This window comes from Dactylosporangium thailandense, assembly GCF_059739745.1.
Genome location: NZ_AP029195.1, coordinates 1,483,276 through 1,936,149, shown reverse-complemented (window position 1 = coordinate 1,936,149; position 452,874 = coordinate 1,483,276). Strand labels below are relative to the sequence as shown.

Genomic DNA, 452,874 nt, shown 5'->3' with positions numbered 1-452,874 from the left:
GCCACGTTGCTCGCCACCGCCTTGGTCAGCGAGGTCGCGCCCTCGGTCGAGATGACCGTCATCCGGTCGATCTCCCCGATCGGCGCGCTCGCCGCCCCCACCACCTCGGGCAGCACGCGCACGAGCAGGTCGAGGATGGCCGCCTGGCCGTACTCGCCGAACGCCCCGGCCTTGGCCCGCATCGCCGCCGCCTCGGCCTGCCCGCGGGCCAGCACCGCGTCCGCCTCCGCCGCGCCCTCCAGCCGCACCGCCTCCGCGGCCGCCGCGCGCCGGGCCCGCTCGCCCTCGCCGACCAGCCGCGCCTGCTCCGCCTGGGCCTGCGCCCCGGCGATGGTCGCCTGCCGCCCGGCCTCGGCCCGCGCGATCGCCGCGTTCTTGGCCGCCTCGGCCTCCTGCTCCACCCGGTAGCGCTCGGCGTCGGCGGGCTTGCGCACCTCGGTGTCGAGCTGGCGCTGCTTGAGCTCGGCGTTGCGCTCGGCCACCTTCTGCTGCTCGGCGAGGACCGCCTGCTGCATCTCGGCCTGCGCGATCGGGCCCGCGCTCGCCGAGCGGGCGTTGGCCGCGTCGATCTCGGCCTGCACCGTGGCCTTCTTGACCGCCAGGTTCCGCTCGGACTCGGCGATCGCCTCCTCGGCCCGCATCCGCTCCTGCTCGGCCCCCTGCCGCGCCTGCGCCTCGGCGATCGCGGCGAGCCGGAACACCCGGGCCGCCTCCGGCCGCCCGAGGTCCTGCAGGTAGGTGCCCGCGGTGCGGATGTCCTCGAGCTGGAACACGTCGAGGACCAGCCCCTGATGCGTGAGGGTGAGCTCGGCCTCCTCGGCGACGTGGGCCGCGAACCCGGCCCGGTCCCGGATGATCTCCTCGATGGTGAGCCGCCCGATGACGCTGCGCAGCGCGCCGGCGAGCACCTGCGCGGTGAACGTCTCGATGCGGTTCTGCTGGTGCAGGAACCGCTGCGCGGCCGGCCGGATCATCTCGGCGGTGCCGCCGACCTTGACGATGGCGACCGCCTCGGCGTCGCACCGGATGCCCTGCTTGCTCACCGCCGCGCTGACCTGGACGGGGATCTCGCGGCTGGACAGGTCCAGGCGGTAGAGCCGCTGCACGATCGGCAGCACGAACACGGACGCACCCATGACGACCTTCTGGCCGGACAGGTCGGTGGTGACGCTGCCGTCGGCGCTCGTGACGGCGCGGCCCTTGCGGCCGGTGACGATGAACGCCTCGTTGGGCCCGGCGACACGGACCCTCGACAGCACGGAGGCGACGATGAGCACGACGAGGACGGCGAGGCCGCCGACGGCGACGTACAGGGGATTCATGACCCTTCCTCAAGGTTGAGAACGGCCGGTAGCGGCATCACGAGCACGCTGGTGGGCGTCGGGACCCCGATGACCAGCACCTGGACGCCGAGCGCGAGCGGGCCGTCCGCCCGCGCGTTGAACTTCATCGGCTGCCCGGCATACGACAGCCGCACCTGGCCGAGCCCGCCCACGGGGATCTCGCTGACGACGATCCCGGTGGCCCCGATGAGCCCGGCGCTCTCGGGGGTGGCGTCGGTGCGCATGCCGGCGACGGCGGCCACGAACCGCCCCGCCGCCCAGGCCAGCGGCGCCCCGACCACGACGCCGGCGGCGATCCCGGCGAGCACCGCCGGGCCGCCGGTGCGGTGGGTGGCCTCGATCGCGATCGCCCCGCCGAACCCGAACCCGCCCAGGAACCCGCTCGTGGCCGGTAGGGCGAACCCCGGGCCCCGGCCGCGCCCCCGCGGCAGGTGCAACCACCGCGGGTGCGGCAACCGCAGGTGCCCGAGGTGGCGGAACCGCAGGGAGATCAGCAGCAACAGCAGGCTCAGGCCACCGAGGCCCAGAAAGGCGAGCGTCACGGCGCTCATGTGCCATCCCCGTTGGTCCCGGTGTCAGGGCGCCGGGACCCGCAAGGCTGAACATACGCCCGTCGCCGTCGACGGGCGCCGATGCGTTAGGTGACGCCGGTCACGCTCGCGGCATGCCCGTGTACTGCCGGTAACGACCGTCAGGCGCCGGAGCGCAGTACGATCTCGGTGATCTCGCTGGGCGCGAACACGCGGAACGGCGGGCCCCAGAATCCGGTGCCGCGGCTGGTGTAGAGCTGCGTGCGGTCCCCGTGCCGGGTCAGCCCCTGCACCACCGGCTGGTCGACGCGCACCAGGTAGTGGAACGGCCAGATCTGCCCGCCGTGGGTGTGCCCGGAGATCTGCAGGTCGATGCCGTGCGCCACCGCGGCGTCGATCTGCTTGGGCTGGTGGGCGAGCAGCAGCACCGGCAGCCCGGGGTCGGCCCCCTCCAGCGCGATCGCGTGGTCGGCCCGGTGCCCCTCCAGCCCGCTGCCGGCGGCGGTGCGGTCGTCGACCCCGGCCACCACGAGCCGGTCGCCGCCGCGCTCGATCACGATGTGCCGGTTGTGCAGCGGCTCCCAGCCGAGGCCCCGCATGTGGTCGAGCCAGCCCTGGGCCTCGCCGAAGTACTCATGGTTGCCGGTGACGTAGACCCGCGCCAGCCCGGCCCGCACGTCGGCCAGCGGGGCCGCCTGCGCGGTGCGCTGCCCGGGGGTGCCGTCGGCGATGTCGCCGGTGTGCGCCACGATGTCGGCCCCGAGCGTGTTGACCACCTCGGTGACCCCCTTCGACCAGGCGACGCGGTCGATCGGCCCGTAGTGGGTGTCGGTGAGCTGGACGATCTTCAGCCCGTCGAGCCCGGCCCCGAGCCGCGGGATGCGCACCTCGACGCGGCGCACCCGGGGGACGCGCATGGCCTCGCGGTACCCCCACACGCCCAGCCCCAGCGCGACCACCGCGGTGAACCCGGCCGCCACGCGGGAGCGCACCGGGTCGTCGACTCCCCCGGCGAGCAGGGCGAGGCGCAGCAGGTCCCCGGCCACGGCCCAGACGAAGAGGATCCACACGGCGCCGAGGATCGTGTCGGCGAGGCGGGCCGCCCAGTCGACGCGGCGCCCGTGGCCGAGGAACATCGTGACGGGGAAGACGACGAGCGCCACGGCGAACACGGCGGTGCCGGCGACCCGGACCCCGAGCGGCCAGTCGTTGCCGGCCATGACCAGCGACCACCAGGGCACCCCGAACAGCAGCCCGAGCACCACGGCGAGGGTCGCCGTGAACGCCAGGGGCCGCAGGAGCGAACGCCGCCGGACCGCCGGACCGGGAACCGCCTCAGTAGTCGCCATCGGATAAGCATGACACGCAGTGCCATCCGATTCCTGAGAGCGGGCTGTGATGCCGGTTGCAGCTCGGGACCCGGGCCGCGACCAGCGCCGACGCGAAAATGTCCTGCGGTGCCCCTGGTGCTCAGCCGCACCGGGCGGGAACGGCTGCTGGCGCTGGTGGCGCTCGTGCCGGCCGCGGTGCTCGGGGCGATGGCCTACCTCGCGCTCGGCTCGGTGCTCGACGTCGCGTTCACCCGCTGAGCAGAGCCGGGGGGACAGAGCCGGGGGACGGAGACGGCGGCGCCCGGCCGGAGCCGGACGCCGCCAGGTGAGCGAGGGTTCACTCCCCGATGCGGTTGCCGCCGACGGAGACGGCGGTCAGTGGCGTGGCCACGTGCTCGAGGGACTTGCCCTCCGCGTCCACGCCCAGGACTATCTCGACCACGCCGCCGATGATCATCACGGCCGCGCCGACGAGGTAGCCGATGAACAGCTTGCCCGGGTCGGTGCCCTCGCCGATCAGCCAGCCGTAGAAGATCGGGCCGATGGCGCCGAAGCACTGGGCGATCGCGAAGAACACGGCGATCGCCTGGGCGCGGATCTCCAGCGGGAAGATCTCGGAGACCGTGAGGTAGGCCGAGCTCGCGCCCGCCGAGGCGAAGAAGAAGATGACGCACCAGGCGAGCGTCTGCGTGAAGGCGTTGAGGATGCCGGCGTCGAACATCCAGGCCGAGATGGCCAGCAGCACGCCCGACAGCAGATAGGTGCCGGCGATCATCTTGCGCCGGCCGACGGTGTCGAAGAGGTGGCCGAGCACCAGCGGTCCGGCCAGGTTGCCCACGGCGAACGCGATCAGGTAGATCGGGGTCTTCTCGGCGTCGACGTGGTAGAACTTCGACAGCACCAGGGTGTAGGTGAAGAAGATCGCGTTGTACAGGAACGACTGCGTGATCATGAGCGAGGCCGACAGCGTGGAGCGGGCCGGCATCTTCGTGAAGAGCACCTTGATCAGCGAGAGATAGCCGTGGCCGGAGGCCGGCTTGACCTCGATGGCGTGGTTCTCGTCGACCGGGGCCAGGCGCTGGCCGGAGCGCTCGACGTCGCTCTCGATCTGGGCGATGGCCTCCTCGGCCTCCCGCTCGCGGCCGTGCATGATGAGCCACCGGGGGCTCTCCGGCAGGTGCCGCCGCAGGTTCCAGATCAGCAGACCGATGATCGGGCCGATGAGGAAGCCCAGCCGCCAGGAGATGTTCAGCGAGATGTGGTTGAGCAGCACGTAGGTGCCGAGCGTGCCGATGATGGCGCCGCCCCAGTAGGTGCCGTTCACGCCGATGTCGACCCGGCCGCGGTACCTGGCGGGCATCATCTCGTCGATGGCGGAGTTGATCGCGGCGTACTCGCCGCCGATGCCGGCTCCGGCGATGAACCTCGTCAGGTAGAGGAAGACCAGGCCCGTGACGTCGTTGCCCCAGGTCAGCGCCGTGAGGGCGTTGCCGGCGAGGTAGACGCCGAGGGTGACGATGAAGAGGTTCTTGCGGCCGAGGGCGTCGGAGAGGCGGCCGAAGAACAGCGCGCCGAAGACCTCGCCGAGCAGGTACACGGTGGCGATCGCGCCAACCTGCGTGCTGGAGAGCCCGAGCGTCTCCTGCTTGTTCAGCACGGCCCCGACGGCACTGGCGATGGTGATCTCGAGCCCGTCGAGCACCCAGGCGGTGCCGAGCGCGATGACCATGCGCGTATGGAACGGCGCCCAGGTCAAGCGGTCGATCCGGGCGGGAATCAGACTTCGGATGATCCCGCCGGTGGGAGCTGATGCGGATTGCGTGTCAGCCAATGTGCACCTCCCGGGCGCCCGTGGACACGACCACGTGCCCATCTGTGACAGCACGTGCCCGATGCGTCAGACATCAAAACCCGCCACTTGACGGAACCGGCCGATTGGATGACGCTCTAGGCGGAGAGAGCGCTCTCTCATCACCCGCACAGACCGCGCCCCGCCAGCGCCGGTCCGCCGCCTGAACCGGCGCACCCGATGGGGTGCGGCGGCGGTCACCCAACCCGCAATGACGCCCCAACCACGTCAGGGAGCTGCCTTGATGTCCGAAACAACCAGACCACCCGTCCCCGCATCCATCGATCGACGTCCACGGAATCGACGGCGCGGCCTCCTCGTGAGCGCGCTCTCTGTGGCGGTGGTCCTGGCCGGCTACGCGGCCTTCTCGATCGGCAGCGCCAGCGCCGCGAGCACGCTGCTGTCGCAGGGCAAGCCGACCACCGCGTCGTCGACGGAGAACGCCGCCAGCCCGGCCTCGGCCGCCACCGACGGCAACACCGGCACGCGCTGGTCGAGCGCGTTCAGCGACCCGCAGTGGCTCCAGGTCGACCTGGGCCAGACGGCCACCATCGACCAGGTGGTGCTCAACTGGGAGGCGGCCTACGCCAAGTCCTTCCAGATCCAGACCTCGGCCAACGGCACGACCTGGACGAACATCTACAGCACCACGACCGGCACCGGCGGCGTGCAGACGCTCAGCGTGTCCGGCTCCGGGCGCTACGTCCGGATGAACGGCACGGCCCGCGCCACCGCCTACGGCTACTCGCTGTGGGAGTTCCAGGTCTTCGGCACGTTCGGCGGCGGGTCCTGCGGCACGTCGAACTACGCCCAGGGCAAGCCGGCGACCGCGTCGTCGACGGAGAACGCCGCCAGCCCGGCCTCGGCCGCGTTCGACGGCAACACCACCACCCGCTGGTCCAGCGCGTTCAGCGACCCGCAGTGGCTCCAGGTCGACCTGGGCGCCACGGCGACCATCTGCGGCGTCGACCTGAACTGGGAGGCCGCCTACGGCAAGGCGTTCCAGATCCAGACGTCGGCCAACGGCACGACCTGGACGACGATCTACAGCACGACCACCGGCGCGGGCGGGGTGCAGAACCTGACCGTCAGCGGCTCCGGGCGCTACGTGCGGATGTACGGCACCGCCCGCGGCACCGCGTACGGCTACTCCCTGTACGAGTTCGGCGTCCGGGTCTCCGCCGCCACGCCGACCACGCCGGGCAGCACCCCGCCGAGCAGCCCGCCGCCGCCGGACCAGTTCTGGGGCGACACCAGCGGCATCCCGGCCGCCCAGAACGTGGTCATGGTGAAGGTGCTCAACCGCACCAACGGCCGCTACCCGGACAGCCAGGTCTACTGGAGCTTCAACGGGCAGACGCACTCGATCGCCGAACAGCCGTACATCGACATGCCGGCCAACAGCGCGGGGCGGATGTACTTCTACGTGGGCCAGCCGGGCGGCCAGTACTTCGACTTCATCGAGTTCACCGTCGGGGCCAACGTGTTCAACGGCAACACCACGCGGGTCGACGCGTTCGGCCTGAAGATCGCGATGCGGCTGCACGCCAAGGACGGCTACGACGTGCAGGTCGGCGAGGACTACCAGACCTTCACCGAGACGCGGGAGGCCACCTTCGCGAAGTTCATCGCCGAGGTGCCGCAGCAGTTCAAGGTGCTGGCCCAGTCGCAGGCGCCCTACCGGATCATCGCGCCGGGCAGCGACCCGACGTTCCGGGCCGGCGGGGTGAACCAGAACTACTTCACCGCCTACGCGCAGCAGTTCGGCATCAACGCGCCGACGTCGGACATCTTCGGCTGCGCCGGAGTGCTCGCCAACGATCCGACCAACTGCTCCACGCTCAACCGGCACGTGCGCGAGCGGCCGCAGGCGGACTGGTCGAACCCGAGCACGTACTACCTGGCCGCGCCGGCGAACTACTACGCGAAGTTCTGGCACGACCACGCCATCAACCGGCTCGCGTACGGCTTCCCGTACGACGACTACGCCGGGCAGTCGTCGTTCGTGTCGCACGGCAGCCCGCAGTACCTGCTGGTCGCGGTCGGCTTCTAGGAGCACCACAAGCTCCAGGAGCGCCGAGAAGAGGGGGTGGCGCGGATCACCCGCGCCACCCTTTCTTCAACCCAGGTTTATCAGTCTACGTTTACTATATGGAGATCGAGCAGACCGCCGCCGCGCTGCAGATCGCGGTCGGGCGGCTCGTCCGGCGGCTCCGGCAGACGCACGTGCCCGGGGAGCTGACCCTGTCGGAGGCCTCGGTCCTGTCGCGGCTGGACCGCGGCGGTCCCGCGACACCCGGGGAGCTGGCCGGCGACGAGCGGGTCAAGCCGCAGGCCATGGGCGCCACGCTGCAGACCATGGAGCAGCGCGACCTGGTGCGCCGCTCCCCCGATCCCGGCGACGGCCGCCGCGTGCTGATCACCATCACCGACGAGGGGCGACGGCTGCTCACCGACCGGCGCACGCTGAAGACCCACGCGCTGGCCGAGGCGATCGGGCACCTGAGCGACGACGAGCGGCGGGCGCTCGTGGAGGCGGCCCGCCTGCTGGACAAGCTGGCGGAGGAGCTGTGACCGCCACGCTGACGCAGACGAAGCCCGACCGGTACAAGTGGATCGCGCTGTCCAACACGACGCTCGGCATGCTCATGGCGACCATCGACGGCTCGATCGTCATCATCTCGCTGCCGGCCATCTTCCGGGGCATCGGGCTGGACCCCCTCGCGCCCGGGAACATCGGCTACCTGCTGTGGATGATCATGGGCTATCTGCTCGTGTCCGCGGTGCTGGTGGTCGCGCTCGGGCGGCTCGGGGACATGTTCGGCCGCGTCCGGATGTACAACCTCGGCTTCCTGATCTTCGCCATCGCCTCGGTGGCGCTGTCCTTCGACCCGTTCCACGCCGGTGCCGGGGCGATGTGGCTCATCCTCTGGCGCATCGTGCAGGCGTTCGGCGGCGCGATGCTCACGGCCAACTCCGCGGCCATCCTCACCGACGCGTTCCCGGCCCGCCAGCGCGGCATGGCGCTGGGCATCAACCAGATCACCGCGCTCGCCGGGCAGTTCCTCGGGCTGCTGCTGGGCGGAATCCTCGCCGCGATCGACTGGCGGGCGGTGTTCTGGGTCAGCGTGCCGGTCGGGGTGGTGGGCACGATCTGGTCGTACCGCAGCCTGCGCGAGACCGGCGAGCGCCACCGCTCCCCCGTCGACTGGCTCGGCAACGTCACGTTCGCCGCGGGCACCCTGCTGATCCTGGCGTCGATGACGTACGGCATCCAGCCCTACGGCGGCCATCCGACCGGCTGGACGAGCCCGCGCGTGCTCGGCGGGATCGGCCTCGGGGTGCTGCTGCTCATCGCGTTCGTGATCGTCGAGTCGCGCATCGCGCACCCGATGTTCCGGCTGGGGCTGTTCAAGGTCCGGGCGTTCGCGGCCGGCAACCTCGCCGCGCTGCTGGTGTCGATCGCCCGCGGCGGCATGCAGTTCATGCTCATCATCTGGCTGCAGGGCATCTGGCTGCCGCTGCACGGCTACAAGTTCGAGGACACGCCGCTGTGGGCGGGCATCTTCATGCTGCCGCTGACCGCCGGGTTCCTCATCGCCGGGCCGATCTCCGGCTACCTCTCCGACCGCTTCGGCGCGCGGCTGTTCTCGACCACGGGCCTGCTGCTCGTGGCGGCCGGGTTCCTGGGGCTGCTGCTGATCCCGATCGACTTCCCGTACCCGCTCTTCGCCGCGCTGCTCGTGGTCAGCGGGCTCGGCCAGGGCATGTTCTCCGCCCCGAACACCTCGGCGATCATGAGCAGCGTGCCGGCGAACCAGCGCGGCGTGGCCTCGGGCATGCGCGCCACGTTCCAGAACGCCGGCACCTCGCTGTCGATCGGGGTGTTCTTCTCGCTCATGGTGGTGGGCCTGTCCCACGCGCTGCCGCAGACGCTGACGAGCGGCCTCACCGCGCAGGGCGTGCCGCAGGACGTGGCCGCGTCCGTCGCCTCGCTGCCGCCGGTGAGCACCCTGTTCGCGGCGTTCCTGGGCAGCAACCCGGTCGCGCACCTGCTGGAGCCGTACGGCGTGCTGGGGAACCTGCCGCCGGCCAACGCCACGACGCTGACCGGGCACGAGTTCTTCCCGAACCTCATCGCGCAGCCGTTCCACGACGGGCTCGTGGTGGTCTTCGGCGCGGCGACGCTCATGACGCTGCTGGCCGCGGCCGCCTCGGCGTCGCGCGGCCGGCACGTGCGCCAGGTCTGAGGTCAGTCCTCCTCGACGGACAGGGCGCCGGAGGGGCAGCCGAGCACGGCCAGGCGGACCCGCTCCCGCAGGTCCTCCGGCGGCCGCTCGGCGAGCACCTCCACCATCCCGTCGTCGCGCTGGTCGAAGACCTCGGGCACGTTGAGCACGCACATGCCCGAGAACACGCACACGTCGGTGTCGGCCCGGACCTTCACCACAGCACCGGAACCTCGTCCACGGCGCCGGTGAGCCGGTTCGCGTGGACCTCGATGCGGTCCACGGGCACGGCGAGGCGCAGGCCCGGGAAGCGCCGCAGGAGCGCCGGGAACACGGTGCGCAGCTCGGTGCGGGCCAGGTTCGCGCCGATGCACACGTGCGCGCCGTGACCGAACGCGAGGTGCACGTTGGGCTTGCGGTCCACGTCGAAGTCCGCGGGATCGGCGAAGACCGTGGCGTCGCGGTTGGCCGCGTTGCTGGAGATGATGACCGCGTCGCCGCGGGCGATCGTGACGCCGCCGACCTCGACGTCGTCGTGGGCGTAGCGCAGCAGGCCGAGGCCGCCGGGGGCGGTGATGCGCAGGATCTCCTCGACGGTCGCGGCGACCTCGCCCTCGGGGTCGGCCACGAACCGGTCGCGCCGGCTCAGGTCCGCGAGCAGCAGCAGGGTGCCCAGGTCGATGCGGGTCGAGGTGGTCTCGTGGCCGGCGAAGATGAGCCCCGCCGCGAGCCGGGACACCTCGTCGTCGCCGAGCGTGGGGTCGGTCGTCTGCGCGGTGACGAGGTCGGAGATGACGTCCGGCGCCGGGTCCCGGCGCTTGCGCTCCGCGAGCCCGGCCGTGTACTCCTTGAACTCCCGCATCGCCAGCTGCGCGTCGGCGCCGCCGTCGATGCGCCCGACGCGCTCGGAGAGGTTGCGGAAGCGCTGCCGGTCCTCGTAGGGCACGCCGAGCAGCTCGCAGATGACGAGCACGGGCAGCGGGAACGACAGGAACTCGTGCAGGTTCACGGGGGTGTCCGGGTCCGCGTCCCGGGCGGCCTGCATGTCGTCGAGGCAGCGCGCGGTCAGCTCCTCGATGCGGGTGCCGAGCCGGCGCATGCGGGCCGCGGAGAACGCGGGCGCGAGCAGGCGCCGCATCCGCGTGTGCTCGCGCTCCTCCGTCTCGAAGTCGCCCGTCGGCCCATCCTGCAGCGCGGCGTGGGTGATCCGCGACGCGCGCTGCGGCTGGGGATGGGAGCGGCCGAAACGCTTGTCACCGAAGATCTGGCGCGCCTCCGAGTAGGCGGTCACGAGCCACGCGGGGTCACCGGCGGGCGTGGTCACGAGGGTGATCGGCGCCTCGCGGCGCAGGACGTCGTAGAGCGGGGCGATCTCGAGGATGTTGGGCCGGGCGAACGGCAGCCGCGGGGCTTGACCGGCCGGGCGCTGCGTCGTAGCGGTCATGGTGGCTCTCCCCAGGCGCATCGACTTCAATCGATCGGGACACTACCACGGGTCACGCCGCTCCGGCCCACAGTAGCGACGCTGCGATCCTAGCTCGCGCGGTGCAGGGCGGCGACGAGCGCGGGGGCGGCGTTGACCCGCTGGGCGTACCGCAGCGGGGTCACGCCGTCCGCGGTCCTCGCGGCCGGATCCAGGCCCGCCGCGAGGAGCCGGTCCAGCAGGCGCAGCGCGGCCTCGTCGGGCACCAGGTCCGCCAGCACGTGCAGCAGCGTCCGCCCGTCGCCGGCCGGCACGTGCGGGTCCAGGCCCGCGTCCAGCAGGGCCGTCACGCTGTCGGCCTCGCCGAGCTGCGCCCGGTCGTAGAGCTCGCCGCGCAGGTCGCGCAGGCGCACCGGGAGCCGGCTCGGGCCGCCGCGCCAGGCGATCACCGCGCCCGCGCACCCGGCCGGGAGCGGCCCGCCGAGGGCGAGCAGCGCGAGCTCGCGGTCGATCAGCTCGGGCGGGTGCGGGAACCGCAGGACGCCGCCGGCGAAGGTGAGCTCGTGCCAGTCGGGGCCGCAGCGCACGCGGTAGACCTCGTCCAGCCGCGCCGGGGCGGGGCCGGCCGGGCCGGCGAGGGCCGGGAACAGCGACGCGGCCACCAGCGGGTGCAGGTCCGCCGGGGCGGTGCGGCCGTCCAGCAGGTCGAGGACGTCCGCCACCGGGAACAGCTCGGTCAACGGCAGCTCCGTCGGCGGGATGTCCGGCCTCCACGTGTCCTCCAGCACGCGCAGCCGGGGCCGTTCGCGGCCGGTCGGGTCGAGACCCTCGAAGCGGAGCCGGTGCCGCCGGCCGGTCCCCACGTCGACGGCGCCGACGCCGGCCGTGGCCGCGGTGCGCCAGACCCGCAACGCCAGCCCGGGGGCGGCCGGGACGCCGGGGCTCGCCAGGGCCTCCGGCCAGCCCGCGGGCGCGGCGGACACGTCCAGCTCGTAGCCGGCCTCGCGCCAGGCGGCCTCGCCGCGACCGGCCCGCAGGTGGGTCAGGGCCCGCTCGGCGACCGCCTCCGGACCATCCCCCACCAGGCGCGTGCCGTCGGGGGCGAAGCCGGGCAGGCGGGTGTGGCCACCGCAGCGGGCGAGCAGCCCCGCGGTGTCCCGCTCGTCCCACAGCTCGCGCAGGCCGTGCAGGCCGAGCAGGAGGTGGTGCGGCTCCAGCGGGCCGTAGCGCAGCGCGTAGCGGGTCCGGCCGGCGGCGTACGGCACGACGTACAACCCGTGGCCGTCGTCGCGGCGGCGCAGCAGGCGGCGCCGCGGGGTGAACGTCAGCGGGATGACGCCCTCGGTGGCGTCAATGTGGCGGCCGTACGCCGCCAGATGCCGCACCGGATGGCGCCGCAGGCCCAGCAGGTGCCAGCGCAGCAGGTCGGGCACCAGGTGCCGCAGGTCGTCGTCGAGCGCGGCTGCGGCCTCGGCCCCGTGCTCCCGGGCGACCCGGGCCGGATCGACCTCGGCCGTGATCCCGGCCGCCGCGCACGCCCCGGCCCAGTCGCCCGCGGCCCGCAGCCGGGTGCACGTGTCGATCTGGGCGCGCGTCAGGCCGTACCGCGGCCAGGTCCTCTGCTTCGGCACCGCGGGATCTTAAAGCGCCAGGCCCTCGTCGCGCAGGGCCGCGAGGGTGTCGTCCTCGCCATAGCGGATCCGTTCCCGCAGCTCCGCGCGGAAGCCCTCCAGCGGCTCGGGCAGCCCGCGCCGGCCCGTCCGCCACCGGAACACGACGCCCGCGCAGCCGGCCGGGACCGGGCCGCCGAGGGCGTGCAGCGCCAGCTCGCGCTCGATCCATTCGGCGGGGTGCGGCACCTGGAGCGTGGCGCCGACGCGGTGGATCTCGTCGCCGCAGGGGACCTCGGCCGGCTCCGGCAGGTGCAGCGCCCGCGGCCCCGTCGCCGGCTCGTCCGGCACCAGCGCCGCCGCCACGAGCGGGTGCAGGTCCGCGGCGGTGGCCCGCCCGGCGAGCAGGTCGACGTAGTCCGGCGGCCGGTCCTGCAGCATCACCGGCAGCCGGGGCACCGCGTGCAGCCAGCCGGACCCGTACCACTCCCCGCGCAGCCGCGGGCGCTCGGCGTCGAGGCGGTCGACGACGAGCCGCACCGGCTCGGCCCGCTCGGCGGTCAGCCACACCGCGGCGACGCCGTGGCGCCGGGCGTACGCGCGCACGGTCGCGGCCAGCACCGGCAGCGCGGGCGTGAAGTCGCCGAGGTTCCAGGTCAGGTTCGCCCGGAACAGCCGCTCGCGCGTGGGATGCGGCTCGTGGTGGGTGTCGAGGTCCACGTCGAACCCGGCCGCGGTCCACGCCTCGGCGGTGCGGCCGGCGGCGAGCAGCGCGTAGACGTGCGCGGCGTGCGGGCCGCGGCCGCCGCAGCGGGTGATCAGGCCGGGCGCGTGCCGCACGTCCCAGTACTGCGGCGTCTCGTCGAGCCCGGCGGCCGCCGAGAACTCGCCCGGGCCGGCGATGTGCAGGCGGCTGCGGTACGGCGGGACACTGCGCACCCCGATGCCGATGGCCTGCGCACCGTCGGCCCGCACCCACACCGGCAGCGTCAGCTCGTCGCCGCGGTCGCGCAGCTCGTGGCTGGTGTAGTTGAGCCGGCTGTGGTGACGCATCCGGATGGCGTGCCAGCGCAGCAGGTCCGGCGCGAAGAAGGGCAGGTCGGCCTCGACCCGCGCCCGCAGCTCGGCGTCGAGGCCGGCGAGCGTGCACTCGACCGCGATCCCGGCCTCGGCGCAGGCCGCGGCCCAGTCGCCGGCGCGGCGGAGCCGGTCGGTGCGCTCGATCTGGCGGCGGGTCAGGCCGTAGCGCGGGAAGACGCGCAGGTACTCGGCCACGCCGCCACGGTACAACGGCAGCGGCCCCACCGTCCGCAGTGGACGATGGGGCCGCCGTGGAACCTGTTACGCCCCGCCGCCACCCGGCTGGGTCACGCCGTTCACCGTGAGGGTGTACGGCGCGTACTGCTGCACCTGCTCCGTCGGCTCGTCGTAGGCCACGACGGCCACGACCTTCGGGAACAGCGACAGCAGCGCCAGCTGGATCCAGTTGAGCGAGAGGCTGTCCTGGCCGTTGAACTCGAACTGCCAGGCGAACGCGTGCGCCTCGTCGATGCCGATCAGCTTCACGTTCCAGTTGTTGACCGTGATCGGCTTGATCTGCGTCGGCGACTTGAACGGCGCCAGGCTGGAGCCGTCGCTCAGCGTGGTGCCGCCGAGCTTGATGTCGTCGATGAGCAGACCGCCCTCGTTCACGCCACCGTCGGAGACGTAGCGGAACGACAGCAGGATCGACTTGCCGGCGTAGGCCGACAGGTCGAAGTTGTGCTGCTCGAACCCGGTCGTCGTGCCGTTCAGGCCGGGCCCGAGGGGTCCGCTGACGGTCTTGTCGCCGGGGATCGAGGTGTAGGTGGAGCCACCGTCGGTCGAGACCTGGACGTATCCGTAGTCGTAACCGAGCTCGGCGCCGTACTTCGCGAGGAAGCTCAGCGTCGCGTTGGTGGCGGGCACGGTCACCGGGATGACCGCGGCCGCGTCGGTGTTGTTCGCGTTACCGGAGAACAGCACCGAGTTGCCGGCACGGTCCGGGTCGTTGTTGACCAGCGTCCAGGCCAGGGGCAGGGTCGGCAGGGTCTTCGCGCCGCTGAACTTCAGCGAGCGCAGGTCCTTGCCGGCCAGCGCCTTGCCGTTCTTCTGCAACAGGACGTAGTCCGCGCCGTTGGGGGCCGCGCCAGGCTTGTCGTAGGAGTGCGGGTTGTCCAGGTTGACCGTGGACCGCAGGCTCTTGGACGTGACCTTCTTCTTGTCGGCCCCGAGGACGATGCCCCACTGGGAGTCGCCGACGATCTTGTCGAGCAGCACCATGCTCTGGTAGTCGTGCAGGACCGAGTACACGTCCTTGGCGCCCTCCGCCTTCACGGCGGCGTCGAGGCTCGCGAGACCCTGCAGCTCACCGTCGCGGTGGAGCCGCTCGATGATGTCCTGACCGAAACGGTCGTAGAGGTACAGCATCAGCTCGTAGGCGTTGCCGTAGTCGGCGAGCACCCCGTTGCCGTTCGTACCCTCACCCCAGAGGTTGAGCGAGCCCTGGGCACCGTTGCAGTCCCGCGGGTTCGGGTTGAACGGCGTCTGCACGCCCCCGAAGCCCTGGTAGCAGAACAGGTGGCTGTCGCCGCCCTTGTCGAAGACCGTCTTGGTCCCGTCGACGTACCCGGTGAGCGTCTGCGCGAAGTCCGACAGACCCTCGTTCATCCAGCTCGTCTCGTTCGGGTCCGAGTAGTACTCGACCAGGTGCTGCCACTCGTGCGCGAACGTGCCCTCGTAGAGGCGCGGGCGGGCCGGGCGGCTGGTGCACAGGTCCGACGTGGGCGCGTCGACGGGGTCGGCACCGGTACGGTGCTCCCAGTCGAACGCGTCGATCGTCATGACGTTGCGGTCGAACAGCTCGTTGAACTGCGAGGAGAAGAAGCCGGCGATGTAGGTCGGCGCGGCCGGGAACGTGTAGTAGTTGTCGTCCCGGACGTTGTCGACCAGCGTCACCGTCTTCTCGCCGCCACCGGTGTAGACGCCACCGTTGCCGTTCTTGTCCGGGCCGAGCAGCGCGTTGCTGCCGTCCCGGTTCGGCGGGGTGGCGAAGGCGGCGGTCTCCTTCGGGTACATGTTGGTGTCGAACTGTGTGATGAAGTTCGCCACCTGGGCGTCGGTCACCGTGGTGGTGTTCGGGATCTGGTTGCGGCAGTCACCCGCAGGGAACGAGGTGTCGACCGCGACCCAGACCTCGATGTGCTCACCGACACCGCGCAGGACGTAGTCCTTGCGGTAGAGGGTGCCGTTGTAGTCGTCGGAACCCAGCCACTGACGCACGGTGCCGACCGGCGGGGTGGTCCCCGCGGCGAGGCTCGAGCGCGACTGCGCCTTCGACTTCGCCATCTTCGCCGTGTCGACGACCTTGCCGTCCAGCTTGAAGTTGGTGCGGGTCATCTCCCGCACGTCCGACGCGCCCGCCGACTCCTTGGCCGGAGCTTTCGCCGGCGCCGCGAGCGCCGACGTAGCCGGCAACGCGACGAGCACCGGGATGGCCAAGGCAATGGCCGCGGTCGTGGCCAGGCCTTTTCTCACCATGAAGCCTCCTTGCGACGACGCGCCGGCGCCGGCGGGGTGGCCACCGGACAGGCGCGACGGGTTCGGAATCGTATTGACACCGCACACTATCGTCGCCGTCCATATCGGCGTGCACCGCGTGGCATGCGAAGGGTCTACGCAAGGGGTTGCCGGGGTTGCCGACCGCATTCAAACCGTGATTACCGTCGATGTTCGCCCATCGTCGTACCCGGCCGGGGTCATTCGTCCGGCTCGATCACCGAGCGTAACGGATGGACTGCGGTCACTCGAATGCGTGACGCGTGAACCGGTCATCGGGTTGCACACTGGGGCGAAAATCGCGCCGAAAAGGTCCGGCCGGTCGACGGCCGCCGCCGGTCAGACGATCACCGGCCGCGACGTCCGGTGGTGCGGGCACCGGCCGGACGGACGGGGTTACCGGCTGGACAGTGGTTCACCCACCGTCACCGCAGACCGTATCGTCGCAGCATGGCAGCACTGACCCTCGCGGTGGAACGACTCGCTGCCGCCACGGTGCTGTCCTGTCACGGGGCGCTGGTGGCGGCCAGCGCCCTGCAGCTGGAGACGGCGCTGTCGCAGGCACTGCTGCGGCCCGAGCTCCGCATCGTCGTCGACCTCGAGGCGGTGGCCGCAATCGACTGCACCGGCGTGATGATGCTGCGCGTGACGGCGGGCATCGCCGCCGAGCAGGGCGGCTCGCTGGTGCTCGCCGCGCCGAACGCGCAGGTCGTGCACACGCTGCGTGAGGGCGGGACGCTCACCACCATCCCGACGTACCGCACGGTGCCCGCCGCCCTCGACGGCGACGCGAACGCGCTGATCACCGAGCCGGACGCGGCGCCCTCCCCGAACGCGTGGCCGGTGAACCGCGCGGACCGCCGCAGCGCCTAACCTGGGCGAGTGGAGCCCGCGTACGTCCGCTGGCGGCCCGCCCCGGCCGTGCGGCCCTTCGCGGCCTGGTACACGGGGTACGCCCAGCCCGCGCTGTCGGCCGGGTGGCACCGGGGGCTGCCGTCGCCGTACCTCACGCTGATCATCACGCTCGACCGGCCCCTGCGCGTCGCCGCGCACCCGGACCCGGCCGCGCCGCCCGGGGAGTACGACACCCTCATCGGCGGCCTGCACACCACCCCCGCGCTGATCGAGCAGGCGGGTGCCTCGGCCGGCATCCAGGTGGCCCTGTCCCCGCTGGGCGCCCGCGCCCTGCTCGGCCTGCCCGCGGGCGAGCTGGCCGGGGCGGACCTGCACGGCGCCGACGTCCTCGGGCCGTTCGCGGCCGAGCTGCGCGAGCGGGTCGGGCTCGCCGCGGACTGGCCGGCCCGGTTCCGCGTCGTCGACGAGCTGCTCACCCGGCGCGCGGTGCCCGGCCTGCTCCCGGCGCCGGAGGTGGCGTTCGCCTGGCGCCGGTTGTGCGCGAGCGGCGGCGCGGTCGGCCCGGCCGAGCTCGCCGGGGAGACCGGGTGGAGCGGGCGGTACCTCGCGCGCCGCTTCGGCGTCGAGATCGGCCTGTCGCCGAAGGTCGCCGGGCGGGTGGCCCGCTTCGACCGGGCCCGGCGGCTGCTGCAGGCGTCGGCCGGCGCCCACCCCCTCGCCTCGCTCGCCGTGGCCTGCGGCTACTACGACCAGGCCCACCTGACCCGCGAGTTCGCCGCGCTGGCCGGGCTGCCGCCGGCCCGCTGGTGGGCGGAGGAGTTCCGAAACGTGCAATCCCCGGTGGACCTGCCCCGGGCAGACTCGGCCCATGAGCGATGACCGGACCCCGCCGCCGACCGTGTGGCCCACCCTGCGCGCGGCCGACGCCCGCGCCCTGATCACCTTCCTCGTCGACGCGTTCGGCTTCGTCGAGGTCGCCGCGCACGGCGACGGCGAGCGCATCGAGCACGCCGAGCTGGCCTGGCCGGAGGGCGGCGGCGTCATGCTCGGCAGCGACCGCCGCGACGGCTCGCCGTGGAACCTGAAGCCCGGCACGTTCGGCTGCTACGTCGTGACCGCCGAGCCGGACGCGCTGCACGCGCGGGCCACGGCCGCCGGCGCGGAGATCCTGCAGGAGCTGCACGAGACCGACTACGGCTCGCGGGGGTTCGCGGTGCGCGACCCGGAGGGCAACCTGTGGTCGTTCGGCACCTACCGCGGCGAGCCCCGTCCCGTGTAGAGCCGCGCGCGCCGGCTCCGACCTTCGGGCATGACGAAGTTCCTGCTGTTGCACGCGGCCGGGTCGGCGCCGCCGGCCGAGCTCGGGGGCGAGCTGGTCGACGCGGGCCGGCTCGCCGATCCGAGTCTGACGGTCCGGATCGAGGGCGGCGCCGGTCCCGGGGCGTTTCGCTGGTACTGGCTGATCGACGTCGACTCGCTGGAGCGCGCGGTGCAGATCGCGGCGGCCGCGGGCGGCCCGGTCTCGGTGCGTCCCCTGATGACCGACCGCCCCGGCCCCGGCCTGGAGTGCTAGCCGGTCTTGAGTGCCGGCCGGTCTTGCCGGCCGGTCTTGATTGCTAGCGGCGCGCCGCCACCAGCTCGCCGAGCAGCCGCTTGAGCTCGGCGAGGTGTCCCGGCGGGTAGACGCGCCCGGCCGGGTCGACGACGTGCTTGACGCCGCGCAGCAGCCGCCAGGCCTCGTCGGCGTGCCCGAGCTGGGCGAGGGCCTGGGCCTCGAGCCAGTCGCAGTACTGGCGTTCGGCGCCCTGCTCGCGCAGCTCGCGCGCGAGGAACACCACGGCGTCGTCGTGCCCGGCGCCGAGCAGCAGCCGGGCCAGCGCGTCGGTGCCGAGCACCCACTGCCGGTCGCCGGGCCGGGTGCGTTCGCGCAGGTGCTCGAAGGCGTTGACCGCCTCCTGGGCCCGCCCGGCGCCGACGTAGCTGCGCCCGAGGTCGAGCAGCGTCGTGGCGACCAGCTCGCGGTCGGCCTCCCCGGTGAGCCGCTCCAGCACCTCCTCGCCGATCGCGGCGTTGCGCACGGCCTTGCGCCGGCGGGTCTCGGCGTCCGCGTACCCGTGGTGCACGAAGTGCAGCGCCTCGCGGGGCAGCGCGGGCCAGACGCCGTCCTCGGGCACGAGCCGCTCGTGGACCCGCCCCTCCCAGTGCACGCGGGCGGGGCGGAAGAGCCGCGGGGTGTAATGGGTGTACGGCAGCTCGTCGTGCCGGTTGTCGATCGGCACGAGCAGCGCCCCGCTGCGGGCGGACTCGAGGATGGCGCGAAGCCGCCGCGGGTCGCCCTCGGCCCGGTCGTCGGCGTCGATGCTCAGCACCCACTCCGGCCCACCGGCGGCGTGGGCAGCGCCACCGGCGGCTGATCGGACGGCGGCTTGGATGGCAGCCTGGGCGGCCTCGTCGGCGGCCGGGGCGGCCTGGTTGGCAGCCGGGGCGGCCTGGTCGGCCTGGTTGGCAGCCTGGGCGGCTTGGTTGGCGGCCGGGGCGGCTTGCTTGGCGGCTTGGACGGCGACACCGGCGGCGGCTTGGATGGCGGCTTGGACAGCGGCGTTGCGCGCGGCGGCGAAGTCGTCCCGCCACTCCCCCGTGCTCACCGTGGCCCCGAGCGAGCGCGCGAGGTCGACGGTCTCGTCGCTGGAGCCGGTGTCGTGCACGTGCACGCCGTCGACGATCCCGCCGAGGGAGGACAGGCAGCCGGGCAGGTTGGCCGCCTCGTTGCGGACGATGAGCACCGCGACCAGGTTCACCCCGGCCCGATCGGCCGGCGCGCCCCGGCCTTGAGCGATTCCGGCCCGCGAACCCCATCCGGAACTCGGCCGCCGGGGTGCGCGGAGGGCGCCCGGCCTTGAACGACTCCGGTCCACAAACTCGGCCGCCGGGATGTGTGGAGGGCGCCCGGCCTTGAGCGACTCCGGCCCACGAACTCGGCCGCCGGGGTGCGCGGAGGGCACCCCGGCGGCCGGGTCCGGTGGTCTAGCGGCCCGTGGCGGCGTGGAACTGGTCCACGATCTCCTGCTTGATGCGGCCACGGTCGGAAACCTGGAATCCGGCGCCCTGCGCCCATTCCCGGATCGCGCGGTTCTGGTCGCGATCGCCCCGCGTCGTGCCGCGGCCCCGGCCCGGGGTGGTTCGGGCCCCAACGGTCGCGCTGCGGCCGACCTTGGTGCCCGCGGAAATGTAGGGCTTGAGCGCGGCGCGCAGTTTCTCCGCGTTCTTCTTGGACAGGTCGATCGAATACTGCACGCCATCGAGGCCGAACGTCACACTCTCATCGGCGGGCTTACCGTCCAGATCGTCGATCAGTTCCTGAATGACACGCTTGGCCATGCCGGCCGACCTCCCGTGAGCGACTGGGTCCGGACTGGAAATAACGGTGCCCGTGGCGAACAGTATCGCCAATCAATTGCATTCCCGCCAGATAGCTGGGGAAAACAGTTCATCACCGTTCGTGTCGAGGTAATTACACGCAACCGGTCTAGGCTGAGAGCATGAGCGCACCACCCCTGGACTGGGGCCGCCTGCTCGTCGCCCAGCTGGAGTTCTCCTGGGACGCCCATCTATGGCCGCGGTTGCAAGGGCTCACCGACGAGGAATACTTCTGGGAGCCGGTGCCCGGGTGCTGGAGCGTCCGCGCCGGCGAGGACGGCCGATTCCGGCCCGACGGCGTCACGACCCAGCGACAGCCGCAGCCGGTCACCACGATCGCCTGCGGATGATGCACATCGCGGTCGGGTGTTTCGTCATCCGTTCGGCGACGTTCTTCCCGGCCGTCGGCGAGCAAGCCGATGGCGACATGTTCGACCCGCGTCACGTGCCCGGCGATCTGCCCGGCACCGCGGCCGGTGGGGTGGCGTTCCTGCACGACAGTTACCGGCAATGGCACGAGCACATCGCCGCGCTCGACGACGAGGCGATGCGCACGCCGCTGGGACCGAAGGGCGCCTATTTCTCCGCCGATCCGATGGCCGCGCTCATCGTGCACGTGAACCGTGAAACGATGCACCACGGCGGCGAGATCGGCCTCCTGCGCGACCTTTACGCCGCGCGTTGCTGAACCGGCGGGCACGCGGCGAGCACCGTCTCGCTGATCGCGTTCTGGGCGGCCGCGGCGGGCTCGCGCGGGCCCAGGAGATTGGTGAGGTACACCGTCACGAGCCGCCGGGACGGGTCGGCCCAGGCGACGCAGACGTTGCTGCCGTTGTGGCCGAACGCGTCCGGGCTGCTGGTGCGGCCCATCGGTCGCGGCCGGAGCGCGTCGAGGCCGGGGCCGCCCAGCTGGAATCCGTGCGACCAGCGGATCGGCAGGCCGATGTGCGCGTCGACGGTGCCGTCGCTGGTCGGCGTCGTCGCCACCGCCAGCGTCTCCGGCCGCAGCAGCCGCACGCCGCCCAGGCTCCCGCCGCGCACCAGCGCCTCGTAGAGCACCGCGATGTCCCGGGCCGTCGCGGAGACGCCCGCGGCCGGGATGACGGCACGGCGGGTCGCCCGGCGGTTGATGAACGCGGCGGCGGCCCGGGGGCCGGCGCCGCGGCCGTGGATGGGCACGTGGCGGTGCCACTCGGGGCCGGGCAGGCCGAGGAACGTGTCGCGCAGGCCGAGCGGGCGCAGGAGCCCGGCGGCCAGCGACTCCTCGACCGGCTCGCCCGTGACGCGCCGGACCAGCTCGCCGAGCAGGAAGCCGAAGGAGAGGTACTGGTAGGCGGGGCCCTCGCCGGCCGGGAACCGCGCGCGGGCCCGCTCCAGCGCCCGGACCGACGCGTCCCAGTCGGTCATCGCGAGCGCGTCGCGCGCGGTGGAGCGCGCGACCGGCAGGCCCGAGCGGTGCTGGAGCACGTGGCGTACCGTGATCGCGCCCTTGCCGTTGGCCTCGAACGCGGGCCAGTGCCGCACGATCGGGTCGTCGAGGCCGAGGGCGCCGCGCTCGATCAGCCGGTGGACCAGCAGCGCGAGGTAGGGCTTGCTGGTCGAGAACAGCCAGAAGAGCGCGCCCGGGTCGCAGCCGTAGGCGCGGTCGAGCACGACCACGCCGTCGCGGACGACGACGAGCTGCGAGGCGCCGCCCCGCTCCCGGGCCGTCGCGGCCGCCGCCTCGAGGCCGGCGCGGTCCACGCCGTCCGGGTCGCGTTCGCTCCAGTCAAGCACGGCCCCAAGCTACCGCTCGCGCCGTAACCGGGGAACCGCTCCGCGCCCGAGAACCGCCGCGCACCCGGAAAACCGCGCCGTGGCCGGGAAACCGCCCCGTGACCGGGAAGCCGCGCCGTGGCCGGGCAACCGCTCCGCACCCGGGCGGCACCGGTACGCACCCGTGCGGTGGCCGGTCGGCTGGCAGAAGCCGGGGAACGCTGGCAATAGCCTGGCAAAGGCTCCGACCCCGCCGGGCCCGGTCGAAGTCAAGCTCGCCGACGCGGCAGGAGCGATTTCGGCGGTACACCCACGGGCACCACGGACGGAGCGAACGTGACCTCGATCAGCGCCATCAGCGGCATCTCGTCCTCGCAGAGCGTGCAACGGCCGGAGCGCTCGCCCCGGCAGGGCGGGCAGGACCCCCTGCAGTCCGTCGCGAAGGCCCTGAGCCTGTCGACCGACGAGCTGAAGAGCCAGTTGCGCGACGGCAAGAGCCTCAGCGACGTGGCCGAGGCGCAGGGCGTCTCCCACGACGACCTCATCGCGGCGATCAAGGCGGGCAAGCCCAGCGACGCGCCCGCCAACCCCGGCGGCCTCTCCGACGACGAGATGGCCGAGAAGATCGCCGACCGGCAGGGCAGGCCCGGCCGCGGACAGGGCGGCCCGGCGGGCCTGCGGGACGACTCGAAGGTCAAGCAGCTCGGCACCCTGCTCGGCAGCGACACCGGCGACCTGAGCCAGCTCAGCGCGGCGGAGCTGGTGAAGAAGTTCCAGAGCCAGGGCGTCGGCCTGGACAAGCTCACGTCGGTCTTCAACAACGGGGACCTGCTCGACACCTACGCCTGAGGCGGGGTGGCGCCGGGCGGTCACCGAGGACCGCCCGGCCCCGTCAGAGCATGGTCGCGCCGGTCATGATGGCGACCGCCTCCGCCATGGTGTGCGACTCCGGGGTGATGACCCCCGCGCCGCGGCCGAGGCGCTGGATGTGGATGCGGTCGGCCACCTCGAACACGTGCGGCATGTTGTGGCTGATCAGGATCACCGGCAGGCCGCGGGCGCGCACCTCGCCGATGAGCTTGAGCACCTGGTTGGACTCGCGCACGCCGAGGGCGGCCGTGGGCTCGTCGAGCACGATCACCTTGCTGCCGAACGCGGCGGCGCGGGCCACGGCGACGGCCTGGCGCTGGCCGCCGGAGAGCGTCTCGACCGGCTGGGCCATGTTCTGCAGGGTGCCGATGCCCAGGTCCGACAGTGCCTGGGCGGCGTCGGCGCGCATGCCCTTCTTGTCGAGCATGCGCAGGACCGAGCCGAGCACGCCCGGGCGGCGGCGCTCCCGGCCCAGGTAGAGGTTCCCGGCGATGTCGAGCGCGGGCGCGACGGCCAGGGTCTGGTACACGGTCTCGATCCCGGCCTCGCGCGCGTCCTGCGGTCGGCGGAAGTGCACCGGCTCGCCGTCGAGGCGGATCTCGCCCGCGTCCGGGACCAGGGCGCCGGTCAGGCACTTGACGAGCGTGGACTTCCCGGCGCCGTTGTCGCCGATGATCGCGAGCACCTCACCGGCATGCAGGTCGAGGTCGACGCCGTCGAGCCCGACGACCCGGCCGAAGGTCTTCACCAGCCCGCGGGCCGACAGCACGACGGTCATGCCCTCACCCGCCGGATCCACTGGTCCACGGCCACGGCGAGCAGGACGAGCAGGCCGACGGCGAGGACGCGGTACTGGTCGTCGACCCCGGCGAGGGACAGCCCGCTGCGGAAGGCGCCGACGATGAGCGCGCCCAGCAGGGTGCCCAGCACCGCGCCGCGCCCGCCGAAGAGGCTGGTGCCGCCGATGACGACGGCGGTGATGCTCTCGAGGTTCGCGTCGGCGATCGCGTTCGGGCTCGCCGCGCCGGCCCGGCCGATGAGGATCCAGGCGGTCAGGCCGTAGATGGCGCCGGCGAGGGTGTAGACGCTGAGCAGGACGCGGTCGACGCGGATGCCGGCGAGGCGGGCCGCCTCCCGGTCGTCGCCGACGGCGTAGACGTGCCGGCCCCAGGCGGTGTTGGCCAGCGCGAAGCCGACGACGCAGTACAGCACGGCGACGAGCACCACGCCGGCGGTGATGTGGAAGCGGCCCACCGCGAACGTCTCGCCCGTCCAGTTGACGAAGGCCGGGAGGTCGGCCTGCTGGACGCTCTGGCCCTTGGAGTACAGCAGGCCGATCGCGGTGAACACGCTCAGCGTGCCGAGCGTGACGATGAACGGCGGCAGGCCGATGCGGGTCACCAGCGCGCCGTTGAGCAGCCCCGCGACGACCCCGACGGCGATGCCGGCGAGCACCGCGACCGGCCCCGGCAGGCCCCCGCCCTCGGCCAGCTTCGCCGCGAGCATCATCGCCAGGATCGTGATCGCCCCGACGGACAGGTCGATGCCGGCGGTGAGGATCACGAGGGTCTGGCCGACCGCGAGCGCGCCGATGACGGCGACCTGCTGCAGCACCAGCGACAGCGAGTTGGGCGACGAGAAGCGCGGGTTGATCGCCGAGAACGCGACCGCGGCGACGACGAGCACGAGCAGCGGGCTGATGGCCGGATGCCCGTGCAGCACATGTTGTACCCGCTGCAGCGGCGACTGCCGGCGCAGCGCGAACTGCTCCGCGGCGGTCGTGGCCGTCACTTCTTGCCCCAGCAGAGCTCCGTGCCCTTCGCCGTGCCGATCGACTCGACGCCGGAGGCCGGCTTGTCGGTCACCAGCGCGACGCCGGTGTCGTAGAAGTCCAGGCCCGAGGAGACCTGCGGCTTCTGCCCGCCGCTCGCGATCTGCTTGATCGCCTTGACCCCGAGCTCGGCCATCTTGAGCGGGTACTGCTGCGACGTGGCACTGATGAGCCCGTCCCCGACCTGCCGCACGCCGTCGCAGCCCCCGTCGATCGACACGACGATCGGGCTCGGCCCGCCGGCCGCCTTGATGGCCTGCTGGGCGCCGACGGCCGCGGGCTCGTTGATCGTGTAGACCACGTTGATCCCGGGGTTCTTGGTCAGGCAGCGCTCCATCGCGGTGCGGCCGCCGTCCTCGGCGCCGTTCGTGGGCTCGTTGCAGGCGATGGTGTAGGTGCCGCCGCTGTAGTTGCCGGTCTTCTCCTCGTCGCCGTTGCGCTTGCGGTCCTTGGCGTCGATGCCCATGCCGGTCAGGAAGCCCTGGTCCCGGTTGTAGTCGACCGACACGATCTTGTCGTTGAACAGGTCGAGCAGCGCGATGACCGCGGGCTTGCCGGCCAGGGTGGTGGCGGTCCACTTGCCGATGAGCTCGCCGGCCTTGAAGTTGTCGGTGGCGAAGGTGATGTCGACGGTGTTCGCCGGGTCGGGCGGGGTGTCGAGGGCGATCACGTAGAGCCCGGCGTCGCGGGCCTTCTTGATGGCGGGGTTGACGCCGGGGCCGTTCGGGGTGATGAGGATGCCGGCGTCGCCGCGGGCGATGGCGTCCTCGATCGCCTGCACCTGGCCGGCCTCGTCGCCGTCGGCCTTGCCCGCGGCGATCGTGATCTTCATGCCCTCGGCCGCGGCGGCCTGCCTGGCGCCGTCCTGCATGGTGACGAAGAACGGGTTCGTGGAGTTCTTGGTGATGAGCGCGACCGAGATGTCCTTGCCGCCGCCGGCCTGGTCGTCGCCGCACGCGGCGACCGGCAGCACCGCGAGGGCGGCGACGGCGAGCGCGCTCAGTGCTCTGCGCATGGTTCCTCCCTTGACAACGTTGTCAAATACTCTCGCGACACGTCCTCACGATTGTCAATATAGGCTGATCCAAGATTTCAGGTAACGATTCGAATACAGTCGACCATCGATGACATCGTTGTCACTCGTGGACCCCGGTACGCTGAGCCACCGTGGACGCCCGACCGACTCTCCGCGACGTGGCCCAGCTGGCCGGGGTCAGCCCGAAGACCGTCTCCCGCGTGGTGAACGCCGAGCCGGGGGTGAGCGCGACCAAGGAGAGCCGGGTCCGGCGGGCGATCGAGCAGCTGGGCTACCGCCCGAACATGACCGCGAGCCGGCTGCGGCGGGCGGACGGGCGCACGGCCGCGATCGCCGCGCTGCTGGAGGACATCGCGAACCCGTTCTCCTCGGCGCTGCACCGCGCGCTCGAGGACGTCGCCCGCGAGCGCGGGGTGCTCATCTTCGCCGGCAGCGTCGAGGAGGACCCGGAGCGCGAGCGGACGCTGGTGCGCGAGTTCGCGCGGCGCCAGGCCGACGGGCTGGTCATGGTGCCGGCCGGGGACGACCAGGCGTACCTCACCCGCGAGCTGAACCCGGACACCCCCGTCGTGTTCGTGGACCGCCCGCCGGTCGGCCTGCACTCCGACGCGGTCCTCGCCGACAACGAGGCCGGCGCCGCGGCCGCGGTGCAGCACCTGGTCGCGCACGGCCACCGCGACATCGCCTACCTCGGCGACCTGCGCTCGATCGCGACCGCCCGGCAGCGCTTCACCGGCTACCGGGAGGCCCTGGCCGAGCACGGGATCCGCCGCAGCGCCGCGCACGTCGCCCACGACCTGCACACCGCGGACGCGGCCGAGGCGGCGCTGCTGCGCATGCTCGACGGCCCGCGCCCGCCGACGGCCTGCTTCAGCGCGCAGAACCTCGTGACGCTGGGCGCGATCCGGGCCCTGCGCAGCCGCGACCGGCACACGTCGGTGGCGCTCGTGGGCTTCGACGACTTCCCGCTCGCCGACCTGCTGCAGCCCGCCGTGACGGTGGTGGCCCAGGACCCGGCCGCGATGGGCCGCCTCGCCGCGGAGCTGCTGTTCCGCCGCCTGGACGGCGAGACCTGGGAGCCGGCGACGCACGTGGTCGAGACCCGTCTGATCGCCCGCGGGTCCGGCGAGCTCCCCGGCCCCTACGCCTCGGCCAGCGCCTGATCGATCGCGAAGCGGCCCGAGCACCGGCAGCCGGCGGAAACCACGACCCTGTCCTCGCCGCCGAGTCGCCTACCCGACGACCAATCTCCTAAATTCGCGGTAACGTCCTTACCGTGAATACGACACCCCGGACGTACCGGCAGCGGGCCCGCGCTGACGCTGCCGACAGCAACACCGAGCGGGTCCTCGCCGCGGCGCTCGAGCTGTTCGTCGAGCGCCCCCTCGACCAGGTCACCCTGGCCGCGGTGGCCGAGCGGGCCGGGGTCGGGCTGCAGACCGTCATCCGCCGCGCCGGCACCAAGGACGGGCTGATCGAGGCGGTCGGCGCGTGGGTCGGCCCGCAGGTCGCCGCCGACCTCGGGGCGCCACCCGGGCCCGACCCGGCCGCGGTGGCGGCGGCGTTCCGGCGCCACTACAGCCGCTGGGCGCCGGCGCTGGCCCGCACCCTGCAGCAGGAGGACAGCTCCCCCGCCCTGGCCCGCAACGCCGAGGGCGGCCGCATCGCCCACCGGGCCTGGCTCGCCGCCGCCTTCCCGGACGCGCCGGCACTCACGCGCTCCCGCCTGGCCGGGGTCACCGGCGTCGAGCTCTGGATCGTCCTGACCGTCCACGAAGGACTTTCGGCCGAACAGGCCGAGCACACCGTCGCACTGCTGATCACATCGATACTGTCGAGTCTGGAGTCTCCGTCATGAGCCGTTTCCTGGTGTACACCCCGCCCGCCGCCGGGCACGTCTTCCCCCTCGTCCCCGGTCTGCTGCGGCTGCGCGACCGCGGCCATCACGTGCACGTGCGCACCGGCGCCCGCCTCGTGGCCGACCTGCGCGCGGCCGGGCTCGACGCCACCCCGGCCGACCCGCGCATCGACGCCTCGGTCAAGCGCTCGGGCAGCGGTGACGAGATGGCCGACCTGTTCGCCCGGGGCGCCTGGGAGATCGAGGACCTGCGCGGGGCGATCGCCGGACACGCGCCGGACGCCCTGCTGGTCGACACCAACACCTTCGGCGCCGCCACGCTCGCCCAGACCAGCGGGAGGCCGTGGGCGATCACCGTGCCGTCCGTGCTGGGCCTGAAGGGCAAGGGCATCCCGCCGTACAGCCTCGGCCTCGCCCCGGGCCGCGGCCCCGTCGCCGCCGTGCGCGACGCGGTGCTGTGGAAGGTGGTGGAGCGCGTCTACGGCCGCATGCTGCTGCCCGGCCTCAACCCATTGCGCACGGCCCTCGGCCTGCCCGCGCTCGCCAGTCCGCTCGACTACCACCAGCAGCCGGACCGGGTCATCGGGCTGACCGGGGCGCCTCTGGAGTACCCGCGCACCGACCTGCCCGCGCACGTCCGGCTCGTCGGCGGCACGACCTGGGACCCGCCGGCCGAGGCCCCCACCTGGCTGACCGAGCCCGGCGACCCGTGGGTCCTCGTCACCTGCTCGACCCACTACCAGGCCGACGAGGCCCTCGCGGTCCGTGCCGTCGAGGCGCTGCGGACCTCGCCCGTGCGGGTGCTCGTCACGCTCGCCGACGCCTACGACAACGTCTCCCTCCCCGCCGCCGACAACGTGCGCGTCGAGCGGTTCGTGCCGCACGGCCCGGTCCTCGCCCGCGCGGCCGCGGTGGTCTGCCCGTCCGGCATGGGGATCGTGACGAAGGCGGTCGCGGCGGGTGTGCCGGTCGTCGCGGTGCCGTTCGGGCGCGACCAGCCGGAGGTGGCCCGGCGCGTGCAGCAGGCCGGGACAGGCGTCATCCTGCCGCACAAGCGGCTCACCGCGGACCGCTTGCGGGCCGCCGTCACCGCCGCGATGGCGCTGCGGGGCCGGGCCCGCGCGGTCGCCGCCACCCTCGACCCGTCCGCCGCGGCCGACGCCTTCGCGGACGCGGCCGAGGAGCTCGCCCCCGCCACCCACCGGGCCATGGCCGACCACGCCTGACGGCGCACGACCGCCGCCGCCGGCTCGCAACCACCGCGGAAGCGGGCTTGCGGGCGCCGCCGAGGCGATCGGCGTTGACCCTGGGTTGACACCGGGCGGGGCCTAGGGTCGGGGCGTGAACGAGATCCTGGCCCACGCGGTGAGCCCCGACGGGAAGCATCTCGCCGTCGGGACCGATCCGGGCGACGACTACGACGGCGGCGGCGAGTTGCAGCTGTGGGACACGGCGACCGGCACCCGGGTCAACGTGGTGCGCGGCATCCCGGGCGGGATCAGTTTCATCAGCGACCGGGAGATGCCGGGCCGATTGCGCTGGCACCCCGCGGGCGCACGGGTCGGGGCGGTGTTCGACACCAACCGGGTCGGGCTGTTCGACCCGTTCGGCGCGAGCCCGGATCCCGTCGCCGCCCTCGACCTCACCGACGGATGGGGCCGCGGGCCGGGCTGGTGCTTCAGCCCCGACGGCACCCGCGTCGCCGTCTCCTGCTACACCGGCACGGCGGTCCCGCTCTACCTGGCCGCCGTCCACGCCGACGGCTTCGGCCCGGCCCACGGCGTCGGCCCCGAAGTCGAGGACCAGAATGTCGAGCCGCTCGAGGAGCTCGACTGGAGCGCCGACGGCCGGCGGATCGCCGGGTTCGGCCACGCGGTGCACGTGCTGGATCTCGCGACCGGCGAGTTGTCCACGAGCCCGTGGGCCGCGCCGGCCGCGTTCGCCCCGGACGGCCGCACGCTGGCCCGCGTCGACGGCTCGCTCCTGACGATCGGCCCACCGGGCGCCTTCGAGGCCCGCGTCCGTCCGGCGATCGATCCGCCGGGCGCGCCCGGCTCCGGCCACGACCCGGCGCGCGGTCTGCCCGGCGACCCTGTTGTCAGTTTCGATCTAGTAGGGCTTTGTTAGGTTCGGCGTGTCGTGGGGTCGCCTGGGTCGGGCGAGTAGTTTCATGCCTTGGTGACCCCTGACGAGCTTTCGATTGTGCGGCAACGCTTGGAGGCGTTCGCGGCGGAGGTTTTCGCGCCGTTGGCCCGGTCGGATCAACGGGCGAAAGGCGTGACATATCTGCGGGGGCTGCTGCTGGACGGGCGGCGGAAGTCGATGCAGCCGATGGCAGAACGTCTTGGGGTCGATCATCAGGGGTTGCAGCAGTTCGTGACGACCTCGACGTGGGACACCGCGGCGGTGCGGGCCCGGCTGGCTCGCTGGGCGGTCGACCTGGTCGAACCGGTCGCGTGGGCGATCGACGACACCGGCTTTGTGAAGGACGGCTCGGGTTCGCCGGGCGTGGCCCGGCAGTACTCCGGCACCCTCGGGAAGGTCGCGAACTGCCAGATCGGGGTCAGTGTCCACGCGGTCACCGATACCGCGTCGTGTCCCCTCGACTGGCGGTTGTTTCTGCCCGAGTCGTGGGACACTGTCAAGGCCGGACCGGCGGCGGTGCAAGCAGCCAAGGCCAAGCAGCGCAAGACCTTGGCCAACGCCCCCCGGGCTGCCGCGCCGGTGCCGCCCACTGCGGTCGAGGTTGATGCCGAGGCGGTGACCGAGGCGGCGCGGCAACGGCGCAGCAAGTCCGCGATCCCGGACGATGAGGGCCACCGTCCGAAGTGGATGCTGGCGATCGAGATGCTCGACGGGCTCGCCGAATACGGAGTGCAGCCACCCCTCGTCGTCGCGGACTCCGGTTACGGCGACAGCGGCCCGTTGCGGGCCGCCCTCGACGCACGCGGCATCGCCTACAGCGTCCAGGTCAAAGCTGAAACTCTCGTCCACCCCGCCGACGCCACACCCGTGCCACGCACCTGGCCGGGACGAGGCCGCCCACCGACCCGCACCCGTCCGGACTACCCGGACGATGCGGTCAGCGTCGCCCAGCACATCACCGACGCCGGCCGTGACGCGGCGGTCACCGTGTCCTGGCGTGAGGGCAGCAAAGGCACCCTCACGTCCCAGTTCGTGTTCTTGCGCGTCCGCCCGGCCGGGCACCGCATCACCCGCAACCCCGACGGCAGCCTCCCCGAACGATGGCTGATCGCGCAATGGCCCGAGGGCCAGCCCGAACCCGTCACCTACTGGCTCTCCAGCCAGCCTGCCGACACTCCCGCCGCGGATCTGATCCGCACCGCCAAGATCCGCTGGCGGATCGAGCACGACTACCGCGAACTGAAGACCGGTCTCGGCCTGGACCACTTCGAAGGCCGCTCCTGGACCGGCTGGCACCGCCACGTCACCCTCGTCACCGCCGCGCACCTGTTCATCACCATGCTGCGACTCGACCCAAAAGCGGATGCGCCGGCCCGACCCTCTACAAGGTCATCCACGAGCTGCAACTCCTGCTCGCAACCTGGACCGGCGCATGCCCCACCTGCCGTCGAAAGCTGCAACCGTTACGCCGCAACAACCATCGACAGACCTAACAAAGCACTACTAGGGCGTGTTTGGTAAGTCGTTGGGCTGGTGGCCGTTCGTCGGTGTGGCGGTGATCGAAACGTAGCGAGGTCTCCGGTAAGTGGGTTAGCGACCAAGCAAACCTTCATACCGGAGACCTCGTGGCCAGCGTAGCGGTGGCGAGGCGGCATGACCTCAGCGATGCGCAGTGGGCGGTTCTGGCCGCGGTGCTGCCTGCGGTGTCGGCGCGTGGGCGGCCGCCGAAGTGGAGCAGACGGCAGTTGATCGATGGGATCCGGTGGCGGATCCGGGTGGGCGCGCCGTGGCGTGACGTGCCGGCGGAGTATGCGCCGTGGCAGACGTTGTACTGGTTGTTCCGCCGGTGGCAGCGGGACGGGACGTGGCAGGCGGTGCTGACTGCGTTGCAGGCGCACGCTGATGCCGCTGGTCGGGTGCGGCGGGACGTCAGTGTGGACTCCACCAGCGTCCGGGCGCATCAGCACGCCGCCGGCGCCCGCCGTGACGGTGGTTCGCAGCGGGAGCCGCCGGGTTGGGTCGATGACGAGCCGGACGATCACGCCTTGGGCAGGTCGCGGGGTGGGCGAACGACGAAGGTGCACCTGACGTGTGAGCAGGGGCGCAAGGCGTTGTCGTTCCTGTTGTCCGCTGGTCAGCGGGGCGACAGTCCGCAGTTCGCGCCGGTCCTGCGACGCATCCGGGTGCCGCGTCCTGGTGGGGGCCGGCCGCGGACCCGTCCGGACCGGGTGCTTGCCGACAAGGCATACGCCGGGAAGGCGAATCGTGCCTATCTGCGCCGGCATGGTATCCGGGCGACGATCCCGATCAAGGCTGATCATGCCGTGAACCGGCGCAAGCTCGGGTCGAAGGGCGGACGACCGCCAACCTTCGACCCAGAGCTCTACAAGCAGCGTCATGCCGTGGAGTGCGGTATCAACCAGCTCAAACGCAACCGCGGCATGGCCACCCGCTTCGACAAGCTTGCGGTGCGCTACCAGGCCACCGTCACCATCGCCGCGATCAACGAGTGGCTCTGACCCCACTTACCAAACACGCCTTCGGAGAGAGCTCGGTCTCGTGGATGCTCCGGAACGTGAGGTGACCGGAGCATCCACGGCCGCCGGGCAGTGCCGGCGCTACCTGGCTTGCGCTATATCCAGGTGAACCACTCCCACGGCCCGACCGAACCCAACCGGGCTCGAAGGCTCCCGCTGAGGAGGTTCTTGTAGTCGAGCTGGTTCGACACGTACAGCCCTTCCGACTTCGAGTAGAACCAGGTCGAGGTCGTCGCGCCGTCCTGATAGGGCGCCTTGATCGTCGTGAAGGTCACGTGGTTGCCGCTCGCGTGCTCGTTCTCGTAGGCGAGGAGCAGCCCCTTAGGCGTTCCGGGAATGGTGGACGCCATCACCATCATCATGGGCGAGCCGTACGACCAGATCTGGGTTTCCCAGGTCTCGTCGACCCGGCAGACCTTGAACTCCTCCCATGTGCCGAGCTCTGCCGGCAGCGTCCTCGCGCGGAGCAACCCGGTGTAGCCGAGGGGCATGCCCTCTTTCTCCACCGCCACATATCGCCCGTTGCTGGGTGCGTAGATCCTGACCCGCTCCCAGCACTTGGCCCAGGTGGGCAGTCCCGCGGACATGGACTGGCGGACCTGTTCGATGTCCGGTGACCCGGTGCCGGGCGGAACGAGCCTCCCGTGGCCCGGCTGGACTGCTGCTGCTGCGGCCGTCGCCGATGTCGCCGACGACGCGAGCGCAGGTGTGGCGGGTAGCGTCAGCATCGCGGCGATCACGCCGGTCAACGTCAGCGCGGCTTGCATTCTTGACATTCGGTTCCCCTCGTGGATGGTGCCGAGCCGAACAGGCAATGCGTCGCGCGCTCCTGCGGTTTCTGCGGTGTTCCCGGTAGGAACGAACCTTGGGTGCGACCCGGCGCAGGTGATCGCTTCATCGAGACCTTCCACTACGCCGCCGACGACATCGAAGGCGACCGTAGCGGATGCGGGACCGACGCGCTGCCCCTCCGGGCCGACCCGCGGTGCGCCTCTCCTGGGTTCGCGAACAGCCGTGCGGGGGCCCTCCAAGAGCCCGTCAGCATCGGCCAGGGCCGGTCGGACACCCGGCATTTCGGAGATGCGCCGCTCAGTAGGCGCCCGGCGTTACAGCGCCCGGCGTTTGTCGAGCCGCTGGCAGGTGGGTCGATGTGGAATCGCGGTCCCGGCATCAGCGCCGCGTGACCCGCCGCTTCCCCGCCACGGTGATGCCGCAGCATCACCGCCGCTCGCCAGCGCCGGGAGTACGGCCTCAGAAGGCCGGTTCGCAGTTACAAGGGCAGGGTCCCGAAGGATCCGGCAGCTGCGGCTGGACACGTGCAGCGTCTGCGGGCCCAGGCAGGCGTCGCCCGTGGTGCACGCACCCGGATGCGCTGCGAGACCGGCACAAAACTGCGGCCGTCACCCCGATAACCAGCGGTCAGCAGCAACGACGACGCCTTGCGCCCTGCTCGCACGCCGAATGGACCTTCGTGGTCCGCCGACCAGGCGACCGGCGCAACCCATGATCGTCCGGTTCGGTGTCGACGGTGCCCGGCGACGGCCGTTGCGCGGCGCCGTCCCGTCGGGCACCGGCCGCGTGCTGATGTGCCCGCACGCTGGTCGAATCCACGCTGCATCCCACCGGACCCGACCGGCCGCATCAGCACGGGCCTGCAACGCAGTCAGCACCAGCTGCCAGGTGCCGTCGCGCTGCCACGTACGGAACAACCAGTACACCGTCTGCCAGGGCGCGCCGGCACGTCCGCCACGGCGCACCAACCCAGATCCGCCACCGGATCCCCAGTCAATCACCTGCCGTCTGCTCCACATCGGCGGCCGCCCACGAACCGACGCCGTAGGCCGCACCACAGACGAAACCGCCCACTGCGCGTCGGTGAGATCGTGCCGCCTCGTCATCGCCACGCTGGCCACGAGGTCTCCGGTATGAAGGATTGCTTGGTCGCTAACCCACTTACCGGAGACCTCCCCATCTATCGACCACCGCCACGCCGACGATCAGACGGCATACCAAACACGCCTTAGGCGGGCTTGATCTGGGCGGACTTGATCTGGGCGGGGTGGCGGCGATGAGCGTGCACTGGAGCGGTGACGGGCGGCGGCGCGTCGTGCTCACCGATGCGGGGGCGGTCGTCGTCGGGGCCGGCGGGGAGGTGGTGCGCCGGATTCCCGGGACGCCGGTGGTGGCGGGGGCCGCGTTCGATGCCGGCGGGGAGCGGCTGGCGTTGCTGATCGACGGGCGGCTGCAGGTGTGGGGTGCGGCCGGGCTGTTGTTCGACGCCGCGGCCGGGCCGGGCATGAGTTCCGTGGCGATCACCGGACCCTCGGTGATCGGGATCGGGCCGGAGGAGCTGCGGTTTCACTTAATTGGCGACTTACTTTAACTATTAGGGTTCTTTACCTTGTGCGGAGCCTCATCGATGCCCGATGATGCGACTGAGCGGATCCGCCCACCCCTCACCCGCCTACACCCGATAGGAACCCCCAACCGTGCGCAGAAAGCTGGCGCTGGCCGCGCTTGCCCTGTTGACGCTGCTGGGAGTGGGCCTCGTGATCCGGCCCGCCCTCGCCGCCACCCCGTTCAAGGTGCTCGCCTTCTACAACGGCACCTGGGACGCCGCCCACATCGACTTCGACAAAGAGGCCAAGGAGTGGTTCCCCGCCCAGGGTGCCGCCAACGGCTTCACCTGGGAGGCCACGACCGACTGGAGCCGGCTCAACACCGGCAGCCTGGCACAGTACAAGGTGATCATGTTCCTGGACGACGCCCCGCCCTCCGGGCAGCGGGCCGCGTTCCAGCAGTACATGCAGAACGGCGGGGCCTGGATGGGCTTCCACGTGAGCGCGTTCACCACCGACCCGAACTCGTGGAGCTGGTACTACAACACCTTCCTCGGCTCCGGCGCGTTCCAGACGAACACGTGGGGCCCGACGCGCATCACGTACAAGGTCGAGGACCGCGGCCACCCGTCGACGGCCGGACTGCCGGCGACGTTCACCTCCGCGGTCTCCGAGTGGTACTCGTGGAGCAACGACCTGCGCCAGAACCCGAACATCGACATCCTCGCGTCGGTCGACCCGAGCAGCTTCCCGGTCGGCACCGACCCGAACCAGTCCTGGTACAGCGGCTACTACCCGATCCTCTGGACCAACCGCAACTACAAGATGCTGTACGCCAACTTCGGCCACAACGGCATGAACTACAGCACCAACACGCGCACGTCCTCGACGTTCGAGAGCGCGAACCAGAACCGCTGGATCATCCAGGGCATCCAGTGGCTGGCGGGGCAGACGTCGACCCCGCCGCCCTCGTCGTCGCCGACGCCCACGGCGTCCTCGGGCCCGCTGCAGCCGGGCACGTACTACTCGCTCGTCAACAAGACCAGCGGCAAGTGCGTCGACGCCCGCGCGGCCGCCACCGCGAACGGCACGGCGATCCAGCAGTACACCTGCAACGGCACCAACGCCCAGCACTACCGGTTCCAGGCGACCGACGGCGGCTACTACCGCATCGACAACCAGGCCAACCCGGCCCAGTCGCTGGACGTGACCGGCAAGTCCACCGCCGACAACGCGCCGATCCAGCTGTGGGCCTACAGCGGCGGCACCAACCAGCAGTGGCAGCCGGTGGCCGAGGGCGGCGGGTGGTACCACTTCGTCAGCCGCGCCACGGGCAAGTGCCTGGACACGCCGGGGGCGTCGACGGCCGACAGCGTGCAGCTGGTGCAGTACGCGTGCAACGGCACCGGGGCGCAGTCGTTCAAGCTGGGGTGACCGTGCTGGGGTAAGCGCTTTCCCAGCGTAACTTTCACGATCCCGGGACCGTCGCGCGCGGTCCCGGGATCGACGTCTTTCGAAACGCTTCGCACCGGCGCTACCGTCCGCCGAAACGGCCCGGCGGATGAGGGAGCGAAACGTGCGAAGAGCAGTGGCCGCGTCGGCGGCGATCCTGGCGGCCGGAGCCGGTGCCGTGGCGGCGGTGCACATCGCCTCCGCCGCGGCGGCCGGCTGCCGGGTGCAGTACACCATCACCAACACGTGGCAGGGCGGCTTCGGCGCGAACGTCGACATCACCAACCTCGGCGACGCGATCAACGGCTGGAACCTGACGTGGACGTTCGCGAGCGGACAGTCCGTGACCCAGGCCTGGAACGCGACCGTCGCGCAGTCCGGCACCGCGGTCAAGGCGGTCGACGCCGGCTACAACGCCGCGATCGCCACGAACGCGACGGTCTCGTTCGGCTTCAACGGCGCGTACACGTCCTCGAACCCGGTGCCGGCGGCCTTCTCCCTCAACGGGATCGCCTGCACCGGAGGCACGACCACGCCGACCTCGTCGCCGCCCGTCACGACCTCGCCGACGCCCTCGACCTCGCCGCCGCCCTCGGGCGAGAACGGGCGGCAGATGGAGAAGCTCGACCGCGGGCTCATCTCCGTGCGCTCCGGCAGCGGGAACCTGGTGTCGTGGCGGCTGCTGGGCACGGAGGCGTTCGACACGTCGTTCAACGTGTACCGCGCCGGCACCCGCATCGCGACGGTCACCAACTCGACGAACTACCTCGACAGCGGGGCGGCCGCCGACGCCTCCTACACCGTCCGGGCGGTCGTCGGCGGGGCCGAGCAGGCGGCCTCCCCGGCCTCGCTGCGCTTCACCGGCGGGGGCTACCTGGACGTGCCGATCTCCAGCCCGGGCTCCACGTACAGCGCCAACGACGCGTCGGTCGGCGACGTCGACGGCGACGGGCAGTACGAGATCATCCTGAAATGGGACCCGGCCGACAGCAAGGACAACTCCCAGTCGGGGGTCACCAGCAACGTCTACGTCGACGCGTACAAGCTCAGCGGCCAGCGGCTGTGGCGGATCAACCTCGGCCGCAACATCCGCGCCGGGGCGCACTACACGCAGTTCCAGGTCTACGACTACGACGGCGACGGCCAGGCCGAGGTCGCGATGAAGACCGCGGACGGCACCACCGACGGCACCGGGCGCGTGATCGGCGACGCGAACGCCGACTACCGCAACTCCTCGGGCTACGTCCTGTCCGGCCCGGAGTACCTGACCATGTTCAATGGGCAGACCGGCGCCGCGATGTCGACGGTGAGCTACGACCCGCCGCGCGGGACGGTCTCCGCCTGGGGCGACAGCTACGGCAACCGCGTCGACCGCTTCCTCGCCGGGACCGCCTACCTCGACGGCAAGCGCCCGTCGCTCATCATGGCGCGGGGGTACTACACCCGCTCGGTCATCGCCGCGTGGGACTTCCGCAACGGCTCACTGACGAAGCGCTGGACGTTCGACAGCAACGCCTCCGGCAACAGCGCCTACGCCGGGCAGGGCAACCACCAGCTGGCCATCGCCGACGTGGATCAGGACGGCAAGGACGAGATCGTGTACGGCGCGATGGCGATCGACGACAACGGCGCCAAGCTGTGGAACAACGGCAACGGCCACGGCGACGCGATGCACGTCGGGGACCTCGACCCGTCCCGCCCCGGCCTCGAGGAGTTCAAGGTGGACGAGGACGGCTCGAAGCCGTCCTCGTGGATGGCCGACGCCCGCACCGGCCAGGTGCTGTGGACCACGCCGGCCAACGGCGACAACGGCCGCGGCGTCTCCGACGACATCTGGGCCGGCAGCCCCGGTGCCGAGTCGTGGTCCGCGGCCGCCGACGGCCTGCGCTCGCCGAGCGGCGTGGTGGTGTCCTCGCGCAAGCCCGGCTCGACGAACTTCGTGATCTGGTGGGACGCCGACACGACCCGCGAGCTGCTGGACGGCACGCACATCGACAAGTACGGCACCAGCGGCGACACCCGCCTGCTGACCGGCTCCGACGTGCACTCCAACAACGGCACGAAGTCCACGCCGTCGCTGTCGGCGGACCTGTTCGGCGACTGGCGCGAGGAGGTCGTCTGGCCCACGACGAACAACACGGCGCTGCGGATCTACAGCACGACGATCCCGACGACGACGAAGTTGTACACGCTGATGCACGACTGCCAGTACCGCGAGGCGATCGCGTGGCAGAACACCGCGTACAACCAGCCGCCGCACCCGTCGTACTTCATCGGCAGCAACATGGCCGCTCCGAGGCAGCCCGTCATCTATGTCCGATAAGTTCGGGTAGGGTGCCCGGGTGACGTCGCCCGGCTGGCTGGTTGTTGATGGAACCCCGCCCGCGGAGCTTGCCGCCGACGGGCTCGACGGTGTCCTGCTCCTCGACACCGCCGAGCCCGCGGCCGCGGCCCTGGCGGCCGAGCTCGGCCTGCCCGTGCTCGCGCCGGGCGGCCCGGTCGTCGTCTCCCCCGGCGGCACGATGTTCGCCGCGGACGGCTGGTGGCGGCACACCCCGGCCGGTCCGCGGGTCGCGGCCGGGCTGCGCTTCCCGGACCCCGCCTGGCCGGACGGCGGCCTCGACGCGACCCCGATCCCGGCCGGCTGGCTGCTGTCGAGCGAGCCGGCGCCGGAGATCACCCGCTCGATCGCCGTCGACCCCGCCCGCCCACTGCTCGTGTGCGACGGCACCGTCACCGGGCCCGGGCTCGCCGCCGCCCTGCGCGCCCTGCCGGTGGCGGCCGATGTGGCCGTCCTCGGGCCCGGGCAGGGGGCGGGCCGGGCCGTCGCCCTCGCCGCCGCCGGCGAGCTGGGCGAGCCGGTGAGCCTGGTCAACGGCATTCCCCTGCACACGCCGTCGGGCGAGGTCGTGGTGTACGCCCTCGACGCCGGCCTGAACCCCGTGTGGCCCGAGCCGGCCGCCCGGCTGCGGTGCCTGCCCGACGGCCGCGAGGAGGTCGCGGCGTCCACGCCCCCACAGCCGGGCCTGCGCGCGCTCGACGCCGCCACCTACGCGCTCGAGCTCGGCTGGCTGGTCCGCGTCTCCGGCGGCGGCCTGCACGCGATGCCGGTCGGCCCGCTCCCGCCGGCCGTGGGCCGCGCCGCGGTGCCGGCCCCCGAGCCCGCGCCGGTGCCGGCCCAGGAGTCGACGGCCGACCTGACGCCGTACCGCCAGCTCGCCGACGGTCGCTACCGGGTCGTCGTGGGCACCCCCGGGCTGGACATCAACGACCTCGTGTGGCCGGCCCTGTCCACGCTGTTCACGGCCGCCCTGACCGACGTACCGGCCGGCGTGGACCTCGAGGTGATCGGCGAGCCGACGGACTGGGGCCGGGCCGCGGCCGCCGAGCTCGCCGAGCGCCACCCGGGCGGCGACCCGGCGGCGAAGCCGTACCAGGTCGCCAGGGTCCTCGCGCTCGGCGCCGAGCCCGGCCCGGTGGCGGCCCCCGCCCGACGCGGCCGGCTGGTCCTGGCGGCCGCGGGCGCCGCGGCGGTCCTGGCGCTCGGCGCCGTCGTGGTGGCCGCGTGGCCGGACGGCCCGTCCCCGGCGGCCCCGGACGCGGCCGGCGAGCCCTACCCGGTCCCCGGCCTCGGCCCCGGCGCCTCGGGCTCGGCCCCGGCCGCGAGCGGCTCCAAGCGCCCGTCCTCGGCCCGCCCGTCGTCGCCGGCCCCGCGCCCGAGCGGCCCGGCGGCGTCGGCGGGGCCCGACACGGGCGCCGAGGGCACGGCGACCAGCGGCAACCCCGACCCGCTCGGCCTCAACGGCCTGCTCAACCTGGCCGCGGGCCGCAACACCCGCGACAGCGGCCACACGGACGTGTACGGCTCCGGCAACATCACCGACGGTGACCCGAGCACGTACTGGGAGAGCCGCAGCAACGCGTTCCCGCAGTGGGTGCAGGTCGACCTCGGCAATCCGGCCCAGGTGCGCCGCGCGGTGCTGCGGTTGCCGCCCTCGACGGCGTGGCCGGCCCGCAGCCAGCGCATCGAGGTCCAGGCGAGCGCCGACGACAAGACGTTCTCGACGCTGGTGAGCGCGGCGACGTACACCTTCGACCCGGCCTCGGGCCAGCGCGCGACGATCACGCTGCCGGGCTCGCAGTGGCGCTACGTGCGCCTGGTCTTCACCGCGAACACGGTCCAGGGCGCGGGGCAATTGTCGTCGCTGGAGCTGTACCGCCTGTGACGCGCGGCGATATGTCGGGCGCTGGCGCGCCACGACATATCGGATTTATACCCTGACCGGCGACAAGTCTGATCCCTGGCCAATGCACCGACATCGGCCGTGACCAGTCGGCCGCCTCCGGCCGCACCGCGAAGGGCGGAGCGCCAGCCGGCGCCGGGTCGCGGCGGGCACGGCGACCGCCGCCGTAGGCGACCCAGCGTCGCCCGGGAGGTGCGGATGTGGAAGGAGCCGCCGTCCGGAGGCCGAAGCGGCTCACGCCGGGCACGCGCGGCCGGCGGTCAGCCCGGCGACCCACTGGACGCCACGGGAGCGGGTGGCGGGGTCGAAGCGGCCGATGATGCAGGCGTCACCGGCGATCACCCGGTAGACCAGGCGGCCGTCCGCCGCGCGTACGGTGCTGTCCGGGTAGCCCTCCTCGGCCAGGCGACGCTCGACCCCGGTCGCGGTCGGCACGCACGCGGCGTACGCGTCCTCGGGTGGCTCGTCGCAGTTGTGGGGGCCGCGGACGAGCTCGCGGACGAATGCCGCGCGGGCCTCGAGCAGCTTCGCCGGCTCCCAGGCGGCCGGGTCGAACAGCGTGTCCGGGCACCGGATCGGCCGCCGATGCCCGTCGGTGCAGACCACCACGGTCAGGCGGAAGCTGACGTCCGGCAACGGACCCGGAGCCGGTGGCGCGCCCACCCTCGGGAACCAGGCGGCCGGGGCCGGCGGATCTGCGGGTTCGGCGGCGGTCAGGAGGCCCGCGGCCGCGAGCAGTACGAGCACGATCCGCCAGGGCACGGAAACCATGGTGGCGCCCCGGATGTCGCGCCGGCTGTCCGGCGACCGGACAGAAAAGCGCGGCCCGGAAAGGTGCCGAATCCTCTCCCCGCAGGCTCAGGGCCGGTCCGGCCAGGGCGACGAGGGCCAGGCTCCAGTGCCGGCCGAAGTGGCTCACGCCGGGCACGCGCGGCCGTCGATGAGCGGGGCGACCCATCGAGTGCCACGGGAGCGGGTGGCGGGGTCGAAGCGGCCCTTGATGCAGCCGTCACCGGCGAGGACCGTGTAGACCATCCGCCCGCCCGCCAGATGCACCTCGTTGTCCGGGTAGCCCTCATCGGCGAGCCGGCGCCGGATGCCGCCCGGTGTCGGCGCGCAGGCGCCGTGCGGGCCCACCGGTTCCTCGTCGCAGTTCTGCGGACCGCGCACCAGCTCGTGAACGAAGGCCGCCCGGGCCTCGAGCAGTTCCCGCGGGTCCCAGGCCGACGCGTCGAACAGCGTGCGCGGGCAGCCGCCGGTGCACACCACGAGCACGCCGGTGCGTGGGTCCGGCGGGGGCGGGTCCACCATGATCGGGAAGGAGTCGGCCGGCGGGTCGAGGGGTTCGGCGGCGGTCAGGAGGCCCGCGGCCGCGAGCAGCACGAGCGCGATCCGCCAGGGCACGGAAACCATGGTGCCGCCCCGGATGTCGCGCCGGCTGTCCGGCGACCGGACAGAAAAGCGCGGCCCGGGGAGGGTGCCGAATCCTCTCCCCGGGCCGCGAATCCCCCCAGGTTCTACGAGCAGGTGGCGCCGTTGAGCTTGACGCCGGACGGGGCGGGGCTCGACGGGCCGTTCGCGGTGAAGCCGATCGTCACCGAGGCGCCCGCGGCCAGCGACGGGGCCCAGCTCGGGGCGGCCGCCGTGAACGTGGTGCCGGACTGGGTGACGGTGGCGTTCCAGCCGCTCTGCAGGGTCACGCCGGACGGCACGGCGAAGGTGGCGGTCCACGGGTTGACGGCCGCGCTGCCGGTGTTCTTCACCGTGACGCTGGCCTGGAAGCCGCCCTGCCAGGCGTTGTCGATCTTCACGGTCGCGGTGCAGCCGCCGGTGGGGGGCGGGTTCGACGGGCTCTTCGACGCTGACGGCGAGACCGAGACCGAGGCGGACGGCGAGGCCGAGGTGGACGCGGACGCCGAGCCGGTGGGGCCGGTGCCGCCGCCGACGGGCGGGATGAGGTACGGCTGCAGGATCGACTGCTTCTGCTGGTTGACCGTCTTCCAGTCATCGCCGACGATGCCGCCGGTGTCGCCCGAGTTCGGGTTCCAGGACCAGTACGTGAAGTTCATGCCCGTGACGCCGGTCCCCATGTACTGCATGAGCTTCTGCAGCCACCGCACGTCCTGCGGGTTCTGCAGGGTGCTGCCGAACTCGCCGATCAGCACCGGCGCGACGTTCTGCTTCTGCAGGTAGCCCCAGAACTGGTCCCAGATGGCGGGGAGGTTGTCCGGGAAGCTCGGGTCGTCGAACCACGCCTGGTGGTACACGGAGTTGGCGTACTCGTGCGCGGAGTACACGAGCTTGTTCGGCTTGTTCAGGCGCACCGGGAACTGCCCGGCCTTCGACAGGTTGCCGCCCCACCAGCCGCACGGCTCGTCCGGGATGTCGTCCCAGGCGTTGGCGTTGCCGCCGCTCGGGCAGCTGACGCCCTCGACGACGATGAGCCAGTTCGGGTTCGCGTCGAGGATCGCGTTGCCGGCCCGCTCGGCGGCCAGGCGCCAGTCGCGGTTCACGTCGCCGCAGCCCCAGCAGGCGCCGGTGCCGTTCGGGTCGGTGCCGTCGGCGTGCGGCTCGTTGTGCAGGTCGGCGCCGATGACCGTGGTGTTGCCGGCGTAGTGGCGGGCGAGCATCTGCCAGTTGCTGATCCACGTCGCCTCGGGGGTCGCCGGGACGTACCACAGGGCGCTCTGCCCCGCGCTCGTCGGGCGGTGCCGGTCGAGCAGGATGCGCATGCCCTTGCCGCCGGCGTAGTCCACGACCTTGTCGAGGATCTGCAGCGGGGTGAGGCCGACCAGGTCGGGGTTGCTGTACCCGTCGACGCTGTTCGCCTGCGCGCCCGGCTTGAGCGCGTCCTCGGAGAAGGGCACCCGGATGGTGTTGTACCCGAGGCTCGCCATCTGGTCGATGTGGTCCCGCCACGGCCGGGCCCACAGCCCGTGGAACGTCTTGTTGTCGGTCTCCATGCCGAACCAGTTGATGCCGGTGAGGCGGACCTTGGTGCCGGACGCGTCGACGAGCTGGGCACCGACGGTGCTCAGGTATCCGGTTCCGGTGCCGCCGGTGGCCGCGGATGCCGTGCTGTTGAGGCCGATGACGGCGACCGCGCCGACGACGGCCATGCTGCTGGCCGCGACGGCGGCCCAGAGTCTCCTCATGCCCGTTGTTGTATTGAGACACGTCACATTCTGCCCAGCCGGTGATCGCGAACCTGGGAGTTCGTGCAGCTCAGAGCGGTACAGCGGACGGAAACTTACACCGCCGGCAGAGCCTGCAGCAGCTTCGTGTGGGCGGCGAGGATCCGTTCGGCGGCGCCCTTCGTGGCCGTGTCGGATCCGGCCGTACCCTCCGAGGTCGCCAGGTGCGTCGTGCCCTCGAAGTGCTCGCGCAGCACCCGGACCGCCGTGGCCAGGCGCTGCTCGGCGGGCGCGGCGCGGATCGCGGCGAGGTCGTCCTCGAGCACCATCCCGGGCAGGTCGTGCCCGGCGTGCTCGGACGGGTTCTCGACGCCCCCGCCGGCGGTCAGGGCGGAGCGCAGCGCGACGAGCTCGTCACGGTGCCCGGTGGCGGCCGGGCCCACGACCCCCGCGAGCTGAGCGTCGTCCTTGAGCAGATCGAACAGCGGCAGCGCGCTGTTGTCCAGCGAGATCATGAGCTGCAGGAAGGCGAAGTCGGTCGGGTTCAGGTCGCCCGACGCGGCGGGCTGGCCGCCGGGCGGCAGCGCGGGCGCGCCGGGCTCGTGCGCGGGGCGGGCCCACAGCAGCACGACGGCGAGCGTGGCCACGAGCACGACGGCGACGGCGAGGACGCGGCGCCAGAGATCGCGCTTGGCGACTTCCTCGTCGTCCTCGTCCTCCCCGCCTTCCCCGTCGGCCGCGGCGGGCTCCTGCGCATCAACAGGAGCGTTCTCCGGTTCGGAGGGCGTAGGCTCGCTCGACAGAGCCACGCTGGCACCGTTGATGGGCTCGTCGCCGTCCTGGGTCACGACCTCGACGGTAAATCCGCGGCCGGGCCGGTTTCTATTAGCTGCGGATTAAGTTGTGCCGATGATTTTCGACGGGCGCGAATAACGCTTTTAACTCGAACATAAGGATCATCGGCGCCGTATACGCAAGACTGGGGCGGTGAGGCGCCTCCTGCGCGTTCCGGTGGTGCTCCTGGTCGCGGTGCTGTGGGGCCTGGGCTCGTACGCGCTCGGCTTCGCCGTGCTCGCCGACAGCTTCCCGTGGGCCCTGGCGGCCGCGTTCGCCGGCGGCGTGGTCGTCACCGGCGCGCTCGGCAGCCTGATCAGCCGGCCGCGGCCGATCCTGCTCGCGATGCCCCTCGCGATCATCGCGCTCACCACCACGGTCTACGCGTCCGGCGTGCACCACCTGCGCGAACGTCCCCGCCTGACCCTGGTGGTCGACCAGCGGCAGTGCGCGAGCACCGGCTGCGCCTACACGTTCCGCGACCCCGCGGGCCGGCCCACCCCGTTCCGGCTCACGAGCGGGGCGGTCCACGACATCGGCGACACCGCTGAGGTCTACCGCACCGGCACCGCCGACGAGGTCCGCTGGTGGCCGGCGGCGCTGGTCGGGGCCGAGGCCACCGCGCGCACCGCGGCCCGGATCACGGTCCCGCTGCTCGCCGTCTACACCCTCGCGCTCGGCATCGCGGGCGCGCTGGCCGACCGGGCCACCGTGCGCCGCTTCCACCGGCACATGGCTAGTTCCCGACCTTCGTGACCGACCCGTGCGGGCCGCCCTGCCACCACATGCAGTCGACCAGGTACGCGGCGCCACCGCTGTCCGACACGAACTGCACGACGAGCCGGGCCGGCTCGTTCTGGGCCTGCGACACCGAGTAGCCCTGGCGGGGCGTGGCGGTGACGAGCGAGACGACCTCGGCCCGGATCCGGACCACCGCGTCGCCGCCCTCGGACCGGAACGACTTGAGGTACACGTCCACGCCGTCCGAGCCCGTCGTCACCGTCCAGCCGTCGACGGTGCGGGGCGGGGCCGTGGTCTTCTGCGTCGGCGGCGCCTGCGTGGTGCGGGTCGCGCCCGGGCTGGTCGGCGGCGGCGCGAACGCGGAGCTCGGGTCCTCGATGATGACCGTGTCCGGCGCGGAGGGCGCGGCCGACGGCGGCGGCAGCGTCTGGGTCGCGACCTTCCGGTCGCCGCGCTCGTCGTCCGCCGCGACCGGGATCGAGTCCTGGGGCACGGCCGTGCGCAGCACCGGGCGCAACGCCAGCGAGGCGACGCCGATGCTCGCCGTGGTGGCCAGGCACCACAGCAGGACCGGCACCGCGCCCTTCTCAACCCGCATGGCGGCATTGTCGCACGCGGACCCGCCGAAACGTTTCGCCGAAATGGCGATAGGGTGCGCGCATGCCGCTCATCCTGCTGGTCGAGGACGACGTCGCCGTCTCGGGCGCCCTGTCCCGGGCGCTCACCGACGCCGGGCACGTCGTGCGCCCCGTCGGCAATGCCGGGTCCGCGTTGCGCGTGATCGCCACCGACCCGCCGGACCTCGTCATCCTCGACCTGGGCCTGCCGGACATGGACGGGCTCGACGTCCTGCGGATGCTGCGCGGGATCTCCAACGCGCCCGTGATCGTGGCGACCGCCCGCCGCTCCGAGCGCGACATCATCCGGCTGCTCGACGCCGGCGCCGACGACTACGTGACCAAGCCGTTCTCGAGCGCGCAGATGTCGGCCCGGATCAACGCGGTGCTGCGCCGCGGGCAGGGCACTCCGGGGCCGGCCCAGCCGCCGGCCGGGATCACCGTCGGCGGGCTGCACGTCAACCCGCAGCAGCGCTCCGCGGCGCTGGACGGGCGGCCGTTGCAGCTGACGAAGAAGGAGTTCGACCTGCTGGCGTACCTCGCCCAGCGCTCCGGCCGCGTGGTGAGCCGCCGCGAGCTGCTGACCGAGGTCTGGCAGCGCCCGGACAGCTCCGGCGAGGACCAGACGATCGACGTACACGTCTCCTGGCTGCGGCGCAAGCTCGGGGAGAGCGCGACGCAGCCGAGATACCTGCGCACCTTCCGCGGGGTCGGGGTGATGCTCGTCGACCCGGCGCAGCCGCCGGCATGAGATCGGCGTTGATGCGCCTGTCGTTCGCGATCACCTCGATGATCGCGCTGGCGTTCCTCGTGCCGCTGGCCTACGTGACCAAGCAGATCGCCCACGACCGCGCGCTCGCCGACGCCCGCTACCAGGCCGACGCGATGGTTGCCGCGCTCGCCTCGGCCCCGGGCGACCAGCAGGGGGCGCTGGTGCGCGCGGTGGCCACGGTGCCGGCGGGGCAGTCGGGGCGGCTGGCGGTACACCTCGTGGGAAATCCGACCGTCGGCACCTCGCACGCGCTCGCGGGCGACGTGGACCGGGCCGCGCACGGGCGCCGCTCGCTGACCGTGGACGCGCCCGGCGGGGTCGCCTATCTGCAGACCGTCGTGCTCGACGGGGACCGGACCGCGGTCGTGGAGGTGTACGTCTCCGACGACGAGCTGACCCAGGGCGTCGGCCCGGCCTGGCTCGCGCTGGCCGGCCTCGCGGTGCTCCTCGTCGCCGGCTCCACCCTCGTCGCCGACCGGCTCGGCGCGCAGATCGTGCGGGCCACCCGCAAGCTCGCCGAGGGCGCCCGCGCGTTCGGCGACGGCGACCTGCACGCGCGGGTCGAGCCCGACGGCCCGCCGGAGCTGCGCGACGCCGCCAAGAGCTTCAACCGCATGGCCGAGCAGATGATCGCGTTCGCCGACGCCGAACGCGAGCTCGCCGCGGACCTCTCGCACCGGCTCCGCACCCCGCTGACCGCGCTGCGCCTGGACGCCGACGCCATGCCGCCCGGGCCGATCGGCGAGCGGATGCGCCAGGCGTTCGACGCCCTCGACGACGAGATCGAGCAGATCATCACGCAGGCGCGGCGCTCGGCCGCGGACCGGCAGCCGGAGACCACGGATCTCGTGGAGGTGGTCGCCGACCGGCTCGCGTTCTGGTCGGTGCTCGCCGAGGACCAGAACCGGCCGTGGCGGGTGACCGGCGGGCAGGAGCCGGTGTACCTGCCGGTGTCCGAGGCCGACCTCGTCTCGGCCGTGGACTGCCTGCTCGGCAACGTCTTCCAGCACACCGGCGAGGGCACCGGCTTCGAGGTGCACGTGTCGGCCCGCGGCCTCTACGTGGACGACGCCGGCCCCGGCATCGCCGACCCGGCCCGGGCCCTACGCCGGGGCGCGAGCGGCGCCGGCTCGACCGGGCTGGGCCTGGACATCGTGCGCCGGGTCGCCGAGGCCGCCGGCGGGCGCCTGCTCATCGAGCGCGGCCCGCTGCGGGGCGCCCGGATCGCGATCGAGCTGGACCCGTTCGCCCCCGAGATCCCGCCGCCGCGGGCCGCGCGGCGCATCGTGCGCTGATGCTCGACGCGCTGCCGGGCTTCGTCGAGCGCCTCTACCTGGTGGGCTCGGCCGCCCTCGACGACTACCGCGAGGGCGTGAGCGACCTCGACTTCGTGGCCGTGCTGCCCTCGGCGCCGGGGCCGGACGAGGTGGCGGATCTGGCGGCGGTACACCGCGCGCTGCGCCGGTCCCGCCCGCTCCTCGACGGCGTCTACCTCACGGCCGCCGACCTGGCCGCCCCGCCCTCGGCCGCGCCACCCCGCCCGGGCGTGCACGCGCACCGCTTCTCCCCCGCCGGCGTCTTCGGGCACGACCCGGTCACCTGGCACACGCTCGCGCATCACGGCATCGCCGTGCGCGGCCCCGAACCGTCCACTCTGGACGTCCACACGGACGCGGCCGAACTGCGCGCCTGGACGCGGGCGAACGTCGCGTCCTACTGGCGCCCGTGGCTGCGCCGCCGCGGTCACGCCCTGCTGACCGACCGGGGCGTGGCGTGGGGCGTGCTCGGCCTGGCCCGCATGCGGTACACGATGGCGACGGGCGGGATCGCCTCGAAGTCTTCCGCGGGCGCGTGGGCCCTCGACGCGTTCCCGGATCACGCGCGGGCGCTGCGGGAGGCGCTGCGGCTCCGCGCGGGCGGGCCGCCGCAGTTCCGCTCGCGCCTGGCGCGCCGGGCGGCGGCCGCCGCGTTCATGCGGGCGGCCTCAGCCGAGTAGCGGTTTCAGTTCCGCTCGCGCCTCGCGCACCGGGCGGCGTCAGTTCCGCTCGCGCCTCGCGCACCGGGCGGCGGCCGCCGCGTTCATGCGGGCGGCCTCAGTTCCACTCGCGCCTCGCGCACCGGGCGGCGGCCGCCGCGTTCATGCGGGCGGCCTCAGTTCCACTCGCGCCTCGCGCACCGGGCGGCGGCCGCCGCGTTCATGCGGGCGGCCTCAGTTCCACTCGCGCCTCGCGCACCGGGCGGCGGCCGCCGCGTTCATGCGGGCGGCCTCAGTTCCACTCGCGCCTCGCGCACCGGGCGGCGGCCGCCGCGTTCATGCGGGCGGCCTCAGTTCCACTCGCGCCTCGCGCACCGGGCGGCGGCCGCCGCGTTCATGCGGGCGGCCTCAGTTCCACTCGCGCCTCGCGCACCGGGCGGCGGCCGCCGCGTTCATGCGGGCGGCCTCAGGCGAGTAGCCGCTGCAGCAGCCCGTCGAACACGGCCAGCTCCTCTTCGCTCAGCGGCGCGAACGAGCGCCGCAGCACCTCCTCCAGCAGCCGCTGCCCCTGCTCGCGGATCGCGTCGCCCTTGCCGGTGAGCCGGTGGCGCACCGCCCGGCCCGGCCCCGGCATCCGCTCGATGAGGCCGCGGTCGATCATCCGCGTCGCGAGGGTGCCGAACGACTGGTCGGTCTGGAAGGTCAGCTGGGCCAGGTCGTGCAGCGACGCCTCCGGGTTGGCGTGCAGGTGTCGCAGCGCGTCCCACTGCACCAGGCTCACGCCCAGCGGCGCCAGCGCGGCGTTGGCCTCGCGGTGGTGGCGCATCTGCAGCCGCTTGACCGACAGCCCGATCGCGGAAATCGCCCTCGTCATGCCGCCCATGCTATCTCAGGTTGCTGATATCAACATGCTGATATAAGGTCCCTGATATGACAGCCCGCCCGATCAGGACCGTGGCGTTCGCCTGCGCGGCGATGCTCGTCTCCTATCTGCCGTTCTCCGCGGTCAACGGCGCGCTCGGCGCCGTCGCCGCGGCCACCGGGGCCGGGACGCTGCGGCTGCAGTGGGTCTCCGACGCGTTCGCGGTGGCCCTCGCCGCCGTCGTCCTGCCCGCCGGGGCACCGCTGCTGCCGCTGTCGCTGCTCGCCTCGCGCGGGTTCGCCGCGGCGGCCCTGGCCGCGACCGTGGTGCTGTTCGCGATCGGCGGCGGGCTGTTCTTCCTGAGCCTGGCCCTGAGCCGCGCGCACGTCGGGCCGCTCGGCATCGCGCTGCGGCTCGGCTGCCTCTTCGCGGGCAACGCGCTGGGGAGCGTGGCCGCGGGGTGGCTGCAGCGGCGCGTCGACGGGCGCACGATCCTGCCGGCCGGGCTCGTGGTGGCCGCGGCCGGGGCGGCCTCGCTGCTGACCGCCGACGGCACCGGCGGGGCCGGGCTGGGCCGGCGCCTGGCCGTGCTCGGCCTCGGCGCGGGGCTCGTGATGGCGACGAGCTCGGCGGTGGCCGTGCAGTCGGTGCCGGGCCGCTACGCGGGGCTGGCCGGCGCGGCGAGCAACGCCGTGCGGCAGATCGGCGCGGCCCTGGGCCCGGCGGTGCTCGGGTCCCTGCTCGCCGCCCGCGCGGCGGCGGGCATCACGGGCGCGGTGCACGCCTTCGCCGCGGTACTGACCGCCGCCTTGGGCACGACGGCCGTCGTCACCGCCGCACTCCTCCACCTCCGCCGCCGAACCCCGTCCCCGCAACCCGCGGCCCCTTGAGAGCACCGAAACCGCACCTCCGCCGCCGGAAATTCGGACGAGTCACCCAGCACGCGCATATACGAAAAATCCGATATGTCGTGGCGCGGAGCGCCCGACATATCGAGCAGCCCCCCGAACCCAAGGAGCCCGTCATGACCGTCAAGTACACCGAGCGTGGCACCGGCCGCCCCGTCCTGCTCCTGCACGGCGGCGCCGGCCCCGCCTCCGTCGCCGCCTTCGCCGACCGCCTGGCCGCCGAGCACCCGGCCCGAGTCATCACCCCCACGCATCCGGGCTTCGACGGCACCGAGCGCCCCGCGGCAGTCGACACGATCGCCAGGCTCGCCGCCCTCTACCGCGACCTGCTCGACGAGCTCGAACTCGACAACGTCGCCGTGGTCGGCAACTCGATCGGCGGCTGGATCGCCGCCGAGCTGGCCGTGCTCGGCTCCCCCCGCCTCGCCAGCGTCACCGTCGTCGACGGGGTCGGGATCACGGTGCCCGGGCACCCGGTCATCGGCTTCTTCGGGCTGACGTTCGAGCAGATCGCCGCGGCCAGCTACTTCGACCCGTCGGGCCGCGTGATCGACCCGGGCGCGATGCCGGAGGCGGCCCGGGCGGTCATGGCCGCGAACCGCGAGACGCTGGCGCTGTACGCGTCGAGCATGGAGGACCCGACGCTGCGGGACCGGCTGGCGGACGTCACCGTGCCGGCCCTGGTGATCTGGGGCGACAGCGACGGGATCGCCGGGCCGCAGTACGGGCGGGCGTACGCCGAGGCGATCCCCGGTGCCCGGTTCGTCCTGCTGGAGAGGACCGGGCACCTGCCGCAGCTGGAGAGCCCGGACGCGCTCATCGGTCCACTGTGGAGCTTCATCGACGGGCACTGAGACGGCGCAAGGGGCGGACCGCCGACGCCCCGAAGGCGGTCCACCCCTTGCATTCCCACCGGACACCAGCGCAAAGCTTCAGCGGGCGCGCCCCGCACGGCGCTTGGCCCACACGTCGAACGCCACCGCGGCCAGCAGGACGAGGCCCTTGACGAGCATCACGCGCTCCGGCGGCTCGCTGTTGAGGGACATGCCGTTGCTGATGACGGCCATGATGAGGCCGCCGGTGATGGCGCCGACGACCTTGCCGACGCCGCCCTGCACCGCCGCGCCGCCGATGAACGCGGCCGCGATCGCGTCGAGCTCGAAGGCGTTGCCCGCGGTCGGGCCGGCCAGGTTGAGCCGGCCCGCGAAGATGATGCCGGCGATCGCCGACAGCACGCCCATGTTGACGAAGATCCAGAACGTGACCTGCTTGACCTTGACGCCGGAGAGGTTCGCGGCCTGCAGGTTGCCGCCGACGGCGTAGATGTGCCGACCGAAGACGGTGCGCTGGGAGATGAGGGTGTACGTCAGCACGAGCACCGCCAGCAGCACGAGCACCCACGGCAGGTTCTTGAACCGGGCCAGCTGCACGATGACGAACATGAGCACGAGCGAGGCACCGGCGAGCTTGGCCCAGAAGACCGGCAGCGAGTCGACGGCCTGGCCGTAGCCGATGCGGCCGCGGCGGGCCCGCCACTGCACGGCGACGATGCCGGCGACCGTGGCGATGCCGACGAGCAGGGTGAACAGGTCGGCGCCGCCGAGCGGGCCGAGGCCGACGTTGTTCAGGAAGCCCGGGATGAAGCCGTTGGACAGGGTGCGCACGTCGTCGGCGAAGGGGCCGATGCCCTGGTTGCCCAGCGTCGTCATGGTGAGGGCGCGGAAGACCAGCATGCCGGCGAGCGTGACGATGAAGGCGGGGATGCCGAAGTACGCGATCCAGAAGCCCTGCCACGCCCCGATCGCCGCGCCGGCCAGCAGCGTGATCACGATGGCCAGCGGCCAGGGCACGTCCGCCTTGACCATGAGCACCGCGGCGAGCGCGCCGGTGACGGCCACGACCGAGCCCGCGGACAGGTCGATGTGCCCGGCGATGATGATCAGGATCATCCCGATCGCCAGGATCAGCACGTAGGAGTTCTGGATGACCATGTTCGAGAGGTTCTGCGGCTCGAGCAGGGCGCCGTTGGTCAGGATCGTGAAGAACACGACGATCGCCGCGAAGGCGATGTAGATGCCGCTCTGACGCAGGTTCACCGAGAACCGGGTCGGTGGCGTGACGGTCGGCTCGACCGCGGGTTCGACCACTGTGGTCATGGGCGGGTTACTCCTTGATCCTGGTCATGAGGCGCATCAGACGCTCCGGGGAGAACTCGGCGCGCTCGACCGAGCCGGTGATGCGGCCGGCGGACAGGGCGTAGATCCGGTCGCAGATGCCGAGCAGCTCGGGCAGCTCGGAGGAGATGACGAGGACCGCCTTGCCCTGGTCGGCGAGCTGATTGATGATCGTGTAGATCTCGTACTTCGCCCCCACGTCGATGCCGCGGGTCGGCTCGTCGAGGATCAGCACGTCGGGGTCAGTGAAGATCCACTTGGCCAGCACGACCTTCTGCTGGTTGCCGCCCGACAGCGTGCCGGTGACGGTGCCGACGCTCTTGGCCTTGATGTTGAGGCTGCCGCGGTAGCGCTCGGCGACCTCGAACTCCCGGTTGTCGTCGACCCAGCCGCCGCGGGACAGCTTGCCCAGGGCCGCGCCGGAGACGTTGCGCTGGATGTCCTCGATGAGGTTGAGCCCGTAGCGCTTGCGGTCCTCGGTCGCGTAGGCGATGCCGTGCCCGATCGCCTCCTGCACCGAGCGCAGCTGGATCGGCTGCCCGTGCTTGAAGACCTGGCCGCTGATGTCGACGCCGTAGCTGCGCCCGAAGACGCTCATCGCGAGCTCGGTGCGCCCGGCGCCCATCAGCCCGGCCAGCCCGACGATCTCGCCGGCCCGCAGGGTCAGCGAGGCGTCGTCGACGACCGTGCGCCCGTGCTGGGTCGGCGAGTGCACGGTCCAGTGCTCGATCCGCAGCACCTCCTCGCCGATCTTCGGCTCGTGCGGCGGGAAGCGGTGCTCGAGGTCGCGGCCGACCATGCCGGCGATGATGCGGTCCTCGCTGACCCCGCCGGGGGCGTGCATGTCGAGGGTCTCGATGGTCCGCCCGTCGCGCAGGATCGTCGTGGAGTCGGCGATCGCCTCGATCTCGTTGAGCTTGTGCGAGATGATCACGCAGGTGACGCCCTCGTCGCGCAGGCCGCGCAGCAGGCCCAGCAGGTGCGCGGAGTCCTCGTCGTTGAGCGCCGCGGTCGGCTCGTCGAGGATCAGCAGGCGCACCTCCTTGGACAGCGCCTTGGCGATCTCGACCAGCTGCTGCTTGCCGACGCCGAGGTCCATGGCCGGCGTGACCGGGTTCTCGCGCAGCCCGACCCGGTCCAGCAGCTTCGCCGCGTCGGCGTTCGTGCGGTTCCAGTCGATGAGGCCGCGGCCGACCCGCTCGTTGCCGAGGAAGATGTTCTCGGCGATCGACAGGTACGGGATCAGCGCCAGTTCCTGGTGGATGATGACGATCCCGCGCCGCTCCGAGTCGCGGATGCCGCCGAAGTGGCAGGGCTCGCCCTCGAAGAGGATCTCGCCGTCGTACGTCCCGTGCCCGTAGACCCCCGACAGGACCTTCATGAGGGTCGACTTGCCGGCGCCGTTCTCCCCGCAGATGGCGTGGATCTCACCGCGGCGCACGGTCAGGTTGACGTCGTCCAGGGCCTTCACGCCCGGGAACGTCTTGGTGATGCCCCGCATCTGCAGGAGCGCGTCGGTCATGCTCTTTTCTCCCTCGAGACCGCCGCGGACCCGGGCGCTGACCACGCCCGGGTCCCGGCGGAGCCGCACACTACTTGAGCTGGCTCTCGGTGTAGTAGCCGCCGTCCACGAGCACGGTCTTGTAGTTGGACTTGTAGACCACGACCGGGTCGAGCAGGTAGGAGGGCACGACCTTCTTGCCGTTGTCGTAGTCCTTGGTGTTGTTCACCTCGGGCTTGCCGCCCTTGAGCACCGCGTCGCCCATCTTGACGGTCACGTCGGCGAGCTTGCGGGTGTCCTTGTAGATCGTCGCGTACTGCTCGCCCGCGATGATCGACTTGACCGAGGCGACCTCGGCGTCCTGGCCGGTGACGATCGGGTACGCCTGGCCGCCGGTGCCGTAGCCGGCGCTCTTGAGCGCCGACAGGATGCCGATCGACAGGCCGTCGTACGGCGAGAGGATGCCCTGCACCTTCGCGCCGCCGCCGTAGGCCTTGGTGATCAGGTCCTCCATGCGCTTCTGGGCCGTGGCCGGGTCCCAGCGCAGGATCGCGACGGTCTTGAAGTCCTTCTCGCCGCTCTTCACCACGAGGGTGCCCTTGTCGATGTAGGGCTTGAGCGTGTCCATCGCGCCGTTGAAGAAGAAGGTCGCGTTGTTGTCGTCCGGTGACCCGGCGAACAGCTCGATGTTGAACGGGCCCTGGGCGGTGCCGTCGGAGCCGTCCTCCTTCTTCAGGCCGAGGCCCACCAGCAGCGAGGTCGCCTGCTGCACGCCGACCTTGTAGTTGTCGAAGGTGGCGTAGTAGTCGACGTTCGGCGAGTTGCGGATCAGCCGGTCGTAGGCGATGACCGGGATCTTCTTGTCGGCCGCCTCCTGCAGCTGGGTGGTGATGGCGGTGCCGTCGATCGAGGCGATGATCAGCAGCTTGGCGCCCTTGGTGATCTGGTTCTCGATCTGGTTGACCTGCGTCGGGATGTCGTTCTCGGCGTACTGCAGGTCGACCTTGTAGCCGAGCTTCTCCAGCGCGCTCTTGACGTTGTTGCCGTCGGCGATCCAACGCTCCGACGACTTGGTCGGCATCGTGACGCCGACCAGGGCGCCGGCGGCGTCCGCGGGAGCGTTGGCGTTCTTGTCGGCCGTCTTCTCGGACGAACCACAGGCGGCCACGCTGAATGCGACCGCGAGGCCAATCGCCGAAGCGGCGATGCGGGCAAACTTCACTTCTCCCCCTCAGGGCAGCGTGCAGCGGTCGGGAGGCGGGGCGTTAAGGGTGTGAACGCTGCCACCGACGCGATTTCGAAAGTATTGCTGGGGCGTTGCCGCCACAGTGTTAACGCTCACAAAGAGGGGTGTCAAGACGGGCGGTCGGATCGTGATCCGGCCGTTTCCACGCTCTGCGCTCGTGTGACGATGGGGCCCATGCGCCTGCTCAAGGGTCTGCACGCCCACGGTACCGACCATCAACCCGCTGTCAGTGTGAACGGTCGCGGACTGTCCGCCGAACGGTTACGCAACGCCGCCGCCGCGGTCGCCGGCGACGTGCACGGGGCCGCCACCGTCGCGGTCGACGCCACCGCGACCCTGGAGACCGTCGTCGCCGTCACCGGCGCCCTGATGGCGGGCGCGGCCGTGGTGCCGGTGCCCGCCGACGCCGGACCGGCCGAGCGGGAGCACATCCTGCGCGACTCCGGGGCGGCCGTGACGCTCGGCAACCGCCCGGACCGCCACCCCGGCGCGGTGCCGGTCGACGTGTCCCGGGAGTCGGCCGCCGGGTTCCCGGACCCGGACGCGGGGGCGGTCGCGCTCGTGATGTACACCAGCGGTACGACCGGCAACCCCAAGGGCGTCGAGCTCACCCACGGCGCCGTCGAGGCCGGGCTGGACGCCCTCGCCGAGGCCTGGGCCTGGACGCCCGAGGACCGGCTCGTGCACGGCCTGCCGCTGTTCCACGTGCACGGCCTCATCCTCGGCGTGCTCGGCGCGCTGCGGCACGGCTCGCCCCTGACGCACACGGGCCGCCCGCACCCGGCCGCCTACGCCGCCGCCCGCGGCACCCTCTACTTCGGCGTGCCCACCGTCTGGTCCCGCGTCTGCCAGGAGCCCGCGGCCGCCCGCGCCCTGCGCCCGGCCCGGCTGCTGGTCTCCGGCAGCGCCCCGCTGCCCGCCCCGGTCTTCGAGCGCCTGTTCGCGCTCACCGGTCACCGCCCGGTCGAGCGCTACGGCATGACCGAAACGCTCATCACGATCTCCAGCCGCGCCGACGGCGAGCGCCGCCCGGGACAGGTCGGGGTGCCCGTGGCCGGCGTGCGCACCCGGCTCGTCGCCGAGGACGGCACCGACGCCGCCCGCGACGGGGAGACCATCGGCGAGCTGTGGGTCGACGGGCCGATGCTGCTGCGGCGGTACCGCGGGCAGCCCGCCGAGTCCGCCCGCACCCCCGACGGCTGGTTCCGCACCGGCGACCTCGCCCGCATCGCGCCCGACGGCTGGCACCGCATCGTCGGGCGCGCCTCCACCGACCTGATCAAGAGCGGCGGCTACCGCATCGGCGCCGGCGAGGTCGAGGACGCGCTGCTGGCCCACCCCGCGGTGCGCGAGGCGGCCGTCGTGGGCGTGCCCGACGAGGACCTCGGCGAGACCGTCACCGCGTTCGTCGTGCCCGCCGGGTGGCCGAGCGCCGTCACCGAGCGCGAGCTGGCCGACTTCGTGGCCGCGCACCTCAACGTGCACAAGCGCCCACGGGTGGTGCACTTCCTCGAGGCGCTGCCGCGCAACGCGATGGGCAAGGTGCAGAAGAAGCGGCTGCACGGTCCTATGCTGTAGGCCGGACGTCTTGTGGGTGGGCGGTGGTTCGCGGTGGAGACGGGCAGGATTCTGCGGTTCGACGAAGTCCGGGGTTACGGCTTCATCGCGCCGAACGCGGGTGGCGAGGACGTGTTCGTGCACGCCAACGACTTCGGCGACCAGCGGCACCTGGTGCATCCCGGGATGCGGGTCGAATACGAGGTCGAGGAGGGCGAGCGGGGGCTGAAGGTCGCCTCCGTGCGCATCCTCGACACCCCGCCGCCGTCGCGCCGCGAGCACGCCCGCACCACGGCCGCCGCCACGGCGCCGTTCACGCCGCTGACCGATCACCCGCGCGCCGGTGAACGCTCCGGTGAACGCTCGGGCGGTGAGCCGGGCGAGGACGACGGGCTGTGCGACGTGCTCTCCGGCCGCGAGTTCACGGCCGAGGTGACCGAGCTGCTCATCCAGCACGTGCCGTCGCTGACGGGCGCGCAGATCGCGCAGGTGCGCCAGCACCTCGCGGCGCTGGCCCGCAGTCACGGGTGGGTGGAAAGCTGAACTTCCTCTAGGGTTGCGCCTGTGAAGGTTCTGTTCATCGGCGGCAGCGGGATCATCAGCTCCGCGTGCTCGCGCCTGGCCGTCGAGCGCGGCATCGACCTGTTCGTGCTCAACCGCGGCGAGTCGCGGCAGCGGCCCCTGCCCGAGGCGGCGACGCTGCTGCGGGCCGACGTGCACGACCCCGCCGCGGTGCGGGAGGCGCTGGCCGGGCACTCCTTCGACGCCGTCGTCGACTGGGTCGCCTTCACGCCCGAGGACGTGCGCGCGGACATCGAGCTGTTCCGGGGCCGCACCGGGCAGTACGTCTTCATCAGCTCGGCCTCGGCCTACCAGACCCCGCCGGCGCGCCTGCCGGTCGTGGAGTCCTCGCCGCTGCGCAACCCCTTCTGGCAGTACAGTCGCGACAAGATCGCCTGCGAGGACCTGCTCGTGCAGGTGTACCGCGAGAAGGGCTTCCCGGCGACCATCGTGCGCCCCTCGCACACGTATGACCGCACGCTCGTGCCGTTCGACGGCGGCTGGACGGTGCCGGCCCGGATGCGCGCGGGCAAGGAGATCGTCGTGCACGGCGACGGCACCTCGCTGTGGACCCTGACGCACCACGAGGACTTCGCCCGCGCCTTCGTGCCGCTGCTGGGCCACCCGCGCGCGATCGGCGACACCTTCCAGATCACCAGCGACGACTACCTGACCTGGAACCAGATCGCCGAGCAGCTCGCCGCGGCGCTGGGCACCACCGCGAAGATCGTGCACGTGCCGTCGGACGCGATCGCCGCCGCCGACCCCGACTGGGGCGCCGGCCTGCTCGGCGACAAGGCCCACTCGATGGTCTTCGACAACAGCAAGGTCCGCGCGCTCGTCCCGGACTACGTGGCCACCATCCCGTTCCACCAGGGCGCGCGCGAGATCGCCGCCTGGTTCGACGAGGACCCGGCCCGCCAGGTCGTCGACGAGCGCCTGGACAAGGTCATGGACGACCTCGTGGCCCGGTTCCGGCTATGAGCAAGGACGACCTGCGGCACTACCTCCAGCGGGGCCGCGACAGTCTGCTGTGGAAGCTCGAGGGCCTGAGCGAGTACGACATCCGCCGTCCGCTCGTGCCCACGGGCACGAATCTGCTCGGGCTGGTCAAGCACGTGGCCTCGGTCGAGTCCGGGTACTTCGGCGAGACGTTCGGCCGGCCGTTCCCCGAGCCGCTGCCGTGGATGGACGACGACGCCGACGTCAACGCCGACATGTGGGTCACGCCGCAGGAGTCCCGGGAGGACGTCACCGGGCTCTACCGGCGGGTCTGGGCCCACTCCGACGCCACCATCGAGGCGCTCGACCTCGACGCGCCCGGCCGGGTGCCGTGGTGGAAGCCGGAGACCGCGGACGTGACGCTGCACCGGGTCCTGATCCACATGATCGCCGAGACGGACCGGCACTGCGGCCACGCCGACATCCTGCGCGAGAGCATCGACGGCGCGGCCGGGTGGCAGCCGGGCAAGGACAACCTCGCGTTCGCCAACGCCGAGGAGTTCCGGGCCTTCCACGACCGGATCGAGCGGGCGGCCCGCGAGGCCTCCTAGATGCCGACGCGGGCCCGGATGACCGCGACCAGGGAGTCCTGCACCGACTCCAGGGTGCGGTCGGGCTCGAAGACCAGCCAGTCCACGGCGACCACCAGGCACACGCCGAACAGGGCCGCCGCGGCCATGCGCACGTCCAGGCCCGCGTCGAACCAGCCCTCGTCGGCGCCGCGGCGCAGCACGTCGGCGATGACGTCCACGGCCTCGTCGCGCAGCAGGTGCAGGGTCTGGTGCCACTCGCGGTTGGTGCGCCACATCTCCGACAGCAGCAGCTGCGCGAACGAGCGGTGCCGCTGGATGTACGCCAGCTCCGCCCGGATCAGCGCGACCGCCTGCTCCGGCGGGGTCGCCGCGGCCGCCACGGCGGCGCGGAAGTCGGCGGTGAGCAGCCCGACCCCGTGGCGCAGCAGGGCCTCGAAGAGCGCGTTCTTCGAGGGGAAGTTGTAGTACACGGTCCCCTTGGCGACCCCGGCCGCGACCGCGATGTCGTCGACCGTCGTGGCCGAGAAGCCGTGCTCGGCGATCAGCTCCATCGCGGCGTCGTAGAGGCGCTGCTTGGTGTCGTCGCGGCGGCGGGTGCGACCGTCGGGCACGGCTCGGGACTCCCTACATCACCAGGTCCGGGTGGAGCTTCGACGGGGTGAGCCGGCGCCCGCGCCACGCGGCGAGCGTGGTGAGGGCGAACGCGGCGGCCGCGAATCCGGCCAGGACGAGCGCTCCGGTGACCACCGTACCGCCCGGGCCGCCGTTGACCAGGTGCCGCAGCCCCGACACCACGTAGGTCATCGGCAGGAACGGGTGCACCGCCTGCAGGAAGCCGGGCGTGGTCTCGATCGGGTAGGTGCCGCCGGACGAGGTCAGCTGGAGCATGAGCACCGCCAGGGCGACGAGCCGCCCCGCGGGGCCGAGCCGGGCGCCGAACCACTGGATGAGCGCGGTGAACGCGACGGCGGTCAGGGCCAGGAAGGCGTACATGCCCAGCGGGTGCGCCGGGTGCAGGCCGAGCGCGAAGCGGACCACGAGGAACAGCGCGGTCGCCTGCACCACGCCGATGAGCAGCGCGGGCAGCCAGCCGGCCAGGGCCGCGCGCCAGGGCTTCGCGCCGGAGACGAGGTGCCGGCGGGTCAGCGGGCGCAGCACCATGTAGCTGATCATGGCGCCGACCCAGAGGGCGAGGCCGAGGAAGTACGGCGCGAAGCCGGCCCCGTAGGTGCCCGCCGGGTGCTCGGTCTCGCGGTCGAGCGCGACCGGGTCGCCGAGCACGCCGGCCCGCTGGGCGCGGGTGTCGGGGTCGTAGCCGGGAATCTTCCCGGCGCCGTCGGCGAGCCCGTCGGCCAGGCGGGTCGCCCCGTTGCCGAGGTCCGTGAGGCCGGCCGCGAGCCGGTGCCCGCCGTCGGAGAGGGTGCCGAGGCCGCTGTCGAGCTGGCGGGCGCCGGTGGAGAGCCGGAAGAGCCCGCCGTTGAGGTCCTTGGCCCCGGTGACCGCCTGGCCGGTGCCGGTGTGCAGCCGCTCGGCGCCGCCGGCGAGGGCGTCGAGGCCGTCGGCGAGCCGGTCGACCTGTGCCCTGGCCGCGGCGACGTCGTCGGCGAGGTGCGGGGCGGCCTGGGCGACCTGGCGGGCCGTCTTCGCGACCGCGGTCATCTGGGTGCGCAGCTGGTCGAGGTCGCCGGTGCCGAGCCGGGTCTGCAGCTGCTGGGCGGCCGTCGCGGCGGCGTCGGCGGCCCGCAGCGCGTTCTGGTAGTCGGTGCTGCCCGTGACCTGCGGGTACCGCTGCCCCAGCCGCTCCAGGTCGGCCTTGGTCGCGGCGGTCTTCGCGAGGCCGGGCAGGGCGTCGAGGTGCGCCACGATCAGGTCGGCCCCGTCGGCGATGGCCGTGGCCGCGTTCGCGATGAGCTCGGCGTTGTCGCGCAGGACCGGACCCACGGCGTCGGCGGCGGCGTCGACCTTCCCGGCGAGCAGCCGCCCGCCGGCCGCGGCCTGGGCGGTGCCGTCGGCGAGCTGGGCGGCGCCCGCGTCCAGGGCGACGAGGCCGTCGTAGAGCTCCTTCGACCCGGCCGTGGCCCGGGCCAGCCCGTCGTCGAGCTGACCGGCCCCGGCGTGCGCCCGGTCGATGCCGTTGCCGAGGTCCCCGGCGCCGCTCTTCGCGTCGGCGGCCCCGCCGGCCAGCTGGGAGGCGCCGGCCGCGGCCCGCTGCGTCTGGCTCTTGAGGTCGGTGAAGCCGATGAGCATCCGGTCGAAGTAGCCGCGCGCGGCCGTGCTCGAGGCGCTGGCCCGCACCTCGGTGAAGACGCTGCGCGACAGCTGCCCGGACAGGTAGTTGGTGGCGTCGTCGTTGACCACGGTGAGCTGCCCGCGGGTGGCGTCGCGCGCCGGGTCCGGCGGGGTGACGAGCGAGGCCGAGAAGTCCGCGGGGATGGTGAAGACGAGCTGGTAGCGGCCGTCCTCGAGGCCCTGGCGGGCCTGCTCGGCGGTCGCGGTCTGCCAGCCGAAGACGTCGCGGTGCCGCAGCTCGTCGGCGAGGTCCCGGCCGGCGTTCAGGGTGCTGCCGTCGGAGGCGCGGGCCGGCCGGTCGGCGTTGACGATGGCGACCGGGATGTGGCGCATGTTGCCGTACGGGTCCCAGAAGGCCCAGAGGTACAGCGCGCCGTACAGCAGCGGAATGAGGGCCAGCACGACCAGCGCCGCGACGGTGATCGGGGCGCGCAGGAACCGGCGCAGCTCGAACAGGTTCATGCCGCACGCTCCGTGACGATGACGGCCGTGCCGGTGTCCCGCAGCGCTTCCAGCAGCATCTTCCGCTCCACTTCGGACAGTCCATTGTCGACATCGTCGGCGAGGATGATCCCGGGCTCGCCGACCTGGGCGAGGGTCAGGCACAGCAGGTGGGCGCCGAGGCGGTCGAGGTCGCGCCCGAGGGCGCGGGGATCCAGCGGTACCCCCTCCAGCCGGTCGAGCGCCTGGCGCCGCCGCCGCCCCAGGTTCCACGACGCCCGGCCGAGCAGCACCAGCCGCTCCTCGACGTGCTCGGCGACGGTGAGGCCGGGCTCGGGCTCGTTGACCCCGGCGACGAACCCGAGCGCGGGCCGGGCGAGCCGGCGCACGGTGCCCTCGGTGGTCCGGAAGTACCCGGCCAGCGCGAGCAGCAGCGAGGTGCGCCCGCTGCCCGCGGCCCCGTCCAGGGTCACGAGCTCGTCCTCGCCGACGGTGAGGTCGACGCCGCGGAACACCCATCCGCGGCGTGTGCGCGCCCCGAGCCCCTCGGCGACGAGTACGTCCGCCACGACAGCCTCCCCAAGTTGTACTGACCAGTCAGTCTAAAAACATTCTCATGGCTCAGCGCTATTCCTTGCATCACTAACCCCACTGGGGTTATACAAGGGGTATGACGATTGTGCGCATTGACGTGACCCTCCCCGACGACCTCGCCGAGGCCCTGGCGCGATCCGGACTCCCGGCCTCGGTCCTGTGCGAGCGCGCACTGGAACAGGCGCTGCGCCGGGTGACCGCGCTGCGCTCCGGCGACGTGGATCTGCCGAACTGGACCGCCCGGGCCCGCACCGCCCTGCGGCTGGCGTCGCAGCGCACGGACGCGGCCGTGACGAGCGCAGACCTGCTGCACGGCGTGCTGGCCGAGGGCACGAACCTGGCCGTGCGCCTGCTGCCGCCCCTCGGCGAGGCACCCCTGGGGCAGGAGGACGCGGTGCCGCAGTGGTCGGGCCCGGCGGTGGCGGCCCTTGAGCTGGCCCACGCCGAGGCCGCCGGTCTGGGCCACAACTACGTGGGCTGCGAGCACCTGGTGCTGGGCCTGCTCGCGGAGCCGTCCGGCCGCGGCGGCGAGTTCCTGCGCGCCCGGGGCCTCGACCTGGCGAGCTTCCGGGCGGCGGTGGTGGCGGCGCTCGCGGGGTTCACGCATGCCCGCGGCTAGGCCCCGTCCTGGCCCGGCCTCGGCGGCGCTGGTCTATCTACTACTGGTCCTGCCGCTGCTGCTCGAGCTGGCCCGGTGATCAGCACGGCCAGCAGGAGCAGCAACGCGGAGTAGACCGCGACCGTCCCGACCGGTCCGGCCCACTGCAGCAACACGCCCGCGAGCAGCGGCCCGGCGGGCGAGGCGGCCCCGGCGATCAGGCCGACGGCGGCATGGACCCGGCCCTGCAGCCGTTCCGGGGCGTGGACCAGGACGTGGCCGATGATCCCCGCGTGCGCGGCCGGCCCCAGGAAGAACACGACGGCGCCGACGGCCCCGATCAGGTAGGGAGACCGGGCGGCGCACAGCAGCGGCGTGACGAGCGCCGCGCACCAGCCGAAGGCGACCATGAGGCTGCGCGGGCCGAACCGGGCGGTCAACCGCGGCGCGACGAGCGCACCGGCCAGGCCGCCCGCGCTGGCGATCGAGAACAGCGCCCCGATCTCGGCCGGCCCCGCACCGTGCAGCCTCGCGAGCACGACCGACACCAGGCCGATCGACTGGAACACGAGCATGACGCCGGCCAGCCACAGCACCGCGCCGCGGACGAAGCGCTGCCGCCAGACCCACACAAGCCCGCCGGCCACCGCCGCCCCGCGCCCGGTGCCCGCGATCCCGCCCGGCCGGCGGGCCGGTGGGTTCAGCGGCCCGCGGATGAGGGCGAGGCTCAGCGCGGACAGGGCGTACGACACCGCGTCGACCAGGAACGGCAGCGTGCGCCCGAGGCCGAAGAGGAGCCCGCCGAGGGCCGGGCCGAGCAGCGTCGCGACGAACCCGCGGGACTGGTTGCGGGCCGCCGCCTCCGGCAGTTGCTCCACGGGCACGACGTGGCGCAACGCGGCCGCCTCGGCCGGCTCGAAGCAGGCCCCGAGCGCGGCGTCCAGCACGGCCACGGTCGCGAGATGCCACAGCGACAGCGTGTTCGTCAGGCCCGCGATCGGCACGGTGAGTAGCGCGGCGGCCCGCCCGGCGTCGGCGCCCACGACGATTGCCCGCCGGCTGCGGGTGTCGGCCAGCACGCCCGCCGGCAGCCGCAGCGCGAGCGACGCGATGCCGGCGAGCGCCGCCACCAGCCCGGCCTGGGCCGCGGAGCCGGTGAGCGCCAGGGCCAGCAGGACGTAGCCGACGGAGCTGACCTGCGAGCCGAGCGCCGAGACGGCCTGCCCCGTCCAGAGCAGCACAAACGCCTGGTTGCGCCGGAGGTTCCGCACGAACGGGACGGTAGGGCGTACGGGGAGATCGAAGCATGCGTGACGGCGCTCACACTTGCCGTCAGCGGCGCAGGAGGGGGCGGCTCACCAGCGCCGCCAGGGCGGCGATCACCGCGGCGAAGCCCAGCAGGGCCACCGGCGCGCTCACGAGCTGGGTCAGGATGCCCAGGCCGAGGACCGGGACGGCCAGGCCGAGGTAGCCGCCGAGGAACACGCCCGCGAGGGCCTCGCCGCGCACCGGCGCCGGGGCCAGGCCGGCCACCGTCGAGATCGCGCCCTTGAGCAGGGCGCCCGCGCCGGCGCCGGCCATGACCCCGCCGAGCAGGAAGGCCGGCAGGGACTCGGCCCAGACGGCCGCGGTCACCGCGGCGAGGCCGACGACGATCAGGGCCAGGCCGGTCGCGAGCTGGTCGCGGACCGAGCGGCGGCGGAGCAGGACCTGGGCCACGGCGCCGGAGCCGAAGACCAGCGACGCCACGGCGCCGGCCAGGGCGCGGGACGGATGGTGCAGGGTGCCGGCCACGAAGGCGGGCGCCAGGGACGTGAACAGGCCCAGGACCGACAGCGAGGCGAACGCCCCGGCCGCGGCGGCGAAGTAGCGGGGCCGGGCCGCCGCGGGCACGCCGGCGCGCTGCGGGCGGTACCGCCGCCACGACACCGCCACCGTCTCCGGCGCGAGCGCCACGGCCGCCGCCGCGACGAGCAGCAGCGCGAGGAAGACCAGGTAGGGCGTGCGCAGCGGCGCCGTCACGTACTGCGCGAGCAGGCCGGACACGATCGGGCCGAACGCGAAGCCGCCGAGGTTGGCGACGGTGGCCACGAGGTCGCCGCGGGCCCGGCCGGCACCCGGCCGGGCCTTGGCGTGCAGCTCGGACAGGTGCGCGGTGGCGGTCGCGGTGATCATGCCGATGCTGAGGCCGGACAGCACCCGGGCGACGAGCACCACGCCGAACGAGGTCGAGGCGAGGAACACGGTCGCGGCGACGGCCTCGAGGAGCACGGCGGGCAGCAGCACGCGGCGGCGGCCCAGCCAGTCCGAGACGTGGCCGGCGAGGAAGAGGCTGACGATGACGCCGAGCGCGTAGGCGGCGAACGCGACCGTGACGGCGATCGTGGAGTACCCGTCGTGCCGCTGGTACAGCGCCCACAGCGGCGTCGGGACGACGGAGAACGCGAGGGACACCGCGAACGCGAACGCGATCGCCCAGAACCCCTGCTCGTGGCTGAGGCGGCGCTCGGCCGCGCGGCGCTCGGCCGCGCGGCGCTCGGCCGTGCGGCGCTCGGCCGGGCGGGTCAGAACGGTGGTCATGCCGGCCAGCGTGCCCCGCCGGGATCAGCACCGCCAACGAATCTTCGTGCTCGCGACCATCACGAAATGCGATGATGCTCCCCGTGGAGCTGCGGCATCTCGTGTACTTCGTGACGGTCGCCGAGGAGCGGAACTTCACGCGCGCGGCGCAGCGCCTGCGGGTCGTGCAGTCCGGGGTCTCCGCGGCCGTGCGCGCCCTGGAGCGCGAGCTCGGCGCGCGGCTGTTCGAGCGCAGCTCCCAGCGCGTGGTGCTCACCGACGCGGGGGCCGCGCTGCTGCCCGCCGCCCGGGCCACCATCGACGCCGCCCAGGCGGCCCGGGACGCCGTGGCCGAGGTCCGCGGCGGCCTGCGCGGCACGGTGCGCATCGGTACCCTGATCTCCGTCGGGTTCGTGGACCTGCCGGGGCTGCTCGGCCGGTACCGCGCCGAGCACCCCGCCGTCGACCTGCGCATGCGGGCCGCCCCGACCGGCTCGGCGGGCCTCGCGGCGAGCCTGCTGGACGGGGAGCTGGACGTGGCGTTCCTGTCGCTGCCGGGCCGCGCCCCGGCCGGGCTGTCGATACGCACCCTGGCGGCCGAGCCGATCCTGGCGGTACTGCCCGCCGCCCACCCGCTCGCCGGGCGCCCCCGCCTGACGCTCGCCGACCTCGCCGAGGAGCCCTTCGTCGACTCCCCGCCGGGCTACGGCAACCGCGCCGAGGTCGACCGCGGGTTCGCCGCCGCGGGCCTGCGCCGCCGGGTGGCCCTGGAGGTGGCCGACATCGCGACCGTACGGCAGTACGTGCGCGAGGGCCTGGGCGTGGCCCTGATCCCGCGCTTCTCGGCGCCGGACGAGCCGGGCCTGCGGGTGGTGCCGATCGACGCCGACCTGCGCTGGACCTTCGCGATCGCCACGGCGTCGGCCCGCCGCCCGAGCGCGGCGGTCCGGGCGCTGCTGGACCTGGTGGACGCGTACCGCACCTGACCGCCTTCGTCCACATCGGACGCCCGCCGGTCGGACATGCGGCCTTCGCGAGCATCGAGTCGCGTCGAGTGCTCTACTGGAAGGTGGCCCCGCGCGTGCGCGCTCCCCGCCCGGCCGGGGCCGAATCCGTTCCGCGGATCTCCAGGGCCGGCTCAGGGCCGGACCTCGGGGACGAGCCGGGGTTGCGTCCCGGATGCGGGCCGGCGCGCCGTATTCGTACGGTGTGAGCAGGGTGAACGTTCCAGGGAGGTGCGAGATGCCCGACGTGTTGGCGATCGCGCGCGCCGAGGCGCTGTTCGTCTCCAGCGTGCAGTCCTCGGAGTCGCCGGCGGCGGTCGAGGTGCGCAAGGCGGTCGCGGAGTCCTTCGCGCGGCTCGGCAGCCGCGGCTGCGCGGCGTGCGTGGCCGGCGAGTTCGGCGACCACCCCGAGGTGGCCGTGGCCCGGATGCGCTGGGCGATCGCGATGGTGAGCACGGTGTACCAGCCCACGCTTGGCGGAGTCTGCCGCCGACCACGCCGCTCGGGCCCGACGACCACGTGCACCGCGTGACAGCGGCGGCGACACTGATGGGGTGACGACCGACGGCGTGATGCGGGTCAGGCGGGTGCGCGGGCGGCTCGCCCGCGAGGGCGCGGCGTGGTCGGCCGGCAACGGGCTCGAGTTCGAGACCGTCAGCCTGCCCGAGGACGACTGCGACCGGCTTCGCGACCTGCTCCTCGCCGAGCGCGCGGCATCCGTGGTGGAGATCGGGCTCGCCTACGCCAGCTCCGCGCTGGCGATCGGCGAGGCGCTGCTGACCGTCGGCGCGCCGGACGCGCGGCACGTCATCGTCGACCCGTTCCAGGACAGTGTGTGGGCCGGCGCCGGCTGGTCCCTGCTGTGCGAGGCGGGACTGGACGCGATCGCCCGCCTGGTGCCGGCCTGGTCCTCGATCGCCCTGCCGGGGCTGCTCACCGACGGCTTCGTCGCCGACGCGGCCTTCGTCGACGGCAGCCACCGCTTCCACGAGGTCTTCGTCGACGCCTACTTCCTGCGCAAGATCGTCCGCCCCGGCGGGCTGATCGTGCTCGACGACTACTGGGCCCCGTCGGTGCGCACCGCCGCCGCCTACTTCGAGCGCAACCTCGGCTGGACGGCGCTGCCGGATGCCATCGGCGGGGATCGCTGCCAGGCGTTCCGGCTGCCGGCGGAGGCGTACGAGCCCCCGTTCCGGCAGTTCGAACCCTTCTAGCCCTTCGGCAGCCGCGCGCTCGCGTCGCCGCGGGTCTTGGCGACCTGCTCGGCCAGGGTCTTCACGGCCGGGCTGGTGCCGTTGGCAAGCTCGGAGGTGGCCAGGTTCCGGAGCTGGTCGAGGTGCTCGCGGAGGGTGGCGACGGCCTGCTGCTCGAACTCCGGTCCCGTGCCCGCGCGGAGCCGGGCGAGCAGGTCGGCGTCGACGAGGCCCGGCATCTTGTGGCCCGCGTGCGGATTGTCCTTGGGCAGGCCGGCCTGGTCGGAGAGGGCCCGCAGGCGCGGGATCTCCCGGTCGTACGTCCCGCGCAGCTCCCCCGCCAGGGCCACCAGCGCCGGATCGGCGGCCTTGGTGCGGACCAGGTCCAGCACCGGCAGCAGCTGTTCGTCCATCGGGATCATGAGCTCGACCCAGGCCAGATCGGTGCCCCCGAACTCCGAGGCGGCCGCGGCGACGGCCGGCGGCGGGGCGGCGCCCGGTTCCGGCTCGGCACCGCAGCCCGCGACGAGCGCGAGCACGGTGAGCAGGCCGGCGGCGAGGCGGATGTGCGCGGTCGGCCGTGGCGGCGGTCGGCGTCGCATGATGTGGGCGACCTCCCTGTCGAGGGCGCGGGCGGCGGGCGGTTGCGGTCTTCCCGGCGCCCGCGGTGGACCTTGGTGGCGAGCGGCGTTCCCAGTGCCCGCGGTGGACTTCGGTGCCGAGCCTGCGGCTGCGGTGCTCCCAGCGGCCCGGAGCCAGCAGTGGAACTTGGTGTCAAGCCTGCGGCTGCGGCGTTCCCGGGCGCCCGGAGCCTGCAGTGGAACTCGGTGCCGAGCCTGCGGCTGCAGCGTTCCCGGGCGCCCGGAGCCTGCAGTGGAACTGCTGTCGAGCCTGCGGCTGCGGCGTTCCGGGGCGCCCAGAGCCCGCGGTGGAACGCCGCAACCGCAAGGTCGGCGCGGGTGCGGCGTGGTGCCGCGCCCGGTGGCGGGGACCCCAACCCGGTCACCGCCACGACGGCTGGCGCGAATCGCCCGGCACCGGGCCGGACGACGTCTCCCGCCGGCGCGCGCCGAGGTGCCCCGCCCGGGACACACCACGGACGCTCGGGCAGCCCCCGCCTGGATGACCGACCCGAACGACCGCGCTCGTGCGCACTCCGCCGGGCGACCCAGTCAGCCCCCGTCAGGCCCGCTGACCCGCTGCACTGGCCGCCCCGGACAACACGCTCCGCCGGCACCCGATCCGCTGGAGAGCGCTCTCCGTAGCACCCAGTCTCACCGCTTCCCCAGCCGCTGTCAACAGCGGAAAGGCCCTTCGAACCACGGCCCGGCGCAATCTTGGGAGAGCGCTCTCCCGCTCGCCGCTCCGCCACCGACCGAGTGCGCAGCGCCCGGTTTTACAGCCACCGCACGCGCGCACCGGCAGTGCGCGAAGACGCCCGCGAAACGGATGAAACGGATATATGACCTGACAGGCGATAAATCCGATATGTCGCGGCGCGGAGCGCCCGACATATCGGGTATGACTCACCCCGGCGAACCTCGCGCAGAGTGTGGCCGCGAGCGAGTGTCCCGGTCGGGTCGGCGGCCACGGCTGCCGCGATCGCCAGCGCCCACCCGCGGCCAGGTCCGTTGGCGGGTCGCCGAAGCCCAGGAACGCGGTCAGGCGGCCGTCCGCGCCGGCCAGGAGGTTCCCGGGGTGCGGGTCGCCGTGGACCCAGAGCGGGCGCAGGTCCATGGGCACCCGGCCCGACGCGAAACGCGTGGCGAGCGTGGGCAGGGGCACGCCGCGGACCGGGTTCAGGAACGCGCCAGTTGCCCGGCGAACGCGGCCCGCGGCGCGACCGGCGTTCGCAGGGCCACGGTGACGGCGAGCCAGGGGGTGATGCTCCAGGGGTACGGGTAATACCGCGTGGGTCGGCCCGTGCGGACGGGCGCCGGAATCGGGAGCGGCGGGGAACCCGGCGGCCAGGCCGGGCCCGAGCCGGAGGACAGCGTTGTCCCAGCGCTTCGCCGGCGGCGAGGCCGGGCTCCGGCCGGATAGCATGCTGCACCGTGGAGCACGACGTGCGCGGCGTGGTGCGCCGCAACCTGCCCGGCGTCGACGCCGGCCGGGTCGAGCCGCTCGGGCAAGGGCTGGACAACACCGCGTACCTCGTCGACGGGGCCTGGGTCGTCCGGTTCCCGTCCGACCCGGACGCGCTCGACGTGGCCCGCGAGGCGCGGCTGCTCGCCGAGGTCGCCGAGGTGCTGCGCGGGATCGCGGCCGTGCCCGAGCCGGCCTTCGCGGCCGAAGGGGCGCTCGGGTACGCGCTGCTCCAAGGGGTACCACTCATGCTGCGGCCGCCCGCGGACCTCGGCGGGATCGCGGGCACTCTCGGGGCGGCGCTGCGGGCCCTGCACGCGCAGCCGACGGCCCGGTTCGCGGGGCTGGTGCCGCGCGACGCCGGCCCGCCGGAGGAGTGGCTGGCCGAGGCGCGGGAGCTCGCCGCCGGGCTCGAACTGCCGCAGGCCGCGGCGTTCCTGGCGCAGGACCCGCCGCCGGCCGCCGAGCGCCTGGTGTTCTCGCACAACGACCTCGGCGCCGAGCACGTGCTCGTGGACCCGGGGACGGGCACGGTCACGGGGCTGATCGACTGGAGCGACGCCGCGATCTGCGATCCCGCCCGCGACTACGGGCTCCTGCTGCGCGACCTCGGGCCGGGCGCCCCTCCCCCGCCGGGCGAGCTGCGGGAGCGCGCCCTGTTCTATGCGCGCTGCGGGCTCATCGAGGATCTCGCGTACGGCCTGTCACAGCACGAGCACCACTATGCCGACAAGAGCCGCCGGCAGGCCGCATGGCTGTTCACGCCGAGCGGCGGACCACCAGCTTCGGGTCGAAGATGACCGACTCGACGCGCAGGCCGGGGTCGTCGATGCGGGCCAGCACCAGCCGGGTCGTCTCGGCGGCCATGTCCTCGAGCGGGTGGCGGACCGTCGTGAGCTGCGGCCGCGCGTCCAGGGCGGCGCTGCTGTCGTCGAAGCCGACCACGGCCACGTCCTCGGGCACCCGCCGGTCGAGGCTGCGCAGGGCCATGAGCGCGCCCTGCGCCATGAGGTCGTTGGCCACGAAGACGCCGTCCACGGTCGGGTGCTGCCGCATCAGCTCCAGCAGCGAGGACTCCCCGGACTCGTAGGTGAACCCGCCCTCGACCGTCGGGAACCAGGCGTGGCCGTGGCGGGCGAGGGCCTGGCGGAAGCCGGTCAGGCGGTCCTGCGAGGCGGGCACGTGGGCCGGGCCGGTGATCATGCCGAGCCGGGTGCAGCCGCGGCCGAGGAGGTGCTCGGCGGCCAGGGCGCCGCCGGCGTCGTTGGCGAGGTCGACGTACGAGATCGGCACCGGCTGCGCGGGGCGCCCGACGAGCGCGGCCGCGATGCCCGCGTCGCACAGCTGCTGGGGCAGGGTGTCGTCCGGGTGCAGGCTCAGGACCACGGCGCCGTCGGCCTGGCCCTGGCCGAGGTCGCCGACGAGGCGGGTGCGGGCCTCCTCGTTGCCGACGATCTGCAGGGCCAGCTGGATGCCCTTGGGCCGCAGGACGCTCATCACGCCGCCGACGATGCGGCCGAAGAACGGGTCGGCGAAGAAGCGGCGCATGAACGGGTCGTCGTCGTGCGAGACGGCGTCGGAGACGACCAGGGCGACGGTGCCGCTGCGGCGGGTCACCAGCGAGCGGGCGGCCCGGTTGGGCACGTATCCGGTCGCGTCGACGGCCTGCCACACGATCTCGTGCAGCTTCGGGTCGACGTTGCGCACGCCGTTGATGACCCGCGAGACGGTGGCCCGCGAAACGCCCGCGGCCTCGGCCACGTCTTCCAATGTCGGTCGCCGTTTCTCGGTCACGCGCCTTTATAGCACGCCATACGGAAAGCGCTCTCCAGGCAATCTGCCCAGAGAGCGCTTTCACCACATTCCAGTCACGCGACTACGAGCGGTACACCCCGAACTCCCACAGCGAGTAGCCGTAGGCCGTCGCCCGGGTCTGGCCGTTGATCCGCACGTACCGGGCGTTGCCGTTGACGTTGACGTCGTCGAACCCGCCGTCGCCGGCCGTGGTCGAGTAGATCGTCGTCCAGTTGGCGTTGTCGTCCGACGTCTGGATCTGGTAGCCCTTCGCGTACGCGTCCTCCCAGGCCAGGAAGACCTTGTTGAAGGTCTGCTTGGAGCCGAGGTCGACGGTGATCCAGGCGGTGTCGAGCCACTCGCTGGCCCAGCGGGTGCCGTAGTTGCCGTCCACCGCGTAGGAGGGCAGCTGCGGGCCGTTGGTGCCGGTCGGCTGGTAGCTCGAGGCCGTGGCCGTCTTGTTCAGGGCGAGGTTCGTGCCCGGGATGCTGGGCGCGACCACCTTGAACGAGCGGGTCTCGATGCCGACGTTGCCCTGGCCGTCGAAGGCGTACACGTAGATCTTCCAGACGCCCAGCTTCTCCGGCGCGGTGACCGTGAACGTGGAACCGTTCTGCGTGAAGTTCACGTTCCGGAAGCCGGTGCCGCCGGTGATGTACTTGTCGCTGGCCATCAGGTTGTAGCGGATCGTGTCGCCGTTGGGGTCGCTCGCGGCCACGTTCACCGTGAACTGGCTGCCCGCCGGCACGGCCGTCTGGTTGGACACCGTCATCGCGGTGATCTGCGGCGCGGTGTTGGCCAGCGGCGTACCGGTGTAGGCCTGCTTCAGCGCCCCGTACCCGAGCCGGCGCCAGCCGCCGGGGTACGTGTTGAGCCAGACGCCGCCGAAGTCGTTCTCGAGGCCGTAGTGGAACTCGGTCACGCCGAGGGCCACGCCCGGGTGCGACTTGATGGCGTTCCAGCTGGCCGTGTAGCCGTCGCGCTTCTGCAGGTCGGTCGGCTCGTTCGGCACCCCGTTGACGTCGTTGGGCACCTCCCACTCGCCGGACGGCCCGCCCTCGGTGACGATGTACGGCTTGGTGTACCCGCCGTTGATCCAGTCCTGCTTGATGTTGCCGATGGCCCCGTAGGAGTTCACGGCCAGCAGGTCCAGGTGCGGCGAGTTCGCCTTGTAGTACGGCCAGGCGCCGGTGTACGCGTCGGTCGAGGTGACCGGGTGGTTCGGGTCGGCCGCGTGGATGGCCACGGCGAGCTCGTCGACGAACTTGGCGTACGCCACCCGCCGCGCCTCGACGTCGGCCGCGGACAGCCCGTGGTCCTGCATCGTGAGGATGACCTCGTTGCCGACGTCCCACATGAGCACGCCCGGGTTGTTCTTCAGCGCGTTGACCCGGTTGACGATCTCGGTCTTGGTGTTGTTCTTGTACGTGGTGTCGTTGACGTAGTCGGCGCCCTGGTTGAGCCAGTGCCCGACGACGACCTTGAGGCCCTGCTGGGCGGCCCGGTTGAGCAGCTCCGGGGTCTGCGCGTCGTCCACGCCCCAGGTGCGGATCGTGTTGACGCCCATGTTCTTCAGGTCGCGCACGTAGCCGTCGGCGGCGCCCTGCGGCGGCCCGTACGTGAGGCCCTTGACCTCCCACGGCTGCCCGTTGACCTGCAGCTGCCAGTTGCCCTGGCTGCCGGTCACCTTGACCACGCTCGGGCCGGCCGGCGTCGCCGGGTCGGTCATCGCGGCCGGGACCGTGCCCGTCGCCTTCGCCACCGTCACCGAGTCGACGGAGAGGATGCCGCCGGAGGTGGTGTTCGGCGTCGGGGTGGTGAAGCCGGCGATCGCGTTGGGCAGCGAGCCGCCGATGGACAGGTCGAAGCGCAGGTAGAACCCGTGGTGCACGGCGTTGTTCCACGCCGTCACGCCGACCTGGCTCTCCCGCACGACCCAGGACTGCTTGCCGTCGAGGTAGAAGCGGATCTCCTCGTCGGTCTTCGTGCGGTCGATGACCTGGGTGTACTCGTGGTAGCCGGTCTGGCAGCCGACGCACGAGGCCAGGCCCGAGGAGCGGCCGTTGTACTCGCCGCAGACGCCGTCCGGGGCCGTGCCGCAGTGCAGGGTCTGCGAGAGCTGGCTGCGGCCGTTGACGTCGGTCATGATGTCGGTCTCGCCGACGCCGGGCCAGTTGTTGTAGTTGCCGCGGTACGCCGCGCCGGTCGCCCGGAAGCCGGGCCAGTAGCCGGCGGCGTTGGCCACATCGGGCTGCTTGACCAGCGCGGTGAACTTCACCTGCTCGCCCGGGGCGGCCTGGAAGTCGGTGCGCTGGGTCTCCAGGCGGCCGGAGGTCCAGTTGCCGGCCCCGTCGCGGATCGCCTTGATGTTGAGCTTGCCGGCGCCGTCGAGGTACACGTTGGCCGTGCTGTTGCTGGCCGTCTCGACCTCACCGGTGCCCCAGTTGGCGGCGCCGCCCGGAAACTGCGTGCCGGTGCGCATGAGCCAGTTCGCCGCCGACGGCGACGTGTTCGCCGCACCGTCGAACGTGTCCTGCCAGACCGTGGTCCAGCCGGGATCCTGGGTCGGCGGGGTCGACGGGGACGTCGAGGGGGTCGGCGACGTGGTGGTCGTGCCGCCGCCGGCGTACACCTTGAACTCCCACAGCGAGTAGCCGTAGCCGCCGGGGCGGGCGGTGCCGTACATGCGGATGTAGCGCCCGGAACCGCTCACCGGGATGGTCTGGGTGCCGCCGGTGCCGGTGCTGGTGGAGTAGATGTCCGTCCAGGCCGTGCCGTTGGCCGAGGTCTGCAGCTGGAAGGTCTTGCCGTAGGCGGACTCCCACTGCAGGACCACCTGGCAGATCGACTGGGTCGAGCCGAGGTCGATCTGGATCCACTGCGGGTCGCTGAACTGGCTGCTCCAGCGGGTGCCGGCGTCGCCGTCGACGGCGTACTGCGGGCCGTTGCCCGCGCCCTCCGAGGACGAGGCCGTGGCCGTCTTGCCCTGCGCCACGTTGGTCGCGGTGTTGCAGGCGCCGCCGGTCGGGTTCGTGGTGCCGCCGATGGTGCCGTAGACCTGGAACTCGTACAGCGAGTACCCGTAGCCGGAGCCGCGGACCGTGCCGTACATGCGCACGTAGCGTCCGGTGCCGGTGACGCTGAGCGTCTGCTCGCCGCCGGTGCCGGTGGTGGTGCTGTAGATGTTCGTCCAGTTCTGGTCGTCGGCCGAGGTCTGGATCTGGAAGGCCTTGCCGTAGGCGCCCTCCCAGCTCAGCTTGACCTGGCTGATCGTCGCGGTCGCACCGAGGTCGATGCGGATCCACTGCGGGTCGCTCCACTGGCTGCTCCAGCGGGTGCCCGCGTTGCCGTCGTTGACGTAGCTGGCGGCGACATCGGCGGCCTGCTCCGAGGAGGCCGTGACGGGCTTGCCTTGCGAGATCAGGCCGTCGGCGGCGCGCGCGAACGGCGCGACCACGACGGCGACGGCGGCGACGACGGCGAGCACCAGGGCGATGCGCCATCGCGAGGTCAGGAGTTTCCGCCAGGCGGGGGCGGACGTGTGCGCCGGATGCACGAGGGGGCTCCTTGCGGGGTGTGTGGAGGGCGCCGCGGCGGTTTGGAGAGCGCTCTCCGATTGCTCGCAGTGTTGTCCGGCCGTTTCCATCGTGTCAAGGGTTCGCGGCTATTCGCGGCTACGAGGAGCACCCCCGGACCTTGACACTCACCCACAAAGGGTCGCAGTCTGGTCACACAGTTTGGAGAGCGCTCTCCAACCATTCCCTACGAGGCACGGGGTGATACGTGTGAGCACGACGGCAGTCCAGGCCACGCAGGACGCGCTGACCTTCCCCTCGACGTTCTGGTGGGGCGCCGCGACGGCGGCGTACCAGATCGAGGGCTCCGTGGACGCCGACGGCCGCACCCCGTCGATCTGGGACACGTTCGCGGCTCAGCCGGGCCGGATCGACGGCGGCGACACGGGCGCCACGTCGACCGGGCACTTCCTGCGCTACCGCGAGGACGTCAAGCTCATGGCCGAGCTCGGGCTGTCGGCGTACCGGTTCTCGATCGCCTGGCCCCGCGTGCGCCCGGCCGGCGGCGCCGGCGTCAACGGTGCTGTCAACAAAGCCGGCCTGGACTTCTACGACCGGCTCGTCGACGAGCTGCTGGCCGCGGGCGTGCGCCCGGTCGCCACCCTCTACCACTGGGACCTGCCCCAGGAGCTCGAGGACCGCGGCGGGTGGACGGCCCGCGACACCGCGCTGCGCTTCGGCGACTACGCGGCCGCGGTCGGCGCGCGCCTCGGCGACCGGGTGGCCATGTGGAACACGCTCAACGAGCCGTGGTGCTCGGCGTTCCTCGGCTACGGCACCGGCGGGCACGCCCCCGGCCGCCGCGGCCACGTCGGCGCCCTGACCGCGACCCACCACCTGCTGCTGGCGCACGGGCTGGGCGTCGCGGCCCTGCGCGCGGCCGGCGTGACGGGCCAGGTCTCGGTCGCGCTCAACGCCGGGGCCGTGCGCCCGCTGACCGGGAGCCCGGCCGACGCCGACGCCGCCCGGCGCATCGACGGGCTGCTGAACCGGATCTTCTTCGACCCGATCCTGCGCGGGTCGTACCCGTCCGACACCGTCGAGGACACCCGCGACCTGACCGACTGGCACTTCGTCCACCCGGGCGACCTCGCGGCGATCTCGGCCCCGGTCGACGCCGTCTGCGTGAACTACTACCAGCCGGACCTGGTGAGCGCGGCCCCCGACGGCGTGCTGGACCACAACACCCCCTACCCGACCGCGCAGGCCGTGCGGTTCCACCCGACGCCGGGCCCGGTGACGCACATGGGCTGGTCGGTGGACCCGACGGGCCTGCGGGACCTGCTGCTGCGCATCAACCGCGACTACGGCGGCCTCCCGATCTACGTGACCGAGAACGGCGCCGCGTACGACGACCGCCCCGGCCCCGACGGCGGCGTCGACGACCCGGAGCGCATCGCCTACCTGCGCGGCCACCTGGCGGCCGTGCACGAGGCGATCGCGGCGGGCGTGGACCTGCGCGGGTACTTCGTGTGGTCGCTGCTGGACAACTTCGAGTGGGCGTTCGGCTTCAGCCGCCGCTTCGGCCTGATCCGCGTGGACTACGCGACCCTGGAGCGCACGATCAAGGCGAGCGGCCGCTGGTACGCCGACGCCATCGCCCGCAACGCCATCTGAGCCGGCCCCTGCCCCCTCGACGGCGGCCGGCCCACGCCCAGCCAGCGCCCGGCCGCCGTCGGGGCTCAGCGCTCGTCAGCGCTCGTCAGCGCTCGTCAGCGCTCGTCAGCGCTCGTCAGCGCTCGTCAGCGCTCATCCAGCACGCGGCGCATCTTGCCGGCCGAGCGCTCCACGGTGCCGGGCTCGGCCACCTCCACGCGCATCGTCACGCCGATCGAGCCCTTCACCGCGCGCTCCAGCTCCCGCGCGTCCGCCTCGGCCGTCTCCGGGGCCGTGCCCGGGCGGCGCTCGGCGCGCACGGTGAGCACGTCGAGGCGGTCGGCGCGGGACAGTACACACTGGAAATGCGGCGACAGGGACGGCCGGCGCAGCAGGAGCTCCTCGATCTGGGTCGGGAACACGTTCACGCCGCGCACGATCATCATGTCGTCGCTGCGGCCGGTGATCCGCTCCATGCGGCGCATCGTGCGCGCGGTGCCGGGCAGCAGGCGGGTGAGGTCGCGCGTGCGGTACCGGATCACGGGCATCGCCTCTTTGGTGAGCGACGTGAACACCAGCTCGCCGTAGGAGCCGTCGGGCAGCACCGCGCCGGTGACGGGGTCGACGATCTCCGGGTAGAAGTGGTCCTCCCAGATCGTCAGGCCGTCCTTGGTCTCGGCGCACTCGTTGGCGACGCCGGGGCCCATCACCTCCGACAGCCCGTAGACGTCGACGGCGTGCATCCGCAGGCGCCGCTCCAGCTCCGCGCGCATGTCCTCGGTCCAGGGCTCGGCGCCGAGGATCCCGACCTGCAGCGAGGTGTCCCGCGGGTCGAGACCCTGGCGCTCCATCTCGTCGACGATCGCCAGCAGGTACGACGGCGTCACCATGATGACGTCGGGCCGGAAGTCCCGGATCAGGGTCACCTGCCGCTCGGTCATGCCGCCGGAGACGGGCACGACCGTGCAGCCGAGGCGCTCGGCGCCGTAGTGGGCGCCCAGGCCGCCGGTGAACAGCCCGTAGCCGTACGCGACGTGGACCAGGTCGCCGGGGCGCCCGCCCGAGGCCCGGATCGAGCGGGCCATGAGCCCGGCCCAGGTGTCCACGTCGGCCTTCGTGTACCCCACGACCGTGGCCTGGCCCGTCGTGCCCGACGAGGCGTGGATGCGGGCCACGCGCTCACGGGGCACCGCGAACATGCCGAACGGATAGTTCGCGCGCAGGTCGGCCTTCGCGGTCATCGGGAATCGCGCCAGGTCCGCGAGGTCGCGAAGGTCCGACGGGTGTACTCCGGCCGCCTCGAACGCGGCCGTGTAGTGCGGCACGTGCTCGTAGGCGTGGCGCAGGGTCTGCCGGAGGCGTTCGAGCTGCAGGGCGGCCAGCTCGTCGCGGGAGGCGGTCTCGATCGGCTCGAGGGAGCCGGGGGCGGGGGTGACGTCACGCACACGACCATCCTGCACCCGCAGCTCAGCGCCCGCGTGCTCGCGATCACGCCAGTGCACCGCCTCCGGGCCGTTCTGAATCGATACAGTCAAGCCATGAACGCAGTCATGAACGCAGCCATGGAGACCACCACCCGCCGGGTTCGCACCGCGATCGCCGGCCGTATGCGGGCCCGTCGCGCCCGGCGCAGCCTGGAGCGCGAGATCGCCGCCTACCGGACCCCGGCCGAGCGCCTCGAGCTGGACCTGATCCTGGGCCGGCACACCGAGGAGGAGATCGCCGAGATCGACGCCATCCTCCGCAACACCTAACCGAGCGCCTCGGCCGCCGCTTCCACCGTCGCGGCGATGGTGAAGACCTGGTCGAGGCCGGTGATGCGGAAGATGCGCGCGACCCGCTCGTCGGCGCACACGACGGCGAACCCGCCGCCGGCCTCGCGGGCCCGGTTGTGCGCGCCGATCAGCACGCCCAGCGACACCGAGTCCATGAAGGTGACCGCGGCCAGGTCGACCACGAGCGAGGGCCGCGCGTCGAGCGCGGCGGTGATCGCCTCCCGCAGCTCGGGCGCGTTGCCGACGTCGAGCTCGCCCTCCGCGCGCACGACGCCGTGCCCGCCCACCGTGTCGATCGTGAACGCCACGGCGTAGACGGTAGCGGCTCGCTGACGGCGCGTGGCCCCGGGGTCCGGCCTGGTCACGGCGCACTACTGTGGTGCGACCGGCGGGCCTCACCTCCTCCACGGCCGAGGAGGACTTCCCGCGCGCGGCCACCGGCTGCGCGTCGAGGACTACCCGGCCAAGCCGGTCGGCTTCGCCGGGCTGATGCACGTCGTGCGGCGCACGGTCCGACCAGAAGCGGTCCAGCAGGAGCGGGACTCGGGTCCGCGGGGGTGCGGACCGTCGCTCCCGCCAGACACCGCTGGGCGCTGCGCGCCGACGCTGCCAGGCCCGCCGTTGGTCACCCACCTTCCATCAGGCCGTCGCGCCCGGGCATGTAAAGAATCCTTGACACCATGTCGGATTCGCTTTACCTTCGTGATGTCAAAGATATTGGACACGCGAAGCGAGGGGCCATGTCGCATCAGGAGAAACGCGCCTGGATCTACGCCGTTGTCGCCGTCGTCGTCTACGCCGGCTACGTGATCGCGCTGCTGCTGCGGATGCCCGCCGAGGGCCTCGCCGCCGCGCACTACGTCACGCCCCTGCTGGTCGCGGTCGGCGCGTCGGTCGTGCTCAACGTCGCCGCCGTGACGGTCGCCGCCGGCGCCGCACCGAAGGACGTGCAGGCCCTCGACGAGCGGGACCGGGCGATCGGCCGGCTCGGCGAGTACGTCGGCTTCTACGTCATGAGCATCGCCGCGCTCGTCCCGCTGGTGCTGGCGATGCGCGAGGCCCCGTACTTCTGGATCGCCAACTCCCTCTACCTGGCGTTCGTGCTCGCCGCCCTGGCGTCGGCGGCCGTGAAGATCGTCGCGTACCGGCGGGGGATGTAGGCGTGGGCAAGCCGACCCGCGTCACGAACTCGATCCGCGCTCTGCGCTTCGCCCACGGCGAGATGACCCAGGCGGAACTGGCCGAGCGCATCGGGGTCACGCGGCAGACCGTCAACGCCATCGAGCAGGGCAAGTACTCCCCCACGCTCGAGGCGGCCTTCCAGATCGCGCGGGCGTTCGGCGTCCCGCTCGAGGCAGTGTTCCACTACCCGCAGGAGGAGTCATGAGGGCGATCGTGCGGCAACGCTACGGCGACCCGCTCGAGATCCGCGAGACCCCCAGCCCGGCGCCCGGCCCCCGCGAGGTGCTCGTCGAGGTCCGCGCGGCCGGCGTCGACCAGGGCGTGTGGCACGTGGCGACCGGGCTGCCATACGCCGTGCGGGCCGCCGGCTTCGGCCTGCGCCGCCCCCGCCGGCCGATCCTGGGCCTCGACCTCGCGGGCGTGGTCGCCGCCGTCGGGCCGGAGGTGACCGGGCTGCGCGTCGGCGACGAGGTGTTCGGCACCGGCGACGGCACCTACGCGGAGCTGGCCGTCTCCACCGAGCAGCGCCTGGCCCGCAAGCCGGAGCCGGTCTCGTTCGCGCAGGCCGCGACGGTCGCCGGGTCCGGGGTCGCCGCGTTGCAGGGCCTGCGCGACGCGGGGCGCCTGCGCCCGGGCCAGCGCGTGCTGATCCTGGGCGCGGGCGGCGGGGTGGGGTCGTTCGCGGTACAGATCGCGCGCATCCTCGGCGCCGAGGTCACCGGGGTGTGCTCGGCCGCGAAGGCGGACCTGGTCCGCTCCCTCGGCGCGGCGCACGTCATCGACTACGCGACCGGCGAGCCCACCGGCCGCTGGGACCTCGTCCTCGACACCGGCGGCGGCCGGACCCTGCGCGCGCTGCGGCACCTGCTGACCCCGGCGGGCACGCTGGTGATCGTCGGCGGTGAGGTGGGCGGCAAGTGGCTGCAGGGCACCGACCGGCAGCTGCGCGCGGGCCTGCTCAACGGCTTCACCCGCCAGCGCCTGACCGGCCTGCTGTCGAAGGCGACCGCGCCGCGGCTGGAGACGCTCGCCGCCTGGATGGCCTCCGGCGCCCTGACACCGGTCGTCGACCGCACGTTTCCCTTCGCCGAGGCCGCGTCGGCGCTGGACTACCTGCGGGCCGGGCACCCGCGCGGCAAGGTCGCGCTCACGCTCTGAGCCGCGGCGTGCCGCCGCCAACCACCCGCACTCACGCTCTGAGCCGCGGCGTGCCGCCGCCAACCACCCGCACTCACGCTCTGAGCCGCGGCGTGCCGCCGCCAACCACCCGCACTCACGCTCTGAGCCGCGGCGTGCCGCCGCCAACCACCCGCACTCACGCTCTGAGCCGCGGCGTGCCGCCGCCGCCCGCTCGCACGAAGGCGACGAGACCGTCCACATCGATCCGGTACGGCGGATCGCCCGCATACGCCGCGATCCGCAGCGCCGCCCGGTCCAGCAGCCGGGCGGCGCCGTCCGCGTTGCCGCGCCGCGCGTGCGTGAGCCCGACGGCGAGCTGGGCGAGCCCGCGCCACAGCTCCCGCTCGGCCTCCGGGGCCGACTTCCAGGCGGCCTCGAGGACCTCGTGGGCGTGGAACGGCCGCCCCTCGTCCAGCAGCCGCTGCGCCCGCTCGAGCGCCTCCTCGGGCGTGACCTCGAGATCGTCGGGCATCGTCGGCACGCCCACCGCCCCGCGGGGCAGCGGCCGCCCGAGCTCGTCCCGCGGCCGCTGGTTGCGCGCCCGGCCTTCGACGTCTCGATCGCGCTGCATGCTTCCCAGCGTATTTCACGGTTTTCCGTGACGGTGGTTCCGCTCGATGTCGGGCATGATGGACCGCGTGACGCAATGGGAATATGCGCGACTGGAGTACCGTGCGGCCGGCACGCTGGGCACGGACAAGTTCGAGGACTGGGACGCCGTCTTCCACCACCCGGGCGGCGTGCAACGGTGGGGCACCGACGAGCGCTTCAACGACCTGCGCCACCTCAACCGCGCCGGCGCGGACGGCTGGCAGGCGTATGACCGCGCCGCGATGATCATCGGCCAGCCGCACCGCCTGCACGCGGTGACCTACTCCCTGCGCCGCCCCATAGAGCGCTGACGTCCGCCCCTCCCAGCCGGGTCACAGCCTCCTGCCACGCCCGGCGGAGCCGTCGTGGAAAGACTTCCACGCATTCGGCGACAAGGAGGGCAAGGTGCGACGACCCACGATCCTGCGACGCGCGACCGGCCTGGCGGGCCTCTTGGCCGCGCTGGGCCTGGCGGGCTCCCTGGCCGCGGCGGGTGCCACGCATGCGGCCCGCCGCCCCGAGTTCCTCGCGGTGGCGGCCCCGGCCCGGTCCGGCACGACGACCGCCGCCCTCCTGGACGACGGCTCCCCGCCCACGCAATGGCGCGTGTGGGGGATGCCGGCCGGCCCATCAACCCTGACGGATGCCTGACCCCCGGCCCGCGGTGGGCGAAAGGCCGAGAGGCCGATGGAGTCGGAATACGGACAGTCACGCGCATCAGCGCCCGGGAGCCGGTACGCCTAGCCCGTACCCATCCGGATTCCGGGGAGGCTCCACATGACCACACCCGCGCAGCCCGAACCCGAGCCCGAGCTCCAGCCCCAGGCGCCCGTGCAGGACCCGATGCCGGGGCGGCCCGCGGTCGCGGCCCCGGCCGGGAGCGGCAAGCGCCGGCCGGTCACGATCCTGCTCTTGCTGGTCGTCGTGCTCGGCGTGCTGCTCGGCGCCGCCTGGTACTTCAACCGCGACGCGGCCATGAACGCGAACGTCGGGGACTGCCTGCACAACCCGGGCGACGACAAGCTCAAGATCGTGCAGTGCGACGACGCCGATGCTGACTACACCGTGCTCGGCAAGGTCTCCGGCAAGGAGCAGCGCGAGGCCACCGGCCCGTTCACGTCCGTCTGCGACCAGTGGCCGGACAGCACCACCACGTTCTGGCAGGGCGAGCAGGGCAAGAAGGGCGACGTCCTCTGCCTCAAGTCGACGAAGAAGTGACACCGGGTTGTGGGCCGGGGACGACCCCCCGGCCCACGAGCCCTCAGTAGCCCGGGAAGACGGCGCGCAGGTCGTCCAGGCTGATGGGCCCGGTGACCGCGACCGACGACGGCGTGTAGGCGGGCTTGAGCCGGCCCGAGGCCAGCCGCAGCCAGGCCTCCAGCGTCAGCGTCAGCGTGCCGTCCGGCGTGGCCGGGGCGGCGCCCAGGGAGACCGGGTCGCCCAGGTGCAGGCCGAGGGTCTCGCCGGTGTCGGTGAGCTGGACGAGCAGGTCCGCGGTGCGCCCGTCGAGGTTGGCCGGCTTGGCGATCCAGCCGAACAGCCCCTCGACCCGGTCGCTGATGAGCGCGGCCGCCTCGGGCGCCAGCTCCGCCGCCGGGTCGAGGCCCGCGCGCACGTCCCAGTCGTGGAAGCCGAACTCGGTCAGCCGCAGCAGTGCCGAGGTGGCCACGTCGACCGGCTCCGGCATCCAGCCGACGTCGACCTTGTGCGACTCGCGCTGCTCGGCCGTGAGCGCCTCGTAGGCCTCGACCAGGCGCTGGTTCGCGACCGGGAACGCGGCCTGGCGCTCCTGCGGGGTCATGCCGTCCCAGCGCGCCCAGACGCCCTTGTTGAACTCGAACTCGGGGGCGGGCCGGCCCTCGAGCGAGGCCTGCACGGCCTCCAGGTTGATCTCGGCGCCGCTGCCCAGGTGGCTCACGACCTGTGACACGTCCCACTCGTCGGCCGCCGACGGACCGGTCAGCTGCTCCGCCGACAGGCCCGCGACCAGAGCGGAAAGGTCGTCGTGGCCCTTGCGGAGTGCGGCGATCGCCTGATCTGCCCGACTGCTCATGAAACCCCCAAAGAATCCGGAACCCGAGAAACTTGAAGCATAAACAAGATCTGGAATCTTGCGTCACCCGCAACATCAGGTAGCTTCGCCTGATGAACACGGGGGCCGAACTTGGTGAACAGCAGCGCACCACCCGGTTAAGGCCCCGAGCCTGGACCGAGCTGCTGCTGGTCCTGGGGTTGTTCCTCGCCTACAAGGTCGGCCGCCTCGCCGTCGACGGGCGCGTCGGGGCCGCCTACAGCGACGCCAACCTGGTCTGGCAGCTCGAACGCGCGCTGCGCCTGCCGGACGAGGCCGACGTCCAGCACGTGCTGCTCAGCGCCGAGGCCCTGGTCCGGACCGCCAACGTGTTCTACGCCGTCGTGCACTTCCCCGCCACGATCGCGTTTCTGATCTTCATGTACTGGTTCCGCCCCGAACACTACCTTCGCTTCCGCCGCATCCTCGCGTGGCTCACCGCGGCCGGGCTCGTCATCCACTTCGCGTTCCCGCTCGCCCCGCCGCGGATGCTCGGCGGCCTCGGGCTCGTCGACACCGCCGCCGTGTACGGCCCGAGCGTCTACGGCCCGCCCCAGACCGACACGCTCAGCAACCAGTACGCGGCGATGCCGAGCCTGCACGTCGGCTGGGCCCTGGTCGTGGCCGCCGGGCTCATCCACGCCACCACCTCGAAGTGGCGCTGGCTCTGGCTCGCCCACCCGGTCCTCACGATGCTCGTCGTCGCCGGCACGGCCAACCACTACTGGCTCGACGGCATCATCGCCGCCGTCCTCGTCGGCATCCTCCTCATGGCCACCAGCCGGCAGGAGCACGCCTCCCCGCGCGTACCCGTGCAGGTCGGCCCCGCCCAGGCCGAGCAGTGGGAACGCGTCCAAGGCACAAAGCTGACATAAAAGCAATGTTCCGTACGGTATAGAAGATCGTGTGGATTGGAACCTGCGCACCTGCGCGCGCCGCGGGCACATCACCTACGCCCCGACCGAGGACTCGTTCCGGGAGAAGCTGCACGCCCCCACCCCGGTCGGCCCCGCCTGGCGGTGCCTGCGCTGCGGGGACTTCGTCATCGGCGAGCCGCACCAGAGCGGGCCGGCCGAGCGTGCCCCCATCGTGCTGCGCGGGCGGGCCCTGCGCGACGCGCTGATCCTGCGCCTGCTCTCCCTCGAGCGGTTCATCAAGGGCCTGCTCTGCCTCGCCGCCGCCTACGGCGTGTTCCACTTCCGCAGCCACCGCGACGGCGTCGAGCGGGCCTTCAACGAGGACCTGCCGCTGCTCAAGCCGTTCATGGACAAGGTCGGCTGGAAGTTCGAGGACTCCGCGATGATCCACACCATCCGGACCGTCATCGAGGCCGAGGCCAAGACCCTCCTGTGGGTCGCGGCCGGGCTCGGCCTCTACGGCACGCTCCAGCTCATCGAGGGCGTCGGCCTGTGGATGCTCAAGCGCTGGGGCGAGTACTTCGCCGTCGTCGCCACCTCCCTCGGCCTGCCCATCGAGATCTACGAGCTCACCGAGAAGATCACGTTCACCCGCATCGGGGCGCTCGTCATCAACATCGTCGCGGTGCTGTACATCCTGCTGTCCAAGCGCCTCTTCGGGCTGCGCGGCGGCAAGGCGGCCCACGAGGCCGAGCGGCACGAGACCAGCTTCCTCGAGGTGGAGCTCGCCGCGAACGAGCCCACGCTGCCGAAGGGCCTGCGCATCCCCAAGGCGCCCGTAGGCGTCCGGTAGGCGAACAAACTGCCACTGGCGGGACACGCGCACGAGTCGTATAGTTGAGAGCGAGACCGGCATCTTCCCCCGTGGATGCCGGTCTTCTTATTGTCCTGGACTAGGTGACGTTCTTCCGGATCGTGCGGATCGCGTTGAGGTTGTGCTCGCGGGCGCACGACTCCAGGACCGCCGAGTCGTCCTCGCCCCGCTCCAGCCGCTCCAGCAGCTCGTCGTGCTCCTCGACCGCCGCCGCCACCCGCAGCGCCGGATACAGCGTCACCAGCACCCGCGACGCGTCGATGCGGTCCCAGATCCCGTCCAGGGACTCGATCACGTACCGGTTGCCGCAGCAGCGGTACAGCGCCCGATGGAACCGGCGATGCAGCGCCATCACCAGCGCGTGATCGAGCTGCCCGGCCGAGGCCACCTCGCGCAGCTGCCCGTTGAACGCGCGCGCCTCGGCCAGGTCCTCCGGCGACACGCGCGGCGCCGCGGCCGCGAACGCGAACCCGTCCAGCAGCGCCAGCATCTCGACGAGCTGCTCCCACTCGTCGTCCTGCAGCGTCGCCACCCGCGCGCCCACGTTGCGCTCGAACGCCACCAGGCCCTCCGCCTCCAGGCGGCGGATCGCCTCGCGCACCGGCACCGGCGAGATGTCGAGCTCCCGCGCCAGGGTGCTGAGCACCAGCCGCCGGCCCGGGCCGAGCCGGCCGTCGATGATGCGCTCGCGAATCTCGCGGTACGCGAGCTCGTGCTTGGACGGCTCCGGGTGCGCCACGCGCCACTTCCCACTCTTGACAGGGGCCCGACGGGGTATCGATCATATACGATAATCGTATATGATCGATGTGCGCCGTCGGCGGTCCGGCCGGAGTACGGGGGCGGCCGGACCAACGACGGCACTCGATCAGGATCACGAGGCAGTCATCGTAAGGCCCAGCTCCCGGGCGGACACCTCGCGCATCTCGACCTTGCGGACCTTGCCCGTGACGGTCATCGGGAACGCGTCGACGATCTTGACGTACCGCGGGATCTTGTAGTGCGCGAGCCGCCCGGCGCAGTAGGCCCGCACGGCCTCGGCGGTGAGCGGCCCGGCCCCCTCGCGCAGGCGCACCCAGGCCATCAGCTCCTCGCCGAACCGCTCGTCCGGCACGCCGATCACCTGCACGTCGACGATGTCCGGATGGCCGTAGAGGAACTCCTCGACCTCGCGCAGGTACACGTTCTCGCCCCCGCGGATCACGAGGTCCTTGATGCGCCCGACGATGTTGACGTAGCCCTCGTCGTCCATCGTCGCCAGGTCGCCGGTGTGCATCCACCGGGCCGCGTCCACGGCCTCGGCGGTGGCGTCGGGCTGGTTCCAGTAGCCCAGCATCACGCTGTACCCCCGCGTGCACAGCTCCCCCGCCTCGCCCCGCGGCACCACCAGCCCGGTCCGCGGGTCGATGATCTTGACCTCGAGGTGCGGCCCGACCCGCCCGACGGTCGACACGCGCCGCTCCAGGTCGTCGTCGCGGGCCGTCTGGGTCGACACCGGGGAGGTCTCGGTCATGCCGTAGCAGATCGTCACCCCGGTCATGCCCATGTCGGCGATGACCCGCTGCATCACGTGCACCGGGCACGGCGAGCCGGCCATGACGCCGGTGCGCAGCGTCGAGAGGTCGTAGGCGGCGAAGCCGGGCAGCGCCAGCTCGGCGATGAACATCGTCGGCACGCCGTAGAGGACCGTGCAGCGCTCCTGCTGGACCGCGGCCAGGGTCTGCGCCGGATCGAAGGCCCGCGCCGGGATGACCATGCAGCTGCCGTGCGTGGTCGCGCCGAGGTTGCCCATCACCATGCCGAAGCAGTGGTAGAACGGCACCGGCAGGCAGACCCGGTCGGCCTCCGTCCAGCCCTGCGTCTCGGCCACGAACCAGCCGTTGTTCAGGATGTTGTGGTGCGACAGCGTGGCGCCCTTCGGGAAGCCCGTCGTGCCCGAGGTGTACTGGATGTTGATCGGGTCGTCGAAGGCCAGGGTCGCCTCCCGCTCCCGCAGCGCGGACTCGGGCGCCTGGTCCCGGCCGAGCGCGGGCCAGTCGTCGGAGCCGATGAAGATCACGTCGGCGAGGGCGGGGCGCACCTCGGTGACCATCGCGCGGTAGTCCGAGGTCTTCAGGCGCTCGGCCGAGACCAGCAGGCCCACGCCGGACTGCTCGAGCACGTAGGCCAGCTCGTGCGTACGGTACGCCGGGTTGATGTTGACCAGGATCGCGCCGATCTTGGCGGTGGCGTACTGCAGGATCGTCCACTCGGGACAGTTGGGCGCCCAGATGCCGACCCGGTCGCCCTTGGCGATCCCGCGCCCGAGCAGCCCCCGCGCCACCGCCTCGACCTCGGCGAGGAACTCCCGGTAGGTCCAGCGCCGGCCGGTGGGGACGTCGACGAGGGCGTCGGCGCCGGGCACGCGGGCGGCGGTCCGGTCGAGGTTGGCACCGATGGTCTCGCCCAGCATCGGCCCGTCGGCGGCCCCGACGGAGTACGACAGCAGTGTCATGCGCCGACGATGCCACCACCCTGCGGAAAAAGCACCGGGGAACATAAGCTGAGAAGGATGGGCGACACGGAGCTCAGCCGCGACCTGGCGGCGGTGGACTGGGCCGCGACTCCGCTCGGGCCGCCCGAGTCGTGGCCGGCGAGCCTGCGCTCGGCGCTGCGCATCATGCTCGGCTCGCGCTTCGCGATGTGGATGGCGTGGGGGCCGGAGCTCACCTTCCTGTGCAACGACGCCTACCGGCGCGACACGCTCGGCAAGAAGTACCCGTGGGCACTCGGGCGGCCGGCGCGCGAGGTGTGGGCCGAGGTCTGGGACGAGGCCGGCCCGCGCATCCGGACCGTGCTGGAGACCGGCCGGGCCACCTGGGACGAGGGGCTGCGGCTGATGCTCGGGCGCAGCGGCTTCACCGAGGAGACTTACCACACCTTCTCCTACAGCCCGCTCACCGACGACGACGGGGCCGTCGCCGGGATGCTGTGCGTGGTCACCGAGACCACCGAGCGGGTCGTCGGCGAGCGGCGCATGGCCACCCTGCGCGACCTCGGGGCCGGGCTCGACGCGGCGGCGGACGAGGCGCAGCTGCTCGCGGCCGTCGAGCGCGGCCTGGCCGGGCGGCCCGACGATCTGCCCTTCACGCTGCTGTACCTCCACGACGGCGACCACCCCGTGCTCGCCGCGAAGACCGGCGTCCCCGACGGCCACCCCTGCACCGACCCCGCGGCGTGGCCGGGGGCGGACGCGGGCCCGGTCACCGCCGGCGGGCTGCACGGGCTGCCGGCCGGCGCGTGGGACGAGCCGCCGGCCGAGGTGCGGATCGTGCCGCTGCCCCGGCCGGGTGGCGGGCGGCCGCTGGGCTTTCTGGTCGCGGGCCTCAACCGGTACCGGCCGTTCGACGCCGCCTACGCGGGCTTCGTCGACCTCGTCGCCGGGACGATCGCGGCCCGCCTGGGCACCGCCCGCGCGTTCGCGTCCGAGCGCGGCCGCGCCGAGGCCCTCGCCGAACTCGACCGGGCCAAGACCGCGTTCTTCACCAACGTCAGCCACGAGTTCCGCACGCCGCTGACCCTGCTGCTGGGCCCGGCCGACGACGCCCTCGCCGACCAGGCCGAGCCGCTGCCGCCGGGCCAGCGGGGCCGCGTCGAGGTGGTGCGGCGCAACGCCGAGCGGCTGCTGAAGCTCGTCAACACGCTGCTGGACTTCTCGCAGCTGGAGTCCGGGCGGCTCGAGCCGCACCGCGAGGCGCTGGACCTGGCCCGGCTCACCGCGGAGCTGGCCGGCATGTTCGCGCCCGCCGCCGAGCGGGCCGGGCTGCGCCTGGAGGTCGACTGCCCGCCGCTGCCGCGGACCGTCTTCGCCGACCGCGACATGTGGGCCAAGATCGTGCTCAACCTGCTGTCGAACGCGGTGAAGTACACCTTCACCGGCGGCGTCACGGTCCGCCTCGCCCCGGCCGGGGACGAGCACGTGGAGCTGGCCGTCACCGACACCGGCGTCGGCATCGACCCCGCCCACCAGGCCCGGCTCTTCGAGCGCTTCCACCGGGTGCCGGGGGCCCGGGCCCGCACGCACGAGGGCTCCGGGATCGGGCTCGCGCTGGTCGCCGAGCTGGCCGCGCTGCACGGCGGCGCGGCCGGCGTGCGCAGCCGGCCCGGCGAGGGCTCGACCTTCACGGTCCGCATCCCCGTCGGGGCCGGCCCGGCGCTGCCGTCGCAGATCTCGCCGGTACCGGCGGTCCACGGCTACGTCGCGGACGTCGAGCGATGGGTCGGCGCCCCCGCGACCGCCCCGCCCGCGAGCCCCGACCCGGCCGCGTCCCGCGTGCTGGTGGTCGACGACAACGCGGACATGCGCGACTACATCCGCCGCATCCTCGGCGCCGACTACCAGGTGCTGGAGGCGGGCGACGGGGTGCAGGCGCTGCAGCTGGTGCGCGCCGACCCGCCCGATCTCGTGCTCACCGACGTGATGATGCCCGGCCTCGACGGGTTCGGCCTCATCGAGGCCGTCCGCGCGGGCGGCCCCGGGCACCTGCCGGTGATCGTGCTCTCGGCCCGGGCCGGGGACGAGGCCACCGTCGAGGGCCTCGACGCCGGCGCCGACGACTACCTCGTCAAGCCGTTCAGCCCGCGGGAGCTGCGGGCGCGGGTGCGGGCCAACCTGGAGTACGACCGCATCCGCCGCACCCGCGACGAGCTGCAGCGCAACCGGGAGCTGCTGGACCAGGCCCAGCGCCTGGCCGCCGTCGGCTCGTGGGAGCTGGACCTGGCCACCGGCGACATCCGCGGCTCCGACGAGTTCCTGCGCCAGTTCGCGGTCACCCCCGAGGAGCTGCTCGACGAGCACGGGCGGCAGCTCATCAACGGCCGGGTGCACCCCGACGACCGCGCGCGGGTCGACGAGGCGATCGAGGCCGCCGTCGAGGGCGCGCCGCTGGACTACGAGTCACGGGTGCAGATGGGCGACGGCACCGAGCGCATCTTCCGCACCCGCGGCGAGCTCGACCGCGACGCCGCCGGGCACCCGATCCGGCTGCGCGGCTCCAACCAGGACATCACCGAGCAGCGCAAGGCCGAGCGGGCCGTCGCCGCCGCGGCCGCCGCGCAGGAGGCCGCGGCCCGCGAGCACCGCATCGCCGACCAGCTCCAGCGCAGCCTCCTGCCGCCGGTGACCCTGGCCCCCGAGCACCTGGAGCTCGCGGCCTACTACCGCCCGGGCGTCGCCGGGACGCAGGTCGGCGGGGACTGGTACGACGTCATCGAGCTCGGCGCCGACCGGACCGCCCTGGTGATGGGCGACGTGATGGGCCGGGGCGTGCCCGCCGCCGCCGTCATGGGCCAGCTGCGCGCCGCGGTCCGCGCCTACGCCCGGCTCGACCTGCCGCCGGCGGACGTGCTGGAGTACCTCGACGGGGTCGTGCGGGACCTGCGCGAGGACCAGATCGTCACCTGTGTCTACGCCGTCTACGACCCGGGCGAGCGCAGCCTGACCTACGCCAACGCCGGCCACCTGCCCCCGCTGCTGCTCCTGCCCGGGGCGGCGCCGCGCCCGCTGACCTCGTCCGGTCCCCCGCTCGGCACCGGCCCGCTGACCCTCACCGAGGAGCGCCTGGAGCTGCCGGTCGGGGCGCTGCTCACGCTCTACACCGACGGCCTGGTCGAGCACCGCGACCGCGACCTCGACGCGGGCATCTTCGCCCTGGCCGCGCTCGTCGGCGAGCTCGACGGCCCGCTCGCCGACGCCCCCGACCGGCTCGTGAGCCGGCTGCTGCCGGACGGCCCCGACGACGACATCACGCTGCTCATGACCCGGATCGTCGGCGAGCCGGGCGAGGAGCAGTCGGTGATCCGGTACATCCCGCCCCACGAGCGCGCGGTCCGCGACGCCCGGCGCCTGGTCGACTCGACGCTGCGCCGCTGGGACGCGCCGCCGCGGGTCGTCGACGACCTGGTCCTGGTCGTGAGCGAGCTGGCCGCGAACGCGGTCCTGCACGGCCGCCCGCCGATCCAGCTGCGCCTGCGCCGCACCCAGACGCACGTGGTGCTGGAGCTGCACGACACGGCACCCTACCTGCCGCGCAAGCAGCGCCCCACCCCGGACGACGAGCACGGCCGCGGCCTGCAGCTGGTGGCGTCGCTGTGCGACCGCTGGGGCACCAGACCGACGGCCGACGGCAAGGCCGTGTGGTGCATGCGCTCGATCTGAGAAGCTCGCCGCCCCGGGAACCCGGCGCCTAGGAAACCCGGCGGCGCAGGGCGGCCGCGACCTCGGGCGGCATCTCGTCCACCTCGTCCATGGTGCGGCCCGGGCGCAGGAAGTCGAACAGCAGCACGGTCCGCGGCCCCTCGGCGTAGTTCCAGGCCTCGTGCTCGGCGGTGTCGTCGAACACGAACGTCTCGCCCTCGCGCCAGGCCCGGGTCTCCCCGCCGACGCGCAGCCCGCACTCGCCGGGCGGCACGACGAGCCCGAGGTGCGCCCGGTAGACGGTGGTGACCCAGCCCTCGTGCGGCCGGATGTGGGTGCCGGGCACCAGCCGCGAGAACCCGGCGGTGGTGAGCCCCGGCACGTGCTCGAGCGCGGCGGCCGTGCGCGGGCAGCGGGCGAGAGCGTCCTCGATCCGCGTGCCGAAGGCGACGAGGGCGGACGTGCTCCAGCCCTCCCCGTACATCTCGCGCTGCACCCACGGCTCGAACGCGTCCTCGCCGAGCGCCGCGCACTCGTCGCGGATGTCCCGCCACGCCGCGCGCAGCTGCGCCAGGAACGGGTACGGCCCCTCGTCGACGAACATGACCGTCAGTGTGGCACCGCCGTGCTCAAGGCGCGTAGAGCCCGCGGCGGGCCGCGACGAAGGACTCGACCGTCATCGGGGGCGAGCCCGTCAGCCGGGCCACGTCCGTCGTCAGGCGGTCGTAGCGGTCCTCGCGGTGCAGCCGCGCCATGGTCGCGATGTGCTCCCGGGTGTGCGCCGGCAGGCCCGACGGCGCCAGGACCTCGGCCTCCCAGCGGTCCGGGTCCGCGGCCACGTAGGTGACCTCGCGGCCCAGCGCGCGGGAGAACGCCGCCGCCACCTCCGGCATCGACAGCGCGCGCGGGCCGGTCAGCTCGTAGACGCGGCCGATGTGCGGGGCCGGGTCGCGCAGGACCGCGGCCGCGACCCGGGCGACGTCGGCCACGGCGATCGGGGAGGTGCGGCCCGTGCCGAACGGCAGCTCGAGCGTGCCGCGCGCCCGGATCGAGGCGGCCGCGAGGGTCGTGAACAGCGGGTTGTCCAGGAACGCGGTCGGGCGCAGGTGTACCACCGGCAGCCCCGACCAGTCCAGGACGCGCTCGGCGAGCCAGTGCAGCCGCTGCTGGCGCGACTGGTCGGTGCTCGTCGCCGTCATCTGCGACACCGTCATCTGCGACAGGCCGACGAGCGCGCGAAGGCCGCCGCGGTCGCGGGCCACGCTCGCCACGACCGCCGTCGCGAGCAGGTGGTCGGGTGAGACCGGCATCGAGAAGAACATCCCGTCCGCCCCGTCGAGGGCCTCGGCGACCGACTCGGGCCGGGTGAGGTCCCCGACCACGGCGTCGAAGTCCACCGGGGCGGGACGGTGCAGCAGGCCGCGCACGGGCACGCCGGCGGCGCTCAGGTCGGCGAGCACCGCGCGGCCGACGTCGCCGACCCCGGCGACGAGAACGAGGTTCACCGGCGGCGGCTACCCGGGGCGGCGCGCTTCAACCGCCCGCGAACGGAAACCGGCGGCGCTACGCCGGGGGCGAACCCTCGCCGAGGTGGGCGAGGATGGCGGCCCGGGTCGGGCGGCGGTCCCGCTCCATGAACCGCTGGGGGCCCGCCACCGGCTCGAAGCCGCTGCGCCGGTACACCTCGTGGGCGTCGCGCGTGGCCAGCAGGAGCCGCAGCACGCCGGCCGCGGTGAGCTCGTCGACCATGCAGTCCACGAGCCAGACGCCCAGCCCGCGGCCGCGGTGCGCCGGGTCGACGTACACGTCGCAGATCCAGGCGAACGTGGCGCCGTCGGTGACCGCGCGGGCGAAGGCGACCTGGCGGCCCTCGTGCAGGACGGTGAAGGGCACCGAGCCGTCGATCGAGCGGGAGACCACGTCGAAGGCCCGGCCGGCGGCCCAGTACGAGTCCTCGCAGAGCCAGCGGTGCACGACCGCCCGGTCGACGCGAGCGGGGTCGGTGGTCAGCAGGTATCCGTCGCGTTCGCGTTCGCTCACGGGGTGACCGTACCGCCGCCACCGTCCCGGCCCGAGGGCCAAATCCGGATCAGCGGACCGGATCCCAGCCGTCCGCACCCGAGAGGTAGTCGGCGATCGTGGGCGCAACGGTCAGTTGCGGGCGGTCAGCACCCAGCAGGGCACCCGGACCGCGATTGTGGTACTCGCCGTAGCGGGCGTCGCGCCACGGCCAAGTGCCGAAGTCCGACCACGGCGCGGCGCCGATGTGCGCGCCGAGCACCGAGTCGCGGATCGTCACCTCCGCGACCGCGGCCGGGTCGTTGCTCGGGTGCCACGGCCGGCCCAGGAACACGCTGCCGGGCGGGCAGTCGGAGGTGAGCCGGCACCCGGTGAGCAGGAAGCCGTGCGGGTTCGACAGCGACGTGCTCGCGGCGGTGACGTAGCCGTTGTTCGTGGCCGAGCCGCGGTCGAGGGAGTGGATGCCGCAGCGGTCGAGCACGGCGGTGGCCCGGCCGAAGATGAAGTCGACGTCGCCCTCGATCCAGCACTTGCGCAGGTAGACGCGGCTCACCACCGCGGCGTCGGGGCTGTTGAGATAGAGGGTGTCCTGGTTGGCCAGGAACCGGACGTTGTCGAAGACGATCCGGTCGGCGCGGGTCAGCACCGCGACCGCCTGGCGGTTGGCGATCTCCGGGTGCGCGGCCTCGTCGAAGGTGTTGGCGAACGTGAGGTTGCGGGCGGAGAAGTCGCTGCCGGAGATGGTGACCGAGGCGCTGCCCGAGGTGCCCCAGGGCGTCCCGTCCGGCTTGAGGGTGCCGTTGGCGCGGTCGTCGCTGATGACGACGGCGCTCGGGTCGGGGCCCTGGCCGCGGAAGGTGATGAAGGGCTTGTCCGCGGGGATGACGACCTGGCCGTGGTACGTCCCGGGCCGGATCTTCACCGTGAACGGCCCCGCGTTGCCGGCGGGCACCGCGTCCACGGCGGCCTGGACGGTGCTCACGTCCCCGCTGCCGTCGGCGGCGACGGTGATGTACGGGCCGGGCCAGGCCGACGCCGAGCGGGCCGTCGCGGTGGCGCCCGCGATGCCCGCCAGCGCGCCCGCGAGCAGGACGGATCTGCGACGCATGAGCCGAACCTCCCTAGGAATGCGCTTTCCTGCGCCACCCTAGGCACGGACCACGACCGCGGTCAATGACAACCTTGTTGCAGCCAGTTGCAGGTCATCGCCTGCACCCCGCGGCCGTCGACGTCGGCGAGCTTGCGGGCCAGGTAGTCGCGGGCGTGGGCGCTCGTCGGGATGCGAAACGGCGGGTCGGCGGCGGTGAGCGCGTCCACGATGACCGCGGCGACCTCGGCCGGGGTCTGGGCGCCCTCGACCGCGCCGGAGGTCACGAAGCGCCGGTACGCCGTGAAAGCTTCCGCGTAGGGCGGCTCGACCCGCACCGGGACCGGCTTGACGAACGCCGTGCCGAGCACCGCGGCCGGCTCGACCACGCACACCGTCACGCCGGCCGCGGCGGCCGTCGGCGCCAGGGCCTCGAGGTAGCCCTCGACGGCGAACTTCGCCGCGGAGTACGCCTCGTTGAACGGCTGGCCGATCGCGCCCCGGACGCTGCCGACGGTCACCACCCGCCCCCGGCTCGCGCGCAGCAGCGGCAGCGCCGCCTTCGTGACCGCGAGCACGCCGAAGAGGTTCACCTCCAGCACGGCCCGCACGGCCTCCAGCGACGCCTGCTCCAGGGTCCCGGGCGTGCCGGAGACCCCGGCGTTGTTCACGACCGCGTCGAGCCGGTCCAGGGCGCCGAGGCAGGCGTCGACCGAGGACTGGTCGGTGACGTCGAGCGGCACGACCCGGGTGCCGGGCAGCTCGACCGGCTCGCGCATGCCGGCGTGGACGGTCCAGCCGGCCGCGGCGAGGGCGAGCGCGGTGGCCCGGCCGATGCCGGTCGAGGCGCCGGTGACGAGGACGTCAGGCACGGGACCCCTCCTCCAGCATCGGCTGCACCGGGGCCAGGGGCAGGAACGCGGACAGCCCGATCACGGTGCCGCCGAGCATCGTGGCGGTGACCGCGGCCCGGATGTCCATCGAGTGCGCGAGCACGGTGACGACGAGACCGCCGGCGAACGCGCTGAGCGGGATGACGCCCCAGGTGACGGTGCGGTAGGCGGCGTAGATGACGGCCTGGTCGGCGATCGGCATGCGGGCCTGGCGCACCGACTGGGAGCAGATGTTGTACCAGGCGAAGAAGAACATGTACGCCGCGAGCGTGGCCCCGAGCACCACCGCGGGCGGGCCGAGCCCCATGGCGAGGATGCCCAGGCCGCAGGCCGAGTGCAGCGGCATCGCCCAGGCCATCATCCGGGCCGGCCCGGCCCGGCGGCTGACCGCGGGGGCGACCAGCGCGCCGGCCACGGCCCCGGCCGCGCCGACGGTCATGACGGTGCCGAAGACGCCGACGCTCATGCCCCAGCCGTTGTACGCCAGCACGGGCAGCTGCGTGACGAAGACCGGCCCGCCGATGTTGGCCAGCAGCGTCCCCGCGGTGCAGCGGCGCAGCACGGGATCGCGCCAGTTGGCCCGGACCCCGACGAGCAGGCGCTCCCGCAGCGAGCCGGTCGGGCCGCCGAGGGCGCCGAGCGGGCGCAGCCGCCGGATGCAGGCGGCCGAGAACAGGTAGGTGGCCGCGTCGACGAGCAGCGAGGCGGCGCCGAGGAGCTGGAAGAGGCCGCTGCCGAGGGCCGGCCCGCTGACCTCGGCGGTCATCCGGCTCGTCTCCAGCCGCGCGTTGCCGGTGACGAGCCGGTCCCGCTCGACGAGGTGGGTGAGGGCGGGCACGTAGCCGATGTTGAAGAACACCGTGGCCGCGCTGATGACCACGACGCACACGAAGAGCATCGGCACCGACAGCACGCCTTGCCAGTAGGCGATCGGGATGACCGCGACCGCGGCGCAGCGCAGCAGGTCGCACACGATGAGCAGGCGGCGCAGGTCCCACCGGTCCACCAGCACCCCGGCGACGAGGCTCAGCACCGGGATGGCCAGGTACTGCGCCGTGGAGACGAGCCCGACCTGCAGCGGCGAGGCGTGCATGGCGAAGATGAGCAGCGCCGGCACCACGAACAGGGTGACGCGGTCGCCGGCGTTGCTCACCGTCTGCCCGGCCCACAGCAGGTTGAACTCGCGGCCGAGCGAGCGTCCGGTCTTCGGCGCGACCGTGGTCATGAGGCCGGGCGGCGCACGAGGTTGGGGACCTTGCCGGTGCGCTCGTTGCCCACGAGGGCCTCGACCACGCTCACCTCGAGCGCGTCGGCGTTGCGCTGGAACACGATGGACGGGCCGAACGCCGAGCCCAGCAGGTGCCGGCGGACGTCCTCGGCGAGGCCGGCCAGCGGCGCACCGTTCGGCAGCACCAGCACCTCCAGCACGCTGCCGCGGTCGGTGAACTCCTTGACGACCAGCTGGGCCCGCGCGACGCCCGCCACGGTGCCGACGTCGCGGACCAGGTCGTCGACGTTGACGAGGTGCCCGCGGAACTTGATGAGCCCGTCGCGGCGGCCGAGCACCTGGAAGGCCCGCCCCTCCCGGCCGCACGGGCAGGCGACCATGCGGCCGGCGTCGCCGGTGCGGTAGCGCAGCACCGGGTTGAGCCCCGCGGGGTTGAGCGTGGTGAAGTCGAGCATCTCGTCGTCGCCGGCGCAGACGAGCTGCGAGGGCAGCGGGTGCCAGGTGTCGGCCGGGCAGTGCGGCGTGTTGGTGCCCACGACCCACGTCTCGGTGCTGCCGAACATCCCCCACCGGCGGGCGTTGGGCGCGACGGCGGCCAGGTCCTCGTCCAGCTGCTCGTTCCAGGCCTCGCCGAGGTAGAGCACGGCGCGCAGGTCCGGCAGCTTGACCCCGGCGTCGCGGGCGTGGCCGAAGATGAGCCGCAGCACGCTCGGGGTGCCGCCGAACGCGGTGACCCGGCGCGCGGCGAAGAAGCGCAGCCACGGGTCGTACTCGTCGCGGCTCATCGCGCCCAGGTTCATCGCGGTGCAGTGCACGTGGTCGGTGAAGGCGTTGACGAGGAAGTGCGCGCCCCACATCTTGCCCGCGCTCCAGCCGTTGACGAAGACGTCACCGGGGCCGATCGGCTGCCACTGCTCGTATACCTCCCGCATGTAAAGGCCCGTCGGGGCGTAGCCGACCTGGGGCGCGCCGGTGCTGCCGCCGCTCTGGAACACCCACGTGGTGGCGTGCTCGGCGCGGGGCTCGAGGTGCGCGAGCGCGGCCTGCAGGTCGTCCTTGAACATGTGCGGTACGGCGGCCAGATCCTCCAATGTGGAGGGCTCGGCGACGCCGTCGTAGCGGGCGGCCAGCCCCGGCACCGAGCGCAGCGCGGCGAACAGGTGCCGGACCCGGGCGACCCCGTCGGCGTCGAGGGTGTCGTGGGTGAACTCAGGCATGGCGGGCTTCCCTCCAGGCGGCGTGCGCCCGGCGGTAGGCACCGAACCGGGCGGCGATGAGGTCGTGCTGGACACCGGCGTCGGGGTTGCCGGCCGCGCCGTCGGTCTCGATCTCCGACAGCCAGTAGCGGGTGCCGTCGTGGAGGAAGTCGACGCAGAAGTACGGCGTCGGGATCCTCGCCACGAACCAGTCCACAGTGGACGCAAGCTCGTCCGGCAGGTCCACGAAGCGCATGCTGCCGCCGCGGCTGCCGCTGGAGCAGGGGGCGTCGCCCTGCGGGACCCGGGCCAGCACGGCCTGCACGCGGCCCTCGACGACGTAGAGGCGGTAGTCGGTGGTGCCCGCCCCGAGGTAGGGCTGGGCCACGAGCGTCGTCTCGCCGCCCTGGGCGAGGCTGAGCAGCCCGCGCAGGTCCTCCTCGCCGCGGGCCAGGTTGACGCCCCAGCCGGACGCCCACCCGGCCGGCTTGACGATCGCCGGGTAGGTCAGGTCCGCCAGCGCCGGCTCGTAGAGCCGCTGCTGGATGTCGCGGCCGCAGCCGATGCGCACGGTGGGGATGGGCGGGATCGGCGCGCCGGCCAGGAACAGGTTCGTGGCGAGCTTGTCGTTGACGACCGCCGACAGCCACGGCGGGATCGGCAGGTAGAAGCCGGCGTGCTCCAGCACCGCGTAGACCGCGTACTGGTTGAACACGTCCATGGTGTGGTACGGCAGCGAGTACAGCGCCGTGATGAAGGCGGTCTCGTCCGGGTCCACCAGCTCGCCGTCGACGAACACGCGGGGCCGGGCGGGGTCCAGCCCGTCGACCGCGATCGCGTCCGGCGCGTGGATCGTGAACGACATCCCCAGCTCCGCGGCGACCTTCTGGTAGGCGTCCCAGAAGACGCGCCGCCACATGGCGCCCTGCCGGGCCGACTCCCGGTCCGGAAACACCCAGCAGATCCGTTGCAGCGTCTCGCTCATCGGGCTCCCCTCGTCCTCACCGTCGCGCTCTGGCCGCGGAACTCGGCGACGACCTCGCCGCCGTGGCGGACCGTGACGTCGTACACCCCGCAGGCGCCCGTCATCGCGCGCTCGACGGCCTCGGCGACCAGCTCGGCGCCGATCGGAACCGGTCGCAGGAAGGTGATCTGCGCGGCCTGGGCGAGCGCCACGCGGCCCTGGTTGCAGGCGTGGGCGAACGCGGTGTCGGCCAGCAGGAACAGGTAGCCGCCGTGCGCGATCCCGTGCAGGTTGGCCATGGCGTCGGTGACCCGCATCCGGGCCTTGGCCCGGCCGGGACCGACATCGTCGACCTCGATGCCGTTGTCGACCTCGATGTCTCTGGTCATGCCAGGCAGGCTGGCAGAAGGCGCTGCAAATCCGCTGCGAAAGCGGTGCTCAGGTCCCGCCGGGGCCGATCAGCGCGCGGATGTAGTCGCTGATGCGGGCCACGAGGTGCGGGTCGGGGTCGACGAACTCCACGCCGAGCTCGTCGGCGTCGGCGTCGATGTGCCGCACGGCGCGGCCCCGCAGCCGCAGCTCCTCGTCGCCGAGGCGCAGGCGCAGGTCGAGCTCGGCGGCCAGCGGCGGGCGCAGGCCGTCGTGGAAGCCGCAGCGCAGGCCGCTGATCGACAGGTCGAGCAGGTCGGCCTCGATGGGGCGGCCGTGGTGCACCACGGTCACCTTGCCCTCGACCGCGGCGCGGCTGTGCCGGCGGCGCTCGAGCCGGTCGGTGACCTGGGCGAGGGCCTCGATGCGCGCGACCGCCTCGCGGACGCTGCCGACCAGCCGCTCGACCGAGGCGCGCTGCCGCACGGCGACGGAGCTGAGCTCGGCGGTGACGTCGCCGACGGCGTTGACGCCCTGGCTCATGTCGGTGATGACGGCGGACATGGCGGTGGTGTTGGCGCCGAGCGCCGAGACGGTCTCGGTGATCTCGGTGGTGGAGTCCTTCGTCTTCGACGCCAGGCCCTTCACCTCGCCGGCCACGACGCTGAAGCCCCGGCCTGTCTCCCCGGCCCGGGCCGCCTCGATGGTGGCGTTGAGGGCGAGCAGGTTGGTCTGCCCGGCGACGCCGGCGATGAGGTGCGCGATGCCGTCGACCCGGCCGAGGCTGGCGGTCACGGCCTCGATGACCCCGCCGGCGTCGTTGGCGCGCTCGACGACGCCGCGGGTGACCCGGTCGGCGGTGCCCGCCTGCCGCTCGATCGCGTCGGCGGCGCCCATCACCTCGTCGGCCTGCTCCATGACGTTGCGCAGCTCGACCAGCACGGCGCCGCTGGTGTCGTCGATGACCTCGCCCGCCCGGCGCCGGACCGTCTGCTCGGCCAGCTGCTGGCGCACGTTCGTGGTCATCAGCTGGGCCTCCTTGGCGGCCCGCTCCTGCTGCAGGTGCGCCTCCTGCTCGTGCATGGCGTCGAGCATCGCGTCGATGGCCCGGCCGAGCTCGGCGATGTCGTCGGTGCCCTCGGGGCGCACCCGCAGGAGCTTGTCGCCGGAGCGGATGATCTCCTCGGTGGTGCGCCGCAGCGGCCCGACCCGCCGGCGCAGCGCGGCCCGCACGGACCACAGCATCACCAGGACGAGCACGACGGTCGCGGCGGCGACGAACACGAACAGCTGCACGGCGGTGCGGCTGGCGGCGGTGTGGATCGGGCGGGCGGCGACGACCTCGAGCACGACCCGGCCGCCGTTGGCGGTGGCGATCGTGGCGTCCATGGCGATGTGGCGGGAGCCGGTGACCACGGTGCCGATGGCGACGGCGCCGAGCTGGCTGGTGAGCCGGGGCTGGGCCTGGGCGTCCGGGTGGGGCTCGGCGACCAGGGTCAGGGGCAGGTTGATGGCCTCGGCGAAGCGGGCGACCCGCTCGGCGTCGAGGCGCTTGAGCATGACCATGCCACCGGCCGGGGTGCCCTCGCCGCTGCTGGGGAACGAGCCGACGCCGCAGAAGAGGTACGGCGCGTCGGCCGTCACGATCCCGCACAGCGACTCGCCGGCCTTCTTGGCCGGGTCGAAGAGCGTGCGCAGCACGGCCGGGTCGCGCAGCTGCGACGGCGGCTGGACGAAGGTCTCGGCGGCGCTGGTCAGGCCGCCGACGCGCAGGGCGCCGTCGAGGCCGACGCCGAGCAGCCCGTCGATGTCGTTGACGTCGAGCTGGGTGTTCGGCGGCAGGTCGGCGGTGAAGCCGGCCGTGTCCGAGGTCTGGATCTCCTGGAAGGTGTTGTCCCAGACGGCGTTCGCGGCGCCGAACGCGGTGAGCAGCTGGGCCTGGGCGTCCAGGCCGATGCGGATCCGGTCGGCGTCCTGCGCCACCTGGCTCGACTCCAGCTGCTCGAACGCATTCGTGGTGATCATCTGCATCACCAGGAACGCCGCCGCCAGCCCGGCGAGCGCAGCGGCGGCCGGCAGCAGGCGGCGGGTCAGCCGCCGTCCGTCGAGACCCACACCGTGCTGTTCGGCACGGCGGCGCCCGACCTGAGCGTCATTCGCCGGTCAGTACCGCGTTGGTCCAGCCGCCCTCGACGATGCCCTCCCCGTCGATCCACACGCCCCAGTCGACGATCTCCGGCTCGCGGACCATGGTCGGCCGGCCGGTGCGCACGGCCGGGTCGATCTCGGCGTCGGACATGCTCACGCCGTGCAGGCGGCGCGGGTCGGGCCAGGTGGTGACGGCGGACCAGATCAGCTCCGTCGCGTCGCCCCGGGTCAGCCGGTGTTTGACGATGAGGTGCCGCTCGGGGCCGAACTCGCCGGCCAGGAAGCGGGTGCGGGCCGCGGGCAGGGCCTCCCGGGCGGTCGCGACGGCGTCGCGCATCCGCTCGTCGTCGGGCGCGTACCGCACCGTGGTGGACCGCACCCCGAACAGCTCGTCGACGACCCGGGCCAGGAACTCCCCGGCCGAGTACGGGAACTCGTCGGGCGGGATGATCGTGAGCAGGCCGTCGTGCTCCGGCGACTCGACATCCAGCCGCAGCTGCAGCAGCGTCGAGCGGGCCTCGGCATCGGCCCCGGGCACCTCGCCGTAGGCGCGCACGGCGTCGGCCGCGGTGACGGTCAGCTCGTCCGGCATGCGCACGAACGCCTCGCCGTGGGCCCGCTCGACCGCCTGCGCCCAGCGCACCACGAGGGCCCGGGCGATCCCGGTCAGCCCGCTCGTCCAGGCCCGCGCGAGCGTCGGCGGCACGTCGATCACCTGCAGCTCGGGCAGGCCGAAGCGGCCCAGGCCGCGGGTCGTCATCCACAGCCCGCGATCCCCCGCCGACTGCGGCACGAGCACCCAGGCGCTCAGCGCGGAGCGGCCGTCGGGGCCGGGCAGCGAGGCCAGGGCCGCGGCCGGGTCGAGCACCTGCGGGGTGAACAGGTCGACGAGCGTGCCGCCGAGGTCCTGCGCGATGCCGGCCGCGACCGCGCGGGCGTGCCACTCGTGGGCGGGCGGCCAGCCGGCGCCGAAGACCGCCTGGACGACGACGAGGTGCGTGGCGGTGACCACGGCCCGCAGCGCCTCGGGCGGGGCGGCGAAGACGCGCAGGTGCTCGATCGGCAGCGGCGGGGCCTCGGCGACCGGGGCGACGCTGACCGACATCAGCGGCCCGTCGAGCATGCGCCGCACCGCCTCGCCCAGCGGGCCCTCGATCCGGGCGGCCGCCGCGCTCGCGGCCGCGGCCGGGTCGCCCGGTGGCCGGTCGGTCGCCACGACGTAGGTGGCGACGATGGTCTCGGGCACGCTGAGCACGATCTCCACGCCGGCAATCCTGTCGCATTCCGCGCGTGTAGTCGACCCGAAGCGGTTCCGTGGCGGCGCTCGCGACACTCCCTGCACCCGTGGGCGCGCAACGCTCACCGACGAGCAGGGGGTTAGGCATGCTGCGACGACTGTGCTGGCTGTTTCCGGACCGGGAGTCCAGCCGGACCTCGGCGACGTGGAACGCGGCGTTCTGGCAGACCTACGCCGAGGTCGCCAAGGACCTCGATCTGAGCTGGGAGCGGGTGACCCCCGAGTCGGTGGTCGTCGACGCGCTGGACCCGAGGCGACCGGTGGTTCGGGTCGACGGGGCGCCGGTGACGCCCGAGGACACGCTGTTCATCACGTCGCTGTACTCCCTGCCGTACCAGTCCGCCGACGTGTTCAACCAGCTGGCCCTGTACGAGGTGCTCGAGCAGGCCGGCTTCTACCTGCCGCACCCGCCGCGCCTGGCGATGCTGTGCAACGACAAGCTCGCCTCGGCCCTGTTCCTGCGCGACTGCCCGGTGCCGACGATCCCCACGGTGCGCATCGGGCCCGGCCGGGACCTCGTCTACGACGACTACGTGGCGAGCATCGGGGCGCTGCCCTTCCCGGCGCTGGCCAAGCCGTCGGGCTGGTGCGCCTCGCGCGGGATCAACCTGGCGCACAACCCGCACGACGTGCGCGGGCTGCTCAGCCTCGCCCAGGGCGGGGACACGACGCTGGTGTTCCAGCCGTACCTCGGCCCGCGCACGACGGACTACCGGGTCTACCTCGTCGACGGCGAGCCGCTCGGGGTGCTGGTGCGCCGGCCCGGCGACGGGGCGCTCTACGTGCAGTTCAGCACCGGCGGGAAGCTCTACTACACGGACCTGCCCGACGAGCTGCGGCCCGCGGTCGCGTGGTTCAAGGAGAACCTGCGGCTGCCGTACCTGTGCGCCGACTTCCTGCACGACGGCGAGCGCTGGTGGCTGTCGGAGATCGAGCTCGACGGCACCATCCAGTGCCCGGACGCCAAGTCGCCCGACGCGGTGCGCACGCAGCGGGAGCTCATCGCGGCCCGGTTCGACGCCTACCGCCGCGGGCACGCCGCGCGCTTCGCCGAGCCCGCATGCTGACCGCCGACCCGCCCGTGCGCCTCGGCCGGGAGTTCAACCTGCTGTGGGCCGGGCAGACGGTGAGCAACATCGGCGACAAGATCAGCATCTTCGTCATCCCGACCCTCATGATCCTGGTGCTGCACGCCTCGCCGTTCCAGGTCGGGCTGGTCGCGATGGCGCAGTACCTCGCGATCCCGCTGCTGAGCCTGGTCGCGGGGGCGCTGGTGGACCGGTGGGACCTGCGCCGGACGCTGATCGGCTGCGACCTCGTGCGGGCGGCCGTCATCGCGCTCGTCCCGGCCGCCTACTTCGGGGGCTTCCTGTCGGTGCCGCTGGCGTTCGCCGTCGTCGCGGTCGTCAACGCCACCGCGGTCTTCTTCAACGTCGGCTACACCGCGACCATCGCCTCGATCGTGGAGCCGGAGGGGCGGGTCAAGGCGTACTCGCACCTGGAGGCCAGCCGCACCACCTCCGACGTCGTCGGGCCGGCCGTCGCCTCCGGCATCTACGTGCTGCTCGGCGCGGGCGCGCTGCTCGTCGACGCGGCCTCGTTCCTGTTCTCGGCGCTGCAGATCCGGGCGATGAAGCCCTACGGCGGCGGCGAGGGGCGGCAGGAGCCGATGTTCAAGCGCCTGGCGCACGGGGTCCGGCTCAACTGGAGCGACCCGGTCCTGCGCCGCACGCTGCAGGGCACGCTGCTGGCCAACATCGGCGGGCCGATCTTCGTGACCGTGCTGCCGATCCTGGCGTACCGCGGCCTCGGGATGTCCGTCGGCGCGCTCGGCGCGGTCATGTCGATCGCCGCGGCCGGGGCGGTCGGCGGGTCGCTCGTCGCGCAGCGGGTCAGCGCGCGGCTCGGCGCGGCCCGGCTCATCCCGTGGTCGATCTTCCTGCACTCGGCGGTCGGCTTCGGCGTGCTGCTCGCGCCCGCGCTGCCGGCCCCGATCGTGCTGGGCGTGACGCTGACGCTCTACGGGATCTTCATGGTCTGGTACAACGTGAGCACCGCCGCCGTCCGCCAGGCCCGGGTGCCCTCGCGGGACCAGGCCGTCTCGCACGCCGCGTTCCGCACCATCACCTGGGGCGTGATCCCGTTCAGCGTGCTCGCCGGCGGCATCATCGTCGACGCGCTCGCCGGGGACTGGGGCATCCTCGGCGCGGCCAAGCTCACCATGGCCGGGGGCACGCTCATCGGCACGCTGTTCGCGGCCATTCCCCTGGCCCCCATCCACGGCCTGCTCCAGCGCGAGCGGGCCGCCGTCGAGGCGGAGGTGCCGGCATGAGCGCTCCGGAGCGAAGCGGAGGTGGCGGCATGAGCGCTCCGGAGCGAAGCGGAGGTGCCGGCATGAGCGGTCCGGAGCGAAGCGGAGGGGCCGCTCATCATGGACACAGTGTCCTCAGGCCGACACCGGAGCGAAGCGGAGGTGCCGGCATGAGCAAGGTGCTGCTGGTCACGGGAGCGTCCACCGGCATCGGGCTGCAGACCGCGACGGCGGCCGCCGCCGGCGGGTGGACCGTGGTGGCGGGGATGCGCAAGCCCTTCGACCTGCCGGGCATCGACGTCCGCCCGCTCGACGTCACCGACCCCGAGTCCGTCGCGGCCTGCGTCGCGGGCGTGGCCGCCGACCACGGCCGGCTCGACGCGCTGGTCAACAACGCCGGCGTCGGCAACACGGTGCCGACGATCGAGCAGGCCGACCTGGCCGCGTTCCGGGCCAACATCGAGGTCAACTTCTTCGGCGTGGTCGCGATGACCAAGGCCGCGCTGCCGCACCTGCGGGCCTCGGGCGGGCGGGTGCTCACCGTCGGCAGCACCCGCGGGCTCGTCGGGCAGCCGTTCAACGAGGCCTACTGCGCGGCCAAGTTCGCCGTCGAGGGCTTCATGGAGGCGCTCGCTCCGGTCGCCCGCGGCCTCGGGGTGACCGTCGTGCTCGTCGAGCCCGGGCCGGTGCTGCAGACCGCGTTCGCGGCCAATACCGGGGTCACCCGCGACTCGCTGCTGGCCTCGGCCGGGCCCTACGAGCCGGTGCTGCGGCCCTACCTCGACTGGGTCGCCCGCACCGCCTGGCCGGGCGCGCAGCCGGCCGCCGAGATCGCCGCGATCATCCTCGCCGCGCTGGCCGACCCCGACCCGCCGCTGCGGGTGCTGACCAGCGACTGGGCCCGCGAGTTCGCCGCCGTGAAGCTCGCCGACGCCGACGGCACCGAGATTCGCCGCCGGGCCAGTTCCTGGCTTGTGTGACACCCCGCCCGACCGAGCGCGAACCGCCGGATTCGAACACGTGTTCGAGTCCGGCGGTTTTGTTTTATATATCGATCATCGCAAATTGCGAATGCGATTCGGGGCCCCGGGCCCGGTGTCCGGCCCGCCGGGGTTCGCGTGGTCCCGTGGCATGCGTGCGGACCCGACCACGTACCGCGGGGTTCGCGGCAATCCCCCGCTTCGCGGCCTGTGCGCCGCTCGCCCGCCGTGCCGGAAAAGGCCCGACTTCGCACATGGCGCGAAACCACCCGGCGATTCGCCCGATTCGCTCCCTTGGCCGCGCATCGAAGGACGTCACGCTCCGTGATGACTGCCCGGGTCTTGCCCCGGGCTTGCCTCGTCGTGCACGAATGGAGCCCGATCGCGAACCGATCGGCCGCAATCGATCACACACACGATGTGGGACGGCTCTACGGGATGAGGTTTATCGATGCTTGAGATATCGCTGCTGGGCCCGACAGAGGCGCGTGTATCCGGCCGTACGGTTTCCCTCTCGCCGTTGGAACGTAATGTGCTCGCCATTCTCGCGCTGTCCAGAAATGCGGTCGTCTCCACCGAGCGCATCATCGAGCTGCTGTGGAGCGACCGTCACCCGGCCGCCCCGCGCTCCCGGGTCCAGGGCCTCGTCTCGGCGCTGCGGCGCAAGGTCGGCGCGACGCTGGCCACCCGGCACCCCGGCTACGTCCTCGAGGCGGCCGGCGCCGCGACCGACCTCGACGCCATGCACGCCCTGGTGCGCCGGGCCCGCCGCGGCGCCACCGTCGCCGACACCGCCCGTGACCTGCGCGCCGCCCTCGCCCTCTGGCGCGGCGACCCGCTCGACGGCGTCACCGCGCCGGGCGCCGAGGTCGAGCGCGTCCGCCTCGCCGAGCTGCGCATCGGCCTGTTCGAGGAGCTCTTCGAGGCCGAGCTGGCGCTCGGGCCGCCGGCCGGGCTGGCCGGGGTCGCGGACCTGGTCGGGGAGATCGGCGGGCTGCTGGCCGCGAACCCGCTGCGGGAGCGGCTCGCCGGGCAGCTCATGCGGGCCCTGCTGCGGGCCGGCCGCCAGGCCGACGCGCTGCACGTCTACGAGGCGCTGCGGCGGCGGCTCGCGGACGAGCTCGGCGGCGACCCGGGGCCGGAGCTGCGGGGGCTGCACGCGGCGATCCTGCGCGGCGAGGTCGGGGCGCCACGGGTCGAGGCCTGGGCGGACGCGATCACGGCCTACGCGCCCGCCCCGGCCGCGGGCTCGATGGGCTCGGCGCTGGCGGTGGGGCTCGAGCGGGCGCCGGACCCGTTCGCGCCCCGGATCGCCGACGCCGCCTTACCGGGGGCCCTCGCGGCGGGGTCGTTCACCACGGCCGCGGGGGCCATGCGGGCGCCGGCCACACTGCCGGCCAGCGTCGGGCACTTCACCGGCCGCGACGAGGCGCTCAAGGCGCTCACCGACGCGGTCACCCGCCCCGCCGACGAGCCCCGGGTGGTGCTCGTCTCCGGCCTCGGCGGGCTCGGCAAGACCGCGCTCGTCGTGAAGTGGGCGCACGGCGCGGCCGGGGACTTCCCGGACGGCCAGATCTACGTCGACCTGCACGGCGGCGCGCTGACGCCGCTGGCCGCGCTCGGGGCGGTGCTGACCGCGCTCGGGGCGGGCCGCGACGAGCTGCCGGAGGGGCTGGACGAGCGCACGGCGCGGTACCGTGCCCACCTCAACGGCCGCCGCGTGCTCATCGTGGCCGACGACGCCGGCTCGGTCGAGCAGTTGCTCCCGCTCGTGCCGCCGACCACGGACGGGCAGCTCGTGGTCACCAGCCGGCTGCGGCTGCCGGCCCTGGCCGCGCACCACGAGGTCGAGGTGCTGCCGATGGACCCGCTCACCGGCGAGGCGACCCGGGAGCTGCTGGAGCGCATCGCGGGCCGGGAGATGCGCCGCGGCGACCCGGCGGCCGGGCGGCTCGTGCGCTGGTGCGGCGGCTACCCGCTCGCGGTGCGCACGGCCGGGCTGCGGCTGGCCGGGCGGCCCGGGCAGTCGCTGGACGCGTTCGCCGAGGACCTGGCCGGCGGCGAGCACGACGACGACGCGTTCGGCGGCTCCCTCGACGTGGTCCGCCGCGGCGCCCGGCGAGGCGACGGCGCCCCCGGCGACGGCCCGCGCGACGGGTTGGGCGGGCCGGCGGGCGTGCCCCGCGTGCTCGCGCCGGCGCTGGCCAGCGCGCACGCGGCGCTGAGCCCGGCGGCGGCGCACCTGTTCGGCCGGCTCGGGCTGGACCGCGGGGCCTCGATCGCGGTGGACCGCTCGATGGCCACGACCGACCGGGCGCTGCGGCGGGTGCGGCAGCTGCTGGACGAGCTGGTGAGCGTCAACCTGCTCACCGAGTCGGGGCCGGGCGGCTACCGGTTCCACGACCTGGTGCTGCGCTACGCCCGCGAATGCGGGGCCGAGCTCGTGGACCGCGACGCCGTCGACGAGTGGATGCGCCGCCGCGGGCCGGTCGGCATCGCCGTCTGAGCGCCCGGCCCGCGCGGCCCGCGCCACCCGCGGGCCGCGCGGACGGCTCGCACCGTACCGCACCACCCGCCCCGCAGCGCACCACCCGCGACCGTGTGGCGCTTCCACAGCCGATCTGTAGCGGCCGATGCCACGCTCGGCGGGCCTTCGACATCGCGTCGAGCGCCCTTCGAGCAGGTGAGGTGGCATCATCGACACGCTGCTGTCCGCCGTGGCCGCGCACGCCCGCGTCGCCCCGCTGCGGCCCGCGATCGTGCACAACGGCATCCCGGTGAGCTACGGGCAGCTCGCCGCGAACCTCGGCGCCGTGCGGCGCCGGCTCGGACCGCGGCCCGGCACGGTGACCGTCGACGCGCGGCACGACCCGGCCACGATCGCCGCGCTGCTCGGGATCTGGGCGGCCGGCGGCGCCTACTGCCCGCTCGACCCCGCGTTCCCGCCCGCCCGGCGCGAGGCGATGCGCCGGGCCGTCGCGGAGCCGGGCGACGCTTCCGGGGACGGCCTCGCCTACGTCCTGTTCACCTCCGGCTCGACCGGCGCCCCGAAGCCGGTCGCCACCCCGTGCGCGGCGATCGAGACGGTCGCGCCCGCGCTCGCCGAGCTGTTCGGGCTCACCGCGGCCGACCGGGTGCTGCAGTTCGCCTCGCTCAACTGGGACACGTGCTTCGAGGAGATCGTGCCGACGCTGCTGGCCGGGGCCGCGGTCGTGCTCGCCGACGACGCGCACAGCGGGTCGTTCCCGCGGCTGCTGCGCGCGGTCGAGCGCGACGAGGTCAGCGTGCTCAACCTGCCGACCGCGTTCTGGCACGAGCTCGTCCGGCACCTCGCGGCCACCGGGCACGGGCTGCCCGCGAGCGTGCGGCTCGTCGTCATCGGCGGGGAGGCGGTGGCCCCGGCCCGGCTCGCCGAGTGGTCCGGGCTGCCGGGGGCGCGGGGCGTGCGGCTGCTGAACACGTACGGCTGCACCGAGACCACCCTGATCACGCACGCCGCCGAGCTGCCCGGCGACGGTGCCCCGATCGGGCGGGCGCTGCCGCACGTGCGCGAGCGGATCGAGGCCGACGGCGAGCTGCTCATCGGCGGCCCGGCGCTCGCCCGCGGCTACCTCGGGCGGCCCGCCGAGACCGCCGAGCGGTTCGTGGAGCGCGACGGCGAGCGCTGGTTCCGCACCGGCGACCTGGTGTCCCGGCGCGGCGACGGGCTGCTCGTGCACGAGGGCCGCCGCGACCGCCAGGTGAAGATCCGCGGCATCCGCGTCGACCCCGGCGAGATCGAGGCGCGGCTGGCCGAGCACCCGGGCGTGCGCGGGGCCGCCGTGGTGGCCAGCGTCCGCGGCGGGCAGACGTCGCTGACCGCCTACGTCGTCACGGCCCACGAGACCGCCGACATCGCCGACATCGCCGCCTTCGTCCGCGCGCACCTGCCCGGCCATCTGGTGCCCGCGCGCATCGAGCAAGTCGACGCGCTCGCCTACACCGCGAGCGGCAAGGTCGACCGCTCCGCCACCGCCCAAGCCCACGAGGAGGCCCTGCGTTGACCGTCGACGAGCTCACCCTGATCTACGCCGAGGTGCTGGAGGCGCCCGGCATCGCCCCCGACGAGGACTTCTTCGCCGCCGGCGGGGACTCGCTGCTGGCCACCCGCGTGCTGTCCGCGGTCTACCGGGCCGGCGGCGGCGAGCTGACCTTCGAGGACTTCGTGGCCCACCCCACCCCGGCCGCACTGTCCACATTGCTCATCGGCCGCCAGGCGAGCCCGCTGGGCGTGGCGCCGTGAGGGTCGTCGTGGTCGGGGCCGGGCTGGCCGGGCTCACCGCCGCCACCCGCCTCGCGGAGGCCGGGGCGGACGTGACCGTGCTGGAGGCCCGCGACCGGGTCGGCGGGCGCACCCACGGCCTCGAGGTCGCGCCGGGGGCGTGGGTCGACGCCGGCGCCGCGTACCTCGGCGAGCGCCACACCGCCCTGCTCGACCTCCTGGCCCGGCTCGGGCTCAAGACGGTCCCGACGGGGATGGACGGGGCCAGCCGGTTCGCGCTGCACGGCGACGCCGTCGAGCAGCGCGACGGCCGGTTCCCGCCGCTGGCCGCGGTCGCGCTCGGCGACCTCTTCGACCGCCTCGACGCGCTGACCCGCCGGGTCGACCCCGCGGCGCCCTGGGCGACCGAGGGGGCCGCGGCGCTCGACACGCTCACCGCCGACGCGTGGGCGCGGGCGAACCTGGCCCACCCGGACGCGCGGACCTTCTTCCCGCTGTTCCTCGGCGAGATGATGGCCGCCGCGCCCGAGGACGTCTCCGTCCTGCACATGGCGTTCTACCTGCGCTCGGGCGGGGGGCTGCGATACCTCAACGCCTTCGCCGGCGGCGCCCAGGAGTCCAGGGTGGACGGTGGCGCGCACCAGGCCTGCGAGCTGCTGGCCGAGCGGCTCGCCGGGCGGGTGCTCCTCGGCCGGCCGGTCACGAGCGTGCACCAGGACGCGCACGGGGTGACCGTCGAGGGCCGCTTCCGCGCCGACGCCGTCGTCGTCGCGGTCCCCCCGCTGCTCGCCGACGCCATCGACTTCCGCCCGGGGCTGCCGGCGCCCCGGTCCGGGCGGGCCACCGCGCCCGGCTGCGCGGTGAAGGTACACCTGGTCTATCCCGCTCCCCTGTGGCGTGAGCAGGGCCTGTCGGGCTGGTCGGTCAGCGCGCAGGGGCCGCTGACGTCCACTGTGGACGACAGTCCGGCCGGCGGCGGGGCGGGGGTGCTGACCGGGTTCGTCACCGGCGCCGACGCGCACCGCTTCGCCGCGCTCGGCGAGAGCGAGCGGCGGGCGGCCGCGACCGCCCAGGCGGCGAGGCTGTTCCCCGACCTGCCCGAGCCGATCGCCGTGCACGTCACCGACTGGGTGCACGAACGCTGGAGCCGCGGCTGCTACGCCGCGCTCCTGGGCCCCGGCGACTGGGTCGCCACCGGGCCGCGGCTGACCGAGCGGCACCACCGCGTGCACTGGGCCGGCACGGAGACGAGCACCGAGTTCTTCGGGCTCATGGAGGGCGCGATCCGCTCGGGCCACCGAGCGGCTTTGTCGGTTTTGGAGGGACACGATGCATGAGACGCACAGCCCGGTCGCGCCGCTCGAGGTGCGCGAGCGGTTCATGACCGAGCCGGCGCTCGGGGCCGGCAACTTCCTGCAGTACGCGGCCGAGCACAACCCGAACCGGGCCGTGCCGATGGTCTACAGCCATCACCTCGACCACACCGGCGGCGTGGTCCTGCGCGGGCACAGCCTGCTGGACCTGGTGGCGCTGCGGGACCGCTACGCGCGCTGGTACACGGCCAACGGGGTCCGCCCCGGCGAGCCCGTCGCCGTCGTGGTCGCCGAGGGCCTCGAGCCGCTGCTGCACTTCCTCGCGCTCACCGCGCTCGGCGCCATCCCGGCGATGGTCAACGACGCGATGCGGCCCGATGTCATGGTCCGCTACCTCGACCACGTCGGCGTCGTCGGGGTCGTGGCCGACGACACCACCCGGCTCGCCTCCGCCTACCGGCAGGACCCCCAGCGGCGGCCCCGGTTCCTGGCGCTCACGGCCGAGGTGCAGGCGTTCGACGCGTCCGGGATCGAACTGCCGCCGTCGTACCCCCACCGGCACGCCCCGGACGACGTCGTCGGGCTCATCCACTCCAGCGGTACCACCGGCACCCCGAAGTCCACGATGCTCGCCCACCGGCAGTTCTGGAACGGCAAGCAGCCGCGCATGGTGCGCTTCCCCTGCGAGCCGTACGACCGCCTGATGTCGCTGATGCCGCACACCCACGCGGGCGGGCTGAGCTACTTCCTCACCGCGATCCTGCTCGGCCTGCCGGTCGTGGTCATGGGCGACCACCGCCGCGCGACCGTCGAGCCGGTGATGGAGGCCTTCCAGCCCACCATGGTCGCGTCGTTCCCGCGCACGTTCGTGGAGCTGGCCACCGGCGAGCTGCCGGTCAAGGGCGCCGCGAAGGTCCACTCGTGGTTCAACACCGGCGACTCCGCGCACCACGGCCACATCCGGCGGCTGGTCACCCTGGGCGAGCGCCCGGCCGGGCTCATCAAGCCGTGGCTGCTGCCGAGCGAGGCCGCGGCCGAGGCGGCGCTGCCCGGCTCCCAGTTCGTCGACGGGCTCGGCTCCTCCGAGATGGGCATGGCGCTCTTCGGCGGCATCACCACCCCGGAGACCATCCGCAACGACCGGTGCGTCGGCAAGCCGCTCGAGGTCGTCGAGGACGCGGCGATCCTGGACGAGGACGGCACCGCGCTCCCCGACGGCACGGTCGGGCTCCTGGCCATCAAGTCGCCGTCGCGCACGCCGGGCTACTGGCACAACCCCCGGCTCACGGCCAGCTTCGAGCTCAACGGGTACTGGCTGACCGGCGACGTCGCCTACCGCGACGCGGACGGGAACTTCTACCACCTCGACCGCACCGTCGACGTCATCGACACCGTGGACGGCCCGGTCTACAGCCTGCCGCTGGAGGAGGTGCTGCTCGCCGACTGCTCCGGCCTGGTCCGCGACTGCTCGGTCATCGGCGTCCCCGCGCCCGGCGGCGGCCAGCTCCCGGTCGCCGTCGTGCAGCCGCAGGCGGGCCCCGAGCCCGGCGAGGACGAGCTGCTGGAGCGGGCGAACAAGGAGCTCGCCGGGGCGGGCCTCGCGCCGCTGGCCGCGGTCCGGATCGCGCGCACCCCGGCCGACTTCCCGCTCGGCCCGACCGGCAAGGTGCTCAAACGGGAGCTGCGGGCGCGGCACGCGTCCCTGCTGTCGTGACCGGCTACACCTACGTGCGGACGCCGCTGGTCGAACCCGACTGGCGGCGCCTGCCCGGCTACCGGTCGGTCACCGCGGCCGAGTGGCGCAGCGCCGGCTGGCAGCGCGCGCACTGCGTCAAGACCCCCGCGCAGCTGCGGGCCGTGCTCGGCGACCGGGTCGGCGACGACTTCTACGACGACCTCGCCGCCGACCGGGCCCGGTTCGCCACCATGGCGATGCTGCTGCCGCCGCAGATGCTCAACACGATGGTGCCCGGGGCCGAGCCGGACACCGCGGCGCTGCGGGCCGACCCGGTGCGCCGCTACATGCTGCCGCTCGCCTCCGACCGGCACCCCGTCTGGCCGAGCCACCCGCGGGCCGAGCGGGACTCGCTGCACGAGGCCGAGATGTGGGCGGTCGAGGGGCTCACGCACCGGTACCCCACGAAGGTGCTCGCCGAGCTGGTGACGACGTGTCCGCAGTACTGCGGGCACTGCACCCGGATGGACCTCGTGGGCACCTCGACGCCGCAGGTGGCCAAGACCCGGCTCACGCTCAAGCCCGCCCATCGCCGGGAGCTGATGCTGGACTACCTCAAGCGCACCCCCACGGTCCGCGACGTGGTCGTCTCCGGCGGCGACGTGGCCAACGTGCCGTGGCACCAGCTCGAGGGCTTCCTGCTGCAGCTGCTCGACCTCGACTCGATCCGCGACATCCGCCTGGCGACCAAGGCGCTCGTCGGGCTGCCCCAGCACTGGCTGCAGCCCGGGGTCGTCGAGGGCGTGGCGCGGGTCGCGGCCGTGGCCCGGGAGCGCGGCGTGAACCTGGCCGTGCACACCCACGCCAACCACGCCGCGTCGCTCACCCCGCTGGTCGCCGAGGCGGCCCGGGCGCTGCTCGGCGCGGGCGTGCGCGACGTACGCAACCAGGGCGTGCTGCTGGCCGGGGTGAACGACTCGGTCGCGGCCCTGCTCGACCTGTGCTTCGCGCTGCAGGACGAGGCGGGCATCCTGCCGTACTACTTCTACCTCTGCGACATGATCCCCGGCGCCGAGCACTGGCGCATCCCGCTCTCGGCCGCGATCGCGTTGCAGGACGGGCTGATGGGCTGGCTGCCCGGGTACGCCACCCCGCGCCTGGTCTGCGACGTGCCCTACGCCGGCAAGCGCTGGGTGCACCAGGCCGTCTCCTACGACCGCGAGCGCGGCGTGTCCGAATGGTCCGGCGCCTCCCGCTACTACGACCCGATCCACACATTGCCCGAGGCCGGCCGCCACTGGTGGTCGCTGCAGTAAGGAGAGGACATGTCCCGCTACGACTGGGGCGACACCCACCCCGGAATCGAGAAGCTCAAGGCGGAGATCACCCCGGCCCGCGACCGCGTGGTCGGCCATCCGCTCTACGCCGCGCTGCGCGACCACGCGTCGATCGTGACGTTCATGGAGCACCACGTCTTCGCCGTGTGGGACTTCATGTCCCTGCTCAAGTCGTTGCAGCGCAGCCTCACCTGCGTCGACGTGCCGTGGGTGCCCAGCGGCCCGACCGGCAGCCGCCGGCTCATCAACGACATCGTGCTCGTCGAGGAGAGCGACGAGCTGCGCGGCGGGTTCATCAGCCACTTCGAGCTGTACCTCGAGGGCATGACCGAGGCCGGCGCCGACCGCACCGCGATCGACGCCTTCATCGCCGCCCTGCGCGCGGGCACCGGAGTGCCGGAGGCGCTCGTCGCCGCCGCCGTGCCCGCCCCGTCGGCCGCGTTCACGACCACGACGTGGGACTTCATCCGCACCGCACCGGTGCACTGCCAGGCGGCCGCGTTCGCCTTCGGCCGCGAGGACCTCATCCCCGACATGTTCGAGCAGGTCGTGAAGGTCAACGAGCGCGGCGCGGGCAAGCTCGACACGTTCGTGGACTACCTGGCCCGGCACATCGAGGTCGACGGCGAGGAGCACACGCCGATGGCCATGCAGATGCTGGCCGACCTGTGCGGGGACGACGCCGCGCGCTGGACCGAGGCGGCCGACACCGTCATCGCGGCCCTGGACGCCCGCGTGGCGCTGTGGGACGGCATCCTGAAGGCGTGTACCTGATCAGTGACAACACGGCGGGCGTCCACCCGGACGTGCTCGCGGCCATCGCGGACGCCAACGCCGGGCACGCGCCCTCCTACGGCCGCGACCCGGTGACCGCCCGGGCCGGGGCGCTGTTCCGCGAGCACTTCGGCGAGCGGGCCGAGACGGTGCTGGCGGTCACCGGGACCGCGGCGAACGTCATCGCGCTGGCCGCGCTCGTGCGCCCGTACGAGACCGTGCTCTGCGCCGGGACCGCGCACATCGTCACCGACGAGTGCGCGGCCCCGGAGCGGTTCACCGGCGGCCGGCTCACCACCGTGGACACCCCCGACGGCCGGCTCACGCCCGCGCACGTCGCCGCGTTCGCCCGGGCCGGCGACCCGCCGCACGCCCCGCTGCCCCGGGCGGTGTCGATCGCCCAGCCGACCGAGCTCGGCACGCTGTACTCCGTCGCCGAGCTGCGCGCCCTCGCCGGCGCCGCGCACGAGCACGGGCTGCGGCTGCACATCGACGGCGCCCGGCTGGCCAACGCCGCCGCCGCGCTCGGCACCGGCCTGGCCGAGGCCGCGACCGGGGCCGACGTCGTGTCGTTCGGCGGCACCAAGAACGGGGCTCTGGCCGCCGACGCCGTGGTCTTCCTCGATCCCGGCCTCGCCGGGCCGCGGCACCTGATCCAGAAGCAGGCCATGCAGCTGTTGTCCAAGAGCCGGTTCACGGCCGCCCAGTTCGTCGGGCTGCTCGACGGGGACCTTTGGCGTACCAACGCCGAACACGCCAACGCGATGGCCGCCCGGATCGCGTCCGTCCTCGCGGCTCACGCCGAGATCGTCCATCCGGTGCACACCAACGCCGTGTTCGCCACGCTGCCTTCCCGCGGCGGGGAACTCGACCGCTACGGCTCCGGCGGCCCGATCCGCCGGTACATGGCCGCCTTCGACACCACTGCGGCCGATGTCGACGCATTCGCGGGAGTCCTTCACGCAGCGTTCACCAGCTGAACCTTGGAGCGGCCCGTGCGCGGGTTCGTACATTTGGCCGTGACCTCTGCGGGGCATCGCCTCGGCATCGACATCGGCACGGCCACCACCGTCGCGGCGCTGGCCGGCGCCGATGACTCGCTCCGGCCGTGGCGCCTCGAATCCGGCCTGCCGGCGGCCGGGCCGACCGAGCCCGAGCCGGTCGCCGCGCTGCTGTCCCGGGCCGTGGCCGCGGCCGCCCCCGGCTGGGACGGACCGCTGGTGCTCACCCATCCCGCCGCGTGGCGTCCCGACCGCCGCCGGGTCCTCGCCGACGGCGCCCGCCTGGCCGGCCTCGGCGAGCCCGAGCTGCTCACCGAGCCGATCGCCGCCGCACGGTACTGCACCGCCGTCCTCGGCCACCGCGTGCCCGACGGCGGCTGTCTCGTCGTCTACGACCTCGGCGCCGGGACGTTCGACATCACCGTGGTCCGGCAGGCCGCGGACGGGCTCACCATCGCCGCCGCGGGCGGGCTGCTCGACGCCGGTGGCCTGGACCTCGACGCCGCGGTCGTGCGGCTGGCCCGCGCGAGCACCGGCCCCGAACTGGCCTGGGACCGGCTCGACCGGCCGCGCTCGCCCGAGGAGGCGGCGGCCCGGTTGCGGCTCTGGCACGAGGCCCGGGTCGCCCGGGAGGCGCTGTCCGACGCGCCCTCGGCCGACCTCTTCGTCCCGTTCGCCGGCCCGGTGGCGCTGCACCGCGACGACTTCGAGCGCGCCGCCGCCCCGCTGGTGGACCGCACCGTCGAGCGCACCGTCGCCGTGCTGCGCGAGGCCCTCGTCACCCCGCACGACGTGGCCGCGGTGTTCCTGGCCGGCGGGTGAGCCACACGCCGCTCGTCGCCGCGCGGCTGCATCGGGCGCTGGGCATCGCGCCGATCCCGGTGTCCGAGCCCGACCTGGCCGTGGCGTGCGGCAGCGTCACGCCCGTGCGCACGGCGATCGCCCCGCCCTCGGCGGCCCGCCCGCGAATCCGGCCCACGCTGCTGCGCACCTTCTCCCCCGGCGGGATCGTGCGCGGCGCGTCCCCGGTCAACGCGGTAGCGCTCAGCCCCGGCGGCCGGCTGCTCGCGGCGGGCAGCGACGACCGCCGCGTGCGCGTCTGGGACCTCGGCACCGGCCAGGTCCGGCACACGCTCAGCGACCACGACGGCCCGGTGCGCGCGGTCGCGTTCAGCCCCGACGGGAGCCTGCTGGCCTCGGGCGGCGGCCACCCCCGCCGCGCGGCCCGGGCCGTGCGAATCTGGCAGGCCGACGAGGGCCGCCGCCGCGACGCCTTCGACGCGGACCCGGGCGGCCCGGCGGCGCTGGCGTTCCATCCGTCCGGGCGCGTGCTGGCCGCGGCGGGCGTCGACGGGGTACTGCGGCTGTTCGACCTGGCCGACGGGCGCCTCTCCCGCGCCGGCGAGGGCCCGGCACTGCACGCGGTCGCGTACCGCGCCGACGGCTCGGCCCTGGCCACCGGCGACGACGCGGGCGTGGTGCTGCTGCACTCGGCCGCACCGCCCACCCCGCTGCACGGGCACCGGGGCGCGGTGCTCGGGGTCGCATTCGGCGGGCCGATGCTGGCCAGCGCGGGCGCGGACGCGACGGTACGCCTGTGGGACGGCCCGTCCTCGGCCGTGCTCACGGGCCACACCGAGCCGGTGACGGCGGTGGCGTTCGACCCGGCGGCGACGCTGCTGGCGAGCGCGGGGCTGGACTCCACGATCCGGCTGTGGGACGCGACCTCGGGCACGCACCTGCACACGCTGGACGGGCACGATGGGGCGGTACACGCCTTGGCCTTCACCCCGGACGGCTCGATACTGGTGTCAGCGGGCGCGGACGGCGCCGTGCGGCTGTGGAACCTGTCCACCCGGCCCTGACCGTTCTCGTCACTCGCCCGCTGTGGAGCTGCCGACCGCGCTCGCCATCGCCGCCACGGCGCAGGTGCTCCGGGCCGAGCACGCATGATCGGGCCGGCTCCGGCCAGCACGCGACCGAGCCCCATCGCCGCACGCGGGCCGGGTGCTCGCGGCGGGCGGCGAGGCGCGTTTCGTCATGGTCGCCGAGTGTTCTGGAGGTGGACGGGCGGTCGCGTGCCACGAGCGCAACCGCAGTTGAACGCGACGCTCGGCCGATGGTGCGGGCCGCCGTTGGCCGTCCAATGAGTATGCGTGGTCCAGCGGCGTGTTTGCCCACTGGGCCGTTTTGAATGCGCCGGGTCCGTGCTGGTCATCATTCGGTGGTCCCGGTTCCAATATGTTCGCCATTTGTGCCCTGGTCTGGTCCGGGATCGTGGTTTCGGTCGTATTCTGGGATAATTCTTGGCATGGGGCAGATGCAGTTGTTCAGTTCTCGGGAATTGGCTGCTATGCGGGATCGGACGAAGGCTCGGAATTGGTGGCCGGGGAAGGATGAGTTCCGCCGGGAGGCACAGCGGCGGCGTGATTGGGGGTTGGTGAGACGGCATGCGGAGAAGCTGCGCCGCGTCCACGGACCCGCGGCACCTGCGCCCGGAACGCCGACGCCTCCCAGGCAGCACCCGCCAGAAGTTGCCCCGACGGAACCACCGTCCGATTCCACCGGAAACACCGACCGACTCGCCGGCCCAGCGTCTGCACCAAACCCGGCGCCGCGGCTCCCTGCTGCAACAATTCGACCGGCCCGCGCGATTCCAGCGACTCGGCCCATCAGCCGAACGCACATGAAAATAGACCGCAACAATGTTCCATCACATCGGCCACAAGACGCGATCCGGGAACGGCCGGAACACCACCACCCGCGCACGGCGAGTCCGGCCCGAACCACCGCCACCGCCCACACACACCGATCTTGCGCGGCCCGCGGCTCGCGGCTGCGCGATGCACAGCTTCGCGGCTCGCAGCTTCGCAGTGCACGTGCCGCACGGTCCGCGGGCGAGCGGTGCACACGCTGCACGATGCGCGGGCGAGCGGTGCACACGCTGCACGGTGCGCGGGCGAGCGGTGCACGCGCCGCACGGTGCGCGGCTCGCGGGTGTGTGGTGAGCGATCCGGAAGAGCACGGGCGGAGTCACCGGCGTGCGTGGGAGTTGCGCGTGGCCCACCGGTCGGCCGCCAGGAAGAGCGCCGCCGGCGGACGCCACCTCGTCCCCAGCCCAAGCCTCGAACGCGCCGTCCCAGCACGCCGCCCGCCGGCCCGGCCGACACGCGCACCGCGGGTCAGCGCCACGCCGCGCGCCGTCCAAGACCGTGCCGAACTCATCCGCAGCCCTACACCTCCAACGCGCCGTCCCAGCAGGCCGCCCGCCGGCCCGGCCGACACGCGCACTGCAGGTCAGCGCCACGCCGCGCGCCGCCCAAGACCGTGCCGAACTCACCCGCGGCCCTACACCTCCAACGCGCCGTCCCAGCAGGCCGCCCGCCGGCCCGGCCGACACGCGCACCGCAGGTCAGCGCCACGCCGCGCGCCGCCCAAGACCGTGCCGAACTCATCCGCGGCCCAACACCTCGAACGCGCCGTCGAAGCAGGCCGCGCCGGCGCACCCACAGCGCCGTGTCGGCCGGGGTCGCGGGGAGTGTCGGCGCGGCGCACCCACAGCGCCGTGCCGGCCGGGGTCGCGGGGAGTGTCGGCGCGGCGCACCCACAGCGCCGTGCCGGCCGGGTCGCGGGGAGTGTCGGCGCGGCGCACCCTGCGGCGTCGTGGCGGCGGCGGGCGGGAAGACGTCGAGCAGCACGGGCAAGGGGCCGGAGTTTCTGTTGTTCACCGGCCGCACGTCTGCCGGACCAGATACAATCATGATCTTGTATCTATCGATGCGCACGATGTGTCGTCGTCCCTGCCTATGAAGGGGGAATCAACACATGTCGATTCGTCGGGTGGTGTTCGCGCTGGCGACCACGGCCCTCGTCGCCACCGGTCTGACCGCCGCGGCGTCCACTGCGCAGGCCGCCACCGGGGTTCCGCGCTTCGACCACATCGTTCTGGTGATGTTCGAGAACCACGCGTACTCCCAGATCAGCGGCGCCAGTTCCGCCCCGTACTTCAACTCCCTGGCGAGCCAGGGCGCGAAGTTCACCAAGTCCTACGCGATCACGCACCCGAGCCAGCCGAACTATATTGCGCTGTTCTCGGGCTCCACCCAGGGCGTGACCAGCGACGACTGCCCGAAGAACTTCACCGGCACCAACCTGCAGTCGCAGCTGTCGGGCGCCGGGCTGTCGTTCAAGGGCTACTCCGAGTCTATGCCGTCCAACGGCTACACCGGCTGCTCGAGCGGCACCTACCAGCGCAAGCACAACAGCTGGGTCGACTTCTCCAGCGTGCCCGCGGCGTCGAACCTGACGTTCGCGAGCTTCCCGTCGTCGGCGAACTACGCCTCGCTGCCGACGGTCGCGTTCGTCTCGCCGAACATGTGCAACGACATGCACGACTGCTCGGTCGGCACCGGCGACACGTGGCTCAAGAACAACCTCGACGCCTACGCGCAGTGGGCCAAGACGCACAACAGCCTGCTGATCGTCACGTTCGACGAGGACAACCGCCTGGCCCTCAACCAGATTTTCACCGTCTTCGTCGGCGCGCACGTGCAGGCCGGCTCCTACGCCGAGAAGATCAACCACTACAACGTCCTGCGCACCATCGAGGGCGCGTACGGCCTGCCGGGCATCGGCGGCGCGGCGAGCCTGTCCCCGATCACGGACGTCTGGAACTGATCCATCCCCGGGCGCCCCGTCCCCAGCGGGGCGCCTCCCGGCCACCCGAGAGGCTGACGTGTACCTGTCCACAGTGGACAAGCCGGTCACCGGCCCCGCCCCGCGCGGCACCCGCGTCGCCGCCACGGTGCTCGCCCTGGGCACGGTGAGCCTGATCACCGACGTCTCATCGGAGATGGTGGCCGCGATCCTGCCGCTGTACCTCATGCTCGGCCTCCACCTCGGCCCCCTCGGCTACGGCGTGGTCGACGGCCTCTACACCGGCGCCACCGCGCTGCTGCGCCTCGTCGGCGGCTACGTGGCCGACCGCATCCGCCGCCGCAAGGCCGTCGCCGTCGCGGGCTACGGGATCTCCGCGGCCGCCAAGCTGGGCCTGCTCGCCGCGGGCTCGTCGGTCCCGCTGCTCAGCGCCGTGATCGTCGCCGACCGTGCGGGCAAGGGCCTGCGCACCGCCCCGCGCGACGCGCTCATCACCCTGTCCACGCCGCCGGAGCGCCTGGGCCGGGCCTTCGGCGTGCACCGCGCGATGGACAGCGTGGGCGCCTTCGCCGGCCCGCTGGTCGCGGTGGCGGTGCTGGGCGCCTCGGCGCAGTCCTTCGACGCCGTGTTCGTGACGAGCTTCGCCATCGCCGCCCTGGGCGTGTTCGTCCTGCTCACATTCGTGCCCGACCACCGCGGCCCGGCCTTCGCGACGCCCGCCCCGAACCAGCCCACCCCGAACCGGCCCGCGCCGAGCCAGACCGCCCCGGGCCAGACCGTCCCGAGTCAGACCACGCCGAGCCAGACCGTCCCGAGTCAGACCATGCCGAGCCAGACCATGCCGAGCCAGACCGCGGCGGTCTCAGTGCGCGCCGCCGCCGCGCTGCTCGGGCGCAGGGACTTCCGGCTCGTCGTGCTCGCCGCGGCCGTCATGGGCCTGGCCACGATCGGCGACGGGTTCGTCTACCTGGTGCTGCAACGCCGCCACGATCTCGCCGTCGGATGGTTTCCGCTGCTCGCCGTCGGCACCAGCCTCGTCTATCTGCTCCTCGCCGTCCCGGTGGGCCGCCTCGCCGACCGCGTCGGGCGCGCCCGCGTCTATCGTGCCGGGTTCGCCGCGCTCGCGGTCGTCTACCTGCTGCTCGCCGCCGGGCTCGGCGGCGGGCCGATGCTCGTGCTCACGGTGGCCCTCTACGGCGCGTTCTACGCGGCGACCGACGGCGTGCTGATGGCGCTCGCCGGGCCCCTGCTCCCGGAGTCGCTGCGCACGACCGGCATCGCCCTGGTGCAGAGCGGGCAGTCCCTGGCATATCTGGTCTCCTCGGTCCTGTTCGGCCTCGCGTGGCAGCTGTGGGGGCCCGGCCCGGCGCTGCTCGCGGCCGCCGCGGCCACCCTGGCCGCCCTCGTCCTCGTCACCTCCATTCTCCGGAGAGGTACGACAAAAATTGCGTAAGATCTTGTCAACGTCGATCGTCGCGGCGATCCTCGCCGGAGGGGCCGCGGTCTACATCTACAAGGCCGCGCACCGCAACGATGCCGCCGCGGCCACGGCCGAGGCGGTCCACCTCCGGCCCGGGGATCTGCTCGTCCGCAGCACCGCCGACGGGTCGATGGGGCGCCTCGCGGTCGTGGACGGCGCCACGCGCAAGGTCTCGGCCGTCAGCTGCAATCGCGTCTACGCCGCCGGCGAGACCGTCATCTGCCTGCGCCCCGACGGCCCGCTCGCGACCTACCAGGTCGCCGTGCTCGACGGGAGCCTGCGGGAGCGGGACACGTACCCGATGGTGGGCGTCCCGAACCGGGCCCGCGTCTCGGCCGACGGGCGCCTGGTGACGTGGACGGCGTTCGTCACCGGCGACTCGTACAACGGCGGGCAGTTCTCGACCCGCGTCGGGGTGCTCGACACGACCTCCGGCGACCTGCTCGCCGACACCCTGGAGACGTTCGCGCTGACCAGGGACGGCCAGCCGTACCAGGCCGCCGACGTCAACTTCTGGGGCGTCACGTTCGCGCGGGACGACCGGACGTTCTACGCCACGATGGCGACCCAGGGCCGCCGGTACCTCGTGCAGGGCGACCTCACCGCCCGCACCCTGCGCACCCTGGCCGAGAACGTCGAGTGCCCGTCGCTGTCGCCCGACGGCACCCGCATCGCGTTCAAGCAGGCCGTCGGCGGCGACCCCGCGAAGGGCTGGCGCCCGGCCGTCATGGACATCGCGACCCGCGGCGTCACGGTGCTCGCCGAGACCCGCAGCGTCGACGACCAGATCGCCTGGCGGGACGACCGCACGGTGATGTACGCGCTGCCGCGGGACCGGGACCACGCCGACGTCTGGTCCGCGCCCGCGGACGGCGCCGGGGCCCCGGCCGTGCTCGTGCCCGACGCCGAGTCGCCCGCGCGCATCGACTAGAAATCGACCCCTACCAAAGAGTAACTTGACCGGATGCGAACGCTGGCGCTGCTCATCGCGGCCGTGGGGATCCTCCTGGAAGGCCTGGTCATCGGGGTCACGCTGTTCGCACTGGGCGGGGTGATCGACGCCTACTCCATGTCGCTGGCCGGCGCCGACCCGTCCGCCGCCCAGCTGGCGGTCAAGATCACGGGTGTCGTACTCGCCGTGCTCCTCGTCGTCCTCGCCGCCGGACTCGCCGCGGCGGCCGCCCGCGACCGGCACGCCCGCCGGATGGCCTTCCTGGCGATGCTCTTCCAGTGCGTGGTCGTCGTGATCGCGGGGCTGGCGCTGGGCTGGGCCGTGTTCGCGGGCACCCTGCTGGTGCTCGGCACGCTGCTGTACGCCCTCCTCGACGACTCGCAGCAGACCGCGACCCGCTGAGCCCGGCCGCGGTGGCATGCTTGCCCGGTGCGGATCACCACCCTGGGCGAGCTGGCCGTCGACGGCCGCCCGGTGCGCGGTGAGCGCCTCGCCGCCGTGGTCCGCGCGCTCGTCGACGCCCGCGGCCGCACCGTCACCGCCGCCGCGCTCGCCGAGGCCGTGTGGGGCGGGGCGCCGCCCGAGGACGCCGCCGGCGCCGTCCACGCGCTGATCGCCCGCGCCCGCCGGCTCGGCCTGCCGGTGACCGCGGCGCCGGGCGGATACCAGGTCTCCGCCGCGGACGTGGAGCCCGATACGGTCCTGGTCCGGGCCCGCCTCGACGCCGCCCGCGCCGCGCTGCGCAACCGGGACCCGGCCACCGCCCGCGAGCACGCCGAGGCGGCGCGGGCACTGTTCCCCGACTCCCCCGACCTCACCGACGACGCCGTCGCCGCCCTGCTGGCCGAGACGACCGCGACGAGAGCCGAGGCGACCGCGACGGGAGCCGAGGCGGGGTCCGGCGCGACGATCGAGGCCGACCTGCGCGCGCTCGCGGCCCGCACCCCGCCCCACGAGCCGTCCGCGGCGCTGCTCATCCGGCTCCTCGCCGCGCGCGGCCGCCCGGCCGAGGCGCTGGCCGTGGCCGACCGGCTCCGCGCGACCCTGGCCGAGCACTACGGCACGGACCCGTCGCCCGCCGTCGCCGCCGCGCACCTGGCCGTGCTGCGTGGCGAGGCAGGCGGCGAGGTGCGGCCGGCCGAACCCGCGCGCCGGGCGGGGCGCGGCCTGCCCCCGGCGTGGCGGCGCGCGACGACCGCGATGGTGGGCCGGGACCGGGACGTGGCCGCCGTCCGGGACGCGCTCGCCCAGGCCCCGCTGGTCACCGTCGTGGCCGTCGGCGGCGCCGGCAAGACCCGGCTCGCGGCCGAGATCGCGCGGCACACGGCGGCCGAGGGCGGCCCGGTGCACGTGGTCGAGCTGGCCGGCCTGCGCTCGGGGGCCGAGGTGCTCCCCGCCCTGCTGGCCGCGGCCGACCCCGCCCCGGGACGGACCGAGCCGACGGCCCCGGCCGAGCGGCTCCAGGAGATCGCGGGCCTGGTCGTGCTCGACAACTGCGAGCACGTCCTCGCCGACGCCGCCGCGGCCGCGGCCGGCCTGCTCGACACCGCGCCCGACGCCGCCGTGCTCGCCACCAGCCGCGCCCCGCTCGGCCTGCCCGGCGAGGTCGTGTACCGGCTGCCCGCCCTGGACGACGAGGCCGCCCTGGACCTGATCACCGCGCGGGTCAGAGCCGGGGGCGCGGCGCTCGCCGGGGACGACGGCGGGGCCGCCGTACGACTGTGCCGTCGTCTCGACAATCTGCCGCTCGCGCTGGAGCTCGCCGCCGCCCGGCTGCGGCACATGCCGATCGAGGACGTCCTGGCGGGGCTCGACGACCGGTTCGGGCTGCTCGACGCCGCCCTGCGCGGCCTGCCCGAGCGCCACGCCAGCCTGTGGGCGATGGTCGACTGGAGCCGCGAGCTGCTCGGCCCGGGCGAGCGGGCACTCCTCGAGCGCCTCGCCGTCATTCCCGCACCGTTCACCCGCGAGGTCGCCGAGCACGTCTCGGGGCAGCGCGACGGGGGCCTCGCCCTGCGGCTGGCGGCGCTCGTGGAGCAGTCGCTGCTCGTGCTCGAGGACGGGCCGCGCTACCGGATGCTGGAGACGGTCCGCGAATACGGCGAGGCGCGCCTGGCCGCGGCCGGCGGGCGCGACGAGGCCATGGCCGGGCTCACGGCCTGGGCGCGGGCCGAGGCGCTGCGGCTGCACGCCGAGTTCGTCGGCCCCGGCCAGCTCGCGGCCGTCGCGCGGTGCACCGCCGGGCAGGACAACCTCGTGGCCGCGCTGCGGTGGGCCATCGGGCGCGACGACGCCGCGGCCGTGGACATCGCCGTGACGCTGTTTCACCTGTGGACCGTGCGGGGGCTGCACTTCGAGGTCACGCCGTGGGCCTCGGCGCTGCTGCACCGCGACGATCCGATCGAGCGGCGGCGGCACGCGCTGGTGCGCGCCGCCGACCCCGACCGCCTCATGTGGCTGTGCCTGCTCATCGGGCTCAACGCGTTCGCGGTGGACGCGCACCGCGAGTACGCGCTGACGAAACGCCTGCTCGGCCACGCCGCCCGCGCCGAAGGCGGCTCCGACCGGGCGAGGGCGCTCGCGCTCATGGTGCCCGCGCTGGGCGACCGGGACCCGTCCGTCGGGCTGGCCGCGGCCGAGCGGCTCATCGCCCAGCCCGACCCGTACGCCCAGGGCTTCGGCCTCTTCCTGCGCTCCGCGATCCGGGAGAACCGCGGCGACGTCATCCCGGCGCCGGAGCGCTTCGCCGACACCGAGCTCGCCTACCACCGCTTCGAGGCCGCCGGCGACCACTGGGGCATGGGCATGGCGGCCCAGATGATCGGCGCGCAGGGCCACGAGGAGTGGCTGCGCCGCGGCGCCCACCACATGGAGCTGCTGGGCGCGGCCGACGACGTGGGCTCGATCCGGGTCCTGCTCGACGTGCAGCTGGCCCAGCGCGGCGACGACGAGGCGGCCGAGCGCCTGCTGGAGGTCGTCCGGGCCGCGGGCGCCGAGCGGCCGGCCGGGATCCAGGGGATGGACTCGATCCAGGCGTACCTCGGGCTGGCCCAGCACGCCTGGCTGCACGGGCGGGCCGAGGAGGCGGTCGCGTTCGCCGAGCGGGCCGCGGCGAGCGCCGACCGGGCCGGGACGCCGGTGCCGCAGGTCCGCCTGGTGTTCTTCGTCGCCGCGGCCGCCTTCCGCCTGCGGGCCCACGGGCGGGCCGGGGCCGAGCGGGCGGCCGGGCTACTGGCGGACGTCCGCACCGAGGCGCTCGGCGACATCGACGCGCCCGCGCTCGGCTCCTGGGCCCTGTGCGCGGCGGCCCTCGCCGCGCACCTCGGCGACCCGGCGTCGGCGCGGGAGCTGTGGGCGCTGGGCGAGCGCTGCTCACCGGTCGCGATGCACCTGTTCGACCCCGGCGCCGACCCGGTGCTCGACGCCGCCCGCGAGCCCGACCCGGCGGCGGAGCGACGGCTCGCGGCGTGGCGGACGCGGCCGATGACCGAGGTCACCGACCGGATCCGCGAGCTGGTGGACGTACTCCTTCAGACCTTGCGGCGGTAGGCCCACAGCGCCAGCGGCATGAACACCGCGACGAGGGCGGCCGACCAGCCCAGCGTCCACCACACGTGCACCCCGTAGCCGGGCGTGCCCAGGAACAGCCCGCGCATCGCCTCGACCAGGTGGGTCAGCGGGTTGTTGCGCACGAACCCCTGCATCCAGCCCGGCAGCGTCGCGGTGCCGACGAACACGTTGGAGGCGAAGGTCAGCGGCAGCACGATCAGGAAGCAGATGCCCTGCACGGCGCCCGAGGTGCGGGCCAGCATGCCGATGAGCACCGGGGCCCAGGACAGCGACAGGGCGAACACGACGGCGAGCAGCGCGCCGGCGACCGCGTGCAGCGGGTCGGAGCCGATGCGGAAGCCCATGACGTAGGCGAAGGCGAAGGTGGAGATCGTCACCAGGAGGTACCGCACGACGTCCCCGAGGACCGCGCCGATCAACGGTGCCGCTCTGGGGATCGGCAGGGAGCGGAACCGGTCGAAGATGCCCTTCTCGATGTCGGTGTTGAGGTTCACGCCGATCGAGATCGCGCCCATGGCGATCGTCTGGGCCAGGATGCCCGGCATCACGAACTGCAGGTAGTCGTGGGTCGAGCCGGAGATCGCGCCGCCGAAGATGTACACGAAGATGACCATGAACAGCACCGGCTGGATCGTCACGTCGATGAGCTGCTCGGGCGTGCGCATCGTCTTGATGAGGCTGCGCCTGGTCAGCTCGAGGGAGTGGCGCAGCAGCTTGAACGGCTTCGGCGCGGGACGGTCGAGCACGAGGGCGGTCATGACGAAACCTCCGAGGGCTTTGCGGTGAGGGAGAAGAAGACCTCGTCGAGCGAGGGCAGGTGCAGGGAGAGCTCGGTGACGGCGATGCCCTCGGCGGTCAGCTTGGCCACGGCCTCGGCCATGGCGGCGTCGCCGGAGACGGGCACGGCCAGCACGCCGGCGCGGATCTGGTCGGCGGCGGCGCCCGAGGAGACCATGGACAGGATCTCGGCGGCCCGGGGCAGGTCGCGCTCGTCGGACGGGCGGACCTCGAGGGTCTGGCCGCCGACGATCCGCTTGAGCCGCTCGGGCGTGTCGTGGGCGATGACCCGACCGTGGTCGATGACCGTGATCTCGTCGGCGAGGGCCTCGGCCTCCTCGAGGTACTGCGTGGTCAGCAGCACCGTGGACCCCTCGCGCACCAGCTTGCGCACGACCTCCCACATGTCCTCGCGCTTGGCCGGGTCCAGGCCGGTCGTCGGCTCGTCGAGGAAGATCACGTCGGGGCGGCCGACCAGGCTCGCGGCCAGGTCCAGGCGGCGGCGCATGCCCCCGGAGTAGGTCTTGGCCGGCCGGTCGGCGGCGTCGGTCAGGTCGAACCACGCCAGCAGCTCGGCGGCCCGCGCCCGGGCGCCCTTGCGGCCCAGGTCCAGCAGGGTGCCGAAGAGCACCAGGTTCTGCCGGCCGGTGAGGTCCTCGTCGACGGAGGCGTACTGCCCGGTCAGCCCGATCGACGCGCGGACCTTCTCGGCGTCGTGGACCACGTCGTGCCCGCCGATGCGGGCGGTGCCGGCGTCCGGCCTGATGAGCGTGGACAGGATCCGCACGGCGGTGGTCTTGCCGGCGCCGTTGGGGCCGAGCACGCCGTGCACGGTCCCGCGCGGGATGACCAGGTCGACGCCCTGCAGCGCCTTCGTCTGGCCGAAGTGCTTGACGAGGCCGCTCGCCTCGACCATCACGTCGTTCGTCATGTCCCGAACTCTGCCCGCCGCGACCGACACGGCGCCGACACGCGACCGACACGACCCGACACGCGGCTGACGTGCGCGGCGGCGGTACCGTGACGGCTCATGAACGACACCCAGCTCAGCCCGGGCCGCCGGGTCGGCCGCAGGGTCGGGCGGCTGATCGGCCGCGTGCTGCAGGGCATCCAGCCCGCGGAGGCGATGCCGCAGCTCCTGCCGCGCCCGGAGGAGGACGCGGCGGTCATGGACTGCGCGCTGTACGTGCGTGGCAGCCGCCAGCCGGGCCGCCCCTCGTTCGCCGAGGCCCTCTCCGCGGCCCGGCGCCGGCGCAACGGCTTCGTGTGGCTGGGCCTGTTCGAGCCGAGCTGGTCGCAGTTCACCGCGGTCGCCGAGGCGATCGGGGCCGACGAGGCGGTCGTCGACCAGACGCTCGACGCCGAGCGCCGCCCGGCCATCCAGCGGCGCGGGGACGTGACGGTGCTCACGCTGCGCACGGCGCGGTACGTCGAGCACGCCGAGCTGACGGAGACCTCCGAGGTCGTCGACACCGGCGCGGTCACGCTGCTCATCGGCGCGCACTTCGTGGTGTCGGTGCGCCACGGCGGGGCGGGCGCCCTCGCGGACGTGCGCGAGGGGCTGCAGCGGCGGCCGAGCCTGCTCGGGCAGGGCCCCTGGGCGGTCGGCTACGCCGTGATCGAGCGGATGGTCGAGGTCTACCACGACGTGGCCACCCGCGTGGAGCAGGACGTGGAGAAGCTCGAGGAGACCGCGTTCCGGCGCCAGGGCGGCTGCGACGTGCAGCAGATCTACCAGCTCAAGCGGGAGCTGGTGGAGTTCAAGCGGGCCGTGCTGCCGCTGCAGGCGCCGCTGCGGCTGATGACCGACATCGCCTCCGAGCTGCCGCCGGGGCTGCGCCAGCACTTCACCGACGTGCTGGGCCGGCTCAACCAGGTGGTGGAGCGCGTCGGGACGTACAACGAGCTGCTCGACTCGATCCTGCAGGCTCGGCTGGCGCAGGTCGGGCTCGACCAGAACAATGACATGCGCAAGATTGCCGCGTGGGCGGCGATGGCCGCGGTGCCGACCGCGGTCGCCGGGGTGTACGGCATGAACTTCGACCACATGCCGGGCACGTCGTGGCGCTGGGGGTTCGGCGTGGCGGTGCTCGTGATGACCGCCGGGATGCTGGTGCTCTACCGCTTGTTCCGCAAGTCGAGATGGCTTTGACCGGATGATTGCCGAGGGGTCATGACGACCACGCCCGAATACCTGCTGCCCGCCCGGGTGGAGAGCCCGGAGCCCAAGGAACGGCCCGGCGGACCGATCGGGCGGTGGCTGCTGGAGCACCGCGTCGCCCCGGTCGGGCCGGAGAGCGACGAGGCGCACGCCAAGCCGCAGGCCTGGTGGAAGGTGATGACGCTGACGGGCGTGGACTACTTCTCCACGCTGTCCTACCTGCCGGCCATCGCCGCGCTGGCCGCCGGGGCCCTCTCCCCGCTGGCGACCCTGCTCATCGTGGCGCTCACGCTGCTGGGGATGCTGCCGATGTACCGCCGCGTGGCCAAGGAGAGCCCGAACGGCCAGGGCTCCGTGGCGATGCTGGAGACGCTCCTGCCCTTCTGGCGGGGCAAGATCTTCGTGCTGGTGCTGCTCGGCTTCGTCGCCACCTCATGGATCATCACCATCACCCTGAGTGCCGCCGACGCCTCCGTGCACATGCTCGAGAACCCCGTGTTCCCGGGCTTCATGCACGGCCACGCGGTGATCATCACCGTGGTGCTGCTGCTCATCCTGGGCGGCGTGTTCCTGCTCGGCTTCAGCGAGGCGGTCGCCGTGGCGATCCCGCTGGTCGGGGTGTTCCTCCTGCTCAACGCGGTCATCGTGGTCGTCGGCCTGGTCGACGTGTTCACCACCGCCGGGGCGCTGTCGGACTGGACGCACGCGCTGAGCACCGGGCACGGCGGCGGCCTCGGGCTGCTGCTGCCGGCCGTGGTCGCGTTCCCGTCGCTGGTGCTGGGCCTGTCCGGCTTCGAGACCGGGGTCAGCATGATGCCGCTCGTGGCCGCGGAGGGCGAGAACGCCGAGCAGCGGCGGGCGTCGCGCCTGGCCAACACCAAGAAGCTGCTCACGGTCGCGGCCGCGATCATGTCGGTGTACCTCATCGCGACGAGCTTCATCACCACCGTGCTGATCCCCGAGCGGGAGTTCGAGGAGGGCGGGAAGGCGGCCGGGCGGGCGCTGGCCTACCTCGCGCACGAGAAGATCGGCGAGGCGTTCGGCACCGTCTACGACATCAGCAGCGTGCTCATCCTGTGGTTCGCGGGCGCGTCGGCGATGGCCGGGCTCATCAACATCATCCCCCGCTACCTGCCCTCCTACGGCATGGCGCCGGAGTGGGGCCGGGCGGTGCGGCCGATCGTGCTGGTCTACACCGCGATCAGCATCGGCATCACGGTCGCGTTCGGCGCCGACGTCAACGCCCAGGCCGGGGCCTACGCGACCGGCATCCTGGCCATGATGGTCTCCGGGGCCGTGGCGGTCACGATCTCGGCCTGGCGGGCCGGTCAGCGCCTCGCGGGGATCGGGTTCACGGTGCTGACGCTGATCCTGCTGTACGCCCTGGGCGCCAACGTGATCGAGAAGCCCGACGGCATCCTCATCTCCGCCGTCTTCATCGCCGGGATCATCGTGGTGTCGCTCGTCTCGCGGGTCAGCCGCACCACCGAGCTGCGCGCCGACGCGATCGAGTTCGACGACGCCGCCCGCCGCTTCGTCACCGAGTCGATCGAGCACGACGGCGAGCTCAACATCGTGGCGAACCGCCGGCAGGCCGGGGACAAGGCGGAGTACGAGGGCAAGGAGTCCGAGCAGCGCGGCCACAACCCGGTGCCGGGCCGCGCCGACATCCTGTTCCTGGAGGTCGACGTCGTGGACCCGTCGGCGTTCTCCGGCACCCTGTGCGTGCGCGGGGTCGAGGTGGACGGCTACCGGGTGCTGCGCACCGAGAGCCCGGCGGCCCCCAACGCGATCGCGGCGGTGCTGCTCGCGCTGCGCGACGCGACCGGGGTCCGCCCGCACGCCTACTTCGAGTGGGCGGAGGGCAATCCGCTCGGGCACCTGTTCCGGTACCTCATCCTCGGCCGCGGCGACACGGCGCCCGTCGTGCGCGAGATCATCCGCTCGTCCGAGCCGGACCCGTCCCGCCGTCCGGGCATCCACGTCGGGGGCTGACGCGATAGCGTGTACCCCGACTTCGGGGGAGGCCACATGCCCGTGTCCAAACAGGCCCGGCTGGTGCACTGGTCGGTGATCGCCTCGGCGCTGCTGCTCGGCATCGCCGCCGCACTGTCCTGGGCGGCGCTCGCGCACCTCGCCGGGCTGCACACGAGGATGGTCTCCGACGGGCAGCTCGCCCAGGCGCGGACCGACATGCTCAACAGCCTCGCCACCGGGGCCGTCTCCGCGCTGGTGCTCGCCGTGATCGCCGTGTTCCTGCGCCGGCCCTCCAGCAAGGCCCGCACCGCGGTGTGGGTGTTCGGGCCGCTCATCGCGCTGACGACGCTGTGCTTCCTGGTCGGCGGGCCGGAGTGGGCGGTGGCCCCGACCGGCGAGGAGCCCGCCGAGCTGCGGGCGGAATACGCGCAGGTCGTGCCGGACTGGTACGTGTGGCCGCACGGGGTCGCCGGGCTCGTCGCGGTCGCCCTGCTGCTCTTCGCCGCGATCTTCCTGACCCGCGCGGACCTGCGGGAGCACTACATGGACGGCGGCTACGACGCCACCCGCGGCTACACCTCGTGGGTCGATCGCACCGGCGGCGCGTGACCGGCGTGCGCGCCGGGGTTAAGGTGTCGCCGTGACGGAGCCGACCTCTCCCACCGGCCCGACCTCGGGGCCCCGGCCGCCGGCGTGGAACCGGCCGCAGCCACCTCCACCGCCCCCGCCGCCCCCGGCCCCGCCGGCGAACGTGCCGATCTCGGGCGAGCTGCTGCCGCCCGGCGGCTACGGCCCCCCGCGCGCGGTGCCCCCGCCCGGCTATGCGCCGCCGCCCCAGGTGCCGGTCACCAAGCGCATCCCGGACAACCTGCCGTTCGTGGCCCGGCCCAGCGTGCTCAAGCGGATCCTGGTCCTCGGCCCGATCGCCGCGGTCCTGCTGCTGCTGTTCGCCTGCCCGCTCGGGCTGGCCCTGACCGCCGGCAACGACCCGAACCACACCAGCGGCGACGCCGTGGCGCTGGTCGGCATCGTGCTGTGCCTGGCCGTCGTGATCGCCGCGGCGTTCGGGCTGCAGATCTTCCTCGTCGCCTCGGGCGGGCCGGTCCTCGCGCTCGCGCCCGGCGGGCTGTGGATCAAGACGCGGCCGACCCGCGGGCAGGCGGTCTGGCTGCCGTGGGAGGGCGTCGAGCAGATCCGGCGGCGGCGCTGGGGCCTGGAGAAGATGCTCGTTGTCAAGCCGCGCGACCCGCGCGTGGAGGGCAGCCTCGGCGCGTTCACCCAGGTCGACTCCGCGTTCCTGAAGCTCTTCTACGGCTCGGGTTTCACCGCGACCCTGAACTTCGCGGACCGCTCCGAGGACGAGATCCTGGCGGCGGTACGGCAGTTCAGCAACGGGCGCACACCCGTCAACATCTGATTCGCATCTGACCCACCCTGCCGCGCGCCGGTCCGTGGCTCTCCGCCCGGCGCGCAGTATCATCCGAGGTCGCGGCCCCGAAGCGGGCTCGCGTACCAGCCGTGGTTTGGACCGGCACCGATCCGGAAATCCGGGGCGTCGGGGGCCACATGTCACCAGGGTGCCGAAAAAGTGTCAGACCCTAGGTCTACGCTCGCGGGCAGCACAGGGACCAGGACCATTGGAGAGAGCCGAGTTGACCGCACAACCCGAGACCTTGTACGGGGCAGCAGACCTCACGCTCCTCGAAGGGCTCGACGCCGTCCGCAAGCGACCGGGCATGTACATCGGCTCGACCGACAGCCGCGGCGTCGCCCACCTGTTCAACGAGATCGTGGACAACTGCACCGACGAGGGCATCGCCGGGCACGCCACCCGCATCGAGGTGACGCTGCACGCCGACGGATCGGTGCAGGTCGACGACGACGGCCGCGGCATCCCCGTGGACGTGCACGAGAAATCCGGGATGTCCGGCGTCGAGCTGGTGCTGACGAAGCTGCACGCGGGCGGGAAGTTCGGCGGGTCGGGGTACAAGACCTCCGGCGGCCTGCACGGTGTCGGCGCCTCGGCGGTCAACGCCCTGTCGACGCGCTACGACGTGACCGTGCGCCGCGACGGCAAGATCCACCACATGTCCTTCCAGCACGGCGTGCCGGGCGAGTTCGACGGGCCCAACGCCAACTCGAAGTTCCGCCGCGGCGGCGGGCTCGTCGTGCAGGGGCGGATGAAGCGCGGCTCGTCCACCGGCACCTCGACCCGCTACTGGCACGACGCGCGCTACTTCGAGGCCGGCGCGGCCCTGGACCCGGAGGCGGTGCGGGCGAAGCTGCGCAACACCGCGTTCCTGGTGCCGGGCGTGACCTACGTGCTCAAGGACGCCACGCAGGGGTCGATCGAGACCGAGACCTTCCACTACCCCAACGGCCTGGCCGACATGGTCGAGTTCCTGGCCCCCAGCGGCGACAAGCCGGTCTGCGGCACGCTGCTCATCAACGGCGAGGGCACCTACAAGGAGAACGCCGCCGACGAGAACGGCGTGATGAAGGCCAACGTCGAGCGGCGCGCCGAGGTCGAGATCGCGCTGCGCTGGGGCACCGGCTACGACCGGGTCGTCGAGTCCTTCACCAACACCATCCGCAACATGCACGGGGGCACGCACCGGCGCGGCTTCGAGCGCGGCGCGCTGCGGGCGCTGACCGAGGCCATCCGCAACACCCGCGGCCTGCTGCGCCCCAAGGAGGACCTGCCGACGCTGGATGACGTGCTCGAGGGCATGACCGCGGTCATCCACGTGCGCATCCCCGAGCCGCAGTTCACCTCCCAGACCAAGGACGAGCTGTCCACCGCGCCCGTGACCCGGGTCGTGCAGCAGGTCGTCGAGCAGCACATCAAGGCGTGGATCGAGGCGCGCAAGACCAAGGTCGAGGCGCGCACGGTGCTGCAGAAGATCGTCGACGCGGCCCGGGTCCGGCTCACCCAGAAGCAGCAGAAGGACGCGGCCCGGCGCAAGACGGCCCTCGAGGGCGCGTCGATGCCGGCCAAGCTCGTCGACTGCCGCTCGACCGGGGTCCAGCGCAGCGAGCTGTTCATCGTCGAGGGCGACAGCGCCCTGGGCACGGCCCGCATGGCCCGCTCCTCGGAATACCAGGCGCTGCTGCCGATCCGCGGCAAGATCCTCAACGTCCAGAAGGCGAACATCCAGCAGGTGCTGGACAACGCCGAGTGCTCGGCGATCGTGCAGGTGCTCGGGGCCGGCTCCGGGCGCACCTTCGACCTCGAGTCGATGCGCTACGGCCGCATCCTGATCATGGCCGACGCCGACGTCGACGGCTCGCACATCCGGACCCTGCTCATCACGCTGTTCGCGAAGTACATGCGGCCGGCCATCGCCGACGGGCGGCTCTACGCGGCCGTCCCGCCGCTGCACAAGATCGTCACGAAGGGGCGCAACCCGGAGACGATCTATACGTACACGCAGCAGGAGATGGAGAGCACCGTCGCCCGGCTGGAGAAGGCCGGCAAGCAGGTCGTCACGCCGATCCCCCGGTTCAAGGGTCTGGGCGAGATGGACGCCGACGAGCTGTGGGAGACCACGATGAACCCGGCGACCCGGGCGGTGCGGCGCATCACCCTCGACGACGTCGAGCGGGCCGAGGAGGTCCTCGAGCTGCTCATGGGCGAGCGGGTGGAGCCCCGCCGCAACTGGCTCATCGACTCCGCGGCGCGGGTCGACCAAGAGACGATCGACGCGTAACGACCCCGGAAGGCCGACGGAACACGATGGCACGCAAGAGCACCAAGGCGGTCAAGGCCGACCTGTCCGCGTTCGACCAGGCCGGTGCGCGGGTGCTGAACAACCCGCTCACCACCGAGGTGGAGGACTCCTACCTGGAGTACGCCTACTCGGTCATCCACTCCCGGGCGCTTCCGGACGCGCGGGACGGGCTCAAGCCCGTGCACCGGCGGATCCTCTTCTCGATGAGCGAGCAGGGGCACCGTCCCGACCGGGGGCACGTGAAGTCCTCCCGGGTCGTCGGTGACGTCATGGGTAAGTACCACCCGCACGGCGACAGCGCGATCTACGACGCCATGGTCCGCATGGCCCAGGACTTCTCGCTCAACGTCCCGCTCATCGACGGGCACGGCAACTTCGGCTCCCCGGACGACGGGCCCGCCGCCTCGCGGTACACCGAGGCGCGCATGTCCCGCGAGGCGATGCTGCTCGTCGGCGAGCTCGACGAGGGCACCGTCGACTTCAGGCCCAACTACGACGGCTCCCTGGAGGAGCCGTCGGTGCTGCCCGCCGCCTTCCCCAACCTGCTGGTCAACGGCTCGTCCGGGATCGCGGTCGGCATGGCGACGAACATGATCCCGCACAACCTCGCCGAGATCGTGGCCGCGACCCGCTGGCTGATCAACCACCCGGCGGCGAGCCTGGACAAGCTCATGGAGTTCGTCCCCGGCCCCGACCTGCCCACCGGCGGGCTGCTGCTCGGCCTCGACGAGGTCCGCCGGGCCTACGAGACCGGCCGCGGCGTCGTCCGCATGCGCGGCCGGGTCGAGATCGGGCTGCTGGAGGGCAGCCGCGGCCGGCAGGCGATCACGGTCACCGAGCTGCCCTACGGCATCGGCGCCGAGAAGGTGATCGAGAAGATCACCGACGAGGTGAACAAGACCAAGCGGCTGCAGGGCATCGCCGACGTCAAGGACCTGACCGACCGGGAGAACGGCACCCGCCTGGTCATCGAGTGCAAGGTCGGCGTCAACCCGCAGGCGCTGCTGTCGGACCTCTACCGGCTGACCCCGCTGGAGCAGTCCTTCGGCGTCAACAACCTCGTCCTGGTCGACGGCCAGCCCCAGACGCTCGGCCTCAAGGCGCTGCTGGAGGTGTTCCTGCAGCACCGCTACGAGGTGGTGACCCGGCGCACCGAGTTCCGCCGCAAGAAGCGCCAGGATCGCCTGCACCTCGTCGACGGCCTGCTCATCGCCCTGCTCGACATCGACCGGGTGATCGCCCTCATCCGCGACAGCGACAACGCGGCCGCGGCCAAGGCCGGCCTGATGAGCGAGTTCGGGCTCACCGACATCCAGGCCACCTACATCCTCGACACCCCGCTGCGCCGGCTCACCCGCTACGACCGCATCGAGCTGGAGGCCGAGCAGCAGCGCCTCAACGAGGAGATCGCGGCGCTGAGCCAGATCCTCGACGACGAGAAGGTGCTCAAGAAGGTCGTCTCCGACGAGCTCGCCGCCGTCGTCAAGGAGCACGGCCAGCCCCGCCGCACCACCCTCATCGACGGCGACCTCAAGGAGGTCCTCGCGGCCTCGGTCCCGGCCGGCCCGCTCGAGGTCACCGACGACCCGTGCCAGGTCCTGCTGTCCGCGACCGGCCTCGTCGCCCGCACCGCCGCCGAGTCCGAGGAGGCCCCGGAGGGCAGCCGCAAGGCCGGCCGCGACAAGCACGACGCCGTCCGCTCGGTCGTGCACACCACGGCCCGCGGCCAGGTCCTGCTCGTCACGAGCCGCGGCCGCGCCTTCAAGGTCGACGTGCTGCCCCTGCCGGTCCTGCCCGACCAGTCCGGCACCGTCTCCCTGCGCGGCGGCATGTCCACGTCCGAGCTGGTCCCGCTCGAGTCCGGCGAGACGGTGGTCGGCCTCGCGCCGCTCGCCGACCGCGAGTCGGGCTCCCCGGGCCTCGCCCTCGGCACGCGCAACGGCCAGGTGAAGATCTGCGCCCCCGAATGGCCCGTGCGCTCCGACGAGTTCGAGGTCATCGGCCTGCGCGACGGCGACGAGGTGATCGGCGCGACCTGGCTGGCCGACGGCTCGGAGACCCTGGCCTTCGTCAGCAACGACGCGTCGCTGCTGCGCTTCCCGGCGAACCTGGTCCGGCCGCAGGGCCTCAAGGGCGGCGGCATGGCCGGCATCAACCTGGCCGACGGCGCCCAGGCCATCTTCTTCGGCGCCGTGGTCACGAAGGACCCGGAGCACGGCGAGCCGATGGTCGTCACGGCGACGATGGGCAACGCGAAGATGACGCCGTTGCGCCTCTACCCGGCGAAGGGCCGGGCGACGGGCGGCGTGCGCGCGCAGCGCTTCCTCAAGGGCGAGACCCACCTGGTGCTGGCCTGGATCGGGCCCCGCCCGGTGGCCTCGAACGCGAAGGGCGACGCCCGCGACCTGCCGCAGGCCGACTCCCGCCGCGACGGGTCGGGCGCCCAGCTGCGCGCCCCGGAGCTGATCGGCCACCTGGTCGAGCGCGGCTGAGGCCGCCACTCGTCCCGGATGCGACGAAGGCCCGGCCCCACGGCAGCGATGCCGGGGCCGGGCCTTCGCCTCGTCCTGCGCGCGTACGGCCCGAATCTTGCAGGCCTGTCGCGCAGTGGACATGCGCCCCTGACGCCGTTGCCTCACGGCGCCGATCGGCTCGGCGTGTTCGAGATGGTCAGCTCGACCAGGTGCGCGCGAAGATCGGCTTCCTGGGCGGCGGTCAGCGGCTCTCGGGGAAGGTCGAACATGGCGGGGCCATCCGGCCAGAACAGGTACGCCTCCGGCCGCTCCTCGACGCGGCGGACAGCCGGCCAGGTCCAATGCTGGCGGGTCAGCTCGGTGCTGGACTCGAGCGCGTCCTCGGTGATCACCCAGGTGCGGGGAGCGCGCCAGGACGCCGGAACGGTCACGGCATCGACGAACCGGTGACGGGCCCTCAACGCCGTCAGCACCGCGAGTGTGGCCGCCACGATCCCCACGGCGGTGACGCGGGAGCCGTAGCCGCCGAGCGCCGCGACCGCGCCGCCGACGGCCAGCACTGCGGACAGCAGCAGCGTCGAACGAACCGAGCGCCATGCGCCGGCTCGCAGCTGCGCCCGGAAGTACTGCGGGCTTCGGCTGTACGTGAACTCGATCCGCACCCGGCGATGCTATGGCCGCTGATCGGCGCGTTCCTCCGGGGGTGAGCGTTTGCCCACGTGGGGGTGGGTAGAGCGCGGCCCGTGCTGACGAACCTGGCCCACCTGGACGCGCTGCGCGTCCGCATCGCGCCGCCGGCGACCGCCCGGCACACCACCTACCGGCTCGCCGACGAGCCCGCCGTCGAGGTCGTCTGGACCTACGCCGAGGCCGGCCCCGGCGGGTACCGGCCGACCGGCGGCGACCCCGGCCAGGGCGCCTTCAACGCCGACGATGTCGCCCGGGCCGCGATCGTGTACCTGCGGCACTGGCGCGCCACGGGCGACACCACGAGCCGGACGGCGGCGCGGCAGCTGCTGCGCGGGCTGTGCTACCTGCAGACCGCGCCCGCCGACGACACCGACCCCCGGGCCGGCAACGTGGTGCTGTGGCAGCAGCCCGACGGGCGGCTCAACCCGAGCGCCGAGCCCGTCGAGCAGCCCGACCCGTCCGACGGCGGCGAGTCCGCGTGGCTGGCCCGCACGATCTGGGCGCTCGGCGAGGGGTTCGCGGCCTTCGACGGCGACGAGCCCGGGTTCGCCGCCTTCCTGCGCGTCCGGCTGCGGCTCGCGCTGGGTGCCGTGCGGCGTCAGGTGCTGCAACGGTACGGCCAGTGGCGCCTCGTCGACGACACGGCCACGCCCGCCTGGCTCATCGCCGACGGGGCCGATCTCACCGGCGAGGCGTTGCTCGGGCTGTGCGCGTACACCGCGCGAAGTGGCGACGAGGACGCCCGGAAGGTCCTCGAGCAGCTCGGCGAGGCCGTGACCGCGATGCGCACCGGCACCCCGTGGACGTGGCCGTTCGGGGCGGTACTGCCCTACGGCCTGTCCCGCACCGAGTGGCACGGCTGGGCCGGGCTCGCCCCGGGCGCCCTCGCGCGCGTCTACGAGGTGTGCGGCGACCTCGCGGCCCGCGACGCCGCCCTCGCCGACGCGGCCTCGTTCACCCCGCACCTGCTCGTCGGCGGCGGCCCCGACAACCTGCGGGTGGCGCTGCCCGGCGCTCGCGAGGCGCTGACGGTGGACGGGGTGCAGCTCGCCTACGGGGCCCACTCCCGCGTCGAGTCGCTGCTGGCCACCGCCCGCGCCACGGGCCGGCCGGCGCTGCGCACGCTCGCCGGGATCGCCGCCTCCTGGTTCTTCGGCAACAACCCGGCCGGGGCCCCGATGTACGACCCCGCGACCGGCGTCACCTTCGACGGCATCGACCGGCCCGACGGTCTCGGGGTCGTCCACCGCGACGCCGGGGCCGAGTCCACGATCCACGGGCTGCTGGCGATGCTGGCCCTCGACGCCGACCCGCACACCGCCGCGATCGCCCGCATCGCCGAGCCCGCCGTGCGCATCGAGGGCGCCGAGATGCACACGATGGCCCTCGCCGACCCGGCGACCGGCGCCCACCTGACCCTCCTGCGCAGCCTCGCCACGAGCATCCGCGCCACCGACGTCGTCGTGCCCGGGGAGTCCCCGGCGACGGTGAGCGTGAACGACCCGGCGGGCGAGGAGATCGAGCACTACACGACGACGGCGGGCCGCATCCGGGTGCTCGTGCCGGCCGGGGGCTTCACGACCGTCGTGCAGCCGGGCGGCTGACGGTAAGTTTCACGCCCCGCCCGTGCTCATCCGTGATTGACACCGTCCGATGTTTGCCAGCCGGTGGTGACGCCGCACACACTGCGCCTACCTCGTGGGAGCCGAGCAACTCTGCCGCGCCCCGAACTCGAGGAGGTACCCCTTGGCAACCATCGCCAGAGGCGCGCTGTGGACGGCCGTGGCCGCCGCTGCCGCGCTCGCCGCGGCCGTCCTGGTCGCGCCCGCCGCCGCGCACGCGCACGGCGTCGCACTCGTCCCCGGCAGCCGCACCTACCTGTGCTACGTCGACGGACTGCAGGCCACCGGCCAGATCATCCCCACCAACCCGGCGTGCGCCGACGCCGTGGCGCAGGGCGGGCAGCAGCCGCTCTACGACTGGTTCGGCGTCCTGCGCTCCGACGCCGGCGGGCGCACCACCGGCTACATCAACGACGGTGAGATCTGCGGCGGCGGCACCACCAAGTACGCCGCGTACAACGCCGCCCGCACCGACTGGCCCACCACGCACCTGACCGCCGGGTCCACGATCCAGCTGCACTACAGCAACTGGGCCGCGCACCCGGGAACGTTCCACATGTACATGACCAAGAACGGCTGGGACCCGGCGAGCCCGCTCAAGTGGTCGGACCTCGAGTCGTTCTGGAGCGCCACCGACCCGCCGCAGTCCGGCGGCCCGGGCGCGCTCAACTACTACTACTGGGACACCACGCTGCCGGCCAACCGGACCGGGCGGCACATCATGTTCATCCAGTGGGTCCGCTCCGACAGCCAGGAGAACTTCTTCAGCTGCTCGGACATCGTCTTCGACGGCGGGCACGGCGAGGTCACCGGCGTCAAGGGCGGCGGCACCGGGCCCTCGAGCTCGGCGTCCCCGTCGCGTTCGGTGTCGGCGTCGCCCTCGGTGTCGCCGTCGGCGTCGCGATCCGCGTCGGCCTCCGCGTCGCCGTCGCGCTCGGTGTCGTCGTCCCCGGCGCCGGGTGGATCCGGGTGTACCGCGACCTGGGCGCTCCAGCCGAGCTCGTGGGCCGGGCACTTCCAGGCCCAGGTCACCGTCAAGAACAACGGCTCGTCGACGCTCAACGGGTGGACGGTCCGCTGGACGTACACCGGCGGGCAGGGCTTCGAGGGCGCGCCGTGGAACGGCACCCTCGTCGCCCAGCCCCCGAACGTCGCCGTGTCGAACGTCGACTGGAACAAGGTCCTCGGACCCGGCGCCAGCACGTCGTTCGGCTTCAACGCCACGGGCACCGCACCCGCCACCGCCCCGGCGCTGACCTGCTCGAGTCCCTGACCGTTTTTGGCTAGCGGCGCCCGCACTCCGGTGGTGCGGGCGCCGCCCGATTAGTTGAGGCCCCCGTGACCCACTCCGCACCAGGCGAGACCCGCGTCCGCCGCCCGGCCGCCCCCGACGAACCCGCCCGCCGTCACCGCCGCGGCCTCGCGCCCGTGTGGCGGTACAGCATCGGCTTCGTCGCGATCCTCGCCCTGCTCGGCGCGATCGTGTTCGTCACCCAGCAGCAGGAGCCGGCCCCGCCGCCCTCGAAGGAGACCGTGCACAGCGTCGAGGGGGCGCTGGGCAACCGGCAGGCGGCGACCCTGGACGTCGTCAGCGGCGCCGAGTCCGTGATCATCCACGCCGAGCCGCTCGACGGGCTGCTGTACCGCGCCTCGACCCTGCCCGGCAGCAAGGTCGAGCCGGTCGCGGCCGAGTCGGGCGACGACGTCAAGCTCAGCCTGAACGGCACCGAGATCGCCGGCCAGGCGACCGTCCACGTGTACCTCAACGACAAGGTCCGCTGGACGCTCAACCTCGCCGGCGGCGGGCTGCGCCAGGTCGTCGACTTCGGCGGCGGCCGCCTCGCCGGGATCGAGGTCGCGGCGGGGGTGCAGGAGCTCGACGTGACGGTACCGAAGCCCGAGGGCACCATGTCGATCCACGTCGGCGGCGTCGGCCGGCTCGCGGTGCACGCCCCGAGCGGGGTGCCCGCGCAGCTGAAGCTCGGCGACCACGGCACGATCGGCGAGGTGCGCCTCGACGACAAGGTGACCAAGAACGTGGCCGGCGGCGCGACCCTCGCCACCGGCGCGGACTACGCGACGGCCACGGACCGCTACGACCTGCAGGTCGGCACCGCGGCCGCGGCCGTCTCCGTGGACCGGCGCCCTTAGGCGGGGTCGCTTGTGGCTCGGGGTGCCGCCGCGCCGCCGGCCCGCTGGCACTCCTACGCGGTCGCCTGCGGCTCGGGGTGCCGCCGCGCCGCCCGTGAGCCGGCACTCCTACGCGGTCGCCTGCGGCTCCGGGTGCCGCCGCGCCGCCCGTGAGCCAGCACTCCTACGCGGTCGCCTGTGGCTCGGGGTGTCGCTGCCGGTGGGACGGCACTCCGAGCGCGGGCAGCTTGAGCAGCGAGACCTCCGGCGACTGGCCGGACAGCACCATGAGCCGGCGCATGCTGAGCCGCACCAGGTGGTGCGAGACGAAGAACAGCCACCCGGCCAGCGGCAGCTCCACGAGCAGCGCGGTGGCCAGGCTGATCCACCGGTCCGGCCCCGACGCGGTCATGATGTCGAACCAGGCGTCGCACGCGAGCAGCGTCCCGCTCACCAGCGCCGCGAGCACGACGACCTGCCGCCGGCGCAGCGCCGCCCAGGCCGTGAACCCGAGCGCGACCATGAGCGCGACGTCGAACCCGACCCACGTGAGGTCCCAGTTCCCCGCGAGGTACTGCGGCGGCAACCGCAGCCCGAGCGCGATGACCCACGGGATCATCAGGACGCTCGCGACCCCGATGACGATGACGAACCGGCGGCGCGCGCGCTCGGTGGCCGCGACGGAGCGCCGGGCGAGGCGGGGCTGCAGTCTGGCCAGCCGGCGCGCGAGGTCGGCACGCTCGGCGGCGGTCATCGACTGCAGGTCGGCGTCGGCGATCACGTCAACGACAGTACGTCGCCCGGGGTGCGCGGACGGGTGCTGACAGCAGGCTCCCAGCAAACCCTGACGTGACCCGAACATGGAGCTTCGGGTGGCGTGGGCGAAATGTCGGACACTTCGTGATCCGACATTTCGGATTTTTCGCCTGTCGGGCCATAAATCCGTTTCATGGCGGTTAGATATCGGGGAGTGCTCGGCCAGCTTCGGCGTCGGGGCGGCCACCACGTCGACGGTCGAGCCATCGTCGCCTGGCACCGTTGCAGCCACGCACGGGGCAGCGCCGCTATCGACCCCGGAGCGCCGTTTCAGCCGCGCGCGGGGGCAGCGCCGCCATCAACCCCGCCGCGCCGCCATCAGCCCCGCCGCGCCGCGATTAACCCCGCCGCGCCGCCATCAGCCCCGCCGCGCCGCCATCAGCCCCGCCGCGCCGCCATCAGCCCCGCCGCGCCGCCATCAGCCCCGCCGCGCCGCGATTAACCCCGCCGCGCCGCTTCAGCCCCGCCGCGCCGCCTCAGCTGGGCGCGCCGCCTCAGGACCCGCCGTGCCGCTTCAGCCGCGCGCGGCGGCGCCGCCATCAGGCTCTGGGAAGCCGTTGCAGCCGCGCGCGGGCCGAAGGGAGAGCGCCCCCTCGGCCCGCGCCGGCCAGGTCGCGACGGTCAGCGGCCGCGCAGTGCCCGGTAGCGGCCCACCAGGCCCGCCGTCGAGCCGTCCAGCGCCGACAGGTCCGGGCTCTGCGAGGTCAGCGCCGGCTCGATGCGCTTCGCGAGGACCTTGCCCAGCTCGACGCCCCACTGGTCGAAGGAGTCGATGTCCCAGATCGCGCCCTGGACGAAGACCTTGTGCTCGTACAGGGCGATCAACTGGCCGAGCACCTGCGGCGTGAGCTCGCCGGCGAGGATCGTCGTCGTCGGGCGGTTGCCCTGGAAGGTGCGGTGCGGCACCTCGGCCTCGGCCACGCCCTCCGCGGCCACCTGCTCCGAGGTCTTGCCGAATGCCAGCGCCTGGCCCTGCGCGAAGAGGTTCGCCATGAGCAGGTCGTGCTGGTCGCGCAGCGGGCCGAGCTCCGCGACGGGCTGGGCGAAGCCGAGCAGGTCCGCGGGGATGAGCTCGGTGCCCTGGTGGATCAGCTGGTAGTACGCGTGCTGCCCGTTGGTGCCGGGGGTGCCCCAGACGATCGGGCCGGTCGCCCAGTCTACGGGCTTGCCCTCGTGGTCCACGGACTTGCCGTTGGACTCCATGTCGAGCTGCTGCAGGTACGCCGTGAACCGCGACAGATAGTGGCTGTACGGGAGCACGGCGTGGGTCTGGGCGTCGTGGAAGTCGCGGTACCAGATGCCCAGCAGGCCCAGCAGCAGCGGCGCGTTGGCCTCCGGGGGCGCGGTGCGGAAGTGCTCGTCCATCTGGTGGAAGCCGGCGAGCATGGCGCGGAAGCCGTCCGGGCCGAGCGCGATCATCAGGGAGAGGCCGATGGCGGAGTCGTAGGAGTACCGGCCGCCGACCCAGTCCCAGAACTCGAACATGTTCGTCGTGTCGATGCCGAACTTCGCGACCTCGCCGGCGTTCGTCGACACGGCCACGAAGTGCTTGGCCACGGCCGCGTCGTCGCCGAGCGCGTCGAGCAGCCACCGGCGCGCGGCGGTCGCGTTCGTGATCGTCTCGATCGTCGTGAACGTCTTCGACGACACGATGAACAGCGTGGTCGCCGGGTTCGCGTCGCGCACGGCCTCGTGCAGGTCGGCGCCGTCGACGTTGGAGACGAACTTGAAGGTCAGGGAGCGGTCGGTGAAGGCCCGCAGCGCCTCGTACGCCATCGCCGGGCCGAGGTCCGACCCGCCGATGCCGATGTTGACCACGGTCGTGATGCGCTCGCCGGTGTACCCGGTCCACTCCCCCGACCGGATGCGGTCCGCGAAGGCCGACATCCGGTCGAGCACGGCGTGGACCTTCGGCACCACGTTCTCGCCGTCCACGATGATCTCGGCGTCGCGCGGCGCCCGCAGCGCGGTGTGCAGCACCGCCCGGTGCTCGGTGAAGTTGATCTTTTCGCCGCGGAACATCCGGTCGCGCAGCTCGGACACGCCGCGGGCGGCCGCGAGGTCCTGCAGCAGGCGCAGCGTCTCGTCGGTGACGAGGTGCTTGCCGTAGTCGAGGTAGAGGTCGCCGGCCTGCAGCGCGTACCGGCGGCCCCGGTCGGGATCTTCGGCGAACAGGTCGCGCAGGTGAACCTCTCCGAGTTCCGCGCGGTGCTTGACCAGCGCGGCCCACTCGGGCAGATGGTTGAGCCGAGGCATCAGGAAGCTCCTAGCGAGTCAGCGTGGTGACACTCCACTCGCTGATTCTGCCCCTTTCGCGTTCGTCTCGTCGTCGCTGTCCCGATCTTGTGTGACGGACGGGACGGCGCCCGGCCGTGCGGGGCGTTTCGTGGCGGCTCAGCGCGAGGGGTGCCCGATCGCGTCGCGCGAGGTGGCCGACGCGGCGATCGCGGCCGGGTCGGCCGGGTCGGCCTGGTCGGCCGGGTCAGCCGGGTCGGTGGCCGGGTCCGACAGGGCTTGCGGTGTCCGGTTGCGCCGCCGGCGCAGGCCCTCCGCCACGGCCGCCGCGGTCGCGAGGCCGATCACGAGCAGGACGGTGCCGGTCGGCACCTCGAACAGCTTCAGCGCGCTGGCGATGAGCACGACGACCAGCGCGGCCCGCACCACGCCGGCCGGTGCGCGCGAGGACAGCCGGGCCCCGATGAGCACGCCCGGCACCGAGCCGATGAGCACCGCCGCGGCGAGGTCGAGCTTGAGGTCGCCGAAGAGCGCGTGCCCGAGCGCCGCCGAGAACACGAGCGGGATCGCCTGCACCAGGTCGGTGCCCACGAGGTCGCGGGGGCGCAGCGCCGGGTACAGCGCGAGCAGGATCACGATGATGAGCGAGCCCGACCCGACGGAGGTCATGCCGACGACGAGGCCGCCGACCGCGCCCAGCAGGACGGTGGGCACCGGTCGCACCTTGATCGGCGCCGCGGGGCCGTCGTCGCCGGCCGAGTTCCTCCGGTACGCCTTGATGAGCAGCCCCACCACCGCCAGCAGCAGCGCCACGCCGAGCGCCACCCGCACCACGTTCTGGACCCGGTCGCCGTCGCCGATCGCGCGCATGAGCAGCACGCCGGCGAACGCGCTCGGCACGCTGCCGAGGCACAGCCACCGCACCAGGCCCCAGTTGACGGAGCCGCGCCGGGCGTGCACCCACCCCCCGAACGGCTTCATCACGGCGGACGCGGCAAGGTCGCTGGACACGGCGGCGAGCGGCGGCACGCCGAAGAACAGCACCAGGATCGGCGTCATGAGCGCACCGCCGCCCATGCCGGTGAGCCCGACGACGATCCCGACCCCGAGCCCGGCGAACGCAAGCAACGGATCCATGCGGAGAAGTCTCGCGCCGAAACCCGATTTTGTCCACTAAGTAGGTCGACAAAGGTGAGAAGTCCGCCGGGAGGGTGAGCACCCAGCGTGACCCGCGCCCGGCCGAGCTGCGTGGACGCTCGGATTCGATGACGGTGTGTGACCGGTGCCGTCGGACTGATAGCTGGCCCGGGTGACTACCGCGGACCTGGCAGCGTCGGCGCGCCAGCGCCGAGCGGTGTCTGGCGGGAGCGACGGTCCGCACCCCCGCGAGCCCGAGTCATGGCTTGAACAAACGGCCCCGGGCGCTTGGAACGCCCGGGGCCGTTGCGGAACCTGCGTGCGGGTCAGTCCACCTCGACCGCGGCGGCGGCGAACTGGGCCGAGTAGAGCCGTGCGTACGCGCCGCCCGACGCGAGCAGCGAGTCGTGCGTGCCCTGCTCCACGATCGACCCGTGCTCCATGACGAGGATCAGGTCCGCGTCGCGGATCGTGGACAGGCGGTGCGCGATGACGAAGCTCGTGCGGCCCGCCCGCAGCGTGCTCATCGCGCGCTGGATGAGCACCTCGGTGCGGGTGTCGACCGAGCTCGTCGCCTCGTCCAGGATGAGGATCGTCGGCTCGGCCAGGAACGCCCGGGCGATCGTGATGAGCTGCTTCTCCCCCGCCGAGACGCCCGCGCCCTCCTCGTCGATGACCGTGTCGTAGCCCTCCGGCAGGGTGCGCACGAACCGGTCGGCGTGCGCGGCCTCGGCCGCCGCCGCGATCTTCTCCGGGGTCGGGTGGTCGGCGCCGTAGGCGAGGTTCTCCGCGATGCTGCCCTGGAACAGCCAGGTGTCCTGCAGCACCATGCCGATCTGCTCGCGCAGCTCGTCGCGCGACATCGCGGCGATGTCCACGTCGTCGAGCAGGATCCGCCCGCCGGTCAGGTCGTAGAAGCGCATGACGAGGTTGACCAGCGTCGTCTTGCCCGCGCCGGTCGGGCCGACGATCGCGACCGTCTGGCCGGGCTCGACGGTCAGCGACAGGTCCTCGATGAGCGGCTCGTCCGCCTTGTAGCGGAAGGACACGTGCTCGAAGGTGACCTTGCCGCGGACCTGGGCCGGGCGCGCCGGGGCGGCCGGCTCCGGGGTCTGCTCCTCGGCGTCGAGCAGCTGGAAGACCCGCTCGGCGGAGGCGATGCCGGACTGGACCAGGTTCGACATCGCGGCGACCTGGGTCAGGGGCTGGGAGAACTGCCGGGAGTACTGGATGAACGCCTGCACATCGCCCAGCGTCATCGTGCCCGAGGCCACCCGCAGGCCGCCGACCACAGCGACGAGCACGTAGTTGATGTTGCCGATGAACATCATCGCGGGCTGGATGAGGCCGGAGATGAACTGGGCCCGGAACGCCGAGGCGAACAGGGCCTCGTTGTGCTCCGCGAACGTCTTGGCCGCCTCCTCCTGGCGGCCGAAGATCTTCACGACCGAGTGGCCGGTGAACATCTCCTCGATGTGGCCGTTGAGCCGGCCGGTGCTCGCCCACTGCTTGACGAACTCCGGCTGGGACTTCTTGCCGATGCGGGCCGTGATGAGCACCGACACCGGCACGGTCACGAGCGCGATCACGGCCAGCAGCGGGGAGATCCAGAACATCATGCCGAGCACCGCGATGATCGTCAGCAGCGACGTGAGCAGCATGGACAGCGACTGCTGCAGGGTCATCGCGATGTTGTCGGTGTCGTTGGTGGCCCGGGAGAGCACCTCGCCGCGGGCCTGCTGGTCGAAGTAGCTCAACGGCAGCCGGGCGAGCTTGGCCTGGACCTGCTCGCGCAGCCGGTACACGGTGCGCTGCACGATGACCGTGGTCAGCCGGGCCTGCAGCAGGCCGAGGATCCAGGCGAAGAGGTACACCACCGCGACCCCGAGCAGCACCCGCTCGAGCCGGTCGAAGTCGATGCCCCGGCCCGGCACGAGGTTGCTCATGCCGCTGAGCAGGTCGGCGAACGCGTTGTCGCCGCGGGCCCGCAGCGCCTCGATGGCCTGTTCCTTGGTGGTGCCGGCCGGGATCTTCTTGCTGATGATGCCCTCGAAGATCACGTCGGTGGCGTGGCCGAGCAGCCGCGGGCCGAGCGTGGAGAGCACGACGCTGGCGATGCCGAAGACCAGCACCGCGACCACGATGAAGCGGTCCGGGGCGAGCATCTTCAGCAGCCGCTTGGCCGAGCCCTTGAAGTCCTCGATCTTCGCCGGGGGGCCGCCGGCGCCCATCATCATGCGGCCCGGGCCGAAGCCGGGTCCGCCGCCGGGCCGCGCGCCTCCGCCCGCGCCGCCGGGTCGTGGTGCGGTCATGCTGTCCTACCTTCCATAAGAGCAAGAGACACGCGGCAAGCCCGCCTCCGCTTCGCTCCGGCGGTCATGCCGCGGCCTCCGCCTCGGTGAGCTGGGACAGGACGATCTCGCGGTACGTCTCGTTGCCGTCCATGAGCTCCTGGTGCGTGCCGGTGCCCACGACCCGGCCCTCGTCGAGCACGACGATGCGGTCGGCGTCGCGGATGGTGCTCACCCGCTGGGCGACGATGACCACTGTCGCGTCGGCGATCTCGAGGCGCAGGGCCTCGCGCAGGGCCGCGTCGGTGGCGTAGTCGAGCGCGGAGAAGGAGTCGTCGAACAGGTACACCTCGGGCCGGGCCACCAGCGTCCGGGCGATCGCGAGCCGCTGCCGCTGCCCGCCGGAGACGTTGGTGCCGCCCTGGGCGATCGGCGCCTGCAGCCCGTCGGGCATGGCCCGCACGAACTCGGCCGCCTGCGCGACCTCCAGGGCCCGCCACAGCTCCTCGTCGGTGGCGTCGGGCCGGCCGTAGCGCAGGTTGGAGGCGACGGTGCCGGAGAAGAGGTACGGCTTCTGCGGCACCATGCTGACCGTGCGCGCCAGCAGCGCGGGGTCGATGCGGCGCACGTCCACGCCGTCCACCAGCACCGTGCCGCCCGTCGCGTCGAACAGCCGCGGCACGAGGTTGAGCAGGGTGGTCTTGCCCGCGCCGGTACTGCCGATGATCGCCGTCGTCTGCCCGGGATGCGCGACGAGGTCCACGTCGGCGAGCACCGCCAGGTCGGCGCCCGGGTAGTGGAAGGACACGCCGCGCAGCTCCAGCTCGCCGCGCACGCCGAGGCTCGTCACCGGCGCGGCCGGCGGCGCGACGCTGGACTCGGTGTCGAGGACCTCCTGGATGCGCTCGGCGCACACCTCGGCCCGCGGGATCATGACGAACATGAACGTCGCCATCATCACCGACATGAGGATCTGCATGAGGTAGCTCAGGAACGCGGTCAGCGCCCCGACCTCCATGCCGCCGGTGTCGATCCGCTTCGCGCCGAACCACAGCACGAGGATGCTGGAGGCGTTCACGATGAGCATCACCGTCGGGAACATCAGCGACATCAGCCGGCCCGTGGCCAGGGACACCTCGCGCAGGTCGGCGTTGGTGCGGGCGAAGCGCTGCCGCTCGTGCTCGTCGCGGACGAAGGCGCGGATGACCCGGATGCCGGTGATCTGCTCGCGGATGACCCGGTTCACCAGGTCGATGCGCACCTGCATGAGCCGGAACAGCGGCCGCATCCGCACCACGATGAGCGCGATCAGGATGATGAGCACGGGCACGACGACGAGCAGCAGCCCGGACAGCGGCACGTCCTGCTTCAGCGCCAGCACGATGCCGCCGAAGCACATGATCGGCGCCGACACCATGAGCGTGAACGTCATCAGGACCAGCATCTGGACCTGCTGGATGTCGTTGGTGGTGCGCGTGATGAGCGACGGGGCGCCGAGCTCGCCGACCTCGCGGGCCGACAGCTGCTGCACCTTCGCGAAGAGCCCGGCCCGCACGTCGCGGCCCAGGGCCATCGCGGCACGGGCGCCGAAGAACACGGCGGCGGCCGAGCACACGATCTGCAGCAGCGACACGCCGAGCATGAAGCCCCCGACGCGCAGGATGTAGCCGGTGTCGCCGGCCACGACACCTTGGTCGATGATGTCGGCGTTGAGGGTCGGCAGGTACAGCGTGGCGAGCGTCTGCACCAGCTGCAGCACCACCACCAGGGTGATCGGCCCGCGGTAGGGCCGCAGGTATGTTCGCAGCAGACGGATCAGCATCGGTCAGGCTTCTCCAGGGTCGGATGGGACGTGCAGGAGGCCGTCGAGCAGGACGGCGACGATCTCGTCCGGCGTGAACTGCTCGTGCGGCAGGTCGCCCCGCGCGGCGCTCACGACCAGGGCGAACAGCAGCCGGGACGTGGCGTCCGGGCTGCGGCGCAGCAGGTGCTTGTCGGGCTCGATCAGGTTCGCGACGGCCTCGGTGAGCCGCCGCCGGCCGTCCACGAGCGCGGCGAACGGCGACGAGTCCAGGGGCATGGTGCGGGCGAGCATCATGAGCGGCACCGAGCTCTCGACCCGGCGCGTCAGGATGGCCGCGGCGTCCCTGAGCCGCTCACGCAGCGTCGCCCCCGGGTCGATCGCGGACAGGGCGCGCAGCACCGGCTCCGGCTCGAAGGCCGTGCACAGCGCCGCGGACAGCAGCGACGCCTTGTCCGGGAAGACGCCGAAGATGGTGCCCTCGGCGACGCCCGCGGCCTCGGCGATCTGCCGGGTGGTGACGGCCGCCCCGTGGGTGCGCAGCAGCGGCAGCGTGGCGGCGATGAGGGCCGCGCGCCGCTCGTCGGGTGCCAGCGCGGGAACGCGCCGGCGACGGGTCTCGGCATTCACGGGCTCACTGTAATGAGCGAGCACTCACTCGTAAAGCGATTTCACCCAGAGCCGAGTTGCAACCCCGTGGCAACGCCGTGTAATCGCGCACTGCTCCTGGGTAACCGGACGATGATCCCACTAGACCCGGAAGGAAGGCCCGCCATGCGCGACGTCGACGAGGAAGCCCGGCTGTCCGCCCTGCACAGCTACGGCGTGCTCGACGCGCCCCGCCCCAGGGCCCTCGACGAGCTCACCCAGCTCGGCGTGTCCGTCTTCGACACCACCATGTCGACCGTCACGCTCGTCGACCGCGACCGGCAGTGGTTCGCCGGCAAGACCGGCCTGGCCGTCGACGAGACCCCGCGCGCCATCTCCTTCTGCGCCGAGACCATCCCGACCCGGCGCACCCTCGTCGTCTCCGACGCCCGCGCCGACGCGCACTTCCGCGACTACCCCAACGTCACCGGCGACCCGTACATCCGCTTCTACGCCGGCGCCCCGCTCATCGACGACGACGGGCACGTGCTGGGCACCTTCTGCGTCAAGGACGACCGCCCCGGCGACCTCGGCCCCCGCCAGCAGGAGGCCCTCGAGACCCTCTCCCGGCAGGCGACCGGGCACCTGTCGCTGCTGCGCAGCCGCCTCATGCTCGCCGAGCTCGGCGACGAGCTCGCCCGCGCGACCCAGCGCGAGGAGGACCTCATCGCGACCATCTCGCACGAGCTGCGCACCCCGGTGACGGCGATCCAGGGGTACCTCGAGCTGCTCGCCGAGGACGAGCGCCTCGCCGAGTACAGCCGCCTGGTCGAGCCCATCTACCGCAACGGCCAGCGCCTCGTCGGCATGGTCGACCACCTGCTCACCGGCACCCGCCCGGCCGACGCGCCGCTGCTGCTGCACCGCAGCCCCGTCGAGCTGCACATGGTCATCACCGCCGCGGTCCAGGCCGGCAGCGCCCTCGCCGAGCCCCGCGGCGTCGACGTCGTCGTGGAGCCGCCGACCCAGGCCTGCGTCGTGTCCGTCGACATCGCCCGGCTCACCCAGGCCGTGCAACAGCTGGTACGCAACGCGATCCTGTTCACCCCGGCCGGCGGCACGGTCACCGTCGGCGCCGTCTACGCCCCGGCCCCCGCGATCGAGGTGTCCGACACCGGCGTGGGCATCCCGCCGGACGAGCTGCCCTACGTCTTCCAGCGCTTCTTCCGCGGCCGCCACGCCCGCCGCCAGGCCGTCCCCGGCGTCGGGCTCGGCCTGCACATCGCGCAGGAGGCCGCCGCGGCCCACGGCGGCCGGATCACGCTGAGCTCCGCCGGCGCCGGCACCACGGCCCGGCTCAGCCTGCCCTAGGCGCCACCGCGAGCCGCGGACGACCCCGATCGGCAACCGAGTTGGCAGCCCACACCCAGGTTCTCCGCGACCGGGTCACAAGATCCGGGCCGAACCTGAACGGCATGGAGATCACCGCGAGCCCGCCCGTCCTCGACATCGTCATCCCGGTCCACAACGAGCAGCACACCCTCGAACGCTGCATCCGGACGCTGCACGGGTTCCTGACCGCCTTCGTGCCGTACACCTTCCGGATCACCATCGCCGACAACGCCTCCACGGACGCGACCCTCAACGTCGCCGCCGCGCTCGCGAACCGCTTCGAACACGTCGCCGTGCACCACCTCGAGCAGAAGGGCCGCGGCCGGGCGCTGTCGGCGGTCTGGCAGCGCTCCGACGCCGACGTCCTCGCGTACATGGACGTCGACCTGTCGACCGACCTCGGCGGGCTGCTGCCGCTCGTCGCGCCGCTGATCTCCAACCACTCCGACGTCGCCCTCGGCACCCGGCTGGCCTGCGGCTCCCGCGTCGTGCGCGGACCCAAGCGCGAGTTCATCTCCCGCTCGTACAACCGGATCCTGCGCACCGCACTGGGCGTGCGCTTCTCCGACGCCCAGTGCGGCTTCAAGGCCGTGCGCCGCGACGTGGCCCGGCTCCTGCTGCCGCAGGTGCGCGACACCGGCTGGTTCTTCGACACCGAGCTGCTCGTCATCGCCGAACGCGCCGGGCTGCGCATCCACGAGGTCCCCGTCGACTGGGTGGACGACCCCGACAGCCGCGTCGACATCGTGCGCACCGCCCTGGACGACCTGCACGGCGTGGCCCGGATGCGCCGCACCCTGCGCGACGGCACCATCCCGGTCGCCGAGCTGCGGGACCGCCTCGGCCGCCCCGCCCTGACCCTGTCACCGGCCGGCGCGTAGCAGCCGGAACAGCGTGAGCCACTGCTCCGGCCACACCAGCCCGACCGGCGTACGCGTGTCCAGCCGCAGCGCCCGGAACGCCCCGGCGACCCGGGCCGCCGGGAACCGCTGCGTCAGCGACGCATACAACGAGCCCCCGACGCCGCTGAAACCCAGATGCACGATGCTCCGGTACGTCCTGAGCCCGCCCGCCTCCACCAGCGGCACCGGGCGCCGGGTCAACCGCAGCAGCCCGCCGTCGACCCGCGGCACCGGCCGGAACGCGGCCCGGGACACGCGCCCGGCCAGCCGCCAGTCGACCTCCGGCCACGTCTCGATCGTCAGCCGCGACCAGCGCCCGTAGTCCCCGGCCCGCTTGCGCGCGTACTCCAGCTGGGTCAGCAGCGTCGCCGACGTCAGCCCCGGCGCCCGCAGGCACCAGCCGACGACCCCGGACGTCAGCGCGAACGGGATGTTGCCCACCACCGCGAACGGCTCCGGCGGCGGCACGGCGGCCAGGAAGTCGGCCACCCGCACCGTCAGCCCGCCGAGGCGCGGCAGCGCGGCCGCCATCCCCGGATCGACCTCGAACGCGACCACCCGGCCGGCCCGGCGTACCAGCTCCTCGGTGAGCCGCCCCCGCCCGGCCCCGACCTCCAGCACGAGATCACCACGTTGCAGGGCGGCGGCATCGGCGATGCGGCGCACGGCCGCCGGATCCATCAGAAAGTTCTGCCCGTAGACGCGCCGGGCGCGCGGATGGGCAGCGGAAAAGCGAGACATGACCAGGTTCCCTGTTCGTTCGCGGCGAATGCGGACGCGGAAGGGCCCCGGTGCTGCACCTAGAGGTTCTCGACCTGGAAGTTCCCGGTTTGGTGGTGACGGGCGTCAGGCCTGGCAGACCAGGGCACGACGCCGGAAACGCAGACGCGCGGCCGGCATCACGGCCGACCCGATCAGGGCGTGCGTCGTGGTGGTCATCGCCGGAAGCTATCAGAACGGCGGACGCTCCCGCGCGGCATTTACGACCGCCCGCCTCCCGCGCCAGGGCCACCCCGTGCCGGTCCCGCACGAACCCCTGCGCGTGCGGCTCCCGGGCCGCGCGCCCGAAGTGCAGCAGCACACCACCGACCCGCCGCCGGGCTGGGTGCGAGTCTGGGCAGGCACCGCCCCCGGCAAACAGGTCGTGGCGCCCGGCCCCGCCGCGGGGCACCGTTGAGCCCATGGAGGCAGTTGCACTCGGCGGCCGGCGCGTCGCCATCCTCGGCGGTACCTCCGGCATCGGCCTCGCCACCGCCCAGGCCGCGGCCGCCCTCGGCGCCGAGGTGATCGTCGTCGGCAGCCGCCCGGCGAGGGTGGCGAAGGCCCTCGCGGAGCTCCCGGCCACGGCCACCGGCCACACCGCGGACCTGACCGACGAGTCCGCCCTGGTCGCGACCGTGACGGCCCTGGGGCCAATCGACCACCTGGCGTACACCGCGGGCGAACCCCTGGTGCTCACCCCGCTGCCCGACCTCGACACCGCGACCGCGGCGGGCTTCTTCCGCCTGCGGTACTTCGGCGCCCTGGCCGCCGTCCGAGCTGCAGCCCCACACCTGCGCGACGGCGGCTCGATCACCCTGATCACCGGCACGGCGGCGGACCGGCCCACACCCGGCTGGACGGTGGGCGCGAGCCTGTGCGGCGCCATGGACGCCCTGACCCGGGCCCTGGCCGTGGAACTGGCCCCGCGCATCCGCGTGAACGCGGTGAAGCCGGGCGTGATCCGCACCCCACTGTGGTCCGCGCTGCCCGACGACGCCCGCGAGGCTCTGTTCCGCGACACCGCCGCCGCGGTCCCCCTGGCCCGGGTGGGCGAGGTGAGCGACGTGGCGCGGGCCTTCATCTACTGCATGACCCAGCCTTTCGCCACGGGCGCCATCATCCCCGTCGACGGCGGCGCCCTGGCCGCTTGACGTACCGCAGTCCCGGGGCCGCTCGGACCTTTTCGCAACGGCCTCGGGTTCGCATCCGGCGCTCGATACAGGCGGGTGCGCGGCCTCACGTCGTGTTTCGCTTCCTAGGAAACTAGGAACTCGACCAGCCCGCACGGCGCACGGTCGAAGACCAGCCCGCACGGCGCCCGCACGGCGCACGGTCGAAGACCAGCCCGCACGGCGCCCGCACGGCGCACGGTCGAAGACCAGCCCGCACGGCGCCCGCACGGCGCACGGTCGAAGACCAGCCCGCACGGCGCCCGCACGGCGCACGGTCGAAGACCAGCCCGCACGGCGCCCGCACGGCGCACGGTCGAAGACCAGCCCGCACGGCGCCCGCACGGCGCACGGTCGAAGACCAGCCCGCACGGCGCCCGCACGGCGCACGGTCGAAGACCAGCCCGCACGACCGATCCGCCGCCGTTGTCGGTCCGGGTGCCGGGCGCTCCGCAGGTGGCGGGTCGGTCGGCGGGCCGACGCACGCATACCGCCGCGACAGCTCGCCTCACGGCCGCCGCCGAAGGCTGCGACCTACGCGACCGGCGGGCCGACGCACGCATACCGCCGCGACAGCTCGCCGACGTCGACCGCGCGGCCAGGACCCGGGGAGGCACCGCGCGCCGCCGCCGCCCACGGCCGCCGAGCGCGCTGCCGCAGTGCCCGGCGAAGGGCCTCAGGACAGCTTCTCGACCCGCCGCGGAATCAGCAGCATCACGGCCACGCCGCACACGCCGACGACCGCCAGCGCCACGAACACGTTGTGCGAGGCCGTGTAGAGGGCCGCGCGCACGTAGTCGACGACGTTCGCCGGAGCCGTGCCCGCCTTCAGCAGGATCGTCGTGGCATCGGCGCCCGCGGTCAGGGACGGCTTCACGTCCGGCGGCGCGGCGGCGAAGCGGCGGTCCAGGGTCGTGTTCGCGATCGCGCCGAACACGGCCGCCCCGACCGCGCTACCGATCGAGCGCGAGAACATGTTCGTGCCGGTCACCACGCCGCGGCGGTCCCAGTCGACGACGGACTGCACGGCCACGAGCGTCGGCGCGGCGGCGAGGCCGAGGCCGATGCCGATCACGAAGCAGGCGAGCGCCGTCATCGCGACCGTGGTCTGCTCGGTGAGCAGGGCGCACATGACCGTACCGCCGACGATGACCACGCCGCCGATCAGCGCCGTGTTGCGGAAGCCGATGCGCAGGTAGACGCGGCCGGACAGCGTCGCCGCGATCGGCCAGCCCAGCGTCATCGCGGCGACCACGAAGCCGGCGACCAGGGCGCTGGTGCCCAGTACCCCCTGGGAGAAGTTGGGGATGTAGGAGCTCAGGCCGATGACGAGCGCACCGACGGCGACCGCGGAGAGGTTGCCCCCGATGAGCGTGCGGTGCTTGAACACCCACAGCGGCAGCACCGGCTCGGCCGCGCGGCGCTCGACGAACACGAACGCCGTGATCATGAGCGCGCCGAGCGTGAAGATGACGATGCTCGGGGCGCTGGCCCAGGCCCACATGATGCCGCCCTCGAGGGTGGCCAGGATGAGCAGCGTGCACCCGCCGATGAGCAGCACGGCGCCGAGGTAGTCGATGCGGTGCGCGCGGCGCTCGACGTTCTCCTTGAGGTGCCTGGCGAACATCCACACGGCGAACAGGCCCAGCGGCAGGTTCACGAAGAAGATCCAGCGCCACGACAGGTAGTCGGCGAACACCCCGCCGAGGGTCGGGCCGACGACCGAGGACACGCCCCAGACGCCGGCCACGTAGCCCTGGACGCGGGCGCGCTCCTCGACCGAGTACAGGTCGCCGATGATCGTCATGCTGATGGGCTGGATGGCGCCGGCGCCGATGCCCTGGATGGCGCGGAAGACGATGAGCGTGAGCATGCTCCAGGCGGCGCCGCACAGCACCGAGCCGAGCAGGAAGGCCGCGATGCCGAAGAACATGACCGGCCTGCGGCCGAGCACGTCGGCGAGCTTGCCGTACAGCGGCGTCGTGACGGCCGCGGTGAGCAGATAGATCGAGAACAGCCACGGGAAGTGCGCGAACCCGCCCAGGTCACGCACGACCGAGGGCACCGCGGTGGCGATGATCGTGCTGTCCAGCGCGACCAGGCCGGTGGTCAGCATGACCGAGCCCAGGATCGGTCCGCGCTCCGAGCGCAGCCCGACCGCGGCGCGCTTGGTGAAAGTGGCCTCTTGCACGGACACACCTTACGACAGGGCCGACATGTTCTCCTCCAGGTGGCGCATCGACGCGGTACCGGGGATCGGCAGCATCACCGGCGAGCGCCGCAGCAGCCAGGCCAGGGCAGCGGCCTTGTCCGCCGCCGGGGCGACCGGGCGCCACGGGATGAACGCGATGCCGCGGCGCTCGCAGTACTCCAGGACGTCCTCGCTGGCCCGGTCCTCGATGTTGTACCGGTTCTGCACGCTCGAGATGTCGGTGACCGCCTCCGCGGCGCGCAGCTGCTCGACCGTCACCTCCGAGAGCCCGACCCGGCGCACCTTGCCCTCGTCCTGCAGCCGCCGCAGCGCCCCGACCTGGTCCTCGAGGGGCACGGTCCGGTCGATGCGGTGCAGCTGGTACAGCTCGATGCACGACACCCGCAGCCGCCGCAGCGACAGCTCGGCCTGCTGGCGCAGGTACTCGGGCCGCCCGCAGTCGAACCACTCGCCCCCGACGCAGATCCGCCCGCCCTTCGTCGCCACGATGACGCCCTCGGGATACGGGTGCAGGGCGTCGGCGAGCAGCTCCTCGTTGGCGCCGAAGTCGTACGAGTCGGCGGTGTCGAAGAACTGCACCCCCAGCTCGACCGCGCGCCGCGCGACGGCCATCCCGTCCTCGCGCGACAGCCAGGCCGGCCCGCCGGTGAGCCGCATGGCCCCCAGCCCGATCCGGTGCACGTTCAGCATGGTCAAAACCCTCCTGCCGCTGTGGTACCGCCCATGCTTCCGCCCCCAACCGTGAAGCACAATCGACACTTCGTTGCCCCGACCGCGTAGCATCGCTACGCAATGGGACTCAATCTGGAGCGCCTCCGGGTGCTCGACGCGGTCGCGGCGACGGGCTCGGTCGCCGGGGCGGCGGCGGCGCTGCACGTCACCACGTCGGCGGTGTCGCAGCAGCTGGCCCGGCTCGAGCGGGAGACGGGGCAGGAGCTGACCGAGCGGCAGGGCCGCGGCCTGCGCCTCACGCCCGCCGGCACCCTCCTGGCCGGTCACGCCGCGCAGCTGCTGGCCCACGCCGAACGCGTCGAGGCGTCCCTGGCCGAGCACCGCGGCGCCGTGGCCGGCCCGCTGCGCCTGGCCGCGTTCGCCACGGCCGCCCGGGGCCTGCTCCCGCCGGTGCTGCGACGCCTCCGCGAGCGGCACCCGGCGCTCACCCCCGGCCTGTCCGAGCTCGAACCGCACGAGGCCCTGCCGCTGCTGCGCCGGGGCGAGCTCGACCTCGCCGTGGTGCAGGACTGGCCGGCCGACCCGCTGCCGGCCGGCCCCGGCCTGACGCGGCGGGACCTGCTGGAGGACCGCTTCGACGTGGCCGTGCCCGCCGGTCACTGGGCCGCGACCCGCGACGCCGTCGCCGTCGCCGAGCTGGCGGGCGAGGAGTGGATCGGCTGGAGCCGCGGCCAGATCTGCCACGACTGGCTGCTCGCCACCCTGCGCGGCATCGGCGCCGAGCCGCGGGTCGCGCACACCGCCTCCGAGCACTCGACGCAGCTGGCCCTGGTCGCCGCGGGCCTGGGCATCGCCGTCCTGCCGCGCCTCGGCCGCGACCCGGTGCCGGCCGGCGTCCGCCTGGTCGCCGTCGAGCCGGCCGCCGCGCGCCGCGTCTTCGCCGTCTGGCGCACGACCGCCACGCCCCGCCCGGCGATCGGCGCGGCCCTCACCGCGCTGGTTCAGGCCGCCTCCGGCCTGACCTGAGCCGTGGCGACGGGGCGGTTCAGGCCACGAGCAGCCGCAGGCCGAGCTCGGCCTTGTCGAGGGCGGCGAGGTCGCGGTTGCGCTCGGCCCACCGGCCCGAGGCGAGGTCCTCGCGCAGCCTGCCCACCGCGCGCCGCTCGGCCTCGGGCCCGACCCTGGTCCAGACCGACACCGCGCGGCGCACGTGCTCGTCCAGGTACGCCTCGGGGCGGCGCCAGTACGCCTCGAAGAAGCCGTCGGCGCAGTCCCACGGGATGAGCACCGGCTCCGCGCGGCCCCCGATCGCGCGGGTCAGGTCGGCCAGTGCGGGCCAGCCGTCGAGCAGGCCGGCGACCTCGGGCAGGTAGTCGCGGGTGAGCCAGAACCGCTGCCGCCAGCCGATGTCGTCGGCGTCGTACGTGAACACCACCACGCGGCAGGCCACCCGCCGCAGCTCGCGCAGCCCGGCGACCGGGTCCGGCCAGTGGTGCACGGTGCTGACCGCCATCGCGGCGTCGAAGGACCGGTCCGCGAACGGCAGGCGCTGCGCGGCGGCGGCCACGCACGGCGCCGCGCCCGCGGGACGCAGCGCCCGCATGACCGCCGACGGCTCCACCGCCGTGACCTCGCGGTCGGGGGGTTCGTAGGAGCCGGTGCCGGCGCCGACGTTCAGCACCGTCCGCGCGTCTCCCAGCGCGTCCCAGATCCGCGCGGCGATCCGCGGCTCGGTGCGCCGGGTCGCCGGGTAGGCGGACCCGATGGCGTCGTACAGCCGCGCGCCGAACACGCGCAGCTGCTCCTCGGGCGTCGCGGGGATCCCCATCGCTCGCGCCTGCAGTTCCCGGTCGATGGCCGTCACCATGGCGGCGGCGCGGTCGCGCTGGTCGAGCAGCAGGCCCCGCAGCCGGCGCAGGTGCGCGACCGCGTCCGTGGCCGGGTCGTCGACCAGATCCGTGATCTCGCGCAGCCCGAAGCCCAGCCGCCGGTAGGCCAGCACCTCCCGCAGCCGCTCCACGTCGCCCGCCGAGTACGCCCGGTGCCCCGCCGCGGTCCGCGCGGACGGCCGCAGCAGCCCGATCTCGTCGTAGTGATGCAGCGTGCGGACGGTGACGCCGGCCAGCTCGGCCACCCGTCCCACGGTCAGGTGCTCCTCCACACCGCCGACTATGTGCCATGACGCCACGTGAGGGGCAAGCCCGGGCGCCCTAGGCTGCCGCCGTGAGGTTCGTACTCCCGGCGTCCTGGCACCGCTCCTTCTACCCGCGCCGCGGCGGCGCTCCCCTGGCCGTCGAGCCGTCCGGTGACGACGGGCCGCCGCTCGGCGCCGCGGCCCGGGCCGCGGTCGAGCTCGCCGCCGGGGTGGCAGACGCGGCGGAGGTCCGGCGGGTGCTCGCGCCGGTGCGCGCGGCGCTCGCGGCCGCGCCCGAGGAGGCGTACGCCGAGGCCGCCGGCGCGCTGCGCCAGGCCCGCACCGGGTCGTGGGCGCACCGGCTCGCCGCCGCGTTCCTCGTGCCGGACCTCGCCGCGGCGAACGTCGCCGAGGTGCCCGAGCGGCATCCGCTCGCGCCGCTGCTCCTGGCGTCCGTGTCCACTGTGGAGCAGGCGCGGGGGGTGCTCGCCCGGCTCGCGCCCACGCAGGCCGGGCAGCTGCGGGAGCCGGAGCTGCTGCACACCCTCGCCGAGGGCATCGGCGACGGGATCCTCGACCTGTACGCCGCCTACTGGACCGGCCGCTCGGTCGAGTACACGATGGCGGGGGTGCCCGAGTACCTCGCGGCGATGACCGAGGCGCTGCCCGCGATCGGCACCGGGCGCGCGTTCGAGACCCTGCTCGGGCTGGCCGGGCAGCGCGGCGTCCCGGCCGCGGTCATGGCCGCGGCGGAGCGCTTCCCGGACCTCGCCGTGCCGCTGCTGCGGGCGAACGCGTCCCGGCCCCGGGTCGCCGAGCTGCTGAGCCGGCACCTCGCCCGGCACACCGGCACGCCCGTCGCGGCGACGGGCGCGGTCCCGCGGCTGCCGCCGTGGGCCGAGCCCGCGACGCTGCCGCCGATCCGGGTCGCCGCCGCGCCGGTGGTGCGGCGGCTCATGCGCGGCGAGATCCCCCCGGAGGCGGGCGACCTGGCCCGGTTCGGCTGGGAGCTGTGCTGCCGGTGGGAGGAGGCCGGGGCACCGCCCGCGGGGCGCTGGGCCCTCGAGGCGCAGGCGCTCGTCGGCGACGACGAGACCGCGGCGCGGCTGGCCGACGCGGTGCGGCGGTGGGCCGCCGAGGGCGCCGGCCGGCGGGTCGCGGCCGGGATCGACGTGCTGCGGCGGCTGGGCGGCGAGGCGGCGCTGCGGCAGCTGCACGACCTGGCGACCACGGCCGGGTCCCGCGCGGTCCGCACCCGCGCCGCGGCGAGCCTGGCCGGGGTCGCCGCCGGGCTGGGCCTGACCGCCGACGCGCTCGCCGACCGGCTCGTCCCCCGCTTCGGCCTCGCCCCCGACGCGACCATCGTGCTCGGCGACGGCCCGCACCGGATCACCGCCGGCTTCGACGACCAGCTGCGCCCCTGGGTGGCCGACGAACGCGGGACGCGCCGCCGGGACCGGCCCGGGTCCCCGTTCGCGGCGATCCGCCAGGGCGTCCGGAAGGTCGCGGCCGAGCAGACCCACCGTCTCGAGCTGGCGATGACGGCCGGGCGGCGGTGGAGCGCGGCGGAGTTCCGGGTGCTGCTGGAGCACCCGCTGCTGTTCCCGCTCGCCCGGCGGCTGGTGTGGATCACGGGCCCGCCCGGGGCGCCCGGCGTCGCGGTCCGCGTCGCCGAGGATCGCACCCTCGCCGGCGTCACCGACGATCGGGCCGGCCTGGCCGCCGGGGACGTGCTCGGCGTCGCGCACCCCGCGGACCTCGACGTTCCCGCCTGGCTGGCGGTGTTCGCCGACTACGGCATCCTGCAGCCCTTCCCGCAGCTGCATCGGCCGGTGTACCGCCTGGAGCCCGGCGAGTCCGCCGCCGCACGGCTGCGCCCCGTCCCGGTGGTGCGGCTGCTCGCCCTGGAGCGGCACGGCTGGCGGCGGGCCGCCGTCGAGGGCGCCCGCGTGCTCGGGATGGAGCGCGACCTGCCCGGCGGCCACGTCGTCGCCGTCGGCCTCGATCCCGGCATCGCCCTCGGCCCGCGGCCGGACCGGCAGCCCGAGCAGCGGCTGCGCGACCTCCGCATCCGCACGCCCGGAGGCCGCGCCCGGCCCATCGCGGAGCTGGACGCGGCCTCGGTCTCGCAGCTGCTGGCCGACCTCGCGCCGGGTCAGGAGACGAGCTTGTAGACGGTGGTGCTGCCGACGGTCTGGGCGGTGTAGTTCGCGGCCACCCAGGTCGCGATCCCGCTGTTGCCGCCGCCCATGCCGCCGCCGCGGCCGCCGGAGACGTAGTACGCGACCTGACCCTTGGCCACCATCGCCTGGAACTCGGCCAGGGTCGGGGCCGGGTCGCTGCCGTCCCAGCCGCCGATCGCGATCACCGGCCTGCCCGTCGCCAGCTCCAGCTCGGCGGCCGTCTGGTCGCCGGTGGTGGCCGCGGCCCAGGTCGTCGTCGTGGACCGCAGCAGCGTGGTGAGCTCGCTGTCGCTCTGTCCCTCGCCGCCGAAGCCGCCCATCCGGCCACTGCCGATGCCACCGCCGAAGCCGCCGCCCATGCCCGCCGACGCCGGGCCGGAGGTGGGGATGGACCCGGCGTGCGGCTGGTTCGCGGTCGCCAGGGCCCACGCGCTCGTCCCGCCGAAGCCGGTCAGCACGGCGGCCAGGGTGAGCACGACCGCGAGGCGCCGGCCGAGCCCGGGCCGCCCCGGGCGCGCGGCCGGCGCGAGGCCGCCGAAGGCCGCGACCGCCACGGCCGCGGCGCCGCCGAGCAGCAGCAGCGACCAGCGCAGCCACGGGTTCCAGGAGGCGTCGCGGGAGAGCAGGACGAAGTCCCACGCGGCGGTCACGAAGACCATCGCGGCCAGCACCAGCCGCGTCGGCAGCGCGGCCCGGGCCCGCCACAGCTCGCGGCCGGCGATGGCGACGAGCGCGGCGATCGACGGGGCGAGGGCGACGGTGTAGTACGGGTGGATCGTCCCGGACATGTAGCTGAAGACCAGGCCGGAGACGAGCAGCCAGCCGCCCCAGACGACGAACGCGGCCCGGGTGGCGTCGGTGCGCGGGGCGCGGCGGGTGAACCACAGGCCCGCGACCAGGGCGATGAGCGCGGCCGGGAGCAGCCAGCTGATCTCCGTACCCATGCTGTCGCCGAACAGGCGCGTGATGCCGGTCGAGCCGCCGAAGCCGGCGTTGCCCATGCCGCCGCCGCCCCCGCCGCCGCGGTTGCCGTTCCCGCCGAGGATGCGGCCGAGGCCGTTGTACCCCAGGGCGAGCTCGAGCAGGCTGTCGTTGGTCGAGCCGCCGATGTACGGCCGCGACGAGGCGGGCCAGAGCGCGACCAGCGCGACGAACCAGCCGGCCGACACGACCAGCGTGGCGCCCGCGGTGAGCAGGTGCACGAGGCGGCGGCCGATGGTGGCCGGCGCGGCGATCAGGTAGGCCAGCGCGAAGCCGGGCAGCACCAGCAGCCCCTGGAGCATCTTGGTCAGGAACGCGAAGCCGAGGGCCGTGGCCGCGAGGGAGAGCCAGCCGGGCGAGGCCTGCTCCACGGCGCGGGTGGTGCAGTAGGCGCCGGCGACGAGCAGCAGCGTGAGCAGCGCGTCGGGGTTGTCGAAGCGGAACATGAGCACGGCGACCGGCGTCAGGGCCAGGGCCGCCCCGGCGAGCAGGCCGGCGGCCGCGCCGAAGTGCCGCTTCACGGTCGCGTAGAGCAGCGCGACCGCGGCCACGCCCTCGAGCGCCTGCGGCACCAGCAGGCTCCAGCTGTTGAAGCCGAAGATCCGGCCCGACAGCCCCATGATCCACAGCGCGGCGGGCGGCTTGTCGACGGTGATGACGTTGCCCGCGTCCAGCGAGCCGAACAGCAGCGCCTTCCAGCTCTGCGTGCCGGCCTGCACCGCCGCGGCGTAGAAGCTGTTGGCGTAGCCGGAGTCGCCGAGGCGCCACAGGTACAGCACGCCGGTGAGCAGCAGCAGCGCGGCGAGCGCCGGGCGTTGCCACACCGGCCGGCGCGCGGCGGCCTGATGTGCGGGCCGGTTCGCGGCGGCGCGCCGGGCCGGTCGGGGCAGCGTCGTGGTCGTCATGGTGCCGACTCTCGGCGCCGCGGCTGTCCCGGACTTGCCAGGAGCCTGTGCGCCGGCTGTGAACCGCTCAGCGGGAGCGGGCGCGCACGTGGACCCGCTCGCCCTGCGGGCCGAAGAGGCTCAGCACCTCGGCGGCGTACGGGCTCGGGTTGCCGAACCAGTGCGGCACCCGGGTGTCGAACTCGACCGCCTCGCCCGTCTGCAGCATCATGTCGTGCTCGCCGAGGACGAAGCGCAGCCGCCCCGACAACACGTACAGCCACTCGTACCCCTCGTGCGTCTGCGGCGTCGGCGTGTCGTCCGCGGGCGTGTTCGGCGGGAAGATGAGCTTGAACGCCATCGGGGCGCCGGGGCGCTGGGTGAGCGGGATGTGGGTGACGCCGTGGCGCACCACGGGCTGGGTGTGCACCCGCGGGTCGGCGGTCGGCTCGGCGCCCGCGAGGTAGTCCAGCGTCACCCCGTGCGCGCGGGCGAGAGGCACCAGCAGCTCCAGGGTCGGGCGGCGGCCGCCGGACTCGAGCCGCGACAGGGTGCTCACCGAGATGCCGGTGTCGGCCGCGAGCGCGGTCAGCGTCACGCCCCGCTGCTCGCGCAGCCGCCGCAGCCGGGGGCCCACGTGATCGTCCATGGCACCAGTTTGCCATTTCGGCAAAGAACTTTGCCAGAAGCGCGGCGACCGGGCATCGTCGAGCGCATGAGTGAGCGCTACGACGTGATCGTCATCGGCGGCGGGGCGGCCGGGCTGAGCGGGGCACTGACCCTGGCCCGGGCGCGCCGCCGCGTCCTGGTCCTCGACGGCGGGCAGCCCCGCAACGCCCCGGCCGGCGGCGTGCACAACTACCTCGGCCGGGAGGGTACCCCGCCCGGCGAGCTGCTGCGGATCGGACGCGAGGAGGCCCGCGGCTACGGCGCCGAGATCGTCACCGGCGAGGTCGTGCGGGCCTTCCGCGACGGCGACGACCTGCGCGCCGTCCTCGCGGACGGCACGGCGTTCGCCGCCCGCCGGCTGCTGGTCACCACCGGGGTCGTCGACGAGCTGCCCGACATCCCGGGCCTGGCCGAGGGCTGGGGCGACTGGGTGCTGCACTGCCCGTACTGCCACGGCTGGGAGGTGCAAGACCGGCCCGTCGGCATCATCGCCACCAGCGCCCTGGCCGCGCACCCGGCGCTGCTGTGGACCCAGTGGACGCACGACCTCGTCCTGTTCACCAACGGCCACGAGGTGCCGGGCGTCCCCGCGGCGGTCACGGTCGTCGAGGGCGCGGTCGCGAAGGTCGAGCAACGGGGCGTACACCTGGAAGACGGCGGATTCGTGCCGCGGGAGGCGATCGTGGTGCAGACGACGCTCGCCGCGCGCGCCGGGTTCCTCGACGGCCTCGGGCTGCCGCTGGCCACCCTGGAGATGCAGGGCGTGCCGGTCGCCACCTACGTCGCGGCCGACGCGATGGGCCGCACCGAGGTGCCGGGCGTGTGGGTGGCCGGCAACCTCGCCGACCCGATGGGCCAGGTCATCGGCGCGGCCGCGGGCGGGATGAAGGCCGGCGCCGCGCTCAACATGGACCTGCTGCTCTGACCGCGCCCAGCCGATACCGCGCCCAGCCGATACGGTGTGACGGTGAGCACCGCCGAGGAACGTGACGGGGTCGCGCTGACCAACCTCGACCAGCCCATCTTCGAGGGGGCCGGCGCGACCAAGCGCGACCTCGTCGACTACCTCGACGCCGTGCGCGACCGGATCATCCCGGTGCTGCGCGGACGGCCGCTGTCGGTGGTGCGCATCATGCGCGGGCAGGACTCGTTCATGCAGAAGAACGTGCCCAAGTACACGCCCGGGTGGGTGAAGACCGTGCACCTGTGGGCCGAGACGTCCAAGCGCGACGTCGCCTACGCGCTGTGCGACGACCGCCGGACGCTGCTGTGGTTCGCCAACCAGCGGGCGGTGGAGTACCACCCGGCGCTCGTGCGCGCCGGGGACTGGGCGCACACCACGCACCTCGTGCTCGACCTCGACCCGCCCGAGGGCGGCGACTTCTCGCTCGTGGTGCGCGCGGCCGGGCTGATCCGCGAGACCCTCGACGCGGCCGGGCTGCGCGGCGCGGTGAAGACCAGCGGCGCCAAGGGCCTGCACGTCTTCGTGCCGATCGAGCCGACGCCGATGGAAGACGTGGCCGCCGCGACGCGCGCGATCGCCGCGCGGGCCGAGCGGCTCGACCCCGGCCTGGCGACGACCGCGTTCATCCGCGAGGACCGGCACGGCAAGGTGTTCCTGGACCCGACGCGGGTGGGCGGGGCGACGGTCGCGTGCGCGTACAGCCCGCGGCTGCGGCCCGGGTGCCCGGTCTCCTTCCCGCTGGCCTGGTCCGACCTGGACGGTGTCACGCCCCGCGACTTCACCGTCCACACGGCGCCGGGGCTGCTCGGCGACGCCGACCCGTGGGCCGCGCACATGCCGGACCCGCAGGCGATCCCCGCCGACCTGATCGCGGAGGGCCACACCATTCCCGTCCCGCGCGTGCAGGCCATGCACGAGGGCAAGCGCCGGGCCCGGGCCCAGCGCACATCGTGAGCTTGGCGATATTCGGCAGAGCGCTCCCGCGAGGTCACGTAAGGTGCGGAGGTGGTTTCAGGGGTTAGCGTCGAAGCACCGTCCAGCACCGCCCGCCGCGCCCTCGTCCCGCTCGGCATCATCTTCTTCTTCGTCGGCATGTCGGTCGCCGTCGTCGGCCCGTTCCTGTCGCTGTTCCTGAGCACCGAGGTCCACGCCGCCCCGGCCCTGGTCGGCGCGTTCCTCGTCGCCGGCCCGCTGGCCTCGATGGTCTCCTCGAACCTGCTCGGCCGGCTCTCCGACCGCCGCCCGATCCGCCGCCGGCTGCTGCTCACCGCGGCCCTGGCCGGGTTCGCCGGGGCGATCGCGACCGCGTTCGTGCGCGAGTACTGGGTGCTGCTCGCCCTGACCATGACCCTCACGGCCCTGAGCGGGTCGCTGTTCCCGCAGTCCTTCGCCTACGCCCGCGAGGTGCTCTCCCAGCGCGGCTCGACCCGCGCGGCGATGGCGATCAGCACCCTGCGGATGGTGTTCTCGGTCGCCTGGGTGGCGGGCCCGCCCGTGGCCGCGCTGCTGCTGCAGTGGGGCGGCTTCCGGGCGCTGTACCTCACCGCCGCCGCCATGTACGCGACCGCCGCCGCCGTGATCTACCTGCGCCTCGGCGAGGTGTCCCCGCCCGCGCACCACGAGCGCCCGCCCGCGCGCCGGGCCGGGGCGGTGGTCTGGTGCACCGTGGCCGCGTTCGCCGTCATGCAGGCCGCCGGGGTGCTCAACGTGCAGGCGATGTCGCTGTACCTCTCCCACGTCCTGCACGCCCAGGTGCGCGACGCGGGCCTCATCCTCGGCCTGTGCGCCGCGCTGGAGATCCCGCTCATGCTGGGCTTCGGCGCCCTGTCGGCCCGCTACCCGCTGCGCCGCCTGATCGTCCTCGGCGCCGGGATCGGGGTGGTGTACTACACGCTGGTGGCCCTGGTCGCGCACAGCTGGCAGATCGCGGCGCTGCAGGTGCTCAACGCGACCTTCATCGCCGCGGTGCAGGGGCTGGGCATCTCCTACGTCCAGGAGCTCCTGCCCGGCGAGCCCGGCCGCGCCACGACCCTGGCCGCCAACGCGTTCCCGGTGGCGTCGCTGCTGGCCGGCCCGCTGCTGGGCCTGTCGGCGGATGTGGGCTACCGCTACGCCTACGTGTCGGCGGCCGCGCTGTGCCTGCTCGGCTTCACCCTGCTCGTGGCGACGGCCCCGCGGCACCCGGCGACGCCCGCCCCGGCCCCGCAACCCGAACCCGCCGCCGCGTAGCCCGCACCGGCCGACAGCCGGCGGGCGTCAGACCGCGACCTGCCCGCCGCCGCCGCGTAGCCCGCACCGGCCGGCAGCCGGCGGGCGTCAGACCGCGACCCGAGCGGATTCCGAGCGGCGGCGCTGTTTTTTGGCGCGGTTGCCGCAGCTGTCCATCGAGCACCAGCGCCGGCTCCCGGGCCGCGACCCGTCGAGGAACAGCGCGTCGCACGCCGGGTCCGCGCACTCGCGGATGCGCTGCACGGCCGGCGAGGCCACGAGGTCGAGCGCGTCGCGGGCGACGAGCGCGAGGGTGCTCGTGACGGGGTCGTTGGCGTACCACCGCAGCTCCCCCCGCTCCCCCAGCGCCGGGGTCGGCACCGAGCGCGCGGCCGCCTGGTTGACGCGCTCGCGCGGCGCCTCGCCCGCCGCCGCGGCACCGGCGCGGGTGCGGGCCGCGGCGACGAGCGCGTACACGGCCTCGCGCAGGCCGTGCGCGTCCCGCACGATCGCGGCGGGCACCACGCTGCCCGGCACCGGCGCCACGGGACCGCACTGCCCGACCCACGCCGCGAGCGCCGGCCCGTCGGGCAGTTCCTCGACGGCGTACTCGGTGCCGCGGCGGCGCAGCGTCCGGGTGAAGTCGAGGCACAGCCTTCCGGCGCCCCGCTGGAAGCGGTCTGGCATTCGGACACCCTATCCTTCTGACCGGTTTAACCGGTACACCTCGGCTACCCGGCGGCGACCCGGTGCAGCAGGTCGCGCACGGCGGCGAGGACGGGTTCGGGCTGCTGCACGTGGAGGTACTGGTGCGACGCCCCCACGACCAGGCGATGCTCGCCGCGCGGGACCGAGGCGGCCATCGCCGCGTGCAGCGCGTGCACGCCGTCGTGGGCGCGATCGATCAGCTCCGGCGGCATGTGCTGGACCCAGAGCGGGTTCTTGTCCGCCGCGCTGAGCACGATGAGCGGCACGTCGGGCAGCGGGCCGCCGGCGGCCAGCTCCGCGTACACCTCGTCCTCGAGGTTGCGCCCCTCGCGCAGCCCGGTGCGCCAGTGCTCGAGGCGATGCTCGACGAGGGGTGCGCGGATGTCGTCGGGCCACTGCGCGTACAGCCGCAGCAGCGCGGTCCTCGATGCCTCGATCTGCTCGGGGGTCAGCTCCGGCAGCGCGTCCCACGTGGGCTTCATCCGCTCGTTGAGCGCGACGACCTCGGCCGGCAGGTGGCGCAGGATGTCCTCGTGCCCGGGGTCGAGGAACAGCAGGCCGGCGACGTCGGACGGGAACAGCTGCGCGAACCGGCGCGCGTAGACGGCGCCCATGGAGTGCCCGGCCAGCACGTACGGCCCGGGGACGCCGGCCGCGCGCAGCGTCTCGCGCAGCTCGGCGGCGACGTCGGCCGCGCTGCGGGGCAGGTGGGCGTCGTCGCTCCAGCCGGTGCCGGCCCGGTCGTAGGTGACCGCCGTGGTCAGCTCCGACGCGGCCGTCACCAGGTTGTCGTACTCCAGCCCGACGAGCCCGGCGCCGGGCACGAACACGACGGGCGGTCCCCCGCGACCGGCACGGTACAGCGCGATCCGGCGCCCGCCGGCCTCGACGAGCTCACCCCATGGCATTGTTCTCATGGATGCGAACATTATCAGGTGTGCGAACATAAGCCAATGGACCCCGTCGAGCTCCTGCTGCACCCGGTGCGGCTGCGGATCGTGCACGCACTGTCCGGCGGGCGCAGCCTGACCACGCAGCAGCTGTGCGAGCGGATCGCGGACGCGTCGAAGGCGACGGTGTACCGCCACGTCGCCCTCCTCGCCGAGGCCGGCATCCTCGAGGAGTCGGGGCAGCAGCGGGTGCGCGGGTTCGTGGAGCGGCACTACCGCCTGCAGCCGGCGCGGGCCGCGGTGACCGCCGAGCGCGCGGCGGCCGCGACCGCCGAGGACCACCGGCGCGCGTTCGCGGCGTCGATGGCCGCGCTGCTCGCCGAGTTCCAGGCCTACCTGGACGATCCCGCCGCCGACCCGGCCGCGGACCAGGTCGGCTACCGCCAGCACGCGGTGTGGCTGACCGCGGCGGAGCGCGAGCGGCTCATCGCGGGCATGCGCGCGGCGATCCTGCCGATCATCGCGAACGGCCCCGCCCCCGGCCGCGCGCAGCACCTGCTCAGCCCGATCCTGTTCCCGCTCGACCTCCCGGCCGACATCCCGGTCACCGACGACCCATGACCGCGGTGTGCCTAGAGTGGTAGGCGTGACGCAGACGGTCCGGCTCACCGGATACGCGCACGGCGGCGGCTGTGCCTGCAAGATCCCGCCCGGCGAGCTCGAGGCGGTGGTCGCCGGGCTGCTCGGCGACCGGGCCCCCGACGGCCCCGGCGAGCTGCTCGTCGGGCTCGACGACGGCGACGACGCGGCGGTCGTGGCGATCGCGAACGGCACGGCCGTCGTGGCGACCGCGGACTTCTTCACGCCGGTGGTCGACGACGCGTACGACTGGGGCCGCATCGCCGCCGCGAACGCCCTCTCCGACGTCTACGCGATGGGCGGCCGGCCGGTCGTGGCGGTGAACCTGCTCGCCTGGCCCCGCGAGGTGCTGCCCCTCGAACTGGCCGCCGAGGTCCTGCGCGGCGGGCTCGACATCGCCCGCGAGGCCGGCTGTCACGTGGCGGGCGGGCACTCGGTGGACGACCCGGAGCCGAAGTACGGCATGGCGGTCACCGGCCTCGCCGACCCGCAACGCCTGCTGCGCAACGACCGCGGCCGCGCGGGCCTGCCCCTGACGCTCACCAAGCCGCTCGGCGTCGGCGTGCTCAACAGCCGCCACAAGGCCACCGGCGAGCCGTTCCCGCACGCGGTCGCCGCGATGTGCACCCTCAACCGCGACGCGTCCGAGGCCGCCCTGGCCGCGGGCGCCGAGTGCGCCACCGACGTGACGGGCTTCGGCCTGCTCGGCCACCTGCACAAGCTCGCCCGCGCGAGCGGCGTGACGGCGCTCGTCGATGCGGCGGCGGTACCGTACCTCGACGCCGCCCGCCGGGCCCTCGCCGACGGTTACGTCAGCGGCGGCACGCGGCGCAACCTCGACTGGGTGCGCCCGCACCTGGACGCGGGGGCGACGCCCGAGGACGAGCTGCTGCTGCTGGCCGATGCGCAGACGTCCGGGGGGCTGCTCGTGGCCGGCGAGGTTCCCGGCTATCCGGTCATCGGCGAGCTCATCCCCGCGGACGGTCCCACCCTGCGCGTGCGCTGACGCCCGAGCACGGCCACCGCACGGACGCGAGCACGGCCACTGTGTAGCCGCCCGGACGCGGGCACCGTGTTGACGCCCGGACGCGGGCACCGTGCCGACGCCCGGACGCGGGCACCGTGTCGACGCCCGGACGCGGGCACCGTGTTGCACGGGCGCGGGCACGGCCGCCGCACGGACACGACCACGGCCACTGTGTAGCCGCCCGGACGCGGGCGCCGTGTTGCACGGGCGCGGGCACGGCCACCGCACGGACACGACCACGGCCACCGTGCTGCGGCCCAGACGCGGGCACCGTGCTACACGGGCGCTGGCACGGCGCCCCGCACAGCCCCTCGCCGCGCAGCCCCTCGCCGCACGACCGGAGCCGCATCCGATTTCGTGCCGTCCGCCGCGCGATCGTCACGCCCGGCTTTTCGCGTCGTGTGCCTGGGTGGCTCATACATCCACTTCTGCGGCGTGTGCTGCGGCGATTTTTCCCCATCGAACCTGAATCGTGCCTGCTCACGGCGTTTGGCATCGGACGATCGGACGACAGCGAGCGATGTCGATCACGACCTAAGCTCACGGTTCGTCACTTCGAGGACGGGTTGCAGGGTGGGCAGGCAGTACTCGGTTCCGGAGCGCCTCGGCGCGTTCGGCCTCGCGGTCGGCGCCGCGGCCACGGTCTGGCCGGCGCTCAGCGCCGGCGCGGGCCTCGGCCTGCCGTGCCCGCTGCGGTGGGCGACCGGCGTGCCCTGCCCCGCCTGCGGCCTGACCACCGCGGCCGTGGAGCTGGTGCACGGCCGGGTGCTCGCCTCCCTCGGCGCCAACCCGGCGCTCGCGGGCCTGGCGCTGCTGACGGCCGTGACGATGCCGCTGCTCGCGCTGCGGCACCTCGGCCTGGTGCGGCCGCCACGCCCGTGGTCGCCGCAGGCCCGCCGGCGGGCCGGAGTGACGGCGCTCGTCGCCGCGGCGGCGAGCTGGGTGTTCCAGCTCCACCGATTCGGCCTCATACCGTCTTAGGAGATCCCTCCCGATGAACTATGCAAGCTGGCCCGTACGCGTCGGTGCCGCCCTCGTCGACGCCATCCCCGCGGTGATCCTCACCGGCCTCGGCTACCTGATCGCCGGCCCGTCCGCCGACGACCCCACCATCGGCCCGCTCTACTACGTCTTCGCGCTGCTGTCGCTGGTCTACACCGTGTACAACCGCTGGTACCTCGGCGGCCAGGGCGCGAGCCTGGGCAAGAAGGCCCTGGGCCTGCGCCTGATCAAGGAGCAGACGGGCCAGCCCCTGGGCTTCGGCGGCGCCTTCGTCCGCGACATCTGCCACATCGTCGACACCATCATCTGCTACATCGGCTACCTGTTCCCGCTGTGGGACGCCAAGCGCCAGACCCTCGCCGACAAGATCACGGGCAGCCTGGTCGTCAAGGCCTGACGGCTCCGCCACCGACAGCACCGCACCGAGCACCACGGCGCCGGGAGTCACGCGACTCCCGGCGCCGCCGCGCGTCCAGCGCACAAACGCACCACCGGCACCGTCGCGCGCAAACCAAGCCGCCGCGCGTCCAGCGCACAAACGCACCACCGGCACCGTCGCGCGCAAACCAAGCCGCCGTGCGTCCAGCGCACAAACGCACAACCGGCGCCGTCGCGCGCAAACCAAGCCGCCGTGCGTCCAGCGCACAAACGCACCACCGGCGCCGTCGCGCGTGCGCACAATCAAGCCCACCGCGCGTCCGGCGCACAACCAAACCCGTCGCGCGTCCGGCGGGAGCCGGCGTCAGGGATTCGCGTCGCGGGCGGCGAGGCCGGCGCGCTGGGGCTCGACGACGTACTTGGGATCCTTCGTCGACTCCACGCCCGCCTCGAAGATGCCGAAGCGCGTCGCGAGGGAGCCGGCCAGCAGCGCCGCGCCCGACAGCGCCGACACGATCCGGCTGCGGCGGCCGAGCAGCGCGCCCGCCGCGCCCGCCAGGTTGAGCCGGCGTGCGGCGGTCAGGAGGCGGCCGGCCCGGCCCTGCCGGTACGGCTCGCTGAGCAGGCCCAGCCCGTGCTCGATGCGGTGCGTCGCCGCGAGCTCGAGGGCGACCCCGGCGACGGCGAGCGCGCGGGCCGGGCCGCCCTCGTGCGGCGGGGCGGCGATGAGCCCGACGGCGGCCCCGCTGGCCAGGGCGCTGCCGGCGAACGCGAACGGCAGGTCGTCGCGCGCGGCGTGCCACGACGGGGCGGCGGTGTCGGCGATGAGCACGGCCGTGTACGTGGCCAGCGCCGGCGCCAGCGCGGCCGCGCCGATCCCGGCGGCCCGTCCGGCGCCGCCGACCAGCCCGCGCGGGCGGGCCTCGGTCGTGGCCGCGAGCCCGGCGGCGCCGCCGAACGCGCTGAGGATCCACGTGCCCATCGACATCGGCGAGGTCGGCTTGGCCACGCGCAGCATGTGGTGGAAGCGCTCGGGCCGGCCGAGGTCGTTGATGAGGAAGTAGGTGCTCGCCCCGAGCGCCCCGAGCGCCGCGAGCCGGGCCGCACGCCGTGTCTTCGGCCGCCCGGTCAGGTCGGCGCCGGCCGCGAGCAGCGCGCTGCCGGCCGCGAGCCCGCCGGTGAACAGGTACGCGGGCACGTCGTGCCGCCAGACCGGGGTCTTGACGATGGGACGGCCGTAGTAGGAGCGGAAATCGGCCCGGGGCACCTGCACGTCCTCGCCGCCGTGCTCGCGCCGCGGCCGCCGCTCGCCGGGACGTGCCCCGGGCTCGCCCCGCGAACCGCGTTCGCGTGCGCCGCCGTCACCCGGGTCACCGTCACGCGCATCGCGCTCGCGTGCACCATCGGCCCGCGAGCCGTCGTCACCCGGGCCGCCGTCACGCGAACCACGATCGTGCGCGCCGTCGCCACGCGGGCCGCTGCCCGGGCCGGACGAACGCGCGGGGCCGTTGCTGCGGCCGGAAGAGGACGAACGCGCGGAGCCGTTGCCCGGGTCGGAGCCGGACGAACGCGCGGGGCCGTTGGCTGGGTCGGAGCCGGACGAGTGCGCCGAGCCGTTGCCGGGGCCGGAGCCGGAAGCGTTCCCGGTCATGGGCGCCGGCCCAGGAAGGACACGGCCACCGCCGCGGCCATGGTCAGTGCGGCCCAGCCCGCCCGCTTCCACATGCCCGGCAGGTTACGCGTCGTGGCGACCGGCGCGGGCGGCAACCCGTACACCTCCGGCTCGTCCAGCAGCAGGAAGAACGCCCCCTGCCCGCCCACCCCGTCGCCGGGGTCGTGCCCGTAGAGCCTTGCCTCCGGGCGGTCCAGCTGCTCGAGCCGGGCCTCGGCGCGCTCGCGGAGCTCGTCGAGCGGGCCGTACTGGATCGACTGCGTCGGGCACGCCGTCGCACAGGCCGGCATCAGGCCGTCGCCGATGCGGTCGTAGCACAGCGTGCACTTCCAGGCGCGCCCGTCGCCCTCGCGGCGGTCGATGACGCCGTACGGGCAGGCAGTCACACAGTATCCGCAGCCGTTGCAGATGTCGGACTGCACGATGACGGTCTCGAACTCGGTGTGCATGAGCGCCCCGGTCGGGCACACGTCGAGGCAGGCCGCGTGCGTGCAGTGCTTGCACACGTCGGACATCATGAGCCAGCGCATGTCGCCGGAGTCATCGGAGCCCGGTTTCGGCGGTACAGGCTGCTCGATGAAGGCCACGTGCCGCCAGGAGTTCGCGTCGAGCCGTCCGGTGTTGTCGAACGACATGCCGAGCAGGTCCAGGCCGTCGGCCGGGACGTCGTTCCACTCCTTGCACGCGACCTCGCACGCCTTGCAGCCGATGCAGACGCTGGTGTCGGTGAAGAAGCCCATCCGCTGCGGCGTCTGGCCGATGCTCACAGGCCCGCCCTCCGGTTGTAGTCGTCGACGAGGGCCCGCAGCGCGGCGCCGCGCGGGCGGCGCCCGGGCCGCACGTCGCAGGTGCCGACCTTGGTCTCCTGGATGAGCACGTTCGGGTCGAGCACGATGCCGACGAGATCGTTCGCGGAGTCGCCGGTCGTGAGGCCGGAGGTTCCCCAGTGGTACGGCAGCCAGATCTGATGCACCGGCCTCCCGTCGATGCGCAGCGGACGCATCCGCGAGGTCACCATGACCCGCGCCTCGATCGCCGAGCGGCTGGTGACCACGTGCGCCCAGCCGAGGTGCTCCAGCCCGCGCTCGGCCGCGAGCGCGGGCGACACCTCGACGAACATCGCCGGCTGCAGCTCGGCGAGGTAGTCGAGGGTGCGGCTCATCCCGCCGGCGGTGTGGTGCTCGGTGAGCCGGCTGGTGGTGAACACGAACGGGAAGACCTCGCTGCGGACCGGGTTCATCGGGTTCTCGGAGCGCTGGTACCGCTTGCGGGTCGGGTTCGCCTGCTGCCCGTACAGCGGGTTGGAAACCGGCGACTCGGCCGGCTCGTAGTGCGTGGGCAGCGGCCCGTCGACGAGGCCGCTGGGCACGAACAGCCAGCCCTTCCCGTCGCCCTGCATGACGAACGGGTCGTCCCCGGCGATCGCGGCGGGGCCGGCCGCGCCCGGCTCCGGGCGGTACGACGGCGGCTTCGTCTTCTCGAAGTCGGGCACGTCCGGGCCGGTCCACTCGCCCTTGGCCTCATCCCAGAAGACGTAGGCCTTCCGCTCGCTCCACGGCCGGCCCTGCGGATCGGCGGACGCGCGGTTGTAGAGCATGCGGCGGTTCATCGGCCACGCCCAGCCCCATTCGAGGCCGAGCGGGTCGTCGCTGGAGGCGGGCGTGCGCCGGGCCGCGGCGTTGACCCCGCCCGCGTAGACGCCGGAGTAGATCCAGCAGCCGCAGGCCGTCGAGCCGTCGTCCTTGAGCTCGGCGAAGCCCGACACCACCGCGCCGTCGGCGACGCGGTAGCCGTTGATCTCCCGCAGTACCGCCTCCGCCGAGGGCTCGTCGTGCACGCCGTGCGTCGGGTAGTCCCACGCGAGGTCGCGCACCGCCCGGTCACGCTCCAGTGTGGACAGTCGGAGGCGGTCCTTGACCAGGCGGCCGAGGTGGTAGAAGAACCACAGCTCGGAGCGGCAGTCGCCCGGCGGGTCGACGGCCTTCTGCCGCCACTGCAGCAGCCGCTGGGTCTGGGTGAACGTGCCCTCCTTCTCCACGTGGGAGGCCGCGGGGAGCAGGAACACCTCGGTCTTGCACTCCTCGGTGACGATCTCGCCGGTCTCGATCTCGGGCGCGTCGCGCCAGAACGTGGCGCTCTCGATCTCGTACAGGTCGCGCACCACCAGCCAGTCCAGCTGCGCCATGCCGAGCCGCTGGGCGCGCCCGTGGGCCGAGCCGACCGCCGGGTTCTGGCCGAGGAGGAAGTACCCCTTGATCTTCCCGTCGAGCATCGAGAGCACCTGCTGGTAGGTGCCGTGGTCGCCGGTCATCCGCGGCAGGTACCCGAAGCCGTAGTCGTTGGCCGGGGTGGCGGCGTCGCCGAAGTACGCCTTGAGCAGGCTCACCCCGAACGCGCGCGCGTTGCCCCAGAAGCCCTTCTGCCCCGGGTGGCGCATCGCGTCGGCCCACTCGTCGAACGTGTCGTGCTTGCCCGCCGTCGGCATCGGCAGGTAGCCCGGCAGCAGGTTGAACAGCGTCGGGATGTCGGTGGAGCCCTGGATGCTGGCGTGTCCGCGCAGCGCCATGATGCCGCCGCCGGGCCGGCCCATGTTGCCGAGCAGGAGCTGGATGATCGCGCCGGTGCGGATGTACTGCACGCCGACCGAGTGCTGCGTCCAGCCGACCGAGTACACCAGCGCGGTCGTGCGCTCGCGTCCGGAGTTGCGCGTCCACGCCTCGCAGACCGCCGCGAAGTCCTCGGGCGCGACGCCGCACACCTGCTCGACGACCTCCGGGGTGTACCGCGCGAAGTGCCGCTTCAGGATCTGGTACACGCACCGGGGGTGCTGCAGCGTCTCGTCCCGCTGCGTCTCGGCCGGCACCGGGGCGCCGTGGGACTCGTGCCGGAGTCCGCCCGCGGTCTCCCGGGTCGCGTGGCCGTGCTCCGGCACGTGGTCCTGGTGGCCTTCGTACTGCCACGACGACGGGTCGTACGCCTGCGTGGCCTCGTCGAAGCCGGAGAACAGCCCGTCGAGGTCCTCGGTGTCGCGGAACTCCTCGCGCACGATCGTGGCCGCGTTGGTGTACGCGACGACGTACTCCCGGAAATCCAGCTCGTTGCTCAGGATGTAGTTGACGACACCACCGAGGAACGCGATGTCCGACCCGGCCCGGATCGGCACGAACGTGTCGGCGACGGCGCTGGTGCGCGTGAACCGGGGGTCGATGTGGATGACCTTCGCCCCGCGGGCCTTGGCCTCCATCACCCACTGGAAGCCGACCGGGTGGGCCTCGGCCATGTTCGAGCCCTGGATCACGATGCAGTCAGCGTTGGCCAGGTCCTGCTGGAATCCCGTGGCGCCGCCGCGACCGAAGCTGGTCCCCAGACCGGGGACGGTGGCGGAGTGTCAAATCCGGGCCTGGTTCTCGATCTGCAGCGCGCCGATCGCGGTGAACAGCTTCTTGATCAGGTAGTTCTCTTCGTTGTCCAGGGTCGCCCCGCCGAGGCTGGCGATGCCGAGCGTCCGGTTGAGCGGGTGCCCGTGCTCGTCGCGGTCCTGCCACGTCTCCGCACGCGCGGCGACGACCCGGTCGGCGATCATCTCGAGCGCGTCGGCGAGGTCGAGCTCCTCCCAGGCGGTGCCGTACGGCCGGCGGTACTTCACCTTCGTCGCCCGCAGCGGGCTGGTGACGAGGCTCTTGCTGGCCGAGCCCTTGGGGCACAGCCGGCCGCGCGAGATCGGGCTGTCGGGGTCGCCCTCGATCTGGGTGACCTTGCCGTCCTTGACGAACACCCGCTGGCCGCAGCCGACGGCGCAGTAGGGGCAGACGGACTTGGCGACGGAGTCGGCCTGGGTGGTGCGGGCGGTGGTGGCCTCGGTCCGGCGCGAGCGCACGGCCTCGCCGCGGCCCGTCGGATCGGGGCCGGTGAGCTGCCGGTAGACCGGCCACCTCCGCAGCCACTCCATAGCCCCCGACTCTATGCCAACCACGGGCGGCTCGCGCGCGGCCGGCCGGAGTAATGTGGTGCTTGGATTCGGGATATCCGGCGAGTAACCAGGCGCACTACGCAGAGTCTCCGGCAGCGTGATCGATTTGAATGCGTCGTGTACGGTGAGAAAGCCGGAACGCCACCGCCGAGGTCCCCTGCCGCATCTCCATCTCCATCTCCAGAAAGCCCAGGCACGACGCGAGCCATGCAAGTGCTGCTGCTAGCCGACACCCACGTCCCGAACCGCGCCCGCGACCTGCCCGCCGAGGTCTGGTCCGCCGTCGAGGCCGCCGACACCGTGATCCACGCCGGCGACTGGGTCGACGCCACCCTCCTCGACGCCCTGGAGTCCCGCGCGGCGCGGCTCATCGGCGTCTACGGCAACAACGACGGCCCGCCCCTGCGCGCCCGCCTGCCCGAGGTGGCCGAGGCCGAGCTGGACGGCGTGCGCGTGGCGGTCGTGCACGAGACCGGCCCCGCGGCGGGGCGGGAGCAGCGGTGCGCCGCGCGGTACTCGGGCCGCGACCTCCTCGTCTTCGGCCACTCCCACATCCCGTGGGACACCGTCGCGCCCGGCGGCCTGCGGCTGCTCAACCCCGGCTCGCCGACCGACCGGCGGCGGCAGCCGCACTGCACGTACATGACGGCGACCCTGACCCGGGGCTCGGTGCACGACGTGCTGCTGCACCGGCTCGCCCGGTAGCGTGAGCGACCGTGGACCACGTGGAGGAGATCAACGGCGTCAGCGCGCTCGTCCTGGCCTCGGACGGACCCCGCTACGGCGCCGAGCTCGGCGCGGGTGACCTCGTCGGTGACGCCCTCAGCCACGGGGCCGAGCTGGTCGTGATGCCCGCGGGGCGGCTCGCCGACGACTTCTTCGCGCTGCGCACGGGGGTGGCCGGCGAGATCCTGCAGAAGCTGGTCAACTACCGGCTTCGGCTGGCCGTGATCGGGGACGTGTCCGCGCACGTCGAGGCGAGTTCGGCGCTGCGGGATCTGATCCGGGAGTGCAACCGGGGGCGTGACGCCTGGTTCCTGGCCGACCGGGCCGCGCTCGACGCCAGGCTCGCGTAGCCGCACGCCCGGCCGGTTGGCCGTCCGGCGAGGGCTGGTCCAGCACAGCGACCGGGCCAACGCCGGTCCAGCACAGCGGCCAGGCGAACGCCGGTCCAGCACAGTGGCCAGACGAACGCCGCGCCCACGTTGCCCCTGACGGACAGCGCGGCTGCCCAAGAAGCGCCGCGACCGCCCGACATCGCACGCCACGAGCTGGTAAACCGCCCATACGGAACAAATCCGCAAATTTATGCAAATTTCATTACAAAGCCTCCGAAATGGGCGCAACGTCGGCCGCGGCCTGCTCGCCGTCGATCGCGGCGCCGGGTGGCCTCGTTGGAAGCGTGAACGCGTTGCATGCCCGTGAGCAGCCCCGCGGTGGGAGTCAGGCCGGCAGGCGCGTCAGGGTGAAGTAGCGCTTCATCCAGGGGATCAGCTGGCGGTACGCCACGATGGTGTCCGGCTGCGCATTGTCGTGCGACAAGACGATCGACCCCTGCCGCACATGCCCCTTGATCTGCGACACCACGCGGTCGATGTGGGCCTGGTCGTTCTTGTCCGGCTTGTGGTTCCAGTCCTGCGGGTCCACGTCCCAGTAGATCGAGGACATGCCCAGCGACTTCGCCTTCGCCACCAGGCCGGGCGTGAAGTTGCCCCCGGGCGCGCGGAAGTACTTGATCGGCGCGTCCGCCCCCACCGCGGCATGGATCGCGTCGTTCGTCTTGCGCAGGTCCGAGTCGATGTACGACGGGTCGCGCTTGGCGAGGTCCGTGAGGTGCTGCCAGGAGTGGTTGCACAGCGTGTGCCCGTCGGCGTAGATCTGGCGCACCAGCTCGGGATGGTCCCGCACCCGGAAGCCGACCACGCAGAACGTCGCCTTCACGCCGTTGTCGCGCAGCACCTTGAGGATCGCGGGGGTGTTGACCGGGTCGGGGCCGTCGTCGAAGGTCAGCGCGACCTCGGTGCCGCCGGTCCGCGACGCGGACGAGGCCGGGCCGTGCCCGGTGCCGGGCGGGCGGACGACGAACCCGCCCTCGGCGGTCCTCGCCGTCCGGCTCGGCGCCGGCCTGGCGGTCGTCGGCACCGGCGACGGCGCGGCCGAGGTCGGCGCGGCCGAGGTCGGCACGACCGGCGGCTCCGGGGCGAGCGAGAGCGTCGGCGACACGCTGGCGGGCGAGCCCGGCTGCGCGGTGCGCGACGGCTCGTGTCGGCCACACGCGACGGCCCCGACCAGCACTCCGAGCAGCACCGCCACGATCGCGGCCGGGAGAACGTATCGAGGCTTCTGGTTGCCGAGCACCTGGCCACGCTAGCGGACGACGGACAGATCCCGCATCCCCCGCGTACCGTGAGGTCGTGACCGTGCCGGTCGGACTCCTGCCTCACCTGCGCCGCGCGCGCGATCACATCGACCGGAACTACCGCGAGCCGCTGGACCTGGGCGGGGTCGCGGCGGTCGCCGGCGTCTCGAAGTACCACTTCATCCGCTGCTTCGAGAGCACCTATGGCGAGACGCCGATGCGCTATCTCACCCGCCGGCGCATCGAGCGCGCCCAGGACCTGCTGCGCGGCGCGAACCTGACCGTGACCGAGGTGTGCATGGCGGTCGGGTTCACCAGCCTGGGATCGTTCTCGGCGAAGTTCACGCGCCTGGTCGGCGAGAGCCCGACGGTGTACCGCGCGCGCTGGGTCAAGGCCGGCGCCCCCCACGTGCCGGGGTGCTGGCTGTTCATGGCCGGCGTGGTCCGCAATTTTCGAGAAGGCGGAGCCGGTCACGGCCGGTAACGTCCCGGACATGATTACGAACATCTCCCTCGTCACCGTGTACTGCCTCGACCAGGACCGCGCCCGCGACTTCTACGTGAACGTGCTCGGCTTCGAGGCCAGCATGGATGTCACCATGGGTGAGTTCCGCTGGTGCACCGTGAAGCACCCGGACCACCCCGAGCCCGAGGTCACCCTCATGGTGCCCGGCCCGCCGCTGGACGACGAGGCGGCCGCGTTCGTGCGCCGCCAGCTGGAGAAGGGCGGCATGGGCGGGCTCGGCCTGCGGGTCGACGACTGCCGCAAGACCGCCGCCGAGCTCAAGGCCAAGGGCGTCGAGTTCGTCCAGGAGCCGGAGGACCGCCCCTACGGTGTCGAGGCCGTCTTCCGCGACGACAGCGGGAACTGGCTGGTGATGGTGGAGCCGAAGATGTACGGCTGAAAGATGGACGGCTAGGGTCGGACGGGATGAGGACCGTGCACACCGCCGACCTGACCGCGGGCGAGCGCGCCCAGCTGCGCACGCTGCTCGACGCCGCCTTCGGTGACCGGTTCGCCGACACCGACTGGGCGCACGCGCTCGGCGGCCTGCACGTGCTGGGCGAGGCCGGGGGCCGGATCGTCGCCCACGCCGCGGTCGTGCAGCGCTCGCTGCTGGTGGACGGGGTGCCGCTGCGGTGCGGGTACGTCGAGGCCGTCGCGGTGCACCCGGACCACCAGCGGCTCGGGTTCGCCGCGGCGGTGCTGGACGAGGCCGAGCGCATCGTGCGCGCCGCCTACGATCTCGGCGCCCTGTCCGCCTCCGAGCGCGCCGCCGGGCTGTACGTGCGGCGCGGCTGGCAGCGCTGGAGCGGTACGACCGCGGTGCTGACGCCCGAGGGACTGGTGGCGACCCCGGACGACGACGGCAGCACGTATGTCCTGCCCGTCGGCGGCCTCCCGGGCGGCGGCGTGCTGGCCTGCGACTGGCGGTCCGGAGATTTCTGGTGAGCGGATGTCGGATCGGCCGCGGCCCGTTCGAGAAGAGGGCATGACGACTGTTACGGCCGAGATCCGGGCCAACCGCATCACCCGTTCCCTGCTCGGCTACGGCGTGCTCGCCGGGCCGCTCTACATCGGGGTGAGCCTCGCCCAGGCCCTGACCCGCGACGGCTTCGACCTCACCCGGCACGCCTGGAGCCTGCTCAGCAACGGCTCCCTCGGCTGGCTGCAGATCGCGAACTTCGTCGTCACCGGCCTCATGGTGCTGGCGGCGGCGGCCGGGATCGCGCGGGCCGTGCCGCACAGCCGCTGGGCGGGCCGGCTCGCCGGCGTGTTCGGCGCGAGCCTGGTCGCCGCCGGGTGCCTGCGGGCGGACCCGGCCATGGGCTTCCCCGCCGGTACCCCGGACGGGCCGGGCACCGTCAGCTGGCACGGCGCCGGGCACCTCGTGGCGGGCGCGATCGGTTTCCTGGCCGTCGTCGCGGCCGCCTGGGTGCTGGCCCGGCACCAGTCGCGGGGCCTGGCGCTCTACTCCCGCGTGTCCGGGACCGCGTTCCTGCTCGCGTTCGCCGGCATCGCCTCGGGCAACAGCGCGCCGGGCTTCACGCTCGGCTTCGTCGCCGGGGTCGCGATCATCTTCGCCTGGCTGGCGGTCGTGTCGATCCGGCTGTACCGCATGCTGCCCGGCGAATAACCGCGTTCACGCCCCGGCCGCCGCGTCCACGCCCCGACCATCGCGCTCACGCCCCGGTCGCCGCGTCCACGCCCGGCCGTCGCGTTCACGGGCTGGTCGTCGCGTTCACGGGCTGGTCGTCGCGTTCACGGGCTGGTCGTCGCGTTCACGGGCTGGTCGTCGCGTTCACGGGCTGGTCGTCGCGTTCACGGGCTGGTCGTCCGGAACGTGTGCACGGTCACGGCCACGGGCACGGTTCCGGGGCTGCGCGCCGGCCGGGCGGCCGCATGCAGGGCGTCCCCGAGCTGCTGGATGCCGATCCGGTACCGTTCCCAGTCCTCCGGCGCCACCCACAGCTCGCCGTCGGTGGTCACCCCCGGGTGCCGCGGGTCGCGGCGGGCCGCCCGTTCGCGCAGCCCGTGGGCGAGGGTCTCGGCCAGGAACGCGGTCCCCTCGCGCTGGTCGGACAGCGGCGAGCCGTGCACGGTGCGGTAGCGCCGCTCGTGCCCGCCCCGCCGGGTGCGCTCCTCGGCCAGTTCCACCAGACCCGCGTTCGCGAGCCGGCGCAGGTGCTGGCTGGCCAGGGCGTGCGAGATCGCCAGCTCGCGGGCCAGCTCGGCGGCCGAGCGCGGCCCCGGCCACATGAGGTTGAGCATCCGCAGCCGCAGCGGGTGCGCGAGCGCGCGCAGGACATCGTCGGCCATACTCCCAATTATATGCTTGGGAGTATGGGGGTCCTCAGCGACCGCAACGCACGGCTGTACCTCGGCGGCGTCCTCGTCTCCGGCTTCGGCGACTCGGCGATGTCCCTGGCCGCGGGCGTGTGGGTGAAGACGACGACGGGCTCGGACGCCCTGGCCGGCGTCGTGAACGCGGGCCTGTGGCTGGCGCTGCTGCTCGGCCCGGTGCTGGGCGGGGTAGCGGACCGCGTGGACCGGCGGCGGCTGCTCGTCGTGGTCAACCTGGCGCTGGGCGCGGTGATGGCCGTGGTCGCCACCGGGCACGTCTGGCTGGTGTTCGCCGCCCTGACCCTGGTCGGGGCGGGCGCGGTCCTGATCGAGGCGGCCGAGGCCGCGCTGCTGCCGTCGGTGGTCCCGGCCGGCCTGCGCGGCGACTTCAACGGCCTGACCCGCACGGTGACGGAGGGCATGAAGCTGTTCGCCCCGGCGGCCGGGGCGGCCCTGTTCGCGTGGCTCGGCGGCCCGGCGGTGGCGCTGCTCGACGCCGCGACCTTCGTCGCCGCGGCCCTGGCCTTCACCCGCCTGCGCCCGTCCCCCACGCCCGCGCCGACACCCACCGCAGACCCGCCTCCCGCACCCACGGCTCCCGCACCCGCACCCACCACACCCCCGACTCCCGTGACCGCTCCCAGCACACCTCCGGCTCCCGTGACCGCTCCCAGCACACCCCCAGCCCCCGCACCCACCACACCCCCGGCTCCCGCCTCCGCCGCGCCTCCGGATCCCGCCACGCGGCCCGGTTCCGCCGGTCGGGTGCGGGTGCTGCGCGACCGGGAGCTGCGCGTCCTGATCCTGGCGGGCGCGGCCGCGATGGTGGCGTCGAGCCTGTCGAGCACCGCCACGTACGCGCTGCTCGCCGCCCTCCACCGGCCCCCGGCCTTCGCGGGCGTGCTGACCCCGGCGCAGGGCCTGGGCTCGGTCGCGGGCGGCCTGCTCGCGGGCACCCTGATGCGCCGCGTCGGCGAGCGCGGCTACTCGGCGCTGGGCCTGGCCCTGTTCGCCGCCGGCGTCCTGCTGCGCGCCACGCCGTGGACGGGGGCGGTGCTCGCCGGCTGCGTGCTGATCGGCCTCGGCCTGCCCGCCCCGCTGATCGCCGCGATCACCGCCGTCCAGCGGCTGGTCCCGGCGCACGCGCTGGGCCGGGCGGCGGCGACCGCGAACTCGGCCATGTTCGTGCCGACGGGCCCGGCGGTGCTGCTCGGCGGCGGGGCGGTCGCGACCCTGGACTACCGCGTGCAGACGGTGGCCGCGGCGGTCCTGGCCACGGCGGCGGCGTTCACGGCCTGGCGCGCCCGCCCGGCGCCGTGACGAGGACCGCCGCCCGCCGGGACGGCTTCACAGCGAAGACGGCCTCAAGCGGCGAGGACGGCGCCCAAGCGAGCCAGCCGGGCCGGACCGGACCGAGCCGGGCCGGACCGAGCCGGGCCGGACCGGACCGCACACGGTCACCCGCCAACGCACCGCCCGCCGGAGAGACGCCCCCCGGCGACGGCGGGAGCGGTCACACCACCGAGGCGCGCAGCAGGAACCCGCCGCCGTCGCGTCTGCCGATGCTCAGCGCGCACCCCGCGGCGTCGAGCCGCTCCCGCAGCCCGCCGAGGCCGTGCCCGCCGCGGCGCTCCTCCGGCGAGGGCAACGGGCCCTGCGGGCCGCGGCCGTCGTCGCTGATCTCGACGGTGGTGCGGTCGAGGCGGATCCAGCAGTGCTTGGCATCGCTGTGCCGCACGACGTTGGTGACGCCCTCGCGGACCACCCACGCGAAGAGCTCCTGCCGCTGCGGGTCGACCGCCTCCCCCGTCACCGGCACGTCGGCCTCGATGCCGGCCGCGTCCAGGGCGCTGCGGGCCGAGGCGAGCTCGGTGGCCAGGGACATCTCGCGGTATCCGGCGACGGCCGCCCGCACGTCCGCGAGGGCCTCCCGCACGAGCCGCTGGATGTCGGTCAGCTCGGCCTCGGCGCGCTCGGGTGCGAGCTGCACCAGGCGGGCCGCCAGCTCGCTCTTGACGGACACGACGGTGAGCGAGTGGCCGAGCAGGTCGTGCATGTCGCGGGCGAAGCGGTTGCGCTCGGCCGCGATCGCCAGGCGGGTGATCTCCCCGCGGGCCTCGGCGAGCTGGGCGTTGCGCTGCACGACGCGGGTCACGCCCCACACGGCCAGGGCCGCGACCATGACCGCGAAGACCAGGTCGATGGTGCCGTCCCAGCCGGGCACGACCCGCGGGAGGACGCCGGCGGTCAGGGCCGAGCCGAACACCACGCTCCACGCGCCTCGGGGCGGGAACGCGAAGACGCCCGTCACGGCGATGTACACCAGCGACGTCAGCCCGGACTCGCCGACGACCACGGTCAGGATCGCGGCGAGCACGGTCATGGCGCCGAGGCGCAGGGCGCCCTCGGCGGGCGACGGGGGCTGGCCGGTGATCCGGTAGCGCCGGCGCACGGCGATGAAGCCGCTGAGGTACACGGCGCAGAAGCCCAGGGCGGCGACGAGGCTGACGACGCGCTGCCAGATCTCGGGGCGGTGCCAGCCGTCGAGGATCGGGCCGATCATGTAGAACAGCCAGACCGCGGCCCAGAGCCAGAAGAACCTTCCGGCACCGGGACCGCGGGCGGGCTGAGCGTTGGGCATGTCGAGCACGGTAGCGAAGCCTAGGCGCGGGCGGTGTCCACGCGGAACCGGCGCAGGGCGATGACCGCCAGCACCAGGGTCCACCCGAGGAGCACGATGACGGCCTGGGTGTCGACGTGGCCGCCGTCCAGCGGGCTGCGCGCGACCTGGCCGGTCCAGTACGACGGGGTCAGCTTCGCGATGTACCGCAGGAAGTCCGGCATCAGGCTCACCGGCACCCACAGGCCACCGAAGGCGGCGAGGGTCAGATTGATGAGCGCGGAGACCTGCTGGACGCTGTCGGGCTTGGCGAGGTACCCGATGACGACCCCCAGCGCCGCGAACGGCAGCGACGAGAGCCAGGCGCCCGCGAAGCACAGCACCCACTCGGCCGCGGTGAGCCGCACGTGCAGGCCGGCGGCGCCGATCGCGAACGTCACGATGACGGGCGGGACGGCGACGAGCAGCGCCAGCAGCACCTTGTTGAGCACGTAGGCGCCGGGCGACAGCGGGGTCAGCCGCAGGGTGCGGTTCCAGCCGAGGCCGCGCTCGACGGCGATGGTGCCGCCGCTGGAGATGGCCGCGGTCATGGCGCCGAACAGGGCCATGCTGACCATGACGTACTGCTTGGCGTCGGGATCGCCGCCGACGGACACGCCGCCGATGATGAGCACGAGCAGGGCCGGCATCAGGGTGGAGAAGATCACGACGCGCTTGTTGCGGAACAGGCGGACCGCTTCGAGGCGGAGGTAGGTGAGGTTCACGATGCGCTCCCGGCGACGGTCAGGGCGATGAAGGCGTCTTCGAGGTTGCGGCTGGTGACCTCGATGTCGTGGGCGGTGGTGGCGTCGAGCAGCGCGCGCAGGGCCGCGTCGGAGTCGTCGCAGTGCAGCAGGACCTGCTCGCCGCGGGTCTCGACCCGCTCGACGCCGGGCAGGCCGGCCAGGCCCGCGAGGTCGGCGCCGGGGACCGTGGCGCGGATGGTGCGCCCGGACACGGCCGCCTTGATCTGGGCCGAGGTGCCGTCGGCGACGATGCGCCCGGAGCGCAGCAGCACGATCCGGTCGGCGTAGTCGTCGGCCTCCTCGAGGTAGTGGGTGGCGAAGAGCACCGTGCGGCCCTGCGCGGTCTCCTCGCGCATCGAGGCCCAGAAGGCGCGGCGGGTCTCGACGTCCATGCCGGTCGTCGGCTCGTCGAGCACCAGCAGGTCGGGGTTGCTGACCAGCGCCATCGCGAAGCGGATGCGCTGCTGCTGGCCGCCGGAGAGCCCGCCGACGCGCTGCCGGGCGAACTCGGCGACGCCGGCCCGCGCGATGACCTCGCCGACGTCGCGGGGGTTGCGCTGCAGGGCCGCGGCGAGGCGTACGGTCTCCTCGGCGGTCAGGTCCGGCAGCAGGCCGCCGGTCTGCATGAGCGCCCCGACGGCGCCGCGGGCGATGGCCTTGGCCGGGGACTCGCCGTAGAGGCGGACCTCGCCGGCGTCCGGGCGCAGCAGCCCGAGCAGCATGTCGATGGTCGTCGACTTGCCGGCCCCGTTCGGGCCGAGCAGCGCGACGACCTCGCCGCGGCGGATCGTGAGATCCAGGCCGTCGACGGCGGTGACCGGCCCGAACCGTCTGGTCAGGCCGGCCAGCTGGACTGCTTCGTTCGTCATGCCCTCAGCATGGCGGCGGATCGATCCCGGTGAGGCTGCATCGCGTCACCCGCGACCCCATGACATCTGTCATGCCGAGTCGCCGCGGCGCCGCGAGCGGAAGAACAGCACCGCGGCGAGGCCCACCACGACGACGACGGCCAGCACCACCCACGGCGTGGCGGAGCTGTCGGCCTCGTCGTTGGCGGCGTCGCCCGGGGTCGTGACCGGGGCGGTGTTCGTGGTGACGGCCGGTGCCGCCGAGGTGGCCGCGGGCGACGGGGCGGCCGAGGTGGCCGCGGTGCCCGGGGCGGCCGCGGCGAGCTTGAGCACCGGCGCCGGGTTGTCGGTGCCGGGCGCGTCGATCCAGCGGTCGACCTTGCCGTCGGTGTAGGTGACGAGGGTCTTGAAGGGCAGTTCGGTGGCGTCGGCGGGGAGCTTGGCGACCTTCACCGCGTAGGCGGCGTCCTTCTTGACGGCCAGCGCCGGCCCGGTGACGGTGTACCCGTCGGCGTCGGCCGTCAGCGCCCAGCCGGACGGGCCGGAGACCCAGGTGACGTCGGCGGGCGCGATCCCGGCCGGGAGCGCGACCTTGACCGAGGCGATGCCGGCCTTGGAGCTCTCGGCCTCGGCGGTGAACGTGACGGTCACGTCCGCCGCGCCGGCCTGCGCCTTGTCGGCCTTGACTTCCACGTGGGCGGACGCCGGCGCTGCGGTGAGCGCGAGCACGGCCGCGCTCGCCGCCAGCACAACGGACACGGACCCCAGAACTCGACGTATCAGCACGCGACCGATCCTCCCAGACGACATTGGCCCGGGTAGTCGCCGCCCGGCCCGGAAAAGTTCCCGCGCGGTGCGGTGCTTTATCGTTCAGGCATGAGCAGGGCCGTCGATGTCCCCGAGGTCGTGCGGCGCAAGGCGGTCGCGGCCGGGGCGCGGGACTGGCTCGCGGGGCTGCCGGGGCTGCTCGCCGCGCTGGAGCGGGAGTGGGGGCTGCGGCTCGGGCCGGTGTACGACGGCGGCACCGAGGCGTTCGTGGTGGCGGCCGACCTGGCGGACGGGGCCGGGGCGGTGCTCAAGCTGCTCGTCCCGCGGCCCGGGGACCACGCGCGGCACGAGGCCACGGTGCTGCGCCTGGCGGGCGGCGACGGGTGCGTGCGGCTGCTGCGCGCGGACGAGGGCCGCGGGGCGCTGCTGATCGAGCGGCTCGGTCCGGCGTTGTCCGATCTGGCGGTACCGCTGCCGCAGCGTCTGGACATCCTGACCGAGGCCGCCGCGCGGGTGTGGCGCCCGGCGCCCGGCGCGGACCTGCCCACGGGGCGGTGGAAGGCGGGGTGGCTGGCCGCGTGCATCGAGGCCGCCTGGGAGCGCACCGGCCGGCCGTGCCCGGAGCGGACCGTCGCGCACGCCCTGGCCTGCTGCGAGCGGCGCGGCGCGGCCCACGACGACGAGCGCGCCGTGCTGGTGCACGGCGACGTGCACCAGTGGAACGCGCTGCGGGCGCCCGGCGGCGGCTTCCGGCTCGTCGACCCGGACGGGCTGCTGGCCGACGCGGAGTACGACCTCGGCATCCTCCTGCGCGAGGACCCCGAGGAGCTCCTCACCGCCGCCGATCCCCGGGCCCGGGCGCGCCGGCTCGCCCGCCGCACCGGCCGCGACGAGGTCGCGATCTGGGAGTGGGGCAACGCCGAGCGCGTCTCGACCGGCCTGCTGCTGACGGAGATCGGCCTGGAGCCGGTCGCGACGCACATGCTGGCCGCCGCGAACCGCATCGCCGCCGAATTCACCTGATTCAGCTGGTTCGATACGCACAACCGGTCCGCCGCAGGCCGGGGCGGTACTCGTTCGGTGCACCCCGCAGCGCCCGGGCGGTCGCACACCGTGTGCGGGGCCGGGCGGGAGGGCTACCCCGTTCGATGGATGCGCGGCATTTCCCGCTACCCGCAGTGATCGCCGAGCGCACGATGGCGGGGTCAGCATTTCCCACTCGTTCGGAGCCTCGACGTCGATGCCCGCGAACCGGATGCCGCGGCACGCTGCGCAGCGCACCCTGCGCCGGCACGCCGCCCATCACCTGGAAGCCGGCCCCGGCGATCGCGCCGAGGCGCCCGCACTGCTCGGCCCACGCGGCGAGCGGGTCGACCCGGCCGCCCTGCTCGACCGCCGCGGCGAGCGCCTCTGGCTGCTCACCACCCCGGGCCCGGCCGGCCCGCGGCCCCTGCCGTGGCTGCTGCGCGCGGCCTGGCGCCGGGCCGCCGCCGACCCGGCCGCCGCCCAGCGCCCCGTGTACGTCGATCTCGCGAAGGTCGCCGCCGACGGGCCGGTGACGGCCGACGTCGTGCTGGCCGCGATCACCGCGGCGGAGGCGACCGAGCACGGCTACCTGGTCCTGCTCGACGGCCTCGACGAGGCGGGCGGCGCGGTCCGGGCCGCGGTCGCCGGGCTGATCGGCCCCTTGACGCGCGAGGCCCCCGCCTCGACGGTGGTCACGCTCTCCCACGCCGAGCCGGTCCCCGGTTTCCACATTCCGGCGGTCGTACTGCCCGTCGCGGGCGAGCCCGCCTCCGCCGGACGGGGCGGCTGGGACACCCTGGCCGACCGCCTCCGCAGCCAGCGCCCCTGGCCCGCGGCCTTGATGAGCGAGGCCGTCGGCGCCGCGAAGGCCGCCCCGGAGACGCTGCGCTGGCGGATCATCGACGACCTGTCCGCGCTGACCGACCGCCGGCTGCTGTTCCGGGCGGCCCTGTCGGCGGGCGCGTGCGACGACGACGGGGTGCGCCGCGCGGCCCGCATCGAGATCGAGTCGCTGGCCGGCGCCCCGCCCGCCGCGCGCGACCCGCGCTGGCTGTCGCGCCTGCTCACCCTCCTGCCGCTGCTGGACGCGGGCGGCCAGTGCGACGACCCCGGCCACGAGGCGCCGCCGGTGGGCGACGTGCTGCGCCGGCTGGCCGCGACGGGCGGCCCGGGCTCGGCCGCGCTCACCCTGCTGGCCCGCCGCGACCCCGCCGCGGCGGTGGCGGTGGCCGAGGAGTCCGGCGACCCGCTCGACTTCGACGCGGTGGCCCGGGCCGCGGACGATCCGCCGGTCCTGCACACGGTCCTCGGCCGCTGCGAGCATCACCCGTCGTGGCCGACGGCGCTGGTCCACCGGGCCCAGCTCGACCGCGGCGTGGCCACCGCCCTGCTCGCCGGGCGCGACCACGACCGCAGCACCCTGGCCGGGCGGTGGCTTGCGTTCCGGATGACGAGCGGCACCGCGTACGGCCGGCTCCTCGACGACGTGCTGAGCCGCCCGTGGACCTGGCCGCCGCACACCGCCCCGCTGCTCATGACCCTGGCCCAGGTCCGCCCGCCGGCCACGACCGCCCCGATCGTGCTGGCCGCGCTGCCCGGCGCCGCCGTGGGCGCGGTCGCCGCGGCCCTGGTCGTGCTCACCGCCGGCCGCCTCGCCGGGGACCACGTGGGCCCCCTGACCGCGACGGCCGCGATCCTGGCCGGCCTCGCGGCGGCGGTCCTGCTGCTGGGGCGCCGCCTGCGCCGGTGGCACACGACGCTGCCGGGCGCGGGCGAGGCCCCGGCCCCGGTGCGCCGCGAGCACGTCCTGGCCGGCGTGCTGAACCTGGCCGGGCGCCGGCTGGCTCCGCTGCTGCCGGGGGCGTACACCCTGCACGACCCGCTGCGCCGCGCGTGCATCCGGGCCGGCGTGCCGGAGGTGGAGATCGCGCACCTGCTGCGCGCCCTCGCCGCGCGCCGGGCGCTGCTGGCGGACACGGCCGCGCCGGCGGTGCCGGAGCAGCAGGCCCTGCACCGCGCCGAGCAGCGCGAACGGCAGAACTGACCGTGCCCGGCGTCACCCACCACCAACAGTTAGAGCGTTGACAGTTAGAACTCTAATCTTTAGAGTTCAAACCATGGACGCACCGAGGCTCACCACCACGCTCGACCTGCTGCACTGGATCGGCTGGGCGCAGCAGAAGGCCGGCGAGGAGTGGATCCGCGAGCGCGAGCTCAGCTTCGCCCAGGCCTTCGCGCTCGGATACCTCGTGCAGAACCCCGGGGCGATCCAGCGCGACCTGCAGAAGATGACGCGCACGAGCGCGGCGAGCGTGTCGAGCCTCCTGCAGGGGCTGGAGCGCCGCGCGCTCGTCGAGCGCCGGACCGAGGGCGGCGACGAGCGCAGCAAGCGCGTCTACGCCACGCCGGCCGGCGCCGAGCTCATCGCCGGCTTCGACACCGCGATGGCGGCCACCGAGGAGACCATCCTCGCCCCGCTGGACCAGGCCGAGCGCGACGCCCTGCACGCCCTGCTGACCAAGATCACCTCGGTCCTGCCGCAGCCCACGCGCGACTAGACCCCGTTCACCCACCACGCGCCGGCCCGAGGGGTCGCCGCGCGATCACGCCTGCCCTGGAAAGGAGCCGTCATGACCACCACGACCCTCGGCACTCCCGTGGCGGCCGACGCCGTAGGAACCAACCGCTGGTACCTCTCCGCCGCCCCCATCGCCCGCGCCCTCGTCCACCTCTGCGTGCCGATGGCCGCCGCGATGATCGTCAGCGCCGTCTACAACGTCATCAACGCCGGCTTCATCGGCTCCCTGCACGACACCGCCCTGCTCGCCGCGGTCACCCTCGGCTCCCCGCTGCTCGGCCTGGTCATGGCGGTCGGCGGCGTCTTCGGCGTCGGCGGCGGCGCACTGATGTCCCGGCTGCTCGGCGCGGCCGAGCACGACCCCGCGAAGGCCGCCGGCATCCGGCACGTCTCGTCGTTCGCCGTGTGGGGCTCCGCGATCGCCGGCGCCGTCTTCGGCGGCCTCGGGCTGCTCCTGCTGCACCCGCTCGTGGCACTGCTCGGCGCCGACCCGGCGTCGGCCGCGGCGACCAGGGACTTCGTCGCCGTCCTGCTCGTCTTCGTGCCCGTCCTCGCCGCCGCGTTCTGCCTCGAGCAACTGGTCCGCGCCGAGGGCGCCGCCCGCACCGCCATGATCGGCCTGATCGCCTCGACGATCGGCAACCTGGTCTTCGACGTGCTGTTCATCCTCGTGCTGCACTGGGGTGTCGCCGGCGCCGCCCTGGCCACGGGCCTGGCGAACCTCGTCACGGTGGTGTACTTCGCCGTCTGGCTGCACCGCCACAGCGAGCACGTGAGCCTCGCCCCGCGCTGGTTCACCCTCTCCCCGGCGGTCCTCAAGCCGGTCTTCGGCGTCGGCGTCGGCGAGCTGCTGCAGTCCGCCTTCCTGATCGTCACCAGCCTGGTGCTCAACCGCCTCGCGGTCGCCTACGGCGACGGCCCCCTCGCGGCCATGGGCGTCGCGGTGCGCATCGCCCAGGTGCCGGAGTTCCTCGTCATGGGCGTCACGATCGGCGTCCTGCCGCTGCTGGCCTACGCCTACGGCAAGGGCGACCGGGACCGCCTCAACGCCGCCCTGCGCGGCTCCGCGATCACCGTCGGCGTCGTGGTGCTGGTCTTCTCCACCGCCGCGTTCGCCTTCCGCGAGCAGCTCTTCACCGCTTTCGTGGCCGACCGCTCGGTCCTGCGCATCGGCGTCACGATCCTCATGGCCCAGCTCGTCGCGATGATCGTCAACGGCTTTCGCGGCCTCATCACGTCGCTGTTCCAGGCGACGGGCCGCTCCTTCCCCGCGATCGTCATGTCCACCGCCCAGGGCGTGCTGTTCATCCCGATCGTGCTGCTGGGCAACCTGTGGTTCGGGCTGCCGGGCATCATCTGGGCCCTCACCGTCACCGAGATCATCGTCTTCCTGACCGGCGGGGTGCTCTGGCTGACGTCGCGCCGCGCGATCGACCGGGGCCTGGCGCAGGGCAGCCCGGAGCGGGCCGAGGCGGCCCTGGAGCAGGCCGAGGCCTGACATCTCCCGTCAACGTAGGTTGACGGAGGCCGGGGCGTCAAGCTAGGTTGACAACCATGTCGCCTCAGCCTGACGCATCCGTCCCTGACGTGGTCGTCGCCGGCGCCGGGCCGACGGGCCTGATGCTCGCCGGAGACCTCGCCGCCGCGGGTGCCCGCACGGTCGTGCTCGACCGCAATGCCGGGCCGGTCCGGATCCCGAAGGGCAACGGCGTCGTCGGCCGGGCCGTGCTGGAGCTGCGGCGGCGGGGGCTCCTGCGGGGCACCGGGCTGCGGGTGGTGCGGCCACCGCGGTTCCGCTTCGGCCCGTTCACCCTCCGGCTCGGCCTGCTGCGCGGCCCGCTCCACGTGCTCCCGGTGCCGCAGCACCGGCTGGAAGGCCTGCTGGAGGAGCGCGCCGTGCGCCTCGGCGCCACGGTCCTGCGCGGGCACGAGGTCACCGGGTTCGAGCAGGACGGCGACGGCGTGACCGTCCGGGCCGCCGCCGGAGGCTCGCCCGCCGAGCTGCGCGCGCGGTACCTCGTGGGGTGCGACGGCGCACGGAGCTTCGTACGCAAGCGCCTCGGCATCGGCTTCCCCGGCGTCACCAGCGCCGGCATCTCCCGGCTGGCCCGCGTCACCATCCCCGCGGGCGCGGTGACCCGGGCCGGCGATCACCTCGAGCTGCGCGGGATCGGCCGGCTCGAGTCCTTCCGGCCCAGCCGGACCGCGCACGGGTCGATCACCATCGCCCCCGCCGACGCGCTCGACCGCTCCGCGCCGGATGACCTGTACATCGTCAGCACGCACGAACCGCGCGGCGACAGCGAGCCGACCGACGAGCTCGGCGACGAGGAGCTGCGGGCGAGCCTTCGCCGCGTCCTGGGTGCCGAGCTGCCGTACACGACGGCCGTTGCCGCCAGGAGCGTCGTGGCGAACAGCCGGCACGCGGAGCGGTACCGCGAAGGCCGGGTCTTCCTCGCCGGCGACGCCGCGCACATCTTCAGCGCCGGCGGCTCGGCCATCAACGCCGGCCTGCTCGACGCCGTCGCCCTGGGCAGGGTGCTCGCCACGGCACTGTGCGGCGCGGCGCCGCAGGCCGGGCTCGATGCCTACGGGTCGCAGCGGCACGCCGCCGCGCAACGGACGCTCGCGCTCACGCGCCTGCAGGTCGCGCTCGAAGCCGGCGACGAGACCGGCGAGGCCCTGCGCGACGTGCTCGGCGAGCTGCTGCGCGACCGCGCCACCGCCCGCCGGATCGCGACGCTCATCGAGGGCTGACCCGGCTCAGTCCGGCTCAGCCGCCTGGTGGAGCAATGTATTGCCCCTTGGCCCGCAGTTCCTGGGCCGCCCACCGCTGGATGGGTCCCGGCCAGTCCCGCCAGGAGATGAGCGTCAGCCTCACCCGCGAGTTCGGCTTGTCGATCGCCGCCAGCGCCCGGATGCATCGCCGGGCGTCGGGCAGACCCCCGTCCGCGTATGCGAACTGTCCGACCAGGCTTTCCAGGAGCTCCGCGGCGTCGTCGTACCTGAGCCGCCCCAGCGCGTCGATGAGGTGCCCGGGGCGGGGCGGCCTGGCATCCGACTCGAGCACCTCGCACAGCACGGCAGCGACGTCGGCGAGCTCGGCGGCGGCCTGCTGGACGACCGCGTCGAGCTCCTCCCACCGTGCCTCGCCCGCGAGCCTCCGCACCGTGGAGTGCGCCGCATCAGCGGACTCCGGCACCGACCGGTCGAAGGGCCGCGGGCCGTACACCTCACAGGGCGGCTTTCCCCATTCGCCGGCGTTCCAGGGAACGTTCCGCCACGGCGGCGCGATCCTGCCGGCCGCGATCAGGGCACGGGACTCGCGATCGTTGCGGTAGGCGAGCGGAATCACGGTCAGCGGCAGCGCCTCGCCCGTCGACCGGGATCGCGCGGACTCCGGCCGGGTCGCGTCCCGAGGACCGGGGCCGTCGGCCATCCACGCCGTCAGCGCCACCTCGCAGTCGCCCCACTTGGTGCTGATCAGGACCAGCACATCGTCCAGGTCACACCCGTCACCGGCCATGAACCGGCAGCATACGTTCGAGGCACGTCACTGGGCGCCGCCGGCTCGAGTTCGGGCCGCCCGGGTCACGCCGCGGCGGGGGTGCGGCGGTCCTGGACGAACGACAGGACCCGGGCGCCGGCGTTGCGCGCGGCCAGGCCGAGGCGCGTCTTCGGGACCACCAGCGCCGCCGCCCGCCCCGCGCCGCGGATCTTCGCGTCCGTGCGCGCCCGGTGCTCGGCCTCGTAGCGGCGCAGGCCCGCGGCGAGGTCGTCGCCGGCGGTGGCGAGCGCCGCGGCGAGGGAGTGGGCGCCGGCCATGGCCAGGCTCGAGCCGTCGCCGAAGAGGGAGACACAGGACGCGGCGTCCCCGGTCAGCGTGATGCGCCCCCGCGTCCATTCCGGCAGGTGTACCCGGCTGACGCTGTCGAAGTACAGATCGGCGCCCGGAAGCTTCGCGAGCAGCTCCGGCACCCGCCAGCCGGCGCCCGCGTAGGCCTCGGCCACGATCCGGCGGTGCGCGCCGGTGTCGCGGTGGTCGAGGCCGGGGCGGGCCGGGCCGCGGAAGATGAAGGCGACCAGGGCCTCGCCGCGGGACGGGTGGATCGACACGACGCGGCCCGGCTCGTTGTAGAGCAGCGCGTGCCTCGGGTCGTCGGCGGGCTCGCCCAGGGGCAGGGTCGCGACCCACACGCCGAGGTGGCGGACCAGCTCCGGCTCGGGGCCGAACGCCAGGCGCCGTACGGCCGAGTGCAGGCCGTCGGCGCCGATCACCAGGTCGAAGCGTTCGGGGGCGCCGCGCTCGAAGGTCACGTGCACGCCCGGCCCGTCCGGCTCCAGGGCGGTGACCGCGTCGTCGAAGCGGAAGTCCGCGCGGTCCCGCGCCGCCTCGAAGAGGGTCGCGGCCAGGTCGGCGCGCGGGATCTCCAGGGCGCCCTCCTCGGTCTGCATGGGCAGCCGGGCGATGGTGCGGCCGGCGGCGTCGACGACGCGCATGCCGTCGGCGTGGGTGGCGCGCTCGCGCAGGGCCGCCAGCACGCCCATCTCGCGGGCGACGGGGAGGGCCGGGCCGCGCACGTCGACGGGGTTGCCGCTGGAGCGCTGGCCGCTCGCACGCTCCACGACGGTGACCCGCAGGCCGTGCCGGGCGAGCCAGTAGGCGGCGGTGGTGCCGGCCACGCCGGCGCCGGAGACGAGAACCGAAGGCATCATGCGAACGACGATATCCGCACTCAGTGCAAGTTTGCAATGAGTGCCAACTAACATTCGGTGCGATATGATCGCCCGCATGTCGTTGCGGGAGCTGAAGCGTGCCCGGACCCGGCAGGCGCTCGTGACCGCCGCCGCGGACCTGTTCGAGCGCGACGGCTACGAGCAGACGACGATCGCCGACATCGCGGCCGCGGCCGAGGTCGGGACGCGGACCTTCTTCGGGTACTTCGCGACCAAGGAGGACCTGCTCTTCCCCGAGACCGACAGCCGGCTGCGGGCCGCGATCGACGCGATCGCCGGGCGCGGGCCGCACGACACGCCCGCGCAGGTGCTGCTGCGCGCCCTGTCGATCGTCGGCGACGACAGCGACGACCTCTCCGGGCGCCTGGCGGCCCTGCGGCTGCGGTTCATCGCCGAGGTCCCGTCGGTGCGCGGCCGGGCCCTGCAGACCCAGTCCGACGTGCAGCAGGAGATCGCGCGGCGGCTCGCCGAGGCGTTCCCGGAGGAGCTGGACCCGGTCACCTCCGCGGCCCTCGTCGGCGCGTTCGTCGGGGCCGTCACCGGCGCGCTGCAGGTCCTGCTGCGCGACCGGCCGAGCGACCCGGGCAGCGTCCAGGAGGCGGTCGAGCGGGCCACCGCGGTCGCACTGCGTCCCTGGGTCGGACACGATGTGCGACCAGGAGGTGCCCCCGGCGTGTAACCCTGCGCTGATGGGTGGCGATCACGGACTCACGGCCGGCTCAGCCGGCGAACGGCTGATGCAGGAGCGGGCAGGCACGGTGGAGCGGGCCGAACGCTTCTACCGCCAGCAGGTGCTGCCCGCGCTCAACGAGCGGATGGTTGAGTTCGTCGGGCGGCAGGAGATGATGTTCGTCTCCACCGCCGACGCGCTCGGGCACTGCGACTGCACGTTGCGGGCCGGGCCTGCCGGCTTCGTGAGCGTGCTCGCGCCGGGGCGGCTGGCCTGGCCGGAGTACCGCGGCAACGGCGTCATGGCCAGCGTCGGCAACCTCGTCGAGAACCCGAACGTCGGGCTGCTCTTCGTGGACTTCTTCCAGGACGTGATCGGCCTGCACGTCAACGGGCACGCGACAGTGGTCCCCGACGGCGAGATGCGCCGGGACCACCCCCAGCTGCCCGTCGACCAGGTGCCGGGGCGGCGGCCCGAGCGCTGGGTGAACGTGTTCGTCGAGGAGGCGTACATCCACTGCGCCAAGCACATCCCCCGGCTGCGCAAACTCACCGCCGAGGACCGCGCGTGGGGGACCGACGACATGCGGCGCAAGGGCGGGGACTTCTTCGGCGCGGCGGCCGCGATGTTGGGTACGGTGGGGCGATGAACAGCTTCTTCGACAAGGTCAAGGACCTCGCCGACCAGCACGACGAGAAGGTCGACCAGGCGCTGGACAAGATCGGTGACGTCGTCGACGACAAGACCGGCAACAAGTACAGCGACCACATCGACAAGGGCGTCGACTTCGCCCAGGAGCACACGGGCCAGGGCAACACCACCGAGCAGCACTGACCTTTCCCCCGCCGCGAGGGCCTCGGCGGCGCGCCGAGGCCCGAGAGCGTGGGGCCTCAGCGGCGGGGCAGCAGCCGCACCAGGGCCACCAGCGCCAGCTCGAGGACCACCAGCGCGACCATGCTCGCGCGGAAGCCCTCGGTGATCGTGGCGGCGCGGTAGAACACGATCCCGATCAGCGCCACGCCGACCGCGTTGCCGGTCTGGTTGACGGTGCTGAGCACGCCCGCCGCCGAGCCGGTGTGCTCCGCCGGCACGGCCGACAGCGCGAGCGTCGTCAGCGGCGCGAGGGCGAGCCCCATCCCGAGCCCCTCCAGCGCCAGCCCCGGCAGCAGCCACCCGAGCCCGGCCCCGGCCGCGAGCGCCATCGCGCCCAGCCCGGCCGCCATCACCAGCGCGCCCACCGCGACCGTCGCCCGGCCCAGCCGCGCCGCGACCCGGTGCGCGTTGAGGGACGTGAGCAGGTATCCGGCGCCGACGGCCATGAACACCGTCCCGGACGCCAGCGCCGACAGGCCGCGCCCCGACTGCAGGTACAGGGCCAGCACCAGGAAGAACGAGGCCTGCCCCATCCAGAACGCCTGCACCGCGACGAGCCCGGCGCCGAACGAGCGGCCGCGCAGGAGCCGCGGGTCGACGAGGGGCTGCGCACGGTACCGCTGCGAGCGCACGAAGACCGCGAACAGCACGGCCGCGAGGGCCAGGCTCGCCCACGTCCACGCCGGCCAGCCCCGCGGCGGCCCCTGGATGAGCGGCAGGACCAGCGCCACCAGCGCCGCCGTCACCAGCGCGGCCCCGGCCAGGTCGAGCCGGGTGCCGCGGCCCCGCGACTCCGGCACCGAGCGCAGCAGCACCAGCGCGGCGAGCCCGACCGGCAGGTTGATCAGGAAGCACGCCCGCCAGCCCAGGCCGAACAGGTCCGCCCGGATCAGCAGGCCGCCGACGACCTGGCCGAACACGGCACCCAGGCCGAGGGTGAGGGCGTAGCGCGCGAAGGCCCGCGGCTGGGCCGGCGCCGGGACCGCCGTGCGCAGGATCGCCAGGGTCTGCGGCATGAGCAGGGCCGCGCCCGCGCCCTGCAGCACCCGCCCGGCGACCAGCGCCCCGGCCACCGGCGCCAGCCCGCACAGCACCGACGCGGCGGTGAACACGATCAGGCCCGCCGCCAGCATCCGGCGCCGGCCGAAGAGGTCGCCGAGCCGGCCGCCGGTGATCAGCCCGGCCGCGAGGGCCAGCCCGAACCCGGCCACCACCCACTGCAGGGCGGCGGGACCGGCCCGCAGGTCGTGCTGGATCGCCGGCATCGCCACGTTGACGATGAAGAAGTCCAGCGCGGTCAGGAACGTCACGGTGAGCAGGGCGGGGAGCACTGCGGGCGGCCGGTGGCCGATCGCCGGCGCGGTCACGGTCGTGGTCATGCCGCCGACGCTAGGGATTCGCGCGCCCCGCGGAATCGGCATCGCTTAGGTATCCGGTACCGGCGGTAGGGTCGGACCCGTGCTGATCGGCCGGTCCCAGGAGCAGGCGCGGCTGCGTGCCCTCGCCGAGGCGGCCCGCGACGGAGCCGGCGGCGCCCTGGTGCTGCGCGGCGGCCCGGGCATCGGCAAGACCGCGCTGCTGGAGTGGGCCGCCGGGCTGCCGTTCGCGACGGTACTGCGCGCCGCCGGCGCCGAGTTCGAGGCCGACCTGCCCTTCGCCGGCCTGAGCCAGCTCCTGCGCCCGGTGCTGGACCGCCTGGACCGGCTGCCCGGCCCGCAGCGCGACGCGCTCGCGGGCGCCTTCGGCCTCGGCCCGGCCCGCGAGGCCGACCGGCTGCTCGTCGGCTCCGCGGTGCTGTCCCTGCTGTCGGCGGCCGACGGCCCGGTCCTCTGCCTGGTCGACGACGCCCAGTGGCTGGACTCGGTGTCGGCGGACGCGTTGCGGTTCGCCGCCCGCCGCCTCGGCACCGAGGGCGTCGTGATCCTCTTCGCCGCCCGCGCCCTGGACGCCGTAGGCGTCGCCGTGCTCGACGTCGAGGGGCTCGCGCCGCCCGACGCCGAACGGCTGCTCGAGGCGGGGCTCGATCCGGCCGTACGACATCGGCTCCTGACCGAGGCCGAAGGCAACCCCCTGGCCCTGCTCGAGCTGCCCCGCACCGCGGCCCCGCACGCCGGCCCGCTGCCCGAGCGGCTGCGCGAGGCGTTCCACGGCCAGGTCGCCGCCCTGCCCCCGGCCACCCGGGCGGCCCTGCTCGCGGCCGCGGCCGAGGACTCCGGCGACCTCGCGCTCGTGCTGCGCGCCGTCACCGCCGAGGACCTGCGCCCGGCCGAGGAGGCGCGGCTGGTCGAGATCGCCGGCGGCCGCGTGCGGTTCCGGCACCCGCTCGTGCGCGCCGCCGTCTACCACGGCGCGGCCCTGGCCGAGCGGGTCGCCGCGCACCGGGCCCTGGCCGCGGCGCTCACCGGCCCCGAGCACGCCGACCGCCGCGCCTGGCACCGCGCCGCGGCCGCCACCGGCCCCGACGACGAGGTCGCCGCGGCCCTCGAAGACAGCGCGGACAAGGCCCGGGAGCGCGGCGGCTACGGGGCGGCCACGGCCGCGTACGAGCGCGCCGCCGAGCTCAGCACCACCCCGCCGGAGCAGGCCCGGCGGCTGCTGCTCGCCGCCGAGAACGGCCTGCGGGCGGGCGCCCCCGCCACCGCGGTCCGGCTCGCCGAGCGGGCCGGCGGCCTCGACCAGCGGCCCGAGTTCCTGGCCCGCGTCGGCTGGGTCGAGGGCCACGCGTGGTTCGGGCAGGGCGACTTCCGGGCCGCGTACGACCTGATCTCCTACGGGGGCGCCTTCCGCCACGCGCTGCACGCGGCCTGGTACCTCGGCGAACCCACGCTCGGCGAGTGCCTCGACCACCTCGCCCGCCTCGACGGCGACCCGGCCGCCCGGTACCTCGTCGCCGCCGCGCGCGGGCGGCCCCGCCCCCTGGCCGAGGTCGCCGGCCGCCGGACCGCGCTCGACCCCGCCGTGGCGGTCCGGGACCTCGTCGAGCTGTGCGGGTTCGGGTACGTCGCCGGCCAGGACGCCGACGCCTGCGAGCTCGCCGCGGCCCTGGCCGGCCGGTGCCGCGCCGAGGGCCTGGCCGGGCTGCTGCCGGCGCTGCTGTTCTTCCAGGCCGAGGGCGAGCTGTTCGCGGGGCGGCACCGCGACGCCGCGGTCAGCGTGGCCGAGGGCCTGGACCTGGCCCGCGAGACGGTGTGGGTCAGTCAGCTCTCGGCGGTGCGCGCCCTGCTCGCGGCGCTGGCCGGCGACGCCCCGGCGTGCCGGGCCGCGGCCGCCGACGCCCTGGCCGCGGCCGCCCCGGGCTCGCAGGCGGCCGGGCACGGCTGGGCCCAGTGGGCGCTCGCGCTGCTGGACCTGGGCGAGGGCCGGCCCGAGGAGGCGGCCGCGCGCCTGCTGCCGCTGCCGCCGCACCAGGTGGTCGCGGTCCGCTCGATCCCGGATCTCGCGGAGGCCGCGGTGCGGGCCGGGACACCGTCCACAGTGGAGCCGTTCCTGCCGCGCCTGGCCGCGTTCGCCGACCGCACCGGTTCCGTGTGGGGGCAGGCGGCCCTGGCGCGCTGCCGGGCGCTGGTGTCCGGGGACGAGCACGAGTACCGGCTGGCGCTGAAGTTCCCCCTGTCCGGCTTCGACCACGCGCGCACCGCGCTGGCCTACGGCGAGTGGCTGCGCCGGGCCCGCCGCAAGGCCGACGCCCGCCGGGTGCTGCACCAGGCGCTGGAGACCTTCGACCGGCTCGGCGCCCGCCCCTGGTCCGCGCGGGCCCGCGGCGAGCTCACGGCCACGGGCCTGCCGGCCTCGCCCGGGCGCCCGGAGCCGGCGGCGGCCCGGCTCACGCCGCAGGAGCTGCAGATCGCCCGGCTGGCCGCGCGGGGCCTGTCGAACCGGGACATCGCCGCGCAGCTCTTCCTGAGCCCGAAGACCGTCGCCTACCACCTCTACAAGGCGTACCCGAAGCTCGGCGTGGCCGCCCGCACCGACCTGGCGGCCCTGTCCCTGTAGCACTCGCCGCGCCGTCGTTCGTCACGGCGACGGCTCGGCGGGCTCCGGCGTGAAGAAGCGGACGATGTCCTCGGCCGCGGTCGGGGACAGCATCATGGCCTGGACCCGGGCCGACATCTCGGCGATCGGGTGGATGCGGTCGAACATCGCCGCCTCGTACGCCCGGATCGCCGCGCCGGGGTCGCCGGGGGCCGCGGCCAGGGCGGCGCCGAGCTCGGCGGCGTCGAGCATGGCCTGGTTGGCACCCTCCCCGACCGGCGGCATGAGGTGCGCGGCGTCGCCGATGAGGGTGAGGCCCGGCCGGTGGGCCCAGCGGGTCCCGGCCGGCATCACCTCGATCCCGCGCGGGGTCGGCGGGCCGTCGCCGGCCTCGATGAGCGCGGTGAGGCGGGGGTTCCAGCCGTCGAACAGCTCCAGCAGGGCACGCTTGTCGCGGTAGGCGCCGGCGGGGCGGCCGCCGGCGGGCAGGGAGATCCCGACGCGGATGCTGCCGTCGCCGAGGCGCTGCGCGGCCAGGATCCGGCTCACCCCGATGCACCAGAGGTTCCCGGGGCCGACCAGGTCGGCGAGGTCCGGGTGGCGGCGGTCGGCGTCGGCGATGGTGAGCTCCGCCAGGGTGGCCACGTGGGACAGCGGCGCGTCGGTCAGCAGCGACCGGACGACCGAGCGCGCACCGTCGGCGCCGACGAGGACGTCGCAGGCGGCATCATCGCCGGCACCGTGACCGTCCTCGAACGTCAGCCCGAAGCCGCCGCCGGGTCGCGGGGTCGCCGCGACGAGCCGGTGCCCCCACCGGACCGTGCCGGCGGGGAGGGCATCGAGCAGCAGGTCGCGCAGCACGCGGCGGTCGATCTCGGGGCGTCCGGCGAACGAGCCGGGTTCGGGCCTGTGGTGCACGAGGGTGTGCCCGGCCGGGTCGAGGATGCGGTGCTCCTCGCCCTCCGGGCGCGCCCCGGACCGGAACTCGCCGGTGAGACCCGCCTCGTCGAGGGCTCGCTGCCCGGACTCCGGGTGCAGGTCGAGCAGGCCGCCCTGGGGCCGCGCGGATCGGCTCTCCTCGCGCTCGTACACCACCGCGCCGATGCCGTGCCGGTGCAGGATTCGGGCCAGTGTCAGCCCGCCGAGGCCCCCACCGGCGATCGCGATTCGCATCGTCATCCCCCTTAGCGTACGCTGTACCTTATGGATACACCGTACGGTAGCGCACCGCTGCCCGTCTGGGAACGCCCCGAGCCCCAGCCGCGGGCGGCACCGGTGCCGCTGAGCCGCGCGAAGATCGCCGCCGCGGCGATCCGGCTCGCCGACGAGCACGGCCTCGACGGGCTGTCGGTGCGCAGGCTCGCCAAGGAGCTCGGCGTCGGCCCGATGCGGCTGTACGACTACGTGACCAACCGCTCCGAGCTGCTCGACCTGATGGTCGACGCCGTGTACGCCCAGATCGCCCAGATAGCCGAGGCCGGCCCGCCGCCCGGATGGCGCGCCGCGGTGCTGGCCGTCGTGCACCGCACGCGCGACGCCGCGCTCGAGCACGAGTGGTTCGCCGACCTGCTCGGCGCCCGGCCGCACCTGGGACCGCACGCGCTCGCCGTGGGCGAGTCGACCGCGGCGGCGCTCGCCCAGTCCCCCGCCGTGCACGGCATCGACGATCTCCAGCGGGCCCTGGGCGCCCTCAACGCGTTCATCGTCGGAGCGCTGCGCCGGGAGATCACCGAGCGGCGCACCGCCCGCGCGACCGGCACCGACGTGGCCGCCTGGCAGGCCGCCCTCGGGCCCTACCTGACCCGCATGCTCGAGACCGGCCGCTACCCGACCATCGCCCGGCTCGTCGTCGACGGCGCCCACCTCAACGCCGAGGAGACCTTCCACCACAACCTGACCACGGTGCTGGACGGCATCACCGGCCATCCCCGCACATGACCCGCGGCCGGCTCCACGACCGGGACGCCGGCCACCGGCGGCCGCACGTGCTGAACAACCTGGCGGTCCCGATGGACCTGGTGCTGGAGCACGACCGCGCCACCGGGACGACGCAGCGGATCATCTACCGGCGGGACCGCGACGAGCTGCTGACCCTGGCCGCCGACCCGGACCCGGCGTTGCGGCGGGTCGCCGCCGGGTGTCACCAGCTGCCACTGGACATCCGGGCCGCGCTGCCGAGCGACCCGGACCTCGACGTCGCGCTGCTCGCACCGGCGAGCAGCAGCGTCACGGCCGAGCAGGTGCGCGCCTTCGCTGCCCGGCACGGGCCACGGGTGTTCACGCCGGGGGCCGCTCACCCGTGCTGCCGCCCGGCGTCCTGCTCGCCATCGCCGAGGACCCGCGCAGCTCGCCGGCGGCCGTGGCGGAGGTCGGCTGGCACGAGGCGCCCCGGCCGCGGCGCTGCGGATCTGCTCGCGGATCCCGGCGAGCGCCGGGGCGCTGGCGTCGAACCCGGCGACGCCGCCGGACGTCCGGGCCGGGCCGGCCACCCACCCCGACCCTGAGGTGGTGCTGGAGCTGTGCGGCAATCCGAGCCTGCCGCCGGACGCGGTGTGGCGCATCCTGCAAACCCGACGAGGCGCACTCCTGGGCCCGCACCACCGGCCGACGCCCTGGCCGGTCGACAAGACGATCGCGTCCGTCGCCTGGAACAGGGACGTGAGGAGACCGCGGAAATGCCGGTGGGGCAAGACCAGCGCCACGGGCACCGACGGTGATACCGACCGGCTTCTGGGCACCGCCCCGGGCGAGGACCGGCGGTTGGCATCCCCGTACCGGGGGCGCTGTGGTCCTCCGGGACGCCGACCATCGCGTGGCGCTGACTGGGTTCTGCCGCCGAGGCGTGGGCGACACCCGGCCGTCCCCGACGCCCATACTGTCGGCATGGCGAAGGCGAACACGGCAACGCCGACGAGAGCCCCCTTGCGCAGCGTTGACACGGTCAAGATTCCGGTAGCCGTAACCGCCGCCCTGCCCCACGAGATTGGGCGTTGGCCCACTGTGACGGACCTGCGCGAGGCGACTCCGCGTGTCACTACGACGTGGAGGCAGCTGCTACTGGCAAGCGTCGAGGTAGGGCGCCCGCTGCCCGTGCACCATCTCCTGCAATCTCCTTTCGCTCGAGCCGAGACGGCCGTGCGCGTCAATTCGCTCACAGCACTGCTGGCCCGCACGGTCGACGCGGCCGGAACACCGGTCGCAGTGCTCAGCGAGTGGGCCCTTGCCGGCGCCGACAGTTCCGAACTGGGTGCCGCCAGCTACCGACTCGGCATGGCTGCTACGCATTGGCTCTGGCGGCACCAACTCGGCATGTCCGGTACGGATCACGTGAGTTTGAAGTTCCCGGCCGCACATCCGATCAGGGGCAGGGGTGGACTGCAGGCGGACCTATGGGGTTTGCAGACCTGGCCTGGGCCGCCGATGCCCTGGCTCATCGAGGCGAAGGGAACGGCCGGGCGTCGGGTTCGCGACGAGACCCGGAAGAAGGCTGTTCAGCAACTTACAGCCGCAATGCGCCGTGGGTTAGGCGGACCACACGGACAACTGCTCGTTTGCACGGCCGCCGATCCCCTTGTTCATATTGTCGCAGACATGACCGCGGCAAATCTCCCCGCCTCGGCGAAAGATCCGTCTCTTTGGCCGCTGTCTGAGGCTGCCGAGCCAACGCCTCAGCGGCGCGGCGACGCCTTCCTCCGCAGACTGCTGGTAGGAGCGATGCTGCTGCAAAGCCCCACGCGAGGAGTGTCGCTACCCGTCGGCGCTGCGCGGGTGGCTCACATTCCAGACGCCGACGTCGCCGTCGGCCTCCTGCACACACCCGCGGACGTTGTCATGCGGCAACTGAGGCTTGTGAGGCGATGGCTGACGCGCGCCGGGGCGCGGACCATGGAGAGCGATGAGACACAGCAGCGCGCATTGGTCGAACACGTCATCGCACACGAGCGTGAATTTGGCTACCAAGAACTGGAAGCGTTGGCGGGCCCTGATTGGGAAGGCTTGAGTGAGAGGATTGGGGGCATGGCCCTGTTTGATGAGGGTGGCGATGGATGGGAGTCAGGTGCCGCGCTGAATGACGCCGGCATTGTTCTCACCCTCGGACCCTCCTGGCAGGAGCCCGGCTTCGGCGACCTGCAAACGCTGAGTTAGAGCCCTGAGAGCGGCGCGCGGGGCGGCGGCGGGGCGGGCGATCTGGTTGGATCGGTGGTCATGCAGATGGTGGAGCACCCCTGGGGCATTACCGCGTTCGGCGCCGCGAGCGTCAAGGCCGTCCCCGACATCGTGCGCGTCCGGTTCAAGATCGTGCGGGTGGAGCAGGCCCCCGCCGGCGCGTTCGAGGCCGCCCGCGCCGCCGTGCGGGCCGTGCGCGGGGCGCTGCGCGAGCATGGGATCGCCGACGCGGCGGTCGAGGGTTCGCGGCTGGATCTCAAGACGGAGCACGAGTACAGCGGCGGGTCGCGCACGTTCGTCGGGTACCAGTGCCAGGCCGCCTTCGCGATCGAGTCCGGCGCGCTGGACGACGTCGAGGCGCTGCTGGTCGACGTCGTCGCGGCCGGCGCCAACGAGATCGAGGGCGTCGACTTCGACGTCGTCGCCAAGCGCGAGCTGCGCGCCGAGGCCCGGCGCCAGGCCGTCGCCGCGGCGCGTGCCAAGGCCGGGCTCTACGCCGAGGCCGCCGGCGTTCGCCTCGGCGCCGTCCTGCACATCGAGGACGTGGACCCGGAGCAGCAGGCCGCCGGGCGCTACCGGGGCCACGCCCAGGCCGCCGCGACGACGGCCCAGGACCTCGCCCCGGGCCACATCGTCGTGTCCGCGGCGGTGGTACTCGGCTACGCCGTGGCCCGCGACTGACCGGATGCCGCCCGTCAGGCGGCGAGGGTGAAGGAGAAGGTCGCGCCGCGGCCGGGCTCGCTCTCGGCCCAGATCCGGCCGCCGTGGCGGTCGATGATGCGCTGCACCGTCGTCAGGCCGATGCCCGTGCCCGGGAACTCCGCGGCGTCGTGCAGGCGGCCGAAGGGCCGGAACAGCTCCTCCGCCCGGTCCGCCGCGAACCCCGCCCCGTTGTCGCGCACGTAGAAGACCCCGCCGTCGCAGCCGATCGAGATCGCCGGGTCCGGGGTGCGCGAGGTGAACTTCCAGGCGTTGCCCACCAGGTTCGCGTAGACCGCGCGCACGAGGTCGCCGTCGCAGGCGGCCGTCATCGGCGAGGCCACCGTGACGCGCACGGTGCGGGCGGGGTCGCGCTGGCGCAGCTCGTCGACCACGTCCAGGGCCAGGGCCGCCAGGTCGACGGTGCCGCGCTGGATCTGGCCCCGGTTCGCGCGCGCGAGCTGCAGCAGCGACTCGATCAGCGCGTTCATCCGGGTGGCGGCGCCGTGGATGCGCATCAGCTGCGCCGCCGTCTGCTCGTCGGCCTCCTCGGCCAGCAGCTCGCTGTAGCTCAGGATCGTCTGCAGGGGCGAGCGCAGGTCGTGCGAGACCGAGCCGCTGAACGCCTCCAGCTCGCGGTTGCGCCACTCGAGCTCCTCGACCAGCTCCGCGCGAGCCTCGGCGAAGCGGCGGGCCGCGCGCTCCTCGGCCGCCTCCATCTCGCGGCGCACGAGCTCGTCGCGGATGCGGCGGTTCTGCTCGTGCAGGTGCTGGCGGCGCAGGTGGGCCCGGACGTGGGCGCGCAGGCTGCCGGTGCCGTCGGCCCGGCGCACGTAGTCGTCGGCCCCGGCCGCGAGGCACTCCAGGAGCACGTCGTCGTGGCCGACGATGATGACCGGCATGTCGCGCAGGCCCGGCACGGCCCGGATGCGGTCGCACAGCTCGCGGCCGTCGATCTCGGGCAGGTGCAGGTCGATGACGGTACAGTCGGCCGGCTGCACGGCCAGCATCGCGAGGGCGTCGTCGGCGCAGCGGGCCAGCACCGCCTCGAAGCCGTCCTCGTGCAGCAGGGTCGTCATCGTCTCCAGGTAGTGGCTGTCGGCGTCGACGAGCAGGACCCGGGCCGGGCGCACGGCGCCGGCGTCGGGCAGCGGCAGGGCGGCGGCGCTCTTGCGCAGCACCGCGGCGAGCTTGGCCAGCACGACCGCGAGGTCCTCCTGCTTGCGCACGAACGCGTCGGCGCCGGCCTCGAGGATCTGCAGCTCGGTGGTGTAGTCGTCGGAGGCGGTCAGCAGCAGGCACGGCACGTTGCGCAGGGTCGCGTCGAGGCGGGCGCGGCGGATGACGGTGGCGCCGTCGATGCCGGGCAGCACGCCGTCGACGATGATCGCGTCGGGCCGGCGGACCCCGGCCACGCGCAGCCCCTCCTCGCCGCTGGCCGCCGTCACCACCTCGTAGCCGCCGTCGGCGAGATGCCGGCGCAGCAGCTCGCGGAAGGTGCGGCTGTCGTCGATGACGAGCACGAGGCGGCGGTTGCCGGCCACGGGCCCGTGGCGCAGCAGGTCGCGGGCGCGGGCGACGACCACGGCCGCGTCGTAGGGCTTGCCGACGTAGTCGTCGGCGCCGGTGCGCAGGCCGCGCAGCCGCTCGCGCACCTCGGCCTCGGTGGACAGCAGCAGCACGACCGCGTCGCCGTGGCGGGGGTGGGCGCGCAGCCGCCGCAGCAGGTCGACCCCGTCGCCGTCGGGCAGGCGCACGTCGAGCACGGCGACGTCGAACTGCTCGGACTCCAGGGCGTCGACGGCCTCGCCGAGCCGGGCGCACAGCACGGTGTGGAAGCCGTCGTCCTCGAAGGCCTCGTGCAGGTCCATGCGCACGGTGAGGCTGTCGTCGACGATCAGGACGGTGTTCGCCACGCGGGCCTCCTGTCCGAAGGCCGCTCGCCCAGCGCGGCGAGGCGGGCCCCGATCTGCTCCGGCGGCAGGGTCTCCGCGGCGGCGCCGAGCGCGGCGGCCTCGCGCGGCATGCCGTACACCACGCAGCTCGCCGCGTCCTGCGCGAACGTCATCGCCCCGGCCCGGCGCAGCGCGAGCAGGCCGCCGGCGCCGTCGCGGCCCATCCCGGTGAGCAGGCACCCGGCCGCGGCGCGCCCGAGGTCCGCGGCCGCGGACTCGAAGAGCGTGTCGACGCAGGGGCGGCAGGAGTGCCGGGGCGGGGCCGCGCTCAGGTGCAGGTGCCCGCCGCGCACGAGCAGGTGCAGGTCGGGCGGGGCCATCGTGACCCGCCCGCCCAGCGCGCCGAGCGCCTCGCCGCCCCGGGCGTAGCCGACGACGTGCCCGGTCTGCTCGGCCAGCCAGCCGGTGAACGCCTGCGCGAAGGACTCGTTGGCCGACAGGTGCTGGACGTACAGCACCGGCACCGCGAACCCGGCCGGCAACGCCCGCAGCAGCCGCACGATCGCCCCGGGGCCGCCGGTCGACGCGCCGATGAGCACCGCGCGCACCGCGGCCGGCTCGGGCCGGGCGGCCACCGGCGGGGCGGGCGGGGCCCCGCCCAGGCGCTTGGTGACCACGCGGATGCGGGAGACGACCTTGACCGCGGTGCGCAGCCGCTGCGGCCAGGTGTCGTCGGTGGCGTCGCCGCGCGGCTTCTCCAGCACGTCGACGGCCCCGGCGGCGAGCGCGTCGTAGGTGGTGAACAGCTCGCGGCGGTCGGCGGAGCACACCACAAGGATCGGCGTCGGGGCGAGCGCCATGATCTGCTCGGTGGCGGCCAGCCCGGTCATCACCGGCAGCATCACGTCCATGGTGATCACGTCCGGCCGCAGCCGCCGGCAGAGCTCGACCGCCTGGGCGCCGTCGGTGGCCTCGCCCACGATCTCGAAGCCGGCGGCGCGCGTGAGGGCCTCGCGCAGGCAGTGCCGTACCGTGGCGGAATCCTCGACGACGAGCACCCTGATCATGCCGGTGCCCCCGCGAGATCGCGGATGTGGCCGAGGAGCTCCTCCTGGTCGAACTCGCTCTTGACCATGTAGGCGGCGGCCCCGGCGGCCAGCCCGCGCCGGCGGTCCTCGGCCGTGGCCCGCGAGCTGACCAGGATCGCGGGCACCTCGCGCTGCTCCGGGTCGGCCCGGGTGAGCTCGACGAACGCGAAGCCGTCGAGGCCGGGCATGTCGATGTCGACGAGGAACAGCGCGTACCGCCGCTGCCGGGCCCGTTCCAGCGCCTCCTCGGCGGAGGCGGCCAGCTCCACGCGGTACCCCGCGGACTCCAGGATGCTGCGCTCGAGCATCCGGGTGGTGAGCGAGTCGTCGACGACGAGGATCGGCGCGACCTCCCGCGGCGCCTCGCCGGCCCCCTCGGCGCCGTTCGCGGCGGGCGGGGGCGCGACGCTGCCGGCGGCCCCGGCCGAGGCGGCCAGGCCGGCCGGGTCGAGCACGATGCGCGGGTTGCCCTCGGCGTCGATCGACACCCCGCCGACGACCGCGGCCGCCGGGGCCAGCTCCGGCAGCGGCCGCACGACCAGCGTCGAGGTGCCCAGCAGCCGGTCCGCGCCGACCGCGAAGACGTCCTCGGCGGCGGCGAGCACGACCGCGACGGCCCCGCTCCCGGCCACGGGCGGCACCCCGGGCGCGAGCACCCGGGCCAGCGGCAGGAACGGCAGCACGCGCCCGTCGTGGGCGAGGGCCCCGGCCGCGGCGGCCGCGGACGCCTCCACCTCGGGCAGCAGCACGCAGGTGCGCACCGCGTCCAGCGGCAGCGCGGCGAGGACCCCGCCGGCCCGCAGCACGAGCCCGGAGAGCGAGACGAGCGCGAGCGGCACCGTGAGCTCGACGGTCGTGCCCTGGCCGGGCTCGGTGCTCACCGACACCTCGCCGCCGAGGCGCTCGGCGACGTCGCGGACCGCGTCGAGCCCGATGCCGCGGCCGGAGACGCCGGTGACCCGCTCGGAGGTGGAGATGCCGCCCTGCATGAGCAGCCGCATGAGCTCGCGCACGTCGGCGCCGGCCCGGACCAGCCCGCGGCGCTCGGCCTGGCGGCGCACCGCCTCGAGGTCGAAGCCGCGGCCGTCGTCGCGGCACCGGAACGCGGCGAACCGGCCGCGGCGGCGGACCTCGACGCTGACCCGGCCCTGGGGCGCCTTGCCGGCCGCGACGCGCTCGGCCTCGGGCTCCACGCCGTGGCTGACCGCGTTGCGGACCACGTGCAGCAGGGCGTTGCCGGCCTGGGAGAGCACGTGCGGGTCGAGGCGCACGTCGCCGCCGTGGCTGTCGAACAGCACCGTCTTGCCCTCGGTGTTCGCGACGTCGTACACGGCCCGGTGCAGGGTCGTCAGGACGGTCGCGGCGGGGACCAGGCGCAGGCGCTCGGCCCGGCCGCGGATGTCGTCGAGCTCGCGGGCGACCTGCTCGACGGTCGCGGTGAGGCGGCGGCCGAGCGTCGTGAGCCCGGCGGCGATCGAGCCGGCGGCGGGGCCGCCCCGCTCGCCGCGCAGCTGCTCGGCGAGGCCCTCGGCGGTGCGCCGGACGCGTTCGAGGGCCGCGGTGTGGGTGCGCAGCGGGGCGAAGCGGGCGTGGGCCTCGTCGACCGCCTCGAGCAGGTCGTCCACGTCCGCGGTGGTCTCACGCTCGGGTTCAGGCGATACTTCGGACCTTTCCGGAACGTCGGGCTGCTCGAGGTCCGCCACGGCCGACGTCATCGCATCGGTCAGCCGCAGCAACGCGGGAACGTCCGGCGAGCCGGCCTCGCGGAAGGGCATGAGCAGCTCTTCGAACGCGTGCGCGAGATCGGCCAGCCCGGTCTGGCGCACCACCCGGGCCGCGCCCTTGAGCGTGTGCGCGTGGCGCAGCAGCACGGCCACCGGTTCCGGGTCCCCGGCGCCGCCCTGCAGGTCGAGCACGCCCTGCGCGAGCTGATCGACGAGCTCGCGGGCCTCGATCCGGAAGTACCGCAGCGGATCCTTGTCCGTCATGCGCGGTTGTCCGCCGTCACGAGCCGCAGCAGGGTCGTGGACAGGCCGGTCAGGTGCGAGGCGGTCTGGCGGGTCTGCACCGCGCTCGTCTCGCTCTCCTGCGTCACCCGGGCGGTGTCGGTGACCGCCACGTTGACCTGCTCGACCGCGGTCGCCTGCTGCTTGGTGGACAGCTCGATCTCGCGCGCCGACTCCGTGGTCGAGGCCACCAGGTCGGCGATCTGCTGGAACGACGCGGTGACGGCGTCGAACTGCCGGGCGCCGGCGTCGACCGCCTTGGCCCCGGTCTCGGTCGCCATCACGGTGGTGTTGACCGCGCCCCGGACGTCGTCGATGAGCGCGCGGATCTCCTTGGCGGAGCCGGCCGTACGGTCGGCCAGCTTGCGGATCTCGTCGGCCACGACCGCGAACCGCCGCCCCCACTCCCCCGCCCCGGACGCCTCGATGGTCGCGTTGATGGCCAGGATGTTGGTCTGCTCGGCGAGCTCGGAGACCAGGTCGACCACGCCGCCGATCTGCTGCGAGCGCTGCCCGAGCTCGAGCATGTGCTGCACGATGAGGTCGACCTGGCGGCGGATCGCGGCGATCGAGGCCCGGGCGTCCTCGATCGTGGAGTCGCCGGAGCCGGCCGCGGCCGCGGTGTCCTCGGCGATCTTCGCCACCCGCTGCGCGCCCTCGGCGATCTGCCGGGAGGTGATGAGCAGCTCCTCGATCGTCGTGGTGATCTCGCTCATCGCGGTCGCCTGCTCGCGGGCGCCGGTCGCCTGGGCCCCGGCCGACGCCTCCAGCTGGGCCGAGGAGCTGCGGATGTGCCCGACGGTCCCGGCCACCTGGCGCTTGAGCGCACGGGCGAGCAGCAGCCCGCTCACGATGCCGAAGCCGACGGAGAGCGCGGCGAGGGCGATCACGACCCCTATGGAGACGGCGGCGCGGGTCGAGGCCGCGTCCTGGCGGGTGCGCAGGTCCTGGTTGAGCAGCGTGACGAGCGAGGTGATCTCGCGGTCGAGGGTGTCGCGCTGCGGCACGACGCTGTTCTCGAACGCGGCGCTGATCTCCTCCAGGTCGGCGCCGGGCTGGTCCCGGCGGGTGATCACGCCCTGCAGCGCGTCCTGGTGGCGCTGCTCGCCCTCCACCGCCTGGTCGAGCAGGTCCCGCTCCCCGGCGCTGGCCAGCACCTCGCGGACCCGCCCGGCAGCGGCGGAGAACTGGCCCCGCGCTGCGCTGATCTGCTGGGCGTAGCGCTGGTCGCCGGTGAGCAGGTACGCGCGCCCCGCGCTGCTCTTGGCCTCGACGGCGGTCCGCAGCTCCTGCGCCGCGGCGAGGCCCTTCACGCCGACGTCGATGACCTCGTCCTTGCCCGCCACCACGGTGCTCAGCGCCCAGACGGTCACCAGCCCGGTGATCAGCGTCAGCCCCGCGGCGACGACGAATCCCAAGCCGAGGCGCTGCCCGTACGTCCACTGTCGTGCCATGTCCCGCCCTACCGTTCCTCGGTGTGCCGCGCCGGCCCGGTGACGGCGTCGACGGCGGCCCGGACCGCGGCGCGCACCGCCGGCACGTCGACGATGGGACGGGCTCCGTCGGGCAGCGGCACGATCCCGCGCAGGCATCCGTGCGGTCCGTGGCCGTCCGCCTCCTCGACCAGCCCGTCGCTGGGAATGCGCAGGTGGCCGTCGAGCTCGGTGAAGGCGAGCGCGACGGCCGGCTGCCCGGCCGCGAGCACGAGCCAGCGCGGGCCGGTGCCGCCGTCCGCCGATCCGGCCGCGGTACCGCCCGTGCCCAGCACGGCCGCCAGGTCGTACACGGGCACGATCGCGCCGCGGAAGCCCGCCACCCCGAGCAGCGCGCCGAGCGGGCCCGGCAGCCGCGTCACGGGACGGTCGGGGAACAGCCCGGCGGCCTGGGTCAGGCGCAGCGCGTACCGCACGCCGCCCGCCCGGATCGCCAGCAGGTCGTCGTGGCCGGCGACGGCCGAGCGGGGCGGGTCGGCGAACGAGCGGTCGAACTCCTCCCGCAGCTCGGCGAGCCGGTGCTCGAGCGTGCCCCGGTCCTGCACCGGCACCGGCTGCGCCCCGGCCGGGTCGTCCGTGCGCGGCGGCGCGACGGCGCTCACGAGACCGCCGCCAGTTCCGCCCGGCACAGCGCGATCAGGGCGCCGCGGCCGAATCCGCCCCCGAACAGCGCGATCCGCTCCTCGGACTCCGCCCGCAGCAGGTGTACCGCCTGATCGAGCTCCTCCTCCGCCGTACGCCGGTCCCCGACGCGCCGGGCCAGCAGCCCCAGGCGCAGCCGCGGGATCGCGAAGCCGGGATCGAGCTGCGCGGCGATGCGATGGTGGCGCTGGGCGGCGTCGTGCTGCTCGTCGCCCTCGTGGCAGTCGGCGAGCAACTGATGCGCGTCGGCGAAGAGCGCGTCGCGGTCCAGCAGCCGCCGGCACAGGTCCGCGGCCCGCCCGGTGTCCCCGAGCCCGGCCAGCGCGCACCCGCGCACGAGCCACGTCTCGGGCCGGTCGGCCTCGGCCCCCGCGACGGCGTCGAGCACGTCGAGCGCGTCGGCGAACCGCTCCTGCCGCAGCAGCGCGAGGGCCCGCTCCCGCGGCGGCGGCCCGGCGGCCGGCACCGGCTCGGGGGCCCGCGGCGCCACCGCCACGCGCTCGTAGTAGAACGTCCCGTGCGAGTGGTGCACGGCCAGCCCCTCGGGGCGCGGCCCGAGCGTGTCGGTGTGCCCCAGGAACAGGAAGCCGCCGGGCACCAGGCTCCGCGTGATGCGCTCCACCACCGTGCGCGCCGTGTCCGGCGTGAGATACATGAGCAGATTGCGGCAGAACACGATGTCGTACATCCCCGGCGCGAACAGCACCGGTTCCTCCCGCGCGACGTTGTGCTCGACGAACCGGACCCGGTTGCGCAGCCGCGCGTCGATCTCGACCCCGTCGCCGGCCGGGCGGAACCACTGCTGCCGCATGCTCTCGGGCGTCTCGCGCAGGGACCACAGCGAGTAGCGCCCGGCCATCGCCTTGCGCAGCGCCCTCCGATTCACGTCCAGCCCGATGATCGAGGTGTCCCACGCCTGCGGCACCCGGCCGGCGGCGACCATCGCGAGGCTGTACGCCTCCTCGCCGGTCGAGCACCCCACGGACAGCAGATCGAGCCGCCGCCGCCCGTCGCCGGCGCGCATCCGCGCCGGGAGGGCGACGTCGGCCAGCGCCCGGAACTGCTCGACGTTGCGGAAGAAGTACGTCTCGTTGACCGTGAGCGCCTCGGCGAGCGCGGACAGCTCGGCGGTCCACGCGGTGGTGAGCCGGTCCAGGTAGCCGCGATCGGTCAGCCCGTGCTGGGTCGCCCGCTGCTGGAGGATCTCGGCGAGCAGCCCGTCCTTCTTGTCGTCGAACGCCATCCCGAGCCGCTCGGCGAGCAGCCGCCGCAGCCGCGCGACGCCGTCCTGCTCACGCGGCGGCACGGTCGCCCCCGCGCGCCTCGGCCCCGGCCCCGCGCACCGGCACCGACTCGGGTCTGCCGTCCTCACACGCCTCGGCCCGGCCGCCCCGCACCGGCGCCGACTCGGGACTGCCGTCCTCACACGCCTCGGCCCGAGCCCCCCACACCGGCGCCTGCTTGGGGCTGCCGCCTTCGCGCGCCTCGGCCCGGGCACCCCGGACCGGCGCCGACTCGGGATTCAGGAACAACAGTGGCCGTCCGTCGAGCACCCCGACCGCCTCCACCAGCTCGCCGGCCACCGGCGAGGGCTGCGCGGCCGAGCGGGCCACGGACCGCACCCCGGCGACCGGCCCGGTCGCGAACGCGACGGTCCCGCCCGGGGTGTCCACGGTGACGAACCGGCTGGGCGGCGCCCCCGGATCGCCGAGCAGCGCCGCGGTGTCGACGACGGGCACCGCCGCCCCCCGGATCACGGCCACCCCGAGCAGCGCCCCGCCCGCACCGCCGACGGGCTGCACCGGCAGCGGCCGGACGGTTTCGACGACGGCGGCCAGCGGCAGCGCACACAGCAGCCGGCCCACGCCGAAGATGAGCTGATCCTGCATCCGGTCACCGCCCTTGATCACCCGCGCTGGGCACAGGATATGACGGCAAACGTGGCAAATGTTCGTTTTACGGCAACGACTGCCGGCCGCCGCCGCGCCATCGCGAACAGAGCCATCACGCGCACCGCGAGCGCCACGACGAGGCGAGCGCTGACGTCCCCTCCGCTCCACCTGAAACCCGGCCTCGGGCCGACGAGCCGCCCGCCGCGCACATGCCCGGCTCACCGCCGCCCCGCCGCGCACTGGCCGCCATCGGGAACGGCGCCCTGGTCGCCATCGGGTCGCCATCGGGAACGGCGCGCTGGTCGCCGTCGGGAACGGCGCGAGCAGCCCGGCCGCGGCGCGCTTCGGCGGGGCAGCGGGGCGCGCGCCGGGCCGATAGGGTCTTCGCGTGGACAACGCGGAGCCTCGCCGCCGCCCGGCCGCGCGCGTGGTGTGTCTGGACGCGGCCCAGCGAGTGTTGCTGCTGCACTGGCAGGACCCCGCGGACGGCTCGCTGCTGTGGGAGCCGCCCGGTGGGGGCATCGATCCGGGCGAGTCGCCGTTCGACACGGCGCGCCGGGAGCTCCGCGAGGAGACCGGGCTCGACGCCGCGGCGGTGCTGGACCGGTTCGTGGACGTCGAGCGCGACATGTGGTGGAACGGGCGCCGCACCGTCGGGCCCGAGCAGTTCTTCCTCGCCCGCTTCGACGCCGAGGCGCCGCCGCTGGTGCGCACCGGGCTGCTGCCGGACGAGGTGCTGAGCCTGCGCGGGCACGCGTGGCTCGAGCCGGCCGAGCTCGCCGGGCTGGACGGGCGCCTCGAACCGCCGGAGCTGCTCGCGGTGATCGCCACGCTGACCGAGCCCGACGGCCCCGGCCCCTGGACGCGTCCCGCCTGAGTCAGCGAGGCGATCGGATCAGCAGGTCCGCCACCACCTCACAAACGCACGGAACCCGTCTCGCTTGCGTCAGCGGGGGCGAGCGGATCAGCAGGTGCGCCACCACCCCGTAGACGCGCGGCACGTCCGCGGGGCGAGCGGACCGGCAAGATGCCACCACCTCGTAGACGTGCGGCACATCCGCGCGCACCGTCAGCGGGGCGAACGGATCAGCAGGTTCGCCACCACCTCGTCGGGGCCCGTCGCCTCGTAGACGTGCGGTACGTCGGCGCGGAAGGTCACGTGCTCGCCCGCCCCGGCGGTGCGGGGCGCATCCTCGGGGCCCGCCCGCAGCATCCCGCCGTAGACCGTGATGTGCTCGGTCACGCCGCGCGCGTGGGCCGGGGAGCGCTGGGCCACGCCGGGCCGCACGCGCATCCAGAACAGCTCGAACGTCGCGCCGGGCTCCTCGAACACCTCGAGCAGCGTCGCGGTGACCGCCGCGCCTCGCACGTCGGCGGCGGCCGCCGGGGGATCACCGGGCTTCAGGACAAGAGCCGTCAGCGGTACGCCCAGCGCTCCCGCCACCGCGTACAACGTCTCCAGGGTCGGGTTGCGCGTGCCGTGCTCCAGGCCGGACAGCGTGGCCTTGCCGATGCCGGCCGCCCGCGCGAGGGCCGACAGGGAGAGCCCGCGCGCCTCCCGCATCCGCCGCAGCCGCTCGCCCACGGCGGACTCGGCGCCGGGGCGGCTTGTTCCGCTCGCGCTCATGTGGCTATTGTTGCGTTCCGTTTACGGAACGATCGGCGAAGGGTCCCACGCATGCGGCAGGCACCCCCGGACTCGACCGGCGAAGGGCATCCGGCCACGCGGCCACCGGCTCCGGGCACCACCGGCGACCAGCCGCCAGGCGCCCCGGAGCCGCGGCCGGGCGCGGAACAACCGGCGGACGAGGAACAGCCGCCGGGCACGGAACAACCGGCAGGCACGGAACAACCGGCGAGCGAACAGTCGGCGAGCGCGGAACAGTCGGCGGCCAAGAAGCGACCGGCGAGCGCGGAACAGTCGACGGGCAAGAAGCGACCGGCGAGCGCGGAAGAGGCGGCGGGCGAGGAACAGGCGGCGCCACGCAACCGGCTGCGGCGGGAGCTGCCGGCCGTGCTCGCGGGGCTGGTGAGCGCGCTCGTCGGGTACGCGAGCTCGTTCACCGTCGTGCTCGCCGGGCTCCGCGCGGTCGGTGCCACCCCGGCCCAGGCCGCCTCCGGGCTGCTCGCCGTCTGCGTGGCGATCGGGGTCACGGCGATCGGGCTCGGATGGCGGTACCGGATGCCGATCGCCATCGCCTGGTCGACCCCGGGCGCGGCCCTGCTCGCCGCGACCGGCCCGGTCCCGGGCGGCTTCCCGGCGGCCGTGGGCGCGTTCCTGCTCAGCGGCGCGCTCATGGTCCTCGCGGGCCTGGTCCCGTGGCTGACCCGGGCGATCGCCGCCATCCCGCGCCCGATCGCCGGCGCGATGCTCGCCGGGGTGATCCTCAGCCTGTGCCTGGCCCCGGTGCGGGCGATGGTCGACCTGCCGCTGCTGGCCGCCCCGGTCGTGCTCACCTGGGCGGTACTGTTCCGCTTCGCGCGGCAGTGGGCCGTGCCGGGCGCCCTGCTCGCGGCCGTCGCGGCGATCGCCGTGCACGGCCCCGGCGGCTCGCTGGGCGGCGCCGAGCTGCGGCCCGCCCCGATCCTGACCGCGCCCACGCTGAACCCGTCGGTCGTGGTGAGCCTGGCGATCCCGCTGTTCCTGGTGACCATGGCCGCCCAGAACGTGCCCGGGATGGCGGTCCTGGCGACGTACGGCTACACCCCGCCCCTACGCCCGCTCCTCGTCGCCACCGGGGCGGCCAGCGCGCTCGCGGCCCCGTTCGGCGGGCACGCGGTCAACCTGGCCGCGATCACCGCCGCCCTCACCGCCGGCCCCGACACCCACCCGGACCCGCGCCGCCGCTGGATCGCCACCGTGGCCCTCGGCAGCGGCCAGCTCGCCCTCGGCCTCGGCGCGTCGCTGGCCATGGCCCTCGTCCTGCTCTCCCCGCCGATCCTGGTCGTGGCGGTCGCGGGGCTGGCCCTGCTGCCGGCGCTGGGCTCGTCGCTGGCCTCGGCGGTCACGGAGGCGCAGGGGCGCGAGGCGGCCGTGGTCACGTTCGTGGTGACCGCGTCCGGCATGACGATCCTCGGCATCGGCTCCGCCTTCTGGGGCCTGCTCGCCGGGTGCTTGACGGCCCTGCTCCTGCACCGCCGGGCCGGGAAACCGTCGCCGTGAAGCACCGCCGGGCCGGGAAACCGTCGCCGTGAAGCACCGCCGGGCCGAGAAGACGTCGCCGTGAAGCCTCGCCGGGCCGAAAATCCGTCGCCCTGAGCGGCCCGGCCCGGGACAGTGGTGACCACGATGGGCATGCTCGATCTCATGGCCACCCGCGTGGCCGCCGGCGCGACGGTGCGATTCCGCCCGACCGGCAACTCGATGACGCCGCTGATCCGCAGCCGCGCGCTGGTCACCGTCGCCCCGGTCCACCCGGCGGCCGTCGAGCGCGGCGACATCGTCCTGGCGAAGGTGTCCGGCACGGTGTACGTCCACCTGATCTGCGCCGTCGACCACGCCGGAGGCCGCGTGCAGATCAGCAACAACCACGGCCACGTCAACGGCTGGACGAGCCACGCGCGCGTCTACGGCCTCTGCACCGAGGTCGACGGCGTCCGGCGGCCGCGGACGGAGGGCAAGACCCGCTAGCCGAGCGGCTTCGGGGCGAGCCGGCTCGTGCGCATGGCCTGCGCGCCCTCCACCGGGTCGGCCGAGGCCTCCCAGCGGCCCCACCACTCGTCGTCGGGCAGCTCGCCCGCGGCCCGCACGAACGCGTGCAACAGGGTCAGGTCGCGCGGGGCCGCCGTCAGGCCCGCGGACCGTACGATCGCCTCCAGCTCATGACGCCGGGCGCGCATCACGTGGCCCACGAGGTCGCGGCCCGCCGGGGTCAGGCCCAGCCAGATCGACCGCCGGTCGTTGTGCCGGTGGAAGCGGTGGATCAGCGACTTGCGCACGAGCCGGTCTCACATGCGGGTCAGCGTCGACGGGGCCACGCCGAGCTCGCGGGCCAGCACCGCGCTGCGCTGCGGGCCGCCGCCGGCCAGCAGGACCAAGGTTCGGTACTGCGGCAGCGTCACGTCCGCCCCGTGCGCCGTGAGGTTGCGCGCGGCGAGCGCGACCATGCTGCGGCTCACCGCCAGCAGCGCCTCGACGAGCGGCTCGGTCGTCACCGCGCCATCGTTGCACGGGTGACGGCACCGCGGGGGGCACGGCGGGTGGATTTACCAGGGCCGCATCCCTTACGGTATGGCGAAACTCTTGCACTGCTGCAACATCCGGGGGAGCCCATGGACCTCGCGCACATCCTGCTGGTCGAGGACGACGCGGGCGACGTGGCGTACACGATCGACGAGTTCCGCGAGCACCGCCTGCGCAACCCGCTCACCGTGCTCGGCGACGGCCTCGAGGCGATCGACTACCTGGAGCGCCGCGGGCGCTACGCGGACGCCCCGCGCCCGGACATCCTGCTGCTCGACCTCAACCTGCCCGGCGTCGACGGCCGCGTCGTGCTCGACCGGATCCAGGGCCGGCCGGAGCTGGCCGGACTGATCGTCGTCGTGCTCACCAGCTCGCCGCTGGAGGAGCGGATGCTGCGCGACTTCGGGGTGCCCGCCGAGCACTACTTCCGCAAGCCCGTCGACTTCGCGCAGCTGGCCCGGCTGATCCGCGGCATCGACCGGTTCAGCATCGTGGTGACCGCGGCTACCGCTCGGCGATGAGGCTCACGTAGTCGTCCTCGGTGAGCGGCGCGCTGGTGAGGGCGCCGTCGCCCCGCGGTACCTCCAGCGTCCGCCCGTCCTGCGTGAACTGCACGGCCACGATGTCGGCGCGGGCGGCGAGCGTGCACACGATCTGCCCGTAGGCGAGCGTCTCGTCGTTGCGGATCGGGTTGTCGACCGAGAGCCCGACGACGGCGGTGCCGTTGTGCAGCTCTACGCCCGTGATGTAGGAGGTGCCGCCGAGCGCGCTGTCGACCCCCGCGTCGCGCTCCTGCGCCGTCGGGCCGGCGGCGAGGTCGTCGAGGTGCCGCTGGGGCGCCGGGACGGTCGCCACCCGCCGGTCGACGGGCACGAGCTGGCTGTCGCGCGTGAAGAACAGCCGCTCCACGACCGCGCCGGGCGACGTCACCGCCATCGGGCCCTCGTAGGAGCCGATGACCACCGAGGGCTCGATCGGCCGCGGGGAGTCCTCGGTCGGCACCCCGCACCCGCCCAGCGCGAACAGCGCGAGCAGGGCGAACAGCACGAGGCCGCAGCGCTTCACCGCACCCCCGGCAGCTCGATCCGGAACCGCGCGCCGCCCCCGGGCCGGTCCAGCACGAGCACCCGGCCCCCGTGGGCGGCCACGTGCTGCGCCACCAGCGACAGGCCCAGCCCCGTGCCCGTGTAGCTGCCGCGGGCCCCGGCCGAGCGGCCCCGCTCGAACCGGTCGAAGATCACCTCGCGGTCGGCGGGGTTGACGCCGGGGCCGTCGTCGTCGACCTCGATCGCCCCGTCGGGGCCGGCGGTCTCGATCCGCACCGCGACCGGTCCCCCGCCGTGGGTCACCGCGTTGTCGAGCAGGTTCACGAGCACCTGCTCGAGCCGGCGCCGGTCGACGTTCCACCGCAGGCCGCCCGCGCCCGGCTGGGCGGCGTCCACGATCGCCGGGTCGAGGCCGCGGCGCTGCACCGCGCGCCGGGCCAGCTCGGCGACGTCGGCCGGCTCCAGCTGGGCCGGCAGGTCGCCGCGGGCCAGCTCCAGCAGGTCGTCGACGAGCTGCTGGAACCGGGCCACCTCGTCGACGACCAGGCCGGCCGCGGTCGCGGTGCGCTCATCGAGCCGGTCGCGGCGGCGCTCCAGCACGCTCGCCGACGCGGCCAGGGTCTGCAGCGGGGAGCGCAGCTCGTGGGAGACGTCGGCGGCGAAGCGGCGGTCCCGCTCGATGCGCCGGGCCAGCTGGTCGACCATCTCGTTGAACGAGGTCGACAGCGGCTCCAGGTCGGGGTCGGTGGCGGGGTCGAGCCGCGCGCCGAGGTCGCCGGCGCTGATGCCCTGGGCCGCGGTGGCGACCGAGCGCAGGGGGCGCAGGACGTAGCGGGTGGCGTACCAGCCCAGCCCCGCCCCGGCCAGCGCGACGGCCGAGGCGACCAGCGCGAGCACCCAGCCGATGGTGCGCAGGTTCTGGTCCAGCTCGCGCATGGAGTCGATCTCGTACAGCGCGGTGGCCGGCGACAGCAGGATGCCCACGATCACCACCGGCGAGCCGTCCAGCCTCGCCCGCTGGATGCCCTGGCCCGACTCGCCGACGAGGCGCTGCAGGCTCTGCGGCACGGCGGAGGTGGACGCGGTCTCGGCGTGGCGCGAGTACCACCTGCCCAGGTGGAACACGAGCACCCGGCGGTTGCCCCCGGTGTCCAGGGTGCGCAGCATCCCGCCGATGTCGGGCTTGTCGGCGTTCAGCCCGGCGGCCACGACCCGCGCGTCGAAGGTCGCCGAGCGGACCGCCGAACGCTCCCGGCCGCCGATGAGCTCGTTGCGGGTGAGCCCGTAGGAGACCAGTGCCATGCAGGCGGAGAGGGTCAGCGCGCCGGCCGCGAACCCGGCGACGACCCGGGTCCGCAGCCCCAGCCGCAGGCGGGTCATCGCTGCAGCTTGTACCCCATGCCGCGCACGGTCACGAGGTACCGCGGCGACTTGGAGTCCCGCTCGATCTTCTGCCGCAGCCGCCCGACGTGCACGTCCACGAGCCGCTCGTCGCCGATCTCGTACTCCCACACCCGCTGCAGCAGCTGCTGGCGGCTCAGCACCTGCCCCGGGTGCTCGGCCAGCTCGCACAGCAGCCGGAACTCGGTGCGCGTCACGGCGACCGGCTCGCCGGCGATGCGCACCTCGCCCGCGTCCGGGAGGATCTCCATCTCGCCGAAGGCCATGCTGGCCATCGCCTGCACGGTGCGCCCCCGCCGGCGCAGCGCCCGCAGCCGGGCCGAGAGCTCCTTCACCGCGACCGGCTTGACCAGGTAGTCGTCGGCCCCGGCCTCGAGCGCGGCGACGATGTCGTGGGTGTCGTCGCGCGCGCTGATGACCACGATCGGCACGTCGTCGCCGCGGCGCAGCTGCCGGATGCACTCGAACCCGTCGACGCCGGGCAGCATCAGGTCGACGAGCACCGTGTCGGCGGGCTCCTCGCGCTGCGCGACCAGGCCCTCCTCCGCGCTCGCCGCGCCGCGGACCGCGTAGCCCTCGTCCTCCAGCGCGAGCGCCAGCGAGAGCCGGATCCGGTCGTCGTCCTCGATCACCAGCACGCCTGCCATACGGGCATCATGCCGGGCGAGACCGCCCGGCGACCACCTGCCCCGGCCCTGCCCGGGGGCTTGCGCCGCCGAAGTCACACAACCGTCACGGTTCCGGGCAGGGTTCGCCACATCGGAGCCGAACGCTGAAGAGGTGGGCACCGGCGACGACGGGAGACGCACATGCACAGCGGCACGGCCGACGCGGCCACCCCCACGATCGAGATCGTGATCCGCGAGGAACTGGACGCGGCCTCGGTACCGCGCTTCGCCGCCCTCCTCCACGAGGCGGCGGATCTCGGGCCGGACCACCTCGTCGTCGACCTCACGGAGTGCCCGTTCGTCGACGCGGCCGCGATCGGCATGCTCCTGGACGTGCACCGCCGCATGTTCGTCGCGGGCGGGCGGCTCACCCTGCGCTCGCCCGGCCCACGGGTCACCCGCACCCTGCGCCTGGCCCGCGTGAGCAACGTCCTGCACGTGCAGGAACCAGTGCAATAACCCGCGCGCACTTCCCCTGCGCGTTACCCGCGCGTAACACTGATCGGCATGGTTGTTGCATCGACCGTGCAGAAAGTTCGGCTCCGGGGCCGCGACGACGACCTGGCCGCCGCCACGGCCCTGCTCGGCGCCGCCACCGACGGCCACGGCGGCGCCCTGGTCCTGACCGGCCCGCCCGGCATCGGCCGGACGGCCCTCCTGAACGCCCTCGCGGACACCGCCGTCAACCCCCTCTCGACGGTGTCCGCGAGTGGCCCAGCCGCCACCGGCGGCTGCGCGACGGTCCTGTCCGTGACCGGATGCCACGCCGAGTCCGCGCTCCCGCTCGCCGGCCTGCACCGCCTCCTCGCGGGGCTGCCGTACCCGGCCGGGGCGCACGGTCCGGCACACGGCGAGCCGCCTCCGGACCGGCTCGCGGCGGGACTGGCGGTGCTCGCCGCGCTGCGGGACGCCGCGCGGGCCGGGCCGGTCCTCGTGCTCGTCGACGACGCCCACGCGCTCGACCGGGCCTCGCTCGACGCGCTCGCCGTCGCCGCGCGGCGGGCCGGGGGCGAGCGGATCGCGCTCGTGTTCGCGCTGCGGGACACGCCCGGCGCGGCCGCCGGCGAGGCCGCGCTCGCCGGGCTGCCCCGCCGCCGCCTCGGCCTCCTCGACCCCCGCGACAGCCGGTCGCTGCTCGCCGGGGCCGTGCCGGGCCTCGCCGGCGACGTGGCCGGGGTCCTCGCCGGGCGGGCCGCGGGCAACCCGCGCGCCCTGACCGAGCTGGCCGCGGCCCTCTCCGCCGAGCAGCGCCGCGGCGAGGCCGCCCCGCCCACGACGCCGCCACGGGACGGGCCACTCAGCCGCGAGTACCGCGCCGTCCTGCGCACCCTGCCCCCGCACACCCGCCGCGTCCTGGTGCTCGCGGCCGCCGCGGCCCGCATCAGCGCCGCCGGCACGAGCTGCCCCGCGGCCCTGCTCCCGGCGGCCGGCCACCCGGCGGCCGACCTGGCCCCGGCCGAGCACGCCGAGCTCGTCCACGTCGAGGACGGCCGCGCCCGGTTCGTGCCGCCGCTGCTCGCCGAGGTCGTGTACGCCGAGGCCGGCCTGGCCGACCGCCTCGCCGCCCACCGCCGCCTGGCGAGCCTGGTCGCCGACCGCCGCGAGGCCGCGCTGCACCGCGCCGCGACCGCCACCGGCCCCGACGACGCCCTGGCCGCCGAGCTCGCCGCGGCCGCCCTGGCGGCGGACGGAGCCGATGCCGCCCTCGCGGCGGACGGAGCCGATGCCGCCCTCGCGGCGGACGGAGCCGATGCCGCCCTGGCGGTGGACGGAGCCGATGCCGTCCTCGCGGCGGACGGAGCCGGCACCGCCGCCGTCGCCGCGCTGCAGCGGGCGGCCGAGCTCACCGCGGACCCGGCCCGGGCGGCGGCCTGGACCCTCGGCGCGGCCCGGCTGGCGTGGCGCGGCGGCGAGCCGCACCGGGCGCGGCTGCTGTTGCGGGCCGTGTTCCCGCCCGTGGTACCGGAGGCGCTGCACGCGGAACGGGAACTGCTGCTCGGCGAGGTCGAGCTGCGCACCGGCGCGCACGGCGACGCCCGGCACACCCTGCTCGCCGCGGCCGCCCGGCTGCCCGGGAGGCGGGCCCTGCGCGCCCTCGCCCTCGCGGGAGAGGCGCTCGGCGCGTCCGGCCGCCACGACGAGTTCGCCGCGGTGGCGCGGCGGGCCCTCGCCCTGCGCCCCGGGCCGGACTCCACCCGCGACCCGGCCCCGGACGAGGCCCCTGACGAGGCCCTTGACGAAGCCCCTGACGAAGCCCCGGACGAAGCGGTGCTGTTCGAGCACGTCGCGGGCATGGCCGCCGGCTACGCCGGAGACCCCGCCCGCGCCGCCGCCCCGCTGCGGCGGGCCGTCGCGCTCGCCGCCGCCTGCGCCAACCCGCCGGTCCTCGTGCGGGCCGCCTGGGCCGGGATCGTCGCCGGGCGGGACGAGGACGCGCACCGGCTGGCCGTGCGAGCGGGCCGCCTGGCCCGGGGCGTCGGCGACCGAGCCACCGAGCCGCTGGCCCAGGAGGCCGCCGCGACCGCCGCGCTCGCCCTCGGCGACCTCGACCTCGCCGCCGCCACGGCCGCCGAGGGGCTGCGCCTGGCCGCGGCCACCGGGCAGGACGCGGTCGCCGACAACTGCTGCGGCCTGCTGGCGGTGATCGCGGGGATGCTCGGCGACGCGGACGGCTGCCGGCGCTGGGTGCGCCGCTGCCGGGCCCGGGCCGGCGGCGACATCGACAGCCAGGCCCGGGCCATGTGCGTGTGGGCCGCGAGCCTCGTCGACGTCGCCGAGGGCCGCCACGCCGACGCGGCCGGGCGGCTCTGGGGCGTCATGCGGACCGCGGTGGGGCGGGGGCACCTGGGCGTCCAGGTGCCGGCCATCCCGACGCTGGTGGAGGCGGTCGTGCGGGGCGGCGACCCCGGCCCGGCCCGGGAGGTCCTCGCCGCCTACGACGTGTGGGCCGCGGCGACCGCGAACCCGACCTGGCTGGCGTTGTCGGCGCGCTGCCACGGCCTGCTCGCGGCCGGCGACGACGAGGCCGACGAGCGCTTCCGCGAGGCGCTGCGGCTGCACCTGGCGGGCGACTCGGCGTTCCCGGGCGCGCGCACGGAGCTGCTCTACGGCGAGGAGCTGCGCCGCCGCCGCAGGCCCGCCGCGGCCCGGGAGCACCTGCGCAGCGCCCTGGCCACGTTCGAGCGGTACGAGGCCGGCCCCTGGACCCGCCGGGCCGCCGCCGAGCTGCGCGCCGCCGGCGACCACGTCGAGCCCGCCCCCGCCGACGCGCCGGCGCTCACCGCCCAGCAGGCCCGCATCGCCCGGCTCGTGGCCGGCGGCGCGACCAACCGCGAGGTCGCCGCGGCGCTGTTCGTGAGCCCCCGGACCGTCGAGCACCACCTGCGCAACATCTTCGTCCGCCTGGGGGTGCGCTCGCGCACCGAGCTGGCCCGCGTCCTGCCCTGAGGACACCGGCGATTTCACCGATGCGCGACCGGGCCGGTGATCGGCAGGCTTCGATGCACATCACACCCCCGAACCCCAGGAGGTCCATCGATGCGCCGAATCCTCGCGCTCCTGCTGGCGTGCGCCACGGCGCTGCTCGCCCTGCCCGCGACCGGGGCGCACGCCGCCACCGCGCACCGGCCGGTCGTCTTCGTGCACGGCTACACGGGCAGCGCCTCGAACTGGGTCACCGCCGAGGCCCTGTTCCGCGGCGCCGGCTACAGCAGCGGCGAGCTGTTCGCCTACGAGTACAACTCCTACGGCAGCAACATCACCAACGCGCAGGGCCTGGCGGCCTTCGTCGACCAGGTCAAGTCGCGCACCGGCTGGTCGAAGGTCGACATCGTCAACCACTCGATGGGCGGCCTCGTCAGCCTCTGGTACCTCAAGCAGCTCGGCGGCGCGTCCAGCGTGGCGCACCTGGCGTCGCTGGCCGGCGCGAACCACGGCACCACGTCCGCGGGCGCGTGCCTGGTGTTCGTGACCTGCCAGCAGATGTACCCGGGCTCGGCGTTCATCCTGACGCTCAGCGCCGGCGACGAGACGCCCGGCAGCACCGTCTACCGGACCTGGTACTCGCCCTGCGACGGCGTCATCATCCCGTACACGAGCACCGCGCTCAGCGGGGCGACGAACACGTACGTCCCCTGCGAGAACCACCTCACGTACCTCACCGACACCGCCGTGCTCACCCAGGTCCGCGCCTTCGTATCCAGCTAAACGCCGCGAACCGCCTCCTCGGGGCCGATACTGGTCCCGAGGGGGTATCACGGCGTGAGCGCACAGCCACAGAAGTTCAGTGTCGCCCTCGTCATCGGCGCCCTCGGCGTCGTCTTCGGCGACATCGGCACGAGCCCGATCTACACCCTGCAGACGGTGTTCAACCCGGGCGACCCGCACCCGGTCCCGGTCAGCGACGCCAACGTGTACGGCGTGGTCTCGACGCTCTTCTGGTCCGTCATGATCGTCGTCACGGTCACGTACGTGCTGCTGGCCATGCGCATCGACAACGACGGCGAGGGCGGCATCATGGCCCTCATCACCCTCCTGCGCCGCCGGGTCACCGGCCAGAGCCGCAGGGCCGCGATGACACTGGCCGGCCTGGGCATCTTCGGCGCCGCCCTGTTCTTCGGCGACAGCATCATCACGCCGGCCATCTCGGTGCTGAGCGCGGTCGAGGGCCTGAAGCTGGTGCAGCCGTCGCTGGACGAGGTCGTCGTGCCCCTGACCGCGGTCATCATCGTGGTGCTGTTCCTGGTGCAGCGGCGCGGCACCGAGGCCGTCGGCAAGGTCTTCGGCCCGGTGATGGTCGCCTGGTTCGTCACCATCGGCGGGTTCGGCATCGCCGGCGTCACGCGCCACCCGGCGATCCTCAAGGCGCTCTCGCCCGCCTACGCGATCGAGTTCCTCGCCGGGCACTTCGGCATCGCCTTCTTCGCCCTGGCCGCCATCGTGCTCTCGGTGACGGGCGCCGAGGCCCTGTACGCCGACATGGGCCACTTCGGCCGCCGCGCGATCGCCGCGGGCTGGCTGTGGCTGGTCCTGCCCGCGTGCACGCTGAGCTACCTCGGCCAGGGCGCGCTCATCCTGGACGACCCGGCCAACATCGCCGGCCCGTTCTTCCTGCTCGTGCCGTCCTGGCTGCGGCTGCCGCTGGTGCTGCTGGCCACCGCGGCGACGGTGATCGCCGCGCAGGCCGTCATCACCGGCGCGTACTCGGTCGCGTCCCAGGCCGCCCAGCTGGGCTACCTGCCGCGGCTGCGGGTCGCGCACACCTCGGCCCAGCAGATCGGGCAGATCTACGTGCCGTGGATCAACTGGCTGCTCATGGTCTCGGTCCTCACCCTGGTGTTCGCGTTCCGCAGCTCCGCCGCCCTGGCCTACGCCTACGGCATGACGGTCACCGGCACCATCACCATCACCACGCTCATGTTCCTCTACATCGCGAGCCGGACCTGGCGGACACCCACCTGGCTGCTGTACTCCGGCGGCGCGATCCTGCTCGCCGTCGACCTGCTGTTCGTGGCGGCCAACCTGACCAAGATCGTCCACGGCGCCTGGCTGCCGCTGCTCATCGCGCTGACCGCGTTCACGGTGATGACGACCTGGCAGCGGGGCCGCTCGATCGTCACCGCCCGGCGCCGCTTCCAGGAGGGCTCGCTGCGCGAGTTCATCGACGGCCTGCACGCCGACAAGGCCCTGACGAGGGTCCCCGGCACCTCGGTGTTCCTCAACCGCGGCAAGGAGTCCGCACCGCTGGCCATGCGCGCGAACGTCGAGCACAACCACGTCCGGCACGAGCACGTGCTCATCCTGTCGATCGAGACGCAGCCGGTCCCCCGCGTCCCCGACGAGGAGCGCGTGACGATGGACGACCTCGGCTACGCCAACGACGGCATCGTCTTCGTGACCGTCCGCTACGGCTACATGGACACCCAGAACCTCCCGGCCGCGCTGGGCCTGCTCGACCCCGCCCGCACCGAGGGCTCCCTGGACCTGGAGCAGGCGTCGTACTTCCTGTCGAAGATCGAGCTGCGCCGCGGCGACACCCCGACGATGGCGGCCTGGCGCAAGCGGCTCTTCATCGCCACGTCGTACATCACCGCCGACGCCGCGGAGCACTTCTGCCTGCCCCGCGACCGCACCGTGATCATGGGCTCCCACGTCGAGGTGTGAGCCGCGTCAGCCCGCCCGCAGCGGGAACGTCACGCGGAAGACCGAACCCTCGCCCGGGGTGCTGGTCACCTCGATGGCGCCGTCGTGGTCGAGCACGATCTGCCGGGCGATGGTCAGGCCCAGGCCGCTGCCGCCCGTCTCGCGGTCCCGCGCCGGGTCCGCGCGCCAGAAGCGCTGGAACACGAAGGGCAGGTCGGCCGGGGCGATGCCGCAGCCCGTGTCGCGCACCTCCACCACGGCGCGGCCCGGCAGCGGGAAGGCGCGCAGGACGACCGCGCCGCCCGGATCGGTGTACCGCAGCGCGTTCGTCACCAGGTTGCCCAGCACCTGCCGCAGCCGGTCCTGGTCGCCGTGGACGGGCAGCGGGCCGGCCGCCTCGGCGGTGAGCCGGACGCCGCCGTGCTCGGCGACGGCGAGGTGGGCGACGCGGCTGACCTCGACGAGCTCGGCGAGGTCGAAGCCGGTGCGGCGGTACGCGAGGTGGCCCGCCTCCGCCAGCGTCAGGTCCTGCAGGTCGTCGAGGATGCGCCGCTGCAGCAGGACCTCCTCGTGCAGCGAGGAGAACAGCTCCCGCGACGGGGGCACCACGCCGTCCTGGAGGGCCTCGAGGTATCCGAGCACGTTCGACATCGGCGTGCGCAGCTCGTGGGCCACGCCGGCGAGCAGGCGCCGCTGGGCCGTCTCGGCGCCCTCGAGCGCCTCGGCCATGCGGTTGAACGAGCGCGAGAGCTCCCCGACCTCGTCCCGGCCGGTGCTCGTCACGCGGGTGTCGAGGTGGCCGTCGGCGAGGCGGCGGGAGGCGGTCGTGAGCGAGCGCAGCGGCCGGGCCAGCTGCCGGGCGACGAGCGCGGTGCCGATCACCGACAGCACCAGCACGGCGCCGATCGCCCCCGCGGTCGGGCGGCCGAGCAGGGTCACCGCGTCGTCGTCGACGGCGCCGAGGAACAGCTGCAGCGGCTCCGGCGCGAACGTCTCCACCTGGTTGCCGAAGGCCTGCACCAGGCAGGCGCCGTGGTCGGCGGCGCTGCGGCAGTTGGTGACCGCGGTGCTGTCGTCGGCCTGGGCGTACTCCTGGGCGTCGCGGGCCTGGGTGGCGCACTCGCCGCCTTCCGGCTCGGCGGAGGGCAGCGGGATGCCGTACGCGTCCGGGGTCACCGGCGGCGGCTCCTGCCCGATGTCGGTGAGGCACCGGGCGTAGACGGTCGCCCGCCGGTACCTGGCCAGCTCGTCCAGGACGAGCCCGTCGGCCTTGGCGGCGATGAGGCCCATCTGGCGCGGGTCGAGGGCCAGCGCCGGGCGCGGGTTGATCAGGGTGGGGGCGCCGACGACCGGGCGGGCGGCCCGCTTGGCCAGGTTGTCGCTGTCGACGGTCACCTGCCCGTAGAGGTTGACCAGGCGGATGCGCTGCTTGTTGTCGGCCGAGAGCTGCCGGACCCGCTCGGAGACCCCGGCCCAGGTGCCGTGGCGGCGGCCGTACGCGCGCACGGTGTCGGCGATGTCGGCCACGTGCCGGGTCGCCTCCTGCTGCGAGCGGTCGATCTGCTGGGCCATGAACCGCAGGCTGAACCAGGCCGTCGCCCCGGTCGCCACCACGGCGACGACCAGCGTCAGCAGGAACACGCGCAGGCGGAAGCTCACGGCCGCCCGTCCGGGAGGGCCTGCTCCGCCAGCCGGTAGCCGCGGCCGTACACCGTCTGCACGTACCGCGGCTGCACGGGCTCCGCCTCCAGCTTGCGGCGCAGGTTGACCACGTGCGCGTCCACGGTGCGCTCGGACACGTCGCGCTCGAAGCCGAACACCCGGTTGATGATCTCGCCCCGGGTGAACACGCGGCCGGGCTCGCCGGCGAGCAGCTCCAGGATGCCGAACTCCTTCGCGGTGAGCACGATCGTCTCCCCGGCGACGCGCACCTCGAAGCGCCCGGCGTCCACGACGAGGTCACCGACGGTGAGCACCCGCTGGTGGCCGGGGCTGCCGATGCCGGAGCGGCGCAGCAGGGCCCGGACCCGGGCGGCGAGCTCGCGCGGGCTGACCGGCTTGGTCATGTAGTCGTCGGCCCCGAGGTCCAGGCCCAGCAGCAGGTCGTCCTCGGTGGAGCGGGCGGTGACGAGCAGGATCGCCACGCTGGACTCGGCCCGCATGATCCGGCACACGTCGAGGCCGTCGACCTGCGGCATCATGACGTCGAGGACCAGCAGATCCGGCTTGCGGGAGCGGCACTGCTCCAGGGCGGCCCGGCCGTTGTGCACCGTGAGCACGCTGTGACCGTCGCGCTCCAGGTAGAGCCGGATCAGCTCGGCCTGCTTCGGGTCGTCGTCGGCGACCAGGATTCGTGCGCTCATCCCGGCCATTGTGACCCGCCGAATGTGAGGAACCTGCGAAATCGGGTTCGGGTTTCGATCCGGCAACGGGTTCTTCACCGGTTCCCAACCGGCGGATTCCTACCGTCCCCGCCATGTGTGGACTCCTGGTGTTCCTCAGCTGCGACGGGACCGCCGACCGGGACGCGCTCGCCGCCGCGCTGCAGCGGCTCGGGCACCGCGGCCCGGACGAGACGGCGCTCGTCGCCGCCGACGGTGCCGTGTTCGGCTTCACCCGCCTGGCGATCATCGACCGGGCGGGCAGTCACCAGCCCTGCCGGTACAAGACCTGGACCGTGGTCTTCAACGGCGAGCTCTACAACTATCGGCAGCTGCGCGCCCAGCTGGCGGCCGAGCACGGCGCGACCTTCGCCACCGAGGGGGAGGCGGAGGTCCTCGCCGCGGCGTTCCACCACTGGGGGCCGTCGGCGGTGCGCCGGCTGCGGGGCATGTTCGCGGCGGTGCTGTGGGACGCCGCGACCGGGACGCTGCACGCGATCCGGGACCCGTTCGGGATCAAGCCGCTGTACCACCTGCAGACCCCCGACGGCCTGTACCTGGCGAGCGAGAAGAAGGCGCTGCTGCCCTTCGCCGGCGGGGCCCGGCGGATCGCCACGGCGGCGCTGTCGCACTACCTGACGCTGCAGTACGTCCCGGAGCCCGCGACCCTGCACCCCGCCGTGCACCGGCTCGCCGCGGGACACACGCTCACGTGCCGGCCGGGCGAGCGGCCGGTCGCGCGGCGGTACTTCGGCCACACCCTGCGCCCCGTGCCGCGCCCGGAGGCCGAGGCGGTCGCGGCGATCCGCGCGGCGCTGCGCGACAGCGTCCACGCGCACCTGCAGTCGGAGGTGCCGCTGGGCGCGTTCCTGTCCAGCGGCGTCGACTCCTCCGCCGTCGTCGCGCTGGCCCGGGAGCGCCACCCGGACCTGTGCGCCTACACGGCGGGGTTCGACGACGCGCGGTACAGCGAGATCGAGGCGGCCTCGCAGACCGCCGCGGCGCTCGGCGTGCGGCTCAAGGCGACCCTGGTGCGCGACGACGACGTCATCGAGGCGCTGCCCCGCATCGTGTGGCACCTCGACGACCCGGTCGCCGATCCCGCGATCGTCCCGTTGTACTTCCTGTGCCGCACCGCCGCCCAGGACGTCACGGTGGTGCTGTCCGGCGAGGGCGCCGACGAGCTCTTCGGCGGCTACGAGATCTACCGCGAGCCGGCCGCCCTCGCGCGCGTCGCGGGCCTGCCCGACCCGGTGCGCCGCGGCCTGCGCGCGGTCGCCGGCGTGCTGCCCGAGGGGGTGCGCGGCAAGAGCTTCCTCGAGCGCGCGACGACCCCGATCGGCGAGCGGTACTACGGCAACGCCCGCATCTTCGGCCCGGCGGAGAAGGCGCTCCTCATGCGCGGCCCCGCCGACCCGCACACCACGGTCACCGGGCCGCTCTACGCCGCGGCGGCGGGGCTGGACGACGTGAGCGCGATGCAGTACGTCGACCTGCACACCTGGCTGCCCGGCGACATCCTCACGAAGGCCGACCGGATGTCGATGGCGCACTCGCTGGAGCTGCGGGTGCCGTTCCTCGACCGTGCGGTGTACGCCGCGGCCGCCGCCCTGCCGCCGCAGCTCAAGGTGAGCCCGCACGCGACGAAGCACGCGCTGCGCGAGGCGGTGCGCGGCCTCGTCCCGGACGCGGTGGTGACCCGGCGCAAGCTCGGCTTCCCGACCCCGACCCGGGTGTGGCTGCGCGGGCGCGTCGGGGAGTGGGCCGGCGACGTGCTCGCGGCGGCGGACGTCGACCATCTCCTCGACATCGCCCACGTGCAGCGGCTGCTGGCCGCGCACCGCCGGGGCGGGGCAGACCATTCGCGCAAGATCTGGACGGTTCTGATGTTCTGCCTGTGGTACGGCCAGCAGCCGGCCGCCGCGGCGCTGACCGTGCGTTCGTCCGCGTCCTCTGGCGGGTGCGGGTGATCGCTGGCATGCTGCGCGCATGGACGTCCGGTTGGTCCGGCCCGGCCCTGTCAGTGCTGACAGCACCGCCGGCGCGGTCAGCACTGGCAGCGCTGTCAGCACGCACACGCCGGAGGAGCTGCCGGCGCTGCTGGCCCGCGAGGACGGCTTCGTCTGGGTCGACATCGCCACGTGCGACGAGGACGCCGCGCACGTGCTGCGCGACGCGTTCGGGTTCCATCCCCTCGCCCTGCGCGACGCCGCCGTGCGCAACCGGGTGCCGAAGATCCACCCGTACCCGGACCACGTCTTCGTGATCCTGCACGCGCCCCACTTCGGCGCCCGCGGGCACGTGCACTACATCGAGCTGGACCAGTTCATCGGCCCGCGGTACCTCGTGACGGTCCACGGCCCGGTCAACCCCGCGGTGCCCCCGGACGTGCCCCTGCGCCAGACCCGCGACGTGCTGCGGCGCATCGAGTCCGGCCGGTTCGCGCCGGCCTCGGCGTTCGAGCTGTCCTACGCGATCGTCTCGGCCATCACCCGCCTGCAGGAGACCATGGTCGAGGACGTCACCGCCGAGGTGTGGCGGCTCGAGCAGCGCGTGACGGCCGGGCACCTCGGCAACCCGGAGCAGTTCCTCGAGGAGCTGTTCCAGGCCCGCCACGGGCTGCTGGCGGTCCGCACCATGGCGGCGCTGGGCGGCGCGATCTACGGCCGCATGGCGACCCTGCCCCGCGCCGCCGTGCCGCCCGACGCCCAGCACCTCGTGACCGACGTGGTGGACCAGTTCGGCCGGGTCCGCAGCGTGGCCGACGGGGAGCGGGAGTACCTCCAGGGCGTCATCGAGTTCTACAAGGCCCGCACCGACACGAAGATGACGATCGCGGCCGAGCGGCTGGCGGTGATCGCGGCGATCACCCTGCCCATCACCGCGGTCTCGTCGGTGTATGGCATGAACCTCATCGTCAGCGACCACACCCAGGTCAACCACCTGGTCGCGGTGCTGCTGCTGATGGCGGTCATGTCGGCGACGCTGCTGGGCTGGGCGAAACGCCAGGGCTGGTGGTGAGCTTCTCGTTGTCGGGGTGAGCCGCCTGTTCAGCGCGGCTGTCACACCGCTCGTGCCGGGCCGACGGTGGCGCTGTTTACAGCAGCGGCGCTCACGCCCGTCGTGCCGGGCTGACGGTGGCCTTTCGCAGTAGCGGTGTGAAGGCCGCGAGCCCGGCGGCGACGAGGATCGCGCCGGCGTAGAACGGGGTCCGCAGCCCGTACGCGTGGGCCAGCGCTCCCGCGGCGAGCGCGCCCACCGGGGCCGCGCCGCGGCCGACGATGCGGAACGCGCTGGTGACGCGGCCGATGTAGGCGTCCGGCACGAGCGCCTGGCGCAGCGTGGCCGCGAGCGCGTCGCCGAGCGTCGTCGCCACCCCGAGCAGCCCCGCCGCGGCCACGGCCACGGCCGTCCCGCGCGCCCCGCCGAGCGCCGCGACACACACCGCGGTGCCGGCGACCGCCACGACCAGGCACCGCCGCGGCCCCAGCCACCGGGCGAGCCGCCCGGCGGCGACGCCCCCGGCCACGCCGCCGACCGCGTACACGGCGAGCAGCAGCCCGAACCCGGCCGGCCCGAACCCGAGCACGCGGGTCGCGAACAGCACGAGGACGGCGACGATGCCCGCGTACGCCACGCTGGTCACCGCCTGCAGCAGACACAGCCCGCGCACCGCCGGGTCGGCCCACATGAGCCGCAGCCCCGCGGTGATCCCGGCCCGGATGCCGCCGCCGCGCCCGGGCCGCGGGTCGATTGGAGCCGGCGCGCTTGAACCCGGCGCGCTTGAACCCGGGGCGCTTGGAGCCGAGACGCTCGGGGCTGGGGTGCCTGAAGCCGGAACGCTTGAGGCCTGGACGCTTGAAGCTGGGACGCTTGGGGCCGGGACGCTTGGGGCCGGGACGCTTGGGGCCGGGACGCGCAGCAGGATCAGGCAGGCGGCCGAGGCCAGGAACGTCGCGGCGTCGACGGCGAACGGCAGCACGGCCGCGGCGGCGAAGAGCGCGGCGCCCGCCGTGGACCCGATGAGCGTGTCGGTGATCTGGACTCCGGCGAGCAGGCGGCCGTTGGCGGCGGGCCGCTCCACCGGCGGCACGACGGCCGGGAGCAGCCCGGCGAGGGCCGGGGCGGCGACCGTGTCACCGCAGGTCAGCACGAACCCGAGGACCACGATCAGCCCGACCGGCGCGAAGCCGCAGGCCACGGCGACCGTGAACGCCACCATCACCGCGGCCCGGCCCAGATCGGCGCCGAGCGCGAGGCGCCGGCGGTCGAACCGGTCCGCGAGGACGCCCGAGAGCAGCCCGAACAGCAGCCAGGGCAGCTCCTCGGCCGCGGCGATGAGCGAGATCGTCCACGGGTCGCCGGACTGCCCCGCGGCGAGCAGCGGCAGCGCCACCCACCGCATCCCGTTGCCGAGCGCGGAGGTGACGGAGGCGAGCCAGAGCAGCGCGAACCCTCCGAACCGCCCGTACCCAAGCGCGGGGCGGTCTTCCCTTACACGGGTGAACATGAACCGGAGTCTGGTTCAGATATCGCGGTCCGTCAAGACCCGCGTGCGACAATCGGCGGCATCATGCAGACGCGGTCGGAACCCCAGCAGCAACGCAGCCGCGACAAGCGGGACCGGGTCCTGGCCGCGGCCGCCGCGCTGCTGCAGGAGCTGCCGTTCGACGACATCGGCACCCGCCAGATCGCGGACCGCGCCGGGGTGTCGGTCGGCTCCCTGTACCGCTTCTTTCCCGACAAGGACGCGATCTTCTACGCCCTGTCCGCGACCTGGCTGGACAAGGTCCTGGACCTCATGGACGGCCAGCTCGCCGCCCCGCCGCCGACGGTCGCCGAGCTGGTGAACCGGGTGGTCGAGGCGTTCGCGGAGTTCTTCCGGGCCGAGCCCGGCTATCGGCAGGTCTCGCTGGGCAGCCAGACGCTGCGCATGACCCCGGGCTCGGGCGCGCGCAACGACGAGCAGCTCGCGGACCGCCTGCGGACGGTGCTGGTCGAGCACTACGAGATGACGGCGACGGACGACCTGAGCCGGCGGCTGCTCCTGGCGGTGCGGCTGACCGAGTTCATGCTGAACCAGGCCTTCCGCACCAACCCGGACGGCGACCCGTGGGTGCTGAACGAGCTGAAGACACTGCTCCTTCGCTACCTGTTCGCCTGACCACGCGCCGGCCTATCCACCTGTCCATTCGCTCGCCGGCCCCCTGCCGGTCCCGGCCCCGCCCGTTCGCTCGCTGGCCCCCTGCCGGTCCCGGCCCCCGCCCATTCCGCTCGGCCAGCCCCCGCGTCCGTTCCCCGGCCCGTTCGCTCGCGTTTCTTCCGCCACTCGCCCGGCCGTTCGTTCCCCGCCGTTCGTTCGCCCCGCATCCACCGGCCCGTTCGTTTGTTGGCTCGCCTGCACGCCTCGCGGACCGTTCGCCGCGCTCATCCGCTGTTGCGCGTTCGCTCACTGCACGCCGCGCTCACGCTTCGAGCACGTTCGCGCACTGACCGCCGCGCGCTTGCACGCCGCCGCGCGCGTTCGCGGGCCTATTCGCCGTGGCCGGTGCAGAGGGCGTCGCCGAGCTCGGTCCGGTAGTAGAGCACCGAGCGGCCGGCCCGGCGCCGCGCGGTCAGGGCCGCGTCGCGCAGGACCCGCAGGTGGCCGCCGACCGAGCCCAGGGGGAGGCCGGTCAGCGCCACGAGCTGCGTCGTGCTCTTCGGTGCGGCCAGGAGTGTCAGAATGCGCGCGCGGGCGGGGCCGATGAGGCGGGCGAGGGCATCGGGCGGTACGACGTCCGGGTCTTGAGCGAGCCAGCCCGTGCACGGATAGATGACCGCGTGCACGTCGCCCGGCTCCTCCCAGCTCACCCAGCCCCGATAGGCCGTGGTCGGGACGAACAGGAGGCGGCTGCCGCTGACGTCGCGGGGCGGGTAGTCGTAGGTGTTGATCTGCAGCCGGCCGTCGCCGAGCCAGCGCATCCCGGGGCGCATGCCGTCGAGGACCGCCGCCCAGCCGCCCGAGGTCAGCCGGTCGGTGCGCGCGACGATGTCGGCCTCGAGAACGCGGCGGCGACGGGGCCAGCCGGGCCGTACCATGTGCCGCCACACCCAATCGAGCAGTTCCACTGCGCGTTCGACCAGCCCCGGTTCGAGCAGGACCGGGGCAAGCGGCCGGTCCAGGGTCTCGAGGATGTCGCGGCGGGCCTGCTCGTCGGTGGTCACGGCGACGCGGGCAAGCTCGTCGTCGAACCCGGGCGCGTCGGCCCGCGGCGGCTTGACCAGGAAGTCGGCGAGCCAGCCGGGTCGGATCGCGTCGCGCAGGAACGGCAGCGCGAAGTCGTCGCCGGTCCAGCGCGCCCGGAACGCGGGCATCGCCTCGGCGAGCCACTCACGCTGGGCGGGCGAGACGCGGTGCAGCCCGTTCAGCGCGACGAGCGCACCGACGGTCTCGGCCATGGGCGACACGACGAACCGGCTGCTCGCCAGCACGTCCGCATCGATCCGCCAGAGCCCCATGTTCGTTTCGCCCCCAAACGAAACTCTACGACCGCACGTTCGCGCACCCGCAGACTGCCCATCATGCGCACGTACCGCGAGCTGTTCGCCGCAGCCGAGTTCCGAGCCCTGTTCGCCACCGTCTCCGCGCAGGTAGCGGCCCAGACGGTGAGCGGCATCGCCCTGGCGACGCTCGTGTACGGCCGGACCGGCTCGCCCCTGCTGTCCGCACTGAGCATGTTCGGCAGTTCGTTCGCTCAAGTCGTCGGCGCGGCGACGCTACTGTCCGCGACCGACCGGCTCCCGCCCCGCGCGGCGCTGACCGGCCTGGCCGCGTTCACCGCGCTCACCACCGCCGCGCTCGCGCTGCCCGGCCTGCCCATCGGCGCGGTACTGGCCGTGGTGCTGGTCCAGGGCCTGGCCGCCTCGATCGGCGGCGGGGTCCGCTTCGGGCTGCTTTCCGAGATCGTGCCGCCGCAGGGGTACCTCCTGGGCCGTTCCCTGTTGAACATGTCCGTCGGCGCCATGCAGATCGCCGGGTTCGCGACCGGCGGCCTGCTCCTGGCCGCCGCGACCCCGTCGTCGGTGTTGCTCATCGGCGCGGCCCTGAATTTGCTCGCCGTGATCGTGGCGCGGCTAGGCCTGTCCCCCCGAGCCCCGCGCGCCGCCGGCCGCGCGTCGATCCGGGCCACCTGGCGCGGCAACCGCGAACTGCTGTCCTCGCCCGCGCGCCGCGCCGTCTACATTGGACTGTGGGTGCCCAACGGCCTGATCGTCGGCTGCGAGGCGCTGTTCGTCCCGTACTCCCCGGGCTCCGCCGGCGCCCTGTTCGTGGCCGCGGCCCTGGGCATGCTCGCGGGCGACGTGCTGGCGGGACGGCTCCTGCCCGCCCGCCTCCGCCGCCCGCTGACGACGCCGGTGCAGCTGCTGCTGGCCGCGCCGTACCTGCTTTTCGCCGCGACTCCCCCACTGTGGGCGGCGATCACCGTGGCGGCGGTGGCGTCGATCGGGTACTGCGGCAGCCTCCTGCTCCAGGACCGCCTGGTCGAACTGACCCCGCCGGAGCTGCGCGGGCACTCCCTGGGCCTGCACAGCTCGGGCATGTTCACGATGCAGGCGGTGGGCGCGACCCTGGCCGGCGCGGTGGCGCAGTTGATGCCGCCGGGCCGGGCGATGGCGGCGATGGCCGTGGCCTCGATCGTGGTGTCGCTACTCCTGGCGCGGGCATTCCGCCGTCCGGACGCCGCGGCCGCCCCCGACAGCAACCCACACGCGCACGCCCCCACCGCCAACACGCACGCACATGCACACCCAAACACGCACGCACACGCCGCCAACGCCAACGAGCACGCACACGCCACCACGCAGGCACACGCCACCAACGCCAACGCGCACGCACACGCACACGCCAGCACGCAGGCACACGCCGGCGACGCCAACGCGCGCTTGGGCGACGCAACCGCAACCGTCGGCGAGCAGACGCCGCCGGCGCCGAAGCGAGCGCCCGCGTGACCGGCGAACGAAACGAGATCAACCGCCCCGACGCCGCTGCAGACCCGTAGACCCGCTGCAGACCCGCGACAGCCGAGCAGATCCCAAGAGCCACAGCAGAGCAGATCCCGGAAGCGCTGCGGCCGAGAACTACACGACGAGGCTAGGTCGGTTGGCCGTTCCGTCTATCAAAACCGTACCACGGCCGATCTAATCGATCATCGATCGAACCACACGAAGTAGGCATCGAACAACTCATCGTAGTCAACGGCTCAGCTCCGCCACCACCCTAGCCGTGGCCGGGGTCGGGATGCCTGCCGCCTTGCCCGCGCGCAGTACCGCGCCGCCGATCGCGTCCAGCTCCAAGGGCCGGCCCGCCTCCGCGTCGCGCAGCATTGAGGACTTCATCGGGGCCGGGATCTGGTCGATCACGTCGAGCGTCTGGGCCGCGTCCGTCCGCGTGCCGTTCGCCCGGGCCACCGCCGCCACCTCCGACACGATGTCCACCAGATCGTCGCGGCGCATCTCCCGCGCGGGGCCGACGCTCGAGCGGGTCACCGTCGTGATCAGGGCCAGCGGCGCCAGCAGGGACATCTTGTCCCACAGCAGGGCGGACTCCGACTCACGGACGGTCACGTCCAAGCCGGCCGAAGCGAGCACGGCGGCGATCTCCGCAGAGCCGGAGCGAGGGTCAGAGCCGGGGTCGGAGCCGGACGCAGAGCCGGAGAGAGAGCCGGGGCCAGCGAGAGAGCCGGGACCGGAGAGAGAGCCGGGACCGGAGAGAGAGCCGGGACCGGAGAGAGAGCCGGGACCGGCCAGCTCCACCCGGCAGGAGTCGCTGGTATGGGAGATCCGCCCGGGCGCCACCCGAGTGCTCTCCACCCGGATCGAGCCGGCCACCACCCGCGCCGACGGGTAGCGCGACCGCAGCAGCCCCACATGGTCCACGCCGTTGAGCAGTGGCAGAATGAGGTCCGCGCCGCGCGCCGGGACACGCCCCAGCGCGTCGCCCAGCGTCGTCGCCTTCGTCGCGACCACCACCAGGGCAGCCGGAGCAGCCAGGGCCGTCACGGCCCGCGCCGGCACGGTGAAATCCCCGTACCGCACGCTCTGCACCGCGATGCCGTGCGCGTTCAGCGCCGCCGCGGTCTCGGGCCGGGCCACGTAGACCACGTCCTCGCCGGCCCGCGCCAGCAGCGCACCCACCAGCCCTCCGACCCCGCCGGGGCCGACGATCGCCACCGAAACCATGCCCACCAACCTATAGGAGCCGCCATGACCCGCAGGTTCGTGCTCACCGGGGCCCCGGGAGCCGGCAAGACCACCATCGCCCTCGCGCTGCGCGAGCTCGGGTACACCGTCGTCGACGAGGCCGCCACGGACGTCATCGCCGAGACGCCCGAGATCGAGCGGGACGGGCCGGCGTTTCTCGCGCGGATTCTGCACGTTCAGCGGCAGCGGCACGAGGCCGCTACGGGGGCGCTGCAGATCTTCGACCGGTCGCCGGTCTGCACGCTCGCGCTCGCCGAATACCTCGGGGCACGGCCGAGCCGGGAGCTGACGAGCGCGGCCGAGCAGGACGGGGTGTACGAGCGGACGGTCTTCTTCGTGCGGCTCATGGGCTTCATCGTGCCGACGGCCGCGCGGCGCATCGGCCTGGAGGACTCGCGCCGCTTCGAGCGGATCCACGAGGTCGTCTACCGGCGGCTCGGGTACACCCTCGTGGACATCCCGCCCGCGCCGCTGCCGGAGCGGGTCGCGGCGGTCATAGCCGGAATCGGCCGACCAGGGCGGTGAGCGTGGCCGCGTTCGCGTTCAGGCGCGACGCCGCCGCCCGGGACGTCTCCACCGCCCGCTGCGCCGTCGCCACGCTGCTGTTCACGCCGTCGATGTCGGCCGCGATCGCCCCGGACGCGGTGGCGGCCCGCTGCACGTTGCGCTGCATCTCGTCGGTCGTGGCCGTCTGTTCCTCCACGGCGCCGGCGATGGCGCGCTGGTACTCACTCACCCGGTCGATCGCCTCCGTGATCGCGTCGATCGCCGCGACCGCGCCCTCGGTGTCGGCCCGGATCGCGGCCACGCGCGAGGTCACGTCGTCGGTCGCGCGGGCGGTCTGCTGCGCCAGCTCCTTCACCTCGCCCGCGACCACCGCGAAGCCCTTGCCGGACTCCCCCGCCCGGGCGGCCTCGATGGTGGCGTTGAGCGCGAGCAGGTTCGTCTGCTCCGCGATGCCGGAGATGACCTTGACGACGTCGACGATCTGGACGCTGGAGTCGCCGAGCTGGCCCATGACCGTGGTCGCGCGCCGGGCGAGCTGGACGCTGTCCTGGGCGACGCGGGCCGCCTCGTCGGCGTTGCGCGAGATGGCGCTGATGGAGGCGGCCATCTCGGCGGAGCCGGTGGCGACGGTGTGCACGTTGCCGGTGACGTCGCGGGCCGACTCGGCGACTGAGCCGGCCTGGCGGGCGGCCCCGGCCGCGGCCCCGCCGACCATGCCGCGGATGTCGTCGACGACCGGGGTGGGCGTGTTCAGGTCGCGGTTCTGGCCGAGCCAGGTGCCGCCGACGGTGACGCGGGGCAGCGTCACGGTGCCCGCCGCCTGGGTGAGCTGGTTGGTCGCGGTCCAGGCGGCGGTCTGCGGGGCGAGGCGCATCCCGCCGAGCCGCCCGAGCTCCGCGATCGCCGCCTGCTGGGCCCGGTCGACGCTGTCCTGCACCCCGTCGCCGACCGCGGTCGCGAGCCGGGTGACGCCCTCGGAGACGTGGTCGAGGTCGTCGCGGGACAGCGCCGAGACGCTGGTGCGGGCGTCGTCACCGAACCGGCCGCTCTCCACCGCGCCGACGCCGAAGAGCACGAGCGCGGTGACGACCGTGCCGCCGATGCCGAGCGCCAGCAGCCGATGCCGCGGTTGCATATCGGTCCGATCGGCACCGCGGGACGGGACCTGAGCCGGACACGAGCTATGTTTCGGGCATGCTGCGGCCCGCCGAGACCTTCCCCCGCACCGTGCTGAGCACCGGACGGCTCCTCGTGCGCCCGTTCACGGCCGCCGATGCGCCCGACGTGCACGAGGCCTGGCAGGACGCGGCGTTCGTGGACAGCGCGCCGGTCGGCTACCCGTATGCGGGGGCGGACCTGGCCACGGCGGTCGCCTGGTGCGCGAGCGGCATCGAGCAGCGGCGGCTGGACGGCAAGGGGGTCGGGTTCGCGCTGGTGCCGCGGGACGGCGGGCGGCTGGCCGGGCACGTGTCGCTGTTCGGCGCCGACTGGGAGGCGCGCACCGCGGAGATCCACTACTGGACGGCGCCGTGGGCGCGCGGCCGGCGCTACGCGGCCGAGGGCGCGGCGGCGGTGGCCCGGTGGGCGCTGGCCGAGTGCGGCCTGCAGCGGGTGCACCTGCAGGCCGACACGGCGAACGCGGCGTCGCGGCGGACGGCCGAGGCCGCGGGTTTCCAGTTCGAGGGTGTCCTGCGCAGCCTGGCGCCGACCCGCCAGGGCACCCGGGCGGACATGGCCGTCTACAGCCTGATCGCCGCGGATCTCGGGCCGGTCCGGGCCGCGCCGCCGGAGGGGGTCACCGGGTGACGTCCCAGAACTCGCCCTCGGCCGGCACCGCCGGGTCCGGGTGCTTGTCGTGCTCCTGCCCGCGCAGCTCCACCCGGCGGATCTTGCCGGAGATGGTCTTCGGGAGCTCCGCGAACTCGAGGCGGCGGATGCGCTGGAACGGCGACAGGTGCGCCCGGCAGTGCTCGAAGATGGCGCGGGCGGTCTCCTCGGTCGGCTCCCATCCGGCGGCGAGCACGACGTAGGCCTTCGGCACGGCGAGGCGCACCGGGTCCGGCGACGGCACGACCGCGGCCTCGACGACGGCGTCGTGCTCGATGAGGACGCTCTCCAGCTCGAACGGGGAGATGCGGTAGTCGGAGGCCTTGAACACGTCGTCGGCGCGGCCCACGTACGTGATGTAGCCGTCGGCGTCGCGGGCGCCGATGTCGCCGGTGTGGTAGTAGCCGCCGGCCATCGCCTCGGCGGTGCGGCCGGGGTCGCCGTGGTAGCCGGTCATCAGCCCGAGCGGGCGGGCGCTCAGGTCGAGGCAGATCTCGCCCTCGGTGCCGGGCTCGCCGGTGGCCGGGTCGATGAGGGCGACGGTGTAGCCGGGGACCGGGCGGCCCATCGAGCCGGGCCGCACCGGCTGGCCGGGCGGGTTCGCGATCTGCACGGTGGTCTCGGTCTGGCCGAAGCCGTCGCGGATCGTCACGCCCCAGGCCTGCCGTACCTGCTCGATGACCTCGGGGTTGAGCGGCTCGCCGGCCCCGACGACGAGCCGCGGCGGGGTCGGCAGCGCGGACAGGTCGGACTGGATGAGCATCCGCCACACGGTCGGCGGGGCGCAGAAGCTCGTCACGCCGCAGCGCTGCATCTGCCGCATCAGGGCGGCGGCGTCGAAGCGCGTGTAGTTGTAGATGAACACGCAGGCCTGGGCGTTCCAGGGCGCGAAGACGTTGCTCCAGGCGTGCTTGGCCCAGCCGGGCGAGGAGATGTTGAGGTGCACGTCGCCGGGTTGCAGGCCGATCCAGTACATCGTGGAGAGGTGCCCGGCCGGGTAGGAGGCGTGGGTGTGCTCGACGAGCTTCGGGCGGGCCGTCGTGCCGGAGGTGAAGTACAGCAGCAGCGTGTCCGAGGCCTGGGTGGGCCCGTCGGGGGTGAACGCGGCGTCGTCGGCGAGCGTGTAGGGCAGCCAGCCGCCGGGCGCGCCGGCGGTGTCGCCGACCGCGATGCGGGTCACCGCCGGGTCGACGCCGTCGAACTTGCCGGCCGCGGCGGCCGCGGCGATGACGTGCTTCGCGCCGCCGCGCAGCACACGGTCGCGCGCGTCGGCCGGGCCGAGCAGCGGGGTGGCGGGGATGATGACCGCGCCGAGCTTCATCGCGGCCAGGATCGTGTCCCACAGCTCGACCTGGTTGCCGAGCATGAGCACGAGCCGGTCGCCGCGGGCCACGCCGGCGGAGCGCAGCCAGTTGGCGAGGCGGTTGGAGCGCTCGGACATCTGGGCCCAGGAGTAGCGCTCCTCCCGGCCGTCCTCCTCGACGATCCACAGCGCGGGCGCGTCGTTGCCGGCGGCCACCGTGTCGAACCAGTCGAGGGCCCAGTTGAACTCGCCGAGCCGCGGCCAGCGGAACCGCTCGACGGCCGTGGCGTAGTCCTCCCGCGTGGCGAGCAGGAGGTCCCGGGCCTCTTTGAACGACGCGTACGACATGCCGTGCAGCCTACGTCCGGCCGCGGCTCAGGGCAGTTCGGCGACCCGTTCGCGGCTGAGCACCTCGACGCGCTCGGCGTCGCCGTACTGCCAGGCGACGATCTCCCCGGTGTCGGGGTCGAGCTCGATCGTGAGGCGGGTCGCCCCGACCGGCACCGAGAACCCCTGGCCGGCGGCGGCCAGGCCCGGCAGCCCGGCGATCGTGCGCAGGGCGGCGGCGCGTTCGGGGCGGTCGAGGTACCGGATCCCGATCATGTCGAGCAGGGACGTCACGATCGCCGTCGGGTCCGCGGTGGGGTCCACCGGCGGCATGGGCAGCTCGCCGGAGGAGTAGTCGACGGTCGAGCCGGGCCCGGGCGGGTCGAGGCGCCGCTCGCTGACGCGGCCGGAGCCGTCCGGGGCGCGCCACCGCTCGCTGTCGATGCGGGCGACGGCGGTGCCGGAGCGCACCCAGCGCACGAGGTGGACGCGGCTGTACCGCCCGGTGCTGCCGTCGGCCGCGGCCGGCCCGGCGGCCGCGGCGAGCAGCAGCACCCGCTCCCGCGCGGACGGCGCCCCGGGCGGGTGCCCGAGCACCGTGTCCGCCGCGGCCGGCAGCACACCCGCCGCCAGGCCGCCCAGCACGACCGCCACCACCGCCCCGAGAGCCCGCACGTGCCACCTCCCGACGGGTTCAACCGCCGGGAGGCCCGTCGCGTTACTTGCCGGACGTCTTCGATCGGGTCTGGGTGCCGCCGGTGCCGCCGGTAGCGCCGGGGCGCTTGGCCTGCTCCGGTTCGCCGCCGTCCATGATCTGCAGGATGCGCGGCGCCAGCGCGGTGGCCAGGGCCGGGGCCAGCGCGTCGGCGAGCGCCCCGGCCATTACCTCGGTGAGCAGCACCCGCTCCAGCAGCGGCGCGCCCCGCGGCAGCTGGGGCATGATCGAGGTGCCGCCGTGGGTCGCCCGGCCGGCCTCGTTGAGGATGTCGCGGATCAGGTCGTCGATCATGCCCTCGACCGGCGCCTGGCCCCCGTTCTCGTCGCCGGCCATCTCAGTGGCGCGCCAGCAGGGCCGCGAGCAGGAGCGGGTGCATCCCTTCGCTCTGCTCGCCGCGGCGGTGCATGAGCATCGCCATGAGCAGCGGCTGCTCGATGCCGGTGTGCCGGGCGCCGCGGCGGCGGCGGGTGAGCGCGGCGAGCATCAGCGGATGCTCGATCATGCTCTCGGACTCCTCGTGACGGGACATGAGCGCGGCGAGCAGCAGCGGGTGCTCGATGCCCTGCCCCGGTTGCTCCATGCTGCTCTCGTGGCGCTCGGCGGTCGCACTGGTCATGGAAGGCTCCCTCGCGTCGGGGTGTGCCCGGCTGCTGCCGGCACGGGTCAACGCTCGCCGGGGCGGGCGTGAGGCGTCGTCACCCGAGCGGCGTGAACGGCCGCCGGCCGGCGTCGCCGCCGGGGTGCGGTCCGTGACGACCACCACAGGCCGCACGTCCCAGATCTGAGATAATGTCCCGGACATGGGAGACGAGCTGGAGGCGCGGCTGGCCGGCCGCCTGGCCGAGCTGCGCGCCGAGCGGGGCTGGTCGCTCGACGACCTCGCCGGGCGGGCCGGGGTGAGCCGCTCGACGCTGTCGCGGCTCGAACGCGGCGAGATCAGCCCGACGGCGGCGCTGCTGGGCCGGCTGTGCACGGCGTACGGCCGGCCGATGTCCCGTCTGCTCGCCGAGGTCGAGCCGGAGCCCCCGCAGCTCGTGCGGGCCGCGGCCCAGCCGGTGTGGCGGGACCGGGCGACCGGCTTCACCCGCCGCTCGGTCTCCCCGCCGCACCCGGGGCTGCGCGGCGAGGTGGTCGAGGCGGTGCTGGAGCCGGGGGCCGACATCACCTACGAGGAGCCGCCGGTCGCGGGCCTCGAGCACCACCTGTGGGTGCTCGACGGCGGCCTCGAGCTCACCGTGGACGGCGCCGCGCACGCCGTCGGGGCCGGGGACTGCCTGCGGTACCGCCTGTGGGGCCCGTCCCGCTTCGTCAACCCGGGGCCGGCCGCGGTCCGCTACGTCCTGCTCATCGTCCTGCCCTGAGGATGGCTGCGATGCCCACGATCACGCGACTGACCCCGCAGGTGTACCCCGGCCACGTCGACGCCCTCGCCGAGGTCCTCGCCGACGCCGTCGCGCACGGCGCCTCGGTCGGCTTCCGCTCCCCGTTCGGCCCCGGCGACGCCGCCACGTGGTGGCGCACCCGCGAGCCGGCCGTGCGGGACGGTTCGCTGCACGTCTGGGTGGCGATGGCCGCGGACGCCGTCGTCGGTACCGTCAGCCTCGCGCTCGAACCCAAGCCGAACGGCCGGCACCGGGCCGAGGTGCTCAAGCTCCTGGTGCACAGCCGGGCACGCGGCCGCGGCGTCGGCCGCGCGCTGCTGGGCACCGCCGAGGCGGCGGCCGCCGGGTCCGGCGCGACGCTGCTGCTGCTCGACACCGCTACCGGGAGCCCCGCCGAGCGGCTCTACGCGTCGGCGGGCTGGACGCGCTACGGCGTCGTCCCCGGCTATGCCACCGACCCGGCCGGGACCTTGGAGGACTGCAGCTTCTTCTTCAAGCGGCTGGGCTGAGCCTCGCCCGGCCGCCGGCCAGCGGCAGCAGGCCGGCGGCCAGCAGCACCGCGGCGGCCGGGATCAGGTCGAGGCTCACCGGGATCAGCAGGAACGCGAACAGCGCCGCGACCGGGCTCCAGGCGGGCAGCCGGTGCGCCCGGACGAGCTGGAACAGCAGGGTCACCAGGCCCAGCACGAAGACCGCGTTGCCGGCGATCGGCAGCGGGCCGGGCAGCGGGGCGGCGTCGGCGAACGACGGCACGAGGTCGCCGGCGATGACCCACAGGAACGCGGCCGTCCCGGCGAGCGCGCCGATGACGGCCAGGTTCGAGGCCAGCCGGTTGCCGAAGTCGCGCGACGGCAGCATCCGGCGGGCCCCGACGGCGAGCGCGCCGAGCAGCACCATCGCGGCGAAGAACATGACGTGGCCGGTGTTCCACATCCAGGCGCCCTTGTCGCGGTGCCCGTCGAGGCCGTCGATGAGCCGCAGCACGCCGTAGCCGAACAGCAGCACCGGCGCCGCGACGGCCCCGGTGCGCACGAGCGGAGAGGAGGTCATGCCACGAGCGTCGTCGCCCGGGCCGACCCGGACATCCGGGCGAAACCCGGACGCGACCCGGAACCGCCACCCCGAGGACGGTTCAGCGCACCTCGGCGGCGGCCCGGGTGAACAGCTCGTCGCACCACCGCGCGAACGGGCGGCGGTCCCCGCGCACCGGGTGGACGCGGTTGCTGAGCACGACCAGGCCGTACCCGCGCGACGGCTCGAACCAGATCCGGTTGCCGACGAATCCGGAGGCGCCGAAGCCGTCCGCCCCGGCGCCGGGGCCGCCGATGCCCCGGGCCGGATGCAGCCACCATCCGGCCGCGAACCGCTCCCCCGCCGGGTTCGCGGCCAGGCACGGCGGCGTGGGCCCGAAGGCGGCGCGGGCCGCCGCGGTCACCAGCTCGAGCGTCCCGAACGCGCCCGCGTGGCCGCCGTAGCCGCCCATCGCCGACGCGTTCTCGTCGTGCACCTCCCCGCAGACGAGCCGCCCCCGCCACGGGCACCGCTCGGTGGCGACCGCGGGCTCGACCGGGCCGCCGAGGCGCAGCCCGCCGCCGTCGAGCGGCCGTCCCGTGAGGTCCTCGACGAGGGCGCCGAGGACGATGTACCCGAGGTCGCTGTACACCGGATGCGGCTCGGACGGCTCGGTGGCGAGGGCCGCGCCGACGATCGCGGGCCCGCGCAGGGTCTCGTGGAAGCGCACCGTGGCGGGCAGGCCGGCGCGGTGCGCGAGCAGGTCGTCGATGCTCGCCCGGCCCGCCGGCGTGCCCGCGGCCCGCGGCCACAGCCGCGCGATCGGCCGGTCCCGGGGCAGCCCCAGCGCGAGCACGGCGGGCAGGGTCACGAGCACCTTCGTGAGGCTCGCGAGGTCCCACCAGCACTCGGGCGTGGCCGGGCGCCCGGTGCTCAGGTCGGCGATCCCGTGCACGGTGCGCGCCAGGACGCGGTCGCGGTCGAACACGGCGACCGCGACGGCCGGCATCGGCGCCCGGGCGGCCAGCTCGTCGAGCCACATCTCAGGCGACCGCGGCGTGCAGGGCGCGGGCGGCGCGGATCGCGGAGCGGATCTCCTGCAGGCAGCGGTCCGGGCCCGCGGCTCCGGGCGGCTGCGGGGTGCTCGCGCGGTGCGGGTCGAAGCCGACGGTGTCGATGCCGCAGCGGTACCGCAGCCCGAGGATCCGGATCGCGTCGCAGTGCTGGAACGGCACGTAGATCGGCGAGGTGACGATGAGGATGCGCTCCTCGGCGCGGGGCCGGGCCGCGGCCGCCCAGTGCTCGTAGGTGTCCGCGGTGTTCGCCCGGGGCGCGGCCGGGTCCCGCGGCGGGGCGACGAGCACGGGGACGCCCGTGCCGAAGGCGGCCCGGACTCCGGCGGCGAGCGCGTCCGCCTCCGTCCGGCAGCCCTCGGCGCCGGGAACGACACGCTCCTCGGGGCCGAGCGGCCGCAGGCTGCCCAGGGCCGCGATCGCGCCCACCCGGCGGGTGGCGGCGAGGCGGGCGGCGTGCTCGGTGCGCTGCAGGCAGGCGCGGGCCAGGCCGCCGAGGACGAGCACGTGCGCGTACTCGTCGTGCGGCGGCTCGATACTGTCCATCAGCCCGAGCGCGGCGGCCGCCGTCCCGGCCGCGGCCGCGAGCCGCACCGGCAGGTCGACGCGAATCCGGTCCCGCTCGACGCCGCCGAGGCGGCCGCGGAAGTTCCAGTGGGCGTCGGAGAACGCGTCGAGCCAGGCGAGCAGCTCGCCGGTCTCCGCGGCCGGGACCTCGCCGCCGAACGCGGCGACGAGGTCCCGCATGGCCGGCGAACCCGCCCAGCGGTGCAGCCGGGCGGGCAGCGTGCCGGGGTCGAGCCCCGGCGGGCACTCGGGGAGTCTGCGGTCTACTTCGTCTCCCGCAGGTCCGAGAAGATGTCGTAGCCGTGAATCCAGGCCACGTTGTCCGGCAGCGACTGCAGGCGGGCGTTGCGCTCGTCGGCCGGCGGGCCGTCGGGCAGCTGGAAGCAGGCCGCGTTGCCGCGCGAGCCCATCTGGATCTGGCGGGTGCGGGCCTTGCGCAGCTGCTCGTAGCGCTGCAGCCCCTCGGCGACCGAGAGCCCGTCCGCGGACAGGTAGTGCGCGAGGGCGGCCGCGTCCTCGATGGCCTGGTTGCTGCCCTGCCCGGCGTGCGGCAGCATCGGGTGGGCGGCGTCGCCGAGCAGCGTGACCCGGTCGGTGCTCCACTTGCGCAGCGGCTCGCGGTCGTAGAGCGCCCAGCGGCCCACCTCCTCGACGTTGGACAGCATCGACACGACGGTGTCGTTCCAGCCGTCGAACGCCGCGACCGCCTCGGCCGGCTCGCTCTTGGACGACCACGACTCGAGGGTCCACTCGGGGTCCGGCACGTACGCGACGAAGTTGACGAGCTCGCCACCGCGGACGGGGTAGATCACCAGGTGCCGGCCGGGGCCGAGCATGAAGGTCAGGCCCATCGACTCGGAGCCGGGGACCTTCTGCGCCGGGACGAGCCCCCGGAAGCAGCTCATCGCCGAGAACACGGCCTCGTCGGGCCCGGCGACGTGGTGGCGGACCGCGGAGCGCAGCCCGTCGGCGCCGACGACGACGTCGGCGGAGACCTTGGTGCCGTCGGCGAACTCGATCTCGGCACCGTCCGGCGCCTCGTGCACGGCGGCGGCCCGGCGGCCGAGGTGCGGCGTGCCCTGGTAGGCGTCGAGCAGGACCTGGTGCATGTCGGCGCGGTGGATGCCCAGGAACGGGCCGCCCATGCGCTCGTCGTACCAGTCGCCCATCGGGTGCTCGTAGAAGATCTCGCCCGAGCGCCAGTGGTGGAACTGGATGCGCTGCAGGTTGCTCGCCACGTCCCGGGTCGTCCGGCCGACGCCGAGGTCGTCCAGGACGCGCATGCCGTTGCCGCCGAGGGCGATGCCGGCGCCGATCGCGCTCAGCTCGCCGGCCTGGTCGTACACCTCGACCTCGTGCCCCTTGGCCTGCAGGGCGATCGCGGCGGCGAGCCCGCCGATGCCGGAACCGACGATGGCGACGCGCAGCGGTGACGAACCCATCGAGTACTCCACGTGTACGAGATATCGACAATATGACACGGACAAATGGCCCACGGGGCGACGGAAGCCTATCCATCCGCACGTGCAGGATTCCAGCGTCCGGTGATGAATCTTTCATCGCATTTGCCAGCACTCGCGTGCGAAACCTGTTTCGGAATTGTCAATCCGCTGGTCAGCGGCCTTCAATCCGGTCAATGGACTGCCCTCGATGGGATGGAAGGTGGGCATGAACCGACGAAGAAGGCTCGCGCTGTGGTTTGCCGCGGTCCTGGCCGGAACCGGCTCGGTCGCGGTGTTCGCGGCCCCGGCCTCCGCGCACGGTGCGATGATGCAGCCGGGCAGCCGCCAGTACCTGTGCTGGAAGGACGGCCTGACCGCCACGGGCCAGATCGTGCCGAAGAACCCGGCGTGCGCCGCGGCCGTGGCGCAGATGGGCCCGAACGCGCTCTACAACTGGTTCGCGATGCTGCGCTCCGACGGGGCCGGGCGCACGTCCGGCTTCATCCCGGACGGGAAGCTGTGCAGCGCCGACGCCAAGGTGTACGACTTCTCGGGCTTCGACCTGGTCCGCACCGACTGGCCGCTGACCCACCTGACCGCGGGCGCGTCGATGGAGTTCGACTACAGCAACTGGGCGGCCCACCCGGGCACGTTCTCGCTGTACGTCACCAAGGACGGCTTCGACCCGAGCAAGCAGATCAGCTGGTCGGACCTCGAGTCGACGCCGTTCCTGCAGGTCACCAACCCGCCGCAGGTGGGCTCGCCGGGCACGGCGGACGGGCACTACTACTGGACCGGGAAGCTGCCGACGGCCAAGTCCGGCCGGCACATCATCTACTCGGTCTGGGCCCGCTCGGACAGCCAGGAGACCTTCTACGGCTGCTCCGACGTCACCTTCGACGGCGGCAACGGCCAGGTCACCGGGGTCGGCGACGGCACCGGCGACGGCCCGACGGGCGGCCCCACGTCCAGCGGCCCGACCTCGAAGCCGCCGTCGAACCCGTCGAGCCCGTCGGCGTCGGCGTCGAGCCCCGGCAACGGGGGCGGCGGCAGCGGCGGCTGCACGGCGACGTACACGGTCACCAGCAGCTGGCAGGGCGGCTTCCAGGCCGACGTGAAGGTCACAAACCCGGGCTCCGCGCCGATCTCCTCCTGGAAGGTCGGCTGGAACTACACCGGGGGCCAGACCGTCACGCAGGGCTGGAACGCCACCGTCACCCAGACCGGCACCGCGGTCTCGGCCGCGAGCGTCTCCTGGAACGGGACCATCCCGGCCGGCGGCAGCACGAACTTCGGCCTGCTCGGCAACGGCACCGCGGGCACCGCGCCCGCGCTGTCCTGCGCCGCGAACGGCGGCAGCCCGGCGTCGCCGAGCGCCGGCACCTCGTCGTCGCCCTCGCGCTCGTCGTCGCCCTCGTCCTCGCCCTCGGGCCCGGGCGGCGGCACGGCGTGCACCGGGGCCGCGTTCTGTGACGGGTTCGAGAACCAGAGCGGCACCACCGTCTCCGGCGACTGGACCACGTCGTTCGCCAACTGCCAGGGCTCCGGCACCGCCACCGTCGACACGTCCGTCGCGCACAGCGGCGGCAAGTCGGTGCGCATCAACGGCCAGGCCGGCTACTGCAACCACGTCCTGGTGAAGCCGACCAAGGACCTCAGCGGCCTCGGGTCGGTGTGGTACGGCCGGTTCTACGTGCGCCACACCACCGCCCTGCCGACCCAGCACGTCGCGTTCGCGGCGCTGAAGGACAACGGCGACGGCGGCAAGGACCTGCGCATGGGCGGGCAGAACGGCGCCCTGCAGTGGAACCGCGAGTCGGACGACGCCACCCTGCCGGCGCAGAGCCCGGCCGGCGTGGCCCAGTCCAAGCCGCTGCCCACGAACTCCTGGAACTGCGTGGAGTTCATGGTCGACGGCCGCGGCCTGCTGTCGACGTGGCTCAACGGGACGGCCGTGCCCGGCCTGACCGCGGACGGCACGCCGACGGCGGACATCGACCAGCAGTGGCTGGCGCGCTCGTGGAAGCCGCAGGTGACCGACCTGCGCCTGGGCTGGGAGGCCTACGGCGACGGCGCGGACACCCTCTGGTACGACGACGTGGCGATCGGCGCCTCGCGCATCGGCTGCTGACGTCGCTGGTACCGCGCCCGGCCCGTCGCAACCGCCACTGCGACGGGCCGGGCGCTCGCCCTGGCACGAAAAGTCGGGCGCTGCGCGCCGCGACTTTTCGGATTTATCCCCTGTCAGGCGACAAGTCCGATTCGCCAGGCTCCGCCGGAAGCCTAAGCGCCTTAATGCTTTGCCTAAGAGCATTAGGGAGTCGTACCGTCGAGAGCGTGGAACCGATCACCGAACCCGACCTCCGCGCCGCCTTCGTCAACTGCTCCAAGGGCGAGGCCCAGCGCGCGCACGTGCCGCGCGATCTCGCCGAGCGCCGGTGGGACGACCTCGACTTCCTCGGCTGGCGCGACCCGGGCGCGCCCGACCGCTCGTACCTCGCCGCCGAGCACGGGGGCCGCCTCGTCGCCGTGTCGCTGCGCGTGGCGCAACAGCAGCGGCGGTACCTCGCGCGCGGCATGTGCTCGCTGTGCCTCACCGTGCACCCGGGCAACGGCGTCTCGCTCATGACCGGGCGCCGGACGGGCAAGGCCGGGCGCAACGGCGACTCCGTCGGCGTGTACCTGTGCACGGACCTCGGCTGCTCGCTCTACGTGCGCGGGCTGCGCAAGCCGAGCACCGGCGGGCGGCTGGACGAGACGCTCACCGTCGAGGAACAGGTCGACCGGCTGGGCGGCAAGCTCACGGCCTTCCTCGACCGCCTGACCGACGCGGCCGGGTAGGCCCGGGCACGTGCACCGCGACTGAGCAGATCCACAGGTTTCCTCAGGCTGGTCACATCGAGCGGGCGGAACCTGAGCGTATGGCGATCGGGGAAGCATCGAGAATCGTGCGCTGGTACGCGTACGCGGGCTGCCTGGCGGTCGTGCCCTTCGTCGTGGCCGGGTTCCGGCTGCCCTGGTACGGCACGGCGGTCGTGCTCGGCGCGGCCATGGCGGCGTGGGCGCTGCTGCTCACCCTGGTCCGGCCCACCGCGGCGGCGGTGCCGCTGCCGGCGGTGTGGGCCGCGGCCGGGCTGCTCACGGTGTACGGCACGGGCACGCTCCTGCTGCACGGCACGGTCAGCGCGGGGGCGCTCGCGGCCGGCGGGTACGGGTGGGCGCTGCTCGTCGCGGCACTGTCGCACCAGCGCCGGCTCAGGGCCGCGGCGCACGGGCACGCGACGCGCCCGAACGCGGCCCGCGCAACGCCCCACGCGCGGGTCTGACGCCCGGGAGGAGTGCGGGCGTCAGGCGCCGTACAACGCGACCGTGCGCGCGGCCGCCTCCGCCAGCCGTGCCCGCAGCGACCCCGGCGCCAGGACCTCCGCGTCGGGGCCCAGGGAGAGCAGCTGGGAGTAGGCGACGTCGGCCGACTCGGCCGGCAGCGCCACGACGACCCAGCCCGCCGCGTCGGGCGGCCCGGCACCGTCCAGCGCCGCGCGGTAGGCGACCGCCTCGACGGCGAAGCGCAGCATGCGCAGCCCGTGCGGGCTCAGCCGCACGGTGACCGTCTCCGCCAGTATGCCCCGCTCGAACTCGGCCGCCCGCTGCGCCCAGAACCCCGCCAGGTCGAACCCTTCGTCGCGGTCGAAGGGCGATTCGGTGACCGTCGCCGAGCGGACGCGGTCCACGCGATAGGTGCGCGGGCCGGTTTCGGCGCGGCCCACGAGGTACCAGATCCCGTTCTTGAGGACGAGCCCGAGCGCCGCGACGGTGCGGGTCACCTCGCCCTTGCGCCCGGCGTAGGTGAGCTGCACGCGGCGGTCCTCCCACACGGCGCGGGCCAGCTCGGCCAGCAACGGCGGCGGTGACGCGTCGCGGAACCAGCCGGGCGCGTCGAAGTGGAAGCGCTGCCGCGCGCGGGACGAGGCCTCCCGCAGCGCGTCGGGCAGCGCCGCGGCGACCTTCAGCTGCGCGGCCGCGAGCGCCTCGCCGAGGCCCATGTCGCGCGCCGGGCCGGGCAGCCCGGACAGGAACAGGGCCTCGGCCTCGGCGCGGCTCAGGCCGTTGAGCCGGGTGCGGTACCCGTCCAGCAGCCGGTACCCGCCGGCCCGGCCCTGCTCGGCGTAGACGGGCACGCCCGCGGCCGACAGGGCCAGGATGTCGCGGTAGATCGTGCGCTCGGAGACCTCCAGCTGCGCGGCGAGCTCGGCAGCCGTGCGCGAACCGCCCGACTGCAGCAGCAGCACGAGCGAGATGAGCCGGGAGACGCGCACCGGCTAACGGTAGTCCTCGGGGCGGGTGAAGCCGCCCTGCTCGTACGCCCAGAAGTCCGGCGCGCTGCCGTCCTCGTCCGTGAGGCCGTACTCCTTCGCGAGGCCCGCGCTCGACAGCGACGCGCCGTTGAAGCGCGCCTTGTCCGGGTCGTGGGCCAGGGCGGCGACACCACGCCCGACGTACACCGGCGACTCGGACATCGCGAAGTGCGCGTCCTTGGCGATGCCGTCGCGCCACGTCGCCTCGGTGACGCCGAAGTGCTCGAGCATGAGCTCGGAGCGCAGGAAGCCGGGCGTGACCGACACCGCGGTGCCGCCGACGGACCGCAGCTCCTCGGACAGCGCGAACGCCATCCGGTTCACCGAGGCCTTCGCCAGGTCGTAGAAGAAGGAGACACGGTACCGGCGGTGGTTGTACTCGGCCGTGCCGTCGGTCATCTCCACCACGAGCCCGCCGGGGTTGCGCACGAGCAGCGGCAGCGCCGCGTGGCTGGTGATGATGTGGGTGTCGACGGCCAGGCGCAGCAGCCGCTGCCCGCGCTCGAGGTCGTCCTCCCACAGCTTCTTGTCCCAGGCGAACATGCCCTCGGCGCCCCAGATGTCGTTGACGAGCACGTCGAGGCGCCCGTGCTCGGCGTCGATGCGGTCCACGACCGCGCGGACCTGGGCGGGGTCGAGGTGGTCGGCCTGGATCGCGATGCCGGTGCCGCCCGCGGCGGTGACGAGCTCCGCGGTGTCCTCGATCGTCTCGGGCCGCCCGTACTCGGAGGCCTGCGTCCGCGTGGTGCGGCCGGTGCAGTAGACGGTCGCGCCGAGGGCGCCGAGCTGGACGGCGATCTGGCGCCCGGCGCCGCGGGTGGCCCCGGCGACGAGCGCGATGCGGTTCTGGGTCATGCCCCCAACCTCGCAGGAAAACCTGACAGGGTACGTCCGACTTCCCCGACGGGATCGGCCGAGGACCTCAGTCCTCCGCGGCCGGCCGGCCGCCGAAGCGCCACGGGCGCACGGTGAGCTCGTCGGCCGCGAACCCGGCCAGCGCCGCGGCGGCCGTGGCCGCGTCCGGGGCCTGCACGCAGGCGGCGACCCCGAGGGGCGCGCCGTCGCCGGCCGAGCGCAGGCGGCCGAGCACGATCAGCCCGTCCCCCGCCCGGCCGACCGCGCCGGCGTCGCCGGGGCCGAGGGCGACGACGAGGAACCGCGGGCCGCCGGGGCCGGGGAACGCCCACATGGAGCGGCCGAGCAGGTCCTCGAAGCGGTACACCGCCATCGACGAATACACCCCGGCGCGCCAGTTCGGCTCGAGCTCCCCGAAGGCGCGGGCCGCGTCGTCCGACGGCAGATCGGCGATGTGCAGGCTGCCCGTGGCGGTCTCGCCGTCCGCGGTGAGGGTCGGGCCGCGCGCGTACAGCTGCTGCGCGAATCCGTCCATGTACGCCCAGTGCGCCTCGACCAGCTCGTCCCGCAGCGCGGCGGAGCCGGGCCGGTCGGCGCAGTACACGAAGTAGAACATCGCCCCCAAGGTTAAGCTCGTCGTTGATGAGTGTCATCGACCTCGACGCGGCGCCGGGCCCGCAGGACCCTCGGCCGGCGGCTGCCCGCGTGCCGATCAGCCGGCGCACCCCCGCCGTCCGGCTGCTCGTGATGCTGGCCCTGGCCCTCGCCGCCGGGCTGCCGCAGGGCACGGCGCCGGTGCCGTTCAGCGGGGGCCGCCCGCTGCCGCTGCCGAGCTACTGCACCGGCATCCCGCGCCCCGGCGGCCGGCTGAACATCGTGCGGAACGACACGTACATCCTGCTCGACGCCACCACCGGCACGGTGCTGAGCACCGGCCGCTGCCCGCACGGCACCGGGACCCGCTCGAACACGGGGAACTGAAATTACACCGGCGTAGTTGCCGAGCCGGCCTTTGTGCAGGTCAGGCCGCGAAGTAGCCTCGCTGCGTGAAGGTCATCGGCGCGATGCAGACGCCCGGGGGCGCCTGGCGCGTCGAGGTCGTGCGGCACCCGAGCGGCTCCCGGTGGTACCGCCTCATCCACGGCGAGAACATCGTCGACTTTTTGACCATCGGGCGGGTCGCGGAGCTGCTGGCGCAGGCCGGGGTCGACATGGGCGAGCTCACGGAGGTGGACACCCCGTCCGCGCGAGCCGGCTGAGGTGGCCGCCGGGCGTTACCTTGTGGTGGTGTCCGATCCCCAGCAGCCCGGTTTCCTGACGCGCCTGCGCGCGGGGCTGGCGGGCGAGCGGGACACGGTCTACCTGGAGGCTCTGCGTTCGGCCGGGCGGGTGGCGTACGACGAGCTCCTGGCCGCCGACACGCTGCGCGACCAGCTGCCGAGCCTGTGGAACGCGCCCCCGGCCGCGGCGAGCCAGCTGCTCGCGGCGTGGAACGCGTTCGTGCTGCAGACCCTCGGCGAGACGTTCCTCGACGCCGACTACGCGGCGCGCCCGGGCACCGCCGGCTACGTCCCGCCGGTCACCTACGACCAGGCGGCCGCCTGGCTGCACGCGGTCGGCGACTGGGTGTCGCGGGCCCGGCAGGCGCGGGCCAACCCGGAGTACGACATCGCCATGCACACGGTCCTGCCCGCGCCCCTGCCGGCGTGGGCGGAGGTGCTCACCTGCCCGCCGGAGCACCTCACGGCGCTGCAGGCCGCGGTGACGCCGGTGCGCGAGCACGTCGAGGTGACCCTGCACGCGCTGGTCAAGACCGGGGTGCCGCCGCAGTTCGAGTCCGCCGTCAACCGGCTGCACCAGGACACCGCGGCGGCCTCGGCGGCGGTGGACTACGCGGCCGGGCTGCGCACCGGGCGCCACCACGCCGGGCTGCACGAGCTGATCGAGCAGAACCTCAAGCGCGCCCTGGAGCTGTGGTTCCGGGTCGGCCAGCTCGCGGCGATGCCGTCGCTGCTGGCCGGGCCGCGCTTCGACGTGTGGTGCATGACCGACCGGGCGACGCTGACCCGCTGGAAGCAGGACCCGCACGCCCACCACGCCCTCGTCGAGATGTGGCGCACCGACCCGAACCCGGCCGCGACCCTGGCGATCCAGGCCCAGATCGACACGTGCCTGCAGACGGGCGATCTGTGGTACCACGTGCCGCAGGTCGGCGACACCTGCTACTTCGAGCCGCCGTTCTCGCCGCTCTACGAGGTCCGCCGCCCGGTGCGCATCTACGGCATCGCGATGCGGCCCGGCGCCCAGTTCGCGGTCCGCGGCGGCGCGAACCGGGGCCTGGTCCTGGGCCCCTTCCGCCCCACGCAACGCGTGCGCTACCGCACCCGCTGAAGCTCCGGCACCGGCTGCTCGGCGGCGCGGACCGGGCCTGATCCTGGGCCCCTCCGCCCGACGCAACGCGTGCGCTACCGCGCCCGCTGAAGCTCCGGCACCGGCTGCTCGGCGGCGCGGACCGGGCCTGATCCTGGGCCCCCTCCGCCCGACGCAACGCGTGCGCTACCGCGCCCGCTGAAGCTCCGGTTCCGCAGCCGGCGCCCCGGCGGCCGCGCGGCGCGACGAGCGCGCCTCGAGGCCGAAGCTCACCGCGGCCAGGCCGAGCCCGAGCACGCCCAGGCCGACGCCGACCCAGCTCGGCGCGATGTACCCCCAGCCGGCCGCGATCACCAGGCCGCCCAGCGCCGCGCCGAGACTGTTCGCGATGTTCATCGCCGACTGGTTCACCGCGGCGCCCATGAGCTGCGCGCCCGGCGCGACCCCGATGAGCCGCGACTGCATCGCCGGGCCGAGGAACAGCCCGGCGGCGCCGATGAGGAAGGCGCCGGCGAAGAGCGTGTACCGGTTGTGGGCGAGCACCGCGAACGCCGCCATGCTCACGATGAACACGACGAACCCCGACAGCAGGCTGCGGCGCAGGTTGCGGTCCGACGCCCAGCCGCCGAGGGCGTTGCCGACCGTCATGCCGAGGCCGACCGCGACCAGCACCCAGGGCACGGCGCTCTCGCCGAGCCCGGCGACGTGCGTGGTCACCGGCGCGATGTAGCTGTCGATGGCGAAGAACCCGCCGAAGCCGAGGGCCGCGGTGACCGCCACGAGCCACACCTGCGGCTTGCGGAACGCGCGCAGCTCGGCGCGCGGCGACCCGGCCGGGTCGGCGGGCTGGCGGGGCACGGTGAGCGCGACGAACACGAGCGTGAGGGCGAACATGGCGGCGATCGCGAGGTACGCGGGCCGCCATCCGGCCGCCTGCCCCAACCGCGTGATGAGCGGGACGCCGAAGACGTTCGCGGCGGTGAGCCCGCCGAGGACCGCGGCGAAGCCCTTGGCCTGGCTGCCCGGGCCGAGGATGGCCGCCGCGAGGAGCCCGGCCGCGCCGAAGTAGGCGCCGTGGGGCAGGGCGGCCACGAACCGCGCGACCAGCACGAGGCCGAAACCAGGAGCGAGAGCGGATGCCACGGTACCGAACGTGAAGAGCCCGAGCAGCCCGACGACCAGCGTCTTGCGGGGCAGCCGCGCGGTCAGGGCCGCGATCGTGGGAGCGCCCACGACCACGCCCAGCGCGTACGCGGTGATCATCCAGCCGCCGTGCGCCACGGCTTTGGCGGGCGACTGGGAGTACAGCTGCGGCAGGAGATCCCGCGAGATGTCGGGCAGCAGGCCCATGGCCACGAACTCGGTCAGGCCGATGCCGAAACCGCCCAGGGACAGGGCCGCCAGTGCGGTATAGCGGCGCACCGCGGTCAGCTCATCCACGCGGGACAGTTTAGCAACGCTGTTGCGTTATAAACTGTGGCCGTGGACACGCCCGGCGCCGGCCTCGGCTATCTGCGCGGGTACAACGACGCGCTGGTGGTCGGCCTCGCCCGGACCATGCCCGAGTTCGACCGCGCGTCCGTCGCCGCCGCGACCGGGCTCACCCCGCAGGCGGTCTCGAAGGTGCTCGCGCGGCTGGTCGCGGAGGGGCTCATCGAGCCGGGCGGGGTGCGCCGCCGCGGGGTCGGCAAGCCGGCGACCATCTACCGGATCGTGGCCGCGAGCCGCTTCGCGATCGGGGTGCACGTGGCCCGCACCCGCGTGCGGCTCGTCCTCACCGACCTGCTCGGCTCGGTGCTGGCCGGCTCGTCGCAGCCGCTGCCGGCCGACTTCACGCCCGGCGAGCTGCTGAGCGCCGTCGGCTCGGCGCGCGCGCAGCTGCTGCGGCGCCACCCCGTCGACCCCGCGCGCATCGCCGGGCTGGGGCTCGGGATGGTGGGGCCGCTCGACCACGCCAACGGGATCGTGCGCGACGCGCACCGGCTGCGGCACTGGCACGACGTGCCGCTGCGGGAGCTGGCGGCGGCGCGGCTCGGATTGGCGGTACACCTCGACAAGGACGTGACCGCGGGCGTGACGGCGGAGGCCTGGCGCCGCGGCCGCGACTTCCGCGACGGGGTGCTCATCATGGTCGAGTCCGGCATCGGGGCCGGGCTGTGGCTGGGCGGGGCCGCGTATCGCGGGGCGCACACGAACGCGGGCGAGTTCGGGCACACGGTCGTGCAGTTCGACGGGCCGCGCTGCGTGTGCGGGCGGTCCGGGTGCCTCGAGGTGCTGCACGACGCGGCCGTGGCCCGCGGCGACGTGCCCCTCGCCGCGCGGCTGCTCGGCATCGGGGTCGTCAACCTGTTGCAGACGACCGATGTGGGGCACGTGGTGCTGGCGGGCGCGGACCTGCTGCGCCATCGCGCGGTCTACGTGTCGGCGGTCGACTCGGCCGTGCGGTCCCAGGTGCCCCGCGCCGACTGGCTCACGGTGTCCGTGTCCGTGTCGGCGCTGGGCGCAGACGTGATCGCGGCCGGGGCGGCGATGCAGGTGCTCAACGCCGCCTACGGCCCGCCGTCACTGGGCAGCGGCCCCGGTTAGGGAGCTGTGGATCGTGAACACCCGGTCGAGGCCGGTGATCTGGAAGATGCGCAGCAGCCGCGCGTGCGGGATGACCAGCTCGACCAAGCCGCCGGACTCGGCCAGCCGCTTGTGCACGCTGATGAGCACGCCGAGCGTGGTGGAGTCGAGGAACCCGACGTCGCTGAGGTCGACGACCAGCGTGGTGGCCCCGTCGTCGACCACCTTGTGCAGGTAGGCGCGAAGCTCCGGGGCGGTGGCGACGTCCAGCTCGCCGCTGGCCGTGACCACGGCGCGCGACCCCTCGACCGTCGAGGTGACCTGCATCGGCGTCCCGCCCCTTCTCCACGCCCCGCTGCCGGGGACATCATCCGTCACGATTATGTGCACTATCCGTAGTGTTCGGCCGTTCGTCCGGGCAAGCATACGTCCGAACGTCGGATTACTCTCGTCCAGACGGGTCCCACTGGAGGTGTTTGCTGAACCGCACCAGCGTGCCGGTGTCCTCCACGGAGACCACGTCCAGCTTCTCGACCACCGCGGCGAGCACGTGCAGCCCCCGGCCGTGCTCCTCCAGCCGCCCGAGCTCGGTCTCGGGCCGGACGGGCTCGGCGACCGGCGCCCGGGCCGGGTCGAACCCGCCGCCGTCGTCGGTGACCTCGATCACGCACTCGCCGCCCTCGACCGTCACGTCGATGTGATAGTCGCTGGCGAGGCTGGCGTGGGACACGACGTTTCCGCACGCCTCGGTGAGGGCGAGCCGGATGTCGTCGCGGCACTCCTGGGTCACGCCGGCCCCGGCGAGGGCGCCGTCGAGCGTCCGGCGGGCGTCGCGGACCAGAGCGGCGTCGCGCGGGAGCTCGAGCGAGAACTGCAGGCGCATGTCGTGCTGCGGCACATCTTCCTCCTTCATCGCGTCCACGGCGTACCCACCACACGCGCGCCGAAAACCGCACCGGCTTGCGGGCCGTTCCGGGCTCGCTTCCCGGGCTGTCGCGCACGCGTTCTCTCGCGCGTTCCCGAACGTTCCGCAGCGCCCTTCGCGCGCATGTTCCGCAGCGCGCCTCACGCACGGCGTACCGGAGCGCGCCTCACGCACGGCGTACCGGAGCGCGCCTCACGCACGGCGTACCGGAGCGCGCCTCACGCACGGCGTACCGGAGCGCGCCTCACGCACGGCGTACCGGAGCGCGCCTCACGCACGGCGTACCGGAGCGCGCCTCACGCACGGCGTACCGGAGCGCGCTTCACGCGCGATGCCGGGCGATTTTCCCGAGCGGTTTCCGGCCCTGCCTTCCGGCCTTGCCTTCTCACGGCTTCGGGCGGTCTCGGCGCTCTTCGTCGCGGGAAAATGTCGTACCCCTGGGGCAGGATGCGGGGTATGGAGATCCGGGTCGTGCACCATGGCCGTCACACCGCCGCCGCGGCCACCGCCACCGTCGTCGACGTCACCTCACGCGGCCCGCACCCGTGGGTCCGGTTCAGCCCGTTCTACCCCCACGGCGGCATCCCGGTCCCCCTGAGCCCGGCCACGACCGGCACCTCGGTCGAGGCGATCTGGCAGGCCCTGAAGGTCTTCGAGTCCGCCGACGTGGACCGCACCCTGCTGCAGGCGACGCGCATGACCGGCCTGAAGCGCACCGTGCACCGCTACGGTCCCGTGCTCGGCCACCGCGCCGGCCTGGACGGCACCGCCCTGCTGGACTACGAGACCGCCCGCCGCCGCATCTACCTGCCCGCCTACCGCCACGTCCTCGCCCACAACCTCACCGCCGAGCTGACCCAGCTGCGCCGCCTGGCCGCCGCCGGCCCGGTCGCCCTGCTGGACTACACCACCAACGGCGACGTGTCCGACCTGTCCAAGCCGCTGTCCCACGCGGCCCTGATCCGCCTACACCTCCTGGACGAGTGGCCCGGCGGGTGACACTCCACCACGCGAGCCGGGCCACCTGGATGCGCACGCCACGCGCGCTCGGCGCTGACCGGACGCGCGCATCGGGACGACCAGGAGCGCAGCCCCGACGCCGCCGCGCCCAGTTCCATGGCGCGCAGGGCCGCGTTCCGTGGCGCGCAGGGCCGCGTTCCATGGCGCGCAGGGCCGCGTTCCATGGCGCGCAGCGCCGCCGGAATGCGCACGATCACCCATGCTCAGCGCTGACCGGGCGCGCGCATCGGGACGACCAGGTAACGAAGCCCCGACGCCGGCGCGCTCAGTTCCGTGGCACGCAGCGCCGCCTGGATGCGCACGGTCACCGTCGCGCCGGCGAAGGCGTGCAGCGCCTCGGCCAGCAGCCGGGCCTGATAGCCGCGGGTGGCCTGCCCCGAGCGCACCGCGGCCTTGACGCTCTCCTCCGACTCGCCCCGCAGCGGATCGGCCGCCCGGACCAGCACCGCCCCCTCGATGCTCTGCAGCGTCACCCGCCCGTGCTCACCGGCATAGCCCGCGGCCCGCTCGACGGCGGCGGCGAGGGAGTCGGCGTCGAGCTCGAGCACGCACTCGGGTTCCACCTCGAGGAGCCGCTCGAACTGGGCATCGGGGTACGCGTCGCCGAGGGTCGGGGTGACCACACTGCCGCCGGGCCAGGGCAGGGCGAACAGATCGCCGGTGGCGTGCAGGGCGACGGAGCCGGCGCGGCCCAGGACCGGGGCGACGCGGGTCAGGAGGGAGGCGGGGATCAGGGCCTCGAACGGGGTGGAGACGGCCGAAACGGTCGCCACCGCCAGGCGGTAGCGATCCGTGGCCAGGAGAGTCAGGGTCTCGCCGGTGGCACGGAACCGCACGCCGGTGAAGATGGGCAGGGCGTGCTCGCGTGAGGCGGCCCCGGCCACGGCGGCGGCGGCCGCACGCAGCGACGGGCCGTCGACGCGACCGGCCTCGGCCGGCAGCGCCGGCGCCGGGGACCAGGCGCCGCGCCGGGCCAGGCCACCACCCGAGCCCCGGCCACCGTCCGACGCCCAGCCACCGCCCGAAGTCAGGCCACCGTCCGACGCCCAGCCACCGCTAAGGGCTCGGCCACCGCCCGCACCCGAGCCGGCACCCGACGCCAAACCGTCACCTGCAATCGGGCCACCGCCAGAAGCCAGGCCACTGTCCGGAGCCGAGTCACCGCCCGAGGCCGAGTCGCCGGTCGGGGGCGGGGTCGGTGCGGACGTGGCCGGTGGTCGGGGTTCGTTGCCGAGCGTTGCCGTGGCCCTGCGGGGTGGCGGCGTGGCCGGGGACTCGGCGTTGGTGGCGAGGATCGGGAGCGCGAAGCGGGCGCCCGGGACCTTCACGGCCAGGCGGGAGCCTTCGGCTACGAGCCGGGATTCCGGGGACGGCAGCGCGGTCAGCGTTTCGGCCAGGCCTCGGCGGGAGATCAGGGCCTGGCCCGGTGTGTGCACCGTGGCATCGACCTCCAGGTGGACGGTCAGCGAGCCGTCCGTTGCCGTCAGGGTCAGGGTCGCGCCGGCGGCGTGGAGCAAGACGGCGGCGTGGACCGGCTGCGGGGAGCGGGCGGTCAGCAGGCGCACGGCCAGGGCGGCGGCATCGGCGAGCGGGCGGACCGCAGCGGTCACGTCGAGGGCGTCCATGGCCGCACCTTAGCCACGGGGTACGACAAAAACCGCAGCCACGGGGTACGACAAAAACCGCGCCCGAACACCCATCGGCCGGCCGGCCCCGAGACGCCGAATCGCACGGCCGGACCACGACCCGGCGACCGAGCGCCACGCCCACCAGCGACGGTCACACGGCCGAATCGCACGGCCGGACCACGACCCGGCGACCGAGCGCCACGCCCGCCCACCGGACCGTCGCACGGGCGCGTCGGACGGGTGGGCGGGCGGGCGGGTCGAGGCAGGCGGCGACGGCGGTCAGGCGGCGATCGAGCGGAAGGCGCGCAGCCGCAGGCTGTTGGCCACCACGAACACCGAGGACAGCGCCATCGCCGCGCCGGCCAGCATCGGGTTCAGCAGGCCCAGCGCCGCCACCGGCAGGCCGATCACGTTGTACGCGAAGGCCCAGAAGAGGTTGCCGCGGATGGTGCCCAGCGTCGCGCGGGCGAGGCGGATGGCGTCGACGGCCGCGAGCAGGTCGGGCCGCACGAGGGTCAGGTCCGCCGCCTCGATGGCCGCGTCGGCGCCGGTGGCCATCGCGAGGCCGAGGTCGGCCTGGGCCAGGGCCGCGGCGTCGTTGACACCGTCGCCGGCCATGGCCACCACCCGGCCGCGGGCCTGCAGGTCCCGCACCGCGGCGACCTTGCCCTCGGGCAGCACCCCGGCGATGACCTCCTCGATGCCGACCTCGGCGGCGACCGACCGGGCCACCTCGGGCGAGTCGCCGGTGAGCAGGACGGGGGTGAGGCCGAGGGACCGCAGCCGCCGTACCGCCTCCGCGCTCGTCGGCTTCACGGCGTCCGCGACGCGCAGGCCGCCCCGCACGGCGCTGTCCCACGCGACGAGGATGCCGTCGGCGTCGGTGTCGATGCCGTGGGAGCGCAGCAGACCGGCGCGCCCGACGAGGACCGTGCGGCCGTCGACCGTTCCTTGCACCCCGAGTCCGGGGACGTTGCGGAAGCCGGTGACGGCGGGCAGTACCGAGGCCTCGGAAGCCGCTCGGGCCACCGCGCGGGCCACCGGGTGCTCCGACGCGTGCTCCACCGCGCCGGCGAACCGCAGGATCTCGGCCGCGTCCTCGCCGGGGCGGGGGTCGACGGCCAGCAGCGTGAGGCGGCCGGTGGTGACGGTGCCGGTCTTGTCCAGCACGATCGTGTCCACCCGCCGGGTCTGCTCGAGCACCTCGGGACCCTTGATGAGCACGCCGAGCTGCGCGCCGCGGCCGGTGCCGACGAGCAGCGCGGTCGGCGTGGCCAGGCCGAGCGCGCACGGGCAGGCGATGATGAGCACGGCGACGGCGGCGGTGAACGCGGCCGTGGCGCCGGCGCCGGTGCCGAGCCGGAAGCCGAGCGTGGCCACGGCGAGCGCGATGACGACGGGGACGAACACGCCGGAGATGCGGTCGGCGAGGCGCTGCACGGCGGCCTTGCCGCTCTGGGCCTGCCGGACGAGCTCGGCCATGCGGGCGAGCTGGGTGTCGGCGCCGACGCGGGTGGCCCGCACGAGCAGGCGGCCGCCGGCGTTGACGGTCGCGCCGGTGACGGCGGCGCCCGGCCCGACCTCGACCGGCACGGACTCGCCGGTGAGCAGGCTCGCGTCGACCGCGGAGCTGCCCTCCTCCACGACGCCGTCGGTGGCGATCTTCTCCCCCGGCCGCACCACGAACCGGTCCCCGACCCGCAGCCCCGCGACCGGCACCCGGTGCTCGGCACCGTCGCGCAGCACCGCGGCGTCCTTGGCGCCGAGCTCGAGCACCATGCGCAGCGCGGAGCCGGCGCGGCGCTTGGCGCGGGCCTCGAAGTACCGCCCGGCCAGCAGGAACAGGGTCACGCCGGCCGCGGCCTCGAGGTAGATGTCGCCGCTGCCGTCGGTGCGCTCGATCGCGAACGTGAACGGGTGGGTCATCCCGGGCTCGCCCGCGCTGCCGAGGAACAGCGCCCACAGCGACCAGCCGAAGGCGGCCACGGTACCGACGGAGACCAGCGTGTCCATCGTGGCCGCCCCGTGCCGCAGGTTCACGAACGCGGCCCGGTGGAAGGGCCAGCCGCCGTAGACGACGACGGGCGCGGCGAGCGTGAGCGAGGCCCACTGCCAGAAGGTGAACTGCCATGCGGGCACCATCGCCAGCACGATGACCGGGATGCTGAGCGCCGCCGTGACGAGCAGGCGGGTCCGCAGGCCGTCGAGCTCGTCGCTCGGCTCGGCGGCCGGCTCCGCGGCCGGCTCGGAGAACGCGGCCGTGTACCCGGTCCGCTCGACCGTCGCGACCAGGTCGGCCGGCGTGACCGTCGCCGGGTACTGCACGCTCGCCGTCTCGGTCGCGTAGTTCACCGAGGCGGTGACCCCGTCGAGGCGGTTGAGCTTCTTCTCGATCCGCGACGCGCACGACGCGCAGGTCATGCCGCCGATCGACAGCTCGATGCGCTGCACGGTGCTCATCTCGCCTCCGCGGTGAACTCGGCGGTGTGCACGGTCCCGCCGTGCTGGAAGTCCAGGTAGAGCCGGTACCGCCCGGTCGAGGGCACCTCCGCGGTGAACCTGACCGCGGGCCCGGCCGCGCCCGCCTCGGGGTGCACGTGCAGGTAGGCGAGGTCGCCCTGGCGGAGCGCGACGAGGTGCCCGTAGGCGCCCAGGTACGGCTCCAGGTCGGTGACCGGCGCCCCGCCGCGCTCGATGCGCAGGCCCAGCGGGGACTCGGCGCCGGGGTGCAGGTCACCGGTGAGCGTGACCGTGTACCCGTCGACGCTCGCGGTCCGGGCCGGCGCCGGCAGCGGGACGGGCCGGTAGTCGCCGGGCGCGTCGACGTCGGCGCCGAGCGTGAGCCCCTCGGCGCGGCCGGCGGGCACGAAGTCGGCGAAGGCCCGGTACGGCCCGGCTCCCGCGAGCGGCACCGGCGCGCTCCACACCCCGCTCGCGTCGCGCGCCGGGTGCAGGTGCCGGTAGCCGCTCAGGTCGCGGCGTACCACGATGAGGTGCAGCTCCTTGCCGTGCGCGGTGGTGTACGCGGTGACCGGCCGACCGTCGGGCCCGTCGACGCGGAACCGGAACTCGTCGCGCAGCTCGGGCACCAGCGGCACCAGCGTGTAGCCGTCCTCGGCGATCTGCAGGCCCGCGGGAAGGTGGGCGGCGTGCGGCTGCATGTCCGCGTGCGCCGGGGCGGGCGGCGGCGCGACCGGGCCGGCCAGGTGGCCCGCGCCGAACGCGACCGCGAACAGTCCCGCCAGCCCGGCGGCGTACGCGCCGAGCCGGGCCGGCGCGCTCAGGGTGGGCACGGCTCAGCCCGCCACCGCGTAGCCGGCCTCGTCGACGGCCTCGCGCACCGCCGCCGGGTCGAGCGGGCGGTCGCTGGTCACCGTCACGGCGCCGGTCGGCAGGTCGACCTCGACGGCGGAGACGCCCTCGAGGCGCCCGAGTTCCTCGGTCACCGCGTTGACGCAGTGCGAACAAGTCATCCCGGTCACGGTGTAGGTCGTCAGCATCGCGCGCTCCTCGTGTCGTGTACCCCCTGGGGGTACCGTCAGCCTACGTCACGATAAACCCCAGGGGGGTATCAGGCGCAAGCGAGGTACGTCACGGCAGCCGGGGCCGCAGGAGCGTGGCGACGTCGAGCCCGCGGCTCGCCGGGGTCCACGTGTCGCCCGGGCTCCAGTGCTCGGCCGTCCACACGTCGGACAGCACGGCCTTGACGAAGCCCCACGCCACCAGGCGGTCCAGCGGCTGCCCGAGCCGGTCGGCGAGCTGTTCGAGGCGGCCGGGCACCAGGGCGAGCAGCGCCGGGTCGCGGTCGCCGGGGTCGGGGTTGAAGAGCCAGGAGCCGATCTCGTACCCCGGGTCGCCGCACACCCCGTGCGGGTCGATCGCCAGCCAGGGGGCCCGCCGCGCGGACAGCAGGTTGTCGTGGTGCAGGTCGCCGTGCAGGAGCACCCGGGACGGCGCCGACGCGCAGAGCTCGCGCATGAGCCCCGCCGCGGTGGACACGAACGCGCGCGGCAGCGGGTCGTCGCCGGGGAACCGGGCCAGGTGGGCGTCGAACGCGCGCGCCTGCCCGAGCACGTCCGGCAGCACCGGCGCCGCCGCGACCGGGGCCGCAACCGCAGCGGGCGCGTGCGGGGCGCGCATGGCGTCGGCCACGGCCGCGATCGCCGGACGGCCGCGCGCCGGACGCTCCGGGACCGGCGCGTGCGGGGCGCGCATCGCGTCGGCCACCGCCGCGATCGCCGGACGGCCGCGCGCCGGACGCTCCGGCACGGGCATGTGCAGGGCACGCATGGCCTCCGCCACGGCCGCGGTCGCCTCGGCGTCGGGCACGTCACGGGCCCGCACGCCCGGCACGGCGCGCTCGATCAGCAGGGCGCCGCGCTCGAGATCCGACCGCAGCAGGTGTACCGCGCCCCGCCCGCCGAACGCCGCGAGCGCCCGCGACTCATCCGCCAGCGACCCGCCGCCCGGCACCCCGAGCTTGAGCACCACCGGCTCGCCGTCGGCGGTGGTGGCCGCCGCGACGTAGTGGTACGACAGGTCGAACGGCGCCCCGACGGTCAGCCCCCAGTCGCCGGCCACGGCGGCGACGGTCGCGGGCAGCTCGTCGAGCCAGCGGGCGCCGGGCTCGCCCCACGTGGCGGTGACGTTGCGCCGGAGCGCGGGCGTGATCATAGGTACCTCCGACGCGGGAGCGGTCAGGTGTGCGGGAGTGCGACCAGGGCGAGCACGTGCCGGGCCGGGCTGCCGGGCGGGGCCAGCAGCGTGAGCGCGGTGTCGTGGGCGCGGTGCCGGGCCGCGATCGCGTGCAGGGCCGCGACCCCGGCGCTGGCCAGGTGGGTCACGCCGGACAGGTCGGCGGTCAGCGGCACCGTGCCGCCGCGCGAGCGGTACAGCAGCTCGTGCTGCAGCCGTTCGGCCGTCGCGGCGTCGACCGGGCCGGCGACGAGGACCGTCGCGGCGTCCTGCGAGTCCACAATGGACATGTCCTCGTCCGGCTCCGCGACGTCGGCGGGCCCGGGTCCGGCCGCGCCCAGCAGGGCGGCGGGGCGGGTGACGCGGTGGCGGAGCGTCGCGACGGTACCGCGGCCGGAACGATCCATCGTGAGCTCGTCCACGAGCTGCGAGGACAGGGCCAGGCCGCGGCCGCGCTCGGAGACCCGCCGGGGTTCGCGCCACGGGCCCGGGCCCGCCACCGTGATCTCGGCGACGCCGAGCGGCGTGAGGCGGGCGGTGACGGCGACGCTGCCGCCGGGCGGGGCGTGCTCGACCGCGTTCGTGGCCAGCTCGCCCACCGCGTGCTGGACGGCGAACGCGTCCTCCCCGGTCACGGCGACGGCCTCGAGCCAGGAGCCGAGCGTCTTGCGCAGGGCGCCGAGGCGGGTCAGGTCGGCGGGGACGTCGGTGTGCATCGGCTCGACGGGCGCCGTGCGCTGAGCGGCGAGCAGCGTGATGTCGTCGCGGTAGCCGGTGGTCCGCACGAGCAGCTCGACGGTCTGGGTGCAGGCGCGCTCGGCCGGGGTCACGTCGGGCGCGTGCAGGGCCTGCCCGGCGACGGCGTCGGCCGCGACCCGGGCGAACTCGCCGGAGGCGGCGGCGACCGTGCGGCCGGGGCGTTCGACGATGCCGTCGCTGTACAGCAGCAGCACGTCGCCGACGTCCAGCCGCGCGGCGGCGACGGGGAAGGTGCCGCCCGTGCCGAGCGGGCCGGCGCCGGACGGGGCCAGGAAGCGCGGCTCCCCCGCGGCGGTGACGAGCAGCGGGGGCGGGTGGCCGGCGGTGCAGTACTCGACGGCGCCGCTCGTGGTGTCCAGCACCGCGACGCAGACGGTCGCGGCCCGGGCCCCGGGCACCCGGCGCGCGAACCGGTCGGCGGCGGCGAGGGCCTCGGCCGGGCCGGCGCCGTCGTCGAGGCGGTCCTGCAGCACGGCCCGCAGCTGGCCCATCACGCCCGAGGCGGCGACCCCGTGGCCGACCACGTCGCCGACGACGAGCGCGAGGGTGCCGGTCGCGCGCGGTACGGCATCGAACCAGTCGCCTCCCGCGGCGGTCCCGGCGCCGGCCAGCAGGTAGCTCGCCGCGACCCGGGCACCCGGGAGCAGGGGCAGGCCGCGGGGCAGCAGGGCCTGCTGGAGCGCGTCGACGACGTCGCGGGCCTGACGGTACTGTTCGCGCAGGTCATCCGCGTCCCGCTCGGCCTCCAGGCGGGCCTGGACGATCTCGGTGACGTCGATGCCGCCCGCGATCACGCCGCGGACCGTCCCGTCCGGCTCGAGCCACGGGTTGATGCTGAAGTCGGCGTAGAACTCGCGGACCGTGCCGTCCGGCTGGGTCAGATGGGCCCGCCAGCGCTGCCCGGCGACGGGGACGCCGGTGCGGTACACCTCGTCGTAGGCGTCGAGCCAGCCCTGCCCGGCGAGATCGGACAGCGCCTCGCGCAGCGGACGGCCGATGACGTCCCGCTCGCCGGTCATCGCCAGCGTGGCCCGGCTGACGCCGAGAATCCGCAGCTGGGGACCCTCGGCGACGAGCAGCACGAAGGGCGCCTGCTCGACGGCGGAACGGATCGGATCGGGGTCCATGCCGCCCATCCTGTCAGGCGGGCGGTCGTCAGGGGGTTGCCGGGGCTGTTCCCTGATGCGCCTGGGGTGCCGGTGCGCCGATGCTGGTAGTACCCCGATAGCGATAGGAGAACGACAATGGACAGCGTGTACGGCTCGATGCGCCGGCAGGGTCTCGTCCGGCCGATGCACGGCCGGCTCCTCGGCGGCGTGTGCGCGGGCCTCGGCCGGCGCTTCGGCCTGGACCCGTGGATGGCGCGCCTGCTGTTCGTCCTGGCGCTGCTGATCATCCCCGGCAGCCAGATCCTGGTCTACCCGATCCTGTGGATCCTCATGCCCTCCGAGGTGTGACTACGCTGCCCGCGTGACTGATCGCGCCTTTCCTCCGGCCGGCCCGTACGAGATCGGCTCGACGACCTGGCCGGGCCTGGCCAAACTGACCGAGGAGGCCGGCGAGCTCGTGCAGATCCTGGCGAAGCTCGTCGGCGCCTCGGGCCGCGAGACCTACTACGACGGCACCGACCTGCGGGCGCGGCTCATCGAGGAGTGCGCGGACGTGATCGCGGCCGTCACGTTCTTCACGGAGACGAACGGGTTGGGGCCGGCGGTGGACGAGCGGGCCGGCGAGAAGCTGGCGCTGTTCCGCCGCTGGCACGCCGAGGGCTGATTCGGCCGCGGCACGCGCTGCCGCCACCGGCGGCGAGCGGGCTCTTGGACCCGGCACGTTCTGGCGCCACAGCCGGGCGGCGACTGGCACTGCTCCACCGTTCGCACGCCGAACGCCGATCGGCCCGGCGCGTTCGCTCTCGGCTCAGCGCGTTCGCTCTCAGCCCCGCGCATTCGGTCACGGCTTTGCGCGTTCGGTCTCAGCCCGGCGCGTTCGGTCTCAGCTCAACGCATTCGCGCTCGGCCCCAGCGCGTTCGCTCCCAGCCCGGCGTGCTCGATCTCGGCCCCGCGCGCTCGGTCTCAGCCCGGCGCGCTCGGTCACGGCTCAGCGCATTCGCGCTCGGCCTGAGCGCGTTCGCTCCCAGCCCGGCGCGCTCGATCTCGGCCCCGCGCGCTCGATCCCAGCCCGGCGCGCTCGATCCCAGCCCGGCGCGCTCGATCCCAGCCCGGCGCGCTCGGGTCTCAGCCCGGCGCGTTCGTCGCTGCGGCCGGCGAGCGGGACCCGGGCCTTGTGCGGGCCGGCATACCGAAAAGTCCGACACTTCGTGATCGGACTTTTCGGATTTATACCCCGACAGGGGATTTGTCGGTTTACTAGCCTCCTGACCTGCGGCGATGCGTTTTTGTCGTACCCCTCCGGCATGATGCGGCCATGTTGCTCCCCCTCCTGCAGCGCTCCTGGGGTCCCGAGACATGCGACCCGTCCGACCTCGCCGACTGGCACCCCGGCAACCCGTCCCGCGGCCAGTGCGGCACCACCGCCCTGGTCGTGCGCGAGGTCCTCGGCGGCGACCTGCTCCTCGGCCGGGTCACGGCCGGCGGGGAACCGGCCGGCGTCCACTACTGGAACCGCCTCCCCGACGGCACCGCGCTCGACCTGACCCGCGACCAGTTCCGCCCCGGCGAACTCGTCACCCCGGGCACCGTCGTGGCCCCGCCCGAGGGCCCGCCGAACCGCTGCCGGGGCCAGCACGCGATCCTGCGCCACCGCGTGCTCACCGCCCTGGGCCGCCTCCCGGCCCCCGACCCGGCCGCGCCACCCCTACGGCTGGCCCTGGCGCTGCTGGTCGATCCAGCGGGTGCAGTACTGCTCCGCCGCCGCTCCCCCGCCGCCGCCTTCGAGCCCGGCCAGTGGTCTCCCCCGGTCGCGCGCGTCCAGCCCGTCGACCCCAGCACCAACGCCTTCACCCGTCGCGGCCTGGCGGAGGAGGCCGCGCGGCGAGCCCTGGCGGAGGAGGCCGGCATCGAATACACGGACCGGCTCCACCACCACTGGCACGGCACGCTGCCGGACGTGACGGGCCGCGCGCCTCACGTCGAGCTGACGGTCCTGGCCGGCCGCCACGACCTCGGCGACGCGGGCATCCTGGCCGACGACCTGGCCGCGACCGACCTGTCCCCGACGGCGGCCGTGTGCCTGCAGGCGCTGATCAAAAGCAGCCGGGCGAGCCCGGTCCGAGCCGAGACCGCCGCCCGCCGCTCGACCTCGGCCTGACCTTCCCCGGCGACGACCCACCTACAGGAGGTGATCAAAAGCCGCCCGGCACGCCTCGCCGCACACCGCTCGACGGGCGGTGCGGTCCTTGCTGCCACGGCCTGCAGAGCGCCCGGTCACGCGGCGTGCCGGGCCTCGGCGCCGGTGGCTGGTACGGGCGCGGTGAGGCTGAGGCGCCGCCCACCGGACACGTCCGCCGCCGCACGGCCCACCCACGCCGCGACCGGCACGAGCGCGGCGTGGCACCACCCACCGGACACGCCCGCCGCCGCACGACCGGCACGAGCGCGTTGAACCGCCGCCCTCCGCACGGCCCCGCCCACGCCGCGACCGGCACGAGCGCAGTGGGGCGCTGCCCATCGGGCACGTCCCCGCCGCACGACCGGCACGAGCGCGGTGAGCCGCCGCCCACCACACGGCCCGCCCGCGCGGCGACCGGCACGAGCGCGGTGAACCGCCGCCCACCACACGGCCCGCCCGCGCGGCGACCGGCACGAGCGCGGTGAACCGCCGCCCACCGGACACCTCCGCCGCCGCATGACCGTCCCCCGCCGCATGACCGTCCCGCGCCGCGACCGGGGCGGCGGGCAGGGGCGAAGGGCAAGGTGCGCGACACTGGGAGGGTGTCCGAATTGCGGTTCGTCGTGCAGCTGCACCGGGCCCGGCGGTTGCACTACGACTTCCGGCTCGAGGTCGGCGGGGTGCTCGTCAGCTGGGCGGTCCCCAAGGGGCCGACCCTCGACCCCAAGGTGCGCCGGGCGGCGTTCAAGGTCGATGACCATCCCATGGAGTACGTCGCGTTCGAGGGAGTGATCCCGGCCGGCACGTACGGCGGCGGCGACGTGATCGTGTGGGACACCGGCGCCTGGGTGCCCTACAAGGACCCGGATCCCGGGGCCGCGCTCGAGGCCGGGGAGCTGCACATCGAACTCTTCGGCGAGAAGCTGCGCGGCCGGTTCGTCATCGTGCGGACCCGCCGTGACGAGTGGCTGCTGCTCAAGAAGCGCGACGAGCACGCCGTCGCCGGGTGGGAGCCGGCCGAGCATCCGCTCTCCGTCCTCAGTGGACGCTCCAGCGACGAGGTGAAGGCCGACCCCGAGTGGGAGTGGCGCTCCGACCTGCCCGCCGAGCGCGCGGCCGTCCGGATCACGGCCGAAGACGGGCGAACGCACAAAACCGGGCGCGCGAGCAAAACCGGGCGCGCGAGCAAAACCGGGCGCGCGAGCAAAACCGGGCGCGCGAGCAAAACCGGGCGCGCGAATACAGCCGGGCCGACGAACGGCGACGAGCAAGCACACGGCACCGAGCGCACGCAGGACGAGCGCACGATCAAGAACGAGCGCACGACCGCAGGCGGGCGCGCCGCCGCGCGTGAGCGAGTGGACGGGGACGCGCGAGCGAGCGTGCACGAGCGCCCGGGCGGGGAAGCGAGCGCGGGCGGGAGCGCAGTCGGGGAGCTCTACTCGCTCCGCAACGATGCCGGGCTCGACGCTCTCGGTGAGAACGGCACGTGGGAGGTGTTCGGGCGCCGGCTGCGGGTCACCAACCTCGGCAAGGTGCTCTTCCCCGGGCGTGGCGGCGAGGAGGCGGTCACGAAGCGGGAGCTGCTGCGGTACACGGCGAGGATCGCGCCGACCGTGGTGCCCTATCTCGCCGGGCGCGCGCTCAACCTGCACCGGTTCCCGAACGGTTCGGACGCGCCGGGGTTCTGGCAGAAGGCGCTCCCCGCGCACGCGCCGCAGTGGCTGACGCGCTGGCGGGAGCCGGGGTCCGGCACCGAGTACCTGGTGGCGGACGAGCCCGCCGCGCTCGTGTGGGCGGCGAACTACGGCGGGCTCGAGTGGCACCCATGGACGTCCACAGTGGACCATCCGGGCAGCCCGTCGTACGCCCTCGTCGACCTCGATCCCGGTGACGGCACGGCCTGGGCGGATTTGCTCGTGCTCGCGCGGCTGCACCGCACCGCGTTCGAGCATCTCGGGGTCGAGGCCCGGGCCAAGGTCAGCGGGCGGCGCGGGATTCAGATCTGGGTGCCGATCTCGCACGGGCCCGGGTTCGCCGAGACGCGCGCGTGGGTGGAGGGGCTGTCGCGCTCGATCGGCGCGGTGGTGCCCGACCTCGTGAGCTGGGCGTGGGAGAAGGCCGAGCGGGGCGGCCGGGCGCGGCTGGACTTCACGCAGAACGCGGTGAACAAGACGCTCGTGGCGCCCTACAGCCCGCGCCCCGCCCCGGGCGCACCGGTCTCCGCCCCGATCGCCTGGGACGAGCTCGACGACCCCGCCCTGCGCCCGGACGCGTTCACCATCCGCACCATCGGCGAGCGCCTGTCCACCCGTGGCGATCTCTTCTCGCCCGTACTGCACACACAGCAGTCACTGCCGCCCCTCACCTAGCGAGCGGTGGCAGGGCCTAGTCGGGGTCGGTGCGCAGCTTCGCGTGCAGGTGTTCGTCGTGGCGGCCGCCGTCGCCGTAGCGGTACGACTGACGGAGGACGCCCTCCAAGGGGAAGCCCGCGCTCTCGGCCACCCGGCACGAGCCGGGGTTGGCCACCGCGTGGCACAGCTCGATCCGGTGCAGGCCGACCGTGTCGAAGGCGAACCGCGCGGCGGCGCGCACGGCTCGGGTGGCGATGCCCCGGCCCCGGGCCTCGGGGACGGTCCAGTAGCCGATCATGCCGTGGTCGAGCGCGGCGTCCACGCGCACCGAGACCGTTCCCAGCACCGGGCCGCCGTCGGCGTCGGACACCACCCAGCCGACCCTCGTGCCGCTCGACCAGTCCGCGCGCTGCCGAATCCAGGTCAGCACGTCGGTGCCGGGCGGGGGCGGGCTCCACTGCAGCAGCGGCGGGTCGGTGAACGCCGCGGCGATCGCGGGCTCGTCGGCGTCCACGGGTGCGCGCAGCACCAGGTCCGCGAGTTCGATGCGCACCGGGTGCGGGGGAACGGTGGCCATACCCCGCACTGTACGCAGACACAACGATCCCCGGCCGCACGGGCCGGGGATCGTGAGGTTCGCGCTAGCGGTACTCGTTACAGAGCCCGGCGGCCGCGGCCGCTCAGGCCGGCGACGAGCGCCACGCCGACCGCCGCGAGCAGGACCTGGACCAGCAGCTCGCCCCAGTCGACACCCGGGGTGTCGGTGGAGATGCCGATGGCGTTGGCGACTACGGTGCCCAGCAGCGCGGCGATGACGCCGACGACCATCGTGACCAGGATCGACATGCTCTGCCGGCCGGGAACCACCAGCCGACCCAGCGCACCGACGATCAGACCGACGATGAGCGCCGTGATGATTCCGGTGACAGTCACTGCTCCTCCTCGAAGACTCTCGTTTTCCGGTCGACTCATTGATGCCCCTCGGCCGGGTGCACCAAACACGACATCGATCGGGTGGCGTCGGGGGAAATCGGCGGCGTGCCGGGAGCGGCCTGCTGAGACTGGTGGTACCGGAAGCGAAGCACGCGATCGCACAAGCTCACCGGCAGCCAGGTGACCTCCCCCGGTGGCCGCGGGGGACGGCACGACAGGGCGGTATGGCGCCGGCCGCATCCACGGCCCGCGACCGGCGCCATGCCCGTACTGCCGACCCAGAATCCGACATATACCCTGACAGGCGAAAAATCCGATATGTCGCGGCGCGGAGCGCCCGACATATCGGGCTCAGCAGCGGCACGGAGCCGGAGCACACAGCACGGGAGCGACACGAAGCACAGTGCCCGACCCATCAGTCTCACGGCTGACGTGAAGTGCCCGTCATGTCGGAGCGCTGTGTGGCCGCATCGGTCGCCGGCCGATTGCGGCCATCACGGCCTCGACGGCTTGATGCATTGACGTCCTCGTCGTTCTCGTGGCGCCGGATCACGCCGGCACCGCGGCCTGGCGGGCACTGCGCTCCGTTCGGCTTCGATGACGCCGGCCAGCACGGTGCCGGTGAGGAGCAAGCGGCAGCTCAGGAGCGAGCCGCGGCCCGGGCCGCGTCCAGGATGCCCGGCCGCAGCAGGTACCCGAACCCCGCCCGATCCAGCCGCAGCACCAACCCGCCCCGGTCGGTGTTCAGCGCCTCCGCCGTGCGCTCCAGCGACCAGTCGTGCGCCGCCAGACGCGACAGCAGATGCCCGCGCCGCGCCTGGGCGGCCGAGAGACGGAACGTCTTGAGATAGGCCACGGCGCCGTCGGCAGTCGTGATCGTCTCGCCGATGTGGTTGTCGGTGTCGAGCTGGAACGGCGGCAGGAAGCGCGACAGCGTGAAGCGGCCCAGGCGCTGCACCGGCGTGCTCGTCATCGCCTCGGCCGTGAACATCACCTCGTTGTGGAACGCGGCCCAGGAGGCGTCGGCGCGGGCGAGCTCGGCGCGCAGGTCCGCCACGCTGTGCACGCGGGTGGCGTCCAGCGGCTGGGCGAAGCCGGGCACGGCCGGGTAGAGCTGGGTGTAGTGGTACAGCAGTTCGCCGTAGCAGTCGCGCAGCAGGCTCGGGTGCAGGGCGCGGTAGTCGCCGGGGTGCGGGACCACGAAGACGCTCACGAGGGCGTCGGCCGCGTAGACCACGACGCCGCACTGGTCCGGGTGGATCTCGAATACGCGCAGGGCGTCGTCGAGCCCGCGCACGGACGCGCCGCGGTAGGACTCCTCGGCCCGCGGGGACAGGCCGCGGGTGACCGCCTCGCGGGTCCACTCCTGCCAGGCGATCGGCGGGCCGCCGAACTGCAGGTCGAGGAAGCCCTCCAGGGCCAGGTGCAGCGGCAGGAAGCGCAGGCGGTTGCGGTCCTCGCGGCGGGTCATGCGGCGGCGGAAGCGCAGGCCGGCGACGCGCGGCAGGCCGGCCTCGCGGGGGTCGAACAGCTGGGTGCCGTAGGCGGCGGCCGGGCCGCCGTCGTTCGTCCACTCGGCGACGAACGCGTGCGGGACGTAGGAGATGTACGCCGAGCGCGGGCCGAGCTCCACAATGGACAGCTCGTCGTCGTGCAGGCGCGCGTGCAGGCGCAGGTCGGTGATCGGCTCGTCGCGCAGCAGCGGCACGAGCCGGATCGCGCCCCACGTCTGCGCGGGGCCCGTGCGCAGGCCGGTGATCACGCCAGGAACCCTTCCACGCGGTCGTCGAGGAACACTCGCAGCTCGGCGAAGGTCGCGGTGCCGGTGGCGAAGCGGGCCAGCTCCACGAGCGCGGCGGCGTCCTCGGCGGCGCGCACGCCGACGCTGGGCACGGACGGCGCGAGCCGGCGCACGTCGAAGGCGTCGCCGTCGAACACCGGGTTGAGGTGCACGATCGACGTGCGCGCGGCCGGGTCGAGCCGCTGCCGCCAGATCCGCAGCACCTCGGCGGCCTGCCCGGGCGGGGCGTTGTCCCAGCCGTCGGAGACGACGACGAGCCGCTCGGGCCGCAGCTCGAGCGCGTCGACGAGCCGCCGCCCCAGCGGCGTGGCGCCGATCGGGTGCACGAGCAGGGGATCGCCCTCGTGGTTGAGCCAGATGGTCCGGTACCGCGAGGCCAGCGCCTCCAGCAGATAGTGCGTGGCGAGCGCGACGGCGAGCGGCCGGCGGCGCTTCACGGCGGAGCCCGACGCCGAGTAGCTGTCGTCGAGCAGCCCGACCACGTCGCCCCAGGTGCCCGCGCGGCGCCCGGCCGCCCGGCGGGCCGCGGCGCGCAGCGCGTCCGTGAGCTCCTCGCGCCGGCGCGCCCGCTCGGGGCGCGGCAGCGACAGCGCGTAGAGCGCCAGCCGGGTCAGCGGCACCCGGCCCAGGTCCTGCCCGCCCACGCCGTCGACCGCCGCGCCGGAGCGCTGCAGCCGCAGGCGCTCGAGCTCGGTGAGCCGCGGCGCGATCGCGCGCAGGAACTCGGCGCGGTCGAGGTCGCGGCGGCGGGTCGAGGCCAGGCCCTCGGCGACGGTGTAGGGCAGGTCGAACAGCGCCTGCTTGTCGTAGTGCGCGCGCCGCCAGGTCTCCAGGATCGGGGTCTCGTAGCGGGCGGGCCGGCGCCAGTCGAACAGCGCGGTGCCGACCTCGGCGGGCAGGCGCAGGTGCGCGTGGCCGGCCGCGGTCGTGAGGCCGCGGCGGTACTTCACCGCGTCGAAGGCGAGATCGGGCCGCCCCGCGACCCAGTCGCGCACGATGGCGCGGGTCCGCCGGTTGTTGATGCCCTCCGCGCGCAGGGTGCGCAGCAGGCGGTACACCCGCTGCGGGGGCATCCGGGCGAGCCGGGCGGCGATGAGCGCCCCCTCGCGCCGGCGCTGCGGCAGCGGCACCTCCCCGGCGCTGCGCAGCAGGGCGAGCACGATGGCCGCGGCGTTGTGGTCGTTGATGTCGAGCGCGAGGGTCGCGGCGTAGATCTCGCGGTAGTTCGTGCGCACGTAGTCGTGCAGGAACTCCAGCGACAGCCGCTGCCCGTCGGCGTCGGCGTGGAACTCGCGCTGCCCGGTCGCGGCGACGGCGGCGTTGACGAACATGACGACGTCCTCGCACGCGGTCAGCTCCGACAGCTCCACGGCCTTCCCTTCGCGGCACGGCGGATGGGGGCCGGCCGGGGAGTTCGGCGCACGAACTGCGAAGCATCGCTTCAGAGGCGGGTTCCGGAAGTCGCACGACAGTCCCGCGACCGGCCGGATCAATGTACCGTCGCCGGTCGCGGACCCGCCCCCGATTTCCGGCTCACCGGAAGTCGGTCGCCGCGACCATGGTGCCGGCGGCGTCGAAGGCCACGGCCGACACCGCGGCGTCGGTGGTCTTGGCCCACGCGACCTTCAGCCGCGGGTAGGCGCTCCACGCCCGGGAGCCGCTCTGCTCGACGCCGGCGCCACCCATCTGCACCCGCACCCCGTCGCCGACGTAGATGCACAGCTTCACCTTCCGCCCGCCGGCCGCGCCGTCCACGGTGAACACCGCGTGGTAGAAGCCCCCGGGGTCGCTCGGCGGCCGGCTCAGCGTCATGAGGATCCGGTCGGGGGCGGTGCTGGCCCGCAGCAGGGCGGTGTGGTCGTCGCCGTCGAACCAGAGCTGGAGCTGGCTGCCGTCGGCCATCATGACGCCGGTGTCGATGGGGTCGCCGATCCGCCGCGAGACGTCGTCGCGGTTCACGATGGTGTCGGCCCGCTGGATGCCGGACGACGTGGACTCGGCCAGCTTCGTGCCGCCGCTGGAGTAGGCGGTGAACACGGCGTCGGGCGTCGCCGGGTTCGGCTCGGCGGTCGTGCCGGCCAGGACGCCGCCGCGACGGACCCAGAACATGGTGTGCCCCGGCACGCCCGGAACCGGCGCGGTGGTCGCCTCGGCGGTCCGGCCGCCCGCCTTGACCGTGACCCTGGCGTCGTCGCCGCCGACGACGCCGTAGTCGAGGATGCCGCCGTTGCGGTCGTCGAGCTCGCCGATGATGCCGAAGCCCTCGCCGCGGATCCCGGCCCAGGCCAGGGTCCGCAGCCGGGCGGTCCGCTCGTCGTAGAGGCCGCCGCGCACGCCGTTGACCGGGTCGTCGTACCAGAGCACGAGCTCCTCGTGGTCGCCGAACGCCAGGCCGGTCGCGACCAGGGTGTTGGTGCGCACGGGGAACGACGGGTCGGCGGGGAAGGCGGAGTAACGGGCCGAGGTGAGCACGCGCGGGCTGACGGTGCTCTTGGCGTCGGGCGACGGGCCGGTCGCGGCCGGGGCGAGCGCGACCGCCCCGCCGGCGGCGAGCACGGAGGCGAGGGCGACGGCGATGCCGGCCAGGAACGTGCGGTACCGCCGCCGGACCGTGGCTTTCTTGACGTCGGCGAAGGTCAGGCCGGTGGTGCGGGGGGGCCGCCGCCTCGGCCAGGGCGCGGCGCAGGTCCTCGGTCGTGAACATCACTGCGCCTCCTGGTGGTGCGCGATCGGCCGCAGCTCGGGGTCGACGCGCAGCTTGCGCAGCGCCCGGGAGCAGGCGCTCTTGACGGTGCCGACGGCCACGCCGAGCTCGGCGGCCGTCTGCTGCTCGGTGAGGTCGAGGTAGTAGCGGCACACGATCACCGCCCGCTCCCGGCGGGACAGGTGCGCGAGGGCCCGGGTGAGGCTGGCCCGGTCCAGCGCGGCGTCGGCCGGGTCCGGTCCGGCCGCGACGCGCTCGGGGACCTGTGGCATCGGCCGTTCCCGCCGTCGCCGTCGCCGCCACCAGTCACTGTGGAGGTTGACCAGGATGCGGCGGGCGTACGCGTACGGGTCCCCGCCGTCGAGCCGTTCCCAGGCCGCGTAGGTGCGCACGAGGGTGTGCTGGGTCAGCTCCTCGGCCTCGCCGGCGTCCCCGGTGAGCAGGCAGGCGACGCGGTACAGCCGTTGTGTCGCACGGTCCATGAACGCCTGGAACTGCTGGTCCCGGTCCGCTTCGATGGCTCTTCGCATGTGCCGGCCGCCCCTCCCCGTCGTGACCCTTCGCCCCTCCTCTACTGCGCGGGGTCGCGAAAGGTTCCGCGGGTCCGTCTACGACCTGCGGCCCGCCCGCCAGCCGCGGACGCCCAGCACGCCGACGGCGGTGCCGATGATCAGGGACACGGCGATGAGCACCGCGTGCACGGTGAAGAACCCGGTGGGGTGCCCGGCGGCGTCCCAGGCCCGGTCGTCCTGCCAGATGGCGACGAGGAACCGGGGCCAGATGACCCAGGTCCAGACCCCGACGAGCACGAGAAACACCGACCAGCGACGCGACAACACCACCCTCGAAGTATGCCTACCGCCCGAGCGTGAGCCGGCGCACCCCGTGCCGCTCGAGGTCGGCGGCCTGCTGCGGGGTCGGCTCGGCCCGCCCGGTCGCGACCCGCAGCAGCGCGAGCGGCGCCCAGCCGAGCTCCGCGCCGCCGTACAGCCCGACGAGCAACTGCGCCGCAGACGCGGTCAGCCACGGCTCCCGGCCGAGCGCGCCGGCGAGGTCCAGCCCGTGGATGCCGGCCTCCAGCACGCGTGTGACCAGGAAGTCCGTGAGCAGCATCGCGTCGCCGTGCCGGGTGCGCACGACCCGCCCGGGCGGCTCGCGGCGGCAGCGCCCGATCGCGTCCTCGCGCGCGGCGGCGAGCCGGCGCACCAGCTCGGGGCCGCCCGCCTCGGCCGCGGCCCGCCGGCCCGAGTCGATCCGTTCGGCATCGGTACCGCCGGAGAACCGCTCGTCCGCCGTGAAGTACCCGGCGGCGTCGATCTCGGCCCGCCCGGGCGCGGGGGCGTCGAGCATGCCCGGCACCCGCGCGACGCCGGCCACGACGTGCCCGAGCAGTTCCGCGGCGTTCCACGGCGGGCAGGGGCTCGGCCGCGCCCAGTCCGCCTCGGGCACGTCCCGCAGCGCCTCGGCGAGCCGCCCGGTCTCGGCGGCCCACGCGTCCAGCGGATCGACGGTCATGCCGACACGGTAAAGGGGACCCGAGATCCGAGCGGCACCGGTGGTTGCCCAATGCTCTGCCACCTGAGCTACCGCCGCGTTCACGGCGGGCGGGACTCGAACCCGCGACACCTGGATGAGGAAGTATCCGATACCTGCGCACCGGGCCCCCGGCTCGCACTGCCGATGACCGTAGCAGCGGCCCCCGCGCGAGCGCCCGGCAATTTCTTGACATCAGTCGTGGCCGATGCTGTGCTTCACGCAGCACGTTACATTCTTGTTTCATTTGTTACAAGCGTGGGAGATGCGTATGCAGCGCAGGGTGTTATGTCTCGTCGCGGCCGGCGCGGCGGTCGCGGCCGGTCTCACCGGGGCCACCGCGGCCGAGGCGAGCGCCGCGCCCTCGGCCCGCGTCTGGGTCACCACGATCGACCGGGCCGAGCTGATGCACGAGCGGGCCGCCGTCGCGTTCACCACGAACGCGAGCAGCCGCACGACGATCACCGTCGACCCGAGCCGCGCCTACCAGAGCATGGACGGCTTCGGCGCCTCGATCACGGACTCGTCGGCGGCCGTGCTCTACCGGCTCTCGCCCGCCAAGCGGGCCGAGGCGATGCGGGCGCTCTTCGACCCGGCCGAGGGGGTCGGCGTGAGCTTCCTGCGGCAGCCGATCGGGGCGTCGGACTTCACGGCGCAGCCCGAGCACTACACGTACGACGACATGCCGCCGGGACAGACGGACTATCTGCTCACCCGCTTCAGCATCGCGCACGACCAGGCGCAGATCCTGCCCCTGCTGCGGGAGGCCAAGCGGCTCAACCCGCAGCTGAAGATCATGGCGACGCCGTGGAGCCCGCCGGCCTGGATGAAGACCAGTGACTCCCTCGCCAGCGGGGAGCTCAAGGACGACCCGAAGGTGTACGCCAGCTACGCCTTCTACCTGACCAGGTTCGTCCTCGCCTACTCCGCGGCCGGGGTGCCCGTCGACTACATCACGATCCAGAACGAGCCGCAGAACCGCGACGCGGGCGGCGGCCCGGTGATGGGGCTCAACACCACCCAGGCCGGGAAGGTCATCGAGATCCTCGGGCCGCTGCTGCGCCTGGTGAGCCCGCGCACGAAGATCCTCGGCTACGACCACAACTGGCAGACGCACCCGAACGACATCGCCAACACCCCGCCCGGGCAGGACCCGGAGGCCGACTACCCGTACAAGCTGCTGCGGAACCCGGCGAGCCGCTGGATCGCGGGCACGGCGTACCACTGCTACTACGGCGACCCGAGCGCGATGACCGCCCTGCACGACGCGGACCCGGGCAAGGGCATCTGGTTCACCGAGTGCTCCGGCTCGCACGGCGCGAACGACACCCCGGCGCAGTACTTCACCGACACCCTGAAGTGGCACGCGCGCACCATCACCGTCGGCGTCACCCGCAACTGGGCCAAGTCCGCGGTCACCTGGAACCTGGCCCTGGACTCGACCGGCGGCCCGCACCTCGGCGGCTGCGGCACCTGCACCGGCCTCATCACGGTCCAGCCCGACGGCTCCTGGACCACCGACGCCGAGTACTACACGATCGGGCACCTGTCCAAGTTCGTGAAGCCCGGCGCAGTCCGCATCGCCAGCACCAGCTTCGGCAACCCCGCGTGGAACGGCGAGGTCACCGACGTGGCCTTCCGCAACCCGGACGGGTCCACGGTCCTGGTGGCCCACAACGAGAACGACGCGCCGAGAACGTTCACGGTCGCGGCCGGCGGCCACTCGTTCGACTACACCCTGCCCGGCGGCTCGCTCGCCACGTTCACCTGGCCGAAGAGCAAGGTGCTCGACGACGGGCTGAAGCTGCTGTCCATCGCGGGCGCGACGGCGTCGTCGTCGCCCGCGAGCCCCGACGCCGCCCTCGCCGTCGACGAGGACGCCACGACCCGCTGGTCCAGCGGCGCGGCGCAGGAGCCGGGGCAGTACCTCCAGGTCGACCTCGGCTCGGCGCGCACCTTCCGCCGGGTCGCGATCGACAGCGGCGCGAGCGCCGGCGACTACGCCCGCGGCTGGCAGCTGTCCACCAGCGCCGACGGCACCCACTGGACGACCCTCGCCCAGGGTGCCGGGGCCGGGCAGCTGACCAATGTGGACGTTCGCCCCACCACGGCCCGGTACCTGCGGATCACCTCGACCGCCGCGACCGGGAACTGGTGGAGCCTCGCCGACATCCGCCTGTACGCCTAGTTCCGCCCACCACACCGAAGGAGCACCGCCATGCGCCTGCGTCTGCTGGCGACGAGCACGGCCGCCACCGTGCTCGTCGCCGGCGTGGCCTACGTCGTCGCCCAACCCGCCCCCGCGCTCGCCGCCACCTCGGCGAGCGTGTGGCTGACGACCCCGGACCGTGCCAACCTGCTGTCCCAGAAGAGCGCCATCCCATTCGGTACCGCGGGCAGCGGCGCCGTCATCACGGTGAACCCGAACACCACCTACCAGTCGATGGTCGGCTTCGGCGCCTCGCTGACCGACGCCAGCGCCTACCTCATCTTCAACTCCCCGGCCCGCAACACCGTCATGAACAACCTGTTCAGCCCGTCCTCCGGCATCGGGCTGAACTGGCTGCGGCAGCCGTTCGGCGCCTCCGACTTCTCGCGCAGCTTCTACAGCTACGACGACGGGGCGGCCGACCCGAGCCTGTCGCGCTTCTCCGTCTCGCACGACCAGGCGTACATCCTGCCCCTGCTCACCCAGGCCAGGTCGATCAACCCGCAGGTGCAGGTCATGGGCGTGCCGTGGAGCGCGCCGGGCTGGATGAAGACCAATGGCAACATGGTCGGCGGCTCGCTGTCGACCGGCTACGAGGGCGCGTTCGGCGACTACCTGGTCAAGTCGGTCCAGGCGTACCAGGCGGCCGGGGTGCCGATCCAGTACCTGTCGATCCAGAACGAGCCGCAGTTCTCCCCGCCCGGCTATCCCGGCATGCTCATGCAGTCCGACCAGCAGGCGCGCATCATCAACTCGCTCGCCCCGAAGCTGGCCTCGGCCGGGACGGGCACGAGGATCCTGGCCTGGGACCACAACTGGGACAACACGTCGTTCCCGCAGCAGGTGCTCGCCGCCGCCGGCAACAACGTGGCCGGCACCGCGTGGCACTGCTACGGCGGCACCCCGAGCGGGCAGACGACCGTGCACAACGCGTACCCGGCCAAGGACATCTTCTTCACCGAGTGCTCCGGCACCGAGTCGGGCAACACGTTCGCGGACTCGCTGCTGTGGCAGGGCCGCAACCTCGCGATCGGCGCGACCCGCAACTGGGCCAGGACGGTCACGACGTGGAACATGGCCCTGGACACCAACCACGGCCCGGTGATCGGCTCCTGCACCAACTGCATGGGCGTGGTGACCGTCAACGGCGGCACCATCACGTACAACGCCGAGTACTACGTGCTCGGGCACCTCGCGAAGTTCGTCAAGCCGGGCGCGGTCCGCATCGACTCGACGAACCAGGGCCAGGGCGGCATCGAGAACGTCGCCTTCCGCAACCCGGACGGCTCGATCGTGCTCGTGGCGGTCAACTCCGGCGGGGCGCAGAACTTCCAGGTCTCCTACGGCGGCTCCTCGTTCGGCACGAACCTCCCGGCCGGCGCCATGGCCACCTTCACGTGGCCGGGCGGCACCGTCACCCCGACCTCGAACCCGCCCACCACGGGCGGCGGGGGCGGCCAGCCCAGCACCAGCGCCTGGTACCAGGTGATCAACACCAACAGCGCCAAGTGCCTCGACGACACCGGCTGGGGCACCGCCAACGGCACCGCGCTGCAGCAGTGGTCGTGCAGCAGCCCGGCGGCGACGAACCAGCAGTGGCAGTTCCGCTCGGTCGGCGGCGGCTACTACAACGTCGTGAACCGCTACGCGACCGGCCTGTCGTGGGACGTCAACGGCGGCACCGGCGCGACCGGCGACGGGGCGCAGGTGCACCTGTGGTCCTACGGCGGCGCCACGAACCAGCAGTGGCAGGCGGTCGCGAACGCCGACGGGTCCTTCCGGTTCATCGCCCGCAACAGCGGCAAGTGCCTGGACGTGAAGGACGTGTCGACGGCTGACGGGGCGCAGCTGCAGCAGTGGTCGTGCACCGGCGGCCCCGCCCAGTCCTTCCGGCTGGTCGCCCAGCCCTAGTCACCCCGGCCCGGCGCGTCCGCACACCTTCCGCGGGCGCGCCGGGCCGCACGCTAGAGCCACACGCTGACCTCCAGCTTCCCCGTCGAGCCGAGATCGAGCGGGACGGGCGGCTGCACGATCTGCCGCGCGGCGCCGGGCGCGGGCGTCACGGCGAGATAGACACCGCTCACCGGCGGCTTGCTGATGTCGTCGTACGTGTTGCGCCACGCCAGCACCGCCACCGTGCTCTGGCCCGGGGCCAGGGCGACCGGGTGCGCCGACTCGCTGTGGCTGCGGCCGGGCACGATCGCGATGTCCTGCGGGTCGCGGTCCTTGCCGAGCACGACGACCTCCGGCCGGCCGCTGACGGTCACCGGGCGGTCGCCGCAGTTCAGCAGGTGCAGGCCCATCTCGCGGTAGCCCATGGCCGCGTCGCCGCGGTCGGCCCAGAGGCGCAGGCCGCCGTCGGGGCAGGCCGTGGACTCGGCGGACGGGGTCACGCTCGGGCGGGCCGAGGTCGTGGTCGGCAGGGTGTTCTGCGGCTCCAGGCCGGGCCGTGCGCAGCCGGCGAGCAGCAGCAGCGCCAGCAGTGGTACCCCCGTGACTCTCATGCGTCGATCCTGCCCTCAGGGTGCGGGTCGCAGCACGTCCGGGGTCAGCCCGGCGAGGTTCGCCACGCCGGTGAGGGCCATCGTCAGGTCCAGCTCCGCGAGCACGTTCTCGATCACCTGGCGGACGCCGTCGGCGCCGGCGAGCGCGAGGCCGTACAGGTGCGGGCGGCCGAGCAGGCACGCGTCGGCGCCGAGGGCCAGGGCGAGGAACACGTCCGCGCCGGTACGGATGCCGCTGTCGAAGAGCAGCGTGGGCCCGGCGCCGACGGCGGAGCGGATCGCGACCAGGGCGTCGAGGGCGGCGACGGCGTGGTCGACCTGGCGGCCGCCGTGGTTGGACACGATGATCCCGTCGACGCCGGCGTCCAGGGCGCGGCGGGCGTCGGCGGGGTCGAGGATGCCCTTGAGCAGGATCGGCAGCCGGGTCCGGCCGCGCAGCGTCGCCAGGTGGTCCCAGCTCAGCCCCGGGTTGGAGTAGATGTCGAGGAACGTCTCGACGGCCGCGCGCGGCTCCCGGGCCCGCAGGTTGGCCCACGTGCTGCCGGGGTGCTCGCGGGCGATCGACAGCAGCGTGCGCAGCGCGCCGAGGGTGACCTGGGCCTTGGCCGCCGGAGTCCGGCCCCGCTCCCGGACGATCTCCATGAACCGGGGATCCGAGGTGTACTGCGCGATGCCCTGCCCCCGCGCGAACGGCAGCGAGCCGAGGTTGAGGTCCTGCGGCCGCCAGCCGAGCATGGTGGTGTCGAGGGTGACGACGAGCGCCCGGGCCCCGCACGCCTCGGCCCGCCCGATCAGGGAGTCGACGAGCCGCTCGTCGGTGGACCAGTAGAGCTGGTACCAGAACGGCGTCCCGCCCATCGCCTCCGCGGTGCGCTCCATCGGGCTGCAGCCCTGGTTGGAGAAGACGTACGGCACCCCGGCCGCCGCCGCCCCGCGCGCGATGAGCACGTCGGAGTCGCGCCGCACCAGCGCCCCCGCCCCGACGGGCGCGAGCAGCAGCGGCGCGGCCAGGGGCGTGCCGCAGACCTCGGTGCGCAGGTCGCGCTCGGTGACGCCGTGCAGCATCCGCGGCTGGACCCGCCAGCGCTCGAACGCGGCCCGGTTGTGCCGCATCGTCGCGCCCTCGCCGGCGCCCCCGGCCACGTAGGCCCAGGCCCGCCGGGACATCCGCCGCCGCGCCGCCCGCTCCAGCTCCGCGGCGTCGGTCGGCACCGCGGGCCGCCGCCCGAGCGAGCCCTGCCGGTACACCACGCCCTGCCGGGCCCGCCCGATACTCATGGCGCGGACGGTACCCTGGGCCCGATGCCCCTGCCGAGCGAGGACGACCTGCGGGACGCGACCTGCGTGGCCTGCCCCGGCCAGTCGCTGCCGCTCGGCTCCTTCGACGTGGCCGAGCGCCCCGGCCCGGGCATCCCCTACGACGCGGCGCTCGGCTTCCGGGTGCACGCGGCCACGGGCACCCCGACGTGCGTGCACCCGTACCGCGTGGGCGTGCCCCCGGCCCGGTACGCCTCGGCCGGCGCGCCCCTGCCGGCGGAGCCGGCGCCCGTCCCGCCGCCGCCCGCCGACCCGGAGCTCCCGGCCGACCCGACCCTGCTGGAGGCCTGGCTGATCGCCGTGGCCCGCGGGGCCGAGCCGGCCACCCTGGGCGCCGCGCTGCGCCGGGCCGAGACGCGGGCCCTGACCCGCTTCCCGCCCGCGGAGGTCGTCGCGGCCCTGCGCCGGGTCCTGACGGTGGAGCTGGCCCGCCACCGGTGACGAGGACGCCCCGCCCGCGCGCGGCCAGTAGGGTGGGGGTTCATGAGCAGCGTCTTCTCGAAGATCCTCGCCGGTGAGCTTCCCGGCCGATTCGTGTGGCAGGACGACGACGTCGCCGCGTTCCTCAGCATCGCGCCGCTGCGGCCCGGCCACACGCTGGTCGTCCCGCGCCGGGAGGTCGACCAGTGGACCGCCGCCGACCCGGACCTGTTCGCGAAGTGCGCCGCGGTCGCGCAGACCATCGGCCGGGCCGTCCAGCGCGCCTGGGACGCCCCGCGCGCCGGGCTCGTCGTGGCCGGGTTCGAGGTGCCCCACCTGCACATCCACGTCTTCCCGACGTGGGGCATGGACGACTTCGACTTCGCCCGGGCCGACCAGAACCCGGACCCGGCGGCGCTGGACGACGCCGCGGAGCGGATCCGCGCGGCCCTCGCGGAGCTGTAGGGATCCACGGCGCCCGCGGGGTATGAGGATCGCGTGCGCGTGCGCTTCGACGGGTGGATCGCCGGGATCGGGACGGGCAGCGGGACGCGGCTCGTGCTCGGGCACTGGCCGCGCTCGCCGTTCGGGCCGGTCAGCGACGTGATGGTGGAGCACCCCGGCGGCCACCGGGTGCTGCTGGCCCAGACCGCGGAGCTGGCCGCGTTCGTGGCCGCCACCTACGCCTTCGACGAGGTGCGGGTCGAGGCCATGGAGGTGAGCGCCGGGCGGGCCTGGCACGTCGGGGCGGGGCCGCTGCGGCTGGACTTCACCGTGGGCCGTCGCGGCGGGCTGGGATGGCTGCTGCGCGCGGTACCGGCGGGACTGGCGCGGCACCCGGGCTGGGTGCGCCTCGTGGACCTGCCGGCGCGCTTGGCGCTGCGGGGCGTGCGCACCTGTGGCAGCGCGGGCAACGGGCGGCGGGAATGGTACGGCGTGCGGGACCTCCACCCCGTCGCCGCCGCCACCGCCACGTGGGACGGGCGCGACCTCGGGCCGCTGACCGACGTGGAGCCGCCGGTGCGCTTCGGGTTCGCCTCGACGCCGCGCCACCCGTCGTTGGCCCGGATCACGACCACCGTCGAGGTCCCGGACACCCGCGCGCCCTAGGCTCCGCGCCCGTGGACGACGCCACGGCCGACCTCTGGGGCGCGGCCTACCAGATCATGGACGGACGCTGTTCGGGCGAGGACTTCCGGGCCTTCCGGCACTGGCTCGTGAGCACCCTGGACCCGGCCACCGCCGCGCGGGTCCTCGCCGAGCCGGACACGCTGGCCGAGGTGCCCGAGATCCGGCGCCTCGCGGGGCGGGAGACCCGCGACTGGGACGAGGCCGAGTGGCCGCGGTCGGCGCCGCCCGCGGGGGCGGCACCGGCCGGGCCGTCGTGGGACTTCGACGATCCCCGCGAGGTGGCCCGGCGGCTGCCGCGGCTGCGGCGGATGTTCCCGCGCATCGGCGAGGTGCGCGAGGCGCGGGACCATCCGCTGCACGTCACTTAAGGCCTGTTTCATACCTGGGGTGGGAGCGAGGCGGAATCTGGGCCCGCCGCAGCCCCGCCTCAGGTAGGCCTTAACAGGCGGTGCTGCGGAAGCTCGACACCGCCGTGCCCGTGAACCCGCAGGTGAACGGGGTGAAGCGCGAGTCCTGGCTGACCCACCGCTTGAACCAGGAGACCATCGCCCGCGAGACGGTCGGGTTGGTGGTCTGCGGGAAGAAGTGGCTGGCGCCCGTCAGCTCGACGTACGTCTTGGGACCGGCCAGGGTGTTGTAGAACGGGATGGCGTGGCTCGACGGCGGGGCGACCGTGTCCGACTGGCCGCCGACGATGAGCACCGGCTCGCTCACCGTGTTCCAGCTCTTGTCGGTGTTCCAGGGCGCGAGCGGAACGCCGGCCTTGACCAGGCCCGTCGTGTCGGCGGCGAGCGCCTCGAGGGTGCCGCCGCCACCCATGGAGTGCCCGGCCACGCCGCGGCGGCTGCCGTCGACGTGGGAGCGCACCGCGGTCGGCGACGAGCCGACGGCCCAGTTGAGCGCGGCGAGGAGCTGGCTGCCGCGGCTGGCCGGCTGGTCGTAGATCGAGTTCGTCTCGATGCCGACCACCACGAAGCCCCACGAGGACAGGCGGGGGCCGATCCAGGCGAGGCTGGACCAGGTGGCGGTGAACCCGGGCGAGATGGCGATCACCGGGTACTGCCCGGCGGCGGTCGGGTAGTACACGCGGCCGCCGCCGAAGCCGCTGACCGTGCTGGGGATGCTCGCCGAGGTGGTGGCGAAGCTGCCGTTGCCGGTGATGTTGGACGCGGTCGGCGCCTGGCCGATCTCGTCCGCGAGGGCCGGGGACGCGACCGTGGCGACGGCCGAGCCCATGAGGGTGAGGAGCAGCCCGACGCGCAGCGCGAGCCGGATGGCGGGGGTGTTTCGCACCGTTGTCTCCCGGTTGAGGAGGGCAATACTTCGATGCGCGTCAGTGTGTCCAGGTCAGGCTGGGCCCGGGATCCGTGAAATCGCCAGTTTCAGCTGCCCGGTCCAGCCGTCGGTGTGGATCACGCGGCCGGCGAAGCGCTCCCGCAGGACCCGCAGGGCGGGCAGGCGCTGGGCGGTCTTGCGATACTGCGACGCGGCCGAGGTCGCGTCGGCGTAGATCCCCTCGACGCGGAAGCCGAGCAGGTCCAGGGCCCGGTTGAGCTGGGCCGCCTGGTCGGCGTCGCGGCAGGTGAACACGTAGGTGGCGTGGTCGGCCGCGTTGAGCACCTCGTAGACCAGGTGCCCGGACGGGGTGAGGACCAGCAGGAACGCGAGCACCGCGGGGTCGGCCGGGTCCGTGAGCGCCGCGTGGTCGGTGTACGCCGGGGTGACGGACTCGTGCGGGAAGACCGACCGGGGCAGGTGGGGGCCGGCGGAGTTGCCGCTCTGGAAGCCGCCCATGGTGCCGAGCATGCCGTAGGCGAGCCCGGGGCCGTAGGCGTCGAACGGGCCGTCGAAGCCCGACCCCGCGCCCGAGACGAAGCCCGCGGCGAGCATGCCAGGCAGGCCCGAGCCGAAGTAGCCCGCCCGCCCGTCGTGGTCGAGGACCGGCGGCCGGGCGGAGTCGCGCCACGGGCCGGCGCCGGAGCCCTCCCGCTGCACGGAGACCGTCTGCTTGAACCCCAGCCACACCCGCCCCAGGCCGAGCAGGTGCTGGGCGCCCGCGACCCGCTCGGGCCGGGTGGCCGCGTTGATCAGGGCCGGGAACACGCCGGTCTCGACCGCCTCGAGGCCCTCGCGCGGGGCGGCGAGCCCGTCGCGCAGCAGCGCCGCGACCGAGCGCAGCGCGACCGGGCCGAGGCCGGGCAGCAGGGCGGCGAGGAAGTGGCTGGTGCGCCCGGACGCGGCGGCGGTGCGGGCGCGCAGCAGGTCGAGGAACTCGCTGGTGCGGCGGGCGAGCCGGCCGACGGCGATCGGGGGGCGCCCCGGGACGTCGATGCCGATGGTGTACCCGCTGCTGTCGGTCGTCACGCCCTTGATGAACGCGTACGGGAGCTTCTCGGCGAGCCCGGCGTCGGGGACGATCACGAGCGCGTCGTCGTAGAGCCGCAGCTCGGCCGGGGAGCCGTCGGCCCACCCGGGGAACGCCTCGGCCGAGCCGACGCCGTCGAGGAGCAGCACCTGCTCGGTGTCGGCGACCCGCGCCTCGGACAGCTCCGCGAGCAGCTGGGTGCGCATCACGCCGAGGCGGCTCAGCTCGAGCCGGGCGCCGTCGGCGAGGACGAGCAGCACGACGTACGGCTGCGGCTCCTGGATCTCGACCACGTCCCCGGGCGCGACCCGCAGGACGGCACCCTGCTCGGGGGTCACGACCAGCGCGCCGCCGGCCATCTCGGCGGTGGCGCCGCCCTCGTCGAGCAGGGCACCGCCGTCGGCGATGAGGCGATAGTGCACGTCAGGCCGTCGACTGGCCGCATTCGGCGCAGAACATCGCGCCCGGGCTCGTCGGCGTGCCGCAGTTGCCGCAGAACTTCTTCTGCTGGGCCGGGGCCGCCGCCAGCGGGGTGCCGCAGTGCTGGCAGAACTTGCCGCCGCCGGTCTCGTTCATGCACGAGGGGCACCGGCCCACGGCCTGGTCGCGGTAGTTGACGCCCTGGGTCCAGTTGACCTGGTTGATCTGCTCGTGCAGCTGGTTGACCTGGGCGGCCGCCTGCATGCCGGCGATCTCCTGGTCGAGGCGCGGGGCGCAGCTCGTGCACAGGCCGCGCTCGTGGTTCCAGCAGACCTGCTGGCACACCCACTGGCCGCAGCGGTGGCACTGGGTGAAGTGGACCTGCATCTCCTCGGCGGCCTTGGCCAGGGCCTTGTCGCGGGTCGAGCCGCGCACGCCGTCGCGCATCCACTCCGCGTCCCAGCCGATCTGGGAGGCCTTGTTGCCGATGTCACCGCCGAGCAGGTCGCCGCCGATGCGCAGCAGACGACCGCCGAAGCCGGTGACGGAGTGCTGGAACGAGGAGGAGTACCCGTTTCCGCACCGCATGCAGTTGAACTCGAACTGGTACCCCTCGCGGGTCGAGTGGTCCGAGTAGTTGTTGGTGAACGGCACCATGCCAGCCATCGGCGACAAACCCCTATTCGAGAGCAACCGGCCTACCTGCCTTTTGTACCTGTTGCTCGCCTGTCATATGATCGGCAAGTCGGTCATATGACATCGCCTGATCGGCTCCGACCTGGGGACTGGCACGTAGTACTGCACGGTTGCGGTCGATGCCCCGAACGCGTTCGCCCGCCGGCGCGGGTGGCGCCGCGGCCGCCTGGCGGGGCGGCCGGGCGCCGCCCGGCTCAGGCCGTGATCGCCGGCCCGCTCAGGCCGTGATCGCCGGCCCGCTCAGGCCGTGATCGTCGGCCAGGCGAAGGCCAGCAGCGCGCAGGCGCCCGCCAGGCAGGCGAGGTTCACGCCCCGCACGGGAACGGGCAGCGCGGCGACGACGAGCAGGACAATGGCGATGAGGTAGAGCACGGCCTGAGCCGACACGACAGCCTCCGGGGTTGGGGGGGTTCGGACTGGTCGATCCATACCCCCGGCACCGTCCACATGAAACACTCGAGGAGCACGCGCATGCCCGCACCCGATCAGCCCCTGCGCAAGCTGGGTTTTCTCACCATCGGCCTGTTCGACCCGGACGATCCGGCGGCCGGGCACGAGTCCACGCTCGAGGTCATCGCGCTCGGCGAGCGGCTCGGCTTCGACAGCGCCTGGCTGCGCCACCGGCACCTGCAGCACGGGATCAGCTCGCCGCTGACCGTGATCGCGGCGGCGTCGCAGCGCACCGCCCGGATCGAGCTGGGCACCGCCGTGATGCCGCTGGGCTGGGAGAACCCGCTGCGCCTGGCCGAGGACCTGGCGACCGTCGACCTGCTCAGCGGCGGGCGGCTCAACCCGGGGATCAGCGTCGGGCCGCCGATGCACTACGACCGGGTCCGCGCGGCGCTGTATCCGGACACCGCCGACGCCGAGGACTTCACGTACGCGCGGGTCGAGCGCCTCCTGTCGTTCGTCGCCGGCGAGGCGGCCAGCGACTTCGAGGGCACCGAGGGATTCGAGGTCTTCTCCCGGCGCGTGGAGCCGCACTCGCCGGGGCTGCGGTCGCGGATGTGGTACGGCGGCGGCAGTCTCCGCTCGGCGCAGTGGGCCGGCGAGCACGGCATGAACCTGCTCACGAGCAGCGTCGTGAAGGCCGAGGATGCCGAGGACCCCGCCCCGGACTTCGCCGCCGTCCAGCTCGCCCACGTGCGGGCGTTCCGCGCGGCGCACCCGAACGGTGCCGCGGCGCGCGTGTCGCAGGGCCTCGTCGTCATCCCGACCGACAGCGCGACGCCGGCGCAGCGGAAGAAGTACGCCGAGTACGCCGCCAAGCGCACCCCGCGCACGGCCACGCCGCAGGGGCCGGCGCGCCTGATGTTCGCCCCGGACCTGGTCGGCCCGGCGCAGGAGATCGCCGAGCGCCTCTACGCGCACGCGGCCTTCCGCGAGATCGACGAGGTCGCCTTCGCGCTGCCGTTCACCTTCGAGCACGCCGACTACGTGCAGATCCTGACCGACATCGCGACCCGGCTGGGCCCGGCCCTGGGCTGGGCGCCGTCGTCCCGCGCGGGGTCGTGACGGGCTCGTAGCGCTCGTCACGCCGTCGTCCCGCGCGGGGGTCGCAACGGGCTCGCAGCGCCCGCCACGCCGTCGTCCCGCGCGGGGGTCGCAACGGGCTCGCAGCGCCCGCCACGCCGTCGTCCCGCGCGGGGGGTCGCAACGGGCTCGCAGCGCCCGCCACGCCGTCGTCCCGCGCGGGGGTCGCAACGGGCTCGCAGCGCCCGCCACGCCGTCGTCCCGCGCGGGGGGTCGCAACGGGCTCGCAGCGCCCGCCACGCCGTCGTCCCGCGCGGGGTCGCAACGGGCTCGCAGCGCCCGCCACGCCGTCGTCCCGCGCGGGGTCGCAACGGGCTCGCAGCGCCCGCCACGCCGTCGTCCCGCGCGGGGTCGTAACGGGCTCGCGGCGCTCGTCACCGCCGCAGGAGCGCCTCGGCGGCGGCCAGGAGGGACTCCGTTTCGCGGACCACGATGGACTGGGCGCCGCCGCCCGAGGCGAACCCGGGCCGGTGCGTGATCAGCGTCGGGCCCTCCGCCTGCAGGTGCAGCAGGTCGCCCGCTCGCAGCCGGGCCAGGACGGGGGCGGTCAGCACGGGCGGTACGACCGCCGGATCGACGGCTCGCACGGACCACTCGGCACCGGGCCGGGCGCGGCGGAGCTCGAACGAGGGCAGCGCCGAGGGCAGCAGGACCATCCAGACCGTGGTGCCGACGAGACCGTCGTCGCCGGGGCGGCGGCGCACGTACTCGAACACCGCGAACCGCAGCCCCCGGCGCACCCCGGTCAGCACGTGGTTGGCCCGGCGCTCGGCGCCGTCGGTGAGCAGCCCGTCGCGGGCCCAGTCCAGCAGGCGGGGGTCGCTGTTGCGCACCTCCCAGCCGAGCCGGGCCGCGAGCTCCGCGCGGGTGGCGGCGAGCGGTCGCCGGTCGGCCGCGGTGATCCCGGCGCCGTGGGCGCCCGGCAGCCGGTCCCCGGCGAGCGCGTACGCCGCGGCGAGGACCGACAGCGCCACGACGGCCACCCCGGCCCAGCGGATGATCGCGTAGCCCTCGGCCGCGCCGAGCCACCACGCGAGCGCCCCGACGCCGGCGCAGGACACCGGCAGCACCAGGCGGCGCAGGCGGGCGGGCACTTCCCGACGGTACCGGCAGACGCAAATCGCCCCAGGGCCCATGGGCCCTGGGGCGACGGTGAAGCGCCGGGTCAGCCCTGCAGCGGGCGACGGCCGATCGCGATGACCGACTGGCCGAAGGGCGGCCGGAAGGCGCGCTCCATGAACCGGGTCATCGGGGCGACCGTGGTGTCGTAGAACTTGACCATCGGGCCGGGGCCGGGCATCTGCTTGAGCAGGCACGTCGAGACGTAGTACCCGATCAGGCCGAGCGAGTTGGCGTAGTGCAGCTTGACGATCTCGAGGTCGGCCTCGTGCATGGCCGCCCGCATCGTCTTCTTGGTGTAGCGCCGCACGTGGCCGGTGGCGATGTCGGCCGGCCCCATGGCGAACGGGAACGCCGGGACCACGTTGATCACGTAGCCGCCGGGGCGGACCAGCGAGCGCATGGTGCGCAGGCCGCCGATGTCGTCGTCGATGTGCTCGAGCACGTTGTATGAGATCGCGGCGCTGTGGTCCGCGCTCACGTCACTGGGCAGCAGCAGCTCGCGCACGCTGACGCCCGCGTGGTCGGCGAAGCGCTCCTTGAGTGCGACGATGCGGCTGTGCTCCGCCTCGGTCAGGGTCATCTTCCCGGTGTGCTCGAGCCACTCCGCGGCGTAGTCACCGAGACCGGCCGAGACCTCGATCGGATGGTCACCGAGGTATGGCGTCGCGAACGCCACGAACCACTTGCGGTGGTTCTTCGCCATCGCCAGGCCTTCGAGCACCTCCGACTGGATGGCCTGGTCTCCGAGGATTGCCGCGTCCGGATTCGGCACTCTGCACCCCTACGTGAATACTGATCATGTCTGCCAGAACTGGCGTAGTGTATCGGCGTTGATAGTCCCCCGCCAGCCCCTGCGGCGCACTTCGGGCGGCAACTATGGTGTCACCGTGAAATTCGGGGAGAAGACCCGCGAGGTCCGGGCCGCGGCCGTTGCGCTGCTCACATATGTCGTGTGCGCCGTGCTGGTGCTCCAGCATCTGTGGGCCGATCCACAGGGCCGGATGTTCGCCGACAACACCCAGGATCAGATCTTCTTCGAGTGGGTGCTGACGCATGCGGCACGGTTCTTCACGCACGGTGACAATCCGTTCTTCACCGATCAGTTGAATGCACCGGTGGGCGTCAATCTGATGGCGAACACCTCCGTTCTCGGACTCGCATTACCCTTAGCTCCGATCACGTTACTGTTCGGCGCAGGCGTCACGTTCGTGCTCATCGACACCATCGCTCTCGCCGGCACCGCCGCCGCGTGGTATTTCATTCTTTCCCGCCATGTTGTCACGTCCCGCGCCGCCGCGTGGGTCGGCGGACTCTTCTGCGGGTTCGCCCCCTCGATGATCTCGCAGAGCACCGGGCACCCGAACATCGCCGGGCAGTTCCTGATCCCGTTCATCGTGTGGAACGTGCTGCGCCTGCGCGAGCCCGGCCCGGTGCTGCGCCGGGGCCTGGTGCTGGGCGCCGTGGTGCTCTACCAGTGCTTCATCAACGAGGAGGTCCTCTTCCTCACCGCGGTCGCGATGGCGGTGTTCCTGCTGGTGTACCTGCACCCGCGCGACTACCTCCCGGCGATCCGCGCCGCGCTGCCGGCCGTGCTGGTCGGCGCCGTGGCCGCCGGCGTGCTGCTGGCCGTGCCGCTCTACCACCAGTTCTTCGGCCCGCAGGCCTATCGCGGCCTGCCCGATTTCGTCCACGGCTTCTCCAGCGATCTGGGCTCGTTCCAGGCATTCAGCCGCCGTTCCATTCTCGCGCCGGACGATCTCGGGGTGATCGAGAAAATGGGCGGCGCGACGGAGGAGAACACCTTCCTCGGCCTGCCGCTGCTGGGCCTGACGCTCGCCGCGACCGTGGCACTGTGGCGGCAGCGGGCGGCCAGGGCGCTGTTCGCCACGGCGCTGGTGTTCGCGGTGCTGTCGCTGGGCACGGTGATCAAGTACAACGGCCGGGAGACCTCCTGGCACGGGCCCTGGAAGTGGGTCCACGAGCTGCCGCTGTTCGACTCCGTGGTGCCGACGCGGCTCGGCCTGGCGATCGCCCCGCTGCTGGGGGTGATCCTCGCGATGCTGGTCGACCGCTTCATCGTCGGCGTCCCGGAGCGTGTCAGGCCTCACGACGCCGACGGTGATGCCGCCTACGACGGGCACCTCGCCGACGGTGATGCCACCCACGACGGACGCCTCGCCGACGGTGATGCCGCCCATGACGAGTCACCCGCGCCGGACGGCACGCCCGCCGGCGGCCCGCTCACGGCGGCCGGGGTGGTCGGCGTCCACGGCACTGCCTCGCCGCGCAGCACGGCCGCGACCGGGTCGGTGATGGCCGGCCCGCACGAGGACCCGGCCGACGCCACCGCCGACGCCCCGCACGGCACCGGCGGCGCCCCCGAGCCCGACGACGGCCCGGCCGCGACGGGCGAACACCCCACCCGCCGCGGCGTCCTCGTCGCCTCCGCGGCGCCGGAAAAGTCGGATGGCGCAGTGGGTGTAAAAACAGACATTCGTCCCGAGTACGAGGACACGACCCCGGCGGCCCGATGGCTGTGGGCGGTGGCCCTGGTGATCGCCCTCGTACCGCTCATCCCCACGCCCCAGCCCGCCTCCCCGCGCTCCCCGATCCCCGCCTTCTTCAGCACGGACGCCTGGCGCGCCGAGATCCCGGAGAACTCGGTCGTCGTGGCCGCGCCCCTGGGCTGGTTCGAGGGCCTGGACGCGATGCGCTGGAGCACCGCGGCCGGCCTGGACTTCCGCATCGCGGGCGGCTACTTCCTCATCCCGAACCCGGACGACCCGAAGAAGGCCGCCACGTTCAGCGCCCCGACGCGCCCGACCATGCAGATCATGAACGACGCGGCCAACGACGGGACGGTGCCCCAGATCACCCCGGACCAGCTGGCCCAGGCGAAGGTCGACCTGTCGTTCTGGCAGGCGGACTACATCGTGGTGCCGGACCAGCACAACAACAGCGAGGCCGTACGCCAGACCGCCGACCAGCTCTTCGGCACGGGCAAACACATCGTCGACGTCTGGGTGTGGAAGGTGAACCACTGACACACGACGGCCGAGTGCCCACGCGTTGACAGCGGGCCGCGAGCGAGTACCGCCGCCACTTGGACGGCGACACTCGCGAGCGGCCCGCAGGTCTCCCGGCCCCCGCCCCCGGACACGCTCCGGCCCGGGCGAGACACTCGACCGCCGCTACGGTGCCGCTCGCCCCGACCCGGGGCGCGCCACCGGCCCGAATGCGACCCGGCGGGACGGCCCGGGAACGTTCACGGCCCGGAATACGGGCCCGATCCCACACGCCGGGTGGGTGCCGCCGCAGCGACGACGGCACCCCTCTCTCGGCCGATCAGCCGCCCTGCGCGCCGTTCCAGTCGACGAGCTGCACGATGACCCCGTTGGGATCACGCACCTGGAACGCCCGCTCACCCCACTCCTCCTCGGTGAGCGGCATCGTGATCGCGACCCCCGCCCGCTCGAGCCGCCCCAATTCCCCCTCGAGATCGTCAACGACGAACGCGAGGATGACGCCGGCCGTGTGCACGTCCCGCTGGTCCTCCGGCAGCGTGGCCAGCCCGCAGCGCAGGAAGATGACGTGCATCCCGACGTCCTCGCGGGTCAGCGACACGAACCCGTCGGCCGACATCGCCTCGGAAAACCCCAAGTGCTCCTGCAGAAACGCGCCGGACGCGACCGGATCGGCGACGTTGAACGACACCGCAGACGAACTCACCCGCACTGGCAACCTCCCGTGTCGAAAAAATCTCTCTACAGTGTAGAGAGATTTGCGGCGGGCGCCAACCAGCAGGAGTCCCGGGCTCGCAACGGATCGGCGGGCAGGACGAGGGCCGCGGGCCGATGTGCGAGGGATGGCGTGCAGTGCACGGCCGGCGAGAAAGACGAGGGCAGGCGAGCGCCGACCCGACCGGCCACGCCCTGCGGTCACGCGGGTGCTGCCGGGCCTGGTCAACACCGCGCAGACGGTCGTCACCGGCTGCGGGCCGTGCGGCACGCGGCCCGCACGAAGCCGGGACAGCGGCCCGCATGAAGCCGGAGCCGTGGCCCGCACAGAGCGAGCCGTGCGACCCGGTGCCGCGACTGGCGAGCTCGACTACGACCGGCGGCGACCGGCAACGCCCCGGCAGACGAACGAACCTCGACCGCGCCCGACCGCGACCCAACACCGCCGCGACCCACGAACCACGACCGCAACGTTGTGACGCCGCGAACGCGAGCAAGCCGCAGCGGCGAACGACGCGCGGCGCGCGAGCCACAAGCCGCGAACAGCGAACAGCGAACAGCGAGCCGCGCCACCCCGCACGGCGCCAGCCGCGTGACGCGGGCCGCGGCGCCGCGGTGGGTCAGACGCCCGCGGTGCGCAGGAGTTCGGCGAAGGTCTCGGCCGGCATGATCTCGACGCCCAGCTCCTCGGCCTTCGCCGCCTTCGAGCCCGCCCCCTCCCCCACCACCACCAGGTCCGTCTTCTTCGACACGGAGCCCGATGACCGGCCGCCCAGCCGTTCGACCGCCTCGTTGCCCTCGTTGCGCGTCAGACCCGGGACCGAGCCGGTCACGACGACCGTCATCGGGCTGCCGTCCTCCTTCTGCAGCGGCAGCCGGACGGCGGCGGCGTCCGGGGACGAGGCGGCATCCGGGGACGAGGAGGAGGCAGCGGCGGGGCGCGGACGGAAGCCGGGCTCGGTCATGTTCACGCCGCGCTCGGCGAGGCGGTCGATGACCGGGCGCAGCTCGGCCAGCTCCGCGGCGATGGTCACCGCGCGCTCCGGGCCGACCGCCTCGACCTCCTGCAGCTCCAGCGGGGTCGCGGCCAGCAGGGCGTCCATGGTGCCGAAGTGCGCGGCCAGGCGGCGGGACATGGAGCGGCCCGTCATGCGCACGCCGAGGCCGGTCAGCACGCGGCCGAGGGGCTGGGCCTTGGAGGCCTGGATGGCGGCGACGAGCTTGCCCGCCGAGGTCTCGCCCATGCGCTCGAAGGTCAGGAGCGTGGGGACGTCGAGGTCGTAGAGGTCCGCGGGGTCGGTGACGCGGCCGGCGGCGATGAGCATGTCGATGATCTTGCCGCCGAGGCCCTCGATGTCGAGGCAGTCGCGGCTGGCGTAGTAGGACAGGGCCTCGCGGGCGCCGCACGCGCGGCCGGTGGTGCAGCGCCAGCGCTTCTGGCTGCGGTCGATCTCGCCGCCGCAGCGGGGGCACATGACCGGCGGCTCGAAGGGCTCGGCGTCGGCGGGGCGCTCGTCGAGCTTGGCCCCGGTGATCTCCGGGATGACGTCGCCGGCGCGGCGGACGAAGACGGTGTCGCCGGGGCGGACGTTGCGCCGCACGAGGTCGTCGAAGTTGTGCAGGGTGGCCGAGGTGACGATGACGCCGCTGATCTGCACCGGCTCGAGCACGGCGACGGGCGTGATGACGCCGGTGCGGCCGATCTGCACCTCGATCGCCTTCAGCCGGGTGGTGCGGGTGTCGGCCGGGAACTTGTACGCGATCCCCCACCGCGGCGCCCGGCTGCCCGACCCGGCGAGATCCCGGTCGGCGGGGTCGTCGGCCTTGATGACGGCGCCGTCGATGCCGTAGCCAAGGGTGGCCCGGTTCTCGTTGAGCTCCTTCACCGCAACCAGGATCTCGCCGATGCTCGCGCACACGGGCATCCCGGCGGTGGAGGCGACGCCGAGCCCGCCGAGCCGCGCCATCGCGGCCGAGTGCGGCCCGTCGCCGAGCCCGCGCACCCCGTAGGCCAGGAACGACATCGGCGCGTCGTAGGTGCGGTCCTGGGCGCGCAGGGTGCCGGCCGCGGCGCTGCGCGGGTGGGCGAACGGCGGCTCCCCGGTGGCGGTGCGCATGGCATTGGCGACCTCGAAGTCGGCGTCGGTCATGAACACCTCGCCGCGCACCTCGATCGTCACCGGCTCGGTGAGCGTCTCCGGCAGCCCGGCGGCCCGCCTGGCCTGGCCGGTGACGTCCTCGCCGGCGCGCCCGTCGCCGCGGGTCGCGACCTGCACGAGCCGCCCGGCCTCGTAGCGCGCGGCGATGGCCAGACCGTCGATCTTCGGCTCGACGGTGTAGCCGGCGGCCGGGCGCCCGAGCAGCTTGTCGAGCCGGGCCGCCCACCTGGTGAGCGTCTCGGCGTCGAAGACGTTGTCGAGGCTGAGCATCGGCTCGCTGTGCACCACGTCGCCGGCCACGCCCTCGCCGGCCGCCACGACCTCCGTCGGGGAGTCCTCGGGCTTCCACTGCGGGTGCGCCTGCTCCGTCGCCGCGACGCGCCGCATGAGCTCGTCGTAGTCCGCGTCGTCCATCGCCAGGTCGGGGCCGCTGTAATACGCGGCGGCGGCCTGCCTGATCTGCTCGATCGCGGAGCTGTACTCGGAAACGGTGTCGAACGCCTCGGCCATGTCCGCAGCGTACCGACGGGGTACGACAAAATCGGGGAGTGACCGAGGACGAGTACGTGGAACTGGCGCACCGCATCAACCGCGCCGACATGATGATCGGCATCCTGCCCCTGTCCGCGGCCGACGCGGTCGTCGAAGGGCTCGGGGCCGCGGGCCGGGCCGGCAGCGCGCGGGCGTGGCGGGAGCTGGGCCTGTGCTACCTGGGCACCGACGGGGACCGGCTGCCGGCCGCGCCCTGGTCGCCGGAGCTGCCGTTCGCCGATCCGGCCGAGCATCCGCTCGGGCGGGCGCTGCGCTGCTTCGCCGAGGCCGCCGCGCTCGGCGACCGCGACGGCGCGCTGCTGTTCGCGCAGTGCAGCCGGGAGGCGTCGGCCCCGGCCCGCGAGTCGGCCCGGGCCCTGCTGCGCCCGCACGCGCGGCGGGACCCGGCCGCCGCCTACCAGTACGGCCTGCTGGAGCAGTGGCTGGGCCGCCCGGGCGCGGCGGTCGAGCACCACCTGTGGGCCGCGCAGCGCGACGACGCCGACGCCGCCTTCGAGCTCTACGTCCTGTTCTCCACCGGCACCGGCGTGGAGCGCGACGACGCCGAGGCGGGCCGGTGGCTGCACCGGGCCGCGGAGCTGGGGCAGCCGCGGGCGCTGTACAACCTCGGCGCCGCCCACGCGACCGGCAACGGCGCCCCGAAGGACCCGCGGCTCGCCGTCGGCTACTACGAGCGCGCGGCGCTGGCCGGCAACGCGCGGGCCGCGGCGACGCTCGGCGTCATGTACCTCATGGGCGGCGACGTCGACCCGGACGAGCGTCGCGCCGCCGAGTGGCTGGACCGCGCCGACGATCTCGGCCACCCCGTCGACTCCTGGCTGGCGCAGCTCGGCCTCGAACGACCGTGAACGGTCCCAGAATCAATCAACATCTGTCACTGGGTTGACACGGCGGCGGCGGGGTTCGAACACTGGGAGCGCTCACAGCAACAGAACACTGGGAGCGCTCACAGCAGCAGCCCAGCCAGCGAAGGAGAGCCCGTGCGAAGAACCGCCATCGTCGCCGTCGTGGCACTCGGCGCCGCCATCGCCGTCAGCAACGCCGCCCCCGCCGCGGCGGCCACCATCAGCATGCGCGGCGCCGACGTGTCGTCCCTGCAGCGCAGCCTCGACCTCGGCGCCAAGTACTACAACGCGGCCGGCACGGCCGCCGACCCGCTCGACATCCTCAAGGGCGTCGGCGTCAACTACGTGCGCCTGCGCATCTGGAACAACCCGGCCAGCGGCTACAACAACCTCGCCAAGGTCCTGATCCAGGCCAAGGCCGCGAAGGCCAAGGGCCTCCAGGTCATGATCGACTTCCACTACTCGGACACCTGGGCGGACCCCGGCAAGCAGTACAAGCCCGCCGCCTGGGCCTCGCACACCATCTCGGCCCTGCAGACCGACGTCTACAACTACACCCTGTCGGTCTGCAACGCGCTGAAGGCCCAGGGCACGACCCCCGACAGCGTGCAGATCGGCAACGAGATCAACGTCGGCATGCTGTGGAACGACGGCAAGGTCGTCAACAACGACTTCACGAACCTGAGCCTGCTGCTCAAGTCCGGGTACAACGCGACCAAGGCGTGCAACAGCGGCACCCAGGTCATCATCCACACCGCGGACGCCGACAGCGACGCGAACGCCCGCTGGTTCTACGACGGCATCAAGGCCAAGGGCGTGACCTGGGACATCACGGGCCTGTCGTACTACTGCATGTGGCACGGCACCCTGGCCAACCTGTCCGCGGTGATCGGCGACGTGCGCACCCGCTACGGCAAGCCGGTCATCCTCGCCGAGACCGCCTACCCGTTCACCGCCGCGAACGCCGACTCCGAGGCGAACTCCGTCGGCGGCTCGGCCCCGTGCTCCGGCTACCCGGCCACGTGGCAGGGCCAGGGCGCGGAGTTCACCGCGGTGCAGAACACGGCCCGCTCGGCCGGCGCGGTCGGGGTCTTCTACTGGGAGCCGACCTGGTACGCCGTCAAGGGCAACGGCTGGGACCCGGCGAACATCAACGGCACCGGCGACCAGTGGGACAACATGGCGCTGTTCGACTGGACCGGGCACATCAACCCGAACGTCGCCTGGACGGCGTGACCCCCGAGGGCGGGCCGGTGTGCACCGCACCGGCCCGCAGCCACGCCACGTACGGGTCGTCCGGCTCGGCGTACGACATCCGGTTGATGATGCCGGGCAGCGCCGGCGGTGGCCCGAACGCCGCGACGGCCTCCCCGTCGGCGAACGCCCGCTCCAGGGCCGCGTTCAGCTCGAGGTGCCGCTCGATCCCGGGCACGACGACGTCGCCGAGCAACCGGACGATCTCGGCGCCGTAGCCGGGCGCGTCCGCGGCCGTGCGCAGGTTCCAGTCGTCGCTGCCGAGGTGGAAGCCGAACCCGGCCGGCGGCGCGACCCGCCCCCAGATCTGGGCCGGCTCGTCGGCGCCGGTCTCGCGCGCGTACGACACCCATCGACCGGTGGCGGCCCGCACCTCGATCGCGAAGGCCACCTGCCCGGGGAACGTGGCCCGCTCGCCCGCGAACGCGATCGCCACGGTCCCCTCGCCGGGGGTGTCCCGCCGTAAGTCCGCGCCGAATCCCAGGCCCCGCAGCCGCGGCATGACCTGCGCGGCGAGCATCTCCTCATAGGCGGCACGGACGTCGGGCGACATGAACTCCATCATATGGTGAAGAAACGGGCACTACAGGGTGATCCGCCGACGTGCCCGGCGCAGCATGGCCTGGTCGGTCGCGGCGGCGAGCAGATCCCCGCTCGCGCACGGCTCGACGAACGCGATGTCCAGGTGCAGGCTCCGCAGCGTCTGCTCGGCGAGCGGCCCCGCGTGGCTGCCCGACGGGGTGCGCACCCCGCCGACCAGCAGCAGCGTCACCGACTCGCCCCGCACGGCCCGGGCCACGGCGAGCATCGGCGTCACCAGGGTCACCCCGTCCACGAGCGCGGCCAGCCGTGGCCCGAGCCGGCGGCCGGAGATCCCGATCGCCATGCCCGGCTCGACCAGGGCGGCCGCGGCCCGCACATCCTCGGGCGCGGCGTCGGCCACGAGCGGAACCGCCCCGCCGTGCACCCGCCGCACCAGCCCGCGCTCGGCGAGGGCGGACAGATCCCGGCGGATGGTCGGGATCGAGACATGGAAGCGCCGGCTCAGCTCGCGCAGCCCGACCCCGCCGCACTGCCGCGCGGCGGCCAGGATCTCGGCCCGGCGCATCTCAATGATCACGAAGCACCACCACTTCCCCGGCCGGCACGGCCACCCCGCGCACCTCGGCCGGCTCGGTGCCGTGGTTGATGGCGAAGAGATAGGGCGGCCGGGACACCAGCTCCACAGTGGACGGTACGGCGGGCCGAGCCCCCAGCCCCGCGTCGGCGTACACCCGCTCCAGCAGCCGCCCCAGGTCGGCGTCGGCCAGGCGGGTCGAGACGTACCACGCCACCCCGCCGCCCCGCTCGTGCCGGGTGACCGCCGGCCCGCCGGGCGCCGGCCCGTCCACGTACGCGAGCACCGGGACCGCTCCCGCCAGCCGCACGTCCTCGGCCCACACGTCGGCGGCCGAGCCGTCGCTGAGCCGGACGTGCTCGCCCGCGCGCAGCGGCAGGAACTCCTCCACCGTCACGCCGAGCACGTCGCGCAGCGAGCCCGGGTACGGCCCGTCGGGCACGGTGTCGTTGGCGTCCACGACGCCGGAGAAGTACGACACCACGAGCGTCCCGCCGCCCGAGACGTAGGCGTCGAGGTTCTTGGCGGCCGCGGCGGTGGTGAGGTACAGCGACGGCACCACGACGAGCGGGTAACGCCCGAGGTCCGCCTCGGGGTGCACGAAGTCGGCGGTGAGATGGGCCTCCCACAGCCGGGCGTAGTAGGCCTCGACCCGCTCGCGGAACGTCACGTCGGCCGACGGGCGCCACTCCAGCTCCAGGGCCCACCACGCCTCCCAGTCCCAGACGACCGCGACGTCGGCCGCGACCCGGCTGCCGCGCAGCTCGCCGAGCCCGGCCAGCCGCTCGCCCAGGCCGGTGACCTCGCGCCAGATCCGGGTCCCGGTGCCGGCCTGGGGCAGCATCGCCGAGTGGAACTTCTCGGCGCCGAAGCGCGAGGCCCGCCACTGGAAGAACATGACGCCGTCGGCGCCGCGGGCCACGTGGGCGAGGCTGTTGCGGGCCAGCTCCCCGGGGAGCTTGGCGATGTTGCGCGGCTGCCAGTTCACCGCGCTGGTGGAGTGCTCCATGAGCAGCCAGGGGGCGCCGCCCGCGAGGCTGCGGGTCAGGTCGGCGCACATCGCGAGCTCGACGTGGCGGTCGTGGCGCTCGGAGGCGAGGTAGTGGTCGTTGGCCACGACGTCGACCTCGCCGGCCCACTTCCAGTAGTCGACCCACTTGCAGTTCGCGATCATGAAGTTGGTCGTGATCGGTACCGACGGCGAGTGCGCCCGCAGCACGTCGCGCTCGCGCCGGTAGTTGGCCAGGTGGTTGTCGGAGCAGAAGCGCAGGAAGTCCAGCTGCTGGGCCGGGTTCACGGCGGTCGGGGCCAGCCGCGGCGGCTCGATCTCGTCCCACTCGCCGTAGCGCTGGCCCCAGAAGGCGGTGCCCCAGGCCGCGTTCAGCGTGGCCAGGTCGCCGTGGCGGTCCCGCAGCCAGTCGCGGAACGCCCCGGCGCACGTGTCGCAGTAGCAGTGCGCGTTGACCCCGGCGAACTCGTTGTGCACGTGCCACAGGACCAGGGCCGGGTGGTCGCCGTAGCGGCGGCCGAGCTGCTCGGCGATGCCGGCGGCGGCCGCGGCGTATTCGGGCGCGCTCGGGCAGAAGCTCTGCCGCCCGCCCTGGCCGAGCACGTGCCCGGCCCGGTCGACGAGCCGGGCGCCCGGGTGGCGGCGGGCGAACCACGGCGGCGGCGCGGCGGTGGGCGTGCCCAGGTCGACCCGGATGCCCGCCCCGTGCAGCAGGTCGAGCACGCGGTCGAGCCAGCCGAAGGTGTACTCCCCCGGCGCCGGCTCCAGCAGCGCCCAGCTGAAGATGCCGACGCTGACCAGGTTGACGCCCGCCTGCCGCATGAGCGCGACGTCCTCGGCCCACACCTCCTCGGGCCACTGCTCGGGGGCGTAATCCCCGCCGTAGGCGAGGCCGTCGAGCCGCAGATCCCCCACTGTTGCGCTCCTACCGTGAACGTTCCCAGTCCGTGTCTCCGCACTATAGCCCTCTTGACACGATGTTCAAGCGAGCCAAAACTGTGAACGCTCCCAGTCGTACACCCCCCACTGGAGACATCCCATGAAGCGCGCATTCCTCGCGGCGGCGTGTTCCCTCCTGCTGCTCAGCACCGCCGGCTGCTCCGGCTCCGGCGACGAGACATCCACCTCCGGCGGGAAGGTCGAGCTGACCTTCTGGTCCTGGGTGCCCGGCATCGACAAGGTCGTGGCCACCTGGAACGCGGCCCACCCCGACATCCACGTCACCGTCAGCAAGCAGGCCCAGGGCGACGAGGAGGTCACCAAGGTCCTGACCGCCAACAAGGCCGGCAACCCGCCGGACCTCTTCCAGGCCGAGTACCAGGCCCTGCCCACGCTCGTGAGCAACGGGGCGGCCGGCGACATCGCGAAGTACGCCGGCGACGCCAAGGCGAAGTTCGCCCCCGGCGTCTGGAGCACCATCACGCTGGGCACCGAGGGCGTCTACGCCATCCCGCAGGACTCCGGCCCGATGATGCTCTACTACCGCCAGGACGTCTTCGCGCAGCTCGGGCTCAAGGTGCCGGCCACCTGGGACGAGTTCGCGCAGACGGCGAAGCAGGTGCGCCAGAAGGACCCGAAGCGCTTCCTCACCACGTTCTCCGCCGGCGACCCGGGCTGGTTCGCGGGCCTGGCCCAGCAGGCGGGCGCGAAGTGGTTCGGCATCTCCGGCGACACCTGGAGCGTCCACGTCGACGACGAGGCCACGAAGAAGGTCGCCGGCTTCTGGGGCGGCCTGGTCGCCGCGGGCGACATCGACAAGCAGCCGATGTACACCCCGGAGTGGAACAAGGCGCTCAACGACGGCACCCTCATCGCCTGGCCCAGCGCCGTCTGGGGCCCGGGCGTGCTGTCCGGCAACGCGCCCGACACGGCGGGCAAGTGGGCCATCGCCGAGCTGCCGCAGTGGAGCGCGGGCGAGCACAAGACCGGCAGCTGGGGCGGCTCCTCGACGGCGGTCGCGGCCAAGAGCAAGCACCAGAAGGAGGCGACCGAGTTCGCGATCTGGCTCAACACCGACGCCGCGGCCGTGACCGGGCTCATCACCGAGGGCGGCATCTACCCCGCCGCCACCGCCGCGCAGTCGGGCGGCGCCCTGGCCAAGCCGCCGGCGTTCTTCGGCAACCAGCCCGAGTTCTACACCCTCGCGCAGACCATCGCCGGCACCGCCGCCGGGGTCACCTGGGGGCCGAACGTCAACGTCACGTACGCCACCTACAAGGACGCCTTCGGCAAGGCGATCACCGACAAGACCGCGTTCCCGGGAGCGCTCACGGCGATGCAGCAGGCGACCGTGGACGACCTCAAGAAGAACGGCTTCAAGGTCGGATGAGACACCGGGTCCCGTACGCGTTCCTGTCGCCCGCCATCGTCCTGTTCGTGGTGTTCATGGTGGTGCCGATCGGCTACACGGGATACCTCTCGCTGCGCCGGGTCCAGGTGACGGGCCTGGGCCTCGGCGCGGCCTCCCGTGTCGAGTCCTGGGCCGGGATCGCCAACTACCGCGCCGTCCTCGCCGACGGCGAGTTCTGGCACAGCGCGCTGCGGGTGTTCGTCTACGGCTGCCTGCTCGTGCCCACGATGCTCGGCCTGGCCCTGCTCTTCGCGCTGCTGCTGGACCTGCCCCGGGCCCGGGCCCGGCGCTTCTCGCGGGTGGCGATCTTCCTGCCGTACGCGGTGCCGGCGGTCATCGCGAGCCTCATGTGGGGCTTCATGTACCTGCCGTCGGTCGGCCCCGGCCAGTACCTGCTCGCGAAGGCCGGCAGCGGACCCGTCGACCTGCTCGGGCCGGTGAGCGTCTACTTCTCGGTGGCCAACATCGCACTGTGGGGCGGCACCGGGTTCAACATGATCGTGCTGTTCACCGCGCTGCGGGCGGTGCCGTCCGAGCTCTACGAGGCGGCCCGCATCGACGGCGCGAGCGAGTGGCAGATCGCCCGGAAGATCAAGATCCCGATGCTGGTCCCGGCGCTGATCATGACCTTCGTGTTCTCGCTCATCGCGACGCTGCAGGTGTACAGCGAGCCGACGACCCTGCGCCCGCTCACCAACGCCCTGCCGTCGAACTGGACCCCGCTCATGAAGATCTACCAGGACGCGTTCGCGAAGGACGACGTCCACACCGCCGCGGCCGCGTCCGTCGTCGTCGCGGCGGCCACCCTCGTGCTGTCGTTCGGCTTCCTGCGCCTCGTGCAGCGCCGCGCGTTCGGGGCCGAGTCGTGAGGCGGGCCTCGGCGCTGCCGTCGCTGGTCCTGGTCGCGGGGGCGCTCTACTGCCTGCTGCCCATCGTCTGGGTGGTGACCGCGTCCACGAAGACCAACGGCGAGCTGTTCCGCACGTTCACCCTCGCCCCCGGCACGGCGCTGTTCGCGAACATCGCTGACCTCTCGCGGTACCAGGACGGCATCTACTGGCGCTGGATGCTCAACACGGCGCTCTTCGCGGGCGCCGGGGCCCTGCTGTCGACGGCGGTCTCGGCGATCAGCGGGTACACGCTGGCGAAGTACCGGTTCCCGGGCCGCACCGCCGTGTTCAACGTGCTGCTCGCCGGGGTCCTGGTGCCCGCGGTGGTGCTGGCGATCCCGCAGTACCTGCTGCTGGCGAGCCTGCACCTGACCGACACGTACTGGTCGGTGCTGCTGCCGAGCATCCTCAGCCCGTACGGCATCTACCTCGCCCGGATCTACGCGGCCGCGGCGGTGCCGGACTCGCTGGTCGAGGCGGCGCGCACCGACGGGGCCGGCGACGTGCGCATCTTCGCGAGCGTCGCCGTGCCGTCGATGGTGCCGGGGCTGGTGACCGTATTCCTGTTCCAGTTCGTGGCCATCTGGAACAACTTCCTGCTGCCGTACATCATGCTGACCTCCGACGACAAGTTCCCGGTGACGGTCGGGCTGTACACGATGCTGAAGCAGGGCAACACCACGCCGGTGCTGTACACGCTGGTGGTGACCGGTGCGCTGCTGTCCATCGCACCCCTCGTCGCGCTCTTCCTGACCCTGCAGCGGTACTGGCGCGTCGACCTGCTCTCGGGCGCCGTCAAGGGCTGACGCTGGGGCACAATGGCGACCGTGCCAGAACCTCGCGAGACCCGCCGCCGCCCCGCCCGCCGCCCCACGATCAACGACGTGGCGGCGGCGGCCGGGGTGAGCCGGGGCACGGTGTCCCGGGTGCTCAACGGCGGCCACGACGTCAGCGACGCGGCCCAGGAGGCGGTCGAGCGCGCCATGCGCAAGACCGGCTACGTCGTCAACCAGCACGCGCGGAGCCTGGTCACCCAGCGCTCCCAGTCCGTGGCGTTCATCCTGTCCGAGCCGCAGGAGCGGCTCTTCGAGGACCCGAACTTCAACGTGCTGCTGCACAGCTGCACCCAGGCCCTCGCCAAGCACGACATCACGCTGCTGCTGACGCTCGCGAGCAGCCTCGAGGACCGCAAGCGGCTCGGGCGGTACCTCACCGGCGGCCACGTCGACGGCGCGCTGCTGGTCTCCACGCACAGCGGCAACCCGCTCATCCCCGAGCTGCTCGCCCGCGGCCTGCCCGTGGTCGCCTGCGGCAAGCCGCTGGGCTACGAGCGCCAGGCCGCCTACGTGGCCGCCGACGACCGCGACGGGGCCCGGCAGATGGTCACCTACCTGCTCGAGTCGGGCCGCCGCCGGATCGGCACCATCACCGGCCCGCTGGACACCTCCGGCGGCGTCGAGCGGCTGGCCGGCTACCGCGAGGCGCTGGGGCTGGACACCGCGGACTCCCCCGGCCTCGTCGCGCACGGCGACTACACCCGGGCCGGCGGCGAGGCGGCGATGCGGCGGCTGCTGGAGGCCGCCCCCGACCTCGACGCCGTGTTCGTCGCCTCCGACCTGATGGCCGCGGGCGCGCTGACCGCCCTGCACCGGGCGGGCCGCCGGGTCCCCGGGGACGTGGCGGTGGGCGGGTTCGACGACAGCCGGATCGCCACGGACACGCAGCCGCCGCTGACCACGGTCCGCCAGTCGTACCCCCGCATCGGCGCCGAGATGGTGCGCCTGCTGCTGAGCCAGATCGACGGCGAGAGCCCGGCCGCGGTGATCATCCCGACCGAGCTCGTGGTCCGCGAGTCGGCCTGATCCGCGGGTAGGCTTCCGTGGGTAGGCTGCGGACATGACGACCACGAACGCCAACGCCCTGACGGCCCGCTGGGCGTCCACAGTGGACGACGGCGGCACGGTGCTGTCCGGCGCCGGCGTCTACGTCCTGCTCGCGCTGCTCGGCCCCAACGCCTGCGGCCCGGCCCGCGACGAGCTGCTGGCCGTCGCCCCCGAGCCCCTCGAGATCCCGGACTCGCCCACCGCCCGGATGGCCACGGCGGTCTGGTCGCGCGCCGAGATCCCGCTGACCGAGGCGTTCACGGCCGCCGTGCCGCCGCAGCGGCGCGGCCCGCTCACCGGCGACCCGGCCGTCGACCAGCCCGCGCTCGACACCTGGGCGAGCGAGCAGACCCGCGGCGCGATCCCGGCGATGCCGATCCGGGCCGAGCGGGACACGCTCATGGTCCTCGCCAGCGCGCTGTCGGTGCGCACGGCCTGGGCCGAGCCGTTCGAGGACGGCGTGCAGCGGCCCGGGACCGGCCCCTGGGCCGGGCGCGACCTGGCCGGGCTGCACCGCCGCACGCGCGGGGCCGCGGGGCTGGGCGCGCTGCGGGTCGCGGACACCGCGGCCGGCCCGGTCACCCTGCTGACCGTCGCCGGGACCGAGGACGTCGACGTGGTGCTGGCGCTGGGCGAGCCGGACCGGCCCGCCGGGGCGGTGCTGCCCGCCGCGATCACCGCGCTCGCCGGCCCGGCGGAGCCCGTCGGCACAGCGGCGCTCTCCGGCACGACCGAGCCCTCCGGCACAGCGGCGCACTCCGGCACAGCGGCGCCCTCCGGCACGGCGGAGCCCTTCGGCGCGGGCCGGGCCGCGCCCGGGGTCACCGTGCGCGAGGTCGAGGCCACCGACGACACGCCCGAGCTGGTGGTGAGCACGGTCCGGTTCACGGTCCGCGGCGCGCACGACCTGCTCAAGGAGCCGGAGCTCTTCGGGCTGCGCACCGCCACCGACGATCGGGCCGGGCACTTCCCCGGCATCAGCCCGGTGCCGATGTCGGTCTCCCAGGCCCGGCAGGACGCCGTCGCCGAGTTCACCGCGAGCGGCTTCGAGGCCTCCGCGGTGACCGCGTTCGCGATGCGGCTGGCCGGGGCGTTCTTCCCGGAGCGGACCCACCGCCGCCGGGTCGTCACCGTCGCGTTCGACCGGCCGTTCGGGTTCGCCGCCGTGCACCGGGCCACCGGCCTGGTCCTCGTGGCGGGCTGGGTCGCCGAGCCCGAGCGATTCCAGGGCTGAGCCCGGGACCGTTCCCGGCCCCGGGCTCAGCACCATCGGCCGGCTGGGACTGGGATTCCAGGGCTGAGCCCCGGGACCGTTCCCGGGGCTCAGCATCACCGGATGACCGGGACTGCCGGCTAGGACTGGGCGGTCAGCCGGAACGACTGGGCGCCCGAGCCGTTGCACGTCCACTGCTGCAGCTGCACGCTGTCCGCCGTCGACGAGCTGGGCACGTCCAGGCACTTGCCGCTGTTGCGGCTGACGAAGTGCCAGTAGCCGCCGCCCTCGGAGACCGGCAGCCACTGCTGGTTGTTGCCGCCGCCGTACGCCCACAGGTGCACGACCGCCCCGTCCGCGGTGGAGACGCCGTCGACGTCGAGCACCTGGGCCGAGTTGTTGCGGTTGTTGATGCGCACGTAGCCGCCGCTGGTCGGCTGGAACAGGTACTGCTGCGCGAACGTGTTGTTGCAGGTGTACTGCTGGATCGCGGTGCCGTTCGCGGTGCCCGACGAGCGCGCGTCGACGCACTTGCCGCTGGTCTTGTTCACGGTGCTGTACCAGGTGCTCGACGAGATCGTCCCGCCCGTGCCGCCGCCACCGGCCCCGAACGGGCTGAGGATGATGGAGGCCGAGCGCGGGTCGGAGTCGGTGACCAGCGACTCGAAGTGCCCGACGTCGTCGAACGGGAACGCGTACGCCCGCCCGTCGGCCATGTTCGCGTGGATGATCCGCGCGTACTGGTTCGTCGGGTTGTTCTTGTAGAAGCCGGCCGAGTTCAGGTCCGGCTGGGTGTCGACGGTGCCGAGCGTGCCCCGGTTCAGCGCGGCGCACAGCGTGCGGGAGATCGGGCCGACGACCTGGTCGTTCGGGGCCGGCAGGTTGCCCGCGCAGCCCCACACGTCGGCGCTGCTCGGCCGGTTGAACGAGGCCACCACGGCGCCCGAGGCGTTCGTGAACGTCATGGTGCTGCCCGAGGTGCGGCCGAAGTACTTCGTGTTCGGCTGGTCGGCGAACGGCACCACGGTCAGCGTCTTGGAGGTGTACGCGTTCCACGCCGTCGTGATGTAGGAGTCCATGAGCGTCGGGCTGAGCAGCCCGGCCCCGGCCGCCTTGCCCGGCGACAGCACGCGCAGCACGGTGCCGTCCGAGCGCGTGTAGACGGTGTTCGCCCAGCCCGCCTGCGCCTTGATCTGGTTGATGACCGCGTTGCGGCCGTCGTTGACGAGGTCGCCCTCGCGCTGGGTGGCGCCGCTGGCCCCGGTGACCGTCACGGCGTGCGGCACCGCGAACATGTCGACCTGGCTGCTGTTGATCCACAGGCCGGCGTCGTTGTAGGTGAACTCGCTCCAGTCGAACAGGATGTTCTGGTTCGGGTCCCCCGCCGCCCAGGGAGCGGGCTGCACGAGCCCGTCCGGGGTGATGAAGAACTTCAGCTTCTCGCCGAGGGAGAAGTACACCCGCCCGGAGAAGCCGCGCGGGAACTTCAGCGTGGTCGAGCCCCCGTTGCCGGGGCCGGCGATGGAGACGTCCGGGGCCGGCGAGGGCGGGATCTGCCCGCCGCTCCACGCGGTGAACGTCCCGGCGGCGTTGACGTAGCCGAGGCGGCCGCTGCTGAGCTGGACGCCGAGCACGTACAGGTAGACCGCGTCGCCGCGGCCGGTGGAGTTGGAGACGGTGACGGGCAGCAGGCTCGGGCCGATGGCGTGCGCGGCCGGGGCGGCGGCGACGGCTCCGGCAGTGACGGCCAAGGCCAGCGCGCCGAGCAGGCCGAGCAGTCTTCGTCTGAGGAGCATGGCGGTGTCCTCCAGTGCGAAAGGGCGTCAGAGAGCGCTCTCACGGCTTGAGGTACGAGGGCGGGGCAGAGCCTGAGAGCGCTCTCACAATATCGATCAGTAAAGATTGTTGTCAATGGACCCCCGGACGGTGTGATTCGATCTCCCCGTGGACCGTTTGACCAGCTACACCGATGCCTACCGGCCGCAGCCGCTGCCCGGCCCGCTCGCCGCCGGACCGCGCCCGACCGACCCGCAGGCGGTGGTGTTCGCCGCCGCGTGGCTGCTCGCCGCGTGGTCCCCCGCCGCCACCCCCGGCTGGCGCGTGGAGTTCGCCCACGCCGGCACCTTCGACGGCGAGCCGGTCGAGGACGTGGCGGCCTTGCTCGCCGAGTGGATACCGGCCGCCGACGACCGCGGGCGCGCCCTGCGCGAGTTCGTCGCGGGCGAGCTCGCCAGCCGATACGTCCAGCTGCGCCGCGAGCCGGGCGACGACCTCGTGCTCCTGCTGCACGACTGGAAGGACCGCACGCTGCGCATCACGATCGCGGCCGCGCCCACCGTGGCGCCGCCGCCGGAGGGCAGCCGCATCCCGTGCCTGCTGACCCTGCTCAGCGACCAACTGTGGCTCAACAACAACGACCCGGTGACGTTCCGCGTCTTCCTCGGCGAGCCGGACGCCCACGCCGGCCCCGGCGCGTGGTGGACCGCAACCCGCGAGGAGCCGGACGAGCAGGCGCCGGACTTCCGCGCGTACTCCCCCGACGACATCCGCACCGCGCTGCTGAACGTGGCCCGGGGCGGCCTCAACGACCTCGGCGCCGACTGGGACGGCGACGGCGACTACCCGGCCCTGCCCGAGGACCACATCGCCGCGCACCTCACCCACGACCTCCTCGACGTCCTGCTCGAGCGCGTCCGGCCGGTCGCGGTGCACGGCGCCGGCTACCTGCCCGTCGACTGGGACGAGCAGGACGGGGACGCGGAGATCGGCACCGTCGTGCTCACCGGCGCCCGCTCGGTGGCGGTGCTGGACGTCGACGTGAGCTGCTGAAGATCGACCGCGACGCATCGGGAACCCAAAAGGTTCCTGTCGGAAATCCCACCCGCACACATCGTCAGGAGTCGTTAGAGTCGGTCCCGGCTCAACACTCTGACGGGGAGGGTGGTTGTGGTGGATTCGCCTGCGCTGCAAGCGATTCCGGCCCGGTCGGCGACGATCGGCGACCGGTCGGCACCGACGCTCGCGCTGCTCGTCGCGGTCACCGCCGGCGTCGTGGCGCAGGGCGGGTTCTACCTGCCGGGCCGCATCCTGGTGAGCGTCCTGGCGCTCGTCGCGCTGGTCGTCGCGCTCGTCGTGACCCGGCCGCGCGCCGGGGACCTGCGCGACCTGCGGGCGCCCGGGATCGCCGCGGCCGCGATCGCGGGGTGGGCGCTGCTGCGGGCGGCGGCGCAGGGCGGGCTCGCCGACGCCGGGGGCATCGCACTGGCGCTGCTCACGCTGCTCGCGGGCGTGGTCGCGGCCCGCCGGGCGCGCCCCGCCGACCTCGCCCTCGGGCTCACCGGCCTCGGCGCGCTCGTCGCGGCGACCGCCTGGGCCGGGGTGGCGCTGCGGATCGAGCGCTGGTCAGTGCTGGTCGAGTCGACGCTGTATCGGGGGGCGTCGACCCTGACCTACCCGAACGCGGCGGCCGCGATCCTCGCGGCCGCCGCGCTGCTCGCCGCCGCCCGGGTGCTCGCCGAGCCGGCGTCCAGGGCGCGCGTGCTGGCCCTGTTCCTGATCCTGGCCGGGCTCGGGGCCACCCTCAGCCGGGCCGGCGGCATCGCCCTGGCCGCTGGCCTGCTCGTCATGCTCGCGTTCGCGCCGGACCGCCGGCTGCTCGTGCGCCGCCTGCTCCCGCCCGCGCTCGGCGCCGCGGTGGCCGTGGCCGCGCTGGTGCCGTCGTTCCCGGTGGACGCCGAGCCCGGGCCGCTGCCGGCGCTCGCCGGGCTCGCCGCCGGGGCCGGGATCGCGCTGCTGCGGCCGCTGCTCGCGCTCGGCCTGGCCGCGGCGGGAGCCACCGGCGCGCTGCTGCTGCGACCGTCCACACTGGACGCCGTGCTCCGGCGCCGCCTCACGCTCGCCTCGCAGGGGCGCTCGGGCGCGTGGCACTCGGCGCTGGAGCAGGCCGGCGCGCACCTGTGGCTCGGCCGGGGGCCCGGGCAGGCGCGGTACTTCTGGTTCGACTTCCAGGGCCAGCTCGTGGTGAGCCGATGGGTGCACAACGAGTACCTGCAATGGCTGGTCGACCTCGGCATCGTCGGCCTCGCGCTGCTGCTGGCCCTGCTGGGCGCGCTCGCGCCGGGCCTGCGCCGCGGATTCGCCCGCACTCCGCTGTGGACCGGTGCGGTGGCCGCCATCGCCGCGCTCGCCGTGCACAGCGCCTTCGACTTCCTGTGGGAACTGGCGGTCGTTCCGCTGGTCCTCGGCGTGCTCGCCGGCATGGCGGGCCCGCACCACGGAGAAGAGTCCGCACCACCATCGAACGGGGAGGTCACACCGTGAAGCTCAAGAAGTCCCACCTCGGCGCGGGCGCGCTGGCGCTCGGCGCGGTGCTCGCGTTCGCCGTGCCGGCCGGCGCGGCGGTCAACCTGCAGTCCGAGTCGAGCGGCACCGCGGCGATCAAGATCGTGAAGCAGGCCAAGCTCAAGGCGAACGGGGCGGCCACCATCGTCACGGTGAACGTCACCTGCCCGATCGGCAACTGGTTCCAGCTGTCCGTCAACGTGACCCAGACGGTCACGCCGACCACGACCACGAACGGCAGCGGCTACGTGAACGACCAGCCCTGCACGGGCGGCACGCAGAAGGTGAAGGTGCCGGTCACCAGCAACGGCGCCCCGTTCACCTCCGGTGTGGCCTACGCGGTCGGCCGCGCGAGCGTCAGCGGCTCGATCGGCTACGTGAACCTCAACACCGGCCGCGAGATCGTCAACGTCGAGAGCTGACGTGATGGTGCGGGCCGGGCGCAGCCGGCGCCCGGCCCGCCGCCGTCGTCAGGCGCTCCGGCGCGCACCCCGATCTACGGACGCAGGATCGAGGCCAGGAACCGCAGCCGCTCGGCGTGCTGGACGGTCTCGCCGCCCTCGTGGCCGTTGAAGTGGTAGACCTCGATGCGCTTCGGGCCCGCGTAGTTGTGGTAGGCGCCGTAGACGGTCGAGGGCGGGCACGTGGTGTCCATCATCGCGACGCTGAACAGGATCGGGGCGGTCGCGCGTCTGGCGAAGTGCACGCCGTCGAAGTGCCCGAGCGTGCCGAACACCGTGTCGGCCCGGTCGCGGTGGACCTTCAGGTAGGCGGCCACCTCGAGGTACGGGCCGGTCGCGGCCCGCTCGGCGCCGCGGCGCATGTCGCACAGGAACGGCACGTCGGCGGCGGCCGCGGCGAGGTCCGGCACGAGGCCGGCCACGGCGAGGGTGAGCCCGCCGCCCTGGCTGATCCCGGTGACCGCGACCCGCGCCGGGTCGACGAGGGGGTGGCTGCGGGCCGCGTGCACGGCCCGCACCGCGTCGGTGATGACCCGCCGGTAGAAATGCCGGGACGGGTCGAGGATGCCCCGGGTCATGAATCCCGGGAACTGCGCCCCGGCGCCCTCGGGCTCGGGGTCCCCGGTGTCGCCGCGCCGCCAGCCGCTGCCCTGGCCGCGCACGTCGATGAACAGGTGGGCGTAGCCGGCCGAGGCGTAGAGCAGGCAGTCCTCGGGCAGGCCGCGGCCGCCGTTGTACCCCGGGAACTCCACCACGCACGGCAGCGGCCCCTCGGCCCCGGCCGGCACGACGAACCACCCGCGCACCGGGTGGTCGTCGTAGCCGGGGAAGCTCACGTCGTACACCCGCAGCGTCTTCAGGCTCGTCTCGACCGGCTCGAACGAGGCCGGTCCCGGGGGTGTGCGCACGTCCGACCAGAACGCGTCGAAACCGGCCGGCTCGACGGCCCGGCTGCGATAGGCGAGGCAGTCCTCGTGCGTGAGGTCGGACAGCGGCACGGCGTCGTCAGCCTTTCAGTCCCGTGTGGGCGAGCCCCTCGATGAACTGGCGCTGGGCGATGACGAACACGACGAGGACCGGGATCGCGGTCAGCGTCGCCGCCGACAGCTGCACGTTCCACGCCGGGCCGCCGTAGGCGTCGACGAACTGGGTGAGCGCCTGCGGCAGCGTGAACTTCGAGGGGGTGGAGAGGAACACGATCGGTTCAAGATACAGGTTCCAGCTGTGCAGGAACGTGAAGATCGCGACCGCCCCGAGGGCCGGGCGGGACAGCGGCAGGGCGATCCGGCGGAACAGCCCGAAGCGGCTGAGCCCGTCCATGCGGCCGGCCTCCTCGAGCTCCGGCGGCAGCGCGATGAAGAACTGCCGCATGATGAACGTCGCCAGCACGCTCGGGGCACCGAAGATCGGCACCAGGATGAGCGGCCAGTGCGTGTCGATCATGTTCCAGCGCTGGAACATCTGGAACAGCGGCACGATCGTCACCTCGCTGGGCACGAGCAGGCCGGTGAGCACCAGCAGGAACAGCGCGTTCTGGCCGCGGAAGCGGATGCGGGCGAACGCGTAGCCGGCCAGCGAGGACACCGCGAGCGTGCCGACCGTGCACACGATCGCGATGTACATGCTGTTGAGGTACTGCTGCGCGAACGGCTGCGCCTCGAACACCTGCTTGTAGGCCGAGAAGTCGACGCTGGCCGGGATGAGCGTGGGCGGGAACTTGAAGACCTCGTTCACCGGCTTCACCGACGACGTCGCCATCCACCAGGTCGGGAAGACGAACGGGATCGCCAGCACGCACAGCAGGCCGTAGAGCGCCGTCTTCAAGCGCCAGGTCTTCTTATGACTCATGGAACACCCATCGCTTGCGCAGCTGCCACTGCACGGTGGTCAGGATCAGGACGATGGCGAACAGCACCAGCGAGAGCGTGGCGCCGTAGCCGAAGTGATGGAACTGGAAGGCCTGCTGGTAGAGGTAGTAGACGAGCACGGTGGTCGAGGTGCCCGGCCCGCCCTGGGTGAGCACCGCGATCTGGGCGAACACCTGCAGCGAGCCGACCACCGTGATGATCGACGTGAGCATGATCGTGGGGCTGATCATCGGCACGGTGATGCTGCGGAAGGCCCGCCAGGCGCTCGCCCCGTCGAGGCGGGCCGCCTCGTAGAGCTCGCCCGGCACGCCCTGCAGCGCGGCCAGGAACAGCACCATGTTCAGCCCGACGTTCTTGACCACCTGCACGACGACGACCGAGATCATCGCGGTGACTTCGCCGCGCAGCCAGTTGGGCCCGTGCACGCCGACGGAGTCGAGGATGCCGTTGACCCCGCCGTTGTCCTGCAGCAGGAAGCCCCACACGATCGTCCACGCCACCATGGAGACCACGACCGGCGAGAAGAACAGCGTGCGGAACACCACCGTGCCGCGCAGGCGCTGGTTGAGCAGCACCGCCAGCAGCAGCGCCAGGCTGAGGTTGAGCACGAGCAGCCCGGCGGAGAACAGGCCGGTGGCGGCGAGCACCTTCGGCAGGTTGGGGTCGTCGGCGAGCTGCCGGTAGTTGTCCCCGCCGACGAAGTTGAACTCGTCGGCGAGGACGTTCCACTCGTGCAAGCTGTACCACGCGACCAGCACCAGCGGGACGAGCACGAACACGATCGTGCCCGCCAGCTGCGGCGCGATGAACAGATAGCCGGCCAGATGGTCGCGCCGGCGCGCGGTCCAGAAACGCATCGTTACTTGGCCAGCAGGGGCTTCACGCCGGTGCAGACGTTGTCCAGCACGCTCTTGACGTTCGCGTCGGGCTTCCACAGCGGGTCGAGCGACGCGCGGACGTTCTGCGCGATCTCGGCCGAGCCGGTGTGGCTGGGCTTGACCACGCCGGTGGAGATGCCGTCGATGACGACCGACTGCAGCTGCGCGGGCTTGAGCAGCGGGTTGGTCTTGGCCATGGTCTCGGCGTTGAGCTGGCTCTTGCGGGCCGGCGGGAAGTACTGCGCGAGCTTGCCGCTGTTGGCCGGGTTGGTGAAGAAGGAGAGGAAGTCCGCGGCCGTGGCGGCGTGCTTGCTCTTCTTGAGCACCCCGAGGCCGGCCTGGCCGACGACCGAGTACTTGCCCTTGGGCCCGGCCGGCAGGGGCACCAGGTCCCAGCCGAACTTGGCGTCCTTGAGCAGCGAGGCGCGCGAGATCTGGGTGACCGTCATCGCCGACTGCCCGGCGAAGAAGTCCGCGGCCACGCCCGGGCCGGGCATCGCCTTGTCGGTGAAGACGGCCTTGTGCAGGGCGGTCATCGCGTCGACCATCTCGGGGGCGTTGAACCCGCACGTCTTGCCGTCGGCGCTCCAGGCCTGCGCGCCCCAGCCGGTCCAGACGGTCGAGAGGTTGCTCCAGGTCTTGTAGTCGAAGTCGCGGACCACGATCCCGGCGGTGCCGGTCTTCGCGTTGACCGCCGCGCCCTCGGCGAACGCCTTGTCCCAGGTCCAGGTGCCGGCGGTGACGAGGTCGGCCGGGTTGTCCTGGCCCGCCTGCTTGAGCAGGTCGGTGTTCACGAACATGCCGAACGGGGAGGTCGAGAACGGGTAGGCGTACAGCTTGCCGCCGTTCTGCCACAGCTTCGTGGCGGCCGGGGCGAGGTCGTCGGCCTGCTCGATCTTGTCCAGCGGCAGCAGCGCGCCCGAGCCGACGAAGTCCGGCGCCGAGTCCTCGAGGACCCAGGCCAGGTCCGGCCCGTTGCCGCCGGCGATCTGCGTGGTGAGCGTGGTCGAGTAGGACTCGAACGGCAGCGGGTCGAACTTGACGCTGACGTTCGGGTGGGCCGTCTTGTACTCGGCGGCGATGTCGTTGAACAGCTTGAGGTGGGCCTCGTTGGCCGACCAGATGGTCATGCGCAGCTCGACCGGGCCGGTGTCCTCGGCGGCGGGCGTGCTGCCCTTGCCGTCGCCGCACGCGGCGAGGGCGAGCAGCGACAGGGCTGCTATCGCGACACGGAACTTCATCGGGTTCTCCTTGGTGGGGGTGTCAGTAGCCGGCAATGTCGGGCCATGCCCGCTCGACCCCGTCGCGGTCGAGGCGGGCCTGGAACTCGGCGAGCAGGCCGGGGGTGTTGCGCACCGCGCGCGGGGAGCACGCGCGGTCCAGGCAGAACGCGGCCAGCGCACCGGCGGCCTCGCCCGCGTTCCACTCGACGGGATGCAGGCGGTAGGCGCCGTTGGTGATGTGGGTCGTGCCGATGTTCTTGCCGGCGGCCAGGATGTTGTCCATCCGGCGCGGGATGAGCGCGCCGAGCGGGATCTGGAACGGGCAGCAGCCGACGTCGATGTAGTGGTCGCCGCCGGTCGACGGGTGCAGGTCGATGCGGTACATCCCGACGCCGACCGAGTCGTGGTAGGCCACCGCGCCCTTGTCGCCGCGCACGGCGAGGGCCAGGTCCTGCTCGACGACCGTGGTCTCGGCGAGGATGCGCCGGGACTCGCGGATGTAGGGCGCCTGGGCCAGCCCGTCCGCGCTGCCGGTCACGTCGCCGCGCAGCCGCAGGCCGGGGAAGCCGGTCCCGCCGTCGGGGCGCGGGGCCTCGGTCTGCAGCCAGTACAGCACCGAGAACGCCTGCTCCCGGGCCGCCGCCAGGTGCTTCGCGGCGTCGGGCACGTCGATGACCGGGTGCTCGAAGTAGTCCAGCATCGGCCAGTTGACCAGGCAGATGTCGGACTCGTAGGTGCCCGGCACGAAGAGCTGGCGGGCGGCGATGCGCCGGAACGTCCACAGGTTGTGGTCGCCCGGGTTGCGGCGCTGGTCGGCGTCGACGGCGAGCGGGTCGTCGTCCGGGTTCGGGTGGAACACCCGCTCGGTCGGCTCCAGCGTGCGCGGGCTCGGCGCGCGGAACGACAGCAGCGGGCCGCCCCAGAACGGCGGGGCGTAGTCGCGCCAGAAGTCGTAGGTCGCCGGGCGGTCGATGGTGTGGTCGCCGTCGACGTGGTCGACCGCGAAGCACACCGAGACCGCCTGCATGTTGGCCGGCTGGGCGGTCGCGGGGGCGCTCGGCTCGCCGGTGTCGGCCTGCGACTCGAAGCCGGTGACGTACTCGGTGCCGGTCAGCGGCAGCAGGTCGCCGGTCTCGGTGGCGTCGAGCACGTAGGCGGCGCTGACGTCGACCGTCTCGCCGGTGTCGCGATGGCGCAGGGTCACCGCGGTGACCCGGTCGCCGTCGGTGGCCGCGGCCGCGGGCACGTACGGCTGCAGGACGGTCAGGGCGCCCTTGCTGCGGTAGGGCATCAGCATCGCCTCGAGCACGGCCACCGCGACCCGGGGCTCGTGGCAGAGCCGGCTCACGTGCCCCGCGCCCGGGTTCAGGTCGCCCCACGCGCGCGCCGCGGCGGTGAGCGGGTAGTGCCGCCGGTAGTAGTCGCGGATCCCCTCCCGCAGCGCGCGGTAGCTGGCCGTGACGCCGAACCGCTCCACCCACGAGTGCTCGTCCGGCGGCACCGCCTGGCTGGTGAGCTGGCCGCCGATCCAGTCGTACTCCTCCGTGAGCACGACCCGCCGGCCCGCCCGCAGCGCCGCGAGCGCCGCGGCGACCCCGCCGAGGCCGCCGCCGACGATCAGGACTTCAGTTCTCATGTATGCGTTTCCTTCAGGGTGGTTCCGGGGATGAGCTCGCAGGGCAGCAGGCGCTGCCGTTGGGTCTTCTGGCCGTCGAGGATCGCGGTGAGCACGTCCAGGGCCTGGGCCCCCATCGCCCGCCGCGGGATCTCGAAGCCGGTGAACTGGGTGCCGGTGGGGTCCGTGACGTGCCTGGTGGGCTGGCCGAGGGTGACGATCGACAGGTCGTGCGGGCCGACTTTCGCGGCCAGGGCGACGCCGTCGCCGTGCTCCTCCGCGAACACGGCCGTCGCGCCGGAGTCCAGCACCGCGTCGAGGTCGTCGGGCGGCAGGTGCAGGCCGGTGACCCCGGCCGCGGCCACGCCCCGGACGAAGCCGGCCTTGCGGTCGGCGTGCGACTCCGGCCCCTCCCCCTGGCCCATGTACACCAGGCGGGTGTGCCCAAGGCCGGCCGCCCGGCGCACGAGTGCCTCGGTCGCCCCGGCGTAGTCGGCGCCGACGAACGGCACCGGCCCGCCGGCGTCGTCGCGGCGGCCGACCGAGACGAACGGGAACCCGTCCGCCACCAGCCGGGCCAGCTCGTCGCTGTCGAGCGTGCGACCGATCAGGATGCAGCCGTCGGCCAGCCGCAGCCGGTTGCCCTCGTGGAAGATGCGCCGGCGCCCGGCCACCACCGGGGCGCTGGTCAGCAGGAGCAGGTCGCTGCCCAGGGCCTCGGCCCGCTCCTCGATGCCGACCAGGAACGGGTGGTAGAAGTCGCTGTTGCCGGCCGGGAACACCGGCTCGTAGGTGAACACGCCTATGATCCGGTTGTCCCGCGCGGCGAGCCGGCGGGCGATCGGGTCGGCGACGTAGCCGCTGTCCCGGATCGCCTGCAGCACCCGCTCGCGGGTCTCCGGCGCGATGCGCACGTCGCCGTCGGAGCGCCCGTTGAGCACGAGCGACACCGTCGCCTGGCTGACGCCGGTCATGCGGGCGATGTCCCGCTGGGTCAGGCGCCGGGGAGTTGCGGTCACGTGGGCCGTCCGATCCGTGCTAATGCGCATTACCACTCGATTGGCAGTGATCCTGGACCCTGCGACGAGGTTTCGTCAAGCCCGGACTCTCGCTGATAATTCGTATTAGCACCTTGACCCTGGGCGCGCGCAGTCACACACTCCCATGCATGAATCGCCGCCAACTCCTCAAGGGAGCGGCTCTGAGCACCGGCGCCGCCGCCATCGGCGCCCTGTCAGTGCGGGCAACGGCAGCGTCCGCCGCACCAGCCGGATTCCCCAACTACCAGTACATCGGCGTGCCGTTCAACAAGTCGGCACTGCGCTACAACCCCACCAACGAGCTGATCTTCCCGTGCATCCGGGGCGTGTACGACAAGATCAGCGGCGGCCTCGGCCGCTACTACCTCTACTACGCGCCGCACGAGAAGCCGGGCGGGATCTGCCTGGCCTACGGCAACTCGCTGAGCGGCCCGTTCACCGAGTACGCGGCCAACCCGATCATCAGCAACACCTGGTCGCCGTACTACTCGGTCAGCCATGTGTCGTCGCCGCACGTGCTGTGGAGCGCGTCGAACAGCAAGTTCTACTGTTACTTCCACGGCGAGAACAACACGACCCGGATGGCCTGGTCGACCGACGGCATCCACTACACCTACTTCGGCGTGGTGCTGAGCACGTCGATGGTGCCCGGCACGACCGAGACCTCCTACGCCCGCGTCTTCGAGCACACCGTCACGGGCCTGGGCAACAAGTACGTCATGCTGTTCATGGGCGTCACGAGCGGCACCCGCAAGATCTTCTGGGGCTGGTCCTCGGACGCCAAGAGCTGGCAGTTCGATCCGACCCCGCTGGTGTACCCCGGCCCGGACGGCCAGACCGACATCTCGGGCGCGCACCTGCTCAAGCGCAACGGCACCGCGTACGTCGTGTACCACGGCAACGGCGGGAACCAGTTCATCACCGAGGTCGGCAACGCCTTCGACCGCGAGGTGCACCTGGGCGTGTTCCACCCCGCGCTGTCGGGGGCACCGGACAACGGGCGCAGCGCGGCTCCGTCGTTCGGCACCGACGGCGGGGTGGAGTACATGTTCTACGAGGCCGGCGCGCGCCTGTCGGCCACGATCGCGGTCGCCCGCGCGGTCTGACGCGGCCGCACACGGTCACCGCGCCCGCGGCGATCGATCGGATGCGCCCGCCCGGCTCCGGCCCCCGGCCGCGGAGCCGGGCGGGCGCTCATCCGCTCGCGGCTTGCATGTCGCGGCGCCGGTCCCGGGCGCGGTCGCGGTCGGGGCGGAAGGAGCCGACGGTGTTGCCGTCCGGCGTCACGAGCTCGTAGCTGGACTCGGCGACCGGCTGCCAGGCGCCGACCAGGCCGCCCAGCGGCTCCGACACCACGATCCGGGTGCGCTCCTCCACCTGCTGCAGCACCGGGTTCTCCGGGTACATGGTGCGCAGCGTGTCGAGCTCGGTGCTGCAGTACAGCGAGCGGCTGTCGTGCTCGCTGGAGTACCGGAAGGCCCAGAGGCGCTCGCCGTCGGTGGTGGCGACGGTCATCTGCACCGGGTGCTCGATGCCCTGCCGCACGCCCTCGTCCTCGATGAAGGCGACCATGCGCTCCACGGCGCCGACCGGGTCGCGGGCCAGGCCGAACGTCAGCGCCAGGTAGAACATGAGCTCGGAGTCGGTCGAGCCGCCGATGTACGGGTACAGCGTGGGCTCGACGGCGAGCGTGAGGGTGCGCTTGAGCTCGGTGTAGCCGCGGATGCGCCCGTTGTGCAGCCACAGCCAGCGGCCGTGGCGGAACGGATGGCAGTTCGTCTGCTGCACCGGGGTGCCGGTGCTCGCCCGGATGTGGGCCAGGAACAGCCCGCTGCGCACCGAGCGCGCCAGCTCGCGCAGGTTGTCGTCGCCCCAGGCCGGGCCGGTCCCGCGGAACAGCGTCGGTTCGGGGTCGGCGCCCGGCGTGTACCAGCCGACGCCGAACCCGTCGCCGTTGGTGGTGCCGACCCCCAGCCGGGAGTGCATGCTCTGGTCGATGAGCGAGTGCTCGGGCTTGTAGAGCAGCTCCTCGAGCGCGATCGGCGAGCCGGAATACGCGAGCCATCGGCACATCTCGCACCTCCTCACCCGATCCTCGGCCGCTCCCGGCCCGGCCCCACTCACCCGATGCGAGTGAGCGGGGCCGGGCCGGGTGCTCAGGGCAGCAGGGTGCAGGCCGGATGCAGGCGCCGCGCCGCGCCGGCCTCGCGGGCCGGGCCGACGACCGGGACGCGGACGGCCGTGTGGACATCGGCGCTGGAGCGGGCGACGAGCAGCTCGATGTCGCCCGGCTCCACGATGCGCCGCCCGTCGCGGCCGGTGTAGGACAGCAGGTCCGCGTGCAGGGTCACCACGAGTGTGCGCGACTCGCCGGGCGCGAGGTCCACCCGCGGGGCCGCGAGCAGCTGACGCACCGGGCGGGCGACCTGGGCCACGGGGTCGTGGGCGTAGATCTGCACGACGGTGCTGACCTCGCGCGCGGCCGGGTTGTGCAGCGGCACCGTCAGCTCGATCTCCCCGTCGGTGGCCCACCCGTCCGGCGAGTGCAGCGACACCGCGCCCCACTCCGCGTCGGCGTAGGCCAGGCCGTGGCCGAACGGGAAGAGCTGGCTCGGGTCCACGGTCGACACCTCGCTGCGCCGGCCCAGGGGCGCGGCGAGGTAGGTGCTGGGCTGGGACGCGCCGGCGCCCGGGAAGCCGACCGGGAGCCGGCCCGACGGGTTCACGCGGCCGCTGAGGACACCGGCGAGCGCGCCGGCGCCCTCCTCGCCCGGGAAGAACGTGCACACCGCGGCGGCGAGCCGGTCGATCTGGCGGGACAGCTCGTAGGGGCGCCCGGCCAGCACGACGAGCACGACCGGGGTGCCGGTGGCCAGCAGCGCCTCGAGCAGCTCCTCCTGGCGGCCCGGCAGCCTCAGGTCGCGGGCGTCGCAGCCCTCGCCCGAGGTGCCGGTGCCGAACAGCCCGGCGAGGTCGCCGAGCACGGCCACGCACACGTCGGCCCCGGCGGCGGTGGCGGCCGCGGCGGCGATGTCCTCGTCGGTGCCGCCGAGGACGGGGCAGCCCTGGGCGTACGACACCGGGAAGCCGAGCCCGAGCGCGTCCACGATGGACGGTGCCTCGACGCCGAGCTCCAGGCCCTCGTGGTGGATGCCCACGTGGCGCGGGAACGAGTAGCAGCCGAACAGCGCGTCGGGGCGGTGCGCGCCGGGGCCGACGACGGCCAGGCGGGTGCCGGGCGCCAGCGGCAGGGCGCCGGAGTCGTTGTGCAGCAGCACGATCGAGCGCTCGGCGAGGCGCCGCGCGATGTCGCGGCCCTCGGCATCGTCCAATGGGGACGGTGCGGCGAGGTAGGCGGGCTCCGCCGCGAAGTCCGCGTCGAGCAGGCCGAGCTCGCACTTCTGCCGCAGGATCCGCTCGACCGCGCGATCGATGAGCGCCTCGCCGACGTCGCCGGCCTCGAGGGCCTTGAGCAGGGGGCCGCCGTAGCAGTTCACGCCGGGCAGCTCCACGTCGATGCCGGCCCGCAGCGCGGCGGCGGCGGCCTCGGCCCGGTCGGCCGCGACGCCGTGCAGCGACTCGAGGAACGCGATCGCGAAGTAGTCCGACACGACGGTACCGTCGAAGCCCAGTCGATCGCGCAGCAGCTCCGTGAGCAGCGCCGGGTCCGCGGCGACCGGCACCCCGTCGACGTCGGTGTAGTTGTTCATCACCGAGCGGGCCCCGGCCCGCAGCGCCATCTCGAACGGGGGCAGCAGCACGTCGGCGAGCTCGCGGGGGCCGATCGACACCGGGGCGAGGTTGCGCCCGGCTCGGGAGGCGGAGTAGCCGATGAAGTGCTTGAGGGTGGCCACGATCCCGGCGGACTGCAGCCCGCGCACGTAGGCCGCGCCGATGGTGCCGACGAGGTGCGGGTCCTCACCGATGGTCTCCTCGACGCGCCCCCAGCGCAGGTCGCGGGTCACGTCGAGGACCGGGGCGAGGCCCTGGTGGACGCCGAGCCGGCGCATGGTGGCCCCGATGTGCGCGCCCATCGCCTCGACCAGCCGCGGGTCGAAGCTCGCGCCCCAGGCCAGCGGCGTCGGGAAGATCGGCGCCCGCCAGGCGGCCAGGCCGGTCAGGCACTCCTCGTGCACGATCGCCGGGATGCCGAAGCGGCCGCCCGCGATGATCTGCCGTTGCAGGTCGGCGACGCGCCGCGCGCCGGCCTCGGGCTCGATCGGGGCGGAGCCGTAGAGCCGGGTCACCTGGCCGAGCCCGTGACGGACCAGCTCGGTCCAGTCGATGGGGTCGGGGGCCTGGTCGTTCTGGTGCGGGGCGACCTCACCGGCCGTGTCGTCGACGTTGAGCCAGGCCCCGTACATCTGCGCCACCTTCTCGCGCAGGGACATCCGCGCCATGAGGTCGGCCACGCGCACGGCGACCGGTTCACCGGCGTCCCGAAAAGCTTCTGTCACGCTCGTCGCTCCGTTTCCAAGGCCGCGGTGGACTGGCGCACCACGAGACGCGTGGCCAGCCGGACGTGGGTGTTGTCCACGGGCTCGCCGTTCATGAGCTGGATCAGCAGGTCGATCGCCCGGTGCCCCATCTCGTGGATGGGCTGCTCCACCGTGGTCAGGGGCGGGGAGGCCAGGGCGGCCTCGGGCACGTTGTCGAAGCCGACCACCGAGAGGTCCTCCGGCACCCGCAGCCCCATCGCGACCGCGACCTCGATGGCCGCGATGGCCGAGGTGTCGTTCGCGGCGAAGAGCGCCGTCGGGCGGTCCGGGCGCTCCAGCAGCCGCCGGGCCGCGGCCGCGGAGTCGTCGGCGTCGTAGTTGCCGGGCTGGATGAGCTCCGGGCCGGGCTCGATGCCGGCCGCGGCGAGCTCCTCGCGGTAGCCCTGCTCGCGCAGCTTGGCGGACTCGAGGTCCTCGCGGCCGCCGATGAGGGCGATGCGCCGGTGCCCGAGCTCGACCAGGTGCCGCACGCCCATCCGGGCCCCGGCGAGGTTGTCCGAGTCCACGGTCGGCAGCCCGGTCGGCCCGGTGTGCGGGTCGACGGCGACCACGGCCTGCCCGAACTCGACCTCGACCACGGTCGGGGTGACCAGGATGGCGCCGTCGACCAGGGTGCCGGACAGGCGTGAAAGGTACCGCTGCTCCCATCCGGCGTGATCGACCGTGCGCCCGCCGGCCGAGTACACGACCAGCTCGTACCCGGTGCCCTTGATCGCCTTGGCGGCTCCCTTGAGCAGCTCCGTGGAGAACGGCTCGAGGTCGGCCACGAGGATGCCGATCACGTTGGTCTTGTGGTTGCGCAGGCTCTGCGCGACCAGGCTGGCCTCGTAGCCCAGCTCGCGGATGACCGCCTGGACGTGCGCGCTGGTCGCCGCGGACACCCCGTAGCGGGCGTTGAGGACCTTGGACACCGTCGCGACCGAGACGCCGGCGGTGGCCGCCACGTCTCGGATCGTGACTCGGGAACTGGGTTTCACGAGGGCACCATAGCGTCCGATAACGTTATCGACAACGATTGACAACGCTCATAACCAAGGCGCAGACTCTGCGGTCATCGAGGGCCGAGCCCTGTAGCTCGCCCCTGCCCCCGTCAGGAGATGATCACTTTGAACGTCCGCCTGAGCACCCCACGGAGGCTGGCCGCGATCGCCGTCGCGTTGTCGATGGCGCTCCCCTCCCTGACCGCTTGCGGAGATGACAGCAAGGACACGCCGGCCGATGCCAACGCCCCGGTAACGCTCACCTGGTGGCACAACGGCCAGCAGGACCCGGCGCTCGGCGTCTGGCAGTCAGTCGCCGACCAATACCACAAGGACCACCCCAACGTGACGTTCAAGGTCGAGCCGGCCCAGAACGAAGCGCTGAAGACGAAGATCTCGGTGGCGCTGCAGTCACCGAACCCGCCCAGCATCTTCCAGCAGTGGGGCGGCGGCGCCCTGGCCACGCAGGTCGAGTCCGGCAAGATCATGGACATGACCGAGCAGGTCAAGCCGTGGATCGGCGAGCTCGGCCAGGCCGCGACCGGCTGGCAGGTCGAGGGCAAGCAGTACGGCATCCCCTACGACCTGCACGTCGTGGGCTTCTGGTACCGCAAGGACCTCTTCGAGCAGGCCGGCATCGCCGCCCCGCCGAAGACGATGACCGAGCTCAACGACGCGGTCGCCAAGCTCAAGGCCAAGAACATCACGCCGATCTCGATCGGCAGCAAGGACAAGTGGCCGGACGCGTTCTGGTGGTCGTACTTCGCCATCCGCGAGTGCTCCACCGACACCGTCAAGTCCACGGTGAAGAACCTCAAGATGGACGACCCGTGCTGGGTCAAGGCCGGCGAGGACCTCAAGGCGTTCCTGGCCACCAACCCGTTCCAGAACGCGTTCCTGGGCACCCCGGCCCAGCAGGGCGCGGGCAGCTCGGCGGGCCTCGTCGCCAACGGCAAGGCCGCGATGGAGCTGCAGGGCGACTGGGAGCTGCCCACGATGATCCCGCTGACCGAGGACAAGCAGTTCGCCTCGAAGCTCAGCTGGTTCCCGTTCCCGACCATCGAGGGCGGCAAGGGCACGCCGGGCACCGCGCTCGGCGGCGGCGACGGCTTCTCCTGCGCGGTGAAGGCCGGGCCGGCGTGCGCGGACTTCCTCAAGTACATCGCCAGCACCGACGTGCAGACGAAGCTGGTGCAGACGAACACCGCGACCCTGCCGTCGAACCCCAAGGCCATCTCGGCGATCCAGGACCCGTCGCTCAAGACGGTGCAGGAGTACCTCAACTCGGCGCCGTACATCCAGGTGTACTTCGACCAGGCGCTGCCGACGAGCGTGGGCCAGGCGTTGAACGACGCGGTCGCGGACTTCTTCGCCGGCAAGGGCTCGCCGCAGAGCATCGTCGACGCCTTCACCAAGGCGGTCGCGAACAAGTGACGCAATCGGGTGGTATCGCCGTGGCGGCGGCACCACCGGCCAGGGCCGGTCGCGCAGCGTCGCGACCGGCCCGCCGGCCGGGCGGGCGCCGGGCCAAGCGGCTCGAGCTCGCGCTGCTGCTGACCCCGGCGCTGGTGCTGTTCGTCGGATTCGTGCTGCTGCCGATCGCGGCGGCCGTCTACTACAGCTTCTACAAATGGACCGGCTTCAGCCCGCGCACCTGGTTCGGGCTGGGCAACTACTCGCGGGTGCTGGAAGACGAGGTCTTCCTGCACTCCCTGCTGCACAACATCGTCATCGCGGTGCTGTCGGTGGTCATCCAGCTGCCGCTGTCGATCGGCATCGCGCTGCTGCTCAACGGCAGGATCAAGGGCCGGGCGGCGCTGCGGCTCATCGTGTTCGCGCCGTACGTGCTCTCCGAGGCCATCACCGCCGTGGTGTGGCTGCTCATGCTGCAGCCGGACGGGCTGGTCGACCAGATCTTCAAGGCGGCCGGGCTCGGCGGGGTCATCCAGGACTGGCTCGCCGACGGCGACCTGGTGCTCTACACGCTGTTCGTCGTGATCACGTGGAAGTACCTGGGCTTCGGCATCATCCTGCTGCTGGCCGGCCTGCAGAGCATCCCGCCGGAGCTGCGCGAGGCCGCCTCGACCGACGGGGCCACGGCCTGGCAGACCACGCGCAGCATCGTGCTGCCGCTGCTCGGCCCGACGATCCGGATCTGGATCTTCCTGTCCATCATCGGCTCGCTGCAGCTGTTCGACCTCGTCTGGATCATGACGCTGGGCGGCCCCGCGAACGCCTCCAGCACGATGGCCACCTACCTGCTCGACCACGGCTTCAGCCGCTACGAGTTCGGCTACGGCAGCGCGGTCGCGGTCGTGCTCTTCGCGGTGTGCTTCGTCTTCGCGCTGATCTACCAGCGCTTCGCCCTGCGCCGCGACACCGAGGGCGCCCTGACCCGCATCGTGGAGTGAACGGCATGGCCAAGCGCACGCTCATCTACCTGGTGGCGTTGGTCGTCGTCGGCGTCACCGTGGTCCCGCTGCTGTTCACCATCCTCGGCGGCTTCCGCACCAACGCCCAGATCAACACCTCCCCGGCCGGCTGGCCGCACCCCTGGGTGCTGACCAACTTCACCGACGTGCTGTCCTCGGCGGTCTTCTGGCGGGCCATGGGCAACAGCGCGTTCATCGCCGTCATCGCCACCGGGCTCGCGGTCGCCACCGGCGCGATGGCGGCGTTCGCCCTGTCGCGGTACACGTTCAAGGGCCGCGAGGGCCTGTACACGCTGTTCACCATCGGGCTGCTGTTCCCGGTGACGGCCGCGGCCCTCCCGCTGTACCTCCTGCTGCGCCAGCTCGGCCTGCTCGAGCACCCGCTCGGCGTGGCCCTGCCGGAGGCGGCGTTCTCGCTGCCGATCACCATCGTGATCCTGCGCCCGTTCATGCACGCGATCCCGGGCGAGCTCGAGGACGCGGCGGCCATGGACGGGGCCGGCCGGCTGGGCTTCTTCTGGCGGATCCTGCTGCCGCTGAGCCGGCCGGCGCTGACCACCGTCGCCATCCTCGCGTTCGTGACGAGCTGGAACGCGTACCTGCTGCCGATGCTCGTGCTGTCCGATCCGACGGACTTCACGCTGCCGCTGGGGGTCGCGGCGTTCCAGACGCAGTACTCCCAGGACACCGCGCGCATCCTGGCGTACACGGCCGCCTCGATGATCCCGGCAATCGGCTTCTTCGTGTTCGCGGAACGGCGCATCGTGGGCGGCTTAACGGGTTCAGTAAAAGGCTGAAACATTTGCCGTTGTAAGTTTCATCAATTGCGTTTTCGATACCGCGTTCAACCTGGTGAGAACCTCCGTAGCGTATCTTTTCCGCGCATTTCCGGGAACGCTGGAAGCGCCCGCGAATCAGCGGGAAAGAATACGTTTCGGAGGACTCCCGCCATGAACAGAGCAAGGACCGGGGGCGCGATCGCACTGGCCGGCGCGGCCGCGATCGCCGTCGTCGTGGGCCTCGCGAGCAGTGCTCAGGCCGCCACGACCCTGGGCGCCTCGGCCGCGGACAAGGGGCGGTACTTCGGCACCGCCGTCGCCGCCTACAAGCTCAGCGACGCCACCTACAGCGGCATTCTCGACCGCGAGTTCAACATGATCACGCCCGAGAACGAGATGAAGTGGGACGCCACCGAGCCCACCCAGGGGCAGTTCAGCTACGGCAGCGCCGACCAGATCGTGGCGCACGCGAACGCCCACGGGCAGCGGATGCGCGGGCACGCCCTCGCCTGGTACTCGCAGCAGCCGTCGTGGGCGCAGAACATGTCCGGCACCGCGCTGCGCAACGCGATGGTCAACCACATCACCAACGTCGCCTCCCACTACCAGGGCAAGATCTACGCCTGGGACGTGGTGAACGAGGCCTTCGCCGACGGCAGCGGCGGCGGGCGGCGCGACTCGAACCTGCAGCGCACCGGCAACGACTGGATCGAGGTCGCCTTCCGCACCGCGCGGGCCGCCGACCCGGGCGCGAAGCTGTGCTACAACGACTACAACACCGACGGGCAGAACGCGAAGAGCAACGCGGTCTACGCGATGGTGCAGGACTTCAAGGCCCGCGGCGTGCCGATCGACTGCGTCGGCTTCCAGTCGCACATCAACTCCGGCTCCCCGCTGCCGTCGGACTACCAGGCCAACCTGCAGCGCTTCGCCGACCTCGGCGTCGACGTGCAGATCACCGAGCTGGACATCGCCGGCTCCGGCACCGCGCAGGCGAACTCCTACGCCAGCGTCGTGAAGGCCTGCCTGGCCGTGTCCCGCTGCACCGGCATCACCGTGTGGGGCATCCGCGACAGCGACTCGTGGCGCAGCGGCGACACGCCCCTGCTGTTCGACAACAACGGCAACAAGAAGGCGTCGTACACGTCCACATTGGACGCCCTCAACGCCGGCGGCACGTCCTCGCCGCCGCCGGTGAGCACGTCGCCGTCGCGCAGCACCTCGCCGTCGCCGTCGGTGTCGCCGTCCGTGTCGCCGTCGAACCCCGGTGGTGGCGGCAACGGCTGCACGGCCACCACGTCGGTCAACCAGTGGCAGGGCGGGTTCGTCGTCACCGTCCGGGTCACCGCCGGAGCGTCCGCCATCAACGCGTGGACCGTCGGGCTCACGCTGCCCAGCGGCACCACCGTCACCAGCACCTGGAACGTCACCCGCTCCGGCAACAGCTGGAGCAACGTCTCCTACAACGGGCACGTGAACGCGGGCCAGTACACCGAGTTCGGCATCCAGGGCACCGGCACCGCCGGCAGCCTCTCCCCCACCTGCGCGGGGAGCTGACATGCGCCGTCTGCTCGCCGTCGCCGCCGGCATCGCCATGGCTCTCGCCGGCGTCTTCGTGCTCGCCCAGCCCGCGCAGGCCGCGACGCTGACCGAGGTGACGAACTTCGGCACCAACCCCTCCGGGCTGCGGATGCACATCTTCGTGCCCGACAACGTGCAGGCGAAGCCGCCGATCCTGGTGGCCGTGCACTACTGCACCGGCTCGGGCCCGGCGTTCTACTCCGGCACCGAGTTCGCGTCGCTGGCCTCGCAGTACGGCTTCATCGTCGTGTATCCGTCGGCCACCCGCAGCGGGGCCTGCTTCGACGTCTCGTCGCCGCAGGCGCTCACCCGGGGCGGCGGGAGCGACCCGGTCGGCATCATGTCGATGGTCACCTACACCGAGCAGCACTACAACGGTGACCCGAACAAGGTCTACGTCACCGGCGCCTCCTCCGGCGCGATGATGACCAACGTCCTGCTCGGCGACTACCCGGACGTGTTCAAGGCCGGCGCCGCGTTCATGGGCGTGCCGTTCGGCTGCTTCGCCACCACCGACGGCTCGTCGTGGAACAGCCAGTGCTCCAGCGGCCAGCGCATCTACACGCCGCAGCAGTGGGGCGACATGGTCCGGGCCGCCTACCCGGGCTACTCGGGCCCCCGCCCGCGGATGCAGCTGTGGCACGGCACGACCGACACCACCCTCGCCTACCCGAACTTCGGCGAGGAGATCAAGCAGTGGACGAACGTGCTCGGCGTCAGCCAGACGCCGGCGCTGACGGACACCCCGCGTTCGGGCTGGACCCGCACCCGTTACGGCAGCGCGAGCGTCGCGCCGCCGGTCGAGGGCATCAGCGTCAGCGGCGTCGGGCACTCCCTGCCGCTGGCCGGGCAGGCCGCGATGGCGATCGAGTTCATGGGCCTCAACACCCAGGGCACCACGCCCCGGCCCTCGTCCTCGTCGGCCTCGCCGCGTCCGTCCGGCTCCTCGGCCTCGCCGTCCGTGTCGCCCTCCAGCCCGGGCGGCGGCGCCGGCGGCTGCACGGCGACCACGTCGGTCAACCAGTGGCAGGGCGGGTTCGTCGTCACCGTCCGCGTCACCGCCGGAGCGTCCGCCATCAACGCGTGGACCGTCGGGCTCACGCTGCCGAGCGGCGCGACCGTCACGAGCACCTGGAACGTCACCCGCTCCGGCAACACCTGGAGCAACGTCTCCTACAACGGGCACGTGAACGCGGGCCAGTACACCGAGTTCGGCATCCAGGGCACCGGCACCGCCGGCACCCTGACGCCCACCTGCTCGGCCTCCTGACCCACCGCACAGCCGCCGCGATCGCCCGGTGCCGATAGGCTGCGGGCATGGCAGACGACGCCGACGCGATCGCGGCGGTCGTGCGGGAGATCCTGGCTGTCGTACCAGCCGGCTGCACCTGGCTGCGCCCCGTCCACGACGCCGCGGGCGAGGTGTCGGACTTCCTCGTCGCGGCCACCAGCGACGCGGGCGCCGACCTCTACGGCCTCGGAGCCGCACGCGTCGGGCGGTCGATCACGCAGCTGTACCCGACGGTCGCCGGCGGCCCGCTGTGGGCGCTCTACCTGCGGGTGCTGCGCACGGGCGCCCCGGCCACGCTGGACGACTTCCGCTTCGCGCAGCACTCCGCGGGCGTGGCCACCGACTCGAGCTTCGTGATCAGCGCGCACCCGGTGCTCGGCGGGCTGCTCGTGTGGTGGGAGCGCGTCGACGAGGCGCGGCGCCGCCTCGACCGGACCGAGTCGCTGGGCAGTCTCGGCTGGTCGGAGTACGACCTCGTCACCGGGCGGATGGAATGGTCGCCGGGGCTGTACCGCATCTTCGAGCGCGACCCGGCCCTGGGCCCGATGCCGCTCGCCGAGCAGTCCGCGGCCGTCGTGCCCGAGGACCGTCCGCTCGCCCAGCTGTCATGGCAGACCCTCGACAGCGGTTCCCCCACGCGCCCGGGCGACGGCGCGACGGCCGACGTCACCGTGCGCTTCCAGGTCGGGGACGCCGTCAAGCACCTGCGCGTCCTGTCCGACCTGGCCCGCGACGCCGGCGGGGCGCCGCTGAAGATCTACGCCGTCGTGCAGGACGTGACCGCACGCGAGCGGTCCCGCGGGGCCATCGAGCGGCTCAGCGACCAGCTGCACACGCGCGAGATGACGGCCCTGGCCGAGCACCGCCTCGCGGCGCAGCTGCAGCAGCTCATCCAGCCGGTGCCGCGCGAGCCGTTCCCGCTCAACGGGCTGCGGGCCACGGTCGGCTACCTGCCCGCCGAGAGCGCGCTGCGGGTCGGCGGGGACTGGTACCACGCGCAGACCCTCCCCGACGGCTCGGTCGTGCTCGCCGTCGGCGACGTGTCCGGGCACGGCCTCGAGGCCGCCAACGGCATGGCGCACCTGCGCTTCGCCCTCGTCGCGTGGCTGTCCATCGGCATCCGCGAGCCGGGGACGCTGCTGGGCCACATGAACCGGCTCTGCGTGCAGCTCGGCATCACCGGCACCGCGGTCGTGGGCGTCTACGACGCCGCCGGCCGCCGGCTCACCTGGGCCCGGGCCGGGCACAGGCCGCCGCTGCTGGCGCGGGGCGGGACGGCCGCCGAGCTGCCGCTGACGCCGGGGCTGCTGCTCGGGGCGGCGGCGGACGCCGGCTACCCGGCGGTGCGCACCGCGCTGGAGCCGGGCGACGTGGTGCTGCTCTACACCGACGGGCTGGTCGAGCGGCGGACGATGGAGGTGGGCACGCACCTGGACTGGGTGAAGGCGGCGCTGTCGGCGGCGACCGAGCCGGGCGTCACCGACCCGCTGCCGGGCCTGCGCAAGCTGCTGCGCCGCCCGAGCCCGGACGACGACACGTGCACCCTGGCCGTGCAGGTGCTGAGCGATCCCTAGCCGATCCCTGGCGGACGCCTAGCCGATCCCGGACGACGCCTGGCCGAAGTCTGGTCGGTGCCTAGCCGATCCCCAGGCGGAGCCGCACGATCGAGCCCCGGGTGCCCGCGAAGCCGGCCACGTCGTCGCACACCATCGCCACGATCGCCAGGCCGCGGCCGCGCATCGCGTCGGCCGCGGGCATGGCCGCGCCGAAGTGCAGCACCGGCCCCTGGTCGAGCACGTCGCAGAAGACCTGCCCGGACTCGGACCACAGCTGGACCTCGCCGCCCTCCTCGGTGTACTGCAGCGTGTTCGTCGCCAGCTCGTTCACGGCGAGCGTCAGCAGGTCGGCCCGGTCGCGGGACAGCCCGAGCGCGAGCGCGCGGGCGGTCACGAACGCGCGGACGGCGGCCAGGTCGGACACCAGCCGGTAAGCGATCGACTCGCCGGGAAGCGCCGGATGCTCAACCATCGCGGGCACCGTCTCCGTCGGCCCCGCCCTGCGGGCTCAGCAGCCCGCCGACGCCGGTGATCTCCAGGACGTGCGCGACCATCCCGGCCGCGCCGACGACGCTGAGCCGCCCGCCGCGGTCCCGGGCCGCCCGGAAGGCGGTCACCAGCGCGTGCACGCCGCTGGAGTCCAGGAACGTGAGCCCGCCCAGGTCCACCACGACCTGCGGCGATGCGTCCACCGCCGTCATGAGGGCCGCCGTGCACTCCTCACGGGCCGACAGGTCACACTCCCCGGAGAGCACAACCGCCGCCCGGAGCCCGTCGACCGATGTCACCGCCTCGAACCGCGCCATCCGACCGCGGCCCCTTCCTAGGGTGTCCGGACCTTCGCGACACATCATGGCATCCGCGGCGGTCGTCGTCCGCCGCGGATGCCGCAAGTGTCGCCGGACGCGTTCGCCCGCAAGGATCAGGCCCGCCGCCGCGCGGCCCGAACCAGCACAAAGCCGACGCCCACCAGGGCCAGCCCGGTCCCGCCGACGCCGGCCACATTCACGCCCGTCACGGCCAGCACCGGGCGCCGGTACAGCCCCGCGTCGAGCACGACGGACCCGCCCCCGGCGATCGTGATCACGTCGGAGACCCCGAACACGGCCGGCCCGCCCGCATCCGTGAACGGCACGAAGTCCGAGTCGCGGCCGCGGTCGTTGCCGGCCCCGGCGCGCGTGAACGCCCACTCGACCGCCGGGATGTTCCCGTTGCCGTCGACGCGCCCGGCCCCGATGAGCACGACGACGCTCCCCGCCGGCAGGCCGCTCACGGTGTACGTCCCGTCGCGCCCGGTCACCGCCTGCCGCACGTCGCCGCCGCTCGTGTCGCGCGCCCGCATCCGTGCGGCCAGATGCTTGACGAGGTCCTGCTTGGACGACCCGGCGAGCTCCCCGACGGCGAAGACGGCGACGGGCAGCCCGGCGATGCCCGGCTCACCGTCCTGCCGGATGCCGTCGCGGTTGCGGTCGTTCCAGGCCCGCCCGCGCACCGACACGGCCGCCGCGGCCGCCGACGCCTGACCGGCCGCCGACGCCCGACCGGCCCCGGACGCCTGACCGGCCGCGGACGCCCGACCGGCCGCCGATGCCCGACCGGCCGCCGATGCCGACGGCACCGCCGCCGCGCGCGGCCGCCCGGCCGAACCGGACGCCGAGGCCGACGGCACGGCGGCCCGAGCGGCACCCGACGGCGCGGCCGAGGCGGCGGACGCGCTGGGCGCGACCGCCTCCGCGTGGGCCGCGGACGCCAGCCCGGCCAGCCCGATCACGACCACCGCCACCGGCACCAGCATTCGCCGCACCCGAGCCACGTCCCGCTCGCCCATCGCACATCCACCTCGTCCGAACGGGCCACCCAGCGCGGCCCGAAGAGACGATAAGTGCAAAATGCCCGATTCGTCGGCATCGCCGGCCACCGTGTCGCGGCGAAGTCCCCGAACGGGTGATCGCGGTCGCGACGGTTCAGCGGTTCAGCGGAAGGCGGCACCGCCACGGCGCGTCGGAGACGGGCGGCGCCGGCGCGGCGGGTCAGGAGCGCCCGGCACCGTCGCGGGCGGCGGGTCAGAGACGGGCGGCGCCGGCGGGTCAGGGGCGGGCGGTGCCGTCGCGGGCGGCGGCGAGGTGGACGCGGGCCAGGGCCAGGGCCTCGTCGTCGCGCGGCTCGGCGTGGGACAGCGCGGCCACCACGCGCTCGTGCCAGATCACCGCGAGGGCCGGGGCGCCCGCGTCGTCGAAGGCCTCCGCCACCTCGGCCAGGTAGCGCACGGTCGGCGGCGCGTCGGGGCCGTCGCGCTCGGCGAGGAGGGCGAACAGGCGCTCGTACACCTCCTGGGCCGCCGCCTCGTCGCCCGCCGCCAGGTGCGCCTCGGCGAGGTCGTCCAGCGCGTCGTCGGGCTCGCCCTCGGCCGGGTCGTGGTGGACGGGCTCGTAGAGGGGCACGGCGCGCTCGGGGTGGCGGCCGCGCAGGTACACGCGGGCGAGGGTGTCCCGGGCCGCCCGCGTCTCGGGCGCGTCCGGGCCGTGGCGCAGCTCGTGCCACTGCAGCGAGGCCTCGTACTGGGCGGTCGCCGCGCCCAGGGTGCCCATCCGCTCGTAGAGGTCCGCGAGGCGCTCGAGGCTCGCGAGCACGATCGGGGCGCCCGGGCCGTGGACGCGTTCAAGGCTCTCGATCGTGCGGTGGTACTGCCGCTGCGCCCCCAGCAGGCTCCGGTACGCCCGCAGCGCGCCGCGGTGCAGGCTCGCGTAGCGGATCGTGTCCCGCTCGTAGACGGCCGCGAGGGCCAGCCGCAGCCCGACGGTGCGCCGGTGGTCGGGGCCGAGCCCGCGCACCGCGTCGGCGATCGCGCGCCGGAGCAGGTGCCGGGCCGCCGCGGTGTCCCCGGCCCGCTCGTGGGCCTGGGCCAGCCGCAGCCGCACGTGCGCGGTGGCGGCGTGGCGGGGGCCGGCCGACCGCAGGGCATCGGCCAGCACCGCCTCGAGCACGGTGGCGTCGCCGCCGCCGGCGTGGGCGAGCGCGGCCCGGGTCTCGAGCACCTCGGGGTCGTCACTCGCCCGGGTGCGCAGCTGCTCGTCGAGGATCGCCGTGAGGTGCGCGGCGGCGGCGGCGCGGCGCTCGTCGAGCTCGCCCAGCCGCTCGGCGAGGGCCAGCCGGTCGGCGAGGGCGGGGCCGGCGGCGGTGGTCAGGGCGGCCTCGATGGCCGGACCGAGCCGCTCGCGCTCCGCGCCGGTGCCGGCCTCCCAGGCCGCGATCAGGTCCACGATCGGAGGCTACTCCGGCGACACCCGGTGGGGGTGATCTTCACGCGGGGTGGGAGGGTGTGCGACATGGTGCTGTTCACCGTCCCGCAGGCGCGGGCGGAGCTGGCTCGCATTCGGCCCTCGCTCGATCGGCTGGTGGCGGTCCGCGCCGACGCGGCCGAGCTGGCGGCGGCCCTCGCGCCCGGCGGCCCGCCCACCGCGCTCGGGGGCATGGCGGAGCTCAAGGCGGCCGAGGCGCTGCTCGACGAGCTGATCACGGCGGTGCAGGCGACCGGGGCGCACCTCAAGGGGCTGGCGCCGCTGCTGGTGGACTTCCCGGCCGAGCTCGACGGGGCCGACGTGCTGCTGTGCTGGCTCGAAGGGGACGCGGGGATCAGCTGGTACCACCGGGTCGACCTCGGCTTCGCGGGCCGGCGGCCGCTGACGGACTAGCCGCGGACACCCCGGAGGCGCATTTACACGAGGGTCGCGCTGCGCCAGGCTTGACGCATGACGCAACCGCCGGCGGCGCCGCTCGACCCCGCCGGGATCGAGCCGGCGCTGCGCCCGTTCGGGTCGAGCCGGACCCTGCCGGCCGCCGCGTACACCGACCCCGCCGTGCTCGCGTGGGAGCGCCGTCACCTGTTCGCGGGCGCCTGGACCACCCTGGGCCGCCTCGACGAGCTGGCCGAGGGCTGCAACCAGCGCGCGGTGACGGTGGGTGACGTGGGGGTACTGCTCACCTTCGGCGACCGCCCGCGAGCGTTCGCGAACCTGTGCCGGCACCGGGCGCACGAGCTGCTGGCCGACGGCGAGACCGCGGACCGGGCCTCGGCCGTGTGCCCCTACCACGGCTGGGCGTACCGCCTCGACGGCTCGCTGGCGACCGCCCCGCACATGGCCGGCGTCGCGAACTTCGACGGCGGCGAGCTCGGCCTGGTCGAGCTGCCCGCCGCCGTCTGGCACGGCTGGCTGCTGGTGAACGCGGGCACCCCGGCGCCGCCGGTGGCCGAGTACACCGGCGCGCTGGACGGCCTGCTCCGGCCGTACACCCTGGAAAGCCTGCGGCTGGGCGCCCGGCACGTGTATGCGGTCGAGGCGAACTGGAAGGCGATCGTCGAGAACTACCAGGAGTGCTACCACTGCCCGCTCATCCACCCGGAGCTGTGCAAGGTGTCGCCGCCGACGTCCGGCGACAACTGGGCGCTGCCGGGCGCCTGGATCGGCGGCACCATGGACCTGCGCGAGCACGCCGAGACCATGTCCTTCGACGGCCGCGGCACCGGGGTGTTCATCGAGGGCGCCCCGCGGCGGACCATCCTCTACGTCGCGCTCTTCCCCAACCTGCTGATCTCCGCGCACCCCGACTACGTGATGACGCACCGGCTCACGCCGCTCGCGCCGGGGCGCACGGAGATCGAGTGCAGCTGGTACTTCCCCGAGGGCATCGACGACCCGTCCTACGCCGCCGACTTCTGGGACCTCACCAACCGCCAGGACTGGGACGCGACCGAGTCGGTGCAGCGCGGGCTGAACTCCCCGCACTACGTGCCCGGGCCGCTGGCGGACAACGAGGACGCCGTGTACCAGTGGATCGCCCTCGTCGCCGCCGCCTACCTCGACCCGGTGGCCGCGATCGCCGCCGCGTGCTCGTGGAACACGCAACCGGTCAGCGAACCGCTCGCCACCACCGCCCCCGCGTCCGACCCCGGCACCGCCCGCACGTAGGTGCCCGCGTAGCCGCGCCCGGTCAGGAACGCGCCCCACACGGCGACCCACGGCCGCAGCGTGCCGTCCGGCTCCGGCATGAGCTCCGGCACGGGCACGACCCGGCGCTGCAGCACGTACGGGCCGCCCTCGGCCCGGCGCAGCTCCCGGTCCCACTCGTCCGGCCCGGTGCGCCACCCGGCCACGAACCCCGTGCCGCCGTGCAGCATGGTCGCCTTGAGCACCAGCCGCTCCCGGTCCCGCCGCGCGTAGGCGAGCAGGTCGGCCCGCTCGCCGTCGACCGTGACCGCTCCCGGCCGCAGCATCCGGGTCCACGGCAGGACCCGGTCGACGACCTCGAGCTCGGCCGGGTCGAACCGGTCGCGGTGGCGCTCGTCGGAGAGCAGCGCCAGGGCGGCCTTGCTGCCGTAGAGCTCCGACGCGATCGGGGTGAACATCGCCACCTCGCCCCGGGCCGCCGCGGCCAGCAGCGGGTCGAGCAGCGCCGGGCCCTCGGGGCGCAGCAGGTCCTCCATGAGGAACAGCCGGTACACCACCTCGACCCGCCGCCCGGCCAGGTACACCCCGCCGTCGCGGCACTCGACCTGCCCCGCGTGCCCGACCAGCGCGTCGATGCCGAACTCGCCGAGCCGGGCCGCGGTCTTGCGCAGCATCGGCTCCAGCTCCGGGTAGCTGTCCGGCCAGTCCACGATCGCCACCACCGGGCTGCCGCCGGCCGCGCCGGTCTCGTCGCGCAGGGTCTCGCACAGCGCGGCCATCGTGTCGGCGTAGCCCAGGCCGTGCTCGGCGGCGAACTCGGCGAAGTGCGGGCTGTCCAGGTACGCCGCGTTGAGGAACGAGTTCTCCAGGCCCCCGACCGCGCCGCTCACGTTGAGCTCGAGCAGCTTGAAGCCCTCGGCGTCGGGGTACAGGTCGGCCCGCGACAGCCGGGTCACCTGCCCGCCGGCCGCCCGGGCCGCGTCGACCTGCGGCCCCTGCGCCCCGGCGGCGGCCGCGAACGCGCCCGCGTCGCCGTCGAAGAGCCGCGCCGGCAGGCCGGTCAGCAGCCCGTGCAGGGTGCGCAGGTCGGCGTCGAGGCGCTCCCGCTCGGCCCGGGCCAGGAACAGCGGCCGGGCCAGGTGGCCGTTGCGGTAGATGGCGTCGTTGAGCCCGGTGGCGCGGACCGCCTTGGCCAGCTCCTCGGCCGGCATCCGGCCCGCGGCCACCTCCGCCAGGTATGCCTCGGTGACGGCGTTCACGCGTCCACCCTCTCGATCTCGATGCGGCTCTCGATCGCCTTGATGCGCTGGTAGTCGGCCTCGATGGCGTCCGGGTCCGGCCCGGCCAGGATGACCCAGGCCAGGTAGGTGACCAGGTCGTCGGTGGCCGGCACCAGGTCGCCGGTGCCGAGCGGGAAGTGCTTGTCCACGAACGTGGGCAGCGCGTCGACGCCGTCGAAGATGTCGCCGTTGCGCCAGATGCCGGCGGCCGGCGAGGAGACGAAGACCGCCGAGAGGTGCCGGCGCAGCTCGTAGCCCGGCTTGAACCCCCCGCGCAGCCGGTGCGCGACCGTCCGCGCGATCTGGCTGTCGCCGGTGGACATCCGCGTGATCATCTGGTGGCCGCCGCCGGCCGGGCGGGCCGCGGTCTCCATGAGCCGCGGGCCGTGCTTGGTGAGCATGACCTCGCTGTGCCCCGGGCCGTTGCGCACGCCGAGCGCGTCGAGCACGTCGAACACGTAGGGCGCGACCTCGGCCACGTCCGGGTCGTCGGGCGCGAGGAACTGGACCCGCTCGTAGATGCCGATCCGGTCGTCGCGGCGGTGCTTGGCGTAGCGGCACACGTCCACGAGCCCGTGCCGGCCGTCGACCGAGTAGGTGTCGACGAGGTACTCGGTGCCCTCGCCGAACTCCTGCACCAGCACGGCGTCGTTGCGCACGCCGGTGTGGTTGATCTTGCCGATGATGCGGTCGAAGACCGGGTGCCAGTCCTCGCCGGGCAGGATCAGGTGCACGTCGTCGGTGGCGCCGGACTTGGGCGGCTTGACCACGAACCGCTCCCCGGCCAGGCCCTGCTCGGCGATCCAGCGCTCGATCTCGTCCCGGTCGGCCGAGCAGAACTGGCGCAGGTGCGGCAGTCCGGCCCGGGCGAGGGCCTGGGCCATGTGCCACTTGTCCCGCCGGTCCAGGGTGGACGCCGGGTCGTTGCCCGTGCCGGGGCACAGGATCGCGGCGAGCGCGTCGCACAGCTCCACGCCCATCTCACTCCCGGCGACCAGCCACTGTGGACGGTACTGCCGCAGCTCCTGCGCCATCTGCTCGGGCGTGCGGTCGCCGAGCACGTGCACGGCGACGAAGTTCTCCGGGTGCCAGGTGTCGTGCACGGCCTCGACGGCGTGCCCGGCCATCATCACCGCGACCGGTTCGAGCCCCTCGGCCCGGAAGGCGTCGGCGTACTCGTGTCCGGTCGACACCGGCTCCACGATGACCGCGTACCGCTTCTCCTGCATGGTCACTTCCCTCCTCAGGACTCGTGGGCGGCGCCGACGCGGCGCATCCCGAACCAGGCCGCGGCCAGCCCGGCCAGGCTGGTCAGGCCGAAGACCCACCACACCGGCGGGCCGAGCGCGAGCCACAGCGCGACGCCGCAGACCGGCCCGAGGACCGTGCCGAGGCCGTACATCGCCTGGGCCGCGCCCTGGTACCGGCTCAGCAGCTCCTCGGGCGCGGCCAGGGCCGGGAAGGCGAACATCGTCGGGCCGCCGATCAGCTCGGCCAGCGACCACACGACGGTGCCCGCCACGAACGCGGCGACGCCCCACTGCAAGCCGTACAGCGAGTGCCCGAGCGCCAGCAGCGCGAACCCGGCCGCGGCCACGTAGCGGGGCGGGCGGCGCTGGGTCACCTTGGTCATGAGCAGCTCGAACGCCACCACCATGAACCCGTTGAGCGACAGCATCGCCGCGTACCAGCCGGTCGTCAGGCCGGCCGAGCGCATCGCCAGGGGCAGCACGGCGACGTACTGCACGTAGACGAAGACGTTGAGGAACATGGCGAGCAGGAACAGCGTGTAGCGCCGGTCCCGCAGCACCGGCAGGTATCCGCCCCGGTCCCCGCTCGGCGGCGCGTGCTCGCCGCTGCCGCGCGGGAACAGGAACACGGCCAGGACCGCGAACGCCGCCGTGGAGGCCGCCTCGACCCAGTACAGCAGGTCGTAGGAGACGGCCACGAGCAGCGCGCCGAGCAGCGGAGCGGTGGTGGCGCCGATGTTCTGCACCAGCCGGTACACCGCGAAGATCATCACGCGGCGCTGCTTCGCGGTGTGCGTGGCCAGCATCGCCGAGGCGGCCGGGCGGAACAGCTGGGTGCTCGCCCCGACCAGCGCGACGACGACGAGCACGGCCGCGTACTGGTGCAGGTACAGCACGGCCGGCAGCAGCACCGCGGAGCCGGCCATGCTCAGCAGCGTCGTCGGGCGCGGCCCGAGCCGGTCGCCGAGCGCGCCGCCGGCCAGCAGCCCGGTGACCAGACCGGCGCCGTAGACGCCGAGGGCCCAGCCGGCCTGGGCCGAGGAGAAGCCGCGGGCGGTGAGGAACAGCACGAGGTACGCCTGGAAGAACGTCCCGAGCTGGTTGACGAGCACGCCGGCGAGCAGGGCCCGCACCGGCGCCGGGGTGGCCCGCAGGGTGGCGAGCACCCCGGCGTCGGCCGGCTCCGTGCGCGGCTCGGCCTCGACGCCGGCGACGCCGGTCATGACGTCACCCGCAGGTCGGCCGCGGCGGCGTCGAGCGCGGCCGTGACCTCGGCGGCCGTGGGCGCCACGGCGGTGACGAAGCCGAGCCGGCCCATGGTGGTGCCCTTCGGCGGCGGCGAGGCCACGGTTCCCGGCCCCGCTACGAGCACCATGCGGTCCACCGCCGCCGGCAGCGGCTCCCCGGCGAAGCCGATGGTCGCGATGCGGGTGTCCTCGTCCTCGGCGTAGAGGAACCGCACCCCGGCGGTCAGCGCCCGGCCGGGGCGCACCCGCGGCTCGATGCCGCAGCAGGCGGCCGCGGCGGCGAGCCCGGGGGTGACGCCGGTGGCCCGGGAGCCGAGGTAGGGGATCAGGTCGCCGCCGAGGCGCGCGTTGACCTCGATGACGACCGGGCCGCCGGTGGTGAGCCGCAGCTCGGTGTGGGTCACGCCGTCGGCGAAGCCCAGGGCGTCGTGGGTCCGCTGCAGGATCGTCGCGATCGCCTCGTCGCGCAGCAGCGGGTCGGCCCCGTCCACGAGGTGCCCGAGCTCCTCGAAGTACGGCGGGTAGCCGAGCTGCTTGCGGGCCAGCACCATCGGCGTCACGCGCCCTCGGTGCACGACGGCGTCGACGGAGATCTCGGGGCCGTCGGCGAAGCGCTCGACGAGCACCGACACCTCGTAGGCGGGCGCCCCGGGCACCGTGGTGTCCCGCGCGAACGCGAAGTTCGCCTCGAGCTGCCCGGGCGTGTCGACGCGCACGACGCCGAGGCTGGCCGCGAGCGCCCGCGGCTTGAGCACCACCGGGTAGCCGATCCCCGCGGCCGCGGCCAGGGCGTCCTCGACGGAGGCGACGAGCACCGACTCCGGCTGGGCGACCCCGGCCGCGGCGAGCGCGGTGCGGGTCAGGTGCTTGTCGCGGCAGGCGGCGACGGCCGGCGAGCCCGGGCCGGGCAGGCCGAGGGCCTCGGCGAGCCGGGCCACCGGCAGCACGAACGCCTCGTCCCAGCACAGCACCCCGGCGACATCCCCGGCGTCCTTGGCCGCGACCGTCAGCGCGTCGGCGTCGCTCAGGTCGGCCAGCCGGGTCGAGCCGGCCAGGTACGGCTCCTCCCAGGTGGGCGCGGCCGGGCTGACGAGGTGCAGCCGGTAGTGCGGCGCGATCTCCTCCAGCAGGTACCGCCGGTAGTCCTTGTGCCCGGTGCCGACCAGCAGCACGAGCGGCCTGTCCGCCGTGGTCATGCCCGCACCTCCTCGATGCGCGACACCCCGGCCGAGCCGTCGGCGCGCCGCCACCGCTCGGTCAGCCGCAGCCGCCCGTCGGCGAGGCGGTCCGGGGTGCTCACGCAGGTGCCGGCGACCACCGCTCCGTCGGCCATGACCTGGCAGTAGGCCGCGCTGATGACGCCGTCGTCGCCACACGTGCCGACGAGCCGGCCGCTGCGCACAGGGCCGCCCTCGAACTCGGCCCAGACCAGCGAGCCGTCCTGGTGGTAGCGGCCCCGCGCGCCGTTGGGCTCCTCCGGCTGCACGAGCAGTCCCTCGTAGCGGTTCATGCGATCCACCTGACCGGGCACAGCTCGTCGATGACGTTGAACACGGCCCGGCCGGCCATCGCGTTGATGACGGTCGCGGCCCGCACGGGCAGCAGGGTGAGGTTCGCGTCCGGGACGCCGTGGCTGTACCGGGCCCGGTTGAGCACGAAGATGCGGTGCCCGTTCATGCCCTTCCAGCGCAGCGAGTAGTCGGGCTCGATGAGCATGTCGCCGTCGTCGTCGTACTCGACGCGCTCGGCCAGATCGTCGTCGAACGGCACCGGGCTCGCCTCGCGGCCCACGGCCACGACGATGTGCCGGGCGCGGTGCTCCTCGCGGCCGCCGGGGGTGTCGCAGCGCATGACGAGCTCGTCGCCGCCGGCGCCGGCCTGGACGCCGACGGACACGACGTCGCGGCCCGGGTACAGCACCGCCGGGAACCGGTCGAGGTCCAGCATGCGGTCGTAGTTGGCCTGGTACAGCACCCGCAGTACCCCGGGCGTGAGCGCGTCGCCGGTCGGGCCCTGCTCGACCACGAGCCGGCGCCGGGTGCCCCGGGACAGCTGCTGCAGGAACTGCTGGTGGGCCGGGCGGTAGAACTCGTTGGCGACCGGGGAGTCGTCGATGGTCTGGAACCACTGCCGCCGGCCGAGCCAGCGCACGTCGGTGAAGCCGGCGCCGATGAGCTTCAGCACGCACTCGAGGCCGGTCTGCCCGCCGCCGACGACGGCGATCGGGGCGCCGGGGTCGCCGCGCAGGGCGTCGAGCCGGCCGGTGAGCTCGTCGGCGATGAACACGGCGTGCTCCGGCAGCCCGCGCATCCACTCCGGGCGGGTGGCCCGGGTGCCGACGCCGACGGACAGGTGGTGGGCGCGGGCGACCGGGCGGCCGCCGGCGAAGAGCTCGAACCCGTCGCCGGTCCAGGTGACCCGCTCGATGGCGGTGTCGTAGTGGATGCCCTCGATGCGGCGGGCGGCCCAGGTGAGGTACCGCACGTACTCCAGCCGCGGGATCGTGTCGAACTGGGCGTTGAGCAGGGCGAAGAGCCGGCCCGAGGTGACCAGGTAGTTCATGAACGTGAGCCGGTGCTGCGGGTCGACGAGCGAGACGAGGTCCTTCATCCACGACGTCTGCATCCGCACGCCCGGGCTCAGCAGCGCCGGGTGCCAGGCCGGGCCGGGCTGGTTGTCGAAGAGCGCGATGCGGCCGAGGCTCGCGGCGGGGAACAGGGCGGCGAGGCTCAGGTTGGCCGGACCGGCCCCGATCCCGGCCACGTGGTACTCGGGCACGTCATTGCTGGACACGCGATTCCTCCTGGGGGTGTTGAGGGAGGGCCGGGGCGCGGTCGTGCCGCGCTCCGGCCAGGATCTGCTCGGCGGCGCGGGCGCTGGCCGCGAGCACGGTCTTGGCCGCGCCGCCGGAGCCGCCGGTGAACGCCCGCACCCGGCCGCCGGTGCCGGGCACCTCCCGCAGGCGCAGCACGGGCGGGTCGGCGTAGCAGTCGGTGGCGTCGGCCCGGCGCACGGGGGGGCCGAGGCGCAGCCCGGGCAGCCGGCGCCGCAGCAGCCGGGCGACGTCGGCCGGCGGCCGGGGCGGCGGGTCGCCGGGCGCGACGCCCCACTCCTCGCCGGCCACGCCCGCGAGCAGCAGGTCGCCGCCGAGCGGGATGCCGTAGAGCGGGCCGTCGGCGAAGATCGGCGGGAGGGGGCCGCGGCAGCGGTGCACGGTGTACCGGATCGCCTTGACCCGCAGCCCGAGCGCGTCGAGCCCGGCCCGGCCCAGCAGCGCGGGCGTCCACGCGCCGGCCGCGTAGACCAGCACGTCGGGCTCGCCGGCCAGCCGCGCCCCGATGCGCACCGCCGGCCGCCCGGCCAGGTCGGCCAGCACCGCGGCGCGCAGGGCGGCCGGGTCGATGCGCCCGCCGCTGTCGTCGCGCACCGCGGTCGTGCCGGGCGCCAGCGACGCCCAGCCGAGCTCGGTCAGCTCCCGCTCGCCGACGATCCGGGCGTCGAGGCCGGCCAGCGCCCGCTCGTCCGCGGGCCCGACGATAACCGACGGCCACGGCCGGAAGTCCGCCCATCGCCGCAGGTCCGCGTCCGCGCGCAGCTCCGCGAGGCTGGCCACGGCCAGCTCGCGCTGCTCGGGGTGCGGCTCGTAGCCGCGCACCGCCCCGCCCGAGACGCTCGTCGCGTCGCGCAGGCCGGGCGGGCCGGTGGCGAGCTCCACGTCGATCCCGGCCCGCGCGAGCCGCCACGCGAGCAGGGAGCCGGCGATGCCGGCGCCGACGATGCCGACCCGCATCAGCGCCGGCCGGTGAGCACGGCCCGCAGCGTCGCGGCGTCGTCGCTGCCCGCGGCGAGCAGCGCCAGCAGGGCGCGGGCGGCGAGCGGGGCGTCGAAGCCGGTGTAGCGCAGCGCCAGCTCGCCCCGCTGCCGCTCGGCCGCCAGCAGCGCCGGGGGCAGGGCGCCCTCGGTGCGCACGCCGTCGAGCAGCGGCCGGACGTGGGCGGCGAACGCCTCGAACGACTCGCGGGTGAAGTCGCTGCCGACCCGGTCGGGCCGGTTGAACGCCAGGAACAGCCGCACGATCCCCGGGTCGGCGTCGGCGAGCAGGTCGTTGGCCCACACGGCGTGGTTGCGGCTGGTGGAGAACTTGAACCCGTCGAGCGTGAAGAACCGGTTCACCACGCTCATCCCGGCGAGGCGGCCGAGGTCCACGCCCGCGGTCGCGAGCAGGGCCGGCCACATGATGCCGTAGAAGTAGGCGTTGTCGATGCCGTAGAAGTTCCACATGCCGCGCACCCGGCCGTTCCACACCTCGGCGAAGGCCGCGGGGTCCTCGGCCACGCCCGGCCGCAGGGCCTGGGCCACGCCGCGCACGAAGTTCAGGCAGACCTCGACGTACACGTCCAGGCGCATGCCGTCGATCGGGCCTGTGCCGGCGACGCCCCAGTCGGTCGGGTAGGCGGCCGGGATGGCCGGCAGGGGCCGGGCGAGGGCGGTGTCGATGAGGGCGCGCACGTCGACGGGCAGCTCGGCGCGCAGCCACAGCGACTGCAGCGCGGCGCGGTGGGCCTCGAGGTCGAGCACCGGCACGGCGGCCGTGAACGGCACCGGGGCGCCGCCGCAGCGGGCGCAGCGCACCTCGACCATCGTCTGGGCCGAGGTGAAGCCGCCGCAGCCCTCGCAGCCGCCGCCGCAGGCCTCGTGGCCGCAGGCGCCGCACAGGCCCTCGACGTAGGAGTGGTGCAGGGTCCGGGCGCAGCCGGCGCAGCGGTGCAGCTCCAGCTCGCGCAGGGGCAGGGCGCCGCGCTCGACGAGGCGGGCGACCATCGTGGCCATCGCCGGGGCGTAGCCGGGGGCGCGGGGGTCGACGAAGGCGTCGTACTCGATCCGGGCCCGCCGGAACGCCTCCACGATCTCGTCGCGGTAGCCGTCGACCATCTTGTCCACGTCGACGCCGTCGAGCTCGGCCCGGGTCAGCACGTAGTTCTGGTGCACGTCGACGCCGGCCATCGCCAGCACGTGCTCGCCGCGGGCGCGGGCGGCCCGGGCGGCGAAGTCGGCGGCGAGGTAGGGCCCGGACAGGTGCCCGACGTGCAGCGGCCCGTTGGCGGTCGGGGGCGGGATGGACACGACGTCCACGAGCGGCTCGGGCTCAGCCATGGTTGGCCTCCGCGTACCAGTAGGCGCTGAACACGACCAGGGGCTCGTCGGGGCGGCGGTTGTGCACCACGTGCCGTTCGCCGGATTCGAGCAGGAATGCGTCGCCGGTCCGCACATCGACCGGTTCCTTGCCGTCCACCTCGACGGCGGCGTCGCCCCGCACGACGATCGACAGCTCCAGCTCCGGGTGCTGGTCGGCCGGGCTCACCCCGCCCGCCGGCACCTGGTACCACATCGCGCGGAACGGCAGCGCGCCCACGCCGTCGTAGCCGTCCCACCGGAACACGTCCACGCCGCCGACGGGCCGGTTCGGCCCGCGGCCCAGTTGATAGGTCCGCATGGCGGATGACTATCGACGCCCGCCCCTGCGCCGCGGTTGCGGTCGCCTGCGGTGCCCGCTTGCGGTTCGCCTGCGGTGCCATTCACTCACCGGGGTTTACGAATCTCGAATCCGACGGACCCGAACGAGTGGGCGATCAAGCGATAGTGTTCGATCGTGCAGTTTCGATTACTCGGCGCGGTCGAAGCGGACATCGCCGGCCGCCCGGTCAAGCTCGGCTGGCGCCAGGAACGCTGCCTGCTGGCGTTGCTGCTGCTGGAGAACGGCCGCCCCATCCACAACGAGCGGCTGGCCGAGCTGATCTGGGAGGGCGAGCCGCCGCCCGACCCGCGGGCCGCGCTGCAGGTGGTGGTCGCCCGGCTGCGGGGCCACCTCAACGCCGCCGACGCTGCCGCGCACGGCGTGCGCCTGGTGACCAAGGGCGACAGCTACGCCCTCGAGGTCGCCCCCGAGCAGGTCGACGTGGCCCGGTTCAAGATGCTGGTGGCCCGGGCCCGCACCGCGGACCACCCGGACCGGGCGGCCGCGTTCCTGCGCACCGCCCTGCGGCTGTGGCGCGGCCCGGCGCTGGCCGACGTGGCCGGGCCCTGGCTGCGGCGGCGGGTCACCGACCCGCTCGACGAGCTGCGGCTGGCCGCGACCGAGGAGCTCATGGACGTGGAGCTGGCCGCGGGCCGCCACCACGAGCGCATCGCCGAGCTGACCCAGCTCGTCGCCGAGCACCCGCTGCGCGAGCGGCTGCGGGGCCAGCTCATGGTCGCCCTGCACCGGGAGGGCCGCCGGGTCGCCGCCCTCGACTCCTACGAGCAGCTGCGGCGCACCCTGCGCGACTCCTTCGGCCTGGAGCCGGGCGCCCAGCTGCGCGAGCTGCACGGCCGCATCCTGCGCGCCGACCTGCACCCGGAGCCCTCGGCGCCCGAGCCCGCCCCGGCCCCGCCCGCTGCCGTGACCGCTGCCATGACCGCGGCCGAGGCCGGGCAGCCGGCGCGGCCGGTCGCGCCGCGGCCACCGACGCCGGCGGAGCTGCCCGCGGACGTGGCCGGGTTCGTCGGGCGGACCGAGGAGCTCGCCCGGCTCGACGCGATGCTGCCCGAGGCGGCCGGTGGCGGAGGACCGGTCGTGGTCACGGCGATCGCGGGCACGGCCGGGGTCGGCAAGACGGCCCTCGCGGTGCACTGGGCGCACCGGGTCGCGGGCCGCTTCCCCGACGGGCAGCTCTACGTGAACCTGCACGGCTACGCCTCCCGCGACCGGCCGGTGCCGCCGATCGAGGCGCTCGGCGGGCTGCTGCGCTCGCTGGGGGTGCGGGAGGACCGGGTGCCCGACGACGTGGGGGCGGCCTCCGCGCTGTACCGATCCATGCTGGCCAGCCGCCGCGTGCTGCTGTTCCTCGACAACGCCCGCTCGGTCGAGCAGGTGCGCCCGCTGCTGCCCGGCGGCCAGGGCTGCCTGGTGGTGGTGACGACCCGGGACCGGCTCACCGGGCTCGTCGCGCACGACGGGGCCCGCCGGATCACGCTGGACATCCTGCCGCCGGAGCAGGCGCGGGCGCTGCTGAGCGACATGCTCGGCGCGGACCGGGTCGCCGCCGAGCCGGAGGCGGCCGCCGAGCTCGCCGCGGCCTGCGCCTACCTGCCGCTCGCGCTGCGGATCAGCGCCGCGGATCTCATCAACCACCCGCACCGCGGGATCGCCGCGCACGTGGCCCAGCTGCGCGCCGCCGACCCGCTCACGGCCTTGGCCGTCGACGGCGAGCGGGCCGTGCACAGCGCCCTGGAGGTGTCGTACCGCTCCGTCCCGCCCGACGCCCAGCGGCTGTTCCGGCTGCTGGGCCTGGCGCCGGGCAACGACTTCACCGCCGCCGCGGCCGGGGCCCTGGCCGGGCTCGGCGGGGCTGAGGCGGCCGGGCTGCTCGACCGGCTCGCGGCCGCGCACCTGGTCGTCGAGCCGGCGCCGGACCGGTTCACGTTCCACGACCTGCTGCGCTCCTACGCGCGGGCCCGCGCGACGGCCGACGACGCCGCCGAGGAGCGCACGACGGCGCTGCGGCGCGTCTACGACTGGTACCTGGGCACCCTCGACGCCGCCGCCCGGCAGCTCTATCCGCAGCTCGTGCGGCTGCCGTACGCCGGATCCGCGCCGGCGGCCACGTTCTGCGGCACGGCCCAGGCCCGGGCCTGGCTGGAGGCCGAGCGGCAGAACCTCGTGTCGATGGTCCGCCACGCGGTCGCCGACGCCTACCCGGAGATGGCGTGGCGGCTCGCCGACGCGATGCGCGGCTTCCTGGCCCAGGGCGGCCACCTGTTCGCGTGGCTCGTGGTCAGCCGGGCCGGGCTCGCCGCCGCCGAGATCTACGCCGACGTCAACGGGCAGGCCGCGATGCTCATCGGCCTCGCCCACGCCAACCAGTGGCTGTGCCGGCACGACGAGGCGGTCGAGTCGCTGCGCTGCGCGATCCGCCTGGCCGAGACCGGCGGCTGGACCGAGGGCCTGGCGTGCGCGCGCAACAACCTCGGCATCTTCTACGACGAGCTCGGCCGGCCCGACGACGCCCTGGAGCAGCACACCGGCGCGATCCGGCTGGCCCGCGAGCACGGCTCGACCCCGCTGCTGGTCGCGTTCCTGGACTCCCTCGGCCACCACCATCACGTGACCGGCCGGCTCGCCGAGGCCACGGAGTGCCTCGACGAGGGGCTGCGCATGGCCGAGACCCTCGGGGAGGCGTCGCGGACCACGGCGTACCTGCTGGAGTCCCTGGCCGCGACGTACCAGGCGCAGGGCCGGCTCACCGAGGCCCTCGAGCTCGCCCAGCGGGCCCTGGCGCTGTGCCGCGAGGTCGGCAACCGGCTGCACGAGACGACGATCCTGTCGCTGCTGGCCGCCGTGCACGCCGACCTGGGCCGCCCGGAGCGGGCGCTGGAGCTGGCCACCGCGGCCGTCGACACCGCCCGGGACCTCGAGGGCAGCTACGGCACCGCGCAGGCGCTCATCGCCCTGGCGCTGGCCAGCCGCGGGGTGGGGCGGCCGGAGCGGGCCGCCGAGCTCTACGGGGAGGCGGGCACGCTGCTGGCCGACGTCGGCGCGGCGTACCACCGGGCGGCCGCCTCCGTCGGGCTGGCCGGGGCGCTGCACGACCTCCACCGGCTCGACGCGGCGCTGCACCACGCCCGCAGCGGGCTGCGGCTCACCGAGCGCGGCGGGTTCCGGATGCTGCGGGCGCACGCGCTCGTCACGATCGCCGAGATCCAGCTCAGCCGGGGCGACCGGGTGCGGGCGCTGCTGGCGGCGCGGCGGGCCGCGGACGCCCACCGCACGAGCGGCAGCGTCGCCGCGGAGGCGCGTATCCGCGGGATCCTGGCGCGCGCTAGCGCCGGTTCGCCGCTTTCTGAGCTAGCACCATGAGCCCCGCGCCGACCAGGGCGCAGATGACGCCCAGCACGACGTAGACGGTCACCCGGGCCCAGCTCGTCGGCTCGTGGCCGATCTCCACCCGCACCCCGATGCCGAAGAGCACCGCGACGACGAGAAAGCCGATTCCGGTCGGCCGTGGCCATGTCATGGCGCCTAGTACAGCACATTCGTCCAAGCGCGCAGCTTCTCCGGATTGCGCACCGCCCAGAAGCGGGTGATCCGCCCGCCGGCGACGTCGAACGCGACGACCGTGGCCGTGACCCCGTCGAGCTGGGTCACGACGCCCGGCTGCCCGTTGACCATGCGCTCCAGCACCACCAGCCCCGGCACCAGCCGCATGATCTCGACGAGCCCGTGCGCGATCCGCTCCGCGCCCGCGATCGGCTCGATCGCGGCCTCGACCAGCCCGCCGCCGTCGGAGACCGCGACCGCGGCGGGGTCGAGCAGCCCGATGAGCGCGTCGATGTCGCGGGCCGCCCAGGCCCGCGCGAACGCCCGCACGACCTCGGCCCGCCGCTCGTCGGGCCCGCGCCGCACCCGCGCGGAGGCGACCCGCCGCCGCGCCGAGGAGGCCAGCTGCCGGCAGGCCCCCGGCGACCGGCCCACGATCCGGCCGACCTCGGCGAAGGAGTAGCGGAAGACGTCGTGCAGCACGAACGCGACCCGCTCGGCGGGCGTCATGGTCTCCAGCACCACCAGGAACGCCATGGTGACGGACTCGTCGAGGGTCACGCGGTCCGCGGGATCGGCATCGGTACCGCCGGCCAGCGGCTCGGGCACCCACTGCCCCACGTAGCGTTCCCGCCGCACCCGCGCCGAGCCCAGCAGGTCGAGACAGATCCGGCTCGTCACCGTGGTGAGCCACGCACTTGGCGAGACGATCTCGTCGCGCTGCCGCGGCTCGAGCGCGTACCACCGCGCGTACGCCTCCTGCACCACGTCCTCGGCGTCGGCGAGCGACCCGAGGAGCCGGTACGCGATGTTCAGCAGTTGCCGCCGCTCCCTCATACCCCTCCTGACGAACCAGCGCCCCGTGGTGTGAGCCGGGCCCGGGCGCCGGGCCGGTAGGGTCGGGGCGTGCACTTCTGCCAGCGGTGCGACGACCCGATCGCCATGGCGCCCGACGGGGAGCTCGCCGTCTGCCCCGACTGCGGCCACACCGAGCCCGCCCGCCGGCTCCCGCTCTTCGTCGTCACCGGCGCGTCCGGGTCCGGCAAGACGGCCGTGCTGCCGCACCTCGTGCGCGAACTGCCCGAGTGTCTCGTGTTCGACGGGGACTGGCTCATCGGGCCGTTCGAGCGGGCATGCGAGTTCGGCGAGGTCGACTGGCCCGCGCTGCGCGACGCGTGGCTCAGCGTCGCACACGGGGCGGCGCAGAGCGGGCGGCACACGGTCCTGCTCGCGCCGTTCACCCGCGAGCAGCTCGACGGGCTCGCGGGCCGGCGGTGGGTCACGGACGTGCACGTCGCGGTGCTCGACTGCGCCGACGACGTGCGCGCCGCGCGGCTCGAGGCGCGGTCGCGGTGGCGCGAGCGGGCGGTCGATCGGCATCTCGCGTTCGCCGCCCACCTGCGCGCGACCGCCGGCACCGTCGTGCGCACCGACGACGGGCCGCCCGAGGAGTCGGCCCGCCGGGTGGCCGAGTGGGTGCGCGCCCGCATCGGCTGAGCGGTCGTCCCCTGATCGGTTGTCGCCTGATTGGTCGCCGCCCGACTGGTTATTCGAAGCGCAGGCCCTCGGGGCGCATGAGGCGGAACAGGGGCGGCAGGCTGGCGAGGGTCACGAGGAGGACGACCCCGGCCGCGATCCCGGACACGACCCCGACGCCGGCCCAGTCCAGCCGCGGCTGGACCACGACGATGCGCAGCAGCAGCGCGCCGAGGGCCAGGCCCAGCCCCGACGCGACGAGCAGGCCGAGCGCGACCGGCACCGCCGTCTGCCACAGGATCGACCACGCCACGGTGCCGCGGCGGGTGCCGAAGGCGACGAGCGCCGCCAGGGTCCGCCGCCGCTCGCGCAGCTGCTCCAGGGTGCCCACGAGCAGGCTCAGGCCGACGAGCACGAGCACCACGGCGGCGCCCGCGAACAGCCCGCGCCGGATGCTCGCGAACGTGGAGGCGACGTCGGTGGACGACAGGATGCTCACGTCGGTCGCCGGGCCGATGCGCATGGCCGCGTTGCGCAGGTGCTCGGCCGCGTCCGGGGCGCCCGGGTCCAGGCCGACGAACGTGTAGTAGCGCGCGTCGAGGGGCTCGGTGAGCGCCTTCGGGGCCGCGCCGGTGGTCACGAGCAGGCCGTCGTGGTCGGTGCCGTAGGGGTCCCGCCGCTCCCTGGCCGGCTTGAGCTGCCGCGGCACGCGCCAGGTGGGCTTGGCCGAGTCGTCCGGGCCCGCGCCGACGAGCACGTCCCGGCCCGCCGTGACGGTGGCGTCGTCGCCGCTCATGCCGTGCTGCGCGAACGACGCCGGGTCGACGGCGAACACGTCGCCGTCGGCGCAGGCGGGCAGCTCGGCGAGGATGCGCAGGGTCTCGCAGTCGCCGATCGCGATCTCGAAGAACTTCGGGTCGCCGCCGCCGTCCGCGGTGCCGTCCCCGCCGGGCAGGACCGCGTACGTCTGCCGGTACGTGTGCAGGCTCGTCACGCCCGGGCTCCCCCGCAGCTCGGCCTCGGCCTGGGCCGCGGAGCGCACGGGCACCGACGCGCTGGGCTTCACCATCGTCATGGCCTGGGCCTCGGCGGTGTTCTGCCGGCCGGCCGTCGTGTTCTCGGCCTCGGCGGCCGCGAAGAGCATCTGCAGCGCGATCGTGCCGGCCGCGGCGACCGCGACGGCGTTGACGGCCCGCAGCGCGCTGTCGTGCGACAGCTGCAGCCGGCGCACGGCGATCTGCCAGGCGACCGGGCCGCCGGAGCCGAGCCGGGCCACGAGCCGGTCGAAGATCCACGGCAGCATGGTGGCCACGCCGAGCAGCAGCAGGATGATGCCGAAGGCGGCCTGCCACACGTTGAACCGGTGCGCCCGGTCTCCGATGAGCGGCAACACGAGGGCCAGGCCGCCGGCCCACGGCACCAGCCGCCACCAGAGCCGCCGTCTCGTCTTCGCGGCCGCCTTGCGCACCACGCCGAGCGGCTCGACGACGACCCGCCGCAGGGCGAGCAGCGTCATGAGCAGGGCGGCGAGCGGCACCGCGACGACGATCGCGAGGAACAGCGCCGGCGCCGGGTCGATGTCGGAGGCGTAGACGCTGATCGACGCGAGCTCGAAGCGCTCGGCGAACACCCGGCCGGCGTAGAAGAACCCGATGCCGAGCACGACGCCGAGCGCGGCGCTGAGCACCGCCTCGCCGGCGGCGACCCGGCGGGTCATCCACGTGTCGGCGCCGACCAGCCGGACCGCGGCGAGCCTGCGGTCGCGCTGCTCGCCGCCGAAGCGGGTCGCGGCGGCGACGAACATGGCCACCGGCATGAGCAGGGCGACGAAGATGACCACGACGAGCAGCAGCAGGACGGGCGAGAGCGGGTCGCCGGTGCTCCGCGAGCCGTAGTAGGTGACCCGCATGACGCCGGGCTCGTCCTCGGCCAGGGCGTCGCGGGTGCCGTAGAAGTACAGCTCGTTCGGGCCGGACAGGCCCTCCTTGCCGATCACGCCGGCGATCGGCTGCGGGAACCGCTGGCGCAGCAGGGCCCCCTCGGGCGTGGCGAGCAGGTCGCGCAGCGCCGGGGAGACGACGATCGAGCCGTCCGGCGGCAGCGTGGTCACGCCGGGCGGGACGATCGGGTGGGCGCCCTCGGGCTTGAGGAAGCGGCCGGTGACCGAGCGGTCGTGGTAGACGGACGTGACCGGCAGCATCAGCACCGACGTGTCGCTGCGGGGCGGGGTCTCGCCGCCGAAGTGCATGTCGTCGCGGCCGTCGGTGCGGTGGTGGCGGCCGTCGAGGATGCCGGGGACGGAGACCGACAGGAGCAGGACGGCGACGCCGAGCCCCACCCCGAGCGCGGTCAGGGCGGTGCGGATCAGCCCCTCGCGGCCGCCGCTGAGGGCGAGGCGGGCGCCGAGGCCGAGCTGGCTGAGCTGCCGCCTCATCGGGCGCGCTCCAGGTCCAGGGCGCGGCCGTCGCGGACGACGATTTCGCGGTCGGAGTAGGCGGCGACGCGGGGTTCGTGGGTGACGAGGACGACGGCGGCGCCGGTGTCGCGGGCGGCTTCGGTGAACAGGCGCATGACGCGTTCGCCGTTGAGGGAGTCCAGGGCGCCGGTGGGTTCGTCGGCGAAGACGACGCGGGCGCCGGTGACGAGGGCGCGGGCGACGGCGACGCGCTGGCCCTGGCCGCCGGAGACCTCGCCGGGGCGTTTGGCGGCGACGTCGTCGATTTCGAGGCGGTGCAGCCAGTCGCGGGCGCGTTGTTCGGCGTCGCGGCGGCGCACGCCGTCGAGGCGCAGGGGCAGGGCGACGTTTTCGAGGCAGGTGAGCTCGGGGACGAGCTGGCCGAACTGGAAGACGAAGCCGAACTCGCCGCGGCGCAGGGCGCTGCGGCGGGTGTCGGACAGGGCGGAGAGTTCCTGGTCGCGGTAGCGGACCCGGCCGGCGTCGGGGCGGATGATCCCGGCGAGGCAGTGCAGCATCGTGGACTTGCCCGAGCCGGACGGGCCCATCACGGCGACGATCTCCCCGGCCGCGACCGACATCGAGGCCCCGGCGAGCGCGGCGGTGGACCCGAACGACTTGTGCAGGTCCTCGGCGGACAGCAGTGGGGTCATCGACATGCCCGGGACTCTACACGACAGGTATACATGGTGTGTATACCTGTCGCGTAGACCGGCCGACCTGCACAAATGGAGTACTGCAGCGGTAGGGGCGTTTATGCCATTGCGGGCGCATATGAGTGGCCCGGCTCACATCCGTGGCGAATTGTCCGGTTCGAGGGGCTTGGTGATGACTAGGTTCACCGGAAACCCCCGACCGGAAGGAGTCCCGTGCGCCTGCCCGCCTTTCTGCAGTCCCGCCGTGCCCGCCTGGCCGCCGTGGCCGTCATCGTCGCCGTGCCCGCCGTCACGCTGCCCATCGTGTTCTCGAGCCGAGACGGCGGCGGCCTGCCCGGCAGCGTCGGTGCCGACAGCGCCTACGCGTTCCCGGCCACCCCGGACCACATCCCGGACACGCCCGTCCGCGTGAACCAGGTCGGCTACCTGCCGGACGGCCCGAAGCGGGCCACCGTCATCTCCGACTCCGACAAGCCGCTGCCGTGGCAGCTCAAGGACAACGCCGGCAAGGTCGTCGCCTCCGGCGAGTCCGAGCCCCGCGGCCTCGACCCGAGCTCGGGGCAGAACACGCACGTCGTGGACTTCAGCGCCTACCGCGGCACCGGCGACACCTACACGCTCGAGGTCGACGGCAAGGCCAGCCTCCCGTTCGACCTGGACCCGAAGGCGTACCGCCAGCTCAGCATCGACGCGCTGTCGTTCTACTACCCGCAGCGCAGCGGCACCGCCATCGACAACGCCATCGCGCCCGGCTACGGACGCAAGGCCGGGCACGCCGCGGACAGCCCCAACGGCGGGGACTCCAAGGTGCCGTGCCAGCCGGGCGTCTGCGACTACAGCCTGGACGTCACCGGCGGCTGGTACGACGCCGGCGACCAGGGCAAGTACGTCGTGAACGGCGGGATCTCCGTCGCGCAGCTCATGAGCTCGTACGAGCGCTCCCCCAAGGCGGCCGAGGCCCGCGCCCTGCGCCTGCCCGAGCACGGCGGCAAGACCCCGGACGTGCTCGCCGAGGCCCGCTGGGAGCTCGACTTCCTCACGAAGATGCAGGTCCCGGCCGGGCAGCCGCTCGCCGGCATGGCCCACCACAAGGTGCACGACGCCGGCTGGACCGCGCTGCCGACCGACCCCGCCGCCGACGACCAGCAGCGGCAGCTGCACGCCCCGTCGACCGCCGCGACCCTGAACCTCGCCGCCGCGGCCGCGCAGGGCGCGCGGGTCTTCGCGCCGTACGACAAGGCGTACTCGCAGAAGCTGCTGAACGTGGCCAAGACCGCGTACGCCGCGGCGGTGGCCCACCCGACCATGTACGCGCCGGACTCGGACTCGACCGGCGGCGGCGCGTACGGCGACACCGACGTCAGCGACGAGTTCTACTGGGCCGCGGCCGAGCTGTTCATCACGACCGGCGACAAGGAGTACTCCACCGCGGTCACCAGCTCGCCCCTGCACAAGGCCGACGTGTTCGCCTCGGCGTTCGACTGGCGCGCGACCGCGGCCCTGGGCCGGCTCGACCTCGCGACCATCGACAACAAGCTCCCCGACCGGGACCGGGTGCGCCAGTCCGTGATCGACGGCGCCGACCGGCAGCTCGAGACCATGGACGGCCAGGCCTACGGGCAGCCGTACGCGCCCCCGGCCGGCTACGACTGGGGCTCCAACAGCCAGATGCTCAACAACCTGGCGGTCGTCGGCACCGCGTTCGACCTGACCGGGAAGGCGAAGTACCGCGACGGCGTGCTGTCCGGGATGGACTACATCCTTGGCCGCAACGCGCTGAACCAGTCCTACGTCACCGGCTACGGCGAGAAGGCGTCGAAGAACCAGCACAGCCGCTGGTACGCCCACCAGCTCGACCCGAAGCTGCCCAACCCGCCGCGCGGCACCCTCGCCGGCGGCCCGAACTCGAACCTGCAGGACGAGGTCGCGGGCAACGCGCTGCGCGGCTGCAAGCCGCAGCTGTGCTACATGGACGACATCATGTCGTGGTCGACGAACGAGCTGACCATCAACTGGAACGCGTCCCTGGCCTGGGTCTCGACCTTCGTGGCGGACCAGACCTGAGTCAGCCGGCGGGAGGCCAGGGATCGCCCCATCCGGCGTCCCTGGCCGCCTTGTACAGCGGACCCTCCCGCTTGGACACCAGGACCGGCCCGACACTCGTGTCGGGCCGGCACACCTGGAGGGTGACGAGCCCCTTGCGGAACGCCGGGTGCCGCACGACGCGGCCGGGCGCTCCCGCCGGGGCCTTGAGGGCCGCCACGAAGCTGTACTTCTCGTCCTCGTACCCGAGGCTGGCGTCCTTGAGCCGCCGGTGCAGCGCCGAGCGGTTGACCCGGGCGGCGAAGTGGCACCAGTCCTTGCCCGTCATCCCGCACGCCAGCTGGTGCGGGCAGGGGGCGGCGATGTGCCACCCGGCCTCGATCAGCTGGTCGCGGGCGGCGAGCATCCGGCGGTACCCCGGCGGCGTCCCCGGCTCGACGAGCACCACGGCCGTCGTCGCCGCCGCGGCCGCCTGGGCCACGAGCGTGCGCTGGTCCTCCTCGTCCAGCTCGGTGAGCACGTAGGAGGCGGTCACCAGGCCGGCGGCGGGCACCGGCTCCCCGAGCTGCCACGGCTGCCACTGGAAGTCCTGGTCGCGGGCGATGCGGGCGCCGAGCCTCAGCGCCTCCGGCACCTGGTCCAGCACCGTGGCCGGGATGGGGCCGTAGGCGTCGCGGACCGCCCAGGCCGCCGCACCGGTACCGCCGCCGAGGTCGGTGTGGGACCGCGGCTCGATCGGCGGCAGCTGGGCGAGCGCGGCGCTGACCGCGGCGTGCGTGGCCGGCATGCGGTACGCGGCGTAGGCGGTCGCGTCGACCATGGTGCGGATCAGCGGCTCGCCGGCGGGCCGGCCGCTGCGATAGTCCTCGATGAGCCGCCGCACCGACTCGGTGAGCCGGGCCGGGGGCACGTCCTGCAGCAGCGCGTCGAGCGCCTCGCGGAGGTCAGGCACGGCGCCACAGGCTCCGCAGCACGAGCAGCGTCGCCACCCCGGCGGTGACGATCGCGGCCAGGTTGATCAGCAGCTGCAGCGCGGAGCCGCCCGCCTCGTTCGGGATCCCGTAGGCGAGCGCGACCGCGATGTTCGCCGCCGCCGGCACCGTCGTGACCGAGATGAGCACCCCGATGAGCGGCCCGGCCTTGGCCGAGGTCAGCGACAGCATCCCGGCGATCCCGGCGAAGAACCCGACGACCCAGGACAGCGCGTCGGGCCGCCAGATGAAGTCGGTCAGCGGCCGGTCCCGCAGCAGCATCCCCTTGTCGACGAGGCCGAGCGCGTCCAGCCCCAGCGTGGTCAGGATCGTCACCACGATGCCGAGGGGGAAGCCGATCCCGAGGGCGAGCAGCGCCCGGCGCACCGAGCGGCCGCGGCGGCGCACGATCCCCACGCAGAGCGCGGCGAGCGGGCCGAACTCGGGCCCGACGACCATCGCCCCGACGATGAGGATCGGCTGGTCCAGCATCACCCCGATGCCGGCGATGACGGTCGCGATCGCGAGCATCGCCAGGAACGTGCCGGACAGCTCGGTCTCGGCGCCGGTCTTCTGCTCGATCTCGTCCCACACGACGGCGTCGCCGGCGAGCCCGGGCGCGGCCGCGGCGGCCATCCGCGCGCCGCGGGACAGCGCCACGTCGACGGTCTCGATGGCGATCGAGCCGCGCTCGTGCAGCCCGAGCCCGCGCAACGCCTCGAGCACCGGGCTGCCGGCCTCGCGCACCACGTCGGCGAGCACGAGGTCGCCGGCCGGTTCGCGGGCCGCCCCGGCGAGCACGACGACGTTCGTGGCCCCGGCCTCGGCCGTGAGCAGCCCGACGACCCGCTCGGTCTCGTCCGGCGGGCTGATGACCCTCAGATGCAGCACCGGACCATTATTCAGCCCGCCACCGGACGCCACCCGTCGAAGCCCGCCTCCACGGTGCCCTCCCCGTGCGTGAGCCCCGGCAGGGCCCGCTCCAGCTCCGCCAGGCGCGCCGCCGGGATCGTGCCCGCGGCGGTGAACCGGGCCGGGCCCGCCTCCGGCGCCTCGGGCACCGCGCCGAAGCGGGGCAGCGCGGCGAGGGTGGCCGTGAGCGCGTTCGCCGGGCCCTCGATCGCGAAGCGGTGCACCGGCTCGCAGACCACCGTCCCGGCCTCGGCCAGGGCCCGGGTGAGCAGCTGGGGGACGAGCTTGCGGAAGTCGGCGGCGGTGGTGTTCGGGGCCTGGTACCCGCACCGCGTGACCGTCACCCGCACGTCGCCGACGTCCCAGCCGTGCCGGCCGCCGCGGGCGAAGGCGTCGCGGACATAGCGCTCGATCGCCTCCTGGAAGTGCTGGAGGGTTTTGTACACGTACATCGGCACGTGCTCGACCGGCACCGCGATCGCGACCTGCAGGCCCTCGCCCGGCTCCACGAGCAGCTCCAGCGTCGCCGGGAAGGGATTGCCGTCGCGCCCGCGGACGACCCCGGCGCGGCCCCGGCCGCGCGGGCGCTCCAGGTGCAGCGTGACGGTCTCGCCGAAGCCGACCGCCAGCCCGAAGTCCTCGGCGAGCGTGTCACGGATGACCTCGCGCTGGACCTCGCCGTACAGCGACACCTTGAGCTCGCCGCGCTCCTCGTCGAGGCGCAGGTCGATGAGCGGGTCCTGGCCGGCGAGCTGCTGCAGGGCGCGGTGCAGGTCCCGCCGGCGGCCGGGGTCGTCCGGCTCGACCGTCGCCTCCAGCGTGGGCGGGGCGAAGACCTGGGCCGGGTGCGCCTCTCCCCCGCCGATGGTGTCGCCCAGCCGGACGCGGCGCAGGCCGTGGACGCGGCCGATCTCGCCCGGGCCGAGCCGGTCGCGGCCGTCGATCGCGGTGACCTTCTCGTCGCCGATCCGGTCCCTGACCCGCAGCGTGCCGGCGTGCACGCGCACGTAGACGGCGCGATCCCGGTCGATCTTGAACACGGTGGCCCGCAGCGGGGCGCCCGCGTCCTGCGGGGCCTTCGGCAGGTGCTCCGCGATCGCCCCGGTGAGCCGCTCGATGCCCGCTCCCGTGATGGCCGAGCCCTGGTACGCCGGCATGACCCGGGCCTGCGCGGTGAGCCGGCCGACGTCGATCTTCCGGTCGTGCAGATAGGCGGCCAGCGCCTCGTCGTCCGCCTCGGCCAGCCGCTCCTCGTGCTCGCGCCACATCGGGACCGCGCCGGCGATCTGCCCGATCACGCGGTCGGGGTCGGCGCCGGCGCGGTCGATCTTGTTGACGAACACGAGCGTCGGCACGCGCAGGCGGCGCAGGGTGCGCAGCAGCACCCGGGTCTGGGCCTGCACCCCCTCGACCGCGGAGACGACGAGCACGGCGCCGTCGAGCACGCGCAGCGCCCGCTCCACCTCGGCGATGAAGTCGGGGTGACCCGGCGTGTCGATGAGGTTCACGGTGAGCGCGCCGATACCGAACGTGGCGACGGCGGTCTTGATCGTGATGCCGCGGCGGCGCTCCTGGTCGAGCGAGTCGGTCTGCGTGCTGCCGGCGTCGACGCTGCCGAGGCGGTCGATCACGCCGGCGTCGAACAGGAGGCGCTCGGTGAGGCTGGTCTTACCGGCGTCGACGTGCGCGACGATGCCGAGATTGAGGATGCTCAAGACGTGTCAGGTCCTTCACGGGCGAGGTGGACAGCGGCCGGGACGTGACACGTGCGCGCATGTTTCCTCCTCGATCCCTGATGACCTGGCGTTTCCACTGTACCGGCCGAGGCACGCGATTTTTTGTCGTACCGCGTCGCTACGCTGTCGCCGACCCCCTCACACGTGAGAAAGGCTCGGGCCGATGCCGCAGACGACCTATCTGGAACTGTCCGAGGACTCCGGGAGCGCGCACAAGTTCTACGAGGTCACCGTCGACGGCACACAGATGCAGGTCCGCTACGGGCGCATCGGCGACGCCGGGCAGACGCAGACGAAGACCTACGCCGACGAGGCGAAGGCGAAGGCGGACGCGGCCAAGAAGATCGGCGAGAAGGTCCGCAAGGGCTACGCGCCCGCGGTGCCGGGCCAGCGCGCGCCGCGGTCGGTGACCCGGCGCGTGATCGTGTCGCAGCGCTCCACCGCGAAGACCGCGCCGGTGCTGTGGAAATACCGCTCGGGCGCGCCTGCCTTCGGCATCTTCATCGACGACGACGTGTGCATGGTCGGCAACGAGAAGGGCACGATCACCGTCCTGCAGCACGACGCCACCGTCCAGCGGCAGTTCCAGCTGCCCGACGGCGTGAAGTGCATCGTCGCCGACGACGCCTGGATCTACGCCGGCTGCGACGACGGCAACGTCTACGACCTGTCCGGCAAGGTGCCGCGGCTGGCCTACGCGATCGCGCCCGACATCGACATCTACTGGCTCGACATCCACGACGGCATCCTGGGCGTGTCCGACGCCAAGGGCGGCGTGTGCACCATCGACCACGAGGACGAGTTCCTGTGGCGCCGCCAGGGCCGGGGCGCGGCCGGCTGGATGGTGCGCTGCGACGCCGAAGCCGTGCACCACGGCCACGGCCGCGGCGTGACCAGCTACGACTGGCGCACCGGCGACGAGCTGTGGCACCAGCCGACGACGGGCGCGGTCCTCTTCGGCTGGCAGGAGTCCGACGCCGTCTACGCCGGCATGTCCTCCAACTCGGTGCTGCAGTTCTTCAAGGACGGCCGCGCCGGCGTCACCTACCGCTGCGACGACACGATCTTCTCCTGCGCCACGGCGCCCGACGGCCGCTATGTCTTCGCCGGCGACTACCGCTCCTCGGTCTACTGCTTCGCCGCCGACGGGACGCGGCTGTGGAAGCTGGGCACGGGCTGCGGCAGCGCCTATTCGATGCAGTATCACGACGAGAAGCTCTACATCGTCACGACCGACGGCTCGCTGGCCTGCATCGACGCGAGCGAGGCCGCGGTGCGCTCGGCGGAGCAGGGCGTCGTGCCCGAGTTCGTCGACGTGAAGGCACCGGCGGCGATGACGAGCGTGGCCCCGTCGACCACGGTCGAGGTCGCCCACGACCCGGCCGACGGGGTCGTGGTCGAGTGCGTGCAGGAGGGCTCGCGCCTGCGCATCCGCGTCGTCTCCGCGGGCTACCACTCGGACTGGCAGGTCCAGTTCCCGAAGGGCATCCGCGAGCCGGGCGCCCGCTACGTGGTGCCGTCGATCCGCGAGTCCGCCCGGGGCGGCTTCTACCGGGCGTACGGGGACATTCGGAAGCTGGTCTGATCGCTCTCCTCCCTCCGGGGGCCGGGGGCCGGTGCGCCCTCAGGCCCGGGGCCGTCGTCGGGGGCGGTTCGTCGGCCCGTTGCGGTTCGACGTTGGTTCGGGCACGGGGTCGTCGCTGGTTTCGCCGCGACGGCCCCGTCAGGCTGCTCCCGACGAGAGATGATCGGGTGCATGGATCCGATCGTGCTCGACCGGCGATTCCGGGTGTGGCGCTACGGCGTCAGCCATTCACAATTGCTGCTGCACGCCCACGCCGGTGCCGCCGACGCCGAGCATCTCAACGTCCTGTTCGAGGACGTTCGCGCCGTCAAGCTGCGCTCGTCCTACCAGCCGCTGATCCTGCGGCCGGCCGACGGCCCGGCGCGCGACGACATCCTGGATTTCTCCGGTACACCCGAGCAGCATCAACACCGGTTCCTGAGTCTGACGCTGTCGACCCGGCCAGAGATCGGGTTCGTCCTGTGCGCGCGGGTAACGGTCCTGGCGGTCAGCAAGACCGACGGCCAGACCCCGCTTCGTGCATGGCCCGACGAGGCGCGAGTCGTTCATACGCTCCACGCCCGTGATCAGGTGTCCTGATGTAGCCGCTGAGGTAGCGCCGGGCGGGTCGGCAGCGCGGCGCGGGCCCGCTACAGCTCGCGGCCCGCGATGGCCGCACCTGCGACGGTCACGTTCCGTGCCCCCGGCAGACCATGCCGGCGCTCGGTCGAAGCCGATGATACCTGCAATATCGAAACTGTTGCGCCGGCAGGACGCGTGGCCGGTGTTCACGGTCCCGCTGCAGACTGGGGGCGTCATCGTGATCGCGCACTGCTCCGAGCGTTTGTGGATGCTCGGTCCGGACTGCGCGTGGGTGCCGGACGACGAGAGCTGGACCGACTTCTGGCTGGCGACCCCCTCCGATCACGGCGTCATCCTTGCGATGATCGGTGGGGGTTGGAGCGGCCCCGGCCTGCGGTGGCCGGAGCTGCGCACCATCGCCCGGGCCGCTGCGCCGGACCGGGCGACGATCGCGCAGCGCCTGCTGCTGCTGACCCCGATCCTGGGCGACGCGGACGCCGGCGACGAGGCAGCCGACTGGCTCGCGTGGGCCATCGCACTCGTCACCGGCAGGCCGGCCCCGGACACAGTGGCTCGTGCCGCCGCCGATGACCTGGCCTCCGGCAACGAGGTGTTCCGGTCCGCGCAATGGCGTGAGATCGAGGGCGTCTGGGTCAACGACCGCAAATCCTGCCCGCGGCACTGGGCCGCCCGGCAAACGCCGTCCGACGAGCTACGCCGAATCTCTGACATGCTCCGCGCGTCAGACTGCTGATCAAGCGTCGCTGGAACCAGGTCCGCCTCGCCGGAGCGTTCAGCGTTCCGATACCCCGGCGATGTCGAGCCTGTCGGTCGTGTCGCTTCGAGCATCGCGGTGACGACTACACCTCACCGACCGCGGCGGCCCGGATCGAGTTGTGCAGGGCGGGGCCGATCGGTCCGCTCAGCCTGGTGAGTTCCCGGATGCGCTCCTTGCTGGCGCGTTCGGTCTTGCGGTCGAGGACGAGCCTGAGGTCGCCGGCGGCAAGGATGGCCACGAGGGCGGCGTCGGCGGGATCGATGCCGTCGATGGGTTCGTGCAGTGCGGCGCCGACCCGGCCGAGGAGTTCTGTGCGGGCACCGGGGTCGCGGATGGTCACCCCGATGGTGGGGAACAGCCCGAGAACCTTGCGGGGCTGGAGATGGACCCAGCCGCCATCGTTGAGCTGCTGGCGTACCGCTCGGACGGCGGCGCGCTGCCGGTGGCCGATCCAGGACTGCCAGGTGTACGGCTTGGAGCCGGCGATCTCCTCGAGGATCGCGTCGAGGACGGGGTCGCGGCAGGGGTGCCGGACGCCGACGGCGGCGCGGCCGCGTTCGTCGGTGAGGTGGCCGGCCCGGTAGAGGTCGGCGAGGGCCGCGGCGCGCAGCATGGCGCCCAGGTTGGCGCCCAGGCCGACCCTGCCCTTGTCCGGGTCGTAGGCCAGCAGGAAGACGCGCTGGGGGAGGCTGTGGGGGACGGCCATGTCACGCTTCTTTCGGGTCGCGTATGGCGGGGGATACCGCGATGCCCTGGGTCAGCGCCGCTGTGACGATGCGGACGGCCTCGCCGGTGTCGATGCCGACGCTGGCGATGACGGCGGCGTACTCGGCGGCGGCGCGGCTCGCGCGTTCGCGTCCCCGCTCGCCGGCCGCGGACACGAACGTGCCGGCTGATCCGCGGGTCTCGATCAACCCGGCCTCCTCCAGCTCCCGGTAGGCCCGGCCGACCGTGTTGACGGCCAAGCCGAGGTCCGCGGCCAGCCGACGGATCGTCGGGAGCCGGCTGCCCACGGCGAGCGTGTGGTCCTGGATCTGCCGGGCGAGCTGAGCACGCAACTGCTCGAACGGCGGGACGGGCGAGGCCGCGTCGATGACGATCATCCGGTTCACGGGGCGCTCACGACGTGCCGCGCCACCATGGCGCTCCGCTCGGTCCGCGCCTCGATCAGGGCCTGCACGATGACGCTCAGGACGATGAAGGCGAGCCAGGCGGCGTTCCACCAGCCGAAGGCGGTACTGAACACCGACACCACCGGCAGCGACCACACCGACCACACCGCATTCGGCGCGGCGCCGGCCCGGGCGTCGTCGACCCGCATCATGACGTCGGCGGTCAGCGAGACCTCGTCGTCGGCCACGGCCGGGTGCGTCAGGACATGGCGCAGCTGGACGACGACGCCGGCCGCGAGCCCGCACAGCCCGATGAGCAGGATGACCGCCGCGTACCTCGCGGTGGAGTCGTGCAGTGTCAGGGTGCCGATCGCCAGCGCGGTCGCGCCCGCGAACGTGGTAGCCGCGAACGCGGCGCGCGGCCAGCCGAGCACGGTACGCCAGCCGAGCCGGACCGGGTAGGCCACCCGTCGCGGCAACGCCGCGGCGGCGCGCCGGTCGACCCGCCGCACCCACCAGTCCAGCAGCGACTGGGCCACCACCAGCCCGATCACCAGCGCGCTCAGCACCAGCAGCGACCAGCGCCGGTCCCCGGACCCGTCAACCATGCCGACGGTGTAGGTGAGGGCGACCGCGATGATGAACACGGCCAGCACGACGGCAGCGGCCAGCCGGGTACGCCGCCGGACCGCCAGCCGGGTCGCCAGCAACGGTGTCGGCCGGACGCCGGCCAGGCCGTGCCCGGCCAGCCAGGCACCGGCCCGCTCAAGGTCCGCCGGAGGCACCGGCGGCCCGGCATCCGGCAAGGTTTCTTTCGGCACGACGCCTCCGATGTCTCAACTCTTGTCTCAACATGGTGAGTCAAGATTTGCGACAAGTCAATCCCGGGGTCGCGCCGCCGATGCGCCCGCGGCGTCGATCTCGCGGGAGGCTGTCCTGCGCGTACCCGTAGCGGCCGTGCATCGGGCCCGCAGCGCGCATCGGGATCGCGCTGCCGTCAATGGGCGCGGCGGGACCAGCCGCCGCGCTGGGCGGGGAGCCGCCCGCCGGGGCAGGGTGCGGCGTCCGTCCCGGGTTCGGGACGGACGGCGCGGGCGGGACTCGGGCGGAGTGTGCGGTAAGCGTCGGGAGGGGAATGCGAATTGTCAGCCGATCACGCGCGTGAAGAAGTCGCCGAAGCCGGTGCCCAGCTGGGCGATCAGCGCGCCGATGCCGCGCGCCACCTTCGCGGCCGCGTCCGGGCGGAACGCCACGAACCAGACGAGGAAGATGACGGCGGCGAACTGCAGAGTCTTTTTGAGCGTCATTGACCTATGCCCCGTGCCAACCAATGGTGCAGAGACCATCAAAGTAACCCGATCGCGGCTCGAGGATGGCCGAAACAGCCGTTACAGGAGATTCGGGGGGAGATTTGGCATGGGCCAGGACGGATCGGGGCGGAAGTCCTGCCAGGTGCCGTCGAACGGGAACTCGCCGCGGCCGGCCCGGGCCCAGCTCACGTGCGGGCCCCGGAAGTACCGGCGCAGCGGCATATCGACCATACTCCGGAGAATGTCCATGCCCGCCGTGGTTCGCCGGCTGCCGTCCGCGCCCGGCGTGTACCGCTTCCGCGACGCCGACGGCAAGGTGCTCTACATCGGCCGGGCCACGTCGCTGCGCGCCCGGGTGGCGTCCTACTGGTCGGACCTGCGCGACCGGCCCCGCCTGCGCCGGATGGTCCCGCTCGTCGCGGCCGTCGAGGCGGTCGTGTGCGACTCGGTGCACGAGGCCGCGTGGCTGGAGCGCAACCTGCTGCGCCGGCGCAAGCCGCGCTGGAACCGGGCCCGCGACGGGCAGGAGTCCACCGTCCACATCGGACTCGACGACGGTCTCCACGCGCCGGGGCTGCGGATTCTGTACGCCCCGAGGCCCGGCTGCTTCGGCCCGTACCTCGGCGGCGCGCGAGCCCGCAACGCCGTCTCGGCGCTGCACCGCATCCGGCCGCTGGCCTACACCGGGGCGCGGCTGACCGGCGCGGAGCGGGACATGGCGGCCGCCCGGGGCGTGACCCCCGGGGACCGCGACGCCCTGGCCGCCTCGATCCGCGCCATCCTCGAGCGCGAGCCGGCGGAGCTGGACCGGGCGCGGGCCGACCTCGTCGCGCTGCGCGAGAAGGCGTCGGCGAACCTCTCGTTCGAGCTGGCCGCCGAGATCCACGAGGAGCTGGAGGCCCTGGACTGGATCGTCAGCCCGCAGCGCACGGCGACCCTGGAGCCCGCCGAGCTGCGCGCGGCCGGGTTCGCCGACGGGATCCTGGTGCTGTTCCGGGTGCGGGAGGGGCGGCTCGACGAGTGGACCCAGCGCCCGGCGACGCCGGTGCTGGCGCGCAAGTACCTCACCGCGACCCCGCCGCCGTGGCGCGCCTTCGCCGAGCGGGCCGCCGAGCTAGCGAGCCGCCTGCAGCACGAGTGACCGCAGGCCCTCGAGGTCCTCGACGGTGTCCGCGGGCACGAACGAGTCCGGGTCGTCGCGGTGCACGGCCGCGCCCGGGTAGCCCGCGTTCGTCACGAGCACCGGGCGCATGCCCGCCGCCCGGGCGCCCTGCAGCTCGCGGCTGCCGCCGTCGCCGACGTACCAGCACTCCCCCGGCGCCACGCCGAGCCGCCGCGCGATGGTGGCGTACAGCCGCGGCTCCGGCTTGCGGGCGCCCTCCTCCCACGAGAACACGGTGGCGTCGATGAGCGGCGCGTACGGCGTCCCGGCCCACCCCTGGCACAGCTCGGCCCCGCAGTCGCTGAGCACCCCGAGGCGCAGCCCCCACCGGCGCAGGTCCGCGAGCAGCTCGAGCGCGCCGGGGCGGGGGCGCCAGAGCGGTACCGAACCCGCGTGATGGGCCTCGACGGCCGCATCGAGGCTCGCCTCGTCCGGCTCCGCGCCGCAGCGGCGGGCCATCTCGGCCAGGATCGAGCGGGTGCCGCCGTGACGGCCCGTGACGCGCTCGGTGAACGAGGTCCCCATCGCGGTCCAGAACGGCTCGGCCGGCACCCCGAGCGCGGCCGCGGTGACATAGGCCGCGTCGCGCCGGCCGGCCTCGATGCCGGGGTCGGTGAGCGTGCCGAAGAAGTCGAGGACGACCGCGCGCATCAGCCCACCAGCCGGGCGCGGAGGGCGTCGAGCCGCGGCCCGGTGAGGCCGTGGGCGAGGAGGTAGGCGTCCACGCCCCCGTGCAGCTCGTCGACGCGCTCGAGGGCGGCCAGGATCGTGCCCGGGTCCGCCTCGCCGGGCCGGTCGCGGCAGACCGCCGAGCACGCGTAGTCCTCGGCGATCACGTCGTCGGCCACGCCCGCGGCGGGCAGCCCGCCGAGGTCGCGGACGTTGCGGCAGTCAGGCCAGTGCAGGCGCATGGCCGCCACCTTAGGCGCTACTGATAGGTGACGGTGACCGTCTGCAGCGTGATCTCGGTCTTGGGCTTCCCGCCGCCGGCGCCCGGGTCCTCGACCCCGATGCCGCCCGCGGCGACCCGGTCGACGATCTCCATGCCCTTGGTCACGGTGCCGAGCATCGTGTACGAGGCCGGGATCTGCGCGTTGTCCTTGTAGTTGAAGAAGAACTGGCTGCCGTTGGTGCCCGGCCCGGCGTTGGCCATGGCGACCGTGCCGCGCTTGTAGGGGGCGCCGAGGTTCTCGTCGGCGAACTGATAGCCGGGGCCGCCGGCGCCGGTGCCGGCCGGGTCGCCGCACTGCAGCACCCAGATCCCCTCGGTGGTGAGCCGGTGGCACTTGCTGCCGTCGAAGTAGTGCTTGCCCGCGAGGTAGGCGAAGCTGCCGGTCGCGCAGGGTGCCTTGGCGCCGTCGAGGGCGATCTCGATCGTGCCGAGGTTCGTGGCGATGCGCATCGTGGCCGGGCCGGTCTTCGGGGTGGCGGGCGGGGTGCCGACGTCCTTGCCGGTCGCGCTCGGGTCTCCCGGCGAGTAGACGCACGTTCCGGCCCGGGTCGCGGGCTGGGACCCGGCGGACAGCGCGCGGCCCTGGGCCGGCGTGAAGGTCACGGTCTTCGAGGCGCACCCGGCGAGCAGCAGGGATGCGGCGGCGACAACGGTCACGGCTCGGCGGCGCACAGTCACCAGGTGACCTTATGCGAAAGGCCGCGCCGGTCTCCATGCACGGAGACCGGCGCGTCCGATGTGACGATCAGCTCACGGAGCAGGTGGTGCCGTTGAGCGTGAACGCCGTGGGCTTGGCGTTCGCCGAGTTGTTCCAGCTCGCGAGGAACCCGAAGTCCACCGACCCGCCGCCGGCGGCGATGGTCTTCGTGTAGTCGGCGTTGGTGACGGTCACGTTCGCCCCGGACTGCGTGTTCACGCCGCCCCAGATCTGCGTGATCGTCTGGCCGTTGGCGAAGGCCCACTGCAGCGTCCAGCCGTTGACGGCGGCGGACGAGTTGTTGGTGATCTTCACCGCGGCCTGGAAGCCGCCGCCCCATTGGCCCGTCACGCTGTACGCGACGTTGCACGCGCCGGCAGAGGCCGACGAGGAGGCCGACGGGGAGGCGGAGGCGGACGCCGAGCGCGACGGCGACGCGGAGGCCGAGGCAGACGCCGAGCGCGACGGGGAGGCCGACGCGGACGGCGAGCGGGAGCCGGACGCCGACGGCGACGCGGAGTAGGACGGCTGCGGGCCGGTGCGGTCGCCGTAGATGATGCCGCGGCCGTTCGTGCCCAGGTACACGCGGCCGAAGATCCGCGGGTCGCCGGTGATCGCCTCGCCGATGTTGCCGTACTGGTGCTGGTCGTCGTTCACCCGCAGCCAGGAGGCGCCGGCGTCGTCGGAGCGGAAGACGCCCTTCTTGCCGTCGACCTGGCCGACGATGAACACCGCCGGGTTGGTGCGGCCGGGCGCCGCCTTGCCGAAGCCGACCGCCTGGGCCGCCGTCGCCGTGGTGAGCTTGGTGAACGACGTGCCGCCGTTGGTCGAGCGGAACAACCCGCTGGTGTCCCCGGCCAGCCAGATCTCGCCGGTCGCGCCGGCCACGGCCTTGAACTTGGCGGTCGCGGGCAGGCCGGTCGCGGCGGTGGTGAAGCTGGCGCCGCCGTTGTGGCTGACGTAGAACGAGCCGCCGGAGTAGCCGTAGAACGTGTTCGGGTCGACCCGGTCGGACTCGACGATCGCGTTCTGCGGGATGCCGGTGGACTGGGTCCAGCTGTTGCCGTAGCCGACGGAGTACACCACGGCGCTGTTCTTCGGCGCCCACAGGAAGCGGGAGCCGTCGGCGTTCGCCGCGATGGTGCCGCCCTCGTTGATGCCGCCCGGCTCGGTGCCCTGGAACCAGTTCGCGCCGCCGTCGGTGGAGAACGCGGCGTGGCTGTCGCTGGGCCGGTCCGAGTCGGTGAAGTTGCCCGCGCGCACCATGACGCTCGGGTTGAGCTCGGCGTAGTCGAGGCTCGTGGTCGAGGTGAACGTCGGCTGCTTGAACATCGCCGCCGGCACCGCGTCGAGGTTGGTGTGGCGGAAGCCGCCGATGTCGCCGAGGGCCGAGATCAGCGGGGCGCCGGTGGGCGGGCTGATCAGGTCGAGCACGGCGGTCTCCTCCAGGCCCGGGGCCATCGGCTTGATGGTGATCTGGCCGCCGGTGTCCCAGGTGGTGAGGTCGGTGCTGCCGTAGATCGTGGCGCCGGTGCCGTACATGAACCGGTTGGAGTTGAACGGGTCGATCTCGACGGACTCGTTCATCCAGCCGAGCTTCGGCGTGACCTCCGGCGGCTGGGGGTTGGTGCCGAAGTCGAGCCACGGCGACCGGGTGATGTCCATCTTGTACCGGAAGCTGCGGTTCGGGTAGCTCGTCCAGTCCCAGATCCGGGTCCAGGTCGCGCCGCCGTCGGTGCTGCGGAAGAAGATGGCGTCCGGCCACCACGACACCTGGGTGGCGACCATGATCGTGTTCGGGTGCTGGCGGTCGATCGTCAGGCCGCTGTAGCCGAAGTAGTCGTCGCTGCTGCTGGACGGGATCGGGCTGATCTGCGTCCAGGCACCGGTGGCGGTGTTGTACTTCCACACGTCGCCCTTGGCCCCGTCGTACGGGCCGCCGGTGTCGGAGGTGGAGATGTACAGGTAGCCGCCGGAGGTGTCCAGCACGCCCTTGTGCGCGATGTACCCGGTCGGCTGCCCGGCCAGGCGGGACCACGTGGTGCCGCCGTCGGTGCTGCGGTACACCGTGTTCTGCTTGTCGGCCACGCCGACGTAGATGGTCTGCGTGGTGCTGCCGGCCGAACCGGTGCGCTTGTCGAACGTGACCCAGACGATGCCCTGGTTGTCGGTCAGGTAGCCGTTGGGGTCGGCCGGGTCCTGGGCGTAGTTGCCCGGGTTCGGGAACGCGGTGACCTTGGACCAGGTCACGCCGGAGTCGGTGCTGCGCCACAGGCCGTTGCCGCTGGGCGCACCGAGGTACAGGATCGAGTTCTTGTTCGGGTCGATCGCGAGCCGCTCGCCCTGGCCGCGGCCGGGCATGTTGCCGCCGAGCTTGAACGGCAGCGGCGTGGTCTGCCAGGTGGCGCCCTTGTCGGACGAGCGCAGGATCGCGCCGTTGTTCGGGTCCCAGGAGTTGGTGTACATGCCGGCGGCCACGTACACCTTGTTCGGGTCGACGGCGTCGGTGGCCAGGCTCACGACGCCGTTGTAGCCCCAGTTGTCCTGCCCGACCCAGTCGAGCAGCGGGACCCAGCGGTTGGTGGAGGTGTCGAGCCGGTAGGCCCCGCCGATGTCGGTGCGGGCGTAGACCAGGCCCTGTTGCGACTGGTTGAAGATGATGCCCGGCACGAAGCCGCCACCCTCGATCTGCACGTTCTTGAAGGCGTACGGGTCGGCGGCAGCGGCATCGGCGGGCCGCACGGCGGTCTGGACGGCGACGCCGATGGCCGCGACCGCCACGGCCGCCACGGCCGCGGCGCCGATCCGTTTCGGTCTGGTCCCGTTGAGTCCAATTGGCATGCGCGGATCGTGGGATCCGCCACTCTTCCGGGTCAACGCGCCCCAGGTCGGGGGCTGGTCCAGCGCTTCGACAGAATGAAACTCTCACGGGGTTGCTAGGTTGGCCCGGATGAGCAACCTGCGGCCGTTGATCGCGCTCGCCGTCGCGCTGACGGCCGGCGGTGTCCTGCTGGCGACCGTCCACCGCGGCCCGGAGGCGCCCAAGGCCACCCCGGCGCCGGCGCAGACGCCGGTCGCCACCCCGGCGTCCGTCAGCGCGAAGCTCCCCGACGGGGCCGACTACACGCCGCTGTTCTACGCCGGCGCCGAGGTCTCCATCGGTACCGCCCCGACGCCGGACGAGTCCGCGGACCGCCTGATGCTGCGCACCAAGGCCGGCGACCGCGAGCTGCACCGGCTGGCGAAGGGCCGCTACGCGCAGTTCCTCGGCTTCACCGCCGCCGACGGGCAGCTGTACTGGGCCGAGAGCTCCGCCCTGGCCGACGGCGCCTACGAGACCCGGCTGTGGCGCGCCCCGCTCGACGGCCCGGCCGCGCCCGTCTCGCTGACCGCGGACATGGGGGCCGCGGTGTTCTTCGACTCGGAGTACGACCTCGTGATCGCCGACGGCCGCGTGCACTGGGTGGCCGCCCCGCCCGACGACGGGGCCCGCACCGAGCTGCGCAGCGTCGCCGTCACCGGGGGCCCGGTCACGACCACCTCGTTCGAGGGCCGGTTCCGGCACACCACCTGGCCGTGGCTGCTCTCCGTCGACGACGCCGCCCCGCTGACCCTGGCCGACCCGCGGACCGGCGAGCGGAAGGTGGTCACGAAGGCCGCCGCCGAGCAGGTGGTGTGCACGCCGGTCTGGTGCCGCTCGATGGTGACCGCGGCCGGCGACCGGTTCCTGTTCGACGCCCGCCACCCGGACGGCTCGGACCGCAGGCGCATCCCCGGCGACCTGACCGCGATCACGGTGGACAACGCGGTGGCGGGCCGCTACGAGATCTTCACCACCTACCGCGACGAGCGCAGCGCGCTGGTGGCGTACGACCTGCAGACCTCGGCGCTGCTGACCCTGACGGCGGACGCGGGCGTGTCGGCGACCCGGGCCGGCGTGGTCTGGTGGAACGAGGGCGGCGCCTGGAAGTCGGTCGACCTTCGTTAGACCGGCCCCGCGTCAGCGGGCAGGATCAGCGGCTCAGGAGCACCGCGGCCAGGGCGAGGGCGCCGGGCAGCGCCTGGACCAGCAGGATGCGCCGGCTCGCGGTCGCGGCTCCGTAGAGCCCGGCGACGATGACGCAGACGAGGAAGAACACCTGGAACGCGAGGCTGCCGGCGACGAGCCCGTAGACCAGCCCGGCGACGAGGAACCCGTTGTAGAGGCCCTGGTTCGCGGCGAGGGCCTTGCTCGCGACCGCGAACTCCTCGGTCGTGCCGAACGCCGCCCGGGTCCGCGGGGCCGTCCACAGGAACATCTCCAGCACCAGGAAGTACAGGTGCAGGAGCGCGACGATTCCGACGAGGACGTCGGCGGCGATCTTCACGTCAGCGAGGGTACCCGCACGACCAGCTTCCCGGTCTTGTGCCACCGGGCGAAGTGCGCGAGGGCCGCGGCGGCGTCGGCGAACGCGTACTCGCGGTCGATCCGGGCCCGCAGCCGCCCCGCGACCGCGTCGGCCGCGACCTCGGCCATGCCGCCGTGCCTGGCCTCCATGTCGAGCACGAGCCGCACGTCGATGCCGTCGAACGCGGGCGGCGGCGGGAACGTGATCGTGAGCAGCCGGCCGCCGGGCCGCACCGCCGCGGCGACCGGCGCGAGGCGGTCGCCGGCCACGACGAGGTTCAGCGCGAGGTCGACGCCGGCCGGGTAGTCGTCGTACGCGGTCACCTCGGCGGCGCCCAGCGAGCGCACGAGCCCGGCGTCGCCGTCCCGGGCGGTGGCGATGACGTGCGCCCCGGCCGCGGCGAGCATGGGCAGCACGGTGGTGCCGACGCCCCCGGTCGCCCCCACGACGAGCACCCGCTCCCCGGGCGTGAGCCCGGCCGAGGCCAGCAGCGCGCGGGCGGTGAGCCCGACGGTGGGCAGCGCGGCGGCCTGGGCCACGTCGAGGCCGGCCGGGCGGTGCGCGAGGAAGGGGGTCTCGGCCTCGAATACCGCGTACTGCGCGAGCGCGCCGGTGCTCAGCGACGAGCTGCCCATGTGCCGCAGCGCCCGCGGGGTGGCGAAGCCGAAGATCTCGTCGCCGGGCGCCCACCGTCCGACGCCGGGGCCGAGGGCGTCGACGGTGCCGGCGAAGTCGTTGCCGGGGATGTGCGGGAAGGGCAGGTCGACGGCGCCGCGGAAGTCCCCGGCGGGCAGGCGCACGTCGGCCGGGTTGACGGACATCGCGGCGACGCGCACCCGGATCTGGCCGGGGCCGGGCTCGGGCACCGGCACCTCCGCGATCTCGTACTCCTCCGGCGGCCCGTAGCCGCGGGCGACGAGGGCGAGCATGTTCAAACGGACCATGCGGTCACCTTAGGGAAAACGGACCGGCCGGTCAACTTCGTGCGCGTAAGTTGGTCGCGTGACCCGCCCGATGCGCGCGGACGCCGCCCGCAACCGCCGCCTGCTGCTCGCGGCCGCCGCCGACGAGTTCGCCGAGCACGGCCTCGGCGCGTCCATCGCCGACATCGCCAAGCGCGCAGGGATCGGCAAGGGCACGGTGTTCCGGCACTTCGCGACGAAGGAGGACCTCGTCGCGGCGATCGTGCTCGACCGCATCGAGGCCCTGGTCGCGGCCGGGGACCGGCTGCGGCAGGCCGGCGATGCGGGCGCGGCGCTGCTGGAGTTCATGACCGTCGCCGCCGAGCAGCGCCAGCAGCGCGACCTGACGTTCCTGCACGCCGCGTCCGACGGCCACCCGGAGATGGCCCGGATGCACGCCCGGCTGCTGGCGGCCATCGACGCGCTCGTCGCCCGGGCCCGGGAACACGGCGCCGTGCGGCCCGACGTGACCGGCACCGACGTGTTCCTGCTCATGTGCGCGCCGAACCACGTCGCCGAGATGGTCCCGGACGCCCCGGCGGACCTGTGGCGCCGCTACCTGGCGATCATCTTCGACGGCCTGCGCCCCGAGGGCGCCCACCCGCTGCCGTGACCGGCCCGCACCGCCCCGAACAGGAGCTCCTGGCCTGGCTGGACGACCGGCTCGCCGCGGCCGGGCGGCGCCGGACCGGCGACGTGACCGTCCCCCGGGTCCGGCCCTGGGGCACCGTCATGCGCGCCGGGACCGACCGCGGGCCCGTGTGGCTGAAGCTGCCCGCGCCGGACACCGCCTTCGAGGTGGCGCTGTACCCGCTCCTGCACCGCCTCGCCCCGGACCACGTGCTCGCCCCGCTCGCGGCCGACCCGGCGCGCGGGTGGCTGCTGCTGCCGGACGGCGGCGCGACCCTGCGGGACCGCCCGGCGGAGGAGTTCGAGAAGGTTCTGCCCCGCTACGGCGAGCTGCAGCGAGCCCTGGCCCCGGCGGCCGCCGAACTCCTCGCGCTGGGCATGGCCGACATGCGGCCCGCGATGCTGCCGCGGCGGCTGGACGAGGCCCTCGCCCTCGTGGACGGCGTCGCGGAGGTGCGCGCGCGGCGCGCCTGGTTCGCCGAGATCGCCGCGGCCCTGGCCGGGTCCGTCGTGCCGCCGAGCCTCGACCACGCCGACCTGCACCCCGGCAACGTGTTCGCCGATGACGGCCGCTGCTACGACTGGGGCGACAGCGTCGTGGGGCACCCGTTCGGCTCCATGCTCGTCGCGCTGCGCGGCGCCGGCGACCGGGCGCGGGACGCCTACCTCGAGGTCTTCACCGACCTGGCCCCGCTCCGCGAGCTGCGAGAGGATCTGCGCCGCGCCCGGATCGCCGGGAACGTCATCCGGGCGCTGACCTGGCATCGGGCCCTGTCATCCGACCCCGGGTGGAGGCACGGCTCGGCCCTTGCCGGCGGGCCCGCGGTGCACCTGCGGCAGTTGATGTCGGCGTCCCCGTGGGAGTGCCCGTAGCCGGGTCACTCCTCCTCGGGGACCTGCGTGTTGTCGGAGTCGGCGTCGTGGTCGTGCGCATGGCCGGTGAGTCCGTCGACGACCGCGTCCACGGGCTGGCCGATGTAGTCGAACGCCGGCACGGCGATCTCCTCGGCCTCGTCGCGGATGGTGTGCAGGTCGATCGCTTCGTCGACCCGCGGGACTCCATGACGATCTGTAGCAGGCATACCATCCCGATATCCCGCCCCGGGCGCGGCCAAACCTGTCACGGGGAAACGCCGAGCGCGGTCGCGTCCCAGGTGCCGTAGTACTGGTTCACGAACACGTTCGTCAGGCGCGGGTTGCGGTAGTTGAGCACCTGGTCGTACAGCAGCGGCAGCATCGACGCGTTGTCCATCACCTCGGCGTTGACCTGCTGCCAGATCCCGGCCGCGCGGACCGGGTCGGCGACCGTGCGCGCGTTGTCGAGCTGCTCGTTGATGAGCGGGTCGTCGAGCTCGGCGTAGTTGTTGTTGCCGCTGGGCAGGATCTGCCGCCCGTCGATCAGCGTCGGGTAGAACCCGGAGCCGGTCGGGAAGTCGGCGGACCAGGCCGACAGGATGATCCCGTAGCCCTTCGCGTGCACGTTGTCGGGGCTGCCGACGACGGACCGGGCGTACAGCGACGGGTCGGACGGGTCGATCCGCGCGGTGATCCCGACCTTCGCGAGCGCGGCCTGCACGGCCTCGGCCGTCTTCAGCGAGCGCGGGCTGCCGGTGGTCGCGATGACGGTCGTGAACCCGTCGGGCTTGCCGCACTTGGCGAGCTCGTCGCGGGCCTTGTCCGGCTGCGGCCGGCCCGACTTCGTCAGGTACGGGTCGAGCCCCTCGTCGTAGCCGGGGATGCCGGGCGGGAGCATGCCGCCCGCGATCTGCCCGCCGCCGCGCGCCGTCTGCACCGCGGCCTTGTCCACCGCGTACTGCACCGCGCGCCGGCAGTGCACGTCGCCGAACGGCGCCACCTTCGTGCTCAGCGCCGCGTACTGCACGAACCCCGTCGTCGGCCGGTCCGCGTGCGCCTTGAGCCCGGCGTCGAGCAGCACCTTGGCCTGGTTCGCCGACTGCACGCCGCCCTGGCCCGCGTCGGCGTCGAGGTCGCCGTCGAACAGCTGGCGGTCGATCTCGGCCGGGTCGGTGCCGATGGTGAGCTCGATGCGGTCGGGCAGCGCCTTGCGCACCGGGTCGGTCGCGGCGTCCCAGGCGCCGTTGCGCACCCAGACGACCTTGCGCCCGGGGTCGATGCTGTCGAAGCGGTACGGGCCGGAGGCGACGGGCCGGTCGCCGTACCGCTCGCCGGTGTCCTTCGCCTGCGGGACGGGCGCGGCGACGCCCATGGCGAGCAGGTACGGGAAGTCGGCGAACGGCTCGGCGAGGTGGAACACGATCGTGCGGTCGTCGGGCGTGGTGACCGAGCGCAGATCGTCGCCCTGCTGGTACGGCCCGGCGTAGTGCTGGCCCTGGTCCAGCTGGTCGATCAGGTACGTCGGGCCGCCGGACAGGACGTCCTGGGCGAAGAGGCGCTCGATGCCGTACTTGACGTCCCGGGCCCTGATCGGGGTGCCGTCCTCGAACTTCACGCCGTCGCGGAGGCGGAACGAGTAGGTCAGCCCGTCGCTCGACACGTCCGGCTGGTCGGCGGCCAGGTCGGGCACGAGCGCGGTGGTGCCGGGCTCGGCGGCCGGGGTGAGCAGCGTGCGGACGTAGAGCCGCTGGAGGTTGTAGACGGCGTTGATGTAGGAGCGGGTGGGGTCCCACGAGTCGACGTCGTTGGCGCTGGCCAGGCGCAGCGTGCCGCCGGGCGTGCCGCTCGGGTTGACCACGGCGGTGAGCCCCGCGTCGAACCCCTCCGCGGCCGCGCCCTCCCCGGTGTCGTTGTTGCGCCCGGCGCACCCGCCGAGGAGCAGGACGAGGGCACACAGACCGACACGCACCGTACGGTTCATATGACCCAGAGTAGTCATGGCTCCGGTCCGCCGTGGTCCGGACCGTCGCTCCCGTCAGACTCGAGGTCCGCGGTGGTCGCGCTCGCCACGCCGGCCGGAGGGGTCCGCGCACCCGCTGCCGCCCGGCGCGGGAGACTGGTCGCTGCGACGACTCCGGAGGTGCACCGTGTGGCGCGAGTTCGAGATCGGCGTCGAGGGCGGCGGGCCGTACGGCATCGCCGCCGGCCGCGACGGCGCCCTCTGGTGCACCCTGGTCCACGCGGGCCGGCTCGCGCGCATCGCGCCGGACGGCGACGTGACGCTGTTCCCGCTGGACAACCCGGAGGCGGGCCCGTCGATCGTCGTGACCGGCCCCGACGGCGCGCTGTGGTTCACCCGCTTCCGGGACGGCCGGGTCGGCCGGATCACGCCGGACGGCGAACAGTCCTCGATCGCGGTCCCCTCCCCGTTCGGCCTGGCGGTCGCCCCGGACGGCGCCCTGTGGACGAGCGAGCTCAACGCGGACCGGGTCTGGCGCGTCACCCCGGACGGCGGGACGACCCCGTTCGAGCTGGGCACCGAGGGCGCGATGCCCTCGATGCTCGCCGCGGCCCCGGACGGCACCGTGTGGTGCACCCTCAACCAGGGCAACGCGATCGCCCGCGTGACCCCCGAGCCGGCCGTGTTCGCGCTGCCCACGCCGGGCGCCGCCCCGGTGGGCATCACGGTCGCCGGCGGGGCCGCCTGGTTCGTGGAGATCGGCGCCGGGCAGCTCGGCCGCATCACCGCGGACGGCGAGATCGCCGAGTTCCCGCTGCCGGACCGCGCCGCCCGCCCGCACGCGATCGTCGCCGACCCGGCCGGCGGGTGCTGGTACACCGAGTGGGCCGGCAACCGCCTCGGCCACGTGGACGCCGGCGGGACGGGCATCCGGACCTGGGACCTGCCCACCCCGGACTCGGAGCCGCACGGCCTGGCCGTCGCCCCCGACGGCACCGTGTGGGTCGCCCTGGAGCGCGGCTCGGTCGCCCGGTTCAGCCCCCCGCTCAGCCCCCCGCGATGACCTGCGTCGTCGGCCCCTCGCGGGGCAGCCGGACGGTGGTCGGCTCCTCGCGGGGCAGCCGGACGGTGACCTGCTCCGCGAGCGGCACGGGAGACTCGGCATGGGCGCCGGGCTCGTCGTCGTCGCCGGGCTCGGGCACCCACCGCGGCACCACCCGGTGCGCCGTGGCCAGGACGGCCGCGACGACCAGGCCCGCGGTGCCGGCGATGCCGAGCGCGCCGCCCGCGTAGGCGACGAACAGCCGCCGCCGGCTCAGGTCGTCGACCGCCTCCGTGATCACCCCGTCGGTCAGCCGCAGCGCGACCAGCGCGCCGAGCAGCAGCCCGGCCGAGACGAGGGCGAGGAATACGGTGGTGTACGTGTTCGCGGCGCCGTACGCCACCCCGCCGTGGCGCCGCTGGGCGATGAGGATGAACAGGCTCGCCGCCGCGGCCCACGCGCCCACCACGAGCAGGGCCGCCACCGCGTCGCTGGGCCGGTGCCAGCCCGCCGACAGGGTCGCCACGCCGACGAGGGCGGAGGCGATCGCCCCGCCGAGCGCGACGGGGCCGCGGGTGCGGGCCGGCACGACGAGCACCAGGGCGACGGCGACCGACGCGGCGACCGTCGTGTGGCCGCTGGGCAGGCTGTTGCCGGCCGCGACCCGGTCCACGTCGACGCCGAGGTGCGGGCGGTAGATGAGCGTCTTGAAGACCTGCGTGGTCGCGTTCGACCCGCCGATGAGCAGCACCGCGCCGACGCCCAGGGCCACCCGCCGGCGGGCCAGGGCGATGAAGCCGATCACGATCGTGGCCGCCGCGACCGACACGACGGAGATGGTGCTGAGCGTGTCGTGCACCAGCCCGGCCACGTGGGCCTGGCCGATGCTGTTGCCGGTGATGGCCACGTAGTCCAGGAGCTGGCCGTGTTCGCTGTGCACGAAAAATCGCCACACCGCCACGAAGCCGGCCCCCTGCGCGACCGCCACGACCAGCAGCCACGCGGCGAGCCCGAGAGGCCACCCACGCATGGCCAGCAAGATAGCCCAATCGCGCCAATTGCGCTCATCGCGATATCTCTTGTGGCGGCAGTACACCCCGGGGTCACCTGAACGGCATGCGCTCCTCCCCCTACTGGCCCGTCGTGACCCACCCGGTGCTGCGGCGCGTCCTGCCCGGGATCGCGGTCTCCGCCCTCGGCGACGGCATGTCCCTGGTCGCCGTGAGCTGGCTGGCGCTGCAGCTCGCCCCGGACGCGGCGCGCGGTGCCTGGGTCGCGGCCGCGGTCGCGGCGTACTCGCTGCCCAGCGCCCTCGGCGGCGCGGTCCTGGGCCGGTACCTGCGGCACCGCCCCGGCGCCCAGCTCGCGGGCTGGAACGCGATCCTGCGCGCGAGCGCCCTGGCCGCGATCGTGCTCGTGCACGCGGCCGGCGCGCTGACGCCGGGGCTCTACGTCGCCCTGCTCGCGGTGTCGTCGCTGCTGGCGGCCTGGGGCTCGGCGGGGCGGTACACCCTCATCGCGCAGAGCATGCCGCAGGAGCACCATCTGGCCGCGAACAGCGTGATGGGGACGCTGTCGGAGGCGGCCGCGCTCGCCGGGCCGCCGCTGGCCGGCCTGCTCATCGGGTGGACGAACGCGGCCGTCGTCCTCGCGATCGACGCGGCGAGCTTCGCGGTGCTGGCCCTGACCTACCGCCTCGCCGTGCCGGAGTCCGGTGACGCCCCGCCCGCCGGCCCCGCCCGGGTGCGCCTCGGCCGCGACAAGTCCGGCCTGCTCCTGGTGACGTTCGCGTTCTTCCTGCTCTTCGGCCCGTTCTACGTCGCGCTGCCGCTGCACGTCGCCGACGACCTGCACGCCTCCGCGACCCTGCTCGGCGTGTTCTACACCGTCTTCGGCGCCGGCGCGGTCGCGGGCGGGCTGGCCACGCCGTACGTGCGCCGCCTGCCGCCCTGGCCGGTGATCGTCGCGTTCAGCCTGGCGGTGCTCCCGCTCGGCCTGGGCGCGCCGCCGGCCGTGAGCCTGCCGGCGTTCGCGCTCGCCGGGCTGTGCTGGGCGCCCTACATGCCGGTGATGATGGCCCTGTTCCAGCGCACCACCCCGCCGGAGCGGCTGCCGCAGCTGCTGGCCGTGTTCGGCTCGATCACCGTGATCGCCGTCCCGCTGGGCACGGCGGCCGGCGGCCCGCTGGTGACCGCCGTCGGCGCCGAGCGCACGCTGCTGCTCAGCGCGCTGGCGATGCTGGCCCTGGGCCTGGTCACGGCGGCGGTCTCAGGCGGCCGGCTCCGGCTCCGCGAGCGACGCGTTCGTCCAGCTCAGAGCCGCGAGGAGTTCCCCGTGTAGCTCGCCGCCGGCGGGCTCGCGGGAGCGGCTCACGGACTCGCCGCGCTGGTAGGCGCGCACCTCCCGCAGCACGTCGCCGAGGTCGCCGTGGCCGTGCACGACCGCCCCGGCGACCTCCTCGGTCAGCGGCAGCTGCTCGGTCAGGGCGCCGACCGGCCCGCCCAGCAGGTCGCCGATCGCCGAGAGCAGGCCGACCGTGAACGCCGTCGGGCCCGGCCCGGCGCCGCGGCGCTCGGCCACCGTCTGGCACATGCGCGCCCGGACCACGGCGTCGGTGAGCAGGGACTCGTCGCCGTCGGCCAGGTCGGCGACCATCATGAGCGTGGCCCACTGGCGCACCTGCGGGATGCCGAGCAGCACGACCGCCTGGAAGATCGACGAGACGGGCTGCTTGAGGCCGTTGGCGGCGGCGTTCACCCCGCGCAGGATGCGCACGGCCAGCGCCGGGTCGCGTTCGATGGTGGCCACGGCCCGGTCCAGGTCGACGTCCTCGGCCGCGAGCTCGGTCAGCAGCCGGACCCGGGCCAGCCGCGTCGGGTTCAGCGCCTGGGTGGTGACCAGGTGCGGGCGGGACAGGGCGTGGCCCTGGTACAGCTGGAAGTTGTGCCGGATCGCGAGCTCCAGCAGCTCCGGGGTCTCGATCCGCTGGGCGATGAGCCGGATGCGCGGGATGCGCCGGCACGCGTCGACGATCCGGGCGATCGCGTGCCGGTCCCCGGCGAGCATGTCGACCTTCACGTAGTGCACGTGGGGCAGCAGCCGGGCGGTGTCCGGGTCGCCGGTGTAGCCGTCGATCGCCAGGCGGTGACCCTGCTCGGTCAGCGCGGCCGCGGCCGCCACGAGCTCGTCGTCGACCTCGAGGCCGGCCAGCAGCTCGAGCCCGACGCGGCCGGGCGGGAACGGCAGCGGCAGCTCGCCGACCAGGAACTCGCGGGTGAGGTTGATGAAGCACGGCCGGTCGCCGACGAGCTCCTCGATGCCGAACGCGGTGAACGCCTCGACGATGACCCGGCTCGTCGCGGCGCTGTCGCGCACGGTGGCCTCGTGGGCGTGCGGGCCGTCGCGGAACAGCAGCTCGTAGGCGGCCACGCGGCCCTGGGCGTCGTAGAGCGCCTGGCGGCCGATGTGCACGGGCCCGGTGTGACCGGTAATGCTGTCCACACCAGCACTATCGGTCACACCGGGCCACATTCAAGCCGGGCGGGCCCGCGGGGCGATGATCTGCCCGGTGTAGGCCACGGCGTCGAGGTAGGCCCGCGCGGTGTCCTCCACCGGCAGCGGCGCGGCCAGCAGCATCGGCAGGTCGGAGGCCTCGTAGGCGGCGACGAGGGACAGCAGCTCGCCGAGCGGGCCGGTGCCGCCGACGAGCGCCTCGGTCACCTCGTGGCTCAGCGACAGGCGCAGCGCGAGGTCGGCGGCGGGCTGGCCGAGCAGCTCGGCGACGGCGGAGACGAGCCCGGCGGTGAACGCGGCCTCGGGCGGCAGGTCCATCCGCCCGGCGATGTTCTGGCACATGCGGGCGCGGGTGATCGCGGCCGAGAGCTGGTGGGTGCCGGGGTCGTCCGGGCCCTCGAGGTCGCTGACGAGCATGAGGGTGGCCCAGTCCCGCAGCCGGTCGGCGCCGAGCAGCAGGACCGCCTCGTGCACCGAGGACACCTTGACCGGCAGGCCGAGCGAGTCGGCGTTCGCGGCCGCCATCAGCCGCAGGCTCAGGGCCGGGTCGCTGGTGACGAGGCCGACCACGCGGGCGAGCGGGATGCTGGGGCCGACGAGCAGGCTCAGCAGCTCGACCCGGGCCAGCCGCGACGGCGACAGGGCGGCGGCGCTCACGACCTGCGGGCGGCCGAGGACGTACCCCTGGAAGTAGTCGAAGCCGAGCGTCCGGGCGAGCTCGAGCTGTTCGGCGGTCTCGAGCCGCTCGGCGACGAGCTTCACGCCGGCGTACTTGCGGCAGCGCTCCACCGTCGCGGCCAGGTCCCGCGCGGGGGTCTCGAGCACATCGATCTTCACGTAGGCGGCGAGCTCGAGCAGCGGCTCGTGGCCGAGGCCGAAGACGTAGTCGTCGAGCGCGATGCGGTACCCCTGCCGGACCAGCTCGGCGACGGCGGTCACGACCTCGTCGTCGAGCTCGACGGTCTCCAGGATCTCGAGGACCACCTGCTCGGCGTCGAACGGCAGCGGCAGGTCCCCGACCAGGAACTCCCGGGTCAGGTTCACGAAGCACAGCCCGCGCCCGCACAGCGGCTCGATGCCGATCTCGGTGAACGCGGTGATGAGCACCCGGCTCGTGGCGTAGGCGCCACGCTCGTCGGCGTCGACCGCTCCCGCGTCGCCCCGGAAGAGCAGCTCGTACCCGTGCACGTCGCCGGCCCGGGAGAAGATCGGCTGGCGGCCCACGTGCACGGCGCCGGAAGGGGGGAACATACCGCACTCATCGACCCGCCCGGCCGGGATCTGCGGATTTCCGCCGGAGCGTTACGCGGTGCCGGCCAGGGCGTGAATCCGCCAGCCCGGATCGGGGAAACCGGACGCGTCGGCGACGTGGGCGCTCGCGGTGTTCGCGGGGTCGTGCAGATAGATCGCGACGGCCCCGGCGTCCACGATCCGCCGGGCCGCCCGGGTCACGAGCCGCCGGGCCAGTCCCCGGCCGCGGGCGCGCTCCTCGGTGCCGACGGAGATCTCGACGCCGGTCGGGTCGTGCGGCTTGAGCCCGACGCCGGCCAGGTACTCCCCCGTGCCCGGCTCCCGCGCGACGAGCACCTCGCCCGGGAAGGGCCGCAGCCAGTCGGGGATGCCCGGGCCGTGCGACGGCTCCCACGCCCCCGCCGGCTCCATCGCCACCGGCGCCTCGCTCCACCGGAACACGCCGGTGAAGCAGCGCTGCCCGGGCCGCCCGACGAGGGCCGGGAGGTGCTCGCCGAGGGCCGCCTCGAGGTCCCGCGGGGCGGTGGCGGCGACGAGCGCGGCGACGGCGTCGCGGCAGGCCGGCGGGACGGACAGCACGCCGTTGCCGCCGGCGTCGGTCACGCCCAGGGCCCGCTGCTCCCCGCCGTCCCAGCGGGGCTTCTCCCGCAGGGGGCTGCCGACGACGAGCAGGCCTCCGGAGGACGGCCAGCTTCCGAGCCACGCGCGCAGGAACCGATCGAGCACGGTGGGGATCCTAAGGCTGGGTGCGGAACTGCGCGCGCATCACGTCGGCGACCCGCCTGGTCCAGTCCGCGGGGCCGTCGATCGTCCAGTTCTCCCCGAGGGCCATGAACAGCGGCCCCCTGCCGGACCGGCCGGGCCCGCCGGACTGGCCGGACTCGGCGGACCACTCGGCCTCGACGTCGCTGTGCCCGGCGTAGACCCCGACGTCGACCGGGCGCCCGTCGGCCGTGCAGCGGCCCCGTCCGACGGCCTTGGCGGGCACGTTGGCGGCGACGCCGACCGCCTCGTAGCCGGAGCAGGGCAGCCCCCGCCGGTCCAGGTAGTCGACGAGGGCCTGCGGCGAGGGGAACGTCTGCGGCGCCGAGTCGGCCGCGGGGGTGTGGCCCCGGTCGATGCGCCCGATCAGCACGACGAGCACGGCCCCGACGACGAGCACCCCGGCGGCGAGGGTGGCGATCATCGCGGTCGGCGGGCGGTGCTCGGGGCGCGGCCGGGGCGGGGGCGGCGGCAGCGGCTGGGTGGAGTCGTCGAACTCGCCCTCACGAGCCTGCAGCGCGGCGGCGACCTCGGCCGCGGACGGCAGCGGCTGGGTGGGACGGGCCGCGGAGGCCTCCGCCTCACGGGCCGCGGCCACCTCGGACGCCGACGGCAGCGGCTGGGTGGGACGGCTCGCGGCCGCCTCCGCCTCACGGGCGGCGGCCTGGGCCGCGGCCACCTCGGTGGCCCGCGCGGCCCGGGCGGCCGCGGCGGCGAGCTCGGCCGGCGACGGCAGCGGCTGGGTCGCGGCCGAGCCGTGCTCCGGGCCGGGGCCGATGGCGGCGGCCGGTGGTTCCGCGTGGTCGAGGGGCTGGTGGGGCTGCTCGGTCACGCGTGAAAAGCTACCCCGGCCCCTGCCCGGACTCAGCACGCCGAACGGGCAGATCTGCGCCAATCTGCGCCGAGGCTTCCGGACAGGTGCCCGCGCCGGCGCCTGGGAGCGCTCCGAATCCCCCCGAATGCCGTGATTCAGGCCTCCGGCAGCTCGACGGCGATCTCCTCGCCCAGCGTGGCGCCGTGCTCCAGCTCCAGGTCGTCGCCGCTCCAGAACTTGCCGGGGTCGTACCAGTTGGCCCGCCGCCCGCGGGCGAGCAGGCCCATGTCCTCGTAGGTCACGGCGACGACCTCGGCGCAGTACGCGGTCTCGAGCGTGCCGCTGATCTGCTCACGCAGGTGCGGCAGGCGGCCCTTGAACCAGCGCCCGGCCAGCCGCGCGGTGGACGGGAACGGGGTGCCGTCGAGGCGGGCGACGGTCTTCAGCACCGCGTCCTCCATCGCCGGCCCGACCTCCGGGAACAGCTGCCGCAGCCAGGCGCGCTGGCCGTAGCGGCGGCCCCAGACCAGGACGGCGTCGCGCAGATCGTGCAGCTGGACCCCGCGCTGGCGGGCACCGGTCCACATGTCGGGCAGCGACCGGCCCAGCTCCGCGTGCCACATGAGCGGCGGCATGTCGTCGAGCACGACCGCCATGCCCACGTGGTTGACCGGGCTGTTGGTCAGCGTCTGGATGGCGCGGTCGGCGGTGGTGCGGCCGCGGAACACCCAGAGGTCGCCCGTGCGTGTCATCCGTACGGCCTCATCGAGATCGACCTTCACCGGGACTACCCTAGGGCCTCATGCGAATCAAGTGGTGGAAGGTCGTCGGGCTCGCCGGTGTCGTCGGCGTGGCGGCGACGGGTGTGCTGGTGGCCCGGGCCGAACGCCAGCGGCGGGCGTACACCCCGGAGGAGATCCGGGAGAAGCTGCGTGACCGGCACGCCATCGCGTCCCTGGGCGTCTCCGCAAAGGGTGGGACGAGTCGCGGCTCACGTACCAGTGCTCCCTGAGGTCACCTAGTGTGGATGGTGTGCTGCCACTGACATCCCAGACCGGCCCCGTGCGGGTCCTGTTCCTCGAAAACATCCACCCGATCGCGGTCGAGCGGATGCGCTCCGAGGGCTACGAGGTCGAGACCGTCGGGCGGGCGCTCGACGAGGACGAGCTGATCGCGAAGCTCGACGGGGTTCACCTGCTCGGCATCCGCTCCAAGACCCAGGTCACCGCCAACGTCCTGGCCTCCGCCGAGCAGCTGCGCGCCATCGGCGCCTTCTGCATCGGCACCGACCAGATCGACCTGCGCGTCGCCGCCGAGTCCGGCATCGCGGTCTTCAACGCGCCCTTCTCCAACACCCGCAGTGTGGTGGAGCTGGCGATCGCCGAGATCATCGCGCTGACCCGGCGGCTCACCGAGAAGAACGCCGACATGCACAACGGCGTGTGGAACAAGGACGCCGAGGGCTCCCACGAGATCCGCGGGCGCTCCATCGGCATCGTCGGCTACGGCAACATCGGCACGCAGCTGTCGGTCCTCGCCGAGAACCTCGGCCTGCGGGTGTACTTCTACGACACCTCCGAGCGGCTGGCGCTGGGCAACGCCGTGCGCTGCAACTCCCTCGACGAGCTGCTCGAGGTCGCCGACATCGTCACCCTGCACGTCGACGGGCGGCCGGGCAACAGCGGCTTCTTCGGCGAGGAGCAGTTCGCGAAGATGCGCCCGCGCAGCATCTTCCTGAACCTGAGCCGCGGCTTCGTCATCGACCACGAGGCGCTGCGCCGTCACCTCGACAACGGCCACCTCGCGGGCGCCGCGGTCGACGTGTTCCCGAAGGAGCCCAAGGCCAAGGGCGACGAGTTCGTCTCGGCGCTGCGCGGCCTGCCCAACGTCATCCTCACGCCGCACATCGGCGGCTCGACCGAGGAGGCGCAGTCGGACATCGGCTCGTTCGTGGCCGAGAAGCTGCACAAGTACGTCGCCGAGGGCTCGACCACGCTGAGCGTCAACCTGCCGTCGCTCAACCTGCCCTCGCTGCCGGAGACGCACCGCATCGCGCTGCTGCACCACAACGTGCCGGGCGTGCTCGCCGACGTGAACAGCATCTTCGCCGGCCACAAGGTCAACGTCGAGGGGCAGATCCTGGCCACCCGCGGCGAATACGGCTACCTGCTGACCGACGTCGCGGCGCAGTACCCGCCGGAGATCCTCTCGCAGCTGGCCAGCATGGCCACGACGGTCCAGATGCGCGTCCTGTCCTGACCCGCTCCCGACCCGCGCCCGTCCCGGGTGTGGCTTTTCATCGATAGTTTTCGATCTAAAGTCACACCCGGGACGGGCTTCGTTCACCACCGGGCGACAGCGTGCTCCCATCACCTGCGAAGGGAGCACGCATGCTCAGGGTTGTTCGCGCGGCCGCCGTGGTCGTCGTCGCCGGGGCCGGGATCGTCGCCGGGCTCGCCGGGCCGGCCGGGGCCACCCCGCCCGGAATCCCGTCCAAGGCCACCGCCCAGACCCAGCTCAACGCGCTGACCGTGGCCACCGAGGGCTCGATGAGCGGCTACAGCCGCGACAAGTTCCCGCACTGGATCACCATCAGCGGCTCGTGCGACACGCGGGAGACCGTGCTCAAGCGCGACGGCACGTCGGTCGTCACCAGCAGCACCTGCGCGGCGACGTCGGGCCGCTGGTACAGCCCGTACGACGGCGCCACCTGGACCGCCTCCGGCGACGTCGACATCGACCACGTGGTGCCCCTGGCCGAGGCCTGGCGCTCCGGCGCGAGCTCGTGGACGACGGCCCGCCGCCAGTCGTTCGCCAACGACCTCACGCACCCGCAGCTCATCGCCGTGACCGACAACGTGAACCAGTCCAAGGGCGACCAGGACCCGTCGACGTGGCAGCCGCCGCTGACCTCCTACCGCTGCACGTACGCCCGGATGTGGATCAACGTGAAGTACACCTACGGGCTGAAGCTGCAGTCGTCGGAGAAGTCGGCCCTGCAGACGATGCTCAACGCCTGCTGAGCCCCGGCTCACACGCCGGGCGGGCGGCGCACCGGGCCGCCCGCCCGCGCACCGGCCGGCCCCGCCGGTACAGTCGCCGGGATGTCGCCCCGTGAACTCGTCGTGCTCGGCACCGCCAGCCAGGTCCCGACGCGGCTGCGCAACCACAACGGGTACTTCCTGCGCTGGGACGGCGAGGGCTTCCTCTTCGATCCCGGGGACGGCACCCAGCGCCAGATGGCCCACGCCGGCGTCGCCGCGAGCGACATCACCCGGGTCTGCCTCACGCACTTCCACGGCGACCACTGCCTCGGCCTGCCCGGGGTCGTCCAGCGCATGTCCCTGGACAACTCGCCCCACGACGTGCAGGCCTACTTCCCCGCGTCCGGCGAGGTGTACTTCGACCGCCTCCGCCACGCCACCCCGTACTACGACACCGTCACCCTCACCAAGCGCCCGATCGACGGGGACGGCCTGCTCACGCTGGCCGAGACGGCGGCGTGGCGGCTCGAGGCGCACCGGCTCGACCACGGCATCGACGCCTACGGCTTCCGGCTGGTCGAGCGCGACGGGCGGCGGATGCTCCCCGAGCGCCTGCGCGAGCACGGCATCGCCGGCCCGGACGTCGCGGTGCTCCAGCGCGACGGGCGGCTGCGCGGGGTGAGCCTGGAGGACGTGAGCGAGCCCCGGCGCGGGCAGCGCTTCGCCTTCGTGATGGACACGCGCCTGTGCGCGGGCGTGCGGGCGCTCGCCGAGGGCGCCGACGTGCTCGTGATCGAGTCGACCTACCTCGCCGAGGACGAGGGACTGGCCGTCGCGCACGGGCACCTGACCGCCGCCCAGGCGGCGCGGGTGGCCGCGGATGCCGGGGTGCGCACGCTCGTGCTCACCCACTTCTCGCAGCGCTACGACGACCCGTCGCGCTTCCGGCGGGAGGCGGAAGCGGTGTTCGACGGCGAGGTTGTCGTGGCCGAGGACCTGATCCGGGTCAGGATCCGCGGCTAGGTCTTCAGTTCAGTTCGGTCAGTCACACTCGGTGCAGATCGGCGCGCCGTTCTTCTCGCGGGACAGCTGGCTGCGGTGGTGCACGAGGAAGCAGCTCGAGCAGCGGAACTCGTCGCCCCGCATCGGCACGACCGGGACCGTGAGCTCCTCGTCGGTCAGGTCGGCGCCGGGCAGCTCGAAGCCGGCCTCGTTCTCGTCCACGTCGACGGACGCCGACTGGCCGTTGCTGCGGCGCGCGGTGAGCTCCTCGAGGCTGTCCTCGGCGAGGTCCGCGCCGACCGGGTTGCGCGGCGCGTCGTAGTCGGTGCTGATGGCCATGGCGTTCACCCTCTCTTGGTGACTTGGTTGTGTAACGAACGCCGCCGGCCCTGGATGTGTTCCCGACCGACATGAATGAATCGAGGAGTGTCCCGAATCACGCCGGCTCATGCCGATCCGGCGCCAATTCGGTCCACTGTGGACATATCAACAGCGGCAGCGCCAACGAGGCTACCTCGCCGGGTCGCCCGTGCGGGCACTTTTGCGATTCTCGGTCCGCATGTCGTCGGGCAGACCGGAAAGCCCCAGGTCAGAACGGCGGGGTGGCCGAATGGAGGAACGCCGCGGTGGCGGCCACTACAGTTTCGGCATGAACCTTCCCGAGCGCGCGCGTGTGGTCGTCGTCGGCGGCGGTGTGATCGGCACCTCGGTCGCCTACCACCTGGCCAAGGCCGGCATCACCGACGTGCTGCTGCTGGAGCGGGACCGGCTCACCGCCGGCACCACCTGGCACGCGGCGGGGCTCATCGTCACCTTCGGCTCGCTGTCGGAGACCTCGACGCGGATGCGACAGTACACCCGCGACCTGTACGCGAGCCTGGAGTCAGAGACCGGGCTGTCGACGGGCCTGCGGCAGTGCGGGTTCATCGAGCTCGCCGCGGACGAGGGGCGGCTGGAGGAGTACCGCCGCGTCGCCGCGTTCAACCGGCACCTGGGCGTGGACGTCCACGAGATCTCCCCGGCCGAGGTCCGCGACCTGTTCCCGCTCGCGCGCACCGACGACGTCCCGGCCGGGTTCTACGTCGCCGAGGACGGCCGCGCCAACCCGGTCGACGTCACGATGTCCCTGGCCAAGGGCGCCCGGCAGATGGGCGTGCGAATCCTGGAAGGGGTACCGGTCACCGGCACCCTGCGCCGCCGGGACACGGTCACGGGCGTGCGCACCCCCTTCGGCGACGTCGAGGCCGAGGTCGTGGTCAACTGCGCCGGCATGTGGGCCCGCCAGCTCGGCGAGGAGGCCGGGGTGAGCGTGCCGCTGCAGGCGGCCGAGCACTACTACCTCATCACCGAGCCCATCGACGGCGTCTCGGCCGACCTGCCCGTGCTGGAGGACCCGGGATCATACGGGTACTTCCGGGAGGAGACCGGCGGCCTGATGGTCGGCCTGTTCGAGGGCGCCGCCGCGCCGTGGAGCGTCGACCGGGTGCCCGACGGCTTCTCGTTCGGCACGCTGCCGCCCGACTGGGACCGCATGGCGCCCTACCTCGAGCGGGCGATGAGCCGCATCCCCGTGACCGCGACCGCCGGCGTGCGGACCTTCTTCTGCGGCCCGGAGAGCTTCACGCCCGACCTCGCGCCCGTCTTCGGCGAGTCCCCGGAGCTGCGCAACTACTTCGTCGCGGCCGGGCTCAACTCGATCGGCATCCTCACCGGCGGCGGCATCGGCCGGGCCCTGGCCACCTGGATCGCCGAGGGCCGCCCCGACATCGACGTGACCGGGATGCACATCGACCGCCTCCAGCCCTACCAGCGCAACCGGGAATACCGTGCCGCCCGCACCGTCGAGGCGCTGGGCCAGGTGTACGCGACGCACTTCCCGCACAAGGCGCTCACCTCCGGCCGCGACGCCCGCCGCTCCCCCCTGCACGACCGGGTCTCCCCGCTGCGCCCGTACCGCCGGGACGTCTCCGGCTGGGAGATGCCCGACGTCTACGGGTTCGAAGGATCGCCGTCGCCCACGTGGGGCCGGCCGGAGTGGTTCGGCCAGTGGGCGGCCGAGCACCGGGCGGCCCGCGAGGACGCGGTCCTCATGGACATGTCGTTCATGGCCAAGTTCCTCATCGAGGGCCGCGACGCCGCCGCCGCGCTGGAGGAGCTGTCGGCCAACCGGGTCGCCAACCCCGGGCGGGTCACCTACACCCAGTGGCTCAACGAGGGCGGCACCATCGAGGCCGACCTGACCGTCACCCAGCTCGACGAGGAGCGGTTCTGGGTGGTCGCCTCCGACACCGCGCACCGCCACGCGTTCGCCCGCCTGCGCCGCCACCTCGACGGCCGGCTCGCCTTCGCCGCCGACGTCACCTCCGGCTGGGCCCAGCTCAACGTGCAGGGCCCCCGCTCCCGGGAGATCCTGGCCGAGGCCTGCGGCACCGACATCACCCTGCCCTTCCGCGGCGCGGCCGAGCTCGAGATCGGCTTCGCGCGCGTGCTGTGCCTGCGGATCACGTACGTCGGGGAGCTGGGCTACGAGCTCTACGTCCCCGCCGAGCAGGCGGTGCACGTCCACGACCGCCTGGTGGCGGCCGGGGCCGGGCACGGGCTGCGGCACGCCGGGCTCAAGGCGCTCGCGAGCCTGCGCCTCGAGAAGGGGTACCGCGACTACGGCCACGACATCGACAACACCGACGACGTGCTGGAGGCCGGGCTGGGCTTCGCCGTGGCGCTGGACAAGGAGCACTTCATCGGCCGCGACGCCGTCCTGGCCCGCAAGGCGCGCGGGCCGCTGACCCGCCGCCTCGTCCAGGTGCTCGTCATGGACCCGAAGGCACTCCTGCACCACGCGGAGGTGGTCCGCCGCGACGGGCGGGACGTCGGCTACGTGCGCGCGGCCTCGTACGGGCACACGCTCGGCGGCGCGGTCGGGCTGGCGATGCTCGACGCGGGGTCCGAGGCGCTCGACCAGGCGTGGCTGGACGCGGCCCCGCTGACCGTCGAGATCGCGGGCGCGACATATCCGGCGCGGGCCTCACTGCGGCCCCTGTACGACCCGTCAAGCGACCGCGTCCGTTCCTGAACCGACCTGCGCTCTTCGGCGCGCGGCTCTTGCGCGCCCCGCTTGCTCTCGGATCCGGTTCCCCCGGCCCTTCCACGCCCCTGCTCGTCCTTGAATCCGTCCCTTTACGCCCCACTCGGCCTCGAACCCGTCTTCCCCGCCCCGTCCACGACCCCGCCGGCTTCCGGGGCGCGGCCTTTCCACGGCCCGGCTCCCTCGCCGGGGCGCAGCCCTTCCACGCCGCGAGCATCCTCCGGGTGCGCATCGGAACGACCGGTAGGAGCAATTTGTTACGCAGCGCACCGTTCTGCACACATGCTGTTGAGGCGGACGGGCGTTCGGTGCCCGTCCACCGCGGGTCACGCGAGGTGACCCGCACCGGAACGCGGGCATCGGCGCCCGCGGTGACACGGGGGAGCTGGACGGCATGCGGAACACCAGACTCGGCCTGGCGGCGGTCGCGATGGGACTGGCACTCGCCACGGTAATCGGCGGCCCGGCTTCGGCCTCGGGCGCGTACACGTTCGCGGGCGTGACGGACTGGGACGGCGACGGCAACGAGGACATCGTCGCGCGCGACCCGGGCGGCGACCTCTGGCTGTTCCCGGGCTCGTCGGCACGCGGCGTGACCAGCGTGCCGCCGGTGACGATCGGCACCGGCTGGAACGGCCTCACCTTCGCCGGCCTGGCCGACTGGGACAACGACGGCCACGAGGACATCGTCGCCCGCAACGTGGCCGGCGACCTGGTGCTCTTCCCGGGCAGCTCGACCCGCGGCGTGTCGGGCGAGCCGCCGGTGACGATCGGGACGGGCTGGGGCGGGTACACCTTCGCGGGCATCGCCGACTGGGACAAGGACGGCGCCCAGGACGTCGTCGCCCGCGGCCTGGACGGCACCCTGTGGATGTTCCCGGGCCAGGCGACCCGCGGCGTGAGCCCGGCGGCCCCGGTCGAGATCGGCACCGGCTGGAACGGCTACGACTTCGCCGGGATCATCGACTGGGACCACGACGGCAACCAGGACATCCTCGTACGCGGCACGACCGGCGACCTGAGCCTCTTCCCCGGCCAGTCCGTGCGCGGCGTCTCGGCCGAGCCGCCGGTGCAGATCGGCACCGGGTGGAACGGCTACGACTTCGCGGGCCTGGCCGACTGGGACAAGGACGGCAACCCGGACGTCGTGGCGCGCAAGACGAACAACGACCTGTGGCTGTTCCCGGGCGAGTCGATGCGCGCGGTGAGCGGCCAGAGCCCGGTGCAGATCGGCACCGGCTGGTAGCACGCACGACCGACGAGTCCGGCGGGAGTCTTCCGCCGGACTCGTCGCATCTCGCCACGCAGCGACCGCCCGAGCGACCGCGCCCACCGCCGCGCGCACGCGCACCACCCCTGCACGAACGCACACCCCACCGCCGCAAACCCGCCGCCGCACATCGGCCGCCGCCGCGCGAACACGCACCACCGCTGCACGAACGCACGCTCCCGCCCCCGCACACCCGCCGCCGCACGAACGCACGCCCCCGCCCCCGCACACCCGCCGCCACGCGAACGCACGCCCCCGCCCCCGCACACCCGCCGCCACGCGAACGCCGTTTTCGTAACCGGTGCCGTGCGCGGCGACGAAAGGAACGCCGTTGTGCGAACGCGCACCCTCAGTGCACGAACGCGCACGCCCCCGCCGCGCGAGCACTCGCGCGCAAACGCGCACCACTACCGCGCGAACGCGCAAACGGCCGCCGCACAACCGCTGCCGCGCCGACGCACACCACGACGCGCGGACCCTGCTGCACAAACGCGCACCAGCACCGCACGAATGCGCACACCACCGCCGAGCCAACGCCGCTGCACAAACGCGCACCACGGGCCGCACGGACATGTGCCAGATGCGCCGGCCAAACCCCGGGTCGGCGAACGCACCCAGCGCGAGCCGGACGGTCAAGCCCCGGTCGCCACATGCACCACGCGAGTCGCACCGCCAAACCCCGACCGGCGCCTGCACCACACGGGCCGGACAGTCGGCAAACCTCGGCCGCCACATGCACCACGCGCGGGGCCGAACGGTCAGAGCGCCGTCGCCACATGCGCCACGCGCGGGGCCGAAACGGTCAAGGCATCGTCGGCGCGTGCATCGCCGCGCGGGGCGGGGTCAGGCCGGGGCGTTCGGGGACGACGACGGCGCCGGCGCCGGGCCACAGATGAAGTGCGGCTCGGCGTCGTAGCGCCACGTGAAGCGCTCCCGGCGCAGTTCCTTCCCGTCGCGGCTGAAGACCCGGAGCGCCTCCTGCGTGAAGCCCGGCGAGCCCGAGGTCGGGTTGCAGTCGGCCTCCTGCAGGTACACGGTCTTGGGCGCCACCGGCTTCGTGCGGGGACCGTAGACGGTGGTGATGTCGTAGCGCTTGGTCCCGTACAGCGTCACGGTGATCGAGTCGTCGCTCGTCGCGGTGTCGACGAGGATGCCGCTCGGGCCGTCGTTGCGCACCCGCAGGTCCAGCGACGGGAAGACGACGGTCGCCTCGATCACGGCCGGGTACCGGTCGAAGTAGTAGCTGTGCGGGTGGTGCTCGACGTCCTCGAGGCCGGCCAGGTACGCCGCGTTGAAGAGGGTGGTCGCGACCTGCGAGACCCCGCCGCCCGAGCTGTTCTTGATTTTGCCGTCCTCGATGCCGGGGGCGTCGACGTAGCCCTTGGCGTGCGTACGCTCGCCGACCCGCTGGTTCAGGCTGAACGTCTCCCCCGGCTTGATGAGCATCCCGCGCAGCGCCTCGGCCATCGTGCGGATGTTCACCACGCGCGGCTGGCCCGGCTCGAAGTGCGTCGTGAACGTTCCCACCGCAGCGGAGACGCCCAGCGTCGCAAGAACGGCAGCAGTCGTACCGGCATGCGAGGGCACCAGCGGCACCTCCACCCGTCGCGGCGTGGCCGTCGAGCGCAGCACGTCCAGCAGGCGGGGCGCGGCGAGATCGACCTGGCTGCCGTCCGACTCCGCGCGGATGGCCGGGCGGCCGCCGGAGACCTCGAAGCGGGCGTCGGTCGCGGGGATCTCGACGCGCGCGAAGGCCGCCGCGGCCGACTTGCGCAGCGCGGCGGTGTCGATCGCGGGCACGATCACGCCGTCCGGGCCGGACTCGAGGCGCAGGGCGGACGCGATGCCGGCCGCCGGTACCGTCACCTCGCCCCGCGGCGTGGCCAGCACCAGCGGCGCGGCGACGGCCGGGGTGGCGAGGTCGCGCACGAGCCGGTCCACGTCGGCGCGGGTGTCGTGCGGCACCAGGTCCACCACCGGGAACTCCAGCACCGGGCGGCGCAGCCAGCCGGACTCGGCCAGCCGGGCGGCGCCGAGGCGGTCGAGGCCGCGGCCCTGCTCGGCGTACACCGGAATCGGGCGCAGACCGTCGAAGCGCACGGCGGGCATGACCGGCGCGTCGCCCTGCGGGCCGAGGTGGTCCATGAGCGCGGCGAACAGGCGGCCGGCGTCGACGCGCACGACCGGGTCGACGTCCACCCCGCCGAAGGGCACGGGCGTGGCGGCCGCGGCCCGGTCGACGGTCGCGGGCACGTCGAGGGTCAGGCCGACCGCGGCCGGGTCCACCACCGCGGGCTCAGTGCCGACCTTGACCGCGACCGGCAGGCGCAGCCGGCCCGCGACCCCGGCCTCGAGCGCCTGGCGGGCCTCGGCGCGGGAGCGGCCGCCGAGGTCGACGCCGAGCACGCGGACGCCCCGGTCGACGTCGTGGGCGTACGCCCGCAGCGTCACCAGGCCGGGCACGACGACGAGAAGCGTGACGGCGATCACCAGCCGGCGGCGCCGCACGGTACGCCGGCGACGGGCCAGCGGCGGGACCACGGGGCGCGTCCGGAGCTCGGTAGCCATACCGACAACCGTGCCCGATTTGTACCGTTCCTACTAAAACTCGACCTCGATGTCCCCGAAAGTGTCATAACAGGGGGCCTGGGGGAGTATGTCCGTGACCAAGCCGGCCGACCTGTGCCGTCTGTGGCCTCCGCCAACGACACTGACGAGGCTCGCTGGCAGGATGTGGGGGTGCGGCAGTTCCGGACCCTGGCAATGCGGGTGCGCTCGCCTGAGGCGAGCGCGGCGCTGACGCATGCCGCCGAGCGCATCGGGCTGCCGGTCGCGCAGCTGCCGGGCGACCCGGCCGAGGTCAACGGGCTGCACTCCGCCGACGGGGTGGCGTGGCGGGCGGCCGGCGGCTACCTCACGACACTCATCGCGGGCGGCGCCGACGTGTGCCTGTCCGGCGCGTCCCCGACGTGGTTCGCGGCGCTGCCCAAGGACGTGACCGGGCGCGACATCCGGCTCGTCAGCGTCGGCGAGGCGCCGGACTTCGTCGGGCCGCGCCCGGCCGTGGCCAAGCTCGCCGACGAGAAGCACCCGGCGTTCTCCGCGGCCTGGGTCCGCAACGCCGACGACCTGCGCAACCGGCTGCGCACGGCCCGGCTCCCGGCCGACAGCACGCTGATCATCATGGACCACTGGCTCGACCTCGCCTCGGAATACCGCGTGTTCACCCTCGGGCGGCAGCCGGTGGCGTGGTCGCCGTACCTCGTCGAGGGCGAGGAGTGGAGCCCGTCGCTGCGCATGCACCGCGCCTCCTGGCACGACGAGGCGGCCGCGTTCGTCGCGCTCATGCTCGCCGACCTGCCCGCGCAGGACGTCCCGCCGACCGCGGTCATCGACGTCGGGCGCACCGAGTCCGGCGAGTTCGCGGTGCTCGAGGTGAACAACGTGTGGAGCTCGGGGCTGTACAGCTGCGACCCCGACGGCGTCCTGCGCGCCGTGCTCGCGGCCAACGATCCCGACTGCGACCCGCGCTGGCGCTGGCAGCCCGCCCCGGCCCTGGGAGCGTAGTGCGAGGTCCCGACCTCGTCACCCGTCTGCGCGTCGGGTTCCACTGGCGTGGCGGCCCCGACGTGGCCTTCGCGGACATCACGGAGTGGTGGCGCGATCCGGCGGTACTGCGGCAATTGCCCGCGGCCGTGGCGGCCCTCGTGCCCGGGGAGCCCACCGTGGTCCTCGGCCCCGCGTCGCGCGGCACGCTGCTCGGCGCGCTCGTCGCCGCCCACCTCGGCGTCGGCCTGGTCGAGGTGCGCAAGAACGATCGCGTGGCGCTGCACTCCGAGTTCTACACACACCGCCGCCTGCCCGGCGACTACCACGAGGGCGGCGCGGTGCTGAGCTTCCGCCGCGCCCTCGTCCGCCCGCCCGACCGCGTCCTGTGCGTGGACGACTGGGTCGAGAGCGGCGGGCAGGCCCTGGCCATCCGCTCGATGGTCGACGAGATCGGCGCGACGTGGCTGGGGATGGCCTGCGTGGTGGACGACCTGGCGGAGCGCGCCGAGATCCGCTCGCGGCTGGGCGTGCGCTCCCTGCTGACCGCGGACGACCTGTACTAGCTCCCGCCAGGTCCCCGCTAGCCCCATGGCCACCGCCGCCGCTTGGGCGCCGCGACGCCGTGGCGGGCCAGGACCGCGCGCCTTCGCATGGTCGGACGCGGTGCAGCCCGGGGTCACGAGCATGAGGTGCGCCAGGGACTCCTCGATGGTCACCACCCGGCCGGCCCCGACGGCGGCGTCGAGCCGGGCGCGCACGAGATCCCGCACCTCCCGCCGCCGCGCCGGCTCGCGGTAGGCGAGCGCGACGAGCGCGAAGAGGGCGGCGTCGGCGGACCAGTCCTCGACCCCGAACGCGAGGTCGAGCAGCACCTGCCGGCGCACCGAGGACGGCCAGGGCTCGCCGGGGGCGTGGTGCAGCAGCCCGAGACAGACCCAGGGGCCCAGGAGGCGGTACCAGTACGTCGGCGTCGACCGCGCCAGATGCGCCCACCGGGGCGTGGCCGGCGGGTCGGGCAGGTGCGCGAGCAGCCCCAGCAGCTCCTCGAGCGGCAGCGCGCCGAGCGGCTCGGCCCGCAGGTAGCCGGAGAGCACCGACGGCCACGTCTCCTCGCCGACCTCGTGCAGCACCGCGACCGCCGGTGCCAACGGCGCCGCGACGGCGGGCACCGGATGCACGCCGTCGTACCGCCAGATCGCGAACCGCGCCGGGCGGCGCAACGGCACCCGGATATCGGGCGCGGGAAACGCGGCCGTGCGCACCGGGACGGGCCCGACGACCCGCCGGGCGGCGATGAGCGCCGTGGGCGGCTCGGCCACGGCCTGCACGAACGCGTTGGTCTGCACCGCCTCCCCGCGCACCCGCCGGGCGACGAGCTGGTTCGCGGCGAGACAGACCGCCTCGGACGGCATCGGCACCCAGTTGAGCCACGGCCGCTCCGCCCCGGCCAGCGCGAACACGACCTCGACCATCGCGCACGGATGCGGGTCGTCGGCGATCGCCACGAGGTCGCCCACGTCCCCGCCGGCCCGGAACCGAATCCCCCGCCGGGCCGCGTCGCGGTGGCGGAACTTCGGGTCCCGCGCAAGCCTCCGCAACTCCCCGTCGGCGTCCTCCGCGATCATGGCGCGCAGGATAGCAACGCCACCCGATCCCCCACCCCGACGGTTCCGGCGCCTCGGAACCGGCCGTCCCGCGCGCGGCGAACACGGGCGTGCGGCGCACACGCGAGCGGCCGCGATGCGCGACCGGACAGAAGCGGAGCGCGCGCGTTGGAGTTGGTGAAGGCCGGCCCCCGAACGGGGCCAGACACGCGTGAGCGGGCGCCACGCGGCATTCCGGCCGGCGCGAGGATGCCCAGGTCACGCATGTCGTCCAGGCGGCACCCGGTGGCCGCGCCCGCGCCGAGCCTGCCGCTGGAGCCGCAAGCGATCACCGTCGATGCGCGGGCGCCGCACGCCCGCCAGACCGCCGATCGCCCGGCCGTCTGCGTGGTCAGGCGCGGGCGCGCCGGGTGCGGACGACGACGAACGGGATGACGGCGAGCGCGAGCACGCCGCCGGTGATGCCGACGTGGCGTAGCTGGTCGCGGTCATGACGAGGCCGCTGGCCATGCCGCCGCCGGCCCCGGCCGGCGCGATGCACAGGTCGGCGTTGCCCTGAATCCGGGCGCGCCGGTTCGACAACGACGCCCCGCCGGCCTCGTCCGGCGGGCTCCGGCCCGCGAACTGAAGCGGCTAACCCCCACGGCCTCCGGGGACATCGGCGGCCTTGACTGTCATCTGCGCCGATCCTATTCTCGGCTCAGGTTAACCGCTTAATCACGCGGCCGCGATCTGAAAGTTTCGGGGAGATCCCCCGGCTGATCTGCGGGGCGGCCGCGGGCTCGTTGACGCATGCACGGTGCTGACTACGTTGCACGGCGTGGGCGCCCGCCCTCCCTCGGAAAGGTTGGCCACCGATGTACCTCAGACTCCTCGCGCGAGCGGTGACCGCCGTCGCCGTGATCGCGCTCGTCGGCTCCGGTGGAGCGGCGTCCGCGGCGGAGGCGAAGACCGGCTTCGTCACGCGCCAGGGCAGCGACCTGCGCCTGGACGGCCGGACGTTCCGGTTCGCCGGGTCGAACAACTACTACCTGCACTACACCTCGCACGCGATGGTCGACGACGTGCTCGGCGACGCCGCGGGCGCGGGCTTCGACGTCCTGCGCACGTGGGGGTTCATGGAGTCCGGGCAGAACGGGGTGTCGTTCCTGTCGTTCGACGGCACGAAGCCGGTCGCCAACGACGGGCCCGACGGGCTCGGGCGGCTCGACTACGTGCTGAAGGCGGCGCACGACAAGGGGATCCGGCTCATCATCCCGCTCACGAACAACTGGAGCGACTTCGGCGGGATGGACCAGTACACGAAGTGGCGCGGCGGTCAGTACCACGACGACTTCTACACCGACCCGGTGATCCGGGGCTGGTACCGGGACTGGGTCGAGCACGTGCTCAACCGCACGAACGCGCTGACCGGCGTGCGGTACAAGGACGACCCGACCGTCCTGGCCTGGGAGCTGGCCAACGAGCCCCGCTGCGGCGGCTCCGGGCAGCTGCCGCGCTCGGCCGGCTGCACCGATCGCACGCTGGTGACCTGGGCCGACGAGATGACCCGGTTCATCCACGGCGTCGACCGGCACCACCTGGTCGGGGTGGGTGACGAGGGCTTCCTGTGCACCGACCGCACGAGCCCGGACTGGACGGTCAACTGCGCCGACGGCGTCGACTCGGCCGCGCTCGCCGCGCTGCCCGGCGTCGACCTGGCCTCGTTCCACCTGTACCCGGACGGCTGGGGCAAGGACGCCGCCTGGGGCACGCAGTGGATCCGCACCCACGCGCAGCTCGCCGGCCGGGTGCGCAAACCGGTGCTGCTGGGCGAGTTCGGCCTCAAGGACAAGGCCACGCGCAACCCCGTCTACCAGGCGTGGACCGATGAGGCGGTGCGCGACGGCATCGACGGGTTCCTCTACTGGATCCTCTCCGGGGTGCAGGACGACGGGACGAACTACCCGGATTACGACGGCTTCACGGTGTACTGCCCCAGCCCCGTCTGCACCACGATCGCCAACGCCGGCGACGAGCTGCGCCACGGCCAGAGGTCCCGCCCGCCCGTCGCCGACGACGACGCCGTGCAGACCCTGCGGGACGAGCCCGTCACGCTGCGGCCGGCCGCGAACGACATCGCCTACCGCACCAAGGTCGTGCCCGGCAGCATCCGCCTCGCGGCGACCAGCGTCCCGGGCGGCACCTTCACCGTGAACGCCGGCGTGGTCACGTTCACGCCGGCGCAAGGGTTCCAGGGCAAGGCGTCGACCACCTACACGATCCGCGACGAGGCCGGCCGCACCTCCAACGCCGCCCGCATCGAGGTCACCGTCCGGCCCCGCCCGGGCGACGCGGTGCTCATCGCGGGCTTCGAGGACGGCACCGACGGCTTCGCGCCCGGCAGCTGGCAGACCAACGCGGGGACCGTGGCGCAGACGGCGGACTTCCACACCCAGGGCGCGTCCGGGCTGCGGGTGACGGCGGCCGACGGGGGATGGTTCGGCATCGCCCCGCTGCCGGCGGCGCTCGACGTGTCCGGCAAGGCCTCGCTCAAGTACGACCTCCGGACCTCGAGCGCCGGCACCTCGACCAGCATCGCGGTGCAGACGGGCGACGCCTGGACCTGGTGCCAGTCGACGTTCGGCTGGGTGAACCCGGACACCACCACGACGGTCTCGATCGACCTGACCACCGCGATGTCCTGCGACGCGACGGCCCTGGCGGACGTGCGCGTGATCTACGTGTGGATCTCCGGCGGCGGCAGCTACGACATCGACAACCTCCGAGCGGAGTAGTGGAGCCATGAAGAAGGGAATCGGCCTGCTCGTGCTGGGCCTCGCGCTGACCGGCCTGACCGCCTGTGGCGATGACAAGGCCGGCGGCGACGGGAAGATCGGCGGCGAGATCACGGTGCTGACCCAGCGCACCGACATCGTCAACACGGTGTTCCAGGACTACAAGAAGACGTTCGAGGCCAAGTACCCCGGCACGACCGTCAAGTTCGAGGCCATCACGGACTACGAGGGCGAAGTCCGGGTGCGCATGAACACCAAGAACTACGGCGACGTGCTGCTCATCCCCAACTCCGTCAACGCCGACCAGCTCAAGTCGTTCTTCGAGCCGCTCGGCACGGTCGAGGAGCTGCAGAGCAAGTACCGCTTCGTGCGCAGCGAGCAGACCTACGACGGCAAGGTCTACGGGCTGTCGATCACCGGCAACGCCCAGGGGTACGTGCTCAACAAGAAGGTGTGGGCCCAGGCCGGCATCACCGAGCCGCCCAAGACGCCCGAGGAGTTCCTGGCCGCGCTCAAGGCCGTCAAGGACAAGACGGGCGCGATCCCGCTCTACACGAACTACAAGGACGGCTGGCCGCTCGGGCAGTGGGAGGGCGCCCGGGGCGCGATCAGCGGCGACCCGGACGCGGCGATCAAGCTCGGCGACGACGACGCGCCCTGGGCCGCCGGCAAGGAGCACTTCGTCATCGACTCGCTGCTCTACGACGCGGTCAAGGCCGGCCTCACCGAGCCCGACCCGACGACCACGAACTGGGAGCAGTCCAAGGGCCTGCTCGGCACCGGCAAGATCGCCACGATGATGCTCGGCTCCTGGTCGATCGTGCAGATGCAGCAGGCCGCGACGAGCAAGGACGACATCGGCTACTGGCCGTTCCCGCACCAGACGAACGGCAAGTTCTACTCGGTGATCGGCGGCGACTACAAGAACGCCATCAACATCAACTCGAAGAACAAGGCGACCGCGCGGGCGTGGATCGACTGGTTCACCGACGAGTCCGGCTACGCCACCGACCAGGGCGGCGTCTCGACGCTCAAGAGCGCCGCGATGCCCGCGACCCTGGCCGACCTGACCGCGGCCAAGACCGAGCTGATCGAGCTGAACCCGGCGCCGAAGGGGCAGGAGGGCCGGGCCGACAAGATCGGGAACTCGGCCGAGATCGCGCTGTACGACGGCAAGTACCGCCAGGCCATCGTCGACGCCGCCCGCGGGGCGAAGAACGAGTCGAAGGACCAGATCTTCGCCGACCTCAACAAGAAGTGGTCCGCGGCGCGGGCCAAGCTCAAATGAGACGACGCATCACCCCGTACGCGTTCCTGTCGGTGCCGCTGCTCCTGCTGATCGTGTTCACCTACATCCCCGTGGTGAACATGTTCTGGTACAGCGTCACCGACTGGGACGGGCTCAGCCCCACGAAGGAGTTCGTGGGGCTGGGCAACTACGTGGAGATCTTCACCCGCCCCGAGCTGTTCGGCGTGCTCAAGGTCAGCCTGTACTACGTCGGCGCCTCCGTGGTGCAGATCCTGCTCGCCCTGTACTTCGCGACCGTGCTCAGCTTCAGCACCTGGTTGCGCAACGTCTACAAGGGCATCATCTTCTTCCCGTACCTCATCAACGGCGTCGCCATCGGCATGATCTTCCTGTTCTTCTTCCAGCCGGGCGGCACCCTGGACTCCGCGCTGGGCTCGGTCGGGCTCGGCGGCCTGAGCCGGCAGTGGCTGGGCGACCCGGACGTGGTGAACTACTCCCTCGCCGGGACGTCGATCTGGCGGTACCTCGGGCTGAACTTCGTGCTGTTCCTGGGCGCCATCCAGTCGATACCGCCGCAGCTGTACGAGGCCGCGGAGCTGGACGGGGCCGGCCGCTGGGCCCAGTTCCGCTGGATCATCCTGCCCGGCATCCGCCCGGTCGTCGGGCTGTCGTTCATCCTGGCGATCTCGGGCTCGCTGTCGGTCTTCGAGATCCCGTTCATCATGACCCGCGGCGCGAACGAGAGCGAGACGTTCGTGATCCAGACGGTCGACATGGCGTTCAAGTACTACAAGTTCGGGCTCGCCTCCGCGATGGCGGTCGTGCTGCTGGTCATCATCCTGCTCGTGACCTGGCTGCAGCGCCGGGTCGCGCCCGAGGAGAAGGTGACGCTGTCGTGAGGCTGCTCAAGCACCTGTCGCTGCTGGGGGCCTCGCTGGTGGTACTGCTGCCGCCCCTGGTCCTGGTCTTCGCGTCCTTGAAGACGCACCAGGAGTTCGCCACCAGCGGTCCGTTCGACCCGCCGCACGACTGGTTCAACCTGCACAACTACGCGGTGGCGTTCAACGACGGCCACATGCTGCGCGGCTTCGTCAACACCTCGATCATCCTCGTGGTGTCGCTGGCCGGCACGGTGCTCATCGGGTCGATGGCCGCCTACGCGATCGACCGGTTCGACTTCCGGCTCCGGCCGCTCGTCATCGCGCTGTTCCTGCTCGCGACCCTGGTCCCGGGCGTGACGACCCAGGTGGCGACCTTCAAGGTCATCGACACGCTGCAGCTGTACGACACCCGCTGGTCGGCCGTCGCCCTGTTCCTGGGCACGGACATCATCTCGATCTACATCTTCCAGCAGTTCCTGCGGGGCGTGCCGACCGAGCTCGACGAGGCCGCGGCGCTGGAGGGCGCGGGACCGTTCACCATCTACCGGCGCATCATCCTGCCGCTGCTCAAACCCGCGATCGCCACCGTGGTCATCATCAAGGGCATCGCCATCTACAACGAGTTCTACATCCCGTTCCTCTACATGCCCTCGCAGGACCTCGGCGTCATCTCCACCTCGCTGTTCCGGTTCAAGGGGCCGTTCGGCGCGCAGTGGGAGGTCATCTCGGCCGGCGTCATCCTGGTCATCATCCCGACCCTGATCGTCTTCCTCGCCCTGCAGCGGTTCATCTACAACGGCTTCACCGCCGGAGCGACCAAATGACGGGCCTCGCGGCGTGTATGGTGCCGATCAATGACAGCATCCGGTGAGCAGGGGCGGGTCACGATCCGGCAGGTCGCGGAGCATGCCGGCGTGTCGGAGGCGGCCGTGTCCTACGCGCTCAACGGCCGGCCCGGCGTCTCCGAGCAGACCCGGGCCCGGGTGCTGGCCGCGGCCCGCGAGCTCGGCTGGGCGCCGAACATCGCCGCCCGCTCGCTGGGCACGGCCAAGGCCAACGCCGTCGGCATGGTGCTGGTCCGCCCGCCGCGGGTCATGGTCGTCGACTCGTTCCTGACCCAGATGCTCAGCGGCGTCGAGGCGGAGCTCAACCGCAACGACGTGGCCCTCGTGCTGCATCTGGTCGACGACTTCGCCGGGACGATCGACGTGTACCGCCGGTGGTACGCCGGCCGCCACGTCGACGGCGTCATCATGACCGACCTGCGCCACGCCGACCCGCGCCCCGCCGCGCTGCGCGAGATCGGGCTCCCGGCGGCGGTCATCGGGGGCGGCGACCCCGGTGGTGACCCTGCCGTCGACGGGCTCGACCTGACCGGGCTCAGCTCCGTCGACGCCGACACCGCCGGCACCGCCCAGGGCATCGTGAACTACCTGCGGGCGCTGCGGCACCGCACGATCTTCCGCGTCGCCGGCCCCCGCGAGCTGCTGCACACCGTCCAGCGCGAGGCCGCCTACACGGCCGCGGTGGCCGCGGCCGGCGACATCGAGTACCGCTGCGTCTACACCAACTACGGCGCCGCCGACGGCATGCGGGCGACCCGCGAGCTGCTGAGCCTCGCCGAGCCGCCGACCGCGCTCGTCTTCGACAACGACGTCATGGCCGCCGCCTCGCTCAAGGTCGCGCACGAGATGGGGCTCTCGGTGCCCGGGGACTTCTCCGTGGTCGCCTGGGACGACTCGGACCTGTGCCAGATCACCGTCCCCGAGATCACCGCGGTGGTGCAGGTGCCCGCGCTGCAGGCCGAGCTGACCGCGCGCGCCCTGCTGACGGCCATCGGCGGCGGCGGCCCGACGCGGCTGACCCTGCCTCCGGGCACGCTGACCGCCCGGGAGTCCACGCGGCCGCCCCGGCCACGCTAAGCGCTTCAGTTGACACTGCTCAGAACGCCAACCTAGGGTTCAGGGACAACAACTTATCCGGTTCAGTCGGGAGCATGAACATGGCCCTCCTGCGTCCGCTCCACACCGGCTGGACGGTCCGCGCCGCCGCCGAGGCACCGGTCGGGGAGACGCTCCCCGCGACCGTGCCCGGATGCGTGCACACCGACCTGCTCGCGGCGGGCGCGATCCCCGACCCGCTCCTGGACGACAACGAGGAGCGGCTGCACTGGATCGGCCGCACGCCCTGGATCTACTCGCTGGACTTCGACGCCCCGGAGACGGCCGACCGCCTGGACCTCGTCGCCGACGGCCTCGACACGGTCGCGACCGTCACGCTCAACGGCGTCGAGGTCGGGCGCACCGCGAACCAGCACCGGGGCTACCGCTTCGACGTCACCGGCCTCGTCCGGCCGTCCGGCAACACCCTCGACGTGCGGTTCGACTCGGCCTACGGCTACGCCGAGCACGTCCGCGACACCCTCGGGACCCGGCCGAACGCCTACCCTGAACCGTTTCAGTACATCCGCAAGATGGCGTGCAACTTCGGCTGGGACTGGGGCCCGACCGTCGTCACGGCGGGGATCTGGCAGCCGATCGGGCTGCACGCGTGGTCGGCCGCGCGCCTGGCCCGGGTGCGCCCGGTGGTCACGCCCGGGCGCGTCGAGGTCCTCGTGGACCTGGAGCGGCTCGACGACCGGCCGCTGACGCTGACGGCCTCCTGCGCCGGTGTCGAGTCCACCGTGACCGTGGACGGGTCCACCGCCTCCGTGGTCCTCGACGTTCCCGACGCGCAGCTGTGGTGGCCGCGCGGCCTCGGCGAGCCGCACCGCTACGAGCTGACCGTGACCCTGCGCGCTGAGACCCTGAGCGCTGAGACCCTGAGCGCGGACGACGTCCTCGACACGTGGACGCGGCGGATCGGCTTCCGCACCGTCGAGCTCGACACCGCGGCCGACGCCGACGGCTCCCGGTTCGTGCTGCGCGTCAACGGCGAGCCGGTGTTCGTGCGCGGGGCCAACTGGATCCCCGACGACGCGTTCGTGACCCGGGTCGAGCGCACCCGCTACGCCGAGCGCATCGGCCAGGCCGTCGAGGCGGGCGTGAACTACCTGCGGGTGTGGGGCGGGGGGCGGTACGAGAGCGAGGATTTCTATGACCTCGCCGACTCCCTCGGCGTGCTCGTCGGGCAGGACTTCCCCTTCGCCTGCGCGGCCTACCCCGAGGAGGAGCCGCTCGGCTCGGAGGTCGCGGCCGAGGCGCGCGAGCAGGTCGTCCGCCTGATGCCGCACCCGAGCCTGGTCATGTGGGTCGGCAACAACGAGAACATCTGGGGCTACCACGACTGGGGCTGGCCGGACGAGCTCGGGGGACGCACCTGGGGCGAGGGCTACTACCTGCGCGTGCTGCCACAGATCGTGCGCGGGCTCGACCCCACCCGGCCGTACTGGCCGGGCAGCCCCTACTCCGGCGACCCGCAGCTGCACCCGAACGACCCCGCCCACGGCACCACGCACATCTGGGACGTGTGGAACACGCACGACTACCGCCACTACGCGACCTACCGCCCGCGGTTCGTCGCCGAGTTCGGCTTCCAGGCCCCGCCGGCCTTCGCGACCCTGCGCCGCGCGGTCTCCGACGACCCGCTGACCCCGCACTCCCCCGGCGTCGCGCACCACCAGAAGGCGACGGGCGGCAACGAGAAGCTCGCCCGCGGCCTGGACGGCCACTTCCCGGCGCCGGAGGCGTTCGACGACTGGCACTGGGCGACGCAGCTCAACCAGGCCCGCGCGATCACGTTCGGCATCGAGCACTTCCGCTCGCTGAAGCCCCTGTGCACCGGCACCATCGTGTGGCAGCTCAACGACAACTGGCCGGTCACGTCCTGGTCCGCGATCGACGGCGACGGCCGGCGCAAGCCCCTGTGGTTCGCCCTCCGCCGGGTGTACTCCGAGCGCTTCTTCACCCTCCAGCCGCGCGACGGCGGCGTGGCGATCGTCGCGGTGAACGACGGCCCGAACCCCTGGCACACCGCGGTGCGGGTGCGCCGGCTCGCCTTCGACGGCACCGAGCACGCGACGCTGACGGTGCCCGTGGCCGTGCCGGGCGGCGGCGCGGCGACGGTGCCGCTGCCCCCCGAGCTGACCACGCCGGAGTCCCCGGCCGCCGAGCTGCTGGTGGCCGACGCCGACGGCTCGCGCGCCCTGTGGTGCTTCGCCGAGGACGTGGACCTCTCCTACCCGCGGGCGGCGGTAGACGTGCGCACGGTCCCGGCGCCGGACGGCGTCGACCTGCACATCACCGCCCGGACCCTGGCCCGCGACCTGACCGTGTTCCCGGACCGCGTCGCCCCGGCCGCGACGGTCGACGACGCGCTGGTGACCCTGCTCCCGGGCGAGTCCACGGTCCTGCGGGTCCGCGGCATCGCCCCGGCGGCACTGCCCGACGCGTCCGTCTGGTCGACGCCCCCGGTCCTGCGCACCGCGAACGACCTCGTCACCCACTGACCCGCCCGCCGCCGGCGTGGCGACCGGCACCGTTGGGCGCCGGCGCTGACGACGGCGGCGCGGCGCCGCTGGGGGACGCCGCGCCGGGACGAGGTGCGTCAGGCGGACGGGATCGAGCCCACCAGGTGCGGGGACTGCGGGCCGGTCAGGTTCCCCGTGGCAGCCAGTGCGCCGCCGGTGCCGGGTGTGGGCCGCGCCGCTGAGGACCGCCTCGTCGTAGCGGTTCGTGTCGCGGTGCCACTGCAGGACGCCCGCCAGCCAGTGCCGCAGCTCGGTCACGTAGCGGTGCAGCGACTCCCGCGCGGCGGTGTCCAGGTCGACGGCCGCGCGGTAGCGGGCGGCGCCGTCGGCGCTCATGGCGGAGCTCGGGGGCCACGCGGCGCGCCCGGGAGCGCCAGCCCAGCCGCGCGGCCGACGTACCGAGCCCGACCGGGCCGCCGAGCCGGGTCGAGCGCGCGCCCGAGTTCATGTACCGGCTGGAGCGCATGTGCCACTCGTGCCCGCCGGCCTGCCAGTCCTGCAGCCCCTGTGCGTACTTGAGCACCCGCCCCTGCTCGAACGCGTCCAGCCCGTGCTCGGCGAACAGCGGCGCGAGCTCGGTCAGCACCGTGTGCTCGAACTGCTGCAGCCGCGAGGTGAGCAGGTCGTTCGTGGCCTCGGCGGCCTGCTGCGGGCCGTAGCCGAGGAACCGCTCCAGCACCAGCACGCAGTTGGCGAGCTCGCCCTCCTCCTGCGTCTCACGCTGGTACGAGAACAGGTCGTTGCGCACCCAGACGCTGACGATGACGAACGTCATGAGGATCGCGTACAGCACCCCGATGATCGCGAACGCGATGCCGGCGACGTCGTTGTTCTCCTGCCGGTCGGCGACGGGCACCCACCGCTGCACGGCGAGCCCGAGCACGATCGCGATGCCGGACGCGACGGTCACCACGACCAGGCCGCCGATCAGGATCTGGGCGTTCACCGGCGGCTCCCGTCCGATACAGTGACAGCGCACAAAAGCCGCAAATCGACCACGGGGGCCCACCATGCTTCGCTTCGCGGCCGTTCTGGCCCTGGTGCCGGCTCCGTCGCCGGTCGCGACGCTGCCGCCCGGGCTGGTCTGGGTCGACCAGGCACCGGGTGCGGCGGGCGCGACGCTGCACTCGGTCGGCCTCGACGGACGACAGGCCAGAACGCCGCTGCGGTACGCCCTCAACGCCATCGCCTGCACGAGCGACGGCACCCTCGCGGGCCTCGCGACCGAGCTGGACGGCAAGCGCCTTCCCCAGGCCCCGCACCTGGTCCGGGTCAGCGCCGCCGGGATCGTCACCGACCTCGGCCCCGCCCCGGGCCGCGCGGACCTCGCGAAGGCGTACGGCGCCGCGATCGACGCCCAGGGCCGCCTCCTGGTGAGCACCGGCGACCGCCTCCGCCCGCTGCGCCTCGGCCCCGGCGCGCCGGCCGCGCTCGCGTCGCACGCGCTGCCGAAGCTGCCGTACGCCGGCGACTGGGCCACCGACCCGCGCACCGGCGAGCTGGTCACCGTCGTGGCGATCGACGACGTGGCCCGGGTGGTGCGGCTGCGCTGGGACGCGGCCACCGGCGTCTCCGCCGTGAGCACCGAGCGGGTGCCGGACCTGCCGCCCAGCTCCGCGTACGGCGGCGTCGCGGTCCTGGCCGACGGCTCGATCGCCGCCGTGTTCAACCGCAACGCCGGCCCCGGCACCGGGGCGGGAACGGGCCGCGCCCCCATGACCAGCGCCCTGTTCCGCGTCACCGGCACGAAGGCCGAGAAGCTCGCCGACCTCGGCCCGCTGACGTCGTCGGACGCGGCGACGTGCCCGGTCCACGCCCCGCCGACGACTCCCCCGGTCGCCGCCCAGGCGCTGCCCACGACCCCGCCGCCGACCCCAGTGTCGTCGCCCAGCAGGTCGCCCCGGCCACCCGCGAAGGCCCCGGTGCCGTCCCCGCCGCCCTCGAGCCCGGCCCCGCAAGCCCCGAAGTCGTCCCCGGTCAGGCACCACATCCCGGACCCCGCGACCGTCGCGGTCGCGCAGACGCGGCACAAGGTCGGCGCCCGGTACATCCCCGTGCTGGGCGGGCTGATGGTCGCCGCCGTGGCCGTCTCCCGGCTGGTGCGGCGGGGCCGGCGGTAGCGGGCGCTCACGGCCGTACCGACGGCGGCAGGGCGAACCGCAGGAACTCCGACGCGGTCCGGCGCTCGTGCACCGCCACCGGCCCGCGCGCCCGCAGGGCGTCGATGACCTCCTCGACGAGCCGGGGCGGCGCCGACGCCCCGACGGTGTCGCCCCGGGCCGCGAACCGGCGGGCCTCGGCGTGCACCTTCGTCACGAGCGGTCAGGTGGCGTCGACCACCGCGAGCCCGCGCGCCTCGGCCTCGGCCCGCACGCCGGGCGCGACGCCGTGCGCGGAGAACACGACGGTGGCGCCGTCGGGCACCTCGCCGAGCTCCGCCACGAACACCGCGCCGCGCGCCTCGAGGTCCGCGACCACGTGCGAGTTGTGCACGATCTGCCGGGTTTCCTACTCGAAGCGGGAGGGGTCCCCGGCCCCCACGCGCAGGATCTCCGGCTCGTCCTCGGAGAGGTCCACGACGGTGGTCGGCTCGGTGCCGCACTCGCCGTCGACGACCGCGTCGAGCTGGTGGTCGAGCGTCTCCTTGATCTCCCAGCCCTGGGTCATCGGCTCGTCCTGGCCGGGCAGCAGCAGGGTGCTGGACAGCAGCGGCTCGCCGAGCTCGGCCAGCAGCGCCTGGGTGACCGTGTGCTGCGGGATGCGCACGCCGACGGTGCGCTTCTTCGGGTGCAGCAGCCGCCGCGGCACCTCCGGGCTGGCCGGCAGGATGAACGTGTAGCTGCCCGGGGTGACCGCCTTGACCAGCCGGAACACCGAGTTGGAGATCTGCACGAACTGCCCGAGCTGGGCGAAGTCGCGGCACATGAGCGTGAAGTGGTGCCGGTCGTCGAGCCGGCGGATGTCCCGGATGCGGGTGAGGCCGGGGTGGCTGCCGAGCTGGCAGCCCAGCGCGTAGCAGGAGTCGGTCGGATAGGCGATCAGCCCGTCGTCGCGCAGCAGCCCCACGATCTGCTGGAGCAGCCGCGGCTGGGGGTTGTCCGGATGCACGTCGAAGTACCTCGCCACCGTCCCAGCGTACGTGTAGGAATAGCGCATGACGGATCTGGAGGCCGTGACCGGCTGGGTCGAGGGATACCTGCGGGCGTGGGGCAGCAACGAGCCCGCCGAGATCGGGGCGCTCTTCGCCGAGGACGCGGCGTACTACCCGGCGCCGTACGCCGAGCCGTGGCGGGGCCGGGACGCGATCGTGGCCGCGTGGCTGGAGCATCGCGACGCGCGCGGCGAGTGGGACTTCAGCTGGTTCCCGGTGACGGTCTCGCCGGAGCTGAGCATCGTGCAGGGCGTCACGGGGTACGGGGCGAAGACGTACAGCAATCTCTGGCTGCTCCGCCTCGACACCGTGGGACAGTGCCGCGAGTTCACCGAGTGGTGGATGGAACAGGCCTGACGGCAGGCCTAGAACGGCAGGTCGTCGTCGCGGGCCGGGGGGTTGAGGCGGCGCCACACCACCATGACGAACCCGGCCAGCATCGCCAGCATCACGATGCGCAGGGACACGAACATGATCGCGGTGTGGTTGACGGCCAGGGCCTCCTCCACGAACGCGAGCCGCTCGGCGGGGCGGGGGTCGTCGCGGGCGGCGTCGGCGAAGAGGTACACGACCAGCGGGACGAGGGCCAGGCGCCAGCCGAGGTACGTCCAGTGCCGCAGCAGCGTGCGCCGGTCCCGCCCGAGCCGGTCGGCTACCCGCCCGACGACGCCGAACCAGACGGCGAACATCAGCAGCGTCACCCACAGCGCCATGCCGACCGCCGAGCCGACCCGGTCCACGAGCGCGAAGACGGCCTTGGAGGCCGGCGACTGCAGGGTGTGCTCGGCGACGGCGTAGTCCCGCAGCACCGCGTCCTCGCGGCGCAGGACGAGCACGTCGACCACGAGCAGCACGATGTGCACGGCCGTGACGGTGAGGAAGAGCCAGGTGAACGCCCGCAGCGCGACCGGGGCCCGGTCCTCGGTGACCTCGTCGTCGTCCTCGCTCATGTCCGCGAGGGCGAGCGGGTCGGCCGGCTCGGTCCGCGACTGCTCCGGGATCAGCGTCGCGGTCTCCCCGGCCTGGTCGGGCCACTCCGCCGCGTCCGGGAGCCGGTCGGGCCACCGCGCGGCGCCCTCCCCCTCGCCGACGAGCGCGGCCACGAACTCCGCCGAGGGCACCCCGCCGTGCCGGATGCAGAGGTATCGACCGCTGGTGTCGTGCCCCGGGGCACCACACGTCACGCAAACCATCGACACAAGGTCCGCAGCCTAGTCGGGGAAAACGGGCCGCGCCTGCCCCGGAACGGCCGAACCACCCGGCTGTTCGGCTCGGATTCATGCCCCTGACCTTTGTCGTTCCACCCTTCGCAGCGAGACGATCACCCAGCGCCCACCTCGCGACCCCGCTCAGTATCGTGATCCGGCGCCCGGAAATTTCTCCGCCACAGCTGTCCGGATCGTCGCCGCCCGTTCGTCACCCGGGTAACACACGAAAGGAACAGCCCTGATGAAGTACATGATGTTCGTCTGCAGCGACCCGGAGCCCGACACCGACAAGTCGGACGAGCCCGACATCAACGTGTGGGTGCGGGAGAACGACGAGGCGGGCCGGCGCAAGCAGGGCGCGGTGCTCGCCCCGCCGGCCGCCGCGACCACGGTCCGGGTGCGCAACCGGGAACTGCTCGTCACCGACGGCCCGTTCACGGAGACGAAGGAGGTCATCGTCGGCTTCGACCTGATCGAGTGCGCCGACCTCGACGAGGCGATCATGATGGCCCGCACGCACCCGATGGCCCGCGGCGGACGCATCGAGATCCGCCCCTTCGCCGACTTCGAGCAGTGACCAGGGTCGCCTCGGCCGTCGCCGCGGCGGCGGCCGAGGCGCACCCGCGCATCGTGGGTGCGCTCATCCGCATGACGGGAGACTGGGACTTGGCCGAGGACTGCGCCCAGGAGGCCCTGGCGACCGCGCTGCAGCGGTGGCCGTCGACGGGCGTGCCCGACAACCCGGCGGCCTGGCTCATGACCACGGCCCGCAACCGGGCCATCGACGTGCTGCGCCGGGCCAAGGTGGAGCGCACCAAGCTCCAGGACCTGGCGGTCCTCGGCTCACCCGAGCCGGGTGACGCCGGCGCCTTCCCCGACGACCGCCTCCGGCTCGTGTTCACCTGCTGTCACCCGGCCCTGCCGCTGGAGGCCCGGGTCGCGCTCACCCTGCGCACCATCTGCGGCGTGCCCACGGCCGACATCGCCCGCGCCTTCCTCGTCACCGAGGCGACGATGACCCGCCGCCTCACCCGCGCCAAGACGAAGATCGCCCAGGCCGGCATCCCGTACCGCGTCCCGGAGGGCCCGGCCCTGACCGAGCGCCTGCCCGGGGTGCTCGGCGTGCTGTACGTGCTGTTCACCAACGGTTACAACGCGGACGGCTCCCCCGCCTTCGCCGACGAGGCCATCCGGCTGGCCCGGCTCCTGCGCGCCCTGCTGCCCGCCCCGGAGCTGTCCGGCGAGATCGGCGGCCTGCTGGCCCTGTTCCTGTTCCAGCACTCGCGCCGGGACGCCCGCCGCTCCCCCGACGGCCGGCTGCTGACCCTGGACCAGCAGGACCGCTCGCGATGGGACCACGCCGCGATCGCCGAGGGCCGGGCGCTGCTCGAGGGGCTCGGCGACGGGCCGTACGCGCTGCAGGCCCGCATCGCCGCGTTCCACACCACCGACGGCCCGACGGACTGGGCCGGGATCGCCTCCTGCTACGACCGGCTGTGGGCGGGGCAGCCCACCGCGGTGATCGCCCTCAATCGCGCCGTCGCGCACGGCTACGCGCACGGGCCCTCGGCCGGCCTCGCCCTGCTGGCCGAGGCGCGGGCCGGGGGCGGGCTGGACGGGTATCCGCACGCGGTGGCGGCCGAGGCGGACCTGGTGTCCCGCACGGGCGACCACGCACGCGCGGCTTCGCTGTTCCGCTCGGCGGCCGCGCTGGCCCACAGCCCGGCCGAGCGCGACGCGTTGCTGGAGCGGGCCGAGACGGAGGACGCCGAGGCCTGAACCATTGCTACCTCCCGGCGGCGGCGCGAAGGTCCTCGGCGACGGGGGCGAGGACCTTGCGCACGCGTCGCAGGGCCGCCGGGTCCTCGTCGCCGGCCGCGAGGGCGCGCAGGTCCGGCTCCAGGGCGCTCAGCGCGTCCACCCAGCGCAGCTCCTGCCGGGGGCGGAAACGGCGGATCGCCAGCAGCGGCGCCGCCGACTCCCGCAGCGCGGCGAGCCCGCGCAGGGCGGTCGCGTGCTCGCCGTCGCGGATGGCGCGCAGGCACTCCGCGGTGCGCTTGCGCAGGACGGCGCCGGTGCGGACGGGCGCGACGAGCGCGGCGGGCAGGACGGCGCACAGGGCCCCGGCGACGACCGCGAGCAGGCGGGCGGCGAGGAGGGGCAGCGTGGCCGTACCGGTGACGCCGGCGAGCGAGTAGAGCAGCGCGAGGGCGGCGGTGACGCTCGCGGCCCACCACGCGTAGCCGAACTGGCGGAGGGAGAAGCCGGCCGCGAGTACGGCGAGCAGCAGCACGACCGCGATGGACCGGTGATCGCCGACCGCGAGGGCCAGGACCGTCGCGACCAGGGTGCCGCCCAGCGCGCCCAGGGTCCGGTGGGCGCCCTTGAGCAGGGCGTCGCCGCGGGACCGGGCGGCCGCGCCGACGGTGTGGGCGCTGATCACCGTCCACGCCCAGTGCTCGCCGAACACCGTCTGGCCGATCGTGAACGCCAGCGTCAGGGCGAGCGCGGACTGCGCGCCCCGCCACACGTGGATCCTCGCCGGGGCGGTGCCCGATGGTGCGGATTCCGCTTCGGTACCGCCCAGACGCCGGCCGGCCAGCGCGTACACCTCGGCCACGAACACCGCGAGGGTCGCCCAGGCCAGGGTGCGCCACGGATGGCCGCCCGGGTCCACCGGCGCGACGAGCATGCCGATGAGCGGCAGCACCAGCGCCCGGCCGAGGTGCCCGGCGGCGGGGCCGAACGCGCGCGCGGCCGTCGCGGCGGCCACGGTGAGCACGAAGAACGCGTCGCCGTAGGCGTGGGCGGCGTGGAAGAGCACCGCGAAGGCGGCGATGACGAGGGCGCCGGCCGGTACCAGCAGCAGCCGCCACGGGCCGTGCCCCCGGCCGGACCGGGCCGCCATCATGCTGACGGCCGCGCCGAGCACGACGATCCCGGTCCGATGGGTCAGCGGGATGAGCGTGACGACGGTCGCGAGCACCGGGGCGAAGCCGGCGAGCGCCTGCCGGATATTACGCACCTGCTGAATATCGCAGCACGATAGGTTGGTGCGCAACCATGAGCGATCCGGACCCCGATCTCAGCGTCGCGCGGGCCGTGCGGCGGGCCACGCAGCGGCTCTCGCGCCGGCTGCAACTGCAGCGCGACGCCGACGGGCTGAGCCTGACGAAGATCAGCATGCTGGGGCATCTGGCGCGCAGGGGCCCGCTGACGGCGGGCGCGCTGGCCGCCGCCGACCGCCTCCAGCCGCAGTCGGTGACGCGGGTGCTCGCGGATCTGGAGGCGGACGGCCACATCGAGCGGCTGGAGAACCCGGCCGACAAGCGGCAGCGGGTCTTCTCGATCACCCCGGCCGGGCGGGCGGCGCTGGGCGCGGACATGCGGGTGCGCGACGAGTGGCTGGCGGCCGCGGTGGCGTCCCTGACCCCGGCGGAGCGGGACGCCCTGCTGCGAGCGGCGGCGATCCTGGAGCGGCTCGCCGACTAGGGCTCCTTCAGGCCGGCCTACTTGATGTTGGGCTGCTCGGCGCCGATCGTGGTGTCGGGGCCGTGGCCGGTGTGCACGACGGTCTCGGGCGGGAGGGTCATGAGCCGCTCGGTGATCGAGCGCAGGATCGTCGGCTTGTCCGAGAACGATCGGCCGGTCGCGCCCGGGCCGCCCTCGAAGAGCGTGTCGCCGGAGAAGAGCACGCCCTCCTCGGGCAGGTGCAGGCAGACGGCGCCGGGGCTGTGGCCGGGGGTGTGCAGTACCGTCAGCGCCACTCCGGCCACCGCGATCCGCTGGCCGTCGGTAAGGTGCGTGTTCGGCTCGAGAGCGGGGTGCTTCATGTGCCACAGCGGCAGATCGTCCGGATGCAGCAGGATCGGCGCGCCCGTGCGCAGCGCGACCTCGGGCGCGGCATCGATGTGGTCGTCATGACCATGCGTGCACACGATCGCGACCAGGTTGCGACCGCCGAGCGCGTCCACGATGGCCCCGGCGTCGTGGGCGGCGTCGATGACGATCGCCTCCGCGTCGTCGCCGACGATCCAGACGTTGTTGTCGACGTCAAAGGTCTCACCGTCGAGCGAGAACGTGCCCGACGTGACCAGTCGTTCGATGCGCACCATGGGTCCAAAGCCTATGCCGCTACCCGGGTGCGCGTCGCAAGGCTGGACGATGTGCGTGTCGGGTCATACGCGTACCGGGTCCTGCGCCCCGCCCGCCCCATCCGTGGCGCGGTCGTCACCCGCGCCGGCGAGCTGCGCGCCCCCCGCCGCGACGCCCTGCGCATGCTGGCCCTGGCCTCACTCGCGGGCGATCGCACGCTGATCGCCTTCCCGCTGCGCGACGAGCGCGGCCTGCCCTTCGACCTGGTGTTGAGCTCCCTGCCGTTCCCGGTCGCGCGCTGGTCGGACGTGCGCGCCCGGCTCGGCCCCGGCCGCGTGACACTGCTGGCGCCCGCCCCGGCGCCCGCCGCCCCCGGCTCCAAGCCGCGCCTGGAGTCGACGCGCCACGCCCTGCTGGCACCGCTCGCGGACCTGCCCCGCGTCCGCGCGGGCGAACTCGACCTCGGCTACTTTCGGATCGTCCTGTCTGACCAGTAGTAAGGCTCTATTGCAATACGGTCACGGGGCGGACAGCGGGCCGGCGTTGCGGCACCATGTCCGGCGTGGTTCGCCTCTATGGACTCCTCTTCCTGATCGACCTCGTCATGCTCGTGTGGGCGGTGATCGACTGCCTGTCGACGGACGAATACCTGGTGCGCAACCTGCCGAAGGTCGCCTGGGTCTTCATCATCCTGCTGTTCTCGCCGGTGGGCTGGATCGCGTGGTTCGTGGCGGGCCGCCCGCAGCAGGCGGCGACGGCCCGGGCCGGCGCGCAGTGGAAGCCCGGCAACGGCTTCCCGGAGAACGACCGCCCGCGGGCGCGCCAGCTGGCCCCCGACGACGACCCCGAGTTCCTGCGCAACCTGGCGAAGACCCGCCGCGCGGACGAGGAGATGTTCTCGAAGTGGGAGGCGGACCTGCGGCGGCGCGAGGAGGAGCTGCGGCGGCGGGAGACCAAAGACCCCGAGTAGTTCCGGCTTGATTACACAGCGCCATCGCGGACAAGATCGGTTAGGTCGCATGGTGTATGGTGAATAAGAAGGAACGGCCACCCACCAGCGGGACCCCTGTGTTGCCTGTTTCGGGCGGCCCTGCCTCGGCTCGCTGAACTCCGGCGTCGCTCGGTGGCCTCTGGTTCGCGTACTGGTTGTCCCGCACGTGGCAGCGGGTGTTGACCGCGTTGCAGGCGCACGCGGCCGGTGCCCGCCGTGACGGCGCCGGGCAGGTGCATGCTTGCGCGTGAGCAGGACCGCAAGGCGTTGTCGGCGCTGCCAACGGCGGGGCATCGTGGCGGCAGCCCGCAGTTCGTGCCGGTCCGGCAACACATCCGGGCACCTCGCCCGGGTGGTGGCCGGCCACGGACCCGCCCGGATCGGGTCTTGGCCGACAAGGCCTACGCCGGGCAGGCGAACCGGGCCTGCCTGCGGCGGCTGGGCATCCGCGCGACAATCCGATCAAGGCCGGCCACGCGGCGGACCGGCGCAAGCGCGGGGCCGAAGGCGGACCGGCGCACGCCTTTGACGCTCGCCGTGCGCTACCAGGCCACCGTCATCACACGCCTCGGCTCGCGGCGCTCGGCCGCGCCGGGCGGGTGGCGAGGTCCCTGCCGAGGACGCGGCCGACGGGCTTCTCGAGCCCGCGCGGCGAAAGCACCCCGCACGACAAGGCCCCCGGCGGCGCGCCACCACGCCGCTGGAACTGCGGCCGCGGTCGTCGTCGGACCGCGCTCCTTTCGGAGTCGGGCCGGTCGGCTGCGGAGCGGGCCGGCCGATCGCTCGTCGAGGTCGGTGCCGCTCGACGGGCGGGTGGCCGCGCCCGCCGAGGCCGCCGCCAGCGCCGCGACTCGGGCAAGCCGGCGGAGTGGGGCTATGGCGAGGGCTCGAGGCGGCTCAGCAGGTCCAGGGCCCGGTCGCGGGCGGGCGCCGACGCCGCCAGCAGCGGCAGTCGCACCGCCGGCGACGCGATCCGCCCCCGGGCGTGCAGCACGGCCTTGATCACCGCGGGGTTGGGCTCCGCGAACAACGCCTCGGACAAGGCCGCCAGCCGCCCGCCCAGCGCCCGGGCCGTCGCCACGTCGCCGTCGCGCCACGCGGCGTGCAGGGCGGCGTACGCCGCGGTCGCCACGTGCGCCGAGGCCAGGATGCCGCCGTGCGCGCCCAAGGCCAGCAGCGGGGAGATCACCGCGTCGTCGCCGCCGAGCACCGCGAAGCCCGGCGGGGCCCCGGCGAGCAGGGCCACCGTCGCGGCCGAGACGGCGCCGTCGGAGAGCTTGATGCCCACTACGCCCGGCATCGCGGCGATCTCCAGCAGGGCGGCCGTCGACAGCGGCTGACCGGTCCGGTACGGGACGTGATAGATCACGATCGGCACCCGCGCACTCGCGGCGACCGCCCGGAAGTGGGCGATCACGCCGGCCTCGCCCGGGCGGGTGTAGGGCGGGACCACCACCATCGCCACGGTGCCCGCCGGCAGCGCCGCCACCTCGGCCGCGCAGGCCGCCGTCGAGCTCCCGCCGACGCCGACCAGCAGCGGGACGCCGAAGTCGCGGCACGTCGCGACGACCGTTGCGCGCTCCGGCGGCGTCAGGGTCGCCGGCTCGCCGGTGGTACCGAGCGCCACGAGACCGGCAGCACCCGCCGACAGTGCCGACTCGGCCACCTTCCGGAGCGACGGCTCGTCGATCGACCCGGCGTCGGTGAACGGCGTGATCAGGGGGACGAAGATTCCGCGCAACGTCATGCGTCCAGCGTCGGACACGGGAAGCGTCAGAACCAGTTCACGTTCGCACCGTCGAGCGTAAGATCTGGTGATGCTCGACGTCCGGCGGCTGCGGCTGCTACGGGATCTGGCGCAGCACGGGACGATCGCCGCCGTCGCCGCCGCGCACACGTACACGCCCTCGGCCGTGTCGCAGCAGCTCGCCGCGCTCGAACGGGAGGCCGGAACCGCGCTGCTCGAGCGCACCGGGCGGCGGGTCGCGCTCACCCCGGCCGGCCGGACCCTCGTGGCGCACGCCGAGGAGGTGCTGGCGGCGCTGGAACGGGCCACCGCCGCGCTGGCCGCCGGACGCGACGGCCTGTCGGGCCCGCTGCGCATCGGCGCGTTCCCGACCGCGATGCGCACGCTGCTGCCGTCCGCCCTGGTCGCGCTGGGCGAGGCCCACCCGGCGCTCGAGCTCAGCGTGCAGGAGCTGGACCCGGCAGCCGTACCGCACCTGCTCCGCGACGGCACCCTCGACGTGGCCCTGGTCCACGACTACGACCTCGTGCCCATCGAACCGGACCCGGCGCTGCGCACCCTCCCCCTGCGCGACGAGACGATCTTCGTGGCCGCCCAGCGCCCGCGGACCCTCGCCGAGTGCCACGACGAGCCGTGGATCCTCGCCAGCCGCGGCACCCTCTGCCACACGATGACCGTGCGGGCCTGCGAGGCGGCGGGATTCACGCCACGGGTACGCCACCACGCCGACGACTTCGTCACCGTCCTCACGTTCGTCGCCGCGGGCCAGGGCGTCGCGCTCGTGCCGGAGCTCGCCGCGGTGGACGTCCCCGCGGGCGTGGTCCTGACGCCGCTCGACACCCGCCGCCGCACCCGCCTCGCCTTCCGCGCCGGCGCGGCCCAGCACCCCGCCGTGACCGCGTTCGCGGAGGCGCTGGGCATACGCGGCTGAGCACCCGGACGCGCGGACGCACACGGCGACGGCTCGCGGGTCGCACCGCGCGGCCGCGAACGGGCGAAAGCACGCAAAAAGGCGAGCTGGCAAGGGAGTGGAGGCGAAGCCTCCCCCGCCGATCGGGAGACACAGCGGGTGCGGGCCGGGTGCGGCGCCGGAGCCGGGCGGGACCTTGGGTCAAGGGCCACGCCCCCCGTGCCGAAGCAAGAGGCCGTGACCGCCTTCACCCCCGCCGACCCGGTCCTGCACCTGCTGCGCCGGGCCACCTACGGCCCCACCGCCGAAGCCGAGGCCGAGCTGCGCAAGCTCGGCGCCGCGGCCTGGCTCGAGCGGCAGCTCGACCCCGCGTCCATCGACGACTCGGCGTGCCAGGCGGTGCTGGCGAAGTACACCCTGATCGGCAAGGACATCGCGGGCGTGCGGGCGCTGGTCAAGGCCGGCTCGCTGAAGTCGGGCGCGTGGGACGTGATGCAGCAGCTCGGCACCGCGGCCGTGGCCCGGGCGGCGTGGAGCAAGCGGCAGCTGTTCGAGCTCATGGCCGACTTCTGGTCGAACCACCTCAACGTCACGTGCCCGTCCAGCGAGGTGTGGGACAGCCGGGCGCAGTACGACACCGTCATCCGCACCCACGCGCTCGGGCGGTTCGCGGACCTGCTCAAGGCCTCGATGCGGGCCCCCGCGATGCTGTCGTACCTGGACAACCGCTCCTCGACGAAGGCCAGGCCGAACGAGAACTACGCGCGCGAGCTGCTCGAGCTGCACACGGTCGGGCTGGTGTACTCCGAGGCCGACGTCAAGGACGCGGCGCGCCTGCTCACCGGGCTGACCGTCGACTCGGCCACCGGGCTGTACAAGTTCGACGCCAACCAGCACGCGACCGGGGCGGTGACGATCCTCGGCTGGCGGCACGACAACGCGACCGCGGGCGGCGGCGAGGCGGCCGCGCTCGCCTACGCCGACATGCTGGCGATGCACCCGGCGACCGCCGAGCGCCTGGCCCGCAAGCTGTGCGTGCGCTTCGTCGCCGACGAGGCCCCGGCGCCGCTCGTGGCCCGGCTCGCGCAGGTGTACCTCGACAACAGCACGGCGATCGTGCCGGTCCTGCGGGCGCTGTTCACCTCGCCGGAGTTCGCGGCCGCGACCGGGGCGAAGGTGCGCACGCCGCTGGAGGACGTGGCCGCGACCGTGCGCGTGCTCGGCATCGGCCCGTCGGCCGACATGGACAGCGTGCGAGGGCTCTACCACTACCTGTACGACATGGGCCACGCGCCGCTGCGGTGGGCGCCGCCGAACGGGTACCCGGACGTCGCCGCCGCCTGGGCGGCCCCCTCGGGGCTGCTGATCCGCTGGAACGCGCACCTCAACATCGCGGCCGGCTGGTATCCGAAGCAGCTGGCGCGGCCGGCGTCGATGCTGGCGTACCTCGTGCCGAAGCTCCCCGCGACCCACGGCGCGTTCGTCGACGCCCTCGCCACCCGCCTCGTCGGGCAGCCCCTGGCCCCGGCGCACGGCGCGGCGCTGCTGAGCTTCCTCGGCAAGAGCGCGACCGCCCCGCTGAAGGCGACGGACGCGGCCGCGACGGGCCGCCTGCCGCACCTCATCGCCCTGATCCTCGACTCGCCGTACCACCTCTACCGCTAAGGGGCACGTGCCATGGACTGCTGCATCTCCCGCCGCGGGGTGCTGACCATCGGGGCCGGCGCCGCGCTCACCGGGCTGATCGGCGAGGGCCTGTCGACCCGGCTGGCGTTCGCGGGCACCCCGTACACCGGCGACACCCTCGTCGTGCTGTCGCTGCGCGGCGGCTTCGACGGCCTGTCGGCGATCGTGCCGATCGGCGACGCCGACTACTACCGGGCCCGGCCGGCGATCGCGGTGCCGAAGGCGTCCGTGATCGCCGGCGACGGCACGTTCGGGCTGCACCCGGCGTTGGCGCCGCTGCAGGCGCGGTGGGCGGCCGGCACGTTCGGCGCCGTGCACGCCGTCGGGCAGCCGAACCCGTCCCGCTCGCACTTCCAGGCGATGGAGGACATGGAGCGGGCCGCGGCCGGCACCTCGATCCGCACCGGCTGGCTGGACCGGATGCTCGGCGTCGCCGGCGCCTCCTATCCGATGGCGGGCGTGGCGATGGGCACGAGCGCCCCGGCGCGGCTGTTCGCCGGCCCGGCGCCGTCTGTGAGCATGCTGACCGTCGACGGGTTCAAGCTCAACGGCGAGGACGCCAAGACCCCGATGATGGGTACCCTCGCGAAGCTCTACGACGGCGCCCCCGGCCTGCTGGCCGCCCCGGCGCGGGCGGTCGGTCAGTCCCTCGGCACCGTCGGCGCGCTGCCCGCCTCCACGCCGGGCGCGACCTACCCGGCCACGGCGCTCGGCAACGCGCTCAAGGACGTGGCCCGGCTGGTGAAGTCGAACGTGGGGCTCATGGCCGCGACCGTGGACTTCGGCGACTGGGACATGCACGAGGCGCTCGGGGCGCCGGCGAAGGGCCAGCGGATGTACGACCATCTGACCGAGCTGGCCCTGGCGCTGGACGCGTTCGCGACCGATCTCGGGCCCGCGTTCGGGCGGGTGACGCTGGTGACGCTGAGCGAGTTCGGGCGGCGGGTGGCCGAGAACGGCTCCCGGGGCGTCGACCACGGCAGCGGCAACGCGATGCTGCTGCTCGGCGGCGGCGTGCGCGGCGGGAAGGTGCACGGCACGTGGCCGACGCTCGCCCCGGCGGCGCTGACGGCCGGCGACCTGACCGCGACGACCGACTACCGCACGGTGATCGGCGAGATCCTGCGGCGCCGGTGCGGGCTGGGCTCGCTGGCCGACGTGTTCCCGAACGCGGCGGCCGGCACCGCGCTCGGCGTCGTGGCCGCGCGTTAGGCCCTGTCATGCCTGGGCAGCGAGCCGCTCCCGCAGCCAGGCCAGCATTACGTCGGCCTGGTCCTGCTGGAACTTGCGCAGGGTGGGCAGGCCGGGCGGGTCGGGCCGGCGGGCGCGGTCGGCGAACATGCCGGCCAGGCCCGCCACGCACCCGGTGACGTCGCCGGGGTCGCCGCCGATGACGTCGTCGGTGATGCGCCCGCCGTACAGCCGGATGTTCAGCACCAGGCACAGCGCGTCGAACCAGGGCGGGCCGGCGCAGCCGAACGGCCAGTCGACGACGACTACGGTGCCGTCGGGGCGGATGAGGAGGTTGTCGGCGCGCACGTCGCCGTGCACGAGCGCGTCCCCGGCCAGGCCCGCGTGGCCCCGGTCGGATAGCTCCACCAGCAGGTCGAGGTGGCCGGCCGCCCACGGGTCGAGCGTCGCCGGCGGGTCGGCGGCGATGGTGCGCCACCCGGCGAAGTCCTCCACGGTGCCGTCCTGCAGCTTCGGAAGGTTCCGCACCGGTACGGCCAGTGCCCGCAACGCCTCGAGGACCGCCCCGGCCTCGTCGTCGCGCCACGGGGTGTGCGGGTGGCGGCCGTCGACGTCGGCGTAGACCAGCGCGACCCAGTCGCCGTCGTCGTGCACGCCGAGCAGCGGCGGCGTCGGCAGGCCCGGCGGCAGCTGGGCGACCACCCCGGCCTCGGCCCGGTGCAGGGCCGGGCTCTGCGGGTTGAGCGCGGCGCCGACGGCCTTCACGAAGGCGCGGCGCCCGGTCGCGGTGACGACCCGGTCGGCGGTGCCGGGCGAGAACCCGCCCGCCTGCGAGGCGGCCGACGCGACCGGCTCGCCGAGGATGACCTCGACGGCCCCGCGCACGCCGTCCGGCAGGTCGGTCCAGCCGATGCGTACCCCCGATGCCAGCACCATGGCCCGATCGTCGCAGAGGCTTCGCGGCCGGCGACACCGATTTTGGACCGCCGGCCGGTCACGTGGTGCACACGGTGCGTTCGCGCGCCGGCAACCCGCGACGGCCGATCGAGAGACTGCCGGACATGAATACGAGCACGTGAGGCCGGATGTCTCCCACCGGCAGGCTGACAGGATGTGACCTGCGGCACGTTTGGGGGATTCCGCAACGGGCCACAGTCCGTAACGTCGGTCCTATCGCAGTCTGACAGCACTGAGGGGGAAATCTCCATGAGCGACTTCGACGCCGCGGACACTGGCCAGGACGTCGACTACGGCCACTACGATGCGGGTCAGGAGCACAACTCGCTGGACCAGCTGCACCAGGCGCAGGGCTCCGAGGCCGACGCCCAGTCGCAGTTCGGCGTCTACGAGAACGACCACCACACGGCGGAGTCGACCGACTTCTCGCAGGGCCACCACACCGAGTACGACCAGCCCGCCGCGGTCCACTACGAGTCCGACGACTACACCAACTACAGCCACGACGCGACCTCGGACGACCACGTCTTCGCGGCCGAGGGCAGCGAGTCCTCGCACCAGGCCGAGTTCAGCGAGCTCAACGCGCTGCAGGAGCGCTTCGACGGCGCGTTCGCCGAGGGCACCGAGTTCCACGGCCAGGGCGGCGAGCAGCAGCTGGGCGTCGCCGACAAGTAGGCGGCCGGCCGGCCCGATCCATCGGCCGGCGGGGGCACATGCCACCGCCGGCCGATTGGCATCCGCGGCCGGGGCGCGGCCGCAATACGGTCGGGGGCATGGAGATCCTGCGGTACGCCGCGTTCACCGACGTCCCGTCCGGCGGCAACCCGGCCGGGGTCGTGCTCGACGCCACCGGCCTCGCCGACGCGGACATGCAGCGCGTCGCGGCCGAGGTCGGCTACTCGGAGACGGCGTTCCTGACGCCCTCCGGGGACCGCGCGGCGGGGGTGCGGTACTTCAGCCCGCTCGCCGAGGTCCCCTTCTGCGGCCACGCGACGATCGCGACCGCGGTCGCCTACGCCGAGCGCTTCGGGCCGGGCCCGATCCGCCTCGCCGCGCCCGTGGGCGAGATCGCGGTCGACACCGCGGACGGCTCCGCCACCCTGCGCACCGTGGCCCCCGCGACCCGGGCGATCCCCGAGGAGGTGCAGGCGCGGCTGCTGGGGGCGCTGCGGTACACCCGCGACGACCTCGATCCGGGGCTGCCGCTGCTGGCCGCGTTCGCCGGTGCCTGGCATCCCGTCGTGGCCCTGCGCAGCCGGGAGCGGCTGGCCGGGCTCGGCTACGACGAGCCGGCGCTCGGCGCGCTCATGGCCGAGCAGGGCTGGACGACCGTCGACGTGGTGTGGCGCGAGTCGGCGACGGTGTTCCACGCGCGCAACCCGTTCCCGCCCGGCGGGGTGTACGAGGACCCGGCGACGGGGGCGGCGGCCGCGGCGCTCGGCGGCTACCTGCGCGACCTGGGCCTGGCCGCGGCGCCCGCGACGCTGACGATCCACCAAGGCGACGACATGGGCCGCCCCAGCCTGCTGCGGGTGGATCTCGACGACCGGGCCGGGGTGCGGGTCACGGGCCGCGCGGTCGCCATCGCGTGACCTGCCATCGCATGACACGCCAAGAGCGTTGACCGATGCCCGCGGGGAGGGGCTGCTCCCCGCGGGCATCGGTCAACGCTCCACGCAGCCGGGGCAGGCGGTGCCCCGTCACGCCGGACGGTTCAGCAGCTCGACGCGAAGCCGACGAGGGCCACCGAGTTGCAGGACACGTTGATCGGCGCCTGGATCGTGGTCGACGTCTGGTTGCCGTTGCCGAAGCCGGCGTTGAAGCCGGTGTTCCAGCCGCCACCGTTGGCGTTGACCGCCCACGCGCCGCCGTTGCCGCCGCGGCCGTTGTCGCGGTCGTCGTACGAGGCCGCGTTGGCGTTGCCGTTGCCGTTGCGGTGCTTCTTGTGCTTCTTCTTGTGGTTCACGCCGTAGGCGTTCGCGTTGCCGCTGCCGTTGCCGTTGCCGTTGTTGTAGCCGGCCCCGCTGAACGCACCGCCGCTGCCGTTGTAGGCCACCGCGCCGCCGTCGCAGTTCGCGCTCGCGAAACCGATGATCGCGATCGAGTTGCCGCAGATGTTGACGGGCGTCTGGATGGTGGTGGAGCTCTGGTTTCCGTTGCCGAAACCGACGTTGGGGCCGCTGTTCCAGCCATCGGCGTGGGCGGCGGTCCCGGTGAGCGCGAGGCCACCCATTGCCAGCGCGGCCACCTGCACCGACCGGATGAGCCAGCGTTTCATGATGACGACCTTTCGACGAGTGATCGACGGGGAACGTCCGTCGCGATGTCCACCTAACCCGAAATGCGAGCTGCGGACGGATATTTCGGGAAATCTCGTCACGCAATGCACCCGCCCGGTGACATAACGTAGTCTTTTCCGGCGCGCCTACCGGGGCCGTTCGGTCAGCGGCGGCGACGCTTGAGCAGGTACCGCACCAGCAGCACGAGGGCGACGACGCCCGCGCCGCCGAGGATCCACAGTTGGTACCGCCGCAGCTGCTCCACGTTGTTGCCCGCGACCGCGCCGACGGTGACCCACAGCGCCGTCCACACCACGCCGCCGATCGCGTCGCGCGGCGCGTACTGCCGCCAGGGCAGCGCGGTGGCCCCGGCGATGATCCCGTTGGTCTGGCGCAGGCCGTCGATGAAGCGCGCCACCACGATGATGTTCTTGCCCCGGGTGGCGATGAACCGCTCGGCGCGCTCGAGGCGCTGCTCGGTCAGCCCGACACGGCGCCCGAAGCGCAGCACCGCGGGCCGCCCGGCGCGCCGGCCGAGCAGATAGCCGAGGTTGTCCCCGGCGACGGCCGCGAGCAGCGTGACGACGGCGACCATCACGACGTGCGCGGTGCTCTTGTGCGCGGCCACGGCGGACAGCGCGACGATCGCCGTGACCGCGGGGGTCGGGATGCCCAGACCCTCCAGCAGCACCAGGATCGCCAGCGCCGGGTACCCGTACCGCTCCAACTGCTCCATCGATCAAGATCCTGCCACGGGTACACTCGCAGGCGATGGCCAGCTGGTATGAATCCCACATCGACCGGCAGATCCGCGAGGCCCAGGAGCGCGGCGAGTTCGACGACCTGCCCGGTGCGGGCCGCCCGCTGCCCGACCACGGCGAGCTGTACGACGAGGACTGGTGGGTCAAGGACCTGGCGCGCCGCGAGCGCCTGCCCTCGGGCATCCCGCCGACGCTGCGCCTGCGCCGCGAGGTCGAGGACCTGCCGGAGTCCCTCGGCGACTTCCGCACCGAGGAGTCCCTGCGCCGGGCCGTGGCCGACCTGAACGTGCGCATCGAGCGCGCCCGCCGCGGCCTGATCGAGGGCCCGCCGACCCTGCTGCGCCCCCTGGACGCTGACGCCCTGGCCGCCGAGTGGCGCCGGCGTTGACAGCGACCCCGTTGAACTGTTAGTTAGTCTTCCTATTAGTTGACCTGGAGGGCTGGCTCGTGAAGATCGCGGTTGTGGGCGGCGGCTCGACGTACACGCCGGAGCTCGTCGACGGCTTCGCCCGCCTGGCCCCGTTCGCCTCGGAGATCGTGCTGCTGGACCCGGCCGCCGACCGGCTGGCCGTGGTCGGCGCGTTCGCCCGGCGCATCCTGTCGGCCCAGGGCTCCCGCACGACGCTGCGCTGGACGTCGGACGTGGACGACGCCCTGGCCGGCGCCTCGACGGTGGTCATCCAGCTGCGGGTCGGCGGCCAGCAGGCCCGCATCAGCGACGAGACGTTCCCCCTGGCCTGCGGCTGCGTGGGGCAGGAGACCACCGGCGCCGGCGGCTTCGCCAAGGCCCTGCGCACGGTGCCGGTCGTGCTGGACATCGCCCGCCGGGCCGACCCCGGCGCCTGGATCGTGAACTTCACCAACCCGGTGGGCATCGTGACGCGGGCCCTGCTCGACGACGGCCACAAGGCCGCGGGCCTGTGCAACGTGGCGATCGGCTTCCAGCGCCGCTGGGCCGCGGCCCTGGGCGTGGACCCGTCGGCGGTGACGCTGGACCACGTGGGCCTGAACCACCTGACGTGGGAGCGGGCCGTCTACGTGGACGGCACCGACCGCCTGCCGGCCCTGCTGGACTCCTCCCTGGAGGAGATCGCCGCGGGCGTGCAGATCCCCCCGGCGGTGGTGCGCGCCCTGGGCTACGTCCCGAGCTACTACCTGCGCTACTTCTACAGCCACGACGAGGTGGTGGCCGCGGAGCGCCACGAGCCGACCCGGGGCGAGCGGGTCCTGGAGATCGAGCGGGAACTGCTGAGCATGTACGCCGATCCGTCCCTGGACCGCAAGCCGGACCTCCTCGCGCAGCGGGGCGGCGCCTTCTACTCGGAGGCGGCCGTGGGCCTGATCGCGTCCCTGCACGACGACGACGGCGGCGTGCACGCGGTGAACGTGCGCAACCGCGGCTTCTTCCCCTTCCTGCCGGACGACGCGGTCATCGAGACCACCTGCCGGGTGGGCGCCGCGGGCGCGACCCCGGTCCCGGCGCCTGCGCTGCCGGCCCACCTGGCCGGCCTCATCTCCGGCGTGTCGGCCTACGAGGACCTGGCGGTGCAGGCCGCGGTGCGGGGCGGCCGGGACCGCGTGTACCGCGCCCTGCTCACCCACCCCCTGGTGGCCCAGCACGACAAGGCGGAGCGGCTGACCGACGACCTGCTGGCCGCGAACCACGACCACCTGCCGTGGCTGGCGTGACGGCGCGCCTCTACGCCGCGGCGGACGGCGGCAACTCCAAGACCGACGTGGTCGTGGGCGACTCCGACGGCCGCATCCTGTCCCGCGTCACCGGCCCGACGATCTCCCCGCACGTCCTGAGCTTCGAAGGCGCCCTGGCCCAGCTGTCCGCCCTGGTCGCCCAGGCCCGCCGCGAGGCCTCCCTGCCGCCGTCGATCGAGCTGTCCCACCTGGCCGTCTACACCGCCGGCGCCGACCTGCCGATCGAGGTCGACCGCCTCAACACCGGGGTCTCCGCCCTGGCCCTGGCCGCCACGACGACCGTCGACAACGACCTCTTCGCCCTCCTGCGGGCCGGCACGGCCACCCCCGACGCGGTCGGCGTCGTCTGCGGCGCGGGGATCAACGCCGCCGGCCGCCGAGCCGACGGCGCGACCTCCCGCTTCCCGGCCCTGGGGCAGCGCTCCGGCGACTGGGGCGGCGGGCACCACCTGGCGGCCCTGGCCCTGTACCACGCCATCCGCGCCGAGGACGGCCGCGGCCCGGCGACGGCGCTGGAGCCGGCCGTGCGCGACCACTTCGGCCTCCCGACCGTCGAGGCGGTGACCATCGCCCTGCACCTGGGCGACCTGCCGGAGTCCCGCCTGGACGAGCTCTGCGAGGTCATGTTCGCGGTCGCCACCGCCGGCGACGAGCTGGCCACCCGGGTCGTGCGCCGCCTGACCGACGAGATCGAGTCCCTCGTGCGCGTCTCGGCGAAGCGGCTGGACCTCCTGGAGGCCCCGTACACGATCGTCCTGGGCGGCGGCGTCCTGACGGCCCGCCACCCGATGCTGCACGACGACCTCCTGCCCCGCCTGCGCGCACTGTCGCCCCGGGCCACGGTGAACGTCCTGTCCTCCCCACCGGTGACGGGCGCGGCGCTCCTGGCCCTGGACGCCCTGCACGGCGGCCCGTGCCCACCGGCGCTGGAGTCCGCCGTCCGGGCCGCGCTGTAGCCACCACCGATCAGCATTCCTCCGCCACGCCGTCGGTTCTGGTAGTCCCCTCGCACGCACCGGTGGAAGGATTGCTGACCATGACCGACGCTGGACCGCTGGGCGCCGACGAGGCCACGTTCATCGCGGTGGTTCGCTCGGGCGACCCGGCGCGGTTCGCGCTCATCACGGAGCGGCACCGGCGTGAGCTGCAGGTGCACTGCTACCGGATGCTCGCGAACTACGACGACGCCCAGGACATGACGCAGGAGACGTTCCTGCGAGCGTGGCACAAGCGGGAGTCGTTCAAGGGCCACGCCGCCCTGCGGACCTGGCTGTATCGGATCGCGACGAACGTCTGCCTCGACTTCCTGGAGAAGCGCAACGACCGCACACCCGTGCCGTCCGGGCTGCCGGACGCCGGCTCCGAGGTGCTGTACCTGCAGCCCTACCCCGACCGGATGCTCCCCGAGGACCCGCAGGAATCGGTGGTGGCGCGGGAGACGATCGAGCTGGCGTTCATCGTCGCCGTCCAGCACCTGCCGCCGCGGCAGCGGGCGGTGTTCATCCTGCGCGACGTCGTCGGCTGGCCGGCGTCGAAGGCCGCCGACGCCCTCGAGCTGACCGTCGCATCGGTGACCAGCGCGCTGCAGCGGGCGCGCGTGACGATGCGCGAGCAGCTGCCCGGCCGCCGCCTCGACTGGCGGAGCCCCGCCGCCCACGAGCTGTCGCACGACGAGCGCGGCGCGGTGCAGGCGTACATCGACGCCCATGAGCGCAACGACCTCGACGGGCTGATGTCCCTGCTGCGCGACGACCTGCGCTTCGTGATGCTGCCCGAGGCGGGCACCTCGGCCGTCACGGCCAAGGACGCGGTGGACGGCTGGGTCTGCGGCGGGCTCTTCCAGCCCGGCCACGACGACTGGCGCGGCATCACCACGACGGTCAACCGCATGCCCGCCGCCGCGCTGTACCTGCGCACCCCCGACGACCCGGAGTACCGGCTGTTCGCCATCGCGGTCCTGCACGTCGTCGACGGGAAGATCGCCGAGCTCACCGGGTTCGACGCCACCGGCAAACCGTGGCTGGACCTGCCCCCGGCACTGTGATCAGACGCCCCGCCGGCGTTGCCGGCGGGGCATCTCGATGCCGGCGAACCCGGCCTCACGAGCCGGGCAGCCGGTCCGTGCTCATCGCCTCGTCTCGTATCGGGTCAGCAGGACGCCGCCCGGAAACGTCCGCGTCTCCACGAGGTTCAGCTTCACCCAGCTGTCCAGCGCGGTGAAGAACGGCGTGCCGCCGCCCACCAGGACCGGGTAGGTGACCAGCAGGTACTCGTCGATCAGCCCGGCCCGCATGGCCGCCGCGGCGAGCGTCGCGCCGCAGATGTCCATCGGGCCGGCGTCCTCGGTCTTGAGCCGGGTGATCTCGGTGACGGCGTCGCCGGTGACCAGGCGGGTGTTCCAGCCGACCGTGCCGGTCGTCGAGGAGAACACCACCTTCGGCATGTCCCGCCAGCGGCGGGCGAACTCGGCTTCCGCCGGTGTGGCACCGGGCCGCTGGTCGGCGGTCGGCCAGTGGGAACTCATCGCCTCCCACAGCTTGCGCCCGTACAGCGCCAGGCCCGTCGCCCCCACCCGGTCGGACCACCACTGGAACAGCTCGTCGCCCGACGACGAGTCCGGTCCGTCACCGCCACTCCAGCCGAGGTCGTCGCCGGGCGCGGCGATGTAGCCGTCCAGTGTCACATTCATGCCGAAGGTCAGTTTCCGCATCATGCCCGCCTCTCGTAGGTCGATCGCATACGTACAGCTCATACGTACAGACGGGCGCTGCGCGAAAACCTCATCGGTGCCCTGTAGCCACGATCAGTCCCGTCGCCACGATCAGTCCCTTGTGAACTCGGCGAACGCCTCGAGGGCGTCGGCATCCCCGTACGGCTTCGTCACGTAGTGCTCGGCCCACCAGGCGGCGTCCGGATGCCGGGCGGCGGCGATCCGCCCGGCCGCCGCCCCGGCGTCGTACGCGGTGCGCCGCAACTGCACGACGCCGTCACCGAGCAGGGCCCAGTACGCGCCCGCCGGCCCGTAGTTCATCCCGACGCTGCCCGGGTTCACCACGCGCCGCCCTCCGGCGAGCCGGTCGAACGGCATGTGCGTGTGCCCGCACACGACCAGCCCGGCGTCGACACCGTGCAGCACCGCGTTCCAGCGGGAGATCGGCGAGTCGACGAGGACGAACTCGTCGTCGCGGCGCGGGGTGGCGTGGCAGAACAGGGTCGGGCCGAGTCCGTCCACGTCGAGCGTCACCGTCATCGGCAGGCCGGCCATGAGGTCGCGGTGCCGCTGCTCGATCAGGGCGGCGCAGGTGGCGGCGTCGGCCGCGTTGCGGCCCTCGCCGGGCTTGCCGTCGAAGGCGTCGACGAGCTCGCGCTCGCCGTTGCCGTGGACCCATGCGGCACGGTCGCCGAGGCCGGCGAGCACGTCGAGGGTCTCGGCCGGCATCGGGCCCCCGGCGATGTCGCCGAGCAGGACGATCCGGTCGGCCCCGTGCGCCTCGACGTCGGCGAGGACCGCCTCGAGCGCGGGAAGGTTGGCATGGACATCGGCAAGCACCGCCACTCTCATCCCCGCAACATACGTGTGCGGCGTCCGCCGGGGCCGCGATGATGAAGGCCGGGTTAAGAGCTCTGGACATGAACAGTTAACAAACCTAATAATGGCGACCACCGTCGATGGAGGTCGCCCATGAAGCCCACGAAGCGCGCCGCGCTCATACTCGGCGCCGCAACCCTGCTGGTCACAGGCCTGTTCGTGGCCACCAACGCGTATGCGGCCAACCTGCTGTCCAACCCCGGCTTCGAGAGCGGCAACCTGTCGGGCTGGTCCTGCACCGGCTCCGGATCGGGCGCGGTCACCTCGCCCGTGCACTCCGGCTCGTACGCCCTCAACGGCAACGCCACCAACGCCGACACCGCCCAGTGCACGCAGACCGTCAGCGTGCAGCCGAACACCGCGTACACCCTCTCCGGCTGGGTCCGCGGCAGCTACGTCTACCTCGGCGTGACCGGCGGCGCGTCCACGTGGACCCCCGCGGCCACGGCCTACACCAAGCTCACCGTCCCGTTCACCACCACCGCCGGTCAGACCTCGATCCAGGTGTACCTGCACGGCTGGTACGGCACCGGCGCGTACAACGCCGACGACATCGCCCTCGACGGCCCCGGCACCCCGCCGACCACGACCCCGCCGACCTCGTCGTCACCGTCGAAGAGCCCCTCGGCGAGCGCGAGCCCGTCGAAGAGCCCTTCCGCGAGCGCGAGCCCGTCGAAGAGCCCGAGCACCAGCCCGACCACCCCGGTGACCGGCATCCCGAAGCACGCGCTCATCGGCTACAACCACGCCAGCTTCGCCAACGGCTCCGGCTACATCCGCATGGCCGACATCCCCGCCGCCTGGGACGTCATCGACCTCGCCTTCGGCGAGCCGACCAGCGTCACGTCCGGCGACATCCGCTTCAACCGCTGCTCCGCCGCCGAGTGCCCGAACGTCGAGTCCGACGCCGAGTTCCTCGCCGCCATCAAGGCCAAGCAGGCCCAGGGCAAGAAGGTCCTCATCTCCATCGGCGGCCAGAACGGCCAGGTCCAGCTGACCACCACCGCCGCCCGCGACGCCTTCGTCAGCTCCGTCAGCGCCATCATCGACCGGTGGGGCCTCGACGGGCTCGACATCGACTTCGAGGGCCACTCGCTCTACCTCAACGCCGGCGACAGCGACTTCCGCAACCCGACCACCCCGGTCGTCGTCAACCTCATCAGCGCCCTGAAGTCCCTGAAGGCCAAGTACGGCGCCAAGTTCGTGCTCACCATGGCCCCCGAGACCTTCTTCGTGCAGCTGGGGTACCAGTTCTACGGCGGCACCACCCAGGGCGACAACCGCGCCGGCTCCTACCTGCCCGTCATCCACGCCGTGCGGGACTTCCTCACCATCCTGCACGTCCAGGACTACAACTCCGGCCCGATCTGGGGCCTCGACAACCAGTACCACACCATGGGCGGCGCGGACTTCCACATCGCCATGACCGACATGCTCAAGGCCGGCTTCCCGGTCGCCAACACCGGCCAGACCTTCCCCGGCCTGCGCGCCGACCAGATCGCGATCGGCGTCCCGGCCGCGGTCAGCGCCGGCAACGGCTACGTCGCCAACAGCGTCGTGCAGTCCGCGGTCACCTGCCTCGTCAACGGCTCCGGCTGCGGCGGCTACACCCTGCGCGGCGGCACCTCGCCCGCGCTGCGCGGCCTCATGACCTGGTCGATCAACTGGGACCGCTACTACAACTGGGAGTTCCAGAACGCCCAGCGCCCCTACCTGAACACCCTGCCGTAAACGCTTGCCGTAGGTTCGACGGGTGAGCGCACTCGACCTGGTGACCAGCTGGCCCGTACCGACCGCCGCCGTGGCGGTCGTGGACTCCAAGGGTGTCCGCGACCGCCACGGCCCGGACACCGCCCTGCCCTGGGCGTCGGTCACCAAGCTGCTCACGGCCCTGACCGTCCTCGTGGCGGTCGACCGCGGCGACGTCCTGCTCGACGAGCCCGCCGGCCCCGAGGGGGCCACGGTCCGCCACCTGCTCGCCCACACCTCCGGCGTCGCCTTCGACACCGATCAGATCCTCGCCGGCCCGGGCCGCAAGCGCATCTACTCCAACACCGGCTTCGAGCTGCTCGCCGGCTTCGTGCTCACCCGCACCGGCGGCACCTTCGCGGAGCTCATGACCGAGTCGGTGCTGCGGCCGCTGGGCATGGGCGGCACCCGCCTCGAGGGCTCCCCCGCCGCCGGCGCCGTCGGGCCCGTCTCCGACCTCGCCCTGCTCGGCCAGGAGCTGCTCGAACCCTCGCTCGTGCCGGAGCTCATGCCCGAGGCGGTCACCGTGCAGTATCCGGGCGTCACCGGCGTCCTGCCCGGCTTCGGCCGCCAGGACCCGAACGACTGGGGCCTCGGCTTCGAGCTGCGCGACCACAAGTCGCCGCACTGGACCGGCGCGAACAACTCGCCCCGCACGTTCGGGCACTTCGGCAAGACCGGCACCTTCCTGTGGGTCGACCCCGACGCCGGCCTCGCCCTGGCCTGCCTCACCGACCGCAACTTCGACACCTGGGCCGCCGAGGTCTGGCCGGAGCTGTCCGACGCCGTGCTCAGCGAGCACGGCGCCGGAACCGCGTCCTAGTACCAGCCCGCCGTCGACCAGTCGTCGGCCGACCAGTAGTGACCGCTCCAGTAGTGCCCCGACCAGTAGTGGCCGGTCCAGTACTGCTCGGACCACGCCGGATCGCTCCACGAGCCGGTCCCGGTCCACGGCGTGCCGCCCCAGGTCGCCGCCGACCACGTCCGCGACGTGTACGGCGGCACCCACCGCTGGTTGTCCTGGTCCAGGCAGTCCCACAGCTGCAGCTGGATGCCGTTGGCGGAGCTCCAGTCGGTGACGTCCAGGCACCGGCCCGAGCCGGCGTTGATCAGCTGCCGGGCCGAGGTCACCTTCCACTGCTGCGCCGGCGTGCCGTTGCAGTCGTAGAGCTGGATCTTCGTGCCGTTCTGGTTCGCCGCCGCGGTCACGTCCATGCACTTGCCCAGCGCGCGGACGGTGCCGTCGGACTGCAGCTGCCAGTACTGCGCCGGCGTGTTGTTGCAGTCGTACAGCTGGATCGGCGTCCCGTTGTTGCTGAGCCGGTTCATCACGTCGATGCACTTGCCGGCCAGGCCCGCGATCTGCCCGGTGCCGCCGGTGCCCCCGTCGCCGGTCCAGGTGTCGCCGGCCATCCGGTAGCCCATCCAGACGCCGCCGTTCCACGTCTGCTTCTGCCCGGCGAGGCTCGCCCACGCCGCGTTGTTGAACGGGCCGAAGATGGTCCGCTCGCCCGTGAGGGACACGTTGTCGACGGTCAGGTGGTTGCCGCCGCGGGCCGTCTCCACCGAGCCGGTGCCGGTGCCCTTCGCGAACGTCTGCGTCACGCTCGGCGTGCCGAGCGCGGCCGACGCGGCCACGTTGAGCTCCTTGTAGCCCTTGCCGGTGCCCGTGCTCAGCGCCGACGCGCCGTTGACGAGCAGCGCCTTGACCTGGTCCGGGGTCAGCGACGGGCGCTGCTGCAGCAGCAGGGCCGCGGCGGAGGACACCACGGCGGCCGCCTGCGACGTGCCGGAGCCCTTGAAGCCGGTGTCGCCGACGCGGGCGCCCGGCCACGTCTGGTCGACGTAGGAGTTGATGTCCCGCAGCGACACGATCGACTCGCCCGGCGCCAGCAGGTCCACCTTGCGCGACGCGGTCGAGCCGTTGGTGAACGCCGCCAGCTCGTCGTCGCTGGTGCTGACCGTCTGCTTCGTCGTCGACGCGCCGACCGCCACCACGAACGGGTCCATCGCCGGGTTCGTCAGCGCCGTCGTCGTGCTGCCGTCGTTGCCGGCCGCGATGACGACCACGATCCCGGCCTGCCACGCCTGCTCGACCGCGTACATCAGCGGGTCGACGTTCGGCGCGGACATGCCCGCCGTGCCGTACGACAGGTTGATGACCCGGATCGGGTTCGCCGGGTCGTAGTTGCGGTTCTGCACCACCCAGTCGATCGCCGCGATCATCTGCGTCACGTCGGCCGCGCCGGTCGCGGTGCCGACCTTCAGCGAGGTCACCTTGGCCTTGGGCGCCAGGCCGACGGTGCCGCCGGCCGTGTCGTTGCCGACCATGATGCCCGCCATGTGCGTGCCGTGGCCGAACGTGTCCAGGTAGCGCAGCTGCGCCGACTGCGACTCGAACGACAGGTCGGGTCCGTTCACGACCTGCCCGGCCGGCAGCCCGGTCACCGGCGCGATCCCGGTGTCGACCAGCGCGATGCCGACGCCCTGCCCGGTCAGCGACGCCGCCGAGCCGGTGTCGGCCCGCACGATCGACCGGACGCTCTTCAGTGTCGTGCCCGCGCTCGTCGGCCACTCGTCGGCGAGGAACCCGCCGCCGGCCCTCTTCGCGGCCGTGCCGTCACCGGGCAGTGCCGCCGCGGCCGGGGTGGCCGCGGCGAACAGCCCCAGCGTCGCCACCGCGGCCACCGCACTCCAGCGCCGGCCCGCTCTCGCTTTGCTCATCAACCATCTCCCCGTCCATGGAGCTCTCCGGAAGACCACGATGAGCCGCCGGCAACGGAAAGTCACGGCCTGACCACGAGAACGCGCCGAACGCCCGACAGGATTGCCTCAGCGCTGTCGTACGGCCAGTGAGCTGCGCAAACGAATCGCCCGACAGATCACCAGGCCCACGCCTCCGGGCCCGGTCCCCCGTTGCCGACCGGCGGGAAGATCGCGTTCAGCCGCTCCTCAGCGTCATCGGTGAGCGTCGTCGCGAGGGCCTCCAGCGCGTGGTCGAGCTGCTCCGGCGTGCGCGGCCCGACGATCGGCGCGGTCACCCCCGGCCGCGCGAGCAGCCACGCGAGGGCGACGGTCGCCGGGTGCACGCCGAGGTCCTCGCAGAACGCCTCGTACACCTCCAGGACGTGCCGGTGCTCGGCCACCCGCGCGGCCGCGTGGGTCGTGGTCCGCCCGGCCGCGGCGTCCCGGTGCTTGCGCAGCGCCCCCGACAGCAGCCCCTGCGCGAGCGGCGACCAGGGCAGCAGCCCGATCCCCAGCGCCTGCGCCGCGGGCACCACCTCGAGCTCCACGGCCCGGGTCAGCAGGCTGTACTTGAGCTGCTCCGACACCAGCCCGAGCGAGTGCCGCCGCATCGCCGCGGCCTGCGCGCCCGCCAGGTGCCAGCCGGCGAAGTTGGAGCTGCCGACGTACACCACCTTCCCCTGCGCGACGAGCACGTCCATCGCCTGCCAGATCTCCTCCCACGGCGTGCCGCGGTCGACGTGGTGCATCTGGTAGAGGTCGATGCGATCCGTGCCCAGCCGCCGCAGCGACGCCTCGCACGCGGCGACGATGTGCCGCGCCGAGAGCCCGCGGTCGTTGGGGCCCTCGCCCATCGGCTGGTACACCTTCGTGGCCAGCACCACCTCGTCGCGCCGCCCCGTCTTCGCGAACCACGAGCCGATGTAGGACTCGGAGGTCCCCTCGTAGTCGCGCGCCCCGTACATGTCCGCCGTGTCGACGAAGGTGATGCCGTTGTGCATGGCCCGGTCGAGGATCGCGTGGCTGTCGTCCTCGCCGAGCTGCCAGCCGAAGTTCATGGTGCCGAGGCACAGCCGCGACACCTTCAGGCCCGAGCGCCCCAGGTTCGTGTAGTGCATGCCGGGAACGCTATGACCGCGGCCACGCTGGGCCGAGCCGTTCGACCGTGCTCGAATGGAAGGCGTGAAGCGCCTCGAACTCGTCCCCGACGACCTGCTGCGGCTGCGCTTCGCCCACTCCCCGATGGCGGAGGTGGTGACCAGCGCGCTGGCGGCGCGGGACGGTTCGTGGCAGTACGGCCGCTGGCGCAGCCGCCTGGGCTCGAGGACCGACGATCTCGACGTCTTCTGGCGGGTCGTGGCCACGCCGAGCGGCGGCATCCCCGACTTCCTGACCCCGGTGCCGCGCACCGCCCGCCCCACCCTCGAGGCCGAGCTCGAGGCGATCGCCGCGACCGATCCCGCGCGCGTCGCCGCCGACCTCGACGGGTGCGGCGTGCCGTCCGGCGACCCCGCGGCGCTGCTGCCCCCGCTCGTCGCGCAGATCCGGCGGTACTTCCGGCTGGCCCTGGCCGACCTGTGGCCCCGCCTGCGGGCGACGGCCGACAACGAGATCGCGCACCGCACGAACACGGCCGCGTTCCCGGGCCCGCACCGCCTGCTGGAGAACCTGCACCCGCGCATCCGCTGGAACCCGGACGCGTTGCAGCTGGACTACCTCAAGGACACCGAGTACCCGTCGTGGTCCCTGGACGGCCACCCGCTGTTCCTGCTGCCGACCGCCTTCACCGGCACGAAGGCCTGGATCATGGACTCGGCGGCCGGCCGCGCGCTGTGGTATCCCCCGCGCGCCATGGGCGCCCTGTTCGCCGCCCCGCCGGCGCCCCCGGAGCCCCTGGCCGCGCTGCTGGGCGCGACGAGGGCCGCGGTGCTGGCCCTGCTGGCCAGCCCGGCCAGCACCGGCGACGTGGCCGAGCAGCTGGGCCTGGCCCCGGCGACGGCGTCGCACCACCTCACCGCCCTGCGCGACGCCGGGCTGATCGTGGCGGCCCGGTCGGGCCGGCGCCTGAACTACCGCCACACGGATCTCGGCGAGCGGCTCACGACCCTGGGCTGAGCGTCCGGGGCGGCTCCGGGGAGATCCGGTGCCCGCTCAGTAGTCCGCGAGGTGCCGCAGCGCCTCCTCGACCAGCGGCTGCAGGGGCACCGGCGGATCGGCGTGCAGCCAGCGGTGCGTGGCCGCGTCGCACGCGGCCGCCACCGCCCCGCCGACGACCTCGGGCAGCAGCGACGTCGGCGGCAGCCCGAGCCGCTCCGCGATCGCCGAGGACAGCGCATCCTGCATCGCCGCCCGCACGCGCAGATACTCCCCCTGCATCGCCGGCGTCGCCAGGACCATCCGCAGCCCCGCGAACCACACCCGGTCGGGCACGTGCTCCGGCACCGCCCCGCCCGCGAACTCGGCCTGCATCGTCGCCTCGATCGCGGCGCGCAGCGGCTCGCCCGGCGGCCGCGCCCGCAGCGCCGCCCCGGCCCGCTGGGCCCGGTCCACGGCCAGGGCGCAGATCGCCTCGGCCTTCGAGGAGAAGTAGTTGTTGAAGGTGCGCGGCGACACGCCCACCTCGGCCGCGATGTCCTCGACGAGCACGCCGTCGAGGCCGCGTTCCACGCTCAGCCGCAGCGCGGCCAGCGCCAGTGCCCGCCGTGTCGCCTGCTTCTTGCGCTCGCGCAGGCCCGGTTCCATCCCACCAGCCTAGCAAAACGTGCCGGATCAGCAACTTTGCGTGGCGCGCAAGAAATAACCCCTCAGCTCGGGACGAACCCGGCCGATCAGGGGCTCATGGTGCGGGACCGGCTCTGGATCGGCCTGCTCGGGATCGGGCTCACGGCCACCGCGCTGTGGGCGGCCGACGTGCTGCCCGGGCTGGCCTTCCCGCTCATCGGCACCCTCTCCGCGCTGGCCTGGGCGTTCGGGCCCCGCCTGCACGACCTGCGCCCCCGGCGGCCCTGGCGCCTGCTCACCGCGGCCGCGCTGTTCTTCCTCGCCGGCGTCGTGCTCCGGGCGCTGCTCGTCACCCGGCCCTACCCGCTCGCGCAGCTCGGCGACGCGTTCTCCGTGTGCGGGTTCGCGTTCCTCGTCGCCGGCATGGTCACGTTCCTGAGCCGGTGGGGCATCAACCGGCACGCGCTGCTCGACGGGCTCATCGTCTGCATCGGCGCCGCGATCACCTCCGCCCTGCTGTTCGTCCTCCCCGCGACCGCCATCCCCGGCCGGCCGGTGCTCGTGAGCGTGCTGGCCGGGTTGTACCCGCTGCTGGACGTCGTCATCGTGCTGCTCGGGGTGAACATGGCGTTCACCACCGCGGTCCGCCGCCCGGCGTTCATCCTCCTCGGCGCCATGCTGCTGCTCATCTTCGCCGGGGACCTCGGCTACGCCGTCATCGGCCGCGAGGGGCACGTGACCGGGTCGCCGCTGCTGGACCTGCCCTACCTGCTCGCCTTCACCGCCGGCGGGGCGGCCGCCCTGCACCCGAGCGCCGGCGCCCTGGCCAAGGCCACCCCGCTGCCGATCCAGGCGTGGTCGCCGGCCCGGATGCTCATCATCGGTCCCGCGGTCGCGGCCCCGTTCGCGCTGACGGTACTGCTGCCACATCCGGCGCCCGTCTCGCGCTGGATCCTCGGCGTCGGCGGCGCGGCCATCGTGGCGCTGCTGCTCGCGCGCGCGTCCGGCGCGGTGCAGAGCCACGCCGCGGCCCAGCGCCGCTTCGAGCACCAGGCCACCCACGACCCGCTCACCGGCCTGCCGAACCGGCGCCTGCTGCAGCTCATGGTCGACCGGCGCCTCGCCGAGGGCGGCGGCGGCGAGGTGTGGATGTTCTCCCTCGACCTCGACGGGTTCAAGCTCGTCAACGACTCCTGGGGCCATCCGGCCGGCGACCGGCTCATCGTCGAGGTCGGCGCCCGGCTGCGCCACGCGCTGCCCGCCGAGGCGACCGTCGCGCGGGTCGGCGGCGACGAGTTCGTGGTCGTCATGCGCCGCACCGAGCCCGAGGCGATGGCCGCCGCCCGGCGCATCATGGAGTGCGTCGAGCGGCCCCTGCTGGTCGGCGGCGGCGAGGCCCCCACCGCCGAGGTCGTCGTCGGGGCGTCGATGGGCATCGTGCGCGCCGACCGCCACGACACCGCCGAGGCGCTCATGCGCGACGCCGACACCGCGATGTACCAGGCCAAGGAGCAGGGCCGCAACCGCTGGACGGTGTTCGACGCCTCGATGCGCGACGCCGTGCGCGAGCGCGTCGAGATCGAGGTCGCCCTGCGCGCGGCCGTCGCCCAGGAGCAGCTGGCGATCGCCTACCAGCCGATCGTCGACCTCACCGACGGCCTCGGCACCCGCACCGTCGGCGCCGAGGCGCTCGTGCGCTGGGAGCACCCGGTGCGCGGCTGGCTCGGCCCGAACATGTTCATCGCCGTCGCCGAGGACGCGAACCTCATCTCCGCGCTCGGCGCCTGGGTGCTGCGCGAGGCCGTGCAGCAGCTGGCCCGCTGGCGCGACAAGGGCGTGGTCGGCGAGGACTTCTGGATGTCGGTGAACGTCTCGCCGCGCCAGCTCGGCGACGCCGCGTTCGCCGAGCGGGTCGCGGCGATCCTCGCCCAGGCCCGGGTGCCGGCCCGCAACCTGGTGCTGGAGATCACCGAATCGGTCATGGTCGAGGGCGGCGAGCTCACCGAGCGGCTCCTGCTGCGCCTGCGCGAGCTGGGGGTGCGCATCAGCGTCGACGACTTCGGCACCGGCTTCTCCGCGCTGGGCTACCTGCGCCGCCACCCGGTCACCGGCGTCAAGATCGACCGCTCGTTCGTCGGCGGGCTCGGCGCCAGCACGCAGGACGAGGAGATCGTGCGGGCCGTGGTCGCCATGAGCGGCGCGCTCAACCTCGCCGTGGTCGCCGAGGGGGTCGAGACCGCCGCCCAGCGCAACGTGCTCGCGGCGCTCAAGGTGCCCCTCGCACAGGGCTGGCTGTGGGGCAAGGCGGTGCCGGCGCACACGTTCGCCGCGACCCTCCGCGCGCGTGAACGGGTCGCCGAACCCGTGGCCGTTCGGTCAGACTGATCGGATGCCGGACGAGGATGACCTGAACCTGTGGCTCGAGGACGTCGAGGGCACGGACGCGCTCGCGTGGGTCCGTGAGCGCAACGCCGAGACCGTCGCCGCGCTGACCGGCGGGGAGCGCTTCGCCGCCCTGCGCGACGGCATCCAGGCGGTGCTCGACGCCGACGACCGCATCCCGATGATCGCCTGGCACGGCGAGCGCGTGTACAACCTGTGGAAGGACGCCGGGCACCCGCGGGGCCTCTGGCGGCGCACGACGCTCGAGTCGTACCGCGGCGGCACCCCGGACTGGCAGACCGTCCTGGACCTCGACGCGCTCGCCGAGACCGAGGGCGAGAACTGGGTCTGGCAGGGCGCCACCTACCTGCGCACGGGCCCGCTCGCCGGGGAGCACCGCTGCCTCGTGGCGCTGTCGCGCGGCGGCGCCGACGCCTCCGTGGTGCGCGAGTTCGACCTCGACACGCTCGAGTTCGTCAAGGACGGCTTCGAGCTGCCCGAGGCCAAGAGCAGCGTGAGCTGGATCGACGCCGACTCGGTCTTCGTCGGCACCGACACCGGCCCCGGATCGATGACGTCCTCGGGCTACCCCCGCCAGGTGCGGGCCTGGCGGCGCGGCACCGCCGTCGCCGACGCGCCGGTGGTGTTCGAGGGCTCCCCCGACGACGTGTCCGTCCGCGCCACCTCGGACCCGTCGGTCGACGGCCGCCGCGCGATCGTCCGGCAGGCGACGGACTTCTTCAACGCCCGGCGGTACCTGCTGATCGACGGCGAGCTCACCGAGCTCGACGTCCCCGAGGACGCCGGCGTCGACATCCACCGCGAGTGGCTGCTGGTGCGGGTCCGCACCGACTGGCCGGTGGCGGGCGTGACGCATCCGGCGGGCACCCTGCTCATCACGCGGCTGGAGTCGTACCTGTCCGGCGACCGCACGCTCACCCCGCTCTTCACGCCGGACCCGCACACCTCGCTGAGCTACGCGGAGTGGACCCGCACGGGCCTGATCCTGGTGCTGCTGGCCGACGTGCGCAGCCGGCTCGAGCTGCTGTCCTTCGCGGACGGCGAGTGGCGGCGCACGGTGCTCGGCACGGAGCTCGGCCAGACCGACGTGTGGACCACGAACCAGGACGCCGACGAGCAGTACCTGCTGCTGTCCAGCGGCTTCACCCTGCCCCCGACGCTGCGCCACGGCGTGCTCGGGTCGGCCGAGGGGCCCGCGATCCTCAAGCAGGGCCCGGCGTACTTCGAGGCGGACGGGATCGAGACCCGGCAGTTCTTCGCCACGTCGGCGGACGGCACCCAGGTGCCCTACTTCGTGGTCGGCCGCCCCGGCGCCGGACCCGGCCCGACCCTGCTGTCCGGCTACGGCGGCTTCGAGGTGTCCCGCGTCCCGTCCTACAACTCGATCATCGGCCGCGGCTGGCTCGCCCGCGGCGGCACCTACGTCGTGGCGAACATCCGCGGCGGCGGGGAGTACGGGCCCGCCTGGCACCGGGCCGCCCTGCGCGAGCGGCGCCCGCGCGCCTACGAGGACTTCGCGGCCGTCGCCGGCGACCTCGTCGAGCGCGGCATCACCACCCGCGATCAGCTCGGCGCCGAGGGCGGCTCCAACGGCGGGCTGCTCATGGGCGTGATGCTGACCCGCTACCCGGAGCTGTTCGGCGCGATCGTGTGCGCGGTGCCGCTGCTGGACATGCGCCGCTACCACCTGCTGCTCGCCGGGGCGTCGTGGATGGCCGAGTACGGCGACCCCGACAACCCCGAGGACTGGGCCTACCTGTCGCTGTTCTCGCCGTACCAGAACGTGCGCGACGCCGTGCCGTACCCGCCGACGCTCATCACCACGTCGACCCGCGACGACCGGGTGCACCCCGGGCACGCGCGCAAGATGGTGGCGCGGCTGCGCGAGCACGGCAAGAACGTGACGTACTACGAGAACATCGAGGGCGGCCACGGCGGGGCGGCCGACAACGCGCAGCTCGCCTTCAAGTGGGCCCTCGCGTTCGAGTTCCTGTGGCGGACGCTCGCGGCCTAAGCGGGGGCGAGCGCCGCCAGGTCGTCCGCCGCGACCCTCCGGCGGGTGGTGCGGCGGTAGCGGTAGACCTGCACGGCGCCGGCGATCCACAGCACGTACTGCACCGCGAACGCCCACCGGAACGCGGCCAGCGTCGGGTGCTCGGCGCCCGGCGGGGTCCGCACGTCCAGGATCACGCCGACGGCGACGATGAGCACGATGGAGGCCGCGAAGCCGCCGACGTTCACGATGCCGGTCGCGCCGCCGATGCGGTCCGCGGGGTTGAACGAGCGCGCGTAGTCGAAGCCGATCATCGAGCCGGGACCGTTGACCGTCAGCACCAGCACGAGCACGGTCAGCAGCCACAGCGGGGCGCGCCCCGGCCACAGCAGCACCACGGTCCAGGCCAGGGCGGACGCGCCGACGATGCCGAGGACGAGGGTCGAGCGGTGGTACGGCAGCCGCCCGCAGAAATGCCCGATCGCCGGGCCCATCACGAGCCCGCCGATGGTGAGCAGCGACAGCAGCAGCGCGGCGGTGTCCGGGGCGAGGCCCTCGCCCTGGGTCAGGAACGGATACCCCCACAGCAGCGCGAACACCGAGCCGGAGAACTGCGTGACGAAGTGCGTCCACAGCCCCAGCCGCGTGCCCGGGTGGCTCCAGGAGTGCTTCAGGCCGAGCTTGCGCGGCGGGCCTTCGCCGGCCTCGGCGGTCTCGGGCTGGTCGCGCAGTGCGACCAGGACCAGCACGACCGCCGCGGCGCCCAGCCCGGCCGCACCGAGGAACGTCGCCGTCCAGCCCTGGTGGCGCAGCAGCAGCACCAGCGGTACCGCGGACGACAGCGCGCCCAGCTGCCCCAGCATGCCCGTGACCTGCACCATGAGCGGGTTGCGGCGGGGCGGGAACCACATCGCCACGATCCGCAGCACGCTGATGAACGTCATCGCGTCGCCGACCCCGATGAGCACCCGGGCGGCGATGGCCGTGCCCACGTCGCCGGCGAAGGCGAACACGAGCTGCCCGGCGAGCATGAGCGCGCCACCGGCGGCGAGCAGCCGGCGGGAGCCGAACCGGTCCAGCAGCACGCCGACCGGGATCTGCATCGCCGCGTACACGGCCAGCTGCGCCACGGAGAGGGTGGACAGCAGCGCCGTGCCGACGCCGAGACGGTCCGCGGCCTCGACCCCGGCGACGCCGAGGGAGGAGCGGTGGAAGACGGCGACGATGTACGCGAGGAGCCCGACGGACCACATGATGTAACGGCGCATAGCGCGACCCACGCTATCGGCCCGTGGGCGGGATGCGGGGTGAGTGTGACGGCCCTCAACTGTGCGTTTGCAGACACCGCCTACGCTGTCGGGGTCTGCTTTGCCGTTTCTCGTCCGGTTGACACGCACCGCTCTGCCGTTCTCGTCCGGTTGGCACACACCGCTTCGCCGTTTCTCGCCCGGTTGACACGCATCAGGGGAACTTCGTCATGACCGACCCGACCGCCCTGACCGAGCGCCCGATCGCGTGGGAGCACTCGGGCGACGGCGAGTTCCCCTACCAGGCCGAGGTCGACGGCCGGGCCCTGACCGTGCGCGTCAACGACTTCCCGGCGGAGCCGCTCTACACCCTCATCGTCGACGGCGCGGAGCTGGCCGACCTCGACGACTGGCCGCGGTCGTGGCGGCGGCCCCCGACCCCGAGCCACCTGCTGGACCTGGTGGCCCGCCCCGTGACGGCGGACCTGCTGGGCACCTGGGCCCGCCGCGTGTGCGGCGTGACGACGGAGCACCCCGCCGAGGTGGCCGCGCTGCTGGGCCTGCCCGCCCCGACCCAGGACGACCTGGGCCGCCTGTTCGTGCAGCCCAGCCCGCCCGGAACCACGTGGCTGCAGCTGTTCATGAACGACCGGGCGGGCCTGGCCTCGGTGGAGGTCCGCTTCGCCGAGCCGTCGCTGACCCGGGCCGACCTGGACGCGCGCTTCGGCCCGAGCGAGAACCTGCCCCGGGTGCACTGGGACTCCCCGCACGTGACCGCGCACCGCATCACCACGCCGGACGCCCCGCTGTCGTGCACCCTGTTCGCGTCCTTCGACGAGGACCCGGCCCCGGACTCGCGAGCCTTCCAGATCTCCCTGCGCCGCGACCACCACTGAGCGCGGAGCCTCGCCCGACGACATGGTCCGCCGGGTGACCGCGCTCGCCTACACTGCGCCCATGCCACTCACCTGGAGGGTCACCGCCACCGTCTTGGGCGTGGCGGGCCTGGCCGCGCTCGCGGTGCACCGGTACGTGCTGCAGGCGATGTTCTGGCGGATCGAGCCCGCCTCCGCCGGCATCGGGCTGAGCTTCGCGACCCTCGCGATCGCCGGGCTCGGCCCGCTCCTGGTCTACCTGTGGCTGACCCGGCGGCACCTGCGGGCACCGGCGACGTTCCAGCGCACCGGCGACGGGCCGGCCTTCACCGTGGCCGGCTCGCCGCTGCCCGGTTTCCTGGTCATCATGCTGATCCTGCAGGCCGGCAACGCGTTGCCGGCCGAGAAGGTGCCGGGCACGGACCGGATCGGGCCGCCCACCGACCCGGCGCTGCGGGCGCTGTTCGCGCTGCTCGCGCTCGAGGTCCTGGTCGCGCTCGCGGTGCTGTGGCTGCCGCGCCCGGGGCTGCGCCTCACCCCGGCCGGGATCGCCGTGCGCAACGTCTTCCGGGTTCAGGAGATCGCCTGGGACGACCTGCTCCCGGGTGGCCCGCAACCGGGGCGGCAGTGGATGATGCGGCTGCACTTCCGCGGCCCGGGCGGCGACCCGCACTCGTGCCGCGTCGCGCTGTTCTTGCTGTCGGTGAACGGGGCCTTCCTCGCCTCGGTCGTGCGGCACTACGCCGAACGGCCGGAGCACCGCGCCGACATCGGCACCGAGGGCGAACTGGAGCGGCTCCGGTCCGGCTTCGGGCAGCGGGTGCCGCAGCCGGCCGCCTGAGAAGGGCACGGCTGTCCGCGTTGGCCCGCACCGCAACTACACTGAACGTGTCGACCGGTTCGACGCTCCGGAGTGACCACCATGATCGGTTAGGTGG

The 452,874-nt window shown here is 73.7% G+C and carries 412 protein-coding genes and 8 pseudogenes (1 of these 420 only partly in view); 210 read left to right on the top strand and 210 right to left on the bottom strand.

Features of this window, described 5'->3' with window-relative positions; translation table 11 throughout:
- The 3 genes from AC6JBM_RS08460 to AC6JBM_RS08450 form a co-directional block, all read right to left on the bottom strand.
- Window positions 1-1,322, bottom strand: the 5' portion of a protein-coding gene (locus tag AC6JBM_RS08460; RefSeq protein ID WP_497983034.1) for a flotillin family protein. 121 nt of this gene lie to the left of the window's left edge; 1,322 of the gene's 1,443 nt are visible here — the first part of the coding sequence; its start codon is at window positions 1,320-1,322; its stop codon lies beyond the left edge, outside the window.
- Entirely contained in the window at window positions 1,319-1,894 is a 576-nt protein-coding gene (locus AC6JBM_RS08455; protein ID WP_497983033.1) for an NfeD C-terminal domain-containing protein, read from the bottom strand. The genes AC6JBM_RS08460 and AC6JBM_RS08455 overlap by 4 nt, the downstream gene beginning before the upstream one ends.
- 140 nt (window positions 1,895-2,034) lie before the next feature.
- Window positions 2,035-3,222, bottom strand: coding sequence for a metallophosphoesterase (locus AC6JBM_RS08450; RefSeq protein ID WP_497983032.1), 1,188 nt, complete (start codon window positions 3,220-3,222; stop codon window positions 2,035-2,037).
- Between the two features lie 108 nt (window positions 3,223-3,330).
- Here AC6JBM_RS08450 and AC6JBM_RS08445 point away from each other — a divergent pair, with 108 nt between their 5' ends.
- Window positions 3,331-3,462 carry a hypothetical protein gene (locus AC6JBM_RS08445; RefSeq protein ID WP_497983031.1) on the top strand — a complete coding sequence of 44 codons (132 nt, stop codon included), beginning with the start codon at window positions 3,331-3,333 and terminating at the stop codon, window positions 3,460-3,462.
- A gap of 79 nt (window positions 3,463-3,541) precedes the next feature.
- Here the strand turns inward: AC6JBM_RS08445 and AC6JBM_RS08440 are convergent, their stop codons facing one another.
- Window positions 3,542-4,933 (bottom strand): MFS transporter, encoded by a 1,392-nt coding sequence (locus tag AC6JBM_RS08440; RefSeq protein ID WP_497983030.1) that lies wholly within the window; start codon window positions 4,931-4,933, stop codon window positions 3,542-3,544.
- Window positions 4,934-5,297: 364 nt separating this feature from the next.
- Here AC6JBM_RS08440 and AC6JBM_RS08435 point away from each other — a divergent pair, with 364 nt between their 5' ends.
- The 3 genes from AC6JBM_RS08435 to AC6JBM_RS08425 all read left to right on the top strand — a co-directional run bounded on the left by AC6JBM_RS08435 (window position 5,298) and on the right by AC6JBM_RS08425 (window position 9,303).
- Window positions 5,298-7,106: a discoidin domain-containing protein gene (locus tag AC6JBM_RS08435; protein ID WP_497983029.1), complete on the top strand. Its 1,809-nt coding sequence runs from the start codon at window positions 5,298-5,300 to the stop codon at window positions 7,104-7,106.
- Between the two features lie 98 nt (window positions 7,107-7,204).
- Window positions 7,205-7,627, top strand: a complete 423-nt coding sequence (locus AC6JBM_RS08430; RefSeq protein WP_497983028.1) for a MarR family winged helix-turn-helix transcriptional regulator — start codon at window positions 7,205-7,207, stop codon at window positions 7,625-7,627.
- A complete protein-coding gene (locus tag AC6JBM_RS08425) occupies window positions 7,624-9,303 on the top strand; it encodes an MFS transporter (RefSeq protein ID WP_497983027.1) in 1,680 nt (559 codons plus the stop codon). Before AC6JBM_RS08430 ends, AC6JBM_RS08425 begins: the two co-directional genes overlap by 4 nt.
- A 2-nt stretch (window positions 9,304-9,305) precedes the next feature.
- Here the strand turns inward: AC6JBM_RS08425 and AC6JBM_RS08420 are convergent, their stop codons facing one another.
- From AC6JBM_RS08420 to AC6JBM_RS08400, 5 genes are all read right to left on the bottom strand, one after another.
- Window positions 9,306-9,503 (bottom strand): ferredoxin, encoded by a 198-nt coding sequence (locus tag AC6JBM_RS08420; protein WP_497983026.1) that lies wholly within the window; start codon window positions 9,501-9,503, stop codon window positions 9,306-9,308.
- A complete protein-coding gene (locus AC6JBM_RS08415; protein WP_497983025.1) occupies window positions 9,497-10,726 on the bottom strand; it encodes a cytochrome P450 in 1,230 nt (409 codons plus the stop codon). Before AC6JBM_RS08415 ends, AC6JBM_RS08420 begins: the two co-directional genes overlap by 7 nt.
- A gap of 89 nt (window positions 10,727-10,815) precedes the next feature.
- Complete coding sequence (locus AC6JBM_RS08410; protein WP_497983024.1) at window positions 10,816-12,336, bottom strand: hypothetical protein; 1,521 nt, start codon at window positions 12,334-12,336, stop codon at window positions 10,816-10,818.
- A 9-nt stretch (window positions 12,337-12,345) separates the two neighbouring features.
- Entirely contained in the window at window positions 12,346-13,590 is a 1,245-nt protein-coding gene (locus AC6JBM_RS08405) for a hypothetical protein (RefSeq protein ID WP_497983023.1), read from the bottom strand.
- A 66-nt stretch (window positions 13,591-13,656) separates the two neighbouring features.
- Window positions 13,657-15,873 (bottom strand): choice-of-anchor J domain-containing protein, encoded by a 2,217-nt coding sequence (locus tag AC6JBM_RS08400; RefSeq protein WP_497983022.1) that lies wholly within the window; start codon window positions 15,871-15,873, stop codon window positions 13,657-13,659.
- Window positions 15,874-16,341: 468 nt separating this feature from the next.
- Here AC6JBM_RS08400 and AC6JBM_RS08395 point away from each other — a divergent pair, with 468 nt between their 5' ends.
- The 4 genes from AC6JBM_RS08395 to AC6JBM_RS08380 are packed head-to-tail and all read left to right on the top strand — an operon-like array spanning window position 16,342 to window position 18,319.
- A complete protein-coding gene (locus AC6JBM_RS08395; RefSeq protein ID WP_497983021.1) occupies window positions 16,342-16,764 on the top strand; it encodes an STAS domain-containing protein in 423 nt (140 codons plus the stop codon).
- Window positions 16,765-16,773: 9 nt separating this feature from the next.
- Complete coding sequence (locus tag AC6JBM_RS08390) at window positions 16,774-17,625, top strand: AraC family transcriptional regulator (protein WP_497983020.1); 852 nt, start codon at window positions 16,774-16,776, stop codon at window positions 17,623-17,625.
- On the top strand, window positions 17,615-18,025 hold the full coding sequence (locus AC6JBM_RS08385; RefSeq protein ID WP_497983019.1) for a VOC family protein: 411 nt from the start codon (window positions 17,615-17,617) through the stop codon (window positions 18,023-18,025). The genes AC6JBM_RS08390 and AC6JBM_RS08385 overlap by 11 nt, the downstream gene beginning before the upstream one ends.
- Window positions 18,026-18,055: 30 nt before the next feature.
- Complete coding sequence (locus AC6JBM_RS08380; RefSeq protein ID WP_350610764.1) at window positions 18,056-18,319, top strand: YciI family protein; 264 nt, start codon at window positions 18,056-18,058, stop codon at window positions 18,317-18,319.
- A gap of 43 nt (window positions 18,320-18,362) precedes the next feature.
- Here the strand turns inward: AC6JBM_RS08380 and AC6JBM_RS08375 are convergent, their stop codons facing one another.
- Together AC6JBM_RS08375 and AC6JBM_RS08370 are read right to left on the bottom strand one after the other, a co-directional pair.
- Window positions 18,363-19,544 carry a glycosyltransferase gene (locus AC6JBM_RS08375; protein WP_497983018.1) on the bottom strand — a complete coding sequence of 394 codons (1,182 nt, stop codon included), beginning with the start codon at window positions 19,542-19,544 and terminating at the stop codon, window positions 18,363-18,365.
- Between the two features lie 226 nt (window positions 19,545-19,770).
- Entirely contained in the window at window positions 19,771-20,124 is a 354-nt protein-coding gene (locus tag AC6JBM_RS08370) for a histone-like nucleoid-structuring protein Lsr2 (protein WP_350610766.1), read from the bottom strand.
- Window positions 20,125-20,285: 161 nt separating this feature from the next.
- Between AC6JBM_RS08370 and AC6JBM_RS08365 the strand changes: the two are divergent.
- A pseudogene (locus AC6JBM_RS08365) lies at window positions 20,286-20,851 on the top strand (DinB family protein).
- Here AC6JBM_RS08365 and AC6JBM_RS08360 read toward each other — a convergent pair.
- Window positions 20,833-21,939 (bottom strand): serine hydrolase domain-containing protein, encoded by a 1,107-nt coding sequence (locus AC6JBM_RS08360; RefSeq protein ID WP_497983017.1) that lies wholly within the window; start codon window positions 21,937-21,939, stop codon window positions 20,833-20,835. The pseudogene AC6JBM_RS08365 and the gene AC6JBM_RS08360 overlap by 19 nt on opposite strands.
- Before the next feature lie 315 nt (window positions 21,940-22,254).
- On the opposite strand from AC6JBM_RS08360, the gene AC6JBM_RS08355 reads away from it, so the two are divergent.
- Window positions 22,255-22,767 (top strand): hypothetical protein, encoded by a 513-nt coding sequence (locus AC6JBM_RS08355; RefSeq protein ID WP_497983016.1) that lies wholly within the window; start codon window positions 22,255-22,257, stop codon window positions 22,765-22,767.
- Window positions 22,768-22,810: 43 nt separating this feature from the next.
- Here AC6JBM_RS08355 and AC6JBM_RS08350 read toward each other — a convergent pair whose 3' ends face one another.
- From AC6JBM_RS08350 to AC6JBM_RS08340, 3 genes are read right to left on the bottom strand one after another with little or no spacing between them, the layout of a single operon-like run.
- Window positions 22,811-23,566, bottom strand: coding sequence for an ATP-binding cassette domain-containing protein (locus AC6JBM_RS08350; RefSeq protein WP_350610770.1), 756 nt, complete (start codon window positions 23,564-23,566; stop codon window positions 22,811-22,813).
- Window positions 23,563-24,579: an ABC transporter permease gene (locus AC6JBM_RS08345; RefSeq protein WP_497983015.1), complete on the bottom strand. Its 1,017-nt coding sequence runs from the start codon at window positions 24,577-24,579 to the stop codon at window positions 23,563-23,565. Before AC6JBM_RS08345 ends, AC6JBM_RS08350 begins: the two co-directional genes overlap by 4 nt.
- Window positions 24,576-25,634, bottom strand: a complete 1,059-nt coding sequence (locus AC6JBM_RS08340) for a substrate-binding domain-containing protein (RefSeq protein WP_497983014.1) — start codon at window positions 25,632-25,634, stop codon at window positions 24,576-24,578. The genes AC6JBM_RS08345 and AC6JBM_RS08340 overlap by 4 nt, the downstream gene beginning before the upstream one ends.
- A 152-nt stretch (window positions 25,635-25,786) precedes the next feature.
- On the opposite strand from AC6JBM_RS08340, the gene AC6JBM_RS08335 reads away from it, so the two are divergent.
- The 6 genes and pseudogenes from AC6JBM_RS08335 (at window position 25,787) to AC6JBM_RS08310 (ending at window position 32,177) form a co-directional block, all read left to right on the top strand.
- Window positions 25,787-26,818 (top strand): LacI family DNA-binding transcriptional regulator, encoded by a 1,032-nt coding sequence (locus tag AC6JBM_RS08335; protein ID WP_497983013.1) that lies wholly within the window; start codon window positions 25,787-25,789, stop codon window positions 26,816-26,818.
- Window positions 26,819-26,931: 113 nt separating this feature from the next.
- The gene (locus AC6JBM_RS08330) at window positions 26,932-27,513 is read left to right on the top strand and encodes a TetR/AcrR family transcriptional regulator (protein WP_497983012.1); all 582 of its coding nucleotides are present in this window, start codon (window positions 26,932-26,934) and stop codon (window positions 27,511-27,513) included.
- Entirely contained in the window at window positions 27,510-28,739 is a 1,230-nt protein-coding gene (locus AC6JBM_RS08325; RefSeq protein WP_497983011.1) for a glycosyltransferase, read from the top strand. The genes AC6JBM_RS08330 and AC6JBM_RS08325 overlap by 4 nt, the downstream gene beginning before the upstream one ends.
- A gap of 115 nt (window positions 28,740-28,854) precedes the next feature.
- Window positions 28,855-29,640, top strand: a complete 786-nt coding sequence (locus AC6JBM_RS08320; protein WP_497983010.1) for a WD40 repeat domain-containing protein — start codon at window positions 28,855-28,857, stop codon at window positions 29,638-29,640.
- A gap of 51 nt (window positions 29,641-29,691) precedes the next feature.
- Window positions 29,692-31,071 (top strand): annotated as a pseudogene (locus tag AC6JBM_RS08315) (IS701 family transposase); the annotation flags it as partial.
- Window positions 31,072-31,283: 212 nt separating this feature from the next.
- A complete protein-coding gene (locus AC6JBM_RS08310; protein WP_497983009.1) occupies window positions 31,284-32,177 on the top strand; it encodes an IS5 family transposase in 894 nt (297 codons plus the stop codon).
- Window positions 32,178-32,290: 113 nt separating this feature from the next.
- Here the strand turns inward: AC6JBM_RS08310 and AC6JBM_RS08305 are convergent, their stop codons facing one another.
- Together AC6JBM_RS08305 and AC6JBM_RS08300 are read right to left on the bottom strand one after the other, a co-directional pair.
- Complete coding sequence (locus AC6JBM_RS08305) at window positions 32,291-32,962, bottom strand: hypothetical protein (protein ID WP_497983008.1); 672 nt, start codon at window positions 32,960-32,962, stop codon at window positions 32,291-32,293.
- Between the two features lie 572 nt (window positions 32,963-33,534).
- Window positions 33,535-34,108 (bottom strand): annotated as a pseudogene (locus AC6JBM_RS08300) (transposase); the annotation flags it as partial.
- Window positions 34,109-34,263: 155 nt separating this feature from the next.
- On the opposite strand from AC6JBM_RS08300, the gene AC6JBM_RS08295 reads away from it, so the two are divergent.
- From AC6JBM_RS08295 to AC6JBM_RS08280, 4 genes are all read left to right on the top strand, one after another.
- Window positions 34,264-34,578 carry a hypothetical protein gene (locus AC6JBM_RS08295; protein ID WP_497983007.1) on the top strand — a complete coding sequence of 105 codons (315 nt, stop codon included), beginning with the start codon at window positions 34,264-34,266 and terminating at the stop codon, window positions 34,576-34,578.
- A gap of 106 nt (window positions 34,579-34,684) precedes the next feature.
- A complete protein-coding gene (locus AC6JBM_RS08290; RefSeq protein ID WP_497983006.1) occupies window positions 34,685-35,968 on the top strand; it encodes a ThuA domain-containing protein in 1,284 nt (427 codons plus the stop codon).
- 127 nt (window positions 35,969-36,095) lie between these two features.
- Window positions 36,096-38,309 carry a rhamnogalacturonan lyase family protein gene (locus AC6JBM_RS08285; RefSeq protein WP_497983005.1) on the top strand — a complete coding sequence of 738 codons (2,214 nt, stop codon included), beginning with the start codon at window positions 36,096-36,098 and terminating at the stop codon, window positions 38,307-38,309.
- A gap of 19 nt (window positions 38,310-38,328) precedes the next feature.
- Window positions 38,329-40,212 carry a discoidin domain-containing protein gene (locus AC6JBM_RS08280; RefSeq protein WP_497983004.1) on the top strand — a complete coding sequence of 628 codons (1,884 nt, stop codon included), beginning with the start codon at window positions 38,329-38,331 and terminating at the stop codon, window positions 40,210-40,212.
- A 252-nt stretch (window positions 40,213-40,464) separates the two neighbouring features.
- On the opposite strand, the gene AC6JBM_RS08275 is transcribed toward AC6JBM_RS08280, so the two are convergent.
- From AC6JBM_RS08275 to AC6JBM_RS08260, 4 genes are all read right to left on the bottom strand, one after another.
- A complete protein-coding gene (locus tag AC6JBM_RS08275; protein WP_497983003.1) occupies window positions 40,465-40,992 on the bottom strand; it encodes a hypothetical protein in 528 nt (175 codons plus the stop codon).
- Between the two features lie 153 nt (window positions 40,993-41,145).
- Window positions 41,146-41,634 carry a hypothetical protein gene (locus tag AC6JBM_RS08270; RefSeq protein WP_497983002.1) on the bottom strand — a complete coding sequence of 163 codons (489 nt, stop codon included), beginning with the start codon at window positions 41,632-41,634 and terminating at the stop codon, window positions 41,146-41,148.
- A gap of 113 nt (window positions 41,635-41,747) precedes the next feature.
- Window positions 41,748-43,385 (bottom strand): cellulase family glycosylhydrolase, encoded by a 1,638-nt coding sequence (locus tag AC6JBM_RS08265; protein ID WP_497983001.1) that lies wholly within the window; start codon window positions 43,383-43,385, stop codon window positions 41,748-41,750.
- Window positions 43,386-43,480: 95 nt separating this feature from the next.
- Window positions 43,481-44,212 carry a hypothetical protein gene (locus tag AC6JBM_RS08260; protein ID WP_497983000.1) on the bottom strand — a complete coding sequence of 244 codons (732 nt, stop codon included), beginning with the start codon at window positions 44,210-44,212 and terminating at the stop codon, window positions 43,481-43,483.
- A 139-nt stretch (window positions 44,213-44,351) separates the two neighbouring features.
- Here AC6JBM_RS08260 and AC6JBM_RS08255 point away from each other — a divergent pair, with 139 nt between their 5' ends.
- On the top strand, window positions 44,352-44,954 hold the full coding sequence (locus tag AC6JBM_RS08255) for a hypothetical protein (RefSeq protein ID WP_497982999.1): 603 nt from the start codon (window positions 44,352-44,354) through the stop codon (window positions 44,952-44,954).
- On the opposite strand, the gene AC6JBM_RS08250 is transcribed toward AC6JBM_RS08255, so the two are convergent.
- Entirely contained in the window at window positions 44,935-45,537 is a 603-nt protein-coding gene (locus AC6JBM_RS08250) for a hypothetical protein (protein ID WP_497982998.1), read from the bottom strand. The two genes, AC6JBM_RS08255 and AC6JBM_RS08250, sit on opposite strands and share 20 nt — an antisense overlap.
- A gap of 62 nt (window positions 45,538-45,599) precedes the next feature.
- Here AC6JBM_RS08250 and AC6JBM_RS08245 point away from each other — a divergent pair, with 62 nt between their 5' ends.
- The 3 genes from AC6JBM_RS08245 to AC6JBM_RS08235 are packed head-to-tail and all read left to right on the top strand — an operon-like array spanning window position 45,600 to window position 48,324.
- Entirely contained in the window at window positions 45,600-46,307 is a 708-nt protein-coding gene (locus AC6JBM_RS08245) for a response regulator transcription factor (protein ID WP_350610782.1), read from the top strand.
- Complete coding sequence (locus tag AC6JBM_RS08240; protein WP_497982997.1) at window positions 46,304-47,623, top strand: HAMP domain-containing sensor histidine kinase; 1,320 nt, start codon at window positions 46,304-46,306, stop codon at window positions 47,621-47,623. The genes AC6JBM_RS08245 and AC6JBM_RS08240 overlap by 4 nt, the downstream gene beginning before the upstream one ends.
- Window positions 47,623-48,324: an aminoglycoside adenylyltransferase domain-containing protein gene (locus tag AC6JBM_RS08235; protein WP_497982996.1), complete on the top strand. Its 702-nt coding sequence runs from the start codon at window positions 47,623-47,625 to the stop codon at window positions 48,322-48,324. Before AC6JBM_RS08240 ends, AC6JBM_RS08235 begins: the two co-directional genes overlap by 1 nt.
- A 445-nt stretch (window positions 48,325-48,769) precedes the next feature.
- On the opposite strand, the gene AC6JBM_RS08230 is transcribed toward AC6JBM_RS08235, so the two are convergent.
- Complete coding sequence (locus AC6JBM_RS08230) at window positions 48,770-49,177, bottom strand: MarR family winged helix-turn-helix transcriptional regulator (protein ID WP_497982995.1); 408 nt, start codon at window positions 49,175-49,177, stop codon at window positions 48,770-48,772.
- Window positions 49,178-49,233: 56 nt separating this feature from the next.
- On the opposite strand from AC6JBM_RS08230, the gene AC6JBM_RS08225 reads away from it, so the two are divergent.
- Window positions 49,234-50,055, top strand: a complete 822-nt coding sequence (locus AC6JBM_RS08225) for an MFS transporter (protein ID WP_497982994.1) — start codon at window positions 49,234-49,236, stop codon at window positions 50,053-50,055.
- Window positions 50,056-50,189: 134 nt separating this feature from the next.
- Window positions 50,190-50,927: an alpha/beta fold hydrolase gene (locus AC6JBM_RS08220; protein WP_497982993.1), complete on the top strand. Its 738-nt coding sequence runs from the start codon at window positions 50,190-50,192 to the stop codon at window positions 50,925-50,927.
- A gap of 78 nt (window positions 50,928-51,005) precedes the next feature.
- Here AC6JBM_RS08220 and mmsB read toward each other — a convergent pair whose 3' ends face one another.
- The 3 genes from mmsB to chvE form a co-directional block, all read right to left on the bottom strand.
- On the bottom strand, window positions 51,006-52,229 hold the full coding sequence (gene mmsB, locus AC6JBM_RS08215) for a multiple monosaccharide ABC transporter permease (RefSeq protein ID WP_497982992.1): 1,224 nt from the start codon (window positions 52,227-52,229) through the stop codon (window positions 51,006-51,008).
- Window positions 52,230-52,236: 7 nt separating this feature from the next.
- Entirely contained in the window at window positions 52,237-53,769 is a 1,533-nt protein-coding gene (gene mmsA / locus AC6JBM_RS08210) for a multiple monosaccharide ABC transporter ATP-binding protein (RefSeq protein WP_497982991.1), read from the bottom strand.
- A 70-nt stretch (window positions 53,770-53,839) separates the two neighbouring features.
- On the bottom strand, window positions 53,840-54,970 hold the full coding sequence (chvE, locus tag AC6JBM_RS08205; protein ID WP_350610789.1) for a multiple monosaccharide ABC transporter substrate-binding protein: 1,131 nt from the start codon (window positions 54,968-54,970) through the stop codon (window positions 53,840-53,842).
- 198 nt (window positions 54,971-55,168) lie between these two features.
- On the opposite strand from chvE, the gene AC6JBM_RS08200 reads away from it, so the two are divergent.
- From AC6JBM_RS08200 to AC6JBM_RS08185, 4 genes are read left to right on the top strand one after another with little or no spacing between them, the layout of a single operon-like run.
- Window positions 55,169-56,572 (top strand): acyl-CoA synthetase, encoded by a 1,404-nt coding sequence (locus AC6JBM_RS08200; protein WP_497982990.1) that lies wholly within the window; start codon window positions 55,169-55,171, stop codon window positions 56,570-56,572.
- A gap of 33 nt (window positions 56,573-56,605) precedes the next feature.
- Window positions 56,606-57,094, top strand: coding sequence for a cold-shock protein (locus AC6JBM_RS08195; protein ID WP_497982989.1), 489 nt, complete (start codon window positions 56,606-56,608; stop codon window positions 57,092-57,094).
- A 21-nt stretch (window positions 57,095-57,115) separates the two neighbouring features.
- Complete coding sequence (locus AC6JBM_RS08190; RefSeq protein ID WP_497982988.1) at window positions 57,116-58,096, top strand: SDR family oxidoreductase; 981 nt, start codon at window positions 57,116-57,118, stop codon at window positions 58,094-58,096.
- On the top strand, window positions 58,093-58,665 hold the full coding sequence (locus tag AC6JBM_RS08185; RefSeq protein WP_497982987.1) for a DinB family protein: 573 nt from the start codon (window positions 58,093-58,095) through the stop codon (window positions 58,663-58,665). The genes AC6JBM_RS08190 and AC6JBM_RS08185 overlap by 4 nt, the downstream gene beginning before the upstream one ends.
- Here the strand turns inward: AC6JBM_RS08185 and AC6JBM_RS08180 are convergent.
- Genes AC6JBM_RS08180 through AC6JBM_RS08170 form a run of 3 tightly spaced genes read right to left on the bottom strand, consistent with a single transcriptional unit; the run spans window position 58,662 to window position 61,946 of the window.
- Window positions 58,662-59,258: a TetR/AcrR family transcriptional regulator gene (locus AC6JBM_RS08180; protein WP_497982986.1), complete on the bottom strand. Its 597-nt coding sequence runs from the start codon at window positions 59,256-59,258 to the stop codon at window positions 58,662-58,664. The two genes, AC6JBM_RS08185 and AC6JBM_RS08180, sit on opposite strands and share 4 nt — an antisense overlap.
- Before the next feature lie 13 nt (window positions 59,259-59,271).
- Window positions 59,272-61,398: a YhgE/Pip family protein gene (locus AC6JBM_RS08175; RefSeq protein ID WP_497982985.1), complete on the bottom strand. Its 2,127-nt coding sequence runs from the start codon at window positions 61,396-61,398 to the stop codon at window positions 59,272-59,274.
- The gene (locus AC6JBM_RS08170) at window positions 61,395-61,946 is read right to left on the bottom strand and encodes an ATP-binding cassette domain-containing protein (RefSeq protein ID WP_497982984.1); all 552 of its coding nucleotides are present in this window, start codon (window positions 61,944-61,946) and stop codon (window positions 61,395-61,397) included. Before AC6JBM_RS08170 ends, AC6JBM_RS08175 begins: the two co-directional genes overlap by 4 nt.
- Before the next feature lie 101 nt (window positions 61,947-62,047).
- Between AC6JBM_RS08170 and AC6JBM_RS08165 the strand changes: the two genes are divergently transcribed.
- Window positions 62,048-62,590, top strand: a complete 543-nt coding sequence (locus tag AC6JBM_RS08165; protein ID WP_497982983.1) for a Clp protease N-terminal domain-containing protein — start codon at window positions 62,048-62,050, stop codon at window positions 62,588-62,590.
- Here the strand turns inward: AC6JBM_RS08165 and AC6JBM_RS08160 are convergent.
- Both AC6JBM_RS08160 and AC6JBM_RS08155 read right to left on the bottom strand, forming a co-directional pair.
- A complete protein-coding gene (locus tag AC6JBM_RS08160) occupies window positions 62,587-63,840 on the bottom strand; it encodes an MFS transporter (RefSeq protein WP_497982982.1) in 1,254 nt (417 codons plus the stop codon). The genes AC6JBM_RS08165 and AC6JBM_RS08160 overlap by 4 nt on opposite strands.
- A 61-nt stretch (window positions 63,841-63,901) precedes the next feature.
- Window positions 63,902-65,149: an MFS transporter gene (locus AC6JBM_RS08155; RefSeq protein WP_497982981.1), complete on the bottom strand. Its 1,248-nt coding sequence runs from the start codon at window positions 65,147-65,149 to the stop codon at window positions 63,902-63,904.
- A gap of 83 nt (window positions 65,150-65,232) precedes the next feature.
- Between AC6JBM_RS08155 and AC6JBM_RS08150 the strand changes: the two genes are divergently transcribed.
- The 3 genes from AC6JBM_RS08150 to AC6JBM_RS08140 all read left to right on the top strand — a co-directional run bounded on the left by AC6JBM_RS08150 (window position 65,233) and on the right by AC6JBM_RS08140 (window position 67,346).
- Window positions 65,233-66,114, top strand: a complete 882-nt coding sequence (locus AC6JBM_RS08150) for a LysR family transcriptional regulator (protein WP_497982980.1) — start codon at window positions 65,233-65,235, stop codon at window positions 66,112-66,114.
- Window positions 66,115-66,370: 256 nt separating this feature from the next.
- Window positions 66,371-66,664: a hypothetical protein gene (locus tag AC6JBM_RS08145; protein ID WP_497982979.1), complete on the top strand. Its 294-nt coding sequence runs from the start codon at window positions 66,371-66,373 to the stop codon at window positions 66,662-66,664.
- A gap of 22 nt (window positions 66,665-66,686) precedes the next feature.
- Window positions 66,687-67,346, top strand: a complete 660-nt coding sequence (locus tag AC6JBM_RS08140; protein ID WP_497982978.1) for a class I SAM-dependent methyltransferase — start codon at window positions 66,687-66,689, stop codon at window positions 67,344-67,346.
- Here AC6JBM_RS08140 and AC6JBM_RS08135 read toward each other — a convergent pair.
- On the bottom strand, window positions 67,343-67,927 hold the full coding sequence (locus tag AC6JBM_RS08135) for a DUF305 domain-containing protein (protein ID WP_497982977.1): 585 nt from the start codon (window positions 67,925-67,927) through the stop codon (window positions 67,343-67,345). The two genes, AC6JBM_RS08140 and AC6JBM_RS08135, sit on opposite strands and share 4 nt — an antisense overlap.
- 580 nt (window positions 67,928-68,507) lie before the next feature.
- The gene (locus AC6JBM_RS08130; RefSeq protein WP_497982976.1) at window positions 68,508-69,371 is read right to left on the bottom strand and encodes a phosphotransferase; all 864 of its coding nucleotides are present in this window, start codon (window positions 69,369-69,371) and stop codon (window positions 68,508-68,510) included.
- An 8-nt stretch (window positions 69,372-69,379) separates the two neighbouring features.
- On the opposite strand from AC6JBM_RS08130, the gene AC6JBM_RS08125 reads away from it, so the two are divergent.
- Entirely contained in the window at window positions 69,380-70,210 is an 831-nt protein-coding gene (locus AC6JBM_RS08125; RefSeq protein WP_497982975.1) for a phosphotransferase family protein, read from the top strand.
- Here AC6JBM_RS08125 and AC6JBM_RS08120 read toward each other — a convergent pair.
- Entirely contained in the window at window positions 70,170-71,171 is a 1,002-nt protein-coding gene (locus AC6JBM_RS08120; protein WP_497982974.1) for a LacI family DNA-binding transcriptional regulator, read from the bottom strand. The genes AC6JBM_RS08125 and AC6JBM_RS08120 overlap by 41 nt on opposite strands.
- Before the next feature lie 115 nt (window positions 71,172-71,286).
- Window positions 71,287-74,760, bottom strand: a complete 3,474-nt coding sequence (locus tag AC6JBM_RS08115) for a galactose-binding domain-containing protein (RefSeq protein WP_497982973.1) — start codon at window positions 74,758-74,760, stop codon at window positions 71,287-71,289.
- Between the two features lie 229 nt (window positions 74,761-74,989).
- Here AC6JBM_RS08115 and AC6JBM_RS08110 point away from each other — a divergent pair, with 229 nt between their 5' ends.
- Window positions 74,990-76,396, top strand: coding sequence for a GH1 family beta-glucosidase (locus AC6JBM_RS08110; RefSeq protein ID WP_497982972.1), 1,407 nt, complete (start codon window positions 74,990-74,992; stop codon window positions 76,394-76,396).
- A gap of 125 nt (window positions 76,397-76,521) precedes the next feature.
- On the opposite strand, the gene paaK is transcribed toward AC6JBM_RS08110, so the two are convergent.
- On the bottom strand, window positions 76,522-77,820 hold the full coding sequence (gene paaK / locus AC6JBM_RS08105; RefSeq protein WP_497982971.1) for a phenylacetate--CoA ligase PaaK: 1,299 nt from the start codon (window positions 77,818-77,820) through the stop codon (window positions 76,522-76,524).
- Between the two features lie 93 nt (window positions 77,821-77,913).
- Between paaK and AC6JBM_RS08100 the strand changes: the two genes are divergently transcribed.
- A complete protein-coding gene (locus tag AC6JBM_RS08100; RefSeq protein WP_497982970.1) occupies window positions 77,914-78,129 on the top strand; it encodes a hypothetical protein in 216 nt (71 codons plus the stop codon).
- Here the strand turns inward: AC6JBM_RS08100 and AC6JBM_RS08095 are convergent.
- The gene (locus AC6JBM_RS08095) at window positions 78,126-78,458 is read right to left on the bottom strand and encodes an STAS domain-containing protein (RefSeq protein WP_497982969.1); all 333 of its coding nucleotides are present in this window, start codon (window positions 78,456-78,458) and stop codon (window positions 78,126-78,128) included. The two genes, AC6JBM_RS08100 and AC6JBM_RS08095, sit on opposite strands and share 4 nt — an antisense overlap.
- 432 nt (window positions 78,459-78,890) lie before the next feature.
- Between AC6JBM_RS08095 and AC6JBM_RS08090 the strand changes: the two genes are divergently transcribed.
- Genes AC6JBM_RS08090 through AC6JBM_RS08080 form a run of 3 tightly spaced genes read left to right on the top strand, consistent with a single transcriptional unit; the run spans window position 78,891 to window position 80,490 of the window.
- Entirely contained in the window at window positions 78,891-79,310 is a 420-nt protein-coding gene (locus AC6JBM_RS08090; RefSeq protein WP_497982968.1) for a hypothetical protein, read from the top strand.
- 2 nt (window positions 79,311-79,312) lie between these two features.
- Complete coding sequence (locus tag AC6JBM_RS08085; RefSeq protein ID WP_433075662.1) at window positions 79,313-79,537, top strand: helix-turn-helix transcriptional regulator; 225 nt, start codon at window positions 79,313-79,315, stop codon at window positions 79,535-79,537.
- Complete coding sequence (locus AC6JBM_RS08080) at window positions 79,534-80,490, top strand: NAD(P)-dependent alcohol dehydrogenase (RefSeq protein WP_497982967.1); 957 nt, start codon at window positions 79,534-79,536, stop codon at window positions 80,488-80,490. The genes AC6JBM_RS08085 and AC6JBM_RS08080 overlap by 4 nt, the downstream gene beginning before the upstream one ends.
- Window positions 80,491-80,647: 157 nt before the next feature.
- Here AC6JBM_RS08080 and AC6JBM_RS08075 read toward each other — a convergent pair whose 3' ends face one another.
- Entirely contained in the window at window positions 80,648-81,082 is a 435-nt protein-coding gene (locus AC6JBM_RS08075; protein ID WP_497982966.1) for a DUF309 domain-containing protein, read from the bottom strand.
- A 67-nt stretch (window positions 81,083-81,149) separates the two neighbouring features.
- Here AC6JBM_RS08075 and AC6JBM_RS08070 point away from each other — a divergent pair, with 67 nt between their 5' ends.
- The 3 genes from AC6JBM_RS08070 to AC6JBM_RS08060 all read left to right on the top strand — a co-directional run bounded on the left by AC6JBM_RS08070 (window position 81,150) and on the right by AC6JBM_RS08060 (window position 82,320).
- A complete protein-coding gene (locus AC6JBM_RS08070; RefSeq protein ID WP_350610815.1) occupies window positions 81,150-81,413 on the top strand; it encodes a hypothetical protein in 264 nt (87 codons plus the stop codon).
- A 94-nt stretch (window positions 81,414-81,507) separates the two neighbouring features.
- A complete protein-coding gene (locus AC6JBM_RS08065) occupies window positions 81,508-81,753 on the top strand; it encodes a hypothetical protein (RefSeq protein ID WP_497982965.1) in 246 nt (81 codons plus the stop codon).
- A gap of 126 nt (window positions 81,754-81,879) precedes the next feature.
- A complete protein-coding gene (locus AC6JBM_RS08060) occupies window positions 81,880-82,320 on the top strand; it encodes an LppU/SCO3897 family protein (RefSeq protein ID WP_497982964.1) in 441 nt (146 codons plus the stop codon).
- 43 nt (window positions 82,321-82,363) lie between these two features.
- Here AC6JBM_RS08060 and AC6JBM_RS08055 read toward each other — a convergent pair whose 3' ends face one another.
- The gene (locus AC6JBM_RS08055) at window positions 82,364-83,155 is read right to left on the bottom strand and encodes a maleylpyruvate isomerase family mycothiol-dependent enzyme (RefSeq protein WP_497982963.1); all 792 of its coding nucleotides are present in this window, start codon (window positions 83,153-83,155) and stop codon (window positions 82,364-82,366) included.
- Between the two features lie 179 nt (window positions 83,156-83,334).
- On the opposite strand from AC6JBM_RS08055, the gene AC6JBM_RS08050 reads away from it, so the two are divergent.
- Entirely contained in the window at window positions 83,335-84,048 is a 714-nt protein-coding gene (locus AC6JBM_RS08050; protein ID WP_497982962.1) for a phosphatase PAP2 family protein, read from the top strand.
- Window positions 84,049-84,079: 31 nt separating this feature from the next.
- Window positions 84,080-84,883 carry a DUF2127 domain-containing protein gene (locus tag AC6JBM_RS08045; protein WP_497982961.1) on the top strand — a complete coding sequence of 268 codons (804 nt, stop codon included), beginning with the start codon at window positions 84,080-84,082 and terminating at the stop codon, window positions 84,881-84,883.
- Between the two features lie 100 nt (window positions 84,884-84,983).
- Here the strand turns inward: AC6JBM_RS08045 and AC6JBM_RS08040 are convergent, their stop codons facing one another.
- Together AC6JBM_RS08040 and AC6JBM_RS08035 are read right to left on the bottom strand one after the other, a co-directional pair.
- The gene (locus tag AC6JBM_RS08040; RefSeq protein WP_497982960.1) at window positions 84,984-85,643 is read right to left on the bottom strand and encodes a GntR family transcriptional regulator; all 660 of its coding nucleotides are present in this window, start codon (window positions 85,641-85,643) and stop codon (window positions 84,984-84,986) included.
- 135 nt (window positions 85,644-85,778) lie between these two features.
- Window positions 85,779-87,398 (bottom strand): AMP-binding protein, encoded by a 1,620-nt coding sequence (locus AC6JBM_RS08035; RefSeq protein ID WP_497982959.1) that lies wholly within the window; start codon window positions 87,396-87,398, stop codon window positions 85,779-85,781.
- Between the two features lie 57 nt (window positions 87,399-87,455).
- Between AC6JBM_RS08035 and AC6JBM_RS08030 the strand changes: the two genes are divergently transcribed.
- Window positions 87,456-91,100, top strand: coding sequence for a SpoIIE family protein phosphatase (locus AC6JBM_RS08030; protein WP_497982958.1), 3,645 nt, complete (start codon window positions 87,456-87,458; stop codon window positions 91,098-91,100).
- 28 nt (window positions 91,101-91,128) lie between these two features.
- On the opposite strand, the gene AC6JBM_RS08025 is transcribed toward AC6JBM_RS08030, so the two are convergent.
- The 11 genes from AC6JBM_RS08025 to AC6JBM_RS07975 form a co-directional block, all read right to left on the bottom strand.
- Window positions 91,129-91,683 carry an aspartyl/asparaginyl beta-hydroxylase domain-containing protein gene (locus tag AC6JBM_RS08025; protein ID WP_497982957.1) on the bottom strand — a complete coding sequence of 185 codons (555 nt, stop codon included), beginning with the start codon at window positions 91,681-91,683 and terminating at the stop codon, window positions 91,129-91,131.
- 25 nt (window positions 91,684-91,708) lie between these two features.
- The gene (locus tag AC6JBM_RS08020) at window positions 91,709-92,584 is read right to left on the bottom strand and encodes an NAD(P)H-binding protein (protein WP_497982956.1); all 876 of its coding nucleotides are present in this window, start codon (window positions 92,582-92,584) and stop codon (window positions 91,709-91,711) included.
- Between the two features lie 58 nt (window positions 92,585-92,642).
- The gene (locus tag AC6JBM_RS08015) at window positions 92,643-93,119 is read right to left on the bottom strand and encodes a GNAT family N-acetyltransferase (protein ID WP_497982955.1); all 477 of its coding nucleotides are present in this window, start codon (window positions 93,117-93,119) and stop codon (window positions 92,643-92,645) included.
- A gap of 49 nt (window positions 93,120-93,168) precedes the next feature.
- Window positions 93,169-94,206 (bottom strand): pectinesterase family protein, encoded by a 1,038-nt coding sequence (locus tag AC6JBM_RS08010; RefSeq protein WP_497982954.1) that lies wholly within the window; start codon window positions 94,204-94,206, stop codon window positions 93,169-93,171.
- A 62-nt stretch (window positions 94,207-94,268) separates the two neighbouring features.
- Window positions 94,269-95,057 (bottom strand): SDR family NAD(P)-dependent oxidoreductase, encoded by a 789-nt coding sequence (locus tag AC6JBM_RS08005; RefSeq protein WP_497982953.1) that lies wholly within the window; start codon window positions 95,055-95,057, stop codon window positions 94,269-94,271.
- Entirely contained in the window at window positions 95,050-96,303 is a 1,254-nt protein-coding gene (locus tag AC6JBM_RS08000; RefSeq protein WP_497982952.1) for an MFS transporter, read from the bottom strand. The genes AC6JBM_RS08005 and AC6JBM_RS08000 overlap by 8 nt, the downstream gene beginning before the upstream one ends.
- A complete protein-coding gene (locus AC6JBM_RS07995; RefSeq protein ID WP_497982951.1) occupies window positions 96,300-97,523 on the bottom strand; it encodes a phenylacetate--CoA ligase family protein in 1,224 nt (407 codons plus the stop codon). The genes AC6JBM_RS08000 and AC6JBM_RS07995 overlap by 4 nt, the downstream gene beginning before the upstream one ends.
- Window positions 97,516-98,487 carry an ATP-grasp domain-containing protein gene (locus AC6JBM_RS07990; protein ID WP_497982950.1) on the bottom strand — a complete coding sequence of 324 codons (972 nt, stop codon included), beginning with the start codon at window positions 98,485-98,487 and terminating at the stop codon, window positions 97,516-97,518. Before AC6JBM_RS07990 ends, AC6JBM_RS07995 begins: the two co-directional genes overlap by 8 nt.
- The gene (paaI, locus tag AC6JBM_RS07985; RefSeq protein ID WP_497982949.1) at window positions 98,484-98,855 is read right to left on the bottom strand and encodes a hydroxyphenylacetyl-CoA thioesterase PaaI; all 372 of its coding nucleotides are present in this window, start codon (window positions 98,853-98,855) and stop codon (window positions 98,484-98,486) included. The genes AC6JBM_RS07990 and paaI overlap by 4 nt, the downstream gene beginning before the upstream one ends.
- A gap of 49 nt (window positions 98,856-98,904) precedes the next feature.
- Window positions 98,905-100,950 carry a methyl-accepting chemotaxis protein gene (locus AC6JBM_RS07980; protein ID WP_497982948.1) on the bottom strand — a complete coding sequence of 682 codons (2,046 nt, stop codon included), beginning with the start codon at window positions 100,948-100,950 and terminating at the stop codon, window positions 98,905-98,907.
- 37 nt (window positions 100,951-100,987) lie between these two features.
- Entirely contained in the window at window positions 100,988-102,247 is a 1,260-nt protein-coding gene (locus AC6JBM_RS07975; protein ID WP_497982947.1) for a DUF2314 domain-containing protein, read from the bottom strand.
- Between the two features lie 119 nt (window positions 102,248-102,366).
- Between AC6JBM_RS07975 and AC6JBM_RS07970 the strand changes: the two genes are divergently transcribed.
- From AC6JBM_RS07970 to AC6JBM_RS07885, 18 genes are all read left to right on the top strand, one after another.
- The gene (locus AC6JBM_RS07970; protein WP_497982946.1) at window positions 102,367-103,347 is read left to right on the top strand and encodes an ATP-grasp domain-containing protein; all 981 of its coding nucleotides are present in this window, start codon (window positions 102,367-102,369) and stop codon (window positions 103,345-103,347) included.
- Window positions 103,341-104,612 (top strand): MFS transporter, encoded by a 1,272-nt coding sequence (locus AC6JBM_RS07965; protein ID WP_497982945.1) that lies wholly within the window; start codon window positions 103,341-103,343, stop codon window positions 104,610-104,612. Before AC6JBM_RS07970 ends, AC6JBM_RS07965 begins: the two co-directional genes overlap by 7 nt.
- 149 nt (window positions 104,613-104,761) lie before the next feature.
- Complete coding sequence (locus AC6JBM_RS07960) at window positions 104,762-105,571, top strand: SDR family NAD(P)-dependent oxidoreductase (RefSeq protein ID WP_497982944.1); 810 nt, start codon at window positions 104,762-104,764, stop codon at window positions 105,569-105,571.
- 451 nt (window positions 105,572-106,022) lie between these two features.
- Window positions 106,023-108,077, top strand: a complete 2,055-nt coding sequence (locus AC6JBM_RS07955) for an AfsR/SARP family transcriptional regulator (RefSeq protein ID WP_497982943.1) — start codon at window positions 106,023-106,025, stop codon at window positions 108,075-108,077.
- 211 nt (window positions 108,078-108,288) lie between these two features.
- Complete coding sequence (locus tag AC6JBM_RS07950; RefSeq protein WP_497982942.1) at window positions 108,289-109,614, top strand: amino acid adenylation domain-containing protein; 1,326 nt, start codon at window positions 108,289-108,291, stop codon at window positions 109,612-109,614.
- Window positions 109,611-109,853 carry an acyl carrier protein gene (locus tag AC6JBM_RS07945; RefSeq protein ID WP_433617723.1) on the top strand — a complete coding sequence of 81 codons (243 nt, stop codon included), beginning with the start codon at window positions 109,611-109,613 and terminating at the stop codon, window positions 109,851-109,853. The genes AC6JBM_RS07950 and AC6JBM_RS07945 overlap by 4 nt, the downstream gene beginning before the upstream one ends.
- Window positions 109,850-111,169, top strand: coding sequence for a flavin monoamine oxidase family protein (locus tag AC6JBM_RS07940; protein WP_497982941.1), 1,320 nt, complete (start codon window positions 109,850-109,852; stop codon window positions 111,167-111,169). Before AC6JBM_RS07945 ends, AC6JBM_RS07940 begins: the two co-directional genes overlap by 4 nt.
- Complete coding sequence (locus AC6JBM_RS07935; protein ID WP_497982940.1) at window positions 111,162-112,859, top strand: class I adenylate-forming enzyme family protein; 1,698 nt, start codon at window positions 111,162-111,164, stop codon at window positions 112,857-112,859. The genes AC6JBM_RS07940 and AC6JBM_RS07935 overlap by 8 nt, the downstream gene beginning before the upstream one ends.
- Complete coding sequence (locus AC6JBM_RS07930; RefSeq protein WP_497982939.1) at window positions 112,856-114,136, top strand: KamA family radical SAM protein; 1,281 nt, start codon at window positions 112,856-112,858, stop codon at window positions 114,134-114,136. Before AC6JBM_RS07935 ends, AC6JBM_RS07930 begins: the two co-directional genes overlap by 4 nt.
- A gap of 9 nt (window positions 114,137-114,145) precedes the next feature.
- Window positions 114,146-114,931 (top strand): DUF3050 domain-containing protein, encoded by a 786-nt coding sequence (locus AC6JBM_RS07925; protein ID WP_497982938.1) that lies wholly within the window; start codon window positions 114,146-114,148, stop codon window positions 114,929-114,931.
- A complete protein-coding gene (locus AC6JBM_RS07920) occupies window positions 114,922-115,911 on the top strand; it encodes a threonine aldolase family protein (protein WP_497982937.1) in 990 nt (329 codons plus the stop codon). Before AC6JBM_RS07925 ends, AC6JBM_RS07920 begins: the two co-directional genes overlap by 10 nt.
- A gap of 39 nt (window positions 115,912-115,950) precedes the next feature.
- Window positions 115,951-116,754 (top strand): Hsp70 family protein, encoded by an 804-nt coding sequence (locus tag AC6JBM_RS07915; RefSeq protein WP_497982936.1) that lies wholly within the window; start codon window positions 115,951-115,953, stop codon window positions 116,752-116,754.
- Window positions 116,751-117,797 carry a WD40 repeat domain-containing protein gene (locus AC6JBM_RS07910; protein ID WP_497982935.1) on the top strand — a complete coding sequence of 349 codons (1,047 nt, stop codon included), beginning with the start codon at window positions 116,751-116,753 and terminating at the stop codon, window positions 117,795-117,797. Before AC6JBM_RS07915 ends, AC6JBM_RS07910 begins: the two co-directional genes overlap by 4 nt.
- Window positions 117,798-119,757: 1,960 nt before the next feature.
- Window positions 119,758-120,609 (top strand): alkaline phosphatase family protein, encoded by an 852-nt coding sequence (locus AC6JBM_RS07905; RefSeq protein ID WP_497982934.1) that lies wholly within the window; start codon window positions 119,758-119,760, stop codon window positions 120,607-120,609.
- A gap of 58 nt (window positions 120,610-120,667) precedes the next feature.
- Entirely contained in the window at window positions 120,668-122,041 is a 1,374-nt protein-coding gene (locus AC6JBM_RS07900; RefSeq protein ID WP_497982933.1) for an MFS transporter, read from the top strand.
- 4 nt (window positions 122,042-122,045) lie between these two features.
- Entirely contained in the window at window positions 122,046-122,999 is a 954-nt protein-coding gene (locus AC6JBM_RS07895) for a hypothetical protein (protein WP_497982932.1), read from the top strand.
- A gap of 33 nt (window positions 123,000-123,032) precedes the next feature.
- Window positions 123,033-123,422: a hypothetical protein gene (locus tag AC6JBM_RS07890; protein ID WP_497982931.1), complete on the top strand. Its 390-nt coding sequence runs from the start codon at window positions 123,033-123,035 to the stop codon at window positions 123,420-123,422.
- A gap of 27 nt (window positions 123,423-123,449) precedes the next feature.
- On the top strand, window positions 123,450-126,569 hold the full coding sequence (locus AC6JBM_RS07885) for an ATP-binding protein (RefSeq protein WP_497982930.1): 3,120 nt from the start codon (window positions 123,450-123,452) through the stop codon (window positions 126,567-126,569).
- Here the strand turns inward: AC6JBM_RS07885 and AC6JBM_RS07880 are convergent.
- On the bottom strand, window positions 126,551-127,348 hold the full coding sequence (locus AC6JBM_RS07880) for an ABC transporter permease (protein ID WP_350610852.1): 798 nt from the start codon (window positions 127,346-127,348) through the stop codon (window positions 126,551-126,553). The genes AC6JBM_RS07885 and AC6JBM_RS07880 overlap by 19 nt on opposite strands.
- On the bottom strand, window positions 127,345-128,298 hold the full coding sequence (locus AC6JBM_RS07875; RefSeq protein WP_497982929.1) for an ATP-binding cassette domain-containing protein: 954 nt from the start codon (window positions 128,296-128,298) through the stop codon (window positions 127,345-127,347). Before AC6JBM_RS07875 ends, AC6JBM_RS07880 begins: the two co-directional genes overlap by 4 nt.
- 99 nt (window positions 128,299-128,397) lie before the next feature.
- On the opposite strand from AC6JBM_RS07875, the gene AC6JBM_RS07870 reads away from it, so the two are divergent.
- The 6 genes from AC6JBM_RS07870 (at window position 128,398) to AC6JBM_RS07845 (ending at window position 137,728) form a co-directional block, all read left to right on the top strand.
- The gene (locus tag AC6JBM_RS07870; RefSeq protein ID WP_497982928.1) at window positions 128,398-129,519 is read left to right on the top strand and encodes a magnesium and cobalt transport protein CorA; all 1,122 of its coding nucleotides are present in this window, start codon (window positions 128,398-128,400) and stop codon (window positions 129,517-129,519) included.
- A gap of 21 nt (window positions 129,520-129,540) precedes the next feature.
- Window positions 129,541-131,523 carry an APC family permease gene (locus AC6JBM_RS07865; protein ID WP_497982927.1) on the top strand — a complete coding sequence of 661 codons (1,983 nt, stop codon included), beginning with the start codon at window positions 129,541-129,543 and terminating at the stop codon, window positions 131,521-131,523.
- Between the two features lie 36 nt (window positions 131,524-131,559).
- The gene (locus tag AC6JBM_RS07860) at window positions 131,560-132,114 is read left to right on the top strand and encodes a hypothetical protein (RefSeq protein ID WP_497982926.1); all 555 of its coding nucleotides are present in this window, start codon (window positions 131,560-131,562) and stop codon (window positions 132,112-132,114) included.
- A gap of 31 nt (window positions 132,115-132,145) precedes the next feature.
- The gene (locus tag AC6JBM_RS07855) at window positions 132,146-132,922 is read left to right on the top strand and encodes a hypothetical protein (protein WP_497982925.1); all 777 of its coding nucleotides are present in this window, start codon (window positions 132,146-132,148) and stop codon (window positions 132,920-132,922) included.
- 235 nt (window positions 132,923-133,157) lie between these two features.
- Window positions 133,158-135,215, top strand: a complete 2,058-nt coding sequence (locus AC6JBM_RS07850) for a DNA gyrase/topoisomerase IV subunit B (protein WP_497982924.1) — start codon at window positions 133,158-133,160, stop codon at window positions 135,213-135,215.
- A 26-nt stretch (window positions 135,216-135,241) separates the two neighbouring features.
- Window positions 135,242-137,728, top strand: coding sequence for a DNA gyrase/topoisomerase IV subunit A (locus tag AC6JBM_RS07845; protein WP_497982923.1), 2,487 nt, complete (start codon window positions 135,242-135,244; stop codon window positions 137,726-137,728).
- A 143-nt stretch (window positions 137,729-137,871) separates the two neighbouring features.
- Here the strand turns inward: AC6JBM_RS07845 and AC6JBM_RS07840 are convergent, their stop codons facing one another.
- A complete protein-coding gene (locus AC6JBM_RS07840) occupies window positions 137,872-138,372 on the bottom strand; it encodes a YcxB family protein (RefSeq protein WP_497982922.1) in 501 nt (166 codons plus the stop codon).
- An 81-nt stretch (window positions 138,373-138,453) separates the two neighbouring features.
- Between AC6JBM_RS07840 and AC6JBM_RS07835 the strand changes: the two genes are divergently transcribed.
- The 3 genes from AC6JBM_RS07835 to AC6JBM_RS07825 all read left to right on the top strand — a co-directional run bounded on the left by AC6JBM_RS07835 (window position 138,454) and on the right by AC6JBM_RS07825 (window position 142,173).
- The gene (locus AC6JBM_RS07835) at window positions 138,454-140,004 is read left to right on the top strand and encodes a hypothetical protein (RefSeq protein ID WP_350610861.1); all 1,551 of its coding nucleotides are present in this window, start codon (window positions 138,454-138,456) and stop codon (window positions 140,002-140,004) included.
- 142 nt (window positions 140,005-140,146) lie between these two features.
- Entirely contained in the window at window positions 140,147-141,295 is a 1,149-nt protein-coding gene (locus AC6JBM_RS07830; RefSeq protein WP_497982921.1) for a lytic polysaccharide monooxygenase, read from the top strand.
- A 65-nt stretch (window positions 141,296-141,360) separates the two neighbouring features.
- The gene (locus AC6JBM_RS07825) at window positions 141,361-142,173 is read left to right on the top strand and encodes a hypothetical protein (protein WP_497982920.1); all 813 of its coding nucleotides are present in this window, start codon (window positions 141,361-141,363) and stop codon (window positions 142,171-142,173) included.
- Window positions 142,174-142,336: 163 nt separating this feature from the next.
- On the opposite strand, the gene AC6JBM_RS07820 is transcribed toward AC6JBM_RS07825, so the two are convergent.
- From AC6JBM_RS07820 to AC6JBM_RS07795, 6 genes are all read right to left on the bottom strand, one after another.
- A complete protein-coding gene (locus AC6JBM_RS07820) occupies window positions 142,337-142,933 on the bottom strand; it encodes a hypothetical protein (protein WP_497982919.1) in 597 nt (198 codons plus the stop codon).
- Between the two features lie 656 nt (window positions 142,934-143,589).
- Window positions 143,590-145,224, bottom strand: a complete 1,635-nt coding sequence (gene pgi / locus AC6JBM_RS07815; protein ID WP_497982918.1) for a glucose-6-phosphate isomerase — start codon at window positions 145,222-145,224, stop codon at window positions 143,590-143,592.
- A 138-nt stretch (window positions 145,225-145,362) separates the two neighbouring features.
- The gene (locus AC6JBM_RS07810) at window positions 145,363-146,340 is read right to left on the bottom strand and encodes a sulfite exporter TauE/SafE family protein (protein WP_497982917.1); all 978 of its coding nucleotides are present in this window, start codon (window positions 146,338-146,340) and stop codon (window positions 145,363-145,365) included.
- 326 nt (window positions 146,341-146,666) lie between these two features.
- A complete protein-coding gene (locus AC6JBM_RS07805) occupies window positions 146,667-148,652 on the bottom strand; it encodes an ABC transporter ATP-binding protein (RefSeq protein WP_497982916.1) in 1,986 nt (661 codons plus the stop codon).
- A 64-nt stretch (window positions 148,653-148,716) separates the two neighbouring features.
- The gene (locus AC6JBM_RS07800) at window positions 148,717-150,453 is read right to left on the bottom strand and encodes an ABC transporter ATP-binding protein (RefSeq protein WP_497982915.1); all 1,737 of its coding nucleotides are present in this window, start codon (window positions 150,451-150,453) and stop codon (window positions 148,717-148,719) included.
- Window positions 150,454-150,456: 3 nt separating this feature from the next.
- Window positions 150,457-151,062, bottom strand: a complete 606-nt coding sequence (locus tag AC6JBM_RS07795; RefSeq protein WP_497982914.1) for a TetR/AcrR family transcriptional regulator — start codon at window positions 151,060-151,062, stop codon at window positions 150,457-150,459.
- Window positions 151,063-151,206: 144 nt separating this feature from the next.
- On the opposite strand from AC6JBM_RS07795, the gene AC6JBM_RS07790 reads away from it, so the two are divergent.
- Both AC6JBM_RS07790 and AC6JBM_RS07785 read left to right on the top strand, forming a co-directional pair.
- Window positions 151,207-152,391, top strand: coding sequence for a GAF domain-containing sensor histidine kinase (locus AC6JBM_RS07790; RefSeq protein WP_497982913.1), 1,185 nt, complete (start codon window positions 151,207-151,209; stop codon window positions 152,389-152,391).
- Window positions 152,392-152,495: 104 nt separating this feature from the next.
- A pseudogene (locus tag AC6JBM_RS07785) lies at window positions 152,496-153,284 on the top strand (dolichyl-phosphate beta-glucosyltransferase); the annotation flags it as partial.
- Here AC6JBM_RS07785 and erm read toward each other — a convergent pair.
- Window positions 153,276-154,055 (bottom strand): ErmE/ErmH/ErmO/ErmR family 23S rRNA (adenine(2058)-N(6))-methyltransferase, encoded by a 780-nt coding sequence (gene erm, locus AC6JBM_RS07780; protein ID WP_497982912.1) that lies wholly within the window; start codon window positions 154,053-154,055, stop codon window positions 153,276-153,278. The pseudogene AC6JBM_RS07785 and the gene erm overlap by 9 nt on opposite strands.
- Window positions 154,056-154,495: 440 nt before the next feature.
- On the opposite strand from erm, the gene AC6JBM_RS07775 reads away from it, so the two are divergent.
- Window positions 154,496-155,227 (top strand): SDR family oxidoreductase, encoded by a 732-nt coding sequence (locus AC6JBM_RS07775; protein WP_497982911.1) that lies wholly within the window; start codon window positions 154,496-154,498, stop codon window positions 155,225-155,227.
- Between the two features lie 694 nt (window positions 155,228-155,921).
- Here the strand turns inward: AC6JBM_RS07775 and AC6JBM_RS07770 are convergent.
- Both AC6JBM_RS07770 and AC6JBM_RS07765 read right to left on the bottom strand, forming a co-directional pair.
- Window positions 155,922-157,436, bottom strand: coding sequence for an MDR family MFS transporter (locus tag AC6JBM_RS07770; RefSeq protein ID WP_497982910.1), 1,515 nt, complete (start codon window positions 157,434-157,436; stop codon window positions 155,922-155,924).
- A gap of 9 nt (window positions 157,437-157,445) precedes the next feature.
- Entirely contained in the window at window positions 157,446-158,147 is a 702-nt protein-coding gene (locus AC6JBM_RS07765) for an aldo/keto reductase (RefSeq protein WP_497982909.1), read from the bottom strand.
- A gap of 102 nt (window positions 158,148-158,249) precedes the next feature.
- Here AC6JBM_RS07765 and AC6JBM_RS07760 point away from each other — a divergent pair, with 102 nt between their 5' ends.
- Window positions 158,250-159,155, top strand: coding sequence for a LysR family transcriptional regulator (locus tag AC6JBM_RS07760; RefSeq protein WP_497982908.1), 906 nt, complete (start codon window positions 158,250-158,252; stop codon window positions 159,153-159,155).
- Window positions 159,156-159,174: 19 nt separating this feature from the next.
- On the opposite strand, the gene AC6JBM_RS07755 is transcribed toward AC6JBM_RS07760, so the two are convergent.
- Window positions 159,175-160,290 (bottom strand): MerR family transcriptional regulator, encoded by a 1,116-nt coding sequence (locus tag AC6JBM_RS07755; protein WP_497982907.1) that lies wholly within the window; start codon window positions 160,288-160,290, stop codon window positions 159,175-159,177.
- 62 nt (window positions 160,291-160,352) lie between these two features.
- On the opposite strand from AC6JBM_RS07755, the gene AC6JBM_RS07750 reads away from it, so the two are divergent.
- Complete coding sequence (locus AC6JBM_RS07750; RefSeq protein ID WP_497982906.1) at window positions 160,353-162,437, top strand: DUF4132 domain-containing protein; 2,085 nt, start codon at window positions 160,353-160,355, stop codon at window positions 162,435-162,437.
- Here AC6JBM_RS07750 and AC6JBM_RS07745 read toward each other — a convergent pair.
- Together AC6JBM_RS07745 and AC6JBM_RS07740 are read right to left on the bottom strand one after the other, a co-directional pair.
- Window positions 162,419-164,332, bottom strand: a complete 1,914-nt coding sequence (locus AC6JBM_RS07745) for a glycosyltransferase family 39 protein (protein WP_497982905.1) — start codon at window positions 164,330-164,332, stop codon at window positions 162,419-162,421. The two genes, AC6JBM_RS07750 and AC6JBM_RS07745, sit on opposite strands and share 19 nt — an antisense overlap.
- A 67-nt stretch (window positions 164,333-164,399) precedes the next feature.
- Window positions 164,400-164,960 (bottom strand): helix-turn-helix domain-containing protein, encoded by a 561-nt coding sequence (locus tag AC6JBM_RS07740; RefSeq protein WP_350610878.1) that lies wholly within the window; start codon window positions 164,958-164,960, stop codon window positions 164,400-164,402.
- 66 nt (window positions 164,961-165,026) lie between these two features.
- Between AC6JBM_RS07740 and AC6JBM_RS07735 the strand changes: the two genes are divergently transcribed.
- Genes AC6JBM_RS07735 through AC6JBM_RS07725 form a run of 3 tightly spaced genes read left to right on the top strand, consistent with a single transcriptional unit; the run spans window position 165,027 to window position 168,173 of the window.
- Window positions 165,027-165,905 carry an NAD(P)/FAD-dependent oxidoreductase gene (locus tag AC6JBM_RS07735; protein WP_497982904.1) on the top strand — a complete coding sequence of 293 codons (879 nt, stop codon included), beginning with the start codon at window positions 165,027-165,029 and terminating at the stop codon, window positions 165,903-165,905.
- Between the two features lie 42 nt (window positions 165,906-165,947).
- Window positions 165,948-166,898 carry a DNA polymerase domain-containing protein gene (locus AC6JBM_RS07730; RefSeq protein WP_497982903.1) on the top strand — a complete coding sequence of 317 codons (951 nt, stop codon included), beginning with the start codon at window positions 165,948-165,950 and terminating at the stop codon, window positions 166,896-166,898.
- 51 nt (window positions 166,899-166,949) lie between these two features.
- Window positions 166,950-168,173 (top strand): sugar efflux transporter, encoded by a 1,224-nt coding sequence (locus AC6JBM_RS07725; protein ID WP_497982902.1) that lies wholly within the window; start codon window positions 166,950-166,952, stop codon window positions 168,171-168,173.
- Window positions 168,174-168,260: 87 nt separating this feature from the next.
- On the opposite strand, the gene AC6JBM_RS07720 is transcribed toward AC6JBM_RS07725, so the two are convergent.
- Window positions 168,261-168,839 carry a CGNR zinc finger domain-containing protein gene (locus AC6JBM_RS07720; protein ID WP_497982901.1) on the bottom strand — a complete coding sequence of 193 codons (579 nt, stop codon included), beginning with the start codon at window positions 168,837-168,839 and terminating at the stop codon, window positions 168,261-168,263.
- A gap of 44 nt (window positions 168,840-168,883) precedes the next feature.
- Window positions 168,884-169,777, bottom strand: a complete 894-nt coding sequence (locus AC6JBM_RS07715) for an alpha/beta fold hydrolase (protein WP_497982900.1) — start codon at window positions 169,775-169,777, stop codon at window positions 168,884-168,886.
- A gap of 36 nt (window positions 169,778-169,813) precedes the next feature.
- Between AC6JBM_RS07715 and AC6JBM_RS07710 the strand changes: the two genes are divergently transcribed.
- The 4 genes from AC6JBM_RS07710 to AC6JBM_RS07695 all read left to right on the top strand — a co-directional run bounded on the left by AC6JBM_RS07710 (window position 169,814) and on the right by AC6JBM_RS07695 (window position 172,815).
- Window positions 169,814-170,371 (top strand): helix-turn-helix domain-containing protein, encoded by a 558-nt coding sequence (locus AC6JBM_RS07710; RefSeq protein ID WP_497982899.1) that lies wholly within the window; start codon window positions 169,814-169,816, stop codon window positions 170,369-170,371.
- Between the two features lie 25 nt (window positions 170,372-170,396).
- A complete protein-coding gene (gene selD, locus AC6JBM_RS07705; protein WP_497982898.1) occupies window positions 170,397-171,395 on the top strand; it encodes a selenide, water dikinase SelD in 999 nt (332 codons plus the stop codon).
- 594 nt (window positions 171,396-171,989) lie between these two features.
- On the top strand, window positions 171,990-172,397 hold the full coding sequence (locus tag AC6JBM_RS07700; protein WP_497982897.1) for a DUF2752 domain-containing protein: 408 nt from the start codon (window positions 171,990-171,992) through the stop codon (window positions 172,395-172,397).
- Between the two features lie 13 nt (window positions 172,398-172,410).
- Window positions 172,411-172,815 (top strand): RDD family protein, encoded by a 405-nt coding sequence (locus AC6JBM_RS07695; protein ID WP_497982896.1) that lies wholly within the window; start codon window positions 172,411-172,413, stop codon window positions 172,813-172,815.
- A gap of 345 nt (window positions 172,816-173,160) precedes the next feature.
- Here AC6JBM_RS07695 and nrfD read toward each other — a convergent pair whose 3' ends face one another.
- From nrfD to fdh, 3 genes and pseudogenes are all read right to left on the bottom strand, one after another.
- Window positions 173,161-174,063 carry an NrfD/PsrC family molybdoenzyme membrane anchor subunit gene (gene nrfD / locus AC6JBM_RS07690; protein WP_497982895.1) on the bottom strand — a complete coding sequence of 301 codons (903 nt, stop codon included), beginning with the start codon at window positions 174,061-174,063 and terminating at the stop codon, window positions 173,161-173,163.
- Between the two features lie 380 nt (window positions 174,064-174,443).
- Window positions 174,444-175,208 carry a 4Fe-4S dicluster domain-containing protein gene (locus tag AC6JBM_RS07685; RefSeq protein ID WP_350611063.1) on the bottom strand — a complete coding sequence of 255 codons (765 nt, stop codon included), beginning with the start codon at window positions 175,206-175,208 and terminating at the stop codon, window positions 174,444-174,446.
- Window positions 175,209-175,234: 26 nt separating this feature from the next.
- Window positions 175,235-178,417 (bottom strand): annotated as a pseudogene (gene fdh / locus AC6JBM_RS07680) (formate dehydrogenase); the annotation flags it as partial.
- Window positions 178,418-178,645: 228 nt separating this feature from the next.
- Here fdh and AC6JBM_RS07675 point away from each other — a divergent pair.
- Both AC6JBM_RS07675 and AC6JBM_RS07670 read left to right on the top strand, forming a co-directional pair.
- Window positions 178,646-179,143, top strand: a complete 498-nt coding sequence (locus AC6JBM_RS07675; protein ID WP_497982894.1) for a metallophosphoesterase family protein — start codon at window positions 178,646-178,648, stop codon at window positions 179,141-179,143.
- Window positions 179,144-179,154: 11 nt separating this feature from the next.
- Window positions 179,155-179,514 carry a DUF4180 domain-containing protein gene (locus tag AC6JBM_RS07670; RefSeq protein ID WP_497982893.1) on the top strand — a complete coding sequence of 120 codons (360 nt, stop codon included), beginning with the start codon at window positions 179,155-179,157 and terminating at the stop codon, window positions 179,512-179,514.
- Between the two features lie 367 nt (window positions 179,515-179,881).
- Here AC6JBM_RS07670 and AC6JBM_RS07665 read toward each other — a convergent pair whose 3' ends face one another.
- Window positions 179,882-180,796, bottom strand: a complete 915-nt coding sequence (locus tag AC6JBM_RS07665; RefSeq protein ID WP_497982892.1) for a polysaccharide deacetylase family protein — start codon at window positions 180,794-180,796, stop codon at window positions 179,882-179,884.
- 56 nt (window positions 180,797-180,852) lie between these two features.
- On the opposite strand from AC6JBM_RS07665, the gene AC6JBM_RS07660 reads away from it, so the two are divergent.
- Genes AC6JBM_RS07660 through AC6JBM_RS07645 form a run of 4 tightly spaced genes read left to right on the top strand, consistent with a single transcriptional unit; the run spans window position 180,853 to window position 182,935 of the window.
- Window positions 180,853-181,281, top strand: coding sequence for a helix-turn-helix transcriptional regulator (locus tag AC6JBM_RS07660; RefSeq protein ID WP_497982891.1), 429 nt, complete (start codon window positions 180,853-180,855; stop codon window positions 181,279-181,281).
- A 10-nt stretch (window positions 181,282-181,291) separates the two neighbouring features.
- Window positions 181,292-181,702 carry a VOC family protein gene (locus AC6JBM_RS07655; RefSeq protein ID WP_350610894.1) on the top strand — a complete coding sequence of 137 codons (411 nt, stop codon included), beginning with the start codon at window positions 181,292-181,294 and terminating at the stop codon, window positions 181,700-181,702.
- A gap of 26 nt (window positions 181,703-181,728) precedes the next feature.
- Entirely contained in the window at window positions 181,729-182,250 is a 522-nt protein-coding gene (locus AC6JBM_RS07650) for a GNAT family N-acetyltransferase (RefSeq protein WP_497982890.1), read from the top strand.
- Window positions 182,251-182,290: 40 nt separating this feature from the next.
- Complete coding sequence (locus AC6JBM_RS07645; protein WP_497982889.1) at window positions 182,291-182,935, top strand: DUF998 domain-containing protein; 645 nt, start codon at window positions 182,291-182,293, stop codon at window positions 182,933-182,935.
- A gap of 185 nt (window positions 182,936-183,120) precedes the next feature.
- Here the strand turns inward: AC6JBM_RS07645 and AC6JBM_RS07640 are convergent, their stop codons facing one another.
- The gene (locus AC6JBM_RS07640; protein ID WP_497982888.1) at window positions 183,121-183,618 is read right to left on the bottom strand and encodes an ArsR/SmtB family transcription factor; all 498 of its coding nucleotides are present in this window, start codon (window positions 183,616-183,618) and stop codon (window positions 183,121-183,123) included.
- Between the two features lie 24 nt (window positions 183,619-183,642).
- Here AC6JBM_RS07640 and AC6JBM_RS07635 point away from each other — a divergent pair, with 24 nt between their 5' ends.
- On the top strand, window positions 183,643-184,962 hold the full coding sequence (locus AC6JBM_RS07635; protein ID WP_497982887.1) for an MFS transporter: 1,320 nt from the start codon (window positions 183,643-183,645) through the stop codon (window positions 184,960-184,962).
- 193 nt (window positions 184,963-185,155) lie between these two features.
- Here AC6JBM_RS07635 and AC6JBM_RS07630 read toward each other — a convergent pair whose 3' ends face one another.
- The 4 genes from AC6JBM_RS07630 to AC6JBM_RS07615 form a co-directional block, all read right to left on the bottom strand.
- Window positions 185,156-186,283 carry a sensor histidine kinase gene (locus AC6JBM_RS07630; protein ID WP_497982886.1) on the bottom strand — a complete coding sequence of 376 codons (1,128 nt, stop codon included), beginning with the start codon at window positions 186,281-186,283 and terminating at the stop codon, window positions 185,156-185,158.
- A 20-nt stretch (window positions 186,284-186,303) separates the two neighbouring features.
- Window positions 186,304-187,026 carry an ABC transporter permease gene (locus tag AC6JBM_RS07625; protein ID WP_497982885.1) on the bottom strand — a complete coding sequence of 241 codons (723 nt, stop codon included), beginning with the start codon at window positions 187,024-187,026 and terminating at the stop codon, window positions 186,304-186,306.
- Window positions 187,023-187,916, bottom strand: coding sequence for an ABC transporter ATP-binding protein (locus AC6JBM_RS07620; RefSeq protein WP_497982884.1), 894 nt, complete (start codon window positions 187,914-187,916; stop codon window positions 187,023-187,025). Before AC6JBM_RS07620 ends, AC6JBM_RS07625 begins: the two co-directional genes overlap by 4 nt.
- Before the next feature lie 69 nt (window positions 187,917-187,985).
- Window positions 187,986-188,654, bottom strand: coding sequence for a DUF1775 domain-containing protein (locus AC6JBM_RS07615; RefSeq protein WP_497982883.1), 669 nt, complete (start codon window positions 188,652-188,654; stop codon window positions 187,986-187,988).
- 117 nt (window positions 188,655-188,771) lie between these two features.
- On the opposite strand from AC6JBM_RS07615, the gene AC6JBM_RS07610 reads away from it, so the two are divergent.
- The 5 genes from AC6JBM_RS07610 (at window position 188,772) to AC6JBM_RS07590 (ending at window position 195,024) form a co-directional block, all read left to right on the top strand.
- Window positions 188,772-189,686, top strand: coding sequence for an aminoglycoside phosphotransferase family protein (locus AC6JBM_RS07610; protein WP_497982882.1), 915 nt, complete (start codon window positions 188,772-188,774; stop codon window positions 189,684-189,686).
- Window positions 189,687-189,903: 217 nt separating this feature from the next.
- On the top strand, window positions 189,904-191,733 hold the full coding sequence (locus AC6JBM_RS07605; protein ID WP_497982881.1) for a hypothetical protein: 1,830 nt from the start codon (window positions 189,904-189,906) through the stop codon (window positions 191,731-191,733).
- Window positions 191,734-191,806: 73 nt separating this feature from the next.
- Window positions 191,807-192,247: a MarR family winged helix-turn-helix transcriptional regulator gene (locus AC6JBM_RS07600; RefSeq protein WP_497982880.1), complete on the top strand. Its 441-nt coding sequence runs from the start codon at window positions 191,807-191,809 to the stop codon at window positions 192,245-192,247.
- A 72-nt stretch (window positions 192,248-192,319) separates the two neighbouring features.
- Window positions 192,320-193,765 (top strand): MATE family efflux transporter, encoded by a 1,446-nt coding sequence (locus AC6JBM_RS07595; protein ID WP_497982879.1) that lies wholly within the window; start codon window positions 192,320-192,322, stop codon window positions 193,763-193,765.
- Between the two features lie 56 nt (window positions 193,766-193,821).
- Window positions 193,822-195,024 carry an FAD-dependent monooxygenase gene (locus tag AC6JBM_RS07590; RefSeq protein ID WP_497982878.1) on the top strand — a complete coding sequence of 401 codons (1,203 nt, stop codon included), beginning with the start codon at window positions 193,822-193,824 and terminating at the stop codon, window positions 195,022-195,024.
- 16 nt (window positions 195,025-195,040) lie between these two features.
- Here AC6JBM_RS07590 and AC6JBM_RS07585 read toward each other — a convergent pair whose 3' ends face one another.
- Complete coding sequence (locus AC6JBM_RS07585; RefSeq protein ID WP_497982877.1) at window positions 195,041-195,793, bottom strand: hypothetical protein; 753 nt, start codon at window positions 195,791-195,793, stop codon at window positions 195,041-195,043.
- Window positions 195,794-195,858: 65 nt separating this feature from the next.
- On the bottom strand, window positions 195,859-196,983 hold the full coding sequence (locus AC6JBM_RS07580) for an FAD-dependent oxidoreductase (RefSeq protein ID WP_497982876.1): 1,125 nt from the start codon (window positions 196,981-196,983) through the stop codon (window positions 195,859-195,861).
- 76 nt (window positions 196,984-197,059) lie between these two features.
- On the opposite strand from AC6JBM_RS07580, the gene AC6JBM_RS07575 reads away from it, so the two are divergent.
- From AC6JBM_RS07575 to AC6JBM_RS07565, 3 genes are read left to right on the top strand one after another with little or no spacing between them, the layout of a single operon-like run.
- Complete coding sequence (locus tag AC6JBM_RS07575) at window positions 197,060-197,683, top strand: TetR/AcrR family transcriptional regulator (RefSeq protein WP_497982875.1); 624 nt, start codon at window positions 197,060-197,062, stop codon at window positions 197,681-197,683.
- Between the two features lie 58 nt (window positions 197,684-197,741).
- Window positions 197,742-198,323, top strand: coding sequence for a pyridoxamine 5'-phosphate oxidase family protein (locus AC6JBM_RS07570; RefSeq protein WP_497982874.1), 582 nt, complete (start codon window positions 197,742-197,744; stop codon window positions 198,321-198,323).
- Complete coding sequence (locus AC6JBM_RS07565; RefSeq protein WP_433617612.1) at window positions 198,320-198,508, top strand: antitoxin; 189 nt, start codon at window positions 198,320-198,322, stop codon at window positions 198,506-198,508. The genes AC6JBM_RS07570 and AC6JBM_RS07565 overlap by 4 nt, the downstream gene beginning before the upstream one ends.
- Window positions 198,509-198,564: 56 nt before the next feature.
- On the opposite strand, the gene AC6JBM_RS07560 is transcribed toward AC6JBM_RS07565, so the two are convergent.
- On the bottom strand, window positions 198,565-199,926 hold the full coding sequence (locus AC6JBM_RS07560; protein WP_350610913.1) for an MFS transporter: 1,362 nt from the start codon (window positions 199,924-199,926) through the stop codon (window positions 198,565-198,567).
- 79 nt (window positions 199,927-200,005) lie between these two features.
- Between AC6JBM_RS07560 and AC6JBM_RS07555 the strand changes: the two genes are divergently transcribed.
- A complete protein-coding gene (locus tag AC6JBM_RS07555) occupies window positions 200,006-202,540 on the top strand; it encodes a helix-turn-helix transcriptional regulator (RefSeq protein ID WP_497982873.1) in 2,535 nt (844 codons plus the stop codon).
- Between the two features lie 21 nt (window positions 202,541-202,561).
- Here AC6JBM_RS07555 and AC6JBM_RS07550 read toward each other — a convergent pair whose 3' ends face one another.
- Window positions 202,562-203,698 carry an FAD-dependent oxidoreductase gene (locus tag AC6JBM_RS07550; protein ID WP_497982872.1) on the bottom strand — a complete coding sequence of 379 codons (1,137 nt, stop codon included), beginning with the start codon at window positions 203,696-203,698 and terminating at the stop codon, window positions 202,562-202,564.
- 24 nt (window positions 203,699-203,722) lie between these two features.
- Between AC6JBM_RS07550 and AC6JBM_RS07545 the strand changes: the two genes are divergently transcribed.
- From AC6JBM_RS07545 to AC6JBM_RS07530, 4 genes are all read left to right on the top strand, one after another.
- Window positions 203,723-204,457 carry a TetR/AcrR family transcriptional regulator C-terminal domain-containing protein gene (locus tag AC6JBM_RS07545; RefSeq protein ID WP_497982871.1) on the top strand — a complete coding sequence of 245 codons (735 nt, stop codon included), beginning with the start codon at window positions 203,723-203,725 and terminating at the stop codon, window positions 204,455-204,457.
- Entirely contained in the window at window positions 204,454-205,023 is a 570-nt protein-coding gene (locus AC6JBM_RS07540) for a hypothetical protein (RefSeq protein WP_497982870.1), read from the top strand. Before AC6JBM_RS07545 ends, AC6JBM_RS07540 begins: the two co-directional genes overlap by 4 nt.
- 379 nt (window positions 205,024-205,402) lie before the next feature.
- On the top strand, window positions 205,403-206,665 hold the full coding sequence (locus tag AC6JBM_RS07535) for a hypothetical protein (RefSeq protein WP_497982869.1): 1,263 nt from the start codon (window positions 205,403-205,405) through the stop codon (window positions 206,663-206,665).
- Between the two features lie 60 nt (window positions 206,666-206,725).
- On the top strand, window positions 206,726-207,367 hold the full coding sequence (locus AC6JBM_RS07530; protein WP_497986432.1) for an SIMPL domain-containing protein: 642 nt from the start codon (window positions 206,726-206,728) through the stop codon (window positions 207,365-207,367).
- 14 nt (window positions 207,368-207,381) lie between these two features.
- On the opposite strand, the gene AC6JBM_RS07525 is transcribed toward AC6JBM_RS07530, so the two are convergent.
- Genes AC6JBM_RS07525 through AC6JBM_RS07495 form a run of 7 tightly spaced genes read right to left on the bottom strand, consistent with a single transcriptional unit; the run spans window position 207,382 to window position 216,398 of the window.
- Window positions 207,382-209,301 carry a response regulator gene (locus AC6JBM_RS07525; protein ID WP_497982868.1) on the bottom strand — a complete coding sequence of 640 codons (1,920 nt, stop codon included), beginning with the start codon at window positions 209,299-209,301 and terminating at the stop codon, window positions 207,382-207,384.
- On the bottom strand, window positions 209,283-210,347 hold the full coding sequence (cheB, locus tag AC6JBM_RS07520) for a chemotaxis-specific protein-glutamate methyltransferase CheB (RefSeq protein ID WP_497982867.1): 1,065 nt from the start codon (window positions 210,345-210,347) through the stop codon (window positions 209,283-209,285). The genes AC6JBM_RS07525 and cheB overlap by 19 nt, the downstream gene beginning before the upstream one ends.
- Window positions 210,344-212,356 carry a hybrid sensor histidine kinase/response regulator gene (locus tag AC6JBM_RS07515; protein ID WP_497982866.1) on the bottom strand — a complete coding sequence of 671 codons (2,013 nt, stop codon included), beginning with the start codon at window positions 212,354-212,356 and terminating at the stop codon, window positions 210,344-210,346. The genes cheB and AC6JBM_RS07515 overlap by 4 nt, the downstream gene beginning before the upstream one ends.
- Complete coding sequence (locus AC6JBM_RS07510) at window positions 212,353-213,828, bottom strand: HAMP domain-containing methyl-accepting chemotaxis protein (protein ID WP_497982865.1); 1,476 nt, start codon at window positions 213,826-213,828, stop codon at window positions 212,353-212,355. Before AC6JBM_RS07510 ends, AC6JBM_RS07515 begins: the two co-directional genes overlap by 4 nt.
- Window positions 213,829-213,836: 8 nt before the next feature.
- Complete coding sequence (locus AC6JBM_RS07505) at window positions 213,837-214,469, bottom strand: chemotaxis protein CheW (RefSeq protein WP_497982864.1); 633 nt, start codon at window positions 214,467-214,469, stop codon at window positions 213,837-213,839.
- On the bottom strand, window positions 214,466-215,815 hold the full coding sequence (locus AC6JBM_RS07500) for a CheR family methyltransferase (RefSeq protein WP_497982863.1): 1,350 nt from the start codon (window positions 215,813-215,815) through the stop codon (window positions 214,466-214,468). Before AC6JBM_RS07500 ends, AC6JBM_RS07505 begins: the two co-directional genes overlap by 4 nt.
- Complete coding sequence (locus AC6JBM_RS07495) at window positions 215,802-216,398, bottom strand: chemotaxis protein CheW (RefSeq protein WP_497982862.1); 597 nt, start codon at window positions 216,396-216,398, stop codon at window positions 215,802-215,804. The genes AC6JBM_RS07500 and AC6JBM_RS07495 overlap by 14 nt, the downstream gene beginning before the upstream one ends.
- Before the next feature lie 391 nt (window positions 216,399-216,789).
- On the opposite strand from AC6JBM_RS07495, the gene AC6JBM_RS07490 reads away from it, so the two are divergent.
- Entirely contained in the window at window positions 216,790-217,278 is a 489-nt protein-coding gene (locus AC6JBM_RS07490; RefSeq protein ID WP_497982861.1) for an NUDIX hydrolase, read from the top strand.
- A 192-nt stretch (window positions 217,279-217,470) separates the two neighbouring features.
- Here AC6JBM_RS07490 and AC6JBM_RS07485 read toward each other — a convergent pair whose 3' ends face one another.
- Window positions 217,471-218,028, bottom strand: a complete 558-nt coding sequence (locus tag AC6JBM_RS07485) for a helix-turn-helix domain-containing protein (RefSeq protein WP_497982860.1) — start codon at window positions 218,026-218,028, stop codon at window positions 217,471-217,473.
- Window positions 218,029-218,079: 51 nt separating this feature from the next.
- Here AC6JBM_RS07485 and AC6JBM_RS07480 point away from each other — a divergent pair, with 51 nt between their 5' ends.
- Together AC6JBM_RS07480 and AC6JBM_RS07475 are read left to right on the top strand one after the other, a co-directional pair.
- Window positions 218,080-219,564: a benzoate/H(+) symporter BenE family transporter gene (locus AC6JBM_RS07480; protein WP_497982859.1), complete on the top strand. Its 1,485-nt coding sequence runs from the start codon at window positions 218,080-218,082 to the stop codon at window positions 219,562-219,564.
- Window positions 219,565-219,690: 126 nt separating this feature from the next.
- A complete protein-coding gene (locus AC6JBM_RS07475) occupies window positions 219,691-220,032 on the top strand; it encodes a S24 family peptidase (protein WP_497982858.1) in 342 nt (113 codons plus the stop codon).
- Here AC6JBM_RS07475 and AC6JBM_RS07470 read toward each other — a convergent pair.
- Window positions 220,029-220,340 (bottom strand): hypothetical protein, encoded by a 312-nt coding sequence (locus tag AC6JBM_RS07470; protein WP_497982857.1) that lies wholly within the window; start codon window positions 220,338-220,340, stop codon window positions 220,029-220,031. The two genes, AC6JBM_RS07475 and AC6JBM_RS07470, sit on opposite strands and share 4 nt — an antisense overlap.
- 9 nt (window positions 220,341-220,349) lie before the next feature.
- Window positions 220,350-220,556 carry a winged helix DNA-binding protein gene (locus tag AC6JBM_RS07465; RefSeq protein ID WP_497982856.1) on the bottom strand — a complete coding sequence of 69 codons (207 nt, stop codon included), beginning with the start codon at window positions 220,554-220,556 and terminating at the stop codon, window positions 220,350-220,352.
- A 117-nt stretch (window positions 220,557-220,673) separates the two neighbouring features.
- Here AC6JBM_RS07465 and AC6JBM_RS07460 point away from each other — a divergent pair, with 117 nt between their 5' ends.
- Entirely contained in the window at window positions 220,674-221,105 is a 432-nt protein-coding gene (locus tag AC6JBM_RS07460; protein WP_497982855.1) for a response regulator, read from the top strand.
- Here the strand turns inward: AC6JBM_RS07460 and AC6JBM_RS07455 are convergent.
- Genes AC6JBM_RS07455 through AC6JBM_RS07445 form a run of 3 tightly spaced genes read right to left on the bottom strand, consistent with a single transcriptional unit; the run spans window position 221,089 to window position 223,678 of the window.
- Complete coding sequence (locus tag AC6JBM_RS07455) at window positions 221,089-221,649, bottom strand: GerMN domain-containing protein (RefSeq protein ID WP_497982854.1); 561 nt, start codon at window positions 221,647-221,649, stop codon at window positions 221,089-221,091. The genes AC6JBM_RS07460 and AC6JBM_RS07455 overlap by 17 nt on opposite strands.
- Window positions 221,646-223,010 carry a sensor histidine kinase gene (locus AC6JBM_RS07450; RefSeq protein WP_497982853.1) on the bottom strand — a complete coding sequence of 455 codons (1,365 nt, stop codon included), beginning with the start codon at window positions 223,008-223,010 and terminating at the stop codon, window positions 221,646-221,648. The genes AC6JBM_RS07455 and AC6JBM_RS07450 overlap by 4 nt, the downstream gene beginning before the upstream one ends.
- Complete coding sequence (locus AC6JBM_RS07445; RefSeq protein ID WP_497982852.1) at window positions 223,007-223,678, bottom strand: response regulator transcription factor; 672 nt, start codon at window positions 223,676-223,678, stop codon at window positions 223,007-223,009. Before AC6JBM_RS07445 ends, AC6JBM_RS07450 begins: the two co-directional genes overlap by 4 nt.
- 162 nt (window positions 223,679-223,840) lie before the next feature.
- Here AC6JBM_RS07445 and AC6JBM_RS07440 point away from each other — a divergent pair, with 162 nt between their 5' ends.
- The 4 genes from AC6JBM_RS07440 to AC6JBM_RS07425 all read left to right on the top strand — a co-directional run bounded on the left by AC6JBM_RS07440 (window position 223,841) and on the right by AC6JBM_RS07425 (window position 229,861).
- Window positions 223,841-224,158: an STAS domain-containing protein gene (locus tag AC6JBM_RS07440; protein ID WP_497982851.1), complete on the top strand. Its 318-nt coding sequence runs from the start codon at window positions 223,841-223,843 to the stop codon at window positions 224,156-224,158.
- Between the two features lie 48 nt (window positions 224,159-224,206).
- Complete coding sequence (locus tag AC6JBM_RS07435; RefSeq protein WP_497982850.1) at window positions 224,207-227,146, top strand: AAA family ATPase; 2,940 nt, start codon at window positions 224,207-224,209, stop codon at window positions 227,144-227,146.
- Window positions 227,147-227,236: 90 nt separating this feature from the next.
- Window positions 227,237-227,905, top strand: a complete 669-nt coding sequence (locus AC6JBM_RS07430) for an esterase/lipase family protein (protein ID WP_497982849.1) — start codon at window positions 227,237-227,239, stop codon at window positions 227,903-227,905.
- A gap of 54 nt (window positions 227,906-227,959) precedes the next feature.
- Complete coding sequence (locus AC6JBM_RS07425; RefSeq protein ID WP_497982848.1) at window positions 227,960-229,861, top strand: potassium transporter Kup; 1,902 nt, start codon at window positions 227,960-227,962, stop codon at window positions 229,859-229,861.
- A gap of 6 nt (window positions 229,862-229,867) precedes the next feature.
- Here the strand turns inward: AC6JBM_RS07425 and AC6JBM_RS07420 are convergent, their stop codons facing one another.
- Window positions 229,868-231,499, bottom strand: coding sequence for a sensor histidine kinase (locus tag AC6JBM_RS07420; RefSeq protein WP_497982847.1), 1,632 nt, complete (start codon window positions 231,497-231,499; stop codon window positions 229,868-229,870).
- Window positions 231,496-232,203: a response regulator transcription factor gene (locus AC6JBM_RS07415; protein ID WP_433617587.1), complete on the bottom strand. Its 708-nt coding sequence runs from the start codon at window positions 232,201-232,203 to the stop codon at window positions 231,496-231,498. Before AC6JBM_RS07415 ends, AC6JBM_RS07420 begins: the two co-directional genes overlap by 4 nt.
- Before the next feature lie 113 nt (window positions 232,204-232,316).
- On the opposite strand from AC6JBM_RS07415, the gene asnB reads away from it, so the two are divergent.
- Together asnB and AC6JBM_RS07405 are read left to right on the top strand one after the other, a co-directional pair.
- A complete protein-coding gene (gene asnB / locus AC6JBM_RS07410; RefSeq protein ID WP_497982846.1) occupies window positions 232,317-234,191 on the top strand; it encodes an asparagine synthase (glutamine-hydrolyzing) in 1,875 nt (624 codons plus the stop codon).
- Between the two features lie 19 nt (window positions 234,192-234,210).
- Window positions 234,211-235,242, top strand: a complete 1,032-nt coding sequence (locus tag AC6JBM_RS07405; protein ID WP_497982845.1) for a magnesium transporter CorA family protein — start codon at window positions 234,211-234,213, stop codon at window positions 235,240-235,242.
- 91 nt (window positions 235,243-235,333) lie between these two features.
- Here AC6JBM_RS07405 and AC6JBM_RS07400 read toward each other — a convergent pair whose 3' ends face one another.
- On the bottom strand, window positions 235,334-236,731 hold the full coding sequence (locus AC6JBM_RS07400) for an MFS transporter (protein ID WP_497982844.1): 1,398 nt from the start codon (window positions 236,729-236,731) through the stop codon (window positions 235,334-235,336).
- A gap of 63 nt (window positions 236,732-236,794) precedes the next feature.
- Between AC6JBM_RS07400 and AC6JBM_RS07395 the strand changes: the two genes are divergently transcribed.
- Entirely contained in the window at window positions 236,795-237,385 is a 591-nt protein-coding gene (locus AC6JBM_RS07395; protein WP_497982843.1) for a TetR/AcrR family transcriptional regulator, read from the top strand.
- A gap of 368 nt (window positions 237,386-237,753) precedes the next feature.
- Here AC6JBM_RS07395 and AC6JBM_RS07390 read toward each other — a convergent pair whose 3' ends face one another.
- Complete coding sequence (locus tag AC6JBM_RS07390; protein ID WP_497982842.1) at window positions 237,754-238,722, bottom strand: ArsR/SmtB family transcription factor; 969 nt, start codon at window positions 238,720-238,722, stop codon at window positions 237,754-237,756.
- A gap of 63 nt (window positions 238,723-238,785) precedes the next feature.
- Here AC6JBM_RS07390 and AC6JBM_RS07385 point away from each other — a divergent pair, with 63 nt between their 5' ends.
- Window positions 238,786-240,213, top strand: coding sequence for an MFS transporter (locus AC6JBM_RS07385; protein WP_497982841.1), 1,428 nt, complete (start codon window positions 238,786-238,788; stop codon window positions 240,211-240,213).
- Window positions 240,214-240,456: 243 nt separating this feature from the next.
- Here AC6JBM_RS07385 and AC6JBM_RS07380 read toward each other — a convergent pair whose 3' ends face one another.
- Window positions 240,457-241,443: a ketopantoate reductase family protein gene (locus AC6JBM_RS07380; protein ID WP_497982840.1), complete on the bottom strand. Its 987-nt coding sequence runs from the start codon at window positions 241,441-241,443 to the stop codon at window positions 240,457-240,459.
- Between the two features lie 24 nt (window positions 241,444-241,467).
- On the opposite strand from AC6JBM_RS07380, the gene AC6JBM_RS07375 reads away from it, so the two are divergent.
- On the top strand, window positions 241,468-241,989 hold the full coding sequence (locus AC6JBM_RS07375; RefSeq protein WP_497982839.1) for an AAA family ATPase: 522 nt from the start codon (window positions 241,468-241,470) through the stop codon (window positions 241,987-241,989).
- Here the strand turns inward: AC6JBM_RS07375 and AC6JBM_RS07370 are convergent.
- Window positions 241,958-243,106, bottom strand: a complete 1,149-nt coding sequence (locus tag AC6JBM_RS07370) for a methyl-accepting chemotaxis protein (RefSeq protein ID WP_497982838.1) — start codon at window positions 243,104-243,106, stop codon at window positions 241,958-241,960. The genes AC6JBM_RS07375 and AC6JBM_RS07370 overlap by 32 nt on opposite strands.
- A gap of 59 nt (window positions 243,107-243,165) precedes the next feature.
- Here AC6JBM_RS07370 and AC6JBM_RS07365 point away from each other — a divergent pair, with 59 nt between their 5' ends.
- Window positions 243,166-243,777, top strand: coding sequence for a GNAT family N-acetyltransferase (locus AC6JBM_RS07365; RefSeq protein ID WP_497982837.1), 612 nt, complete (start codon window positions 243,166-243,168; stop codon window positions 243,775-243,777).
- Here the strand turns inward: AC6JBM_RS07365 and AC6JBM_RS07360 are convergent.
- The 4 genes from AC6JBM_RS07360 to AC6JBM_RS07345 are packed head-to-tail and all read right to left on the bottom strand — an operon-like array spanning window position 243,767 to window position 246,762.
- Window positions 243,767-245,449 carry an AMP-binding protein gene (locus AC6JBM_RS07360; protein WP_497982836.1) on the bottom strand — a complete coding sequence of 561 codons (1,683 nt, stop codon included), beginning with the start codon at window positions 245,447-245,449 and terminating at the stop codon, window positions 243,767-243,769. The two genes, AC6JBM_RS07365 and AC6JBM_RS07360, sit on opposite strands and share 11 nt — an antisense overlap.
- A gap of 27 nt (window positions 245,450-245,476) precedes the next feature.
- Window positions 245,477-246,103 (bottom strand): hypothetical protein, encoded by a 627-nt coding sequence (locus tag AC6JBM_RS07355; RefSeq protein WP_497982835.1) that lies wholly within the window; start codon window positions 246,101-246,103, stop codon window positions 245,477-245,479.
- A 43-nt stretch (window positions 246,104-246,146) separates the two neighbouring features.
- On the bottom strand, window positions 246,147-246,479 hold the full coding sequence (locus tag AC6JBM_RS07350) for a hypothetical protein (RefSeq protein WP_497982834.1): 333 nt from the start codon (window positions 246,477-246,479) through the stop codon (window positions 246,147-246,149).
- A 1-nt stretch (window position 246,480) separates the two neighbouring features.
- Window positions 246,481-246,762 carry a hypothetical protein gene (locus AC6JBM_RS07345; RefSeq protein WP_497982833.1) on the bottom strand — a complete coding sequence of 94 codons (282 nt, stop codon included), beginning with the start codon at window positions 246,760-246,762 and terminating at the stop codon, window positions 246,481-246,483.
- Window positions 246,763-246,946: 184 nt separating this feature from the next.
- On the opposite strand from AC6JBM_RS07345, the gene AC6JBM_RS07340 reads away from it, so the two are divergent.
- Entirely contained in the window at window positions 246,947-247,507 is a 561-nt protein-coding gene (locus tag AC6JBM_RS07340; protein ID WP_497982832.1) for a helix-turn-helix domain-containing protein, read from the top strand.
- 11 nt (window positions 247,508-247,518) lie between these two features.
- Complete coding sequence (locus AC6JBM_RS07335) at window positions 247,519-248,037, top strand: GNAT family N-acetyltransferase (RefSeq protein ID WP_497982831.1); 519 nt, start codon at window positions 247,519-247,521, stop codon at window positions 248,035-248,037.
- Here AC6JBM_RS07335 and AC6JBM_RS07330 read toward each other — a convergent pair.
- The 4 genes from AC6JBM_RS07330 to AC6JBM_RS07315 all read right to left on the bottom strand — a co-directional run bounded on the left by AC6JBM_RS07330 (window position 248,021) and on the right by AC6JBM_RS07315 (window position 251,621).
- Complete coding sequence (locus tag AC6JBM_RS07330) at window positions 248,021-248,578, bottom strand: hypothetical protein (RefSeq protein ID WP_497982830.1); 558 nt, start codon at window positions 248,576-248,578, stop codon at window positions 248,021-248,023. The genes AC6JBM_RS07335 and AC6JBM_RS07330 overlap by 17 nt on opposite strands.
- Window positions 248,579-248,660: 82 nt before the next feature.
- On the bottom strand, window positions 248,661-249,581 hold the full coding sequence (locus AC6JBM_RS07325; RefSeq protein ID WP_497982829.1) for a serine hydrolase domain-containing protein: 921 nt from the start codon (window positions 249,579-249,581) through the stop codon (window positions 248,661-248,663).
- Window position 249,582: 1 nt separating this feature from the next.
- On the bottom strand, window positions 249,583-250,491 hold the full coding sequence (locus tag AC6JBM_RS07320) for a hypothetical protein (protein WP_497986431.1): 909 nt from the start codon (window positions 250,489-250,491) through the stop codon (window positions 249,583-249,585).
- The gene (locus AC6JBM_RS07315) at window positions 250,443-251,621 is read right to left on the bottom strand and encodes an FAD-dependent monooxygenase (protein WP_497982828.1); all 1,179 of its coding nucleotides are present in this window, start codon (window positions 251,619-251,621) and stop codon (window positions 250,443-250,445) included. The genes AC6JBM_RS07320 and AC6JBM_RS07315 overlap by 49 nt, the downstream gene beginning before the upstream one ends.
- A gap of 226 nt (window positions 251,622-251,847) precedes the next feature.
- On the opposite strand from AC6JBM_RS07315, the pseudogene AC6JBM_RS07310 reads away from it, so the two are divergent.
- The 4 genes and pseudogenes from AC6JBM_RS07310 to AC6JBM_RS07295 all read left to right on the top strand — a co-directional run.
- Window positions 251,848-252,972, top strand: a pseudogene (locus tag AC6JBM_RS07310) (lytic polysaccharide monooxygenase auxiliary activity family 9 protein); the annotation flags it as partial.
- Window positions 252,955-253,752: a hypothetical protein gene (locus AC6JBM_RS07305; RefSeq protein ID WP_497986430.1), complete on the top strand. Its 798-nt coding sequence runs from the start codon at window positions 252,955-252,957 to the stop codon at window positions 253,750-253,752. The pseudogene AC6JBM_RS07310 and the gene AC6JBM_RS07305, both read left to right, overlap by 18 nt.
- Window positions 253,753-253,958: 206 nt before the next feature.
- Complete coding sequence (locus tag AC6JBM_RS07300; RefSeq protein WP_497982827.1) at window positions 253,959-254,462, top strand: FBP domain-containing protein; 504 nt, start codon at window positions 253,959-253,961, stop codon at window positions 254,460-254,462.
- 107 nt (window positions 254,463-254,569) lie between these two features.
- Window positions 254,570-254,947, top strand: coding sequence for a hypothetical protein (locus AC6JBM_RS07295; RefSeq protein WP_497982826.1), 378 nt, complete (start codon window positions 254,570-254,572; stop codon window positions 254,945-254,947).
- Window positions 254,948-254,968: 21 nt separating this feature from the next.
- Here AC6JBM_RS07295 and AC6JBM_RS07290 read toward each other — a convergent pair whose 3' ends face one another.
- From AC6JBM_RS07290 to AC6JBM_RS07280, 3 genes are all read right to left on the bottom strand, one after another.
- On the bottom strand, window positions 254,969-255,937 hold the full coding sequence (locus AC6JBM_RS07290; protein ID WP_497982825.1) for a helix-turn-helix transcriptional regulator: 969 nt from the start codon (window positions 255,935-255,937) through the stop codon (window positions 254,969-254,971).
- 3 nt (window positions 255,938-255,940) lie between these two features.
- Window positions 255,941-256,831 carry an SDR family oxidoreductase gene (locus AC6JBM_RS07285; RefSeq protein ID WP_497982824.1) on the bottom strand — a complete coding sequence of 297 codons (891 nt, stop codon included), beginning with the start codon at window positions 256,829-256,831 and terminating at the stop codon, window positions 255,941-255,943.
- 67 nt (window positions 256,832-256,898) lie between these two features.
- Complete coding sequence (locus AC6JBM_RS07280) at window positions 256,899-257,447, bottom strand: YciI family protein (protein WP_497982823.1); 549 nt, start codon at window positions 257,445-257,447, stop codon at window positions 256,899-256,901.
- A gap of 26 nt (window positions 257,448-257,473) precedes the next feature.
- Between AC6JBM_RS07280 and AC6JBM_RS07275 the strand changes: the two genes are divergently transcribed.
- From AC6JBM_RS07275 to AC6JBM_RS07265, 3 genes are all read left to right on the top strand, one after another.
- A complete protein-coding gene (locus tag AC6JBM_RS07275; protein WP_497982822.1) occupies window positions 257,474-257,812 on the top strand; it encodes a hypothetical protein in 339 nt (112 codons plus the stop codon).
- A 65-nt stretch (window positions 257,813-257,877) separates the two neighbouring features.
- Complete coding sequence (locus AC6JBM_RS07270; protein ID WP_350610968.1) at window positions 257,878-258,090, top strand: hypothetical protein; 213 nt, start codon at window positions 257,878-257,880, stop codon at window positions 258,088-258,090.
- Between the two features lie 28 nt (window positions 258,091-258,118).
- Window positions 258,119-259,222 (top strand): thiolase family protein, encoded by a 1,104-nt coding sequence (locus tag AC6JBM_RS07265; protein WP_497982821.1) that lies wholly within the window; start codon window positions 258,119-258,121, stop codon window positions 259,220-259,222.
- A gap of 165 nt (window positions 259,223-259,387) precedes the next feature.
- Here AC6JBM_RS07265 and AC6JBM_RS07260 read toward each other — a convergent pair whose 3' ends face one another.
- Complete coding sequence (locus AC6JBM_RS07260) at window positions 259,388-260,641, bottom strand: MFS transporter (protein WP_497982820.1); 1,254 nt, start codon at window positions 260,639-260,641, stop codon at window positions 259,388-259,390.
- Window positions 260,642-260,683: 42 nt separating this feature from the next.
- On the opposite strand from AC6JBM_RS07260, the gene AC6JBM_RS07255 reads away from it, so the two are divergent.
- Entirely contained in the window at window positions 260,684-261,787 is a 1,104-nt protein-coding gene (locus AC6JBM_RS07255) for an ROK family protein (protein WP_497982819.1), read from the top strand.
- Here AC6JBM_RS07255 and AC6JBM_RS07250 read toward each other — a convergent pair.
- Window positions 261,764-262,144, bottom strand: a complete 381-nt coding sequence (locus tag AC6JBM_RS07250) for an STAS domain-containing protein (RefSeq protein ID WP_497982818.1) — start codon at window positions 262,142-262,144, stop codon at window positions 261,764-261,766. The genes AC6JBM_RS07255 and AC6JBM_RS07250 overlap by 24 nt on opposite strands.
- A gap of 64 nt (window positions 262,145-262,208) precedes the next feature.
- Window positions 262,209-262,679, bottom strand: coding sequence for an ATP-binding protein (locus AC6JBM_RS07245; protein ID WP_497982817.1), 471 nt, complete (start codon window positions 262,677-262,679; stop codon window positions 262,209-262,211).
- A gap of 468 nt (window positions 262,680-263,147) precedes the next feature.
- Here AC6JBM_RS07245 and AC6JBM_RS07240 point away from each other — a divergent pair, with 468 nt between their 5' ends.
- Window positions 263,148-263,690, top strand: coding sequence for a DUF6939 family protein (locus AC6JBM_RS07240; RefSeq protein WP_497982816.1), 543 nt, complete (start codon window positions 263,148-263,150; stop codon window positions 263,688-263,690).
- A 224-nt stretch (window positions 263,691-263,914) separates the two neighbouring features.
- Here the strand turns inward: AC6JBM_RS07240 and AC6JBM_RS07235 are convergent, their stop codons facing one another.
- The 6 genes from AC6JBM_RS07235 to AC6JBM_RS07210 form a co-directional block, all read right to left on the bottom strand.
- Window positions 263,915-265,336 (bottom strand): DNA polymerase III subunit beta family protein, encoded by a 1,422-nt coding sequence (locus AC6JBM_RS07235; protein WP_497982815.1) that lies wholly within the window; start codon window positions 265,334-265,336, stop codon window positions 263,915-263,917.
- A 282-nt stretch (window positions 265,337-265,618) separates the two neighbouring features.
- Complete coding sequence (locus AC6JBM_RS07230; protein WP_497982814.1) at window positions 265,619-267,799, bottom strand: heavy metal translocating P-type ATPase; 2,181 nt, start codon at window positions 267,797-267,799, stop codon at window positions 265,619-265,621.
- Complete coding sequence (locus tag AC6JBM_RS07225) at window positions 267,796-268,632, bottom strand: DUF8832 domain-containing protein (RefSeq protein ID WP_497982813.1); 837 nt, start codon at window positions 268,630-268,632, stop codon at window positions 267,796-267,798. Before AC6JBM_RS07225 ends, AC6JBM_RS07230 begins: the two co-directional genes overlap by 4 nt.
- Before the next feature lie 3 nt (window positions 268,633-268,635).
- The gene (locus AC6JBM_RS07220; protein WP_350610976.1) at window positions 268,636-268,839 is read right to left on the bottom strand and encodes a heavy-metal-associated domain-containing protein; all 204 of its coding nucleotides are present in this window, start codon (window positions 268,837-268,839) and stop codon (window positions 268,636-268,638) included.
- Between the two features lie 91 nt (window positions 268,840-268,930).
- Window positions 268,931-270,013: an aminoglycoside phosphotransferase family protein gene (locus AC6JBM_RS07215; RefSeq protein ID WP_497982812.1), complete on the bottom strand. Its 1,083-nt coding sequence runs from the start codon at window positions 270,011-270,013 to the stop codon at window positions 268,931-268,933.
- 23 nt (window positions 270,014-270,036) lie between these two features.
- Complete coding sequence (locus AC6JBM_RS07210; protein ID WP_497982811.1) at window positions 270,037-271,920, bottom strand: SpoIIE family protein phosphatase; 1,884 nt, start codon at window positions 271,918-271,920, stop codon at window positions 270,037-270,039.
- A gap of 117 nt (window positions 271,921-272,037) precedes the next feature.
- On the opposite strand from AC6JBM_RS07210, the gene AC6JBM_RS07205 reads away from it, so the two are divergent.
- The 4 genes from AC6JBM_RS07205 (at window position 272,038) to AC6JBM_RS07190 (ending at window position 276,454) form a co-directional block, all read left to right on the top strand.
- Window positions 272,038-272,250 (top strand): PspC domain-containing protein, encoded by a 213-nt coding sequence (locus AC6JBM_RS07205; protein WP_433075977.1) that lies wholly within the window; start codon window positions 272,038-272,040, stop codon window positions 272,248-272,250.
- A gap of 13 nt (window positions 272,251-272,263) precedes the next feature.
- Window positions 272,264-272,566: a hypothetical protein gene (locus AC6JBM_RS07200; RefSeq protein ID WP_497982810.1), complete on the top strand. Its 303-nt coding sequence runs from the start codon at window positions 272,264-272,266 to the stop codon at window positions 272,564-272,566.
- 652 nt (window positions 272,567-273,218) lie between these two features.
- Window positions 273,219-274,061 (top strand): YunG family protein, encoded by an 843-nt coding sequence (locus AC6JBM_RS07195; protein WP_497982809.1) that lies wholly within the window; start codon window positions 273,219-273,221, stop codon window positions 274,059-274,061.
- A 623-nt stretch (window positions 274,062-274,684) separates the two neighbouring features.
- On the top strand, window positions 274,685-276,454 hold the full coding sequence (locus AC6JBM_RS07190; protein WP_497982808.1) for a DNA polymerase domain-containing protein: 1,770 nt from the start codon (window positions 274,685-274,687) through the stop codon (window positions 276,452-276,454).
- 16 nt (window positions 276,455-276,470) lie between these two features.
- Here AC6JBM_RS07190 and AC6JBM_RS07185 read toward each other — a convergent pair whose 3' ends face one another.
- The 8 genes from AC6JBM_RS07185 to AC6JBM_RS07150 form a co-directional block, all read right to left on the bottom strand.
- On the bottom strand, window positions 276,471-277,013 hold the full coding sequence (locus AC6JBM_RS07185) for a GNAT family N-acetyltransferase (protein ID WP_497982807.1): 543 nt from the start codon (window positions 277,011-277,013) through the stop codon (window positions 276,471-276,473).
- Between the two features lie 77 nt (window positions 277,014-277,090).
- A complete protein-coding gene (locus AC6JBM_RS07180; RefSeq protein WP_497982806.1) occupies window positions 277,091-277,369 on the bottom strand; it encodes a GlsB/YeaQ/YmgE family stress response membrane protein in 279 nt (92 codons plus the stop codon).
- A gap of 640 nt (window positions 277,370-278,009) precedes the next feature.
- On the bottom strand, window positions 278,010-279,131 hold the full coding sequence (locus tag AC6JBM_RS07175; protein WP_497982805.1) for an ARPP-2 domain-containing protein: 1,122 nt from the start codon (window positions 279,129-279,131) through the stop codon (window positions 278,010-278,012).
- On the bottom strand, window positions 279,128-280,540 hold the full coding sequence (locus tag AC6JBM_RS07170; protein ID WP_497982804.1) for a hypothetical protein: 1,413 nt from the start codon (window positions 280,538-280,540) through the stop codon (window positions 279,128-279,130). Before AC6JBM_RS07170 ends, AC6JBM_RS07175 begins: the two co-directional genes overlap by 4 nt.
- Window positions 280,541-280,703: 163 nt before the next feature.
- The gene (locus AC6JBM_RS07165; RefSeq protein ID WP_497982803.1) at window positions 280,704-281,726 is read right to left on the bottom strand and encodes a hypothetical protein; all 1,023 of its coding nucleotides are present in this window, start codon (window positions 281,724-281,726) and stop codon (window positions 280,704-280,706) included.
- A gap of 147 nt (window positions 281,727-281,873) precedes the next feature.
- Entirely contained in the window at window positions 281,874-282,404 is a 531-nt protein-coding gene (locus AC6JBM_RS07160) for a SigE family RNA polymerase sigma factor (protein WP_350610988.1), read from the bottom strand.
- Window positions 282,405-282,482: 78 nt separating this feature from the next.
- A complete protein-coding gene (locus AC6JBM_RS07155; protein ID WP_497982802.1) occupies window positions 282,483-282,716 on the bottom strand; it encodes an SCO4848 family membrane protein in 234 nt (77 codons plus the stop codon).
- 13 nt (window positions 282,717-282,729) lie between these two features.
- Window positions 282,730-283,389 (bottom strand): maleylpyruvate isomerase N-terminal domain-containing protein, encoded by a 660-nt coding sequence (locus AC6JBM_RS07150; protein WP_497982801.1) that lies wholly within the window; start codon window positions 283,387-283,389, stop codon window positions 282,730-282,732.
- A gap of 289 nt (window positions 283,390-283,678) precedes the next feature.
- On the opposite strand from AC6JBM_RS07150, the gene AC6JBM_RS07145 reads away from it, so the two are divergent.
- Entirely contained in the window at window positions 283,679-285,595 is a 1,917-nt protein-coding gene (locus AC6JBM_RS07145) for a discoidin domain-containing protein (protein ID WP_497982800.1), read from the top strand.
- Window positions 285,596-285,625: 30 nt separating this feature from the next.
- Window positions 285,626-287,527, top strand: coding sequence for an RICIN domain-containing protein (locus AC6JBM_RS07140; protein WP_497982799.1), 1,902 nt, complete (start codon window positions 285,626-285,628; stop codon window positions 287,525-287,527).
- Window positions 287,528-287,580: 53 nt separating this feature from the next.
- Here AC6JBM_RS07140 and AC6JBM_RS07135 read toward each other — a convergent pair whose 3' ends face one another.
- Window positions 287,581-288,120, bottom strand: a complete 540-nt coding sequence (locus AC6JBM_RS07135) for a DUF4232 domain-containing protein (RefSeq protein ID WP_497982798.1) — start codon at window positions 288,118-288,120, stop codon at window positions 287,581-287,583.
- 15 nt (window positions 288,121-288,135) lie between these two features.
- On the bottom strand, window positions 288,136-289,398 hold the full coding sequence (locus AC6JBM_RS07130; RefSeq protein ID WP_497982797.1) for an alpha-hydroxy-acid oxidizing protein: 1,263 nt from the start codon (window positions 289,396-289,398) through the stop codon (window positions 288,136-288,138).
- Window positions 289,399-289,422: 24 nt separating this feature from the next.
- Between AC6JBM_RS07130 and AC6JBM_RS07125 the strand changes: the two genes are divergently transcribed.
- From AC6JBM_RS07125 to AC6JBM_RS07110, 4 genes are read left to right on the top strand one after another with little or no spacing between them, the layout of a single operon-like run.
- On the top strand, window positions 289,423-289,878 hold the full coding sequence (locus AC6JBM_RS07125) for a hypothetical protein (protein ID WP_497982796.1): 456 nt from the start codon (window positions 289,423-289,425) through the stop codon (window positions 289,876-289,878).
- Window positions 289,879-289,920: 42 nt separating this feature from the next.
- Window positions 289,921-290,322 carry an HIT family protein gene (locus AC6JBM_RS07120; protein ID WP_497982795.1) on the top strand — a complete coding sequence of 134 codons (402 nt, stop codon included), beginning with the start codon at window positions 289,921-289,923 and terminating at the stop codon, window positions 290,320-290,322.
- A 33-nt stretch (window positions 290,323-290,355) separates the two neighbouring features.
- Entirely contained in the window at window positions 290,356-290,967 is a 612-nt protein-coding gene (locus tag AC6JBM_RS07115; RefSeq protein WP_497982794.1) for a hypothetical protein, read from the top strand.
- An 11-nt stretch (window positions 290,968-290,978) separates the two neighbouring features.
- Entirely contained in the window at window positions 290,979-291,356 is a 378-nt protein-coding gene (locus AC6JBM_RS07110; protein WP_497982793.1) for a DUF4240 domain-containing protein, read from the top strand.
- Window positions 291,357-291,426: 70 nt separating this feature from the next.
- On the opposite strand, the gene AC6JBM_RS07105 is transcribed toward AC6JBM_RS07110, so the two are convergent.
- The 4 genes from AC6JBM_RS07105 to AC6JBM_RS07090 form a co-directional block, all read right to left on the bottom strand.
- The gene (locus AC6JBM_RS07105; protein WP_497982792.1) at window positions 291,427-292,281 is read right to left on the bottom strand and encodes an alpha/beta hydrolase family protein; all 855 of its coding nucleotides are present in this window, start codon (window positions 292,279-292,281) and stop codon (window positions 291,427-291,429) included.
- 54 nt (window positions 292,282-292,335) lie between these two features.
- A complete protein-coding gene (locus tag AC6JBM_RS07100; protein ID WP_497982791.1) occupies window positions 292,336-293,775 on the bottom strand; it encodes a hypothetical protein in 1,440 nt (479 codons plus the stop codon).
- Window position 293,776: 1 nt separating this feature from the next.
- Entirely contained in the window at window positions 293,777-294,439 is a 663-nt protein-coding gene (locus tag AC6JBM_RS07095) for a zinc ribbon domain-containing protein (protein ID WP_497982790.1), read from the bottom strand.
- Window positions 294,440-294,709: 270 nt separating this feature from the next.
- Window positions 294,710-294,856 (bottom strand): hypothetical protein, encoded by a 147-nt coding sequence (locus tag AC6JBM_RS07090; RefSeq protein ID WP_350611002.1) that lies wholly within the window; start codon window positions 294,854-294,856, stop codon window positions 294,710-294,712.
- A gap of 84 nt (window positions 294,857-294,940) precedes the next feature.
- On the opposite strand from AC6JBM_RS07090, the gene AC6JBM_RS07085 reads away from it, so the two are divergent.
- Window positions 294,941-295,984, top strand: a complete 1,044-nt coding sequence (locus AC6JBM_RS07085) for an LLM class flavin-dependent oxidoreductase (protein ID WP_497982789.1) — start codon at window positions 294,941-294,943, stop codon at window positions 295,982-295,984.
- A gap of 392 nt (window positions 295,985-296,376) precedes the next feature.
- Here AC6JBM_RS07085 and AC6JBM_RS07080 read toward each other — a convergent pair whose 3' ends face one another.
- Both AC6JBM_RS07080 and AC6JBM_RS07075 read right to left on the bottom strand, forming a co-directional pair.
- On the bottom strand, window positions 296,377-297,096 hold the full coding sequence (locus tag AC6JBM_RS07080; protein WP_497982788.1) for a hypothetical protein: 720 nt from the start codon (window positions 297,094-297,096) through the stop codon (window positions 296,377-296,379).
- A gap of 71 nt (window positions 297,097-297,167) precedes the next feature.
- Window positions 297,168-297,827 (bottom strand): methyltransferase, encoded by a 660-nt coding sequence (locus AC6JBM_RS07075; protein WP_497986429.1) that lies wholly within the window; start codon window positions 297,825-297,827, stop codon window positions 297,168-297,170.
- A 184-nt stretch (window positions 297,828-298,011) separates the two neighbouring features.
- Between AC6JBM_RS07075 and AC6JBM_RS07070 the strand changes: the two genes are divergently transcribed.
- Complete coding sequence (locus tag AC6JBM_RS07070; RefSeq protein WP_497982787.1) at window positions 298,012-300,168, top strand: DUF6311 domain-containing protein; 2,157 nt, start codon at window positions 298,012-298,014, stop codon at window positions 300,166-300,168.
- A gap of 301 nt (window positions 300,169-300,469) precedes the next feature.
- Here the strand turns inward: AC6JBM_RS07070 and AC6JBM_RS07065 are convergent, their stop codons facing one another.
- Together AC6JBM_RS07065 and ligA are read right to left on the bottom strand one after the other, a co-directional pair.
- On the bottom strand, window positions 300,470-300,859 hold the full coding sequence (locus AC6JBM_RS07065; RefSeq protein ID WP_497982786.1) for a VOC family protein: 390 nt from the start codon (window positions 300,857-300,859) through the stop codon (window positions 300,470-300,472).
- Window positions 300,860-301,481: 622 nt separating this feature from the next.
- Window positions 301,482-303,530, bottom strand: a complete 2,049-nt coding sequence (gene ligA, locus AC6JBM_RS07060) for an NAD-dependent DNA ligase LigA (RefSeq protein WP_497982785.1) — start codon at window positions 303,528-303,530, stop codon at window positions 301,482-301,484.
- Window positions 303,531-303,568: 38 nt separating this feature from the next.
- On the opposite strand from ligA, the gene AC6JBM_RS07055 reads away from it, so the two are divergent.
- Window positions 303,569-304,420: a tetratricopeptide repeat protein gene (locus tag AC6JBM_RS07055; protein WP_497982784.1), complete on the top strand. Its 852-nt coding sequence runs from the start codon at window positions 303,569-303,571 to the stop codon at window positions 304,418-304,420.
- 132 nt (window positions 304,421-304,552) lie between these two features.
- Complete coding sequence (locus AC6JBM_RS07050; protein WP_350611009.1) at window positions 304,553-305,653, top strand: glycoside hydrolase family 53 protein; 1,101 nt, start codon at window positions 304,553-304,555, stop codon at window positions 305,651-305,653.
- On the opposite strand, the gene AC6JBM_RS07045 is transcribed toward AC6JBM_RS07050, so the two are convergent.
- Genes AC6JBM_RS07045 through AC6JBM_RS07035 form a run of 3 tightly spaced genes read right to left on the bottom strand, consistent with a single transcriptional unit; the run spans window position 305,625 to window position 308,712 of the window.
- Complete coding sequence (locus AC6JBM_RS07045; RefSeq protein WP_497982783.1) at window positions 305,625-306,224, bottom strand: hypothetical protein; 600 nt, start codon at window positions 306,222-306,224, stop codon at window positions 305,625-305,627. The genes AC6JBM_RS07050 and AC6JBM_RS07045 overlap by 29 nt on opposite strands.
- A gap of 30 nt (window positions 306,225-306,254) precedes the next feature.
- Window positions 306,255-306,791, bottom strand: coding sequence for a DeoR/GlpR family DNA-binding transcription regulator (locus AC6JBM_RS07040; protein WP_497982782.1), 537 nt, complete (start codon window positions 306,789-306,791; stop codon window positions 306,255-306,257).
- Window positions 306,781-308,712: a beta-galactosidase gene (locus tag AC6JBM_RS07035; RefSeq protein WP_497982781.1), complete on the bottom strand. Its 1,932-nt coding sequence runs from the start codon at window positions 308,710-308,712 to the stop codon at window positions 306,781-306,783. The genes AC6JBM_RS07040 and AC6JBM_RS07035 overlap by 11 nt, the downstream gene beginning before the upstream one ends.
- Window positions 308,713-308,836: 124 nt before the next feature.
- Between AC6JBM_RS07035 and AC6JBM_RS07030 the strand changes: the two genes are divergently transcribed.
- The 5 genes from AC6JBM_RS07030 to AC6JBM_RS07010 are packed head-to-tail and all read left to right on the top strand — an operon-like array spanning window position 308,837 to window position 314,154.
- On the top strand, window positions 308,837-310,126 hold the full coding sequence (locus AC6JBM_RS07030) for an ABC transporter substrate-binding protein (RefSeq protein WP_497982780.1): 1,290 nt from the start codon (window positions 308,837-308,839) through the stop codon (window positions 310,124-310,126).
- Window positions 310,123-311,016 (top strand): carbohydrate ABC transporter permease, encoded by an 894-nt coding sequence (locus AC6JBM_RS07025; RefSeq protein ID WP_497982779.1) that lies wholly within the window; start codon window positions 310,123-310,125, stop codon window positions 311,014-311,016. The genes AC6JBM_RS07030 and AC6JBM_RS07025 overlap by 4 nt, the downstream gene beginning before the upstream one ends.
- Window positions 311,013-311,843 carry a carbohydrate ABC transporter permease gene (locus AC6JBM_RS07020; protein ID WP_497982778.1) on the top strand — a complete coding sequence of 277 codons (831 nt, stop codon included), beginning with the start codon at window positions 311,013-311,015 and terminating at the stop codon, window positions 311,841-311,843. The genes AC6JBM_RS07025 and AC6JBM_RS07020 overlap by 4 nt, the downstream gene beginning before the upstream one ends.
- 12 nt (window positions 311,844-311,855) lie before the next feature.
- Complete coding sequence (locus AC6JBM_RS07015; RefSeq protein WP_497982777.1) at window positions 311,856-312,899, top strand: LacI family DNA-binding transcriptional regulator; 1,044 nt, start codon at window positions 311,856-311,858, stop codon at window positions 312,897-312,899.
- 34 nt (window positions 312,900-312,933) lie between these two features.
- Window positions 312,934-314,154: a serpin family protein gene (locus tag AC6JBM_RS07010; protein WP_497982776.1), complete on the top strand. Its 1,221-nt coding sequence runs from the start codon at window positions 312,934-312,936 to the stop codon at window positions 314,152-314,154.
- A gap of 119 nt (window positions 314,155-314,273) precedes the next feature.
- Here AC6JBM_RS07010 and AC6JBM_RS07005 read toward each other — a convergent pair whose 3' ends face one another.
- A complete protein-coding gene (locus AC6JBM_RS07005) occupies window positions 314,274-315,929 on the bottom strand; it encodes a beta-1,3-glucanase family protein (RefSeq protein ID WP_497982775.1) in 1,656 nt (551 codons plus the stop codon).
- A gap of 148 nt (window positions 315,930-316,077) precedes the next feature.
- Between AC6JBM_RS07005 and AC6JBM_RS07000 the strand changes: the two genes are divergently transcribed.
- From AC6JBM_RS07000 to AC6JBM_RS06990, 3 genes are all read left to right on the top strand, one after another.
- Window positions 316,078-316,962 carry a hypothetical protein gene (locus AC6JBM_RS07000; RefSeq protein ID WP_497982774.1) on the top strand — a complete coding sequence of 295 codons (885 nt, stop codon included), beginning with the start codon at window positions 316,078-316,080 and terminating at the stop codon, window positions 316,960-316,962.
- 120 nt (window positions 316,963-317,082) lie between these two features.
- Complete coding sequence (locus tag AC6JBM_RS06995) at window positions 317,083-318,453, top strand: O-antigen ligase family protein (RefSeq protein WP_497982773.1); 1,371 nt, start codon at window positions 317,083-317,085, stop codon at window positions 318,451-318,453.
- The gene (locus AC6JBM_RS06990) at window positions 318,450-318,896 is read left to right on the top strand and encodes a hypothetical protein (protein ID WP_497982772.1); all 447 of its coding nucleotides are present in this window, start codon (window positions 318,450-318,452) and stop codon (window positions 318,894-318,896) included. Before AC6JBM_RS06995 ends, AC6JBM_RS06990 begins: the two co-directional genes overlap by 4 nt.
- Window positions 318,897-318,970: 74 nt before the next feature.
- On the opposite strand, the gene AC6JBM_RS06985 is transcribed toward AC6JBM_RS06990, so the two are convergent.
- Genes AC6JBM_RS06985 through AC6JBM_RS06960 form a run of 6 tightly spaced genes read right to left on the bottom strand, consistent with a single transcriptional unit; the run spans window position 318,971 to window position 325,538 of the window.
- Window positions 318,971-319,933 (bottom strand): acetylxylan esterase, encoded by a 963-nt coding sequence (locus AC6JBM_RS06985; RefSeq protein WP_497982771.1) that lies wholly within the window; start codon window positions 319,931-319,933, stop codon window positions 318,971-318,973.
- A gap of 7 nt (window positions 319,934-319,940) precedes the next feature.
- Window positions 319,941-320,783, bottom strand: coding sequence for a carbohydrate ABC transporter permease (locus AC6JBM_RS06980; RefSeq protein WP_497982770.1), 843 nt, complete (start codon window positions 320,781-320,783; stop codon window positions 319,941-319,943).
- Window positions 320,773-321,660: a carbohydrate ABC transporter permease gene (locus AC6JBM_RS06975; protein ID WP_497982769.1), complete on the bottom strand. Its 888-nt coding sequence runs from the start codon at window positions 321,658-321,660 to the stop codon at window positions 320,773-320,775. The genes AC6JBM_RS06980 and AC6JBM_RS06975 overlap by 11 nt, the downstream gene beginning before the upstream one ends.
- A 2-nt stretch (window positions 321,661-321,662) precedes the next feature.
- Complete coding sequence (locus AC6JBM_RS06970; protein WP_350611025.1) at window positions 321,663-322,922, bottom strand: ABC transporter substrate-binding protein; 1,260 nt, start codon at window positions 322,920-322,922, stop codon at window positions 321,663-321,665.
- A gap of 22 nt (window positions 322,923-322,944) precedes the next feature.
- Window positions 322,945-324,540: an FAD-dependent oxidoreductase gene (locus tag AC6JBM_RS06965; RefSeq protein ID WP_497982768.1), complete on the bottom strand. Its 1,596-nt coding sequence runs from the start codon at window positions 324,538-324,540 to the stop codon at window positions 322,945-322,947.
- A complete protein-coding gene (locus AC6JBM_RS06960) occupies window positions 324,537-325,538 on the bottom strand; it encodes a LacI family DNA-binding transcriptional regulator (RefSeq protein WP_350611027.1) in 1,002 nt (333 codons plus the stop codon). Before AC6JBM_RS06960 ends, AC6JBM_RS06965 begins: the two co-directional genes overlap by 4 nt.
- A 149-nt stretch (window positions 325,539-325,687) precedes the next feature.
- Between AC6JBM_RS06960 and AC6JBM_RS06955 the strand changes: the two genes are divergently transcribed.
- Window positions 325,688-326,665, top strand: coding sequence for a twin-arginine translocation signal domain-containing protein (locus tag AC6JBM_RS06955; RefSeq protein WP_497982767.1), 978 nt, complete (start codon window positions 325,688-325,690; stop codon window positions 326,663-326,665).
- An 88-nt stretch (window positions 326,666-326,753) separates the two neighbouring features.
- On the opposite strand, the gene AC6JBM_RS06950 is transcribed toward AC6JBM_RS06955, so the two are convergent.
- The 3 genes from AC6JBM_RS06950 to AC6JBM_RS06940 form a co-directional block, all read right to left on the bottom strand.
- Window positions 326,754-327,632 (bottom strand): class II glutamine amidotransferase, encoded by an 879-nt coding sequence (locus AC6JBM_RS06950; protein ID WP_497982766.1) that lies wholly within the window; start codon window positions 327,630-327,632, stop codon window positions 326,754-326,756.
- A gap of 83 nt (window positions 327,633-327,715) precedes the next feature.
- Window positions 327,716-330,016 carry a beta-glucosidase family protein gene (locus AC6JBM_RS06945; protein WP_497982765.1) on the bottom strand — a complete coding sequence of 767 codons (2,301 nt, stop codon included), beginning with the start codon at window positions 330,014-330,016 and terminating at the stop codon, window positions 327,716-327,718.
- Complete coding sequence (locus AC6JBM_RS06940; RefSeq protein ID WP_497982764.1) at window positions 330,013-331,002, bottom strand: LacI family DNA-binding transcriptional regulator; 990 nt, start codon at window positions 331,000-331,002, stop codon at window positions 330,013-330,015. Before AC6JBM_RS06940 ends, AC6JBM_RS06945 begins: the two co-directional genes overlap by 4 nt.
- A 153-nt stretch (window positions 331,003-331,155) precedes the next feature.
- Between AC6JBM_RS06940 and AC6JBM_RS06935 the strand changes: the two genes are divergently transcribed.
- The 6 genes from AC6JBM_RS06935 to AC6JBM_RS06910 all read left to right on the top strand — a co-directional run bounded on the left by AC6JBM_RS06935 (window position 331,156) and on the right by AC6JBM_RS06910 (window position 338,695).
- The gene (locus AC6JBM_RS06935; RefSeq protein WP_497982763.1) at window positions 331,156-332,472 is read left to right on the top strand and encodes an ABC transporter substrate-binding protein; all 1,317 of its coding nucleotides are present in this window, start codon (window positions 331,156-331,158) and stop codon (window positions 332,470-332,472) included.
- 20 nt (window positions 332,473-332,492) lie between these two features.
- On the top strand, window positions 332,493-333,449 hold the full coding sequence (locus AC6JBM_RS06930; RefSeq protein ID WP_350611033.1) for a carbohydrate ABC transporter permease: 957 nt from the start codon (window positions 332,493-332,495) through the stop codon (window positions 333,447-333,449).
- 5 nt (window positions 333,450-333,454) lie between these two features.
- Window positions 333,455-334,267 carry a carbohydrate ABC transporter permease gene (locus AC6JBM_RS06925; protein WP_350611034.1) on the top strand — a complete coding sequence of 271 codons (813 nt, stop codon included), beginning with the start codon at window positions 333,455-333,457 and terminating at the stop codon, window positions 334,265-334,267.
- A gap of 153 nt (window positions 334,268-334,420) precedes the next feature.
- Window positions 334,421-335,806 (top strand): glycoside hydrolase family 10 protein, encoded by a 1,386-nt coding sequence (locus tag AC6JBM_RS06920; protein WP_497982762.1) that lies wholly within the window; start codon window positions 334,421-334,423, stop codon window positions 335,804-335,806.
- A 1-nt stretch (window position 335,807) separates the two neighbouring features.
- A complete protein-coding gene (locus AC6JBM_RS06915; protein ID WP_497982761.1) occupies window positions 335,808-337,100 on the top strand; it encodes an extracellular catalytic domain type 1 short-chain-length polyhydroxyalkanoate depolymerase in 1,293 nt (430 codons plus the stop codon).
- 47 nt (window positions 337,101-337,147) lie between these two features.
- Complete coding sequence (locus tag AC6JBM_RS06910) at window positions 337,148-338,695, top strand: PP2C family protein-serine/threonine phosphatase (protein WP_497982760.1); 1,548 nt, start codon at window positions 337,148-337,150, stop codon at window positions 338,693-338,695.
- Between the two features lie 61 nt (window positions 338,696-338,756).
- Here AC6JBM_RS06910 and AC6JBM_RS06905 read toward each other — a convergent pair whose 3' ends face one another.
- The 4 genes from AC6JBM_RS06905 to AC6JBM_RS06890 form a co-directional block, all read right to left on the bottom strand.
- Window positions 338,757-339,149 (bottom strand): ATP-binding protein, encoded by a 393-nt coding sequence (locus AC6JBM_RS06905; RefSeq protein WP_497982759.1) that lies wholly within the window; start codon window positions 339,147-339,149, stop codon window positions 338,757-338,759.
- Entirely contained in the window at window positions 339,142-339,483 is a 342-nt protein-coding gene (locus AC6JBM_RS06900; RefSeq protein ID WP_497982758.1) for an STAS domain-containing protein, read from the bottom strand. The genes AC6JBM_RS06905 and AC6JBM_RS06900 overlap by 8 nt, the downstream gene beginning before the upstream one ends.
- 116 nt (window positions 339,484-339,599) lie before the next feature.
- A complete protein-coding gene (locus tag AC6JBM_RS06895) occupies window positions 339,600-340,505 on the bottom strand; it encodes a hypothetical protein (RefSeq protein WP_497982757.1) in 906 nt (301 codons plus the stop codon).
- Between the two features lie 259 nt (window positions 340,506-340,764).
- On the bottom strand, window positions 340,765-341,937 hold the full coding sequence (locus tag AC6JBM_RS06890) for a tetratricopeptide repeat protein (RefSeq protein ID WP_497982756.1): 1,173 nt from the start codon (window positions 341,935-341,937) through the stop codon (window positions 340,765-340,767).
- Window positions 341,938-342,003: 66 nt separating this feature from the next.
- On the opposite strand from AC6JBM_RS06890, the gene AC6JBM_RS06885 reads away from it, so the two are divergent.
- Window positions 342,004-342,369 (top strand): DUF2203 domain-containing protein, encoded by a 366-nt coding sequence (locus AC6JBM_RS06885; protein WP_497982755.1) that lies wholly within the window; start codon window positions 342,004-342,006, stop codon window positions 342,367-342,369.
- A gap of 57 nt (window positions 342,370-342,426) precedes the next feature.
- Entirely contained in the window at window positions 342,427-343,644 is a 1,218-nt protein-coding gene (locus AC6JBM_RS06880; protein WP_497982754.1) for an aromatic ring-hydroxylating oxygenase subunit alpha, read from the top strand.
- Here the strand turns inward: AC6JBM_RS06880 and AC6JBM_RS06875 are convergent.
- From AC6JBM_RS06875 to AC6JBM_RS06835, 9 genes are read right to left on the bottom strand one after another with little or no spacing between them, the layout of a single operon-like run.
- Complete coding sequence (locus AC6JBM_RS06875; protein ID WP_497982753.1) at window positions 343,530-344,882, bottom strand: hypothetical protein; 1,353 nt, start codon at window positions 344,880-344,882, stop codon at window positions 343,530-343,532. The genes AC6JBM_RS06880 and AC6JBM_RS06875 overlap by 115 nt on opposite strands.
- Window positions 344,879-346,132: an ATP-grasp domain-containing protein gene (locus tag AC6JBM_RS06870; protein ID WP_497982752.1), complete on the bottom strand. Its 1,254-nt coding sequence runs from the start codon at window positions 346,130-346,132 to the stop codon at window positions 344,879-344,881. The genes AC6JBM_RS06875 and AC6JBM_RS06870 overlap by 4 nt, the downstream gene beginning before the upstream one ends.
- A 14-nt stretch (window positions 346,133-346,146) precedes the next feature.
- Window positions 346,147-347,376 carry an MFS transporter gene (locus AC6JBM_RS06865; RefSeq protein WP_497982751.1) on the bottom strand — a complete coding sequence of 410 codons (1,230 nt, stop codon included), beginning with the start codon at window positions 347,374-347,376 and terminating at the stop codon, window positions 346,147-346,149.
- Window positions 347,373-348,596: an ATP-grasp domain-containing protein gene (locus AC6JBM_RS06860; RefSeq protein WP_497982750.1), complete on the bottom strand. Its 1,224-nt coding sequence runs from the start codon at window positions 348,594-348,596 to the stop codon at window positions 347,373-347,375. The genes AC6JBM_RS06865 and AC6JBM_RS06860 overlap by 4 nt, the downstream gene beginning before the upstream one ends.
- Window positions 348,593-348,910 (bottom strand): avidin-fold protein, encoded by a 318-nt coding sequence (locus tag AC6JBM_RS06855; RefSeq protein WP_497982749.1) that lies wholly within the window; start codon window positions 348,908-348,910, stop codon window positions 348,593-348,595. The genes AC6JBM_RS06860 and AC6JBM_RS06855 overlap by 4 nt, the downstream gene beginning before the upstream one ends.
- On the bottom strand, window positions 348,907-350,193 hold the full coding sequence (locus tag AC6JBM_RS06850) for a SidA/IucD/PvdA family monooxygenase (protein WP_497982748.1): 1,287 nt from the start codon (window positions 350,191-350,193) through the stop codon (window positions 348,907-348,909). The genes AC6JBM_RS06855 and AC6JBM_RS06850 overlap by 4 nt, the downstream gene beginning before the upstream one ends.
- Window positions 350,180-351,190, bottom strand: coding sequence for an FAD-dependent oxidoreductase (locus tag AC6JBM_RS06845; protein WP_497982747.1), 1,011 nt, complete (start codon window positions 351,188-351,190; stop codon window positions 350,180-350,182). Before AC6JBM_RS06845 ends, AC6JBM_RS06850 begins: the two co-directional genes overlap by 14 nt.
- Window positions 351,190-352,554 (bottom strand): class I tRNA ligase family protein, encoded by a 1,365-nt coding sequence (locus AC6JBM_RS06840; protein ID WP_497982746.1) that lies wholly within the window; start codon window positions 352,552-352,554, stop codon window positions 351,190-351,192. Before AC6JBM_RS06840 ends, AC6JBM_RS06845 begins: the two co-directional genes overlap by 1 nt.
- The gene (locus AC6JBM_RS06835) at window positions 352,547-352,894 is read right to left on the bottom strand and encodes a cupin domain-containing protein (RefSeq protein WP_350611055.1); all 348 of its coding nucleotides are present in this window, start codon (window positions 352,892-352,894) and stop codon (window positions 352,547-352,549) included. The genes AC6JBM_RS06840 and AC6JBM_RS06835 overlap by 8 nt, the downstream gene beginning before the upstream one ends.
- A gap of 156 nt (window positions 352,895-353,050) precedes the next feature.
- Here AC6JBM_RS06835 and AC6JBM_RS06830 point away from each other — a divergent pair, with 156 nt between their 5' ends.
- A complete protein-coding gene (locus AC6JBM_RS06830) occupies window positions 353,051-356,296 on the top strand; it encodes an AfsR/SARP family transcriptional regulator (RefSeq protein WP_497982745.1) in 3,246 nt (1,081 codons plus the stop codon).
- Here AC6JBM_RS06830 and AC6JBM_RS06825 read toward each other — a convergent pair.
- Both AC6JBM_RS06825 and sigJ read right to left on the bottom strand, forming a co-directional pair.
- Window positions 356,259-356,453, bottom strand: coding sequence for a hypothetical protein (locus tag AC6JBM_RS06825; protein WP_350611057.1), 195 nt, complete (start codon window positions 356,451-356,453; stop codon window positions 356,259-356,261). The two genes, AC6JBM_RS06830 and AC6JBM_RS06825, sit on opposite strands and share 38 nt — an antisense overlap.
- A gap of 5 nt (window positions 356,454-356,458) precedes the next feature.
- Window positions 356,459-357,313, bottom strand: coding sequence for an RNA polymerase sigma factor SigJ (gene sigJ, locus AC6JBM_RS06820; RefSeq protein WP_497982744.1), 855 nt, complete (start codon window positions 357,311-357,313; stop codon window positions 356,459-356,461).
- 69 nt (window positions 357,314-357,382) lie between these two features.
- Between sigJ and AC6JBM_RS06815 the strand changes: the two genes are divergently transcribed.
- On the top strand, window positions 357,383-357,973 hold the full coding sequence (locus AC6JBM_RS06815) for a P-loop nucleotide/nucleoside kinase family protein (protein ID WP_497982743.1): 591 nt from the start codon (window positions 357,383-357,385) through the stop codon (window positions 357,971-357,973).
- A gap of 49 nt (window positions 357,974-358,022) precedes the next feature.
- Here AC6JBM_RS06815 and AC6JBM_RS06810 read toward each other — a convergent pair whose 3' ends face one another.
- Complete coding sequence (locus AC6JBM_RS06810; protein ID WP_497982742.1) at window positions 358,023-360,386, bottom strand: FtsX-like permease family protein; 2,364 nt, start codon at window positions 360,384-360,386, stop codon at window positions 358,023-358,025.
- Window positions 360,383-361,060: an ABC transporter ATP-binding protein gene (locus tag AC6JBM_RS06805; RefSeq protein WP_497986428.1), complete on the bottom strand. Its 678-nt coding sequence runs from the start codon at window positions 361,058-361,060 to the stop codon at window positions 360,383-360,385. Before AC6JBM_RS06805 ends, AC6JBM_RS06810 begins: the two co-directional genes overlap by 4 nt.
- Before the next feature lie 216 nt (window positions 361,061-361,276).
- On the opposite strand from AC6JBM_RS06805, the gene AC6JBM_RS06800 reads away from it, so the two are divergent.
- Complete coding sequence (locus tag AC6JBM_RS06800; protein WP_497982741.1) at window positions 361,277-363,127, top strand: glycoside hydrolase family 9 protein; 1,851 nt, start codon at window positions 361,277-361,279, stop codon at window positions 363,125-363,127.
- A gap of 1 nt (window position 363,128) precedes the next feature.
- Here the strand turns inward: AC6JBM_RS06800 and AC6JBM_RS06795 are convergent, their stop codons facing one another.
- From AC6JBM_RS06795 to AC6JBM_RS06785, 3 genes are read right to left on the bottom strand one after another with little or no spacing between them, the layout of a single operon-like run.
- Entirely contained in the window at window positions 363,129-364,058 is a 930-nt protein-coding gene (locus tag AC6JBM_RS06795) for a small ribosomal subunit Rsm22 family protein (protein ID WP_497982740.1), read from the bottom strand.
- Complete coding sequence (locus AC6JBM_RS06790) at window positions 364,051-364,968, bottom strand: DUF389 domain-containing protein (protein ID WP_497982739.1); 918 nt, start codon at window positions 364,966-364,968, stop codon at window positions 364,051-364,053. Before AC6JBM_RS06790 ends, AC6JBM_RS06795 begins: the two co-directional genes overlap by 8 nt.
- 11 nt (window positions 364,969-364,979) lie before the next feature.
- Entirely contained in the window at window positions 364,980-366,704 is a 1,725-nt protein-coding gene (locus tag AC6JBM_RS06785) for a GTP-binding protein (RefSeq protein WP_497982738.1), read from the bottom strand.
- 184 nt (window positions 366,705-366,888) lie between these two features.
- Between AC6JBM_RS06785 and AC6JBM_RS06780 the strand changes: the two genes are divergently transcribed.
- From AC6JBM_RS06780 to AC6JBM_RS06770, 3 genes are all read left to right on the top strand, one after another.
- On the top strand, window positions 366,889-368,310 hold the full coding sequence (locus AC6JBM_RS06780) for a WGR domain-containing protein (RefSeq protein ID WP_497982737.1): 1,422 nt from the start codon (window positions 366,889-366,891) through the stop codon (window positions 368,308-368,310).
- Window positions 368,311-368,481: 171 nt separating this feature from the next.
- A complete protein-coding gene (locus AC6JBM_RS06775) occupies window positions 368,482-368,889 on the top strand; it encodes a hypothetical protein (RefSeq protein ID WP_497982736.1) in 408 nt (135 codons plus the stop codon).
- Between the two features lie 160 nt (window positions 368,890-369,049).
- On the top strand, window positions 369,050-369,625 hold the full coding sequence (locus AC6JBM_RS06770) for a hypothetical protein (protein WP_497982735.1): 576 nt from the start codon (window positions 369,050-369,052) through the stop codon (window positions 369,623-369,625).
- A 106-nt stretch (window positions 369,626-369,731) separates the two neighbouring features.
- On the opposite strand, the gene AC6JBM_RS06765 is transcribed toward AC6JBM_RS06770, so the two are convergent.
- From AC6JBM_RS06765 to AC6JBM_RS06745, 5 genes are all read right to left on the bottom strand, one after another.
- Window positions 369,732-370,355, bottom strand: coding sequence for a GOLPH3/VPS74 family protein (locus AC6JBM_RS06765; protein ID WP_497982734.1), 624 nt, complete (start codon window positions 370,353-370,355; stop codon window positions 369,732-369,734).
- Between the two features lies 1 nt (window position 370,356).
- Window positions 370,357-370,752: a GntR family transcriptional regulator gene (locus tag AC6JBM_RS06760; RefSeq protein WP_497982733.1), complete on the bottom strand. Its 396-nt coding sequence runs from the start codon at window positions 370,750-370,752 to the stop codon at window positions 370,357-370,359.
- Window positions 370,753-370,757: 5 nt separating this feature from the next.
- Window positions 370,758-371,582: a hypothetical protein gene (locus AC6JBM_RS06755; RefSeq protein WP_497982732.1), complete on the bottom strand. Its 825-nt coding sequence runs from the start codon at window positions 371,580-371,582 to the stop codon at window positions 370,758-370,760.
- A gap of 324 nt (window positions 371,583-371,906) precedes the next feature.
- On the bottom strand, window positions 371,907-372,068 hold the full coding sequence (locus AC6JBM_RS06750; RefSeq protein ID WP_350613659.1) for a hypothetical protein: 162 nt from the start codon (window positions 372,066-372,068) through the stop codon (window positions 371,907-371,909).
- Between the two features lie 81 nt (window positions 372,069-372,149).
- The gene (locus AC6JBM_RS06745) at window positions 372,150-372,302 is read right to left on the bottom strand and encodes a hypothetical protein (RefSeq protein ID WP_497982731.1); all 153 of its coding nucleotides are present in this window, start codon (window positions 372,300-372,302) and stop codon (window positions 372,150-372,152) included.
- A gap of 10 nt (window positions 372,303-372,312) precedes the next feature.
- Between AC6JBM_RS06745 and AC6JBM_RS06740 the strand changes: the two genes are divergently transcribed.
- Window positions 372,313-373,212, top strand: a complete 900-nt coding sequence (locus AC6JBM_RS06740) for a GIY-YIG nuclease family protein (RefSeq protein ID WP_497982730.1) — start codon at window positions 372,313-372,315, stop codon at window positions 373,210-373,212.
- Here the strand turns inward: AC6JBM_RS06740 and AC6JBM_RS06735 are convergent.
- From AC6JBM_RS06735 to AC6JBM_RS06720, 4 genes are all read right to left on the bottom strand, one after another.
- The gene (locus tag AC6JBM_RS06735) at window positions 373,186-373,884 is read right to left on the bottom strand and encodes an HAD family hydrolase (RefSeq protein WP_497982729.1); all 699 of its coding nucleotides are present in this window, start codon (window positions 373,882-373,884) and stop codon (window positions 373,186-373,188) included. The two genes, AC6JBM_RS06740 and AC6JBM_RS06735, sit on opposite strands and share 27 nt — an antisense overlap.
- On the bottom strand, window positions 373,884-374,144 hold the full coding sequence (locus AC6JBM_RS06730; protein WP_497982728.1) for a tyrosine-protein phosphatase: 261 nt from the start codon (window positions 374,142-374,144) through the stop codon (window positions 373,884-373,886). Before AC6JBM_RS06730 ends, AC6JBM_RS06735 begins: the two co-directional genes overlap by 1 nt.
- Window positions 374,145-374,161: 17 nt before the next feature.
- Complete coding sequence (locus tag AC6JBM_RS06725; protein WP_497982727.1) at window positions 374,162-374,863, bottom strand: peptidylprolyl isomerase; 702 nt, start codon at window positions 374,861-374,863, stop codon at window positions 374,162-374,164.
- Window positions 374,864-374,930: 67 nt separating this feature from the next.
- Window positions 374,931-377,723 (bottom strand): cellulose binding domain-containing protein, encoded by a 2,793-nt coding sequence (locus AC6JBM_RS06720; protein ID WP_497982726.1) that lies wholly within the window; start codon window positions 377,721-377,723, stop codon window positions 374,931-374,933.
- Window positions 377,724-377,832: 109 nt separating this feature from the next.
- Here AC6JBM_RS06720 and AC6JBM_RS06715 point away from each other — a divergent pair, with 109 nt between their 5' ends.
- Complete coding sequence (locus AC6JBM_RS06715; protein ID WP_497982725.1) at window positions 377,833-378,870, top strand: hypothetical protein; 1,038 nt, start codon at window positions 377,833-377,835, stop codon at window positions 378,868-378,870.
- Between the two features lie 25 nt (window positions 378,871-378,895).
- Here AC6JBM_RS06715 and AC6JBM_RS06710 read toward each other — a convergent pair whose 3' ends face one another.
- The gene (locus tag AC6JBM_RS06710; RefSeq protein ID WP_350613647.1) at window positions 378,896-379,249 is read right to left on the bottom strand and encodes a DUF1304 domain-containing protein; all 354 of its coding nucleotides are present in this window, start codon (window positions 379,247-379,249) and stop codon (window positions 378,896-378,898) included.
- Window positions 379,246-380,214: an NADP-dependent oxidoreductase gene (locus AC6JBM_RS06705; RefSeq protein ID WP_497982724.1), complete on the bottom strand. Its 969-nt coding sequence runs from the start codon at window positions 380,212-380,214 to the stop codon at window positions 379,246-379,248. The genes AC6JBM_RS06710 and AC6JBM_RS06705 overlap by 4 nt, the downstream gene beginning before the upstream one ends.
- 58 nt (window positions 380,215-380,272) lie before the next feature.
- Here AC6JBM_RS06705 and AC6JBM_RS06700 point away from each other — a divergent pair, with 58 nt between their 5' ends.
- Window positions 380,273-380,845 carry a TetR/AcrR family transcriptional regulator gene (locus tag AC6JBM_RS06700; protein ID WP_497982723.1) on the top strand — a complete coding sequence of 191 codons (573 nt, stop codon included), beginning with the start codon at window positions 380,273-380,275 and terminating at the stop codon, window positions 380,843-380,845.
- On the top strand, window positions 380,842-381,735 hold the full coding sequence (locus tag AC6JBM_RS06695; RefSeq protein WP_497982722.1) for a phosphotransferase: 894 nt from the start codon (window positions 380,842-380,844) through the stop codon (window positions 381,733-381,735). Before AC6JBM_RS06700 ends, AC6JBM_RS06695 begins: the two co-directional genes overlap by 4 nt.
- Window positions 381,736-381,740: 5 nt before the next feature.
- On the opposite strand, the gene AC6JBM_RS06690 is transcribed toward AC6JBM_RS06695, so the two are convergent.
- Window positions 381,741-381,944, bottom strand: coding sequence for a hypothetical protein (locus AC6JBM_RS06690; RefSeq protein WP_350613642.1), 204 nt, complete (start codon window positions 381,942-381,944; stop codon window positions 381,741-381,743).
- Between the two features lie 38 nt (window positions 381,945-381,982).
- On the bottom strand, window positions 381,983-383,698 hold the full coding sequence (locus AC6JBM_RS06685; RefSeq protein WP_497982721.1) for an ABC transporter substrate-binding protein: 1,716 nt from the start codon (window positions 383,696-383,698) through the stop codon (window positions 381,983-381,985).
- Between the two features lie 166 nt (window positions 383,699-383,864).
- Between AC6JBM_RS06685 and AC6JBM_RS06680 the strand changes: the two genes are divergently transcribed.
- Window positions 383,865-384,740 (top strand): Vgb family protein, encoded by an 876-nt coding sequence (locus AC6JBM_RS06680; protein WP_497982720.1) that lies wholly within the window; start codon window positions 383,865-383,867, stop codon window positions 384,738-384,740.
- Window positions 384,741-384,882: 142 nt separating this feature from the next.
- Here the strand turns inward: AC6JBM_RS06680 and AC6JBM_RS06675 are convergent.
- Window positions 384,883-385,749 (bottom strand): annotated as a pseudogene (locus AC6JBM_RS06675) (phosphatase PAP2 family protein); the annotation flags it as partial.
- 86 nt (window positions 385,750-385,835) lie between these two features.
- Here AC6JBM_RS06675 and AC6JBM_RS06670 point away from each other — a divergent pair.
- Window positions 385,836-387,059, top strand: coding sequence for an MFS transporter (locus tag AC6JBM_RS06670; protein WP_497982719.1), 1,224 nt, complete (start codon window positions 385,836-385,838; stop codon window positions 387,057-387,059).
- On the opposite strand, the gene AC6JBM_RS06665 is transcribed toward AC6JBM_RS06670, so the two are convergent.
- The 5 genes from AC6JBM_RS06665 to AC6JBM_RS06645 all read right to left on the bottom strand — a co-directional run bounded on the left by AC6JBM_RS06665 (window position 386,988) and on the right by AC6JBM_RS06645 (window position 391,841).
- The gene (locus AC6JBM_RS06665; RefSeq protein ID WP_497982718.1) at window positions 386,988-388,220 is read right to left on the bottom strand and encodes an EAL and HDOD domain-containing protein; all 1,233 of its coding nucleotides are present in this window, start codon (window positions 388,218-388,220) and stop codon (window positions 386,988-386,990) included. The two genes, AC6JBM_RS06670 and AC6JBM_RS06665, sit on opposite strands and share 72 nt — an antisense overlap.
- 30 nt (window positions 388,221-388,250) lie before the next feature.
- Window positions 388,251-389,483 carry an EAL and HDOD domain-containing protein gene (locus tag AC6JBM_RS06660; protein ID WP_497982717.1) on the bottom strand — a complete coding sequence of 411 codons (1,233 nt, stop codon included), beginning with the start codon at window positions 389,481-389,483 and terminating at the stop codon, window positions 388,251-388,253.
- Window positions 389,484-389,534: 51 nt separating this feature from the next.
- Window positions 389,535-390,209 carry a GNAT family N-acetyltransferase gene (locus tag AC6JBM_RS06655; RefSeq protein WP_497982716.1) on the bottom strand — a complete coding sequence of 225 codons (675 nt, stop codon included), beginning with the start codon at window positions 390,207-390,209 and terminating at the stop codon, window positions 389,535-389,537.
- A gap of 10 nt (window positions 390,210-390,219) precedes the next feature.
- Window positions 390,220-391,077 carry a hypothetical protein gene (locus AC6JBM_RS06650; protein WP_497982715.1) on the bottom strand — a complete coding sequence of 286 codons (858 nt, stop codon included), beginning with the start codon at window positions 391,075-391,077 and terminating at the stop codon, window positions 390,220-390,222.
- Window positions 391,078-391,214: 137 nt separating this feature from the next.
- The gene (locus tag AC6JBM_RS06645; protein WP_497982714.1) at window positions 391,215-391,841 is read right to left on the bottom strand and encodes a hypothetical protein; all 627 of its coding nucleotides are present in this window, start codon (window positions 391,839-391,841) and stop codon (window positions 391,215-391,217) included.
- A 20-nt stretch (window positions 391,842-391,861) separates the two neighbouring features.
- Between AC6JBM_RS06645 and AC6JBM_RS06640 the strand changes: the two genes are divergently transcribed.
- The 4 genes from AC6JBM_RS06640 (at window position 391,862) to AC6JBM_RS06625 (ending at window position 395,066) form a co-directional block, all read left to right on the top strand.
- On the top strand, window positions 391,862-392,071 hold the full coding sequence (locus AC6JBM_RS06640) for a hypothetical protein (RefSeq protein WP_350613627.1): 210 nt from the start codon (window positions 391,862-391,864) through the stop codon (window positions 392,069-392,071).
- Between the two features lie 20 nt (window positions 392,072-392,091).
- Entirely contained in the window at window positions 392,092-393,318 is a 1,227-nt protein-coding gene (gene serA / locus AC6JBM_RS06635) for a phosphoglycerate dehydrogenase (RefSeq protein ID WP_497982713.1), read from the top strand.
- 131 nt (window positions 393,319-393,449) lie between these two features.
- The gene (locus AC6JBM_RS06630; protein WP_497982712.1) at window positions 393,450-394,082 is read left to right on the top strand and encodes an HNH endonuclease family protein; all 633 of its coding nucleotides are present in this window, start codon (window positions 393,450-393,452) and stop codon (window positions 394,080-394,082) included.
- Between the two features lie 81 nt (window positions 394,083-394,163).
- Window positions 394,164-395,066 (top strand): ribonuclease Z, encoded by a 903-nt coding sequence (locus tag AC6JBM_RS06625; RefSeq protein ID WP_497982711.1) that lies wholly within the window; start codon window positions 394,164-394,166, stop codon window positions 395,064-395,066.
- Between the two features lie 18 nt (window positions 395,067-395,084).
- Here the strand turns inward: AC6JBM_RS06625 and AC6JBM_RS06620 are convergent, their stop codons facing one another.
- On the bottom strand, window positions 395,085-395,378 hold the full coding sequence (locus AC6JBM_RS06620; RefSeq protein ID WP_497986427.1) for a DUF4193 domain-containing protein: 294 nt from the start codon (window positions 395,376-395,378) through the stop codon (window positions 395,085-395,087).
- A 316-nt stretch (window positions 395,379-395,694) separates the two neighbouring features.
- Here AC6JBM_RS06620 and AC6JBM_RS06615 point away from each other — a divergent pair, with 316 nt between their 5' ends.
- Together AC6JBM_RS06615 and AC6JBM_RS06610 are read left to right on the top strand one after the other, a co-directional pair.
- Window positions 395,695-398,118, top strand: a complete 2,424-nt coding sequence (locus tag AC6JBM_RS06615; RefSeq protein ID WP_497982710.1) for a GcvT family protein — start codon at window positions 395,695-395,697, stop codon at window positions 398,116-398,118.
- 406 nt (window positions 398,119-398,524) lie between these two features.
- Window positions 398,525-399,376 (top strand): FG-GAP repeat domain-containing protein, encoded by an 852-nt coding sequence (locus AC6JBM_RS06610; RefSeq protein WP_497982709.1) that lies wholly within the window; start codon window positions 398,525-398,527, stop codon window positions 399,374-399,376.
- 867 nt (window positions 399,377-400,243) lie between these two features.
- Here the strand turns inward: AC6JBM_RS06610 and AC6JBM_RS06605 are convergent.
- Window positions 400,244-401,968: a VanW family protein gene (locus AC6JBM_RS06605; protein WP_497982708.1), complete on the bottom strand. Its 1,725-nt coding sequence runs from the start codon at window positions 401,966-401,968 to the stop codon at window positions 400,244-400,246.
- Window positions 401,969-402,139: 171 nt separating this feature from the next.
- Here AC6JBM_RS06605 and AC6JBM_RS06600 point away from each other — a divergent pair, with 171 nt between their 5' ends.
- The 8 genes from AC6JBM_RS06600 to AC6JBM_RS06565 all read left to right on the top strand — a co-directional run bounded on the left by AC6JBM_RS06600 (window position 402,140) and on the right by AC6JBM_RS06565 (window position 413,907).
- Window positions 402,140-402,967, top strand: coding sequence for an ATP-grasp domain-containing protein (locus AC6JBM_RS06600; protein ID WP_497982707.1), 828 nt, complete (start codon window positions 402,140-402,142; stop codon window positions 402,965-402,967).
- Window positions 402,967-403,512: a phosphoribosyltransferase family protein gene (locus AC6JBM_RS06595; protein ID WP_497982706.1), complete on the top strand. Its 546-nt coding sequence runs from the start codon at window positions 402,967-402,969 to the stop codon at window positions 403,510-403,512. The genes AC6JBM_RS06600 and AC6JBM_RS06595 overlap by 1 nt, the downstream gene beginning before the upstream one ends.
- Before the next feature lie 1,898 nt (window positions 403,513-405,410).
- Window positions 405,411-407,330 (top strand): cellulase family glycosylhydrolase, encoded by a 1,920-nt coding sequence (locus AC6JBM_RS06590; protein ID WP_497982705.1) that lies wholly within the window; start codon window positions 405,411-405,413, stop codon window positions 407,328-407,330.
- 7 nt (window positions 407,331-407,337) lie between these two features.
- Window positions 407,338-408,618, top strand: a complete 1,281-nt coding sequence (locus AC6JBM_RS06585) for an ABC transporter substrate-binding protein (protein WP_497982704.1) — start codon at window positions 407,338-407,340, stop codon at window positions 408,616-408,618.
- Complete coding sequence (locus tag AC6JBM_RS06580) at window positions 408,615-409,478, top strand: carbohydrate ABC transporter permease (RefSeq protein ID WP_497982703.1); 864 nt, start codon at window positions 408,615-408,617, stop codon at window positions 409,476-409,478. The genes AC6JBM_RS06585 and AC6JBM_RS06580 overlap by 4 nt, the downstream gene beginning before the upstream one ends.
- A complete protein-coding gene (locus tag AC6JBM_RS06575) occupies window positions 409,475-410,284 on the top strand; it encodes a carbohydrate ABC transporter permease (RefSeq protein WP_350613598.1) in 810 nt (269 codons plus the stop codon). Before AC6JBM_RS06580 ends, AC6JBM_RS06575 begins: the two co-directional genes overlap by 4 nt.
- A 30-nt stretch (window positions 410,285-410,314) precedes the next feature.
- Window positions 410,315-411,382, top strand: coding sequence for a LacI family DNA-binding transcriptional regulator (locus AC6JBM_RS06570; protein WP_497982702.1), 1,068 nt, complete (start codon window positions 410,315-410,317; stop codon window positions 411,380-411,382).
- Between the two features lie 80 nt (window positions 411,383-411,462).
- Window positions 411,463-413,907 (top strand): glycoside hydrolase family 2 protein, encoded by a 2,445-nt coding sequence (locus AC6JBM_RS06565; RefSeq protein WP_497986426.1) that lies wholly within the window; start codon window positions 411,463-411,465, stop codon window positions 413,905-413,907.
- A gap of 145 nt (window positions 413,908-414,052) precedes the next feature.
- On the opposite strand, the gene AC6JBM_RS06560 is transcribed toward AC6JBM_RS06565, so the two are convergent.
- On the bottom strand, window positions 414,053-414,874 hold the full coding sequence (locus AC6JBM_RS06560; RefSeq protein WP_497982701.1) for a bestrophin-like domain: 822 nt from the start codon (window positions 414,872-414,874) through the stop codon (window positions 414,053-414,055).
- 64 nt (window positions 414,875-414,938) lie between these two features.
- Here AC6JBM_RS06560 and AC6JBM_RS06555 point away from each other — a divergent pair, with 64 nt between their 5' ends.
- Window positions 414,939-416,048, top strand: coding sequence for a hypothetical protein (locus AC6JBM_RS06555; RefSeq protein WP_497982700.1), 1,110 nt, complete (start codon window positions 414,939-414,941; stop codon window positions 416,046-416,048).
- 7 nt (window positions 416,049-416,055) lie between these two features.
- On the opposite strand, the gene AC6JBM_RS06550 is transcribed toward AC6JBM_RS06555, so the two are convergent.
- From AC6JBM_RS06550 to AC6JBM_RS06540, 3 genes and pseudogenes are all read right to left on the bottom strand, one after another.
- On the bottom strand, window positions 416,056-416,244 hold the full coding sequence (locus AC6JBM_RS06550; RefSeq protein ID WP_497982699.1) for a hypothetical protein: 189 nt from the start codon (window positions 416,242-416,244) through the stop codon (window positions 416,056-416,058).
- Window positions 416,245-416,253: 9 nt separating this feature from the next.
- A pseudogene (locus AC6JBM_RS06545) lies at window positions 416,254-416,424 on the bottom strand (4-hydroxy-3-methylbut-2-enyl diphosphate reductase); the annotation flags it as partial.
- A gap of 12 nt (window positions 416,425-416,436) precedes the next feature.
- The gene (locus tag AC6JBM_RS06540; RefSeq protein ID WP_497982698.1) at window positions 416,437-417,054 is read right to left on the bottom strand and encodes an L-threonylcarbamoyladenylate synthase; all 618 of its coding nucleotides are present in this window, start codon (window positions 417,052-417,054) and stop codon (window positions 416,437-416,439) included.
- Between the two features lie 28 nt (window positions 417,055-417,082).
- Between AC6JBM_RS06540 and AC6JBM_RS06535 the strand changes: the two genes are divergently transcribed.
- On the top strand, window positions 417,083-417,436 hold the full coding sequence (locus tag AC6JBM_RS06535) for a nuclear transport factor 2 family protein (protein ID WP_497982697.1): 354 nt from the start codon (window positions 417,083-417,085) through the stop codon (window positions 417,434-417,436).
- Between the two features lie 8 nt (window positions 417,437-417,444).
- On the opposite strand, the gene AC6JBM_RS06530 is transcribed toward AC6JBM_RS06535, so the two are convergent.
- Window positions 417,445-418,263, bottom strand: coding sequence for a hypothetical protein (locus AC6JBM_RS06530; protein ID WP_497982696.1), 819 nt, complete (start codon window positions 418,261-418,263; stop codon window positions 417,445-417,447).
- A gap of 265 nt (window positions 418,264-418,528) precedes the next feature.
- On the opposite strand from AC6JBM_RS06530, the gene AC6JBM_RS06525 reads away from it, so the two are divergent.
- On the top strand, window positions 418,529-418,864 hold the full coding sequence (locus AC6JBM_RS06525; protein ID WP_350613583.1) for a YciI family protein: 336 nt from the start codon (window positions 418,529-418,531) through the stop codon (window positions 418,862-418,864).
- Complete coding sequence (locus tag AC6JBM_RS06520; RefSeq protein ID WP_497982695.1) at window positions 418,861-420,066, top strand: RNA polymerase sigma factor; 1,206 nt, start codon at window positions 418,861-418,863, stop codon at window positions 420,064-420,066. Before AC6JBM_RS06525 ends, AC6JBM_RS06520 begins: the two co-directional genes overlap by 4 nt.
- Before the next feature lie 7 nt (window positions 420,067-420,073).
- Here the strand turns inward: AC6JBM_RS06520 and AC6JBM_RS06515 are convergent, their stop codons facing one another.
- Window positions 420,074-421,312 (bottom strand): FUSC family protein, encoded by a 1,239-nt coding sequence (locus AC6JBM_RS06515; RefSeq protein ID WP_497982694.1) that lies wholly within the window; start codon window positions 421,310-421,312, stop codon window positions 420,074-420,076.
- Window positions 421,313-421,350: 38 nt separating this feature from the next.
- Between AC6JBM_RS06515 and AC6JBM_RS06510 the strand changes: the two genes are divergently transcribed.
- A complete protein-coding gene (locus tag AC6JBM_RS06510) occupies window positions 421,351-421,779 on the top strand; it encodes a MarR family winged helix-turn-helix transcriptional regulator (RefSeq protein ID WP_497982693.1) in 429 nt (142 codons plus the stop codon).
- A 17-nt stretch (window positions 421,780-421,796) separates the two neighbouring features.
- Here AC6JBM_RS06510 and AC6JBM_RS06505 read toward each other — a convergent pair whose 3' ends face one another.
- Window positions 421,797-422,402, bottom strand: coding sequence for an MBL fold metallo-hydrolase (locus AC6JBM_RS06505; RefSeq protein WP_497982692.1), 606 nt, complete (start codon window positions 422,400-422,402; stop codon window positions 421,797-421,799).
- A 51-nt stretch (window positions 422,403-422,453) separates the two neighbouring features.
- On the opposite strand from AC6JBM_RS06505, the gene AC6JBM_RS06500 reads away from it, so the two are divergent.
- Complete coding sequence (locus AC6JBM_RS06500; protein ID WP_497982691.1) at window positions 422,454-422,879, top strand: hypothetical protein; 426 nt, start codon at window positions 422,454-422,456, stop codon at window positions 422,877-422,879.
- A 65-nt stretch (window positions 422,880-422,944) separates the two neighbouring features.
- Window positions 422,945-423,352 (top strand): PLD nuclease N-terminal domain-containing protein, encoded by a 408-nt coding sequence (locus tag AC6JBM_RS06495; protein ID WP_350613573.1) that lies wholly within the window; start codon window positions 422,945-422,947, stop codon window positions 423,350-423,352.
- A gap of 895 nt (window positions 423,353-424,247) precedes the next feature.
- On the opposite strand, the gene AC6JBM_RS06490 is transcribed toward AC6JBM_RS06495, so the two are convergent.
- Window positions 424,248-425,120 (bottom strand): dihydrodipicolinate synthase family protein, encoded by an 873-nt coding sequence (locus tag AC6JBM_RS06490; RefSeq protein ID WP_497982690.1) that lies wholly within the window; start codon window positions 425,118-425,120, stop codon window positions 424,248-424,250.
- Between the two features lie 70 nt (window positions 425,121-425,190).
- On the opposite strand from AC6JBM_RS06490, the gene AC6JBM_RS06485 reads away from it, so the two are divergent.
- The 3 genes from AC6JBM_RS06485 to AC6JBM_RS06475 all read left to right on the top strand — a co-directional run bounded on the left by AC6JBM_RS06485 (window position 425,191) and on the right by AC6JBM_RS06475 (window position 428,928).
- Window positions 425,191-426,051, top strand: a complete 861-nt coding sequence (locus AC6JBM_RS06485) for a LysR family transcriptional regulator (RefSeq protein WP_497982689.1) — start codon at window positions 425,191-425,193, stop codon at window positions 426,049-426,051.
- A 216-nt stretch (window positions 426,052-426,267) separates the two neighbouring features.
- On the top strand, window positions 426,268-427,695 hold the full coding sequence (locus AC6JBM_RS06480; protein ID WP_497982688.1) for a DUF1800 domain-containing protein: 1,428 nt from the start codon (window positions 426,268-426,270) through the stop codon (window positions 427,693-427,695).
- Between the two features lie 12 nt (window positions 427,696-427,707).
- The gene (locus AC6JBM_RS06475) at window positions 427,708-428,928 is read left to right on the top strand and encodes a DUF1501 domain-containing protein (protein ID WP_497982687.1); all 1,221 of its coding nucleotides are present in this window, start codon (window positions 427,708-427,710) and stop codon (window positions 428,926-428,928) included.
- Window positions 428,929-428,934: 6 nt separating this feature from the next.
- Here the strand turns inward: AC6JBM_RS06475 and AC6JBM_RS06470 are convergent, their stop codons facing one another.
- On the bottom strand, window positions 428,935-429,843 hold the full coding sequence (locus AC6JBM_RS06470; protein ID WP_497982686.1) for a phosphotransferase: 909 nt from the start codon (window positions 429,841-429,843) through the stop codon (window positions 428,935-428,937).
- A gap of 270 nt (window positions 429,844-430,113) precedes the next feature.
- Here AC6JBM_RS06470 and AC6JBM_RS06465 point away from each other — a divergent pair, with 270 nt between their 5' ends.
- Together AC6JBM_RS06465 and AC6JBM_RS06460 are read left to right on the top strand one after the other, a co-directional pair.
- Window positions 430,114-430,539 carry a hypothetical protein gene (locus AC6JBM_RS06465; RefSeq protein ID WP_497982685.1) on the top strand — a complete coding sequence of 142 codons (426 nt, stop codon included), beginning with the start codon at window positions 430,114-430,116 and terminating at the stop codon, window positions 430,537-430,539.
- Window positions 430,540-430,637: 98 nt separating this feature from the next.
- Window positions 430,638-431,456 carry a PhzF family phenazine biosynthesis protein gene (locus tag AC6JBM_RS06460; RefSeq protein WP_497982684.1) on the top strand — a complete coding sequence of 273 codons (819 nt, stop codon included), beginning with the start codon at window positions 430,638-430,640 and terminating at the stop codon, window positions 431,454-431,456.
- A gap of 122 nt (window positions 431,457-431,578) precedes the next feature.
- Here the strand turns inward: AC6JBM_RS06460 and AC6JBM_RS06455 are convergent, their stop codons facing one another.
- A complete protein-coding gene (locus tag AC6JBM_RS06455; protein ID WP_497982683.1) occupies window positions 431,579-432,142 on the bottom strand; it encodes a chaplin family protein in 564 nt (187 codons plus the stop codon).
- A 164-nt stretch (window positions 432,143-432,306) separates the two neighbouring features.
- Window positions 432,307-432,879, bottom strand: a complete 573-nt coding sequence (locus AC6JBM_RS06450) for a DedA family protein (RefSeq protein ID WP_497982682.1) — start codon at window positions 432,877-432,879, stop codon at window positions 432,307-432,309.
- Window positions 432,880-432,914: 35 nt separating this feature from the next.
- Here AC6JBM_RS06450 and AC6JBM_RS06445 point away from each other — a divergent pair, with 35 nt between their 5' ends.
- The 4 genes from AC6JBM_RS06445 to AC6JBM_RS06430 all read left to right on the top strand — a co-directional run bounded on the left by AC6JBM_RS06445 (window position 432,915) and on the right by AC6JBM_RS06430 (window position 436,658).
- Entirely contained in the window at window positions 432,915-433,292 is a 378-nt protein-coding gene (locus AC6JBM_RS06445; RefSeq protein WP_497982681.1) for a DnaJ family domain-containing protein, read from the top strand.
- 59 nt (window positions 433,293-433,351) lie between these two features.
- Window positions 433,352-434,593, top strand: a complete 1,242-nt coding sequence (locus AC6JBM_RS06440; protein WP_497982680.1) for a 6-phospho-beta-glucosidase — start codon at window positions 433,352-433,354, stop codon at window positions 434,591-434,593.
- Window positions 434,590-435,570: an N-acetylglucosamine kinase gene (locus AC6JBM_RS06435; RefSeq protein ID WP_497982679.1), complete on the top strand. Its 981-nt coding sequence runs from the start codon at window positions 434,590-434,592 to the stop codon at window positions 435,568-435,570. The genes AC6JBM_RS06440 and AC6JBM_RS06435 overlap by 4 nt, the downstream gene beginning before the upstream one ends.
- 80 nt (window positions 435,571-435,650) lie before the next feature.
- Window positions 435,651-436,658: an RNA polymerase subunit sigma-70 gene (locus tag AC6JBM_RS06430; protein ID WP_497982678.1), complete on the top strand. Its 1,008-nt coding sequence runs from the start codon at window positions 435,651-435,653 to the stop codon at window positions 436,656-436,658.
- 81 nt (window positions 436,659-436,739) lie between these two features.
- Here AC6JBM_RS06430 and AC6JBM_RS06425 read toward each other — a convergent pair whose 3' ends face one another.
- Both AC6JBM_RS06425 and AC6JBM_RS06420 read right to left on the bottom strand, forming a co-directional pair.
- Window positions 436,740-437,303, bottom strand: a complete 564-nt coding sequence (locus AC6JBM_RS06425) for a dihydrofolate reductase family protein (protein WP_497982677.1) — start codon at window positions 437,301-437,303, stop codon at window positions 436,740-436,742.
- A 132-nt stretch (window positions 437,304-437,435) separates the two neighbouring features.
- A complete protein-coding gene (locus tag AC6JBM_RS06420) occupies window positions 437,436-438,176 on the bottom strand; it encodes a metallophosphoesterase family protein (protein ID WP_497982676.1) in 741 nt (246 codons plus the stop codon).
- A 120-nt stretch (window positions 438,177-438,296) separates the two neighbouring features.
- Between AC6JBM_RS06420 and AC6JBM_RS06415 the strand changes: the two genes are divergently transcribed.
- On the top strand, window positions 438,297-439,934 hold the full coding sequence (locus AC6JBM_RS06415) for a chitinase (protein ID WP_497982675.1): 1,638 nt from the start codon (window positions 438,297-438,299) through the stop codon (window positions 439,932-439,934).
- 22 nt (window positions 439,935-439,956) lie between these two features.
- Window positions 439,957-440,775 carry a serine hydrolase domain-containing protein gene (locus AC6JBM_RS06410; RefSeq protein ID WP_497982674.1) on the top strand — a complete coding sequence of 273 codons (819 nt, stop codon included), beginning with the start codon at window positions 439,957-439,959 and terminating at the stop codon, window positions 440,773-440,775.
- Here the strand turns inward: AC6JBM_RS06410 and AC6JBM_RS06405 are convergent.
- Window positions 440,772-442,676, bottom strand: coding sequence for a S8 family serine peptidase (locus AC6JBM_RS06405; protein WP_497982673.1), 1,905 nt, complete (start codon window positions 442,674-442,676; stop codon window positions 440,772-440,774). The genes AC6JBM_RS06410 and AC6JBM_RS06405 overlap by 4 nt on opposite strands.
- Before the next feature lie 158 nt (window positions 442,677-442,834).
- A complete protein-coding gene (locus AC6JBM_RS06400) occupies window positions 442,835-443,815 on the bottom strand; it encodes an aldo/keto reductase (protein ID WP_497982672.1) in 981 nt (326 codons plus the stop codon).
- A gap of 64 nt (window positions 443,816-443,879) precedes the next feature.
- On the opposite strand from AC6JBM_RS06400, the gene AC6JBM_RS06395 reads away from it, so the two are divergent.
- Window positions 443,880-444,812, top strand: a complete 933-nt coding sequence (locus AC6JBM_RS06395) for an ArsR/SmtB family transcription factor (RefSeq protein WP_497982671.1) — start codon at window positions 443,880-443,882, stop codon at window positions 444,810-444,812.
- Window positions 444,813-444,848: 36 nt separating this feature from the next.
- Here AC6JBM_RS06395 and AC6JBM_RS06390 read toward each other — a convergent pair whose 3' ends face one another.
- Window positions 444,849-445,439 (bottom strand): TetR/AcrR family transcriptional regulator, encoded by a 591-nt coding sequence (locus tag AC6JBM_RS06390; RefSeq protein WP_497982670.1) that lies wholly within the window; start codon window positions 445,437-445,439, stop codon window positions 444,849-444,851.
- A 96-nt stretch (window positions 445,440-445,535) separates the two neighbouring features.
- On the opposite strand from AC6JBM_RS06390, the gene AC6JBM_RS06385 reads away from it, so the two are divergent.
- Together AC6JBM_RS06385 and AC6JBM_RS06380 are read left to right on the top strand one after the other, a co-directional pair.
- The gene (locus tag AC6JBM_RS06385; RefSeq protein WP_497982669.1) at window positions 445,536-447,803 is read left to right on the top strand and encodes a putative bifunctional diguanylate cyclase/phosphodiesterase; all 2,268 of its coding nucleotides are present in this window, start codon (window positions 445,536-445,538) and stop codon (window positions 447,801-447,803) included.
- 4 nt (window positions 447,804-447,807) lie between these two features.
- Window positions 447,808-449,835: a prolyl oligopeptidase family serine peptidase gene (locus AC6JBM_RS06380; protein ID WP_497982668.1), complete on the top strand. Its 2,028-nt coding sequence runs from the start codon at window positions 447,808-447,810 to the stop codon at window positions 449,833-449,835.
- Here the strand turns inward: AC6JBM_RS06380 and AC6JBM_RS06375 are convergent.
- Window positions 449,832-451,082 carry an MFS transporter gene (locus tag AC6JBM_RS06375; RefSeq protein ID WP_497982667.1) on the bottom strand — a complete coding sequence of 417 codons (1,251 nt, stop codon included), beginning with the start codon at window positions 451,080-451,082 and terminating at the stop codon, window positions 449,832-449,834. The genes AC6JBM_RS06380 and AC6JBM_RS06375 overlap by 4 nt on opposite strands.
- 209 nt (window positions 451,083-451,291) lie before the next feature.
- Between AC6JBM_RS06375 and AC6JBM_RS06370 the strand changes: the two genes are divergently transcribed.
- Both AC6JBM_RS06370 and AC6JBM_RS06365 read left to right on the top strand, forming a co-directional pair.
- Window positions 451,292-451,957, top strand: coding sequence for a hypothetical protein (locus AC6JBM_RS06370; protein ID WP_497982666.1), 666 nt, complete (start codon window positions 451,292-451,294; stop codon window positions 451,955-451,957).
- 61 nt (window positions 451,958-452,018) lie between these two features.
- Window positions 452,019-452,777, top strand: coding sequence for a PH domain-containing protein (locus tag AC6JBM_RS06365; protein ID WP_497982665.1), 759 nt, complete (start codon window positions 452,019-452,021; stop codon window positions 452,775-452,777).
- Window positions 452,778-452,874: the final 97 nt, after the last annotated feature.

Bases quoted from the DNA above. Each gene is read 5' to 3' on its own strand.
- AC6JBM_RS08455 (WP_497983033.1), bottom strand. From the start codon at position 1,894: ATGAGCGCCGTGACGCTCGCCTTTCTGGGCCTCGGTGGCCTGAGCCTG.
- AC6JBM_RS08450 (WP_497983032.1), bottom strand. From the start codon at position 3,222: ATGGCGACTACTGAGGCGGTTCCCGGTCCGGCGGTCCGGCGGCGTTCG.
- AC6JBM_RS08440 (WP_497983030.1), bottom strand. From the start codon at position 4,933: ATGGTCATCGCGCTCGGCACCGCCTGGGTGCTCGACGGGCTCGAGATC.
- AC6JBM_RS08435 (WP_497983029.1), top strand. From the start codon at position 5,298: ATGTCCGAAACAACCAGACCACCCGTCCCCGCATCCATCGATCGACGT.
- AC6JBM_RS08430 (WP_497983028.1), top strand. From the start codon at position 7,205: ATGGAGATCGAGCAGACCGCCGCCGCGCTGCAGATCGCGGTCGGGCGG.
- AC6JBM_RS08415 (WP_497983025.1), bottom strand. From the start codon at position 10,726: ATGACCGCTACGACGCAGCGCCCGGCCGGTCAAGCCCCGCGGCTGCCG.
- AC6JBM_RS08400 (WP_497983022.1), bottom strand. From the start codon at position 15,873: ATGGTGAGAAAAGGCCTGGCCACGACCGCGGCCATTGCCTTGGCCATC.
- AC6JBM_RS08395 (WP_497983021.1), top strand. From the start codon at position 16,342: ATGGCAGCACTGACCCTCGCGGTGGAACGACTCGCTGCCGCCACGGTG.
- AC6JBM_RS08385 (WP_497983019.1), top strand. From the start codon at position 17,615: ATGAGCGATGACCGGACCCCGCCGCCGACCGTGTGGCCCACCCTGCGC.
- AC6JBM_RS08380 (WP_350610764.1), top strand. From the start codon at position 18,056: ATGACGAAGTTCCTGCTGTTGCACGCGGCCGGGTCGGCGCCGCCGGCC.
- AC6JBM_RS08370 (WP_350610766.1), bottom strand. From the start codon at position 20,124: ATGGCCAAGCGTGTCATTCAGGAACTGATCGACGATCTGGACGGTAAG.
- AC6JBM_RS08350 (WP_350610770.1), bottom strand. From the start codon at position 23,566: ATGACCGTCGTGCTGTCGGCCCGCGGGCTGGTGAAGACCTTCGGCCGG.
- AC6JBM_RS08340 (WP_497983014.1), bottom strand. From the start codon at position 25,634: ATGCGCAGAGCACTGAGCGCGCTCGCCGTCGCCGCCCTCGCGGTGCTG.
- AC6JBM_RS08325 (WP_497983011.1), top strand. From the start codon at position 27,510: ATGAGCCGTTTCCTGGTGTACACCCCGCCCGCCGCCGGGCACGTCTTC.
- AC6JBM_RS08305 (WP_497983008.1), bottom strand. From the start codon at position 32,962: ATGCAAGCCGCGCTGACGTTGACCGGCGTGATCGCCGCGATGCTGACG.
- AC6JBM_RS08295 (WP_497983007.1), top strand. From the start codon at position 34,264: ATGAGCGTGCACTGGAGCGGTGACGGGCGGCGGCGCGTCGTGCTCACC.
- AC6JBM_RS08285 (WP_497983005.1), top strand. From the start codon at position 36,096: ATGAGGGAGCGAAACGTGCGAAGAGCAGTGGCCGCGTCGGCGGCGATC.
- AC6JBM_RS08265 (WP_497983001.1), bottom strand. From the start codon at position 43,385: ATGAGGAGACTCTGGGCCGCCGTCGCGGCCAGCAGCATGGCCGTCGTC.
- AC6JBM_RS08250 (WP_497982998.1), bottom strand. From the start codon at position 45,537: ATGCGGGTTGAGAAGGGCGCGGTGCCGGTCCTGCTGTGGTGCCTGGCC.
- AC6JBM_RS08245 (WP_350610782.1), top strand. From the start codon at position 45,600: ATGCCGCTCATCCTGCTGGTCGAGGACGACGTCGCCGTCTCGGGCGCC.
- AC6JBM_RS08240 (WP_497982997.1), top strand. From the start codon at position 46,304: ATGAGATCGGCGTTGATGCGCCTGTCGTTCGCGATCACCTCGATGATC.
- AC6JBM_RS08235 (WP_497982996.1), top strand. From the start codon at position 47,623: ATGCTCGACGCGCTGCCGGGCTTCGTCGAGCGCCTCTACCTGGTGGGC.
- AC6JBM_RS08230 (WP_497982995.1), bottom strand. From the start codon at position 49,177: ATGACGAGGGCGATTTCCGCGATCGGGCTGTCGGTCAAGCGGCTGCAG.
- AC6JBM_RS08225 (WP_497982994.1), top strand. From the start codon at position 49,234: ATGACAGCCCGCCCGATCAGGACCGTGGCGTTCGCCTGCGCGGCGATG.
- AC6JBM_RS08220 (WP_497982993.1), top strand. From the start codon at position 50,190: ATGACCGTCAAGTACACCGAGCGTGGCACCGGCCGCCCCGTCCTGCTC.
- mmsB (WP_497982992.1), bottom strand. From the start codon at position 52,229: ATGACCACAGTGGTCGAACCCGCGGTCGAGCCGACCGTCACGCCACCG.
- mmsA (WP_497982991.1), bottom strand. From the start codon at position 53,769: ATGACCGACGCGCTCCTGCAGATGCGGGGCATCACCAAGACGTTCCCG.
- AC6JBM_RS08200 (WP_497982990.1), top strand. From the start codon at position 55,169: ATGCGCCTGCTCAAGGGTCTGCACGCCCACGGTACCGACCATCAACCC.
- AC6JBM_RS08185 (WP_497982987.1), top strand. From the start codon at position 58,093: ATGAGCAAGGACGACCTGCGGCACTACCTCCAGCGGGGCCGCGACAGT.
- AC6JBM_RS08175 (WP_497982985.1), bottom strand. From the start codon at position 61,398: ATGAACCTGTTCGAGCTGCGCCGGTTCCTGCGCGCCCCGATCACCGTC.
- AC6JBM_RS08165 (WP_497982983.1), top strand. From the start codon at position 62,048: ATGACGATTGTGCGCATTGACGTGACCCTCCCCGACGACCTCGCCGAG.
- AC6JBM_RS08155 (WP_497982981.1), bottom strand. From the start codon at position 65,149: ATGACCACCGTTCTGACCCGCCCGGCCGAGCGCCGCACGGCCGAGCGC.
- AC6JBM_RS08145 (WP_497982979.1), top strand. From the start codon at position 66,371: ATGCCCGACGTGTTGGCGATCGCGCGCGCCGAGGCGCTGTTCGTCTCC.
- AC6JBM_RS08135 (WP_497982977.1), bottom strand. From the start codon at position 67,927: ATGCGACGCCGACCGCCGCCACGGCCGACCGCGCACATCCGCCTCGCC.
- AC6JBM_RS08130 (WP_497982976.1), bottom strand. From the start codon at position 69,371: ATGCTATCCGGCCGGAGCCCGGCCTCGCCGCCGGCGAAGCGCTGGGAC.
- AC6JBM_RS08100 (WP_497982970.1), top strand. From the start codon at position 77,914: ATGAACGCAGTCATGAACGCAGCCATGGAGACCACCACCCGCCGGGTT.
- AC6JBM_RS08090 (WP_497982968.1), top strand. From the start codon at position 78,891: ATGTCGCATCAGGAGAAACGCGCCTGGATCTACGCCGTTGTCGCCGTC.
- AC6JBM_RS08080 (WP_497982967.1), top strand. From the start codon at position 79,534: ATGAGGGCGATCGTGCGGCAACGCTACGGCGACCCGCTCGAGATCCGC.
- AC6JBM_RS08075 (WP_497982966.1), bottom strand. From the start codon at position 81,082: ATGCAGCGCGATCGAGACGTCGAAGGCCGGGCGCGCAACCAGCGGCCG.
- AC6JBM_RS08060 (WP_497982964.1), top strand. From the start codon at position 81,880: ATGACCACACCCGCGCAGCCCGAACCCGAGCCCGAGCTCCAGCCCCAG.
- AC6JBM_RS08055 (WP_497982963.1), bottom strand. From the start codon at position 83,155: ATGAGCAGTCGGGCAGATCAGGCGATCGCCGCACTCCGCAAGGGCCAC.
- AC6JBM_RS08035 (WP_497982959.1), bottom strand. From the start codon at position 87,398: ATGACACTGCTGTCGTACTCCGTCGGGGCCGCCGACGGGCCGATGCTG.
- AC6JBM_RS08030 (WP_497982958.1), top strand. From the start codon at position 87,456: ATGGGCGACACGGAGCTCAGCCGCGACCTGGCGGCGGTGGACTGGGCC.
- AC6JBM_RS08025 (WP_497982957.1), bottom strand. From the start codon at position 91,683: ATGTTCGTCGACGAGGGGCCGTACCCGTTCCTGGCGCAGCTGCGCGCG.
- AC6JBM_RS08010 (WP_497982954.1), bottom strand. From the start codon at position 94,206: ATGCGTCGCAGATCCGTCCTGCTCGCGGGCGCGCTGGCGGGCATCGCG.
- AC6JBM_RS08000 (WP_497982952.1), bottom strand. From the start codon at position 96,303: ATGACCACGGTCGCGCCGAAGACCGGACGCTCGCTCGGCCGCGAGTTC.
- AC6JBM_RS07995 (WP_497982951.1), bottom strand. From the start codon at position 97,523: ATGCCTGAGTTCACCCACGACACCCTCGACGCCGACGGGGTCGCCCGG.
- AC6JBM_RS07990 (WP_497982950.1), bottom strand. From the start codon at position 98,487: ATGAGCGAGACGCTGCAACGGATCTGCTGGGTGTTTCCGGACCGGGAG.
- paaI (WP_497982949.1), bottom strand. From the start codon at position 98,855: ATGACCAGAGACATCGAGGTCGACAACGGCATCGAGGTCGACGATGTC.
- AC6JBM_RS07970 (WP_497982946.1), top strand. From the start codon at position 102,367: ATGCTGCGACGACTGTGCTGGCTGTTTCCGGACCGGGAGTCCAGCCGG.
- AC6JBM_RS07965 (WP_497982945.1), top strand. From the start codon at position 103,341: ATGCTGACCGCCGACCCGCCCGTGCGCCTCGGCCGGGAGTTCAACCTG.
- AC6JBM_RS07960 (WP_497982944.1), top strand. From the start codon at position 104,762: ATGAGCAAGGTGCTGCTGGTCACGGGAGCGTCCACCGGCATCGGGCTG.
- AC6JBM_RS07955 (WP_497982943.1), top strand. From the start codon at position 106,023: ATGCTTGAGATATCGCTGCTGGGCCCGACAGAGGCGCGTGTATCCGGC.
- AC6JBM_RS07935 (WP_497982940.1), top strand. From the start codon at position 111,162: ATGCATGAGACGCACAGCCCGGTCGCGCCGCTCGAGGTGCGCGAGCGG.
- AC6JBM_RS07925 (WP_497982938.1), top strand. From the start codon at position 114,146: ATGTCCCGCTACGACTGGGGCGACACCCACCCCGGAATCGAGAAGCTC.
- AC6JBM_RS07905 (WP_497982934.1), top strand. From the start codon at position 119,758: ATGTCGATTCGTCGGGTGGTGTTCGCGCTGGCGACCACGGCCCTCGTC.
- AC6JBM_RS07890 (WP_497982931.1), top strand. From the start codon at position 123,033: ATGCGAACGCTGGCGCTGCTCATCGCGGCCGTGGGGATCCTCCTGGAA.
- AC6JBM_RS07880 (WP_350610852.1), bottom strand. From the start codon at position 127,348: ATGACCGCCCTCGTGCTCGACCGTCCCGCGCCGAAGCCGTTCAAGCTG.
- AC6JBM_RS07875 (WP_497982929.1), bottom strand. From the start codon at position 128,298: ATGACGAACGACGTGATGGTCGAGGCGAGCGGCCTCGTCAAGCACTTC.
- AC6JBM_RS07870 (WP_497982928.1), top strand. From the start codon at position 128,398: ATGAACGACACCCAGCTCAGCCCGGGCCGCCGGGTCGGCCGCAGGGTC.
- AC6JBM_RS07865 (WP_497982927.1), top strand. From the start codon at position 129,541: ATGACGACCACGCCCGAATACCTGCTGCCCGCCCGGGTGGAGAGCCCG.
- AC6JBM_RS07860 (WP_497982926.1), top strand. From the start codon at position 131,560: ATGCCCGTGTCCAAACAGGCCCGGCTGGTGCACTGGTCGGTGATCGCC.
- AC6JBM_RS07845 (WP_497982923.1), top strand. From the start codon at position 135,242: ATGGCACGCAAGAGCACCAAGGCGGTCAAGGCCGACCTGTCCGCGTTC.
- pgi (WP_497982918.1), bottom strand. From the start codon at position 145,224: ATGCCTCGGCTCAACCATCTGCCCGAGTGGGCCGCGCTGGTCAAGCAC.
- AC6JBM_RS07810 (WP_497982917.1), bottom strand. From the start codon at position 146,340: ATGGATCCGTTGCTTGCGTTCGCCGGGCTCGGGGTCGGGATCGTCGTC.
- AC6JBM_RS07805 (WP_497982916.1), bottom strand. From the start codon at position 148,652: ATGACCGCACCACGACCCGGCGGCGCGGGCGGAGGCGCGCGGCCCGGC.
- AC6JBM_RS07800 (WP_497982915.1), bottom strand. From the start codon at position 150,453: ATGCTGATCCGTCTGCTGCGAACATACCTGCGGCCCTACCGCGGGCCG.
- AC6JBM_RS07790 (WP_497982913.1), top strand. From the start codon at position 151,207: ATGCGCGACGTCGACGAGGAAGCCCGGCTGTCCGCCCTGCACAGCTAC.
- erm (WP_497982912.1), bottom strand. From the start codon at position 154,055: ATGTCTCGCTTTTCCGCTGCCCATCCGCGCGCCCGGCGCGTCTACGGG.
- AC6JBM_RS07775 (WP_497982911.1), top strand. From the start codon at position 154,496: ATGGAGGCAGTTGCACTCGGCGGCCGGCGCGTCGCCATCCTCGGCGGT.
- AC6JBM_RS07765 (WP_497982909.1), bottom strand. From the start codon at position 158,147: ATGCTGAACGTGCACCGGATCGGGCTGGGGGCCATGCGGCTCACCGGC.
- AC6JBM_RS07760 (WP_497982908.1), top strand. From the start codon at position 158,250: ATGGGACTCAATCTGGAGCGCCTCCGGGTGCTCGACGCGGTCGCGGCG.
- AC6JBM_RS07745 (WP_497982905.1), bottom strand. From the start codon at position 164,332: ATGACGACCACGACGCTGCCCCGACCGGCCCGGCGCGCCGCCGCGAAC.
- AC6JBM_RS07740 (WP_350610878.1), bottom strand. From the start codon at position 164,960: ATGGACGATCACGTGGGCCCCCGGCTGCGGCGGCTGCGCGAGCAGCGG.
- AC6JBM_RS07735 (WP_497982904.1), top strand. From the start codon at position 165,027: ATGAGTGAGCGCTACGACGTGATCGTCATCGGCGGCGGGGCGGCCGGG.
- AC6JBM_RS07720 (WP_497982901.1), bottom strand. From the start codon at position 168,839: ATGCCAGACCGCTTCCAGCGGGGCGCCGGAAGGCTGTGCCTCGACTTC.
- AC6JBM_RS07715 (WP_497982900.1), bottom strand. From the start codon at position 169,777: ATGAGAACAATGCCATGGGGTGAGCTCGTCGAGGCCGGCGGGCGCCGG.
- AC6JBM_RS07710 (WP_497982899.1), top strand. From the start codon at position 169,814: ATGGACCCCGTCGAGCTCCTGCTGCACCCGGTGCGGCTGCGGATCGTG.
- AC6JBM_RS07695 (WP_497982896.1), top strand. From the start codon at position 172,411: ATGAACTATGCAAGCTGGCCCGTACGCGTCGGTGCCGCCCTCGTCGAC.
- AC6JBM_RS07685 (WP_350611063.1), bottom strand. From the start codon at position 175,208: ATGGGCTTCTTCACCGACACCAGCGTCTGCATCGGCTGCAAGGCGTGC.
- AC6JBM_RS07675 (WP_497982894.1), top strand. From the start codon at position 178,646: ATGCAAGTGCTGCTGCTAGCCGACACCCACGTCCCGAACCGCGCCCGC.
- AC6JBM_RS07655 (WP_350610894.1), top strand. From the start codon at position 181,292: ATGATTACGAACATCTCCCTCGTCACCGTGTACTGCCTCGACCAGGAC.
- AC6JBM_RS07650 (WP_497982890.1), top strand. From the start codon at position 181,729: ATGAGGACCGTGCACACCGCCGACCTGACCGCGGGCGAGCGCGCCCAG.
- AC6JBM_RS07645 (WP_497982889.1), top strand. From the start codon at position 182,291: ATGACGACTGTTACGGCCGAGATCCGGGCCAACCGCATCACCCGTTCC.
- AC6JBM_RS07640 (WP_497982888.1), bottom strand. From the start codon at position 183,618: ATGGCCGACGATGTCCTGCGCGCGCTCGCGCACCCGCTGCGGCTGCGG.
- AC6JBM_RS07635 (WP_497982887.1), top strand. From the start codon at position 183,643: ATGGGGGTCCTCAGCGACCGCAACGCACGGCTGTACCTCGGCGGCGTC.
- AC6JBM_RS07630 (WP_497982886.1), bottom strand. From the start codon at position 186,283: ATGCCCAACGCTCAGCCCGCCCGCGGTCCCGGTGCCGGAAGGTTCTTC.
- AC6JBM_RS07620 (WP_497982884.1), bottom strand. From the start codon at position 187,916: ATGACGAACGAAGCAGTCCAGCTGGCCGGCCTGACCAGACGGTTCGGG.
- AC6JBM_RS07610 (WP_497982882.1), top strand. From the start codon at position 188,772: ATGAGCAGGGCCGTCGATGTCCCCGAGGTCGTGCGGCGCAAGGCGGTC.
- AC6JBM_RS07605 (WP_497982881.1), top strand. From the start codon at position 189,904: ATGCCCGCGAACCGGATGCCGCGGCACGCTGCGCAGCGCACCCTGCGC.
- AC6JBM_RS07600 (WP_497982880.1), top strand. From the start codon at position 191,807: ATGGACGCACCGAGGCTCACCACCACGCTCGACCTGCTGCACTGGATC.
- AC6JBM_RS07595 (WP_497982879.1), top strand. From the start codon at position 192,320: ATGACCACCACGACCCTCGGCACTCCCGTGGCGGCCGACGCCGTAGGA.
- AC6JBM_RS07590 (WP_497982878.1), top strand. From the start codon at position 193,822: ATGTCGCCTCAGCCTGACGCATCCGTCCCTGACGTGGTCGTCGCCGGC.
- AC6JBM_RS07585 (WP_497982877.1), bottom strand. From the start codon at position 195,793: ATGGCCGGTGACGGGTGTGACCTGGACGATGTGCTGGTCCTGATCAGC.
- AC6JBM_RS07580 (WP_497982876.1), bottom strand. From the start codon at position 196,983: ATGATGCCTTCGGTTCTCGTCTCCGGCGCCGGCGTGGCCGGCACCACC.
- AC6JBM_RS07575 (WP_497982875.1), top strand. From the start codon at position 197,060: ATGTCGTTGCGGGAGCTGAAGCGTGCCCGGACCCGGCAGGCGCTCGTG.
- AC6JBM_RS07570 (WP_497982874.1), top strand. From the start codon at position 197,742: ATGCAGGAGCGGGCAGGCACGGTGGAGCGGGCCGAACGCTTCTACCGC.
- AC6JBM_RS07565 (WP_433617612.1), top strand. From the start codon at position 198,320: ATGAACAGCTTCTTCGACAAGGTCAAGGACCTCGCCGACCAGCACGAC.
- AC6JBM_RS07560 (WP_350610913.1), bottom strand. From the start codon at position 199,926: ATGACCACGACCGTGACCGCGCCGGCGATCGGCCACCGGCCGCCCGCA.
- AC6JBM_RS07550 (WP_497982872.1), bottom strand. From the start codon at position 203,698: ATGACGATGCGAATCGCGATCGCCGGTGGGGGCCTCGGCGGGCTGACA.
- AC6JBM_RS07545 (WP_497982871.1), top strand. From the start codon at position 203,723: ATGGATACACCGTACGGTAGCGCACCGCTGCCCGTCTGGGAACGCCCC.
- AC6JBM_RS07540 (WP_497982870.1), top strand. From the start codon at position 204,454: ATGACCCGCGGCCGGCTCCACGACCGGGACGCCGGCCACCGGCGGCCG.
- AC6JBM_RS07535 (WP_497982869.1), top strand. From the start codon at position 205,403: ATGGCGAAGGCGAACACGGCAACGCCGACGAGAGCCCCCTTGCGCAGC.
- AC6JBM_RS07530 (WP_497986432.1), top strand. From the start codon at position 206,726: ATGCAGATGGTGGAGCACCCCTGGGGCATTACCGCGTTCGGCGCCGCG.
- cheB (WP_497982867.1), bottom strand. From the start codon at position 210,347: ATGATCAGGGTGCTCGTCGTCGAGGATTCCGCCACGGTACGGCACTGC.
- AC6JBM_RS07515 (WP_497982866.1), bottom strand. From the start codon at position 212,356: ATGACGGACAAGGATCCGCTGCGGTACTTCCGGATCGAGGCCCGCGAG.
- AC6JBM_RS07510 (WP_497982865.1), bottom strand. From the start codon at position 213,828: ATGGCACGACAGTGGACGTACGGGCAGCGCCTCGGCTTGGGATTCGTC.
- AC6JBM_RS07495 (WP_497982862.1), bottom strand. From the start codon at position 216,398: ATGCAGGATCAGCTCATCTTCGGCGTGGGCCGGCTGCTGTGTGCGCTG.
- AC6JBM_RS07485 (WP_497982860.1), bottom strand. From the start codon at position 218,028: ATGAGCGCGAGCGGAACAAGCCGCCCCGGCGCCGAGTCCGCCGTGGGC.
- AC6JBM_RS07480 (WP_497982859.1), top strand. From the start codon at position 218,080: ATGCGGCAGGCACCCCCGGACTCGACCGGCGAAGGGCATCCGGCCACG.
- AC6JBM_RS07475 (WP_497982858.1), top strand. From the start codon at position 219,691: ATGGGCATGCTCGATCTCATGGCCACCCGCGTGGCCGCCGGCGCGACG.
- AC6JBM_RS07460 (WP_497982855.1), top strand. From the start codon at position 220,674: ATGGACCTCGCGCACATCCTGCTGGTCGAGGACGACGCGGGCGACGTG.
- AC6JBM_RS07450 (WP_497982853.1), bottom strand. From the start codon at position 223,010: ATGACCCGCCTGCGGCTGGGGCTGCGGACCCGGGTCGTCGCCGGGTTC.
- AC6JBM_RS07445 (WP_497982852.1), bottom strand. From the start codon at position 223,678: ATGGCAGGCGTGCTGGTGATCGAGGACGACGACCGGATCCGGCTCTCG.
- AC6JBM_RS07440 (WP_497982851.1), top strand. From the start codon at position 223,841: ATGCACAGCGGCACGGCCGACGCGGCCACCCCCACGATCGAGATCGTG.
- AC6JBM_RS07435 (WP_497982850.1), top strand. From the start codon at position 224,207: ATGGTTGTTGCATCGACCGTGCAGAAAGTTCGGCTCCGGGGCCGCGAC.
- AC6JBM_RS07430 (WP_497982849.1), top strand. From the start codon at position 227,237: ATGCGCCGAATCCTCGCGCTCCTGCTGGCGTGCGCCACGGCGCTGCTC.
- AC6JBM_RS07415 (WP_433617587.1), bottom strand. From the start codon at position 232,203: ATGAGCGCACGAATCCTGGTCGCCGACGACGACCCGAAGCAGGCCGAG.
- asnB (WP_497982846.1), top strand. From the start codon at position 232,317: ATGTGTGGACTCCTGGTGTTCCTCAGCTGCGACGGGACCGCCGACCGG.
- AC6JBM_RS07405 (WP_497982845.1), top strand. From the start codon at position 234,211: ATGGACGTCCGGTTGGTCCGGCCCGGCCCTGTCAGTGCTGACAGCACC.
- AC6JBM_RS07400 (WP_497982844.1), bottom strand. From the start codon at position 236,731: ATGTTCACCCGTGTAAGGGAAGACCGCCCCGCGCTTGGGTACGGGCGG.
- AC6JBM_RS07395 (WP_497982843.1), top strand. From the start codon at position 236,795: ATGCAGACGCGGTCGGAACCCCAGCAGCAACGCAGCCGCGACAAGCGG.
- AC6JBM_RS07390 (WP_497982842.1), bottom strand. From the start codon at position 238,722: ATGGGGCTCTGGCGGATCGATGCGGACGTGCTGGCGAGCAGCCGGTTC.
- AC6JBM_RS07385 (WP_497982841.1), top strand. From the start codon at position 238,786: ATGCGCACGTACCGCGAGCTGTTCGCCGCAGCCGAGTTCCGAGCCCTG.
- AC6JBM_RS07380 (WP_497982840.1), bottom strand. From the start codon at position 241,443: ATGGTTTCGGTGGCGATCGTCGGCCCCGGCGGGGTCGGAGGGCTGGTG.
- AC6JBM_RS07375 (WP_497982839.1), top strand. From the start codon at position 241,468: ATGACCCGCAGGTTCGTGCTCACCGGGGCCCCGGGAGCCGGCAAGACC.
- AC6JBM_RS07370 (WP_497982838.1), bottom strand. From the start codon at position 243,106: ATGCAACCGCGGCATCGGCTGCTGGCGCTCGGCATCGGCGGCACGGTC.
- AC6JBM_RS07365 (WP_497982837.1), top strand. From the start codon at position 243,166: ATGCTGCGGCCCGCCGAGACCTTCCCCCGCACCGTGCTGAGCACCGGA.
- AC6JBM_RS07360 (WP_497982836.1), bottom strand. From the start codon at position 245,449: ATGTCGTACGCGTCGTTCAAAGAGGCCCGGGACCTCCTGCTCGCCACG.
- AC6JBM_RS07350 (WP_497982834.1), bottom strand. From the start codon at position 246,479: ATGGCCGGCGACGAGAACGGGGGCCAGGCGCCGGTCGAGGGCATGATC.
- AC6JBM_RS07345 (WP_497982833.1), bottom strand. From the start codon at position 246,762: ATGACCAGTGCGACCGCCGAGCGCCACGAGAGCAGCATGGAGCAACCG.
- AC6JBM_RS07340 (WP_497982832.1), top strand. From the start codon at position 246,947: ATGGGAGACGAGCTGGAGGCGCGGCTGGCCGGCCGCCTGGCCGAGCTG.
- AC6JBM_RS07335 (WP_497982831.1), top strand. From the start codon at position 247,519: ATGCCCACGATCACGCGACTGACCCCGCAGGTGTACCCCGGCCACGTC.
- AC6JBM_RS07330 (WP_497982830.1), bottom strand. From the start codon at position 248,578: ATGACCTCCTCTCCGCTCGTGCGCACCGGGGCCGTCGCGGCGCCGGTG.
- AC6JBM_RS07325 (WP_497982829.1), bottom strand. From the start codon at position 249,581: ATGTGGCTCGACGAGCTGGCCGCCCGGGCGCCGATGCCGGCCGTCGCG.
- AC6JBM_RS07315 (WP_497982828.1), bottom strand. From the start codon at position 251,621: ATGGGTTCGTCACCGCTGCGCGTCGCCATCGTCGGTTCCGGCATCGGC.
- AC6JBM_RS07285 (WP_497982824.1), bottom strand. From the start codon at position 256,831: ATGACCCAGAACCGCATCGCGCTCGTCGCCGGGGCCACCCGCGGCGCC.
- AC6JBM_RS07280 (WP_497982823.1), bottom strand. From the start codon at position 257,447: ATGTTCTACTTCGTGTACTGCGCCGACCGGCCCGGCTCCGCCGCGCTG.
- AC6JBM_RS07275 (WP_497982822.1), top strand. From the start codon at position 257,474: ATGAGTGTCATCGACCTCGACGCGGCGCCGGGCCCGCAGGACCCTCGG.
- AC6JBM_RS07245 (WP_497982817.1), bottom strand. From the start codon at position 262,679: ATGAAGGAGGAAGATGTGCCGCAGCACGACATGCGCCTGCAGTTCTCG.
- AC6JBM_RS07240 (WP_497982816.1), top strand. From the start codon at position 263,148: ATGGAGATCCGGGTCGTGCACCATGGCCGTCACACCGCCGCCGCGGCC.
- AC6JBM_RS07235 (WP_497982815.1), bottom strand. From the start codon at position 265,336: ATGGACGCCCTCGACGTGACCGCTGCGGTCCGCCCGCTCGCCGATGCC.
- AC6JBM_RS07230 (WP_497982814.1), bottom strand. From the start codon at position 267,799: ATGAGCACCGTGCAGCGCATCGAGCTGTCGATCGGCGGCATGACCTGC.
- AC6JBM_RS07220 (WP_350610976.1), bottom strand. From the start codon at position 268,839: ATGCTGACGACCTACACCGTGACCGGGATGACTTGTTCGCACTGCGTC.
- AC6JBM_RS07215 (WP_497982812.1), bottom strand. From the start codon at position 270,013: ATGATCACGCCCGCGCTCCGGCGCAACGTCACCGCCACGTGGGGCGAG.
- AC6JBM_RS07210 (WP_497982811.1), bottom strand. From the start codon at position 271,920: ATGGACCCCGATCCGATCCGTTCCGCCGTCGAGCAGGCGCCCTTCGTG.
- AC6JBM_RS07205 (WP_433075977.1), top strand. From the start codon at position 272,038: ATGGACAGCGTGTACGGCTCGATGCGCCGGCAGGGTCTCGTCCGGCCG.
- AC6JBM_RS07195 (WP_497982809.1), top strand. From the start codon at position 273,219: ATGTTGCTCCCCCTCCTGCAGCGCTCCTGGGGTCCCGAGACATGCGAC.
- AC6JBM_RS07185 (WP_497982807.1), bottom strand. From the start codon at position 277,013: ATGGCCACCGTTCCCCCGCACCCGGTGCGCATCGAACTCGCGGACCTG.
- AC6JBM_RS07160 (WP_350610988.1), bottom strand. From the start codon at position 282,404: ATGCGAAGAGCCATCGAAGCGGACCGGGACCAGCAGTTCCAGGCGTTC.
- AC6JBM_RS07150 (WP_497982801.1), bottom strand. From the start codon at position 283,389: ATGACCGTCGATCCGCTGGACGCGTGGGCCGCCGAGACCGGGCGGCTC.
- AC6JBM_RS07145 (WP_497982800.1), top strand. From the start codon at position 283,679: ATGCAGCGCAGGGTGTTATGTCTCGTCGCGGCCGGCGCGGCGGTCGCG.
- AC6JBM_RS07140 (WP_497982799.1), top strand. From the start codon at position 285,626: ATGCGCCTGCGTCTGCTGGCGACGAGCACGGCCGCCACCGTGCTCGTC.
- AC6JBM_RS07135 (WP_497982798.1), bottom strand. From the start codon at position 288,120: ATGAGAGTCACGGGGGTACCACTGCTGGCGCTGCTGCTGCTCGCCGGC.
- AC6JBM_RS07130 (WP_497982797.1), bottom strand. From the start codon at position 289,398: ATGAGTATCGGGCGGGCCCGGCAGGGCGTGGTGTACCGGCAGGGCTCG.
- AC6JBM_RS07125 (WP_497982796.1), top strand. From the start codon at position 289,423: ATGCCCCTGCCGAGCGAGGACGACCTGCGGGACGCGACCTGCGTGGCC.
- AC6JBM_RS07120 (WP_497982795.1), top strand. From the start codon at position 289,921: ATGAGCAGCGTCTTCTCGAAGATCCTCGCCGGTGAGCTTCCCGGCCGA.
- AC6JBM_RS07095 (WP_497982790.1), bottom strand. From the start codon at position 294,439: ATGGCTGGCATGGTGCCGTTCACCAACAACTACTCGGACCACTCGACC.
- AC6JBM_RS07085 (WP_497982789.1), top strand. From the start codon at position 294,941: ATGCCCGCACCCGATCAGCCCCTGCGCAAGCTGGGTTTTCTCACCATC.
- AC6JBM_RS07075 (WP_497986429.1), bottom strand. From the start codon at position 297,827: ATGGCGAAGAACCACCGCAAGTGGTTCGTGGCGTTCGCGACGCCATAC.
- ligA (WP_497982785.1), bottom strand. From the start codon at position 303,530: ATGGCCGAGGCGTTCGACACCGTTTCCGAGTACAGCTCCGCGATCGAG.
- AC6JBM_RS07045 (WP_497982783.1), bottom strand. From the start codon at position 306,224: ATGTCGCCCGACGTCCGTGCCGCCTATGAGGAGATGCTCGCCGCGCAG.
- AC6JBM_RS07030 (WP_497982780.1), top strand. From the start codon at position 308,837: ATGAAGCGCGCATTCCTCGCGGCGGCGTGTTCCCTCCTGCTGCTCAGC.
- AC6JBM_RS07025 (WP_497982779.1), top strand. From the start codon at position 310,123: ATGAGACACCGGGTCCCGTACGCGTTCCTGTCGCCCGCCATCGTCCTG.
- AC6JBM_RS07015 (WP_497982777.1), top strand. From the start codon at position 311,856: ATGGCGACCGTGCCAGAACCTCGCGAGACCCGCCGCCGCCCCGCCCGC.
- AC6JBM_RS07010 (WP_497982776.1), top strand. From the start codon at position 312,934: ATGACGACCACGAACGCCAACGCCCTGACGGCCCGCTGGGCGTCCACA.
- AC6JBM_RS07005 (WP_497982775.1), bottom strand. From the start codon at position 315,929: ATGCTCCTCAGACGAAGACTGCTCGGCCTGCTCGGCGCGCTGGCCTTG.
- AC6JBM_RS06980 (WP_497982770.1), bottom strand. From the start codon at position 320,783: ATGAGTCATAAGAAGACCTGGCGCTTGAAGACGGCGCTCTACGGCCTG.
- AC6JBM_RS06975 (WP_497982769.1), bottom strand. From the start codon at position 321,660: ATGCGTTTCTGGACCGCGCGCCGGCGCGACCATCTGGCCGGCTATCTG.
- AC6JBM_RS06970 (WP_350611025.1), bottom strand. From the start codon at position 322,922: ATGAAGTTCCGTGTCGCGATAGCAGCCCTGTCGCTGCTCGCCCTCGCC.
- AC6JBM_RS06965 (WP_497982768.1), bottom strand. From the start codon at position 324,540: ATGAGAACTGAAGTCCTGATCGTCGGCGGCGGCCTCGGCGGGGTCGCC.
- AC6JBM_RS06955 (WP_497982767.1), top strand. From the start codon at position 325,688: ATGAATCGCCGCCAACTCCTCAAGGGAGCGGCTCTGAGCACCGGCGCC.
- AC6JBM_RS06950 (WP_497982766.1), bottom strand. From the start codon at position 327,632: ATGTGCCGATGGCTCGCGTATTCCGGCTCGCCGATCGCGCTCGAGGAG.
- AC6JBM_RS06935 (WP_497982763.1), top strand. From the start codon at position 331,156: ATGATCACTTTGAACGTCCGCCTGAGCACCCCACGGAGGCTGGCCGCG.
- AC6JBM_RS06925 (WP_350611034.1), top strand. From the start codon at position 333,455: ATGGCCAAGCGCACGCTCATCTACCTGGTGGCGTTGGTCGTCGTCGGC.
- AC6JBM_RS06920 (WP_497982762.1), top strand. From the start codon at position 334,421: ATGAACAGAGCAAGGACCGGGGGCGCGATCGCACTGGCCGGCGCGGCC.
- AC6JBM_RS06915 (WP_497982761.1), top strand. From the start codon at position 335,808: ATGCGCCGTCTGCTCGCCGTCGCCGCCGGCATCGCCATGGCTCTCGCC.
- AC6JBM_RS06910 (WP_497982760.1), top strand. From the start codon at position 337,148: ATGGCAGACGACGCCGACGCGATCGCGGCGGTCGTGCGGGAGATCCTG.
- AC6JBM_RS06905 (WP_497982759.1), bottom strand. From the start codon at position 339,149: ATGGTTGAGCATCCGGCGCTTCCCGGCGAGTCGATCGCTTACCGGCTG.
- AC6JBM_RS06900 (WP_497982758.1), bottom strand. From the start codon at position 339,483: ATGGCGCGGTTCGAGGCGGTGACATCGGTCGACGGGCTCCGGGCGGCG.
- AC6JBM_RS06895 (WP_497982757.1), bottom strand. From the start codon at position 340,505: ATGGGCGAGCGGGACGTGGCTCGGGTGCGGCGAATGCTGGTGCCGGTG.
- AC6JBM_RS06885 (WP_497982755.1), top strand. From the start codon at position 342,004: ATGGTGCTGTTCACCGTCCCGCAGGCGCGGGCGGAGCTGGCTCGCATT.
- AC6JBM_RS06880 (WP_497982754.1), top strand. From the start codon at position 342,427: ATGACGCAACCGCCGGCGGCGCCGCTCGACCCCGCCGGGATCGAGCCG.
- AC6JBM_RS06870 (WP_497982752.1), bottom strand. From the start codon at position 346,132: ATGCAGGAGAAGCGGTACGCGGTCATCGTGGAGCCGGTGTCGACCGGA.
- AC6JBM_RS06865 (WP_497982751.1), bottom strand. From the start codon at position 347,376: ATGACCGGCGTCGCCGGCGTCGAGGCCGAGCCGCGCACGGAGCCGGCC.
- AC6JBM_RS06860 (WP_497982750.1), bottom strand. From the start codon at position 348,596: ATGACCACGGCGGACAGGCCGCTCGTGCTGCTGGTCGGCACCGGGCAC.
- AC6JBM_RS06855 (WP_497982749.1), bottom strand. From the start codon at position 348,910: ATGAACCGCTACGAGGGACTGCTCGTGCAGCCGGAGGAGCCCAACGGC.
- AC6JBM_RS06845 (WP_497982747.1), bottom strand. From the start codon at position 351,190: ATGCGGGTCGGCATCGTCGGCGCCGGCATCGCCGGCTCCCTGCTCGCG.
- AC6JBM_RS06840 (WP_497982746.1), bottom strand. From the start codon at position 352,554: ATGGCTGAGCCCGAGCCGCTCGTGGACGTCGTGTCCATCCCGCCCCCG.
- AC6JBM_RS06835 (WP_350611055.1), bottom strand. From the start codon at position 352,894: ATGCGGACCTATCAACTGGGCCGCGGGCCGAACCGGCCCGTCGGCGGC.
- AC6JBM_RS06825 (WP_350611057.1), bottom strand. From the start codon at position 356,453: ATGACATGGCCACGGCCGACCGGAATCGGCTTTCTCGTCGTCGCGGTG.
- sigJ (WP_497982744.1), bottom strand. From the start codon at position 357,313: ATGAGGGAGCGGCGGCAACTGCTGAACATCGCGTACCGGCTCCTCGGG.
- AC6JBM_RS06810 (WP_497982742.1), bottom strand. From the start codon at position 360,386: ATGAGGCGGCAGCTCAGCCAGCTCGGCCTCGGCGCCCGCCTCGCCCTC.
- AC6JBM_RS06805 (WP_497986428.1), bottom strand. From the start codon at position 361,060: ATGACCCCACTGCTGTCCGCCGAGGACCTGCACAAGTCGTTCGGGTCC.
- AC6JBM_RS06780 (WP_497982737.1), top strand. From the start codon at position 366,889: ATGCCGCAGACGACCTATCTGGAACTGTCCGAGGACTCCGGGAGCGCG.
- AC6JBM_RS06775 (WP_497982736.1), top strand. From the start codon at position 368,482: ATGGATCCGATCGTGCTCGACCGGCGATTCCGGGTGTGGCGCTACGGC.
- AC6JBM_RS06765 (WP_497982734.1), bottom strand. From the start codon at position 370,355: ATGGCCGTCCCCCACAGCCTCCCCCAGCGCGTCTTCCTGCTGGCCTAC.
- AC6JBM_RS06760 (WP_497982733.1), bottom strand. From the start codon at position 370,752: ATGATCGTCATCGACGCGGCCTCGCCCGTCCCGCCGTTCGAGCAGTTG.
- AC6JBM_RS06750 (WP_350613659.1), bottom strand. From the start codon at position 372,068: ATGACGCTCAAAAAGACTCTGCAGTTCGCCGCCGTCATCTTCCTCGTC.
- AC6JBM_RS06745 (WP_497982731.1), bottom strand. From the start codon at position 372,302: ATGGTCGATATGCCGCTGCGCCGGTACTTCCGGGGCCCGCACGTGAGC.
- AC6JBM_RS06740 (WP_497982730.1), top strand. From the start codon at position 372,313: ATGTCCATGCCCGCCGTGGTTCGCCGGCTGCCGTCCGCGCCCGGCGTG.
- AC6JBM_RS06735 (WP_497982729.1), bottom strand. From the start codon at position 373,884: ATGCGCGCGGTCGTCCTCGACTTCTTCGGCACGCTCACCGACCCCGGC.
- AC6JBM_RS06730 (WP_497982728.1), bottom strand. From the start codon at position 374,144: ATGCGCCTGCACTGGCCTGACTGCCGCAACGTCCGCGACCTCGGCGGG.
- AC6JBM_RS06720 (WP_497982726.1), bottom strand. From the start codon at position 377,723: ATGCCAATTGGACTCAACGGGACCAGACCGAAACGGATCGGCGCCGCG.
- AC6JBM_RS06715 (WP_497982725.1), top strand. From the start codon at position 377,833: ATGAGCAACCTGCGGCCGTTGATCGCGCTCGCCGTCGCGCTGACGGCC.
- AC6JBM_RS06705 (WP_497982724.1), bottom strand. From the start codon at position 380,214: ATGGTCCGTTTGAACATGCTCGCCCTCGTCGCCCGCGGCTACGGGCCG.
- AC6JBM_RS06690 (WP_350613642.1), bottom strand. From the start codon at position 381,944: ATGCCTGCTACAGATCGTCATGGAGTCCCGCGGGTCGACGAAGCGATC.
- AC6JBM_RS06685 (WP_497982721.1), bottom strand. From the start codon at position 383,698: ATGAACCGTACGGTGCGTGTCGGTCTGTGTGCCCTCGTCCTGCTCCTC.
- AC6JBM_RS06670 (WP_497982719.1), top strand. From the start codon at position 385,836: ATGCGCTCCTCCCCCTACTGGCCCGTCGTGACCCACCCGGTGCTGCGG.
- AC6JBM_RS06660 (WP_497982717.1), bottom strand. From the start codon at position 389,483: ATGTTCCCCCCTTCCGGCGCCGTGCACGTGGGCCGCCAGCCGATCTTC.
- AC6JBM_RS06640 (WP_350613627.1), top strand. From the start codon at position 391,862: ATGCGAATCAAGTGGTGGAAGGTCGTCGGGCTCGCCGGTGTCGTCGGC.
- AC6JBM_RS06630 (WP_497982712.1), top strand. From the start codon at position 393,450: ATGCTCAGGGTTGTTCGCGCGGCCGCCGTGGTCGTCGTCGCCGGGGCC.
- AC6JBM_RS06625 (WP_497982711.1), top strand. From the start codon at position 394,164: ATGTCGCCCCGTGAACTCGTCGTGCTCGGCACCGCCAGCCAGGTCCCG.
- AC6JBM_RS06615 (WP_497982710.1), top strand. From the start codon at position 395,695: ATGAACCTTCCCGAGCGCGCGCGTGTGGTCGTCGTCGGCGGCGGTGTG.
- AC6JBM_RS06610 (WP_497982709.1), top strand. From the start codon at position 398,525: ATGCGGAACACCAGACTCGGCCTGGCGGCGGTCGCGATGGGACTGGCA.
- AC6JBM_RS06605 (WP_497982708.1), bottom strand. From the start codon at position 401,968: ATGGCTACCGAGCTCCGGACGCGCCCCGTGGTCCCGCCGCTGGCCCGT.
- AC6JBM_RS06590 (WP_497982705.1), top strand. From the start codon at position 405,411: ATGTACCTCAGACTCCTCGCGCGAGCGGTGACCGCCGTCGCCGTGATC.
- AC6JBM_RS06585 (WP_497982704.1), top strand. From the start codon at position 407,338: ATGAAGAAGGGAATCGGCCTGCTCGTGCTGGGCCTCGCGCTGACCGGC.
- AC6JBM_RS06580 (WP_497982703.1), top strand. From the start codon at position 408,615: ATGAGACGACGCATCACCCCGTACGCGTTCCTGTCGGTGCCGCTGCTC.
- AC6JBM_RS06570 (WP_497982702.1), top strand. From the start codon at position 410,315: ATGACAGCATCCGGTGAGCAGGGGCGGGTCACGATCCGGCAGGTCGCG.
- AC6JBM_RS06565 (WP_497986426.1), top strand. From the start codon at position 411,463: ATGGCCCTCCTGCGTCCGCTCCACACCGGCTGGACGGTCCGCGCCGCC.
- AC6JBM_RS06555 (WP_497982700.1), top strand. From the start codon at position 414,939: ATGCTTCGCTTCGCGGCCGTTCTGGCCCTGGTGCCGGCTCCGTCGCCG.
- AC6JBM_RS06535 (WP_497982697.1), top strand. From the start codon at position 417,083: ATGACGGATCTGGAGGCCGTGACCGGCTGGGTCGAGGGATACCTGCGG.
- AC6JBM_RS06525 (WP_350613583.1), top strand. From the start codon at position 418,529: ATGAAGTACATGATGTTCGTCTGCAGCGACCCGGAGCCCGACACCGAC.
- AC6JBM_RS06510 (WP_497982693.1), top strand. From the start codon at position 421,351: ATGAGCGATCCGGACCCCGATCTCAGCGTCGCGCGGGCCGTGCGGCGG.
- AC6JBM_RS06505 (WP_497982692.1), bottom strand. From the start codon at position 422,402: ATGGTGCGCATCGAACGACTGGTCACGTCGGGCACGTTCTCGCTCGAC.
- AC6JBM_RS06490 (WP_497982690.1), bottom strand. From the start codon at position 425,120: ATGACGTTGCGCGGAATCTTCGTCCCCCTGATCACGCCGTTCACCGAC.
- AC6JBM_RS06485 (WP_497982689.1), top strand. From the start codon at position 425,191: ATGCTCGACGTCCGGCGGCTGCGGCTGCTACGGGATCTGGCGCAGCAC.
- AC6JBM_RS06475 (WP_497982687.1), top strand. From the start codon at position 427,708: ATGGACTGCTGCATCTCCCGCCGCGGGGTGCTGACCATCGGGGCCGGC.
- AC6JBM_RS06470 (WP_497982686.1), bottom strand. From the start codon at position 429,843: ATGGTGCTGGCATCGGGGGTACGCATCGGCTGGACCGACCTGCCGGAC.
- AC6JBM_RS06465 (WP_497982685.1), top strand. From the start codon at position 430,114: ATGAGCGACTTCGACGCCGCGGACACTGGCCAGGACGTCGACTACGGC.
- AC6JBM_RS06460 (WP_497982684.1), top strand. From the start codon at position 430,638: ATGGAGATCCTGCGGTACGCCGCGTTCACCGACGTCCCGTCCGGCGGC.
- AC6JBM_RS06455 (WP_497982683.1), bottom strand. From the start codon at position 432,142: ATGAAACGCTGGCTCATCCGGTCGGTGCAGGTGGCCGCGCTGGCAATG.
- AC6JBM_RS06450 (WP_497982682.1), bottom strand. From the start codon at position 432,879: ATGGAGCAGTTGGAGCGGTACGGGTACCCGGCGCTGGCGATCCTGGTG.
- AC6JBM_RS06445 (WP_497982681.1), top strand. From the start codon at position 432,915: ATGGCCAGCTGGTATGAATCCCACATCGACCGGCAGATCCGCGAGGCC.
- AC6JBM_RS06430 (WP_497982678.1), top strand. From the start codon at position 435,651: ATGACCGACGCTGGACCGCTGGGCGCCGACGAGGCCACGTTCATCGCG.
- AC6JBM_RS06425 (WP_497982677.1), bottom strand. From the start codon at position 437,303: ATGAATGTGACACTGGACGGCTACATCGCCGCGCCCGGCGACGACCTC.
- AC6JBM_RS06420 (WP_497982676.1), bottom strand. From the start codon at position 438,176: ATGAGAGTGGCGGTGCTTGCCGATGTCCATGCCAACCTTCCCGCGCTC.
- AC6JBM_RS06415 (WP_497982675.1), top strand. From the start codon at position 438,297: ATGAAGCCCACGAAGCGCGCCGCGCTCATACTCGGCGCCGCAACCCTG.
- AC6JBM_RS06405 (WP_497982673.1), bottom strand. From the start codon at position 442,676: ATGAGCAAAGCGAGAGCGGGCCGGCGCTGGAGTGCGGTGGCCGCGGTG.
- AC6JBM_RS06400 (WP_497982672.1), bottom strand. From the start codon at position 443,815: ATGCACTACACGAACCTGGGGCGCTCGGGCCTGAAGGTGTCGCGGCTG.
- AC6JBM_RS06390 (WP_497982670.1), bottom strand. From the start codon at position 445,439: ATGGAACCGGGCCTGCGCGAGCGCAAGAAGCAGGCGACACGGCGGGCA.
- AC6JBM_RS06385 (WP_497982669.1), top strand. From the start codon at position 445,536: ATGGTGCGGGACCGGCTCTGGATCGGCCTGCTCGGGATCGGGCTCACG.
- AC6JBM_RS06380 (WP_497982668.1), top strand. From the start codon at position 447,808: ATGCCGGACGAGGATGACCTGAACCTGTGGCTCGAGGACGTCGAGGGC.
- AC6JBM_RS06375 (WP_497982667.1), bottom strand. From the start codon at position 451,082: ATGCGCCGTTACATCATGTGGTCCGTCGGGCTCCTCGCGTACATCGTC.
- AC6JBM_RS06370 (WP_497982666.1), top strand. From the start codon at position 451,292: ATGACCGACCCGACCGCCCTGACCGAGCGCCCGATCGCGTGGGAGCAC.
- AC6JBM_RS06365 (WP_497982665.1), top strand. From the start codon at position 452,019: ATGCCACTCACCTGGAGGGTCACCGCCACCGTCTTGGGCGTGGCGGGC.